Raw genomic sequence first — 374,757 nt, 5'->3', positions numbered from 1 at the left:
AGGTTCCGGCCGCAGCCACCAGACCCATCGCATACTTCTTATCATAGCCTGCACTAATCATGGCTGGAATCATAATCGAGCCGATCGCAGCCGCGGTAGCCGGGCTGGAGCCGGAGATGGCGGCAAACACCATGCAAGCAAGAATCGTAACCACAGACAGCCCGCCGGGCAGATGCCCCACCCACGTACGTAAGGATTCAATTAAATACTTGGAAATTCCGCCCCGGGCTAAAATCACACCCGCCAGCACAAAGCCAGGGATTGCCATCAGCGGAAAGGAATCGAGTGCGGAGAACATCCGCTGCGGTACCATGTTCATATTGAAATCACTCTGCATCAGAACGAATACGGTCGCTAAGGACAGACTGATTGCAATCGGTACCCGCAGGAGCATCATGACGAGGAACGAACTAAATAGCGTGAGGACCATGCGGCGTATCCTCCTTCTCATTTGGCATCTCTACGGCATCGACTGTATTAACGATCTTCTCCCCGCGAATCGCCTGCAGCAGCTTCTCGAGGAATCGGAACAAAAACATAATCCCTGAGATGGGCAGAATCAAATACACGATCCACATCGGGATGCCTACATCCATGGACACCATGCCGGATGTATAGCGCTTCGCAACGAGGATGTAGCCGTAATACGTAAAAAACACGCAGAACAGAATGCCCATCAGGTTAGCAAAAATATCGAGCAGACGCTGGCCGCCGCGCGGCAGCTTATCATACAGAATGTCAACCTGAATGTGGTGATTGTTGCGCAAAGCGACCGGTACACCGAGCAGCGCCCCCCATACGATCGTATAGTTGGCCACTTCCTCCACCCAGGCTTTCGGTTCATTAAAAACATAACGCATCAGTACGCCGTAAAAGATCAGCGCAATTCCGACGGATAAAAAGCTGCCGGCCGCAATATCCTCCAGCAGCGCCCATGCCTTCTTTGATTTTTTCACTCTATGGCCTCCTTGTGAGAAGGGTATTGAATGAACATATTCAATACCCTTCCCGCATTATTTGAGGTTTTTGATGCCATCAATAATCTCTTTGGTGATAACACTTTCAAACTTTTTATATACAGGCTCCAATGTCTTCTCGAACTCAGCGCGTTCCGCATCGCTTAATTCATTTACCTGCATCTTGCCGGATGATTTCAGTTTTTTGAAGCTGTTCTGATCTTCCTCGCCTGCAATCTTCCACTCATATTCTGTCGCTTCTTTCAATGCTTCTTCTACCTTCGTACGCACATCTTCCGGCATTTCCTGCCAGAATGAGTTGTTAACAAAAATCGCATAATCAATACGGCCATGGTTACTTACTGTCAAATACTTCTGCACTTCTTCATACTTTTGCGTGTCAATATTATTAAACGTGTTTTCTGTGCCATCAACCGTACCCTGCTGCAGCGCCGCATAGGTCTCACCGAACGGGATCGTAGCCGAACCCGCACCCAGCGCTTTGAATTGTCCCTCTAATACCTTGCCCGCCTGAACTCGGAACTTCAATCCGGTAAGATCCTTTGGTGTTTTGAGCGGTTTTTTATTGTTCGTGAATTCCTTGAATCCGTTTTCCCAGAATGCAAGCCCTTTAATATCATTGCTTTGCAGACGTTCGCTCTCCAATAATTGCTTGGCTATATCGCTTTTGAAGAAATTCAATACATGATCCCGGTCACGGAATAGAAATGGCATGTCCGTAAATTGAAAGCGCGGATCCAATTTCACCATCTTGGTTACTGATGGAGCGATCATATGAACATTTCCTGAAACCAATGCATCAAGTTCTTCTTTGTCACCATACAATTGCGAAGACGGATATACTTCAACTTTCACTTTTCCGCCTGTCTTCTCTGCTGCCAGATCGGCAAATTTTTGTGCCGCTTTCCCTTTGGTGCTCTCCGGAGATGTTACGTGAGAAAATTTAATCACGATTTTCTCACCTTCTCCACCCGATGCCGCTTGTTTGCTTCCTCCGCCACCGCATGCCGTCAACACGCCCACCAATAATCCGACAAGAAGCACAGCGATCCATTTTTTCATTGCATACTCCCCTTTTACAAAAGAAATTTTGAAATTATAGCGCTTACAATTATCTATTTGGCTCAACTTTTAAAATAATCAGTTTATTATGCGCATACTTGCTGTCTATCCGGTGTGAAAAGGTGGGAGTCAATGCTCCCACCGCAGCTATTATCCGCAACATGACGGCTGGTACTCTACATCTCTTTTGATTCATCGTTTTGCTGTGTATGTTCTCTTGATGCAATAAAGTCTTGGAAGCTACGCATGATATGATGCGACATTAAGGCCCGTGCCTCTTCTGGCTTTCGCGTCGTCATCGCCTCAACGAGCTCGCGGTGCTCTGTTAATGAACGCTGCACCTGATTGTTTAATAGTTCCGGCAGACGAGTAGGCAGACCGTTCCATAATTGGTGCAGCAAGGAATGTAGACGCTGTCCATCCCCCACTTCCCATATCGCACGGTGAAAGGCTTCATTCGCAGCGACATAACCCGTCATATCCCCTGCCTGTGCTGTTTTTTCTGCCTGCTCTAACGCACTCAAGACTTCTGTAAAATCTTCACCATACAAGCTTGCACGTGCGGCGGCCTCGCCTTCAAGCAACGCACGCAGCTCATAATGCTCCTGAATGGCTTCACGCGTAAGCTCGCGCACGACAGCTCCCCGGCGATTTTGCAGCATCAGCAAACCATCACGCTCTAACATTTGAAAGGCTTCACGAACAGGCATGCGCGAGATGCCCAGCTTGCTTGCGATTTCTTCCTGCGACAATACTTCGCCTGGCTTAAGTTCACCTTTAAATATCGCCTTTCGTAAAATAGCCGCAACCTTTTCCCTTGCAGGCTGTATGATAACCGGTTCCATATATTTCCCAACTTTCTATTAGCTTTATTTTTCCTTCTATTATAAAGCTAACAGGAAACAATACTCTAGTCATATACGAATCCATTATCCGATATCCGTTTGCTTCCCATCATCTAACTTCCTAAGCGCTTTCGCCTGATCTAATATTTTGCGTGCTTGAACCGCTACAGGATAGTCCACCATCTTTCCATCAACCTCAATCGCTGCACCACCTTGTTCTACCGCACGATCAAATGCTTCTACGATGCGCTCTGCATTGTGAATCTGTTCTTTTGTCGGGGCGAATTCAGCATTGATAACCTCATACTGTACCGGATGGATGGCAAGTTTGCCTTGAAAACCCAATTGTTTAACAAATGCTGTTTCCTGCTGCAACCCCTGCCTATCATGAATGTCTACATATACTCCGTCAATAGGCGGGTCGATGCCGGCAGCCCGGGATACATTAACGAGCCAGGAACGAGCAAACAAAATTTCCGTTCCTTCTTTTGACTGCTGTGTACCAATATCAAGCGTATAATCTACGGAGCCGAACGCCAGGCAATGAACCCTCGGACTAGCACAAGCAATATCAAAAGCATGATGCAGGCCTGCGGCAGTTTCAATTAACGGGAGAATCATTGTACTGCCTCTCTTTCTCCCGTGCCTTTCTTCAACGGTACGCAGCAGGTGGTCTACTAGATGAACCTGTTCCTTTTTGCTCACTTTTGGCAGCATAATGCCCGTAATATGGCAAGCCGCCATCTCCTGAATATCATCCATAAAATAAGGCGTGGACACATCATTAACGCGAACAAACACGTTTCTATTCTGGATGTTCCGCTCCTTCAACATTTGCCCTACCAGCGTTCTTGCTGCAGATTTCTCCTGGAGTGGAACCGCATCTTCTAGATCGTATACGATGACATCGACGTCTAGTGTCATAGATTTTTCGAGTTTTTTCTTTTGGTTTCCAGGAATAAACAGCCAACTTCGCCAGAGTGACATTTTCTCCCTCCCTTCTCTTCGTTAGCTTTTATGTACCGCTTTTTTGTTGCGGCCGATTTCTGCCAGAATGGCTGCCGTATGCTCCCCAACACGCGGAACCGGGTTCATCTGTGCCTCAACCCCCTCCATCGTCACCGGTGGGATAAGCGCACGAATAGACCCTGCTTCTGTCTGTACCTCCCGCCAGCGGTTTCGTGCTGCAAGCTGCGGATGATCGACAAACTCATGAATGGTATTCATCCGCGCATTCGCAATCTTGGCCTTCTCCAATCGCGCGATGGCCTCATCGGCTGACAGCGCTTGAAATGCTTTCATAATGATTTTTTCAAGCTGCTTCATATGCTTCACACGCTTATGGTTTAGATTGAAGCGCGGGTCAAAGGCAAGGGAGGGCTGTTCAAGCAGCACTTCGCAGAACTGCATCCACTCCCGCTCGTTTTGAATGGAAAGAAAGACGCTCTTGCCGTCTCCGGCAGCAAAAGGACCATACGGATAAATTGTCGCATGACGCGCTCCGGTCCGCTTCGGCTCTTCCCCACCATAATGTCCATAATACATCGGATAGCCCATCCATTCACCAAGCGCCTCTAGCATCGATATTTCTAATACCGTACCTTCTCCTGTTTTCTGACGTTGGATTAATGCAGTCAAAATTCCTGTATATGCATACATACCTGCTGCAATATCAGCAATAGAAATCCCTACCTTGGATGGTGTATCCTCTGTGCCGGTTAATGATACAAGACCTGATTCACATTGAATCAATAAATCATACGCTTTCTTGTCACGGTACGGCCCGTCCGTCCCATACCCGGAGATACCGCAAATAATCAGCCGCGGAAACTTCTTTCGCAACTCAGCCGGACTAAAGCCAAGCCTCTCAAGTGCACCGGGAGCTAAATTCTGAACGAATACATCAGCTTTTGCCAACAAATCCAGCAATATTTGCTGCCCATCATCCTTTTTTAAGTCCAGCTCAATCGATTCTTTGGAGCGATTAATCCAGACGAAATGACTGGAGAGCCCATGTACAGTCGTATCATACTGTCGGGCAAAATCTCCGGTTTGGGGTCGCTCAACCTTAATGACCCGTGCTCCCAAATCGGCCAGTTGTCGGGTAGCAAAGGGGGCTGCTACCGCCTGCTCTAACGAAACCACCGTCACTTCTTCTAACGGAAGCATACGATCCACCTCTTTTCTTTACTATTGTAGGATTCGCATCTTGAATCTATATTCGTCCTATTAATAGGAACGCGGCAGGCCAAGTACATGCTCTCCAATATAGGAAAGAATAAGGTTTGTTGAAATCGGAGCTACTTGGTATAATCGTGTCTCTCTAAATTTACGCTCGACATCGTACTCTTCGGCAAAGCCGAATCCTCCATGTGTCTGCAGCGCCACATTCGCCGCTTCCCAGGAGGCATCCGCTGATAGCATCTTTGCCATATTCGCTTCAGCGCCGCATGGTTCACCTGCGTCAAATAACTCAGCCGCACGAAAACGCATGAGATTGGCCGCCTCAAGCTGAATATAAGCTTTGGCTATTGGGAACTGTACTCCTTGATTCTGGCCGATCGGTCGCTTGAATACTACGCGATCCTTTGCGTACTGGGTAGCCCGATCGATAAACCAGTAGCCATCACCGATGCATTCCGCTGCAATGAGAATACGCTCCGCGTTCATACCATCCAGAATATATTTGAACCCTTTGCCTTCCTCGCCAATTAAGTTCTCCACCGGGACTTCTAGATCTTCAATGAACAGCTCTGTTGTTGCGTGGTTCATCATTGTCCTGATCGGACGAATGGTAATCCCGTTACCTACCGCTTCGCGCAGATCAACAAGCAGCACCGACAGCCCTTCCGTTCTTTTTTTGACTTGATCAAGCGGTGTCGTTCGTACAAGAAGAATCATCAGGTCTGAGTATTCTGTGCGTGAGATAAACACCTTCTGTCCGTTGACAACATATTTATCCCCTTTGCGAATGGCTGTTGTCTTAAGCTGTGTTGTGTCGGTTCCTGTATTTGGCTCGGTTACACCGAAAGCCTGCAAACGCAGCGATCCATCCGCAATGCCAGGTAAGTATTTATTCTTCTGCTCCTCCGAGCCGTGACGAAGCAGGGTACCCATCGTATACATTTGAGCATGACAAGCTCCCGCATTCGCTCCAGAGCGATTAATCTCTTCCATAATGATCGATGCTTCTGTGATCGACAATCCCGAACCACCATACTCTTCCGGAATGAGCGCCGCTAGAAATCCAGCCTTTGTCAGCGCATCAACGAATGCTTCTGGATACGAATTGGTTACATCTAATTCCCGCCAATATTCGTCCGGATAATTCTTGCAGACAGCACGAACACTTTGTCTCAGTTCCTCATGAAATGCATTTTTTTTCATTGCCATTCCCCCCTCTGATCCGCACCTTTTGCTTATTTCTTCAAGACTTTAGCCAATAGCTCGCTCGTCATATCTGGACCCTGTCCATGCTTGTACACCATGAATGTACGCTGAAACTCAATAACAACCGTACCATGCTGGTTATATCCAGCCGTCTTGATCTTTACAATGCCTACATTGGGGCGTGATTTTGACTCTCTCTTCTCCAATACTTCACTGTATGAGTAAATCGTGTCACCCTCAAACACCGGATTTGGCAACTTGATATCATCCCAACCTAGATTCGCCATAACATTTTGCGATACATCGGTTACGGATTGTCCTGTAACCAAAGCCAACGTAAATGTGGAATCTACCAGTGGACGTCCGAATTCTGTCTTCTCGGAATATACTTCATCGAAATGAATTGGATTGGTATTTTGCGTTAGCAGCGTAAACCAGATGTTATCTGTTTGTGTTACCGTTCTGCCCAACGGATGCGGATATACATCGCCAACCTCGAAATCTTCATAAAAACGGCCTACCCAGCCCTTTTTGATCTGCGTATTCGGCATTTCCTTCATCATACCTCTCTCCTTTTTGTTGGCATTTGTATGTACAACTTTCTTTTTTGAATCAGGGATTTTGGATCCAATATTCTTTTTGATTATAGTCCTAATAATTACAATTGTCAAACAATAATATAATTTTATAAAAACTATATGATAAATTGATCCATTACCAATTTTAGGGTACCATCAAAACACCAATTATATAACGAAGGAGAAATAGTCACGATGAACGTACTAAAAAACCGAGTGCATACGTGTATGCATCTCGGTTTTATTACGCCCTAACCATTATCATTCTCTACATATTCCTTAAGAGCAGACAACCTGTTTTCCCAGTATCGTTCGAAGAAAGAAAGCCAGTGTTTTAGCTCAACCAAAGGATCGGGTTGCAGCTTGTAGCGAGTTTCACGTCCAACCTTCTGACTGCTGACAAGTCCCGCATCGGAAAGGACATGCAGATGCTTGTTAATAGCAGTACGGCTTAATGGGAAGCATTCCGCAATGGCAGCAATGGGCATTTCCTTGTCAGCAAGCAATTTTAACAGCCTACGACGGGTAGGATCGGCAATTGCCTGAAATACATCATGCTTAGACGCAGGTGCAGCCAATTTAAGCCTCGATATAAGCGGGAAGGGTCTTCTTGACAATTTCCTCCCAGCCACCATCCATGATATCGCGAATAACTGAATGCGGCTGCCCAAACTCTGTGACTTTTTCTGCATCCCAACCAGAATGAATCAGCGTAAACTCCGTCTTCTCATCTTCTAACTTTTTCAATTCAAAAACAACGTGCCACTCTGTACCCCAGTCAAATCCAACACGGTTCGGAGGGTCTAGCTCCGTTATTCTGCAAGGTGAATCACCAAATTGACCTGATTGCAAAATGAAGTCTTGTCCCAAAACAGGTTCAAAAGTATTGGGCATCCACCATGAAGCGATGCCTTCTGAAGTCGCGACAGCCTTCCATGTTTTTTCAATTGAAGCATTCAGCACAATTGTTTTACGAATTTCCGGCAATGTTCCTTGTGTTGGCATTGCAATACCTCCAAATCCAATATAACACCTTTTAGTGTCATATTCATTATAACACCATTTGGTGTCATGTAAACTTTTTATAAAAATACTTTTACTACGTATGCCACTCATACTACTATGTATCCGAAGTTCCCAGCAGAGTGTTTTTATTTTATTAGGATAAATTACCCATAAGACAAACAACGAAGAAGTCTCTGTTCATGTCTTCTCCCATGATCAAAGATGTATTTCAGATCATTTACGCCAACTATATGCAAAATATTTGTTTCATATTATTGTCCTTGTGGTAGTATAAAAGTGGCTTATAAGTTACAATACTTATAAGGTACATATTTAATACATATTGGAGGCTTTTATGAACACAGGTACAGTAAAATGGTTTAATGCAGACAAAGGTTTCGGTTTCATCGAAAGAGAAGGTGGAGATGATGTATTCGTTCACTTCTCTGCAATCACTGGCGAAGGATTCAAATCCTTAGATGAAGGCCAACGCGTACAATTCGACATCGTTGAAGGCAACCGTGGACCACAAGCTGCAAACGTAGTAAAACTGTAAGAGTTTACTGCCAAATAAAAGGATGCTGCCTATCGCAGCATCCTTTTTTAGTTCAGATTGTTTTATGAAGGTGAAGCCGGGCGGAATTGGTGTTTAATGAGCAAGTACCGCTCCATCTCCTGCAAAAAGTAAAATAAATTCGCTCTCGTCTCAAATTCCTCGCGTGTTTTTGGCAATTCCGTCTGCTCCATCTCTTCCTTCATTTCTCGCAATTTTTCCAAGAAGACATAGGCGGTATTCCCTGGATGTACACGGTCGCTTATATTCTCAAGAAAATCGGCCATCAGTTCTCCTTGAGGTACATAAGGCAGCGCAGAAACAAGCGGCACCATTCGCTCAAGCAACTCAAACTGTTCTTCTCTCATTTCAAAATAATGATAGTATGCATCTTTGTTGCGAAGCAAATGATTTTCGACATTTTGAATGGCCAGGCTTTTTGCCTCATTGAGCAGCTCTGCCGTCTCAATAATCTCCTTGCCGTCCCATGCGCTGTCATGGTCGCGCAAATAGTCGGCCAGCTCCTTTAAGATAACTTGGAAGTTTCGCTCGATTTTTTGCTGATATTTCCGAAGTTTTACTTCCATGCTTGGCATATATGCGTTCATAATCAGGCCGATGCCAATCCCTATCCCCATAACCGCAAGCTCGTTTCGTAAAAAAGAAAGCGAAACCGCCTGTACGGAATAAAGATGCAGAATAATAACGGATGATGTAACAAATCCATCTTGGATCTTCAACCGAACCAAAATAGGAATTAACAACAAAATCACAAGCAAGAGGGCAATAGCATGATATCCGACAATAGAAAATATGCCAATCCCTATTCCTAATCCCAGCAAACAAGCAGCGAAGCGGGCATACGCGTTTTGTAAGGAACGTCTTTTTGTCACTTGGATACAGAGAATGGTCAAAATCCCTGCTGATGTAGGGAATTGCAGACCTAACCATTGCGCGAGAAAAATAGACAGCGCTGCGCCAATCGCTGTTTTGATGGTACGGTATCCAATCTTCATAGCATATCCCCTTTGCACAAACAGACGAGCAATCAAGCACTGTTTTGTATTGCATATTTTTCCCCTGAACTTTTATCTTCATAAAGTATAAGTAAAACTATATAAAATACAAGAGATACATGTAATTGTTTGTTATATACACAGCCAAAAGGCTCCTCCGCTGCTTTTGCAGCACGGGGGAGCCTTTTGTTTTATTGATTGATATAGCGCTCAAATACAGAGCCGAAATCTTTTACCGTATATTTTTCCTTCGTATCCATCAGCCATGAAAACGCCGCCTGATTCAGTCCTTTGAATTGTTCTACTAGATTACTTTCCGTACTTGTTACCCGAGTAAGCGTCGTGGATGCCAAATCTAGGCTTTGACCCGCAAAGGAGAGGGCAATCTCGTTTTCATGAGAGATTTCTGCGATTTTTAAGAGCGCTTTGTACAAATCCTTTAACTCTTCTAGATGTTTTTTATGTACATCAATCGAGTAAGGTTGATTGCCCATAGTAAACTTAATCTCTACATCCAAGTCCACTGTACCGGCAGTTTCAAGCATAACATCCGAGATCGGATGCGTACTGTAACTGTAACGACGAAGCGTACGCTTCTTGCTGGCGGCACTCGTGCCATCTAGATGAAGCAGTGCTTTGTTGGTAAAACAGTACTCATCAGACTTTGACTTGATAAGGAAGAAAATCTTTTCATTATCCTCATGCATAATATAATCATCTGCATCAGCCTTGTCATAGTCCTGCGGCTTAATCACCGCCCCTACATCGCTTAATCCAAGCATATCGGCCGCTACCTTTCCAAACACCGCATTCATCCTCCTTCAGTTTCGTATTCATGCTTATTCCTTTCCTTACTATACTATGAATACGTGGTTGGTAAAAGAAGGTTTCTTCTATTTTAAAATGCCTTCGGATGCAGCCCTCTTGCCAATATGTCAAGCGTCTGCGGTGCACGAATACCCTCAGCGGCTGCCGAAAGCGGAAGAACAATAAATCTCTGGTTCACTATGGCCGGAGCTTCCGCAAGCTCTTTCTTTGAAAGCAGCACGTTCTTTTTCTCCTCAACTGTTTTAGCGCCATAGTCTATGATCACGATAACATCGGGATTATGATGTACGACCTCCTCCCAGCTCACTTCCGCCCACCCTTTTTCTATATCACTAAAAATATTCTTCCCTCCGGCTAATGCAATAAGGCTGGACATGTAGTTACCTGCCGCCGTTAAAGCCTTATCTTCACCGCTATCGTAGACAAACACGTTAAGCGGCTTTGTAACAGAGCCTACTTGCTTAACGGTTCGATCAATATCCTTCTGCATCGTGGCAATCAGAGTCTCCGCTCTCTCTTCCACATCGAAGATACGCCCGATATTGCGGATATCCTGATATACATTTTCTAGCGTAGGGAACGGAGTCGTAGACGACTCTTGAATGTAGGCCGGAATGCCGGCAGACGCTAACTCCTGCACCGTTCCCAATGCTTTCTCAGTAAAAGCGCTTTTCCATCCGGCATATGCAAAATCCGGAGCAGTTGCCATGAAAACTTCTTTTGATGGATATGCTTTTGACAGAACAGGAATCTTCGCATACGTATCCTTAAACTCAGGCAGAATGGCATCATCAAGATATGCGGTTCCTACCATTGAATCCTGCAAGCCTAGAGCCAGCATGATTTCTGTCGCATGCTGGTTTAATGCAACAGCTCGTTTGGGCGGCTGTGTGAATGTTAATGTATGTCCCAAATTGTTAATGGTGACTTTTTCGTAGGATGCGTTTTCCTTCTGCTGGGTCTTACCTAAAGACGCCTGTTCGACGGCAGATGAGGTACCAGAAGATGAACTGCATGCGGATAATAGGCCAACGACAAGCACTACTGCGATTCGTTGCAAAAATTGATTTCGTTTTCTCATATGTGCGTCGCTCCATCTGTTATTTTTTAAATGAGTTATTCGTTCGTACTGGACAGAAAAATAATATAGGGTGTATGTGTTACCGGATGTGTAATAATTTCTGTTTCTACCCCAAATACTTCACTCAATAATTCATACGTCAGCACATCAGACGGATTCCCCGAAGCAACGATACGCCCCTTCTGCATCACATACAAATAGTCACAGTACACAGCAGCCAAGTTTAGATCATGCAGCACAGCAACCAACGTTACATCAAGTCCCTTTGTCAGCTCCATTACCTGAAGTTGATGGCGGATATCAAGATGATTGGTCGGCTCATCAAGCAGAATGACCCGAGCCTGCTGAGCAAGTGCACGAGCAATAAGAACCCGCTGTTTTTCACCGCCAGATAAGCTCATAAAGCTGCGCGAGGCATAGTCTTCCATATGTACACAGGACAAAGCATACTCCACGATCAGCCGGTCTTCTTCCGTATCCGATTCGAACATCCGCTTATGCGGAGCCCGTCCCATTGCCACTATGTCTTCTACAGAAAAATCAAACTCCTGAGGGAATTCCTGTCCAACAACAGCCATTTTTTGAAATACGTCTCGCGAAGATAATTCGTATAGGTCTCGCTCGTTGAAGTGGATACACCCGGTATCCGGTTTTAATACACGATACATCGTCTTAAGCAGTGTGGATTTCCCGCTTCCATTCGGTCCAATAATTCCAACAAAGGCACCGTCCGGAACATCCAGCGATATATCTTGTATAATCGTCGCCTGCATCATACGCAGCGATACAGCATCCACCTGAATCATCACTCTCGCCCCCCTCCGAACGAATAAGAACTGCGCCGCAGCAGCCAAATAAAGAACGGACCTCCACATAATGCGGTAATAACTCCCACAGGCAGCTCTTCCGGCGCTAGCAGCATGCGAGCCAGCACATCGGACCAGATCGCTACAATTGAACCAATTAAAGCGCTAACCGGTAGCACATATCGATGATTCGAGCCTACAAATAGCCGGGCAAGATGGGGAATCATCAGGCCAATAAAGCCAATCGCTCCACTTACTGCCACGATCACTCCTGTCAGAAGAGAGGAGATGACAAACAATATTTTACGGAAAAAATGTGTGTTTACTCCCAGGGTTGTTGCCGCTTCCTCTCCCATTAACAGCGCATTAAGCGACCGGTACTGTACAAGTAGAAAAATCAAACCACAGACGACAAGCAACCCAGGAAGCGTGACATATTCCCACTTTGCTCCAGAAAAACTTCCCATAATCCAAAACATAACATCCCGCATTCCCTTTTCCTCCGGCGCCATCGTCACAATAAGGTTCGTTACTGCAGATAAAATAATTGATACCGACACACCTGCCAGCAGCAAGCGTGTTGTGTGCATTCGGCCGCCAACCTGTGCGAGTACGTAAACGGCGATCATGGAAAAAAGCGCGCCTAAAAAGGCACCAAGAGACAATGCGTATCTCCCCAGAAAAGAGAGTGCGCCAAACAAAATCGCAAGCGTAGCAGCAACAGAGGCACCAGAAGAAATCCCCAGAATATACGGGTCTGCGAGCGAATTGCGCACCAATGCCTGAATAACCACCCCTACGATTGCCAATCCAGCTCCAACTACCGCTCCGAGCAAAACGCGAGGAAACCGGATGTCCCATACAATGCTCTCCTGTGCCGCATGCCAATCCGGCTCAATCACAAAAGCTGAGCCTACTATTTTTGCTAGCGCAATTCTCCATACCGTAAGCGGAGAGATGCTGACAGGCCCAAGCATCACAGCCGCAGTAATTGATACCAGAAGCAGCACACACAAAATGACCAGAGCCATTCGCACACGAATATTCTGAGCTTTCTGTACGGACACATGCAAGTGTATCGACTTTCTCATCTTATGAACTCCTCTATCTTCCATCTCTTTTGGCTTGGCCACACAAAAAACCCCCGTCTTGACGGACGGGGGTCAGGTACGAAAATGCAGGTAACATCAAAAAGCCAAACGGCTGCCACTCATTCTCAATACACCTCTCCTTTCCGCGAAGGTAATTGTGGTGTCGCATCTTAGGTAGGTCTCCTGGCTTCCGGGTCCATGCCCTCTCTCGTCTTCCCCGATCATCAATCGAGTGACAATATGAAAGAGAACTATCCGGTTACAGTGGCGGGACCGCTCGGGACTTGCACCCGATTCCCTGTTACCCTTTGTATTTCACAAAGGCACCTAGCTGCATACAATGTAATTGTTATTACATATAGCATACATATAACACATATAGTAAACAACCTTTTTTATTGCTTTACTGTCAGCATCCCATTCATTTTGTGAACGGAGCCTCTCCAATAAAAGAAAATACTAATCAACGCTGCCAAAGTAAGCACTGAAAACATAACACTGCCGCCAAACTCAACAAGCAGCATACCGGCAAAGCCTGGTCCCAAAAAGGAACCCATTGTTGTAAAACTGAAGGCGCCATAATACGTACCGCGCACCGACTCCGGCGTAATCTCATCGATAATCGCATACTCAGCGGGCGCTATGAAGATCTCGCCCAACGTAAAAATAATCATAGAAAAAATGAACGTCCACACATTAAATGACAACGAGAAGCAGACACATCCTATCGCAAACAAAACGGAGCCGATCACAATCGAAAAAAAGGCGCTCCGCTTCTCAACCGCCCGTGCCACAGGCATGCTTCCGATGATGATGACAAGGGAGTGTACGGTCCATAATAACTGAATAAAATCCAACCCGCTCGTAAACTCCGCTGCAAAATATTGGGGTAGTACAACAGAAAATTGACCATGCACAGACATCGCCATGATTCCACCGCAAATAAACAAAAGAAGCGCCTTATCCTTCTGTATTACACCTAACGATTCTTTCAAAACCGGCCGGTGGATTCCAGAAGAGGAAATATCGGCAATCTTATATTTCCTTACGTACACCCACAGCAATACAAAATACATAAGAAAAATAACGGATGCTACAAAAAACGGCAGCGTACTCTCCGCTTTGACACCGGCGATCATACCGATGATGGGGCCAACCGCAAATCCGAGATTCGTAAACAGATAACGATACGAAAAAGCCCGTACCCGTTTTTTTGGCTCTGTCAAATCGGCAATCAACGCTTTGGCACACGGGTCAAAAAAAGCGGTAGCCATGCCTTTTAACAGGGTGAACAGCACTAGCATTATAGGATGAACACTTACCGCCAGCCCTATAAAAATAATTGCGGAGCCAAGCAGCGCTCCTAGCATGATGTTCTTGCGACCAAATCGATCCGACAGCACCCCGCCGGCAAGGCCGCCAAACATCCCTATCAGCGCACTGCCCCCTATGATAAATCCGATTGCCGGACCACTTAATCCAGTATAATGGGCTAGATAAATCGCAAAATACGGTACAACCATACTTAATCCGATGTATGTCAAAAAGCTGCCAAGAAACAAAATGCGTACGATGGGGTGAAAGTCCAAAATAGCATTGGGCTTCACATACGCTCCCCCTTCATGTACGCGGCAAGTCCCTCCTGCATCGCCTGCAGTCCCTCCGGACGCATACTATAAAATTCAATCCGCTCACTCATACGGTGCGCTCGGATTAGCCCTGCGGTACGCAGCATGGATAGGTGATAGTGTAGATTGCTTTTTACAAGTCCTGTCTTATGAAGAATCTCGGTGAATGTGCAGGTTGGGTGTTCATGCAGCAGCTTGAGGATGTAGATTCGATTTTTGTCAGCCAACGCTTGAAGCTGACGCTGTACGCGCTTGACGAGGAACGGGGCTTCCTCGATATCGACCGGATAGAGACATGTGAGTAGTCCTTGATATGAGTCGATGATGCTGTACGGTGCGGCATGATGCTGTGGAATGAGCAGCACCCGTTGTGTGGCTGCTACAGGTTCGATGCAGATGCCGTTTGTATAGGTCTCCACAATTTGCTTGGGATCTTCTCCCTTTGACAGAACGTCACGCAAAGAAGCTGCGCTATGTTCGAGCATAGGCAGAATCGAAGATTGACGCTGCTTGAAATAACAATGGTGCCATTCTTCTAGCAGGTGAATCAGATGATGCTGCACTTCTTGAAAATCCTTTGGGATCTTTGTCACCCAAGGAATCATCCGCTCATACAATTCAAGCGGCGAAATGGAGCCAAGCCAGGAAATAAACTGCTCTGGTGTGCGTTCACCGGGACACTGCCACACCAATAGACTTAAGCGATGCAGCACTTCCCATGCCTTTTCCGAAAGCTTAACGATCAGCTCTTCAGGCAGTTGTGCATTGACTTCCTTCACCCAGCCTCGACCCAATTCAGCACCCTTCATTGATTTGTTATTGATGTATTGATATAGACTGATAATCAACTCGTATGCCGGAGCCATATCCACTTCAACACGATACATATTCTCACCCACATTATTAGTTATATTTTTTTAGAACTTTTATTAGTTCTAATTTTATATAACTAAAAATTGTGCGTCAATCAACAAGTTCCATTCTTTTTTATTTTTTAGATTTTTTTGTGAAAGGTATAAAATTAGTATCTCGTACTATTAGTAAGTGTTATAATAGATAGGCAGTAATGAGAAGAGGAGATGACACATGAGCGATAAAGGCAACGGCCTCGCTTCAAAAGCGCGAATTACGGCCATCGGAAGCTATGTACCGGAGAGAGTTCTGACAAATGTTGAACTTGAAACAATGCTTGAAACAAACGATGAATGGATTATCCAACGCACAGGTATCAAAGAGCGGCGGATTGCACGTCCCGAGGAATTTACTTCTCACCTGTGCATACAAGCAATCCATGATTTGCTGCATACGTATAATCAATCAATCGAAGATGTGGATTTGATTTTGGTAGCAACGGCTACACCGGATTTTCCTTTTCCTAGCGTTGCAAGCCGCATCCAAGCCGCATTCGACATTCCAAATACAGGTGCCGTTGATATAAGTGCAGTATGTGCAGGATTCGTATACGGCTTACACCTAGCCAATGCACTCATTACCTCCGGCCTTCATCAAAAAGTGCTTGTCGTTGGAGGCGAAACATTCTCCAAAATTATGGACTATACAGACCGAACCTCCTGTATTCTTTTTGGAGATGGAGCCGGTGCTGTACTAATAGAGCACGATAACACAAAACCGAGTTTTCTATCGTTTCATCTTGGCTCTAAGGGCGAAGGCGGGGTACATCTATATCAAACCGGTCTAGCAAACCAAATGGACGGCAAGGCACTAAAAGATACCAAATGTCTTGTCCAAAATGGAAGAGAAGTGTATAAATGGGCCGTCTCGACTGTACCTGCTGGAATGAAAGATACCTTAGCAAAAATCTCATTCCCACTGCATGACGTTGACTGGTTTATCCCGCACAGCGCCAATATGCGAATGATTGAATCCATTTGCGAGAGAAGCGGATTCCCGCTATCCAAAACCTTAACAAGCCTCGAATATTTTGGCAATACTTCAGCGGCCTCCATTCCTCTTGCGCTGCATGCCGGAGTTCGGTCGGGGAAGGTGAAAGCAGGAGAACGCATCCTGTTATACGGATTCGGCGGCGGGCTTGTCCACGGCGGATTATTGATTGAATGGAATATATAAAGTCACTAAAGAGTCCAAACCTTATCCGTATGGTTTGGACTTCTTATCAAACAGCAGTCTACTCACCGCAGTTTATTTGGACGACTTATCTGCCCTAGTGCTTATACCATGACCTTCATACACCTTCTCCCAATCAAGCGACCTGGCCATCCGGTTCTCGATTTTGTCCAGCGGCGCAAAGCCATACTGAGCATACAGCCCATGGGCATCGTTTGTGGCCAGCATAAAACTGGTTCCCTTTACTTTTGGGTGTGCAACAATTAAGCTCAGCATCCATTTACTTAAGCCGCTGCCCCGATACTTCGGCAGCACAAACACATCAGCCAGCCAAGAAAAACGGGTAAAGTCGGACACGACACGGGCAAAACCGACCTGCTTTGCCGCAGTGGTAGACGGGTCGCCTTCATATATCCCGTAGCACAGGATCGAATGTTCAATCGCGGTGGCAACCAGCTCCCGGGGAATGCCCGATGCCCAGTACGACTCTTCAGCAAGAAAGCGCCAAATCATCTCGGTATCTAGATGGCGTTTATCGGTACTAATGACAAAGCCATCCTCTCTTCTCCAAAGGGCCTGCTCCTTTTGATCACACATCTTCTTGCTCCCCCTCACTTCACCCGTATGAACGTTTAAAAATTGTCTGGTATTTTAACCAACACATAATTTCCAGTCCACATCTGTGTCGATACAATTAAATTTTCTCCTTGCTTTTCAAAGAAGAGCCCACTACCCTCTTTTTGTTTAAAACTCCAACCATTTTGCATCGCCAATTCTTTGATGACTTCATCAGCCACGCCAATATTTCGTTTATTTATGATATACCAGTCAACGCCATTTTCATTTGCTAAATAAACGATTTGTTCATTTGAATGATGTAACTTAGCTATAACTTCCCTCTTGCTACTATTTTCTATTGGGAGTGGAGGATAGTAGGATTTGTTGTACAATACGAATGCTCCCACAATGATAACTGTCAATCCGATTGCTGCTGCCCATTTCTTCATAAAAACACCTCTATTTTATGAAATATTCGGCAAATATTCCAAAAAAACCTTCAACATTAAGTTATGCACGTAAAGAAGCTGACACTCCCTCCCATCCATACAATGAGTCGAAGTGTCAGCCTCTTATTATCCGCACCGCCTACAGACTATTCTTTGGTTTTGATAAAAATAATTGCTTAACCCTTTCGCGCTGTATCTTAGGCACAAGCACATACAGGATATCTTTTTCCAACAACTGTGTATCCCCGGTTGGTGTAATCAATTCCTCTCCACGAATCACAGCAGTAATCAATACATCTTTTGGAAGGGTTAAATCCGATATATTCTCATTAGCTATGAATCCATCGCCTGGAATCGTAATCTCAATCATCTCCGAGCTTGTTTTGCTGATCGATACCAATTCAAGAGTATGAGGTGTTATGGGCTTCTCTCCTTGAGATAGCCCGAATGCACGGGCAAGCGGAGAAATTGTCGACCCCTGAATTAGCGCAGAGGTTAGTACCACGAAGAAAACTACATTAAAGATAAGTTGAGCGTCTTCGAGTCCGGCAATCAATGGATACGTTGCCAGAACGATAGGTACTGCTCCCCTGAGTCCGGCCCACGAGATAAATATTTTTTCCTTAAACGAAAACTTCATCGCTATTGTGCTAATAAACACACCGATAGGCCTCGCAACAAAGATAAGCAGGAAGGACAAAGCAATTCCTTGCCATGCAATATGGATCAACTCATTCGGAAAGACGAGAAGCCCCAATAAGATAAACATTAGAATCTGCATCATCCATGCAAAACCCTCATTAAACCGTGATACCGCATGGCGGTACGTCAGATCCGCATTCCCCATATAGACAGCCATCACATACACTGCAAGCAGGCCGCTTCCGTTCAGCACCGCCGTGGCACTGTAAGTAAAAATAGCAAAGGCAAGCGCAAGCACAGGATAAAGCCCCGAAGAGTCGAGGTTGATTTTATTTACTACTTTGACTGCTACAAATCCGATCAGAAGGCCTGCGACTAGGCCAAATCCCATCTGCCAGAAGAAGTTTAAAATCATGGATAACACACTAGCATCAGGCACTTGTATCAACTCAATGAAGGAGATGGTTAGAAAGACAGCCATCGGATCATTCGTTCCCGATTCGGCTTCAAGCGTAGAGGAAAGACGCTTTTTTATATTTTTGTTTCCCAGGACCGCAAAAACAGCCGCAGCATCCGTTGAGCCGACAATCGAACCAAGCAGCATGCTCTCCAGCCACGGAAGACCCAAAATATAGTGTGTGCAAATCCCGACAATGAATGTGGTAAGCAATACGCCCACAGTGGCGAGTGACAGGGCAGGCGTTGCTACGGGACGTACATTCGCCCACTTCGTCTGCATGCCTCCATCAAATAGAATAATAATAAGGGCTAAAATCCCAAAAAGCTGTGTTAGATACGCGTTGTTGTAGAAAACAAACCGGTTGAGCACCATCCCTACAACAATAAAGAAAACGAGTGAAGGTACGCCTAAGCGTGAGGAAAATTTGGCGGTTACTACGCCAGTAAGCAATAAAATAGCAAACAAAAAAATCAAGCCGTCAATGGTAAATGTCACCGAAATCCCCCTTTATACATTTAATTGGATCATAACCTATTGAAATACTATACATACGTGTTACACGATGAAAAAGTTTCATTACATTTATAGTCATCACACACAAAAAAGGACTTCTTTTTATCGAAGTCCTCCTTATGCTAGCGAGCGCTCTCTTTCTTATGCGCCAATGTGCGTCTGCTGATAACCTTAGAGATGATGCCATACCTCGGGGAGAATAAGAAGGCAAAAGCGAATAGAATACCTGCCACCGTTGCCATCGAACCGGAGATCGAAACATCAAACCAAGCGGCGAGCTCATAGCCTGCCAAAGCGGAAATAATCCCGACAACTACACTTAAGCCCAGCATCACACTAAGCCGGTCCGTAAGCAGATAAGCAGTAGCACCCGGCACTACAAGCATTGCTACAACAAGGATCGCTCCCACACTCTCAAAGGCTGCGACCGTGTTAAGAGAAACAAGCACCATCAATACATAATGAATGAAAAGCACCGGAATCCCTACGGCAGCGGCCATCTGCGCATCAAATGAGACCAGCTTTATTTCTTTGTATAGCAGGAGTACTACAAACAAGGTTAGAATAAACACACCGCCCATCATCCATACAGCATGCGGCATTTCTAATCCAAAAAGAACCGATGTCTCCCATGGCGCATAGGCGATTTCACCATACAGTACATGCTGCACATCGAGGTGAACGCTTGAAGCATACATCGAGACAAGTACAACACCAATAGCAAATAATGAGGTAAATGTAACGCCGATCGCCGCATCAGATTGGACGCCACCTGTTCCTAATGTTTGAATAATGAGTGAGGTTAGCACACCTACGATTGACGCACCAATCAGCATCGTAATGCTCTCCATGCTGTTGCTCACCAGAAAAGCGACGACAATCCCCGGCAATACCGCATGGCTAATGGCATCGCCCAGCATCGCCATCCGCCGCAAAATAAGAAAACAGCCGATAAAACCACAGGACGCAGCAACCAGCGAGGCAATAAGCATAATCCACAATGCATGTGTCATGATGAATGGCCTCCTTTAGAAGCAACGGGCTGATACACCTTCTCCGCCTCTCCCTCTACCTTCCCACTCGAAAATCGGCTGCGCAAACGAATGACACGCAGCATCCGAGAGATAAGACCCCGCTGCGGAGCGAATAGAAGAGAGAACAAGAAGAAGCATACTGCCGCTAACACAATAACCGGTCCTGTAGGCAGCTTCTCTGCCAAGCTGCTGATAAGCGTGCCGACAACACCGGATATCCCGCCAAAGAAACCAGCTACGATCACCATTACGTGCAGCTTCTCCGTCCAGTATCGAGCCGCAACAGGAGGAATAATGAGCATAGCGGCCATCAGCACAACACCCACAGCCTGCAAGCCGATAATCACGCTTAATACGATCATTACCATAAGCAAAGCACCCAAAAACCCCATCGGAAATCCTAAACCACGCCCAAATCCAGGGTCAAAGCACAACAACTTTAGCTCCTTAAATAAAAGCGTCGATAATACGAGCAAACAAATAGCAACAACTGCCATTATTGTAAGATCACCTGAGACAAGCGAAGCCGCCTTGCCAAACATAAACGCATCCAGACCGCTCTGATTAGCGCTGCCCGTCTGGGCGATTTTCGTAAGAAGCACCGTACCAAAGCCAAAAAACACAGAGAGAACAATCCCTAATGCCGTGTCAGGCTTAATTCTTGAATGCCTGGAAATCTGCGAAACGCATAACGTTCCAAGAAGTCCTGTCATGGCTGCACCGAGCATAAATAATCCAATATTTTTCTCCCCGGAGAACATATACGCCAGACAAATACCGGGGAGAGCGGCATGTGCCACAGCGTCTCCCACCAAGCTTTGCTTGCGAAGCAGAGCGAATGAGCCCAACACTCCGCTGCTGAGGCCAAGCAGCAAGCAGCCGGTCATTACCCAGCGAGCGTTGGGGTCCTGCAGCCATTGCATGATGAAATCCATACGTTTCCCCCTTTCTATTCCGCCCCGACAATGACCGCGTTCTTCTCAAGAAACGCAAGGCGACCGCCGTACGCCTGCTGGAGATTCGCCGCAGTAAACACCTCTTTTGTAGGACCGAACGCGATCTTCTGCAAGTTGATTAATAACACCCAGTCAAAGTATTCCGGAACCGTTTGCAGATCATGATGAACGACCAGCACCGTTTTCCCTTGCTCTTTCAATTCGGTCAGCAGAGCGATAATCGCTCTCTCTGTCGCCGCATCTACCCCGGCAAACGGCTCATCCATCAGGTAGATATGCGCATCCTGTGCCAATGCCCGAGCCAAAAACACCCGCTGCTGTTGTCCACCGGATAACTGGCTGATCTGCCTGTCGGCAAAATCAGCCATCCCTACCTTTTCCAAGCAAGACAGCGCGATGCTTCGATCTTCGGAACGCAAACGGCGAAACAATCCGGCATGACCGTAGCGGCCCATCAATACAACATCAAGCGCATTCGTTGGAAAATCCCAATCAACCGACTCGCGCTGCGGCACATATCCAATCATCTTTCGCTGTGTTTTGTACGACTTCCCATAGATGCTTACACTGCCCGAGACAAGCGGAACCAAACCTAGCATGCCTTTCATTAATGTTGATTTCCCTGCCCCGTTGGGTCCTATGATCCCAATGAGTTTGCCTTCCGGTGCTGCGAAGCTGACACTTTGCAGCACCGGTTTTTTGTGATAGGCGACGGTCATATTTTCAACCGATAAGGCCGATACCATAATGGAGTCCTCCCTGCTATTTAAGCGCTTTTACAATCGTATCCACATTGTGGCGTACCATGCCGATATAGGTGCCTTCCGGCGTTCCTTCTTCACCCATCGCATCGGAAAATAATTCTCCCCCGATCGTAATTTCATGACCTTTTTCTTTTGCTCCCTGCACAACAGCCTTGATGGCTTGCGGCGATACGCTCGATTCAATAAACACCGCTTTGATCTTCTTCTTAACAAGCAGATTCACAAGGTTTTGGACATCTTTTAGCCCATATTCCGCATCCGTACTAATGCCCTGAAGCCCCATTACCTGCATGCCGTAAGCATCCCCCATATAGCCAAAGGCATCATGCGCGGTAACGAGCACACGCGATTCCTTAGGAATAGAAGCAAGCTGAGTACGCGCATAAGCATCAAGCTCTTCAAGCTTTTTTAGATAGGAAGCTGCGTTTTTTTCATAGTCTGCCTTATGTTCCGCATCGACTTCAATCAATCCGTCTCGCACCCGTTCTACCGCTTTCATCCACAGTTTTACATCAAACCAAATATGCGGATCATAATGTCCCTGAAACTCTGGCGGCTCGCGAAGCACCGCTTCGTCAATGCTTTCCGAGACGGCAATGGCCGGTTTTTGTTTGGCCATACGGACAAAAATATCCGACATCTTCCCTTCCAAATTCAGACCGTTATAAAAAATCACGTCCGCTTTTTCAAGCTTTGCAATGTCACCTTGGGTGGCTTTATACAGATGTGGGTCCACTCCCGGTCCCATCAATCCATTAACCTGTACATGTTCTCCCCCGACATTTTTTGCAATGTCTCCAATCATCCCGATGGTTGCTACCACGTTCACTTTTCCCTCTGTGCTTTGTGCCGCTCCCTGTGTTGTAGGCTTAGCTGTTGATGAACAGCCTGCCACCACTGTAAACATACATGCAAAGAACATACTGAGTACAAATAATCGATTCACTCTCATTATTCTCCTCCTCACTCCTTCTACTTTATTTCCGACTTGCTCTAACGTTACTTTTTTTCTTTAATTTAATTTTTTTTACCCAAGGCAAATCTAACCGTAAAAAAATTTACCCTCACCTATATTTTTTACCATGGGAAACATAATTTCAATAAGGAAAAAGTAGAGGGTATATTTTCCTATATTTCATATTATTCAAATTTATCTTTTTCAAAAAAAATATCCATCAGCAAAAAGAGAACAGCTTGCTGATGGATACATCACCTTAGACTACGTGACAAGCTACGAAATGATTCGGCTCCACTTCACGAAACACCGGTGTCTTCTGCCTGCACTCCTCCATGGCAATGGGACAACGTGTATGGAAGCGGCAGCCCTGTGGAGGATTCATAGGGCTTGGCATCTCACCATGCAGTGTAATTCTCTCTCTGCGAACAGTAGGATCTGGAATAGGAATTGCTGAGAGAAGCGCCTGCGTATACGGATGCAGGGGACGATCATACAACACATCGCTTGGCGCAAGCTCAACCAGCCCCCCAAGATACATCACTCCGACGCGTGTGCTGATATACTGAACAACACTTAAATCATGTGCAATAAATAAATACGTCAATCCCCGCTCCTTTTGCAAATCCGCAAATAAGTTTAAAATTTGCGCTTGAATGGATACATCAAGCGCAGCTACAGGCTCATCGGCAATAATAAATTCAGGCTCTACCGCAAGCGCGCGCGCAATGCCGATACGCTGCCTTTGTCCGCCAGAGAACTCATGCGGATACCGGCTTCTATATGATGCAGGGAGGCCTACCGCTTCAAGCAGTTCTTGTACTTTGTGGTCGCGCTCACCTTGATACAAGCTGTGTGTTTCCATCGGTTCTTCCATAATGCGTTGGATCGTCATGCGTGGATTAAGCGATGCATACGGATCTTGAAACACCATTTGAAAATGCTTTCGTCGCCGATTAAGCTCCCGCCCCTTTATACGTGTGATATCTTCGCCGTTGAAAAAAATGCGGCCAGCGGTCGGTTCCAGCAAACGAAGCAACAGTCGGCCCATTGTCGACTTCCCACAGCCGGATTCCCCTACGATACCGAGCGTTTCGCCTTTGTGAACATAAAACGACAGGCCGTCCACTGCCTTTACGGTTGACTTCTCCTTGGATAGAAGACGAGATAGCGTATTTTGTGACATAGCGAAGTGCTTCTGCAATCCATCTACTCTAATTAGCTCATCATTGGTCATGATTAATCCTCTCCTCTAGCCAGCAGGCAACTCGGTGGGTAGCTTTTGTCTCCTCAAGCGGGGGCATCTTTGTCGTACATACCGATTCAGCATGTGGGCAGCGCGGGGCGAATACACAACCTGACGGCAAATCATGCAGGTTGGGTGGCTGACCCGCAATGGGCTTGAGCCTCTCTCTGCTTCCAGGCTTCGGAAGCGAAGCGAGCAGTCCTTTCGTATACGGATGACGCGGAGAAGCAAACAACTCTCTTACCGGAGCCTGTTCTACAATACGACCAGCATACATGACAGCAACCGAATCGCACACCTCTGCTACTACACCTAGATCATGCGTGATAAGCACGACCGCTGCTCCCGTCTTCTTCCTCATATCCTGAATCAAATCAAGTATCTGCGCTTGAATTGTAACATCAAGTGCTGTTGTCGGCTCATCAGCAATCAATAAATCAGGCTTTGAAGCCAGCGCCATACCGATAATGCTGCGCTGTCGCATGCCGCCGCTGAACTGATGAGGATAATCCCGCGCCCGCTCTTCCGGTGCGGGAATCTTCACGCTGCGCAGCATTTCGACTGCAATGGACCAGGCTTCTTTTTTATCTTTTTTTTGATGAATGCGCGGAACTTCGGCCACTTGTTCACCAATCCGATAGGCTGGATTTAGCGAAGTCATCGGATCTTGAAGGATCATCGCGATTCGATCGCCGCGAAGTATCTGCATCTCCGCTTCGCTCAACTCAAGCAGATTTGCCCCCTTAAAACGCACACTCCCGCCAATCTCCTCATGCTTCCGGTCACCGATTAGGCGCATAATTGCCTGTGATGTCACGCTTTTGCCACAGCCCGACTCACCGACTAGCGCCATGATCTCGCCGCGATGCACACGAAAGCTCACACCGCCCACCGCTTCTACGATGCCTTTTGGAGTATGAAAGCGGCACGTCAAATCCTCGACTTCTAGTATCGTTTCCGTCATCACGTATCTCCTCTCTTATGAAGCATCTTCTCTAAGACTTGGATCTAGCGCATCGCGCAGGCCATCACCAAGCACATTCAAAATCAGCACAGCCAGCGTAATCGCTAATCCAGGGAACACAGCGATCCACCAGGCCATCTCCATATAATCGATCCCCTCATTAAGCATAATGCCCCATGATGGCGTATCCGGCTCAACCCCAAGCCCAAGAAAGCTGAGTGCGGCTTCTGTCAAAATCGCAAAGGCAAAGGAAAGGGTTGCCTGTACAATGATAGGGGCTAGCACATTAGGCAGCACATGACGCCGCATAATGGTAAAGCTATTTACTCCGATGGAGCGTGCCGCATCAATATAGAGCGCATCTCGGATTGTAAGGACAGAACCGCGGGCAATCCGTGCAAAAATCGGAATATAGACAATGCCAATTGCAAGCATCACATTTGTTAAGCTTGGCCCAAGTACAGCCATCAAGGCAAGCGCAAGCAGAATATCTGGAAACGAAAACAATACATCGGTCATTCTTGAAATAACCGAATCAATCCAGCCCCCATAATAGGCTGCTAGTACTCCCATTGCTACACCGATTACAAGAGAAATACTAACAGAGATGAGACCTACCTTCAGTGAAATTTGTGAGCCGTATATGACCCGGCTTAGAATATCCCGTCCAAATTGGTCCGTACCGAAAAGATGGGCTGTGCTTGGCCCCTGCAGCATATCATTCGGCTGCATTTTAAACGGGTCATACGGCGCAATATACGGCCCAAGAACGGCCAGCATAAGATATCCAATAAACACAAGCAAACCGGCAAAGGCCAGCTTGTTCTGATAGAAGCGAAACCACACATCTTTCATAAAGCACCCGCCTCCCCACTCTAGTAGCGAATTTTCGGATTGATCCAGCTATAGACAATATCAACAAGCAGATTTACGAGTACGAATGCACAGGCGATAAATAAAATGGTTCCCTGCAATAAGGCGTAATCCCGATTCGTAATGGCTTCAAGCGCTAATAGACCAATGCCTGGCAGAGAAAAAATCTGTTCAATTACAACCGTTCCACCCAGCAAATAGCCTGCTTGAATACCGATGATGGTCACTACGGGTATCAATGCATTCTTCAGTGCATGGCGCCAGATGAGCCGTGTGCGAGGTACCCCTTTGGCTCTTCCCATTTTGATATACTCGGCCCCAATAACCTCAAGCATCGAGGACCGCGTCATACGCATAATAACCGCGGACACCGATACACCCATCGCCACGACGGGCATCACCATCCCACGCAGATTATCAATAGGACTTTCTGTGAAGCTGACAAATCCTCCCGACGGCAGCCAACCGAGCTTTAAAGAAACAAATAAAATGAGCAGAATACTAAGCCAGAACCGGGGGATTGACACTCCCAGCATCCCAAAAAGCGTCGCTCCATAATCAAAGCGGCTGTTGCGCTTGACCGCTGCCAGCGCACCCAAAGGAATTGCGATCAGCACGGCAAGTGCAAGGCTTAAAACGGTTAATTCAAGCGTGACTGGCAGCCGCTCTAAAATCACATACAGCACCGGCTCCCCCGTAAACGAAGATTCTCCGAAATCCCCTGTAAGTACGCGACCGATCCAAATACCATACTGCACAATCAGCGGCTTATCCAATCCATGTTCGGCACGAAGCGCAGCCGCCTGCTCTTCGCTATAGCTTGCTCCAAGCATCGCTGTTACTGTATCTCCCGGCACCAGACGAATAAGAAAAAAGGAAAGTAATGAAATACCAAACATCACAGGAATGGCGATAAGCACACGCTTAACAATATACATTCCCATATCCGCGTCACCTCCATGTTCGTCCTCTGCTTATAAAAGAATCAGTTATCCCGATCCACCCATGTATCCCGTAGTGAGATGGTGCTGACGGTCGGATGTACGTCAAAGTCATGGACCCGGTTTGTATATACCGTGGTTTGCGGATTCATATACAGGAATACCATCGGCGCATCTTCAGCAATCATACGTTCCGCTTTGGCATATACGTCCTTTCTCTCTTTCTTATTCATGACAGTACGCCCTCGCTCAAGCAGCGCATCTACCTTTGGATTAGAGTATGCCTGTTGATTCCACTGTTCTCCCGTATGAAAAATGTTATAAAAAAACTCGTCAGGATCTACAAAACCAACCCATCCTACTACTGCCATCTCAAAGTCTTTCTTGCCTATCGCATCAAAGAACACGCTAGGTTCCTGCACCAGCACCTTTACTCGGATGCCGACCTCCTGAAGCTCCTGTTTCACCATCTGTGCTGCATCTGTCTGCTCCTTTTTTGGGCTGACTTTCAATGTGACATCAAATCCGTCCGCATACCCTGCTTCCCGCAATAGCTGCTTCGCCTTTTCTACATCACGCTTTGGATATACATTGACACCCGAGTAAGCCCAGTGGCTCTTCGGAAGCGGACCGCCGCGCAATACATCGGCTTTGCCGAACTTGACCACTTTATTAATGGCATCCCGATCAACAGCCCAGGCAATCGCCTGCCGAACTTTTCGGTTGGCCAGCGGCCCCTTCGATGTATTAAGGCCAACATATTCCCAGAATGTACCCGTAACCGACTTCATTTCTGTGCCTACATTGTTATGAAACTTACGAATATCACGCAGTGTGGTCTGCAGCATTACATCAATCTCCCTGTTGCGCATCGCGGTCGTCCTTGACGTATCATCAGGAATCGGACGCCAGATCACCCGGTCAAGATAGGGTCGTCCCTGTACGAAATACTCGGAAAATTTCTCAAGCACAAGCCGTTGATTCTTCTTCCACTCCACTAGCTTGAACGGCCCGCTTCCCGCATCGACACGATCAATGCTTCCGCCATGCTGCTCAACTACCTTTTGATTTACAATCGCATTCATTGGATATGCAAGGAAGGTTAAAAAGGGGGCTACAGGCTCCTTTAGATGAAAACGTACGGTATGATCATCCAAAGCCTCAATGCTTTTCACCGCAGCAAATTGCGGCGCACGCACTTTTTCTTGACGAATGCGCTCAATGGAATAGATAACATCGCGGGAAGTCAGGGGGCTGCCATCATGGAATTTTGCAGCAGGCTGAAGGGTAAATGTATAAGTCTTACCGTCGTCGGATACTACATAATTCGTTGCAAGATCCCCTTCCAACTCCTCATATGTACCTTTTTTATAACGCAGCAATGTACTGTACATATTTTCGATATACCGCATCGAAGCGGCTGATGTCGCTTTATGAGGATCAAGCGTATCGGCATCGGTTGCATCACTAATCACAAGTTCTCCCCCGGCCCTTGGAGAACTGCTATTCTTTTTCACCTCTCCGACCGGTCGAGTGGTACTATCATTTGAGCATCCTACCAATGTCAATACAGCAAGAACAAAAAGCAGCAGGCATCGTTTGTACACTGGCATCTTCCTCCTTATGCTTTGTCCTACATGCTACCATACAATTTATAATCATTTTAAAATTCTATCGATTATACTTACAATGACTTACTTTTTTTCTTCGCTACTCATTTCCTGGTCTTTTTGACTCCCCGCAAAACATACTACAGTACCCTGTACCACTTTTTTTATTTCTGTCAAACCATTCGATATACAACCACTTCTCCTATAACCTATACCTGTATATGTATAAAACTTTTCTGGATGTGGTAAGAAGGAATAGCACATCAAAATAGCAGACACGCATACAAAGGAGGAATTCGTTTTGCTTCTACGGTATTTCTATAATCCAAAACTTTCTCATGCATCCTATCTTATAGGCTGTCAAGCAACAGGCGAGGCCATCGTGATTGATCCAGGACGAGATCTAACACCTTACTTAGAGGCGGCAAAAGAAGAAGGGCTTACACTGACAGCCGCAGCAGAAACCCATATTCATGCCGACTTCGTCTCAGGCGCCCGCGAACTCGGCAAGCGGTATAATACCATGCTGTACTTATCAGGAGAAGGCGATGCTTCATATGCTTACATTCATGAGGAAAAGCACACACTACTCAAGAACAACGATACGTTTCATATAGGCAACCTGACATTTCAAGCGGTGCATACTCCTGGTCATACACCGGAGCATCTTTCTTACATTTTGACAGACGGCGGAGCAAGTGAACCGATCGGTATATTCACCGGAGATTTTGTGTTTGTCGGCGATGTTGGACGTCCCGATCTGCTGGAAACAGCGGTAGGTCAATCCGGCGCGGCAAAGGAAGGAGCACAGCAGATGTTTGCTTCCGTGCAGCGTATTAAGGAGCTTCCCGATTACATGCAGGTATGGCCTGGGCATGGAGCCGGCAGCGCATGCGGTAAAGCACTCGGCGCTATTCCTTCTACTACAATCGGATATGAAAAACGCTTTAACCACTCCTTCTCCATCGAGGATGAGAATGCGTTCGTGCAGACACTGTTAGAAGGACAGCCAGAAACGCCCGCTTATTTTTCAGTCATGAAGCATGTGAACAAGGAAGGCCCCACACTGCTATCCGAACTGAAGCGGCCGGAGGAAGTGGAGGCATCCAAGCCGTTTCTCACCGAGCGGATGGACGGGCAGGCGGTGCTTCTTGACGTGCGTTCAGCGCATGAATTCGCTACGGCTCACATACCGGGTACCATCAATATTCCATATAACCGCTCCTTTACGAATTGGGCGGGATGGCTCCTGCCGTATGATCAGGATATATATGTCATCGCTGATTCCGATGTTCATGACAGCCTGTTAACCGATCTGTATTCCATCGGTCTTGATCGTATTGCTGGCTTCATTCGCCCAACCGTGCTGCGAGAGTATAAAGAATTGCAATCGTATGAAGAGAAAACGCCGGAAGAGATGGCTGAACGCGTACAGCAAGGAGATGTTCACGTGCTCGATGTACGCAATCAAAGCGAATGGGAGAGCGGACATATTCCACAGGCTCAGCATATTATGCTCGGATACCTGCCTAAGCGAATGGATGAGCTGCCTGTGGACAAAACAATCCTGCTGCACTGCCAGTCCGGTGCTAGGTCCGCTATTGCGACCAGTCTGCTTCAAGCGCACGGCTTCACAAATGTTATAAATTTAGCCGGGGGATTTAGTGAGTGGAGCAAACAGAAATTACCTCAAGACAATCAATAAATAATAAAAAGCGGACCCGTGATTTAATCACGGGTCCGCTTTTTATTATTTAACGTACTACCTTTCCTGTCCATCCGTTCATTCCACCCAGCAGGTTCTTCACCTGCGTATATCCTTGATCCATCAAATATTCACAGGCCATGCCGCTTCGGTTTCCACTGCGGCATACCATGATGGCCTCCTTGTTCGGATCAATCTCATGCATGCGCTGCGGAAGCTCGGCCAAGCGAATGTGCTTTGCACCGGGTATCATGCCCGCAGCCACTTCTTCTGGTTCACGCACATCGATGATCTGCACATCTTCTCCTCTTTCCTGCTTTTCAACCAATTGCTGGGCCACTACATTTATTACACTCGACATTCTCTTCTCTCCTTTATTTCCATATACCCCTTTAGGTATATTATTCATCATTTTTTCCACTGTGTCAATATTGTTTATTACCAAAAATAACATTCACATATTGGCAACATAACTTTCGCAAAGCTGCCACCTTTCCCACACAATTACCCCTTATTTGTTAGCTATACTTGATGTGTAAATGAAAAGGGATAAAGGAGGCATACCCTTGATTAAAAAACAAGAAAAATACCTAGTCATCGCTTCCCTAACTGTGGCTTTCGTGATGTTTCTTTCTCTCGTCAGCCGACTGTTTCGATAAAAAGGAGAGGGATACTATATGCTTACGTATGATCCAGTTTTGTACAGCCGTATATTAACTGAAGTAACACTGGCATTTCACATCATCTTTGCAACGATCGGTGTCGGAGTTCCGCTCATGATCGCACTTGCCCAATGGGTCGGCATTAAAAAGCAGGACCCGCATTACATTCTGCTGGCAAGACGCTGGGCGAGAGGATTCGTCATCACGGTTGCTGTCGGGGTCGTAACAGGCACTGCCATCGGGCTCCAGCTCAGTCTTTTGTGGCCAAGCTTTATGGAACTGGCGGGACAAGTGATTAGTCTGCCGCTGTTCATGGAGACGTTCGCCTTCTTCTTTGAAGCGATTTTCCTCGGCATTTACCTGTACACATGGGATCGCTTCAAAAATCAAATGAAGCATCTGCTTCTGCTTATTCCAGTCGTGATCGGCTCATCCATGTCGGCTGTGTTCATTACGATTGTCAATGCGTTCATGAATACGCCGCAGGGCTTCGAACTGAAAGATGGTGCGATCGTCAGCATTGAGCCGCTTGTCGCGATGTTCAACCCGGCCATGCCGACAAAGGTGTCTCACGTACTGGCTTCAGCGTACATGACTTCCGCCTTTGTTCTCGCATCTATTGCAGCCTATCGTATGCTGCGCGGAAGCAAGCACGTGTATCACCGCAAAGCCCTGCATCTTACGCTCGTCTCTGCACTGGTCTTCTCGGTTGCGACTGCTGTAATCGGGGATTTCTCCGGAAAATTCCTCGCTGAGTATCAGCCGGAGAAGCTTGCGGCTGCTGAATGGCATTTTGAAACATCCGATCGGGCACCGCTCATTTTGTTTGGTACGCTCGATGAAAATAACGAAGTGAAAAACGGCATTAAAATTCCGTATGCCTTAAGCATTCTTGCTCACAACAATCCGACTGCCGAAGTGACCGGACTTAATGAAACGCCGGTAGACGAACGGCCGCCGCTCTACATTCACTATCTGTTTGACTTAATGGTGTCCATCGGTATGCTGCTCACCGTGCTGGCATTGATTTATGTAGTGTTGTATAAACGCAAAAATTCCAATCCATATCGTAAGTCGATGCTTATGTCTATATGGCTATCCGGTCCGCTTGCTATACTTGCCATTGAGTTGGGCTGGATTTTCGCCGAAGTTGGACGCCAGCCTTGGATTCTGCGCGGCTATATGAAAACAAGCGAAGGTGCGACGACCGCTCCTTATGTGGATGTAATGCTACTCTTCTTCATTGCACTCTACATTGGACTTGCGATTGTCAGCACAACCGTATTGCGTCGGATGTTTAAGAACAATACTGTGGAAAAAGAAATTGAGCAGATGAATGAGGAGCAGGAGGTGAGCCGCGTATGACGCTCGAGTTGATCGGCATCTCGGTGCTTTGGATCTTTTTATTCGGGTATGTGATTGTAGCGTCCGTCGATTTCGGTGCGGGATTCTTTAGTACGTACAGTGATTGGGCCGGAAAAAAACATCTCATTCACAAAGTCATCCAACGCTACCTATCGCCGGTATGGGAAGTAACCAACGTATTTCTTGTCTTCTTCTTCGTAGGGATCGTAGGTTTCTTTCCGAAAACCGCCTATTACTACGGAACGGCCCTATTGGTTCCAGTAAGCATCTCCATCATCCTGCTGGCCATTCGCGGCTCATATTACGCATTTGGTACCTATGGGTCTAAAGATAATAAGTGGTATACATTTCTCTACGGCATTACTGGAGTATTCATTCCGGCTTCGCTGACAACGGTGTTAACGATTTCGGAAGGTGGATTCCTTGAGTTAAAAGAAGGGCAGGTACTGCTGTCCTACGGAGATTTGCTGCGCAGTCCATATTCTTGGAGTGTTGTCCTGCTTGCAATCGTCAGCGTTTTGTTTATCTCTGCAACTTTCCTGACGTATTATGCGGACAAAGCTGGCGATGAGAAGGCAACGCGCCTGCTGCGCATGTACGCGCTTCTCTGGAGCATTCCGTCTCTGCTGGCAGCATGGGCCGTTGTCGTTACACTGAAAACACACAATGCGGTGCACTTCGCCCGTATGGTTGATATCGGCTGGGTATTTGCTCTATCCATTTTGTGTTTTGCAGGCGGTGTGTATCTGATCTATCGTAAGAAACGTTATGGCCTTGCTTTTCTGCTTATTACATTGCAGTACGGCTTTGCCTTCTTCGGTTACGGGTTCTCACATTATCCATACCTGCTGTATCCGCATTTAACGATTTACGATGGATTCACAAATGAAACGATGGCAATTGCGCTTATTATCGCCTTTATCGCCGGGTTGTTGTTACTCTTGCCTTCGCTGTATTTGCTGATGCGCCTGTTTTTATTTGATAAGAACTATGTCAAAGGGAAAGAATAAGGAGGATAAAACAATGGAACAATTCATGATTACGTATGCACCAATTCTTGTCGTGGCCTTCTCTGTTATCGGTGTCTTTATTTGGGGGGCCAAAGGGAAGTTTCTTGAAAACATTGAGTAACATTGATAAAGCAAACAGACCGAATCGCAGTTGTGATTCGGTCTGTTTGTCATTTATTAATGATTCATGTGTGTCTCATTTTCCATGCCGTTACTATTCATACTATCCTTTTGCTGACCGGAACCGGCACTCCCATGTCCACCGTGTCCCATACCGCCTTCACTCTCAATTTCAATCAGATGATCAAGGTCACCCTGCTGCTCATCCGATATCCAGTCGGCACCGCCTGCGATATACATATGGTTATACGGACCTTCTGTCGGCTCCTTCTTAAAGAACGGCTTCAATTCTTTCAGATAGGCAAGCAGCGGCTCAGGTGCTTTTTCTTTGTCCGTCAAAAGCAGTGGTGCGTGCTTACCCCGATGCGCGAAAGGAAGTGCAGGCAGCGAATGCTCCACCTGTTCGGTACCAGCGAGCACCAATCCGTGACCGGGCCGTGTAATGCCCCAGCCAAAGCCGGTTTTCTTATCTTTATATTTGGCAAATGCAATCGCGTTTGTAACCGGGTCTTGACCGGAGATGCGGACAACCTGTCCATATTTTCCAAGCTCAGCCTCCACCTGCTTACCAATTGCTTCTTCCGGCCCTACCAGATAGATATTGGCTTTGCCGTTTCGCTTGGCCAACGCAGCCTTCGTATCTTCGGACAGCTTATCTTTTGTTACATACAATAACGGCTCTGGCATGTGAGAGATCCAGCTTCCCACCGGTGCAGCGAATGCTGGTTTTTCAGATGTTGTAACCACCACAGACTGCGGAAGTTCTCCGCTGACGGATGCATAATACGCATCAATCGCCGCAGCAAATGCCTCCGGTGTTCCGCTCTTTATATCCTTAAGCTTAAAGCCTGCATCCGTCAACTTCTTTGTGGTGTTGCTGTCCATTCCCATCGCAATAATTTGTGTCCCATCCTCAGCACCTTTCGGATTAAGGCGCTTGATTTCATTGAACACTGCCTCAGATAGGTTCGCTTTATCCGTCACCAGAAGCGGACCATCACTTGGATGATGCACCAGATCAAGCCCGGCAAGCTGCACCTGCCAATTATCGGAAGGTGAGAGAAGCACTACATTCGGCTTGGTACCCTGCTCGGTCGCCGGCCAGATCATCCGAGATGTAGATAAGGCAATCTCTTCTGCATGACTGCCCATTATACGTGTCGTATTCTTCGTTGCGACTACACCTTCACTCGCATTCGTCCTCCCAGCTTCCGTGCTGCTTTGCGTCTGCTTCGAAGACTCGGGTGTTTGCGGTTGCTCTCCACTCGCTCCGCAGCCGGATAGAAGAAGACCTGCTGTTAGTACAGTGACTCCGCTCCATTTTGTAAAGTTCTTTATTCTCATATTTTATCGATCCTCCTTATTTCATAATCGTGCATACAATTCTATACATACCTATACCATCTATTTGTGAAGAAAATGTGATGGCACTTATTTCTCAAGCGGAAGCATCACATAAAATGTGGCTCCTTCTCCTTGTACACTGTGTACGGTAAGCTTTCCGCCATGTTTATCTACAATTTCCTTGCTAATGGATAGACCCAACCCTGCTCCTCCTGTAGATTCGGAACGTGATTTCTCTACACGGTAGAGCCGTTCCATCACATAAGGCACATCTTCTTTTGGGATGCCTGGCCCCGTATCTTTGATTTCTACTACACCATACATATCTTCTTGTCGCACACGGATGAATATTGTACTGTTAACGGACGTATACCGCCGAGCATTCTCTAGAATATTAAGCAGAACCTGTCCAATTCGCTGTCGGTCTCCCCAGACATATAACGGAGTATCGGATGGTTGATATTCAAGATAAATCCCCTTCTCATCCATTCGCACCTCCACCAGTGATAACGCTTCGGTTACGATCTCTTCAAGCGAAAGGCGTTCCATATGAAATGACAATCTCCCCTGCTCCATACGCGCCAAATCAAACAAATCATTCACCAGTCGCTGCAATCGGCCACTCTGTTCATGAATCATCCGAGCGGCATATTCTTGGTCTGCACCGCTCTTCTCCGCCTGCATAAGAATATCCGAATATCCCTTAAGATACGTTAGCGGCGTGCGTAGTTCATGCCCAATGTTAGCGAGAAATTCATTGCGCTGATCCTGATAAAAGCGAATCTGCTCTACCATATCGTTAATCGAAGCTTTCAGCTGGGATACCTCGTCTCCGCCCCGCACCGACAGCTTAATTGTATAATTACCACGTGCAATTTCGCGCGTTGCCCGCTTCATCTCTACTAGCGGACGTACAATCATTCGGGAGATAATAAAGGAAATGCCAGCTACCACAAAAATCGTCACAGCCCCTGTAATAAACAGCATACTGCGCAAAATCCCCACCGCATCTCTCATCGGTGCGGTAGACCGAAACATAACAACCGTGCCAACCTCCTCCCCATTCTGGCGGACAGGATGGTCAAATACGAGAAAGGGCCGAGTATCCCATTCCTTTTCTATATCCGTTCTCCATCCATGCTTCTGTGCTTCCACTTTTGTTAGATACGAGGTATGCACCGGCGTAAGCGGGCTTGAACTCGCAAGAACTTTATTATGTTGATCAAGCACAACCACCATCTGATCGGGATGCTGTTCCATACGAATCACATGATTAATTGTCATCGCCTCAAAGTGGTCGCTCAATACGTTCGCATGGCTTTGTGTCTGATGGACAACCTCTTCTTTAATATGCGATAAATAGAATGAAAGAAAAAAAGAGTAAAGGATACCGCCAAGCGAAAGGATGATCAAAAGAAATACAGCCAATAACAGAAAACCAAGCTTCATAGCGACACGGTTCTGAAAGGGCGGCAGCAGAGCGTTTCGTTTCATTGGATTTTATAGCCGACCCCCCATACCGTTTTGATTAGCTCGTGAGCAGGCGCGCCTGCAACCCGCAGCTTTTCACGCAAATTTTTAATATGAGTATCCACGGTACGGTAATCCTCGATATTTTGATTGGTCCACACAAGGGCAAGCAGATGATCTCTGCTGAACACCTGCCCCGGATGCTTTACCAATATGTATAGCAGCTCATATTCTCTTCGGGTCAGCGGAAGCGCTTGTCCATGATAAAACGCCTCATAATTCTCACTATCTAACGTGATCTCTTTATACGCAATAGCATGAGTGCCTGTATTTCGCGTGTGCTTCTCGAGTCGCTCTTCTCTTCTTAGAATTGCTCCCACTCTTGCTAACAATTCCTCTTTCTCGAACGGTTTCGTAATATAATCATCCGCCCCAATGGTGAGACCTTTTACTTTATCACTCACTTCATCCCTGGCTGTTAGCATAATAACAGGAACAGTGCTAAACTCCCGCATCTGCTCACACACACGAAATCCCGATATGCCTGGCATCATCAAATCAAGCAAGACAAGCGAGTAGCTTTTATCACGAAGAGCAGCAAGCGCTTCTTCTCCGGAAGAAACCTCCTCTGTCTGATAACCTGCACTACGTAGATAGAGCGCGAGAAGATTCCGCATCGGCTGCTCATCATCGACAAGCAAAATCATTCCCTTCTCCTTCTCCTTCATCTCCTTCTCCCACCTTCCTTTTTTCCATCCGTTCATCACTTCTAATAGTAAAGCAAGAAACCTTGAAGAAAGTGTGAAGATTATATGCAATGAAAAAGCTCCTGCAAGGGATTTCCGCAGGAGCTTTTCAGACATACGGGAAAGGCAGGTTATGCGGACATTTTTCGGCATGCTTCTGCGCACTTGCGGCACGCTTCTGCACACTTTTGACAGTGATCGTGCGTATGCTTGGCACATTCCTCAGCACACGCTTCACAGATTTCGGCGCATAATGCACAAATTTGTTTTGCAAACGGGCTTTGCGTTGCCATATACTGTGCCGCTAATGCGCAAATATCCGCGCAATCCCGGTCAAGCTGAATGCATTTTCTCATCATCCCAATGTCTTCTTCTTGTAAGCAGGCTCCGTAACAAGTATTGCATGCCTCCATGCATGCCATACATTCTGCAATGCACTCTTGCATTTGCGCTGTTGTCATCGTTTTATTTCCTCCTTATGTTATAACGTTGAACACAGTATTACTATTACCCCTGCCCGTTTTGCTAAAATCATTCTCTCGCTCCATATTTTCTTCACATTTTCAAACAGCTTATTTCGCTGCCTCGATCGCCTGCACCAATTTTTGCTCAATATTCTCAGCGATTTCCTTTAGTGCCGGGTGATCGACAAGCTCCATTAGCACGGTCGGTTTTGGCATACCAATCTTAGTTGTATCCCCATCCTGATACACCGTAATTTTGCATGGGAGAAAGTAACCTACCCTTTTATCCTGCTCAAGTACACGTTTTGCTTCTACTGGATTGCAGACTTCAAGAATGCGGTAGGGTGTTGAGAATTCTACCCCCTTCTCCGCCAGCTTCGATGGAATATCCAACTGCCATAAAACTCCGAACTTGTGTCCCTGCAGGCTCTGCTCCAATGCGCTGACCGCTTCTTCTACTGACTTTTTCGTCTCCGTTGTATAATGGAACATCGTATCTCTCCTCATAATATTTTTACATGCTTACTATACCCTAGTGCGTATATAATTAAACGCTGCAGCTTGTTAAGCGGAATCCACAAAGCCAAAAAAAGAAGAAAAAAGGTGTCCTTCTTTCTTCTCTGCGTTCTTTTGTTTTATATAGGAGATAGGCTCTCCCCTACTCTTTGACGCGCAGCAATCGCAATGCATTGACTGTAACGAGCAGCGTCGCGCCCATATCTGCAAAGATCGCAATCCAGAGCGTCAGCCAACCGGGTACCACTAGAATGAGTGCTGCAAGCTTAATTCCAAGGGCAAATGTGATATTTTGCTTGATAATCGCAAGGGCTCTGCGGCTAAGCTTGATGGTAAACGGAAGCTTCTCTACATCATCCGCCATCAAGGCAATATCGGCGGTCTCAAGCGCTGTATCCGTACCAGCTCCTCCCATGGCAATCCCCACCGTTGCAGCGGCCAGGGCAGGTGCGTCATTAACTCCATCACCGATCATCGCTACTTTTTCACCTGATGCTTTCATTTGTTTGATGACGGCAAGCTTATCCTGCGGCAGAAGCTCGGCCTGTACTTCATGGATTCCTAGCTCAGTCCCAATCACCTCTGCTGTCGCCTGATTATCACCGGTGAGCATGATCGTCTTTTTAATGCCCATGGCATGAAGCTTGCGCAGGGCTTCTTTGCTGCTTGCGCGCACTTCATCCGCCGCTGCAATCAGTAAAAGAGCCTGCTCGGCGGTACCTAGGATCATGACTGTTTTCCCCTGCTTCTGCAACGCATCGACTATCGGCTGCACATCCTTCATCTTAGCTGCAGGAAGCAGCTCGACAAACCAACGCGGACTGCCCATATAATACACAACTTCATTTATTTTGGCGGTAATTCCTTTACCTGTAACAGAAGAAAACGCTGCAACATCCAAACGTTCAAATGAACAGCGCATCTCAGTTGCCTTACGGACAATCGCCGACGCAAGCGGATGCTTAGAACCTGTTTCCATAGCGGCTGCAATCGCCACCAGTTCGTCTTCTTTATGCTGTTCGCCCTGCAATGCGATCATATCCGTTACAGCCGGTATTCCTCTTGTCAGCGTTCCTGTTTTATCAAAAGCCATCACCGACAGGGAACCCGCTTCCTCTAAATGCACGCCTCCCTTAATCAACACACCGTTACGGGCGGCGCTGCCAATTGCGGTAACGATGGCAACCGGTGTAGAGACAACCAATGCACAAGGGCAGCCTACAACAAGCACGGCAAGCCCTTCATAGATCCATACATCCCATGCTCCGCCAAATAAAAGCGGTGGTACAACAGCGACCCCAAAAGCAAACAGCATAATGGCTGGGGTATAGTACTTGGCGAAGCGATCAACAAAGGCTTGTGAAGGTGCGCGCTCTGCCTGCGCTTCCTCTACAAGGTGAAAGATCTTGGCAAGCGTCGTATCTTCTGCCGCTTTCGTAACCTTAACTTCAAGCAAACCTTCTTCATTTAATGTTCCCGCAAACACCTCATCGCCAACCGTTTTTGCAACCGGGATGGATTCTCCTGTAATGGGAGCCTGATTAACAGATGATATGCCTCTCACTACCTCTCCATCCATCGCCAGCTTCTCCCCCGGCTTAACAATCATCAGATCCCCGATCAAAATATCATCTACCGAAACCTGTATATCCTTCCCATTGCGGCGTACGGTTGCTTCTTTTGGCGCGGCATCCATAAGGGAAGTGATCGAGCGACGCGCCTTATCCATCGAGTACGATTCCAGCGCTTCACTGATGGCAAACAAAAAGACCACCATCGCCCCTTCGCCCCATTCCCCAATAGCCGCTGCACCAATAATGGCAATGGTCATCAGCGTGTTCATATCAAACTGAAGGGCAAATAAATTCCGCAGACCTTTAATAAACAGCGTATACCCGCCGATCAGAATCGAAGTGCCGTACAAAAGCACAGGAAGCCAGCTACCCTCCCCATACTTTCCACTTACAGCCCAGGCGATTACAAGAAGCACAGCAGCGATGGCAGTACGAATGTTCGATGGCTTTTTCCAGAACGGCTCCCTCGCCAACACCATCCGTTGCGCCTCCGGAACAAGACGCAAATTCTCAAATGAACCAGCCTGCTCTAACTGCTCAAGTGTCACCTCTCCTTCCACCGCAATTTTTGCAGCACCGAAGTTCACTTTTGCATCGGTGACACCTGGAAGTTCCTTAACTTTACGCTCGAATTGAGCCGCACAACCTGCACATGTAAAGCCCTGAACACGATACGTATGTTTAGCTTGAGCATGCTCCGTCATGACGGGGTCACCTCTCCTCTTTGCAGAAAAACTAGCCCAACGAGCTGTCTGATTTGCTCATCGTGCAGGGAATAGAAGACGAGCTTTCCTTCTTTTCTATGACGGGCTAATCCCATCGCGCGCAGAAGCCTTAGGTGATGAGAGGCCGCTGCCATCGTAGAACCAATAATATTAGCTACATCACATACGCAAAGCTCCGGCTCCTGACAGAGCGCATACACAATCCGCAAGCGCGTATCATCAGATAATGCTTTAAACAGCTGAGCAACCGGGGCGCTCTCTATGTCAGATAGCATTCCTTGTATACGCTGAACCTTCTCCTCGTCATAACAAAAAATCTCACAGCAATCCTCCTGCTTCATATGCTCATCTCTCCCCTATATAATCAAATCATGATTTGATTATTATTCTACAAAATAGTATACAAACAATCAAATGATTATGTGAATGAAAACAAAAAAACAAGCAGTCTCCTGATCTCCAGAAGACTGCTTGCATGTCCTAGTAACCAAAGTCGGTTATGAGCATCTAGAAAGGGATGATGGCGAATTGTTCCCTTTCGCCAACCAGTATAGTTGATAATCATGAACAAATTATTTTGAGAACATTACATCTTTATTACAACCATTCAGCTATATAGGTCCTTCGTATCGGACATAGTTTGTTTATATTTCCATCATATTCTCGCCACATTATTTTGCTATCTTTTTCTTGTTTACGTTTATATACAGAAATTTTGTAAGTATACAATATAGGTGGTAGAGATATGAAGAAAAAAATCGGTGCATCATTTCTTGCACTCTCTTTGTTAGCCGGAGGGATAAGCCCGGCGGCTTTTGCAGATAACGGAGCAGATCGCTTAGAACAGAAGAAAAACAACTCGGAAAAACAAGCCAAAAACGCGAAAGACGCATTGCAGGATGTCAGACAGCAAAAAAAGAGCAATGAAGAAATGCTTTTCACATTAGAAAGGCAAATCAGCAATCTCGAAGCGGAATTACATACATTGCAAACACAAATTCATACGACTTCTGCTGGGGCAGAACAGGCAAAGAAAGAGTATGAGGCAGCCGCTTTGCGAGTGGAGAAGCGGGATACTCTTCTAAAGAACCGGGTGCGAGCCATGTATGAAGCAAATGACATAACCTATCTCGATGTACTGCTTAACGCTGAGGATTTTGGCGATCTAATCGAACGCTACAGTTTCCTTAAACTGATCGGGGAACAAGACGCACAGATTCTTGCAGATAATAAACGTGACCGAAATATTATTAAGCAGAAAAAAGAAGAGATTGAGCAAAAACTAAAAAACCTAACCCAGATGCAAGCAACCAAAAAAGAACTTAGCACATCCATGCAGGCACAAAAAGAAGAGAGGGAACAGGTCATAGCGGAACTGGAGAAAAAAGAGGTGCATTTAGAAGATACAGCGGAAAGCCATATGCAGGAAGCAGCTCACCTCTCAGAAGAGCTGCGCAAAAAGATGGAACAATCGCTGCCTGCCGGGACAGAAGGACAAGGCAGCGGCGAGTTCACGTGGCCCGTTCCTTCTGTACATGCTATAACCTCTCCGTTCGGTATGCGTATTCATCCGATCACAGGAAAGCGAAAGCTACATAACGGGCTTGATATCGGTGCTCCACAGGGTACACCCATTGTGGCAGCCGGCAGCGGCCAAGTTGTATTCGCAGGAAAGATGAACGGTTATGGCAATACGGTAATCATCGCTCATGGTGATGGAAAAAGCACACAGTATGCACATATTCGTGATGGAGGGATTAAAGTGTCGGCAGGGCAAGCCGTTACAGCCGGACAGCATATTGCTGAAGTAGGGTCAACAGGAAATTCTACCGGGCCGCACCTTCATTTCATCGTATATGAACAAGGACAAACAGTGAATCCTATCTCTTATGTACGCTAAAAAGTAACGGGGCTGTCCGAAAAGGGCAAATTCCCTCCAATTTAAAAATCAAGAACACTGATACATCAACGTTCTTGAACATAAAAAGGGGCGTCCAAAAGTCAAAAAATCGACTTTCTGGACAGCCCCATTTTTTGTTAGACGACGTCGTATCCTTGCTCTTCAATGGCTTCTTTGATCGCATCGACAGACACTTTGTTCTCATCGAATTCAACCTGTACCGTCTTCGCTTCTAGATTCACCTTACCAGCTGCACCAATTTCCTTAAGCGCGCCTTCTACTGATTTTACACAATGCCCGCAGGACATTCCTTCTACTTTCAATGTTACGTTTTGCATCTACAATCCCTCCATTATTTCATTAATTTATTCATCGTTTTCAGCAGTTCATCTAGCACCTCATGATCGCCTTCTTGAATGCGTTCAATAACGCAGCTTTTCATATGACCTTCTAACAAGAGTTTACCCACTGAATTCAACGCTGATTGTACAGCGGCAATCTGATTGAGGATATCATCACAATATACGTCTTTCTCTACCATACCTTTGATGCCTCGAATCTGCCCTTCAATCCGGTTCAGACGAGAGGTTAGGTTGTTCTTCATCTTCTCGGAATGATGGCTTGTGCGATCACAATGCTGAGGCACGTCTTCATCCATAGGCTGTTCAATTGTAGGCTCCATCGCTTCACCTCCTTATCAGAATCTCTTCATGTTATAACTTCACCCGCTGCAAACGCAGCGCATTCAGCACGACAGAGACTGAACTGAGCGCCATTGCCGCTCCTGCAACCCATGGTGCCAAAAATCCCGCAGCGGCAATCGGAATTCCGAGTGAATTATAAGCAAGCGCCCAGAACAAATTCTGTTTAATATTGGCCATGGTCTTGCGGCTCATATAAATGGCGTCTGCGATGCTTGTTAAATCACCACGCATCAGCGTAATATCCCCGGCTTCCATGGCTACATCTGTACCCGTACCCATCGCAATACCGATATCTGCAACAGCGAGTGCAGGGGCGTCATTAATTCCATCTCCAGCCATGGCAACCTTGCGCCCTTGGCTTTGCAATTTTTTAACTTCTTCCGCCTTTCCCTCCGGCAGCACTTCGGCAAGCACACGGTCGATGCCTACATCGGCCGCGATAGCTTCTGCTGTACGCTGATTATCACCTGTAATCATGACGACTTCAATGCCTAACTCTTTTAGACGTACAATCGCTTCTTTTGATGTTTCTTTGACCGTATCAGCTACCGCCACCATACCTGCATAACGCCGGTCGATCGCCACAAGCATCGCTGTCTTTCCGTTGCGCTCTAACTCTGCCATCATCTCCAGTGCGTCTGTCATCTGGACCTGATCACGTTCCATCAAGCGGCGCGTTCCGATCACAATCGTTCTTCCTTCTACTACAGCACGAATGCCGTAGCCTGGCACAGCTTCAAACTCCTCCGTACGCACAAGCGAGACACCGCGTTCCTGAATACCACTCACAATTGCCTCAGCCAGCGGATGCTCGGAGTTCTTCTCCGCGCTGCCGACCAGACGCAGGAATTCTTCTTCTTCGATTCCTTCTGTACGTACATCCGTTAATTCCGGTTTTCCTTTTGTCACTGTCCCTGTCTTATCCAATACTACCGTATCGATACGGTGTGCGGCCTCTAGATGTTCACCGCCCTTAAACAAAATCCCCGCTTCTGCTGCGCGTCCGGAACCTGCCATAATAGAAGTCGGCGTCGCAAGTCCTAAGGCACATGGGCAGGCGATGACTAGTACAGCAATCAGCTTCTCTAATGCATTAGCGAAATCACCCGGTGCAACAAAGAAATACCAGATCAGAAATACAAGCACCGCAATACCGACCACAATCGGAACAAAAATGCCAGAAATCCTGTCCGCAACCCGCTGTATCGGCGCTTTAGAGCCCTGAGCTTCTTCAACAACTTTAATAATTTGCGCAAGCGCGGTTTCTTTTCCTACTTTGGTTGCTTTTATTTTCAGTATGCCATTCTTATTAATGGTCGCACCGAACACATGCGCACCTGTCTGCTTCTCTATCGGGATACTCTCTCCTGTCAGCATGGACTCATCTACAGATGACTGTCCTTCTGCAACCTCTCCATCGACCGGAATTTTTTCACCCGGGCGCACGATAATCATATCACCGACTATAACTTCTTCAATCGGAACGACCATCTCTTCCCCGTCTCTGACAACAAGCGCTGTCTTAGCCTGCAAGCCCATCAACGTCTTGATTGCTTCTGATGTACGACCTTTCGCCAACGCTTCAAACAACTTGCCTAATAGAATCAAGGTAATGAGCACTGCACTGGTTTCATAATACATCTCAGCCATATGATGCTGATTTGCCGCCCATTGAATTGTTAGATATACACTATAGAAATAAGCTGCTGATGTACCAAGCGCGACCAGCACATCCATATTCGCACTCTTATTTCGCAGCGCTTTATACGCGCCGACATAGAATTGGCTGCCGATAATAAATTGCACCGGTGTCGCCAGGAGTAGTTGAAACCATGGATTCATGAATAATTCAGGTACGAAAATCCATGAAGTAAACGAGAAGTGTCCTACCATCGACCAGAGCAGCGGCAGCGACAGCAACGCAGAGATGATAAACTTCTGCTTTTGTCTGGTGATTTCTTTTTGGCGATGATCTCCGCTATCCCCTGCCGCATCCTCTTTAAGTGCAGCCTGATAGCCCAGTTTCTCCACCTTACGGATCATATCATCAACCGATACCTCTGATGAACTGTATTCCACATGAGCCGTCTCTAGAGCAAAGTTAACGCTCGCCTGCGATACTCCGGGCATCTTGGCAAGACCCTTTTCGATCCGATTCGCACAGGCGGCACACGTCATGCCGGTAAGCTGAAAATCAATCTGCTCCTTCACTGTACCATAGCCCAGCTTTTCAATTTTCTCTTCCATTTGCGCGGGAGAAACTACATCCGGCTGATAACTCACCGTCGCTCTCTCCAATGCAAAATTTACATTCGCCTCCGATACGCCTTCAAGCTTGCTTAGTCCCTTCTCAATCCTGTTGGCGCAGGCTGCACATGTCATCCCGCTAATTTGAAGCGTCGTTTGTTTTGTATCTGACATTCGTATCGCCTCCTACACTATACCACTGTATAGTATCCTTATTATAAAATAATATACTATTTAGATGCATATGTTTTTTGCTGTTGTTTATATTTTTATACTATACCCCTCTACCCTATATGTCAATGAAAAATTTCCTAACACTTAAAAAATGGGTCAATTTTCTAGACTAAGCAAGGTTGCCTTAAAAACAGTACGCTATTATGGCAAATTAGCCTAGTAAACACAAGAGCTGTTGATCAGGGCTCAAGGTATTGATACCGCACAAGATATTTAATTGATAAAAAAGGGGTATATCCTACGGTTTATAAAACTCTTGTTTGAGAAATTGATAAAGCTTCGAAGTTGCCAGCTTCAGTGGATAATCTGATGTTTTGCAAAGGATGCCGAAAGTCATTTCTATGAGACTTCCGGACATAGTCCGTATGGTTGTTCCATTAGGAACGGTTTTTGTTGCAATCTTTGGTACGAGGGCAATACCTAATCCGCTTTCTACATAATATTTCAAAGCTGTCATACTTCCTATCTCCATCGTATCTACGGAAATGTTCCCCATATCCTGCAAGACTATCTCTAACTTTCTGCGGTACGGACATGTTGCTGAAGTAATAAGCAGACGATATCTCTGTATATCCTCTGGAGCAACGACAGCTTTTTGAGCAAGTGGATGGTTCTCCGGCATCAAGACCACAAACTCTTCCTTAAATAAAGGTTCAAAATAAAGAGCATCGCCCAATTCAGGCACTGAGCAGAGAGCTATATCAATATCACCTTTAAGAAGTCGTCCACTCAGCGTTGACGTATTTGTAATGTCCACGGAGATACGGATTTTCGGATAGCGGGATAAAAACTTCTTTAAAATAGCAGGTAATCGGTAGCTGGCAGTTGGCTCTGTCACCCCTAAACGAACATTTCCCGCTTCACCCATTTGAAAATTAAACATACTTGTTTGCAGTTGCTCTATATTCTTTATAATTTGTAAACTTTGTTCATAAAATAGTCTTCCCGCTTCTGTTAACCGAATTTTTTTCCCGCGTTCGATCAACTGAATGCCTAAATCCGCTTCAAGTTTTTGAATTTGCATCGTGACTGTGGACTGAGCATAATTCATTTCTTCAGCTACACGGATAAAACTCCCATAATTCACTAGCAATTGAAACGTTTTTAATAGTTTAAGATCCACTTTAGCACTTCCATTCCACAGTTCAAAAATTTTGAATGAAAACTTTAATTAATTCAATTATACAAATTTAGATTAGCAGTATACAATTTCTTATATCAAGAGCAACAGAAGGAGATGGATGATATGCGTTTAAAAAATAAAGTGACTCTCGTTACCGGCGGCGGTACTGGAATTGGCAGAGCTACATGCCTGGCCTTGGCTGAGCGAGGGGCATCTATTGCAGTAAACTACTCTCATTCTAAAGCCGATGCAGAGAAAACGGCACAAATCATCAATGACGAAGGCGGACGCGCAATAACCATCCAAGCCGATGTTTCTCAAGACAAGGAAGTTAGGAAGATGGTCGATACCATAGTGCAGCAATTCGGGACTGTAGATTTACTAGTAAATAACTCCAGTATTACGCGATACATTTCATTTGATGATTTAGAAGCGGTAACGGAGGAAGTCTGGGATGAACTTTATAATGTTAATGTCAAAGGAATGTTTTACTGCGCGCGAGCCGTTGCTCCTTTTATGAAAAGTAATAAACAAGGAGCAATAGTCAATCTCGGCAGTATAGCGGGACAAACGGGATTAGGATCTTCTCTTCCATACGCCGTATCCAAAGCGGCCATTCATGGTCTTACTAAGTCGTTAGCACATGCTCTAGCTCCAGACATCAGAGTCTGTTGTGTTGTACCGGGAGCCGTTGCAACAAGATGGTGGACTGGAAGGGAAGAAGAAATGAAGAGATTAGCTCCTAAGCTTCTGTTGCAACGTATTTCAACACCCGAAGATATTGCACAATGTATCTGCGCTGTCTTGGAACAAGAAGCAATGACAGGACAAATCATTACGGTGGATAGCGGACAAACGTTGTAACGAAGATGGAGGGCGTTAGAGTAACTCCACTACTACACTCTCCATTTTATGATCATTTGTGGTACGGTTCCCCGCAATAGAACAATACACAAAGTTATATAAAACAGATATTATATAGCTTTAGGCTGTCAAGAAAATTTCGACAGCCTAAGACATTCAATCTGAATGGCTATTTCCACCTTTACATTCTGTAAATTATCAGGCGTACATCAGGTTCTTACTTCACCTCAATGATGAATTCAGCAAAAAATGCTTCATCAAGATAAACTTTTACTTTCCATAACCCTGCACGCGGAAGCGAGACATTCGAAGGCATCGTTGCATGTGAGCCATTAACGAGCGTATCACTATATGTAACTCTAGGTTCCGTCATGTACTTCCCTAAAGGATCTGCCTCTTCTCCTGTATCTTTGTGAATCGCTACAACTTTCAACTTCTTATCCTGTAATTCTTCTTTCTTTCCCCAAAAATGCCACAACCATTTCGGAGGAAGATCTGGGAATTTTGTATCGATATCGTTACCAATGATGCCAACTCTCCCTAGCACACGTATTCGCTGCCGCAATCAATGCATCCTGTGAACCGTTGGCAACCGCCTTCCAGAATGCCTGGACAAATTTTAGATTCACAAGACAGCAAAGCGCTATACCAATAACTAACGAAGCAAGAGCAACAAGTAATCCAATCATACTAAGCAATCAACCCACCTCCAAGTAAGTAATAGTAAGACAGTCAATCCAACATCTGTGTGCTACTTTACGCTCTTATGTTAAATAAAAACGTTATGTATTACTTTTATGGCAACAAAATATTCTAAATATTTTAACATAAATATGTATTTTTTTCTCTTTTTAACAAAAAAAGCCGCCCCTACGAGGCAGCTTTCTATTTCCCACAAACCGGGTTTTCTTATTCTTCGGACGGCATATGTACCGTTTTGTCCGAGGGAGCGGGCGAAATCACAGGCAGCGGAGAAGAAGCAGAGGCAGTTGAAGGACTGCTTTTCTTTTCTGTCAGGTTTTTTACAAGCTGCTCCAGATCAATTCCTGATACGTCCTTTACCATCTGCGGCGCCGTCGCCATCAATGAGGTAACATACTTGCTGACGCGTGTTGCCCCATCGCCTGTTCCTGTATCGACTACCGTTACCTTCTCAATGTTGCCCATTGGCTCTGCGATCTTGCTCGCAAGCTCAGGCAGCATCTTCACGATAATATCAAGCACCGCCGAATCCCGCAAGCCCACCGATAAGCACCAGCGGCCGCAGCGCATGACCGATATCTACATGCAAGAAATCAAGCAATCCATCCACAACATGATCAACCACCTCACCAAGCAGTACGGTCAGCAGCGCAAATACCACACCAATAATCAGACATATCCAGTAAAGTTCAAGCATCCCTCCCACCCCTTTTCACTTGGAATTTTATGCCTATGTATACGAATTTTACATGTTATAAGTTTAAAAAATTCCCATTTTTCTTTCGTTTATTCAACTAACTACCATGACAGCATACAATATCTGCATATTTTTTAGGACAAGCTCATACACTGAGAACAGGAGGTGCGTACATGAATCGCTTGTTATTTCTATTGCTTGGGATTGTAGTAATGCTTGGATTCACCGGATGCGAAACGCTAGAAAAGCAGACTACAGCCCCCACCATTTCCAAAAGCGCTGCGCTAGAGCCAAATGACCGTACGACTCTTACAGCACTCACCACCTCTGTCACCAAAGCGCAAACGATCGCAAATGAATTGGAATGGCTGCTTGAAGAGATGCAGCACAATGACGAGCTGCATGAAGCGCTAGAGAGCATACATACGGCACGCCGTGAAATGCTTCTTCTATGGAATGTTGTACATAACGAACTCCATCCCTCACAGGATGGTCTCCGTAAGCAAAAAGCAGAATTCGAAGCCGTGCTTATGTCGTACCGCAAAGGATTAACCGTACTGCTTGCAGGCATGGAAAAAGCGGAAGCCAAGCAGGTGCTTGAAGGCGTTGAACAGCTAACCAAAGCAAAGCAAAACCTTGAGCGCTTCTCCATAAACTAAGCACAGCTCCTTCAATAAAAAACGGAGTAGCCATCATGCCACTCCGTCTTCTCTATTTGTTGCTATACCTTCATCTCATGAATCAGCGCTTGCATAGCATCTCTCATCTCCGCCTGCGGCAGATGAATCCGATTACCGTGTCCCGGCAGTACCCATTCGAATGCTTCTTCGGCTAATCTCACCATCGATTCACTCTGTCTTCTCCACGAATACCAGCAATGTTCTTTATGAGCATCCAGCTTTTGCGTATCCCGATTCCAGGATAGATGATCACCTGAGAAAAGAAACCTATCCTTATATAACAACACAATATGCCCAGCAGTATGACCCGGTACAGGAATAATCTCAAAGCCAGGTTGCCATTCTATAGGCTCTTTTCCTTTAATAATATGCTCGGCTTCAGGCTGTGCATCCTTCTCGGCTTCGTGAATGATTCGCTCAGCACCGAAGTGGCGGGCATATTGCTCCGCATCGGCTACATCATCCTGATGAGTTAAAAAAACATAGCGCACCCCGCCCATCTCCCCGAGCTTCTTTGCCAGAGAGGGAACATAGCGCGGCGCATCAATAAGCCAATTCCCATCCGGATGTACAAGGAAATAGCTGCTTGCGCCAAACGACTCGCGAGATGTGTATCCGCAGTAATATATCTGATCAGCTAAGTGCAACGGAAATTCCTCGATCGCATCTTTTAGCCCCTCTTTATCTTCGCTTCCAATCGCTCCTGTTGGACAAGCAAGCAGCGCATGAAAGGCTCGCCGCTTCTCATCTTGATCTTCCGGTTGACAGGTAACAGCGGAATAGCGTCCTACTTGTGAAAATACGCTTGGAGCCAATTGACGGCACGTATCGCAATTAATACAAGCAGCGTTCACATAAAAATCCCCTTCCACATTCGTACCAAGACGTTCGGCTCTGCTCATGCACATGCTCTCCCTTCAGGGTTAAAATCACGTTCACTTACCATCATACCCGAAATTTTCCTTTTTTCCATCAATAAAAAAGAGCGACCTTTTTGTAAGGCCGCCCTCTCTATCGTTCTATCCCTATACACTAGATTGCATGCAGTTCGAGTTCATCTTCCTTGTCATCACGATTGAATGCTTCACGATCAAACTCGCCTTCAGAGTTGGCGATAATGAGTGAGGACACCGTAGTTCCGGTAGCATTCACAGTCGTTCGTGCCATATCGATAATGGCATCGACGCCAAGCACAATAGCCATCCCTTCAAGCGGAAGCCCCATTGTGGTCAATACGACCGTTGTCGAAATGGACGCAGGGCCGGGCACTCCGGCTACCCCTACAGAAGCGACGGTCGCAGTTGCAATCAGCAGAATATAATCCATAATCCCAAGCTCGATTCCAAATACACGGGCTACAAAAATAGCAACAATAGCCGGATAGAGGCCGCCGCATCCATTCATGTTAATGGTTGCGCCAAGCGGTGCTACAAAGCTGGCGATTTTATCGGATACCTTAACCCGCTTTTTAATTACTTCTAGATTTACCGGCAGCGTAGCATAGCTGCTGCGGGTCGTAAAAGCTACGACCATTACCGGATAAATCTTTTTGAAGAAGCGAAGCGGATTCACTCGTGCTACAAATGCAAGCAGACCGCCGTATGTCAGCACCATATGCAGAATGCATGCAATATATACAGCGATAATCACCTTGCCAAGCGGAAGCAGAGCCGCAAGTCCGTATTTGGCAGCTACAGCCGTCATCAGACCAAATACACCGTATGGAGTAAGTTTAATAACCATTTTTATAACACGGAACATGATGATCATTGCGCCGTTAATAAAATCTTTAACCGGCTTTATCGCTTCCGGCTTGCGGGCTCCTTCTACTGCTAGGGCTACCGCAACAAAGGTCGTAAAAATAATAACCGGTACAACCTTTCCCTCCGCCATTTCATTAATCGGGTTTGAAGGAACCAGATCAAGCAGGACATCTTTAAAAGCCGGAATTTCCCTTGCTTCAAATGACGCATCCTTTGTAAACTGAATGCCCGCCCCCGGGTCCATGACAAGGGCGACGCCTAAACCAATCGTAGCGGCGATAGCTGTAGTAGCTAAGAACAAGCTCACTGTTTTTATGCCTATTTTCTTTAATTGTCCAGGATCAGATAGCTTCGTTACGCTCGATACAATAGATAAAATGACCAGCGGCATAACGACCATTTTGATCAAGCTGACATATATTTGTCCGATCACACCGACACTCTCAGCATCAGGTCCAAAAATCGCACCCAATCCTACACCAAGTAGCATAGCAAGCATGACTCGATTGCCGAAGCTCACTTTCTTCTTAGCCAAATAATACAGCAGCACAAGAAGAAGCGCTGCGATCGCTAAACTTATATACACCATGGTTCCCCCCTGTATGTTTTTCTTATAGGTATACGGAAGTTTTATGCTAATTTGTCAGCATCACCAACATAACCTTTAATTCTTACCTGTTAACAAGGTATTACTCTACTCCTTTTTTTGTGTACTGTCAATAAAAAACAAGAAGTCATTCGGCAGTTGATCCGAATGACTTCTTGTCTATTCCTGCACAAAGTCTTCTGCCCGAAGCTCCATCAAGATCTCTCGATTTACCTGATGTGCCGCATGCTCCGTTACAATTCGAATGGCCTGCTGACGAATTGCCTTCTCAATCATATTGCGTACAAAACGAGCATTACTGAAATGTTCCGTACCGTTTTCCTGTATGCTTATGAGCTGCTTTCGCACAAGAGAGCGGGCTTCCTGCGATAGAAAATAGGCCTGATCCTGGCACATCGTATCGGCTATATCAAGCAGTTGATGCATCGTGTAATCAGGGAAATCAAGTTTGATTGGGAACCGGGACGGCAAACCGGGGTTCGATGCGAGGAAATAATCCATCTCCTCATTATATCCCGCCAGAATGACAATAAGTTGTTTGCGGTCATCTTCTAAGCTTTTGATAAGTGTATCAATACATTCTTTGCCAAAGTCTTTTTCTCCACCGCGTACCAGTGAATACGCTTCATCAATGAATAATACACCGCCCAACGCTTTTTTGATAATATCACGCGTTTTCGATGCAGTATGACCGATATATTCACCCACCAGATCCGCGCGCTCTACCTCTACTAGATGCCCCTTCTCAAGCACGCCCATGTCCTTGAATAGCTTCCCGAGAATGCGGGCTACCGTCGTCTTGCCTGTACCCGGATTGCCGCGAAATACCATATGAAACATGTGAGGAGCATTGAACAACCCTTGTTCTTCTCTTAGCTTTCGAATCGTCAGAAATGCATACACTTCATACACCAGTTTTTTGACTTCGTCAAGTCCAACCAGACTCTCCAGCTCTTTTAATGCGCCGGATTCCCGTTCAAGGGACTTCTCCATACGCGAGCTAATGATTTGTTCACGGCTCTGCAGCCTTTGATTTTCATTATGAAATACTACTTTAATCTGATTACCGGTGGTAGTCTGACCTGTCGCCTTCATTCTCTCACCCCGAATCGCTTCAGCGTTCCGTACTTTTCTTTTCTTCTTCCCCAACCACCCTTACAGAGCGGGTAATTGAGCGGGGACGCGCTTATTTGTGCATTTCTATTACTGTATGTGCCAAAATTAAAAATTAGTCGAAAACAAGAGAAGGCAAAACGAACTTGTATATATTACCATGTTTTTCACTCGGAATTATGTGTTACGATGAAACACGTTACGGCACATGCCGCATTTTATACAACAGGAGTGATGATATGAAGAAAATACTCGCAGCATCCTTACTGTGCACGTCCATGTTCGGTGCAAGCTTCTCTGTAACGGAGGCAGCGGCAGCTCCATGCCCAACTCCACAAGTCGTAAAAGGCGTTCTGCAAAGTGGAAATGTAAATCAAGGCAACCTGCAAAACGTCATTGATCAATATCTCAAACAATGTCAACAAGCAGGCATGAAGCCTGATATGCAGCAATTGAAGCAGCAGTGTCAACAGGCTGGATTCAACCTTACTGTACAACCAGGACAAAAACCTGAGGTAGAGAAGCAAACACAGCCAAAGCCACAACCTAATCAAGCAAACGCTCCTACGCAAGCTCAAGCACCTGTAGCAAAACCTTCTACAACTGAGGGCCTGACAGCCGATGAAAAACAGATGCTTGACCTTGTCAACCAGGAACGCACAAAGCAGGGCCTTGCACCTCTGAAAGTAAACATGGAGGTACAAAAGCTTGCGCGTATGAAAGCCAAGGATATGATTGATAAAAATTATTTCAGCCATCAATCGCCAACATACGGCTCACCGTTTGATATGATGAATCGCTACGGTGTAGACTACCGTACAGCCGGTGAGAATATTGCCGGTAACTCATCCGTACAAGGGGCGCACACTTCCCTGATGAATTCTGACGGACACCGCAAAAACATCCTCAACTCAGCCTTTACAGAAGTTGGGATCGGCATTGTGGACGGCGGCCCGTACGGCAAGATGTTCGTGCAAATGTTCAAAGGATAAGATTATTTCTAAAGCAGCAAAGCCAGACTCAGGACGAGTCTGGCTTTTTTTTATCTGGCGGTGCGGCAGGCGCATTTTGTTTTTTCTTCGGCTCAGGGACAAAGATATCGGGATCAAATGACCGTAAGACGAAAAACAGAACGACTCCCATCGTTAGCAAGAGAAGAAACCAGATGACATATAGCACCGCGTACTCTCCTTTTGCGCATCGCACCACCTTTAGTATTGCATCCGACTTTTATGTTATGCGCAAACAGCCCATTCTATATCAGAAGCGGCGTAAGACCAAAGGCGATGACAGCCACCGTAATAAAACGCATAACGGTGCCGATGATGGCTGCGGTTAATGCTTCCTTAGCGGTTAAATCAGAATTGGTGGACCATATGGCCGGAATCTGTCCAAGCACATCAGAGAGCGGCAGTCCGGAGGCTGCTAAGACGAAGGCGCCAACAACCCACCTCGGATCAATTGACGCAGCGATCTCCTGCAGTTGTCCCATAGCCAATGTAGGTGACGCCATAATCGCTGTAATACCGGTTGCCGGATGTACACCGATCACTGCAAGAAATCCTGAGAGCGATTGCTCAAACGGCTTCCACACCCCGACATAATCAAGTAGTCCGATTAAGCTGTAAATAACGGCAATCGATGGAATAACAAGCAAAAACAGCAGTTCCGCTCCTTCACGCGCTCCTTGAAACACGGTGTGAAAAACCGGCTCCCGTGGCGTGAAAGTAGGCAGGTCTTTCATCGCGACCGCACGCGTATTCCGGTACAGCGTCTTGCTCAAAACAAACGGCACGATAACAAGCGGGGCAAAGACGGCAAGAAACACTACCGGGAAGGCATTAATTCCGGCAATGGATAAGGCGATAAGTCCAAGCATAAAACAGGAGAAAGACTGCTGGGATTGTACCATGGTAGCAATGGCAATACACTGCTCATCCCGGGTCGCCCCCGCACGCTTTAGGATGGGGCCGCCGATGCGTCCAGCCGCATTAATATCACCCAAAATATTGTATACCCCGGGAATAATCACAGCCGGATTCACATTGATTCTTTTTGTAATCGGTATAAATAATCGCATCAATGCATCAGTAAAGCCCATCCGCTCCAACGCTCGGCCAATCATAACGCTCAGCACGATGGATACCCCGACATTGCCCATTAAGAATACATCTACAACAATCGGCTTGACTTTGTTCAGCATGCTTGTAAAAGCATTGCCGATGACTTCCGGACTTACCACGAAAAGAATCCCCAGCAACGCCACAACCAGCAGCCCAATGCGGTTTTTCTTCTCTGATACCTGTCCCGTCGTCTCCATCCCTGTTGATAGATCCACAATATCACGTAATTGTTCTGCTGGCTTGGACATATCATTTCCTCCTTTATTTACATACGTTCATACGCCTATACCGGAATTCGCTTCATCAGATGAGACAACGCCATCTCCTGTCCGTACGCCCGGATATCCGGACAGCCTACGGCATGCAGCGGAGATGCCACTACCCTCTCTCGAAAGATGAGGACCTCCACGTCCGGAAGCAGCTTGTCTAGCGCGTAAGCGAGCGGCAGTCCGTTCTCAAAAATCTCTAAGGCGTGCGAATTACCGAAGATCATATTCAACCCAAGTTCTCTGGCCGCATGAATGAGTGGGTGTCCTGGCCGCAAACGACTAATCGAAGCAATAACCGTATCCGTATCAGGAAAAAGAGCCACTGCCTGCTTGAGATGCTCTGCTGTAAAGCCGGTATGAGGGAATATATGCAGCACATTCGACACCGGCGTCTCTTCTTGTCCTAAAACAAGCATAGCGCGTGTCACCTGCCCGCTCTCCTGAAGTAGAGGAGAATTACATAGCTGCCGCTCGTTAGCAAGCAGTTCATCCTCATGCTTATAGTCCATATATCTTGATAAACGAAGCAGAATATCTCCTAATGTCTTCACTTCCGGCAAAGTCGAGCCCACGTAGAGTACATTGCCTTCAAGCCCGCCAAAGTGCGTATCTACATGATGTACCTTGTGTCCATGCAAAGCCGGAATGCCCGGATGCAGACCATGAAAAGCCTCATGCAACTCAAAGGCCGCAATGCCGTATAAATCAAGATAATTGTGCAGCGTCACTCCTCCCGAACTGGCAGCATCGGCAAGTGGATGGTGCGCAATAATCGCATCCACACCCATTCCCTGCGCCAATTCAATATCCTGCTCTGACATCGTCATCGCCACAGCCAGCCGCTTTACCGGCCATTTGGCATCCCCATACACAAGACCCGGTGTCTCCATCACAGATTTCCCTGCAATCCCTGAGGATTTCACCATACGGTATGAATGTTCGCCAAGCACCCTCCCTCCGGTAATGTAATCCAATGCCTTTACTACATCCTGTACTGTTGCCATATCTGTGCCTCCTTTGAAATGTGGACAATAAAAAAACAGCCGCCAGCATTTTGCGCATATGATCAGCATCATACACGTGAAAATTACTGACGGCTGTCCTGCTCTCAATTTTGAGTTCATTCAGCCAGTCTATTGATATTCGATTGCTGCGGATGCAAATATGCCGTCACAGCACGGTCCAGAACAATTACCGTAGCAGTAAGCTCTGTATAGGGGTCATAATCCTTGAGGATGGAGACGATAGAGAAGCCAAATGTGACGGTGAAATGCTTACGCAGATGGTTCTTAAACTCATCAATAAGCATAACATCCATCGTCCGGGTCAGCTCCCGGTTCTTCCCATCAATGGAGCGCATGGCGTGCACACGCTTATGGTGCGTAATAAACAAAATCTTATTATCGACAACATCTACCTGCTGCTTACGTACACCTACATCAAAAAGAAGCTTGTTCACCTGATTATACTCACGGCTTATCGCTTGCTTGAGATCTCCTAACGATTTCTTCCATTGTTCCATAAGCAGCTCATCTCGCCTTGTCTTACTTTTTCTTCATGATACTTAATAATATCTAAATAGTCAATATATTAATTATTATTATTTTCAAAAAAATAGAGCAGACTCTCCTTTGCAATCAGGATGGCTGCTCTTATGAACCTATCATTATTTAACTTGAATGGTAAACGAAATCTTTGTGTTTGGATACGGATTATGATTGCTTCGCACAAGTTCAACCGCAAATGTATGAGCACCCGGTGTCAAGCCGGATACTGTGTACATATTGGCATATACTTGAGCCAGCTTATTATCAACCCATACATGTACGTGACCTTCACCTGGCTTCATCTCCGGCTCTCCGGCGGGTGCGTACATGAAATTTCGCGTAAGAAACGTCAAGTAGACCGTATTGCCTTCAATAGAATGAGAAACCGCAAGAGAAGGAGACTGCGCTATCGCTTCCTGACTGCTCTTTGTCTTATCAGGTAGCTGCGTGTGCTCTTGACAACCAACAAGGAAGCTCGCAGCCATCACCATCACCAGCGTATATCCAACCGTTTTCCTCATCGCTCCTATACCTCCTGTACAGAACTCTCTTTCACAGGATGTACAGGAGCACACCATTCTAAACAAATAAGGGAAAGATTTATTTTTTCACGGAGATCTTTACATCGCCATCAATCAATGTTTGTCCTTTTACAATGACCTTCTCGCCTTCTTTAAGTCCTGTTACAAGAGTGCGGTCACTGTTTTGTTCTACAATCGTGATCGGCTTGCGAACCGGTTTCGCCCCTTGTGCTACGTATACATACGGCTTATTCTCTTCCGTCAACACAGCGCTTGTCGGGATGACAATGCCCCGCTTAGCTGTTGGAGAAGCAATGTTAACTTGAATTGCCATGCCGCCTTTAATCGTATTCTCAGGATTCGGCACCTCTACTGTAACCGGATAACCCTTCGACTGCTGGTTGACTGGGCTTATGCTCACAACATTCCCGTTCGTATTCAGAGCAATGGATGGGATACTGATTCCCACTTTCTGATTCATCGCAAACAGACCCATGAGATTCTCCGGTGCATTAATGACGACTTTAACCGGATCAAGATTGGTCAGTACAATAAACGGACTTTGCGGTGAGGCCATATCGCCCACTTCGCCGTTAACAGCACCGATCACACCGGAGATTGGTGCTGTTACGACTGCATTGTTAACATTCTCCCGTGCAATACGCAGATTTAATTCAGCCTGAGCAAGCTGCTGGCGGGCTACTTCAATTCCTTCGCCACCTCCTGCGTTGCTTACCTGTTTCTTAGCCGTCGATAGAGAGGCTTGTGCATTTTGCTTCGATACTTCTGCACTGCGTTTCGACGCTTGAGCGTTCTTGAGCGCTACGCCCGCATTTTTCTTAGCAATCTCTGCTTCCTGCAGAGCAATCTGGGCATTGCTTAACTGCGTCTGTGCCTGTTCAAGCTGCTGCTTTGTAATCGCGCCTTGTGTGAACAAAAGCTGCATCCGTTCCGCATTCGTTTTAGCGTCATTATATCCCTGCTGAGCACGCGCAATTTGCGCCTGTGCCTGCTCCATACCATTAGCTGCATTCGTGATGCTGTTTTGTGCTTGCTCATATGCGCTTGACGCTTGTGCTAGAGCAGAATTGGCTTGATTTACGCCCGATTGTGCAGAATCCACTCCATTTTTCGTCTGCGCTTGTACTTGGGAAAGCGAAGCACGAGAAAGCGCGACGCTTTGCTGAGCCTGATCCACGGCATTTCTTAAATCTTGCGCATCAAGGCGAAACAATACATCGCCTGCACTCACTCTTTGTCCGACTTTCACTGGCAATGCGGTTACTTTGGCGCTAACCTTCGGTACGACGTTCACCATTTGAGAAGGCTGAGTTGTACCGGTTAACGTGCGCCCCTTATCCAATGTACCTGTAAGAGCGGGTGCCACTTCAACCGGCACCTCCTTAACCTGGACAGGTGCGGAAGCTTCTTTGCTTCCGCCCGCCCCGCAACCTGTTACAGCTACACTTGTTGCTAAAAGGCCCGCAATCGTCATTCCTATTACTATCTTACGCATTGATTGCCTCTCCTCCTGTTTTATTCTCTCTGCGCTGTTTCTTCTTCTCACGGCGTTCCATCCGGCGCCGTCTCCGCTTTTGAATCATATCGTCAAACAACGTATAAACCACCGGAACGAGAACAAGTGTAATCAATGTGGAGAACGTAAGACCAAATGCCACCACAATCGCAAGCGGAGCCTGCGCCTCCGAACCTTCCCCACCGCCGAAAGCCAGCGGTAAGATTGCAAGTACGGTAGTAAGTGTGGTCATAAGAATCGGTCGCAGACGCACCGGCCCAGCCACTTTGATCGCCTCGTCTCTCTCCATGCCTTTTGCCCGCAATGTATTAACATAGTCGATTAATACAATCGCATTGTTTACAACAATCCCAACGAGCAGGATACAACCCATCAGCGCCGGCACACTCAGTGGATACCCGGTAACCAAGAGTCCAAGTACTACCCCGATGAGTGTAGGCGGGATGGAGAACATAATAACAAACGGATAGAAGAGCGACTCGAACTGGCTCGCCATAACCATATACACAAGTGCTACAGCAAGCAGAATAGCAAGCCCCAGACTGGCAAATGATTCAGCCATTTCTTTCGCCTGGCCGCCTTCTTCAATGAAGTAGCCTTCCGGCAGTTTTAAATCTGCCAATTTGTCTTTAATTTCTTGGTTGACTACGTTTAGAGGACGACCGCTAATATCACCGGTAATTGATACTTCACGCGTCTGATTCGTTCGGTTGATCTGCTGCGGAACGGTTTCTTTTCCGATTTTCGCCACCTGTCCCACTGAAATCTGAGCACCGCTTGGCGTTGACAACATTAATCCTTCAATATTATGCATCTCGGATTTAAAGTTCTCTGGGAACTTCACACGCACATCAATCTCATCATCCCCGGTACGATAGCGTGTCGCCACCTGCCCATCGAATGCCGTACGTACTGCAGACAATACCTGATTGGTTGTCACACCGTACTGTGCTGCGAGGTTGCTGTCTACTTTCAATTGGAACTGCTCTGTCCCTTTTTCAAGTGAAGTCACAACATTGCGGGCGCCATCTACTTCCTGCACCATGTTTTTGATTGTCTCACTAATATCAGACAATACATTAATATCATCCCCACGCACAGCAATATCAATTGGTGAACCAGCTGGCGCACCGCTTGTATCTGTGATGTTTACAGTAATATCAGCACCAGCAATATTTTTCATCTTGCTGCGTAATTCCTCTACTACCTGCTCAGTTGAACGTGTGCGATTATCTTTTGGTACAAGCTTCAGTTGAACTGTCGCCAAATGGGTTGTCTCAACCTGAATAACTGCAGGACCTCCAGAGCGTCCAATCGTCGTATAGACAGTTTCCTTTTCTGGAACCTTGTTTACGAATGACTCTACCTTTTGTACGATTTGCTCGGTTTCCTCTAATTTAGAGCCTGTAGGAAGCTCTATGCTTACCGATACATCCCCTTGATCAAACGTGCTGATAAACTCTTTGCCGACCAGTGGAGATACGAATAAAACTATCGACACCACCATAGCGACAATCGTTGACAAAATTACTGTTTTTCGATGAGAAAGCGCCCAGTGAATCAAACGTCCATACCCTTCGCTAATCCGATGGAAGCCTTTCTGGAAGAGAACCATCGGCGTCTTCTTCTTTGATTCCAGATAATATTCAACTTCACGCGGCGGCTCTTTTAATAGCTTCGAAGACATCATTGGCACCAATGTAATTGAAGCAACCAGCGCAGCGATATGCGAGAACACAACCGTAAGCGCCAATGGGCCGAATAATTGTGCCGCTAAGCCTTCAACAAATACGATTGGTAAGAATACGCAGATCTGCGCGAGCGCCGAGGCCATAACCGCCGTACCTACTTCTTTTGTTCCGACGATGGAGGCAACTGTAATATTCTCACCATCCTGCCGCTTTCGATAGATGCTCTCAAGTACAACGACCGCAAAGTCCACCAAGGAACCAAGGCCGAGTGTTAACCCCGCCAGTGAAATGAGGTTGATCGTCTGACCGCCAAAGTACATCAATGCAAATGTGGCAACAACGGAAATAGGAATAACAATGGCCACCACAAGCATAGAACGAAAACTATGCAGGAATAGATACAGGATAATGACCGCGAACATACCACCGACCAGGGCATGCTCTGCTACTGTAAAAATAGAGTCCTTTACGAATACAGATGTGTCCATAATCGTAGAAATCTTTACACCCTGCGGAAGCTGTGATTCAATTGCTGCAAGCTCCTCTTTTACGGCATCGGCCACTTCAACCGTATTGGCCCCTGATGCTTTTGTCACATCAAGTCCCAGGCTTGGCTGATCGTTGACTGTCGTTTTTTGTGTAACCTTCTTATAGCCATCCGTTACCGTAAGCAAGTCAGCCAATTGTACGGACCCACCCTGTGGAAGCGTAATCGGCGTCGCCCCAATATCTTGTGGGCTGTCAAACTCTCCTGTGACTTTAATGCTAATATTACGTTGACCTTCCGTCACGCTACCAGCCGTACCGGCCAGATTGCGGGCGTTGAGGCTTTGAGTAATCTGATCAACCGTTAATCCGTATGTATTCATCGCATCCGGATTAATCGTCAGCTGAATTTCACGCGTTTTTCCCCCGGCAATCGACAGCGAAGCAACGCCGTCTACTCGCTCGATCCGCGGCTGGATAAGATCTTCTGCAACTTTATTCAGCTCAACGATATCCATTGGCCCAGATACGGCAAGGGATAGGATCGGCATGCTGTTCGGGTCAATCTTAATCACCCGTGGAGAACCTGCACTATCCGGCAAAGATCCTCTCATCAGGTCAACTTTTTCCCTCATATCAAGTGCAGCCTGGTCCATATCGGTACCCCAATTGAACTCGGCGATTACTTGTGAAGCACCGTTGATGGATATGGAACGAATCGATTTGATATTGCTAACCGTTCCAATCGCACTCTCTACGGGCTTGGATATGAGGTTCTCCACCTCTTCCGGCGCTGCCCCATCATAACTGGTTGCAACGACTGCTACCGGTATGTTGAGCTCTGGATACAAGTCCACTTTCAACTTCGGCAGCGATATAATGCCGAACAGGACCACTGCTATGATTAGCATCGCAATGGTTACCGGCTTTTTCACCGACCATTCAGCTATTTTCACCCTGCTATCTCCCCTTCTTCTTCCATATAGTTGTCTTTATCTAGCCATTAAGTTTCTACGACTAAAGACAAATAAAAGTTGCACCATTTACTACTAACTAGCTAAATTTTCCGTGAAACCATGTTCATTTTAAACGATTTTAGGGAAAAAGCAAGCAATAATTTTAGGAGATTACGCATCCAACAAAAAAACCTCAAAAGATTACTTTTTGAGGTTTCTCGCATATCCGTGCAGGGCTTTAATCTTACCAAAGACACTTTCAACGTTCTGCATAAAGCTCTGCACATCCCGCATAGACTCGGCAATTTGGTGTGCCATTGCTTTACGCTGAACAGGCTTAGGCTGCTTGCTCTTCTCCCATTCCTTTACAATCAGATCATAGTTGCGCTGCCTAGCTAAATTCCGTACCTTCGGATGCTGTTCTTTTGCCCAAGTAGCAAATTCATCATTTTCTCTCACAAATCGTCTGAATTCCTTTCTGTTCATCACTTCACCTTCTTTGCTCCCTTGCTTCTGTTATATCGTACGCAGCAAGCGGGCAGAGAGGAAGAGGGACAAACGCCCATTCACACACTCATACAGAAAGGCTTCGCTCGACAGTTTCCTGATGTCTCTCAAGTGCGGTAATATCCCGCTCGATCTCTTCAATGTCTTGTTCAAGCAGTTCTTTTAAGCGTTTTTTTTCCTTTAATAGTTTACGCATCTGCTCTAGCCTTTCTTTCATGTCAAACACACCCAAATACATGGCGATCCCTCCATCTCTTCATTCACACCTTTATATCTATATGCTTGTGAATAACAGATAGAAGCGGCGATATAAAAAGATTCTTACATCGCGTGTCCGCCATTGACTGGTGTATAGGCTCCTGTAATAAAAATCCGCGGGCTTTCTTATCGAAAACCCGCGCGTTATCTTGATTTGCCTATCTATAATTAGCGTACCCAATTGTGAACAATTGGATAGTGAAACGGCTCTTCCTGCAATGCCCGAATAATCCCTTTGATCGGATAATAAATCGCGACAAGCGAAAAAATCGGCAGCAGAATAAATCCAATCAGTACAATCATCAAAAATGCGGATATTGTCAGCAGAGCTGCCATAGCAATATGGAACAATAAAGCTTCCATCGCCTTCTCTTTTACATACGGATGATCCGCCAAAAAATAAAACAACAACGGTACAAGTATCGGAGCAAAAAACGTACTTGCATGAATCACTACACAGGTTGGTTTTGGATTCATGGTCTATTCCCTCCCCTTTTCCTTTTCATACGAATAAAAACGAATGATGTTTCAATTTTATCCCATTTGGCTTAAAATATAAGTACCTTTAAATAAAATCCTCAGGAGGAATTGATCATGATTACATGCGACGCTTGCGGAAAAACCCAACAGGGACAACAAGTAGGCAGCCATTGGATTTGTGGGGATTGCAAAGTAGAAGACGCAACCGAAGCAAAAGAAACACAGGCTGAAAGCAAATCGGACAAGGGAAATGTACACTAACCATCGTCTCATTCTAGCAGACAAACAAAAAAGACACAGCATCGGGCTATCAGGATGCTGTGTCTTTTCCTATCACTATTCAAATAAACGGAGTTTGCGAATGCGTGCGGCAGCTTCTTCAAGCTTAGGCTCATCAACCAACAAGCCGACACGGATATAACCTTCTCCCTGCGCTCCAAAACCAATACCCGGTGCCACCGCCACATGGGCCTCATCTAGCAGCATGTCAGCAAATGCTGAAGATGAATAGCCAGGCGGAACCTTCAGCCAGGCAAAGAAGGAGCCTGGTGTCGGAGCCGCATGCCAACCAATGCCAGCCAGTGCTCCATACAGCGTATTACGGCGTGATTCATACATTGCACACAAATCATACACACACTGCTGTGACGACGTGAGCGCCTCGACAGCAGCCATCTGAATCGCACCAAACAGACTGACAAAGTAATGGTCTTGATACAAATTAATCAGACGTATTACATCCGCGTTGCCAAGCGCAAAACCAACGCGCCAGCCAGCCATATTATACGTTTTGGATAAGGTATAGATCTCAATCCCAACATCTTTTGTATCTGGATGTAAGAGGAAGCTCGGCGGCACAATACCGTCAAACCCAATCGCACCGTACGCATAATCATGAACAAGTAAGATTTCATAATCGCGGCAGAATTTTACCGCTTCTTCAATAAACGCAGGCGTCGCTACAGCCCCGGTCGGATTGTTTGGGTAATTAAGGAACATCATTTTGGCACGACGCGCTACATCCGGTGCAATCCTAGAGAAATCCGGCAGAAAACTATGATCTTCGCGCAGCGGCATCATTTCCATAATTCCGCCGGCCATCGCTACACCCGACCAGTAATCCGGATAACCAGGGTCCGGGACTAAGCAGACATCGCCTGGATTTAAAAAGATCGGGCTAAGCTCTACCAACCCTGTCTTCCCGCCAAACAGAATAGCGACCTCCGTCTTGGGATCAATCGCAACGCCGCGCTCCTGCTTATACCAATAGGCAATGGCTTCTTTCAACTCACTCCGGCCCTGAAACGGTGAATACTTATGATGCAGTGGATTTTCCGCCTCACGCTTAAGCGCAGCCACGATATGTTCGGGTGTTGGTCTGTCAGGATTCCCCTGACCCAGATTAATAATATCATGCCCTGCTTCTAGCTTTTTTTGCACCTTACTTGCCAATCCAGAAAAGAATTGGATCGGCAGACGACTCATCGCATCTGATGGTTGAAATCTCAGTCCCTTCACTGCTCCGCTCCCCTCTGCTTAGCTCGTTCTCTTTCTCTATCCAGTGGATTAGTCTTTGCGCATAGAACGCGCAATTCGGTTCCCAAGCGTTTGCAGCAGCTGTACAAGAACGATTAGAATAATAACGGTAATAATCATCACCAATGTTTCCCAGCGTTGGAAACCATAGCGATAGGCCAAGTTCCCAAGCCCACCAGCCCCGATAATGCCGGCCATCGCCGTAGCATCAATCAGACCAATCACCGCAATCGTTAAGGAAAGTACCACTGCCGGACGCGCTTCTTTTAGCATTACATTAAAGATAATCTGGCGCCGTGTCGCACCCATCGCTTGAAATGCTTCGATTAGTCCAGGATTGACTTCAAGCAGAGCCGACTCCATCAGGCGGGCTATATATGGTGCTACGTACACAACAAGCGGAACGATGGCACCTTCTACACCAATGAACGTTCCGATAATGAACTTGGTCAGCGGAATTAATGCAAACAACAAAATGATAAACGGCACCGAACGAATAATGTTAATGACCGTGCTTATCACTTGATAAAATACCGGCTGTTCAAAAATATGACCCGGACGTGTAATAACAAGCAGCACACCGAGCGGAATCCCGATTAATGTACCTAAAAAGATCGACCAGCCAACCATGTACAATGTTTCCTGCAGCGCTGGCAAATACAAATCCCAGTGCGGGTCCATTCCGTTAAACATGGTGAATCACCTCCGCGCGAATCCCTCTCTCTTCCACATATTGCAGCGCTTCGTCCAGCACTGCCGCTTCTCCGCTCAATGAAATGACCAGATAGCCAAATGTGGTATCCTTGATTTGTGTAATGTTTCCGACAAGGATATTCGGCTTCAGATGGAACTTCTCGGTCAATTCCGCAAGAACCGGATGCCCTGTACTTTCACCGATAAACGTCAGGCGTATGATCCGACTCCCTGGCGCATGCTGCATGCGTTCAAGCAAGCCTTCTGGAAGCTGATCATCAAAAATATTGCGGATAAAGTTTCTTGTTGTTAATGTTTTAGGGGCGGAGAATATCTCAAGCACCGAGCCCATCTCAACAATATTTCCTTCCTCCATTACTGCCACACGATCGCAAATTTTCTTCACCACGTGCATCTCATGTGTAATCAACATAATGGTGAGGTTATATTTCTTATTAATATCGAGCAGAAGATCAAGGATCGATTCAGTGGTCTGTGGGTCAAGCGCCGATGTCGCTTCATCACACAAAAGAATTTCTGGATCATTGGCTAATGCGCGCGCGATTGCCACGCGTTGTTTTTGACCGCCGGACAGTTGAGACGGATAAGCCTGCGCCCGGTTTGCAAGACCTACAATGCTTAGCAGCTCTGTTACTTTCTTTTCGATTACTTGTTTAGGCGTTTTGTTCAGCCGCAGCGGTGCAGCTACATTATCAAATACCGTTGCAGAAGACAGCAGATTAAAGTGCTGAAAAATCATTCCGATCTTACGGCGGGACTTACGCAGTTCACCTTGCGATAGCTTGGTTATATCTGTTCCATTTATAATCACCTCGCCCGATGTCGGGCGCTCTAACAGGTTGATGCAACGAATCAGTGAGCTTTTTCCGGCACCACTAAAGCCGATTACGCCGAAAATCTCACCTTTTTCAATGTCAAAATTGGCATTTTTAATCGCGTGTACGGCTCCTTCTCCGCTGCCGTACACCTTCTCCAACTTACGGACTGAAATCAACGTGTTCCCTCCTTCTACATGCTTGTACTCATTAACGATACGAAAAAGAAAAAGCCTCTTTTGCACAGACAAAAGAGGGCCTCCGATTCTCTCTTATCTATTAGAATGATTATCTTACGCATCTTTATTCTAGACCTTACTGAAAGCAGCGAAGCATAGGCACTGTATCAGGGCATATGCATGTCTAGACACAATAAATAATTTAATCCATTTGTATAAGTAAAGTCAAATAAAAAATGCCCGGCAATTCGCCGGGTCAACCATGATAACTCGTTCTTTTTTTATAAAGCAATCCTTAGCTGCTCATGACGGCTTTGTTAATTAATGAAACAATAATTTCCCGCTTGGGCTCTCCCATCCCATTGGTGAGCTCCGTATGCACAATGTCCCCTACATTGTACCATTTATGCTTAAAAGCAATACTGCGCGAACGCTGCAACGTGGATAATAACTGCTCCACATTACGCGGTTCCATAATATACTCATCCCCATCTTCATCCAAAAAACGCACCCGCATATGCATCTCCCCCTACTCCTACATTACAGCAGTCTGCACCTTTTTACCTCAGTAAAATAGGCACAAATTATCCTGCTAGATGTATTCCCAAAAACAGGGGAGCTGAAACACAGGACAACAATAAAAAAACCGGACAGCATGGCTGTCCGGTAGATACCTATACAAGAGCTTATTCGCTATCAGGCATCAAAGAAACCGGTCGTTGTGGTAAGAAGGTAGAGATGGCATGCTTATATACCAATTGCTGCTTTCCTTCCGTATCAATCACAACAGTGAAGTTGTCAAATGCCTTCACCAATCCGCGAAGCTGGAAGCCGTTCACAAGATAGATGGTGACAGGAACATTTTCTTTGCGCAGATGGTTTAAGAACGTATCCTGAATGTTAATGGTATTTGCCATAGTAATACCTCCTATATTTATCTTTATAAGTTTTTTATTATATTCGTCGCTTATCTGAACTTTCCTGCCACCGTTCGATAAATTGCTTCATAGGAAGCAGCAAGTGCTGCATCATCTGACGGCGTCATATCGAACCAGACAATATCTTTCATAGCACGGAACCAGGTAAGCTGACGTTTGGCAAAATTACGGGTACGCTTCTTTACAAGATCAATTGCTTCCTCACGCGTCATCTTCCCCTTAAGATATGCAATGATCTCTTTATAGCCAAGCGCCTGCATCGAACGAAGCGTATCGTCATATCCTTGTGCAAGCAAGCCTTCCACTTCTTCAATCAGTCCTTCTGAAATCATCAGATCAACCCTATGATTAATCCGTTCGTACAAAAGCGTGCGGTCCATTGTCAATCCAAGCAAAAGCAGATTGTACGGTGACTCTTCGCTCCTTGTCTGATAATGCGACATTGGCGTTCCGGTCACATGATAAATCTCAAGCGCACGAATCATGCGTTTCACATCATTTGGATGCAGGCGTTCAGCCGTTTTGGGATCAATCGAAGCCAATCTGGCATGAAGGGCATCCCGACCGTATTGCTCGGTAAAGGCAGTAAGCTCATCACGATATACCGGGTCTTCACCCGCAGTTGAAAATTGATAATCATACAGTACCGACTGCACATACAAACCTGTGCCGCCAACTATCATCGGCAGGGTGTCTCGCCCATTCATCTCCGCAATTAATCCCCTACACCGGCGCTGAAATTCAGCAACCGTGACATCCTCATCCGGGCGACAAATATCAATCAGATGATGCGCAATGACAGCACGCTCCTCCTCCGTCGCCTTCGCCGTACCAATATCCATGCCACGGTAGAACTGCATCGAATCGCCCGAAATAATCTCGCCGCCAAACCGCCGGGCAAGCTCAAGACTAAGAGCGGTCTTCCCTACCGAGGTCGGGCCTACGAGCGCAAGCACACGCTGTCTTCTCTCATTCATTCCGCATCGCCCCCGACCTCAATCATTCCATATGTAAATGAGCGTTCCATCCGCTTATGTCTTGTAAAGCCTAGTCGTTCAAAATCGGAACTCTCCCGATGATTCTTCATTACGACACGGCGACGCGCCACGCGTCTTGCTTCTTCAATCGCACGCATTGAAAGCTCTTCGTAATTGGCAAATGGACGAAGCGGCGCAATGCTTTGCGAAGTCGCAATGGCCTGAAAAAACATAGGATCAAAATAAATAATATCAAAACTATTATTTTCACATTGCTGCAAAAAAGTCAAATGATGCATAGGCACTACCTCAATACGCCGCATGGCTTCTGCCGCTTCAGTCAGAGGACTTTCATACCGCAGAAGTCCTTCGCCGACGATTGTTGAGAGAAGAAGCTCCGATTCAATGCCTACCACACGTCCCTCTTGTCCTGTGACAAATGACGCCACTATGGAGTCAGATGCTAAACCAAGTGTACAATCTAAAAACATATCGCCTCGCTTAAGTCCGCACGCCTGAACCATGACATCATTATCGCCAGCAAGCAATCTTTTTATACGAAGCATTGCCATGCCCGGATGGAAGAAGAAGGGGGATGTCTCACCTTTGGTATACGCTTTGAGTCCACTATCCGCGACCACAAGCACCTGATCTTCCATCTCATGCAGCCTGGCAATGGATAATTTTTTTCGTTCGATGAAGCGTACGCCGAGCTTAGCGGCAAGTGCCTGAGCCTGCACATTCATCTCATGCGGCGCTTCATGTCTTGTCGTTACTATCATCGTTCTTTCTCACTCGTCCCTATCTTTGTCTTCTAGCGAAACATTCTTCATCATACCTTATTTTCCCCACAAAGAAAACCGGCTTACTTGCCGGTCGGAGGTGCCTGCAGTACCGCTTTGCTTCCACGATACCCGCGACTATTAAGAAAAAAGAAACGAGCCGGAAAGGAAGACGAGCGGATAATCCAGCGGGCAACACGCTTGACCATCGGTTGGCGCTGGACTTTTCCATCCGATAGGTAGAGGCCAAGCAGCCCGTCTATGATCATGCTATGAAACTTCCGATCAGGCAGCGGCTGGATGTAGTGCTTTGCCTGTTGCACAATATAATGAATGCGCTCGTAGATGGCTTGTTCACCCTTATAATATGCGATGAAATTCAAGTCTCCACCAAGCTCATCCTCTTCTAAATCGATCAAATAATCAAGGAGAATATGCAGCGCGCATACCCACGGGAAGTACGCCTGCTTCATCATGCTGACCCGCTCCTCAGATACGTCTGGGTGCGAAGCCAGTTGAAAGAGATGGAACAGACATAGCGTTGAGCCTGTCGCTGCGGCAAACTCATTCCATGAAAGCTCGGGCGCTTTTTCTTTGTGTTCTTCCCACCATGCCAGAAGACGCGCTTCCCGTTCCCCCTTGCCCACATGCTTATGTACTTGTAAATCACAATACAATGAGGCTAATTCGTACGCATCCGCTTGTACGAGCGAATAGCCGGGCAAACGCCCCATCTCTGTATGACAGGCAGCAACAAGTGCCTTTAGATAGCCGCCATCGTCTTTTTCTGTATTGAATTCATAATAATCAACCGGAGAAAATGTGCCGGATACCGCATCATGCATCGCCTGATGGAGACGATCAAAATTTCGTGCACCAAGCGAAGTCGAACGATCACATAAGTTGTCGAGATAATCGCTAATTGTCTGGTAGGCAACAATGAGTCGAATCAGCTCATCCTTATGCGCCATATGAGCTGCAGCATAAACCGACCCACCTTCACAGTGAAAAAGCTTATTGCTTATGCTATCAAGCGCCTGCTTGCGAAGTTCTGGATCCGGAATCTGTTCCGCTCTTGCCCGCCAGCGGGCTACCTCCGCTCTTACGGAAGGAAAAATATGTCGGTACAAACGATACATTAACTGTAACGGTCCTCTCGGATACAAAGCACTCACCACCTGCTATCGAAATTATCTTTTTTTCTTATTGTAACCTTATTAGGGCTATTTTCTACATTTTTGCCTGATTTTCTTCTATATAAAAGAGTAGAACAGAGCAGCAACATATATAAGAAAGGACCATGTCGCTTTCTGCTTCATAGTCCTTTCCCTTTTTCTAGGTTGATGACGCGGCATCTCCTGGATGCAGATTATTCTGTAGCTGCTCTTGCATCCGGGCAAGCTGCTCCTGTGTTGCGCGCGGCATCTCATAATATCCCTGCTCCTGCATCCTATCTACAATGTGCTGCTGGTTCGTTAATGCCGTCTCTAAGCAGCGCTGATACAACTCCCGCAAATTCCCATGACTTGTCTCTACTAACGTATTCGATATGCTTCTGCAGCGCCCTTTTTCAAGTTCAAGACATAACTGCATCATCTCACGGTCCGTAAGTCCGCGTCCCTCTATATTGTTTGGCATAAAGCCCCTCCTTCTCTTTTGCTATGCTCATATGACCTTATTGAATGTGCTCTGCACGGTTAAAATATTGGGAGATCTCAGCCACACGCAATTGATGCTGCTCCGCCATCTGTTCAAGCAAGCTGCGCGTCGATGCTTCCTGACATTGGGAAGCGCACCAATTCAGCGTTTTTCCCGTAATCTGTTCTGCGCGCAGTTCATCTTCGATCATCATCATTTCCCTGATTGTCAGCTCGTTCATTTCCTTCCACCCCTTTCCGTCTTTTCCAGATACTCTTTTGTAGTATTTTCCGTTTGGCCTGTGCTATGCACTCTTTTTCTTAGCATAAAAAAAGCGTACCATTATGGATACATAGGTACGCTTGCAGACGCTAGATTCTAGCGGTCTTGATTATAATTATGGGCTCTATCGATAAACGGATGGTGGCTATCACGAGTCGTATCTCGTACAACAAGTACATACTCACCGTTGCCTAATCGATTTTCCAATTCGTCAATGTCTTCATCCGACACACCTAGGTGCTCCATCTGGTTTCCTGTCTTCTCTTCCTCAGAGCGGAACCAGTTCTTCATCGAATCCAGAAGTCCCACTTCCAGCCATTCCACATTATGTGTACGGTTTACCTCATTAAGCTTCCGCTGCTTGTCCGCGTCTGTTGCTAAAATATAAATATCTTCCTGCTTATAACCATATGCTCTTAATTCCTGAATATCTTGTGTTAATTTTGTTTCATCGCTATATACGCGCGCGGTTGTTTGTGGATTTCGCATACGCTCACACTCCTCATGGATTCGTTATCATGCTGCTCCCCTCTCCTTACCTCTAAATTACAGAGCAAAAACCTCTTTCCCCTGCACGTAATCAATAGCAAATGCCTATACGGCTCTCATAAAATTCTGAAGAGAAGAGTTGTGCATATGTAAATGCTGCCGTATCGCCTACCGTGATTTTCTCTCCGTCTCTAGGCAGCATCTCTCTCTCTACACGATAACTACCATGCGCTATGCCGTCCGGCAAATAGGTAGGACAGACAATCGTCCATGCAAGTCCCGAATTCCGTAGGTATTCATAAGCTCGTCGGTGCTCATGGGCAGCTTGTTTAGATTTCCGTTTTGATTCTTTTGATTCGTATCTGAACTTCCCCGGCTCGAAGCGGCTATCCAAAATTCCCGCTGTCCCTACTGCTACAATGCGTGCAATGCGATGTCTTCTCATCGCTTCTATAATATGTGGAATTCCTTTAGACAGCGTTTGAGCACCATCTGTTCCTAGTGCACTAAGCACAGCATCCGCCCCGCTCATCCCCTCCAATACGGCTCTATAATTCAATACATCTCCTTGCACAATTTGCAAACGGGCATGCGGCTCCATGCTCTTTATCTGTCTAACAAATGCTGTAACCTCATGTCCCTCCTCAAGCGCCAAACGCACTAGTTCACAACCTACCCGGCCGCTTGCACCCGCAATAAACAATCGCATCTCGATCCCTCCCTTCTATACTAAGAGCAGCCAGAACCTCAAGGTCCTGGCTGCTGTCATCTTATTTAACGAACATCGTCTGAAAAAATGGATCTGCGTTCATTTTCTCCCGTAATCCTGGGCAATTGCTACCCGCATATTCAATCGTCCAGCCAGCAACCTTCGTACCGCAGACCACCGCTTCCTCAAGCGGCAGATTGCGTACCAGTCCGGCTACGGTTCCGGAGAAAAACGCGTCTCCAGCGCCTGTCGAATCAATAAGCTGAACCGGCATGACCGGCTGATAACCGGCCTGGCCGCTTCGGCTGTCATAATAAACCGACCCCTTCTCACCAAGCGTTACTACCATTGAGATCAATCCGATGCGCTGTACATGCGCCTGCAAAGCGGCCAATTGCTCAGTCGTATCCATATGGGTAAAATCAATCCCCATACATGTATCCGCTTCGAAGTTGTTGCAGACAAAGCATTCAAGACCCTCAAGTAAATCCGGATGCTGCATAATTACTTCCAGATTGCCGGGAATACCGTATACAGGCCGATTACATGCCTTAGCCAGTGCAAGCGTACGTCGTGCAATCCGCTCATTTAGATCCAGCTCAAGCACAACATGGGTAGCCCGGGCGATAATCTCTTCACCCTTCTCCTCCATAACCGTCTCAAGTGCATGTAAGACAGGCATCTGAGAGATGGAGCCTGCAAGGTTCCCGTTCTCATCTAATACAGCAAGCCACATTCCCATTCCCTGTGCGGGGCATGGCTGCACATAATCGGCCTGAATGGACAGTGCACGCAAGCGTTCCATTACCTCATGTCCAAGTCCCGAATCATCTACCGAGGATACGAACGCGGTTGGGATATCAAGATTAGCCAAATTTTCCGCCACGTTGCGGCCGACACCGCCGTGTACGAACTGAACACTTCCAATATTGCGTGTATCCGGCTGATAGTTTTGTTTTGCAAATCCTTTACAATCAACAAAAATAGTTCCAATTACTGATACAAGAGCTGACATCGTCATAATCCCCTCTACTTCATATAACTTCCAACATGAAAAGGGCCGTCTTTGAGACGGCTCATATCGTCCATCTTCTTCAACGACCCTACTATATTAATATTTTGTTAAAATTTCAAGAAATAATTATAAAGGGAATATGTCAAGACACAACAGAAGCACAAATACCGCACTTACTAGCACCACAGCCGTCTCCTTCCGGCTATCCTTTTTCGTGCGGATCAAAGGCAGCTTTACAACCGGAGGAAAAGGGTGCAAGTACCTCACTCCTGAGATTGTTAGCGTATCTGCTAGAAGATGCGATAAGTAGCCTGCTACAGCACCTAGAAATAAACCTTCCATACGTAGCGACGCTTCAGCATACAACCAGATATATGCCCATGCTGCCAGCGCCCAAACCGTATGCGTGTATGTACGGTGTGAGAAATGAGGAACAATAGCGATAAAAAGCCCCAGACCCAGCAGCCAGACATGATGTGAATGCAGCACCTCATACGGGATTCTCCCAAGCGTTACCGCACGTTCGCCAAACTGCAAATATACTGCACTGCCCATCAACAGTATACCAAGCAGTGTAACCATCCACTTGCGTGAAGCATTATCCCGCAGTACAAATCCTACACCAAGAAACAATAGACCGATAAAAGCAGTCAAAAATTGTCCATTGCGCGTATCTGGAAAATAACTCAACAAAATTAATATGACGCCAATATAGCCAGAGAACAGACGTACAAAACGCAGCGGACGATCCGTAAGCTTCCGCGTCAACAGCCCATTTGCATCCAAATCGGGAACAAGTGCCGACATCGTTGCTACAAGCACGATACCGGCACCGCTGATCATATCCGCTCCCGTTAACTTAGCTACAGCCACACCAGCTAGCGCTCCAAGCGCCAGATGGCTTCTGCCCATCATAACATCATCACATTCTTCACCATATCCCTACTTCCTTAATGCTTCAGTTACTCGTACAAGCTGCTGTGCCATCTCTTTAAGCTTCGTATTGCTCTCTTCATGCACCAGCTCGCAGCGATCATTATAGCATACTACATCCGTCACATACTGCTCTGGAAGTACAATGGAGTAGAGCGCACGCAGTACCGTTCTTAGCCCATTCAGTGCATTAATTCCACCTTTGCCGCCCCCTCCGACCGCTGCAATCATAGACGGTTTACCACGGAAGTGATCGCCTCCAAGAAAATCCAGCGCATTCTTAAGTGAGCCGCTCATGCCACTGTGATATTCCGGTGTACAGATAAAGAAAGCATCCGCTTGTTCCGCATAGCTTCGCAAGCGTTGTACTTCAGGATGACCCCCTTCCTCTCCTCCCTTATACAACGGGAGTTCATGCGTACCAACATCAAAAAACAGCACCTCTGCTTTTTGTTCTTCAATATATGCTTGAATCGCTTGCGCCAATCCTCTCGTATTCGATTGTTCTCGTGCGCTTCCGGCAACTACCATCACTTTCATATCTGTCACCCTCATTTCTGTATATTTTTGATTATTTGTAATTATTATAAATAATCAAAAATATATCGTCAACCTCCTTCAGCACATTGATTCAGGGTGATTCGATATGCAAAAAATGTGGTAGTATTCAATCAGCCATTCTAAACAACGATAAAGAAGGGAACGACACAACATGGCACAGATAGAGAAAAAACAGAGGCAAGAGGAGCTTAATCAAGCGACACTTCTACGCATTCTGCAGGATGTATATACAGAAAGCGAGCACACACCGTCACTAGAAGCCACCGATATTATTCGTCAACTGACTGTACACCTCGAACCTTTTTTTAACTCAAAGACACACAACACTTCCATACAATCTAGTCAGTAGATGCTGAACGCACCTATCTATACACATAAAAAAAGGGATATTCGCTACTGGAACATCCCTTTCTGCTTGATATGCTACCCTATTTTTTAATGAATACGGCCGGTTAGCGACTGCTCTGCCATACGCACAAGACGCTTGGTCATTTCGCCGCCTACGGAACCGTTTTGGCGCGCCGTCGTATCTGGGCCAAGCTGTACGCCAAACTCTGCTGCAATCTCGTATTTCATCTGTTCTAATGCTGAAGCTGCAATGGGAGCAACTAGGTCATTCGTGCTGCGTGTACGGGTGCTCTGGTGTGTCATATGCTGCATACTTGTATCCTCCTATATGGGTAATCTTGGTGTTCTGTACCCTTAAAATCCCACAAGGTTTAAAAGATATACATGAAGAAATGTGGTAATTAATCCCTTATACATAACAATTCTTTCAGCACAGTGTGGCACACAAGCAAACACACAAAATATTCGAACCCTCCTGTCCAGCCAGCAAAGGAATGTTCAATAAGCGTAAAGTATGAAAAAGAAAGACTGAATAGAATAAGTAAGTAGAAGCTCACATAGGAAATATCAAATAAAAACCGCATACCGATCACCCCGCTGCTTTTTCATAAAGTCTTTTCGACATGCAGCACTAGCCTTCCTGCCTGTCCTGCATCTCATTGACCTTTTCTTTTAACCACTCATTTTCTGCTTTTAACTTGCTGTTTTCTGCTTGAAACTCCGCCATTTTGACAAGTAAATCATAATTCTGTTTCTCTAGACGCGTAACCCTTGTCTGCAAACGCAGCACTTCCTCCTGCAGTTCATTCATCAGGTTGATTTTCTCGTCAAGCCGAGTCCTCTGTCGTCCCATAAAGAAATCAAGCACTTTTCCGATTACTCCCCCTAGCACAACAAAAAATGTAGCCCAAAAAGGATCGATATTCATGTCATCACCCCGCTCTGCTACATTTTATTCACACATTATGCTTTTGGCTTGTACATTTTGTTATACTTTCGCACATCCTAGCACGAACCAGAGAATGGAATTTCATAATCGGGAGATGACTATAAGAAACCATCACCAAAGACAGGAGTGCATCATGAAGAAACATCTACTTTCACTCAGCATGCTGCTTGCTTTCACATTCCCTACGCTTCCCGCGTGTTCACGCAGCGACAGCAACACGCAAGCAGAACGCAGCCATACTACCGTTCAATCTCCATCCACCAAGCCAGCAGCACAGACTGAGATTACACGGAGAGGCGGGGGCAGAGGCGGTGTTGGTATTACACCGCGCCGACCCGCTACTGATATAAATCAGCCGCGAAATCGGACACCTGCTCCCCAACCCTCTCCTGCCCGGGGAATTGGGCGCGGTCTATTTGCATTCGGCCTAGGGGCGCTTTTTGTAAGCATCCTACATCCGTTTAGCTTTGTCCATGGGTTCGGCTTCTCACTGCTTGCATGGCTGTTTTGGGCGGGGGTGTTATTTGCCTTGTACAAATTATTTCGTACTTTCCGTTCAAAAACAGGGGTATAACCTACCTTCTCCAACTGTGCTAAAATACAAACAAGCCCCTCTCTTTCGGGCTCATCGAGAGAGAGGCTTACGATTTTACTCGTCTTGGGGGAGCTATGAACATTAAGAAAATAGTTTTTATCCTGATTTATTATTTTGGCTTGGGCTATATATTCGGCCGCACATTAAAACTACTTATACCTGGCGCTTCTCAGTCTACCTTTACAATCGCCTTTATTCTCTTCGTACTGGTGGCAGGATTCGTTGAAATCAGATATATTACACCCAAGCTGTTTAAAAAATGATACGGTGACAAACACAGGACTTTAACCGTTTTGTAACTTTTTATTTTACAGCCTGTAGTACACTACATATGTCTAGTAAGTAAACTTTTCTACAATACCTCGTTCCTTTGCCCTTTCTCTAGATGGCCATCTAGAAAGGGTATTTTTTTGCAAGTCGACGGCCTTCCCTATGCAATCCCAACTGAATTATGCTTATGCGCATAGATTATATGTAAAATTGCATAATTCTTGTCTGTTATACAATCGGAGAACACCACAGCTAGCGTTCTTTGAGGATAGATAATACCGCGCTATATCTAACTTTTGTGTTTCATCTTGTATTTTTTCTACGATCATTTCAACTTTGGCATCCATTTTGCTTATATTATAACGTGTTGATAAGTACTCTCTTCATTTATCACCTTCTAACCATGGAAGCGAGATGTCCACCTCTTTTGTCCCTTCTCGCTTCCGCTTTTTTTATGTGCTCCCTTGTTATGTACATATATTCCATCCACAAGCTACACAAAAACACGATCTTTCTCTAATCAAAGAGGGGATCGTGTTTTTGTGTATAGGTAAAGTCATAACCTATTGGTAAAATCTTATTGTATAAGTTATCATAGTATACATCATTGCTGAGAGGTGAACCATCTTGGAAGAAGTCGTAATTATCGGTGCGGGTCCCTGTGGGTTATCTGCCGCGCTAGAACTACAAAAAATCGGTATCGAGCCTCTTATTATCGAGAAAGAGTCCGTAGTTCACTCCATTTATTTATATCCAACAAACCTGCAATTTTTCAGCACCCCGGAGCTGCTTGAAATTGGAGGATACCCTTTTTCTACACCAAATGAGAAGCCAACAAGGCTTGAAGCATTAACATATTATCGCAATGTCGCAAACCGAAGCAATCTTCGCATCCGTCCATACCATAAGGTTACCGCGATTCACACGCAACAGGATGGATCGTATGCATTAACTGTAGAGGATCGATTCCAGAATACAAGCACCGTACTCACCAAGTATGTTGTAGTGGCGACTGGTTATTTCGATTACCCGAACATGCTCGGTATCCCCGGTGAGCAACTGCCTAAAGTTACACATTACTTCCGGGAAGCCCATCCGTATACGGGAACGAAAGTCGCTGTCATTGGTGGCAGCAACTCAGCCATTGACGCAGCTATGGAGCTGCTTAGGGTCGGAGCAGAGGTAACAGTCGTATACAGAGGAGAAACCTACTCACCAATTATCAAGCCGTGGGTTCGTCCTATCTTTGAAAGCATGGTGAATAAAGGGCGAATTCAGATGCTGTTCCGCTCATGTGTCACACATATCTCGGAGACAACGATTACTGTCGTGAAGGATGGAGCAGAACAACAAATAGACAACGACTTCGTACTTGCCCTGACTGGGTTTCACCCGGATCGAAGCATGCTGCGTGAAGTTGGTGTAGCTTTCAAAGACGATAATGAGATTCCGGTCTTTAATCCGGATACGATGGAAACGTCTTCGCCGGGAATCTATATTGCAGGCGTTATCGCCTCCGGAAAGAACGCCAACGAAGTCTTTATTGAAACAGGCCGGATGCATGGGTGCTTGATCGCAAAAGACATCGCCAATAAAATGCATAGAATGCAATAATGCATAAAAACAAGCCGATTTCCCTACCACATAGGAAATCGGCTTGTTATGTTTATGGACGATTCACAATTCGAACGATAACACGATGCTGACCAATCTTCATCTGCTCTCCTTCATTTACGTCATCAAGCAAACGAAGCGAGCGAATGAGCAGGTTTTCATGTAGTAAGTCTTCATAGCATGTAACAACCTGTTTCATTGCTTCATCCGGACTCATTTCAATATCAATCCGCAGGTTCACAGGTAGATTTAGCTTTTTACGTAACCAGCCACTTATAGCCATCATTTAGGCTGTTCGTCAGCGCCGTTTTTACATCTGCCGTGCTTGTAGCTGCATCGCTGACATCGATTACAGAAACGGTTTGTTTCGTGCCGCCTTTAAACTGTATCTCCACTTTATAACTATCTTTTAATTCCACAGCATCTAGATGAAAATTAGTCGATGTGTAAATGCTATTTTTCGTTCGTCTGATATCATTGATATTCGCGATTTCATCAATAATCTCATCTTGGATCTCCGTTTTTTGTTTATTGTTTGTTTGACCCATATTACGTCCTTTATCTCCTCTTGTACAAGGCATCCATTTTCTCCTCCTATTTAATAGAAGTAAAACGGCTTTTTGAATGTATCAAAAAGCCGTTTCTTTCATGATCTATAATCTTTCTTGCAGCTCGCGGGCTTCAGCTACTTCTTTATTTACAGCGCTTGTCGGCTGAATTGTCCATGAGTTATCTTGATTTAAAATAGCCGTCATCGAGTAGACATTTGGTTGAAACGCGATTTCAGCAGATTGTGACATTTGATCAATGTCTAATACTTCTCCTTCTGAGAAGGAACCAAATGCGATATAATATTTAGGGTGTGGTGTAAACGTCAGTATTTGATTTGGCTGGGCTTGTACAGCAAATGTTCCATTGCCGGACATACCGATTCCTACTGAAGCCTGTTTCAAAGGAATGGTGCCATCTTCATTAATTACTAAGCTACCGGCTGAAGAACTGGCCGTCTTTTGATTGGTGAATGTATACGCACCACCTTCATGTGAAAGGGTGACAGAGTTGTTTTTTGTTAGATCAGCGGGCAATACTTCATTTGCAATGAACTGAACACCAGGAACTAGTACGCCTGTCTCACTCCATACAAAGCTGTAATCAATATTCCATTTGAAGAGAACCTTCGTGTTAGGATAATTAAACTTTGTAAACCATGCCAACGACATTGCGTTATGAGTCGCTAAATTCGGATCCTGTTGAAATACACATGCGCTTCCCGAATTGGACGAGTGATTCACAAAAACTACCGAGTATTGCTGACTCATATTACTTCCTCCTCTTTCTGAAATGTACTAACAAGCTCATATTACAGAAAAAAGACCTATTTAAATAGGGTATAATTACCTATTGAATAGTCATGTTTATTTATTACCAAAAATCATCCTTCTTCCTCTTGTGAAAAAATTCACTTACATAATAACATAAATTATGACAAAAAAAGTTTGTTATCGACAATCTATTCGACAGCATTAACTTGTTACAGAACTGCTCATCAACCTTTTATAAAGCTGGACTTAGGCTATCCTGCTTCTCCTCCTAAAAACTCTTATTGGAAATAAATAGAAATATATGCAATACGGCATCCTTCGTTTCAAAAATCCTCTCCCTTATCTCCTACCATACAACCATTTTTTTTGTTTCCTAGAGCCTATTAGGTGGTAAAAAAACGTAACCAGTAAGCAGGAGGTAATACAACGATGTCCATGCAGACCACTGTTCTAGGAGAAGTTGAGTATCAAGGAGAAATATACACGGCTGTTCGAGTTATTGATGATGATATATGGAAATTAATATTTGTAAATGGTGAAGAAAGCATCATCATGCTTACCCATTGATCGTACCGACCTGTCATGGGCTATTTCTTTACGAACAGAATCCGGCATCAGCCGGGTTCTTTTTTAGGTGAAAGGGTTGAAAAAACCGTACCTTTTTGCGGCGGTTTGTCCGGAGGCTTAATTGCAAATAACGAAAGAACGGCAGCGATCACGCATATCCCCGTAACCGAAAAAAATAAAGTTTCATGAGAGAATTTTATTAAAAAGGCGAAGACAGGAGGACCAAGCGCTACACCAATAAAACGGGCGCTGTTGTATAACGATGTAATCGTTCCTCGTGCTTCCTTTTCGAACCCCTGTATAACTAAAGCATCCAGGCTAGGAAGAGCTACACCAATACCAATGCCCCCTAGGCAAAGCGCAAAAAGCAGAAGATAAATCCCATTTGAAAAACTGATCCATAATATGCTTCCAGATAAAACAATCATCCCTATAAAGGCGCACCACTTCATTATGATCTTATTCTCCCCAATTACTTTACCGGTGCTATATGAACTGATGCATAAAGCTGCTAGCGGAATGGCTAAAATGAGTCCTTTTACCACCCCTTCGATTTTATATTGATTTTCTAATATGGAGGATAAATGAAAAAGAACACCAAACAAAACAAACATAGCAATGCAGCCAATAAAAAAAATAGCATACAACCAACGACCCTCAGTCTTGAAAATATGCACAATGGATGCTTTAAACGCCTTAAAATCCTTCGCTTTTTTTTGCTCGTTCGGCGCTTTTACAAAAAAAGCTACAAGTAACGCTGAGATTAAACAAAAGACAGTTGTAGCAAAGAACGGAATGTACCACAGAAGCGATGCTAAGGAGGCCCCTAAAACCGGGCTTACTACCTTGCCGAACGTATTCGATGTTTCAATAAAGCCTAATCCTTCGCTTACTTCGCTCTTACTATGAAACATATCTCCAATCAGAGGCATAACAATTGGAAACGCACCTGCTGCGCCTACTCCCTGTAGAAACCGACCCACAAGAATCATTAAATACGGATTGGACATTTTCCAGGCTGCCCAGCCCGATAAAAGACCTCCGAGTCCAGCGATAAGGAGACTGGGAATAATAATGATTTTTCGTCCCATTCGATCGGAGAGAAATCCGGCCAAAGGAATAAACAAGATCGCCACTACAGAATAAACGGTAATCACCATACTGGCCTGCAATGGAGATATTCCCATTTTTTTCTCCATGATTGGCAGAACAGGGATCAGCATCGAATTGCCTAATGTCATAACAAGTGGAATTGACGCGGCTGAGATCAAATCCCATGTTTTTTTATCATCCATACGACTCTCCTGTTATCCAATTCTTCATCCTCCATGTAAGCACTCCCGCTTTCTTCTGTATATGAAAATGTAAACAAAAGTATCATTCCCATATCTGTTTACATGTAGGTATGTATATTTTTGTTATTTTTCCCCTTTTTTACGTATAAGAAAAGAACGGATATAAACTAAACATTATCCACCGTTGTACAAAGTATAGCTTGTCCCTTGCGATGGAAAAGTAAAAACATACAATGGATCATGCAAACAAGGAGAACAACATAAATGAAAACAATACTGCTTGGGATTTTGATTTTGCTTGTAGTAAGCCCATTTGTATATGCCAAACAAACTCCACATAACACAAGGGATCAAGGAGTCCCCGTATTGCTGTATCATCACATTTTGAAAAAGGAGGAAAATAAAAAATTCAGAAGAAATGTCGGCGTGATTACGCCTGAATTATTCGCTCGTCATATGAAAGTTCTTCACACCAATGGTTATACAACCATTACTTTGCAGGAGCTTGAACAGTTTATTCATAAGAAAAGAACAGTACCTACAAAAAGCGTTGTAATTACTTTTGATGACGGATATTTGAGCAATATTAAGTATGCCTATCCTATTTTAAAGAAATATCGGTACAAAGCCGTCCTTTTTCCGATTACAGAAAGCATAAGAAAACAGCCGGAAGTTTTTAACCCAGACAAGCTTAACTATATTAGCTGGCCTGAGCTTCCTCGATATTCGGATATATTTCAATATGAAGGACATGCGGATACGTTTCATCGAATGGTGGGAAGAAAGAGTTTTTTGCTTGCGAAGCCTTCAGAAGATGTGCTCATTGACCTTGGATTATCCAGAATGCTTCTAGATACTCATTACTTTGCCTATCCGTACGGACAATATACCAAAGATACAATACAACTGGTCAAAAAGGCAGGCTATACAATGGCATTGACGACAAAGCCCGGTAAAGTACATTCAGGAACACCACCTTTTGAAGTCCCAAGATACAGCATTCTATCCAACACAACGATCAGGCAATTTAAAAACATGGTTGGAATTCAGTAAATTGCGTACCGATTCTTTTTCAAAAATCTTATTCCGATATACACAGCCATTCCTCCACCAAATAAAGCCATGGCGCCAATTTCTTGAACGAAGATAGGAAGGGTGTGAAAGAACGCGCCCTTCATTGTACTGAGCAGAAAAAAATACAGCACTCCGGTAACAAGAATACAAATGGCTTCCCACAGCGCAGGGAATATAAGAAAAATACCATTGTTCATTTTTTTAATTTGTACTACGTTCCATATCGCTGCTACACATTCTAATGACAAAATACTGAGCGCTGCTCCTTCATATCCATACCCGGGAATGGCGACAAGAAAATAGGCGAGAATGACAGAGCACACGATTCCTAGTATAAGACCCATTATCGGCTCCTTCTCCCTCTCCTGTGACCATAGGATGGTCGTTGTTACTTCCCGGATTCCCGTAAGCAAGGGAACAGCACACAAATAACGAATGCCACGCCCAACCTCGTCATTTCCAAAGAGCAGAGTTGAAATTTCATATGCATAGAAGAAAAGAAAAAGCAGGGAAACAATCCCCCATCCCCAGGTGAGCTGGATGGTGAGACGCGACTTTCTGGAAAAAGCGTTATATTTTTTACTTTTCCAATCCTCCGCTACTTTTGACGACAGTGTATGTGAGATGGCAGCCGTTACAATTGTTGGCACATACACAGCCGTTACGGCCATTCCGGAAATCTCACCAAAAACAGCCGTCGCCTGAGTGATGCTCATGCCTCCATCCTGCAGACGATGTGGAATAATAAGGGCATCTAGAAACTCAGATACCGGGACAACCAGCCTGGTTGCCAAAATCGCCAATGCACTGTGCAGGAAAATGGGAAAGCCGATAAAAAGACTTTGTGTCGTCCTTTCATTATTACTAACTTGAAAGGACACACGCAGCGGAAACAATAAAAACAAGAGAGCACATACTGCTCCGCTAAAAGCTCCAAAGACAGCTCCACCGACAGTCCATACTTCTCCATGCATCATCCATAATGTAACCAACCCAAGCATGGTGCAGACACGAACCAATTGTTCAATCACTTCCGAACCCGCAATATACCCATAGTATTCTATCCCTTGAAGATAACCCCTGATAAGATGAAGCAGCGGAACCGTAAATAAAGCAGGCGCTATGTACTGAATCGCAACTGTCAGCTTTTGATCCCCCATAAACAGTGCAATCCTCGGAGCAAAAATATACGTCAGATACGCCGCACAGCTTCCAACGAACGCTAAGCAGACAAGCAGGATGATTGTTAAAGTTTTTCCTTTTCTTGCATCCTTAGCTGTTAACAAGGAGAGTGCGGTTGGAAATCCACCCATGATAAAGGTAAGAACCAGTCCATAAAAAGAGTAGGCCATCTGATAAAGGCCCACTCCTTCTGCTCCAAGCAGACGAAATAGCGGAATACGAATAAGCGCGCCCATCAACTTAACAACAAAAATGGCACTTGTGCGAAGTGCCAGCTGTCTGAAAAAAACAGGAATAGCCATATTTCCCCTCCGGTATTCCAAAAGAAACGTTGTCCCATGGTTAAAAATATGACGGACATTCCTTTGTTATGCCGGAGAAGATTGGCTTCAATCCTTGATATGAATCAAAATAAACGTCGTATATTGATCCCATCCTAAATCCCACGGCACGCGATAGCGGTCACCTGTATGAGAATTCACTAACAGGTATCCGTTATCATCGCGTCCTACCACAATAGAAAAGTGATCAATATCTCCCTTGAGTTCATAGCCTATTAAGTCACCGGGCTGCAATCGAGCGAGAGCACCCTGCGGATGAGACGGGCTTGGCTTCACAATGTCTGCATACGTTCCTTTTGCTACGACCCTTCCGTACCCGCTTCGAATAAGAAAGTGCTTAAAGGCATCTGTTTGCACCCATGTCGTGCTTCCCCCTCGCTTATAGCGGTAGTACCAACCGCCGCGCATCGGTAGTCCACCGCCTTCTTCCGGGTCTCCAAGCACTTGAGACGCGAAGTTGGTACAATCTCCCCCCTCGTAATGGTAATCCCGATACTTCGGATTGTACCCGTGATTATTTCCGGCGCCCCATGCGGCACCTGCATATTTGTTCGCATAGTTCACCGCCTTCTCACGATTAAATTTTTTCTTACTAGAAGACGTCTTTTGCTGTTTTTTTGAGACCAGGTCAGTATGATGCAGAACTGGCTGTACAAAATGCGACGGAATGGTGTTTGGATTCTCTTCAATCGGATCTGAATACCATTCTTTTGCCACATACCATGTGCCATTTATTTTTTTTAGTTTAATGCTATGGCGGGTGCCGACACCAAAAGATTGAGGTTTGCTCTCTTTATCAGGATATACATACGTCAACTTAAGCGTATGTACTAAAGAGATGGTGGCAGCATCTTTTTGTGCTTGTATCCGAGCAATTCGAATGCTTTGGGATGCATCCGTAAACAAAAGCCCTCTTTTTTCGGCCCATGTATGAATGTATTGAGCCCGCCGCCGTTCATGCTGAAGAGCATAGCGGCTCGTTTTTTCTTCTACACGGTAAAACTTATCTAATACAGTGGGGGTATTATGAATCAGAAGCTGTGTCCGCGCTTGGAAAAGCCGAGTAAGAAAAGAAGAAATTTCTTTCTCTAGGGCATGCTTTTCTTCAGCCAAAGCGGAAAAAGAGAAACAGAGAAACAAAAGGAAAAAAAACGGAATGGTTACTGCCCTATATGCCATTATCTATCATCGCCTTTGTTAGACTTTTCCTAAATCTTGCAGAGAAAAAATCGGCAACTTTCTATGCCGTCATCATACAGAATTGTTCCATCTCTGTATTTATCTTGTGCACATTTAGTAATTGTAATGGTAGAAATTGAAGGAAAGCTTGGTTTTATTTATTATCTCCCCTACTACAAAATCTTTGATAACCAGCAAGGATCGAGGAGAACATACAAAATAACATACCAAGGGTGTAGTGACATACATATGATTTTTACATGAAAGGAATTGCATTACATGGGAATGTCAAAGATTTTTTCGCTCAGCTTCGCAAAACTGAGCATTCTGCTTAGCGGTATTTTATTATCTGTTCTTTTTTTTTGTACTGTAACGGCCTATTCCACCCATAAGGCAGTACCCTCTTATGAAATCCGCATTAACCTCTGGCATCAGAGTCTTCAGCTTATGGAAGACGGGCGGACAATTAAACAGTTCAAGGTGGCTTCAGGTACTCGGGAAACTCCTTCCCCAGTAGGGATCTTCCGTATTACTTCAAAGGATACGGGATGGGGCGGGGGATTTGGAAGCTGCTGGCTCGGCTTAAACGTGCCATGGGGAAAATACGGGATACATGGCACAAATAAGCCGCACCTGATCGGTCAAAATGTAAGCCATGGGTGTTTTCGGATGAAGAATCGGGATATCGAAGAACTGTATGAAATCGTACCCGTGGGAACCAACGTAATCGTAGAGGGGCCGATTACCGGGCATAAGGATTTGACATATCGTGTATTGGTACGCGGTTCGCGCGGTGCATTGGTTCAATTGGTGCAGAATCGCCTGCAGGCGGCCGGCTTTTATTCTGGTACATGCCACGGCATTTTTGATCTACGTACAGAACAAGCCGTGATTCAATTTCAAAAACAAAATCACTTGCCTGTAACAAAACAAATTCATCGCCTCGATCTGCTTTTCTTGGGCATTATTGAATAATTGTATGCTGCAGAGTTTGGAGAAGCAAAACTGTACAGTCTATACCAAAGAATACATTGTCCATAATGGAGGCGGCATTAAATAATGAAGACTAAAAAAATGATCATCTATGTATGCTTACTCATCCTCTGCGCCTATTCCGCATCTCAATCGGTACATGAGCAGTATGTTGCCACAAATATGGGTCCGGCTTCCATTCATAAAGAAACAGATTATTCTTTTCAGGACATTTTTTATAACGCCAAGATTAAAGAAAAGCTGATTGCCTTCACTTTTGATGACGGTCCACACCCCGTCTATACACGCAAAGTATTAAAGACGTTAGATAAGTACCAGGCAAAGGGAACCTTTTTTGTTACGGGGCAGCGTGCAAAACGATATGGATCGATTATTAAAGAAATGAGTGAGCAAGGACATGAGATTGGAAATCATACATTTTCTCATCCTTCTATGAGGCGAATCACCGTAGAGCAATTACAGGAAGAAATCCAAAAGACCGACGCTATTATTCACTCTTTGACCGGAGAATACCCCGTGTTCTTTCGTCCTCCCGGCGGTGTAAAAAATGATATTGTGATTGAAGCGGCCCGCAGGAAAAAACATATGATTGTCATATGGTCAAGAAATCAAGATACAAGGGATTGGTCTAACCCGGGTATCAAAAACATGGTAAGGCAGGTTACACAACATGCTGAACCTGGACACATCGTATTATTTCATGACTCGGGAGTGAATCGGACACAAACCGTAAAGGCTTTGGAACAAATCCTGAATATCCTCTCCAAAAAGGGGTATAAATTTGTCACGCTGTCTGATTTAATCCATCAGGCGATAGAAGAAAATGCTCAGTAGGAGCACACAGTTATGGATGACATTTACAATTGTAAATTTTCTTCCTTAGGACATCTTAAGTAATGCGAAATACATTTTCCTATAGTGAGGTGATCGTAATGAAAAAGTTCTTCGCATTCGCACTTGCAGCATGTGTCGTAGGCTCTTCAGTTTCCGCTTTCGCTGCTACTGAGCATCACGAAAAGAAGATGCACACAAAGAGCACACATCATGCAAAACATCATGGAAAAATGCACATTAAAGAGACGAAACCACATATGCCGAAAACCGGCGCAGGTGGAGCAAGTGAAGTGGAATAATATCATGAAAAAAGAAAAAGGGGAGGCTCCCCTTTTTCTTTTTATCTCGCGAGGATAACAATGTATAGAAGCATACGCATTATTCTTTTTATCATTTTTCTATCTTCCTTCACCTCTCTCTTACTCTTTTCACATAACATACGCAGCACTCATGCCATAAACACAGCAGCTATCGTGCCAACTCGTTTGGAAATACCGTCCATTGGCTTGGTTGCACCCATTGAACCTGTAGGTATTTTAGCTAACGGACAAATGGGTGTACCCGCTTCCTTCAATAAAGCAGGAATCCTAATGCCGTGGACAAAACCAGGAGAGAAAGGAAATGCTGTCATTGCAGGTCATTTTGATCATTATACGGGTCCGGCCATTTTTTATCATTTGAGAAAGCTGCAACCAAAAGATAAAATTTTTCTGTATGACAATAAAGGTACTACGTTGGTTTTCTCCGTAAAGTCTGTCGAATCATTCAAGGTAAAAGAAGCCCCTTTAGAAAAAATTTTTGGGGCGTCGGCAAAAGCCAATCTCAACCTAATTACCTGTGCCGGTAAGTTTAACAAAAAAAAGCAAGAACACGCCCGGCGTCTTGTTGTCTTTGCTGAACTTTCTTTATGAAATTGAAATAACAAAGCCCTCCTGCCATTTCGACAGGAGGGCTTTGTTGTTACGCTTATTGTTTATGTTACAATCCACCGATAGCCATCGTTTAAGCTTTTCGTTAATGCCGCTCTAGCATCCGCAGCGCTTGTAGCCGTATCGCTTACCTCAATGACAGCAACGGTTTGTTTCGTCCCTCGTCTATACTGTATTTCCGCTTGATACCTATCTTTTCCTAATCCTTTAGCGTCTAAATGAAAATTTTCTGATGTATAAATACTATTTCTAGCTCTTTGAATGTTACCGATGTCTGTAATTTCATTAATGATATCTTCTGTAATTTCTCTTCGCAAGCTACTGTTTGTACTGCCCATATTCCGTCCTTTATCGCCTTTTGCTATAGGCATCGACTTCTCACTCCTTTTATATTATAAAAGTTGCACGCTTCTGCTACGTAGTAGAGCAAGAGATAATGATGGAGCGAACAAAATTATGTCCATCATCAGGTACGTCTTCCCACTCATCTATTCTGAGATCACCGGTAGTTTTGCATGTTGCTTTATTGCTACCCATATAAGGTACGTCAATTGATAGCGTTAGCATGCCGTACGATGACTGGCCTTTTGGCGCATGATCCTTCCATGAGCAAGAAAACTCGTATCCATTCGGACCTGAAGCAGCCTTTACTCCCACTGCTTGTACAGTCGTTTTTGGCGGAATGTTTTTAGGCTCTTTGTTTTCTTCGTTATCTGTATTCCAATCGCCCCAATGTAATTGAGGATTTACCACGATTAATTCTCGATCTGTCGCGTTTGTAATATTTAACGCAAATGTCCAGGACATTCTCTCACCTTCTTTGTATATACTATTATTTTACTTATGATAGCTATAATGAATTTTAGCCAGCTTCCATTCAGAAGCTCCAACTAATTCTACTTCTCCGTGGATATCTTCCCGATACAAAAGGGCATTTTTGCTAAAGATCCACGGCACAATGATGAGGCTTTTATCAGGTGGGGCTTCAAAAGTTTGTTCTCTTGTGTCCCGCACCTTTTGCTCTGTACTGTCTTCAACTGCGTAAGTCATCTCAAATTTTGATGTAAGATTTACAGACAGTTCTTGTTCGGCGCTCGCTGTCAACACTTCTAATGTTTTACTTGCCCCCATTTTGCTGGTAGAAGAAATAGATGACTCAAGTGACATGACAGTTTCTAGACTTCTTTTACTAGAAGTGATGGTTTCCATTTCATTTGTAACCGTTGTTTTCCCCCCTGCTCCAAGGGATTCTATTTTTTTCGTATCCGCTTCGACGCTATAAATAGCTAAGCAAAAATATTTTTTAACAGATATATTTTTTGAATACATACTTGAGTACACAGGATCTTTAATCGCTTCCCATAATCTTTTGGGAATTTCAGATACTGACGTGCGTCCGACCCATCTTCTCTCAATTGCCATTGTTTCAGGGATACATTGATTCATATCAAATACGTCAATCTCTTTGACCTTTTCAACTTCATTCCAATTTCGAATATCTCCTCTAAAAAACATCTTCTCTTGTTTCTTCGGCATGCTTATTGTAATGGAGCGAACAAAATCATGCCCATCATCAGGTATGTTCTCCCAACCTGTTATTTTAAGCTGACCTGTAGTTTTGCATGCCGCTTTATTACTTCCCCTATGGGGTACATCAACGGATAGACTTAGCACGCCGTATGGTAATTCGCCCTTTGGCGTTTTATCTTTCCATGAACAGGAAAACTCATATCCATTTGGTCCGAAGGAAGCGTTAACACCCACCGCCTGTACAGTTTCTCCTGGCAGAATATTTTTTGGTCCGTTGTTTTCTTGGTTATCCGTATTCCAGTAGCCCCAATGCAATTGTGATTGTACAACCTCTAACTCTCGATCAGTGTCATTTTTAATATGTAACAAAAACGTCCACGCCATAGGTCTCCTCCTACATTATAAGATTATCAAGTTTATCATTCTTCTATGAAGTTTTTTCGCATTTGTGAATTTAGCCTTTTATATCTGCTGCTTATCCCCCTTTCCGTAGCCTTAAAAAGACAGAGAGCAAATAGGACTATAAGGGTAATGATTGAACCATACAATATTGAATCTAAAGATCTACGACTCTTGTTTTTGATTATACATATTTGCTCTTAACAATTCCTTAACAGCTACCCGCTCTATCAAACAGTATTAAAAAAACAAAAAGCACCTCATTAAATGAAGTGCTGACAAACTTCTTCCTTTTCTTTTTTCATTTTCACGTGCTTGAGCTGCGCCACAATGATAAAGCTAATCACAACAAGCAAAAACCAAGAACTGATTTTCCCGATATGAACAATTTCCCAAGCCTCCCGTTGATTTGGATACTGCCACGCTCCCAAAAAAGTCGTAATGTTTTCCGCAATCCAAATAAAAAAGCCGATTAGAAAGAACGAAAGCACCAGCGGCATTTTATAGGTGGCTTCCTGTAAGGAAAACTGTACCGACGTACAAAAAAATACAATGAAGAGTAATACGGTTAACACCCAGCGAAAATCATACACGTAATGGTGTGTAAAAAAATTAAGATAAATCATTGCACCAAGTGCTACGGTCCATACTGCAGTTGGCCATCCATGTACTTGCAGGTGCAGCCTCCGCCACGATTGGCACATGTAGCTGGCTACGCTCGCATACATAAATCCGCTATACAGCGGAACACCCATAACCTTCGTCCAGGCAGGCTCCGGATAAGACCAAGAACCGGCATGAACTTTATAGATTTCAAGCATCAGTCCAATCAGATGAAACAAAGAAATCACTTTTAGTTCATCCTTTGTTTCCAGGCCTGTTTTATACATCACATATTGAACGAGAAGACAAATAAACAGAATGAAATCATACCGATACAGACCTGGAATATGGATCATTTTTGAAAGGGCAAGGGTTAGAAAAATAGCAACAGGAAATATACAGGACATGGCCTGTTGATAACCGAAATCATACAATCGACGCAAATATACCACGTTTTCTCCTCTCGATCCAAAAGTTCCTTTTCTATTCTTAAGAACAACACACAATAAATCTTGTTGTTAAGAAGACACCGCCCCCAATAAGCAAACTCAAGAAAACGAACATGGCAATAACCTTTTTCAAACATATTCGCCCCTTTATAAGTCTGCAACGTATGCACTTGGGATATGATACCACGGAAATTTGATTGGCTTCATCAACTATTTTTATTCCGTAATAAAGCGATCCGGAGTCCAAATAGCAACTTCATTGCCAGGAACAGCAACGACAAGCCATATTTCGTCATCAAATTGCACTCCTGCTTGCCAACATTCAAATGTATTGTGAAAACCATTCACAAAAATTGTGTATCCATTTTCCAATGTAATGAACAAATGAGGACTTTCTTTACCTCAATATCTAAATAAAATAAAAGCGTGAATTCGTATGAGAATTCACGCTACGGTATTTTGATTAGCTCTGTACATGTAACATCATAGACTGCTGCTGCAGGCTTTTGGAACGCAGACTATACGCGACCACTTTCTTTTTGTACTGTTTGAATACATCAACGTGGTCATTGTACTTGTATATAAAAAACCGAACATCTTTTTTGCCTCTCTTCATATCAATGACCAATGGAGTGCCACTGTGCGCCGGAGGAAAATCATACTGTTCCAAAAATATTGCTTCATTAAAAAGAGTAACAGCTTGCGTTTTGTCTTCACCTTCTAAGCGTTTTCCGTCAACCGTGACAGTGACGGCCGCCTCGTCAAGCTTTGGATGCAATTCAAATCTTCCGAAAATTGAACCTGCAACAGAGCTAGGAAGACATGTCAATAATATTTTAACAAACCCCATAACCACCAATGAAAGTATAAGCCAGATCGTCATTTTTTATCATGTCCTTTACGTTGTAAAATAGTATGATTACACAACCTATATTATCACAGTGCAATTAGTTATTTTATGTACATAATGTGAAACTTGATACTTAAGCTACAGATGTTCAGAGATATAAATAAGCTTCTTCATCCCTTCCTTCAGCTTATGCTCACTTACGTAAGAGTAGCTTAGGCGAATCCACTGATGCGATCCCTTTCCAGGGTCGCAGATTGATCCCGGCACAAAGGAAATTGATTGCGCTATGCTTTTTGCCAGCAATACCTCCATCGAAACCGAATCAGGTACTTTAACCCACAAATTCAACCCTCCGCTTGGACTACTCCACTCCCAATTGGTTGCAAAAAGTTCTTTTTCCATAACCGCCTTCCGGACATCAAGTGCTATTCTTAGTTTTTCAATATGCTGATGCAAGCGTTTCGATGTAAAGTAGCGAAGGAACATCTTCTGATTAAGTAAGGGTGTGCCGTTATCTGCCAGTGATTTAATGGTAAAAAGGTGGTTTATAAGAGAGGGCCTGCTGCAAAGCGCCGCAATCCGAAGACCTGGGGCAATATATTTGCTGAAGCTGCAGATATACAATACAAACCCTGCCGTATCATACGTAAATAACGGATTAGGCGGCTCCTTTTCAAAATAGATGTCACGAAAAGGATCATCTTCAACCAGAAAGCAGCGATATTTCTCTGCCAGTTCTACCAAAAGCTTGCGCTGCTCAACCGGGACCGTATAACCGGTAGGATTTTGAAATGTGGGATTCATATAAAAAAGGCGCGGTTTCCATTGCTTCATCAAAGCTTCCACCCGCTCCATATCATAGCCATCCGTCGTGATTTCAATGGGGATAATCCGAGCTCCCTGCTGTCTGAAAATATCAATTGCAGCACTATAGGTAGGCCGTTCAATTAAAACAGCGTCTCCAGGCTGGATAAAAATGCGCGAAACAAGATCAATCGCCTGCTGAGAGCCTGAGGTGATCATAACGTCTTGAATTGATAAATGAAAGTGATATTTTGCTCTGAAATACCGGACAAGTTCGGCTATAAGTTCTTCATCCCCTTGGATAGTTGAATAAGAGCTCAGCAATTTGGGGTATACATCAAAAATATCCTTCATGTACTCTGAGAAGTATCGATTCGGCAATAAATTCGGGTCAATCAACGCATAGGAAAACTGGTAGGCGGCAGGCACCCGGTGAATCTCCGATAGATGGCTCTTTTGAACGTATGAGGAGACAATCGGATAATTCAGATCTTCAAAAGGTGTGTGTGTCCCTGGATGGATATAATAGCCCGATTTATCTTTTACATATACAATGTTTTCTTCCTTCAGCAGTTGATACGCTTTTAATACCGTCAAACGATGGACTTGCAGCTTCTCAGCCAGCACCCGAACAGACGGCAGCTTCTCGTGCGCTTTCCACTCACCTCTCTGAACCCGATTCAATATGTATTCATACACTCGTTTGGATAGTGGCTGACTCTTTGTTCCCGAAGACCAATTCATTTCCATGTGACTAATCCCGCTCCCTTCAATCTGTTCTGTGATTAGACATCTGTTCTATTCTACCGTCAGTATAATGAATGCAAGGAGGCGGTACAATGATTATTGTTAATTATGCAGCAATGTGCCTTGTTTTCGGCACAACATTTTTAGCCATTAAAGTGGGGATTGATGCGGGTGCACCTCCCTTCTTCTCGGCGGGTCTTCGCTTTTTTCTGGCAGGAATCATCCTTTTACTGTGGATGGTATGGAAAAAGAAAGCTACGTTCTCATTATTGCTCCATAAAGAAATGTGGCTCACTGGAATGGGCTTAACCTTCGGGACATTCGCCACGCTTTATTGGGCTGAGCAGTATGTTTCTTCCGGAGCAGCAGCGATCCTTTCCGCGACGGCGCCTTTAATGATCTTACTTATACAGGCAGCCATTCTTCGTGAAAGCGTCTCACGTCATGCAAGATTCGGTTGTATCATCGGATTTTCTGGTGTTATTATTCTCGTTCTGCCGCATATTTCCGTACAATTCAATATCTACTCTACACTTGGCTTTATAGCCATACTTCTGGGGCAAATGTTTTATTCTTCAGGAACATTGTATTCAAAAAAAGTCATCAAAAACTTTGCCGATACTTCCCCTATCGCTTTAAATGCCGCGCAGATGATGCATGGAGGCATAATGCTGATCGCCCTGTCTTTGCTAACCGAGACCGTATCTTTAGAGACGCTGCTCTCACCTGGCGCGATAGCTTCTCTATTCTATCTGACCGTTATAGGCTCCATGGTCGGCCACACTCTTTTTTACTGGCTGATAGCGAAAACAAATCCACTCTTTCCTACCACCTGGCTTTATATTTCGCCTATTATAGCGATGACATTGGGAATTACCCTGTATAATGAGGCTTTTTCGTGGTTTAGCATCACGGGGAGTATGACGATTCTTACAGGCATTATTGTATTAAATCTTGACACACTGAGACAATTACTCGGACGTAGAAAACTGTGGATTTAATTATTTTGGTTTTTTACTCCCCACTCACATAATTCTTCCAAAACAGGTAACAGCGTTTCTGCTTTATCTGTGAGACTGTACTCAACTTTAGGTGGAACTTGAGGATACTCTTTCCGTTGCACCAGTCCATCCGCTTCCAATTCCTTTAGTTGTGAACTCAATGTTTTAAAAGTAATAGCGCCTATTTGTCTTTTCAGTTCATTAAAACGAACCGGTTGGTTTTCTGCTAAAAGGTAGATAATAACCATCTTCCATTTACCACCGATAACTGACATTGTATAACCAAAAGGCGTGTCTTGAATATTTTTAACTTTACCTTTATATTCAGCCATACTCATATGTACACTATCCTTTCGGGTAGTACCTATCAAAAAAGTGCGTACTACTTTTTTATTTGTGCTCAGTTTATACTCAACTTACTTTGAAGTAAAGGAGAGAAAAAATGACGACGACTAAAACCTACAATCACGGTGTTGCATGGGAAGAAGCTTATGGTCTCACCCAGGGTTACAGCGTTAACGGCACCATCTACATTTCAGGTCAATTCTCCCACGATATGCAGGGCGCATTCGTTGGCGAGGGTGATTTTGAGGCACAGGCCCAGCAAACGCTGAAGAACCTTGATTGCGTTCTGGAGGGGTTTGGTGTAACAAGATCGAACATCGCTGAAATGGAGATCTTTCTGACAAACCCGCAAGAGCATTTCGAGCAGTGCGTCGTTCTGTTCAAGGAGTATGTGGGCAGCCATCGGCCGGCCGGTACCCTCATCGGCGTGTCAGGTCTGGCGTTCCCTCACCAACTAATTGAAATCCGCGCAGTCGCACACACCGACTAACTACACTTTATTTTAAAACCTGGGCAGGATACATTCTACATTTTAGTTTTTTAGGTGATTATTGAAGTAAGCGAAAAATTAAAGCCGGCATCCTCGCCGGTTTTAATTTTTATTTAAAAATTTATGTATTGTAAATACCGTAATCCATATTAAAAACACTAAGGAAAAAATGAAGGACATAGGTATCAATATAAGATGCGCACCATCCTTGGCACTTTCCGTAAAAACAACAGCAATAAAGGCTGCGATAGCAACTTGAAAGGCGGAAATAAACGGTAAAAAAAGCTTGCTAATAGCATGTTTTAAATACAACAAAAAATTAATTATCATCACTATTAAAAAATAATCAACAGTATCACTTCTATACCCATAGCCGCCCCTTTTTCCTTTATTATACATTCGCTTTTACTTTTTCACGATTACTTATAGAAAATAAAAGTATGTCCAGCCCTCATCGGATATGTGTCGGCTGCTCTCTATCTGCTTATCCTCAACTCTTTTTTGTGCAGCCTCCCAAATAATATTTTGCAAAACGATATTTGCATGACGTCTTCTCTTGCTCATGGTAAAATATTGATACTCCGTAGTCGCTACCAATGCAGAAACTGCCAATCTAGAAAGGATACTTTTATTAAATATGAGGTGATATATGATTGAGCTATTAGAAGCTATACTTCATGCCGTTGCTTTGTTTTTCCGTGTTCTATATCGTCTTCTTTTTAACCCCTTTATAGAATTTCTGCTCAACATTTGGAGCCTATTTCCGCTTCGGGAAAATAAGAAGAAAAAGGATTTATAAGAAACGTTATTTCCTCTTCCACTACTTCATCTGATCTACTTCCACGGATTAAGCTTTCCATCAATGAACTGCAAGCCCGTGCTCTTTGTAAAGACGCCGCGCCTGACTCATCATCATTCGCGATTTTTCGATGCGCCCGAAGTCCGACCACCTTTGCCAATTCTCTGTATTCTTGGGCGACCAGTTTCGAAGTGCCAACGTCTTGAGAAAGTGTATAGAGTAGATGAACAAAACAGGCGAAAAACCCCTGATATTGCTGGGTTCTTCGCTTTTATTCTTTTACCTAAGCTGATTTAATTACATGAAGCTAACCCTTCCGATTTGGCTCTCACTACAATGGTTTTTTCGTTGGGAGAAAATAGCTGTCTTATTTAACAATTTGAATGTAAATATAGAGGAGGATTGCATGAATACGATTCTAGAAAACTATGATCAAATGAAATATCCTACCGATTTACGCATGGTATTTGATGCATTTGAAGGGAAACAGAAAAAATTTAATTGGCTGCTGACAAATTTAGAGCTACATTATGAACCAGAAGAAATTTTATATAACAACAGCCGAACAGCTGCTTGGATTACTGGTGAAGAACTGACTCGTATTGTTTATCAGTACAAAATCCAATTCATTTGGGGCGTATTATCAGGTTTTAAGAAAGACATAACCATCGATCTAGACAATCTGGATGTTGAGCCTTTTGCCGATGGCAACCGTGGCTTCTGGATAGCAGCACCCCAAATCCAACATCCCCTTGCTACGGTTGAGTTAGTATGCTGGGACTCTACATTAACTTTATTACTCAGTAAAGATGAAGATTTGACAGATAAGTTTCGCAGGTATTTTGTAGGGACAGAGGATTTAGACCAGCATAATACGAAGTATTTATAATCTCATATTCACGATATTTAACAAGAGAGTTTCCTGTGTGAGTACTTCTAAAAAATGCGCGTGTAACCTGAATGCCTCTAAGATCATGTCGTGAATCGCTCTTGCAACCAATTCTTCTTCATTTTCGATCACTCAGTGTAGTATGACTTCACCTTCTTCCTTTAGTGTACCTATCCCATTTTGGCTATATAAAGTAAATTGCTTTGGAATTGTTCCAATAGTTGCTGGATTATTTGGCACTACGCAGCATCCAAGAAATTAATCTGCACTATTCTTGAACCTACAGTAACAGGGTTTAAATTATATTCTTTATTTTAAAAACAAGTGCTTTTTGACCTCCTAAAAGGGCTGTCTCTTTAACTCTTACTGAAGAAAACCTGAATCGTTCTGTTACTCATGTATTCTCAGGCTGTCGAGAAGGTCTCGGCAGCTGAAAGGGGGTATAGAATTACGCCTTTACAAACTTCCCTTGTTTCCTAATCTCCTTGATTACCCAGTCCCCTAGTTGGCGAGTATTACGCGGCTTTCCGTATGAATTTGTTTCTTCTACGCCAAGAACCAACTCCTTGTTTATCCGTTTCAATGCTGGCATGGCTTTTTCTTCAATGTTATGGCTTGTATTGTATACCTTAACTGTATAGTTCATATATTGGTCAATCCGATATTGCGCATCAGATAATTGTACAACCACACTATCTCTCAACTCCCCTAGCTCCGTTGGTGTTTTTGAATAACTTCGCTTCACTCTTTGAGCTTCCGAAGTTTGTCCCACAAATCGCGGAACCAAAGTCTTAAGGCCCGTCTCTTTATTTACATATTGTTTGACTTCAATCCCTAACACTTCAACAGAACTCATATTTCCGTTGAGAAACTCAATGATCCGGCGTAATTCTTGAGGAATGTCGTCTGCAATAAATATCAACCGAATCTTGTTCGCTTGTAGATTTGTTTCCGCATTTTACCAAAACATGTCGTAATCCACATTATCTGCGATAAACTCATGAAACCGCTCTTCCGGATCTTCATGTCTCCGTTCAAATCGTGCTCGAATTTTCTCAATCGGCAAGTATACTACTGCGTTTGAGGCATAATCTAACATTTGTCCGACAACCTCACGCCTAATACGTGTATCGCTGCTGCGTTTAACCTCGACGACGGTTAAAATAGCGTCTTGATCTACAAACAAATGATCAATTGCCCATCTATCACCACCGTCTTCTATAGACGCTAGACCCATCTCGCGTGAAATTAAAAGAAAACGCCGAGGCGACGTATTTACAAACTGGTCACCAGCAAGAAGCTCAGGATGCTCTGCAATTAGATACTGTAGAAACTCCTCAGATTGAAAAGGCTGTTGTCTCATGTCAACGACCTGACCATTATCTTGAAGCAGAAAAATTCCGCCACTCATATTTTCCCCTCCATAATCCTAAAATGCCCCTTCACTTCATGACGGTACAGCCTCTTTCTTCTGTTTTAGGCTTACCTTGAACTTACAATGCGGATACCCCGAGCATCCCAGGAATGTCCCATACTGCCCGTTGCGCTCTACTAACGGGCTGTTACAACTCGGACATATCCCATTCTCCACTTGCTCTGTACGCTTCTGAATGTCAACAACATGCTGCTCTCGCGCTTTCTCACCCTTGATATTTGCTTCCCGCAGAACATCTGCCGTCTTATATACTTGCTCAACGGGCATTTTTCGCTCTGTATGCTTCTGGATCGCAGACAGAAGATCATTCTCCCGTACCACGATTGCTTTTGTCGCTTCTACTTCTACATCCTTCGTCCCGACGAATACAACAATAGAGATGAACGGTAGTGATCTATCCATATCATTCAGTACAGCCCGCAGCGCCTTAAGATGTCCTTCGTTCTGCTTAATTGGATTGTAAAACTCATGCCGCTGACCATTCTTCAAAAACTGAACCCAGTTCTTTGCGTCCTCGTAGCCTTTGATATAACTGTTGTACGCTTTCGTTTCCAAGATGAAGATACCGTATGGAGATAATACGATATGGTCGATCTGTGAAGTGCGTCCGCTGTTTCCCTGGATCATGACGTCATGTAGACTTATGTACTCATCTCCCAGCCGTGAGAGGATGTCTTGTACAATTGCTTCCCCCATCCGACCTTTACGTTCGGCTTTTTCATTTGAGTAATCCGGCGCTCTGTGGCGCTTCCCCTTTTTCTTTCCGGCAGATTTGATTTGTGCCAGGATAAAGAGCAGTAAAATGATCCCGCATAGTAAAATGTACTCCACTGATGTTGCACCCCTTTCTGCTAATCTTGTAAGTTGCTTCTCTGATTTCTATGAATTATCTACTACTAATTTACATTATCTATGTCTAATTTCCTATATTTTATTTATAATATTTGGGATTTGGGTATAATTTGGTAATATAATCTAACTCTAGAGATACTGAATCGAAAAAGAGGAAATAGGGAGGTACGTCCATGGGAACATCAAAAAGAAATATAAATAAAAATAGTCCCCAGATCGATTCGAACAAGCCTTCCAAACAGCCAAGAAAAAATCAATGTGAGCAAAATGTGAGCATTTTCGATTTTCTGCTGTTCCTTATCAAAATAAAGAACCGGAAAACCCTTGGTATTCCTAGGCTTTCCGGTTCTTGTCTATCATACGTGATTCAGATGTGATTACATGACTCGCTTAAACATCTTCTCAATATCATACGTGGAAAAATGAATGATAATGGGACGACCATGTGGACACGTAAACGGACTGGTTGTACGACGTAGCCGCTCAATCAGCGCCTCCATCTCGGCATGGTTTAAATACCGATTTGCCTTGATCGCCGCTTTGCAGGACATCGTAATAGCCGCCGCTTCACGCAGCTTTACTACGTCAATACCTTTTCTTGATGTCAGCACCATCTCTACCATCTCGCGCAGAATCGCCTCTTCCTCCCCACGCGGCAGCCAGCGCGGATGAGAGCGAATGATATAGCTGTTCGTGCCAAACGGCTCCATATGAACCCCTACGTGCTCAAACCATTCCCGCCCTTCCTCTACAGCAGCCGCTTCCGCCACTGTCAACTCCAGCGTAATCGGAATGAGGAGATCCTGGCTCTCAATAGCTTCCTGACGAAGCTTATTGAGGAAGTATTCATAGAAGATTCTTTCCTGAGCTGCATGCTGGTCAATCATAAACATCCCATCCTGATTTTGTGCGAGAATGTACGTACCGTGCAGTTGTCCAAGCGGATACATCTCTGGTACGCGCGGTGTAGAAGTACGTTCTGCTGCTTCTTCCATCTCCCGTGCTGGCGCTGCGTCCGCAGAAGCAGGCGCTTCTACAGCCTCCATCTTCTGTTCTGCAACATATCCCGAACCCGGTTCAGTCTGATACAGACTTGCTTCCGCCTCTACCGTCTCTGTGCGTTTGACCTCATAGGAATGAGTACGGCGCTCCTCCACGCTTTGTTCCGCTTCCAACTGGCTATGTGCTGCGGACATATCATCGGTTTGCGTAGACCATGGAGAGGCGGGCATCCTCATGGCATCCATCTCTTCTTCAAGCGGATCTGTTCTCTTGTACGAAGGTTCACGTACAGAAGCTGTTTGCGGTGGTTGCGCTGCCTGCGTTCTCCACTCCTGAGACATAGAAGCGGCGGCTCCCTCACTTCGATTTTCCTTATCCGGTACAAATAACGTCCAATCCATTGATGCTTGATACTCATTATTTTTAGGTCGTGGACTGGATGAAGCAGAACGTTGTGCACTGGGTTCGGGAATTAATTTCTGCCCGCTCCACACCCGACGGACCTCCTGTTCGATAAAAGCATAGAGCTCCTGGTCTTTACTAAAGCGCACTTCTAGCTTCGCCGGATGAACATTCACATCGACTAATGTAGGTTCCATCTCAATCGACAGCACAGCAATCGGATACCTGTTGATCGGCAGCAGCGTATGATAACCGCGTAGAATCGCCCCTGCCACGCCCATGCTGCGGACATAGCGGCCGTTAATCAGCGTCGAGATATACGAACGGCTGGCTCGGGTAATTTCCGGCTTTGCAAGATAGCCGCGCACTGTAAAGTCAAGCGACTCCGCCTTGATTTCGACCATATTGCGAGCAATATTCATGCCGTAAACGGCCGCAATCACGTGAAGCAGTTTCCCATCGCCTGATGTGCGCAACAGCTGCTTCTGATTATGCGTCAGCAGAAATGCGATATCCGGATGCGACAGCGCCAATCGATTCATTACATCTGAGACATGTCCAACTTCCGTGTGAATCGTCTTCATGTATTTGAGCCTAGCTGGCGTATTATAAAATAAATCAGCTACGACTACCTCCGTGCCGCGAGGAAATGCCGTCGGTTCGCATACTTCTTCCGCACCTCCGACAATGCGAATGCGAGTTCCGCCCTTCTCGCCTTGCGGTGTGCTTTTGACTTCTGTCCTAGAGACCGCAGCAATGCTTGGCAGCGCCTCCCCGCGAAATCCTAGTGTCCGAATATGAGCCAGGTCACGCTCCCGCTTCAGCTTGCTGGTCGCATGCCGCTCAAACGCCAAACGCACATCCGCTTCATCCATGCCATAGCCATTATCAACCACGCGGATGGAAGCAAGACCCCCTTCTTCGAGATGAACCTCGATCCGCGTGCTTCCTGCATCAATTGCATTTTCCACCAGTTCTTTCACGACGGAAGCAGGCCTCTCGACAACCTCCCCCGCCGCAATTAAGTTCGCCAATTGGGCATCCATTACCTGAATGTGTGCCACGGACATCCCCTCCTTGCCTGTCCGTTAGATATGCCGCTTCAACTCAAACAAAAAGTTCATCGCCTGCATCGGCGTCATATTCAACAAATCCGCATCACGTAATTTCTTAAGTGCTTTCTCTTCAGTCTTATCAAGTACTGGACGCTCCGCCTTCTTCGCTTGCAGGCGAACCGGCTCACCGAATAAATCAAGCTGTTCTGCTTCCTCGGCTGCCGCAGCAGCGAATACACAACCTGGGTTCTGCACTTCTTCACTATTTTCTTCTTCTACCTGCTTCGTCGCTTTCGATGCAGCATCCGTCTGCTTCTGCGGTATCGGCTCTCCATCAAGCACTTCACGCGCCACAGCACCCTCATACTCATCTAGCAGTTGATTGGCGCGGTCGATGATACGCGGCGGTAAGCCTGCAAGTTGAGCGCAGTAAATGCCATAGCTTTTGTCTGCCGGTCCGTCTATCAGCTTACGCAGAAAAACCACGTTATCTTCTGTCTCATTTACTGCCATATGAAAGTTTTTTAAGCGGGGCAGTGTTGTCTCCAGATGTGACAGCTCATGGTAATGTGTGGATACAAGCGTCTTACAGCCAATATCATGGTGCAGATACTCGATCACCGCCTGCGCAATCGACATCCCTTCTGACGTGGATGTTCCGCGTCCCAGTTCATCAATAATGACCAGACTGCGTGTTCCCGCGTTGGTCAGCGTCACTTCAATCTCTTTCATTTCCACCATGAATGTACTCTGGCCGCTTACTAAATCATCCGCTGCCCCAATCCGGGTAAATATCCGGTCCACTGGCGTTACCCGTGCAAACTCTGCAGGAACGAAACTGCCCATCTGCGCCATGATGACGATTAATGCCACCTGGCGCATGTACGTACTTTTCCCCGCCATATTGGGTCCTGTAATCAGCAGGATTTGCTGGTCTACACCAAGCTCTGTATCGTTAGGCACGAACGGTTCTCCGCGCAGTACCGCTTCTACAACCGGGTGGCGGCCATCCTGAATGACCAGCGAGCCTTCCGTTACGATTTCAGGCTTCACATATCGCATATCCTGTGCGACCGTAGCAAGCGACTGCAGCACATCCACCGTTGCTACCTGCAGCGCTAATGCCTGCAGGCGTTTGATTTGGGCTGCGACCTTCTCACGAATCGCTACAAACAGTTCATATTCAAGCCCGGAGCGCTTCTCTTCCGCTTCTAGAATGAGTGCTTCTTTTTCCTTTAACTCCGGCGTAATGAAGCGCTCTGCGTTGGTTAGTGTCTGTTTGCGCTCATAGCGACCTTCCGGCAGGGCGGAGAGATTCGCTCTGGTAACTTCAATATAGTAGCCGAACACTTTGTTATATCCTACTTTTAGTGAACGAATACCTGTTGCCTGACGCTCCTGCTGCTCCAGATTCGCAATCCATTGCTTCCCTTCTCGGCTTGCAGTGCGCAGCTTGTCCAAGTGCTCATGATAGCCCTCTTTGATCAGCCCGCCTTCCTTTATGGCAATGGGCGGATCATCTACAAGGCCTTGTTCAATTATGTTGATAATGTCCGGACACGGATCCAGCCGATCCGCTGCCTCTTTAAGTGCGGCAGCACCACCGGACAGCTCCCGCAATATCCTCTTAAGCGATGGAATGGCCGCAAGCGATGCCTTCAACTGAATCAAATCGCGCGGACTGGCCGTACCGTATGCGATGCGCCCAGCCAGACGCTCCAAATCATACACTTCCTTCAGGGAGGTGCGCAGCTCATCACGAGCCATCCATCCGTCTAAGAGTGCCTGCACCGCCGCCTGCCGCCGCTCGATCTCCATTTTGCTTACGAGTGGTTTGTCAATCCAGCGGCGCAGCAGACGACCTCCCATCGCAGTCGCCGTCTGATCAAGCAGCCAGAGCAGCGAACCTTTCTTTGACTTATCACGAATCGTCTCAACCAACTCTAAATTACGGCGGGTAAACTGATCCAGCACCATATAAGCAGCCGCTTCGTATATATTTACACTGTGCAGGTGATCCAGCGAACGCTTCTGCGTCTCCTGCAAGTAGGATAGTAGCCCCCATGCCGCAGCTAGCATGGATGGCGTACCCTCCCGCTCCTGTCCTACGCTGCTGAACAGCGCGCTAAACCCTGCGGAGGTGTCCTCTGCCAGTACATCCGGGGCAATCGAACGTTTCGTAACCACCATCGAATATAAAGCAAAGTGGTTGTCTAGCGAATCATCTGCCTCTGCTTCCTCTACCGTAAACAGCACAACCTCGGAAGGGCGATACTGGATAATCTCATCTAACAACTGCGATTGCGTCCCTACCTCTGTCACATAGAATTCGCCAGTAGAAATATCGCATGCAGCAAGTGCAAAAGTTTCCTCATGCTGGAACACAGACAGCAAGTAATTATTTTCTTTGTCCTGCAGAAATTTCCCTTCCATCACTGTACCAGGAGTAATGACACGCGTCACTTCTCTGCGCACGATGCCTTTCGCCTGCTTCGGATCTTCTACCTGTTCGCAAATCGCAACCTTATAACCCTTCTCAATCAACTGGGCAATATACGTATCAACTGAATGATGCGGCACGCCACACATTGGGATGCGTTCCTCGCCGCCCCCTTCGCGTCCGGTCAGCGTGATTTCTAGCTCCCGCGATGCTGTCAGCGCGTCCTCAAAGAACATCTCATAAAAATCGCCCATTCGAAAGAATAAAAAAGCGTCCTTGTACTGGGCTTTAATCGCGAGGTATTGCTGGATCATAGGGGTATATTTCATAAATTTATTCTCTCCTGTGCCTACATTTTCTCTTTTTTTATTATAGCATACTGTGTTCATAGGCTCGATGTGCAGACGCAAGCTCAGGCTGAAACGGCGGCAGCTTCCAGGCAAAACGAATATCTATATGCTCACTCCATTCATTTCGGTTTAATACATGAAGTGCAAATGGGTCTAGATAAGAAGCATAGCGAGCGTATCCGTCCGTATGGCGCAGCTCCTTCCACAGCATGGGCAGAAGTGAAGTAAAGGCCTCACGCTCCCCACGATAGAAGGCATGATGCAAATCAGGCGTAAGCAGTGGAAGCGCCCGTAATTCCCGATATGAATACGCGATCACATGACTTAAAGCCAGCACACCGCGCGCGATCTGGGGCGAAGCAAGAAAGCTTGGCAGCGTCCGATATTCAAATCCCCCATGCGCTTTCATACGCATATCGCCCAATTGTCCATAGCGCGGTCTTCTTGCTAGAGAATGCGAACTTTCAATCATAAATACAGATAGCGCTAAGTAGGCATCGAGCGCTCGCAGCAGCTGCGTAGTCGGCGCTATGCCTGTAAAATGCATGTGTCCTCCCATCGGATACCCCAAGAGCGGCATGCCGCCGGAAAGCCATCCAATCTGTGTCGAACCTACCTTTTGTACGCCGCTCATCATCGCCTGGTATAAATTCTTGAATAAAACTTTTGCATCATCCGCCGGTGCAGGCCTCAATTCGGCCAACGGCAGACAAGTCCTAGACTCATCTCCACGCAGCCACACACGATCACAGCCAACCCTTCCTTCTTTTGCAAAACAATCGGAAGCTAACACCAGCTTCCCTGCGGGATTTCGCAGTACAAATTCGACATCCGTCCCCAAGGTTATCGTCTCGTTCTGCGTACAATATTGATGCCAGAATCCTTCCACACATGCAACGAACTTTTGAGCAAGCGATCGAGTCATTGTGAATGTGGGAGCTACACGCAAAACCCGCATCGTCCCGTGTACATCTACTCCTACATACACCGCCGCAAAGTCAAGTCCCAACGCATAGACGCTTCGCACTGCATACTGTCTAAGCCTGCGCATCTCCCGCATTTTTGGATCGACTTCGATTTCCTCATACTTGTCTTCGCCCTCCCGCACGCGATCATTAAGCCATAACCGTCGTCCTGAGGAACGATATACGCCTACTACCGATTGCTGAAATACAATCGCAATATAACGTCGGATTGTTGCAATGCCGCCCCCATTATCCCCCGCATACGGAATCGCAATATCTCCTAGCATTTGCGATGCAATCGTATCATCTGCTGCGTTCGCAAGCGCCTCTCGGGTATTGAGCACCACGAAATGACGTTCATGCGCAGAGACTCCCGCATCGCCCCATTGCACCACAAGTTCGGATCGCTCCGTTACCAACGTTCCCGAGCCGCCCGGCCACTTCTCCAAAAGCGGCGCAGCAGGGACATCATCTTGACTATACAGCAAAAAACAAGTCATGCTCCCGCTTCCCTTCCTCATCAGTACAACATAAAATAAAGACAAAAGAAAAAGGGAGGACGCTCCCTCCCACGGTTACAACCCTCGCATGTGCCGCTAGTCGAGGAACGAATCAGGATCAAGATCAGCGAAATCATCCAGCTCCTCGAAGTCATCTGTAAAGACATCATCTTTTTCTCCATCATCACAGGTGTCACAAATCCAGACACACAGCTTCGTCTCCCCGATGATTTCTACCGCATACTCACGCTCAACCGTAACCACAATTCCTCCGCCGGACTTTACTTTTGCTTCTACGCAGTTCGGCTCCTGCGTCACACGCGCCGTCACTTCCACATCTCCACGCAAGTTCGGGTCATAATAGGAGAGAGGAATGGCTTCGACGAATTTAACGGTATCCTTCAACACAGTAGTCTCTGTGTTATCATTGTACGAATACCAGATATTCAATTCGTACGATCCGCTCACCTCAACCGATTCGCCCACCTTGTCAGCCCGATAGGTGTGCTTGATCACCCAGGCCCCCAAAATGGTGACCGCCTTGTGGGATGGGGTAACAGTATGGATAGCTTCGGAAAACTTGCGTCCACGGCCGCACACGGCCTTGGTCACAATTTCCCGGCACTCCTTCTCTTTATTCATACTCGGCATGTTGTTACCTCCTCCATACAGCGTTTCCCTACATGTGTATGCAGGGCGATCATCACGGGTGCAGCACAAAAGTGTCTTTCCGTACCGCAAGCCGCCCATCCCGCCCCGATCAGCTTCACAACTGATAATCCATAAATATGCAGGGCAAGCGCCTGGGGTGCGTAGTTCCATCGGAAGCGTACAATCTAACAAAACAAAGAAAAACGCCATTCCAATAGCGGAATGACGTTTCATTCATACACTTCTCATACTAGCAACTGCCGCAGCCGCCCATGCCTTCCGGCTTTGCTTTTGGGTATCCTGTCTCGTTATACAGCGGGTCCCCGCCTGTAGAAACGATAATATCCTCGGATACTTTGTTGGCGATAATGCTTGTTACCATCTGCAGCAACTCATTAATATCCTGCTGCGTCTGCTTGAACTCAAGCACGATCGGGATTGAATCCAGCTCATCCTGCAGCGCATCGATCTCTTGCTCGATAGCCGGAACTTCTTCATAACGGCGGTTATGCTCAAGCTTTACGATTTGCTTTTGTTTTTGTTTAATCTTAGCAATCAAGCCCTGCACACGCGCATTCCCGCTGATCTTCTCCTCCGCCTGCTTAAAGCGCTCCACTTCCTCCGAGCTTGCAATCAGCACAGCCAAGTCCTTCGCCTGCGTCATAATGGATGAATAATCAAATGTACGTTCCTGTTTCTCTTCCATCAGCATTACACCTCTACTTTGGTTACCACATCACCGTATAGTGTCCACGTCTGTGGCTCTGTTATTTTAACATGAATCAGCTTTCCAATATAGTCTTCAGAGCCTGTAAAATGGACAATTTTGTTTGTTCTTGTACGGCCTGTCATCACTTCTGGGTTGTTCTTGCTTGGTCCTTCAACCAATACCTCAAGCACTTGGCCCTTAAGTGATTCATTATTCTTTCGACCGATACGATTTACAAGCTGGATAAGACGCTGCAGACGGTCCTTCTTCTCCGCTTCACTCACATCATCCTCCATAACCGCGGCCGGCGTGCCTGAACGCGGAGAATAGATGAACGTATAGGCCGAATCAAAGCCTACTTCTTCGACAAGCGACATCGTCTCCAAGAATTGTTCTTCTGTTTCTCCAGGGAAGCCAACAATAATGTCTGTAGTTAATACAACATCCGGAATGGCTTCTTTAATTTTGCGTACGAGTTCAAGATACTGCTCACGCGTATATTTACGTGCCATTCTCTTTAGCACTTCGCTGCTTCCGGACTGCACTGGCAGATGGATATGCTCGACAAGGTTTCCTTTTTTAGCGAGCACTTCAATCAGGTGATCATCGAAGTCACGCGGATGACTTGTTGTAAAACGAATGCGTGGAATATCAATCTTACGTACCTCGTCCATCAGGTCACCAAAACCGTATTCAATATCTGTGAAGTCCTTACCATAGGCGTTTACGTTTTGGCCAAGCAAGTAGATCTCCTTGTAGCCTTGGCGTGCAAGGTCACGAACTTCTGCCACGACATCTTCCGGACGGCGGCTTCGCTCCTTCCCGCGCGTATACGGCACAATACAGTACGTACAGAACTTATCACAGCCATACATGATGTTGACCCATGCACGCAGACCTTCCTTGCGTACCTTCGGCATGTTCTCGACAACATCCCCTTCTTTTGACCATACTTCAATTACCATCTCTTTATTGAAGAATGCGTCGCGCACAAGGATTGGCAGACGATGGATGTTATGCGTACCTAAAATTAAGTCGACATGCTGATAGCTTTTGAGGATGCGTTGTACGACCGCTTCCTCCTGCGACATACAGCCACATACGCCAAGAATCAGCTCCGGCTTTTCCTTTTTGAGATGCTTCAGGCGTCCTAGTTCGCCGAACACCTTGTCTTCTGCATTTTCACGCACTGCACACGTATTGAAAAGGATAATATCCGCCTCTTTTTCCTCCTCCGTCGGCGTGAAATTCATGCTCTGCAAAAGACCGATAATCGTTTCCGTGTCATGCTCGTTGGCCTGGCAGCCGTATGTGCGAATCATGAATGTGCGACCTTTACCCAACTCTTTCAGCTCATCTGAAATCCCTTCAAATTCATCATAAGCAATCCCGTTCTTCGTCCGCTTTTTCGCGTCTTTCATGCTTGGTGCCGTACCTGTAAAGTATTTGCTATAATCTTTTTCCTTCTTCGAAGCGGATTTTAAGTCCGCGGAAGAAGATCCGTTATTGATTGTGTTCTGTGTCATACAAACCTCCGCTAAAGCAATAATAGGATACGATAAAAATTATACAAAAACGCGTCCGTAAAAACAAAGAAAGTTTTGCCATAGTTTATTTGTATTAATACGCAGTATTTTTTTACTATAATATTTATGAAATAAAAAAACAGACCGCCTTATGTGGCGGCCTTTAACTATGATTGTTGCGCACTTACATGAACCATGATTTCATTTTCATCTACTTGAAATGGGATGCTGAGAAACTTGTTTATCGAGCGGAATCGGCTTTCGCCTTCATTAATAATCGGTGGCGTGATATTCACTTCGTAGCCGTTATTAATCAATTCCGTGCAGCAGGCCGCACCCACCCAGTTTCCAAACTCGGAAAAGGCGCTCCAGCCCATCTCGTCAATCTCCTCAATATTCATTCCGCCAAACATTCTACCGATAATGGCACATACAGATTGCTGTGTCATACCAAGAATTAAATCCACCTTCACCGAACCTGTCATTCCTACAATGACGGACACTTGCCCGGAAAATACCGGATTGGCTTGCAGGGCAGGCTTGCCCGTCATTACCTGCATGCCCAAGTGGTTCTCCAATACTCCGCGTGTACCAGACAAAATCGCATTAATTTGATCCGCTTGCATTCTCCCCACCCCTAATTATCCAACTATTCTCACACGCGCCTTTACGCAAGGACTTTTTTGATCGCTTCAATCACTCGGTCTTCTTGGAATGGCTTTACGATAAAATCACGGGCGCCAGCTTGAATGGCCTGTACAACCATGTTCTGCTGACCCATCGCTGAACACATGATAATTTTTGCATTTGGATCCATTTGCCGGATGGCTTTTACCGCTTCAATTCCGTCCATCTCAGGCATCGTAATATCCATCGTAACAAGATCTGGGGATACTTGCTTATACTTCTCAACCGCTTCTGCTCCGTTAGAAGCCTCATCTGCTATCGTATATCCATGCTTTGTTAAAAAGCCTTTAATCATCATCCGCATAAACGATGCGTCGTCTACAATTAAAATACGCTTGCTCATCTTTCTTCCTCCCAAGCCTTCAGATTGCTGATGCTCTTTCTGTTACTTACGACAACTAATAATACTCTACTAGGCGATTATACCCAGTTATTTGCAATGTTTCAACCAAAAATGCAGGAACAATTCCTTCATTTGCAATTTTTTCGTATGAATTCAATCATACTACAATCCTAGGCGAGCCATGTAAATATTAACACCTATGCGGTATCGCGCAACGGATATACTACTTGTACGCCCCGAAAAAAACCTGGAGGTGACCGTAATGCCAAATAACCATGACATTTTCCACAACAAGCGGGACTTTGCCCGTGCTGAATTTGCGACGGAATTGTATAAGCCGCCCGGAAAACCGCGCGCTCGGGAGGCACACACGCAGCAGAATCAATCCACGCCGCATAATGCCGGTTTTAAAAACGTCAAAGTTCCCTTCCAACGAAAAGCAGGTCTACCAGGAAACCGGGCATAAAATAAATGAGGGATACGCAGCCGCGTACCCCTCTTTGCCAGTTTGTTTTCGTATGCTGTTTTTGCTGTTTTTGCTGTGTTCATTTCTTTTCAATCGCTATAATATATGGCGGTCGATTATCCGGGTTTATGTACTCATACTTCAGCACAAGGTAGTCACGCACCGGCAATGCCCGTACATAAGCTTCCAGCGCTTTCGCTTCGGCTTCTCCTCCCGTGTGGCCTACATATACGACCAACACTACGATACCTCCCGATCGAAGATGTAACAGCGCTTCTTCGACGGCTGCGATGGTATCATCTGCCTTCGTAATGACCGTTTTATCCGAACCAGGCAAATATCCAAGATTAAAGATGACGGCTTGCAGGGCATCATCTAATTCTCTGATAGCTGTATGGGAGTCGTGATGCAGAGTGACCCTGTTCTCATATCCTTGCGTCATCAGACGTTCTCCTGTTGTCTTGATGGCATCAATTTGTACATCATAAGCATGCACCTGTCCCATATCGCCTACCAATTCGGCTAAAAACAACGTGTCATGCCCGTTCCCTGCCGTGGCATCCACGACGATGTCACCTCGTTGAATCCGTGCTGCAAGCAATTGATGTGCCATCTCAGTAATACGGGGAAGACGGGACCGCTTTTCATTTTGCGTCGTATTCAAATCGTAATCACCTGCCCGATCGCCGCAAGGTCCCACGGACCGCTAAAGCCGCCTGTAACGGCTTCCTGTTCATATGCTATACGCTCTATATCAGGAGATAGATGCGTAATGACTAGACGCTTCGCACCGATACGTTCCGCAGTCTGTGCCGCCTCACGTGCCGATAAGTGTCCGCGCTTTCCCTTAGGCACGTACTGATTGGTAAATGTTCCTTCACAAATAAATAAATCGCAATCGTTCGCAAATCCATCCCAATTCGTTTCAGGACCTGTATCCGCGCTGTATATAATCGTTTTTTTTCCATCAGTAATTTTCATTGCGTAGCAAAGCAGCGGATGGTTTGTGCGCAGGAACGTTATCGTAACCCCCGCCACTTCCACTGCATCCCGCTCCGCAAACGAGTGCAGTCGTGTATAGTTTTGGTAGTTCATTTTTTTTGCCCAATCCTGCGGTTCATGCGGTCCATAAACCGGCAGTGTTCCGCTTCGCTTGCCGAATATTTCAGCCATCATGATACCGTACTGAAGAATCGGCATATCGCATATGTGATCATGATGATAATGGGACAGGATGACGGCGCTCAACTCCTCAATGCGAATGTATTTCATTAGCTGTGCATATACACCGCTGCCGCAGTCAATCAAGAGCTTCCCTTGCTCTGTCTCCAGCAAATAGCCTGGAGTCGCTCCTCCGGGGCCTGGTGTCGGTGACTGGTATCCTAAAACGGTCAGCTTCATATGCATCCATCCTTTCATTCGTTTTTATCTATACACATAGTAGCAGAAAAATCAACGAAAGAAAAAGCCGACCACCATGCGGCAGTCGGCTTGTATGTTTGTTTCTTACATGAACTCGCTCATAAGCTTTTTGAAGTTTTCTTCGTCCATTGTCAGATCTTGTTTAACAAGACCTTCTTCTTTAAAGCCTGGAACCATTCTTTCGTAAGAAGTACGTTCTGTGTTTTGGTAGATCAGACCATTTACCAAGCCTTCTGTCTCCATCAGAACGCGCATAGCGGCAATACGGTCATGCGGATCGTATCCTTCCACATCGCTCAAGTTTTTCACATGCTCTTTAAACCAATCATACGTATTCACTTTGTTGAATGTTACGCATGGGCTGAACACGTTGATCAGCGAGAAGCCTTTATGATTTAAGCCTTGCTCGATTAAGCTTGTCATGCCTTTTAAGTCACTCGACATGGTCTGCGCTACGAATGTCGCTCCAGCTGCAAGAGCAAGCTCAAGCGGCTTCATGGATGGCTCAATGGAACCTTTTGGCGTAGACTTCGTTACAAAGCCTTCAGCCGAACGTGGAGACGTTTGTCCCTTTGTCAGACCGTAAATTTGGTTATCCATAACAATGTATGTGATATCCATATTGCGACGAATCGCATGGATAGTGTGGCTCATACCGATTGCAAACCCGTCGCCGTCACCGCCGGAAGCGATAACTGTCAGCTCGCGGTTTGCCATTTTCAAACCTTGTGCAATTGGCAGTGAACGTCCATGAATACCGTGAACGCCGTATGCATTAATGTAACCAGAGATACGACCTGAACAGCCGATACCTGATATAACAGCCAAGTTTTCAGGCTCAAGCCCTACGCTTGCTGCAGCACGTTGAATTGCCGCTTGTACGGAGAAATCTCCGCAGCCTGGGCACCAGTTAGGTTTAACGCTATTGCGGAACTCTTTGAATGTTGCCATCTTACAACAGCTCCTTGCATTTATTGTAGATTTCACCAGGCAAGAATGGGTTACCATCATATTTCAAAATGCTGTTGATTTTTTCAGCCATTCCTGCGTGCAGTTTGAGCTGGTCAGTCAATTGACCTGTTGCATTGTGCTCGATTACGACCACTTTTTTCGCTTTTTCCATCAATTCTTTCATTTCCGCTGCCGGGAATGGATGAATGAGACGGACATGGGCTTGGTTCACTTTGAGGCCTTCAGCTTCTAAGCGTCCTTTGGCTTCTGTAATCGCACCGCGAATACCGCCCATTGCTACAACAAGCAGGTCTGCTTCTTCATTTGGTGCATCTTTATATACAGGTGTATCAACTTTCAGATTATCGAGTTTGCGAAGACGTTTGTCCATTTGCTTCACACGAATAACCGGATCTTCTGTCGGGCGTCCTGTATCTGTATGTTCAACACCTGTTACGTGGTGAATACCATACTTTTGTCCAGGAACCACGCGAGGTGAGATACCATCTTCGGTTACTTCATAGCGTTTGAACATTTCGCTGTCTGTCTCTGGAAGCTCTTGTCCGCCCATGAATTTACCGCGACGGATTTCAACACGGCTTAAATCAAGCGGTTCAACACTTTGCTTACCCAGGGATAGCTGCAGATCTGTCAATAGGATAACAGGAACTTGGTATTCCTCAGCAATATTGAACGCTTCTACTGTATCGTAGAACGCTTCTTCCGCTGTGCTTGGCGCCAATACTACTTTTGGAATCTCACCATGTGTATTATAAATCATCGCATTTACGTCAGATTGCTCTTGCTTTGTCGGCATACCTGTAGATGGACCGCCGCGCTGTGTATCTACAATGACAAGCGGAGTCTCTGTAATCCCTGCAAGGCCGATTGCTTCTGCCATTAGAGAAAGACCAGGACCTGCAGATGCAGTCAATGTACGAACACCGCCGTAGTTCCCGCCGATTGCCATCGTTACTGCAGCGATTTCATCCTCTGTCTGGATAACCGTACCGCCGTATTCAGGCAGCTTCTTAACCAGATACTCCATTACCTCAGAAGCTGGAGTAATCGGATACGCCGGCATAAAGCGACAGCCTGCTGTCAATGCGCCCATTGCGATGGCATCGTTTCCGATCATAAACATACGCTGCTTGCCATCTGCAGCTTCTAAGCGAAGGTCTTCAATCGGACCGCCTGCTTCTTTATTTACATACTCGGCACCGCGCTTGATCGCTTCCATATTCTTCTCAACCACTTTTTGGCCTTTTTTGCCGAACAGTTCATTCACTACTTCAACGAATGATTCCGCTGGCAGACCCAAAAGGGCGCTGGAAGCTCCAATCGCTACCATGTTTTTCATAAGAGACGTTCCAAGTTCTTCGGCAATTTCAGTGAAAGGCACAGAGAATAGACGAACATCCGCTCCCTCAGGCGCTTTCGGATTGAATTTTGCATCACCAATGATAATTCCGCCCTTGCGAAGTTCCGGACTGTTTACATCGATTGTCTCTTGGTCAAATGCCACGAGAATATCGAGATTGTCTGAAATTCCACCTAGCGGCTTAGTGCTGACACGAATTTTGTTATTGGTGTGACCACCTTTGATACGGGAAGAGAAATGGCGATAACCATATAAGTAATACCCGAGACGGTTTAACGCAATCGCGAAAATTTCGCCTGTACTGTCAATCCCTTCACCTTGTTGTCCTCCAACTTTCCAAGAAAGTTGACTAATCATGAACTCCACCCCTTCAAGACGATAGATCGCTCGTTCTTTTCAGCTGAAAAGTGTACCATTTTCTAAACAGATACACCACAGTTTTGAGCCCTCTTCCATTTTCCAGGTCACCTACTATATGTATCTATTTAAAAAATATGAACAAATTGTGTACTTCAAACTTTATTCATTGTAGTCCTCCTACCCGTAAATTGCAACCCTTGGCTGAAGATTTCTTCGATAAAATTCCCTGCCTATCCTTCTCCACATATAAACCGCCAAATGAAACGATAAAAACCGGCAAAAAGCTGCGGAAACCACCTCCATCCTCTCTTTTGCGAAGAATTGCAACTTTCGAAAAAGGGGAGGGTCGCAGACTGCACGAAAAAGCCTGTTTATCCATAAAGGATAAACAGGCTCAATTGATGAAAGACCGGTGTGGTTAGTTACTCAACTATCGAGGTTCGACAATCAATTTAATTGCAGTTCGTTCTTCGCCTTCAATGAGAATATCAGTAAAGGCTGGGACACAAATAAGGTCAACACCACTCGGTGCTACGAACCCTCGTGCGATCGCTACTGCTTTAATTGCTTGATTAAGTGCGCCCGCTCCGATGGCTTGAAGCTCAGCTGCGCCGCGTTCCCGAAGAACTCCGGCCAGGGCACCAGCGACAGAATTGGGATTGGATTTTGCTGAAACCTTTAATACTTCCATCTCAAGTACCTCCTTAGATAGATTGATAATTACCACAATTACTCTATTCGGCGAAGGTACAGATCATTCCTGTTGATTTCAATTCTTCCAAAATAAATATTCAGAAAATTAAAATCAATCACTCCATAAACGGATGGTCTTCATCAATAAGTATTCGCTGAATAGAGTTGGCACGTCCGGTGTTTTTTTCCATATCAATTATTACCCCGTTCAGCTGTGGCTTAAGCATGGCAACTTCAAATCTAACCGGCAAACCGGTTAAAAACTTTTTCATTACCGCTTCTCTCTCCATCCCAAGAATGCTATCACGCGGTCCAACCATGCCTACGTCTGATAAATATGCGGTTCCACCAGGCAAAATCCGTTCATCCGCTGTCTGCACATGCGTATGCGTGCCGACGACCGCACTCACTTTGCCGTTTAAAAACCAACCCATAGCCTGTTTTTCAGATGTAGCTTCCGCGTGCATATCAACAAAAATATATGGTGTACGCTTACGAACCTGTTCAACAATTTTTTCTACCGTACGAAATGGACAATCTGACGGCGGTAAAAACGTGCGGCCCTGCAAATTAATAATCGCAAGTTCACCGCCTAACGATCCCTTTATAAACGTATGGCCCCGTCCCGGCGTATCCGGCGGAAAATTAGCAGGTCGAACGATGCGTGCCTCATCATCTATGAAATCAAATATCTCCTTGTGATCAAACGAGTGGTTCCCAAGCGTAATAGCACCGGCTCCCCATTCAAAAAACTGTTGCGCAATTTTTTGCGTGATGCCGCGTCCGGAGGCAGCATTCTCTCCATTGACAACCGTAAAATGAGGATTGTATTTTTTCTTTAGCCGCGGCAGCATTTCTTTGAGCATATCGCGTCCTGGAGAGCCAACAACATCTCCAATAAATAACAGTTTCATTGCATATCTCCTTTAGATTAGCACCTGCGCTAATGAAAACAAAAGCTTCTGCCGATCACTCGGAGAAGCTTTTGCGTTTTATTTTGCATATTCAACTGCCCGTGTTTCCCGGATGACTGTAACTTTAATATGTCCCGGATAGTCGAGCTCACTTTCAATTTTCTTCGTAATATCACGTGCTAGACGGTGCGCTTCCAAATCGGTAACCTGTTCCGGTCTAACCATGATTCGAACTTCTCGACCCGCTTGGATTGCATACGACTTCTCGACGCCGTCGAACGACTCAGAGATTTCCTCAAGCTTCTCTAGACGACGAATGTATGTCTCCAGCGTTTCACGGCGCGCTCCCGGACGCGCAGCAGATAGCGCATCAGCTGCGGCTACCAGCATCGCAATTACCGATGTTGGTTCACAATCTCCGTGATGGGAAGCAATCCCATTAATCACAACAGGATGCTCTTTGTATTTTTTCGCTAATTCAACCCCAATTTCAACATGGGAACCTTCAACCTCATGGTCAATGGCTTTACCGATATCATGCAGCAGCCCCGCACGCTTTGCCAGCGTTTGGTCTTCGCCCAGCTCTGCTGCCATCAATCCGCATAAATGTGAAACCTCAATAGAATGCTTTAACACATTCTGTCCGTAGCTTGTACGGTATTTCAAGCGACCCAGAATCTTAATCAGATCCGGATGCAGCCCATGAATCCCAGTCTCGAATGTAGCCTGCTCGCCGTATTCACGGATGCGTTCATCCACCTCACGACGCGCCTTCTCAACCATTTCTTCAATGCGTGCAGGATGAATACGTCCATCTGCAACAAGCTTCTCTAGTGCGGTTCGCGCGATTTCACGACGAACGGGATCAAAACCGGATAAAATGACGGCTTCTGGAGTATCATCAATAATCAAATCGATACCAGTAAGCGTCTCCAGAGCACGAATGTTCCGACCTTCACGGCCGATGATTCGGCCTTTCATCTCATCGTTTGGCAGCGAGACAACCGATACGGTTGTTTCTGCCACATGGTCTGCAGCGCAGCGTTGAATCGCCGTAGTAATAATGTCGCGAGCTTTTTTATCCGCTTCTTCTTTCGCCTGCTGTTCGATATCTTTGGCCAGCATGGCAGCTTCATGACGCACTTCATCTTCCACTTGCTGAAGGATGATGTCGCGCGCTTCTTCGCGTGTCAAATTGGAAACCCGCTCTAGTTCAGTTACCTGAGCCTGCATCAGTTCTTCCGCTTTCGCATGCATCTGATTAATCGCTTGCTCACGACGTTCAAGTTCTGTTTCCTTACGCTCGTACATATCTACTTTCCGGTCAAGCGATTCTTCTTTTTGCAGTACGCGTTTCTCAAGGCGCTGAATCTCGTTTCGTCTCTCGCGTAAATCTTTCTCGGCATCCGTTCGCAATTTATGCACTTCGTCTTTCGCCTCTAGCACCTTTTCTTTCTTAAGTGCTTCCGCGTCTTTTTCGGCTTTGTCTACAATTTGACGTGCTGCTTCTTCCGCACTCGAAATTTTTGCCTCCGCCAATGATTTACGAACAAAATAACCAATTGCCGATCCGATCACCAGAGATGCAAGTGCAATGAGAATTACAGATACTAAGTCCATCTTTCTGTCACCTCCTTGCATCTGAGGTTTTTTCATTTTTTGTTTCATCGAGTAAAAACTTCCAGGTTTAGTTAAAAAACGAGATCGTATATGCGATCTCCCTATGCAAAACCTACCTGTATATCCCTACCGCGGCTAGCGAAAAATAGAAGACCCCGATAAAATAAGAATACACACATCTATTTTGCCATCATACCGCAGGAATGTCAAGAATGGGCAATTCGTGTTACATCTCTTCATTTATGCTTTCTTTCCTCAGTTTTTCAAGCGTTTTCGTAATGATTTCATGCGGAAAGCCTTTGCGTTGTAAAAAGGGGCCTACTTTGTTGCGCATCTCCTGAAACGAAGCGAACGACATGCGCCCGTATTTTTTTCGGGCAATCGCAAGGCACGCATCTGCCTCGTCATCAGGCTCAACACGGGAGAGCGCGGCTTCAATGTCGTCTCCATCCACACCTCTCGCCTGCAGTTCCTGACGCAGCAGATGCCTGCCCCGCGGTTTTAAACGCAGTCTCTCATCCACCCACAACCTTGCGTATTCCTTGTCATTAATATACGTACGTTCAATAAAGCCTGCTACCGTCTCCTCCGCTACCGGCTTCGGAAAGCCTTTATCAAGCAAGTGGCGCTTCACTTCTTCAGCCGTCCTCGGCCTGTGGCTGATATAACGCAGCCCGTACTGGATCGCTCGATTCTTCTCTTCAGCAGCGAGCACCTCCCGCATATCCGCTTCATCAAGTTCCCGTCCTTTATTGAGCCGATACTTAATTAGCACATCTTCATGAATAGCAAAGGCATATTCGTCATTAAGATACACATTAATGCGATGCTTATTTTTCTTCTGTCGTTCTAAGCGTGTAATAATCGTCGTGGGCTGCTGTTCTTCCTGCACCTGTGCACCCTCCTTATACATGTTTATAGAAAAAAGAAAGTCTGCCAGCTCTACACATGTAAAGCAAGCAAACTTTCTCTGTCGTACAAACACCGAATTACCGGTGATTATTCAAAGTCCATTACAAATGCTTCGTCTTTATTATCCTGCTCAGCCGGCGGAAGCTCCACGCTCTGATCCAAGCTGTAATGTTCACGAATCTTCACTTCAATCGAATGGGCAATATCCGGATTTTCCTTTAAGAACTGCTTAGAGTTCTCACGGCCTTGGCCTAATCTCTCTTCATTGTAAGAATACCAGGCACCGCTCTTATTAACAATATCAAGATCCGTCCCGATATCGAGCAGGCTACCTTCACGGGAAATGCCTTCACCGTACATAATATCTACTTCAGCTGTCTTAAAAGGCGGCGCTACTTTGTTCTTCACAACCTTAATCTTCGTGCGATTTCCTACCATATCATTACCCTGCTTGAGCGTCTCTACGCGGCGCACATCCAAACGCACGCTGGAATAGAACTTCAACGCTCGTCCGCCAGGTGTCGTCTCCGGATTACCGAACATGACACCGACTTTCTCACGGAGCTGGTTAATAAAAATAGCAATGGTCTTGGATTTATTGATGGCTCCAGCCAGTTTACGCAGGGCTTGGGACATCAGACGCGCCTGCAGACCAACATGGGAATCCCCCATCTCACCCTCGATCTCTGCCTTCGGTACCAGCGCAGCTACTGAGTCTACTACGACAATATCAATGGCACCGGAACGCACGAGCGCTTCTGCAATCTCAAGTGCCTGCTCACCCGTATCCGGTTGAGACAGCAGCAATTCATCAATATTCACACCCAGCTTGCGTGCATATACCGGGTCAAGCGCATGCTCAGCATCAATAAAGGCAGCGGTGCCTCCTGTCTTTTGCACTTCAGCAATCGCATGCAGTGCGACTGTTGTCTTACCAGATGACTCAGGACCATAGATTTCAATGATCCGGCCGCGAGGGTATCCCCCGATACCCAATGAAATATCAAGTGCAATAGAACCGCTGGATACAGTAGATACCTGCTGTGTTGCAGCCATCTCCCCCAGTTTCATTACGGAACCTTTACCGAATTGTTTCTCGATTTGGCGCAGGGCCATATCTAAAGCTGCTTTGCGATCGGACAAAGCCATCGCTCCCTTCATTATATTTATATCAACGTCTTCGTTGCTTGTATCTCTTACCAACGTAATTTATTGTACTCTTTTTTTAGGCGTTTGCCAAGTACTTTTCGCGAACATTTATTCGCTTTTATTAATTATTTTACATTTTTTTACATATAATTGTAAACTAAATATTTTGTAATGTTGACAATAAGATGGATTTACTTTTACCCTAAGAATTAGTTAACTTTTTTTACCCATATGGCTGTACGAAAGGAGACTTTCACTTGAAGTATGGAGACGCATTATTTATTACAGGGACAGACACAGGCGTTGGTAAAACAATGGTCACAGGATATCTGCAGGCACTGTATGCCACTGGAGGCTACCGTACAATTCCGTATAAGCCAATACAAAGCGGCGGAATACGTCAGGGCCAGCAGGTAATTGCTGAAGATGTAGCATTCTATCAATCCTTGTCTTCTCTCCCTTATGAGCAGGAGATGCTTTGTACGTATTGTATGGAACCCGCAGTCTCACCTCATTTAGCTGCAAAACAGGTCGGGATGACTATGGAATGGGGGCGCATTGACAACCACCTTACTATGCTTCGCAAACATCATGATCTTGTATTCGTAGAGGGAGCCGGGGGACTCGCCGTACCATTAGCAAAAGATGAACGCGGCCTTTATATGACCACAGATCTTATTGCGCGCCTCCAGCTTCCACTGCTACTTGTTACACAGCCTGGACTCGGCACAATCAACCATACCGTACTGACCGTGGCATATGCGAGACAAAAAAAGATTCCGATTCTCGGCCTCATCATTAATCGGATGCCTGAGAATCCAAGTGAGATGCATATCGACAACGTGCAAATGATGAGTGAGTTAACCGGCCTGCCCATCCTAGGTACGCTGCCTGAAATGGACGGTACAGCAATGGAGACATTGCGCAGCCAGCAGACCCCATGGCCCAACTATATTGATATGACTATGCTTATGACACGTTTACAGCAGGTGAAAGAAGAGCCGCTACAAATAAAGCAAACGGAGGGATCAGCATGCAACTAAACATTCATGAATTGGAAACATGGGATAAAGAATATGTGTGGCATCCGTTTACACAAATGAAAACGTACCGACAGGAGAAGCCGTTGATTATTGAACGTGGGGAAGGCAGTTATCTATACGATATTGAGGGAAACAAATACTTGGACGGTTATTCATCGCTTTGGGTCAACATACACGGCCACAGCCATCCCGAACTTACGGCAGCACTGCATGAGCAGGCACAAAAAATCGCCCATTCTACGCTGCTTGGCGCAGCCAACGTTCCCTCCATCCTGCTCGCCAAGAAGCTGGTAGAGATCACACCGGCAAAGCTGACAAAAGTATTCTATTCGGACGCCGGCTCAACATCGGTTGAAATCGCTCTTAAAATGGCCTATCAATACTGGCAATTGAAAGATCCAGTGCGGTTCGCCGGAAAAAAGAATACGTTTATTTCTCTAAAAGAAGCCTATCATGGTGATACAATCGGGTCGGTCAGCGTTGGCGGCATGGATACGTTCCATCATATTTTTAAACCGCTGCTGTTTGATCGAATCGAAACGCCAGCTCCTTACACCTATCGGCTTACTGAAAATAATGATCCTGCTGCATGTAAAGCACTCTGCTTGCAAGCACTTGAAGACTTGCTAAAAGAGCGACACGAAGATGTAGCCGGTCTTATTATCGAGCCTTTGGTGCAGGGAGCGGCCGGCATGATCACCGCACCGGACGGTTTTCTGCGCGGGGTACGCGAACTGTGTACGCAATATGATGTACTGATGATCGCCGATGAGGTCGCTGTTGGTTTCGGACGTACAGGCACGCTGTTCGCCTGCGAGCAGGAGAACGTAGAGCCGGATTTTCTCTGTATTGCCAAAGGCATTACGGCAGGCTATCTACCGCTTGCCGCCACGCTGACGAGCGAAGAGGTGTTTGAAGCGTTTCTTGGTGAGCCAGAAGAGCTGCGCACGTTTTTTCACGGGCATACATACACGGGGAATCAGCTTGCCTGCGCCGTAGCATTAAAAAATATCGAACTTCTCGAACGCGACGGCCTGATCGCCTCGCTGCCAAAAAAGATTGATTTTCTTGCACAAAAACTCTCCCGCTTTTCCGATCTTCCTCATGTAGGGGATGTGCGACAGCGTGGAATGATGGTTGGCATTGAATTGGTGCAGGACAAAACAAGCAAAAAACCTTTCCCTAAGCATCTGCAAGTCGAACACCATGTAATTTTACATGCGCGAGAACATGGGGTTATTATCCGCCCGCTTGCTCCGGTGATTGTACTCATGCCGATTCTATCCATGAGCATTGAAGAGCTTGAGCGTCTCGTCGATGGTACCTATGCGGCCATCGAAGCTGTAACAGCTAGGGCCTATGCTAAAGAGAACTAACAGAGTTTCAGCTTCGCACTCCACAAAAAGAGCCTGCTTGCTATCAGCATAGCAAGCAGGCCCTTTTATATTATCTAGCGCTTAGAGCGCGGTTTGGCTGGTTCGATATTCACACGCTTGCCCTTAATACGAGAATGGCGCAGCGCTTCATATACGAATGGTGCAATCTCCTGATCCACTTCAATAAACGTGAAGTTATCAAAAATATCGATGCGGCCAATGGCTTTGCTAGAAGTGCCAACCAACTCGGAAATTTCCTTCACCAAATCTGGTGGGCGAACATCTAGGCTGCGGCCAATATTCATGAAGAAACGCACTTTTCCCTTTGATGCGCCTGTGTCGCCGAAGTCATAGACTTCTTCTTGGGCGGAAGAGACGGAAGGTGCAAAGGCAAGGGATAATGCCGCCGCCGTGAGCTTCTCAAGTGAATATTCTTCTTTTAACTGATTAACCACTTCAAAGAACGGCGTCATATCTTCGTCGCCTTCAACCAGCGCAATGAGCTGCTCTTTCCAAATGCTTTGCTGGCGTTCCATAACTTCTTCCAATGACGGTACGTTGCGGGACTCAAGTGAGGATTTGGAGATTTTCTCGATCGTGCGCAATTGTTTCATCTCACGCGGTGTAACAAGCGTCATAGCGATGCCTTTGCGCCCTGCACGACCGGTACGGCCGATACGGTGTACGTAGCTCTCCGGATCCTGTGGGATGTCATAATTCACCACATGGGACACATTCCCTACATCAATGCCGCGTGCCGCTACATCGGTAGCAACCAAAAGCTCAATGGTCGAATCGCGGAAGGAGTGCATAACCTTATCCCGCTGGGCTTGGCTTAAGTCACCGTGCAGTCCGCTTGCTAAATATCCGCGTTCCTGCAGCGCTTCCGTCAGCTCATCTACGCCTCGCTTCGTGCGGCAGAAGACGATGCCAAGCTCGATCTCTTCGCTATCGAGAATACGGCACAGACTCTCAAGCTTGCTTCTTTCAAATACTTTATAATATACCTGCTGAATGGTAGGCGCTGTTACTTCCTTACGGCTGATAGCAACCGTCTGCGGCTCATTCATATATTTACGGGCAAGACGCTGGATTTCCTGCGGCATCGTTGCTGAGAATAGCAGGGTTTGACGCTCGGTTGGCGTTTCTTTAATGATGGATTCGATATCCTCCTGAAAACCCATGTCAAGCATCTCATCAGCCTCATCTAGCACCAGCATGCTTACCTGGTCAAGACGCAGCGTTTTGCGGCGCAGATGGTCAAGCACCCGGCCTGGCGTTCCGATTACAACTTGCACGCCTTGCTTTAACGCACGAATCTGGTGTCCAATCGACTGTCCGCCATAAATGGGAAGCGTGCGTACACGCTTGTATTTGGCAATCTTACGCAGCTCGCCTGAGACCTGGATGGCAAGCTCCCGGGTCGGTGTCAATACAATCGCCTGTACGGCGTTTTTATTCGTCATTTTTTCGATAAGCGGAAGGCCAAATGCAGCCGTTTTTCCAGTACCTGTTTGGGCTTGGCCAATCAAATCGCCGCCTTCAAGAATTTTCGGAATACATTGTTCCTGAATCGGCGACGGCTCCTCAAAGCCCATATCGTGTATGGCCTGTTGAATCGTTTTATGTAGAGCAAAATCAGAGAAATGTGCCATTTAAAAACCACCTTTTTTTATTCGTTCAAGCATTGTAAAGATCGCATGCTTTGCGGCGCGTAGCTGAATGGCGGAACGCTGTCCAGATAGGCGAAACGTTTTTACATGCGTGTGTACTCCATCGCTTGCCCCCACATACACAAGTCCAACCGGTTTATCTTCCGAAGCTATGGGGCCTGCTTCCCCGGTAATTGAAATACCATAGTCAGCTCCAAGCTGAATACGTACCTGCTCAGCCAACACACGAGCCGTTTCTTCACTAACCGCCCCATGCTTGGCCAGTACATCCCTTGGTACATGAAGAAGATTCATTTTGCTGTCATTCGTATAGCAGACGATCGAACCTTGTAATACCGCAGAGCTTCCGGGAACCGATGTGACCATATGACTCACCCAGCCTCCTGTAATACTCTCTGCAAAGGCTACATTCTCTCCACGTTCCCCTAGCTTCTGCACAAGTACAGCTTCAAGCGAATCCTCATCATATCCATAAATGAACTCACCAACACGCGCTGCAATTTCCTGTTCTACGACGCGAATCATATGTTCTGCTTCGGCAACACTTTTCGCCTTAGCAGTAAGACGAATCGTCACTTCGCTTTCTTTTGCCAGCGGAGCAATCGTCGGATTGGACTGACCATCAATAAGATCAAGCAGCGCTTCCTCTAAGGCCGATTCTCCAATACCGAAAAAACGAAGCACCCGAGAGTGCACCACATATTGATCGCTAATGAGGGATAGGAGATGCGGAAGACCATACGTGGTGAACATCGGATATAACTCCCGCGGCGGTCCAGGAAGCATCATCACATACTTTCCTTCACTCTCGACAAACATACCCGGCGCCATCCCGTGGTCATTGGGCAGCACGTGACTTCCTTCGATCACAAGCGCCTGCTTGCGATTATTCTCAGTCATCGTAATACCGCGCCGCTCAAAGTAGGACAGGATACGACACAGCGCCTGCTCGTCATGTACAAGCGAACGATTCATCGCTCGTCCTACCGTCTCCTTCGTTAAATCGTCTTTCGTCGGGCCAAGCCCCCCAGAGAAGATAATAAGATCCGAGCGTGTAAAAGCTTCATTAATTAACGCATACAGCCGTTCGGCATTGTCACCGACAACGGTATGATAATAGACGCCGATACCTACTTCGGCAAGCTTTTGCGAGAGGAACTGGGCGTTCGTGTTAGCAATTTGTCCAAGCAATAGCTCTGTTCCGACCGCAATAATCTCTGCTCTCATGCGCAAGCTCCTTCCAACAAATCAACCGCTAGGTGGCGGCTCGATTATTACGAGAGCGGAATTACCTTTTTGTTTTTTACAAAGTATTCCACTCCAGAAACTATTGTCATAATGACCGCTGCCCACACCATGACGGTTGCAAATGGAATATGCCACGTTTCAAACGGGAAGTTCTGCAAAATTAACGCAGCCACCGCTACAATTTGCAGTACGGTTTTCCATTTCCCAAGCTTGCTTGCAGCAATAACCAATCCTTCTGCTGCAGCTACTAGCCGGAGTCCTGTAACGGCAAATTCACGGCTAATAATAACGACCGCCACCCAGGCATCTAGGCGCTGCATTTCGACAAGCGAGATCAATACAGCAGAGATCAGCAGCTTATCAGCCAGCGGATCAAGGAATTTCCCCAGGTTGGTGACCATCTTGCGCGAGCGGGCAATGTACCCATCGAGCCCGTCTGTAATCGCGGCAATAATAAAAATAAGTGCGGCAATAAATTCGCTGTATGTAATATAGACGCCCCCGACTTTAATTGCCCCGAGATCGTCAAACCGCACAAGCAAAAAAATCATAACCACCGGCACGAGAAAAATTCGTGCCAGTGTAATCCGGTTAGCCAGGTTCAACTAGATAACCTCCCCCGCAAGGTCAAAGTCGTATGAATGCGTAATACGTACCGGAACAATTTGTCCCAGTTCTCCTTTATACCCGCTCACGAATACTTCGCCGTCAATTTCTCCAGCATCATACTGCGAACGTCCAATATATATATCATTCTTACCGTCATATCCTTCAATTAAAACAGAAACAACTTTGCCTACGAAGCGTCCGTTGCGTCCATTGGCCACTTCTCGCTGCACTTCCATCAGCTCATTGGCACGACGATCAATGATATCTTGCGGAAGCTGGTCTTCAAGGCGAGCCGATGCGGTGCCTTCTTCCTGTGAATATGTGAATACGCCAAGGCGGTCAAATTGTACCTCCCGTAAAAACGCTTTGAGGTTCTCGAACTCCTCTTCAGTCTCACCAGGGAAGCCCACAATGATGGAGGTGCGAAGCGCCACGTCAGGGACAGCGGCACGGATTTTTGCGATCAGCTCGCGCGTATCCCGCTGACGTCCAGGACGCAGCATCCGTTTTAACACACGGTCTTCACTGTGCTGCAGCGGCATGTCCACATATTTGCATACTTTTGGATTTACCGCGAACTCTTCAATCAATTCATCTGTGAAGTATCCCGGGTATGCGTAATGAAGACGAATCCATTCAATACCGTCCACCTTAGATACTTCACGCAAAAGCTTATGCAGCACGCGCTCCCCGTAAATATCCGCTCCATAATTCGTAGAGTCCTGAGCGATCAAGTTCAACTCCTTCACACCTTGTCCCGCAAGCTCTTTGGCTTCTGCTACTACCGATTCGATGGTACGGCTGCGGAAGCCGCCGCGAAGCTGCGGGATAATACAGAATGTGCACTTATTGTCGCATCCTTCCGCAATTTTGATAAAGGCAGAATACGTACCCTTCTCCACTTTGCGCCGGGCTACATTCTCATATGAAAATGCAGGATTCCCAACAAAAATCGGCTTCTTTCCTGCTAGTGATTCTTCGATAATATGATTGATTTTATCAAAATCACCCGTACCGACAATGCCATCGATTTCAGGCATCTCATCCATCAGCACTTCCTTGTAGCGCTGGGTTAAGCAGCCTGCTACAATGAGTGACTTCAGATGGCCGCTCTCCTTTAGATCAGCTACTTCTAGAATGGTATTGATAGATTCTTCCTTCGCTGCATCAATAAAGCCGCATGTATTCACGATGACAACGTCTGCTTCCTGGGGGTCTTCCACAAGAATATAGCCACGCTCATCAATGAGCTGCGACATAATATCTGAATCGACGAGATTTTTCTCGCACCCGAGCGTGATGATTGCTACTTTCTCGGCTGTTGCTGTCTTATCCACTCTTTTTCCTCCGTCCGGTAGACAAAAACGTCTAATTTTCCACCTATCAGTATAATATACTGAAAAAAAGGTGTCAAAAGAAAAGCCCCTGAGATCCAGGGACTATTTGCGTACAATCTTAATTCGCTGCGAGTTATTTGCTTTCGCTTCCGATGTATCAATCGGCTGTCCGTTCACGACAACTTCTACATCCCGTGCTCGTACAATGCGAAGCCGTGCTTCATTGCCCTTGTCCGGCGGCACTTCAAACGTCGCACTTTGACCTTCTTGAATGGTCTGCTGAGTAATGACACCATTTACCCCTGCAATGTCCATCCAATGATTACCTGACTTTGCAGTCACCTTCACGACAATCTTGTCCGCTCCCGTCAGCTCAAAGTTCATCGTTGAACCGGTTTTTGGCTGCGGAGTCACCTTGCCGGAGACGGCAGGCTGCTGCGGTTGAGCAGGTTGCTGCGGTTGCTTTGTTGGTGTATTATCTGGCGGCGGAACAAAAATGTCAGGGCTCTTCTCTGGCGCCTGCTGCTCTTTTGGCGCTGTCGTCTGTGGTGTGGGCTGTTCTTTATCTTTAATAAAGTAGTTCACAGACGCGTAAATAACGCCAAGGACTAAAATAGCAAACAAATACAGCAGAATGCGAGAAACCCATTTGCTGCTGTTTCCGCTCTTTTCCTTACGGCTCTGGCGGCTTTGCCTAAGCGGTGTAGGTGCTTCCTCCACCTTTGGGGGTGCAGGCAATTCGGAACTATACTGATTGATCAGCTCATCAGCATCCAATCCAACTGTTTCCGCATAGCTTTTTATAAAAGCACGTACATAGAAATGACCCGGGAGTACATCAAAGTTCCCGTTTTCAATTGCTTCTAAGTAGCGTCGTTGTATTTTGGTTGCCTCCTGCACTTCAGCAAGTGACATTCCTTTCTCCTGTCTGGCTTTTCGTAATGCTTCTGCGAGCTCAGACAAATCATCCACCTCCTACTTCTCCAAGCTTTTCTATGGCATATCAAAGCCGGAGAAACCTGTTTCTACATTTTCGTATGTAATTTCTTCGTCCGGATGGTTACGCAGTTCAATGATATAGTCAAAATCAGACAATTGATATTCCGTCTCGCGAATGAAGATGTCCGGATGTTCAATGACTTTTGTATACGGCATGCGTAAAATCTCACGCATGAGCATGGCATGACGCTCCGTACTACGCATCGTTGAAACGATACCATCAATTAAATATACATGCTGATTCCCATTCATCTCTTCTGTTGTCAACTGGTTGCGCACCGTTTGCCTAAGCAGCGTGGACGAAATAAACGTCCAGCGCTTATTGGCGGATACACACGCAGCGACGGTCGACTCCGTTTTTCCTACACGCGGCATGCCGCGAATTCCAATCATTTGATTGCCTTCACGCTTAAAAATCTCGGCCATAAAATCAACCAAGACCCCAATTTCTTCCCGCACAAAGCGAAACGTCTTCTTATCTTCGGCATCACGTTCAATATAGCGGCCGTGCCGGACGGCAAGCAAATCCAATATCGTAGGCTGACGCAATTTGCGCAGCGTTATATTATCAACTTTTTCCAAAACACTGCCCAATAATTCAATTTTTTTGGCATCATCAGTTTGAATCAACATGCCGCGGCGGCGATTGATGGTGCCGTTCAATGATTCGACACCGTTAATAGTCACGATATTAATGGACAGCATTCCGAGAATAGAGGCGACATCCCCCAGAAGTCCAGGGCGATTCTTATGAATTTCGTATTCAAGATACCAATCTTGTTTTTCGGTTTCCATCTTACCTATAACGCCCTTTCTCTGCATGATTCTTACATAACGACACTATTCTACACTAAAAAACACAATCCTTCCAATATAAAAAGCCGTGAATTTATAAAAAAGCGTATAAAAAGGAAAAATCCCCTCAAATAAGAGGGGAAGCAAGAAGAAGCGTTTACTGCTTCTTGTTCTGCACGTAGTTCACCATCACGCCTGCCATCGCATGGCGCTGCTCTTCCGTACCGGCATCCCAAAGTTCTTTTAGCAGGCGCTCCTGCTCATTTTTTGGGTCTACCTGATTGGACAGGTAATTTCCGATTTGGTATGCCATGTTTTCCATCGTTTCCTGTTCCATTCCGTTGGTAGCGGCTTGTGCTACGCGCTGTGATAAGAAATGTTTCCAATCCTGAAAGTTATCAAGAACTGACATGTCGTGTACCTCCTTCATGATCATGTAAAGAGGGTTCCGTCCCTCCATGTATAACATGCGTTGCTTGAAGGCGTTTTATGCATAAAAGAAGCGCCATACTTTTGCTATTAACAGTGCCAAGCACCGTTCGGACTGATGATCTGTCCATTAACATAGCCTGCCTCTTCGCTAGCAAGGAAAACAGCAAGCGCAGCAATCTCCTCAGCCGACCCCATACGGCCGGCTGGAATTTCTTCTACAATATCTGCCAACTCTTCCTCGCTAAATGCATCCGTCATCATGTCAGTTGCAATAAGCCCTGGCGCAATGCAGTTAACCGTAATACCTGAGGGTGCAACTTCCTTGGCCAACGCTTTCGTAAAAGAAACAACCGCACCCTTCGCAGTCGAATACAATACCTCATAGCTTGCACCGGTCAATCCCCACACGGATGAAACCGTAATGATGCGGCCAAAACGATTGCGCACCATATGATCAATAGCTAGCTTGGCGCAGAAAAACGGAGCGCGCACATGTACATTCATCATCTTCTCCCACTCTTCTGCACGTACGTCCTGCACCATCCCATACATACTTATGCCAGCATTCAATACAAGAATATCAGGTGCCTGTGCCAATTGACTGTACAACTGCTCCGCTCCATCAGGAGCCGAGAGGTCAGCACGGGCCACCCATGCCATCACCCCTGCCGCCCGGCACTGCTCCGCCAGCTGCTCTACCTCTTGCGCAGAGGAGTGGTAATGCAGCGTAACATTATATCCGGTACGGGCCAAGCGCAGGGCAATCGCAGCCCCGATACCCCGGCTCGCTCCTGTTATGCAGGCGTGTCGATGCGACTTCATTTTGTTCTCCTCTCCAACCATCTCTCTACTGCTCAGGCGATGTTACGATGGACACTGCAAACTGATCGAAATCAATATGCTCTCTCATCCGCGTCTGTACCTCGTCTAGTGTCATCGCTTCGAGCACATCTACGCGAGCAAATAAATCTGTGCCGCCAAAGCGATATTTTGTGAATGAATTGGCGATAAATTCAACCGAGTTCAGTGCCCGCAGAAATTCTCCTGTTTTCTTTTTCTTCGAAAGTTCAAATGCGTCTTGCTCAATTCCTTGAGCCAGTATATTTTTTAATTCGCCTTCTACCATTGATACGAGCGCATCCGGATCTTTTGTATCACCTCCGATAATCGAGAAGCCGTACGCAGGCTCACCAGAATAATCCGCCCCGAATCCGCTGTTAATCAGTCCGGCATCGTAGAGTTTCTGATACAAATCTGAACTTGGGCTAAACAAAATATCCAGCAGAATTTCTGTTGCCACTTCCTGCTTCAGCAAAGCTTCACCCGCAAGGCCCGCTTTTTTATCCTTAAAGCCGAACATGCATTTCGGAATACCGACAGGCAGATGCACAACCGAGCGCTTCTTGGCTACCGTCTCTGGCTCTTCAGGATAGAAGCGTTCAATCGGCGCCTGTTTGTCATACGATTTTTTTGCTTGATTTTGCCGCACAAGTTCCATCATCTCTTCCGGATTAACTGCACCTACGATAAAGAGAAGCATATTGGACGGGTGATAGAACGTTTCATAGCATTCATACAACAAGTCTTTTGTAATTTTGCTAATGGATTCCACTGTACCAGCAATATCAATCTTTACCGGATGATTGTGATAATAATTGGCAATCAAACCGAAATACACACGCCAATCAGCATCATCATCATACATGCGAATCTCCTGGCCGATGATTCCCTTCTCCTTCTCCACATTCTGGTCCGTAAAGTGCGGGTCCTGCACAAAATCAAGCAGTGTCTCTACATTGTGCGGCACATCCTGTGTGCTTGAAAACAGGTAGGCTGTGCGGTCAAAACTGGTAAATGCATTCGCCGACGCACCGTGCTCCGCAAATTCGGCAAATACATCGCCTTCCTTCTGCTCAAACATTTTGTGCTCAAGGAAGTGTGCGATCCCATCCGGTACGCGCAGTCGTTCCTTGCCAGGAGCCTGGAACTCATTATCAATTGAGCCGTATCGAGTCGTAAATGTCGCATACGTTTTGCTGAACCCTTCCTTCGGGAGAATATAGACCTCCATCCCGTTGTCGAGTTGTTCATAATACAACGTCTCATTTAATCGTTCGTAGCGTTTTGTTTTCATTGTCCATCCTCCTTTCCACGCAGGAAATATACTGTATCAATCTCTACTTTTTGAGCCACACGCGCAATATCGTCCTTGGTTGTATTTGAAATCCCTTCAATAATTTCCTCGAGCGAACGGCGACGCCCAGCCAAGCGGCCGCTGTAATCCATATTGGCAATTGCTGCCGCGCTATCCCTCGTCTCACGCAGTTGATTAATGAGCATCGCTTTCGTCTGGTTCAGCTCAATATCCGAGATCTCACCGCGCTTCATCATGTCAAGCTGCTCTTTAATTATGTGCAGCGCCTGATCATAATTCGCCGTCTCAATGCCTGACATAATCATGCATAATCCCTTTTGCGTCTCCAATTGGGAAACCGCATAATAAGCAAGCGATGCTTTTTCCCGCACATTCATGAATAGCTTAGAATGCGGAAAGCCACCAAGCACGCCATTATACATCATCAGATGCACATAATCGTCATCCGCGTAGCTAATTTGGGTACGCATGCCGATGTTCAGCTTGCCCTGGGCAACGCTCATTGTTTCTACTACATCTTGTTCTTTTGCCACCTCTTTTTTATATGGAGTAGGCGGAAACTCCTTTACACCTGATGGGGTCAGCGGGATGTATTCACTTATAAGCTTCGTTACGTTTTCGACCTCCACATCCCCGACTACATATACATCTACCGGGTATGAGGACAATACCTCTTGATAGAATGCATACAGTGATTCCGGTGTAATCTCAGGAATCTGTTCACGAATTCCGTAAGCAAGCAGACGGTACGGTTCATCCTTAAACATCTCTTCGGTTAGACGCTGATTGGCATACCGCATCTTATCATCAATTAAGCCCTCGATCCGCTTGGTTAGCGCCTCCTTCTCCAACTCAACCACTTTCTTGGTAAATGCTCCATTCTCTACAAGCGGCTTCGTGAGCACTTCACCGATAAAACGTAAACCATCCTCAAGCAGCGGACGAGAATCGGCGAGAAACTTCTCATTAGCGATCTCAAGGTAGAATTGTATAATTTGCCGCTCACCACGCTTCATTACGCCTGCATTAAAAATGGCGCCATACAGCGAATCAAGATGGCGCTGCAATTCTGCAGGATTTGGATAGCGCTCTGTGCCGCGCTGCAGCACATTTGGCAGCAGCGCCCCCTTCGTTACAAGCTCTTCTGTAAGCGGTAGCTGAATATGTATCAAAACCGTTGTTGTTTTAAACTTTTGTGTCGGCAATACATGAATGCCGAGACCTTCTTGTTCACGGCTAACAAACGATAATTCGTTCATACACTCGCTCCTTTCTTTTGCTTATATTGTACCTGATTTAGCATATGATACCAACAGCACTACATATCAGACTCATATACATGCCGCTCTTCCTGTCTGCTTTCCTCATTCGTCATCGTATGAAACCGACCACATGCCTCCTCTAAGCATAGCATTCCCGTGAGATTGCTATCCTGATAGGGCATGCTGTACTCACTGCCGCAATACGGACACTTCCACATAGAAAACTCCCTTTCGTTCTTTGAATACACTGCGCTGGATACACCACGTGCCATGAATCGCCGAAGGACACGCATTTGTCTATAGTCTGCACGCCGAAAAGAGTTTTATGTCCTGTATTGTCCACTCAATTTGAAGTATATACCCACAAAGAAGCTGCCTTCCACAAAGAAGACAGCTTCTCCCTCATTATTTCCACGTATCGGTTAATGGTGTTGCCATGATCAATGAATCCAGCATCCGAATCCAGCCGCGTGCCGCACATACATCCGCTTCCGCTTCCACCAGATCTTCCGTCGTATTTAACAACCTGGCCAACTCCCCAATATCGATCCGGCCTCTTTCCCACACGATTTTCAGAAACTCATTTCGAAACATAGCAAACCCCTCCCTTTATGTCCTCTTGTACGTATCTATGCTTTATTATACAAATACCCTGCGGCGCATTTTGTCTAACCTTGTCATCCCACACACAAAAATTTTTCGTTTTGTTCTGGCAAAATCCCGCATATTTTTTGGAGTACGAAACCATATCTCGCATACTTGCGTACATACCAGTACAATAATGAAGCCAGATGGCTGTAAACAATCTATCACAAAGGACGGTTACTATGTGGAAGCAATGGCGACAGCGCCTTAAAGAATGGTGGCTTGACTCCCCTCATTCACCCGGTACACTTATTAAAAACCGTTATATAATCACCCGTGTCCTCGGTATGGGCAGCTATGGGATTACCTATCTGGTAAGCGACCAAAAACAGAAGACACAACGCGTACTTAAACAAGTACGTCCTAGCCGATTGCATACGCCGAAGGGGAGAAGTGTATATGAATACGAGGTCGCGTTGCTGCGCTCCTTAGATCACCCGCAGATGCCCGAGGTATTCGATGCCTTTGAAGAAAATGGGCAGCTCTATTACGTAATGACCTACATCTGCGGCCAGACAATAGAGGATATGCTGTTTGAAGAGGGGGCAGCATTTACCGAGAAGGAAGCATGGCATGTGATCCTTCGCATTCTTCCTCTACTTACGTACCTGCATGAAAGAAAGATCATTCATCGAGATGTGCGCATTCCGAATGTGATCTGGCATAACGAAGAGGTCTATCTCATTGATTTTGGATTGGCCCGCTATGTTGGTGACTCTCCCTCCTATCTTGAGGCAACAGGGGATCACTACTGGGTGGAAAAACAGTTAAAACGTGAGGTACATCCTCGCAGCGATATTTATGCGCTTGGGCATTTTCTTCTGTTCATGCTATACAGCACCTATGAGGACACCAAACGACAACCTGAGCGAGGCTGGGAGGAGGAGCTCACGCTTGCACCCGCGACGGTTCGAATCCTTAGGCGCATGTTGCAGTTTGACGAACCGTATGCAGCAGCAACAGACGTGGAAGCGGACATTCGTGCATTTCTCTATGCAGATGAAGCGTAAAAAAGAGCCGGGACAAATAATCCCCGCTCTTTTTCTATAAATGCATGCAATTTACATAATATAATTATACTTTATTCGCTGCCCTTTGCCTTCTCGTTCTCTGGATAGGAGATCCAATCGCTCCAACTTCCCGGATACAGTACGGCATTTTTGTAACCTAACCGCTCAAGAGCAAATAGATTTGCACAGGCGGTAACGCCAGATCCGCAGTATACGATCACTTCCTTTTCCTGCGGCAGTGTAGCAAAATGCTTGCGCAGCACTTCGTCATCACGCAAAAAACCACGTTCATCCACCACTGCCTGCCAATCGTAATTCAATGCACCAGGTATGTGACCGCCAACCGGATCAATCGTCTCCTCTTCACCCGTATATCGGTTATATGCACGCGAGTCAATCAATACAGCGTTCTTGTCCCTTACGCTTTGCTGCACATCTTCCACGCTTCGCAGCCATTCCTGCTGTACATGCGGAACATAGCTTGCAGGGGTACGCAAGGTGACTTCTGCCGTAACAGGCTTACCTTCTTGCTTCCATGCGCTGTACCCCCCGTCAAGCAGCGCAAGCTTTGTATGACCGACATAACGCAGTACCCAGTATGCCCGGGCAGCCATTGCTCCCTTTTGATCATCATAGAGCACGATCGTCGTCTCGTTATTGATCCCCGCCTCACCGAGCTTCATTGCAAGTAGAGAAGCATCAGGCCATGGATGACGTCCTCCATGCTCTGATTTCGGCGCTGATAGATCTTTCTCCAGATCAAAATAAACCGCACCTGGTATGTGAGACTCTTCGTACACTCTTCCACCTTGATCTGAGGCGCCCAGCACAAACCGGCAATCCATTGTCACAAAATTTGGGTCATGCAGATGCTCTGCAACCCATGAAACCGACACTAATGTATCCATCCTATCCCCGCCTTGTCTATGTATTACTCTCCGGTAAACTCCGGCTTACGTTTTTCTTTGAAGGCTTGTACCCCTTCCTTATGATCGGCTGTACTCGCCATTACCGTTTGCGCATTGCGCTCCATCTCCAACATCGCCTCTAAGTCAGCTGTTAGTGCTTGATTTGCCAGCTTTTTAACCATCGCATACGTACGGGATGGACCGTGCGTTAGCCTCAGCGCCAAATTTTTCGCTTCTTCCATAAGTTGATCGGACGGGTATATTTCGTTTACAATGCCCCATTCCTGCGCTTTTGCTGCGGAAAGCACCTTACCTGTAAACAGCATCTCTTTAGCTCGATATGTTCCAAGTGAACGAGGAAGGAAGAACATCCCACCTCCATCCGCTACAAGACCGATCTGAGCAAATCCTGCCGAGAATTTCGTATCCTCTGCAGATATGATCAGATCACACGCGAGAGCAAGGCAGATGCCCGCGCCTGCCGCATACCCATGTACTGCAGCAATAATCGGCTTCTCAAGCTGACTCATCGATCGAACTAAATAATTGAGCTTTCCTACAAATTCATGAATCGTAAGCGGAGTGAAATCTCCCATGCTCTTCACATCGCCACCGGCACAAAATGCCCGGCCTGCACCGGAGACAATAACTACTTTTACTTCGGTATTGCGTGCCGCTTCCTCCATCGCCTGCACCAATCCGTCCAGCATTTCTTCACTGTACGCATTTAGCGCCTCAGGTCGCTGCAGCACGACCGACATTACTCCCTGTTCGATTTCAACACCTACTACAGACGTCTGCACATTCATATGCGCTGCCTCCTTTACGTTTGCAGGAATTTTTGTTTCTGGCACGAAATACATACCAAGTACTAACAGAGTTTTAATTGCTGAATCATTAGAATTTACTGTTTTTTATCGTAGCAGGGAATGATTAATAAAGTCAATGTTTGTTCACAAACCTTTAGAGAATCCTTACTATAATAGATAGAAGTATGTTTATAAAGTATGTAGGCAAATAAATCGGAGGTGTACGCCAAGACCGGCAACGATAATGAGTGAGAAATATGTTTACTTATTTCACGAAGGTAATGCAAGCATGAATGAACTTCTCGGGAGAAAAGGGGCCAATCTGGCTGAAATGACGAGCCTTTCTTTACCGGTTCCCTCAGGCTTCACCATTACGACGAGTGCCTGCCGCCGTTTTTATGAGGAAGGCAAGGTGATTCATCCGGATATTATGCAAGAGATCTATCCGGCGCTTCACATGCTCGAAGAGACTGCAGGCAAACGCTTCGGCCATCCAAGCAATCCGCTGCTCGTCTCAGTTCGGTCCGGTTCTTCTACCTCCATGCCCGGTATGATGGACACTATTCTTAACCTTGGACTTAATGATTACACTGTGACAGCTCTTGTGAAGGACAAGAAAAACAAGCATTTTGCTTATGATTCTTACCGCCGCTTCATTCAAATGTTCAGCTCAATCGTCCTCGGTATTGATGAGAGCTTATTTGAGGATGAACTGGAGAAGATGAAGCTTCTCGCAGAGGTAGAGCAGGATTCGCAGTTGACGAGCGACCATCTGCTTGACTTGATTTTGATATATAAAGAAATTGTGCTAAAAGAAACCGGAAAGAAATTTCCTCAAGACCCAAAAGAGCAGCTTCTGGCCGCCATCGGGGCTGTATTTGATTCATGGTATAATCCGCGAGCGATGTTCTATCGCAGAATCCATAAGATCTCCGATGATATCGGCACCGCTGTTACGATCCAGCAGATGGTCTTCGGTAATCTTGGAGCAAATTCCGGTACAGGCATCGCATTTACCCGCCACCCATCTACTGGAGAAAATGAATTGTTCGGCGAGTTCATGTTCAACGCACAAGGAGAAGATATTGTAGCGGGTATTCGTACACCGCAGCCAATGACCATACTGCGGGAGCGTCTGCCTGACACATTTGATCAGTTTGAGACGATCGCTACGAATTTGGAGAAGCACTACCGCGATGTACAGGATATTGAATTTACCGTAGAAGAAGGAAAACTGTATGTACTGCAGACCCGCTCTGCCAAACGAACAGCCGAGGCTAACATCAAGATCGCTGTAGATATGGCAAATGAAGGCGTAATTACACGCGAGGAAGCAGTTATGCGCATCGATCCGGCAGCGATTGTGCCGCTAATGCAGCACACGATTGATCCGAACGCCGAGCTAAATATTATCGGCACTGGTCTTGATGCAAGCTCTGGCGCTGCAACGGGTATTATTGTATTCGATGCAGAAGAAGCCGAGCGGCTCCACCGGACAGGCCATTCTGTCATTCTTGTACGTCAGGAGACGACGCCTGAAGATATTCATGGAATTCTAGCAAGCGCTGGTGTGCTCACCACCCGGGGTGGCGTTACCAGCCATGCTGCGGTCGTCGCCCGCGACCTGGGTACACCATCTGTTGTCGGGTGTGAATCATTCAAAGTTGATATGGAACAGCGGGAACTGCATACAGACACAGGTATTTTAAAAGAAGGCGACATTATCACAATTTGCGGCTCGACCGGACGGGTAATCCTGGGTGAAGCACCGCTTGTGCCGCCGAAATTCTCCAAGGAATTCTGTACGCTTCTCGATTGGACAAATGAGTTTAAGACGATGAGCGTCTACAGCAGCGTAAACACGCCGCAGGAGGCGGAACTGGCGCAGCGCATGGGGGCAGAAGGTGTTGGGCTATGTCGAACTGAGCTGATGTTCATGGAGCCGGAACGCCTGCCGATCGTGAAGCGGATGATGCTGGCCCACAATCAGCGCGAACGGAAAAAAGCGCTCAATGAGCTCATCCCCCTGCAAAAATCGGACTTCCATGGAATCTTCCGAGCGATGGAAGGCAAGCAGGTTACGATCCGGCTGATCGATCCACCGCTCCATGAATTCCTGCCGAATCCGGCAGCGCTTGCCTTAGAAATAGAGCGGGCGCATGTAGCTGGCAATGAGGAGGTCGTAGCCGAAAAAGAAGCGCTGCAGCAGCGCATCGAAATCCTACATGAGCTTAATCCATCCTTTGGACATCGCGGCTGCCGGATCGGGATTACGTATCCAGAAATTTATGAAATACAAACGCGGGCCATTGCGGAAGCCGCATTGGAGCTAAAAAATGAGGGAATCACTGTTTATCCTCGGATCATTGTACCGCTCGTCAGCGATTTTCGTGAGATGAAGGTGGTACGGGAAACCGTGGAAGAAACGCTGCAGCAAGTATTCAGCATTTATCGGGACCGCATCGACATTCCGATCGGTGTGTTCATTGAGCTGCCGCGCGCATGCATCACAGCCGATCAGATCGCTCAATATGCTGACTTTTTCACCTTTGGCACAAATGACTTAACACAGGCCACTTATGGATTCAGCCGTGACGATGCGGAAGGCAAGTATCTAGCCTATTATTTGGACCATAATATCTTGCCGGAAAATCCGTTTATTTATCTGGATGAAGATGGCGTAGGCAACCTTATCAAAATCGCTATGCAGCAGGGGAGAAAAAGCAAGCCCGACCTGCGAATCGGCGTATGCGGCGAACATACAAGCGAGAAAAACTCTGTGCTCTTCCTGCAAAATGCGGGAATGAACTTCATCTCTTCGGTGCCGCAGCGCATCCCGGGCGCACGTATTGCAGCCGCCCAGGCCGCAATCTTAAGCAGCAGACACGCCGCCGAGAGAGACGGGCAATAGCATCAAAAATAAAGGGACTGTCTAAAAAGTGCCTTTACGCGTAAAATGCACACAAAACAAAAAGCCAAGCATGTTGATGTAACAGCATGCTTGGCTTTTCCTTTTATCAAGGTTTCAGCTGGAATATGACTTTCCGGACAGCCCTTTATTTACCTTCTTCTAACGGTTTTAGTTCGAACCCTTCCTCAAACAACTGCGAATAGCGAATATCAGGGAACGGAACGTCCGTATGCGTATAATAACGTGTATCCATCACGATCCGTCCATCATCCGGAAACCCCAAATTATCCAAATACGGCTTCGCAATCACCAGACGCTCCTGAATCTCAGACCATGATTCAAATTGCCAGCAGATCTCTAGCTTATCATTGAAGATGCTGAAATGTACGCCTGTCTCCGTCAAAAAAGGCATCACTTTTGTATGCATAACATCTCCACTCCAGACAACCATATCCCCGTTCTTTAAGAGCAAGCCGCGCGCATACTTCTCATCACGATAAATATTTTTGGCATCACGCCGTGTTGGATTCGTGCATAAAAACAAATCATCCATGTTGCCCATGTAATCCACCCCGTGTCTATCTTTATCTTACGAGTCTGTCTCTTCCTCTAACCAATTATAAAACGGGAACTCTTGCGGGAGCGCACCGGATGCCGCTACTGCAGACACGCCATTCCCTACTGTCTGCCCGCTTCGCTCACTGCGCTGCTGATGCTTGCGGAACTTAAGGCTATATTCACGCGCCTGTTGCGGCGTTCGAATATTGTTGCGGTGCCATTCGAACAGAATACGGTCAATATAGCGAAAGAACAATTTCCCCGAAATAACCGCTTCCCGAAGTGCCGCCATAATCAACGCCTCGCTGTAGCCGTCCTGGTCAATCCACATGGCTAAGTTCTCGCACTCAATAGGTGAGAGCGGACGGCCAAACTCCTCTTCAAAAACGGCGTACAGATTTTTCACACTGCTGCTTGTCCGCATTCCGCCTGGAATATCTTCATCCACCGGTTTTTGCTCAAGACAGGCCGCAATTTTTTTATGTAGCGGCGTAAAACAATACCATTCCGAACGCATACGAGTAGACGGATCGACTGTTTCTTCAATCGATATATACCCTTGCTGTACCAAGCGCTGCAGCTTCGTTACCACGGCAGCCGCATCCGCAGACATCCGCTCACCCACCTCATGAATCGTAGGGAACGGCTTGCCCTCCGTTTTGAAAGCGAGCAGATGAATAATGACCATCATCTCCTCATCCGATAGCCCGATCTGCCGATAATGTTGTAAAAGCAAGTTGGGAAGCGGGGTGGCTCCTGCTTCCAACATGCGCAATAAGACGTCACTCATCGAAACCCACCTCTCATGTATGAACGATTATAGCAGGATCTATCCGACAAGTTTAGTCTTGTAAAAATCACATTTTTCTTTTATGGGATTTATGGATAGAGACGGTTCAAAAGTCTCGGGAATGGAATCGTCTCCCGCACATGCTCCGTACCGCAAATCCAGCCAACTGTACGCTCAAGGCCCAGTCCAAAGCCGGAATGCGGGACAGAGCCGTATTTGCGCAGATCCAAATACCACTGGTATGCCTGTGGATTTAATTCATGCTCTTCATAACGTTTTTGCATTAACTCCAGATCATCAATCCGCTGGCTGCCGCCGATAATCTCGCCATAGCCTTCTGGCGCAATCAAATCGGCGCACAATACTACATCAGGATTGGAAGGGTCCGGCTTCATATAGAACGCTTTAATGCTGGCCGGATAATGAGTAATAAAGACCGGTTTTTCGAATTTCTCCGCAATCGCTGTTTCGTGTGGAGCACCAAAATCTTCTCCCCATTCGATTTCATGCCCGTCTTTTTGCAGCATCTCGATTGCTTCTGTATACGTAATACGCGGGAACGGTGCCTGCACCTGCTCCAAGCGGCTTGTATCGCGCCCTAAACGCTTTAATTCCAACTGACAATTCTTCAATACATACTGTACAACATAGCTTACGAAATCCTCTTGAATACGCAGGCTTTCTTCATGATCAACAAAGGCCATCTCCGGCTCGATCATCCAGAATTCGATCAGATGACGACGTGTCTTGGACTTCTCGGCACGGAAAGTAGGGCCGAACGAGAACACCCGTCCTAGCGCCATTGCTGCCGCCTCCATATACAACTGCCCGCTCTGAGACAAATAGGCTTCTTCATCAAAATATTGCGTATGAAACAGCGTCGTTGTACCTTCAGCAGACGTTGGCGTTAGAATAGGCGGATCTACCTTGTAGAATCCGCGCTCTTTGAAAAATTCATACACGGCCTGAATAACGGAGGAACGAATGGACAGCACCGCTTGTTGACGCATCGAACGAATCCAGAGATGGCGGTGATCCATCAAGAATTCTGTGCCGTGTTCTTTATTTGTAATCGGATACTCTTCCGCAATATGAAGCGGTTCAACACCAGTAACGGTCAGCTCGTAACCGGATTTTGCTCGCTCATCTTCACGAACCAACCCTGTTACATACAGCGAGCTTTCCTGTGTGAGCGATTTAGCCGCTTCCCATATCTCTTCAGCAACTTCCTGTTTTACAACTACCCCCTGAATGAAACCGGTTCCATCACGAAGCTGCAGAAATTGAATTTTTCCACTGGAACGTTTATTAAAAAGCCAGACGCCGAGGCGCACTTCTTCTCCTACATGCTTTCCGATTTGAGAAATTGTCGTTAGCATATTTTCATCCTTTCATTATCAAAAATAAGGATAAGCCTACAGAATTATACTATCCTCAGAGCACTTTTGCAAATGCTGGTATTCCTCTTTTTTCGACGCAAAATCTTATCATTTTCTCAGCCTTGGGGCGGAGGTGGAAGTACGAATCACTTGGTACAATAAGGGTAACAAACATCACTCCCGCAAAATAAAGAAGAAAAATACCAACATATTGGAATAGATAGATGCAATCGGTGGTAAATACCTTCATAATCATTCCATTTACATTTTAGAAAGTAGGAGATGCGGCGATGAAACTTACGAGAAAATGCGCAGCCTTCGTTCTAACGCTTGGCATTGTCGGCACAGCAGGTGCTTGGACCTTTACACAGCCCGATGTGCGCGCAGATGATAGCGTAATGCAAGGACAGCCTATACAGCAGCCAGCCGATACGAAAACAGCGGAACAGCCAGCTGTCGCTTCTGCAGATACATATACCAGTCATACGATGGGCTTCTCCCTTCGTCTACCTGCCTCTTGGATAGGCAATTATACTGTGACACAAGTAGAGAAAAATATAGACGGATTCCCGGCCACAGTATTCTCTAATCCGAAGCACTCATTTGAATTAATGCAAATTGTAAAAATCCCGGCAAGCGTCTGGGATGCAGAGGGATATCAAGAGTCACTTTATATGAAGCTTACAGAGCGTGACGGCATGGTGTACGCGGCCCTCTTCCCTTCCGAAACACTCTATCAAGACGACAAAGAAGTAACGGAAATTACAGACATGCTAAACAGCATGTTCGAACAACTCCACGCTTCATTCAAAGCAGATCAATAAATACCGCAATAAAAATGCCCGAGAACCGGTTCATATACCGGCATCCTCGGGCATTTCTTATGTCCTTCCTTACTTTTGCTCCACAAATTTTTTGATGCGAGCAATTCCCTTCTCCAGTTGTTCTAACGAGGTAGCATAGGAGATACGAATATGGTTCGGTGCACCGAAGCCGGAGCCCGGAATCAGCGCCACATATTCCTGCTCAAGCAATGCCTGCGCCCATTCATCCACATCTGTATATCCGCCTTTTTTCATGGCTTCACTTACATTAGCAAACAGGTAGAAAGCGCCCTTTGGTGCAGTGCAGTGAATTCCTTCAATGTCATTCATCAGTTTAACAACTGCTTGGCGACGCTTGTCGAATTCAACTTTCATCATCTCAAGCGGCTCCTGTGTTCCCTCAAGCGCTGCCAATGCACCGTATTGTGCAAATGTTGTCGGATTGGATGTACTGTGGCTCGACAGGTTCGTCATCGCTTTGATAAGCGCTTCATTGCCTGCCGCATAGCCAATCCGCCAGCCAGTCATCGAGTACGGCTTAGACATCCCATTAATAACAACCGTCAACTCATAGGCTTCCGGGCTTAACGATGCGATGCTTACATGCTCTTCACCGTCATAAATAAGCTTCTCATAAATCTCATCCGATACCATGAGGATTTTTTTCTCAATGCACACTTGCGCCAGTGCTTCAAGCTCTGTACGGCTATACACACTGCCTGTTGGGTTGCTTGGCGAGTTAATAATAACGGCGCGCGTCTTCTCTGTAATAGCTGCGCGGAGTTGCTCTGGTGTGATCTTGAACTCATTTTCTTCCGCACCTTCAACAAATACCGGCACACCATCAGCAAGTGTAATCATCTCTGGATAGCTTACCCAATATGGAATCGGCACGATAACTTCATCACCAGGATCTACAATTGCCTGGAACAGATTATACAATGCATGCTTTGCCCCATTGCATACTACGACTTGTGAAGGTTTATATGTAAGGCCATTATCGCGCTGAAGCTTATTGCATATTGCCTTTTTCAATTCTACAATACCAGCGGCTGCCGTGTATTTTGTCTGACCTTCTTCCATCGCTTTGACAGCAGCATCAATAATGTGCTGCGGCGTATTGAAATCAGGCTCACCTGCTCCTAGACCCACTACATCATAGCCCTCGCTCTTCAACTCTTTTGCTTTGGCTGTAATGGCAAGCGTTTTGGATGGCGTAATCTGCGCCACACGCTTCGCTACATTCATCTTAAGCTCCTCCTCTGCTTCCTACGAAACGTATACATTATTTTGTTTTTTCAATCCTTTTCATTTTACAACTGTTATCTCAAAAAAGAAAGGACACCTTTTACCCCAATCTGCCTTCATAGAAAAAAGGATAGCCCAGCGCATACTGGATTATCCTTTTCATATGTTTATGCTTTTAGACGACGCGCTTCCATCTCTTCCACTTTTCGCTGTCTCGGAAGCGCCCGGGCTTCCTCTAGCATGACGCGGAAGCGCTCACCGTTCAATACTTCCTCGCGCAATAGATGATTTAAAGCATGCTGGAAGACGGGAAAATGATCCGTAAGCACTTTGCGGGTGCTATCTAGCAGCTCATTAAGGATACGCTGACGCTCTTCGTGCAGCGCTTCCTTTCCGACCATCTCCATTTTTACGATTCCTAGCTGCGATAGACCGCTGTCAATAATCGTATTGACAAGGCGCAGCGCCTGCTCAAAGTCATTGCGGGACCCTGTGCTCCGACCGCCATACAGCATTTCTTCCGCTACCGCACCGCCAAGCGCGATCATAATCTGCTGCTCAAGATTCTCAAGCGTATACAAATAACGATCCTGCTGCGGGCTTTGGCGTACATATCCAAGCGCCTGACCGCGCGGACGCAGCGATACTTGCGATACTGATAGCGGACGCACGACCTCAGATACAATCGCATGACCAAGCTCGTGATTCGCTACGCGCTCCCGCTCCTCAGCAGTCGATTCACGATCTGTCTGCTCTCCCATCATTACTTTATCGATCGCATGGGAGAAATGCGTCTGTGTAATGGCCTTGCTTTTATCACGAAATGCATAAATAGCCGCTTCATTGGTTACACTTTCTAACTGAGCACCCGAAAAATTAAACGTATCACGGGCAATCGCTTCAATATCTACATCCTCAGCCAGCGGCTTGTTTTTTACATGAATCTCAAGGATTTGTTTACGTGCCTTCATATCCGGCAGATCCACAACGATCTGACGGTCAAATCGACCCGGACGAATAAGCGCATCATCAAGCATATCTGCACGGTTGGTCGCAGCGATCATCAAAACACGCGGGTGCTCCGCCGTCGTAATCCCGTCCATCTCGGTCAATAACTGATTGAGCGTCTGATCGTACTCGCGGTGCTGGCTGCCCTCGCGCTTGCCACCAAGCACATCAATTTCGTCGATAAAAATAATCGCACTATCCTGGTTATTCTTCTCTGCTTTCTGCTTCGCTTCTTTAAACAAATCGCGGATGCGCTGCGCGCCGACACCAACATACATCTCCACGAACTGAGATCCGGAAGCGGCTACAAACGCAGAATTCGTATAATTGGCTGCCGCCTTTGCCATCAGTGTTTTCCCTGTTCCCGGAGGTCCGGTTAAAAGAATGCCTTTCAGCGGGCGAATGCCGTATTCTTTTAGCGTATCTTTATGAATCAAAAAGTCGAGCGCTTCCTTAAGCTCTTTCTTCGCTCGTTCCTGTCCGCCAATCTGACCAAACTTGACGGTTGTTTTTGGCATTTCGGCAGTCGTCTTCTTCTTAGAGATAGACATACCGCCCTGCCGCATAGCAAAAAACGCAATAAAACTAATAATCATGGCCGCAACAATCAGCGGCGCCACATTCACACCGATAAATATGAGAAACGCGATGATGACCGGGACCACGCCGATGATGATTTCTTTACCCATTCCGGCTCACCTCTCTCTCGCGCGGTAATACAGTATAGTACGGAGCCTTGCCGTCATTCAAATAAATATATACATATTGATCGTCCATACGAGAACTTACACTATTTAAGCTGTGTTTCTTTTTAATCTGATCCAATACAGCAGGAATTTTGGAATAAGTATGAAGCTCCATCGCTTCAGCAATCGCAAAAGCATTCTCATCCCAGATTTGTTTTAGATTTTTGTTCGAGGAATTAAATTCTACTTTGACTGGCTTGCCATTGGACTTATCAGAGGCAATCTTCTTTATCTTTTTATAGTCTTCAGCAAACTTGTCCGGATTGTTAAACGACACATCCAAGGTAATCGCATCACGGTTGATAATAATATCATTCACCTTCACACTTTTCATCGCAGTTATTTCATTGGTGATTGGTTTTTTCACAAACTGACTCTGAAACACATACCAACCCCCGAATAACAACAAACTGCTGAACAATACGGATAAAAAGATGGGCAATGCACGTATCTTCATCTCTACCCACCCCTTTCTACTGATGTGATATATAATTTGTATATCACGTAGTATATCATAAATACGTTGAATATGGAGCAAGCGTTTTTTTCCGTCACAAAATAGTCATGCTTAGTAAGAAACAGGCGAAAAATGGAGCGAAGGGTATCCTCGCTCCATTTTTCACTCTATGTGTCGGCCTTTAGCAACTGATATGATTTCAAAAACGTACCACTATACATATCCATATAATAGTAGTGAAGATACTTGCCATCCGCAAACAGAACTTCCCATGCTTTCTTGTTATCCTGCTTCGCCGGAATGATCCGAATGACCTCCATGGCAGGGTGTTCCTTCTTAAGCGAAGTGAGCACTGTTTGACGCGGAACTAAGCGGGACATCTTCTCCACTTCCCCTTGTTCTCCATGAAACCAAGCTACCAGTTCTTCACCGCTCTCGGTTTTTCCTTCGATGACAATATAATCCTTCGTACCATAATATGCATGAACTGCGGTGACTTCACTGATCTGTGTACGTGACAGCGCAAGTTCTTCTCCCTGTTTCTCAATGGCCCGCTTTTGACCAAGAAGGTGAAGATATAAGGCCAATGCCATACACAATGCAAGCACAAGCAGTATGAGGCCTCCATATACCCACGATTTTTTCATTTGTATTCCCTTACCCATATATGTCGTTGTATAGACCAAAATTTTGTTATATTCTCCTGCAAGCCACGGACGCATCAAAAAATGCTAAACATACTGTCTGCTGCACCGGAGATACTAACAGCAAGCGCAGGAGGAGGTGAGCGTGCGTGAAGCAGCCGCACCTTGCGCATCTTTTTGAACAACTACCGGAAGAAGTCGCGAAACTGCTCGCAGACGAGCGAAATCCTTCTTGGATGCTTCTATCCTCTCCATTCCGCTGCGAGGCGGAAGAGGCTTTCGCATCGTTTCGCCAGCCAAACCTTCATTCCTGGATTACTATGGAATAGCCGCAGTGACGGCGACCATTCGCATGTAAATTCCCCTACCTATCCATCTCTTATTATCCCGGTCGCAAGCGACCGGGGCTTTTTTTACTTTTTCTCTAACTGCTCAAACATGCGATTTGCATGCTCAACGATGGTTTCTTCCTCCATCGTAAGACACTTGCCATCTTTAACAAGCTGAACACCTTGCACATATACATCCACTACATCGCGCCCGCTCGCTGAATAGACCACATGAGAAATTGGATCATTTGCCGGCTGGAAGAAAACATTGTGGGAATCCAACATAATAAAGTCGGCCTGCTTGCCCACCTCAAGGGAGCCGATCTGATCTTCCATGAAAATCGCTTCCGCACCGTAAATGGTCGCCATACGCAACGCTTCTGCAGCAGGTACAAGCACCGGATTTTGACGGTGGCCCTTGTGCAGCAGTGCTGCCATTCTCATCTCTTCAAACAAATCAAGATTGTTGTTGCTTGCCGAGCTATCTGTGCCAAGAGACACACAGATCCCCCGCTCCATCATATCCGGTACACGGGCAATGCCGCTGCCTAGCTTCAGATTGCTGATCGGATTATGGGATACCTTTACATCATATTTGGCAAGAATATCAAGCTCCTCATCCGTTAGATGAACAGCATGCGCTACCAGCGTCGGGCGGTTAAATACACCGAGTTTCTCCAAGTGCTCCACCGGACGCGTACCATAATCATCTACATTCTGCTGCACTTCCTGCTCCGTCTCGGACATATGGATATGTACAGGCAGATCAAGTTCATGTGCACGAGCCACAATGCGTGCTACATAGTCCGGTGGGCATGTGTATGCACCATGCGGTGACATCATCGTCATAATGCGTCCGTTCGCCGTTTCATTCCACTTAGCGGCAAAGGCACTCGCCTCTTCAAGCTTCTTCGTCTGCTCTTCCGCTGAACATAAGCCAATCACACCACGGCATAGACGTGCACGTATGCCGGAAGCAGTAACCAGCTCAGCTACCATATCCATATGATCGTACATATCAACAAACGTGGTTGTGCCGGTTTTTAACATCTCTACAATAGAGAGAGACGTACCCCAACGCACATGGTCTTCCGTAAATTGCGCTTCAAGCGGCCACATTTTGGTCTCCAACCATTCCTTAAGCGGCAGGTCATCCGCATAGCCGCGCAAAAGCGACATCGCTGTATGGCCGTGTGTATTAACAAGACCCGGCATAACGATCCGGCCCTGTGCATCGATCACTTCGTCATATGTATCCAGCGCAGTCGGCGTTGCTCCCACATAGGTCAGTACGCCGTCTTCAAATCCAATCGCTCCGTCATAGATGACTTCGTTTTTTTCGTTTACGGTTAGTATTGTTGCATGAATCACGATTGTTTTCATGAAAGAGAAACCTCCATATTTTTATAAATAATATGCCAAGCTATGCAACTCCATCGTGACATCCGCATCATGAACACGGGTGCCTTCCGGTACGCGCAAATTGGTAGGTGCAAAATTCAAAATACCTACGACGCCTGCATGCACTAAAGAATCCGCTACTTTCTGTGCGGCATCTGCCGGCACGGCGATGATACCAATGCGTATGTTCTTCTCCTTCACGACAGCCTTTAATTCATCTAACGGTTGAATGGTTAAGTTGGCGATCTTATTGCCAACTTTCGTCGGATCGGCATCAAAAATAGCCGTAATTTTCATGTTGTCCTTCAAATACGCATTATAATTACTGATGGCATGACCGAGATGCCCTGCGCCGACCAAGAGGACATTAACCTGCCGATCAAGCTTTAAGATGTTCTTGATCTTTTCCACCAGATAATTAACTTCATACCCTATTCCTTTACGGCCGAATTCACCAAAGTAGGCAAGGTCCTTACGAATCTGTGCCGGATTTAAATCAAGGGCTTCACCCAACTGCTGGGATGAAACGGTACGAACATTCATCGCTTTTAAGCTGTTCAAATAACGCAAATAAACAGGAAGCCTCTTTACGACGGCATCAGAAATTTTTGGCACTTTCACTCTCGGTCCTCCCCTTCTTCAACCTACTCCTGTGTAATAGAAAACCTTGCTGCATAACCACAGCCGATTCTGCCTTCCTCTATCTATACGGCAGAATCAACTGCAGCGCGATGCACTACGAAAGCCAATCTGAAATCTCAGGTAAAAGCTGCGTCGTCGGCTTAATTACTACATCTGTTTCCGGCAGTGATTGTAAAAATACCCTGCCATAGCGTGCATCAATTACACGCCGATCATAAATGAGCACCACTCCACGGTCCGTGCTCGTGCGCACCAAGCGGCCGAATCCCTGCTTAAACCGGATTACAGCCTGCGGCACTGACAGTTGCATGAATGCATTTTTCTTCTGCTCTTCAAGCTGCTGGTTGCGCGCTTCGACAAGCGGGTGATTTGGCGGCACAAACGGAAGTCGCACAATCGCCAAGCAAGATAGATCCTCTCCCGGAATATCTACGCCTTCCCAAAAGCTGCTCGTACCAAGCAATACCGAAGCGGGAAGAGAGCGAAACTGCTTGGTTAGCTTGCTGCGACTTGAGCTATCCATTCCATGGCCAAGCACAGTAATCTCTGCTTCTTTTAGCTTTTCTTTCAACGGATCGTACACGCTGCGCAGCATGGCATACGAAGTAAACAGCACAAGCATGCGTCCCTTTGTCGTCATCGCCACCTGCGCTAGTGATTCAATTAACGCAGAAGCGAACTGCCCTTCCACTGCTCCTTTAATATTAGGAATTTCACTTGGAATACACACAAGCGTCTGCTTCTTATAATCAAACGGCGAGGCAAGGACAGCTGTATCAATATTATTTTCTTGCAGCAGATCAGAAAGGCCAAATCGCTCTGTTGCATACTTGAAAGAAGCATTAACACTTAACGTCGCTGATGTAAGAATGATGCTCTCTTTCTTATCAAAAAAGCGTTCACGCAGCGGCACAGAGACATCAATCGGCACACGCTGTAAAAACAGACTTTTTCTTGTACTGCGCGTATCTAATTCGACCCAATATACATAATCTTCATCTTCAACCAACAGCATGTCATGGAGCAGTGACGCATAGTGCTGACAATCATTGACTACACCGTTCAAATCCGTCAGAAGCCCTTTCATCCCCATCGGCACATCTTCCCCGTGAATATCGGCATAAACCGCTTCAAGCTTTCTCCCAATCGTAAGAAGAAGATCTACGCTATTGCGAACAGCAGAGACCACGGCGCGTCCAAAGCGGTTCTGTAAATTCTCCTGCTTATAGCGCATGACGGTATGACCAAGCTCTTCTCCCTCTTTGGCACGCTGATGCGACCATTGATAGAGCAAATTATACATCTCGCGGACCGCTTCCTTGCCTTCACGAATCTGCTGATACGAAGTCTCGATCGTATGCTTTACTTCTTCATACGAAGCTGTACTCCAGCCTCGTACCGCCTCTTCCACCTCTTCAAGCAGGCCTGGGCCACGATCAGGATGCAGTCGATGCAGCATACCTTCCAATTGATACGATGAAATCGTATCGCCCAAATGACGGCTTGCTACATCATCGAAATGATGGGCTTCATCAATAACTGCATAACGATAAGAAGGAAGAATACGATGCTCAGAATTCATATCGGTAAACAGAAGCGAATGGTTGGTAACAATGACTTCCGCCTGCTGTGCTTTGCGTCTCGCCTGATGGTAATAACAGCGCGAAAACCACGGACACTGCCTATTTAGACAGGAATTAGCATCGCTCTGTACCTGCTTCCAATAGGTTTGGCCTCCGGATGGAAGACTGATTTCTTCTACATCGCCTGTCTCCGTTTCCGTAAGCCACACAAGCATCTGAGACTTGCTAAGCTGTACATCATAATTATCGTGCGCTTCCTGGATGCTATGTGAAAACTTCCGCAAGCATAGATAGTTGTTTCTTCCTTTTAAAACAGAAATACGTGGAGCATCCTCGCCAAAAATCGCCTGCATGAGCGGTAGATCCCTGGTATACATCTGCTCCTGCAGTTGAATGGTATGCGTGGAGATTACAACAGTCTCTTCCTGCTCCTTCGCCCAGAAAATGGCCGGGATCAGATAAGCAAGTGATTTCCCTGTTCCCGTTCCCGCTTCTATCATCAGATGGCGACTAGAAGCAAACGAATCATACACCTGCTTCATCATCGTAACCTGAGCGGGGCGAAGCTCAAAACCAGGCATCCATTCCTTTAAGCTTCCCTGTTCACCAAACAGACTCTCAACAAAGGTGTCAAAATCCATTGTTTCCTCTAAAGCACGCCCGTTTTCTTTCTCAATAGCCCGGCGCTTCTTCAGACAGATCTGATGAATCACTTCCAAATCTCCAGCAGGCTCATATGCGCCCCCTCGAATCTTCTGCTGTTCTATATCCGAGAGCAGCACCTCGACATCTGAATGAAACGGGCGGCTTAGCCGCTGCAGATGTTGAATGGTGACAAGCGGCAGTGTCTTGAGCCGCTCTAACAAATGCAGCAAAATAAAAGCCGTCGCTTCCGCATCAGAATCAGCCTGATGTGGACGATCATGTGCAATATCAAGACCGACAGAAAGATCGGATAAACGGTAGCCCTCCTGGGCGGGCAAAAGGAGCCTGGATAGCTCCACCGTATCAAGAAGAGGACCTGTGAAAGGATGATATCCAGCCTCACTGAGTGCATTTTGCAAAAATGATAAATCAAAAAAAACATTATGGGCTACAAAAGCGGCCCCATCTAACATTTTTAACAACGGGGGCAGCGCATCTTCAATAGACGGTGCATCTTCTACCATCTCATTGTTAATGCCTGTTAGCTTTTCGATAAAAGGAGGGATATCGACATGGGGATTAACCAGTGTAGAGAAACGCTCAATGATTTCTCCTTCGCGGACAAGCACCGCGCCGATCTGTATAATCTTATCTCCCTCTTTTGGTCGATTGCCCGTCGTCTCAAAATCGACCACAACAAAAGTGTTCAATTATTTCACCTCAAACTCTTCCGCTTCCTTACTTGTGTATAGACAAGGATTCACTTACTATTTTCTATCACTTACCGTGTAAGTGCAATATAAAAAAAGAAAAACCGGCGTTTACGGCGCCGGTATCCATTCCTGCCAACGTTCATATGCCTCCCTGTGCGCGCCGGACGTATAATGCACAAGACCTGCATACAAGCCGCCTTCTCGAAGCTTTCCTTTAGTATGGCTTGCTGAGAAGTGCACAAGTGCTTCATTGGCCTTTCCCTGCAGCAAAAACCATTTTCCCTGAAGGTAATGTCCCAATCCCTGGATGTGGGGTACACTCTCCTTCAGCAATTCATCAATAAGCCTTTGCGCTTCTGTAAATTGCCCACCTCTTAGCAGCACTTCAGCGATCCCGACACGCGCAATCGGATAATCATGCTTCTGAGCAGTTTCTTTAAATATATACAGCGCACGCTCCGCTTCACCCTGACAGAGAAGAATCCATGCATAGGAGCATGCATAATTCGCATGATTGGGGGCTAATGTCAGCGCATATTTCACATAAGAGAGGGCTTTGTCCACCTCCCCTGTCTGCCATAACGACCAGCCCAACCCATGCCATACAGAAGCATCTGCTTGTCCTTCTCCTAATAGACGCTGATAACAGCGAGCTGCATCTGTATATCGTTCGATTTTTTCGTACGCACAAGCGAGCAATTTGCGCTGGCTTGTCTGATAGGTAAGCGGCTCAGCCTGCTGCAAAAACGTGTAAGCTTCGTTTTTCCTGCCCGTTTTCATACAGCACATGCTTATCAAAAGCAACCCGTCTACATCCTCGCTTTTACTTCCAAGCAGCGGCGCCACTGTTTTGCCTGCATCTTCATACCGGCCTAGACGATAGAGCGTAAGTGCTTGATTGTACCGTGCGTCCACAAGTTCAGGAAGTGCGGTCAGCGCACGTTCAAACCAAGATAATCCCTGCTCAGGATTTCCCTCCAAGGCGGCAATGCAGCCCATCGCGTTATAGGATGCGGCGCAAATGAACGCATGATTACACGTCTCGGCGAGCAAGCGGAACTGCTGGTATGCGACATCAAAGCGCCTGGACATGAGAAAGCCAAAGGCAAGATAAAGTCTCGCTACTGCAATATCGGGCGCTTCTTCAAGTACACGGTTAAAAGAGGCCACCGCTTCTCTGTACATGGAAAGCATAAAGTATCCCTGTCCCTGACGAAACGTAGCCGCTAGGGCATATGGCAGATAAATTTCTTCTATATATTCCTCGCTATGCTCGTCCCAAGACTGCGCCGTCTCTTCTTCTGCCACCTCCAAAGCTAAAGGGGCAACTTGGTCGCGGGCAGCTTCTCCTTCAAACATCCGCTGGATTTCAATCAGTTGTTCTTCAAATCCGATCCATTCCTCTACAATCATGTCGCTGATCTGACGCAGATGCAAAACATCCTGATACAGCATGGCAAGCTCTGCCTCTTCTGCCACCGCCATACGCGCTTTCACTGTCGAGATCTTGTCCGTTAACGCGGCAAAATAATGCGACAACAGCATCCCACCCGCCACCTTTCTTGTATGTTTTTTCCTCTACAAGCGCTTTATCTAGTATCAGTGTGGCACAATGAACGGGAAATTATGAAAAGCAGCCCAGGAACATAAAAGAAGAGGAGCAGGACATCAGCTTGTCCTGCTCCTCTTCCCATAAGTCTCACTGTTTTACAGTACTGTCGCATGAATTTCTTCACCGATCATTTCGACAATACGGTTACCTTCATCCATGATGGCGACTTTTGGTTTATACTCTTTCGCCTCCGCATCGCTCATCATCGCATAGGCGATGATGATTACGATATCACCGGGTTGAACCAGGCGGGCTGCTGCACCATTTAGACAGATTACCCCGCTACCGCGTTCTCCTTCAATCACATATGTTTCTAGGCGAGCGCCATTATTATTGTTAACAATCTGCACTTTTTCATTTGGTAGAATATCCACCGCATCCATAATATCGCGGTCAATCGTAATGCTGCCTACATAATTCAGGTTGGCTTCCGTTACGGTTGCCCGGTGGATTTTTGCTTTCATCATCGTACGGAACATGCTGCTTCCTCCTGGCTCGCAACGAGCATAATATTATCGATTAAGCGCGTACGGCCGAATCGAACCGCCAGCGCAATAAGGCAATTTCCCCGCAGTTCTGTTAAGGGAGCGAGATCGGGATAGCTGCGAATTTCAATGTAATCAATTTGTGCGAGCGAACTTTCTTGAATCGTGGATTCGATCGCTGCACGAAGCGCCGCTTCGCTTCTCTCTCCCATCTCAACCATCTCCTTGGCCCGCATAAGCGAACGAGAAAGAACAAGTGCCTGCTTGCGTTCTTCCGCAGACAAATACACATTGCGCGAGCTCAGTGCAAGCCCATCTGCCTCCCGAACAATCGGACATGGCACCACCTCGGTAGGAATATTGAGATCCCGTACCATTTGTGTAACAACAGCGACCTGCTGCGCGTCCTTCATGCCAAAAAATGCATAGTCAGGCTGGATGATATTGAACAGCTTCGTAACGACTGTCGACACGCCATCAAAGTGTCCCGGGCGCGAAGCTCCGCATAATGCATCGGTAATATCGCGTACCGCTACAAGGGTTTTGCTTCCTGATGGATACATTTCTTCCACCGATGGAAAAAAGAGAATATCTACGCCGCGCGATGCGGCTAATTGACTGTCCCGCTCTACATCGCGCGGATAGCTGGCCAAGTCTTCATTCGGACCAAACTGAAGCGGATTTACAAAAATGCTCATCACGACGATATCACACATCTTCTTTGCTTGATCGACGAGGCTTACATGCCCTTCATGCAAATATCCCATTGTCGGTACAAAGCCGATCTTCTTTGTACGCGACTGCTTTAATAAAGACCGCACCTCTTGAATGGAGGAAACCGTTCTCATACCTGAACCCCTTCTCCGTATAATTTCTCTATGGTCTCTTCTTTTATTGTAAATGTATGCTCTTCCGCCGGAAACGCACCGCTGCGCACTTCCTCAGCATACTGAGCAATGGCCTCTCTAATAAGGGAACCTGCATCGGCATATTTCTTCACAAATTTCGGTACTCGGTCACTGCCATAAGACAGAATATCATGATATACCAGTACCTGACCATCGCAACCGGCTCCAGCTCCGATGCCAATCGTTGGAATGGATAGCTTTTGTGAGATTAATGCGGCAAGTTGTTTGGGTACACATTCCATTACAAGTGCAAAAGCACCCGCTTCTTCAAGCGCAAGCGCATCGTCAAGCAGCTTTTGCGCAGCTTCTGGTGTTTTGCCTTGTACTTTGTAGCCGCCCAATTGGTGCACCGATTGCGGTGTAAGACCGATATGCGCAACAACAGGAATACCTGCCTGCGTACAGCGGCGAATCAATGGTGCAAGCTCCGCTCCACCTTCGATTTTCACGGCTTTTGCCAGTCCTTCCTGCATCAGGCGCCCGGCATTTCGCAGCGCATCTTCAATCGTGCCGTGATACGTAAGAAACGGAAGGTCCGCGACGACAAAAGCGCGTTTGGCTCCGCGCGTAACCGCTTTCGTATGGTGAACCATGTCATCAAGTGTCACGGGCAGCGTTGAGTCATACCCGAGCACGACCATACCGAGCGAATCCCCGACAAGAATCATATCAACGCCCGCTTCCTCTGCAAGCTTTGCAGCCGGATAATCGTATGCGGTCAACATAACAATACGTTTCCCCTGCTGCTTCATCTCTTTTAAAGACGCTGTTGTAACCATTGAACTTCCTGCCATCTTCCTTCCTCCTTGTACTTTGAGCCACGCGGCAAAAAAACATGTGATGAAGGCATATAAAAACGCCTTCAACAGAGGAGAAGGCGTACTGAAACCATGATTTAAAAAACGTAAATATGGCAACAATGGACTCCCTCTGTCTCGGTCCTCATCGGCTCAGAGCAGATTACTTGGATTGTACCGTTCTTATCAAATTATCATCAAATAAAGGTATCTGGTGCCGTTCCCTATGGATACGACCCTGACACCTTCATTATAAGCAGAAAAAGAGGAGACAGGCAATGATTTTTGCATATTTACGTCGAAACCTGATGAGGTTACGGGTGTATCTCCACATCCGCTGAGTAAACCTTGGTCACCGAACCGTCTTCTTTGCGCACAAGCAGCACACCGGCTTCATCAATTCCCTCCGCATATCCGGTCAGCGACCCCTGTAGGGTGCGAATGGTTACATTTTTACCGGTAGTAAGCGCAAAACGTTCCCAACGTTCCTTTATCGGTGCAAACCCTTCTGCAAGATACAGCTCATATAACACTTCAAGACGTTCAAGGATTTGCTGAATGATCGGCACCCGGCGCAGCGCTTCTCCCTTGACGATACGCAGTGATGTTGCTACATCACGCACATCATCCGGGAACTGTTCTGCAAGCGTATTTACATTCAGCCCCATGCCGATAACAAGCGAATGAATACGGTCGGACTCCGCATTCAGCTCAGTTAGAATGCCGCACACCTTCTTGCCGCCTACAAGAATATCATTAGGCCATTTAATTTGCGCATCGATCTCGCAAAACTCACGCAGCGTCTCTACAATAGCAACCGCTGTAAGCAGAGTAAGCTGGGGGCATTTCTGTAATTCCAGTTGCGGACGAAGCAGTAGACTCATTGAAATGTTCGTATTCGGCGGCGAATACCACACCCGGCCAAGTCTCCCTTTTCCGCCAATTTGCTGATCAGCAACGACAAGCGTCCCTTCCGGTGCATCTGCTTTGGCCAACTCCTGGCATTTATTTTGCGTGGAATCGATAGATGCGTAGTACTTTACATTCTGACCAAGCGTATGTGTTGCAAGACCTGCTTTAATCTCTTCGGCAATCATTACATCCGGTGTAGAGAGAAGACGATAACCGGAACGGCGTACCGCTTCAAACACATAGCCTTCCTCCCGCAGCTCCTCAATATGCTTCCATATCGCTGTACGGGAAACACCCAGCCGCTGACTAATCTCTTCTCCCGAAAGAAATTCATCTTGTGCCTGCTTAAACATCTGCAGCAAGCTTTCACGTATTTTCATCTAATATCATCCTCGCTCGGAGTAGTAACGCCTGCTGCTCATTTTTCACTTGCCCCTTGTTTACATGAAGCGCAAGCTGAACCAGCAGATCTCGAATCCATGGGCCGCCCTGCCTTCTCATCTCCCGCTGCAAATCGGCTCCGTTAATCGCCAGCTCCTGCAATGAACGCACCTGCATCGTCTCATATAGATGCGAGAGGTCGGGCATATGACGTTCAGTTCCCGATTGGATTCCGTATAATGTCCATGCCGCAGATACCGCTTCAAATCCGGTCTCCACCAGCCATTCCATAAGCTTGTCCGACGCAGTAGATTCCTGCATTTTAAGCATCAGGGCAACCGTCTGCTGGCAGGCTTTGATGAGCTTCTTCTCACAGCGCAGCGTGCGCAGAATTGCCTCAACTTCCGTCTCCCGTCCACAGATAAGAAACAGGTACGCCCACCGCAGGACAAGCCCCTGCGCAGCACGCAGCTTCGCATTCTCTTCTGCGCTGAATACCTGCTTCTCCTCTAGCAGCCGATTAATGCCGGGCATATGTGCGGCAAGGCCTGTTGCACATGCATATGTGACTGTATCGTCCGGATACAGTCCCGCAAGCGCTTTGTTCCATTCCGCACTGATACGCTCAACCGCAACATAGCCGATGTCAGCAGCCTGATGACAAATCGCTTCATATGTAGATGGATCAATCGTAAATCCAAGCTGACTTGCAAAGCGTAGGCAGCGAAGCATACGCAGCGCATCTTCTGCAAAGCGTTCTTCCGCGCGACCTACCGCCCGTATTAAGCGGGCCTGCAAATCCTGCTGCCCGCCAAACGGGTCTACGACATTCCCCCGCAAGTCAAGTGCCATAGCATTTACCGTAAAATCACGGCGTGCCAAATCCTCTGCAATATCTGTGACAAATCGCACTTCATCTGGACGCCGATGGTCTGCATATCCGCTCTCCGTCCGAAACGTTGTTACTTCAAGCGGAACACCATCCTCAAGCACCGTTACTGTTCCATGGGCAAGCCCTGTAGGAATGGTTCTCGCAAACAGGGCCATCACCGCATCCGGCCTGGCTGACGTTGCAATGTCTAAGTCATGCACAGGCCGTCCAAGCAATGTATCGCGCACGTATCCACCAACGAAATAAGCTGTGTGACCGGCCTTCTCAAGTGTGTACAATACGTGTTCGCCCGCCTTCATTACCTGCTCATTCATCGCTTAGAACACGTCTCTTCGGCCAGTACGCGCCGATAAATCGCTTCGTACTGACGGGTAATTTCTTTATGGCAAAACGTATGATACGCGCGCTCCATCGACTGGCGGGAGAGGCGTTCATACAATTCTTCATTCGTGACAAGCTCAATCGCCTTCCTAGCCATTCCATCTATATCTCCAATCGGCAGCACAAAACCGGTGGCTCCATCACACACTACTTCAGGCAGCCCCCCGGCATCGCTTGCTATGACAGGCTTTCCGCATGCCATAGCCTCCAATGCTACAAGTCCGAAGCTCTCTTGTTCTGATGGCAGCAGCATGACATCGGCCATGGACAGCACGCAGGCAATATCCTCCTGCTTCCCCAGAAAAATAACATCCTCACGCAAGCCAAGCTCCTCCGCTAGATCACGAACGACAGGAAGTTCAGGCCCTTCACCAATCATCAACAGCTTTGCCGGTACCTGCTGCTTAATCTGATGAAAAATACGCACCACATCATCTGTTCGCTTAACGCTGCGGAAATTAGAAATATGAATAAATACTTTTTCCCCGCCGGGCGCGTACTCTTCACGCACATCACACATATCACGCGGATAATACTCTCTTTTATCGATGAAATTATAGACCAAATCAATCGGCTTTTCCACCTGCAGCACTTCACGCGTCTGATTAATCAAGCTTTGGGAGACAGCTGTCACCGCATCGCTTTGTTCAATTCCAAAACGGATAATATCTTTAAGCGTATGATCGTAACCAAGCACAGTGATATCTGTTCCATGCAGCGTCGTTACAACCTTCAGACGATCTCCTACCATCTGTTTGGCCAAATAAGCAGAAATCGCATGCGGCACCGCATAATGGACATGCAATACATCTAGATTCTCCATCTGGGCGACTTGTGCCATCCTACTTGCCAGCGTCAAATCATACGGTGGATACTGAAACACTGAATAACTATTTACATCCACTTCGTGAAAATAAATATTCCGGTAGTATTTGCCAAGACGAAACGGCATTCCTGAGGTAATAAAATGAACCGTATGCCCTTGTTCGGCCAGCAGCTTGCCCAACTCCGTTGCCACGACACCGGAGCCGCCTACGGAAGGGTAACATGTAATTCCGATTTTCATCGTTCGCTCCCTCTCATGATAGGAAGTTCTTCAACAACAGCGGAGTGTGGCTGACAAACCCTTCGGCATATGCAACGCCGCCAGCTTGACCAAACACATACTCCCTGGCCCGAACCCGTTCAAGATATCCTTCGGTCAACGGGGTCGCCACTGAATCAGGCGCCTTCTCAAACTGTGAACGGTAAGCGCCAAGCGCTGCCATCTTCGCTTCCATCTCTTCACTAATATCAACTAAAAACTGCGGCTCGGTCTGCCCGTTAATGAAGTAAGCAAATACATGCTCTACTCTATGAGCAGGCGCAGCCTCCTTACCCTCGATTTCATACTTGCGGATTTTTGCATTAAATACCGCTTCACGCACCACTACGCTGCACATTCCATGATCGGGATGACGATCCTCCCAATAAGGCATTAATACAATACGTGGACGATAAAGGCGGATGACGTGAGCGATCGCTTCAATCTGTTCCTTATTAGGAGAAAGCCCTCGATCAGGCAACCCAAGATTAAGCCGCGTATGAATACCAAGCACCCGTGATGCCTCAGCTGCCTCCTGCTGCCTCCGCTCTACCGTGCCGTTCGACGATAACTCAGCATATGTGAGATCACAAATACCGGTACGCTTCCCCTCATTAGCCCATTTGCGGAGCAATCCTCCTGCTCCGATCTCCACATCGTCCGGATGGGCTCCAAAAGCTAGTGCGTACAGCGCTTCCGGCAATTGTTCAGTCATGTGCGATCCTCTCCTTTGTATTTATGGACAGATTCACGCCAGGAAAAGTTCCCCTGTGCAAGCGCATGAATCAACATTTCTGCTGTTGCAATGTTTGTAGCAAGCGGAATACTGTGGACATCACACAGACGAAGCAGGGCCGTTACATCTGGTTCATGCGGCTGGGCAGTCAGAGGATCACGCAAGAAGATGACCAAGTCCATCTCATCCTGGGCAATCAAGGCTCCAATCTGCTGGTCACCGCCCATCGGGCCGGACAACACACGATGAACAGTCAGACCTGTTGCTTCCATTATCTTTGTTCCAGTCGTACCGGTGGCATACACAGTGTGGTTCGCTAACGTATCACAGTAGGCGATTGTAAAGTTAACCATTTCGCTTTTCTTATTGTCATGAGCAATGAGTGCGATATTCATTAGGCTCTCCCTTTTATACCATGATATTTTCTAAGCCGTAAATCAGACCTTTATGTTCCATTGATTTTTTGATTGCCAGATTGACACCCGGCATGAATGACTCACGATTAATGGAGTCGTGACGTATGGTCAATGTCTGTCCAACCGCACCAAAAATTACCTCCTGATGGGCAACAAGGCCCGGCAGACGCACGCTATGAATGCGGAATCCATTGTAATAGCCTCCGCGTGCACCTTCAATGGTTTCCTTTTCTTCCGGATGACCTTGCTTGATTTCATTGCGTGCCGCTTGAATCATCTCTGCTGTTTTTACCGCAGTTCCGGATGGAGCATCTAGCTTTTGATCATGGTGCTGTTCGATGATTTCAACATGCGGCATGTATTTGGCCGCTTCCTGCGCGAACTTCATCATCAGGACTGCGCCAATCGCAAAGTTTGGCGCAATGATACCGCAAATCTCCCGCTCCCGGCACAGCTTGTCTAACTCTTCGATATCCTGTGGTGTAAATCCGGTTGTACCGACCACTGGGCGGACACCAAGCTCAATTGCTGTCAGCATGTTTTGCTTCACAACATGCGGTGTAGTGAAATCAACGAGTACATCCGGGCGATACGTCTCTAGGGCTTGTCTGAGATCGGGCACGAAAGGCGCTGAGAGGCTGCCTATTCCAATCACCTCACCAACGTCTTCCCCATCATATTTAGGATCAATACCGCAGACAAGCTGCAGTGAATTATCCTTGCTAATCATTTTGACCGCCTCTGAGCCCATCCGTCCGCGCGGACCCGCTACTGCTACACGAATCTGTTCCATTGTTATGTCCCCTTTTTTGATTTTTTCTCCAGCATCGCTTGTTCTCTGCAGCGTGCAAGCAGCCGCTTTGCAAGTTCCGATTCAGGATCTAATCGCACTGCTTGACGGGCAGCTTTACGCGCTTGAATGTAATTGCCCTGTAAAAAATAGGCATAGGCCATAATATAATGCGCCCGTACATACAGTGGATCTAGATCAATCGCCTGCCTGCTTAATGTAAGCGCTTGAGGGATCTCTCCTTGCTCTATATACTGCGCTGCTTCTTCCGTTACCTGGCGGCATACGAGACGTTGATGCTGCAGCATAAATTTTTCGTTTCCCTGATCTAGAACCAACGCCTGCTCAATTGCCCGTATAGCCAGTATCAACTGCTGATTCCTTGCATATGTAACGGAAAGTTTGAAATAGTATGACGCATTAGTCGGTTCGCACTGAATTGCCTTCTCGAATGCACGAACCGCTCGTGCAAAGTCGTGATCAAACAATGCACGATATGCTTCTTTTACATATTGTTTTCCCGCTAGCTTTTTCCCCGTATCCATTGGCTCACATCCCAGTTTAGCCTATGGTATCTAGTATATGTACAATCCGTTTACTCGGTGTCGATTTTTGTCCACCGATCTTTATCGCGCGTATTGAACTTATGCATCATGGCGTGAAATGATTTATCTAAATCGATATTGAGCGAGTTGGCAAAGCACACAAGAATGAACAAACAATCTGCCAGTTCCATATCAATTGTATTCTCTGCTTCATCTTTTCGCTTCGGTTTTTCGCCATAATAATGGTTAACTTCACGCGCAAGTTCCCCGGCTTCTTCTGTTAAGCGAGCCATAAGAGCCAATGGCGAGAAGTATCCTTCTTTAAACTGTCCAATATATTCGTCGACCGTACGCTGCATCTCAGCAATGGTCATGGACTTCGCCTCGTCTGGCATGATAACTCCCCCTTTTGTAGCAATATATATGGTATGTCATTCTTATGTTACCGCAGAGGTGGAAGATTGACAAATTTCTCGGTATAATAGCTATGATTCTGCACGTACTACGCGAAACTCAGGACTTACTACAGGAGGACAATTATGAAGTATCATCTGCGTAATATTGTAGCCATCCTGCTCGGCTCGGCGATTATGGGCTTTGGGATTAACTATTTCAATATCGCCAACCGCCTGGCGGAAGGCGGCATTACCGGGATTACCCTGCTGTTGAAATACACACTCGATTGGGAGCCCGGCCTTACGAATCTGGTGTTAAACATCCCGCTCCTGTTCGTTGGATGGAAGCTTCTCGGACGGCAATCAGCCGTTTATACGATTATCGGAACGGTGGCTGTCTCATTTTTCCTCACAATTTTCTCGCCTTTTCGCCATCCGATGGAGAATGACACGCTGCTTGCCGCATTATATGCCGGGGTAACCGTAGGGCTTGGTCTTGGAATTGTCTTCCGTTTTGGCGGCACAACCGGGGGCGTTGACATTATGGCACGACTCGTTAACAAGTACATCGGCTGGAGCATTGGGCGAACGATGTTTATTTTTGACATTTTCGTTATCGCTCTGTCTCTGTATTATTTGAACCTTGATCTGGCGATGTATACGCTCGTGGCGTTGTTTGTGGCGGCACGCGTCATTGATTTCGTTCAGGAAGGGGCCTATGCCGCTAAAGCCATCATGATTATCTCTGATCATGCCGTCGATATCTCACAGCGTATTATGCAGGAGATGGGACGAGGCGCAACCTTATTGAAGGGACGAGGCGGCTATACAGGGCTTGATAAAGAGGTACTGTATTGTGTGGTCAGCCGCAATGAAATTGTTCGGTTCAAAAATCTTGTTCACCGCACAGACCCGCATGCCTTCATTATTATTAACGATGTGCACGAAGTGTTCGGTGAAGGATTCACACTCGATGAGCAGAAAAAGCCGCTGCAGAAATAACAAAAAAAGAAGCATGCGCTAGTGCGTGCTTCTTTTTTATTTCGTTTCGCTTACGGCTCCCTGTGCTTGCGCTTTTTTGCTTCCTGCTCCGCCCGGTACTTTTTCCACCCTACATAGCCAAGTGAGGTAAGAACAATAGAAGCAAAAAGCGAAATGATAAGAAGCGGTGATTCCGGCGGTATACCCGGTGCAAATGTGGACTGATCTTCACCGATAAAAATAATATCAACAAGCCGATTCAGTTCAGTCAGGGCATTCGCCATCGCTTCCCAGTTATAATCCGCCTTTCTTGTCTCCTGTAAAAGAAAGCTATAAATCGAATGCAGCATCTCCATCTGCTGGATCGAGATGGAAACGGTAAGTGCCGGCTTTAACGTTTGATATAATTGAAGATTTTGTGCAAAGGCACGCGAGAACTCACCCTGTTTACGACTGGCTGATAGAAGCATCATCTTATTCACATGCTCTTGATAGGAACTATAGTAGTTCTTCCATAAAGGCTGCTTCTCATGCGTCAAACTATCAATCGACAGCCGAAGCTGCAGAGCGTGCCAGAGCAGTCGGTTTGGATCTGCTTCGGCTGCGGTAAACGCACGTTTGGCCTTAATAATCGTATCTGATAATGCATTGATCGCTTCAATTGATAAGCCTTTAGGCGGTTTTGTTTCTGCAAACAGGCGCCCTAGTTCCTCAAGCTTTCCCTTGACTTCCGCATACTTCCCTTCTTTCGTCCATTGATACACATCTTGCGATAGCACGTCCATCTTCTGATATACTGACATCGTCTGCTCCGGTACTTTTGCGGAGAAGACGCGTTGGTCTAACACAGACCATACCGTATAAAGAACCGCGCAGAGGAATACAACACCCATAAGAACCATGATTTTTTTCACGACTCGTCCTCCCCTTCTTACCACATATGTATGAAGTAGAGGACAAGGATATGTTTATGAATTTCTTCTGCGCTGATAGAAACGCGTCAGCATATAAATCAGCACAAGACTGAATACGCTTAAACCTGCTGTGAGAATGCCTACAATATGATCGTACGGCTCCAACTCGTTCGCAAGCCATGGATGAATATCAAGTGTATAATCCAGTACGTCGTTCATAAGTGTCCACGCCGCCACATAGAGAATATGACGGAGCCGTAACGTATAAAACCGCGCGTATAAAAGAGATTCGAGCGCCATACCCCCATGCGAGATCATCAGCATATAATGCTGCCAATTAAGCTGATCTCCCATCGCTGCTCCACCTATAATCGCCGCGACTGCCCACACGCCGTATTTGAAGTTCGTTACCGCAGCAAACGCCTCAAGACCCGGGATACTCCGTCCAACAAGAAACGCAATAAGCACAAGCGTAAACAAGGTGCTTGCTGTCGGGCTGTCAGGAACAAAAATACGCAAAAACGCAGGGGATGTCATCTCCAACTGATAAGCATACCAGATGAATCCATATGCCGATCCAAGACCATTAATTATAATCATTGTCCAGAGAAACCACGGGGCTCGAAGGGAAGCAATAAACCAATTCCATGCTGTTGTCATTTTTGTTCATCCTTTATATGTATACTCTCCATATGTATCATACTTTGCTTCACGTAAAAAAGCCAGACGGCGGACCGTCTGGCTCTTCTCTTACTTCACTGTTTTCAAATACTCAACCATGGAGCTCATCTGTTGATCAGACCAGGTAGCGCCCAATGCCGGCATCCCACCGCGTCCGTTCTTCAGAATATCCACAACACCTTCCGGCTTCAGCTTATCGACAACGCCAGCCAAGCTTGGTGCCATACCACCCTTTAAATCTTGACCGTGGCAAGCCAGACATTGATTTGCCAGCGTTTTGCCTTCTTCAGCTGTGCCCCCGGTAGGAACCGTAGCAGCACTCTCGCCGCCTTTATTCGCGTCGCCACCTTCTGGCTTTGGCGCTTCGGTAGCCGGAGCTGAAGTACCGCCAGCTGCTGCACCCTTGCCATCACCTTTGAGGCTGGCAAGATACTTCACAAGCTGGTCAAGTTCTTCCGGAGAACCATTGAACATGCCCGCCGGCATCGTTCCTCTACCGTTTACGATCACATCATGAATTGCTTTTTCATCAAGACGGCTTCCAACATCCCACAATGCAGGACCGTTCGCACCTTCCATATTGCCACCATGACATCCCTGACAGCTTGCTTGCTTCGTCCAGATCTCATCCGGTTTAAAATCAGCCGGCGGCTTTGCAGCGGCTGCACCGCCAGCCCCCCCACCAGCAGCTTTTGGATGCAGGCGATTGTGTTCGTCAATGGCCGCCCATGTTAGATAGAAAATACTTACGATAGAAAGAAGCATCAGCGTCGTCGCTACCGGACGCTTGGACGGCTTGCGCTCCGGCGATGTATCAAGCCACGGAGCAAGCAATAATGCGCCAAACGCAATCCCCGGCACTACCACTACCCCAAATACAACCCATTCACCGGATTGCCATGGATATTTCAGCAATTGGTATAAGAACAAAAAGTACCAGTCCGGAAGCGGAATGTAGCTTGCATTGTTAGGATCAGCCTTCGTTTCCAACGGTGAAGGATGACTAACGGTAAGGATAAGGAACGCGATCAAAACAACCGCGGCAACCATCCATTCTTTCAATAAGAAGTTCGGCCAAAACGCTTCGGATTTGCCCGGAAACTCTGCATAAGACGGAGCAATGTTCGGCGTTCTCTTAGCGGGTACACGTGAGTCGCCGACATACTCTATCGTCTTGTCGTGCTTTGCCATTGAATTACCCCCCTTGTCAATGGATCGTACTCCATCTTATAACGGTCCAGAGATTCCCTGTCTCCGAATCATAATAAAGTGTGCACCCAACAGAGCAAATAACGCACCCGGCAGGAAGAACACGTGAATTGCAAAGAAGCGTGCCAGCGTTTCGGCACCGACAATCGGCCCGCCCTGCAGCAGCGTCTTAATAAATACCCCAATAAACGGAACCTGCTCTGCGATTTGAATACCTACCTTGGTTGCAAAATACGCTTTGTTATCCCAAGGAAGAAGGTATCCTGTAAAGCCCAGTCCGATCATCACGCCGAAAATCAACACCCCAACAACCCAGTTTAATTCACGCGGACGCTTATAGGCTCCTTGGAAGAATACCCGTAACGTATGTAAGAACATCATAACAATTACTAGACTAGCACCCCAGTGATGCATACCCCGAACGATAACCCCAAATGCTACTTCGTTCTGCAAGTATTTAACGGATTCATACGCATTGATGATATCCGGAACATAATACATTGTTAGGAACATACCGGACAAAATCTGAATAACAGTAATAAAGAATGTAAGTCCACCAAAACAGTAAACGAACGCGGAAAAGTGATGAGCCGGATTTACGTGCTCGGGCACTTCATGGTCCGCAATGTCACGCCACATCGGGGTAACATTGAGACGCTCATCCACCCAATCATACAATTTGCGGATCATGCTACATTATGCCCCCTCTGCAATCTTGTTTGGCTTAACCTCACCGAGCAGCACTTTTCCGTCTTTCACTTCGACGTCATACTGATCGAGCGGCTTCATTGGCGGTGTACCCGGAATGTTTTTTCCATTCTTCTCATAGCGGCCTAAATGGCACGGGCAGAAGAACTCGTTTTTGTGCTTCTCATCCCCATTCCAGTTCACCATACACCCCAGATGTTTACAAACTGGTGAAAGCGCAATCACTTCATCGCCCTGCTTGTACACCCAAGCTGTTAAAGGAGTCTCCTGTTCGCCGGTCCACACGTCAACAATTTTCTTTTTAAAACTAATACTTTTTGGCTCTTCGGTAATATCGCCTACGCTTGCGACAGGAACTTTTCCGCCAGCGGCCTCCGCTTTTTTCAAAGCCGGATCAATCGCGAACTTTACCATCGGCGCCAACATCCCAGCTGCTAAAAACCCGCCGACTCCAGTAAGACAATAGTTGAGGAATTGCCTTCTGGATACCCCTTTGTTGTTACGTTCACTCATGCTCTCTAACCTCCTATCCTTATGATAACGTCCGCACGGACGGCCACATTACCACACATCTTTACTAGGACATAACCATCATAATTGAAGGGTTATAGACTGTCAAGAATTTGAAACAGAGGAAACCTTATCATTACCCGTGCCATTGTACTTATTGTTATACAATATTCACAATTTAACACCTATATTTTTTGCCAATGTTCGACACAAAGCTTCAGAATACGATTGCTTTCGCTTAGCGCTTTTTCAAGAAATATTTTTGTATCCGCTTTCTCTTCTGGAGGCGCCGAAATCAAATGGGTATGAATACCTTCTTTATTCATCTCTTCAGCAGTGAATTTATCATTCGTAACGACTAGATGATAGGGAAAACGACTAGATAATGCATGAATATTTTGCTCTATGAATTGCAGGGTAAGCCGGCTGTTCCTCTCTTGTTTTCCTGCTACACATAAGGGTTGGAACAAAAAGAGACGCCCTGTCAACTGTCTTTCTGCATATCCGCAGACCCTCTCAAGCCAAAATTGGTCTTTAATCCAACCTTCATCCCAATTTTCCCCAGATACACTTACTGGGTATAAAAGCGTATCTACATATTCTTCCATCCCAATCAACTGTTCCATATCTTCTACCTTCCAACGCATATGCCTATCCCTCTTTCTTTTGCTAGTGTACTCCGAACAACAAAAAACCCGGAGTTTCCGGGTTTTAGCTTACCATATCCATTATTTGTTTGCTACTTGCTCTCTTTACTTGCGAGCACCTTCTTCAATTCACCAGACAGCGATTTGAACTTTGCCTTATCGCCTTGTATTAATGCCTCATCAATATGCTTATAAAGTGTATCAATTCGATAGTTGCGAATAGCTTCATCTAGAACCATTTCTGCCATCAGGCTCAGTGTCGAAGGATTTACAATGCTTTGCTTTTGCTTTTCCATTTGTTTTCCCTCCATTCGATGTTGCACCGCTTATTTGATTTCTTTTAGGTTCGCTTGCTAACACGTGCAGTTCATGTACGTTTTATCTTTGTTTGAATATTCAGAAATATACAGTTTTAATCCCATTCAACTTCCTGTATCAGAGAAGAATATGGATGCTACTTTATCATATTCTCGTCCGCGAAATGTGTCCTTACTTAATTTACAATTTTGGTGTGTTGTTTACTAAAGATTTACCCCAGTTCGTAACCGTGTAAACAATAGAACTTTCTGCAATAACTCCACGCTGCAATATGCCTAGATGAACCATCATGGACAGAAGCCGACGGCGAATCACCTCTTTTTCAGTGTCGTAATAAAAGGGGCGAATCCAATCTTGAAGCGCCAGAATAAGACTTGCTTCCTCCATCCATGCTTCATCGCAAACGGCAGCAATAAATCTCCACAAACTCTCAATCACAGGAATCGCTTTTCTATACGACAGCAGCCAGAACGCGACAAGTTGTTCTGCAACCTCTTCTCTTAATCCCTTTTGTATTTGTTCTACTCCCATTTCTGTCAGCGTCAGCACATTTTCATCCTCTGTAAGCCACCGATGATGATACGCAAAATCGTACAATAGCGCCAAACGATCCGGATAGCTCCTGAATCTTCGGCCATATCCAAAACGCCATTCTTTGCTCTCGACCAAATTCTCACATACAGCCATGAGTTCCAATACTTTTTGCTGCTGTTTGCGATGCATAACTCCCTCTTTAGACAAAGGAACCTTGTGTTTCTGCACGTAGCCCAGCAGCTGTTGCAGGTCATAGACCATAACATGGGTGTCGTCGCGATAAAGAGCGGGCTTCGTATAATTACCATATGCGGCATCCTTCACTTCTTTTACAAAAATCTCCTGCCACTTTATGCGCAAATCATCCGGCATGACATACATGATCGCATACGATCTCTGCAAACGGAACAGCCAACCGTTCACCAGCATACGATTCAGCAGCTTTTCGTGCTCACCAGATCGTATCTCTTCCTTAAATGACTTTCGCGCGCGACTAAGAAGTGCTTCATAGGAATACTCTTTCCGCCTCTCAAATATGAGCGAAAGCAGAAAGCGTTTCTCCTCCCATACCAAACTTCCATGTACGTCCTGACAAAATGCAGCGGATGTTAATTGGCGGTGCAAACTTTGGATCAACTCGTGCTTGGAGTGGCGATTGCATGTAAGTCCGCAAGCAGAAGCCAGTTGATGGAGTTGTCGGATATCGGCATAGACAAGCGTATCAGCCAAATTCAAGCGGATTACTCCTTTCAGGATATACTGTTATCTGCCAGTATTGACCGAAAGAAAAATAACATATACCTCTATGTAAAGAAAATAATCAATAGAGAAGGGCAGGCATGCCATCCTTACGACATACCTGCCCTTCCTTTTAATGCTGGATTAAATTCTGATAACGCTGTTGTACATCCGCTACCGCTTCACCACTAGAGAGCACCTGTTCATAATAAGCGAGAGCGTCTTGTACTCTGCCCTGTGCCTCGGCCATGCGTCCCTGCCAATACCAATACGCCGGGTCTTCTTCGTCTATTTCACGAAGCTTCGCAAGCGTGGCTTCTGCCTCATCCCATTTTCTAAGTTCGATTACCAAGCGTAAATATCCCGCAAGCAGTTTCTCTTCTTCCACATGGATCGTAAGTGCACGCTGATAAATTGCCAAAGCCTGTTCCTTCATATTGAGCTTCCATAATGCTTCAGCAAGCAGAGAGTAAGCAGAGATATAATCTGCATCCTGCTCAATTAAGCGGGCCAGATGGCGAACGGCACGCTGCCAGTCCCCTAATTGATATGCCATCATTCCTGCGCCGTACAACGCTTCTATATTCCCCTCATCGTCTTCAATCTTTTCATAAAGCGCAAGCGCAGCCTCAAAATCTCCCTGCCTTGCAGCCAGGCGAGCCCTCTCAAGCAGGATTGCGGCTTCTTCCTCAAAACCTTCAAGAAGCTGCCATTTCGCCATCGCTCGCTCGCTTTCGCCTTCCTCTGCATATAACCTGCCTAATAGATACTGAATCTCTTCATTATCAGGCGCAAGCTCCACAGCCCTCTCAAAATAGCGGATGGCGACCTCGGTGAGTCCATCAATAAGGAACAGCTCGCCAAGCAACGCAAAGACACGGTAATCATCTGTGCCTGCTTCCTTTATCGGCAGCAGCACATCCATTGCTTCCTGAAGCCGATCTAAATCAATATAGAGGGATGCCCGGTATACACTCATCTCTTTTTGTATCTCAGCATCCCACTCTCCGCGCCGCACTTCCAATCTTTCCAATATAGCAAGGGCAGAATCATGATGGCCCAATTCATGATAAATATTCACAAGCTGCAGTCCGAGTACCGGATCATCTGGATGATTTTTTTCTACAGCTCCAAGTTCCATTAATCCGCTCTCAATATCTCCTGCTTCTAGCAATGCAATCGCTCTCTCAAGCTGCATCTCCCATTGTTGCCTCATGAAACAACCTCCCTATTTCCGTTCACTCTCCAACAAAAAGAAAAACCGTCCAAAAAGGAACGGTCAGTCTGCGTGTTTTTTCAAGCGTGAAAGCCAACTCATACTAACCACAATAACCAGTATACCAAACAATGCCGATAGCAAACCATAATGAACATGCGATGTCTGCTCTTTTGGAGGCAGATGGTAAGGGATAGGCTCGGATGCAGTAGCAATCACGCCGTATGAAATTGTCTGTGTTCTTCGCACGCCTTCGGTTGAAAAAGGAAGCGCTTCTGCAGATATAACCATATCTGTAGCCGCTTCAAAAGGATCTGGCTGCATCACTTCACTGAGCTGTTTGCCAAGCATAAATACCGGAAGAAAGCAGGCTAAAAGCAGCGCAATTGCCAATCCTGTCACCCATTTTTGTGTAGAAACAGGAATCTCCCTTGCACGCTCAGGAACCGGAGCAGCCCATTTATTCTCCTGTAAAATACGCTCCATTACTTTATTAGATACGCTTGTATCTTCATATGCGGCAGGCAAAATAGGAGAATGAAGCAGAGCCTGATTCGATTCTATGTAAAACGAGTATTCTTCCTCGCAGGCTGCACATGTTTCAAGGTGCTTCTCTACCTCTTGTTCTAACGCCTCAGAGAGCTTGCCTTCTGCATAGTCCGCAAGCAACCCCCGGACTGCTCTGCAGTTCATGGCTATCTCATTCCTTCCGCTTCATCAAATGACATATCAAACATATACGGCTCAAGCTGCTGCTTGATGCTGTGGCGCGCTCTAAACAAAAGGGACTTCACAGAACTGACCGTAGAATCGAGGATTAGGGCAATTTCTTTGTAATCAAGCTGCTCATATTCTCGTAAAATGAGGGCCGTACGCTGTTTTTCAGGCAGTTTATTAATAGCCTGCCGTACAAGATAAACCCGTTCGGTGCGCAGCAATTCCTGTTCCGGCAACTTACCTTCGGCGATACGTGCTGGTTGCTGCTTACTATCCTCAAGATAGACTTCAGAGTTCCGGCTCTTCCGCAATTCGCTCAATACGGTGTTGCGTGCAATCGTATATAACCAGGTCGAAAACGAAGCTTCTGCATCGCGGAACGAATGAAGGCTGCGAAACGCTTTATAGAACGTCTCCTGTGCCAGATCTTCCGCCATATCTTCCATATGATAACTTTTGAGCATATGAAGGATAAAGGCAAGAATTCTTCGTTCATATCGGTTGATGATCTCTGCATAATATTCTACCCGGCCGTCTTTGATCTCGCGAATTAACTGAGAATCGGTGCTAATCATCTGTTACCCCCTGTTGACTTCCGCCCCGTCTGCGCTACTATTCTATGATGTCATCACACAGCGCCGTTAGAGAGCTATATTACATACTTTTGTATCAGTTTCCGTAAAAATTAAATGCCTATTTCTTCTTCCTTTGGTATAGACGAAAGAAGGGGCCAAAAAAGTTGCAGGATTTCCAAAGAAATTTTTCTCAATAAGAAAAAAGTCTGCTTCCGTCCCCGGTACAAGCGCTCCTTTTTGCGGATACGCCCCAAATAATCTTGCTGGTTGACGGGACGCTGCATTCACCAACCGCTGCAAAGCCTTCTCTACTCCCGCCTTACACATATTGATAGAGGATATGTCATATGTCCCGAATTGCTTCCGTTCATAAGAAAGCTCTGCATTTCGGTTTACTTCCCATGTAATATAGCGGCTGCATGCCATTTTGCGTTCATTTACGCAGGCAAGCATGTCCGCCCGCTCATCGAGCACAAGCGGAATGCCTCTATATTCAAGCATAGAAACAAGCATAGGCAGATGCTCCGCTATCCACCGCTTCCTATCCCGTTCCGTACATTCGTCGGCAAAGGAGAGCTTAAGAGCTTTACGGCGACGTGCAAATCCATTCAAAAGCAATGACCAAAACGAACCTACAGGCTGCTCAGACGGTTGGAAAATCAGCTCCAGCATCGGTATAGGGTGAGCCAGCACAGCACGGATAAGTGATTCGTTCATGGAACGGTACGGAACACGCAGGCGTGTCCAATGGGCCAACCAGCTATTATGATGCATCGCCAATTCATAACCAAGCCTTGTACGCCAATTGGAATCATACGTGATCATAAGATCATCTACATACGAAGTAATGCCTTTTTTGCACCATTGTTCCTGTGTACTCTTTAATTCTTGTACACTCATCCTTTGGCTGCCAAGCGAAGTGCCAAAGTGAAAAAAACCTGGAAGCATATAGCACGCGCTGCCATCTATTTCTTTTATCGGCGGTTTTGGTGGAATATGTTCATGGATATAATGAATCATTTCATCTTTAATCCATACGTCAGCGGTAAAACAACGCTCTGGATTGACTAAGGTCGCACCGCGCACAATAAATTCCATCCTATCGCCCTCCATCCGTTTGTTTCCTTTCTGGAATAAAATAAAAAAATGCTGTCTCTTCACTCCGAATGAATCTCCCCAGCAGTACAAGTGTAAAACTGGCGAGCACAGCAATCGCATCTGTCCATGGGTATACAAAAAAAAGTAGGCGAATAGGCTCAGCAAGCAGGGAGCACCATCCTTCTGCAAAAGAATACAGAAGCGTATACTTCTGCGGCGCTATCTCCTGCATTTTTAGCCATCCATGCAGAAAAAAGGGGGCCTGCAAAAACAAAACAACCCCCATCTGTGCACGGCGTGACAAATACGCCCGATATTTTCCGTAATGTCCTAAAAACATGTACAGCACAAGGGTCACACCACCAAGGGAAAGCACCAGCATTTCATATACAAGCGCGCCCGTATCACTTTCAGGAAATAAACGATGTAATAGGTAAGGAAACAACCAGATTTTCACTATGACTAGAACGGCAACGGCAATAAGTGACAATACTCCATACCGTAGAAGCATGCCCGCCCTCCCCTCACAGATTTGCTGCACATTCTTCTTCTCTCTGCGAAAATTTAAAGAAAAAACAAGTGCCTGTCTTATTCCCATACATATGCAGCGTCGAAAAAAACATGTCCAGAAATTTTCCTGTTATAATTTGTCGATTGATTAGGGCTTTTCTAGAATACTGTGAGGTACTACAATGATAGATGTGACTGAATACGAAAAGCATCTGAGTCAAAAAACTCATCAGATGACTGGGTAAGGAGGGGTAGTCCGTGGAGGAAACAAGATTAATTCAGTTAATCCGGGAAAAACGGCACTCGATGCACACTCTTTATATACAGGCTAACAAGAATTTACGTGATGAGAAGGTGCTCGCAGCCAGCAAGGAAGTCGATCATTTAATCAACGCAGTGATGAAACACCGTATGTCTTGCCGTCAAAAAGTACACTGTTAACAGCAACGATTGTATATACAGAGAAAAATATATAAAACCAGGGAGAGATGTGATGGTACAGACTGAGCGCTCAGACTTTTCTTTTCATTCTTGGACCCTATTATTTTCACGCGAAAACCCCGAAATGATTACATGCACCACTTCGGGGTTTTTATATTTTCATATGATTTAATAGAATCTCTACACAAAAAAAAATCCGCTTCGGCACGTAGCGCAAAGCGGCATGGGAATTTCCCATATATGGATAGGAGTGGAGAGAAACCATACTATGATTCTAATTATATGATTTCTCTAGTAAAAGTCAACCCATTTATCTGACTTATTTTATTTTTTTAACACTTTATCTACTAATTTCTTGTAACGTTGAAAAGAAACCCGGGAAAGATACATTGATCGATTCCGCATTCACTATCATTGTCTCTCCAGCAGCGGCAAGACCTGCGACGGCGGCTGCCATACCAATGCGATGGTCTCCGTGACTGTCGCATACCGCACCAACTAGCGCAGACTTCCCATAGATCACCATACCATCATCCGTCGGTTCAATGCGTGCCCCCATCTTCCGCAGTTCTGCCACTACAGTATCGATGCGGTTGGTCTCCTTCACCTTAAGCTCCGCTGCATCTTTAATAACTGTAATCCCTTCCGCCTGCGTAGCAAGCACAGCGATAATCGGGATTTCATCAATCAAGCGCGGGATGATGGCACCACTGATCTCTATACCCTTGAGCGGTGCATAGGTTATTTCGATATCAGCAACCGGCTCCCCGCCCTCTTCCCGCTCATTATGCAGCACAACATCCGCGCCCATCTCCTTAAGCACATCGATAATACCTGAACGAGAAGGATTAAGTCCTACGTTTTGTACAATGATATGGCTCTCTGGAATGACCGCAGCGGCTACCAGAGGAAAAGCAGCCGAAGAGATATCACCCGGCACACGAATATGGCCTGGAGATACAAGGCGCTGTCCTCCTTGTACACGCACACCGCCCGCAAACGATTCCACCTGTACTCCAAAGGAACGCAGCATGCGCTCTGTATGATCGCGCGATAACTCAGGCTCATATACGGTCGTTTCTCCTACAGATCCAAGCCCTGCTAAAAGCACAGCCGATTTAATTTGAGCGCTGCTTACCGGAGAATGATATTCCATTCCTCTAAGCGTACCTCCTCGCACGGAAAGAGGTGTATATTCTCCATTCTGCCGCCCAGCAATATCTGCACCCATCTGGCGCAGCGGATCGGTTACCCGCTTCATCGGACGGCGCGCGATAGATTCATCGCCTATGAGTACACTGTGAAAAGGTTGGGTTGCAAGAATCCCCATGATCAGGCGGATGGTTGTACCAGAATTTCCAATATCAAGAATATCAGATGGCTCTTTAAGCCCGTACCATCCTTTGCCTTCTACCCGTACCCTATCACCCTCCTGCTCAATTACAATCCCCAGCTTGCGGAAGCATGAGATAGTGCTTAAGCAATCGGCTCCTGGAAGAAACCCTTCGATTGTTGTCGTTCCTTCCGCCAGTGCGCTGAACATCACAGCCCGATGTGATATCGATTTATCACCTGGAACCGTAATCGTCCCGTTAATCCGCTGGACGCCTTGAATAGTCGTCATTGTACATTCGCCCCCCCTATTCCCGATCATATACTCCGTATCCCCTACTCTCTAAGATACGGCTGGCTTCCTCCATGTCTTCATGGCTGCGAAATGAAATACGCAGCACCCCTAGAATGTCTTCTCTTGTCTCTAAAATACGTATATTCGTAATGCTGATACTCTCCTCACCCAGCAACGTCGTAATTCGACCAATCACACCAGGTTCGTCCGGAACGTCCACATACAAATCAAAATATGGCTGCAGCGCACCCTTTTTCTTCTCCGGCAATCCGTCCCGGAAAATACGCGCTTCCGCGAAAAACTGTTCAATCCCCTTGCCGTCTGCCCGCTCAATCAAATCAGAAATCCGGTCTAAGACCAGCTTCCAATCTTCTGCAAGCTGCTTCATCACCGGTCGATTATTCAATAAAATATCTCGCCACATCCCCGGATTGCTGGAAGCGATGCGTGTAATGTCACGAAAACCACCTGCAGCGAGACTGCGATACCAGTTCATCTCATCCTCGCTATTGTAAGCGGCAACCTGATTGACAAGGGCCGAGGCGATAATATGAGGAAAATGACTAATCGCCCCCACCACTTCATCATGTTTCTGTGCATTCATAATGATTACCTTTGCATGCGTCGGTGCCAGCAGGGCTTGCAGGTTTTCCACCACCTGCTGCGGTGTATCGACAGCAGGTGTCAGCACATAGTACGCATTTTCAAACAAACGATCATTCGATGCTTCTACGCCTGATTTATGCGACCCCGCCATTGGATGTCCTCCAATGAAATACACACCCTGACGCGCAAAGCCATGCGAATGATCCATAACGGACACCTTGGTGCTGCCGGTATCGGAAATAACGGCTCCCTGCTTGAGCGGCGTGTAGCGCAAAAATGAAATCAACTCCTGTAGCTTACCTACAGGAGCACATAGAAAAATATAGTCAGCCTGCGCTACCGCTTCGGCCAGATGGGTCGTTCCCTTATCGATAACGCCAAGTGAGTGAGCCATGCGTAAATTGTCTTCTACCACATCAAATCCGGTGATATGTACATCTTCATTTTTTTTTAGGGAAAGGGCCAGCGAACCGCCGATAAGCCCTACTCCCAAAATCGCAATCTCCATCATGCCTCTGCCTTCTCCTCCACTCTCTTAAAAAAAGGCCGCAAAAGCAAACATCCGATAGATGTTCTTATTGTCTTGCAGGAGCTAAGACTGATTTTAGCGCGGCCAGCATTTTCTCGTTCTGTTCCCTGCTTCCGATCGTTACGCGGATCGCCTGCGGGAACGCGCGAATAATCACGCCCTGCCTCAGCATCTCCTCGAATAACTCTTTCGAAGCTCTCTCTGGCATCATATATACGAAATTCGTCTCCGAAGGATAATAAGGGACACCAAGCGCATCCAACTCCGCATATACTTGCGCCAGCCCTTCCGCATTTGCAGTGCGGCATCTAGAAACAAACTCTTGATCCGAAAGAGCAGCTACCGCTGCCTTCTGGGCAAGATGATTAACATTAAACGGCTCACGAACACGGTTTAATTTATCGACAATCTCTGGCGATGCTATCCCGTATCCTACACGCAGCGCCGCAATACCATAAATCTTTGAAAATGTGCGTAGCACAATGATATTTTTGTAGGTAGCAAGCAAATCAATTGATTTGGGGAAGCTTGTGCTTTTTACATATTCTACATACGCTTCATCAAGCACAACCAGTACATGCTCCGGCACTCGTTCCAGGAAGCTGACAAGTTCCTCTTCTTCGATCATGAGCCCTGTGGGGTTATTAGGATTGCACACCCAGACTACACGAGTCTGTTCATTGATACGCGCAGCCATCGCATCTAAATCATGCGCTCCATTGATGCAAGGCACTTCAATTACTTCCGCCCCTTCAATAACCGCATTTGTTTTATAGACGGAGAATGTCGGCGCTGCCATGATCGTATTCACACCGGCTTCAAGATACGCACGGGCGATAAGCATAACAATCTCATCAGAACCATTACCAAAGATAAGACTCTGCTCCTCTACAGTAAGGAACGATGCCACTGCACTACGCAACTCCAAGCATGCACCGTCCGGATAGATCGGCAGCAGATCCAACTCTGCAATGATTGCTTCCTTTACTTTTGGCGAGCTGCCAAAAGGATTTTCGTTAGATGCAAGCTTAATGACCTCGGTTAGCCCTAACTCTCGCTTTACATCTTCAATCGGTTTGCCTGGTTCATATACAGGCAAGTTCACAATCCGGGTTTTCGGAATCATTCTCTCTCACCTCTTGTATTTTTCACTGTTTTTCATTCATCATACCCCAGATTGCAACTGTTGTACAAATTTTTTTACTATATCAAATCCTTCCTCCTGCTTCAGCTCATCCAATAAATACGGTTCCGCTTCCCGTATTTTCTCAATCAAGGCGCTGCCGACAATAAAACCGTCACTATGAGGAGCGACAAGCTGTGCCTGCTCGGCGCTAGAAATTCCAAATCCTACGGCAACAGGAACAGACGCATGCGCTCTCACCTGTGATAAGAAAGCAGTCACCCCTGTATCAAGCGATGAACGTACACCGGTAACCCCCAGTGAAGAAACGCAGTAGAGGAAGCCTTTCGCTTGCGATGCGATCATGCCTACCCGCTGCTCAGATGTAGGAGCGACAAGCGAGATAAGCGGCCGAGCATATGCTTCAGCCAATGCGTCAATCTCATCTGCTTCCTCCATTGGCAAGTCTGGGATTAGAATGCCGTCTACTCCCGCTTCTTCCATTCGTTTAAAAATCCGGTCCGGTCCATATTGCAGCACCGGATTCATGTACGTAAACAGGATTAGCGGTATCGTAAGCCCTGCCTGACGCATCTGCGCTGCAAGCACAAGCGTCCGCTCGATGGTAACACCATGCGATAATGCCTGCGCCGATGCCCGCTGAATCGTCGGGCCATCAGCTAACGGGTCCGAATATGGAACCCCCAATTCGATAATCGCTGCTCCTGCTTCCTGCAAAGCTAGAGCAATTCCTACCGTCACATCAGGCGTTGGGTATCCGGCTGTAATGAATGGAATAAATGCCTGTTCTCCATGAACAAACGCCTCTGCAATACGCTCTGTACCTGTTTTTGTCTCAATCATGCCTGAGCGCCCCCTTCCCGTTCGTAAATCTGCGTGACGTCTTTATCTCCGCGACCCGATAAACAAACGACAATAACCTTATCTTGTGCAAGCGTGGGAGCAAGCTTTATCGTTTCCGCAATCGCATGTGCACTCTCTAACGCCGGAATGATTCCCTCTTCTCTGCACAAAAGGCGCAGCGCCTCGAGCGCCTCCGCATCCGTTACCGCATGATAAGCAGCACGTCCGCTGTTATGCAGGTGCGCATGTTCCGGTCCGATCCCCGGATAATCCAATCCGGCCGAGATGGAATGGGGTTCGATGATCTGGCCGAATTCATCCTGCAGAAGGTACGTCATCGTACCATGAATGACACCGCGCGTACCTTTTGTAATGGTAGCAGCATGCTTATCGGTCTCTATACCGTAGCCTGCCGCTTCTACACCGATCAGCGAGACATCCGTATCATTGAGAAATGGGTAGAACATTCCCATCGCATTGCTTCCGCCCCCCACACAGGCGACGACATAATCAGGGAGACGCGTCTCACTTTTTAGAATTTGTGCTCTGGTCTCATCGCCGATAATACGCTGGAAGTCTCGCACCATTTTTGGATATGGATGCGGTCCTACTACAGAACCAATCATATAAAATGTGGTATCCACCTCACTGACCCATGTGCGGATCGCTTCGCTGGTGGCGTCTTTAAGCGTCCGCGTACCGGAATATACCGGTACGACTTCCGCACCAAGCAACTCCATTCGGAATACATTCAGCTTCTGGCGTTTCATGTCTTCTTCGCCCATATACACTTTGCACTGCAGACCGAGACGCGCTGCTACAGTAGCCGCTGCCACGCCGTGCTGTCCTGCACCTGTTTCAGCAATAATCTCCTGCTTACCCATCCGCTTTGCCAACAACCCTTGGGCAATTGCATTATTGATTTTGTGCGCACCCGTATGATTTAAATCTTCCCGCTTTAAATAAATGCGTGCTCCACCCAACTTTTCCGTCAGCCGCTCTGCATAATACAACGGTGTAGGACGCCCGGAATACTGCGTAAGTAAATCCGCAAGCTCTGCCTTGAAAGCTTCATCCTGCAATGCCTGCTCATATGCCTCCTCCAGCTCATCAAGTGCATTAACCAGCGTTTCTGGTACATACCGTCCGCCGAATGGTCCGAATCTTCCTTTACTCTCTCTACTCAACTGTGCTCTGCTCATACTCGCTCATCCTCTCGATAATTGTGCGTATTTTGTTTATATCCTTATGCCCGTCCGTTTCTGCTCCGCTTGAAATATCAACGCCATCGGGTCTATGCTTTTCCAATAATTCACCTACGTTGTTCGCATGCACACCACCCGCGACAAGCAGCGGAACGCCCTGTGCTCTGCTCCATTTCTGGTACGGGGTTATACGCTCCCATGCAAATGCCTTGCCTGTACCGCCAAGCTGTGTGCCAACGGCTGTATCTAGCAATACATAATCAATGCACCCAGCGTACGCTGCAAGCGCTGTGGACAGAAGCTCTGTGTCTTGTTCGCGGATGCTGAATGTTTTCGTTACCTGACAACCAAACGTGCGTCGAATCTCTTTACAAAAGGCAGGGTCTTCTTCGCCGTGCAGTTGTACAACAGCAAGCGGTGCCGCTTCAAATGCGGCATGCAGCGCTGCGAGCGAAGGATTAACAAATACCCCGGCGGCACGCGCTGTCTGCGGCACATAAGAAGCAAGCTCCCTCCACTGCTCAAAATTAACCTTTCGACGGCTCGCTGCGAATACAAAGCCCACTTGATCGATGGGAAGATTCGCCTCATCCATTTCTTCAAGCGTAGCTATCTCTGTAATGCCGCAGATTTTAAGGATCGGCCGCATCAGCGCGACTCCTCCATCACATGTCTTGTGGAACCGACCAAATCATACACGGCCTGCTCGATGTCTGCCTGACGCATAAAATGCTCGCCGACCAGTATGCCATCTACTCCAGCTTGCGCCAATTGATTGACTTGTTCTGACGAGTGAATGCCGGACTCGCTAATCGTCACGAAAGAATCAGGCAGATCATCAAGCAGCGCAAAAGTTGTCTCAAGCGATGTTTGGAATGTTTTCAAATCCCGGTTGTTAACACCTAGCAAATCCGGTGTGATCGTATCAAGCACATCCGTAAGCTCTTCGGCTGTATGCACCTCTACCAGCGTCTCAAGCCCCAATGCACGTGCCTCCTCTGCCAATGCATGCAGCTGCCGTCGGTCAAGGATGGCCGCAATCAGGAGTACGACATCGGCTCCATACGCACGTGCTTCATAGAGCTGCCGCGGGTCAATGATAAAATCTTTGCGCAGCAAAGGAATCGGCTTTTGCATAGCATCCCTAATCTGACGTAAGTATTCTATGCTTCCTTGAAAAAATGTCTCATCCGTTAATACAGACATGCCCTCCACATCTGCTGCTTCATAATCCCGCGCAATGCTCAAGGGATCGAATGGCTCACGAATCAAGCCGCGCGAAGGCGATGCTTTCTTCACCTCTGCGATAACTCCGACCGTACGGCTCCGCTCCGCAAAACGCTTCGCAAGGGAACGACAGGGAGGAAGCGTGGCAATGCAGTGCTCCAATTCAGCAATCGATGTGCGCGTATATAACTGCTCCACTTCTTTTTTCTTTTGTGCGACAATATTACGAAGCATGGCTCATTCCTCCCGTTACCTTCACCAACTGTTCAAGCTTTTGTTTGGCTTCTCCCGTATCCAAAAGTTCTTCTACATACCGTACACCATCCGCAATCGAAGCAGCCTGATCCGTTACATAAAAGGCAGCAGCAGCATTCAATACGACAATATCGCGATAAGCACCCCGCTCACCGTCCAATATACGATTCACAATATCGGCATTCTTCCTCGCATCGCCGCCCGCCACAGCCGCAAGCGGATAAGAAGATAATCCAAACATTTCAGGGTGAACCGTATACGAAGTAATCGTTCCGTGGTCTACTTCAACAATGTGTGTCGGAGCACTAATGCTAATCTCATCCAGTCCATCAGCTCCCGCCACCACAAGAGCGCGCTTTACCCCCATCTCACTGAGCACTTCGGCTACTTTCGAACCGAGATTCTTATCGTAGATGCCAAGCAGTTGCCGATCTGCCCGCGCCGGGTTAGTCAGCGGGCCGAGCAGATTGAATACCGTCCGAAAGCCCAACTGCCTCCTAGGCTCTACTGCATGCTTCATTGCCTGATGATACTGCGGCGCGAATAGGAAGCAAAGATTGGTTTCTTCAAGGCAGCGAACCGCTGACTCCGGTGTAGTCGTAATTGTAACCCCAAGTGCTTCTAATACGTCCGCACTGCCGCTTTTGCTAGAAACGGCCCGATTGCCGTGCTTGGCGACTCGTGCACCACCGGCAGCCGCCACCAGCGCCGCCGCTGTTGAGATATTAAAAGTAACGCCGCCGTCACCACCCGTACCGCACGTATCAAGCAGCCCCGCGCCGTTCGTATTAAGACTCATCGCTTTCTCACGCATCGTCTCTACAAACCCGATGATTTCGTCAACGGTCTCGCCCTTCATGCGCAATGCCGTTAGAAAACCTGCGATCTGAATGGGCTGCGCTTCCCCTTCCATAATTAGCCGCATCGCCTCACGTGCTTCTTCTCGTGCAAGCGATTCTCCCTGTGCCACCTGTTCTAGCAATTGCTTAAACATGCGCTCTCATCTCCTCTGTGCTCGTCATTTTCTCAGCTAAGCTCAACGCGTGCAGCATCGCGTGCGCCTTATTTCTTGACTCTTCATATTCTTCATCCGGCGTAGAATCGGCAACAATGCCGCCGCCCGCCTGTACGTATGCTTTTCCATCTTTAAATACAATCGTGCGAATAACGATGCAGGAATCGAGATTGCCATCGAAGCTGAAATACCCGACAGCACCTCCATAGAACCCACGTGCTTCGCCTTCAAGTTCGGCGATAATCTCCATCGCCCTAATCTTTGGTGAACCTGATAGCGTTCCTGCCGGGAAGCAGGAGGTCAGCGCATCGAAAGGTTCTTTCTCTGCAGCGAGTGTACCGCGAACATGCGAGACCATATGCATCACACGAGAATAGTATTCAACCTCCATCTGCTGCGTTACCTCTACGCTTCCGTAGCGAGCCACTCTCCCGATATCGTTGCGTCCTAAATCCAGCAGCATTAGATGCTCGGCGCATTCCTTTTCATCGGCAAGCATCTCAGCAGTTAACGCAGCATCTTCTGCCTCGTCAACGCCTCGACGCCTCGTTCCTGCAATCGGTCTCGTCTCTGCTGTACCGTCAATCACTTTGACCAATAGCTCTGGGGATGTACCGGCTACCGTTACCCCGTCAATCTCAAAATAATACATATACGGGGACGGATTGGTGAGTCTTAAAATCCTGTACACAAGCAGCGGGTCCGCGGTATGATTTACAGCAAATCGCTGAGACAATACGACCTGGAAGATATCTCCTGCTGCGATGTATTCCTTAGCCCGTTCCACCATGCTCGTATATGCATCTCGTGTCACATTGCTTGTGACTGCAAGCGGAGCCCCCTCCTGTGGAATGTTATCGATCCTAGCAAACGCCCGCGCTTCCGACTCGGAAATCTCGCGAACACGCTTGCGAATGCGTCCGCAGGCTGTATCGTATGCTGAAGCAAACTCTTCGTCTGTCATCGCTTCATCAGCTTGGATGCTGACGATGACATTAACTTCCTGCTTCACATGATCATAAGCAATAACTTCATCAACAAAAAGCAAATGCATCGTATCTACCTGCAGTGTATCGTGTGCCGCTTTGGGCAGCTCTTCAACAAAGCGGACGGTGTCATAACCAAGCATGCCAACGGCACCGCCGGTAAATGGAGGAAAACCGGCAAGCTTCGGGCTTCGAAAACGACGCAACGTATCCTGCAGCGCATCGAGCGGGTTGCCATCTACGATCTCTTTTTGCCCTGAGCGGTAAGAGCGCTCAAGCTTCTCATCCTGTACACGGCATGTGAGAAATGGTTGAAGACCAATAAAAGAATAGCGGCCAAATCGACTTGCAGCTTCTACGCTTTCTAAAAGAAAGGAATTCGGTCTGCGTACACTCTGGTATAAATGAATGGGGGTGGCTTGATCAGCCAAAAAAGAATACGAAACGGGAATAAAATTATAGCGTGAGGCCAGTTCGCGTGCCTCAGCAAGTGATGGGGTAAACATAGGGGTTGTCACCTCTCCTCTCGTCAGGGAAGAAAGAGGACCTAAAGAAGAATATAAAAAATCCAGGGCTATACACAGCCCTGGACGCGAATGATCTGTTCCGTACACACTTATCGACAGATTATCGTTCTTCTCAGGCTCTGCTCTTCTCAACTAAAACTTTCTCTGCTCTCTCGCTCTCAAACTCTCAACTCAATCTGTTACGGTTGCTATCAGCATAGCGGCTTTCTGCCTCGCTGTCAACTACTTCCGTATTTATTTCACGTGCGGATTCAGATCGGGACGCAGGGCTGCCGCACCTTCTAAGAAGACATGTCGAACATCGCGGCTCGCCTTCTCTGTATTCACCAGCATCATCACACGGATGCACTTCTCAAGGCTTCCTGGCACAGGGATTTCATTCGAACACATAAGCGGTACCAGATCAAAGCCAGGAATTGCACGTGCACCACGCGCAGGAAATGCCGCATTCAAATCGTTTGTTACCGTGATGATCACACTTGCCACATCATCTGCTTCGATCTCATTGGTCTCGATAATCTGCTGAATCAATCGCTCCGTCGCCTCTAGAATAAGAGCCTCTTCGTTCGCAGCAACAGTAATTGCACCACGAATTCCCCGAACTGCCATTATGCTTCTCCTCCTTCTTGCAGTACGCGCAATACATCACGTACCGCCTCTTCATCCACACCTTTTCTAATCTCTACTTCGCCAATGGCAACAGGAAGCACAAATACAAGCTTGCCGCCTTCTCCCTTCTTATCGCGCCGCATCGTCTCGATAATATCATCCTCGCTCAATGCGTAAGGCAATGCAGTTGGCAGTCGATACTTGGCCAGAACACGGCGTGTACGCTCGCTAATATGTGCAGCCATGCCCAGCTTCTCAGCCAGCAGCGCAGCCGCAACCATTCCAATCGCCACCGCTTCACCGTGATTCAATCGCTCATAGCCGCATAACGCTTCAAATGCATGAGCAAACGTATGGCCCAAATTCAAAATGGCGCGTAAGCCCTGCTCTGTTTCATCCTCGGATACGACAGCAACCTTCACGCTGCAGGCTCGAAGCAATGCCTCCTGCAGCAGTTCATCATCGAAGTTCTGAAGTCCTTCTGCATTCTGTTCAAGCCATGTTACAAACGCCTCGTCCCAGATTAAGCCATGCTTAACCACCTCTGAGAATCCCGCGGCCACTTCGCGTGGAGGAAGCGTGCGCAGAAGGGCTGTATCATACGCGACGAGACGCGGCTGATGGAATGCGCCGATAATATTCTTTCCAAGCGGATGATTGACGGCAACTTTGCCGCCGACACTGCTATCATGGGCAAGCAATGTTGTTGGAATCTGCACAAAATCAACGCCGCGCATATAGGTCGCCGCGACAAACCCTGTAAGATCTCCGACAACCCCACCGCCAAGCGCCAAAAACGCTGATTTTCGATCCAAGCCCGATTCTAATGCCTGCGTCATAATCTGCTCATACACAGACAAGCTTTTCGCTTTCTCTCCTGCCGCCACAATATGATGATACACAGCATACCCGGCGCTGCGAAGCACAGACTCTGTCCTATCTAAGTACAGGGACGCTATATGTTCATCCGTTACAATAAACAACTTGCGACCATTATCGATTCCCGCCTCGGCTAGCAAATGTGGGAGTCTCTCCAGCACGCCTGGCCCAATCCAAATCGGGTACGTGCGTTCTCCGAGTTCTACCGTGAGCTGCTTCATCACTTAGAATCTCTCCACATGTTGGTTGTAGCTCTCATAGTTAGCCTTCATCTCTTCGAGCGAGTCTCCGGCAAACTTCTCACACAAGGCATCTGCCAATGTCCAGCATACGACCGCTTCTGCCACAACGCTTGCAGCAGGCACAGCGCAGCTGTCCGAGCGTTCGATACTTGCGGCAAATGACTCCTTCGTATCGATATCAATGCTGCCAAGCGGCTTGTATAATGTCGGAATCGGCTTCATAACACCGCGTACAACTACAGGCATCCCGGTTGTCATACCACCTTCTAAACCACCTGCACGATTTGTGCTGCGGGTATAGCGTCCCTGCTCATCAAGAACAATCTCATCATGCACCTGCGAACCGGGGCGTGCCGCCGCTTCAAATCCAATGCCCACTTCCACGCCTTTAAATGCCTGGATGCTCACGATCGCTTGAGCGAGCCTTCCATCAAGCTTGCGGTCCCACTGTACATGGCTGCCAAGCCCAACCGGCAGACCCTGCGCGATGACTTCTACAATACCGCCGAGGGAATCACCATCCGCTTTTGCCTGATCAATTAAGTCCATCATCTTCTGTGCGGCTTCACTGTCAAGACAGCGAACCGGCGACTCTTCCGTAATTCGCATCATGTCCTCAAGGCTCACATCCATCTGCTTTGCTTCCACTTCGCCAATACGTAGAACGTGACCTCCGACAATAATGTCGAATTGTTCTAATAACTGACGCGCCACCGCACCTACCGCTACGCGAACTGCTGTCTCGCGAGCGCTTGAGCGTTCGAGAATGTTGCGCATGTCCCGCTGATTGTATTTCAGAGCGCCGTTTAAGTCTGCATGTCCCGGACGCGGGCGTGAAACACGGCGCTTGTCTTCGCCTTCCTCTACCGGCTCAGGGCTCATAATATTCTGCCAGTGGGTCCAATCCTTATTCTCCACTACAAGACAGATCGGTGCACCCGTTGTCTTACCATGACGCACACCTGCTACAATCTTCACCTGATCCTTTTCGATCTGCATACGACGTCCGCGGCCATGCCCTTTCATACGGCGCAAAAGCTCTTCGTTAATTTTTTCTACGGAAAGAGGCAGATTGCTAGGCACTCCTTCGATAATTGCTGTTAATTGTGGTCCATGTGATTCTCCTGCTGTTAAATAGCGCATCTTTTTCTCCACCCTCTTCTGTATTTGTTCGGAAAGCGCGATGCATCTTATCTCCCGCTTCCGTGTCTGCTTGCTCCTAGAATAAAACGCAACTGCCTGATTATCCGACAGTCGTTTCATTTTTTAAGTGCTATTATAGTATAGCCTCCGAGAAAATCCTAGCTAAAATTCAGAAAAAAACGCTACATACCATTCATGCAGCGTTTTTGCAGACCTTTTATACGAATTTTATATCTTGCGATAAAAGAACGTGTCCTCCGGTTCAAATCCGTATTGCTGCGGCTGAAAAATCTGTTCTGTACTGCCCACAAACAGCACGCCGCCTGAGCGAAGCGAGGAGGCAAATTTGTGATACAGCTCATTCTTCGCTTCTTCTGTAAAATAAATCATTACATTGCGGCAAATAATTAGATCAAAATTTTTATCAAACGAATCGGCCAGCATATTGTGCCGCTTAAATGTAATAAGACGTTTGATCTCATCAGAGAGAGTATACATAATTCCGTCTTTTTTGAAATACTTAGCCACCAAATCTTTCGGGGCATCTTGTAAAGACCGCTCTGTGTATAGGCCGCGCTTCGCTTTTGCGATCGCTCCTTCGTCAATGTCGGTAGCTGTAATATCAATCTCGCGCAGTTGCATAAAGCGTGACAACAGCATCGCAAGCGAGTAGGGTTCTTCGCCGGTAGAACAGGCGGCACTCCAGCACTTTACTTTTCCACGCTCTTTTAGTAGACGCGGCAGAATCTTTGTCTCCAGCACGTCCCAGCGACTCGGATTGCGAAAGAATTCCGATACATTTATCGTCATGCGATCCAAGAACTCATTGAACAATTCCGGATTTTTTAGCATCGCTTCAAAAAAGCTCTCAAACGTGTTAAAGCCTCTCTTCGTGCGCAGCGAGGTCAATCTGCGTTTCATCTGCGCTTCCTTATACAGTGCCAGATCAATACCTGTTTTACGCTTTACTTTGTCAATAAAAAGTACAAAATCTCTGTCTTCCATCACATTATCCCCTTCTATTCCTCACAAACATTACTAGAATAGTATTCGCGACACGCGCTTTTTCTCCTGCCTTTTCACGAAATCTCCATCCCTCTAGCAGTAAGGCGCCAGCTCAGCCGCAAAAAAAGCAGGCGAAAGCATCATGCTCTCACCTGCTCTATCCTCGCTATACGAAGCGACTTTCATCGCCTGTGTAACAAAATTAGATCCATTTGTTAATTGTTTTTTCGTATTGGTGCAGATCGCCTTCTTTAAACCAAAGCGCGATCTCACGCTCAGCCGTTTCCGGAGCATCAGAGCCGTGGATAATATTCATGCCCATGCTGATGCCAAAGTCGCCGCGGATCGTTCCTGGAGCAGCTTCTGCTGGATTTGTTTTACCCATCATGTTACGAGCTGTTGCGATTACATTCTCGCCTTCCCATACCATTGCAAACACTGCGCCGGATGTGATGAAATCCACAAGCTCACCAAAGAAAGGCTTCTCTTTATGCTCAGAGTAATGCTCTTCTGCCAGCTCGCGTGGCACGTTCATTAATTTTGCGCCAATTAAATGGAATCCTTTACGTTCAAAGCGCTGCATGATGTCACCGATCAGATTGCGCTGTACAGCGTCTGGTTTTGCCATGATAAAAGTGCGTTGTTTCGCCATGTATTATAACCTCCAGTTATTTTTTATAGTTGTCTTGCTATGTATCTTGTGTTAGCACACAACGAAAATTTTAACAAATTCAGGGTACATTTGCAACTTTCGCTTAAAATTGTCGTTCACCAATAAAACGGGCGATTTTAAGCAGGGCATCCCGATTCCGGTTATCCGGCAATTCATCCAACGCCTGTGAGGCACGGGTTAAATACCGGTCGGCCAGCTTGCGGGCAACAGTAATCCCTTCCCCCTCACGGATCATTTGAATCATCTCATCTGCTCGATTTTCTCTCGCCAATGCGCGGAACTGGGCAGCATGACTGCTTTTATGGTACATATACAGGGCCGGAAGTGTAATGTTTCCTTGGCGCAGGTCGCTTCCCGCAGGTTTTCCAAGCTTCTTCTCTTCCCCTACAAAATCCAAAATATCATCGGTAATCTGAAACGCCATGCCTACATTGTAACCGTACGTATACAGCTTACGCACAACCTCTGGCGCGGCTCCCGCCGCAAGCGCTCCTAACTGACAGCTAATGGCGATTAGCAGGGCTGTTTTACGCTTGATACGCCGCAAATACTGGCGCAGGTTCTGCTCCCAATTATTCAGATCACGAATTTGTTCGATCTCTCCAATGCACAGATCAACAAGCGCCCGCGATAGGATTTTATGAATCTGTGGATTGGGCAGCTCTGTTGCCAGCATCAACGCACGAGCGAGAATATAATCGCCCGTATACATGGCAATTCGATTGTCCCATTTTGATTTTACCGTCATCTTCCCACGTCGAAGCTCAGCATTATCGATTACATCATCATGGACAAGCGTTGCCATATGAATCAACTCAAGCGGAACTGCTACATACTTAAGCCGTTCAATGTCATAGCTGCCAAACTTACCACCCAGCAGCACAAAGACAGGACGAATGCGCTTTCCCCCCGCCTTAAGTAAATGACTCGACGTCTTCTGCAGTACAGGCTCCGTCGTATCGATAGCCCTGTCCAACTCACGTTCGATATAATTCATGTCCGACCGGAACGGCCAAAAAATATCTGTTAGTTTCATTATGATCCACCCAACTGGTTCTTCTCTCTGGCTTATCCAGCCGACTGCCCGGAATCCGTGCTAAAAACCTCCACTGTCGCAGGCTCCGCAAGCAATCCCATATCTGCTGCGCACGCATAATAGTACTCAAGCCCTCGCTTGTGTTCTGGGGTAAAATCGTACGACAGCCCGGTATAATATATTTTCCAAAATTCCGCTGTTGCACCGAATTCCTTCTTCGCCTGCGCTACGACCTCATCTAATTCAGCAAATCCCTTGCGTTTGCTTCGCAAAAACTCATTGTGTACACTGCGCAAAAGTTCAGGCCGATGAAGCGACACATCGCGCCGTACAGCCCAAACAGCAAACACCATCCATAGACCGGTATGCTGATACCATAATTCCCCAAGATCATACATATAATAGCCAGGATTATTCCAAGACGCAAGCAGCGCATCATCACCAATCAGCAGCGCCGCATCATATGTGGTCATCATCTTGTCAAGATTGGCAGGCATCTCTTCATAAGTCGGGGAAGCCTGATAGAACTTCTCCAATATGATTTTGAGCAGATTATTCGATGTCGCTGATTTGTCTGTCAGCGCAATACTGGCTTCTTTCAGCTCTTCAATTGGACGTTTCGAGAAAAGAAAAATGGAGCGTACCTTTCCTTTAGAGCTGATCGATAAATCAGGAAGCACTTCGTATTTTTTATAATTACGACCATATTCAAACGAAGAAATCGGTCCCATATCAATCTCTCCCGCTGCCATTCCACGATTAAGCTGCGAAGGAACCTGTGGAATTAATTCCACTTGATGCTCATGGAACTGATCCGTACGAAAAAAATGATAAATAGGCATGATGTTGCTAAAGGTAATTTTACCGATTTTCATTGTAGACACGATTTCACTCTCCCCAACGGCGGAATAAATCATGCGGAACATCAAGTGTATCCAATACCTTGCCTACTACAAAGTTAATCAGATCATCCATGGTTTGCGGCTTGTGGTAATATCCAGGCATAGCCGGCACGATGCGCGCACCGGCCTGCGCCAGCTTTGTCATGTTTTCAAGCTGAATGACGTTCATCGGCGTCTCTCTCGGTACGATCACAAGCTTTTTGCCTTCCTTAAGCATGACATCCGCTACTCGCTCAAGCAGATTGCCCGACGCACCATGTGCAATGCCCGATAACGTTCCCATTGAACACGGAATGATAACCATCGTATCACTGCGATATGAACCGCTCGCCACAGGTGCCGTAAAGTCACGCAGCGTATGGTAATGAAGCTCTCCTCTCACCTGCGGAAAATGCTCCGCAAGCACGGCGTTCCGATCTGTCGTGTCCCACTCCAATTCCTCGTGAAAAACCTGCCAGCCAGCTTCTGTCACGATCATATGCACTTTATAGTCATGAAGGAGCAGTTGTTGTACGAGGCGCACACCATATACAGCACCGCTCGCCCCCGTAATTCCGACAACAAATACCTTTCTCATCTCATCACCAAATCAAGGATCGTAAACGAGAATACGACCACACTCAAAACTCCGTTCATCGTGAAAAACGCCGTATTTAACTTTGATAAATCGTTGGGTGACACGAGACGGTGTTCATAAATCAAAATCGCAGCTGCGATGACAACGCCGACCGCAAACCAAATATGCAGGCTTGTCACAAAGAACAGGCCGATAAACCCTGCAATCGTCACAATATGGAACACTCTGGCCAGCTTCAGTGCTTTAGCGATACCGAAGTAGCTAGGAATGGAATAGAGGCCGCGCTTGCGGTCAAATTCCGCATCCTGGCAGGCATATATCACATCAAATCCCGCTGTCCAAAGCGCCACGGAAACAAATAGCAAAAGCCCCATCCAATCGATTTGTCCCGTCGTTGCGACCCATCCTCCGAGCGGAGCCAGTCCGATGGCGACGCCAAGCACCAGATGACACGCCCAGGTAAACCGCTTCGTATATGAATAAAATACAAGAAAGAACACGGCGATCGGCAGCAGCTTAACTGCCAGCATATTCAGCTGAAATGCGGCGAAAAACAGCACGACAAAGGAAACAATAATAAATAATAGCACTTCCTTTTCCTTTAGAAGCCCTGCCGGGATCGCGCGCATTGCCGTACGCGGATTGTCCGCATCAAAATTCCGGTCAATCAGCCGATTCAATGCCATCGCTGCACTGCGTGCGCCGACCATTGCCACAATCACCCAGAAAATCTGGCTCCATGTTGGCCATGTGCCATTGACAACAATACTTCCGAGAATCGCACCCATAAAAGCAAAGGGAAGTGCGAAAATCGTATGTTCAAACTTAATCATTTCCAAAATAATTTTTAATTTTTTCATGGTTGATCCACCTGCTTCTTAAAACCGATATGAAGAGCGGAAACCCCGCCTACGAAAAGCTTGGTCTGTACATCGACAAGCCCCGTTTCTCGGAATACTTCGGCAAGCTGCTTACTGTCAGGAAAGTTGGTTAGCGACTGAGGCAGCCAACTGTATTCCTCATACTTGTCCACCACCATGCGAGCGACAAGCGGCAAAAGGTTATAGAAATAAAAAAAGAACAGCTTACGATACGGAGCAAAAGGCGGCTTACTTACTTCAAGCGATACCACCTGGCCGCCCGGCTTGACCACCCGTGCCATCTCGCGGATTACCTGCTTATAATCCGGTACATTACGCAGGGCAAAACCAATTGTCGCATAATCAAATGTATTATCCGGATACGGAATGCGCATCGCATCCCCATTCACAAGTTCTACTTGACTTAACCCTTTAGTCTGAACTTTTTTTGCCCCTACATCGAGCATGTTCTGACTGAAATCCAATCCTACAGCTTTACCCGACGGGCCAACTGCTTCAGCAAGGCTGATCGTCCAATCGCACGTACCACAACATAAGTCAATCGCGCTTTGGCCTTCCCGTACACCCATGCGCTTATTTGTATACTCGCGCCAGGCACCATGGCGGCCAAAACTAATAACAGAGTTCATCCGGTCGTATTCTTTGGCAATCGATTCGAATACCGAATGTACATACTCTGCCTTTTGTTCCCCCCGCAAATTCTCCCGCATGGTTTACATCTCCTCTGCCCTTGCTTTCTGGTTGTCCAACTCCTCGGTACACCGCTCCACCAGATGTTTTAATTCTGCACGCCACTCTTCTCCAGCGACTTGTCCAATGAGCTTACGGCACTGATGCAAAGTCTTGTGGATCTGCTGCAGCATGAACTGATAAGCCGTATGCTTGCCTTCTTCACTGCTCAGCAGATTGAAATAGCGCCCTGCGCTTTCTTCAAGCTGTGAAGCCTTGTACTCCCTAAGCAGCTGCTCAACAAGAATCAGCTGTGAAAAAATGCGCATCCAAAGGTCTGCAGCCTCCCCGCCATATACACTGCTAAAGGAACGGAGAAGTGAAGATTCTATCGCTACCTTCCGCTGCAAATATTGTTCTGCTGTCCAGTTGTTCTCCCAGTATAGGCCGATCTTCCACTCATTTATCTCTTGAATGCTTCGCGCCAGTTGATGAATCGCCCGGATATCTTCCATATGGGCAAGCAAATAGTAATACCGGCTGCTGAAATAGTCCCCTGCCAACACTGTAAGCTGACGGGAGCGAATGCCTGCCGTTGCCTCTTCCTTGTGCAAGCTAACCGTCTCATGACTATCAAGGCTGAGTTGGATCAGCATAGCAGTCACAATATAGTTATGCAGAGCTGTACCGGCGATTCCATGCTGCCGCAAAAAAAGATACAGCAGACATACGCGAAGCTGCGAGATGGGCGGATTGTCAACGTATTGGTAAAGAACACGATTTTCGGCATTTTGCTTAATCTGCCGCATAATCTCTTCTATTTCTTCCTGAAAATCATGTCGCAAAAGATTCATTTGTTATGCATCCCCCAAAAAAACGTTCCACGCTCACTGAAAACATACTTATAAAGTATACCATACTACTACTCGCACTACACTATGCTATTATATATTTCTTGTTTAGCTATATCATGGTTTATCTTCGTATTCTTAAGAAAAAACAAGCAGATGCCTGCTTGTTTTTTCTTTACTTGTCCACCAGCGTATCCATTGTACCGTTACTTGTTTGGATAACAGCTTTGCCACGTACTTTAACTGCGGATGTATGCTCAGTGAACTGGGCGATCATAACTTCGCCTTTATCAAGTTTTTCAGAATGGTGAAACTTCGTTGACTCACCGCGCGTTAATCCGATGACATTAACGCCATTCTCCAGCGCTTTAATCACAATAAATTCATTCGTTGATCCGCTCATAATATGCTCCCCCTCTTCTATCTGGCCTGAAATGGGCTTCGGCTTTAACTATCGCGCAAAAGGGAAGCGCTGTCAACGTTTATCTATACAGCCAGAAGCTGACGTATACGAAAGCGATGAGCAGAGCAAGCGGCAACAGCCACAGCCAATACATCGTTTTGATCTTGTTCATCACGCGTTCACCTCGGTCTTAACATGCACCGGAAACGCAACTTTTAAACAAATAAGAAACGCTCTCTATAATGCTATCCTTTAATTAAGCTAAATACTTCCGCGCGCGAGGCTGGGTCTTTGGCGAAAATACCACGTACAGCAGAGGTGATGGTTTTGGCACCCGGTTTCTTTACACCGCGCATTGTCATGCACAAATGCTCCGCCTCTACTACTACCACAACACCGTGCGGCTCTAGTGTCTCCATAATGGAATCGGCTACTGTCGATGTAATCCGCTCCTGAAGTTGCGGTCGCTTGGCTACTGCTTCTACAGCGCGCGCCAGCTTAGACAATCCAGTTACGCGGCCTCCACGCGGAATGTAGCCCACATGCGCCATACCGTAAAACGGAACAAGATGATGCTCACACATTGAATAGAATGGGATGTCCTTTACCAATACAAGCTCTTCATGATCTTCACTGAACACGACGGAAAAATAGTCTTTTGGATCTTGGGTAAGCCCCGCAAATGTCTCTTCGTACATACGCGCCACACGCGCAGGCGTATCAAGCAACCCTTCGCGATCCGGGTTCTCTCCGACCGCCTCAAGAATCATGCGTACCGCTTGTTCGATTTTTTCGTGGTCAATCTTCATGTCACACCTCCATAGATGCCTAATAAAATAGGAGCATAGATAGCAAAAGAGCTGTACAACCGTACAGCTCCCCTGTTTGCTCTGCCATAAATGGATGAATAAGGTCCAATGGCGGTATGTACGCCACTATTGAATATCTTCCTTCAGGGCTTTACCCGGTTTGAAGGCAGGTACCTTGCTAGCAGCAATTTCGATTTCTTCGCCAGTTTGCGGATTACGACCCTTACGGGCAGCACGCTCGCGCACCTCAAAGTTACCAAATCCGATCAACTGTACTTTTTCCCCGTCCTTCAACGCTTCTGTAATCGCATCGAATACCGCATCAACCGCTTTCGTTGCGTCTTTCTTCGTGAGCTCGGCTACTTCAGATACTTTCGTGATCAATTCTGTCTTGTTCATATCATTCACCTCCTCCCAAAGGGGTCATCTTGTTATACGTTGTTAACCAAATATAGGATAAATATACGTAACGCAAGGTTTTTTTAAAGGTGGACAAGCTAATATTAATATAGAAAACACAGTAATTCAAGGGATTTCGCCTAATATTCACCTTATCGAGCCTCATGTAAAAGAAAAAGGCTTCCTCCTTATAAGGAGAAGCCGGTGTTCTTCTGCACATTCTCATCTCTCATACTGCTTATAATATAATTGCGATCAAACCGCCTGACCCTTCATTAATGATGCGCTCAAGCGTTTCCTGCAGCTTGTAACGCGCATTATCCGGCATCATGGACAGTTTAGCGGAAATGCCTTCGTTCACAATGGAGTTAAGCGAACGGCCAAAGATATCTGAATTCCAGATGCTGAGCGGGTTCTCTTCGAAATCTTGCATCAAGTAGCGCACCAGCTCTTCACTCTGCTTCTCCGTACCAATAATCGGAGCGAATTCCGATTCTACATCGACACGAATCATATGAATAGAAGGAGCGGTTGCTTTCAAGCGAACACCAAAGCGGGAGCCGTGGCGAATAATCTCTGGTTCATCCAGCTTCATTTCCTCAAGGGAAGGCGGTGCAATGCCGTATCCGGTCTGACGGACCATCGTTAGTGCGCCTGAGATTTTGTCGTATTCTTTTTTCGCCAGGCTAAATTCCTGCATGAGCTGCAGCAAATGGTCCTTCCCACGAATTTCTACACCTACAATTTCCATAAGAATCTGATCATACAACTCTTCCTGTGCATATAAATCGATTTCCGCCACACCCTGACCCATATTCATATCAGCCAAAGCGGCACGATCGATAAATTCATATTCTCCAAAATATCCTACCACACGGTCCACATCACGCAGCCTACGAATATCTTTAACGGTTTCACGAACCGCTTCCTCGAAATTCTGGCGCAGCCAGTGGTCCTGATGCAGCACCATGACCCAGGATGGAAGGTTGACATTCACTTCATGCACAGGGAACTCGAATAGCACCTCACGCAAAACGGAGAGCCCTTCTCGCTCATCCATCGAGTCAACACTCATCGTAAGCACCGGCACATCATATTTTTCTTCGAGCGCAGCGCGCAAAGCCGTCGTCTCCGGACGAGCTGGCTGAGTGGAATTGACGACAATCACGAACGGCTTGCCTACTTCTTTCAATTCGGCGATAACACGTTCCTCGGCCGCTTCATAATCCCGGCGCGAAATCTCGGCGATTGTCCCATCCGTGGTGACGACTACACCGAGCGTCGAGTGTTCTTGGATAACCTTGCGCGTACCAAGCTCTGCCGCTTCTTCAAAAGGAACCGGCTCATCATACCACGGAGTTGTAATCATGCGCGGCCCGTTTTCATCTTCATACCCGCGCGCACCTTCAACTGCATACCCCACACAGTCGACAAGACGTACGTTAATGTCAAGCCCGTCAGCGACATGGATGGATACTGCATTGTTCGGCACGAATTTGGGTTCTGTTGTCATAATCGTTCTGCCGGCAGCGCTCTGCGGCAGTTCGTCCACAGCCCGAATCCGTTCTGCCTCATACGGAATACTTGGGATGACGATCGATTCCATAAAACGTTTAATAAATGTTGATTTACCAGTACGAACAGGGCCGACCACGCCGATATAGATGTCTCCCCCCGTACGCTCTGCAATATCTTTGAAAATATCTACACGTTCCACCTGGTTACCTCCTCGCGTTTCTTCCATCTACTTCTTGTACTATAAGGACACTACACATTTTATGAGGGCGACGGAAAATTTAGACCTTAATCGGCCCAAACAACAACAGCGGGAGCTGCGCCGGGCTCCCGCTGTCATCATCTGCGTGCCCTGCCCTGTCCTGCTTTGTACAAGATATGGCAAGGGAAACAAAGATATACCAGTATTTTATGAAAACGTATATGGATTCATTATTTTTGTGGGACGAGTTTCGGTTCACCATTAATCAGGCGATACGGAAAGGATTTAACCGGGGCAAGCGGCGATACATCAGCAAGAACATAACGCACATCTTCATTTGGTCCAGGTTTTTTCGCGGCATTGGTAAGAGCCATTGCTAGATCCATAGCGTAATCAACCCCTACCTGCCCACGCTCGTTGATTACATACGATAGCGGCTGTTCACTAAAGTGGCTGAGAATGGTCTCCTCTCCCATACGTAGCTTGGCAAAATCAATAAAGTAGTATCCATCCCCAGCCTTCTGACCAAACGGGAACTCTTTCTTATCCGCAAAAAATCGACTCACTTTTTCCTGCATGGTCTGGACACCTTGCGATACCGTAAGATCAATCAGCCGCACTTCCGGCTTCTTCTCCGCATTCAGCAGCACGAACATGTAATTGCCGCCCGCCTCGAACGCCGCTCCTGGAATGTAGGGAATATATTTAGGCATAATCTTCGAAAAATCTACAGGATACCTCTCAAACTCCGGTGTGTCCGCATTGCGGGTTGCAATGGGGAGCACGCCTGTTTCTTTTTGAAATTGATCGACCGCATCCTGCACCATCTTAATCTGTTGGACAGGGGGTGCTGTATTCTGGAGCAGCTGCCCGCGCGGATAACCGCATCCGGACAGCGCGACAGCACAAGCACATATAAGCACAAGTCCTACCAACCACGCCTTGCGCCTGTATGAAATCCTTCTTATCATTCTTCTTCTCTCTCCTGCCTTTGTTTTTCCAATTGAGCGCGCACAATCGCCTGCATGCGACTCTCTGCTATCTGCACATGTGTCTCCCCTTGAATTTTGGCCTGACAGGCAAGCCGCATCCCGCATGCTAGGTTCTCCTCACCAATCATTTTTTTCTCCTTTGCCAGCGGCGGGGACAAAAGGCTATCAGGCGCAACCTGTACCTTGCACATCGTACAGGCGCCTTTGCCGCCGCAGCGTTGCGAAATGGCAATCCTTGCTTTCGAAGCGGCACGCAATATCGTCTCTCCGGTACGCACCTGTATCTGACGCATGGCCGGAGCAAATGTAATTTTTGGCATCATAACAACTCCTGCTGCTTATATAACACAAACCATCCGCGGATAAAGTCCGCGTCAGGCGCTCATACTATGCTTGATTCTATGCGTAAAGGAGGCTGAACGCTATGCTGATGAGCCGCGAATGGATTAAGGTGGCACTTGGCGGTACCTTTTTCTTCGGTATCGTACTCTTCACACCTGTATTTTTGATTGCGAATGCAGAACATACCGCTCCTACCGTACTATGGTCAGGTATTGCCATTGGCGGGCTTTATATTGTGCTGCTTCTGCTTCACAAATACATCAAAGCCCGCAATATGGAACCGGGTACTAGAAAGTAATGAGTACAGCAACCATAAGGAAAAAGGCAACGATCAAGCTCGTATACGCGACAGTGGACAAGGCGAATCTGACCAGACGACGCCGCAGCTTACGAGCAAATACAATCGTGACGCTAGAGACGATCATAAGAGCAATCGCACTCAGCGCATAGAACATCAAATGCATAGGGCCTCCCTCTTCATCTGTAAAAATAATCCTATCTGTTGGACGTACCCACATTATAGCATAAACACGGACCAATCGAACCTATTACGGGACGAACGCATACTATAATGGTGACTACAGAATAAAGGGGGCGCACAGATGAACAGCCAAAAGCGACGAAGTCCATATGCAAAAGGGCCGAAGCGCGCCGCGGCAACCGGAAAAAAAGCAAAAAAAGCCGCGCCAGCCTCTGCCAAAAAAGAAACAGCCCAAGCCGTACCAGCAAAAATCCCCGCCAAAATTCCTGCTACTAGCAAAGCCGATTTCAAAGCGGCTTCTTCCCTGATGAAAAACCTGCCATCGTTATTGACCAAATCTCCCGATGAGATGCGTACGTCCATCAATACTGTCCGGGACTGGTCAAGCCAAATGCGCGGAACAATGGCGGAGATGGAGCAAACGCTCGGGACACTCACTAACCTAATTGGCATGTATGAACGATTTACAGAAAGTAGTCGGCAGCGTTCGCTTGTGCAGGCAGCAGAACAAGGTACCCCGGCTAGTGCTGACCGCTCTCCGCTTGCCTTCGTCAAATCTTTAAATAACATCGATTTCCGCCAGATTATCTCACTGCTCAACTCACCGCTTGTGCAGGCACTGTTAGAAATGGATGAAATCGCGTCATCGTCAGAGGAGGCCTAGCATGAGGCCGCCTCTATTTTTTTATATAGACAAAGAGGGATAATACCGGCCGGTATTATCCCTCTTCCCTGTATCCTCGCGTTTTTTCGAGAGCCCTGTTTTTCGCGAATCATGCTATACTGTATGCTGGTTTTTTCAAGCCTGTAACACTGCCCGTCGCCTATTTGTTGCGTTTTATAGCTTATTTTTCAACAGGTTTGTCAGGGTCTTCATGTCTCCGCCTTGAACATTATGTGTGCGGATATACTTAATGATCTTCTCTTCCTTCTCCTCTGTCATCGTTACATTGGCTAGAACCGCCAATTGCCGGATTAATTGGCGAAGTTTCTGATCGTCATTCAAATCGCTTTTCTTAACGCCGCCGGCGATCTTCTCCAGCTTTGTGGTATCTACGTTTCGACCTTGCAGCTTATCGAGAAATTTCTTCGGGATGTTTGCCATACCCCGCATCTCCCTCCTTCCGTTATACAACAACAGTGTATGAGCGGAGGAAAGAAAGAGTGCGGCCTTTCCGTTTACAAGTCACATCTTCTGCTTGTTAATGGTTCTCGAAATACTCTAGCGCGAGCGCTTCTGTTTCGTGTTTGCGTACGCGCCCCATCAGATCGTTCACAGCCTCACGCGGTGACTTATCCTCAAAGAGCAGCGCATGCAGCTCTCGAGTAATCGGCATTTCCACCCCCAGCTTACGTGAGAGTTCGCGCGCAGCCTTGGTCGTCTTAATACCTTCCACTACCATGCCCATTCGCTCTACAATCTCATCTGGTGACATCCCCTGTGCCAGCATATGACCCGCACGCCAGTTGCGGCTGTGCTGGCTGGTAGCGGTAACCACCAGATCTCCCACACCGGCAAGGCCGGTAAATGTAAGTGGATTGGCTCCAAGCTTGATTCCTAAGCGGCTAATCTCAGCAAGACCTCGTGTCAGCAACGCAGCTTTTGCATTGTCTCCGAATGCAAGTCCATCGCTGACACCTGCGCCGAGAGCAATAATGTTTTTTAATGCACCGCCAATTTCTACACCCATAATATCCGGATTCGTATAGACGCGAAATCTGCTGGTAATGAACGCATCCTGAACCTCTTCGGCCACCCTCATCTCTTTTGCAGCTACGACAACTGTTGTAGGCGCCTTCATGCCGACTTCTTCAGCATGACTCGGACCGGATAGGACAGCCACCCGCCCATGAAACGCAGCAGGAATTTCTTCTTCAATAACTTCGCTCATGCGCTTCAAGGAATCAATTTCAAGCCCCTTTGTCGCATGAACAAGAATAGCATCCTCATGAAGATGCGGAGCGAGACTGCGGACTGTATCACGCATAGCATGAGACGGAACAACCAGCAAAACAAGCGTTTTCCCCTCGACCACGCACGCAAGCGAAGCATCTGCCTGAATATTCTTTGCCAAAGCGATGCCGGGCAAATATCGTTTGTTTTCCTGCGTTTTGTTGATCTCTTCTACAAGCTCTTTCCGTCTTGCCCAGAGTGCCACACAGTCATGGTTTTCTGAAAGTACGGTTGCAAGCGCCGTACCCCAGCTTCCCGCACCTACAACGGCAACACTTCGCTTCATAGGTCTCCTCCTTGTTGTTTGGATTGTCCTAGCTTCCGCTCCGTACCCCGCAATAGACGCTGAATGTTCTCCGCATGCCGGATGTACCCAAGCACCGCTACCAATAGCGTACCAATGATATAGGCAAGAGGCGCTCCCTTGATAATCAAAATGATTGGAATAAGTGCAAAGAACACAAGGGAGCCGAGCGATACATAGCGTGTTAGTGCGATAACTACAATCGTTACAACGACTGCAATCAAGCCAGGAATCGGTACGAGCGCAAGCAGCGTACCGATCGTTGTTGCCACGCCTTTACCGCCCCGAAATCCAAAAAACACCGGCCAATTATGACCAAGAATTGCCGCAATACCAGAGAGCACGACCACCCAATCTGCTCCACCTGTCAACCAATGGGCGATGCCTACCGCAAGAGCACCTTTGGCTGCATCAAGAAGCAAAACCGCAATGCCCGGCCCCTTGCCGAGTATGCGCAGCGTGTTTGTTGCACCGGCATTGCCGCTGCCATGCTCACGAATGTCAATTTTCGCGACTTTTTTTGCGACAAGAATACTAAAACTTATAGATCCGAGTAAATAAGACAGAATGATGATGACCGCTCCCAACCGGTCTCTCCCCTCTCCCTATTCCGATTTATTCCGCACAAGTATACGGATTGGCGTACCTTCCATCGGAAATGCTTCTCTAATTTTATTTTCTAAATAGCGCTGATATGAGAAATGCATCAGCTCCGTATCGTTAACAAATAAAACGAATGTCGGCGGTCTGACTGCAACTTGTGTCGCATAGTTAATCCGCAGACGACGCCCTTTATCGCTTGGTGGAGGTGTAACCGTCGTCGCCTCATGTATGAGGTCGTTAAGTACAGGAGTGGCAATGCGTAGCGTATGCTGCTCTGCTACTTGCGATACTTTTGGCAGCAGGGTATGCACCCGCTGTTTTGTTTTGGCGGACACAAATAAAATGGGCGCATAAGCTAAGTACTTAAACTCTTCACGAATATCAGCGATAAATTTGTTCATTGTCCGTTCGTCTTTTTCGACAGCATCCCATTTATTGACGACAATGATGACTCCACGGCCTGCCTCATGCGCATAGCCCGCTACCTTCTTGTCCTGCTCAATAATGCCTTCCTCACCATCAATGACAACCAATACGACATCGGAGCGCTCCATCGCCCGCAGCGCACGCATAACGCTGTACTTCTCCGTAGACTCGTACACCTTGCCGCGCTTGCGCATCCCTGCCGTATCAATGAGCACGTATTCCTGGTCCTCAAAGGTAAACGGTGTATCAATCGCATCACGTGTCGTCCCTGCAATGTTGCTGACGATAACCCGCTCTTCGCCAAGCAGCGCATTCACAAGCGAGGATTTGCCGACATTCGGCCTACCGATGAGCGATACACGAATAACATCCTCATCATATTCGTTATCTTCATATTCTGGGAAATGCTTAATGATCTCATCAAGCAAGTCACCAATTCCGGTCGCATGTGCGCCTGAAATCGGGAATGGCTCACCCATGCCCAATGCATAAAATTCATAGACGTCATTTAGCCGCTGCGGATTATCGATTTTATTTACTGCAAGCACAATCGGTTTCTTCGAACGAAACAGCATGCGTGCCACATCCTGATCCTGATCGGTAATTCCGAGCGTACCATCTACCACAAGAACGATAACATCCGCTTCATCTACCGCAAGCTCCGCTTGATGACGGATGGATTCAAGCAATTCATCATGATCATCAAAATCAATACCGCCTGTATCAATCAAATGAAACGGTTTGCCGAGCCACTCTGCCTGGCTGTACAAGCGATCCCTTGTCACGCCCGGAACGTCTTCGACAATCGCCAACCGTTCCCCTACAATTCGGTTAAAAAGCGTCGACTTACCAACATTTGGACGGCCGACAATTGCTACTACAGGATTTGCCATAACATAACTTACCTCTCTTTTTCGATATCTCTACTATCATAGAATGAATTGTAAGCACAAGCAAGACAAACCAATCCACTCCACCCTCTTTCCCGCTTAAGAATGCTTAACAAGAATGATTGTCCCAGGCATTACTTCATGCGCAATCCCATCCAAAATTTTTTCTAGTGTAAACGCGATCTGCTGCAGTTCCTTCTCCCCCTGTGCATAAAAGACGGGGGCTCCACCGCCAATGCTGCCTTCATTTGTCGTCACAATCGCCAGAATGAATTTCTCCAAAGAAACAGACATCGTTACTTCGCTCCTTTCGCCTGCTGATTCACAGCCGCTTCACGCGGCAGACGAATGGCGCTATCAAGTACAGGAACCTGCGCCACCGTTGCGAGCACTTTACTTTTATCCTTTTCCTCAGGCAAAAGAAAGATCCCCAGCTTACCGTTCTGCATATCACGCTTAGCAAGCGGAACAAGCGCCGGCTCCCCGGAATCCCGGTATACGCCATGCACAGACGATACATCATGCAGAATCGCCTGACGCTGGCCTAGATTGGCGATCGTAATAAGGCTGCCCGCACTCTTTGGGGTGATGACAACTCCCATTCCATGTTCACGGATCACATCTCGATCCGTCCTTAACCCAATGTTCATGATATAAATATCATTCACATACAAATTCGGACCATCAAGCCTCACCTTTCCTTCATCAATGGCTGCAATTTGAGCAAGAACCTTACCTGACATTAAGCGACCGTTCACAAAAAACATCATAATGCCGGCTGCAAGCGCAAGCCAAAACGATACCGTCACCGCACACAGCGTAACAAGAAGCGATGTAAACATGACCAGATAATTACGCCCTTCAAATGCCTGGGCAATCCCTTCAATGTACGCCACACCGCGGGGTACCAGCTCCATGCTATCAAGTTGCTGCAGCGTATTGCGTTCCATATTTCTCACATCACGAAACTGCTGTGCCGCCAAGCCAAGAAATGTCACAGCCGTCCAATCAGGCTTTAAAATAGACGGAATGACAACCGCTCCAATTAAAGCCGCGATAAAGCCCAGCGCTATATGAATAATCCGTCCATGCGGATAGGTGGGATACTGCCGATAATCAGTGCGAAGCATCTGCAGACGAGCAGTCGTACCGAACACAACACCAAGCGCAACAGAAACGGTATAATCCATCGTCACCACCTACTCCTCCTTACCAAAACTTTACGCATGAATGATGCGCTTGCATCCACGCAGCGAAAAACGGCTGTATGAACCAAAAGTGCTGTACACAACGAGAAAACAAGAGCATCTCGAAATACAAAATCTCCTACCACAACAAAAAAATTCTTAGGATGGAGTAGAAGCTCAGTCAATATCTCCATAAAGCATAGTCCCAGGCCCTCTATTATTAGGATTAGTTCTGCATGGCGGCTCATCAGGATCGGAAGAGCAGCAGCCGTGCAGGCAATAAGGTAGGTCTCATTCATCACATGAAGAATGGGATCAAGTTGGAGCATGTAGCGCAGCAAAAACAGTGTGACACCGAGCAAAAGCGCTGCTGCGAAGCTATAGTTCCGGCTCTCATACGCAAGCCGTGACCACAAAAAAAGAAAAAACAGCAAGGGAAGAACAAAACTTCCTATACTAATCGCAGTATACGTTCCAAGCGGGATCGTCCATCCGCTAGCCATATACATCGCAAAAATCAAAATAAAAAGCGTACGCTGACCAAGCTTCAGACGTTTAAGCAGGCCATCTAGCAGGCCCATCCATATAACTACCACAATAATAAGCATACAGAAAGCCGAGATATATCCTGGATTCATATCGCTCCATCTCCTTTTCTCGTACAGGTTTTCTGTCAGTATTATTGCCGAAAAAGGGGATGAGCATAGCACAAACAAAAAAAGAGAAGAGCAAACGCCCCTCTCCTTCAACATACACCGTATTGTTTATCGTTTGGCAAATACGCTGCAATCTATGCCGCGTTGTGTGGCCCACTGATAGGTCTCGCCTGTAATTACAAGCGGTACCTGACCTAGCGAAGCAATATCCATAGCACCAAGAGCCGTCATAATCACGGTCAGCTCCTCACGCAGACGCCGCATATAGTCTATTGCCTCTTCAATTCGGCCCTCTGTCGCATAACGAAGGAAGGCACCTGCCATTCCGACACAAGAGGCACCAAGCGAGAGGCAGCGTGCAATATCGAGTGCCGTCTTAATACCGCCCGTAGCCATCACATCAGGACGATTCGAAAGGGTAGCTACTTCTAAAAGGCTCGCAGCCGTAGAAATGCCCCATTCATTCAGACCCGTAAACGGCTGCGGCCGCCGCATATTCTCAATCTGTGCGAAATTCGTACCGCCGCGCCCGCCCACATCAATAGCAGCCACACCGCATGCTGTAAGCTTTACGGCCGCTTCACGCGACATGCCGAATCCCACTTCTTTTACAATGACCGGTACCTCTACCGCTTTAACAATCGCTTCAATACGCCGGAGCGCCCCACTGAAATCTCGCTCTCCTTCGGGCATAATTAACTCCTGCATCACATTCAGATGAATCTGCAGCGCATCGGCCTCAATCATCGCTACAGCGCGACAAGCCATATCCGGCGTCGCCTCCGCACCCAGATTGCCAAATAATACGCCATTCGGATGTTCCTTGCGGGCAATGCTGTATGTTTCACTAAGCGATGCATCCTTCACCGCTGCCATCTGCGATCCTACCGCCAGCGCGGCTCCTGTCTCACGTGCCAGGATGCCTAATGCTTGATTAATGCTGTGTGTCTCATCTGCTCCGCCTGTCATCGCATTTACAACAATCGGCGAACTCAGTGCGAGTCCGCCGATCGATGCTTTACTATCTATTTGTCCCATTGCGAGGTCAGGCAAGCAATTATGCACAAACTTCACATCCGACAATCCGTGCGCGCCGGATTGCCCAGTTGCGAGCGCGTGCTCTATGTGTTCACGTTTTCGTGAAGTTCTTGACATTGCGACCCCTCTATTACGAATTAAGATTTGAATTTCTTCAGCAGATCGCCCATGCGATCGCCAATGGTTACGCCCATGCCGGCATTGTTGTTCTCATCAACTTGGTATGCCGCAATCTCTTTCTTTGTTTCCTGCTTTTGTTTCTCTTCTTGAACTTCACGGATGCTTAAGCTCATGCGCTCTTCTTCCGGATTGAAATCAAGAATTTTCACTTTCACTTCTTCGCCTTCTTTAAGCACTTCATCCGGCGTACCGATATGACGGTTGGCGATCTGAGAAATGTGTACAAGACCTTCTACTCCAGGTGCAACTTCTACAAATGCACCAAAGCTAACGAGCCGCTTTACTGTACCTTGAACAACATCACCGATTTTGAAATCTTCAGTCGCTTGTTCCCAAGGTCCAGGCAGTGTCGCTTTAATACTCAGGCTGATGCGCTCATTCTCCTTATCAACCTTTAATACTTTTACATTAACCTTATCGCCTTCTTTAAGTGCATCCGACGGCTTATCCACATGATTCCAAGCAATTTCAGAAATATGAACCAGACCGTCAACACCACCAACATCAACAAATGCACCGAAGTCTGTAAGGCGCTGTACCGTACCTTCGATAACAGAACCTGGTGTTAACTCATCAAGCACCGTTTGCTTTTGTTTGTTCGCTTCCTCTTCGAGTACGGCGCGGTGTGAAAGAATCACTTTGTTCTTCTCTTTGTCTAGTTCAATCACTTTAACAAAGAGTGTTCTTCCTTTGTAGTCAGAGAAGTCCTCTACGAAATGGCGCTCTACATGTGAAGCTGGAATGAAACCCCGTACACCAAGATCCACGACAAGGCCGCCTTTTACCGTATCCGCGATCGTAGCTTCGAACACTTCACCGGATTCGAACTTACCGGCAAGTTCGTCCCATGCTTTTTCCGCGTCTACCGCACGTTTGGAGACGATCATTTCGTCTTTTTCCTGATCAAGACGAATCACTTTGACTTGGATTTCTTGGCCTTCAGAAAGAACATCGGCTACTTTTTCGATATGAAGGCTGGATACTTCGCTGATCGGAAGAATACCATCATACTTATAGCCTACGTCAACCAAGGCTTGCTTCTCATCCACGCGGGAGATGGTACCTGTTAATACTTGATTAACTTCTACCCCTTCCGCACCTTGTTGACCATTCATTTCAGTTTGATTTTCCTCTACCATAGACCATACCTCCTTGAAATAAAAGCCATTCAAACAATAAATGCTCTTACCTCCGAAAAGAATCAACAAGCATTTATAGCAAACAGCAGCATATTTATCTTAGCTTACCAAAGTTATACGTAACAATGCTAGTGCCAAACCTGCTAATTTCTGGACTACATGTCTACTCTGATAAGCAAAATACCTTATATATCAGGGAAAAGAGAGCTGAAGACCATTTTTTACTTTTTATGTATATCCAATAGCTTTTGAATCTCCTGCTGAATGATTTCTGCAGCCGCCTGCGTGCGCTCTGCATTTCCCTTACCCTCTACGGCGGCCTTTAAATCAACCGGTTCTCCATAAATAATTTTGATACCGCTAAATAATCGATACGGACCCATAATTGCTACCGGAATGATACGAGCACCTGACTTTAAAGCAATCATCGCCGCCCCGGGCAGCGCTGTTCCCATGACCGGTTCACCTGTCCGGTTGCGCTTTCCTTCAGGAAAAATGCCAAGCACCTTTCCTTCCTGCACGATTTCAAGCGCTTTGCGAATCGCCTGGCGGTCGCTTGCACCCCGTTTTATCGGAAAAGTACCAAAATCGGTAATGAGGGCGGCAATACCAGGAATGCGGAACAGCTCCGCCTTTGCCATAAAATGCACCTGACGCTCAATGCCGCAGCCAAGCAAAAGCGGGTCCCAGTTGCTAACGTGGTTGGCACAAAGCACGAGTCCCTCTCCATCCGGAATGTTCTCCCGTCCGATTACCTGCCAGCGATACAAACCTCCGAAAATGCCGCGAAAAATACGGCGGAAAAACGGATACGTTTTACTCTCCATAAGCTATGCTCTCTCCCCAACTCTTTCCTGATGCAGCGATATGATCCGATCAACGACCTCATCAATACTAAGCCCAGTCGTATCAACCCGGACCGCATCCTCTGCCTGCTTCAGCGGCGCCATCTTCCTCTCGCTGTCTTTGCGGTCTCTCTCCTCGATATCGTGCAGCAGTTGAGCATAATCCGCCTTCATGCCCTTCCGCTCTAGCTCCTGCAATCTGCGCCGTGCGCGCTCTTCAATCGAAGCGGTTAAGAAGATCTTCAATTCGGCGTCAGGCAGCACGGATGTGCCAATATCTCGCCCGTCCATAACTACATCCTGGCGACTTGCAATCATTCTCTGCATCTCCACTAACTTTTCACGAACAAGAGGCAGTGCTGCCACAGTAGAAACGCGGCGGGTTACCTCCAGCGAACGAATGGCCTCTGTGACATCCTCACCATCTACATACACATGCTGTGTACCGTTGCTGATTGTAAGCGTTAATTCCATCGAATCAAGCAGCGCCCGCAAGCCTTGCTCATCTTCAAGCGGACAGGACTGCCTAAGAGCCGTAAGTGTTACCGCGCGATACATCGCTCCCGTATCCACATACAGCACGCCAAGGCGCTTCGCCACTCGCTGCGCTACCGTACTCTTACCGGCTCCTGCCGGCCCGTCAATTGCAATTTTCACAGTACCATCACACCCTAACTAAACGAAAAGAAGGAAAAGGAGAGAAGATAATACCGCCTTCCTTCCCTCCTTTATATCTTTTATCTTTTTTACAGAAAAAAAGCAGGTCGTGCCTGCTTCTCTACGCTTGTATATTTGATTGCATGTCAGCTATTCTAAAGACGCACTCACGAATACTGTTGTACACACTATTCAATTACTTTCATAGTAACATAGGCCTTAAGGTGATGCAATGCCTTCCATCCGAACCGTGTCAACGAGAAAATAGCGAACGGGTTCATACGTGAGTAGATACTGACCGGCAATCAGCAATACCCATCCAACTACAATCATGACGACAAGCCATTTCTCTACACGACCGGCCAGGCGGGCGAAACGTTTCTCGTAAGCGGCTTCTTTCGTTCGTTTCATCCGAACACCCCTTTCCGTATTCACAGTATCGCCCTCCTTCCCTCATCGTTATTCTTATCTTACAGTGCAGTTGCTTTGATTTTTTCTACTTTCACTTCTTCACCGGTTAGCGCATTAATATAGATACGGTACTTCTCCTTGCCAATGCTGCCATAGAACTCATAAGAGAACACTTCCTGTCCGCGATCATCCTCGATCACCGCAAGCCGTGTCTCCTCCACCTTAAAGGAAGGATTAAGCTTTGTGCGGGCTTGTTCTTCACGCAGTGCAGGCTTTGGCAGTACCCGTGCTTTATGATTCAGCAGATAGCTTTCGCTTTGAAATCCGGCTACATCCCCTTTATCCAGTGCGACTTTCACTGTCATCGTATCAGGATAAATTCGAACATCTCCTTGTGTATACGCATACGTTACTACTGCAAGCCCTTCATATTCATCGTATGATACAGGCTCCATCGACTGATAGCCCTGTTCCTTTAAATAGACGTCAGCGCGATCTCTTGCCTGTTCAATGGTAAGCTTTTTCCCTTTAACATCACGTTCATCAAGCACCCAGATTACCTGTCCGCCTTTTTTGGTGACATCGACATGAACCGGTGCCGGATCGTTTTTACGCACCATACGCACGCTGAATGATTGATAGTCCCTTCCGTTTCCATTATCAACCACATTGATGTCTTTTAGCTGATTGGGTTTTATCTTCATAAAAGCGAGCGCTTTCTGCTTCGCTTCTTCGGCAGTAACCATCTTTCCTTTAATGGCTTGAGTCTTCATTTTACGTGTCGCATTTAAGCTGCCAATCCCAGATCCGAAATCTACATCCTTGTAGCCTTCAATACTTTTATCCACAACCTTCAAGCCATCGATAATCGTGTTGTCTTCCTGCTTTTCTTCTGATGCGAGCGCTGATTCAACATCCATCCAACGAAGCTGTTTGTCGATGACAGCCGTTTGCACCTTTTGGAGCTGCCCTTTAATGTCCTGGGAGTGATTGTACAGCGATTGCAGCGTCTTATACTCCTTATTGCTCAACGGTTGTTTATCAAGGTCACGAACGGCGGTTTGATAGCTGAAGTCAGCTACATTGGCAAGAAACTTTTCTGTCTGGTTAAACGGAAGCAGCGTCAGTGGCAGTTGGCCGACATCGTTTTGTGCCGAATAGGCAAGCCGCCAGACATTGGTCAGGCTTGGAGTAAGCTGCTGACGGGAGTTCACCGCAATGGTTTTGCCCAGCTCATCCTGCAGCTTATCCACATGATAGTTCAAGTTATGGAATGCACGTTGATACTGATTCTCGGCCTTAATAAGCACCGAGTTTTTTTCCCTGTTCTCTTGATACCCCCACATGCCGGCACCGATAACTCCGACAGCAAGAATCGGAGCAAGCACACCTGCGATTTTCCAATACATATTCGCATCACCTTTCCTCTAATAGATCGAAGCTTTCATACTTGTTGCTAGTAGTGTGAGAAAAGGAATGCTTCTTTATACAAAAAAGCGAAGAAGGCATCGCCCTCTTCGCTTTTACTCGCTCTACATCAATTCGGAATAGATATGAAAATTCCGGTCATTGCTGCAGATACATTGTTTAAATCCTGTTTCGATTTTGCCGTTTTTCTCCCGGCTTCCACGCAGAATATACCGCTCTCCGCAATCTGGACAATAGATGGTTACCTTATAACGTTCGTAGTCGCTCATCATACTTTTTCCGCCTCCTCTTGCTCATAGTGTCGCCCAAAAGCGGCAGCAATAGACTTATTGAGTGCAGCGCGGCTGCGGCCAATAGCCACGGTCCACAAAAGCAGCATAAACGGTATCATAAGCCACGGCCATACCGCACCGCCTGCCATAAGAATGAAATCGTATGTGCCATGGAGAAGCACCGGGATCGCCAAGCTGAACAACAGATAGACCCGCTGTTTACGAGGTTCGGCAATGAACTTCGCTTTCCCGAGGTAGTATCCCATAAGAACACCAAACAAGCCATGGCCTGAGACTGGAAGCAACGCGCGGTAAAAAGCGGTTGATACCCCATGCGATAACAGGTAAAAAAAGTTCTCCAACGTGGCAAATCCAAGCGAAACTGCAACAGAATACACAATGCCGTCATACGGCTCGTCGAATTCCACATGCTTATATGCCGTATAATAAATGATAAACCACTTAAAAAACTCCTCCAGAAAACCTGCTAAAAAGTACGACTGGGCAAACACACCCAACTCCAATTCTTCTTGAAATCCGAACTGTATAACCATGATGGGAAAAACAAGCAGGATACCGATAATAAAGCTTTTGACAACCATATGAAGCGGTTCTGTTTCATACTTGTCTTTCAAATAGAAATAGCTCAAAATAGCAATACCAGGAGCAAGAGCAGCTCCCAAGGTCGATAACATAGCATTCGACTCCCTTTATTCTTCCGGTTTTCCTTATTTCATCGTACCATGGAATATCAGTGAAGAAAATATGATTACTGGAGGTTATGACGCGAAACATGCAAAAAATACAGGAAAAAATTATTATACTCAATACGGGCGGGACGATTGCAATGTCTGTTGATGATGATACGGATGCCGTTAAGCCTGGTGAGGTTCATCCGCTGCACAGCATTGAACCGCTGCTAAAGCAATACGTACAAGTAGAGATGGTAGATATTTTCAATATACCAAGCCCGCACATGACGCCGGGTATGATGCTTGAATTGTCACAGCAAGCATCCTCACTGCTTGCTAAGCCGGAGGTTACCGGAGTCGTCGTCACACATGGGACCGATACGCTTGAAGAAACCGCCTACTTTCTTGATATAACATCTACATCAGAAAAACCGATCATTGTAACCGGAGCGATGCGTTCAAGCAATGAACTCGGCGCAGACGGCCCGATCAATCTTGTTCAATCCGTACGTGTTGCCGCCGATCCGCAGAGCCGGGGACGAGGCACGCTTGTCGTCTTTAATGACGAAATTCATGCGGCTCGTTATGTCACCAAAACACACACGAGCAATGTTGCTACTTTTCAATCGCCACAGCACGGTCCAGTCGGCATCGTCGCAAAAAAAAGCGTGCAATTTAATCAGCCGCCCCTCCGATCGCGCCAGTATCAGCCCGAGTATGCTGATTGCAGCGTACCTCTTATGAAGATGGTTACCGGTTTTGACCCGCTGTGGCTCGAATGCCTTCTCTCACGTCCGTTTGACGGTCTTGTGATTGAGGCGTTCGGTGCTGGCAACGTACCGCCTGCTGTGCTTGCGCCGCTTAAAGAAGTAATCGCCCGCAAAATTCCAGTCGTCATGGTATCCCGCTGCTATAACGGATATGTACAGGATCTGTACGGATATGAAGGCGGAGGTGTGCAGCTTAAGGAGATGGGGGTTATCTTCTGCAACGGGCTTAACGGGCAAAAAGCGCGCATTCAGCTTATCGCTGCCTTGCAATCCGGCATCACTGCATCCGAGCTGTCCGCCCATTTTTCTACATCCATATAACATAAAAAAATCCTCTGCAAACGTATATTGCAGAGGATTCCTTCATTCACCTCAAAAATTATACCCAACCGCGGAATTGGCTTGCTTCCGCCATTTTGCGTACACCTACCATATAGGCAGCAAGACGCATATTTACGCCGCGTGATACATGCGTATTGTACACATTATCAAAGGCGCGCACAAGCACCTCACGCAGACGACTTTCTACTTCTTCTTCTGTCCAATAGTAGCCCTGATTGTTCTGCACCCATTCGAAATACGATACCGTTACACCGCCTGAGCTTGCGAGTACGTCCGGCACAAGCAGAATACCACGCTCCGTCAGAATACGTGTCGCTTCGAGTGTCGTCGGTCCATTCGCCGCTTCTACTACGATGCTTGCTTTAATATTATGTGCATTTGATGCCGTAATTTGGTTCTCAATGGCTGCCGGCACTAGAATATCGCAATCTAACTCCAACAATTCCTTGTTGCTGATCGTATTGCTGAACAGCTTCGTTACTGTACCGAAAGAATCACGACGATCCAGCAAATATTCAATGTCAAGTCCGTCTTCATCATGCAGCGCACCATACGCATCAGAAATGGCGATGACTTTCGCGCCTGCATCATGCATGAATTTCGCTAAGAAGCTGCCCGCGTTTCCAAAGCCTTGGACGACAACACGTGCGCCTTCAAGGTTAATCCCCTTCTTCTTCGCCGCTTCTGCAATGCAGATCGTAACCCCTTTTGCAGTCGCTGTCTCACGTCCTTGGGAACCACCTAAGACGATCGGCTTACCTGTGATGAAGCCTGGGGCATCAAACTCGCGAATACGACTATATTCATCCATCATCCATGCCATGATTTGCGAATTTGTAAATACGTCTGGTGCCGGAATATCCTTCGTCGGTCCCACAATCTGACTGATAGCGCGTACATAACCGCGGCTTAAGCGCTCAAGCTCACGGAATGACATCTCACGCGGATCGCAAATAATGCCGCCTTTTCCGCCGCCGTATGGCAGGTCTACAATACCGCATTTTAGACTCATCCAGATGGACAGAGCTTTTACTTCGTCTTCTGATACTTCCGGGTGGAAACGAACGCCACCCTTGGTCGGCCCAACCGCATCATTATGTTGAGCCCGGTAACCTGTAAACACCTTTGTTTCACCGTTATCCATCCGCACCGGAATGCGTACAGTGAACATGCGCATAGGCTCCCGTAAGAGTTCATACATCTCTTTGGGATATCCCATTTTGTCAAGTGCTTCAGCAATGACTGTCTGCGTTGATTTCAATACATCCAGATTTTCTTGCTGCTGCTCTGCGCTCCCATTCGCAGAAGCAGTGGTTGTTTCGGTTACCACGTCTTTTTCTCCCATTTTTACCACCTCAAAAAAGTTCATCAGTCTGTCAAGACATAGCAAGTATAACTCTTTCTCTTACGTTTTGGAAGGTATAAAGCTTGCTTTTTCCTTATTAAATAAAAACGGTACACGCCCAAGCGATCCATTCCGATTCTTGTGCATCCGAATCACAATCTCTTCCTGCTTGTAATCTCGTTCCCCCTTGCTGCGCTCCAAAACAAACAGCACATCAACCGACGCTTCCACTGTTGCAGGTAAGCCTGATGTATCTCCATCTCGCATAAGCGAAGAGACAACGATCGGCACATCCCATTTACGGGACCATTGGTGCAGCATGTACGCTACCAATGACTCATTCCCACCAGGAGTCAAGCGCCCTTCCTTATCACGTACAGGAACGCGTTGAATATGGTCAATGAAGACAACAGGAGATTTTCCGGTAGACTTTGTTATTTGTTCGACGCAATCTTCAATGTCATATAGGGATGTATCAAATTTCCCTTCAATAGTATACACATGGTTGGCAATTTTCTTGTATTCCTGGTTAATCTCCTGCACCCTCTCTGCCTCAATCTGCCCAGTCAACACTTCTTCTGTCGATACATCAAGAAGACGGGCCATCGAACGCGCCCACAGCTCAAATGCAGTCATATCCCACGTAACATAGACAACTGGAATTTCCTGGGCAGCAATCTGATCAGCCATCTGTCGCATAAACATGGACTTACCGCTCGACACATATCCTTGAATCATGTACAGCCCGCCGCGCATGCCGCCAAGCAGCAGTTCATCAAGCTCAGAAAACCCCGTTTTGACTCCATTTGCTTCATGCTTATACCGATGGCAGTACTCCTCCATGAACACGACAAGATTCTTCGCATCCGATGCGACGGGTTCCTTGATCGTCTCCTCTACCGTTTCCCGCAACAAACGCATAAATCTAGGCTTTGGATCTTTTACCTCGGCAAAAAACATGTTAACATTGCGGATACCCTCCGGCAGATACAAAATGTATACATTCTTTGCTTTTCCCTGCAGAAGTTCCTGGATTCGCTTGCTTTCACGGCGGCTTGATTCGTCATTCGGATAGCAGATGAACACACGCTTCCCCTCTAGCAAATCAGCATGCGCTTCTTTAAATGTATTAAATTCTGGAACACATACAGCCGCAATATCCGCTTGCTCAAGCGTCAAAACATCAAACACATCGCGGCAGAGCATCACTTCTTTTTCTTCCTCGATAATGCTTTGATTAAAGAAGATATCCGTCTTGCCAAGCAGCATTTTATTATGCGGCTTAACCTCTTGTATTGGCTGTCCAAGCAGGTCTACTACAGTGCCTGCTTCGTTGTAGATCGGAAATACAAGATGATTCGTAAAATACCCACTAAGCTTGCTTTGTGATGCATTAAAACCAATCTGCGGCCCTTCGAACCCGATATGATACTTTTCCGCTGTCTCCAACTCAATTCCCTTGCGCTTTAAGAACGAGATTGCGTTCGGGGACAGACTCTTTTCATAATACGTGACCAACTCTTCAAGATTTACATTGGTTAGTTTCGTCTCTGTATTCACTTCTTCATTACTATTCAACAAGTTCACTCTCCCTTACTCTCTGCATGGTTTGAACTTTCGTACGTCCGCTTTTGTCTACTCCCATCTCCTTACCCCTTATCAGTGATAAGGTAAACGCCCAAATCGCATATAAAAAAGCACATGGCAAATGCCATGCGCCCTCCTGTGTGTATTAATCAAAATAGCGGCAGAGTACCTTTACCGCATCACCATCTACGATAACCTTGCCATACTCCTGCAGCACATGCTTTGTCAGTGTCGAGGCTTCTCCGTATTCCGAGAGCACCGCAATGAAATCATCATACTCATCTTTCGTTGCATCCATTTCCTCAAACACAAGGTAGTAGCGTCCGTTATACGCGTACGCACTTCCCCCGTCAATTACTTTGGCATTGATGCGATGAGCCAGTTCAATTAAGTGTTCAAAATCATAGAACACATAGACCACATCATCGCTCTCCTCAAGTGTGACTTGCATTTCATATATATCATCGTAATCTAGATCCTCGGCGTCATTATGCGCCTCGGTCTTGCCTCTCGTTACGATTACAACCATACCCTGAGCAGGCAGGGAGAATACCTCAACGGCCACAGGTCCGTTCACTGTAAAGCCCACTTCGTCTTGAGCCTGATCCATCATATCATTGAAAAGCTCGTGGACTTTTGGAATATCACGCCACATATCATCCTTTTCAATTCCTCGTTCCATCAGGTCATCGAAGGTTAAGAAAATCCTTATTTTATCCTGATTTAGACGCTCAACGCGCATTATGACCCCTCCCTCCGCAAATTCGGTGGTAGTATTAGAATACGTTCCAGGATTCTTTTTTGTTCAAAAAATAATGGGATTTTTTTAATGATAACATGGAGTGAAAGCAAGGTACAAGGTATTAAACAACAAAAAGACCGCATCGGAGCGGTCAGTTTTGTCTGCGCCGATCCGACGCATGAATCTTTATACTGGAAGCATGGAAATGCCCCATACCATCGCAATGGCAATCAAAGCGCCTGCGATGAAAGAAAGCAACATGCCTGCACCATAGGAATTCGGCTCATCCTCACAATATTTATCGGCTTCATTTTGATCCAGCATATGCATACGCCTCCTTTAGGTGATTACAATCATTTTGAAAGCAGAGTCACCTTTTGGCTTAGTATAGACATATGATCGTTTTTCTATTGATATAAGGTACCAGTACATAACGCAAAACACACGACATTAGTCGAGTGTTCTGAACTCCCGGATCTTCGCTTGAATCGTACGGGAGAGCTGCCGCAGTTCTACTACGTCGCCGCGCGCTCGCATCTCGCGAAATTGATTCTGGAATTCCGTAGCTTCTACGACAAACCCACGCTGATATAAACTTTGAATCCCCGTGAGAATTCGCGAGATAATATTGGACTTGTATTCAAACATCTGCTGGGCATCACGGATCTCATCACGAATTTCCGACATCTCGGTATCCAACAGATATGAAGCTTCAGCGGTAGTTCTCAGCCGCTCTCTTATGTCATCAGGAATGTTTCCTTCGTATTTATAATTTAATGAATGTTCGATGGTTGCCCAGAAATTCATCGCCAATGTCCGAATTTGGATTTCAGCAAGTATTTCTTTCTCACCCTGTGACGTGTGTACAGGGTATTTGATGATCATATGGTGGCTACGGTAGCCGCTTGGTTTTTGATTATTTATGTAATCCTTTTCATAGACAATGGTCATGTCCTTGCCGTTACGCTGACGAATCAGCTCAATCACCCGCTCGATATCCTGTACAAACTGGCACATAATGCGAATGCCTGTAATATCCTCTACCTCTTCAAGCCGATCCATAGGAATGCCAAGTTTATTGGCTTTCTCTAGAATGCTTGAGATTTTTTTGATGCGACCCGTTACGAATTCAATGGGCGAATATTCGTTTCTTTTCTTTAATTCTTTGCGAATGCCCCTAAATTTCACTTTTAATTCCTCAACCGCTTGCTCGTAAGGAATCAGGAATTCTTCCCAGTTTCTATCATCCACTAGACTGTCTTCCCCCTTCAACTGCCGCTATCCTTTTGTATTTTACCACACTCTTTTAGAAAAGAAATCTTGAAATTCAGTTCATACTCTTCCTTTATACTATATAAAAGCACGGCAAAAAACATTACAGATAAACCAAAAGGAAATGGTATGCATAGAAAAAGACCCACCATTGCCTTCTCTTCAAACGAGCAGGCTTATAGCGGGTCCATGCAAATAACAACGTTACGTTATGCTTTTTATTTTATAAATATTCATTTTCGTGTTTCGCTTTTAGACGCTTCCATCGACGGTCAACTTCTCCCGCGAAAGCCGCAAGCATCTCTTCATATCCCGGCTTAGTTAAATGCTTCGTTTTCCCCATCATGCTAAGCCAATCCTGTACTTCAATCCGTTTCTTCTTCGCTTCCGGATCGTACGTAATGGTTGTTACGCCGTTCTCCACCTCATACAGCGGGAAGAAGCAGGAATTAACCGCGGCCCCAACAATTGATTCTCCCTGTTCATCAGCCGACTTCCAGTTCAGCGGACAAGCGATAAGAATCTTGCCGTATACCATACCGACATTTTGTGCATACCATTGCGCTTTGGCTGCTTTTTTCAGCAAATCCTGCGGAAATGCTTCCGTACCGGTAAATACATACGGTATGTTGGTCGATGCCATGATTTGTGCCGTATCTTTATGATGGAAGGCCTTCCCCCCCTGTGTCTTACCGACACCGGATGTCGATGTCATATGCCCCATTGGCGTCGAATATGATAGCTGGCTTCCTGTATTCATGTAGCCCTCATTATCATATTCAAGCACGATCATCTTATGGTTGCGCAGCGCTGTACCGATGGCCGGCCCCATACCGATATCCATGCCGCCATCCCCTGTAACCATCACAAAGGTAAAATCATCAGCCACCTCAATCTCGCCGCGGCGCTTGCGCTCATGGAACATCTCCACCGCACCGGATAGCGTTGCCGCCCCATTCTGGAACAGGTTATGAATATAGGTCTGCTTATGGGAACTGTATGGATAGCCGGTTGTAACAACCATCGCACAGCCCGTCTGGAACAACACGACAATATCGCCTTCAATCCCTTTAAAGAACAATTCCAATCCAGGGAAAATGCCGCATCCCGGACAAGCACCGTGTCCTGGAGCGATACGCTTTGGCTTGCCTGTGAGCGCACGCAATGGCGGAATTTTCACATCCAGCTTACCTGTCTGCTCGTTTGGTGTTACGTGAATCAGTCCAGACTTGAATGCTTCCCCATGAAGCGGCTTGAGCACCCGCTTCGGCGCAAGCTCAGGATTTCCTGGCGTATGACCGAAATAATCAAACGGCACCGGGGCATATCCCAGCTCCGCCGCTTCGATTGCCAGATCAAAAAATGCCTCTGCATCGTCATGGTAGAAGTCCTTACCGCCAACACCGAAGACGCGGCTTACGACCACCGTATCATTTCCTTTGAGCTCCTGCAGTGTTGCCTTCAGTTCATGTGTCAGATTCGCGCCATGACCACCATAAGAATCTGCGCGTTCTCCAATCATGATCGCTTTCAGGTTCTTGCATGCCTCCTGAATCGCTTTTGCCGGCCACGGACGAATCATATTCGGACTGATTACGCCTGCTTTTATGCCCTTTTGACGCAGTTGATCCGCTACATCCTTCGCTGTCTCGGCTGCGGAATTCAACAGGAATACAGCTACCTCCGCATCTTCCATCTGATAGAGATCAAGCACTTCATATTTACGACCTGAGATTTTCTCGTATTCTGCTGCTACCTGTTTGAATACTTCCTCGGCACGATACATCGCCTCAGATTGCTGGTAATTATTATTGATAAGATCCGGGTCATTCATATACGGCCCGATCGTGATCGGATTTTCCGGGTCAAGCGCATGCACATAACCGCTAGGCATGTCACCAACAAAGCCTTGTACTGTGTTGCGATCGGCAAAATACTGCACGCGCCGCTTCTGGTGTGAAGTAAAGAATCCATCATATGCCACCATAACCGGCAGGCGAACTTCGGCATGTTCAGCTACACGCAGCGCCATGATATTCATATCGTATACGGCTTGCGGGTCACGCGCTAATAAAATCGGCCAGCCAATATTTAATCCATAGTACAGATCCGAATGATCGCCGCGAATGTCCAACGGACCGCTAATCGCACGCGTAACAAGATTCATTACCATCGGAAAGCGTGTACCAGACTGTACAGGAAGTTGTTCGATCATATATAAGAAGCCGTTCGCACTCGTCGCATTAAATACGCGTCCTCCTGCCGCTGCTGCCCCATAGCACACACCGGCTGAACCGTGCTCTCCGTCCGCTGGAATCAGCACAATGTCATGCTCACCACGCGTCTTCATCATATCAAGATACTGCGCCACTTCTGTCGAAGGTGTAATTGGGAAATACCCCATCACATGATAGTTGATTTGCGCGGCAGCCATGGCTGCCATTTCGTTGCCGGATTCAAATGTCAGGCTCTGCTCTGGCATGGTATGCTCCACCGCCGTTTGTAACGCTGCTTTTTCCTTATCATATTCAATTGCCATTCTAATCCATCCCCTCTCCCTGATTAGTTAGCGGCCAGAATAAACTTGTGCGGCACCCGATGTTCTTCAGCATAGCCGATATCTTCACGCATTTCTGTTAACGCTTCGACCGGACAAGCCTGCACACACTTCAAACAGCCCTTGCAATATTGATAGTCGACACCTGCCAGAAACATCTGCGGCCGTCCCTTCTTATCGGCTCCCTCTTCCCATACGAAACAAAAATCCGGACAAACTGTATCACAAGCCGCACAGTGAATGCACTTCGATGCGTGATACTCCGGCAAGAACCCTTGGCGACTGCCGCTCAGATCTTTTAGAATACTATTGCCTGGGTTAACGATTACACCACCGATAGGCTGGGTTTCATACCCAAGCGCAGGAGTAGGGCGAACATAGTTTTTGCCTGTTGATCCTTCCGGCACTTCATACGATTTGAACGTCACCTCGTTATAACCACGGTCAAACGTGCGCAAATTCGGCTCTACAAAATGCGGGTACTTCTTCTCGAATGTTTTGCGGATAACGCTGCGCATCGCTTCTGGATCAAGAAAATCACAAATGCGAAACAACGCCCCAAGCATGGCTGTATTTACTTTTGTTTTCTCTTCCACCGCAATTCCCAATGCATCAACGATAGCCAATGTTCCGTATTCAAGGTGCAGCTCTTCACGCACCTCATCAAAATCCCGTGTCGTATTCACCAGGACAATCCCGTGCGCATCGAGTCCGGATACGACATCAACCGTCTTGTATAACGCCTCATGAAATACCCCTACTACATGCGGACGCTCGATCGGACTTGCAGCACGAATCTGCACATCCGGGTCGCTAAAACGAATGAATGCTTTCACTGGTGAACCTTTCTTCTCTGAACCATACGAAGAAAAATTCATCCCATTAAGTCCAAGTCCTAACACCCCGGCTTCTGCCAGCATTTTACCCGCGAGATTTGCCCCAAGCCCCCCAATTGATTCAAGGCGAATCTCATAAAAGCCTAACTCATTCTTCTTCGGAAGTATTGACATCTTCATTCCTCCCCTAATTCTCCATACTTACACAGACAGTCACAATAAATTACAACACGTATATTCCCCACTAATTCTCATTAATTATCACAACACATCACGAAAGATGGAATTGTCTTACATTTCATTTCAAAAAAATTATAACAGGTATATTTTTTTAAAGCAACAGCTTTATACATTTTTCAATCAATGTTCTTTTTTATATTTTTAAAGCGCTTTCTTTGTTGTATTATTTGGATTACATTATTTTTATTATGATGCATTCTTTCGCTGATCAGTTATAAAACAGTATTAAAAAAAGTAATATAACACATGAAAATAAACACTATTTGCACCTTGTATACTTGACAAATAAAAAAGCCTGGCAGAGCCAGACCTTAGATTTTATAAGGTTTTACACATTTTGTTATATAACAAAATGAAAATGTACTGATACAATAACTGTTATGATTGCTGCAGACTTTTATGAATCCAAATAGCGGCCTGCGCACCATCGCCAATAGCAATGGTTAATAATTGCGAGTGCGCCGCAACATCCCCTGCAGCCCATACATAACGCACATTCGTTTCTTTCGTTCTTCCATCTACCGGGATGTGACCGTTCTCCAAACGCTCAACCCCAAGCATTTTTGCCACATCAGATTCCGCCTTGTTGCCGCCAAAGGCAATAAACCCTTTCTCCGCTTCGATCAATTGATCATCCACGATGCGAACACCTGACAGCCGTCCATTTTCATCACTATGCACCTGATGGATCGGACCATCAATGATACGCACGTCGTTTTTCACACATGTTTCCCTCCACGCATCAGAAACAGGGCGCTCATCAGGTTCATGGTTAATATATGTTAAATCATTTGTCCAGTGGCGCAGCACGCAGGCAAGTGATGCGCCGGCATTTCCTGCTCCAAGGATGACCGATTTGGTATTCCTGATCTCATATCCGTCGCAGTCCGGGCATACATAGACCGCCGTACCCAGCACATTGTCTAATCCTTCGATACTCTCAGGGATGCGGTCACGAAGACCTGTGCTAATTAATATCCGCTTAGCAAGTACGCGGTCTTTTCCCTCTACCTGCAGCTCGAATTCTCCGTCCTTCTTGTGTGCTTCGATCACTCTTCCATCCACGAATTCAACACCCACATCCTCCGCCTGCCTGCGGCCCTTCTTTCGAAGCGTAGGACCGCTGACTCCTTCTGGAAAACCAAGAACATTTCCATAGCGGCGAGCAAGGACTGATCGTCCTCCCTCCGCATCTATAACAACAACGCGGTGCATATACCGTCCAAGTTGAAGTGCGGCTTGCAAGCCGGCAATACCGCCGCCAATGATTGCACAATCATATTTCAAGGCTTGTCTCCTCCTTCGTTATAACGCGCTCTTCTTTGGTTTACCCAATCATGCAGCGTTTCACAAAACAAAACATACGAAGAATATGTGACGGCACCATACTACATAACAGAGAGATGATCGGACGTGCGCAGACGATATTCATATCCCTGCTCAACAAGAAACATCTGCCGTTTATGTGCATACTGTTCTTCTTTGGACTCAGCGGAAACAAGAGAATAGAAATGAGCGGTCCTGCCATCCTTCTTCGGACGCAATACCCTGCCAAGACGCTGCGCCTCTTCCTGACGCGAGCCAAATGTGCCAGATACTTGTACAGCGACACTTGCATCCGGAAGGTCGATCGCAAAATTAGCTACACGCGAGACGACCAGCGTATCAATATCACCTAGCCGAAATTTTTTGTACAACACCTCCCGCTCCCCTTGAGGGGTTTTGCCTGTAATAAGCGGAGCATTCAATTCACGGGCAAGCAATTCCAATTGCGATACGTAGTGACCGATAATGAGCACCTGCTCCCCTTCATGCTGGCGCAGCACATCCTTTACAATCGGAGTTTTATCGGGATTTTCCGCAGCGATGCGGAATTTTTCCCGCTCTCCCGCTCCAATATATGCAGCCTTTTGCTGCCCGGATAATGGCACCCGCACCTCCGTACATACCGCGCTTGCAATAAATCCCTGCTCTTCAAGCTGCCGCCAGGGCAATTCATACTTTTTCGGCCCAATTAAGCTGAAGACATCATCGGCACGCCCGTCTTCACGCACCAACGTTGCCGTGAGACCTAAGCGGCGCTTCGCTTGAATATCGGCTGTCATCCGAAAAACAGGAGCAGGCAGCAGATGCACCTCGTCATACACAATCAATCCCCAATTCCTTTCATGGAATAAGGACAAATGCGGGAATTCCCCAGTGTCTGCTGCACGGTGAGTAATCATCTGATACGTACTGATGGTCACAGGCCCAACGTTCTTTTCCTGTCCTGTATACATACCGATTTGTTCATCTGTTAATGTTGTACGTGCCAGCATCTCACTTCTCCACTGCTTTACCGAGGTCGTACTGCTTGTAAGTACAAGAGTAGCCATACCGAACCGAACCATTGTCTCAATACCGACAAGCGTCTTGCCCGCACCGCACGGTAAGACAATGACACCGTTTCCTCCGGACGTACTGCCCCCTGCATAAAAAGCATCGACGGCTGTCTTCTGATAATCACGAAGAAGAAATCCCCGCTGTTCACAAAGCGACATCTCCACCTTTTCTCCATCCGTATAGCCTGCCATATCTTGAACAGGGTAGCCAAGCTTTAGCAGCGATTGTTTAATCACGCCACGCCAAGCAAGCGGTATGATCATCTCGCGCTCATTTACTCTCTGTTCAATGAGACTAGCGATGGAGGCATAACTTAGAATATCGTCCATAACCTGCGGATCTGTTGCCGAAAGTACGAGCCTTTCCTCACGAACAAATAACTGCAGTTGTCCAAAGCGGGACATCGTCTTGGCGATCTCATTTTGCACGGAAGATGGTACCGGAAATTTCGCGTACCTCTCCAATACATCTAGCACGGTTTCAGCGCCCAGGCCAAGCGCTGCCGCATTCCACAATGAAAGCGGGGTTATGCGATACGTGTGGATGTAATCCGGACTTTTAATCAGCTCGGCAAACGGTGTTAGCGCGTCGCGAACCTCGCTGTATTTTGGATGCCGTACTTCTAACAAAAGCGTACGGTCTCCTTGGACAATGAGCGGATTTTCCGTATACATCATGCTCCACGTTCCTTTCTATTCAACATTTCTTTTTGATGTAGTGTATCCAAAAACAAGAAAAAACAGGCGCCAAAGGCGTCTGTTTCTCTTACCGGGGCGGAATCGGCACCTTAAGAACCGAACCGGCATTTAATTGGCGAATCCCATTATATCGCGCAAGATAAAATTGATATTTACCTGTTCCATAATACATCATCGAAATTTTGTACAGCGTGTCACCTTTTTGCACCCGATGCCGCAGCACACGCTTTTTGTTTTTGGACGGTGCTGCACTCGACTTCTCTACCCCCGTCGGCTTGGCTGCTGCAGGCTTTGCTTGTGGCGCGATCGGAGCAGGCGGTTTAGGCGTTGTCTGGTTCTGTACCTGTGCCTGCGTCTTCGGCACAGACGGTTGTGCGCCCGTCGGAGCTTGTGGATTCGACTTAGTATTGTCTGTTTTAGGCGACGCTGCTTTCGACGGAGCTGGTGGAGTTTTGTCCGGTGTCTCCCCCGTCTCCTTTTTGTTTGCCTCTTCGACCTTGGGCTGCGGAAGGGCTGTGGCCGGTTCATTTCGTGCCGCTCCCCACCAGAAGCCAAGTCCGCTCAATACGAGAAGCACGAGGGCTCCTGCAATATAATAAGGGGTAAGATTTAGCGGCGGTGGCTTTTTGTGTACTGTGCTTCGGGGCGGTAATATACCTGTGCTAACAGAAGCAGTCTCCTGCATCCGCTCCGTTTTTGTTTCTTCCGATGCATGATTTGTGTCTATCTCGCTTCTCTCATCGTCTTCCATCCGCTCTTCTACTATTTTTCGCAACGTGTCAGCTTGGTCTGCATGATTACGTTGTTTCTCGCTCATCGGCATCCCCATTTTCTTCATTTTCGATTCTGTCTTCCCTATTCGCGTTTTCTTCCGATTCTCCTGCCTCTTGCGAGAGAAACCATCCTTTTTTCACAAAACAGCCGAGAATAAAATCAACAAGAAAATGAGCCCACACTACACTCCACACTGTATTTGTCTGAGCGAATAACCAGCCAAAAAGTACGCTGATTAAAAACACAACAGAAACCATAACCCATTTCTTCAGATAACGAACATGCACTAGGGTAAAAATAATGCTCGTCCACCATAAGCCCAACTCTGGCTGCATAACCGCCCGAAAAAGAAATTCTTCGGTCACGGCCACAACAAGACATACGAGCGCAATATGCCAAACGGATAAATCGCGAAATAAAATCTCGTTTAATCCCCCGTCATCAAATACATCTGGCGGCAGCCATATGATTAGAATGACTTCGACAGCAATCACCAATAAGGCGGCGAGCGTTCCATAAAAGAATACATCCGTCCAGCTTGGCAAAAGAAATATTCCTACCCAATCGGCTCCTGGACGAATATAAAAAAAGTACAGCCCAATCAGAGCCACTACAAACAAAATTGCTTGAGAAATATATACGTTCAATGCCAGTGTCCGGCTATCCAACTGTGAGTATCGCGGGTCCATCCTTTTTCTTCCCTTTCATTTCAGCCATTATATGACGGGACATACAGCAAACGATCCAGTTCCTGCTCCCAATTCCATGAATCCTGTATAGGCTTTGATGCGGCAGGTACCTTACGCTCATACGGCGTCATGTTAATGCCGCAGCGATCACAGCAGCTTGCTAGGGCTGTGTGATGTTGTTGAGAGAAATACCTGCCAAGCATCTCCCTCCGGCATGTCGTTTGCAGAAGCCAACGACGCATATCTTCAAGCTTTCTGTATCGCTCATTCCGTCGTTCAAAAACCGCCGTCACCAACGCATCATATTGATCCGGAAACGAAGCCGCCACCTCTACCTCCCATCCATCCCTTTTCCGATGGGACTTATAAATCCAGCCCATCCGTTCCATATGATGCAAAAGGATAGATGCATGCTGCTCTTCTAATCCCCATCTCTCTAAGGCCTCCGCTACACTAAGCGCAATCGTCTGCCCACGCTGTGCATGAAGAAAGGTGGCAAATACCGTTATCCCCTCTTCACTTGGATATTCCTCGGCGATCAATTGACCGGGCAAGTATCCGTCCTCCGGCGTCGAAAGCAGACAGGTATAACCCGGTTCCCCATCACGGCTTACGCGGCCCACCTCCTGTAAGTAAGACTCTATGTCAGGCGGTATATGATAATGGAGCACATACCTAATATCAGGCTTATCGATCCCCATACCAAATGCGTTTGTAGCAAACACAACATCGAGTTCTCCGTTGAGAAATTGCTGCTGGATTAACAGGCGGTCATCTGCAGCCATACCACCGTGATAAAATGCACAGCGGCCAATTCCTCTCTCCTCCGCCCGCTGAAACGCCCGCTCCGTACCCTGCCGGGAGCGAAAATAAACCAGCCCCGGGCCTTGCAGTGTATATAGCTTCTCAAAGAGCACTGCTTCCTTTTCCTGCTCATCAGACAGAAATGCAACATCATAGCATATGTTTTCCCGGTTTGTAGACTGCCGGATTACATTGCGAAGCGGAATGGAAAGCTGACGGCAGATATCCTCCGCCACCGCTTCCGTTGCAGTAGCGGTTAATGCCAGCACCGGCGGATTTCCCATTTGCTGAACGCAAGCATACAGCCGCTGATAATCCGTTCGGAAATCGTGACCCCATTGTGAAATACAATGCGCTTCATCCACAACGAACAGCGAGATGTTCGTACGCTTGATTTGTTCTATAAACGCTTCCTGCTGCAGCTTCTCTGGCGACACATAAAGAATCTTTACTTTTTGGTCTATGACTTGACGCATCTTCCAGCGCTGCTCAGCCAAAGTCAAGGCACTATTAATATATTCTGTCTGCTGAATTCCCTGACGGCGAAGATGCCGAACCTGATCTGCCATGAGCGAGATAAGCGGAGAGACAACCACTGTCATGCCATCAAATACAAGGGCAGGAAGCTGATAGCACAGCGACTTTCCTCCGCCTGTCGCAAGAATGCCCAGCGCATTCTCGCCTGCAAGCGGGTACTTCATAATTGAAAGCTGGCCCGGACGAAATTGTTCGTAGCCAAAGTACTTTCGCAATACCTGACGCAGCTTCTGTTCTCTGCTGTGTTCTATGACCGGTCCCCTCCCTGTGCAGCACGAACGGATGCCAGGCGAATCTCGAGAAAGCTATAGGACTCTCCGGCTTCACGTCGTATCTCACCAATCTTCTTCATTCCACTCTCCCGCATAATCGCATGAATGTGTTCGATCTTTTCGCGGGAGACAAATCGTTCAATATCAAATGCCGGGTCGGCAATAGCAATTTCAACAAGATGATCTTCAATCGTGCCGGGCCGCAGCGCCCGACGACGCACAATCTCTTCAAATGAACAGCCTTGATCAAGTAAAGCTTTTGTCTGCTGAGCTGTTCTTGTTAAGCCTGCCTCATTCGTTTTTTGATCTGCCAACTGTCCGATAAGCGGATAGAGACCTGCATCCATCCGGCCAAGCTGTTCAGCGGCGAGTCGAAGAATATGGAGCGCAGCCGCACCCTGTGCTGTATGTGAAGCATCGGCCAATTGCCTGTATGTCCAGCCCGTTCTTGCTTTTCCGCTAAGCCTTCGTAAAATGAGCTGCTGTTCCTCTGCTTGAAGTTCTCCCATCCATTGGGCCAGCTCGTCCTTCAATTGAGCGGCCAAGCCGCGTTTATCTGCAGCATTCCTGATGACATGCTTTACCTCTTGCTGCAGCTCTCTTTGTTCTATCACCGGATAGAACAGTGTTTCACCCACCGCTAAATGAGACGCAGTCTGAACGAGAAGAGAGAGCTTCTTCCAGAACCGAACCGCTCGGACTTTTTCATGCACGGAGGCAACAGATGCTAGACATGCTTCATATTGAAACGCCGCTTCACATGCCGCAAGCTCCGCCTCCCCGGCCGAGGAGCAGGAGACTCCACCTTTAGACCCTGGCGCAACCTCAATCCACCCCTGTTCAATCAACCGATCTAACATGTGTCGAGCGTCCTCCACGGGTATTTTTCTCATAATGCCATACAGCATAGACGTACCGAATAAAGCGGCATCAGCAATCACCTGATTGTTTTGTCGTCCTCTAAGCAGATGAACAATCGCTTGAGACGTGCGTTCCCCCTGAAATCGTGCGGCTGAAAGCAAGAACAATCCTTCTTCAAAACGAGTATGCATTCTATAGCTTCATCCTTTTATTTCAGATAAGTAATTCCTGTACTTATTATAGTGTATTGTCCCTTCAAATGGAGAAGAAAAGGTAAATTCCCCATTCGTCCATTATTTTTTTTGAACCATCTTGATATTCATACATACAATGTTTACAATGGGGTAGTGAGAAGTGGACAACATTTTTTCTCAGAAATTCTGGAGGTGAAGAGAGAATGACTACATGGGTTGATAAAGACACTTGTATTGCTTGTGGAGCTTGTGGCGCAACCGCTCCGGACGTATTTGATTACGATGATGAGGGCATCGCTTTCAACAAAATCGATGACAACTCTAATACAGCTGAAATCCCTGACATCCTGTTTGATGATGTTCGTGATGCATGCGATGGTTGCCCAACTGATTCTATCAAAGTGGAAGAATAGGAACCAGCCTACAAGGCTTCTGCCTATCTGAAACAATAAAAGCCTAACCGCTCTGGTTAGGCTTTTTCTGTCGGCTCTATATGTATAGACTGCTTCGCAAACTCCTCCATCACTACATGAAAAGCACTCAACGCTTTTGGAAATCCAGCATATACGGCGCACTGAATAACGATTTCTATTATTTCCTTTGGCATTAGACCTATATTGAGAGCTGCACGTACATGAACGGGCAGTTGATCCGTCGCCCCCTGCGTAATCAGCGAGGAGAGCGTGACGATCTCTCTTTGCTGCAAATTAAGACCCTCTCTTGTATAAATATCATGAAATGCATTTGTAATAATAAGATCAGCCATATCAGGATACAATGCTTGCAGTTGTTCTATTATCTGAGTACCTTCTGTCCCTGTCATTTTTTTAAAGACTTCTAACCCTCTTTGATAACGACTGTTCTCCATACGCTCCCCCCTTTTACGCCATCAAAATATTTTACAAAATTATACACATAAATACCTTTTCGATTCAATCATTTTCTATGTACATAAAAAAATACAACAAAAAACAATATTTTACAGGTAATTACATAAATATGTCGAATTCCTTTCTTTATAGTACATAAGAGGGAGTTGTTTTAGATTTTTCAACTTCCGTTATGCACACAATTTAACATTGAACCTATACTACACTTGATTCAACGAGGTGAGAAATGATTACGCAAGAAACGCTCTATATACAGATCTCCAAGCAGAACTGTGCAAATATTGGTCTTGATCCATATACGATTCCGCATCCTACGGCCATCTGTAACACGGAGCTTAAACAAATAAAGAAACAGTACGAGGAAATTCTCTCGACCATTAATTTTTTCACAAAAAAAATGCTCTTTTTTGTCAATGAGCAACCTCTTGTATTTATTGTTACCGATCAACATGCGACGGTCTTGGATATGTACGGTGACGAATCTATCATACATTTTGTACAAAATATCGGCATTCGTCTCGGCATTCAATTCAGTGAAGAAGAAATGGGAACCAATTCAATCAACTTGGCTCTAGAGCAAAAGCATCCTGTAAAGGTACTTGGAACACAGCATTACCATGACCATCTAAGCCAGGCAGCCTGCTATACCATTCCCTTTTCATATGACAGCATGAACAATTTGACAGGGTCTCTAACCATTTTCACCGATATAGAAAACGCAAATGATATTTACTTAGGCATGCTTCTTGCCATTGCCGATTCCGTGGAACGCGAGCTCTTGTTGCGCAAAAAAAATCAACGGCTCTTTCTTTTAAATCAAATCATGATGAACAAAACAAAAAATGGGATTATTTTAACGGATAGTGAAGGATATATCATTGATGTAAATCCCTATATGGAAAAAATAACGGGGCGAAAGCGAAAGGAATTACTCGGCTTCCCGGTAACCACCATTGAATGCCTAGGTACATACATGCACAGCACACTCGAGCATGAGCACATTCATGAAGATATCGTTGTGGAGTTTCACGAAGACAACCCGCAGCAAAAGATCATCTGCCTTCTTGATACGCTGCCTATTTATGACGAAAAAAATACGTTACATGGAGCGTACGGGCAAGTTCGAAATATCACCGATATGAAAAATCTTGAGAAAAAGGTGACTACTTCTGAGAAATTTTCTGTCATCGGAAAGCTGGCAGCCGGGTTTGCTCATGAAATAAGAAATCCGTTAACCTCTATTTCAGGTTTTATCCACTTGTTGAAGGAGACGCTTACACAAGAGGATAAGCATCATTATTATTTAAACATCATTCAAAGTGAACTCGATCGGGTGAAGACACTGGTCACTAGCTTCATAGCCACTGCCAAGCCTGATGTTCCGATGAAAAAGGAGGTTGAAATTAAGCAGATCATTACAGAAACCATCGCTCTTATGAAAAGTCATGCTTCGCTGCACGATGTCATAATCGAATACAGTATGCCTGCTGCACTCATCTTTCTATACGTTGATGCCATGCAAATCAAACAAGTCATGATGAATTTAATTCAGAATGCGATTGAGGCGATGCCAGACGGCGGTACGATCAGAATCTGCATAGAAGAAACAAATGAACAAACTATTAGCATCATAATTGAGGACAATGGATGCGGGATGACACCTATGGAGTTAGACCAAATCATGCATCCATTTTTCACGACGAAAGAGGACGGTTTGGGATTAGGATTGTCCATTTCTTACCAAATCATCGAAAGTCATAAGGGATCGCTTCATGTTTTTTCCGAAAAAGGAAAAGGTACTACGTTTACTGTTTCTCTTCCTAAAATTATCGAAAAGGAATGATACTGTATGCCTACTGTTGCATCCTCTTTTGTCCACCATATTAAAAAGCTTGGTGTGACACATGTTTTTGGAATACCTGGCAAATCAATCGTGCCTCTTCTCATGGAATGTGAAGAACAGTCGATCCAATTCATCCTGTCCCGGCATGAGTCCGGGGCTGGCTTTCAAGCCTCTGGATACGCTCTTAAAAATCAAACAATCGGTGTCGCTATGGGAACATCAGGTCCCGGAGGCACCAACCTGATCACAGCTGCCGGACAAGCCAAGGCCTTTTATCTCCCAGTCATTTTTATCACAGGACATCCTTCAATGAAAAATACGGGCAGACCTCTTGCTCAGGATTCTACACCGTTTGGTACAGATATGGTTACCTTATTTGAGTCGGTAACAAAATTTAGTGCACGGGTCGAGCGAGGGGATTTGTTCCCGATATATTTCAAGCATGCTCTAGAACGAGCGCTCACCGGAGCCAAGGGTCCGGTACATCTATCGATTCCGCTTGACGTATTGCTTGAAGATGTAGGGGCATTTGATGTCTTATCCGAACAAAAGAGGTTTCCACTGACTTCTGAAGGCATACAGGCAGTCATCCCTCTCATCGAACAGGCACAAAATCCGGTAATGATTCTTGGCAAAGGTGTTCACTCTGCCTTTGCCTATGAAGAAATTCGCTCGTTTTCGGAGCATTGGAATATTCCTGTTGTCACAACACCGGGAGGAAAGGGTACCTTCCCTACTAATCACCCTCTGTCCTTAAACAGCTTCGGACTCGGCGGAACCGAACAGGCAGAAGCGTATTTACGTTCGGGAATCGATCTCATGATTGTCATCGGCTCCCAGCTAAATGATATGTCTACGGCTGGATTTACGACTGATATGTACCCGGCAAATGTTATTCATTTTGACTACGAGCCAACCTTTATTCAGAAAGCGCTTCCCGTGCCTACCTGCTTTATTCAAGGTGACATTAAACATAACATAGGAGAGCTTTTAAAACTTGCGGAACCAAAAGAAAAAACATCTATATACAGCGAGGAAATATATAGACAGGTCAGTGCTGCTATTGATGAACATGAGGTCGAGCTAGCCCCTCCTGCTTCTTCATCACCAGCTCCTTGCTTTATATCTGCTGTTGAAGCTGTTCGTGCGCTTCGGAAAAGCCTTCCTAGCCATACTGTTATTTTTGGTGATGAAGGAAGCCATTCCTTTTATGCCATTCAAAATTTTGATATTTATGAACCCGGTACCTTCTTCTTCGATGCAGCATTTGGAACGATGGGCTATTCATTAAGCTATGCAATCGGAGCAAAGGTAGCCTCTCCAACAGATATCGTTGCATGCTTGTGCGGAGATGGATCTATCTTTATGCATGGAACTGAGATATCGACGGCTGTTAATGAAAATATCGCTGCCATTTTTATCGTTTTTAACAACAGCAGGCTTGATATGGTGGATAAAGGGATGTCCAATCATTTTAAGAAGGCGGTAGGTACGGTATATACGACCGGCGTCGATATTAAAAAATTTGCGGAATCACTTGGGGCCAATGCCTTCCGTTGTCATACCGAAAAGGAAATCTCCTTGTCTGTGCACAATGCCTTGCTGCATAATGGACCTACTGTTATTGAGATTATGGTGGACCCATTTGAAGTCCCCCCTACGTTACTTCGTGGATAAGAAAAATCCCCTGTTGAAACTAATGCCAACAGGGGATTTTTCTTATCTCTTATCCTTTCCCCGGGTCCGAGCTTGCTCCTGTGTCCAGCGCACCAGCGCAATGACACCCATCACAGTAGCTAAGATAAGTCCGCTAAAGGTTACAAAGAGGGCAATATATTCGAACAGGGAATACTCAAGCATTTTCCCCCAATCGATATTTCCTTTTAAATCTTCAATCACCTGGTTCATTCCATAAATACCGCCGACTACCGTATAGATGGTAAGAATCAATAGTAAATAATTGTTTCGTTTATCCGAGAATTTATCCTGATAACGAAATAAACTATTCAGCGTTTCCTTCGCATCCTCATATAATTCATCATTACGAAAAACTTTTCGAACAAGGCGAAATATCTCCTTGCCCTGCGTTTGTGATACGGTCTCTACAAAGAAATACCGGGAAGAAAATTCGGTAATAGACCGGATCAATTCCTCAATATCTTCATTATGCTTATCGACATTCAACACCGAATATTGCGTAGACAGCTTTAGCAGCACAATCTTATGGAAAAAATTCAACAGAAGACTGTAATAATATTCACCATACATCTCACCCGCAAGCCGCTCCGCTCTCTTACCCTGTTCACTCGTCAGACAGATAAATGCATCATCGTCTGCGATAAAATATGTACGAGGTGCCCAGCGGGTATAAATATGGTGCTGACAATACGCCTCAATAAACGCTTGGTTGTTCGCACTAACATGCGGATGCTCAAATTCATTCAATCCGTTCAATTGACCTGCCCGATAAGCATCAACTTTATTAATTTCTTGTCCTTGTGCAAAGATGAAATATGCCTGTACATACATTCTCTCATCCACAAAAAAGGGAAGGGTCTCGAAATAAGCTTTGCCTATATCCGCCTGATCAAGGTAGGGCTTGATGACAGGGACAACTTCTTTGAATAGAAAGCTTTCGATTTCTTCATACTCTGTCTCTTGATAACAAACAATCGGATATTCTTTCTTTTTCAATACATTCTCCAGCTGACTGAACTGTTTAATAAATTCAAGGGCTAACGTATACGTCAGATCCTCTTTTGCAAGCTCGATGCGAACCGTCACAAACCCCAAATCAAACGGGCACAATATAACGTCTGCGGAGTGAATGGTAAACCACAGCTCACGCTCTCCTAAGCGCACTGACCCTTCCCCTTCCATACTGCGGGAATAACGGTGAAATCCTTTTTGTTCTTCGGAATGAGGAAACAAAACACTGGAGACGAAAGGAAGATAATAACGCTCCATATTCCGGTGGGAGACATGGTACGCCTGCCCGTAATACTTGTCTTCTATCTCTTCTTTGTCCAGATGAAAATATTCAAACCCTTGTTCTTTTAATTCTTTCTGTAGTGAATCTCTACAACCCTTCTGCAGTGAAAATGGAAAGAGAAATTGGCAAAGGGCTGCATCCAATATCTTTTCCTGTACGTGTGGCTTCTCCATGGCTTTCCTCCAGCTTTACTTCTATGTATCGGGTATTCTTTTATTACTTCTTCTACCCCTGCATGCCCTACCGTCAAACTATGTGAAGGAATATCAGAAAAGACAATTGACAACCTGCGCATTTGTTTATATCCTAAGTATGTCAAAAAAGTTCATAACCATTCTCGTTAGGCGAGGCTCCAGTTCAAACACAGGCCACTGCCCGGAAACGTCGAGAGACGCCAATGGGTAGAACAGGTATTGCCGGATTAAGGCTTTACTTAACGTGGCTGAGCGATTAGACTCTACGTTGTTCTGTGCCAAAGCTCAACCCGGAGAATCAACCGGAACGTACGGGTCTTTCGTATGCGTTCCTTCTTTGTGTTTACAATCAGAAAACCAAAGCCTCTCCTGGATACCATGCTTACAGGAGAGGCTTTTTCTGTGAAATTCAAGGACGAAACGTGTTGCAACGGGAAAAGGTGAAGGAGGGATTGCTATGATTAAGACGTATTTTTATAACCACTCCAGCCAAGAAATGATCCACGATGTAGATCTGAATAAAATCGACGAATTTCTGCACTCCAGTGAAGATTTACTTTGGATTGATTTATTTAATACAAGCAATCAGGAACTGCATTATGTAGCTAAGCTATTTAATTTTCACCCGCTGGCCATTGAAGATTGCCTGCAGCATAGTCCGCGGGCTAAAGTGGACAACTATGAAGACTATCACTTCTTTGTCTTTCATGCACTGCGTTACCACGAAGAGAGCGACAATGAGATTACGACGCTTGAGCTGAATGTATTCATGGGACCGAATTACATTGTTACCATTCATAAACGCCCTATGCCATCCATCGGACGTATCGCCGCCGCGAGTCTGCGAAGCAAAGAGTATATGAATAAAGGTGCGGATTATCTTCTCTACTCAATTATTGATGGCATAACGGATGAATACTTTCCGATTCTTGATCGGATCAGCATCCGGATCGATGAAATCGAAGATGAGATGTATGAACACAACATGGAGCTTGTTACGGAAGAGTTTCTCGCATTGAAACGAACACTGATCCTTATCCGGCGGGTTATTCTGCCCCAGAAGCGAGTATTTGCCACAATGAATGGCCAGTGGCAGTTCCCGATCCAGGAGGATAATGTTCCTTTCTACATCGACTTAAAAGATCACCTTGAGCGAATTGCCGATTCAACCGAAACATTTAAGGACCTGGTAAACAGCGCCCTTGATACGTATTACTCCATCGTCAGCGCCAAAACGACGGAGAATCTCAACATCCTGACAATGATCTCGACAATTATGCTGCCGCTTACGTTCGTTACCGGATTCTTCGGTATGAATGTGCCGCTGCCCTTTCAGGATTCACCTTACACTACACTGGTCGTCTTTTTGCTTTTGACGATCCTATCATGGTGGATGTGGTGGTATTTACGCAAAAAATTCATGTAATAAAGAAGGTACGTAGTATACGCACTGAGCAGGACACTATCTAGGGGCTTCCCATTCCGTATGAGTTAGCCCCTTTTTCTGTCAGTCATAGCTTTTATTCTTATAATAAAACCAACGGATGCAATCAAGCTTCACCGTATTGTTGGCAGGAAGTTCTCAACTACAAAATAGGCAATATTACAAATATTAATGTTGCACTGAGTAAACTTTATTGAGTATAATAAAATTAACAATCCTATTAGCCGGGGGGCATATGCATGAAGAAGCCAAGGAATACCGGGCGCATTGAAAAAGTGACAGAGCTTTTATATCTAATGGGAATTTTATCGCCAGAAGAACGCGAACAAATGAAAAAAACACAAACCAAACATATGAAAACATAAAGGAGCGGACATCCCCGCTCCTTTTTTTGCCGCTATATCCACCACCATACAAGCGTGGCCACCGCTCCTCCAACCAGCGAAGCCGTCATATTCACCACATCATTCGTACACCATGCGTATCCTTTAACCACGATCGCTGAAGCACCGCAATGCATGGTCTTCTCCGTCTCTTTTGCACACACACGACAGCGATACATTTGCTGCCACCCCGCACCAAGCGCACTGTCTGCAAGGCTGCCCACCGTACCACCGAGTGCGCCCGCCACAATATAACTAAACGTCATAGCCTCTCCTGAAAACCAGGCAAAGAGAGCACCCAGTCCCCCAATAAATACGCCTCCAGCAAATGAAGCGAGCAGTCCAAGCGTGCTTATACCGCCCGAAGTCCCCGGTTCTACCCTGCGCCCTGTAAAAATATAGCGCGGCTTCGATCTAGCGAGTACTCCGATCTCTGTCGCCCACGTATCGCTGGTCACAGCCGCCATCATACCAATATAGAACGTATACCATATCTCATCGTACGAAGTAACAAACGCGCCGACGACCGCTACAAGCCCAAGCCCTCCATTGGCTGCTACCTGAAGCCAATCGCGTGTACCGGTTTTTGCAAACAAGTCCTCTACCGCCTGCTTCTCTTCCTTCTTGCGATGCGATAGCAGACTCGATGAGATGAAAAAGGCCAGCAGCAGACCGTACCAGCGAATATCACCTAGCGCATACATCAGCGTACCAAGCAGCACTGCCGCTGCTGCCCCGCTCACCGAAAGCGAGCGCTTCTTGTAAGCGGTCCAGGCAACCAGCAGACTTGCAGCGAATCCGACTATTATCTTCGTCTCCATCCTTTCCTCTCCTTCATGATCTTCTTTTCTTATGAAATGGAACTTGTTATAATGAAGCAGAATCCCATGGTGGACAACCCTAGTACATATAAAAAAGGAGGCCTTTTCATGGCTTTTGAAAACAAAGTGGTAGATGTATTTGTAGAAATTCCAGCTGGAAGCCAGAACAAATACGAATATGACAAAGACGCTGGCGTATTTCGCCTAGACCGCGTCCTGTTCTCCCCAATGCATTATCCTACAGAATACGGCTATCTTGAAGACACATTGGCGCTTGATGGCGATCCGCTTGATGCGCTCGTGCTCACAACATTCCCTACATTCCCTGGATGCGTAATTAGCACGCGTATTATTGGCGTGCTGGTAATGGCAGATGATAAAGGGCAAGATGAAAAATTATTGGGTGTTCCGGTTGATGACCCGCGCTGGAACGATGTACATTCTCTTGAAGACATCCCGGCTCATATCACAAAAGAAATCTCTCACTTCTTCGAGCGCTATAAAGATCTTGAAAACAAAGAAACAAAAATCGAAGGCTGGGAAGGCCCTGAAAAAGCGGCACAGCTTATCGACGAATGCATCAAACGTTACGCAGAAACGAAATAATGCGTCTACATACGGAAAACCTCCCGGCATGCGGGAGGTTTTTTTACTACCCCTTATTGCTCCACCATTTCATTATGCGCCGCCCGCAGCTTATTGATTCCATCCTTGCATACGCCTTGCTCAAGCCAAGAACATCCGGCACATAATGTATCCAGATCATCAGGCGCTACCATGCGGGCCGTACGCCGCACCAACCACGCCTTGCGATACGTCGCATCTGCTTCTAGTTCAAGGTGGCGCATCACCCTTGCATCCATCTGCTTCACATGTATATCCGAATCGACGGACGCTTCGCACTTCGTCGCTCCTTGATGCGGACACGCGCTGCACGCCTCGTCAAAACCAATCGTAACTTCAAGCCAAATATCACAGTCAGGATCACGGACTTGTTCAACAATTTCCTGCATTTTCTCTATAAAGGCAGGACTATATCCCATTCCTTGAAAACCATGGATACACAATAAATGGTGACCGCGTAGTTTTCTAATCTCCACTCCCTCGCCCCCTTCAATCCTCTCTATTTGGCATATACTATGCTTTTCTTTTATTATGTGCATCGTATCATTTCGTATCGTTTTGAGGAAGTGTATTTGTGATCCTGTTATGTACTTTCATAATTTTTTAACGATATTCAGCAATAAAACAGCTTTACATCCGTACGTCAACTTGATAGAATAAAAATAAAGATTTTAGCTAAACACGAACATTATTAATTATATATAAAAAAATGTTAAGTTTTTAGCTCTAAAACGCTTGACTCACCTTTTTTAATATGGTAGATTATTATCAGACAACAAACAATATCCAAAACAGCGAAGACGGAGAGAAACTGCGGACGTGATTCTCCAGAGAGCCGGTGGTTGCTGTGAACCGGTGAATCCCCTGTCGTTTGAGCGCTCCTGAGCTGGTAGACTGAACCTTTACGAAGTAGGTCTGCACGGAAGCCCCGTTACGGGCTACGGTTCTTTTAGTGAAGAACCGATTGAGGCTGCTATTGCGAGATGGCAGCAAATGAGGGTGGTACCGCGAAATCAAGCCTTTCGTCCCTCACTGCAAGAGATTTTACTGCAGTGAGCACGAGAGGCTTTTTTATTTACCAAAAATAACTTTCTAGGGGAAAAGGCGCCATGCGCCGCGGAGGTGTAGATTTTATGTTTAAAGTTTTAGTCAGTGATCCATTAAGTGAATTCGGTATCCAAAAATTACTCGATGCAGACGATGTACAGGTAGACCGCAAAACCGGTCTCTCTGAAGCGGAATTAATTGACATCATCGGAGAATACGATGCGCTGCTCGTACGCAGCCAGACAAAAGTAACACCGGCGATCATTGAAGCAGGCACAAAGTTAAAAGCAATCGGACGCGCTGGTGTCGGCGTCGATAACATCGATCTGACAGCCGCCACAAATGCCGGGGTTGTCGTCATTAACGCACCTGACGGAAATACAATCTCTACTGCTGAACACTCTTTTGCAATGATTATGGCACTTGCTCGCCGCATTCCACCAGCATACAAGAAGCTTATGGATGGTGAGTGGGATCGTAAATCCTTCACAGGGGTTGAGCTGAACAATAAAGTTCTTGGTGTTGTCGGCTTAGGCCGTATCGGGGCAGAAGTAGCCAAACGCGCCAAAGCATTCAATATGACTGTTGTTGCTTATGACCCGTTCTTAACACAAGAACGCGCCGATAAGCTCGGTGTAAAATTCGGCACACTTGAAGATGTCGTCAAACAAGCAGACTTCATCACTGTGCATACTCCGTTGACAAAAGATACAAAATATATCATCAACACAAAAGAGTTCGAAAAGATGAAAGACGGCGTACGTGTCGTTAACTGTGCACGTGGCGGTATTATTAATGAAAAAGCATTATATGAAGCCATTGTAAGCGGAAAAGTCGCCGGTGCAGCGCTCGACGTATTCGAACAGGAGCCACCATTAGACAATCCATTATTGAAATTACCGCAGGTGATCGTAACCCCTCACCTTGGTGCATCTACCGTAGAAGCACAAGAAAATGTAGCGATTGACGTATCCGAGGAGATTCTGCACATTCTGCATGACGAACCTTTCAAAAATGCAGTGAACCTTCCGTCCATTCCAGCGCATGTGATGGAAAAAGTAAAACCGTATTTCGAACTCAACGAAAAGCTCGGCTCCTTCATCGCCCAAATCGCGGTAGGCGGTTTAAAAGAAGTGGTCGTTACGTATTCCGGAGAGTTAAATGATATGGATACAGCAGCGCTGACCCGTACGACGCTAAAAGGCATACTGGCTTACCATCTTGGTGCGGCAGCTAATTATGTTAATGCACCGATTCTTGCCAAGAACCGTGAGATTCACGTAACAGAGCAGACCTCCACATATGGCGGCGGCTTCAATAATCTAATTACAGTTACCTTAAAAACAAACCAGGAAGAACGTACCGTTGCTGGTACACTGCTCAACGGCTACGGCCCGCGCATTGTCAAAATCGATGGCTATACGATTGACCTTGTGCCGCAGGGGCATCTGCTCCTCGTACACCACAATGACCGTCCGGGTGCCATCGGCCGCGTAGGTACGCTGCTTGGCAACAATGATGTCAACATCGGCACGATGCAGGTGGGACGCCGAGATATGGGCGGTCAGGCGATCATGCTGCTGACTGTTGATAAAGAAGTCAGCCCGGATGTGCTAGATACGCTAGGTGAGCTAAACGAAATTAAGAGCGTAACACAGCTCGAACTGTAGTATCAAATCATCACCCAAAAAAAGCGCCGGGCTATTTTCAACGCCCGGCGCTCTTCCCTATACATACGGCTTTACCGCTTACGATTCAGCTAACAGCCGCTCAATATCCGACTCGATGCTTTTCGGATTGGTCGTCGGCGCATACCTCTTTACCACTTCCCCCTGCCGGTTTACGAGAAACTTTGTAAAGTTCCACTTCACCTCTTTAGAGAGAATGCCTGGAGCACTTTTGGTCAAGTATTGGAATAGTGGATGCGCATGTGAGCCTTTCACATCAATTTTTGCAAACATCGGAAAGGTAACTCCATAATTAACCTGACAGAACTGCTCGATTTCCTGCTCTGTACCCGGCTCTTGCCCCATAAATTGATTGCTTGGAAAGCCCAGCACCACAAAGCCCTGATCGTGATATGTATCATATAATGCTTGCAGATCCTTATATTGAGGCGTAAATCCACACTTACTTGCCGTATTTACGATCAATAGGATGCTGCCAGTATAATCCGAAAGCTGCTTATCTTCGCCTTGAATCGTTTTTGCTTCATATGTATATACGCTCATCCCATATCTCCTTCTATCATTTTTTCTATTATGTATAGTATACCCAATTTGCACCTGCCAACGAAATAAGAAACCCAAAACATAGCATCCTGCCTACATTTCAGGTTTCTCATTTTTTGTTTTGGGCGATTTCTTTGCTAATGGCAGCCAGACTGTCCTCCAAGGATTTCAGTTGAGATTGAATTTGTGAAAATTGCTCGTCATCCTCTTGCTTTTGATTGCAATTTTGCGTGAACAACTGCTGCAATGTTGAAAGCGGTGAACATACATCCTGTTTCTTTTTGTTTTGTTCCTCTCCAACCTTTGTCGTTTGGACAATAGCAAAAATCAAAAAAATAACGGCAATAATCCACAGGATAATGACCTCCGCTTCATCATCAAAAAAAGACATGTCGTTCTCCTCTGCAAATCATTCATGCCAAACTTATTCGCGTTTTCGGTGAAGCTGCTGCTCCACTTGTTGTACTTGGTGCTGCAATTGCCATAATTGCATTTGAATCTGCTGCTTTTGCAATTGTTTTTGCAGTTGTTTTTTCTGTGCATCCATCTGCTTCTGCATATCCGCTAGCTTTTGCTGCACCTCATCATTTGCGGCACTGGTTGGCTCCGGTTGAACAACTGCTTGTGTTGCTGCCAGTGCCGTTATCAGATCAGCGACAACAGTTAACCACGCTCCTACAAGTCCCAAGTCCTGTGTGGTATTATTATCTCCCATCTGCTCACCTCAAAAGTTCACTAGCCGCTTACCATGCTGGGCTGTGCTTTTACCTATAGAATATTCAGGTCAGCACAAAACGTTATTCTGAAGAGTAAAAAACCGGTGTACAAGTCTTTACAGACCCATACACCGGCACTATGATTTACAAAATCCCTAAAATGTTTGTCATATCATCAAGAATGTAATCGGCTTTCAATTCTTCGAACTTAGCACGCGCTTCCTGACCTGTCAATCCTGTCAGAGTAGCGGCAAATTTGCAGCCGATGCTGCGGGCGGCCATGTAGTCGGCTACCGAGTCACCCACCACCAGAATCTCTTCTCCATTCTCGATCGGAAGGGCCAAGCCAAAGCAAGCATCATCATGAGAATCCATGCCAAGCATCCCTTTGATATAGCAGTACGGCTGCGGCTTAGCAAGCGGCGCACGATCTGGATATCGCTTCTCTGCTTCAAGCACATCGCTTGCAGATACAACACGGTTCGGATCAAAGTATTGAAGCAAGCCCATTGCTTTAAGCGGCTCTACTGTTTCAATACGCGGGCGACCGGTTCCAATTCCAAGCACATAGCCACGTTTTTTCAACTCAGCCAATACTTCCGCCATTTTGGCAGGCTCTACAATCGGAATCTCATCATCTAGAAACCCTTTCTTCCCTTGCTGATACGCAGGACGACCAATTGATTCAGCCACCAGGCTATCGCCTAAGTACCACTCCTGGAACGTTTCCTGACACAGATCCCACAATTCACTGTTCCGGGAGAAAATATCTGTTTCAATGCCCGTTTTCTCGCGCACAATATCATTAAGATACAGAAGCAGCGCTTGCTTCTCTGCCGTGCTTTTTTCAAAATCGGCTACGAATGCAGCATAATCGACTGCAAAATCCGCTCCTTGCGCAAGTTCACGAATCTTGGCAATCGCTTCCCGGTTGATTTGTGAGGTAAGAATCTGCTCCACTTCTTCCGGCTTTGTTTTATGAAGCGCCGCAAGCAGGCGAACAACCTGATAAGAGAATGTCAGATACACCATATCCCAGTTGGCGTTAATTCCTCTTGTTTTAACAAAATTCAATACAGCATCATCGTGGAATACTTCTGCACGAACGCGGCGAATCGTATTCTCCGCCGGTGCCGGCTCGAATGTATCACCTGATAAGCCAACGTAATTTTGGCTGTACAGCATCTCCCATACGGTCAGTGCCGAAGCGTCAAAATACCGCTCCTCGCTTAATAAAACTCCGTCTACATCAAATAAGATTGTGCGAAACATCTTCTCTCCTCCAACTCCTCTGACTGATATCCAATATTCTATCGTAGTTTTCGAACTCAACACGAACATTTTAACATACTTTTGGTGAAATAATCGCCTTTTTCCGCAAATTTAGCAACCTTAAAAATATGTTAAAATAAAAAAAAGGAGGCAAAAACAATGGAACTACAATCCTTACATACGAAGGTCATACTTGTAACAGGTGCAAGCAAGGGAATCGGACGAGCGATGAGCTTGCTTTTCGCTGAAAAAGGCGCCACCGTATACGCAATTGCTCGAAGCGAGTCGCTGCTGCAGGACATCGCACAAGAAGCAGCGAACCTAGAAGGGCGCGTTATCCCTACGCCGTGTGATGTGACCGATCGGCAGGCAGTTGAAGAGATGATCAAGCATATCGCACATACGGAGGGAAAACTTGATGCGCTGATTAATAATGCCGGACTAGGTCACTTTGCGCCCATTCATGAGCTGTCGGAATCTCAGTGGGATGAGATGATGAATGTGAACCTTAAAGGCGTGTTCCTCTGCACAAAGTATGCCGTACCACATATGATTGAGCGGCAGGCCGGCCATATTGTCAACATATCCAGCGTGGCAGGAACAGTGACCTTCACAGGCGGAGGCGGATACTGCGCATCGAAATTCGGCCTGATGGCATTCAACGACGTATTGACACAGGAACTAAAACCGCACAATGTGAAAGTATCAGTTATCTGCCCGGGCTCTGTGCAAACGCACTTTGGTCAAAGCGATCCGAAGGACTATGCGCTGCGTCCAGAAGAAGTCGCTTATATGGCCTATCAGATGATCGCCGCACCAGAGCATGTGATTATGAACCAGTTGATCATGCGCCCGATCGTGCCGCAGCACCTGCAAAAATAAATTCTATGACTTCATAGAAAGATAGAGGGAAAACAGAATGAAAAAGAAATCTCTTATATTGCTTACAATGGCGCTTACGGCTTCGCTAGCAGCTACCGCCTGCGCCCCTGCTCAGGATAAAGGACAACAAAGCGCGCCCACTCAAGAACAGACGCAAAAGCAGGGCAAACAGTGGGATCAGCCCCCGGCGATGCAGATTGATCCAAATAAGACGTATATCGCCCATGTGGAAACGAATAAAGGCTCATTTTCGATTGAACTCTTCGCCAAGGATGCGCCAAAGACCGTTAATAACTTCGTTTTTCTTGCCAAGGAAAAGTTTTATGATAATGTGATCTTTCACCGGATTATACGCGATTTCATGATTCAAACAGGTGATCCACTTGGCAACGGTACAGGCGGCCCTGGCTACCGATTCGAGGATGAGCTGCCTTCCACACACAAATACGAAGAAGGCATTGTGGCAATGGCCAATTCTGGTGCAAACACGAACGGCAGCCAATTCTTTATCGGAAACGGAAAAGGAGTAGAAGGGCTAAACTCACAGCCAAACTATACCATCTTCGGGAAAATCAGCGAAGGCATGGATACGGTAAAGGCCATCTCTAGCACACCGGTGGCCCAAAATCCTACGGGCGAATTCAGCTCCCCTGTTGAGAAGGTCTTCATTAAAACCGTTACCATCGAAGAAAAATAGCACACTAAAAAACCCCCAAGTTACGGGGGTTTTTCTCTACTTTTTCTTTACGACGGCTACTGTGCAGCGCGAGATACAGATCAGCTTTTCTTCTTCATCCATAATTTTAATATCCCATACCATGGTGGTCCGTCCCTTATGCAGTGGAGTGGCTACCGCTGTAACGATCCCATCCCGCTTCCCGCGAATATGATTGGCATTAATCTCAAGCCCAACCGCCATCTCCGTCTCTTGGTCAATCAGATTCCACGTACCCATGCTTGCAACGGTCTCCGCCAATACAACCGAAGCTCCTCCATGAAGCAGACCGAACGGCTGATGCGTCTTGGCGTTTACCGGCATTGTAGCCGTGACTCTCTCCGGTGTCATCTCACCTAGCTCAATGCCAAGCGTTCCAACGAGCGTATCGTTAATATCTTTAAGCTGCATTGTATCTTCCCTCTTTCCCTCAATTTTTCTCGCGTGAACCAAGGCGGTTCAACATATGTTTAAATAAGCGAATCTCTTCGTCTGTAAAATCATCTACAATCGTAGCGTTTAGACTGTCCATAATTTCTGTAAGCGGCCGCTCCAAAGCCCATCCCTGTTCTGTCAGGTAAATTCGGTTCACTCTTCGGTCTTTTGGATCAGGATGTCGCTTTATTAGTTCATGATGCGCCAACCGATCAAGAAGTCCGGTCATCGTGGCCGAGTCAAGCCGCAAGCCTTCACCTAGCTCCGCACCCGACTGCCCATCCTTCTCCCAGAGCAAACGCAATAGTGCGTATTGCACCGGCGTGATTCCGTATGGCTGCAATTCCGCCTTGCCCATCTGATAGACACGCTGCTGTGCTTTGCTAAGCAAAAATACCATACAATCCTCAAACATCACCACGCCCCCCTTTTATTCTTTCTATTCAGAATATACCATACCTCAAGTATCTTGTATACAAGTAAATCGCATGCAAAAAATAGGGATGGATATCTATCCATCCCTAGCGACTCCTTGCCACTTCTCTTGCTTATTCATGCTCCTTCTCACCTGGAAGCCATATAATAAAGGCTGTACCCTCGCCTATTTTACTCTTTACAGTAATCGTACCTTGGTGAAGGGTAACCAATTCCTTAACAATGGCAAGACCTAATCCTGTGCCTGTTTCCTTGCGAGAACGAACACGATCCACTTTAAAGAACCGATCCCAAATATGTTCAAGATCATGCTCTGAAATCCCGACACCCGTGTCAACAACGGCTGCTTCGATGCCACCTTCCCTCTCACGCGCTCTCAGCGTAATGCTCCCACGCTCGGTAAATTTTAGAGCATTGCCAACAAGGTTAATGAAAATTTGTTCGATCCGATGCGGATCAGCAATAATAGCTGGAAGCGGTGCTGTTATGTCTAGGCTAAGCTCTAGGTCGCGCTTTGCAGCTTCCTCCTTAAACATAAAGACGATACGGCGCAGGAATGAATCCATATCAATCGGCCGCTTAACCAAATTAACCTCATGCTTCTCCAAACGTACCAATTCTAGGAGGTCATTGACAAGACGGCTCATATGCATGGTTTCTTTATACATGACATCATAATATTTTTGTCTGGATACTTCATCGACAACAAGGCCGTCTTGTAGGGCTTCAAGAAAGCCCTGCATCGCTGTCAGCGGTGTGCGCAGCTCATGCGAGACGTTCGCGATAAAGTCCTGGCGTGTCTTCTCAAAATCCACTCGCTCTTCCTCAATATAATCAAGCGTACTCGCCATTCGATTAATCGTGCGGGCCAAATCCCCGATTTCATCTACAGACTCTACGAGAACACGCTGCTTATAATTCCCTCGTTCAATCTCTAATGCGACCTCATCAATGCGCTTCAGCGGGCGGGATATCGTCCAAGACAAATACGAAACCATCGCAGTGGACAGGAGAATACCGAGCAATGTCGCCCAGACAATCATCTCCCGCATATTCCCGACCGTATCCTCAATTCCTTCTACAGGAGCGTGAAGAACGATCCCACCAAACACCTCGTCTTTTTGCCCCCACGGAACAACAACAGACATCATCGGCTTGCTAAGTCCCTCAAACTTCAGATCCTGTACGACGTCCTTCCCCAGCATAACCTCTTTAACGATCGAGTTAGCGACAGACTTTCCGATGAAGACTTCATCCTGTGTGGACGTGGAAATGATGCGGCCCTGTTGATCGAATACCCATATTCGCGTATCAAAGGTCTGGTCAAGAAACGCAAGCATCGCCGTCGTCTGGTCGGCCTGTACGGGATAAAAGTTTTGAATCGCTAAATTAACCTTTTTCGCTTTGCGCAGCAGCTCTTCCTTTGTTCCATCATATATGTAGTTCTTGGCCAACACCGACATGGAGAGGCCAAGTGCGCCAAGCCCGAGTAGTACGGTAACCATATAACTAAGCAGAAGCTTGCGAAAAATACTTTTATTAATCCCGAACCATTCTTTAACTAAGCGGAGCACGATGCTTCTACCTCAAATTTGTAGCCTACGCCCCATACTGTATGAATGCATTCATACGGAAGATTCGTCAAATGCTGGCGAATTTTTTTGACATGGACATCCACCGTACGAATATCGCCAAAAAAGTCATAGCCCCAAATTTGCTCCAATAATTGTTCTCGCGTAAATACGCTGCCCTGCGAACGCGCCAAGAAAACGAGCAGATCAAATTCCTTTGGACGAAACTGTACTCGCTCGCCCACTACGGTTACCTGGCGGCCCTGCAAATCAATCTGAAGGTCTTGAAACTGCAGCATATTGTTCTGCGCAGACTCCCTCTCTTCTCCCGTTCGCGGCTGCATCCTGCGAAAAATCGCTTTAATTCGCGCGACTAATTCACGCGGACTGAATGGCTTGGTAACATAGTCGTCTGCCCCAAGCTCAAGTCCGAGCACGCGGTCGAATTCTTCCCCTTTGGCTGACAGCATAATAATCGGTGTATCCATCGTCTTGCGAATTTCACGGCAAGCCTCATAGCCATCCATTTTGGGCATCATTACATCAAGAATAATCGCATCCGGATTCTCTGCCTCAGCAAGCCGTACCGCTTCTTCCCCATCATGCGCTTCAACCAAATCAATCTGCTGCTGAGCAAAATATAAACGAATAATTTCTAACACATTAGTATCGTCATCAGCAACAAGCACTTTCGTTCCGTTCATAATATCTTCCTCCTCCATTCCGCACGCGCACTTGATACGGAATACGGCTTTGCAAACTTATCTTCATGTTCATCTCGTTAGTATACCATATTTTTTGCGCATATTTTGCAAGCCAGGAACGTCTATGTATACGATTCGTGACTCGTTTGCCGCCCGCGTCCGGGAATTTGGGAGGAAATTTAACTGTACAAAGTAAAATAACCGGTACAAATGTACCGGTTATTCTAGGAAGAAGAAGCGTGAAGCTTATATTATTTTTTTAATGTTAATGTTAATGTTAAGTAATTGGTTTGGTTTCTTTATGGTAAAGACGGTAAAGTTTTGCTGTGGTATCGTACAGGCGTTTTGCTCGTTTATTGGTCTTTTGATGTCATTTCAATTGTTCAATAGAACTAAGCAGCATACCGTCCGTTGTAGGTTTCGTTCACCTCCTGATGCTTATACTTTACCTAAGAAATGTAACCATATCATGTCTTACTTAAGAACTTTTTTTGATAAATATATGATCAATTTGTGTTCTTCTCGTTGATCCATACTTTTACACGTTCCTCTAGTTCCTTCTCTGTCAGTCCGTAGTGCTTCTGCAAGTACTCATTTGTTAAGCGGCTTGTAATTCGTTCCCACTTATACCGCGTCTGTTCATCATCTGCCGGAATGTCATCTTTAATTTTAAACCACGGAGTATCACTATATGATTTTACAAGCGCTAAAAGCTTTTCTTCCCCATACACTTCAGCAAGGTAGCGGACGGTATCATAAGAAAACGCATATTCTTGCTGCTGTTTGCGGCCGCTCACTCCATAACCGCTATCGCCTAGCCTCTCACTAGACGTGAGCTTCGCAAGATTAATCTCGCCAAGCCGCCTCTCCCCTTCTTCTCCGCGGAATACATAGGACATGTCATCCTCACTGTAATACATCGCCATCCCTTCCATCAACCAAACCGGAACATAAGGGGGAAGCTGCGGAAATTGATAGAGATGCACAATTTCGTGCTTTAGTGTCGTATAGACCGATTCATCCTGAGGCGAGCGCTGCAGTGCCTCAAGATTTAAGGAAATGAACTGGTTTGTTACTTTATAGCCGGCGGCATTAAGATAATATTGGCCCGATGCGGTGGCTACCGTATGCCCTCCTTGCCATAATCCCTCTTCGGGGTACACCAGAACAGGATAAGGGGGGGTTCCCTGAATAGCAAGACGCTGGCCCATTTCCTGATATGCTTGTTCAGTCTGCTTCATAATTGAGGGCATTTCATCTTCGCTTTGCTCATGATACAAGAAAAAAAAATGATCGGTTTGTTTCATTTTTGTCTCGTTAAGCTCAAAAAATGCTGGCTGATCCACTTGTGTGTACTGAGTAATGATCCATGCGCCCGTCTTCGTCTGCTTCATATCAAAAGAACGCTTCATCCTATACCATTCATTCTGCTTGCCGCCTGCATACCGGTATTTCACTTCCGCCTGCAGGCCGCTTAATGACGAACCGGACGCACCCGGCATCAAATGTCCTGCTCCTGTCAATTGAACTTTCACTTCTTCTATCGGCGCCATCGCCAGCCATTGTGCCATATCCTTCTCATTTGTATTGTGCATAAGCTGATGCATCTGCTGCGTGTTCTGACTGCCTACCACCTTAGCCCAGCGCTCTAATGTTTGCTGTGCTTGACGATGCGCATCCCCTCTCGCTGAATTTTCACTTAAGACATCAAGTTTGTCCTCTGCCAATACGGAAGAGACCCACTCGCTTTCTTGAATGTCGTGCACAATGCCCGCAAGCACGGCACGCGGATTTTCATTTTTATTTATCGTGAAAAAACCGCTCAAGAGGAGAAGCAGAAGGAGAGAGAGCAGCCCGAGTTTGCCTACTGCTTTCATTCGTTTGCGTTCACCTCTGATTCTATGATGTTGTAAAATTCATTTACCACCTACCAGGCAAGCAAAACCCGAGTTGGCATATCTTTTGGAAGACGGTATGATAAAAGGGAAAACGGATACATAGGAGGGAATAGGATGGAGGCATCGCTGGACATTGTCGTCCGCTCAACAGAAATTGATGTAAATGGGCATGTGAATAACGCTAAATACTTAGAATACCTGGAATGGGGAAGAGAAGAGTGGTATGAGCAGGCCAACCTGCCCTACGATGCGTTCCTTGCACTCGACATTCAAACCGTAACAGTTAACATTAACATTAATTATCGCAGAGAATGCCTGCAAAATGACCGACTAACGATCACAACCAAACCGGAGAGGCTTGGAAGAACAAGCTATACCTTAAAACAGGAGATCCATAACCAGCGTGATGAGTTGGTGGCAGACGCGCTCGTAACCAGTGTTACAATGAACAGCAGCACCCGCACAAGCAGTCCTGTACCGCAGCAGTTAGCGCGCCTGTTCGCTCATCTTGCTTCATAAAGAAACGGAGAGAAAAAGGGCCTCCTTCTTCTCTCCGTTTCTTTTTATGCTATCGCAGCATTCCTAAGCGATTTAATTCTACTTCCATCTTGATCTTTACCTCAATTTTCGGAAACTCCTTGCGCCACCAATCGGTAGTAAATTCGGGATATATATTTTTAGCCCGCAAATAGCTGCCCAGGCCAAGCGCGTCCGAGCCCGCCTGCTGCATGATCTTAATCACACGCTCCCCGTCCCTCTCCAAACGAGCGCTGATTTGCTTCTCCAATTTCCGCAGTTGCTCTTTTGTATGAATTTCCTCTCCTACATAGTCTAGCGCATGTGCCGTTGTTTTCCCTTTAATCACTACCGTTACCTTTTTGGTTTTCGGATTGTATTGTGCCTCCCTATTCCGTATAACTTTTATAAAAGACAGCGTCACGCGTGTCTTTTTGTCCAATTCCAAAGTTAAGTGATCCTGATAATTGATTCCGTGTAAGATTAAAAAAATGGGGATCAGCCGAGCCGGCAGTTTCCCTGACATTTTCGAATCATTAAACAGGGCAAGTCCGTCAATAATAATGCCTTGTTTCTGCACTGCTAAATATGGGACGGCAACGGAGCGGCCCGGTGTTTCCATATCCCGCATAACGGTATGCATGCGGAACATGATTGTACCGCGCGCCTCCTCCTCCTGCTTGAGCATATCATATAAATACATGCCCACACCCCGCCGTTTTTGCACATCCGCTTTGATCGCTTCCAATGCTTTTCCTTTTACAACTCCGACAAACATCATGGAGCCGATCTCGGGATCACGGTACAGCGGATGAATAATGGATTTGATACTTGATCTGGCAATTTCCTCACTAAACAAAATCACTTTTAACTGCCCGGCTTCTGTCCTTCTTCCCGATAAGTAGCTTAACTTTTTGCGCGCATCTTTTCCGCTGCGTGCCACCACGCTAAGCATCTGAGAAGACATCTTGCCTCCCGTGCTCACCATCGGCAGAGTACAGGTTAGCCTAAGTTGATTTTGCCCCGCCCGATCATAGCCTGCCGTCAACAGAACACCCAGGTCGTCAAGCACCTTGCGATCCCCTCCCGAGCAGCCACCTAACAGGAGAGCGCTTAGAAGGACGGCCATCCCGAAAGCATTCAGAACCTTCATCCCCTCATCCGCCTCCCATGCTTAATATAGGTGAGAAGAACGAACAACACAGTGCTGGTGATTATCACATACAGCCAGAAAACACCAAGAAATGATAAGATATTATCTATGTCTAAAAAACGGGAAGGTAAAAACAACAAGGTAACAAAGGCTAACAAAATTAAAATATGCGGCTTACAGAGAAACGATTGCTTCCATACATGCTTGATGCTCATGCCTCCAATCAGAATAAAACCGGCAGATGAAATAATGACCAGCATGCCCCACACGCTAATACCGATAATTTCAACACGTTCAACAAAGGGAAGCTGTATAATACGGAACATATCCATAACTGGATAGGATTGCTGCTTGAGCATCTCACTTCCGTACAACCCTGTAGCTCCAACAATGACCGCCAAATAGATTGCCGTACTAAACCAATGACCAAGCGAAGCATACAACAGCGCGTTCTCTTTACGAGCAAGCAGTGAATAGAAGAAAAATGCGACTTCAAAGCCGAAATAATCGAGTGTGATTTCCTTTGTACCCCTTATGTAGTCTGAGATGCTGTGCTGAAAAAGAGGCAGCATAAACTCCCATTGAAAATTAATGTATACATAAATAAGAAACACTAACAGCCAGGCCGTAGAGAAAAAAACAATGACGCTAAAGCGAGTCAACAGCGAAATGCCGCCGCGAAGCAAAAGATAACAAGGAAATAGAAAGAGAAGAAACAAATAGATGGGAGAGGTAAATGTAAAAATAAAATCCTGTAGAATTCCAATAAAATCTCGGATCAAAAGCACACCAAGCAAAAAATAATATAGGCCGATGATAACTGAAGTACAATAATTAATCGGTTTACCGAGCAGGATCTCTCCTACTTCTAATAAATTGCGGTTTTGATATCTTTTAAGCACATGAAAGACGAGGAGCATAATAACTTGGATTAACAGAGCTCCCAATAAAACAGAGATCCAGCCTTCATTCCCCACATGCTCAGCCATAATGCGCGGTGCACGCAATATTCCAACCCCTATCTGCATTGTATTAACCAAAAAGAACAGATAGATGGGATCAATTGAAAACGCACCACCATAAACACCCCGCTCCTCGTCCATACCGTCCCCTCCTTTCATGTAGAATTTTGATTATCTCCTTCCTCTTTTCCTGCCCGCTTCACATCCCGCGGCCGGGCAAATGTAGAACGACTTATCGCTAAAGTAGACGGAAATCGTATCACGCTATCGACCCAATCCCCTACACGCAGAGGAACGAGCGGCGATAAGTATGGCGCTCCAAGTGAACGCATCTCTAACAAATGAAGCGTAATCATCGTAAAACCAATCACGATGCCAACAAAGCCGAAAAAACCGGCTAAAATAATAAGCACATAGCGAATGGTGCGAACTGCATTCGCCATAAGATACGAAGGGATAACAAAAGAAGCAATCGAGGATAGCGCAACAGCGATAATCAAAAAATTGCTGGTAAACCCCGCTATAACCGCTGCCTGCCCAATAACAATACCGCCAACAATGCCGATTGTTTGTCCGATTTTTGTTGGCAGACGCACACCGGCTTCCCGCAGGAATTCGATGGTAATCTCCATCAGCATCGCTTCGATAAGCGGAGGGAAGGGAACTTTCGTTCGTGTCTCTAAAAGCGTCATCACCATATCGCGGGGTATCATTTGATAATGAAAGGTCGTAATCGCTACATAAATCGCCGTTAAAAACAGGGCAGCAAACAAACCAAACATACGCAGCGAACGAATTAAGGAGCCTGATACCCAGCGGTTATAATAATCATCCGGTGACTGAAAAAACTCCCAGAACGTACTTGGCGTAATCCACACATATGGCGAGCCGTCCACCATCATGATAATTCTGCCATCCAACAACGAGGACACAGTCTTCTGTGGCTGTGTGGTCGAAATAAAGTTCGGAAAAGGAGAATACGGATTATCTTCAAGAAATTCGGCCAGTTCGCTGATGTCAGTAATTCCGTCTCGCTGTATGGTGCTGAGGCGTTTTTTTAGCTCCGCTATGTTCTGCGGATTCGCAATCCCCTCGAGCCACAAAAGCCCAACCATCGTATGCGTACGTTCTCCGACCAACGTGACATCAAGCTGTAAATCGCGCGACTTCAGGCGTTTACGCACAATCCCGACATTGGTCATTAATGATTCAATGAAATTCTCCTGCGGTCCAAAAATCGTCGTCTCATTCTCTGACGGACTTACCGATCTCTCTGGAACGTCGAATACATTCACCGCAATCGGCAGCCCGTCATCATGCAAAACAATGGCCCAGCCCTGCAGCAGCTTGCTTATACATGCATCCATATCCTTTAGCTGCTCCACTTCACTTCCCTGAAGTTTCTCAAGAAGAGGCAATCTCATCTTTTGATCTGATGAGACAGACAAAAGTGCCTGTACAATATATTTATCAACATACTCTAATGACACAATTGTTGCGATGTAACAGCAAATCGCTGTATCCAAACGGCGGTATGTAAAATCCTCCATCTTGCACTGGGCGGACAAAAGCGCAAAGTCAGCCTCAGCCCCCCGCCCCAATTCCTTTTGTCTAGCAGAAGAACGAGCAGATGAAGCATGTGCAGAACGATGATAGGGATACATGCGGCGCTGGAAAATTCGCCGTAAGAATGCCAGCATATCCTCTCCTCCTTTTTGCTTCTCTTACTTAGCTTGGATGATCCGGTAAAAATTATCCATCCGCATAAAAAATAGCCACCTTCGGTTGAAGGCGGCTGTGCTTTTCACTTTCTTTTATTATGATATTTTGTCTTTTCTTTAGTATTTCTTTTTTTGCTTGGTGACCGTAAGCTCTTTTCCTGCAAAGGAATCAGTTGTCCACGTAACAGTACGCGCTCAGGCATCTCGATATGAAGCTGTTTGGCCAGCTTGCCTGCCATGAATTTCTCCTTTGGCTCAAGCAGAGTAACCGCCATACCGGATTTACCGGCACGTCCGGTTCGTCCTACACGGTGAATATAGCCTTCCGTATCAAACGGCAAATCGAAGTTAATAACATGAGTAACATCTTCAATGTCAAGACCTCGCGCCAACAAATCCGTCGTGACTAAGCATGTAATATCCCCTTTACGGATTGCATTCATTGCCTGTTCGCGCTCTGCCTTCTTCGTATCGCTGTGAATACCCGCGATACGAATGTCCTTAGCAACCAGCCACTTCGCAATGTCTGTGACAAGGTGAAGTTTCTTAACAAAAATCAAAGCCCGCTCCGGCTGTAGCGCATGCAGAAGGCGGCGGAGCGTCTCGAATTTTTCCTTCTCAGGTGTAACGAGAAAACTATGCTCAATACGATCCGGAAGGCGAGATGCCTTTCTTATTTTTACTACTTTTAGTTCATCCTGTGTCCACTTCTCGCCCCATTCTTCTACGAGTGGCGAGATTGTGGCGGAGAATACTGAAATCTGCCGATCTCTTGGTGTCCGCTGCATGACCGCCTCTACTTCACGGATCATGCCAGATTCAAGCATCTGATCCGCTTCGTCGATAACGACTGTTTTTACTTCATGAACTTTCAGCCGTTTCTTCTCAATTAAGTCATGAATACGACCGGGCGAACCTACGATAATATGCGGCTTCTGCTTCAACTTCTCAATCTGGCGCTTAATATCTACACCGCCCATAATAATCTGAAACCGAATATTGGTACCGCTGCACAACTCGTCAAGCACCTGTCGAATTTGTACCGTAAGCTCCCTGGTGGGAGCAAGGATCAGCGCTTGCGCTGCCGAAGCGTCTGCTTCAATCTTCTCAAGAAGCGGCAGCAAATAGGCAAGCGTCTTACCTGTGCCTGTCTGCGATTCCCCCACTACGCTATACCCTTCAAGCAGAAGCGGAATCGTCTGCTGCTGGATGGGTGTCGGTGTTTTAATGTTCATCTTAGCAAGTCCTGTTACTAGAAAAGGGGCAAAAGCAATGTCGGCAAAGTTTTTCATCCGCGTCTTCCTTCCTCAGGCTGAACCGGCAGTTGAATAGAGAATGTTGTACCTTCTCCTAGCTTACTGCGCACGGTAATTGTGCCATGGTGGCCTTCTACAATATTTTTGACTATCGACAGCCCAAGACCCGTGCCGGAACGTCCGCGCGTCCGAGCCTTATCGGCTTTATAGAATCGCTCAAATACAAACGGCAAATCCTCAGCAGGAATCCCGCTTCCTGTATCCGTAATCTCAATGATGTACAAATCATTGCGGTTAAACGTACGGAGGGTAACCGTGCCGCCTGTCGTCGTATGACGAATCGCATTGTCTACCAGATTGGTCAGCACCTGTTCGATACGGTCCGCATCAAAAGGAAACGTATCATTTACAGCCTGCCAATCAAGAGCAAGGTGGATGCCCTGCTCTTTGGCTACGCCATTGAACTTCCGAATAATCTTATCTTCAAGCTGCAGCAAATTGGACGGCTGGATTTCAAGCTGAATATAGCCTGCTTCCATTCGGGCCAAATCCAATAGCTCATTCACAAGACGTGACATGCGGAGCGACTCATCATATATAATTTGTGCGAGTTCTTTTTTCTCCTCAGACGACTGAGCTATATCATCTACAATCGCTTCACTATATCCCTGCAGCATCACAAGCGGGGTGCGCAGCTCATGCGAGACGTTGGCGACGAAGTCTTTGCGCAGCTTATCAAGACGACGCTCATGTGTCATATCGCGCAGCACGGCAACCGCTCCCCGCACCTGCTCGTTATCATAGAGCGGGGCCATGACGACAGCGTAGATCCGGCCTTGAATAATCACATCTGCCACGCCTTCTTCTTCCAACTCTAGCACTTGCTCTAAAATCGAGCGTAGCGATGGCGGCAGTCCATTCACTTGCTTCTGATCCCCAGCCATATTGTCTTGTATATCTTGTTCGTAATTCCACGCCTTCAGCAGTTCATCAGCTGGCGGATTAGTCACGATAATCGCACCGGTATGATCGAATGTAATAACCCCATCGGTCATGCTTTTCAGAACACTTGCCACCTGCTCTTTTTCACGTGAGAGCGCTACAATCAAGCCATTGAGCCTATTGGCCATATGATTGATTGTCGCCGCCAAATCACCAATCTCATCATTTGTTCGAATGGAGATTTGGGTGGAAAAATCCCCTTGCGCATACGAATCGGCCGCTTTCTTCATGGAACGGAGCGGCTGCGTGATACGGGTGGATAAGAAGAATGCAAAAAATGTCGTCAGCACAATGCCAATGGCGGCTGCATAAAAAATAAGACGGGTTGTCTTATATGTTGTCTCCCGAAGTTCATCCATTGTCTGGTACAGGATTAGCTCATCATTCAATCCTCCAGAATGAAGGGGAACAGCCACCGCCACAAACTCCTCATAGTGAGGAACACTTCCATCCTGCGGCACGACGGGGAAGAAATCGCGTGTGACGGCGATTCGATCATCACTGCGTGCCTTCTTAAGCTCCGGATGCTTTAAAAACTCCTCCGCCTTCACTTCAGGAATGGCCGCATCGTCTAGCTTATCGTTTTTTGCCAATCCCTTACCCAATTGCCCGGTCACAACCATACGCGTATCATAGACGTCTACCAATTCCTTGGCAATCCCGAATGTTTTCTCCCGATCCTTATAGACTACAATAACATGAGCCATATGCTGTGCCAGCTGCTGTAAATCATCCGTGCGCTGGCGTTCATAAAACCCATCCAGAAAAGACATAAGCGTCAGGCTAAGCGCGGTCAATACGACAGCCACCAATCCAATGATGGTGATCCACAGCTTAATTACAACCTGATTTAACACTTATTTAGGCACCTCAAGCTTGTATCCGATACCCCATACGGTTGCGATCATATTGGCTGCGACAGGGGACATCTTATTGAGTTTCTCCCGCAGACGCTTGATGTGCGTATCTACGGTTCTCAGATCACCAAAAAACTCATAATGCCATACATCTTTCAACAGGTCTTCTCGTGAGAATACCCGATCCGGATTACGTGCCAGATAATAAAGCAGTTCATATTCCTTTGGTGTCAAATTCACTTCTTCACCTGAAACTGTGACCCGATGGGCATCATGGTCAATGGATAGCTCCGGAAATACAAGCACATTGTGCGAGCTGCTCGGCGTTGAAAGAAATGCGGTAGCTGACGAGCGGCGCAGCAACGCCTTTACCCGATATACGACTTCTCGTGGGCTGAACGGCTTGACGACATAGTCATCGGTTCCGGATTCAAAACCTTGGACCCGGTTCGCTTCTTCACCCTTGGCCGTCAGCATAATAACCGGTGTAGCCTTTTGCTCGCGCAGTCGTGTGCATACTTCAATGCCATCGATTCCTGGCAGCATTAAATCAAGCAAGATCAGATCATAATCGCCGGAAAGCGCCATTTCAAGCGCAGTCTCTCCATCTTCCGCTTCATCGATGCTAAAGTTTTCTCTTTCTAAGTACATGCGTAAAAGTCGGCGGATACGTTCTTCATCATCTACTATAAGAACTCTTGCTTGCTGCTCCATTTACTTTTCACCTCGGTTGACTTTTTCAATATATAGATTGCTTTTCTGCTTATTTTACCATTTTTAGCAGCCAATTGCGGCTATAATCGTACAAATTATATGTTACCCAGGTTATAAAACACAAGTCTTTGTTTTAATCTGCAGTTTCGTGGAAACAATATAAGAGCGAAAGGAGTGAGCTTTTTATGAAAAAGCCGGAACAAAACATTCGCTATGAATCCGAAGGTGAACAAATCGTGCACCAAGAAATTATGAACGCCTATCAAATCGGTGTCATCGAGGATGATGATGCATATTCACAAATGGGAGATCAGCCCCAAAGCGACAACCGTCCCAAAAGCCGTACCGAAAATCAAACAGAGACTATGATGCAGGACGATGAACTTGAAGAAAAGAGCCCTGATGACTTTGAGTAATGACCGTTGTTGTCTAAATAAAGCGCCTCGCTTCAATCTGGAGCGAGGCGCTTTCTATTGCCTTCTTCTATGCGTACGAATGCAAACCTGAGATGACCAGATTTACAAAGATAAGGTTGAACATAACAATAATGAAGCCAATTACAGCCATCCAAGCTGATTTCTTACCCTGCCACCCCCGGGATAGACGCAGATGGAGGTAGGCGCTGTAGAACAGCCACGTAATGAGCGCCCATACTTCCTTCGGGTCCCAGCCCCAGAAGCGGCCCCATGCTTCATGCGCCCAAATCATCGCAAAAATCAGCGCGCCCAGCGTAAAAATCGGGAAGCCGATCGCCACAGCACGGTAGCTGATCTCATCCACCAGATCCGGCTCTAACTCCTGTACCCATTTGCTCGCTACAGTAGAAATCCTGCGTCGGAACGCCAAACGGGCTACTCCGTACAGCACCGTACCGCTAAGTCCGGACCAAATCAATGTATTAAACTTACGTGCCGCTTGATTCCCCTTCATGAATCCAGGCGCTTCAAACAGCGGCTTCATCTTGTCCGTTGTTTCTAATACACCGTCTTTGGGTCCCACAATCGCTGGCAGATGATATTTCACCTGTGATTCTACCACTTGTCCGGTTGACATTTTAAAGGGTGCCTTAAATGTTGACTGATAGCCTGCAAGTTGAAAGGAAAATACAAGCACAATAAAAGCAATCAATGTACAGATCGACCACATAACGAATTCAAGCCAGATGGCAGACGCTGATTTACCTTTCGTATCCACTGTGCGAAGCAAGTACATAAGGCCCCCTGCAAAACCTACGGCAAAAGCTCCCTCACCAAGCGCCGCTGTCGAAACGTGAATCTGCAGCCAATAGCTCTGAAGCGCCGGGATCAGCGGCGTTACTTCGCGCGGAAATACAGCCGCATACGCAACAATAATCACGCTAAACGGCATAACAAAGGCGCCGATTAACGGAATACGGTAGATTAAATAAATGCCCAAGAACGCAAGCGTCATCGCAAAGCCTAAGAACTGCATGAATTCAAACATGTTGCTTGTCGGAATATGTCCGCCTACATACCAGCGTATTCCAATAAATACAGCATGTGCGATAAAGCCGATCACAGCCGCAGCGTAAGCAAAACGACCAAATCTGCGGCCATGCTCTTCTGGCTTATCGCTGCGGAAGCTTTTTCCTGTCACAGCAACAAAATATAGAATCGTGGCAATACAGTAGAAAATAAACGCGATGGTCAGCATCATATTGCTTGTCCCGATCAGATTGTTCATGATTGTTTAGCCTCCTTCTCCAATTGCGCGGCAGTGATCTGATATCCGTTTGCTTCCAGAATCTTTTTCACATCGCCCTTTACACCGAACCAGTTCTTGTTGGTATGTGCCGCCACCAAAAGCTTGTCTCCCTCTGTCTGGAACCAAATACGACGATGTTGCCAATAGAAGCCCATAATCAAACCGACCATACTAATTGCTGCACCGAAGAAAATCACGGGAATGCTGTTGTCCTTACGTACCATCAATCCGCTTATATCCACTAGATCAGGCTTGGCAAATTCATACGTGATTTGCGGCTCCTTACCGTCCGCTGTAAGCGTGTTGCCAAGGAAAATCCACTGTTTCTCACCGCTTGGTGTTTTTGGTGAAATCGTATTAACGATGAAAGCAGGGTTGTTCGGCTCTGTTGATTTCGTAATCGGCTGCTTGTTATCATCAAGAGCAAAATCAGGAAAATACTGCAGCACCTCTACCTTGATCTGCTCGCTTACTTTCACTTCCTTTTCCGGTGAAAGGAGATCAAGCTTTGCTTTGCCAAGCGGCTGCTTCGTCTCTGTATCTACTAACGTAAGATTCAACGCTTGCAGTTGATTCTCTTGCTCCCCCGATTGATACAGCAACAGGCCTTCATATTTCAATGGATGATTAACCCGAATATCATGCTGCTCCACCTTGGTCAGCTTCGGCTCTGAGCCTGGGATCGCCGCATTCTCATTCTTATATAGTACCGCATGTGTTCTATACTCTTTTACGACGACTCCATCAAGATCGAGCTTCTCTGGAAACTCATTATCTTTGTAGTACTCTTTAATGAATTGCTCATTCTTTACATAATAATCGGTTTCCGGCACAGGAACCGTTTGGCCTTCGCGTACCCATACATACTGATCAAGATAGAATCCCGGGATAAGACGCATCAAACAGCCAAGTAAAAAAATAATAAGACCGATATGGTTTATGTATGGTCCCCAACGGCTAAAGCGCCCTTTCTCTCCGAGGAGCGCGTTCTGTTCACGGCGTACATGGTAGCGCTGTTTTTGTAACCCTTCTTCAAGCGAGGCTGATAACTGTGCCGCATCCTTGCCCTCTATATCAAGTGCTGCATGCACTTTTTGAATTTGCAGAAATCTCTTATCCCGCTTGACGCGTTGCTTTTTTAGTGCACGGTACAGCGGAACCACACGATCTAAGCTACAAATTACAAGCGAAATCCCTATGCCCAGCATGAGCGCAATAAACCACCAGGACGAATATAAATTATGAAATCCAAGCTCGTAGTAAATGCGGCCAAACGTACCGTATGCTTCCGGGTAATATTGTTCTGCCGGTTTCGGTACCGGAATATAACGTTCTTGCGGAAATACCGTACCGAGCGCAGATGCGATCAACGTCAAAATAATCATAATTACAGCATTACGTACAGAAGAGAAAAAATTCCAGATGCGATCCACAATCGTTTTCTTGTATATTTGCGAACGTCTGGCCGCACCTTCATAGCGCATATCCGGTTTCTCGCCGGAAATCTCGCTCGCAAGTGGAGCACCGCATGATTCGCATAGCATCGTCCCGACCGGATTGGAATGGCCGCATGCGCATTTTACATTATCTAACATGGTCTCACCTCAAGTTTCTTACGGAGCAATTTGCTGCATGTTATCCCGAATAGTTTCATACGACATCGGACCGCCGACGATGTGTTTATACAGCGTACCGTCTGCTTTAATGAAAAAGGTGGACGGCATCTCTCCGACTTGATATTTACGGGTAATATCCCGTGACGGATCCATGAGCATTGGTAGCGCATCCAATTTGTACTGACGTGCAAATGATTGGATCGGGATCTCAGATTCACCTACATTCATTGCCAGAATCACTACATTCTTATCCGCAAAATCTTTCGCCGCTTTATTCAAGTCTGCCATCTCTTCACGACAGGGCGGACAGTATGTGCCCCAGAAATTTAGTACCACCGCTTTTCCTTTTAACTGGCTTAGCTGCACCTTCTCACCGCCAAGCTGCTGAGCGACAAAATCAGGCACGGGCTTTCCTACCTGCACTGTGGTCTTATCATTAAAATACGCGCTGTAAAACGTCCATCCGACAGCGAGGACAATGACCGACAACACAACCAACCGTGTAATCTTACGCGTTCCCATGTAGGCAACCTCCTCAACACGCTGCAATAGCTACTGTTTTCATTGTTAAATCAAGGATAACTATACACATTATAACGGTTATCAAATTTAACACTTCATCCATTTTTTGAACGTTTCGTGACAGCAAGATCACTGCATCACATACCCTCTTAGCTTACCTCAATTTTCTTTTTATGCAAATACATGGTCATACTCATGGTACAGCAAGCTAAAATAATGCATAAATATTTATTTACATATGTATTTATTCGTTGTAGAATTGAATTTATCTTACCAGCCGACTTCGGCTGCTACGTTCGAATGAAGGAGTGGACGCATAATGATACCGACGGAGATGCAGTGGAACGCTTTGCTGCAGCGCCACGCAACCGTTACTGTTTATGTAAAGGGAGAAAAAGTAACGGGTGATCTATACAATGTTACGGATGAGCGAGTCATCCTGATTGTACCAAGCAAGCAGGATTTGTTTGAGGTCATTTCCCGCATGGACATCGACGATATTAGTTGGTAGTTCGCTGCATAAATATTTATTCGTACAAAATGGCGCGCTACGCCATTTTTTTCTTGCCTAGATTTTCTTATAATGCCATCAAGCGCCGTACTTCTTCTGCTGTAAGCGTCCGATAGGTACCCTTCGATACACCGTCAAGCGTAAGAAAGGCCAAGCGTACACGTTCTAGCGCAAGCACCGGATGCCCTACCGCCTCACACATCCGCCGTACCTGCCGATTGCGCCCCTCATGTATCGTTAGGCGGATAACGCTCGTTCCGTTTCTCTCCTGAAAATGCAAGCGCACCGCTTCGGCTGGCGCCGTCATGCCATCCTCAAGCATGATACCCTCACGCAGACGCGCCAACGCCTTCTCTTCCACTCTGCCTTTTACAACGGCTTCATATACCTTATCTAGTTCATGTCGAGGATGCGTAATATGGTTGGCGAATTCACCGTCATTGGTTAGAAGAAGCAGACCTGACGTATCATAGTCAAGCCGCCCAACAGGATACACCCTCTCTGTGATTCCCTTCATCAGATCAAGCACTGTCTTTCTGCCCTGCGGGTCGGTTACAGATGTAATGTAGCCGGTCGGCTTATGTAATAGAAAATACACATGCTTCTCACGCTCGATTTTCTTTCCGTCCACTTCGATCGTATCGCGCGTGGGATCAGCTTTATATCCGAGCTCCTGCACCGTCTCTCCATTGACTTTTACCCGTCCTGCTGTAATTAATTCTTCACATTTTCTGCGGGAAGCTACACCCGCCTGTGCCATAATTTTTTGCAAACGTTCCATGTCTTATCAACCTCCTTCCCCATCATACCGCTCCCGCGCAATGGATACAACGCGCACGAAAAAACTCCCGGCATATCCACGCACGGGAGCTTATCCAAACACAAGCCAGACAACAAACAAGGAAGCAAGAACACCAATTAAATCCGCCAGCAGCCCTACCTTGAGCGCATACTTCGTATGACGTACAGCTACCGCCCCGAAATAGACCGTTAATACGTATAATGTCGTATCGGTACTGCCCTGGATCGTACTGGCCAATCGTCCGATGTAGGAATCGGGGCCGTGCTGGGCAATTAAATCGGTCGTAATCGCAAGCGAGCCGGAGCCGGTAATCGGCCGAAGCAGGGAGAGCGGCAGAATCTCCGCCGGAAAATGAACAAGATCCAGCAGCGGGCGCAGCGCCTTTAAAAGCAGATCAAGCGCACCGGATTCACGAAAGATGGTAATGGCCACCATCATGCCCACCATATGCGGCATAATGCGGATCGCGGTGCCAAATCCACCCTTCGCCCCTACGGTGAACGTGTCGTACACAGGGACCTTCTTATACAGCGCATAAGCCAATACGTAGGAGAGCAGCAGCGGAATTGCCCATAACGATACTTGTGTGACAAGCGCATACATTTATCTACGCCACTCCTTTCGCTGATACCATCGGTCAATCAGAATGGCACTGCACGTAGCAATAAACGTGGCAAGGAGTGTCGTGCCGACAATCTCAGCCGGATTGGCAGACTGATAACTCATCCGAATGGCAATGATTGTTGTCGGTATGAGCGTGATGCTTGATGTATTGAGCGCAAGCAGCGTACACATAGCAGGTGTGGCGACGGAAGGATTCGGGTTCAGCTTTTGCAGCTCCTGCATGGCTTTAATCCCCATCGGCGTCGCCGCATTGCCAAGCCCGAAAATATTGGCGGCCATATTTGAAAGAATATACCCAAACGCCGGATGGTCTTTTGGTACTGTGGGAAATAACCAGCGGGCAATCGGACCGAGAAGGCGTGCCATCTGCTTTAATAATCCCGCATCTTCCGCTACTTTCATTACGCCCATCCAAAAAACGAGAATGCTGATTAAACCAAATGCAACGGTGACTCCTGTTTTTGCGCCTTCAAATACCGCCTTATTCACCGCTTCGACATTGCCTGTCAGAAAAGCTGTGGCAATACCGATAAAAATCATTCCGGCCCAGATATAATTCACCATCTAGATCCCCTCCATCATCGTTCGGACGAACGACTCCAGATTCGATGTAAACCGGTGTCCAACCGCCTGTGCCATTGTCTCCTGCTCGATTGTAAGCGGCATACGGCCAATCAACGTATCACCGAGCATAATTTCTAGCAGAGGCTGACGAATATTGCGGACAATCCGTACCTCCACCCGTGATTTTTCTTCTGCAGTGAGCGGATAAGAAAATGCCCGTGTACTGTAATAAGCAAGTACACCATTCTCCTGTTTTTCTTCGCCAACCCGCTGCCTCTCACCCACAATATTCACCAGCGGATATTGACTGAATCCGTAGTTCATCCAATTCATGGAGTCATCCCAGTCTTGGGGGGCATTCAATACAACAATGGCAAGCTGGCGGCCATCTCGGGTGGCGGAAGAAGAAAGGCAGCGCTTCGCCAATTTGGTGTAGCCTGTTTTTACACCATCTGCTCCTTCATAGAGACGGAGCATCTTATTCTTATTCAACAGCTTGCGATCCCATTGCTCGCCTTCCCAGGGGATCGACTTTACTTCGGTAGAGACAATTTTGCGAAATTCGGGATTGCGCAGCGCATACGCCGTTAACAATGCCATATCCCGCGCCGTGGAATAATGGTTATCACTATCATCGAGTCCGTGCGGGTTCGTAAAGTGGCTGGCTTGCATACCGATATATTCTGCCTTTTCATTCATGAGCCGGGCAAAGCCTTCCACGGAACCACCGACATGCTCGGCAATAGCGACTGCCGCATCATTTCCGGAGCGGAGCATCAGCCCATACAGCATATCTTCCATCTTCATTTTTTCGCCACGCTTCAAAAAGATGGAGGAGCCTTCTTTTGCATACGCGCTATCCGGTGTAACAACAATCTCTTGGCTATTCCCTTCCTCTAGCGCTACGATTGCCGTCATGATTTTTGTCAGACTCGCAATCCGCATCCGTTTATCCCCCTGCTTCTCGGCCAAGATGCGGCCGCTTGTCACATCGATTAAAGCCGCTGTTTCAGCGGAGATGGGCGGCGGCTCAGCATTTTTAGCCTGTACAAATGTTGGCAGCATAAGCAGACAAGCCATGAATAGTACAAAGAATTTCCCCACGCAAATCCCCCTCCGTATTCATTACTACATATATATGGGCTGTCCAATGGATTATGAATATTTCTAGCAGAATACAAAAAAAGCAGAAGCCCATCCGGCCTCTGCTCTTCCTACTCCGTTGCGTTCGTATTCTGTTGGACCCACTCATACAATGCATGCCCATCATCTTCCTTCATATGATGCAGTGCCACTTTTGCCCCCATCTGACCGGATGCAACTACAGCCGTATAAGAGGCAAGAGAGGCCGAGCGCTGCCAGGGCGCTGTACGAAGTCTAGCAAACTGAATGCGACGACGCGGAATAAATGTTGTCGTCCGACTAATAAAGCGGCTCCTCAGTACGAGAGTCTCACGCTGCTTCACCGCAAACCCGCCACTGCGATACTGCCATACGCCAAGCAAGGCTGCCAGTAGAAGAAGCGGCCCGGCTGTATAACGCCACATTCCCGCAAGAAAATAAAAGCTAGGACTGCTAACAATAAGTACAGGCAGCACCCGGCCAAGCATATAGAAGAGGACAGATCGCTTCGGCAGCGGTGTAAGCTTGGTCTCTACGTAGAATCCGGGAAGCACCTCTTCAAGCAAATCCCGCACCTCCGCTCGGCGTAACAGCGGAAAAATGATCGTCTTCTCGCCCTTTACCGCACCATAGCCTGCCGTATCAATCTGTACGCTTACAAACCCGAAAGGCTGGCGCAGCACACCTTCCACCAGACGGACGGCCTGTACCCGTTTTACCGGAATGGTCAGCTGGCGACGCTCAATCCATCCCCTGGTAATCAACAGCCGATCTCCGCTCTTCTTTAACACAAATCCACCGTATTTGATCATGACACCCAACATGCCGAGTACCCAGGCAACAAGCAGTACAACAAACGCAAGGATCAGAAGTGCCGAAAAAACGAAGTGGTTAAAAAACGAAAAAATCCGCTCATACGGAATGACATCCCCAGCCTGCGAGAAGGCCGCTGCGAATAATGAAAGCACAACCCCGATCCCACCTGATGTCGCTCCATAAATAAACAATCTTGATGACGGCAGCTCATACAGAAAGTCCGGTTCCCGCTCCACCTGCACCGGTGCGTCCCCGACTCCCTGATACAGCGCATCCTCTGTATCCGAAGATTCTCGCATTGCATTAATGAACATCAGCTCCTGCTTTAGATGCTCCGCCTCTTCCCTTGTGACTGCGGTCAACACCGCTTCCGGCTTCTGTCCCCCTGCCGTCTCCACCGTTACTTTGACGACGCCAAATAAACGATGCAGCAATGGTTCTGTAAAATCGACCGCTTGAATCCGCTGCCTAGCGATGTAATTTCGCTTCTTCACAAGCACACCGTGCTCAATACGCAATTCCCCTTCCTCCACCGCATAACGATAACGACTCCAGGAAAGTACGCCAAAAATCAATGTTCCAACCAAGACAGCGCCGGCACTGCCAAATCGCCACCACATCTCCGACCCCTCACTCGTTCCACCGCGAAAGAAGCTTGAGATAATAAGAATAGCAAGCGGCAGCAGCAACTCTCGCAGCGCCCGCAGACCGGATAACAGTGCAGCAATTGGATGCAGACGACGCGGCTCAGACATCTTCATTTGACACCTTCGCCAGCCGTACAATCATATTACGTACTTCATCAGCCATCTCAACGGAAAGCGCCGGAATCTCATGGCTGCCCGCTGCGGTAGAAAACGTTACGCTAGAGAGCTCATATCGTCTTAAGAATGGTCCCTGCTTCGTATCAACATGCTGGATGCGAACCATAGGAATGACCGTCTCTTTAACAAACCATACACCGTGGCGCAGATGAATCTCATCTTCAGCAATATAATAGCTCCAACGAAGCCATTGACGAGTAGGCAGAATCAATACATCAATGATTGAGTAAAGCAGAGCACAGGCTCCCATAACCCACACAACAAGCCGCGGTAAGCCCACGGTTATATGCAAAGTGAAGGCTCCTGCCACCACAAGCCACAGTATAAGTGACACCAGTCCGTGCGTAAGACGCCATACTTTAGGAGCGCGTTGATCGATCCTTCTCCAAAGCAAATCTCCTTCCATGCTCTTCCCCTCTTTCCTGCATGTACTTTTTCTTGCTATTATGTACGTCCCTTCCTCTCTAGACGTTTCTTACTTTATCCACTATCTTGCATACAATAAACAAACCCCTTACGCGGACAAGCTGCTTAAGGGGCTGTATTTTCTGTATCCTTCTTATAAAATAGGTAGGCTTCCTGCTCCACATCCGCACCTTCTGCTGAAAAATCAGGCGCGGGCGGCAGTTCATCTAAGCTGCGCAGACCAAAGTACTCAAGAAACTCTTTGGTCGTTCCATAAAGGATCGGTCTTCCTACAGCTTCCGCTCTTCCTACCTCTTTAATCAAGGTCTTGCTAATCAACCGCGAGATCGAGCTCTCGCATTTTACACCACGAATCTCTTCGAGCTCCAGGCGCGTAATCGGCTGCTTATAGGCAATAATCGCAAGCGTCTCAAGGGCCGCCTGTGACAGTGTGGCATGTGACGGCGTATCAACGAGCCTCTCGAAATACTCAGCAAACTCCGGGCGGGTCGTAAACTGGTATGCCTGTGCAATCTCCACAATCTGAAGGCCGCGCTGCTGTTCTTTATATTCCTGCTTCATCTCGTCCATCAGCGCAATGACTTCATGATTCTCAAGATCAAGAATGGACGCTAGCTGCTTGGCCTCAATCCCTTCATCTCCTGCCACAAACAATAGACCTTCTACAATCGCCTTCAACCGCTCTACATCTATCATACTGCATCCTCCTGCATACGCGACACCATAATCTCATCAAATAGTCCATCCTGCTGGCACACTACCGTCCGTTTTTTCATCATCTCCAGTAAAGCGAGGAACGTGGTAACAATCTCGATCTTCGACTCTTCCTTCGCCAGCAACTGCGAGAACGAGACCTTACCGCCTGCAATATCAAGCATTTGATGGATTTCCTTCATTCGGTCCTTAATCGAAATCTCATCCCGCTGTACCTTCACTGTACTTTCTTTTCGATTCACCCGTGCCAAGGCCTTTTGCAAGGCATCTACAAGGTCATAGATTGTTACATTCGCAATCGGATTCTCCTCTTCGGGGATGAACTGGCTCAAATCTTCAGCCGGCCGGGTATATACCCGACTGCGTTCCTTTTCCCGTTCACGGAACGTTTCCGCAAGGCTTTTGTACTTTTTATATTCTAGTAAGCGCTGTACGAGTTCTTCACGCGGGTCCTCCTCCTCTTCATAAGGCTCAAGACCCCACTCATCAAACATCGCCTCTTCGCGCTTGGGCAGAAGCATTTTGCTTTTGATTGCCAGAAGCGTAGCCGCCATGACAAGAAACTCGCTCGCCACATCAAGCTGTAGCTCCTGCATAATGTACAAGTGATTCATATATTGATCCGTAATATCTACAACAGGAATATCATAAATATCCACCTCGGCCCGATCTATGAGATGCAGAAGCAAATCCAGCGGCCCTTCAAACGAATCCAGTTTGATGTCAACTCCCATCAAACATTCACCTCTCTATCTCATCAAGGAAAGCAGCGCATTCTGCACCCATTCATATGGAAGATACAATATAGGCGCGCCTAGCGCAGGAATGAAGATCAGGACTAACAGCACAAAGGCTCCATACGGCTCTACCTTCTCAAAAAAGCCGTCAAATCGGCGCGGCAGAATGTAGCGGAGGATTTTTGATCCATCTAACGGTGCTACAGGCAGCAAATTAAATACAAATAGTGCCACATTAATCGTAAAGCTCCACTGCACCGTATTGCTTACGAGCGTCGCAGCCCACGCCGGCCATGCATTCATAACACCTGTCGTCATCAGGTACCATAGGGCCTGCAGAAATAAAAAGGCAAGAATCAAATTCGTCAGCGGACCGGCAATCGCCACATAGACCATTCCAAGACGGCGGTTGCCGCGAAAATGAAACATGTTAACCGGTACCGGACGCGCCCAGCCAAACGGCCCGAACAAAATCAGCAGCATGCCAAACGGATCAACATGACTGATCGGATTCAATGTTAAGCGCCCTTCATTCTTTGCTGTATGATCCCCTAACTTGTACGCTACATATGCATGCGCCCATTCATGAATCGAGAAGGCAATCACGAATGCGATTACCCGATATAAGAGCGAATCCCAATCCAAATTAAACAACAACGCTCCCCCTTACCTCTTATAAAACTCTATAAAGCTGCACCTCATTCTACCACATGGCTGAACTCTGTACAATTGCGCCATTTTACACACGAAGAAGGGAAGCCGAGTATACTCGCGCTTCCCTTCTTTCATTCGTAACCTGATCTAGTCTTCCTATATTTACTCAAAGGATTTGGTAAGATTGGCCATCTCAATTGCAGCAGTAGCCGCTTCCCATCCTTTATTGCCCGCCTTCGTACCGGCTCTCTCAATTGCCTGTTCAATCGTATCTGTGGTCAGTACACCAAAGATGGATGGAACACCGGTGGAGAGACCGATCGATGCAATTCCCTTCGCCGCTTCATTGCATACATAATCAAAGTGTGGTGTAGAGCCGCGGATTACCGTACCCAAAGCAACGACTGCGTCGTATTTGCCTGACTCGGCCATTTTCTTCACAATCAGCGGGAGTTCAAATGCACCCGGTACCCAGGCCACCTCTACATTGTCTTCCTCCACACCATGACGCTTAAAGGCATCCAGTGCGCCGCTAAGTAGCTTGCCCGTAATAAATTCATTAAATCGTCCTACAACAATACCAATTCGAAGTCCTGTACCTACGAGATTACCTTCATATACTTTTGCCATGATATATCCTCCGTATCATTCATTTATAGTTTAAGTAGATGGCCAAGCTTGCTCTTCTTTGTACGCAAATACCTCTCATTATCTGCCACAGCTTCTATTTGGAGCGGCACACGTTCTACGACATGCAGTCCATACCCTTCAATTCCTTTAATTTTGCGCGGATTATTGGTAAGAATCTTAATATTCCCTACACCAAGGTCGGCAAGAATCTGTGCTCCGATGCCGTACTCGCGCAGATCTGCCGCAAAGCCCAGCTTCTCATTTGCCTCTACAGTATCAAGTCCTGCCTCCTGCAGCTTGTATGCTCTAAGCTTGTTAATCAGCCCAATCCCACGCCCTTCCTGACGCATATACAAGAGCACTCCTCGGCCCGCCTCCTCAATCTGGCTAAGTGCAGCATGCAGCTGCGGCCCACAGTCGCAGCGCAGCGAACCGAATACATCACCTGTCAAACATTCCGAATGGACCCGAACAAGCGTCGGCGTATCAGCATCAATATCGCCTTTAACAAGGGCTACATGCTCTTTGCCATCCGTATCGTTCGTATAGGCAACCATGCGGAAATGCCCATACTCGGTCGGCAGCTCTACCTCCACTTCGCGCTTCACCAGCTTATCGTAACGAGTACGATAGCGAATTAACTCTTCAATCGTAATCATCTTCAAATCATGCTTCTCTGCGATATGAGCCAAATCAGGCACACGTGCCATGGAGCCATCTTCATTCATAATCTCGCAAATGACACCGGCAGGATAGCTGCCGCATAAACGAGCCAGATCAACGGCCGCCTCTGTATGACCGGCGCGGCGGAGTACGCCCCCTTTGCGGGCAATTAGCGGGAAGATGTGTCCTGGTCGGCGGAAGCTCTCAGGAGTGCTCTTCGGATCAAGCATTGCCTGTACGGTATGAGCCCGCTCGAACGCGGAGATTCCTGTGGTCGTCCCTGCCTCGTCGACCGATACGGTAAATGCTGTGCCATGTGCATCCGTATTGCGGTCCACCATAGGTGTTAACTGCAATTCCGCCGCACGCTCTTCTGTAATCGGCACACATACCAGGCCGCGCCCATGTGTCACCATAAAATTAATGACTGCCGCATCAGCTTTCTCTGCTAACGCAATGAAATCACCCTCATTCTCGCGGTCCTCATCGTCTACTACGATAATTGGTTTGCCCCGCTTTAAATCCAGAATCGCTTCCTCAATTGAATGAAACATACAATCCACTCCTTATATAGTTAGCTCAATCAAGAAATCCGTGCTCAGCAAGAAAGCTTTCTGTGAGCTGGGAAGGCGGCTGTTTCTTCTCACGCCATATAATGAACCGCTCAATATATTTGCCGATCATATCGCATTCAAGATTTACCTGATCCCCTTTTTCTTTATATTGCAGCACGGTTTCTAAGAGCGTATGTGGAATAATTGAAACGCTAAAGCCCGCATCGTCTACCTCTACAACCGTAAGACTAATGCCATCAATAGCGATGGAGCCCTTTGGAATAATGTAGCGCAGCAGCGTATCGTCCGCCTCGATCCGATAGAGCACCGCATTGTCATAGGCCTGTTTTGCCGCAATCCGGCCAACTCCGTCGACATGACCGGAAACGAAGTGTCCGCCAAAGCGATCTCCTGCTGCCAACGCCCGCTCCAAGTTCACTGGAGCACCAGGAACAAGTAAGGCAAGACTTGTCTTTCGAATGGTCTCCGGCATGACGTCTGCTGCAAAGTGCTTGGCAGAAAACTCCGTCACAGTAAGGCAAATACCGTTCACAGCGATGCTGTCACCTAAGCGAACATCCCTGAGCACCTTATCTCCCGTGATTTCTAGCACCGCTGATTGATTGCTGCGTGTAATAGAGCGGATGGTTCCGATTTCCTCAATAATCCCTGTAAACACTACACTCACTCCCAAACCGGATAGCCGGTAATTTTGATATCATTGCCAATCTGTTCAAAAGACAGATCGGCAAGCGAGATCGCATCATCCATCTCTTCAATCCCCAACCCGCCAAACGGCGTAGGTGCTCCCTGTCCTGCGATCAACTTGGGCGCAACGTACGAAACGATCTTATCAATGGCCCGCGCATGCAAAAAAGCACTATTAATCTGACTTCCGCCTTCAACCAGCAGCGAGGAGATCTGCTGCTCGCCAAGCTGAGACAGAAGTTGGTCAATATTGACTTTGACATCGTCTCCGGTTGAAAATACACGAATCCCCATCTCCTCAAGCTGCTTCCATTTCATCTGATCGGCACGTTCAGTTGTAAAGATCCATGTTGGTGCCTCTCCATCGGTCAGCACCTTGGCATCCGACTGAATACGAAGCGTTGTATCGACAATGACGCGAATCGGATTTTTACCGCCAAGCGCCAGACGCGTCGTTAGCTTAGGATCATCTGTAAGTACCGTATTAACCCCGACAAGAATCGCATCGTGTGCATGCCGCATCCGGTGCACCTCAAGACGTGCTTCCTCTCCGGTAATCCAGCGACTGCTTCCCGCGTAGGTGGCCACTTTTCCATCGAGTGTCATCGCAGTTTTTACCGTAACAAACGGTTTTTTCGTTGTAATGAATTTCACGAAGGCTTCATTGATCCGCTTCGCTTCCATCTCACCAATTCCAGTGAGCACTTCAATACCTGCATTCTCTAACCTCGCTATCCCTTGTCCCGCCACCAGCGGATTTGGATCAAGCATCGCAATGACCACCCTTTGAATCCCCTGCTCGATAAGCGCATCTGCACACGGGGGCGTCCGTCCATAATGGCTGCATGGCTCTAATGTGACATAGGCGACCGCTTCCTGTGCCGCCTCGCCGGCCATACGCAGCGCCTGTACTTCCGCATGCGCCTCCCCTGCCCGTAAATGACTGCCCATCCCAACAATCTGTCCATCTTTAACAAGGACGCAGCCAACGGCTGGATTCGGACTTGTCTGGCCTCGTGCCGCTTCAGCCAGACGAAGCGCAAGCTCCATATATTCTCTATGCTCCATGTCTCACTCCTCCTGCTTTTTCATATAAAAAAGCGCATAGCTCCACTTCTCTTCCCCGACATGTCATGCATATCAAGGCAAAGAGATACCACGGGGCTATGCGCTGTGAACCTTTGTCAGTACACACCATATCTACATCTTATCCAATCGGTAAAATCAGATAATAACTGCTGCGTATAACAAAGAAAACCCTGAAAGACGGTAGATTCCGCTTTCAGGGCATTGTGTTCAAAAAAAGGTAGACTGATGCTAGGACCTGCGCCGTGCTGATCGTCTTACATACGAATCCATAAGCGCATACGACAAATAAAACGGACCTAGTGCAACATCCGTACTACATATCCTTCTCCCATCCAGACTATACTGTCGGTCCCGGATTCACACCAGGTCAGCATTGGTTCTATGAACCGCAGCTCACGGACTAAAGAGACTTAGGCCTCTAACACCGCCGGTCGGGATTTTCACCCTGCCCCGAAGGATCATTCATGCAATTGTATATGTAGTATAAACCAATATCCTACGCCTGTCCATGTGCAAACGTACACACCTGTATTCTGTGCTTAGTTGTAGACCACATAGGCACTATGATAAAATAAAGCGATTGAAAAAAAAGGAGTGAATACATAATGGCCAAAAAAGGCAGCATCGAACTTGAAAACGGAAACAAGATCCTGATTGAATTCTACCCGGAAGCCGCTCCCGGCACGGTTGCAAACTTTGAAAAACTGGCGAACGAAGGATTTTATAACGGTCTTACATTCCACCGTGTGATCCCTGGATTCGTAAGTCAAGGTGGATGCCCGCACGGAACAGGCACAGGCGGCCCCGGCTATACAATCAAATGCGAAACACAGAACAACCCGCATACACACGTTCCAGGCTCTCTGTCCATGGCACACGCAGGACGCGACACAGGCGGAAGCCAATTCTTCATCGTACATGAAGCACAACCTCATCTGAATGGCGAGCACACTGTATTCGGACAAGTTACTGAAGGCCTTGAGCATGCTAAAAACATGCGTAACGGCGATAAAATGAAAGAAGTAAAAGTGTGGGAAGAATAGTTCCTCACTTAAAAAGCGGGGCGGCCTATGTGGCTGCTCCGCTTTTATTTCAGTCCGTCCATAGACGAACACAGTGTTCAATATCAGAATGCTTCTTTCCCTTTTCCTATTTGCCTTTCTTTGTAAGCTTTACTAACACTCTTCGCTGGTACTTCTGAAAAAACCAACGGAAAATATAGTAAAATACAACCGTAAACAGAACGCTGTTTACCGTAGCACCCGCCAGAAAACTCATGCCAGCTTCAGACCAAGAGTGTACATCCTCAATCGGTTCCGTATACTGCACACTGTCCATATCTTGATGAGATACGTTCAGACCTTCCAATATGGTAAATAATAAGGCACCGCATTTATAATTTAAATAAAATACGACCGGCCATAGAAAAGAACCCACACCTGCCGAGATAAGCGCGGCGGGAATATTAGCCCGCATCAGCTTTGCCAGTGCAATCGAACATATAGCACCGATACCAAATGTAGGGAACCAGACAGGGAAAAAACCAATGGCTAAGCCAAGAGCAAGAGAATGAGCCCCCGCATTGGAACGAAAAAGACGCAGCAGGCTGTACTTCACATTTCGCTTCATAGCAATTAGATTCAAACGTATCACAATCCATTCTTAAAGTTTCTACACCCTTTACGATAGTGCCGAGCACGCCCCTTATTTCAATGAGGGGATGAATCGCCACTAGTTTTTTCTTCTTCTCACTGTATACTAAGAATAGACATTCGTATACAAAAAAAGGAGGTGAGACGAGACGATGTTGTGTCCTAAAGCGTTTCGATTTCGTCTGTTCCCTACGTCGGATCAGGCTCAGCTTTTGCATCAAACCTTTGGCTGTACCCGTTACATCTACAACCATTTCCTCACGGAACGGAAGCGTGTCTACGAGGAAACGGGCCAAACGCTTTCAGCCAAGGAGATGTCCAGCCAGCTTCCTCTGCTCAAAGAATCCCTTCCATGGCTCAAGAAAGCCGATTCGATTGCTCTGCAAGCCACTATCCAAGCGCTGGATATCGCCTACCAGAAGTTTTTTAAGGAAAAGAAGGGGTTCCCTCGCTTCAAACGTCGGCGAAATGAACAGTCTTATACGACGAAGAATGTGAATGGCTCCATCCGCGTGGAGGGGAACCATATCAAACTTCCGAAGCTCGGGTGGGTACGATTCGCCAAGAGCCGGGAGATAGAGGGACGTATTCTTCGTGCTACCCTGCTCCGGATGCCAACAGGGAAGTGAAGAACCTTAACATGCGGGAATGGGCCTGCCCATCATGCGGCATCCATCATGACCGGGACCACAATGCGGCCATTAACCTTGACCGCGAAGGACAACGCCTGCTGTCGCTCGTCTAGCACAGCCAACCGTGGGAACCACGGGGGTAGCCTGCTTACCTTCACCCGGTAGGGCGTTCAGCGCAGGAATCTCGCGACTTCAGTCGTGAGTAGTTCAATATACTGTATTATTCGTACAATCGTTTCACTTTTCGACTTTCAACTATATTATTGCCATCACCGCTGAGTTACATTATGCTGATAAAAAGTCAGCAAAGTACTATGATCTGATTTGTTTTTAATAATTCACTCCCAAATCATAAGCACGACTGATTATTTCTTTTTCAAAATAACTCCTTTTACCTTTTACTGTATCGTAAAGAAATTCAACCTTCGAATCCTTAATCCCCGTATAACTTGCTAAACCTACATTAAAATAATGATGCAACATCTCATCATATTTGTACCTTTTAAACCGTTCTTCAGGCGCACCTACCAAACCTATCCACAGTACCTTTTCATGCAGAAGCTTATTGTCGTCATGTAACCCGTAAGCGAATCCATAGTTCCACACCCTGTCTATATAACCCTTCATGATTGCGGGCATGTTCCACCACCAAATTGGAAAGATAAATGCTAACGCATCATTTTGCTTCATTTGATCGATCCTTCTATGAACTTCTACAGAATATTCTTTATCGGGTTGTCCCCAAGTGGGCTCATCTTGTTCAAATAATACTGGATTAAATTCTTCTTGATACAAATCCAATAATTCAGGCTTGTGTCCTGCATCCTTAAGTCCGTCCATAAAGTGACTTGCAACAGCAAATGTTAAGGAGTCTTTTCTTGGATGCGCGACTATTATAAGCGTTCTCATTTTTTATCCCCTTTCAAGTATTTTACTTTACTCTGAATTATTTTTTATAATAACTCAAAGCAAATTATCGGTAAAATTGAAATAATCAAATTAATACATTGATTTTTATGATACTATAACAAGAAATATTGAAATTAAAGTGGGTGAGGTTATGGAAATACGTCATTTTGTCACTTTCAAAAAAATTATTGAATCGGGTAGTTTCACACAAGCAGCAGAACTTTTGGGTTACACCCAATCTACGATAACTTCACATGTTCAGACACTAGAAGAACATATAGGAGCGCCCCTGTTTGATCGAATGGGCCGAAAAATAAAGCTGACGGATGTTGGAAAAAAGCTGGTGGGTTATACAGAAGAAATTTTAAATACTTATAACAAAATTGAACGTATTACAATTGATGAGAAGAATGTACAGGGAGAGTTAAAAATAGCGGCTCCTGAGTCTTTAACCGTATATCGACTAGAACCTATATTAAGAGAGTATAGAAAAAAATATCCGCTTGTGAGTATCAAACTTAGTAATGCTACCTGTGGAGACAATCGAAAAGCATTGCTTAACGGGAGTGCAGATGTCTCATTTATCATGTTGCCAGAGCTACAGGATGCTAATTTAATTGTCCATACATTAATGGAAGAACCTATTGTTATTGTTGGAAACCCAGATTCTACACTGAATATTTTAGATAAAAGCTGCAAAAATCAAATGCGTACTGAGGTCTTGATTGCTAATGAGAAAGACTGCATTTATCGTATGATGTTTGAAGAATATCTTGAAGCGCAAGGAATGGCACCGCTCAAAGTTATGGAACTATGGAGTGTTGAAGCAATCAAACAATGTGTAATTAGTGGACTTGGTGTTACTTGTTTACCCTTAATGACAGTACATGATGAAATCAAGCAACAAAAGTTAAAAATCATTCCCCATGACGGTGGCTTTAAAAAAATTTTCTCTCAAGTGGCTTATCACAAAAACAAGTGGATGTCTCCAGCCTTATCAGTATTTATTGAAATCACTTTGAAACATGCAAAAAGTTGGTCATAGATAAACGTACTTCGCTAACGGAAATCGATAGTGTAATTAACCGTTAACAACGCCTACTAAAAAAGCTGTCAGGAAGTACCTGACAGCCCAATACTCTTCTATGACTGTAGAATAAATGTCTCAACCTCAGCCAAGGATGGAAGCGCTGAAATCGCGCCGCGCTTCGTTGTCGTCAACGCACCAACGGCACTGGCAAAACGAATGCTCTCCATAAGCGTATCATCCGGAAGCTGTGCAAGCGTCTTTGGGGACACTTCACCTTCAGCCAAGCGATACAACAAACCACCGACAAAGCCGTCTCCGGCTCCTGTAGCATCAATCGCCTGAACCGCAAAGCTAGCTGCGTGACACACCTGACTGTCAGGACGCACATACGCACACCCTTCTTTGCCTAATGTCACAACCAAAAGCTGAACACCTTGTGCGAAGAACCAGTCTGCGCCCGCTTCAATCGCTGATTCTCCCGTCAAAAATACAAGTTCCTCCTCGCTGACCTTTACCATATCAGCAAGGGGAACATACTCCCGAATCGTTGTGCGGGCTTCCTGCTCGCCGCCAGGCCATAGCGGAAGACGGAGATTCGGATCATAGCTTACCAGCAAGCCCGCTTCGCGCGCCAAACGGGCCGCCTTGATCGTAGCACTTCGGGCAGGTTCTGCGATAAGCGAGATGGAGCCAAAGTGAAAGACCGCACTTCCTATAAAGGCATCAGCCGTAATCTCCGCTTCTGTAAGCAGCATGTCCGCAGAAGGATCACGATAAAACAGAAAGTCTCGCTCCCCATCCTCCCGCAGCGATACGAAGGCAAGGCCCGTCTTCGCCTCACTAGTCTGAACGATCCGCTTCGTATCCACCCCTGCATCAGACAGCGTACGAATCAGAAAATCACCGAACGGGTCTGCGCCCACTTTTCCAAGAAAGCGGGCAGACCCACCCAGTTTGGCAACAGCGGAAGCTACATTAGCAGGAGCACCGCCTGGAGCCTTCTTAAAAGATAAAACATCTTCAAGCGCTTGCCCGTTCGTCTCCGGAATAAAATCAATGAGCATCTCTCCGAGCGCAACGATAGTCTTCATCGTATCTCCTTCCGATTACAGTCCCGCATTCACATGGGCGGCTGTTTCTACTTCCGCTTCGTTAATACGAGGAAACAAGATTTTTGTATTATGAAAGACCACATGGCCTTCCCGATCGCGCAGTTCACCTTCGATCCGATATACATCATCTGTTAGTGGCAATTCAAGCTCCGCCTTGTCGAAACAACGGGACGAATCAGCAGTAAGTAATGGCGCAAGTACAGCGCGTTCTTCAACCACCGTACCGTCCGGTGCCAAGAGACGATAGTGGATTTCATGTCCTTCTAACTCATGACGATAATCATTAACTACCCATGCCTCCATCGTCACGCGCAGCGTATCTTCTAGACGCTCAATATGACCGGCAAATGAGAGGTGCAGCGGTGCGAACGCATGTACAACCGCATAGTACGCTTTCTTCGGCCGACGATAATAATCGACAATCGCCCAATCAATCGCAGGCCATGTATTCACAAAGTGAAACTGCATAATCCCGTTCACGTTGTTATATTTTTTACGCCGCAACGCTTCGGTATGCTCTTTATAGAACTGCACCTGATACTCCTGCGTGCGCTCGATCAGTTCTGCAAGCGTCGCCGGATATTCCCCCATCAGCTTCATATAAATATTGTTCTGAAAGCCTCGGGTACGCCATGCGTCTGTATCCAACGGCCAAAGCTGCTCTGCGGTAAAGAATTGCTTAAGAGACTCTTCGTCCGGCAGAGATTGTGTACCATATTCTGTAACAAACAGCGGATTATAATATTCCGCATCCGTAATTTTGCCCCAATACCAACCCACCCAATTCACGCTTAAATGATTTGGAACATACTTAGCGAATTCCTCCCACGTAGGAAAGAATGCTGGGAGTTCGCCCTTATCAATTAGCACCGAATTTTTATGGATTGGCCGCGTGCCGTCAACCGCTTTCACAGTCTCTACCAGCACGTTATCTAACTTATTGTAATCATGAAAACGGGACTCGCTATGACAGCACCATAGCACAACCGATGGATGATTATACAGCATTTCTACGTACCTGCGCGCTACATCAGAAGCCCGATTAATGAATTCACCATCCGAACGGTACCCCCACTGGAACGGCAGATCCTGAAAAATCATAATGCCTTTTTCATCGCACAGCCGATAGAACTCCGGCTTCTCCGCATGGGCGAACAGGCGGGTCATATTCATGTACGCATCAAGCATCATCTGCACATCGCGCTCATATTGTCCAGGTGTCATCAAAGAAAGAAACTGGTCGGATAAATAGTTATTGCCCTTAATAAATACCCGCTCACCATTTAAGTAGAAGCCCCAGTTATCGTCACGCGTAATCTCACGAATACCGAATATTTCATTCGCTGTATCGATGACTTCGCCGTCTTGACGCACTTCGATAACCACTCGATACAGATGCGGATGCCCCGTATCCCAGCTCCACCAAAGCGCGGGATTCTGTATGGCAATACGAGCAGTATGATGCACCATGCCCGGACGCAGGAATGCAGAGACTGTCTGGTAAATGTCTGAATCCGACTCCTGCGTAAAGTTATGCGGTACAACACGGATATGCAGTTCAATATCTTGTTCGTCTGTTGTTTCATTATGCAAATCAATATCAAAATATACGTTCGCTTTCGTATAATGATCCCGCAAGCGCGAAGTAATGCCCATCCGCTCGACATGAACAGCCGATCTGGCGATTACGACTACATCCTGCCAGATACCACCCGGATTAACGAGCGGATTCGGATAATGAGCACTGGCTGCTGAAGGTACTTCCGGACAATCAGCCAAACCCTCCTGGCGGACCGGAAGACAATCCCAATGATATAGACCGCCTTTAGCAATCTCTTTGCGTTCTGGCTTTTGATCGATAGCTGAAGTAACTTTAACAATCAGCTCATTCTCCATCTCAAATCGCAAGAAATCGGTTACAGAAAAGGCAAACGAATCAAAGTCTCCTTCATGTGCACCTAGGTACAAACCGTTTAACCATACCTCAGTGAAGTAATCAACGCCGCCAAAGTGCAAATCATAACGAATACCATCCTGCTTTTTAGGCGCAGTAAATGCCTTGCGATACCACATAACACCCTGGTGATGCTCAAAGCCAGCCTTCTGCCAATGTGCCGGCACGGCAATCTCTTGCCAGGCATGTTTCTGTGGTGCATAGACGATTGTATTCTCCATCGTACCTTCGTATTTATTATCTTTATCGGGCAGGCATTGCCATACGCCGCGTAAGCTCCATTCTTGATGCATGTAGGACCACCTCTACCATATACAAATACGTTCATTACTCACTACCGGTGACCGACGATTCCAATGTTTTTTATTTGTGGTAGCCTAAAATTAAATCTTTTTTGGCCAAGTGTCAATGGAATTTCTATGATTTATACTATGTCAATATTATGATCAGCGACATAAGCGATTTGCCCCCTGCAAAGCGTGAGAACAACTTCATGTTCTTTGTCCAGTACCACAAGATCAGCATCCTTGCCCTGTGCAATGCTTCCTTTATGGGCAAATAAGTTAAGCTGTTTCGCCGGATTCACTGCAGTCATACGTACAATATCCTCAAGCGTACAACCCGTATAACATTGCATATTAACGACCGCTTCCTTCATTGTAACGATGCTGCCTGCAAGCCTACCGTCAGAGAGAAGCGCCTGTCCATCCCGCACCATTACTTCTTGACCGCCCAGCTCATATGTCCCTTCTCCAAGGCACTTGGCCCGCATTGCATCAGTGATCAGAAGCAACCCGTCCGCTCCTTTTTGCTGATACGCTACTTTTACCATTTGTGGATGAACATGAATTCCGTCCGCAATCAATTCGACAAGAAGCTCTGGATGAAGAAACGCTGCACCTGCCACACCGGGCTCACGGTGATGAAGACCTCGCATGCCGTTAAACAGATGGGTAACGTGTGACAATCCACAGCGTATGCCTTCGCATACTTGATCATAGGTGGCATCGGAATGACCCACAGAGGCTACGACATCATTCTGTGCAAGATGCGCGATGAATGCCATTCCCCCTGGCCGCTCAGGCGCCATCGTTACCAATCGAATGGCTCCATCCGAAATCTCCTGCCATCTCTTAAAAAGAGCAATATCAGGATCAAGCATTTTATTCGCAGGCTGAGCCCCGGCACGGTGCGGTGACAGAAACGGCCCCTCAAGATGAATGCCCAGTACTTCAGCACATCCGGGTTCATTCCTCCGCTTACGGTATGCCGCAACATTCGCTAATGCCCGTTCAATCAACGGCGTATCCTGGGTCATCGTCGTTGCCAGAAAGCTTGTCGTCCCTTCCCGTGGCAAATGTCTTGCAATCGTATAAAGCGCTTCTTCTGTTGCATCCATAGCATCCGCTCCACCTGCGCCATGAATATGCAGATCCATCATCCCCGGGATTAACACATGCTCATCAGAAAACGAAAAGATATGCGCGTGCGCCTCATCAACAGGAGATTCCGCTATAGGGCCAACTTGCTCAATCTTACCCTCACGTACGAGGACATATCCGCTCTCAATCTTCCCGTCTTCTGCATACACCTGAATGTTTGTGATCAGAGTGCTCTCCGTGTCCACGTGTACTCTCTCCTTTATCTTCCTATTATAGTTATCGGACATTTTATCTGCTTTATTATAACACTACGTAAAAAGGCAGCCCATGGAAGCGGGCCGCCTTCTATTTTTAGTGAATGTCTCTTTTCTTGAAGTTTCCGCCTTTGACATTATTGATGGCGCCAACAGCAAGAAAAGCTTTTTCATCAATATCTTCAATAATAAGTTTAAGCTTTGCTTCTTCCAAACGGGTAATAACACAAAAAATAACTTTTTTATCTTCCCCAGTATACGCTCCTTCTCCATTCAGGTACGTAACGCCGCGACCAAGACGGGCAAGCAGCGCTTCACCAATTTCCCTATGCTTCTCGCTGATAATCCAGACAGAACGCGATTCATCAAGCCCCTGGATGGTTACGTCAATCATTTTAAAAGCAATAAAGTAAGCCATAAGGGAATACATCGCTCGATCCCAACCAAAGATAAACCCAGCGCTTCCTAAAATGAAGATGTTAAAAAACATAACCGTCTCGCCAACAGAAAGAGGGATACGTTTGTTAAAGACGATGGCAACGATTTCAGTTCCATCCAATGAACCGCCGTACCGAATGACCATCCCGACCCCGATTCCTAGAATAATACCGCCAAATACTGCAGCTAACAGTGGATCTTCTGTCAGTACAGGTACAGGGTGAAGAAACGCCGTCCCGATGGACATTACCGTAACGCCTAAAAGAGTAGAGATGGCAAAGGTTTTTCCGATTTGCTTATAGCCAAGCAAAAGAAAAGGAAGGTTAAGAACGAAGAGAAAAATACCCAGTTTCAATCCCGTTAAATGAGATAAAATAATGGAAACGCCTACAATTCCCCCATCAATAATATTGTTGGGGACTAAAAAAATCTCCAGCCCAACTGCTACCAAGGCCGCGCCAAGCATAATAAAAAGCCCGCGCTTTAAAATTTTTAGCTTAGTAAGTCTTTTATGTGTTCGTTTATACTCTTGCACGTATTCCAATAACTTGCTCCTCCTTTAATGCTAGTATCTAAATAGTATCTTATTTTTATTGTAACAAATGTATGGTGTCTTTTGTTACAATCTGCGCAATTTACCGCAAGATATTGAGCATAAAGGAGAAACAAGAAGATGGTAATAAATTAAAAACGTTTTATTCTTACACTGGAACAGCCGGGACAACTGAAGACTTTAGTTTGCTGACCATATCCTCTGGTACCCGATTTGCAATTTCTTCCCCAATCTTAATGGAAGCAGTCGCTGCAGGTGAAGGCGCATTGCACACATGAAGCGAGCTTTTACCGGAGAAAATAGCAAAATCATCTACCATACTTCCATCATTCATCAATGCCTGCGCTCGTACACCCGCATGGGTCGGTACAATATCCTTTTCAGTTAACTCTGGAATTAAGCGCTGGAGACTGGCAAGAAATGCCTGCTTGCTAAAGGAGCGCACCATTTCTTTCATGCCTTCCTTCATATTCGGCATCGCCATCTTCCAGAATCCTGGATAGGTTAACACTTCGAGCAGATCCTTCATATCGATGTCTTTCTTCGTATAGCCCTCACGCTTGAACGCAAGTACCGCATTAGGTCCCGCATGCACCTCACCATTAATCATCCGAGTAAAGTGAACACCGAGGAACGGGAAGTCCGGATTTGGCATCGGATAAATCAAGTGCTTAACAAGATGACGCTTCTCCGGCGTCAATTCATAATATTCACCGCGGAACGGAACTATTTTCATTCCTGTATTCATACCTGTCATCTTAGCTACACGGTCGCTTTGCAGTCCAGCACAGTTAATTAGAAAGCGCGCAGAGATCGTGCCGCGATTTGTCTCAATGGTTACACCGTCTGCCGTTTCTCCGATATTCTCTACTTTCGTGCCAAGGCGAATATCGCCGCCCCCCTCATGAATGATACGGGCAAATGCACGGGATACGCCTTTATAATCTGCAATTCCGCAGCTTGGTACTCGAATGGCGCCCAGTCCATTTACATGCGGCTCAATCTCACGCAGTTCTTCTACCCCGATTTTTTGTACATCCAGCTCGTTCTCTAAGCCACGCTTGTATAAATCCTCCATCCGCGCTACTTCCTCTGGTTCGGTTGCGACAATCACCTTACCGCACACGTCATAAGCAATCCCGTTCTCTTCACAGAATTCTACCATCGCTTTGTTGCCTTCACGTGCGAACCGCGCCTTAAAGCTGCCTGGTTTATAATAAATACCGGAGTGAATAACCCCGCTGTTATGTCCTGTTTGATGATGCGCCCAATCCTTCTCCTTCTCAATCATGACAATTTTCGCGCCTGGATACCGTTTTGTCAGCGCCATTCCTGTTGAAAGTCCTACGATCCCTCCACCAACGATTGCAAAGTCATACATGCTGTCTTCCCCCTCATAAGTTATACATTCGGAATCGAATTGATTATCTATGCTACCTAAGGCAGGCCTTCAATTGGAGGCCTGCCTGAATTATCCATCTATCGTTTTCTTGTTTACACGCTAGCGAAAAATCCGCGTTGACGCATCAGTTCACGATGCAATTCTGGATGTTTCTCGAACGCTGCACGTCCGTGCATCCAGAATGTGTTGTTTAGAATCACCAGATCACCAACCGGAAGCTTCAGTGCGTGTGTAGCCGGAGAGTTCTCCAGCGACTCAGACATTTCTTTTAAGTAGATTGCCTGATCGATTGTTTCCGGGTAAGCGAATTGATCGATGAAGCAAATGCATGGTTTGTTGTTAATTTCATAGAACGTTGTACGCTGTACTGTTTCCTGTACGTTTTTACTTGCAGGTGCTTTGTACGTAATTTTTGTACTAGCGAGCGGATGCTTGCTGAACTTCTCAAGGTCTTCCCAATCGTCAAGGTGCAACAGACGGGATTCTCCCCCTTTTGCATTCTGTTCATCCATTTTCATCATAAGCAGCCAGTCAGTCGGCTCATCAACGAACGTTCCGTCTGTATGCAGTGTGAACAGGCGGTATGCCTGACGTAAGTATGAATCGCTGCTGTCCGTATCTTTTACTGTAAAGCGAGCGTAGAAAGTGTTCGTCATCGCATCAAAGTTCGGAATACCGATTAAGTGAGTCAACGCTGTTCCGAATTTAACAAATTCCCCAGTATCTTCTGTTTTCCCCTGCACACCAATCGTAAAGCCGCCTGTCTCTCTTTCATGCAGGATGTTGCGAATATCTTGCATGAAGGATTCGCCGAATAATTCTCTGAATTGATGAGCCAAGATTTGGCGGGAATATGGTGTGTATTGAAGAGATTGCTCACTTGCATCTTTGCAAGCTGCAAAGAATTGCTCAAGAAGTTGATCGTTTAATTGGATGTGGTACATTCTTTTGTGCTGCGGATGCGGCATGATTTCATAACCAGCCTGCTTTGTTACATATTTCATCTCTACTCTTGCTTCTGTTGCTGTAGCCATAATAGGTTCCTCCTCCATACTTCCACTTTATTTGTACTCATTGATTTGAACCACCCGGCCGGGGTGAAGGCCGGATGATTGTTTGCTGATCCGCGCGTAAAACAAAAAGCCAGCTATACTCCTCCCATATGTACATAGAGAGGTAGTATAACTGGCTCTTATTTACGAAACGGCTTCGATTGCTCGAAGAGAAGTAAATTAGACAGTTTGAAGTATATCACTTGTTCATAAGACGCTCATTCGTCTTCAGATTCACAGGCATCGCAGAGGCCGATATGCGAGAAGGGAAACTTCTCTGCAGGGTTCTGACGATTGCTACTGTGCTTATGTTTATATAATATACTTTTGGTAAGATTCTGTCAACACTATTTATTCATTTTTTTTGATCACATGATTTTTCGTTTTCTTTTCTCTTCTTTCTCTTCGCCTCTCTCGTAAGAAGGAGCCTGCTTCTTACGATAAAATACGAAATATGAGCCAATTACAAGAACCGTAATCAATGAGGTGAGGTAGAATTGCAGGCGCATCTCCTCAATAAACGCCTGCGCAATAAAGATCACCGCCAGAGCGGCAATCGTTGCATACGTTAGATAAGGAAACAGCCACATTTTTATCTTTAGTGCGCCCGGATTCTCTCGCTCGGACTTTCTCCGCAGACGTATATGTGATATGGCGATAAAGATATACACAATCATCGTAACGCCACCAGCACTGCTCGCCAAAAACACGAACAATTTATCCGGAGAGATAAACTTAAACATTGCGCAAATATAAGCAAAACATGTGCTTGTCAGCACGGCCCAAACCGGTACGCCTTTTCTGTTTACACGTAAGAAAATACGATGACCTTCTCCTTTATGTGCCAGAGAATAAAGCATACGCGAACTTGTGTATAGTCCCGAGTTCAATACCGAAAGCAGGGAAATGAATACAACGATATTCATAATTTCACCTGCGGCTGGCAGACCCGCCATATCGAAAACGCTTGCGTACGGAGTCTTCAGCAATTCCGAAGCCGTCCAAGGAAGAATCGTTACCAGAACGGCAACGGAGCCGATGAAGAAAACAAGGATACGCCACACTACACTATTAATCGCTTTAACAACATTTTTCTCCGGGTTATCTGATTCCCCGGCCGCAATGGCAGCCACTTCACTTCCCACAAGGGAGAACGTGATGAATACGACATTTAGAAGCACGGGAATATAACCGTTTGGAAAGAATCCGCCATGTCCTATAATGTTGGAGAAGCCTGGTGATTCCACCCATGGAAGCCCACCAAAAACCATCACCGTACCTACGCACAAAAATGCTACGATAGCCACCACTTTGATGAATGCCAGCCAATATTCGAATTCCCCGTAGGATTTGACGGAGTAGATGTTTGTAATCGTCATCAAAAGTGTGAGCGTTAAGCTGCCGACCCACACGGGAATGGAAGGAAACCATCCGTGAATATAAGCACCGACCAACGTAGCTTCAATTGCGACAATAATGACCCAGTTAAACCAATACAACCAGCCAATCGTAAAGCCGGCCCAAGGACCGATCGCTTGTCTCGCATAGGTGGCAAATGAACCGCTATCAGGATTCAAAACCGCCATCTCGCCTAGCATGCGCATGACGAGAACGACCATCAAACCGCCAATAATATATGATAAGAGAGCTCCCGGACCAGCCGAAGTGATCATGGCACCGCTTCCTACAAATAAGCCGGCACCTATAACTCCCCCAATGGAAATCATCGTTACATGTCTTGTCTTAAGATTTTTCTGCAAGTCTTGTTGTTGAGCCAAATAACCTACCCCTTTACATAGATGAGCATTCATCTTGTTTTTCTATTATTTAGTAAGAAAAATAGAACCAAACGAAATGTTTAGACATCGGAGTGTACAATTTCTGTGCAGAAGGTATTAGGGCAAGAATTGTGTCGATGATTCACAGATAGGATACCTTGTTCATTCCAAGCCTTTGCGATGGCGATGGTGACAGTACCCGCCTATCGCCATTCGCTCCGCTTAGAATTACCTACTTTATTACTTTTGTAGATACAGTAGGTATTGATTATGCAGGTCACGGAGAGCAGCCACAAGAGCATTCTGGGCTTTGCCTTGATAGTAATCCATAATCCGTCGGCTTAGCTCATCAATCCCATCCTGCAGGCTGCATCCCCTAAGCAGTTGGCCGATAAAATCCCGACCATGATCCGTTGCAAGCGTACACGACGCTTCGAGAATTACATGATATTTTGCGTCTGCTTCTACCGTAATTGTTAGCGTATCAAAAATGCTGCGCGCCGCCATTCCTTGCGGAAGACGAGCATGACCTGCAATAAAATATGTTTTGCCTGTGAACACCTCTACAACACCACTTTCTCAGGAGAATTATCTTTCTCCTGATCATACCTATTCGCTTTTGACACTGTCAATTTTTTGTCAAGCGCTAGCGGTACTACATACGATCCATATACACGGTCTTTACTTGCGTATAGAATTCAACAGCTGTCTTGCCTTGTTCACGGGACCCTGTGCTGGAGTTTTTGCAGCCGCCAAATGGCACCTGCGGCTCCGCACCGGCCGTCTCGGAGTTAACATGCACAATTCCTGCGTCAATATCATCAACAAACCGCTGTGCCACTGTTAGATTATTCGTGCAGATGGCAGAACTTAAACCGTATTCCGTATCGTTAGCCATCTCTATCGCTTCTTCATAGCTGTTCACTTTAAAGAGGGCAATCACAGGACCAAAAATCTCTTCGCGCGCAATGCGAGCATCACGATCCATATTCTCAAATACGGTAGGCTGTACGTAGAAGCCGTTCTGCAGATCCTCATCTGCTGGCGCTTCTCCGCCGCATAGTAGAGTGGCCTCTTGCTTTCCGGCTTCGATCATAGCCATAACGCCATCGCGCTGTGACTTTGAGACAGTCGGTCCCATGAATACAGTATCATCAAGCGGATTGCCCACCTTCAAGGCTTGGACACGTTCAACGAGACGATCACGGAACGCTTCATACACTCCAGCCTCTACAATCACTCGACTTGTTGCCGTACATTTTTGACCCGTGGATTTAAAGGCACCGTTGATAGCGATGGAGACCGCTTTTTCCACATCCGCATCTGCAAGTACGATCAACGGATTTTTTCCGCCCATCTCCAATTGAACCTTCTTACCTGTAGCTGTCGCACGTTCCTGGATTTGCAGGCCAACCTGGTTGGAGCCCGTAAATGAAATCGCCTTAATATCTTCGTGCTCAACAATCTCCGCACCGACGACAGAACCTCTGCCGAATACGCAGTTTACGACACCCGCTGGCAGGCCTGCTTCATCGAACGCCTTCATTACGTGATATACAGATTTTGGCGTAATGTCTGCCGGTTTAATCACGATTGTATTACCATAAATGAGCGCTGGCGCCATCTTCCAGACAGGAATAGCAATAGGGAAATTCCATGGCGTAATCAGACCGATAGGACCAAGCGGTACCCGTGTCGTATACAGGAACGTCTCTGGATTGGCTGATGGAATTACTTCACCTAGAGGCTGACGCGCTTCCGCTGCGTAATACTCAAGAATGCTGATGGCACGCTGTGTCTCTCCGATCCCTTCCGCAAGCGTCTTGCCTTCTTCTAACGTTAAATCACGTCCTACTTCCTGAAGGTTGGATGTAAGAATATCAGCCGCTTTCTGAAGATATGCCGCACGCTGTTGGAATGAAAGCTTCTTCCATGCAGGAAACGCTTGCTTCGCTGCTGCTACCGCTTCTTGTACATCTTCAGCAGTACTCAGCGGGAATTCTCCAAGTGCCTCCTGATTGTGCGGATTATAATTTGTACTATAATTTTCCCCTGAAGGCGTTTTCCACTGTCCGTTAATATAATTGTTATAGCGCATGCTGTGTCTCCTTCCCCTACCGGTTACTGTTGTTATTGTACATCTTCTTTTTTCTTATCTGTAATTGTTCCTGTCTCGATTAGATGCGGCTCTTCCTTCGGCATCTTCATAAGGAAATAGGCTCCACACACCCACCATGCCAGAATAAGAACCCACTCATAAGGCCAGATGAGCGCCGCAGGCATACCCGGCATATACAGCACGGCCAGAAATCCGCTCAAAAGCACGCCGACATAGCCAATCCATGGGGATTTTCCAGCACGGAACGGACGTTCCATTCCCGGCTCCTTTTTCCGTAAAATAATAAATGAAAGTGATACAAGTAAATAGGTCACAACAATATTAAGTCCGCCTGCATCCACAAGCCAAACGAGCGCCTTACGACCAAACAGAGGAGCAATAACAGACAGAACTCCAATCAATAGAATCGCATTCGTCGGTGTCTTGTACGTAGGATGCAGATGCCCGAGAGCACGCGGCAGCATTCCCGACTCAGCCATCGCATACAGGATGCGGCTTCCGCCGATAAAGAATGCATTCCAACTTGTCAAAATGCCCCCAATTCCTGCAATAATCAGTAATTTGGAAGCGATTGAACTGTTAAAGATAGCGCCCATCGCATCCGCTGTCGATAAGGTTGACTTCTCAATCTCAGCTAAGCTAAGTGAATGACCAACCGCATATACGATAGCAAGATACCAGAACACAGCCATCACTACCGAGAGAACAAGAACTTTACCAATCTGCTTAAATGGTAAATTGATTTCCTCAGCCGCTTGTGGAACAACATCAAATCCCACAAACATGAACGGCGTCATAACCAATACCGCAAACACCCCTGCCACACCACCGACAAAAAGCGGTACGGTATCCTGTGGTGCTTCTGTGGCCACGCTTCCAAAAATAAGCGCAAGACCAACGACGGCAATTAATATGGTGCATATCATTTGGAAGAAGGCGGCCATTTTTATACCGCGATAGTTGATATACGTAATAAGAAGCGAGCCAATGACCCCGACGGCAGCCCAAGATGCATACACTTCCCACCCGGCAACGGTCCACATATACCCCACTTTATAGTTCGGAAATAAGTACTCAATGACCGTAGGCAGCGCTACCGCTTCAAATGCTACAACAGAAATATAGCCAAGTGCAATTGCCCATGAACCAACAAACGACCACCTGTACCCCATTGCCCGATGTATATACACATGTTCTCCACCCGTTCTCGGCATAGCGGCTGTTAATTCAGCATAGACAAGGCCAACGAATATAACCATAATTCCCCCGCCTAAAAAAGCGAGCACTGAACCTATGACTCCGGCGGCTGTTACCCAATCTCCTGCCAATACCACCCAGCCCCAGCCAATCATCGCGCCAAAGGCAAGCGCAAGAACGTCAAAGCGTGTGAGAACCCTATCAAATTTTTCTTCTTCCTTTTTCATATAGCACCCCTTTACTATATTGAAATTGATACACGCTGGCGAAGGGGAATACAGAAGGGGTTGTATCCCCTTTGCCAGGACTACTGCTTACATTCCTCTATCTTAGCGCTTCACTGCTGTAGCAATCGCCTGCTCAAGAATATCCAGACCTTGCGCGAGCTGCTCATCAGTAATGACAAGCGGTGGAAGGAAACGAAGCACATTGCCGAAGATCCCTGCACTTAAGCCAATCAGGCCGTTGTTCCAGCATTCAGTAACAACCTTAGCTGTTACTTCTTTTGCTGGTTTTTTCGTTACACGGTCTTCTACAATTTCCATAGCAACCATTGCACCAAGGCCGCGTACATCACCGATGACATCATATTTATCCTGCCAGCTGCGGAAGGTATCCATCATGCGTGTACCAATAACCTGTGCACGTTCGACCAAATTTTCTTCTTCAATGACTTCAAGAACAGCAAGACCTGCCGCACATGCAACCGGACTTCCTGAGAAGGTTCCGCCAAGCTGACCTGGTGCAGGTACATCCATTAATTCTGCACGGCCTGTAATAGCGCTGAGCGGCATTCCTGCAGCAATGGATTTGGATAAGGTTGTGATATCGGCTGCCACACCGTAATTTTCCATTGCAAACAATTTACCTGTACGCGCAAAGCCGGTTTGGATCTCATCGGCGATCATAATGATACCGTATTTATCACAAATGCGGCGTACACCTTGTACGAAGTTTGCAGATGGTACGATGAAACCACCTTCGCCTTGTACCGGTTCCATAATGATTGCCGCCACATTGTCAGGCGACACTTCACCTAAGAAGAACTGCTCAAAATGATTTAGAATTTGCGCATCCATTTCTTCCGGCGTCATATTCTCTGCACGATAGTAGTATGGATAAGGCAATTTGTATGTTTCCGCGGCAAATGGTCCGAAACCATGCTTATACGGGTTTACTTTGCTTGTTAGGGACATGGTCATCAGCGTACGGCCATGGTATGCACGCTCAAATGAAACGATCGCTTGACGTCCAGTTGCTTTACGGGCGATTTTTACCGCATTCTCAACCGCTTCTGCACCGCTGTTGGCAAACATTGTTTTCTTTTTGAAGTCGCCTGGTGTTTTTTCATTTAACTTTTCAGCCAGCTCAATATAGCTTTCATATGGCATAACGTGGAAGCAGCTGTGAATCGACGACGCAGCCTGCTCTTGAATCGCTTGTACTACTTTCGGATGACAATGACCGATATTCTGCATGCCGATTCCGCCTGCAAAGTCAATAATTTCATTACCGTCAACATCTGTAATGATGGCACCTTGCGCCGATCCGACGTACAGCGGTGTTGTATTATATGGACCCTGCGCTACCGCTTCGTGACGGCGTGCATGAAGTTCTTCTGATTTTTGATGTGACATTGTTTTTGTGTTAGTAGTCATATGCTCTCTTCCTTTCCTGCTCCTAAATATTTGTTTAATTTGCGAACCACCGTAGATTGATTAACTTTCAGCACCTCGGCACAGCGGTACGTATTTTCATACTTTTTGTATGCCATTGTGAGGAGCTGACGTTCCACTTCCTCTACCGCTTGCTTTAGCGGATAGAGGCCTTTAATTTTAATGGCTGGCGTCATGCTGTAACCTTCCTCATCCTTGACAATGCCAACGGGCAAATGATGCGGCAATACTTCGTTTCCTTCGCTTGTAACGAGCAAGCGCTCCACCATATTCTCAAGTTCTCGCACATTCCCGGGCCAATCATATGCAAGAAGCAGTTCGATCGTATCTTCATGAAAACTTTTCACAAGCCCGTATTTTTTAGTAAACCTGGCTACAAAATGCTGAATAAGGGCCGGGATTTCTTCTTTGCGCCGCCGGAGCGGGGGCATTGAAATTGGAATTACGTGCAATCGATAGAACAAATCTTCACGGAAACGTCCTTCTGCAATCAGCTTTCGCAAATCCTGGTTTGTGGCAGCGATGATACGGGTATTTACAGTTAGCAGTTGATTACCACCCAAGCGACGAAACGTATTGTCCTGCAGGAATTGCAGCAGCTTAACCTGTACACTAAGCGGAACTTCTCCTATTTCATCAAGAAATACAGTACCGCCATCTGCAATTTCAAGCACACCTTTTTTGGATGTATTAGCTCCCGTAAATGCACCTTTCTCATAGCCGAACAGCTCAGATTCAATTAATGTCTCAGGAATGGCGCCACAGTTAATATGAACGAAATTGTTATCATGCCGATAGCTGGCCCGATGCAAACGCTGTGCAATCATGCCTTTGCCCACTCCTGATTCTCCAATGATTAATACAGTAGAATCCACATGAGCCACTCGTTCGGCCAACTGATAGATTTGCTGCATTTCCGGTGACAATACAACCATGTCTGTCTGCTCTTGCCCATGATTTCTCTTCAGCTTTTCTACTTCAATCCGGTATGCGTCAAGTAGACTCTCTGTTGTTTCCAAGCGCTGACGCAGCATTTCTACTTCTTCATATTCCCGTGAATTAAAGATAATTCGGTGAATGCTTCCATCCGGATTGAATACAGGATTACCGATAACATATAACTTTTTACCGTTAGCTGTTACCTGAATTCCCGAGGCTTTCGTCCGCTTCTCAATGATTTCCGGAGCCAGACTGGGTGTAAACCCGCCTTCTTCAGCAAGCTCCATCGTCTTCATACCGAGAAGATCCTCCATTTTCCGACCATACAGCTCCTCGCTTCTTGGTCCGGCACGCAGAATACGTCCTTCTCCATCCGTAACTAGAATTTCATCAAATGACGTATCAAAAATATCTTCCAACTCAAAATATTGATCGTCACGCCGCAGCACAAGAAAATCACAAACATGAATCCCTTCTTCCTCTTGACGCTTCCACTCTCCACGCAAGGAAAGCGAGGGCATTCTGATTTGTGTCTCCCAATATTCCTGGCCAATGCGATGAAACGATTCATACGAAGAAAAAACAAGGGGCAGGACATCAGACAGGTGTTTTTTTACAATGTCATCTTCTTTAAATAAAAACCATGTTTCCATCTCTCCCTGCCAACCTGTCACAAATCCATCCGGCGACAGAACAAGGACACCATACGGCATTTGGCCAAGCAGCGCATTGATGTCGGGTTTGTTATACGTTTCCAATATCTTCACCTGTTTCTCTGTCCCCTCCATTTCCTCACCTTTTTATCTTGCAAGTACCATGCCAATATTTAATACTTTATTTATAAGGGATTCCAAGAGAGAACAAGCAATTTTTAATGCATTTCTGCATCTAATTGCATTGTAATATACTGAATACTTGTAATCCACCCACTATATTTAACATTTTCAAATTTTAATGCTCGTTCGCATCGAAATAATGCGATTTGGCATCAAAGCCGTACTAATAAGAAATAACTTTAGTTATACTGCAACAAAACCTCCATCTATGATAGAGGTTTTGCATTTGATTTATTTGCCTTCACATGGTTTTTTGCTCAGAACGCGAGAATCCTTGGAAAGCGAACAAAACAATCGTGCCTACAATCAGTAATGTGGATGCTGCCGCAATTGTTGGATCTACCTGGGTCCTCATATTTTCCCACATCACAATGGGCAGCGTTTTTGTTTTTGCCCCTGCGATAAAAATCGACACAACGACTTCATCCAGTGACGTGATAAACGCAAACAATGCGCTCGCTACGACCGCCGAACGAATCAATGGCAACGTAATTTTAAAGAATACGCCGATTGGTGTTGAACCTAGGCTTAAGGCGGCCAATTCAAGATTACGATCCACTCCTCGTAAGCTGGCCGAAATCGTTACAAATACAATAGGAAGTGCCAGAATTGAATGCGCAAGCACCAAGCCAGGAATCGTATTTGTCAGCTTGTACACAGAAAACGTATGATACATCGCTATCCCTACAACGATTACCGGAATAATCATCGGGGCGACAATCAGATTGGCAAACACTTTCTTTCCGGGAAACTCCAATCGCTGCACTGCGAGCGCAGCCATCGTCCCGATCGTTGTCGCAACAACTGCAGTAAGCACTGCCGTCGTCACACTGTTCCACAACCCATCCATCCATTGAGAGTTATTAAAAAATGCGTCATACCATTTCATTGAATAGCCTGGTGGCGGAAACGTAAACACGATCTGTGAACTAAATGAAAGGGGAATGACTACCAAAATAGGTGCAATAATGATAAAAAGAATCAAACATACATACCCACGCAGCCACATATTATTTTTCTCCTTTCAGCAGCGGAGAAAACCGGGATACCCATGCAGCTAATCCGAGCAGCAGCAAGGTTGCTACCAGAAGTACAAGGGAAATGGCCGAAGCCATGCTCCAATTCAGCGTAGTCTGAATATTCTCCTGAATCAACTTGGAAATCATCATATTTCCCTGCCCACCTAGTAACGTCGGGGTAATAAAATAACCAAGGCCCAATACAAATACGATAAGAGAACCTGATAATACTCCCGGCAGAGAAAGCGGGAAAAATATTTGAATAAACGCTTTCCACGGGCGTGCACCCATTCCTTGCGCCGCCTGCATAAGCCTGCGATCAATCCCTTCCATAACCGCATACAGACTTAATACCATGTAAGGGATTAAGATATGCGTCATCCCAATTACAACGCCTGTTGTATTGTAAAGAAGCTTAATTGGCTCTGCAATAATCCCTAATGCAAGTAGCGTTTTATTGATAATACCCTGGTCTTGCAGAATAACCGTCCAAATGAAGGTACGCACAAGCAAACTAATCCACAACGTAATCATAACAAGCGACATCACAATCTTCTTCCAACGCGGCGACTCCATTACAACCAACAGATACGCAATCGGATATGAGATAAGAAGCGTTATGATTGTGACAAGAAATGCGGTTTTCATCGTTACGCCAAGCACCCGCAAATATAGCGGCTCCGTAAATACCTGTTTGATATACTCTAACGTAAATCCATCTGCATCATAAACACTGAGCTTTAAAACACTTACCATCGAGTAATACAGCAGAAATACTGTATATACAAGCGGAATGAGAAGCAGCAGCCATTTTAGACCTGGAATTGCAATAAAACGATGCAGAGGGGGCGCCAGCGTAGGCACCGGAACCTCTGTCTTTGCTTTTGTTATCATCTTTACGCCCCCTTTCACCTGGCACTTACCTTCTATTGAAGCATGAATTTATTGAAGCGTTCATTGATTTTGTCGTAGTTATCTACCCACCAGTGGTTGTCAATCAAGATTTGTGACTGTACACGATCCGGTGTTTGACCAATCCGCTTTTTGACATCATCCGATAATTGTTCCAGTGCTTTTTTGTTGGTTGGCGCATAATCAACCGCATTGGAGTAGGCTGCCTGCGAATCTGGAGAAACCGCGTAGGCAATAAACTTTTGTGCCAATTCCTTATGCGGGGTACCTTTTGGAATAACCCAAGAGGTCGCCATGCCAAGCGACTGGTTAAATTCATTATCTACAGGAGAACCCTGGGCGGCTGCCGCAGAAACCCGGCCGTTCCAAGCTGAAGCCAGTACAACTTCTTTTGTCCCGAGCAATTGCGGTGGCTGCGCCCCTGCATCCCACCACACTTTTACGTCTTTCCTAATTTTTTCAAGACTCTTAAATGCACGGTCTACATCAAGCGGATACAGCTTATCCGGTGATACCCCATCAGCTAACAGAGCTGCTTCCAGCGTACCTACAGGATTTTTGTATAGAGAGCGCGGGCCTGGAAACTTGCTTGTATCCCAGAATTCTGCCCAGTTCTTCGGCTGGCTGCCCGGCTTAAATGCTTCTGTATTGTACGCGATATTAGTAAAGTACAGCTGCAGTCCTATTGAATAATCGGTGACAAGCTCAGGATACACGTCATCTTTTTTGATGACGTTGTAATCAAGCTTCTCAAGTAGTCCTTCTTTTTCAAGGCGAAGAGCAACGTCCGTATCGCTATTAACAACATCCCATTCTACATTACCGCTCTGCACCATCGCTTTAAGCTTCCCTACATCGGTTGGAGATACGACAGTGATTTTGACATTATTGGCTTTCTCAAATGGCTCATATACGGTTTTCTTTGCTGCCTCCGAGGATGCTCCACCCCAGTCTACAACAACCAATTCTTGTGTGCCTTTTCCATCCGGCGCAGAAGCCGCTTTATCCGAACTTGCTCCACCCCCGCAGGCTGTCAATGTTACACCAAGTGCTAACGTAAGTAAGCCTGCAAGTATTCTTTTTCTCTTTTTCTTCATCTTTTTTTCCCCTTTTTCTATGAATTTTAGCTAGCATCTGCTTCATACGGAATTGTGATCGTATCTGCACTGCTCCATCCCACTAAGACTTCCTGCCCGATTACAAGTTCCGCCTCTCTTGCCGCTGGCACTCGCACCGTCATCTCCTGATTGAATGCCGTTCTCGCTTTTAGCTTAATGGACTCACCCAGGTAAATTTTTTCCTCTACCTCTACCGAAAGCGTATTTTCAAATTCGTTCGCTGCCTGTGTTAGATGTATATTTTCTGGTCGAAGTGCAATGAATACCTTCTCCTGCTCTACGCTTGTCCCATGCGAATGCAATGCGACCGACATATCATCAAACAAACGTATGATAGATTTGTCCTTATTCTTCTCTGCCACCTCACCTCCTAACAGGTTGATTTCACCGATAAACTCGGCAACAAAACGGTTACACGGCAAGCAGTACAGATCTTTAGGTGATGAAACCTGTTCAACACGGCCATGATTCATAACACAAATCCGATCCGACATTGTAAGGGCCTCTTCTTGATCATGTGTCACACTAATTGTCGTAATACCGATTTTCTCTTGAATATGCTTAATCTCAAGCTGCATGCGCTCCCGCAAATTTTTATCGAGCGCTCCAAGAGGTTCATCAAGCAGCAAAAGCGGCGGATTGAATACAATCGCTCTGGCTATAGCCACACGCTGCTGCTGCCCACCACTAAGCTGTTTCGGATACCGACTGCCCAAGGCACCTAAGTGAACCATATCCAATACTTTCTGGACGCGTTCACGGATTTCACTTTTAGGAACCTTCCGCAGCGTAAGCGGATAGGCAATATTTTCAGCGACTGTCATATGAGGGAATAAGGCATAATTTTGAAACACCATACCAATGTCCCGCTCATACGGCTTCTTTTTGGTTATATCATGATTATTTAGATAGATGGTTCCGCTACTCACTTCTTCAAAACCGGCAATCAGTTTAAGAAGGGAGGTTTTCCCTGACCCGGAAGGGCCTAGAATGGTTAGAAACTCACCTTTTTTGACATCGAGATTCACAGCATCGACCGCCTTAAAATTACCATAGTATTTGGTCGCTCCCTGAATCGATAAGTCCATCCCTTTTTCCATCCTTCTTCCTCCTGCATTTTTATTCTGAATTTTTTATATTTTAGTGCAAATATCATGCCATAATTCAAAACTGCATAACATTTGTACTATTAATTAAGTTAAAATGCAAAAACGCATTAAAAGTGACCAAAAAGACATACAAATAAAGTATTTTTTGTAGGTAATTAGAACGTTTTTCTAAAATGCAGAAACGCATCATGTAATGCGATAAAGCATCGAAAAGCTTGCAGCAATACTTATGATTTATACGGAGAATGTTTGATGATAGAATAAAAAGAAAACAGAAAGGATGATACGATGTCGCATGATCCAAATTGTATTTTTTGCAAAATTATTAAGGGAGAGATCCCGTCAGCCAAAGTATATGAAAACGAACACGTTGTTGCATTCCTTGATATTAGTCAAGTGACCAAGGGACACACACTTGTCATTCCCAAAATTCATCAGCAGGATATTTTTGAGCTGACGCCTGAAGTTGCTGCAAACGTATATACTTGCGTACCAAAAATCGCAAATGCAATCAAGAAACAATTCAATGCAGAAGGCGTTAATCTATTGAATAATAACGGTAAAGTCGCTGGACAGACCGTGTTCCATTATCATGTGCATATTCTGCCTCGTTACGGCAGCGAGGACGGCTTCCATCCGATCTTCCAAGAACATAACGATCAATATACACCAAGTGATTTACAACAGATCGCTGCCCACATCGCCGGAGGCATCGAGGCATAATATCGATGTATGATCACATCGTCTATACATAAAAAAGACAGGACCCTATCAGGCCCTGTCTTTTTTCTTATAGTGTGCGGCTTAGTACGCGAGTAAACACGCGATCGTTTTTAATGAGGTCTTCGTATGACTCTCTCTCCACCGCCACCTCGGCGCGTCCGTCTTTAACGAACACAACCGCCGGACGGCGAATGCGATTATAATTGTTAGCCATCGAATAGCCATATGCTCCCGTGCAGGAGATAGCAAGAATATCACCCGGCACAGCTTGAGGAAGCTTGTAGTCCCAAATTAACATATCGCCACTCTCACAGCATTTTCCGGCAATCGATACCGTTTCCGTGGGATCTTCCACAGCTCGATTAGCAAGCATTGCTTCATATTTCGCCTGATAGAGAGCAGGACGAATGTTATCTGACATGCCGCCATCAATTGCCACGTACTTGCGAATGCCTGGAATTTCTTTTACCGAACCAACCGTATACAGTGTCGTACCGGCATCCCCTACGATGCTGCGACCCGGCTCGATCCAGATCTCCGGCAGTGGATATGATTTATCCGTAAACTGACGGCGTACTTCTTCTGTAATGACTCGAATGTACTCGCCTACCGGGAGCGGATCATCCTCTTCGGTATACCGAATACCGAATCCACCGCCTAGATTAAGCACTTCCACTTCATAATTCGTCTCGGTGCGCACCTGCTCAAGGAAAGCACCCAAAACTTCAACCGCACCAACAAAGCCTGTCGTCTCAAAGATCTGCGAGCCAATATGAGAATGAATACCAAGCAGCTTATAGAAAGGTTTTGCAAGCGACAGCTTCACTGCTTGCAACGCTTGACCACTCGACACCCCAAAGCCGAACTTTGAATCATCCTGCCCGGTAGAGATATAATCATGTGTATGCGCCTCAATTCCTGGCGTCAAGCGCAGTAGGATCGGAACAACTTGGCCTTTTTTCTCGGCCAAATCATGCAGCAGTTCCAATTCAAAGAAGTTATCGACCACAAAACAGCCGATCCCGGCATCAAGCGCCATGACCAATTCTTCTTCTGTCTTATTATTGCCGTGGAAATGAATCCGATCGGCCGGGAATCCAGCTTCAAGGGCAGTATACAACTCACCGCTTGATACCACATCAAGTGACATATTCTCTTCTAACACGATCTGACACATCGCCATGCACATGAAAGCTTTGCTCGCATAAGCGACCTGAAAGCGAAAACCGCTCGCTTCAAAGGCCTGCACGTATGCGCGGCACTTCTCACGCAGCAGTGCTTCATCATATACATACAATGGCGATCCATACGTACGAACCAAGTCCGTCGTATCACAGCCGCCTATGGCGAGGTGTCCCCTTCCGTTTACTCTGCTCGTTCCATGTAAAAACACTCCGCTTCCTCCTCATACATACCCTATCTACAGCATACTTATCTCATGGATTCACCGCAAAAGGATGCCCGTATCTAAAGCACGACAGTATAAATATCTTATACAGTACCATATCTACTGAAAACATGACAACCATACTTGTATATCTTTTTCAATTTCCCGAATTTTTGTAGAGATACCCGCTTTTCTTTAGAATGAAGCGCACGGCAGCCAGGGTAACCGGACAGCCTATGCACCTCTCATCCTTTCCCTTCATCTTTCCGATATCACCAATACCTACAATCACCGGAATATGCAACATATTGAGCACATCCACTGTATCTCCTATAATATATGCTTCATTCCCGGTCTCCACGAACCCATTTTTATTGACCGGACGCTTCACCTTACGCCCGTATCGATCAATGCAAATATCGACACGTATACCGAGCGCCCCCTTTGTTTTAGAAGCGACCGCGATGGCGCCAAGCACATCAATATCCGGATGCTTAGCGACATAATAGAGCGCTTCCTCCCCCTTTCCCATGCGCATATCACCGTTATCATCGAACATCACCAGGACAGGATCGTAGCATGCTTTTTTGATGAGTGCAACGATCTGCTGTCCTGTTAGCGGAGTAGGATTGCCGGATGAACGGGAGATACATCGGCCGCCTACTTGACGCGCTACTTCTTCCACTGTGCCACGCGCAATAATATCTCCGTCCGTAATCAGAATCACGCTGCGTTTTTTTCGTCCGTTTTCTTCCATAGCTTAACCTTTGGGCTTGAAAATAAGTGAGGCAAAAAAGCTGAATACAATCGCAGCAGATATACCTGCGCTTGGCACTTCAAAAATACCTGTCATAAGACCGATAAGTCCGCTCTGCTCGGCCTCCTGCCAAGCGCCATGATACAGCGCATGCCCAAAGCTTGTAATAGGCACAGTTGCACCGGCACCGGCAAAGTCGATCAAAGGATCATACAATCCCAGGCCGTCTAGTACTGCACCGGAAGCCACCAGAATACTCATAACATGGGCAGGTGTTAACTTCACAAAATCAAGCAGAATCTGTCCAATTACACATATGGCACCACCGACAAGAAAAGCGATTCCAATCTGCCCCATCTCTACACTCCCCCCGCTTCAAGCACAACCGCATGCGCAATACACGGAATGCTCTCACCCTGCTGATAGCTGACGGGGCTGAACAATGCTCCTGTCGCACAAATAAGTGCGCGGCTGATGCTTCCTTCATTAAGACGGTTCATAATATGACTGTACGTAACGACTGCACTAGAGGCGCATCCGCTGCCGCCTGAGAATACCTGTTGATCAGGACTGTATATCATCAGGCCACAATCGTTATATACCGGCGTCATATCAAATGAGAGATCCTTCATTTCATCCTTTAAAATCGCATACCCGATTTTCCCTAAGTCACCTGTTACAATTAGATCATAATCCGTTGGCAACCGATCGGTGTCACGGAAGTGGGTGGACAGCGTATCTACTGCTGCCGGTGCCATTGCACTCCCCATATCAAACGGGTCTTTTACACCCATATCCACCACCTTGCCAATTGTCGCGTGTGTAATGCGCGGCCCCATGCCTCCGCTTCCTACAACGGCAGCACCGGCGCCCGTTACAGTCCATTGAGCGTAATCCGGCTTCTGTCCCCCATACTCTGTTGGATAGCGGAACTGCTTCTCTGCCGTACAGTTGTGGCTGCTGCACGCGGCTACCACATAGGAGGCATATCCTGCATCCACAAGCGCCGAACCAACAGAGAGCGTCTCCATTGAAGTGGAACAGGCACCGAACATTCCAAGCAGCGGAATATTGAGCTGACTTGCGGTAAAATTAGATGAAATCGTTTGATTCAGCAGATCCCCTGCTAAAACAATATCGATTTCGGATTCCAATAGGTTACTTTTCTTAATCGCTGTCTCAACCGCCTGACACATCATATACCGCTCCGCTTTTTCCCAGGAGGTCTGCCCTGCATACATATCCGAATGAATATGGTCAAACTCGGCTGCAAGCGGCCCATCGCCTTCAAGCGGACCCACAGCGACGGCGCTGCCCTGAATGCGAATATTATTTTCAAAACGCCACGTCTGGCGTCCGCATTGACGCTGTCCTCTCATTCCGCTTCCTCCTTTATATTTTGATAATCAGCCATTTGATGACCGAGACGACAAGCGCTGCCACTACACCGTATACGATGACACCCCCGGCCAGTTTAAACATATTCCCTCCGACGCCGAGCACAAGACCCTCCGCTCGATGTTCAATTGCCGCTGATGACATCGAATTCGCAAAGCCTGTTACCGGAACCGCGGAGCCCGCTCCTGCAAACTGACCGAGCCGATCGTATATTCCAAGGCCGGTAAATAGCACAGCAAGAAAAATCAATGTAGCAACAGTCGGATCGCCCGCCGTTTCTTTGGTAAAACCAAAAAAACGAATATAAAAGTTAGTCATAATCTGTCCGAAAGCACAAATGGCTCCGCCCACTAAAAAAGCCTTCACCATATTTTTTAGATACGGCGGTTTGGGCTTATACCTGGCCGCCCGTTCGTTGTATTCCTTCTGTGCTTTCGTCAGCCGACTTTGGTTGCGTGTTTTTACTGAAGAAGCCATATACACATCTCCTTGCATATCATTTAAGATAGATCAGCCAATGAAATAGTGAACCGACAACCTTGCCAAAAGCCAATGCCATAATAAACGCATATAAATATTCGTATACTTGAATCCGCTTAGCGAGTATGGGGATTACATTGAGTACTTCCGTCAGAGCGGCAGCCAGAAATCCGACGAAGATCCCCATACATGCACCGACCACCCCAAGCAGGCCAGAAGAGAGATGCCAGGGCGGCGAAAAAAAATCAAACAAAGTAAAACCAAGCGCACCAAGAATCACCGCCCATTGAAAATGAACCAAGTGCGTGTTGGTCTTTGTAATTTGTACAAATCTAGGGATCAGATCAAGCACAGTAATAAGCGCAACGATTCCCCCGCCAACAATAATTCCGCCGCTTAATCCAACAATGGCAAGAAACAGATTCGCCATCATTTCTTTCGGTCTCCTGTTTCTTCATTTGCAAGCACATATTCATCGACATTTTTCTGATACAAAAACATCTCAAGCTCAAGCGGGCTTGGTTCTTCATTAAACCGCTTGCGGAACAAATGGTTAAAAAACAAAATCATGCCCGCACCAACACCGAACGAATATGGAATCTGAATAATATACGGATGCATGTTCTTTCTCCCTGTTACCAGCTCGTATATGCGCTGATGCACTTCAGGCATACTTACATCCGTATGGAAGTTCATAATGGCAAGTCCGGAGCCGATGAACAGAACGATCCATACAAACGCCACCAACAGCAAATTAATCCTTTTTCTTCGCATAATGACTTCAACAATCATCTGCTCAGCTCCAATATTATGGATGCAGAGCTCAGGACGGGTGCGCTGTAGCGCCGCGATAACCTGAATGGTGCTGACTACATAGCGGTTCCCGTCTTCTGGACGAAGGACATGCAGCACCGTATCCCGAATGGCTGTTTCAGAAGAAGCATTCGTGACCAGCTCGGCCACGTGGCGGATGCGTATCGTCTCGCCTGGAGGCAGTTCTACCTTTCCTTTTAGCTTTACATACACGTGGGTTGGGTCAGCCATACACCATCCCTCCTTACTAACATAGTATTTGTTCACGAAAAGGAGGGTATACAAAAGCGCATGCAAAGCAAAAAAGCAGACCGAGATTTATCTCTCGATCTGCTCTTTCATTAGCTTTAAGATTTTCTTTTCAAGACGTGATACCTGAACCTGCGAAATGCCTAAGCGCTCTGCCACCTCAGATTGGGTCTGGTCTTTGTAATACCGCAGATACACAATGAGCTGCTCGCGCTCCGATAGCTTGCCAATTGCCTCCTTGAGCGCGATTTTATCAAACCACTTTTCCTCATCCTTATCAGCAATCTGGTCCATAAGCGTGATGGGATCGCCATCGTTTTCAAAAACGGTCTCATGAATGGACGATGGGGCTCGATTTGCTTCCTGTGCATAGATGACTTCCTCCGGTGTAATTCCAAGCGCTTCGGCCACTTCCTTTACGGTAGGCAGGCGACCTAATTCTTTTGACAACTCGTCTTTAATGCGGCGCACTTTGTGGGCGATCTCCTTAAGCGAACGACTGACCTTTACCGTTCCATCGTCTCTAAGGAAGCGCTGAATCTCACCAATAATCATCGGCACCGCATACGTGGAGAATTTAACATCAAAACTCAAGTCAAACTTATCGATCGCTTTTAGTAACCCGATGCAGCCGATTTGAAATAAATCGTCCGCCTCATACCCCCGGTTTAAGAAACGCTGTACAACCGACCATACCAGACGAATGTTGCTGTTTACCAATGTATCTCGTGCTGTCGTATCTCCCGCCTGACTTTGGGCAAGTAACTGTTTTACTTCTTTATCGGATAGATATACATGATTGGCATTCCTTACATTGGTCTCCATCGGCATGTCTCCTAATTACATAGCGCTTCATTCTTGGCCAGCTTCTTCACTAATCTGATTCTTGTTCCTTGACCGATCTCCGTTTCTACATCCATCGTATCCATGAAGTTCTCCATAATCGTAAACCCCATGCCCGAACGCTCAAGTTCCGGCTTCGTCGTAAAAAGCGGCTGCCTCGCTTCTTCAAGATCAGCGATTCCGATTCCATGATCTTCTACGACAATCTCAATGCAGGCTGCCGTGTATGCGGTCACAATGGTCACCGTTCCCGTCTCATCCCCTTCATAGCCGTGAATGATTGCATTCGTGACGGCTTCTGATACGACTGTTTTGATCTCTTCTACTTCCTCAAGTGTCATATCAAGCCGCGAGAGAAAGGAGGCAACCGCAATGCGGGCAAATCCTTCATTTTCGCTGCGAGCAGCGAATTCAAGACGCATGAAATTGTTGTCCGTCTTCGCTTTCATCTACGCCACCCCCAGGACAAGGAGCGCTTCCTGTTCGGACTCCTTGATTTTTAGAATCTTGAACAGGCCGGATAGCTCAAACAAACGATAGATAACCGGATTAATGGAGCAGACCACCATATCTCCGCCGCGTGCTGCAATCTGCTTATAGCGCCCAAGAATTACACCAAGACCTGAGCTGTCCATAAAATGCAGGTCGGCCATGCTCAGCAGAATATGCTGAATCCGACCTTCTGCAAGCCGCTGTTCCATTTCCTTACGCAGCATGTCTGCTGTATGGTGGTCAAGCTCTCCTTCCAGCCGCACAATCAATACATCATGCACTGTTTCCATATCAACTCGTAAACTCACGCTGGGCCACTCCTTCTCTTTGTGATACGAGGAAGATTCTACAAGCCCTAAGACGATTCCTGCCCCCCGACAAAACTAGAAAAAAACCGGGAAAATACGGCATGATTCTTCTTTTCCCGATTTCTTCTGCCTACTTTCTATCAAGGTTATCCCCCGAACATTTCGCGCGCTGTCCGCTTAAACAGCTCCCACCAGCTTGCCCGAGCAACATTATCGGCTGCCACAAGGTCTACTGTACTCACCGTTTTCCCGTCCTTTTTAATAAGAACTTCACCGATCTTCACGCCTTTTTTGACAGGAGCTCGTAATTCAGTTTTTAGATTAATCACTTTCTCATATTGGTCCGCTTTTTCCCCCTTCTTCACCAGCATGCTGAAGCGATAGGGTACTACAATGTTTACTGTCTCTTGCGCACCTTTTTCCACCGATACGTTTTTTACAATTTGATTTTCTTTGTATAACGGCTGACTGTCATATTGATTGAATGCATAGTCCATCATAGAAGCAACTTCCTGATTGCGGACCTTTGAATCCGGCGCTCCCATTACGACGGCAACCACACGCATATTGCCGCGCTTAGCCGTTGCAGTAAGACAATACTTCGCTTCAGATGTATATCCGGTTTTCAGACCATCTGCCCCGGAATAAAAGCGGACAAGTCGGTTTGTGTTTACAAGCCAAAATGGTTTTTTCGAATCCTTGCGCAAATAATCCTGGTACAAGCCAGTGTATTTTGTAATTTTCTCATGCTTTAATAGCTCGCGCGACATCAGCGCAATATCGTGAGCGGAAGATACATGATTAGACACAGGAAGTCCGTTCGCATTCATGAATGTTGTATCATCCATCCCCAACTGCTTTGCCCGCGCATTCATTTTTTCGACAAACGCCTTCTCTGTGCCAGCGAGGTGCTCTGCCATCGCGACGGACGCATCATTACCAGATGCAAGTGCAATGCCTTTAAGCATATCCTCTACGCTCATCTCTTCACCCGGCTCAAGAAAAATCTGCGAGCCCCCCATAGAAGCTGCATATTCACTTGTTCTTACTTTATCCGTAAGTTTAATCTCACCCCGGTCAAGCGCCTCCATAATAAGGAGCATCGTCATAACCTTTGTAATACTTGCAGGCGGCAATGCTTTGTGTCCGTTTTTCTCATATAAAATCGCACCGGTGTCCCGATCAATCAGGACAGCGGATAGAGCATTCGGTGCAAGGTCGGCATCCGCCGACTGTCCCTGTTTCTGTTCTGCAGCCGATTTTGCTTTTTCCTCGGCAAAGACAGCTCCGCCAACCGACGGTATCATTAGCATTATACATAGCAGTACAATAGGCAACTTCTTCATTCACAAGTCCCCTCCAATCAAGATAGTACCTATTGTCGCCACGCTACCTGGAATTATATACCTGCCTTCTACTTCAAAATCAGAAATACATGCATCCCACGCAAAATATTTACTTTATGTAAGGAGTTGTGTAAAGTTTAGTTATAACATTTTAAATTTTTTATTGGTTGCAAAAAGACAGCCATTTCTTACACACATACTTTAGGAGGAGACGAGACAGTGATGAATCAACACATTGAAGTTATCTTAACCGATAATAAAAAGACCAAACCAAAAGCAAGCGAGCTGTCGTTTGGCACATGCTTTACCGACCACATGTTTATGATGGACTACACATCTGAGCAAGAATGGCATAATCCACGCATTGTCCCGTATGCTCCGATTACGCTTGATCCTGCTGCCGTCGTCTTTCATTATGGACAAGCGGTATTCGAAGGAATGAAGGCCTACCGAACCAAGGATGAAGAGATTCTATTGTTCCGGCCAGAGAAAAATATGGAGCGTCTTAATCTGTCTAACGAGCGCTTAAGCATCCCACCAATCGATGAGGATTTCTGTGTTGAGGCAATTAAAAAATTAGTGAGTGTAGATCAAGATTGGGTGCCAACGGAAGAAGGAACTTCCTTATACATCCGTCCGTTCATTATTGCTACCGAGGCATTCTTAGGGGTTCGTCCGGCTCGCAAATATACATTTATGGTGATTCTCTCACCGGTTGGCGCCTATTATGCGGAAGGTATCAATCCGGTCAAAATTTATGTAGAGAATAAATATGTTCGTGCCGTCAACGGCGGAACCGGCCATACGAAAACGTCCGGCAATTATGCGGCAAGCTTCCGAGCACAGGAAGAAGCACAGAAGAAGGGCTGTGCGCAGGTTCTCTGGCTTGACGGTGTCGAAAAAGCGTACATAGAAGAAGTGGGAAGCATGAACGTCTTCTTTAAAGTAAACGGAGAAATCTGGACCCCTGCTCTAAACGGCAGCATCCTTCCCGGCGTCACGAGAGATTCCGTCATCGAACTGCTGAAGGATTGGGGATTGAATGTTGTAGAACGAAAAATCTCCATGCAGGAGCTCTATGATGCCTATATGAGCGGAGCGCTTGAAGAAGCATTTGGTACAGGGACTGCAGCCGTCATCTCACCGATCGGCGAGTTAAAGTGGGAAGATAAAGAAATGGTTATCAACAACGGAGAATCCGGGCCGATCTCCATGAAGCTGTATCGTACGATTTGTGATATTCAAACGGGTACAATTGATGATCCATTCAAATGGACCGTAAGCGTAAAATAAAGGCAGCAGAGGATACGATGTCCGCTATGTGAGCATCGATCCTCTTTTTTTATACATAAACCATGCAGATTATGGTTCAATCAGAGCACAAATTGACCGGATGTATACAAAAAGAGCTGTTATTATACAGCTAAGGAGGGGAGCACAATGGGCTGGGTAGAAGCCATCCAAAAGGCAATCGATTATATAGAGAAGAATTTACATGAGGCGATTACGATAGAAGCTGTAGCCAAACAAGCCAATGCATCGGTATTTCACTTTCAGCGAACGTTTGCGATATTAACAGATATATCGGTTGCCGAATACATCCGTCGGAGACGTTTAACCTTAGCAGCACAAGAACTGGTTGCTACGGACTGTAAAATCATTGATCTTGCCTACAAATACGGCTATGAAACTCCCGAGGCTTTTTCAAAGGCGTTTCGTAAACAGCATGGGGTAAGCCCTCGTGAAGTACGACAAAACAAAGGAAAACTAAACTCCTATAACCGTCTGGTTATCCAAATTACCCTGAAGGGAGCGGAACCAATGAAGTACAAAATTGTAGAGCGAGAAGGCTTTCAAGTTGTCGGAATCAAACGAGAATTTTCATTGCATGATGGTGAGAACCATAAAGGAATTCCAGTGTTTTGGAAAGATGCCCATGCAGACGGCACAAATGATTTGTTATTTACGCTGAATAACGGAAAAATAAACGGGGTGCTTGGTGTATGTGTCGATAAAAGAGGGATGCAGGCGGAGGAGATGATCGATTATTGGATCGCTACGGAATATGTCGGTGATATACCTGAAGGATTGCTGAGTCTCGAAATCCCTGCAGCTAAATGGGGTGTATTCGAAGTTCATGGACCAATGCCTGACGCCATGCCAAAGGTGTGGAAAATGATCTTTTCCGAGTGGTTTCCGTCCCACTCGTATGGGCATGCCGGCACTCCTGAATTAGAGGTATATTCAAATGAAGATCCTTCAAGTCCTGATTTATACTCTGAAATCTGGATTCCTTTAAAATAAAAAGAGAGCACATCGTATCACTACTACTACATGCTCTCCTTTTTCTTACTATGCATATTGTAACAGGCTCGCTGCTATACTTTTCGTACATCAGTACCCATAATGTCTTTGTTGTACAGATGGCAGGCCACGAAATGCTCCGGTTTGACCTCCTGCCATACCGGATCAATTTTTGCACATGATTCCATCGCATACGGGCATCGTGTACGGAAGTGACAGCCGCTTGGCGGGTTCATCGGACTTGGCACATCGCCCTTTAGAACGATGCGCTGACGGCCTCGCTCCACTTCCGGATCCGGTATCGGTATCGCTGAGAGAAGTGCCTGCGTGTACGGATGAAGAGGGCTTGCATACAGCTCTTCACTAGCCGCCACTTCTGCAAGCTTGCCAAGATACATCACCGCCACCCGATCACTGATATGTTTCACCATCGACAGGTCATGGGCGATAAACAAATAGGTGAGTCCCATCTTATCCTGCAGATCGCTAAGCAAATTTACAACCTGTGCTTGAATCGACACGTCAAGCGCGGAGATCGGCTCATCACATACGATAAACTTCGGCTCTACCGCAAGCGCCCGCGCAATCCCGATCCGCTGACGCTGACCACCTGAGAACTCATGCGGGAAACGATTCATATGATCTGCCTTCAGACCAACAAGGCGAAGCAGCTCCTGAATGCGTTCTTTACGCTTGGCACCACTTGCCAGCTTATGCAAATCAATCGCTTCTCCGATAATATCACCAATTGTCATCCGAGGATTGAGAGAAGCATATGGATCTTGGAAGATCATCTGCATATCACGGCGCAAGCCTTTCAGTTCGCGCGAACTTGCTTTATGCACATCCTTGCCTTCAAATAGTACCTGACCTTCCGTTGCATCATACAGGCGAAGGATGGTGCGTCCCATGGTCGACTTCCCGCAGCCTGACTCGCCTACTACGCCCAGCGTCTCACCTCGCTTAATGCTAAAGGTAACGTCGCTTACGGCCTTAACGGTACCGCCGCTGGCATGAAAATATTTCTTCAGGTTGCGCACTTCAAGAAGCGGCTCCTGTGTCTTGCCCTTTTGAACCGGCATCTCTTTTACGTTTGATTTCATTGCGCAAACTCCTCCTTCCGGCTTGCGGCCAGCGGATGGTGCAGCCAGCAGGCTGCATGATGATTGCTACCCATATCTTCAAGCGCTGGCTTGTGGTTTCTGCATACTTCCATTGCATACTCGCAACGGGCAAAGAACGGGCAGCCTGTCGGAGGATGCAGCAGATCCGGGGGCGTGCCTATAATCGGCGCAAGCGGTTCATCCCTGTTCATATCAAGGCGCGGCACAGACTTAAGCAGACCCTTTGTATACGGATGCTGCGGTTCATAGAAGATCTGATCTACCGTGCCGGTCTCTGCTACTTCTCCGGCATACATAACTACGACACGGTCACACATGTCCGCCACAACGCCTAGATCATGCGTGATGATAATAATGGAGGTTCCCGTTTTTTCCTGCAGCGCCTTCATCAACTCAAGAATCTGCGCCTGAATCGTTACATCAAGCGCCGTCGTCGGCTCGTCGGCGATCAGCAGCTTCGGACTACAGGCAAGCGAAATCGCAATCATCGCTCGCTGACGCATGCCGCCTGAGAATTCATGCGGATATTGATTGGCACGTTTATCCGGCTGTGGAATCCCTACCATTGTCAGTAGTTCGATGGAACGCTTATGCGCTTCTCCACCGCTCATACCGTGATGCTTCATCAAGCTCTCTGTAATCTGCTGTCCGATTTTCATCGTTGGATTTAATGACGTCATCGGGTCCTGGAAAATCATCCCGATGTCTTTCCCACGAATTTTTTGCATCTCTTTTTCATTTTTCTTAAGCAGATCCTCACCGTTAAACCTGATCTGTCCCTGTTTATATTGTGTAGGCGGTTGAGGTAAAAGCTGCATAATCGACTGGGCTGTTACACTTTTTCCGCAGCCTGACTCGCCGACAATCCCTACCGTCTCGCCTTTTTTCACTTCAAAGTTCACCCCGCGGACGGCTTGTACTTCGCCCGCATACGTATGGAAAGAGATATGCAAATCACGTACTTCCAATATATTTTCCATAGGTTGTTCACCCTTTGCTTTTCAGTTATTTGCGCATCCTCGGGTCGAGTGCATCACGCATGCCGTCACCTAATACATTGAAGGCGAACATCGTGAGCGAGATGAAAAAGCCCGGAATGAACAATTGGTACACGTTCCCGATCAACAGACTAACAAGCGCGTCATTGGCCATCGTTCCCCAACTTGCCCGCGGTGCCGGAATCCCAAGTCCAAGGAAGCTTAATGTCGCTTCGGCAAAGATTGCGGTTGGCACCGTAAGCGTTACGTTTACTAGAATTGGACCCATCGTGTTTGGAATCAAATGCTTCACCAAAATCCATTTCGTGTCAGCGCCGAGCACGGTGGCCGCCTGTACATATTCCTGTTCTTTCAGCTGAAGGACCTGTCCGCGCACCAGGCGGGCCATCGGAATCCACCCTGTGATCGTCATCGCGATGATGATCGTCCATAGTCCTGGTCCCATAACAACCATCAGCAAAATAACCATTAGCAGATACGGAATGCCGTACAGCACTTCAGCAATACGCATCATGATATTGTCTACACGGCCGCCTTTCAGGCCGGAAATACCGCCATAAATAACCCCGAGCACGAAGTCGATAAAGGCTGCCATCACACCGATAAATAAAGAAATACGCGCTCCATACCAGATGCGGGTAAAAATATCCCGGCCGGAGGAATCGGTGCCGAACCAGTGCTCTGCACTTGGCTGCAAATTTTTCGCTGTAAAATCCTGCTTATAATACGTATAGCCGCTGATCATAGGGCCGATAATAGCCATTATAATCAGTGCAATGATCACAAACAGACCCACCATCGCCAGCTTATTGAGCTTCAGGCGGCGCCACACATCCGCCCAGTACGAAACGCTCGGGCGACCAATGGACTCTGCATCTTTAAAATTATCTGTTACAGGCTGGAACATTTCAGCGTTCAGTCTTGTATCAGGCTGCATTACTTACTCCCCCCTGTAACATTGATGCGCGGATCGATCCATGTGTACATGATGTCCACGAGGAAAATAAGAAAGATAAGAATCGCGCTATAAAAAACTGTGGAACCGAGAATCACCGGATAATCGCGGTTAAAGATACCCTTTACGAACATCTCGCCCATTCCCGGAATTCCAAAGATATGTTCGATAACAAAACTTCCTGTAACAAGGTTTGCCGTAATGATCCCCAGCACGGTGACAACCGGAAGAATCGCGTTGCGCAGCGTATGCTTAATGATAACGACATTACGTGCAAGACCTTTTGCTTTAGCGGTTTTAATATAATCCTGTCCCAGCACCTCCAGCATGCTAGAACGCATCAGACGAGCAATGAACGCCATCGGCATCGCCGCCAATGCGAGCGAAGGCAAAATCGTATGCTTCCAAGTTCCCCATGTGGCTGCGGGAAGCAGATTCCATTCAACAGCTGCATAGTTGATAAAAACTGTCGCAAGAATAAAGTTCGGTACCGAAATACCGATGATCGCTACAATCATAGAAATATAGTCAGGAAAACGATTGTGATACAGTGCGGCAATCACACCGAGAATGATGCCGAACGTAACGCCGATAATGAGAGCCTGTACCCCAAGGTGAAGGGAAACAGGAAAACCTTCAACAATGTAATCATTTACTGTAATCGTACTCGACTTCAGAGACGGTCCGAAATCTAAAGAAAGCAGCTGCTTCAAATACAGCCCATACTGCACATACAGCGGTTCATTCAAATGGTAGTAATTCATTAAATTCTCAAATACGCCAGGCGGCATGTTGCCTTCCTTAGCGAATGGATTACCAGGGATCATATGCATCAAGAAAAAGGTAAGGGTCACAACCACCCACAATGTTAAGAGGGCCCAGCCCAGGCGCTGTAAAGTATACCGTAACAACGTATACCCTCCATTCTATTTTTACTTAAAAACGGGGAACGCCCGAAAATCCGAGCATTCCCCTGATTTCATGCGCTACTTCTTTCCACCGATTTCTGCGTATCTCAGAACCGGATATTCATCCGCTGGAGTAAATACGCCTGTGATATTTTCTTTCACTGTGTATGGCTTCGTGTAGAAGTAAATCGGCATAATCGGCATTTCCTTCATGAAAATATCTTCAGCTTTATGCATCGCTTCCATGCGTACTTTCGGATCGCTGGATTCCTTAGCTGTCTTAATTGCCGCATCGTATTCTTTGTTCTTCCAGCCTGTGTCATTTTGCTGACTTACGCTTGTGAACATGTCAACGAATGTCATCGGATCAATAAAGTCTGCAATCCATCCTGCGCGAGACACTGCAAAATCAAGCTTGTGCTCACGGTCGATTTTCACCTGGAACTCTACGTTTTCAAGCCCTACATCAATGCCTAAGTTATTGCGCCACATTTCTTGAATGGCTTCGGCAATACGCTTATGAAGATCAAGGTTGTTATACATGATGTTGAATTTCGGCATTTTGTCCATGCCTTCTTCTTTCAGACCTTCAGCAAGAAGTTTTTTCGCTTCAGCTAAATCCTCTTTGAAGTAATCTCCGCCTACTTTACGGAAGTCTTCACCGTTTGCATCTTTAGAACCTTCAGCAACAAGAGCGAATGCAGGCTTCTGTCCGCCTTGTGCGATATTTTCAGTGATTGTCTTACGATCGATCGCCATCGACAACGCTTTACGCACTTTTACGTTTGTAAAAGGCTTCTTCGTGGTATTAAAGCGATAGAAATAGGTTGCATATTCCGGAACGATTTTGAAATCCGGAGCATTTTGGCTCTTCAGCTGGCCTACTACGTCACCTGGCAGCGGATAAGAAAGATCCAACTGACCGGAACGGTACATTTGCCATGCTGTGTTTTCATCTTCTACCATTGCCCAGTCGATACCGGCAAGCTTAATGCGGTCTTTCTCAAAGTAGTTCTCGTTTTTCACCATTTTCAAGCTTTCTTTATGCTTCCATTCCGTCAGCTTGAACGGCCCGTTTGATACGAACGATTTCGGATCATTTGCCCAATCTTTGTTTTGCTCCTGTGCTTTCTTGCTTACAGGGAAATATGTGTAGAATGATACGAGTTCAGGGAAGTATGCCGTTGGATTGATCAGCTTTACTTCTAATGTTTTTTCATCTTTTGCCTTTACAGCAACTTTATCTTCAAGCGCTTTTAATTTTGCTGCATCTTTTTCTTTTGACGTGTTGTACTCTTCTGCACCTTGGATATAGTACAACTGATAGCCGTAATCAGAAGCAGTAGCTGGATTCAGTGCATGCTTCCAAGCGAATTCAAAGTCCTGTGCAGTTAACGGATCACCATTGGACCATTTCAGACCATCACGAAGTGTAAATGTATATGTTTTTTGATCTTCGCTTACTTTCCATTCTTTTGCCATTGCCGGCGCAATTTTTCCATCTGGCTCTTTCATTGTCAGACCGACAAACAAATGACGCAGCGGCCATGACTCATGTGTACCTTGTGACTTTGCCGGATGAAGAGAACCTGGCTCAGACGAGTTATTCACACGCAGCACTTGACCTTCTGCACTGCCTCCAGCGGCTTTTTCACCGCCTGCTTCTTCTTTCTTCTCTCCGCCGCCACAGCCTGTAAGCGCTAATGTAAGCAACAGGACGAGGCTCAAGATAATTGAGAACCCTTTTTTCACAGCAATTGACCTCCTTAATCGTAAATGTGTATGAGTAGGACGTATAGTCACCTGCTCATCAGCCGGCGCTGTCCTCTACTCCATCGTAAACCACATAGGAGAATGAATCCTTGTACTGCTTCAATTCGATGGATACTTCGGCAGAAGCGATCCCCTCGATATTGGCCAAATCTTCATTCACAAATGCGGTTAAATCTTCATTCGAGCGGAAATATGCTTGAATGATTAAATCATTGCGCCCGGAAAATGCACCAATAAAACGCACCGCCCGCAGCTTACCCAATTGTTCAGCCGCTCTTTCCTGATATCCAAGCTTCGTAGACATGCTGATGATTGCCTGTACATGCAATCCTACTTTTATAGGATCAGTATGTACGATAAATTGAAAAATCTCGTCTTCGATCATCCGATTAATGCGGGAACGGATGGTTCCTTCACTTACTCCAAGTATGTGTCCCATTTCTGTATATGATTTCCGGGCATCCTCTTGAAGAATATGAAGAATCTGAAAATCCAATGTATCTAATTTACGCAACCAATCATCCCCCCTTCTTGAATGAATGGCTATTCAGAAATAAATGTAATTACGATTATAGCACCATTTTTAAAAAAATCTACGTTTTTCGTAAAATAATTTTCTGAATAAGCAATATAAATATAAACTAGAAAAACTAGGTTGTAAAGTATAAATATTAAGAAATCATTAAAAGCAATCGCTTTCATTAATGAAAAATGTAATATTCATAAAAAATATGATGAAATACGCACAAATTTTCTAATTTAGGTATTCGAAGAAAAAAATGTATATCTATACGTTTTTCGTATTATTCATTCAATATCGATGTCTGATAAGAAAAGCCTGAAACATTCATATAGTTTCAGGCTTTTCTTATGATGACTATATTTTTTTAATGATCGTTTTCACCAACGTTAAAAACGTATGCTTCACCTTCTCCGCTGTCTCCATTACTTCCTCATGCGACAATGGCTGTGGCAGAATACCTGCAGCCATATTGCTGATACAGGAGATGCCGAGAACACGGATGCCTGCATGGCTTGCTACAATAACTTCCGGCACAGTGGACATACCTACTGCATCTCCTCCAAGGGTGCGCAGCATCCGAATTTCTGCCGGTGTTTCATAGCTAGGACCGAGCATACCGACATATACACCCTCCTGCACGGTGATGCCATTCTCTCGTGCTGCTTCATGAGCAGAAGCACGCAGATTCGGGCAGTATGCGGTAGACATATCTGGGAAACGCGGCCCAAGCTCTTTATCATTTGATCCAATTAGCGGATTAGTACCTGTTAAATTAATGTGATCGGCAATGAGCATCAAATCACCAGGCGAATATTTCTCATTCACGCCGCCTGCAGCATTCGTTACGATGATTTTTTCTACTCCGATCGCTTTCATTACACGCACCGGAAACGTCACGGCATCCAGTCCATGCCCTTCATAGTAATGAAACCGCCCCTGCATCGCCACAACGTTCTTTCCTTCCAATGTCCCGATCACAAGTTGACCCTTATGCCCCTCAACCGTCGACACAGGAAAATGCGGAATCTCTGCATATGGAATTACGATCGAATTTTCTATTTCATCAGCAAGCACACCAAGCCCTGATCCCAGAATAAGACCAATTTCGGGCTTTTTGTCTGTCTTGCCTTGAATGTAGTGCTGCACTTCTGCGATCTGTGCTGTCATGGACATACGCTTCCCCTCCTATATCGTTTATTGGATGATTTGCGGCAAAAAGCTTGTACCATAACGCGGCATATCAATATTGAAGTTATCGGAGATAGTGGCGCCGATATCAGCAAATGTTTCACGGATACCCAAATTCACACCAGCACCAAGCCCCTTATGATATACAAGCAGCGGGACATACTCGCGCGTATGGTCAGTGCCGTGATGTACCGGATCATTACCATGATCAGCCGTAATAATGAGCAGATCATCTTCGGTTAGCTGGTCAAGAATTTCCGGAAGTCGTGCATCAAATTCCTCTAACGCTTCACCATATCCAATCGGATTGCGGCGATGACCGTATAGCGCATCGAAATCAACCAAATTAACGAACGAAAGACCGGTAAAATCCTGCTTCATCGTATCAAGCATCTTGTCAACACCATCCATGTTGGATTTGGTTTTAATGGACTCGCTCACACCTTGACCTGCATAAATATCAGAGATTTTTCCGATAGCAATGGAAGTGTACCCCGCTTCCTGCAGCGTATTCATTACCGTCTTGCCCGGTGGGGATACCGAGTAATCATGACGATTAGAAGTGCGGGTAAAATGCCCCGGTTCTCCAACAAACGGACGGGCAATCACCCGTACAACCGAGTGCTCGTCGTCAAGCGTCAGCTCACGCGCCACTTCACAAATTTTATACAGCTCTTCTAGCGGAACAACCTTTTCATGGGCCGCTATCTGGAATACGCTGTCCGCTGATGTATAGACAATCACATCGCCGGTTTTCATATGCTCTTCCCCAAGTTCGTTAAGAATTTCCGTTCCGGAGGCTGGCTTATTGCCCAATACGCCGCGACCGATTCTTTCAGAAAAAGGGTTAATCAAGCTGTCAGGAAATCCATTCGGCCATGTGCGAAATGGCGTTTCCACACGAATGCCCATAATTTCCCAATGCCCGGTGGTTGTGTCTTTACCAAGTGAGATTTCATTCATTTTACCGAATGCGGCTGCTGGCGGTGCATCCGCGGATACTCCCTGAAGCTGTTCAATATGTCCAAGCCCAAGGGATGCTAGATTCGGGACGTTGAGGCCGTTCATTTTTTCTGCAATATGCCCGAGCGTATGCGCCCCTTCATCATTGTATTCTTTTGCGTCCGGCAATTCACCGATGCCAACGCTATCTAACACGATAAGAAATACTCGCTTAAACTGCTTCATTCTGTCTCCTCCTTCTCTTCGTATAATAAGCAGTTCAGTTTCCTGTCCAACCCTCCCTGTATGTTCGGGTTCTCTACATCATTACCCGATACCCCTGCACTCTACGCTCTCGGATGAGCTTTGGCATACACTTCCTTGAGACGTGAGCGCGTGACATGCGTATAGATCTGGGTTGTAGAAATGTCGGCATGACCTAACATCTCTTGAACAGAACGAAGATCAGCACCGTTCTCAAGCAAGTGGGTAGCAAACGAGTGTCTAAGCGTATGTGGGGTAATTTCTTTGTTGCTATTAGCCAGTTGGGCATATTTTTTGATGATCTTCCAAAACCCCTGGCGCGACAGACGCCGACCGTGATGATTAAGGAATAATGCCTCCTCCTGCCCACGCTTCTTCAGATGCGGCCGTCCACGTTCCAAATAGCGGTTTACATTTTCAATCGCCAAGCGTCCAAGTGGGATGATGCGTTCTTTGGAACCTTTTCCAAAGCATTTGATGAATCCCATATTCAAATTCACATCCGACAGATTCAGCGACACAAGCTCCGAGACACGAATGCCTGTCGCATACAACAACTCAAGCATCGCCTTATCCCGCATGCCGGAGGCGAGATGCGTATTCGGTCCGTTTAATAGTGTCTCCACTTCAGAGATCGACAACACCTGCGGGAGCTTCTTTTCAATTTTTGGGGATTCAAGATTTACACTTGGATCTTTATCAATAAACTTTTCTCGAAGTAAAAATTGGTAGAATGCACGAATGGATGCCAGGTTGCGGGACAGCGTGGCTGTTGCCCGTCCCTGATCCTTTAAGTGGAGCAAATAACCCATAATCTGCATACGGCTTGTATCGTTTAGATCTGCGAAACCTTCATTATGTAAATACGTGCTGTATGCGTTCAAGTCACGTTGATACGATTCCAGCGTATTTTTTGCTAACCCTCTTTCCACCGTCAAATAATGGATAAAATGGGTGATTAAATCATTCATTTCGTATTCTCCTCGACATCCAATCTCATCTAAATGTTACGCTAGCCTGTCCTTTATTACTTTATTCCACAGCCTTTACTTGTTTCCTGCTCTGCGGCAAAAATTTATTCGCCGTACCAATAGAAATCAAATAAACGCTGCTTCATCTCATCGTACGTATCCAAAAAGGCAGGAGTATACTTCATTACTTTCATCGCTTTGCCATGCGGCTCTTTATACGGTTCAGCAGGCTTGATCGCTTCGCTGACATAGGAAAGAACAGTATAGAATATAAAGGTACAAAATATGAAAATAGCGAGCAGGCGAATGCCTTCAGCAATGCGGTTATATGGAATAAACATACAATTTCTCCTTCCGTATCCTGATGCTTCCCTTTCATCCTATTCATTTCATGAAAAAATTATACCTTTCGTTCGTTTTCAATTCATGCTTACCATGATAAAATTTATTTTTGGATTAAACTTTCGGCAAGGTGTGGTCAACCGTGTACAATCATGAAGAAAAAGAAAACGAGCGAACCAAGCAAGTATTCAACCGTCTAAATGTGCTTCTTCTGCTTGTCTTTCTCGTATTTGCCGCCATCATTTTCCGGCTCTCCTATGTTCAAATTGTGGACGGAGATAAATACGAGAAGAAAGCAACCGCGAAGTCGGATAAAAAAGTGCCGATTCCGGCATTGCGCGGCAACATTTATGACAAGAACGGCAATCTCATCGTACATAGCCGCGGCTCATTCGCTGCTGTATTCCATGAGAAGGATTACATGGACAAGGATTATTATATTAATCTTGTCACCAAACTGGAAAAGATTCTGCCCGGCACTACCAAAGAGGATTTGCTTAAAAAAATGGATGTAGGTTTTGAATACAAGAATGGCAAGGTAGAGAAGAGCGTCCGCTTAACATCCAAATTCCTCGAAAAAGATCTGAAGTACGACCTGTCGCAAAAAGAAATTGCCTATCTGGCGGAACATCGTAACGAGCTTGACGGCGTAACCGTTGTTACTAAGCCGATCCGAGAATACGATAAGAAGCAGGTCGCAGTACAGGCCATCGGCTATGTACGTCCGTTTAACGTTGCTGATAATCAAGGCATCGAATACTACCGGCAGCGAAAAGATTCGTACCTGCCGAACCAGATGATTGGCTATGAAGGCATCGAACGCAGCTATGAAGAAGAATTACGTGGAGAAAACGGATACCGTATGTATCAGGTTGCAGCGGACCAGACCATTCTACAGCAGATTAAAGAAGTGGCGCCAAAACGGGGCAATAACCTGTATCTTACAATCGATCAGCGCGTGCAGCTTGAAACGCGTGACTTCATCAAGAGTTTCCTGCCAAAGCTGCGGGCAACCGGCCGCAATGCTTCCTATGCTAAGAATGCATACGCGGTCGCGATGGAGGTCAAAACCGGTAAAATTGTCGCTATGGTCAGCTATCCTGAGTATGACCCGAACATCTGGACGTCAGGTCCTGATACAGAAACATATGAAAAAAATCAATACTCCTTTACAAATGGCACGATCCGTAGCGCACCGTACGATGTGCGGCCAAAAACCGGCAAAGCGGCTGAGATGGAAAACTATAAACACCCGGCCTCTGTTGTACCGGCTGGTTCTGTAGTAAAGCCAGCCACTGTATTAATGGGCCTGTCCGAAGGCATTGCACCTTATTCCTGGTCTGACCCTGGCGCTTACCGTTACGGGGGAGCAGGTGATGTCATCCGCAATGATAGCGGGCATAATTATGGCCTATTAACACCGCAAAAGGCGATTCAAAAATCTTCGAATACGTACATGGCACATATCGGGAAAAATCTGCGCGATAAGTATGGCAAAAACTCTGTAAGCATATATCAGAAGTATTACCATGCTTTCGGACTCGGAATTAAAACCGGCGTAGACTTGCCGGGCGAATCCGCTGGCGGTGAAGACTTCCTTGTTATGAACAAACGCTATGGTCCTCTAGCGGCAATGGTACAAGCTTCTTTCGGTCAGCAAGGACGTTATACAACGATGCAGCTTGCACAATATACAGCTACCTTAGCTAACAAAGGAGTTCGTATGCGCCCGCAATTAGTGGATCGCATTGAGGATAACAATGGGAAAATCGTCCGTCCGTTCAAACCTGAGATATTGAGCAAGCTTGAAGAGCCAAACAATTACTGGCGCATCGTGCACCAAGGCATGGACATGGTTACCCAGCCGGGCGGAACCGCGAATGGTGTGTTCGCAGGCTTTCCTTACCGCGTAGCAGCAAAAACCGGAACATCAGAGCAGGACATTTATATCCCAGATTCCACTGATTTTACGAAAAAGGTCAACTGGCGTAAATACAAGGAAATCAATAACGGTGTATTCGTCTCCTTTGCTCCGATTGAGAATCCCAAGCTTGCCGTAGCCGTTATCGTACCGGAAGGCGGTTACGGTGGAGCATCAGCAGGCCGCATCGCACGGGCAATCTATGAATCCTACGATAAATACGTGGGGTTAGGGCCTACAGATAAGCCATATGATCCGGATACAGCTGTTCCAAATCAAAAAGAGACAGAAAAAGATGCCAAAGAATAGAAAGAAAGCGCACAAAAGCGTGAGAGCTTACATAAGCTCTCACGCTTTTTATTAAGAAGTCATATACTTTTATTCGTTCAATTAAAATCAGGGTTACGCCACTCCATCAATAATGCGTTGTTACCTGATTTGATGTCGTGGAGGTAGTTTTTCACCACCTTAATAGGTTTGCGTCCGCAGTGAAGCATAAAGGTAACGACAGGGTCCTTCAGTCTTCCTTCGAGCACAGCTTGTACATATTCTTCAGGGGTCAACTGCTTGGCATACTTATGGTATCCGGGCATACGAACGGCTCCGATCAAGCGGCGAAGACCTAACCTGCGCACAAGATCATAACTCTCGTTCATCAGCTTCTTCCCGATCCCTAGCGAACGATGTGTAGGGTCTACCTGAAGATCAGCCACATATAGTGTATCTCCCTGTTCGTTATGCGAGCTGGCAAGATAGCCATGGTCTGTAATCTCTTCCCATGTATGCGTATCACCTGGAAGCTCGTCCACGATTAGCGTCGTCATCGTACCGACAATCTCGTCTTCATATTCGGCGCATATTGCCCCTTCAGCAAACACATCAATATGGCTCTTAAGCTGCTCCGTGCTCCAAAGGTCATCCTGCGGCCATGGCGGCGGATATACGCTTCGCTCCATCTCTTGGATGCTTCGGAAATCTTCTTCCGAATAAGGGCGGACAATCAATTCTTCGTTCTGTGGTGTCTGAAATGTCAACCTATCGGCTTCATCAACCTGCTGGTTAACAAGCATAAAAAATTACCTCCTATTTTTTCTGCATGCCCCAAGCGTATAACTCGGGCAATTTCCCTATTACTCTTGTAAATTACCACCGATGGAACTGAATAAAACATTGTTCGGCAAAAAAATTACAAAAAGCAGCGGCTCTCTTATGAGCCCCTGCTTTCTTATCCTGGAATATTGGTTTTAACGTTGGCAAGTTCAGCCGCATCCACCTTATCAATGCAACGATGACATACGCCGTGAAACGACAAACGATGATCAAGAATATGAAAATTAAATTTATCGCTAACCGCGTGCTCTACTTCTCCAAGAAGGTCGTCATGAATCTCATCTACCGTACCACAAATGACGCAAATCAAATGATGGTGATGATGCTCCGCTCCTTCATGGCGGAACTCATACCTCGCCACCCCATCACCGAAATTAATCTTGTGCAGAATATGCAAATCACTCATTAATTCAAGGGTGCGATATACGGTTGCCAAACCAATCTCAGGGGCTTTCTCCTTTACAAGCAAGTAAACATCTTCGGCGGATAAATGATCCTCTTCATTTTCAAGCAGCACACGAAGCGTGGCTTCGCGCTGCGGAGTCAGCTTGTAGCTATGCGCATGCAGTTGCTGTCTGATCTTATCAATTCGTTCCTCTATCATAAAAAGACCTCCCTGAGCAGCTTCCTACACAATTAATTATAGTGGAGCAGGAATTGGGAGTCAAATATAATTCTTATTAAATAATAATTATTATAAACTTCAACAATGCAGCGCTTGCATGCTTCATAAGCGCGGGGGAAACGAATGCCTCAAAAGCCGCCGCTACCGTAACCACGCCCCCCATGATTAGAATCAAAGCGCTGTAAACGAGAAAGCGCGGGTATAAGGCTCCTCCCCGCTTCATAAACCTTGACTGCACAAGATGCAGGGAAAAGGCAATCCCTGCGGTAGCAACAATAATGACTGCCGGAATCACTAAAAGATTTTGTGGCAATACAGACACAATCGCAAAATAAAGCCCCTTCCATTGCAACTGGTTCACCAAAAAGCCGACAGTAAAACCAACTACCACGCCTTTAAGGAAAACCATAATAAGAATAAGGGGAAGGCCAATAATGGAGAGACCGAGAATCCACATAAAGCCCACATACTTTAAGTAGTGACCGAGCGCATTTTGGAAGTTGCGAACAGGATCGGTAATGCTGTCGCTCTTCAACTCGTGAAAAAACTGGCTTACATACATGAATAACTCCTGCTTTTGCGTCAGGCCGAGTGAATTGACGACAACGGCACCAAAGCCAAGCCCCATCACAAATAGCACGATGGTAAACAAATAAAGCGAAGAGTTCTCGCGTACATTCTGCTGCAATGTTTGTCCAACCTTATTCCTTATCAATGGGAACCCCCCTTGTCCATCTCTTATCACAATATATATGTGGGACAAGGGAAGTGTATTACTCCCAAGCAATTCTTCCGTATATTCCGGCTCCGCCTTCTAAGAAGGATACGTCACCGCGACGAATCCGATCAATTCCTTGAGCAATCGCCTCACCCGCTTCCTCGGCTATTTTCTCTAGGGATGCATGATGCAGGATATTCATCTCGGTTCCGCATGCGGCCAGCAGCTTTCTAAGCTTTCTAGGGCCAAGTCCCGGAATGAATTCAAGCGGAATATGGTAGCGGTAAGGGGGACGATGTGTCGGATGCATCCCAGGCGGCTGGGTGGATATGTCCTGAAATCGTTCATATACGCCACGCGTAATCACTTTTTTCCCCACTTTTCCACAGTACGGGCAGCGCGGCTCATCCGTCTGCGCAACCAATTCTTCACAATTTGTACAGCGCGTACGGTAATACTTGCCCAACTGCGGATGCAATCCATAGTTCTCCTGTATATATCGCCCATCCTGACGTGCAAGCGCACGACGCAGTTCTGAGAAATCCGGGCGCTGCACACGAAGGTTCTGATATTCCCGGGCGATTTTAGCGACAGAATGCGCATCCGAATTCGTAACGAATGTAAGCGGTGCAAGCTCAGCCAAGCCATCCGCCAAATCCGAATCTGAACTTAGACCAAGCTCCAATGCAGAAAAGCGCTTAACTTCAATTACAGAAGAAAGGCTGTCTACACAGGCTCCATACACGCTTTTATGCGGCGTAAAGGCATGAGCGGGAAGAATGATCCCTCCTAGTTCTTCCGCTTTCAAAACAAGTGCATCTATATCCGTGTACATGCGCTGTGTACTTAAATGCACGTTTTTGACTTTGGTCCGATACCACTCACGAAATAGAGCGAAGCTATTTCTATCAGGCAAATACAATAAAAAATGAGCCAATCCACGCCCGACTGCAAGCTCAACTTCAATGCCGGCAATCAAGGTTACTTCTCCTTCATCGGCTTCATAACGATAGCCACCACCGGGAAGTTCTCTCATCCGTCCTGTCTTCATGTGCTCATCAATCTCTTCTTGCACTTCAGGGGAATGGCAGTCAATTACTCCTACCATATGCATGCCCTTACGCTTTACCGCTTCTTCTACAATGCTTGTAAGCGTCAATGCACGCGAAGCAGTGATTTTGACTGGACGATTGTACATCGTACGACCAATATGAATATGGAGATCGGCAAAGCATTCTTCCATCATACTCATTATTTTCGATCCAACTGCCAGGCGTAGACGGCAAGGATCGTCTTCGCGTCACGAATATCTCCCTGCGCAATCATCTGCTGCGCTTCCTCTATCGTTACATGCATAAGCTCTACGAATTCATCCTCATCAGGCTGCGCTTCTCCAGGCATGACCCCTTCTGCACGGTACAGGTGGACAATTTCATCCGCAAAGCCGGGCGATGTGTAAAAGGAAGCCTGATGGCTTAGCGACACATACGTATATCCCGTCTCTTCCTGCAACTCACGTCCGGCACACACCTCAGGCTCTTCACCTGGCTCAAGCTTCCCGGCTGGAATCTCTACAAGCATCCTCTCAAGGGGCTTGCGGAATTGCCGCACCATTATCATTCGGTTATCTTCTGTAATCGCCATGACCGCAACTGCGCCGGGATGATGAACAATTTCACGCTTGGCGGTCTTGCCGTTTGGCAGTTCTACATCATCTACTTTTACTTGAATTATTTTTCCGTCATAAATCGGAGTACTTGTGAGTGTTTTTTCGATCATAGAGGTTGAACTCATCCTTTCGGCATAATCTTCTCTTCTATTCAAACATACTTAGGCAAACAAATCCATTTTTTGCATCGCTCTTTGCTTTTCATATTCTATCCAGGTGAGGCGGGCGGCATAATACGTGTGCGCAAAAAACACGTGTTCCTTTTCACTGTCTCGCCCCATTGCAGTTAGCTTTGAGGAGTATGGGGATTCGATCTCCGCCCACTCCTCCTCAGCGAGCGAATCATGCAGCACGAGCGTGTGCCGGGAGGATTGCTCCCCCAACTGGGCAAGCAGGTGTGGACAATCTTCTAGATTGATTGTTAATGGTATCGTTGCGGCAAATCGTAAAACCGTCAGCGTATGATGGCTTACCCCGGCATGTCGTTCCCGTGGATCTGCCGTGCTCACTCGCGGAATAAGAATCGCCCGTCCAGCCAGCTTATATACAGCATCAGCAATCGCTATCTGCTCCATGCCGCTAAAACCAAGATCCGTTCCCGTTCCGACTACACCAGGTCCCGGCATAATAACGATCATATCCGCTTTCCATACATAACGAGCTGCGAGCAGCGCTGTATACAGATTTACACACTCCGTTTGCCCACCAAACGCGTGTCCATATGTGATCGTGCCTGCCAGCACCCCCATGGACTGCAGCTTTCGCACATGATCACTCAGCGCAAGTGGCAATGCTCCGCCTTCACTCATAATGTAGCAAATGCGCGGCATTCTTTTTTCTTTTGATCGCTTCAGCATATGACGAATGGAAAGAACAAATCCTGGCAACATGCTGTGCGTCTCACCGATTACGACCGGAATTTGTCCAAGCGTCTTGGTAGCAGCATGACGAAAGATCTCATGATACGTACTCGTCTCTTCCTCCACAGCCTGTACCGCATGCTGAAAAGGAGTATAGCGCAGCCTCATGATATGCCCATACGGCCCGCCTACGCTTCGTTCGATAAGCGGCTTGCCATCTGCATCAACTCGAACGGCAACAACGTGTTTGCCTCCGCTACCAAGCTCTAATGCTACCGCTGTCGTATTTACGATTACCCTCTCGCCTACCTGAACACGACCCGTGAGTGCTGGATAATTCAAAGCAGAAACAGGCTCTTCCCCTTCCATGTGTATCGTAAGCTCCTGAATCAACTCCTCATCATATACAATGTGTGTCACCGTTCCGTATGACCATGCAATCATGCAAGTACCCCCTCTTTCCTTTTACAGCAAACATATGCAGCATACAGGAGTGACACGACAAAAAAGATGAAGCCATATGAATTAGGCCTCATCTTTTTTTGTTTTATTCTTATATACTTTTAGCCTTTTCACACAATGCGACAACAAGCTCTGCAGCCTTCACCAATTCTTCAACCGGAATTCTTTCACTGGTCGTATGAATGTCTTCATATCCAATTGCAAGATTGGCTGTCGGAATACCATGTCCAGAAAGAATATTGGCATCACTTCCACCACCGCTTGCAAGCAGACGAGGCTTCCTGCCAACCGCTTCTACTCCTGCAATCGCTTTGCGGACGACCAGATCCTCTTCTGAGAATTTAAAACCTGGATACGCAAGCAGGACATCTACTTCTGCTTTTGCTCCAAACTCTTCGGCTGCTGATTCAAAGGCTCGCTTCATCTTCCCCGTCTGTTCGTTGAGCTTCTCTTCAACCAAGCTGCGCGCTTCCGCATTAATCTGTACTTGATCACAGACGATATTCGTAGGTCCCGCTCCTTGAAAACTACCGATATTCGCTGTCGTCTCTTCATCAATACGGCCTAGCGGCATGCGGGCAATCGCTTTGCTTGCAACTTGGATTGCGCTAATGCCAGCTTCTGGATTCACGCCGGCATGAGCGGATCTTCCGTAGATTATAGCTGTTACTTTTGCTTGATAGGGCGCAGCAACAATAATATCTCCTACTTTGCCATTGCTATCGAGTGCAAATCCATATTGTGCATGTAAGAGCGATGGATCGAAGACTTTCGCTCCCTGCAGACCGGATTCTTCACCAACCGTAATAAGGAATTGGATCGTACCATGCGGCTTCTTCTGCTCCTTCAGCACGTGGATCGCTTCAAACATCGCAGCAATGCCGGCTTTATCATCACTGCCTAGAATCGTCGTACCATCAGAGACGATATAGCCGTCTTTAATGCTTGGCTTAATGCCCTTGCCAGGTACAACCGTATCCATATGGCATGTGAAATAAATTGTCGGCCAATCGCTCTCCGTTCCTGGAAGCGTTGCCACCAGATTGCCTGCTTCATGCTCCGTTTTCTGGGCTGCGTCGTCTTCTATTACGGTTAGGCCTAGCGCGGAAAATTTTTCTTTCAATACATCACACATCATGCGCTCATGCTTTGTCTCGCTATCGACCTGCACAAGTTCCATAAACTCACGGACAATTCGTTCTTCCTGTACCATATAAAAAAACACCCCCGCTTTATGTATCACACGTACGAACTACGTGTTTCATTATACACAAAGAAATGGGGGTGCTGCTACTATTCCGAAGTATCTATCGTATGCTTGAGCGCATCAAGAGCAGACGCTCACCACCTGCGCTGCGCATAACCGGCTGACGCATCCATTGACCTTTGACATTATACTCTGTCCGCCGTGCAGCCATCAGAGCGATTCGACCGCTCTCCTGCCACACCGCTGTTTCTGTTTCCTGTGTAAGAGTTGATGTGATTGCTTGTCGATTCATCCCAATCACCTCTTACAACGGGATATTGCCGTGCTTTTTCGCCGGACGCGTATCCCGCTTGGTGCGCAGCATATCTAACGCTTCACGCAATTTTTTCCGCGTCTCACGCGGATCAATAACATCGTCTACCATGCCGCGGCTTGCCGCAACATATGGATTGGCAAAACGCTCACGATACTCTTGAATTTTGGCCTGGCGTGTTTCCGCAGGATTTTCGCTGTTTTCAATTTCACGTGCAAAAATAATATTAGCTGCGCCCTCTGCACCCATTACCGCAATTTCGGCATTTGGCCATGCATAGACGACGTCTGCACCGATTGCTTTTGAATTCAGAGCCACATAAGCGCCGCCGAACGCTTTACGCAGAATGACCGTAATCTTCGGCACCGTCGCTTCAGAGTACGCGTACAAAATCTTCGCACCGTGACGAATAATGCCACCATGCTCCTGGTTGATACCAGGGAAGAAGCCTGATACATCTTCAAATGTAATCAGCGGAATATTAAACGCGTCACAGAAGCGGACAAAGCGTGAGAGTTTATCCGAGGAGTTAATATCAAGCCCTCCGGCCATGAATTTCGGCTGGTTGGCAATGATCCCTACGGAATGGCCGTCAATTCGCCCCAAACCGATAACAACATTCTTCGCAAAATCAGGCTGCACTTCTAAGAAATCGCCGCCGTCTACGATTTTGTGGATGACTTTACGCACATCATACACCTTCGTCGCAGCAATCGGTACAATCTCTGCCAGCTCATCATCCCAACCCTCGTCTGCTTCTGCAGGCGGAACGACCGGCGGATCTTCCATATTGTTCTGCGGCAGGAAGCTCAACAAGCGGCGTACCTGATCTAGCATCTCCGGCTCGGAAGGGGCGATAAAATGTGCATTCCCGCTAATGGACGCATGCACCTTCGCGCCACCTAAGTTCTCAGACGTGATTTTCTCTCCGGTAACAGCCTCAATTACCTTCGGACCCGTGATAAACATCTGGCTTGTCTTCTCCACCATGCAGACAAAGTCTGTAATGGCTGGTGAATATACAGCGCCGCCTGCGCATGGTCCCATGATGACAGAGATTTGAGGAATGACGCCGGAATAAATGGAGTTGCGGTAGAATACATGACCATAGCCGTCTAGCGATTCGACCCCTTCTTGGATGCGCGCACCGCCAGAATCATTGAGGCCGATAATCGGCGCACCGTTTTTGGCTGCCAAGTCCATAATGCGTGCAATTTTCATCGCATGCATCTCACCTAACGCACCACCGAACACGGTGAAATCCTGAGAGAAAATAAATACAAGGCGGCCGTGTACTTTACCGTAGCCGGTAACTACACCCTCACCTGGACCTTCTAGCTTATCCATACCAAAGCTTGTCGCCCGATGTTCAATGAACGGATTCAATTCTACGAAAGTACCCTCATCCAAAAACAAATCGATTCTCTCGCGTGCTGTCAATTTACCGCGGTTATGCTGTGCATCAATACGCTTATCTCCACCGCCAAGCTCCACTTTGCGGCGACGTTCATACATTTCATCAATTTTCTCATACATGGTGCTCATATCTGTGTATAGTCCTCCTATCCATTGACATGGAAAACAAGGCAAGAATCTCTCACCTTGTCGTCTCTCCGTTTTTATTTTTAGTGTTTGTCAGCATGGCCTGATAATTCTGGTGTCTCCGCTTTCTGGCAAAGTTCGAGCAGCACGCCTTGCGTTGCCTTTGGATGCAGGAAGGCAACCATATTATTATGTGCGCCAAGCTTCGGCGTGTCCGTAATCACCTTTACGCCGGCTTCTTTAAGCTTTGCCAGACGCTCTGTTTGCTGATCGACTTTTAGCGCAATATGATGAATACCTTCACCCTTCTTCTCAATAAACTTGGCAATGGCACTCTCATCACTTGTCGGCTCTAAAAGTTCAATATGCGTCTCGCCAATCTCTAGAAATGCAACACGTACATGTTCGCTTTCTACTGTTTCAAAACCGACGAGCTTTAGACCAAGCATCTGCGTATAAAACGCTACCGCTTCATCCATATTCTTAACGGCAATGCCGATATGTTCAATTTTTTCAGGCGAACTCATGATGGGCTCTGCTGTACCCTTGTTCTCCTGCACTTTGTGACGGATAAAGTCAGCCGTGTCTTTTGTCTTTGTTCCTGGGGTGAATACTTTTGCCACCCCTTGCTCTTCAAGATATGGAATATCCTCATCCGGAATAACGCCGCCGCCAATCACAACGATATCCTCTGCTCCGTGTTCTTTTAGTAGACGAATGACTTCAGGAAATAATTCATTGTGTGCACCAGACAGGCAGGAAAGTCCGATCACATCTACATCTTCCTGAATCGCACTTGCGACGATCTGGGCCGGTGTCTGGCGAAGACCTGTATATACGACTTCCATCCCTTCGTCACGCAGCGCCTGCGCAATGACAAGCGCGCCGCGATCATGTCCGTCAAGTCCTGGTTTTGCTACAAGTACGCGTATTGTTCTCTCCATCTCTCTCATCCTCTCCTTACACCGGACGGTATTCGCCGAATTCTTCGCGCAATACGCCACAGATCTCTCCGATGGTAGCGTACACGCGGACCGCGTCCAAAATAAGCGGCATTAAATTATCGTTTCCTTTAGCGCCTTCACGTAACGCTTCGAGCTTCTCTTGCACTTGCTTGTTGTCGCGGCGTTCGCGAAGCTGCTCCAGCTTGGCACGCTGTACTTTGCCTAGACTCGGATCAACACGGAGCAGTTCCGGCTGCTTCTCTCCTTCGACACGGAAACGGTTTACACCTACCACTACTTCCTCACCGGATTCCACTTTCTTCTGGAACTCGTATGCTTTCTCGTGAATTTCGCGCTGCATATATCCTTGCTCTACCGCTGACACAGCACCGCCCATGTCTTCAATCTTCTTCAGATACTCAAGCACCTGCTCCTCGATCTGGTCGGTCAGGCTTTCTACATAGTATGATCCTGCAAGCGGATCAACCGTATCGGTAACGCCTGTTTCATAGGCAATAATCTGCTGGGTACGCAGCGCAATGCGAGCGGATTCCTCTGTTGGCAGCGCCAACGCTTCATCACGGGAGTTCGTGTGCAAGCTCTGCGTTCCGCCCAGTACCGCAGCCAGTGCCTGAACCGTTACACGGACAATGTTATTATCCGGCTGCTGTGCGGTAAGAGTGGAACCGCCCGTCTGTGTATGTACGCGGAACTGCCAGGATTTTGGATTTTTTGCTCCGTACTTTTCTTTCATTAAGCGAGACCAGATACGGCGCGCCGCACGGAATTTGGCGATTTCTTCAAAGAAATTGTTGTGGCCGTTGAAGAAGAAGGATAGCTGCGGTGCAAAATCATCTACATCTAAGCCTGCTTCAAGCGCAGCTTCTACATACGCTACCGCGTCTGCAAGCGTGAACGCCACTTCCTGTACCGCTGTAGAACCTGCTTCACGAATGTGGTAGCCGCTAATGCTGATTGTGTTCCATTTTGGAACATGCTTCGCGCAGTATGCGAAAATATCCGTAATTAAGCGCATGGATGGTTTTGGGGGGAAAATATATGTTCCACGCGCAATATATTCTTTCAAAATATCGTTCTGAATGGTGCCTGATACCTTCTCAGAGGACACGCCCTGCTTCTCGCCTACAGCGATATACATAGCAAGCAGTACGGCCGCCGGTGCATTGATCGTCATGGATGTACTTACTTTGTCAAGCGGAATGCCATCAAGTAAAATCTCCATGTCTTCAAGCGAATCGATGGCAACCCCTACCTTGCCCACTTCACCGGTAGACATCTCATCATCAGAATCATAGCCGATCTGGGTCGGTAGATCGAAGGCACAACTAAGCCCTGTTTGTCCCTGCTCAAGCAGGTATTTAAAACGCTTATTCGTCTCTTCCGCAGAACCAAAGCCTGCATACTGGCGCATCGTCCAGAAGCGGCCGCGGTACATCGTCGGCTGTACGCCGCGCGTATACGGATACTCACCCGGCAGACCGGATTGCTCCATGTATTCATCCGTCAACTCTTCCGGAAAATATACACGCTCAACTTCAATATCGGACGAGGTTGTAAATTTCTCTTTGCGCTCCGGCACTTTGGCTAGGCGTGCTTCTACTTTTTCTTCCCACGCCTGAAGCGCTTTCTTTGTTTTGTTTTTGCCCATGGTTTTCCCTCCTCACAGAACACTCCGTATGGTTTTTTGCTCTCTGTCTGTGTTTGATTTGAAACAAGAAATTGTTCCAATCTTTCTACATATTCTGCTTTCTCTGCTGAATTCCTGCTTATTTCGACAAAATTTTGTCTGAGAATAAAAGGAAGGAGCGGTACTCCGCTCCACAGTTTTGTATCTATGCTATATTTTGACCTACAAATTAATAAATACTCGTCTTAGAGTTATATGACTCAAGCTTCTGTTTAACACTTTGCAGGAAACGGCCGCATACAAGACCGTCAAGCACACGGTGATCAAGTGAGAGACACAGGTTCGCCATGTCGCGAATCGCGATCATATCATCAATTACAACCGGACGCTTCACAATAGATTCCATGCTGACGATTGCTGCCTGCGGCTGATTGATGATCGGAGCAGACAATACCGAACCGAATGAACCCGTATTGTTGACAGTAAAGGTACCGCCTGACATATCATCCATGGAAAGCTTGCCGCTGCGCGCCTTTGCCGCCAGCTCATCCACCGAACGAGCAATGCCGTAAATGCTCTTCTGGTCGGCATCCTTAATCACAGGCACAAACAACGCGTCATCCGTTGCAACCGCGATTGAAATGTTGATGTTTTTACGCATGATGATTTTATCGCCAGCCCACACGGAGTTCATAATCGGGAACTCCTTAATGGATTCAACGACCGCTTTAATAAAGAACGGCAAGAAAGTAAGATTGAAGCCTTCCTTCGTCTTAAACTCGGCTTTGACATTGTTGCGCAGCTTTACTAGATTGGTCATATCAACTTCGACCATTGTCCAAGCATGCGGCGCTTCGTGCTTGCTCTGCACCATACGGTTCGCGATTGTTTTGCGGATATTGCTAACAGGGATTTCTGTATCACCCTGGTATGTGGATACTTCCGGTGTGCTGCTTGCAGGACGCGTACTCGGAGCGGGGGCTTTTGGTGCCGCTGATGTCTGCTCTTTTGAAGAAGCGGTTGGCTGAGCCGCGCTTGTAGTAGGCTGAGTCGCTTTGCCGCCCTGCTCAATAAAGGCAAGCACATCTTTACGGGTGATGCGCCCTTCCTGTCCTGTTCCTTCAATATGCGCTAGATCAATGTCGTTCTCCTGCGCTAATCGCAGCACAGCGGGAGAATAGCGCTTCCCGGCTGCTTTCGCCGCTGTTGTGCCGCCCTGCTTCGCCGCAGAAGAAAGCTGCGTCTTCGGCGATTCGGCTGCCGGCATCTCAGAAGCGGTCTCCTGTGTATTGGCAGGCTGAGCCGTCTCAGCTGCCTCCTCTACTCCACCTTCTGTAGCGATATAACAAATCAACCCACCAACAGCAAGTGTGTCACCTTCCTCGGCCACCAGTTCCGTTACAGTTCCTTCGATCGTAGACGGTACCTCAGCATTCACCTTATCTGTCGTTACTTCGCACAATGGTTCGTATTTCTTTACTTTATCGCCCGGTTTCACCAGCCATTTGGCGATGGTGCCTTCCGTAACAGATTCGCCTAATTGGGGCATAAGCACTTCGGTTGCCATGATGCGTGTTGCCTCCTTTTATATGAAAATAAAGAAACGAATGAAGCTTTTATTAAAATTCGGCCAATTCGCGCATGGCGGCCGTTACTTTGTCTGGAGTAAGCATGAAGAACTTCTCAAGCGTCGGACTATATGGCATCGCCGGTACATCCGGCCCAGCCAGACGCTTAATAGGCGCATCAAGATCAAACAGGCATTCTTCCGCGATAATAGCAGCTACCTCGCCACCGACGCCGCCTTCCTTATTGTCTTCATGAATAATTAATACTTTACCTGTTTTGCGTGCCGCCTCTACAATGCTTTCCTTATCAAGCGGATAAAGGGTACGCAGATCAAGGACGTGCGCGCTGATGCCCTCTTCAGCCAGCTTTTCTGCTGCTTGAAGCGCAAAATGAAGCATGAGACCATAGCTGATTACCGTAATATCCTCACCCTCACGCTTAACGTCAGCTTTGCCTAACGGCACGGTATAATCCGTCTCAGGAACCTCTCCTTTAATAAGGCGATAGCAGCGCTTGTGCTCAAAGAAAAGAACAGGATCCTCATCACGAATCGCGGCTTTTAGCATTCCCTTTACGTCATATGGAGTAGAAGGTGCTACTACTTTAAGCCCTGGTGTACTGTTGAACATCGCTTCTACGCTCTGTGAATGGTACAGCGCACCGTGGACACCGCCACCATACGGTGCACGGATAACAAGCGGGCAATGCCAATCGTTATTGGAACGATAGCGCATCTTTGCCGCTTCGCTCACGATCTGATTAACAGCTGGCATAATAAAATCAGCAAACTGCATCTCCGCTACCGGACGCATACCGTATGCTGCCGCACCAATGGCAACACCTGCAATAGCGGATTCAGCAAGCGGAGTATCAATGACGCGTTCCTCACCGAATTCTTCATACAGTCCGTTCGTTGCACGAAATACACCGCCGCGCACACCTACATCTTCTCCCATAACAAATACACGCTTATCACGCTGCATCTCTTCACGCAGAGCCTGGGTTACTGCATCAATATATGAAATGATTGCCATTCTACTCTACCCCCTCTTATTCCGCATACACATGCGCAAGCGTTGATTCCGGCTCTGGATATGGCGCATTCTCAGCATATTCAGTTGCTTCATCTACTTCTTGCGCTACTTGATCGTTCATCTCTTTATCTTTCTCATCCGTCAATAGACCGACTTCACGCAGATAGGAGGCAAATCGCAGAATCGGATCCTTCTTCTTCGCTTCCTCTACCTCTTCACGCGAACGATACGATCGGTCATCATCATCACTTGAATGCGGAACAAGACGGTATGTGACTGCTTCAATGAGCGTTGGACCCTCGCCGCGGCGACCGCGATCCACCGCTTCCTTGGTCGCTTTGTATACTTCAATCGGATCGTTTCCGTCAATGGATACACCCGGGAAACCATAACCAATCGCTCTATCCGCTACGCTTTTGCAGGCAAGCTGCTTTGTAAGCGGTACAGAAATTGCGTATTTATTGTTCTCGCAGAAGAAAACAACCGGAAGCTTGTGTACTCCCGCAAAGTTAGCACCCTCATGGAAGTCACCCTGATTGCTTGAGCCTTCGCCAAAAGATGTAAATACCGCAGGGTTCTTGCCTTCCATCCGTCCTGCAAGCGCAAGTCCTACCGCATGCGGAACCTGTGTTGTTACCGGGCTTGAGCCGGTAAGAATATTGTGCTTGCGGCTGCCAAAGTGACCCGGCATCTGCCGTCCGCCGCTGTTGGGATCTTCCGCTTTCGCAAATGCCGATAGCATCATATCTTTTGCATTCATACCGAATGCCAGCACAACACCCATGTCACGATAGTACGGGCAGGCATAGTCCGTTTCACGGTCAAATGCAAAAGCTGCGCCTACCTGTGCCGCTTCCTGCCCTTGGCAGGAGATAACGAATGGAATTTTTCCCGCCCTGTTCAACAACCACATGCGTTCATCGATTTTGCGGGCTAAGAGCATATAATAGTACATGTCCAGTACTTGTTCATCGGTTAAACCTACTGTCTGATGACGATTTTCCGCCATGAGGGATCGCCTCCTTAGTTTCGATTAAGAATGAATCGCTTTGCCTTCCACCGCAAGTGCTGCTTCGCCCATGATTTCCGAGAGCGTTGGATGCGGATGAATCGTATGGGCAATTTCCCATGGAGTGGCATCCAGCACACGCGCCAGTGCACCTTCCGCAATCAAATCGGTTACATGCGGGCCGATCATGTGTACACCCAGCACATCATTGGTTTCTGCATCTACTACAAGCTTAACGAATCCGTCATGCTCACCGTAAACCAACGCTTTGCCGATGGCCCGGAAATTGAATTTTCCTGTTTTGACGCTATAGCCTTTTGCTACGGCTTCTGCTTCACTAAGCCCTACATTGGCTACCTCAGGACGACTATACGTACATTTCGGCACCATCGTATAATCGATTGGGTGCGGATGCTGCCCTGCCATATGCTCAACGGCGACAATGCCCTCATGTGATGCAACATGAGCCAATTGAAGGCCGCCGATCACATCACCAATCGCATAAATATGCGCTTCGCCTGTTTGGAACATGTTATTGACTTTAATATAGCCGTTTTCCACTTCTGCTTCGACGTTGTTTAAACCGATATCTTCAATGTTTGCCTGACGACCTACCGAAACAAGAACTTTCTCTGCCGACAATTCAATTTCTTTACCATTCTGCTCCGCCTTGATTACTGCCCCGCCTTCACCAATTGAGAGCGTTTCTGGCAGTACCTTTGCTCCGGTATGTACCTTAATTTTGCGCTTTTTGAGCAGACGGCCCATTTCTTTGCTAACTTCTTCATCCTCAAGCGGAAGAATGCGGTCTGCATATTCCACAACCTGAACTTCAACCCCAAGATCATTGAACAGAGAAGCCCACTCAATTCCGATTACACCGCCGCCGATAATGAGAACAGACTTAGGCAGCTCAGTAAGCGCAAGCGCTTCATCACTTGTAAGTACGACCTCTTTATCAATCGTCAATCCCGGCAGCGTACGCGGACGAGATCCTGTTGCAATCAGCACAAATTTCGGAACCAGAATTTCTGATTCGCCATTTTTATACTCAATATTGATCGCTCCGGCCTGCGGTGAGAAAATAGACGGTCCCATAATACGGCCGGTGCCTTCGTATACATCGATTTTCCCCTGCTTCATCAGGTGCTGCACACCTTTATGGAGCTGATCTACGATTCCCTGTTTACGCTCCTGCATTTTCAAAAAGTTAATGCCGATATCGCCAGCTTCAACTCCGTACTGCGCACCGTTTTTTAATGTATGGTATACTTCCGCACTACGAAGCAGCGCCTTGCTCGGAATGCATCCTCGATGCAGACATGTGCCACCCAGTTTATCCTTCTCAACCACTGCCACTTTTAAGCCCAGCTGGGAGGCACGAATGGCGGCTACATAGCCGCCCGTACCTCCACCGAGCACCACTACATCATATTCATTGGACATAAGGCACCTCCATAATTAATGTGAAATCACAAACGGCCGTTCTTCCTATTTATGGTGGATGCGGGACAATTCATGCTTGCCGTCTGCAAGAAACGTGCTGCGTGAGCGCTGCATGCTAACAATACGCTCTTCGCACATACGGTCGGCAGCTCGGTATGTCGGAATATTATCCCGCTTGGAAATGTCAATGACCTTTTGGATGTTGTCATAGATGCTTTCAACTTTTTTCATTGCGCGGTCACGATTATAGCCCTGAAGCTCATCTGCGACATTGATCAAGCCACCTGCATTAATGATATAGTCAGGAGCGTAGACGATTCCCATCTCCTGGATGATGTCACCGTGACGCTCTTCACGCAGTTGGTTATTCGCTGCACCGGCAATTACCTGCGCTTTGATCTGCGGAATGGTCGTATCGTTGATCACTGCTCCTAGGGCACATGGAGAGAAGATGTCGCATGTTTGGCTGTAGATGTCATTCGGGTCTACTGCCTTTGCTCCGAACTCATCCACTGCGCGCTGTACGTTATCTTTATTAATATCTGTAACGATAAGCTCTGCTCCTTCTTCATGCAGATGACGGCACAGATTATAGGCTACGTTCCCCACACCCTGTACGGCAATCGTCTTACCGCTGAGATCATCCGTGCCGAAGGCTGCTTTAGCTGCCGCTTTCATGCCGCGGTATACACCGTATGCAGTAACCGGGGATGGATTACCGCTGCTGCCAAATGCAGGTGAAACGCCGGTAACATAGTCGGTCTCCATATGAATTGTATCCATATCTGCAACTGTCGTTCCCACATCTTCCGCTGTAATATAGCGGCCATTGAGCCCTTGAATATAACGGCCAAAAGCCCGGAACATTTCTTCATTTTTGTCTTTACGCGGATCTCCGATGATAACGGCTTTTCCGCCGCCTAGATTAAGACCTGCACCAGCCGCTTTATAAGTCATTCCGCGTGCTAGGCGCAGTGCATCCTCAATCGCATCTGCCTCTGTATCATATGTCCACATGCGCGTCCCGCCGAGTGCAGGGCCGAGCGTCGTATCATGTATTGCGATAATCGCTTTTAAACCGGAATTCTGATCTTGGCAGAATACCAATTGTTCGTAATCATACTTTTCCATGTACTCAAAAATATTCATAAGGATTTATGCCTCCTAAAAGTTATACATCTTTCGTTAATGAAAGAAGCCATCAGCACACCTATCTCTCTAGTGTGATTGATTTTTGTTCTCCATCGATTTTTATTATGCAACTTATGTGCCAACTTTTTCTTCGTAAACGCTTCCAAAAAAGGTAGCGGAATTACTGAAGTTTGCCTCGAGAAATGAAAAACAAACGATATCAACATCATGCAAATAATTGCACAGTGCGCAATTATTTGCATGCATTTTCGTGCTAAAGGTTATATTTTTCAATTTTATAATATAAATTCCGAATGGAAACACCCAGTTGTTTTGCTGTTGCTGTCTTATTTCCCTTGTGGGCCGCAAGCGCTTCGGCAATGATCTGCGCTTCAATCTCCTCCACCCGCTCATTCAGTGTGCGTTGGTCTTGATCAACCGCCTGAAAACGCGAAGAAAACGGTTCCCTCTCGTGTACATCCTTCTTCAGATCAGTCCGATCATTCTCCGGCACGGTTAAATCAGGGAGATGATACGGCTGCACTGTCGTATCTTGAAATCTCATATTGATAAGCGAGCGGCTGATTACATTTTCCAACTCCCGCACATTTCCTGGCCAGCCATACTCGCTTAAACGCTGTAGCGTTTCATGTGCTACATCCTGTACATTGCGTCCATATTCTTGATTATATTTATGGATCAGATGATTAACCAACTCCTCCATATCCTGTGCGCGGTAGCGTAGCGGCGGAATCACAATCGGCAATACATTAATTCGATAATATAAATCTTCCCGAAATATTCCATTCTGCATCGCCCTCTCCAAATTTACATGCGTAGCGGCAATTACGCGCACATCTACTGCCAATGCCTTCGTACCACCAATCCGCACAATTTCTTTCTCCTGGAGCACACGTAAGAGCTTCGCTTGTGTACTCATTGACAGCTCTCCGATTTCATCGAGGAAAATAGTACCCCCGCTCGCCTCTTCGAACAATCCCTTTTTCCCGCCCCGCTTTGCTCCCGTAAAGGCCCCTTCCTCATAACCGAATAACTCACTCTCAAGCAGCGCTTCCGGAATGGCTGCGCAGTTCACACGGATGAATTGGTTATACTTCCTCGGACTCTCATTGTGAATAGCATGGGCAAACAGTTCTTTTCCAGTGCCGGATTCTCCCCGCAGCAATACAGTGGCCGGGGTTTTGGCTGCCTTGCGCCCCTGCTCAATCGCATGCAGCATCCCGTCGCTGCGTCCGACGATATCATCGAATGTATAACTTGCTTCAAGCTTTCGTACCAAGCGCTTTACCCGCTCAAGCTCCTCCGTTAATTTTTTGATCTCTGATACATCATGGATAACTCCGACGCTCCCTTTAAGCACTCCATCAACCACGACCGGAGCTACATTAACTACGACATCCCGCTTTTTAGGGCCAACCTTGAGCGGCACTCCGCGCACCGGCTGGCCGGTACGCAATACCTGCATATGCATACTCTCACCTTCTGAAATATCTACATCAGCCGGCTTGCCGATGACGTCTTCTTCTCTCAATCCGGTTAAACGAGTATACGCAGGGTTAATCATCAGTCCTTTCCCTTGTGTGTCTACAACAGAAATCGGATCATTGGATGATTGGATGATGGCCGAAAGCAAACTCTGTATATCCGTCAACGTCATAATCTCATTCGTTAACGTCGCTACTTCCGTAACATCGCGAAAGACCGCAACAGCCCCGATAATGTCGCCATTCTGCTCAACAATTGGAACCCTGTTCGTTACAATACGCCGGGTATCATCTAAGGATTGCTCCTGATTCAACTCCGACTTCCCTGATTGCAATACAGCATGCAGCCGGGAATTCGGAATGACCTCCTCTGCCTTCTTCCCCATTGCATCTTCTATTTTTATACCCAAAATCCGTTCCGCTGCACGGTTATATAATGAAATCATCCCCCGCTTATCCACTGCGATCATGGCATCATATGTAGAGTTCAACACGGTATCAATTTCACGCTGTTTACCGTGCAATACACCCACCAGCCGCATTTTCTCATCAATAAGCTGCATCATTACAGAAGCAACATTGCCCGGAATAATAACGGTGTCTTCTGGCTTAATGGCCTGCAGTTTCCGATACATTGTATGATCACCAGTCACTTCGAGTACAACATCCACACCCGCAGCAAAAAATGTTTCGATTGAGTCGCTTACAGGTATGCCCGCTTCCTCGGCAAGAATAATACCTGGCGCCGTTCTATCAACATCAACGATACCAACAATCGTAACAGTATCCATCTCATGAAGCACACGCAAAAGCGCCGTACCGCCATGACCCGCTCCCATAATTACAATCTTCATGTACGTCCTCCCTAGCCATGAAAAAAATTGCAGACTCCATCTTCATTTAATCAAAGGAGACGAAGGGAAGCAAGAGTAGACAAAGAGTGGAGAAATCGCTAAGATGAGAGCATAGGAAAGAAAAGGTAGGGAAGAAGGATGCTGTTACGATTTGTTGCCGTATTTATTGTGTATGTGATTCCAGGCGCTGTTGCAGCCTATGGCTTTAAAACCATGCGGGATACGCTGTATCTGTATTTTGATCCGGCTATCAATCAATTCCTGATTGGCCGATTCATTCTCGGATTCGTACTTTTTTTGCTTGGTGTTGCATTCATCGGTGGCTATATTTTACATCGGGATCGAAAAAAGAACCTTGTACAAGCACGTTTTCAAAAGGAAGAACAACAGTAAACACATACCAAAAGAACCGAAGGAGCATGCATTCCGCCCTGCTACGGTTCTTTTTTTGTCCCCTATTCTAGCGTTACTTGAAACGGCCCCATCCATCTATCCGATGCAGCAGCGGGTGCTTCTCAATCACCGCAGTTAATGACACCTGCTCCGTATACAAATGAAGAGCTATGAGCAGCGTAACAAGCACCCATTCTCCAAGCGATCCAAAGGAATAGATGCAGAACGCTCCCCCCAAAAAACCAAGCAGGTTAGCCCCCGTATCACCTAGCATTGCTTTTCTTGAAAAATCAAAAGCAGCAGACGCAAGCGTACATACGAATACATACAGAAAGAGCGGAAGCATCTCCGCAGCGATTACACCTATCCCTATACATAAAAACTGTATAAACCAGAATCCTTTTAACGCTCGACCCGGCCGCACATCAAGCAAGTTAATAAAATTCGCTCCGAGCATAAGAAGCAGGCTGTGAGCTATAAACGAGCTGCATGCTGACGATGTGCGAGAGGCAACCAGGATGGCACAGCCGCCAATCACAGCCGCTTTCATCAGTCCCGTGCTTATGCGGCCATTGCGCCACAATTCCTGCACATGACCGCGTATTCCTTTTGCCTCCCCCTGTCCAAATCGGTCATCGATCCAACCGGACAATGAAGCGGCCATGGCTCCGCCTGCAACGAATAAAATATTTTGATTATAATCAATGGCGATTCCTATCCCCATAAAGAGCAGCAAGCTAAAGGCCAGCACGGCTCCATAACCAAGCGGAATGGCTTTTCCTTCGTAGTTGTAAGCAACCCAGCCATAAGTCAAAAATAAACGGATCATACCGTGCATCCCTATATAACTGATCATCCATCCTGCCGTAAGAAATACCAGCAATTCCGCCATCATCTATGCCTCCGCCTCTCCGCCATCGTTCTGCGTATGACAGCATATTGCTTGCCTCGATGCCAAAAACCAGACACGGTTCGACCATACTCACGGTGCATGATGGGCATGGGAACTTCACGCATTGGCAGGCCTGCCTTTAATATATCGAGCGTCATAGCCGCTTCGATACCAAATCCGCACTCCCAGTTCTGCACGGCACAAGCTGCACGACGCGTCAATGCACGCTGACCTGATAAGGGAGCGCGCAGCATAGTTCCTGTTGCCTTATATATCTCGCGCTGAGCAAGGCGTCTCGCTAAACCAAAGCCCCCTCTGTGTGCTGACGGAGGACAAGCGACTGCCATCTCACATGCATCCTCCTCTAGCTCGTCCAACAACCTGACAACATGAATAGCTGTAGCCCCAAGATCCGCATCAACAAATAAGATTCGCTCATGAGGCACAGCTTGTACGCCCTGCCATAATGCCGACCCTTTTCCTCTATTTTCTTCAAGACGAATGACTCCATCCGCCCACTTTGCAGCTAGCTCGGCCGTATTATCTTCGCTTCCGTCATCTATGACGATAATTTCGCATGATGACAGGTCTGCTTGCATACGTAATGCTTGTAATGTCTGCCTGATCCATGCGCCTTCATTATATGCAGGAATGATAATCGCAGCGGCTTTTTTCATCGTTTTATCTGCATCCAGTTCTTTAGATGGCGCACCCACGGCAGCGCAGGCTGACTATTTCCATATATACAATGAATGCCCTTCGCATCCATCAATCGACTACCAATCTTCATGCGCGTAAGCAATGTACTGGCCATACCGTCGCGATTTTTTTCTAGGAATTCTTCCATGGCGGTATGTGTTCCGACGCTTATAATTAACGATACGCCGTGGTCATATGCATATAATAGCGCCATATCTTCACTCGTCCCGGGCGCGGCAAGCTTATGGTATGGAATACAAAGGTCACTGACCCTCTTAGCTCCGGGTGCTTCTCCATTCGGATACGCATGTACAACGATGTCTGCGGCAAGTCGTAACGCTCTATCGCTCACACTATCCATATCTCCCATAATAATATCCGGTATTAGACCTTGTTGAAGGAGAGCATCAGCCCCTCCATCCACCCCTATCAGCACAGGACGGTACATTGAGATGTAATCATATAGGGCATATAGATCTTCTCTATAATGCCTTCCACGCGAGACAACAACCGCCGGACGACCTGCAAGCCGTGTCTGAAGGGGCAAGGAGGAGAGAGGCTGAAATAAGTACTCCTTCTCCCGCAATGCATAATCAAGCGTATTATCCACGAACTGGGTTAGCTTCTCCGCCGCCTTTTGTATGGCACTCTGGTATGCGACCTGCCACATCTCGCGTGTAACCGGCAAAAGGCGAATCAGCATCGCTTTGTCCTTTTTCCTAAATAAGTAATGCCCGTCAATCATGATTTCCTCTCCATTAGAGAGCTCTCCTACAAGACTTGGTCTTGCAGGACAATCGTACAACGGTATGCCTGTATCTAATAGCAATCTGGCTCCGCGCGCCTCATATTCTCCTGTGAACGACACGGCACAATTAATAACCGCTTTCACCCGCTGTTCGATCAGTCCACGTGCCGCCAATTCATCAATATCCGGATGGGAGATCACTGCAATATCTCCCGGCCGAAGCGAAGCAAGCATATGTTTAGTACTATGCCCGCACCGAACGGGACCACGAACCATGCGGTTGTATTTTTCGGAACGCAGGAACATCATCCGATCAACTCCTTCCTTATGTAGTATGGAAGGAAGAAGGGTTTTCCATACGAAACAAAAAAGAGAAGGCAAGCAAGCCATCAGCTTTGCTCCTTCTCTTTTTTTCCGCTTATTTCCGGACGATTCTGCCCTTCCAACGTTTCATGCCGCCGGATACATTGTATAGATTTTTAAATCCTTCTTTTTTCAGAATGCGTGCGGCCTGAGAGCTGCGAAATCCGCTTTCGCAGACAAGGTATGTGTCCTTGTCTTTCGGAATACCAGTAGCAGCTACCTTTACCTGACCAAGCGGAATGTTGCGCGCACCCTGGATATGGCCGCCACGATACTCATTCGACTCACGCACATCGATGATCTGCTTGCCCTTCGGCTCCTTCATCGCCTCTTGGAGTTCATCTACCGATACGCTTTTCACACCGCGGGGCGGCAGCATACGATAGATAATGAATACGAGCAAAAGTCCCAGTAATGCTACAGCTAACCAATCCATATTGTTGCTTCTCTCCTTTTCTTATATACCAATAATGGTATCGTACTACAGGTTATTCGGGCTTGCAACAACAGACAAAAGCCCCGTCTGCCAAAATTGCATTGACCACGGGGCTTTTTGTCTTACTGATCCGTACGAAAACGGTTGACAACCTCCTGGAGTTGAATGGACAACTCCTTTAATTGATGGCTGTCATTAAGAATCTCCTGTGCGGATGCAGCCTGTTGCTGGCTTGATGCACTTACCTGCTCCGTGCTGGCAGAGGCTTCTTCCGTAATAGCCGCGATGCTCTCCATCGACTCCGCTACGGTGACAGTATTGCGTTCTACCTGATTGATCTCACGCGCAATCGCCTCCGTCAATTGAGTCACCTCTTTAATCATGGCAACCATTTCAGAGAAGTACGCGCCGGTTTTCTCAACCATAGCTCTGCCTTCCTGTACCGTAGCTACGCCGCTGCTAATAGAGTGGGAGGCACGATTCGCCTCTTTCTGCGTATCGATAATAAGCGTCTGAATCTGAGCGGTGGCCCGATTGGTCTGCTCGGCTAGCTTACGCACTTCGCCTGCCACTACGGCAAAGCCCTTGCCGTGTTCACCTGCACGGGCGGCTTCAATGCTTGCATTAAGTGCTAATAAATTCGTCTGCTCTGCAATGCTTGCGATCAATGTAACAATGCCGCCAACCGCATTGGACTTCTCTTCAAGTCCTTGCATCATTTGCGCTGACTCATAAATTCGCTCGTCTACCTCTTGGATTCTGCTTACTGCCTGTCCCGATGCTTCAAGCCCTTCTTGAGAGAGATTCGACATTCTCATAAACGACGCAACCATATGCGATGTCTCTTGTGAGATGCTGTCGATGGTACGCTTCATCGTTCCCATCTCTCCTGTCACTTCACTGACAGAATCAGCAATAGTAGACGAGCCGGCAGCCAAATCCTGAATCGTAACGGCCACCTCTTCGGATGCACGCTTCGTCTCTTCGCTTGATATGGTCATGTTCTGTGACGACTGCTCAAGATGTGCAGACGTTTTTTTCATCGTCTCCACAATCTCGCAAATATTATCAATCATTTTGTCGAAATTCTGACTCAATGCGCCTACTTCATCTTCGCTGTTTACATTGGCACGTACCGTTAGATTTCCCTCTGCCAATTCAGAGGTCAGATGGCTTAACCTACGAATCGGCCGCACAAAACGTGAGGCAAACAGAATAAGAAGAATACACGTAAAGATAAGGACACCGACCACCGTTGCCAGCGAAATTTTAGCCAGATACGAAAGCTGTTCTGTGGCCTCCGCTGCCGGAGCTGTAATAACAAGCGACCAGCTTGTCCGTGGAATGAATGTATAATAGCCTAGTTTTTCTGTTCCTTCGTAATTGTAGCGATGTGAGCCTGTTTTGCCTGTCTGTGATTCTCGAATAAGATATGTTAGATCGTTGTTTCCATTTTTAAGTACATTTTCTTTAAGGATTTTGTCTTTATTCGGATGCGCAATAATCATTCCGTCTTTTTGCGTCATAAACGCGTAGCCCGTTTTGCCAAGCTTCACATCCGAAGCGATCACACTGGTAATATAATCTGCTGTAATAACTCCAGCCAGCACGCCTTTTCTCTCTCCGCTTTTTGTTTCTAGCGGAATAGCAAATACGATGATTTTTTTGCCGGTCGTCTTTGCTATCATCACATCAGAGACCGCCGTCATACCACTCATCGCTTTTTTGAAGTATGGACGATCTGCTACATTCGTCCGGTTTCCATCAGTCGTAATCGTATTTCCCTTCTCATCCCCAACAAAAAAATAATCGAACTCCTGATTCACTTGCAGTTGATTCTTTAAATACGGTATTGCTTCTTCTAACGGTCGTTCCTTTAAGATATCAGCTTGCGCAATTGTATTCAGCACGCTCTCACGCACAGCAATCCAAGTACCAAGCTCCTTCTTTAAATTACTGATTTGCAACTCAGCCTTCTCATTAAAATTCTGTTCGAGAAATTCCGTTGCTTTTGAATGGTTGATCCAAGCAATTGTCGAAAGCGACACAATCAGAATCGGCAGCACCATCCACAGCAGCTTGCCTCTCAGTGACTTCACAGCAGTATTCCCCCTTATTGTCGAATTCTGACCTTTTAACTATATAACTTATTTCCTAATTCTAGCAATATGACAATAGCAAAAAACACAGAAAAATTTAGGAATAATTTCATGAAAGGTTCACTTTTTATGGTACAGTGGACTCAAAGCTAAGAAGAAATGAGGAATGATCATGCTAGAGCATACGCTATTCCAGACGCTAACGGATGGCGTACTAATCATGGATGCTAAACGCAAGATATTGGAGATGAATCCGGCTGCTTCCAAGATGACCGGATGGACAATCGGGCAGACAGTGCCGTATTGCGTATACTGCCAGAAACGAAAGCTTGTCCCCGGTGAAGAACGCTGTCTCATGACGGGCAAGAACGCACCAACCTACTTTGAATCGGACATGCCCACGTTACAGGGAGAAACCATTCCTGTTTCATTCAGCACCGCGCATCTGCCTTCAGAAAACGATACCGATAGACAGATCGTACTCATGCTGCGCGACCTCTCACAGAAGAGAAAAGAAGAAGAGCTGCAAATGGCCAAATTAATGGCCCGTCAAACAATCGAGGCACAGGAGGCAGAACGCAAGCGATTGGCTCAAGAGCTGCATGACGGCATCGGTCAATCATTATATAGTATCTCCATGGCGCTTGGGCTTCTACGTCAGGACATAGGGGAACATAAGGTGGATCTTCTTGATAACATTACCGCTACGCTTCAGACAACAATGAAAGAGGTGAAGCGCCTATCTGTAGCACTTAGACCGCCTGCACTCGATATTCTCGGACTCAAGGCCGCTTTGCTATCTCTAGCTCGTCAGGTAGAAATGCATTTCCCGCTAACTGTCACCATTCATTATCATCTGCCTGCCGAATTGCACTTATCTTCTTCTACAGAATTAAACATATATCGCATACTACAAGAAACTCTCTCCAACGCAGCAAAGCATGCAGGAGCTGCGACAGTTTCGATCTATCTCGAACAGATGAATGCGACAGATGATCTGCGACTCACTGTGTGCGATGACGGGATCGGATTTGACCTCTCTCACGTCCACAAACAAAGCGAAGGGCTTGGCTTAAGACATATAGCAGAACGAGCCCGCCTGCTTGAAGGACGCGTAGACATCCATACCGCTCCACAAAGCGGAACAACCGTTCAGGTTACCATACCATATGCGGAAAGAGGGGAGCACACCGGTGAAAAAAGTTACGATTTTATTAATTGAAGACCATGTTATTGTTCGTTCAGGACTTACTTTATTCTTAAACAACCAGCCGGATATGCTCGTTATAGGAGAAGCAGCCGAAGGTACAGAAGGACTACAGCTCCTGCATACCATCCGCCCTGATGTAGTGATTACCGATCTATCGATGCCTAAGGGGATGGACGGGTTTACTACCTTACAGGAAATCCACCTCTCCTTTCCTGACATACCGGTGCTTATTCTTACGATGCATGACGATGAAGTATATGTGAAAGAGGCTTTGCGGCTTGGCGTGCGCGGTCTTGTACTAAAGCAAACAGATACGAATCAGCTTCTTGCGGCTGTACGCTCTCTTGCAGAGGGCAAACAATATTATGATAGAAGCTTTGGTGAACATACCATTAGCCGTTTACTGTATGAACTTAAAGAAGAAGAAAGAAGAACGCCGCTGACAGCACGCGAAGAAGAAGTGCTCCGTCTTACCGCTATGGGTTATACGAATAAAGAAATATCGGATCGATTATTCATCAGTGTAAAAACGGTGGAAAATCATAAGGCAAGCCTGATGAAGAAACTCGCCCTATCTTCACGTGCAGAATTGGTGCAGTATGCCATTGAAAAAGGGCTTCTGCATATACAGAAGCCCTTGTAAGTATTGATCATCATTATGAACCGATATAATGGGATAGCTGCGGTAGCATGCGCATCTCCTCAACCATACCCGATTGGCAAAACGGACAGGCAGGCTGCATCGCAAAGGAATAATCCTGCCGCATCCATCCCTTACATCCCTCATTTTCGCATCGCCATATATTTACTTCGAACAGCGGAACCTCTTCCACTTGCTGTTTGCCTCGCATGAAAGCCATACGTCTCCCATCCTTCCTGTCAAAGTATCCATAGTATATCTGACTCTATATTTTTTATGCTTTTTTGTCGAAAAAAGCGAAACGACACTTCTTTTGATAACCTTTGTCGAGTGGGTAGGAACTTTTTCATTTATGCCGTATTCTTTACGTAAAGGACGTGAGGATGAGGAGGATGAATATAATGCAAAGCAATAGCACATGGATGGCGTCAAAAGATGTGGCCGGCAAGCTCGATGTAAGTGTACGGACTGTCCGTAATTGGATCGATACATTTAGTCCTTATATGGTGCTGCAAAAAAATAGCCAAGGACACTTCCTCTTAAGCGAGCAAGCATTTAATCTACTCATCGAAATCAAGCGGGTTAAAGACTCAGGTGTGCAGACGCTCAAGGAAGTAGAAGATCTGCTCCTACTTGAAAAAATACTCCCCGAAAAAAAGGAGCTTGACATTGATTATGATCTATCGGTGGACGATGCTCCTCCAAAATCCGAATCCAACACCACTTATTACTTATACGAACGAATGAACGAGATGGAACGACACATAAGCCAACAGCTATTTGAAATCGTACATGAGCTAGGACACGCATCGGAAGCAGCGGCCGCAAACCAGCAGCAAGCACTTCCGGAAGATTTAATGCTTACACAATATTATAAAGAAATCCTTAGAAAAATGGAGGAAATGGAAAAAAGGCAGGAGAACCTGCGGCTTGAGATGCGCAAAATGAATTTTGAGATTCAAATGATCGGTGCCATGCAAAAACAAGAAGAAAAAAAGAAAAAGGGATTCTCTTGGTTCTTCTTCCGCTTCTCAAAAAAGCAGTCCGGAAAAAAGGCAGAGCAGCACAGTTAAATCTATCTTTACAGAAAAAAGGCCGCTTTTATAAGCGGCCCTTCCTTATTCCTTCACTTCACTTACATAGATCTCTTCTCCGCTTTTTTCCGCATTCTCCGCCACATTCTCAAGCTCTGTTTTGTCCAGCTTACGCAGCATCAGACGCACGATACGCAAATGGTCAACTTCAATGACTTTGAATTCGTATCCATTTGCATATACGACCTGACCTACCTGTGGCGGGAATTCAACCTGGGAGAATACCCATCCGCCGATCGTATCGTAGTCATCAGAATTAATATCTAAACCAAAGCGATCATTCACATCTTCAATCAAGAGACGCCCATCCACTGAATACGAAGTTTCAGCCTTCTGCTCAATATGCGGACGCTCTTCATCGAATTCATCCTGGATTTCACCAACGATCTCCTCTAAAATATCTTCAACCGTTACAAGTCCCGCTGTCCCGCCATATTCATCGATAACTATGGACATCTGGGATCGATTCCGCTGCATTTGTTTGAGCAAATCGCTAATATGAATTGATTCAGGTACACGCTCTACAGGTCGGATAATAGAATTCAAATCATTTTGACTCTCGCCCATATACAACCGGTAAATATCTTTGATATGAACAAATCCGATAATATTGTCCTTATCCCCTGCTGCTACCGGATAGCGGGTGTGCATCTCCTCCATCACGATGTTAAACGTTTCTTCAAACGGAGCATCCTCGAATACACACACCATATCCGTACGTGGAATCATAATTTCGCGGGCATTGCGCTCCGCGAATTCAAACACATTATCCACCAGCGTTAATTCAGTCTGGTCAATCAGTCCGCTCTTATGGCTCTGCTGCATCAAAATTCGAATTTCTTCCTCTGTATGTGCCGAATCGTGATCCGTTGTGGGTTGAATTCCGATAAAGCGCAGGAAGAAAAATGCGGCGCGGTTTAATACCCAAATGAACGGGTACATAACCTTATAGAAGAAAATTAACGGCCCTGCCGTCCATAACGCAGTTCCCTCCGCCTTTTGAATCGCCATCGATTTCGGAGCCAATTCCCCGAGTACGATATGAAGAAACGTAATGATTGAAAAAGCGATAATGAACGATAGGGTATGAGTAAGCGTCTCTGGTACATGCAATGCATACATCAGCGGTCCGAGCAGCTCGGCAATCGCCGGCTCCCCGATCCATCCAAGACCAAGGGACGCAAGTGTAATGCCAAGCTGTGTTGCTGATAAGTATGCATCCAGATTGTCCGTTAAATTCTTGGCCAGGTTGGCACGCTTGTTCCCTTCCATTACAAGCTGGTTAATTCTTGTACTCCGCACTTTCACAATTGCAAATTCCGCTGCCACAAAAAAGCCATTTAATAAGACCAGAAAAAAGACAGCTGTAAGATAAAGTAAGGCAGACAGTGGGTCAGTACTCAACTAGTTTCTGTCACTCATAAGAATGACAGATACACCTCCTTTGTCACATCAAAAAATAGAAAACTCGCACATCTATTCATATAGATTAGTTATACCACATAATAGGCTATTCATAAACGGGCTGCGAGCATTGCACGCAGCCCTTACCACCTATATTAATCTTCATTGCTTGATGTAAAAATCCAAATATACTCAAGCAGCTGTAAAGCAGCTACCAGCGTAGAAGCTACATACGTAAGAGCCGCAGCCCCTAATACTTTGTCTACACCGCGCTTTTCCGTACTTGCAACCATACCTTCTGCCAGCATCAACCGCTTCGCACGTGAACTTGCATTAAATTCAACAGGCAATGTAACAAGTTGGAATGCCACCGCCACAGCGAAGAACACAATGCCTACCAAAAGCAGGTTCGTCATCTTAAAAAGGATGCCCGCTATTAAAAGGAACGGCGCAATACCCGAAGTAAGATTGACAGCCGGGAACATGCGATGGCGCAAAACCAGCATACTGTAGCCTTCTTTATGTTGAATCGCGTGTCCGACTTCATGCGCAGCCACGGAAATAGATGAAATCGAATTTCCATAATATACAGGTTCAGATAAGCGTACCACTTTAGAAACCGGATCATAGTGATCGGTTAACTTACCTGGAACCGGCTCAATCGGCACCTGGTGCAGCCCGTTATCATCAAGAATGCGCCGTGCCACTTCTGCCCCGCTCATTCCCGACTGCGCAGGCACCTCGGAAAATTTGTTAAAATTCCCCTTCACCTTGAATTGTGCCCAAATGGTTAGACCAAAAGCTAAAAAAATCAAGGGCGTTATCCATGTAAAAAACATCTTGGCTTCATGACCTCCTTAGTATATGCTGTCCGCAAGTTACATTAGTGTCTGCATAATTTATGTGATTAAAACGGCGCATCTCCAAGCAAAAGCATAAGGGTATGAAGAAGAGAACTGCCTTGCAGTGAAAGCTGGCGTGCAATAAGCCTGGCCTGCTTCTCATCCATTGTCTTTAAACGCAGCGTCAATTCCTGCACTTGCTCCTCTAACCTGCGCATATCATCTTGAAGCTCTTGAACATGCTGAACCACTTCCACCGCCGTGTGATCGCCGGCACCTAGCTGCCATTGGCCGATCCGCTCCTTAATTTCTTCGAGCGTAAGCTTCTGACGCTTCCAGCATTCAATCAACTTCAAGCGCTCTAACGTATCTTCTGGATAAAGACGATAGTTCGCTTCGGAACGCCGCGCACACAAAAGCCCCAGATGAGTATAATAGTCAATCGTACGCTTGCTTACTTGCGCTTGCGCCGCTACTTCTCCTATACGATAGAACTTCCCATCGGTTTCACTCCCTTTCGCCTTCTTTTATTATCTTACCACAAATTCCGTAAACCAGACAGTCTAACGTGATGGTTTGGGCGCTCGCTATATCGGCTTCCTGTATGGACTAAACACCTGGCCGGGATGTGCGTCAAGATACGCTTCATGCAAGCGTGAGATGGATTCCTCTTCCCACTCTATGTGCACAAGCGTTCCATATTCGTATTTAATAATGGGAATGTATCCTTGTTCAATCGGATGTTCTTCTTCAAGGTACTGATATTCCGTTAACGCCATCAGCATCGTTGCAAGCGGATTGGCTTCAAGTTCGCTCATATGCACAATTTGGTACACATCAAGCAATTGCGGCGTCATAGTTACGACAAGCAGATGCGTCTCTTCATCTGCACGATTTCGTCCCCTCTTCTCTCCAATCCACAACAGAAGTTCCGCATCGCGCGCCTGTGCATTCGGATGACGGCGCATCATCCATAAAGAGCGATAAATCGCCCCCATCACCTGCTCTCTTGCCCCCTCTTCACCAAACCGATTCTCCATAAGCCGATAGTCAAAATAAAAAGACAGACCATTCTCCTTCAGGCATGCATAGGATAGAGCATCACCCCTCATTACCTGCTCAGGCAGGTCTTCTGCTTCCTCTACAGAAGGGTCATAGCGGTAGGCAGCCAACAGCATCTCTCCCGCACGTTCCACTTGCTCACCGTTATCAAAAGCAATTGCCTCTGAATACAAATGCATAATGCCCTCTTCCGCCTCTGCAAGATAGTGAACCCAAATACGCGGTTGTTCCAAAAAGCGTACAGCCAAATAACGATCCGTCTCTACCGTCGTCTGAAACGATAGCGGATAACCAAGCGGATCTTCCGGATCATCTACCACCCATAGGACGGCAATCCAATTATGCTGGTGTTTAGAGAAGTCTAAGTAAACCGAAGCTTCTGCTTGCTCTCCGAAGCTATCAATATCTTGATACACGATGCATATCTCTACATCACCATCAGCTGTCGCACGGGGAAAATACATAATCCCGTCCTCTCCAACTCTTCGGTATATATCTTGAAAGGCGAGACGGTTTAACGTCTCGCCCATCGTCTCTGCTCCTAGAGCGATGTTTGTAGTTGTTATTCCTTCCGCAGGCTTTATTTGTCTCCATGCCTCCATTAAGTCAAACACCTCATTTTATTCTTTTTCAGATGCATTCTTCTTAATGACATTCCACTGCTCCATCTTCTTAAGAAATGCATAATCCGTAGAATCAATATGAACAGGCGTCATTGTAATATAGCCATTACGAACCATATGGTAATCATTATTATTAATCTTCTTCAGCTCACCATAATCCCGCTCAAGCCAGTATTCCTGTATACCGGATATTCCCGGCTTCTCATCAATACGGTCCCGATAGTGATGAATATCAAGACCTGTAACAACGACTCCCTTTAATTCAGACTGCTTGATATGTGGAATATTAATATTGATAAGAACGTCAACAGGAATGTCATGAATCTTGATCTCTTTCCATATAGGACGTACCAGCTTTTCTACTTCACCAAAATCCTCCTTATGGAAATGGTTTTCATAAGAAACTGCAATGGCCGGCACTTCATAAATTACCGCTTCACGTGCTGCGCTTACAGTTCCTGAATAATAAATATCTTTACCCAGATTCAACCCGGCATTAATCCCAGAGATCACAAGGTCTGGGCGTTCTTGCAGGATAACATTAATCGCCATCTTTACACAGTCGGCAGGTGTACCGTTCACAGCCCATGCCTGCACATGATCCATTCCATGAAAATCAACCTGCTTAACTGTCAGTCCTTCGCGTACTGTAATACGATGTCCTTCTGCACTTCGTTCCGTGTCTGGAGCTACAACAATGATCTCTGCTAGTCCCTCAAGCGATTGAACGAGCTTATGAATGCCTAATGCGTGAATACCATCGTCGTTAGTCACTACCACTTTGTACATTTTTGATCCTCCACATCGATGTTTTCTTTTTTCCATTGTACTCGTTCCCAATGTAAAAAGCACGAAAATACCACCCGTTGCTCATGTAAGCGTTCCCTTTGTTCTTATGTGCTTTTTGTTCACAAATTATTTAAAAACAGCATTTGCGGCATAAGGAAAATCCATGTATATTGAGTGAGGAATCATTTTCAAGGAATCCATATTCACAGCCAGATATGCCGCAAAACTATGGATGGAAAGGAAGTACAATGAACATTTTTCGAGACTTCGAACGCGTTTTTGAAACGCATAATATTCCATATCGTTTAGAAAAAAAAGGCGAGGACCATTTTCTATACCATACCGATGAAGAAATGCGCGATGCCGGTATGACGCCTGCCAATGTAATGCTCGATTTGTTCTTTGACTACAAAAATGAAGCAATGTTTCTCGGTATGATTCGTGTTCCCCATAAACTGCGCGGCAAAAATATCGGAGCGGATCTGGTAACCATTATGAAAGAATATGCAAAAGAAAATCATTGGGTAATCATCCTTGAGAGCGCACCGGAGAATCTGTTGTTCTGGCAAAAAATGCATTTCTCCAGTTTCATGTATGAAACATACGGGTTTTGGATGATGGGCTATGGTGCCAAAAGCAAACTTATTTTCAAAGTAAAGTGGACGCAAATGAAAAAAAATCTATATGCAGAAGTATAATTTCAATAGCAAAAAGGAGGATCGAAACTGATCCTCCTTTTCTATATCCTGTGTACTATTTTATCCGCTGGGCGGACTCAAACGGATAAAATATAAATTCAGCCCGCCCCACTACACTGTTTTTGGAAATAAAGCCAATCTCTCGGCTATCCATACTCCGGTTCCGATTATCCCCCATGACAAAATAGGAATCAGGCGGTACTTTCACCTTGCTGAAATTGCCCACGGTAATCTCATTAATATATGGCTCTTCCACGATCTTGCCGTTACGATAAAGTACGCCGTTAAAAAGTTCCAATTCATCTCCCTCAACGCCAATAATCCGTTTAATATAATCTTCCGTATCATTGGCATGAAGTACAATAACATCGCCATAATTCGGATTTCTCATATAATAGACCCACTTGTTTACTACAATGCGCTCATGGTTTGCAAGGGTTGGATACATCGAAACCCCTTCTACGACATAGGGCGCGAAAAAGAAAATACGTATGATAACAAGCCCAGTGACGAGAATCAAAAAGTACCTGCTCCATTGAACCATTCCCGTGTGATTTCCCACCGTGCCGCATCCCCCTGTGTTTTGTTTGCTATTATTTTCCCTTTTTTTATGCGTTCTGTACAGGGGGAGAGGTTGTCGAATTACAGTTTATTTTGCGGCGGCTTTGCGTTTTGGACGAATTGGATTGTCGTCCCAGTTTAACTCTATATCGCCATCGACAAATGTCTGGCAGGCCAAGCGATAGCCTTGATCAATTAGCTCTTCACCTAATTTTTCCGTTTCCTTTTTACTCACCTTGCTTAAATTTTCAAGGCCGCTTTCTACTTTAACTACGCAGGTACCGCAAATGCCGCCTCCGCATTTATACGGAATGCCGCCTTCATAACGAATGGACATTCGCAGCAAATTGGATTCTTTCGGTACTTCTATCATTTTACCGCTTGTTTTAAAATCAATCGTTTTCATTTTGCTCCCTGCCCTTCTTTTTCTAATTATTCATACTATATCATACCCTCCTGCTTTTTGGTATACAATATACTAAAAATTTATTATTTTTTACTATTTTCATTTTCATTCTAGTTTATATGTTTCTTTTCCTATATACTTTTTGGTATACAAAATACAAATAAGAAGGTGAGCATATGAAACGCATTAAAATAGGGATTATTGGACTTGGCACAATTGGCCATGCTGTCGCTGTCTATAGCACAGGACGCTATGCAGAACAAATCGAGCTAAAAGCTGCACTCGTTCGTGATGAAGCACGAGACTACCAGCTCCCTCCCCCCTGTCTCATTACATCTGATGAAGATACTTTCTTTGCTCAAGATATAGATATCATTATAGAAACAGCTGGGCATCATGCGGTGGCTGCATATGGAGCGCGAGCACTAGAGCGCGCCTCCCTTATTGTCGCCAGTGTCGGAGCGCTAGCAGACCCTGCTTTATTAACACAATTGAAGACAGCCGCAGCGCAGCATGGAACACAACTGCTCGTTCCTTCAGCTGCTATCGGGGGATTGGACCGAATTCGCGCAATGATACTTGAGGGGGTAGATAAGGTAGAACTTATTACCCGAAAGCCGCCAGCGGCATGGTATGGAACCATCGCGGAGCAGAAAGTAGATTTAGCCTCTGTCTCTGAGCCTGTATTAATCTTTAGCGGAAACGCTAGCGAATCGGCTCTTCTATTTCCTGAGAGCGTTAATGTATCAGCCGCCTTAAGTCTAGCAGGGATTGGTTTTGAGCAAACACATGTGCAAGTGTATGTAGATCCTACCCTAACCTTGAATACACATCAGATTATTGCCGAGGGTTTCGCAGGAAAAATTGAACTTTCGCTACAGAATACACCTTCGGCAGACAATCCAAAGACAGGGTATATTGTCGCTATGAGTATTGTAAAAGTACTTCGGCAATATACAGACCCTTTTGTAATGGGCATATAACTCAATAATAAATAAGATATAACGCAGCAGATATATTCCTTGGAATGAAGATACTTCCGTATCCCATTCCATTTTTTTATAATTTAATTGTAAATGATTCTTATTTACTAGTAAAATTAGAATAGTTATTTAAATCCAAATGATATAATAGTCGTACAACCTTTTTGCTGCTTATATTACATAATAAAGGGTGAAGATGAGATGCGAATGACAATACGGAAAAAACTTGTAAGCGGTTTTATACTCGTGCTTTTCGTTATGGGAATGGCTGCAGGCATAGCCAGCTACCAACTTTCGTCAACCAATGACGTTTACTCTAACCTGATTGATGATCGGGTAAAGAAAGTTGTAACTGTCCAAAGACTCATTGCCCTTGCCAATGAACAATCAGCCTCTCTTAGGTCCTATCTGCTGACCGGGGATGCCAGCAGTATGCAAAGCTATGAACTTGCTCGCGCTGCGTATACAAAAGCTGCTCAAGAACTAGCCATCATCACGATAGCCTCAGATAACAAAACTGCACTTAGCGAATTGAATCGTCTTCAAGCTTCTTACAGCAATGTAGCGGAACAAGTTATTTTTTATAAGAAACAAAACAATACCGAGGAGTATGTACGCTTAATTCGTGAAAAAGAAAGCGTGATAGGAGCACAATTCTTAGCTAAAGCCAAAACATTCGGCCAAGCGCAGCAGCAAACCCTCCAGCAAGGTAGTGAAGCTACAACCAGCAGCGTGCAGAAGGCCGAAGCAATTGTTATGATTATATGCATTATAGCCCTTGTGCTTGGAGGACTAATCGCCTTTTATATTAGCTACGTTATTTCCACACCGGTACGTGCCATTGCAACAAGCGCACGCACCATTGCCTCAGGTGATTTACTAACGTCCGATGTATTCATAAAAAACAAAGATGAATTAGGTGATATGGCGGAAGCATTTAATCAAATGAAACACAACATTCGCGCGCTGATTCGAAAAGCAAACACGATGTCAGAACAAGTGGCCGCATCCTCAGAAGAACTGTATGCGAGTGCAGAACAGACAGCAGAAGCGGCTAATCAGGTAGCTTCTACGGTTCAAGAGGTGGCAAGCGGAGCGGATCAACAGGCAAAAAATATACAGGAAAATCAGCATACGATCAAAGAAAATACCGAAGCCATTCAAAAGATTGCTGAAGCGACGTCAACCGTATCCAATTCAGCAGCCGAAGTGCTCACGGAAGCGCGTCAAGGGCAGGCTGTTCTTATGAAAACAGTTGATCAAATGCGGAGCATCCAACAATCGGTCGCAGAATCCGGAGAGGTCATCCGAACGCTAGGAAATAGTTCGGAGGAAATCGGCAACATTATCGAAACAATCAAGCAAATTGCGGATCAGACGAATCTTCTTGCCCTAAACGCGGCGATTGAAGCTGCACGCGCGGGTGAACACGGCCGAGGCTTTGCCGTGGTGGCTAATGAAGTGCGGAAGCTCGCAGAACAGTCACGTCAATCAACAGAACATATTGCAGTGTTAATAACGCGCATTCAACAGCACACCACAGAGGCTGTACAGGCAATGAAACGCGGTACCGATGAAGTAGAAGTCGGAGCCTCTGTAGCCAATGAAGCCGGTACCGCCTTCGCACGAATTATGACGCTGGTCGAACGTGTAGTAGAGGAGATACAGAACGTATCTATCGGTGCGGAAGCGATTGCGGGCAGCACTACCCAAGTTGCTTCATCAATCGAACAATCCGTAGCGATCTCCACCACCATCGCTAACGGCACGCAAAATGTTGCAGCCTCCGCACAAGAACAGCTCGCTTCGATTGAAGAGGTCACAGCCGCTTCCGATGCACTTAGCCAGTTGGCACAAGAACTTCAGCATGAACTTAATCGATTTAAAGCATAACATAAAAAAGCAAGCGCTTTCTTTTTCTGAAGAAGGCACTTGCTTTTTTAGTATATTGTATACCATTTAATACCTCTCATTATACCCCGCTTCTTATCCCTTCATATATTCGAGTACGACTAGGAAGGATCGTGGACGGCAGGGAAGCCAGCAGATCGATTTGTACGGGCTGCCCTGGTGCAAGCGGAACTGGTGCAATAATACATACCTCACAGTCGCTGCCCACCTGACCAAATGCATTGCGAACGATAGCGGTCGTCTCTTTTGTAACCTCGCTCCATTCTTCTTTTGTACCTATCCCATTAATGTAATATACAATCTTCATGATCTGATCTACTGCGTCTAGATCTTCCACAATTCGCTTTAGCATGCTAAGTTGGTTTAGCATACTGCGCCGAGCACATGCCTTCAACCATTCTACTGACAGTTGCTTTCCGATCTTATTCCCTTCATATAGCAGCTGACTCGGACAGTGAACATGAATTCCGCTGACATACACATGATATTTATCTGCCGTGGATGTAACATACGACTTTGTCACCTCAGGATTATCCGTTAGCACCATCCCATAGACAGCGAGCTTTTTTTCAATTCGCATGCTACATCGCCTTCCTCGTAGCTTTGACTTCCTCTGTTTGTTTTTCAAGCTCTTTTTTGAACCGCGCAAAAAATTCGGCCGCATCCAAAGCTGTTATATACTTCTTGTCAATCAATGCATAAGGGCTCATCTTGCAAGCAACACAAATTCCACCGCATTTCATTTCCACCACATCTACTATACTGGTTGAAACCTGCTCCTTCACGAACGCTGCGGCGTCCCGTGAAGAAGCATGACGGTTTAGGTTATTCTGGCAGAATTCCACTTTGATTTTGCTGCTCATTGTATACCCTCCCTTATTGATACTTCCTTTACGTATCTAGCGCCTCTAAGTACGCTGATTTTGAATTGGCAATATGAATTTTTGCAAGCTGCTCCGCTAGCTCACTTTCCCCATCCCGGACGGCCATAGCTACTGCCTTATGCTCTTCGAGCGATTTGCGCAGCCGACCTGGAATTTCCTGTCCAACGATGGCGAACGCCTGAATGTACTCCAGTAAGCTGTGCAGCATTTCATATAGACGGGGGCTTTTGGCTAGTTTGTAGATCGTTTCATTCACATCAATATGCAAATCCGTCAGATGCTTTGTATCTAAATCCGGTCGTGCCAGCAATTGTTCGATCTCTTTGATCTGCCCATGTAACTGAATTCGGTCCGCTTCTTCTACCTTTGTGGCAGCCAGCTTTACCGCAAGACTTTCAAGAGAGGATAAAATCGTAAATATTTCAATAATTTCTTCGGTAGACATTTTCGAGACGATAACACCTTTACGCGGCAGCGTTTTTACAAAACCTTGTGATTCTAAACGAAACAAGGCTTCCCGAATCGGTGTACGGCTGATATTCAGCTTATCTGCCAGTTCGCGCTCTACAATTCTTTCGCCTGCTGCCAACTCACCGTTAAGAATCATTTCTTTAATGTAGCGGTATACCTTATCACGAATTGGACTTAGTTCTTCTTTCACCCAGGTGTCAGCTTGCATACAATATTCCTCCTTCTCTTTCCTTTAAGCTTACTGGATGCTGAGAGAAATCACAAGTTTAGGAGAGAAATACAGCACCGTAAAGCAAGGAGGAGGTAATAACCAGTGCCGGATGAGCTTTGATTCGTTCCATGAACACATAGCTTACACCTGCAAGCAATATTGTATGCCAAATACCAGCAGGGCCTGCTACAGCACTCCGGAAAAATTCATATGCAAGAATCCCCATCAACACGGCCACAATCGGCCGAATCCCCTGTGTCATTGCCTTGACTTGTGGTGCGGTTTTGAATATAGTCAAAAAGCGAAGCAGTACAATCATAGCGATAGCAGAAGGAGCAACTGTACCAAGCAGAGCCGCTATCGCTCCAGGAATGCCGGCTACTTGGTATCCAATATATCCACCAAGCTTTGTCGCAATTGGACTCGGCAGCGCATTACCAAATGCAAACGCCTCACCAAATTCTTGATTTGTCATCCATCCATAATGGTTAACCACTTCATTCTGAATAAGCGGGATGCTAGGAGGGCCGCCGCCGTAGCCTAAAATATTCGCTACACAAAACGCCCAGAACAGCTGCCACAATACCATGCCCTACCCACTCCGTTCCATGCTGGTTTGATTTTCTTTAGCCGCTACAGCTGTCTGTGCCTTTTTCTGTTTACGCTGCTTTTGTGTCGCATATCCAAACGCGACCGCGAGCACAGCCGCAATGAGAATAGCCGGGGAAAGCGAGACAAAGGCCAATAATACAGTTGAAACAACCGTAAGTATAATAACTATAGCTTTTGCTTTTTTGCTATCCTGCTTCCACGCTTTACCAAAAAATTCATACGCAAGCACCGCCATCATCACACCAATTACCGGCTGGATACCTGCTACCATTCCTTTTACAATCGAAGAGTCTTTAAATTGAAACAAGAAGCCCAGCAAGCCGATCATGATGATCAGTACGGGAATGGATACAGCAAAAATTGTAACGACCGCTCCGATAAGTCCTTTGATTTTATAACCGATGTAGGCAGCCATCTTCGTAGCAATCGGTCCAGGCAGCGCATTAGCCAGTGCCACAATGTCTGAGAATTCTTCATCATCGATCCACCGATATTTCTTCACAGCTTCCGCATGAATAAGGGGAAGCATAGAAGGACCGCCGCCGTAGCCGAGAATACCAGCCCTAAAAAAACCAGTAAACAACTGTCTGTAGCTCACGCGATCCCCCCTTTCGCTTATTTTGCCTGCGGTATGCGTACTCGCAGTGTAAGCCGCAAAAATATGACACCAAGCAGGCAGAACAGAAACGAGACAAAAAATACGATACGTAACCCAAAGACAACATAGGGGGCAAACATGTCTTCTTTTGTATTCATCCACCCTGAGATAGAGCCTGGGAAAACATAGTCAAGAATCGCAATGCCAAGTGCTGTACCAAGCACAAGGCCCAGATTGCGAACCAGCGCAACCATCCCACCAACCACACCCAAATTTGTCTTATCTACACTTCCAAGAATCAGGCTGTAATTTGGTGATGTGACCATGCCCATACCGGCTCCAAGCAGAAGCAATGCGAAAGCCAGTGCTACAATTGGTGTGGCCGTACCGAGAAAACTTAATAGGGCTAATGCCATCGACATGCATCCAAGCCCGAGCAATGTAATATTCGATGACCCATGCCGATCAGAAAGTGATCCACTGATCGGACCCATAATTCCTAAAGCGACCGGATATGTCATAATCATGATGCCAGCCTCGGTTGGACTAAAGTGGCGAACACCAAGCAAATAAAAAGGAAGCGTAACCTGGGTGGCAAATACGGCAACGAATGTCGCCAATCCAATATACATGCCCGCAGATACCGATGGCTTAACAAACAATTGAAGATTAAGAAACGGCTCCTGCTCGCGCTTCGTACGCAACCGAATCCAGCGGTATAGCGCAACCAGTGATGCTATGCCAATACCAAACACACCAATAATCGAGATGGACAGCCATCCCCACGTATTCCCGCTAGAAACGACAAAAATAAATGCGGTAATGCTTACGGCAAATAAAATTCCGCCAATCCAATCCACCGCATGTGCTGCTCCGGGGGCATCGGCTGGAATATAACGGATAGCAAGAATCGTCGCGGCCAGAAGGACCGGAACGTGAATGAGAAACAACCAGTGCCAATTCAACCAATCCATAATCAAACCGCCGACCATCGGCCCGCTCAATCCACCAAGTGCCACAGCAGTACTGACAAATCCAAGCGCCCGGCCACGTGAATGAGCCGGAAAATATCGACTGACAAGTCCAATATTGGTCGCCTGGAACATCGCTGCCCCAAGCGCTTGAATGATCCTCAGCACCAAAAGACCGGAGATGGTCTCAACGAATACAGTAAGAAGCGAACTTAACCCGAATACGATATATCCCATATTGTGAATGCGTTTGCTGCCAAATCGATCCCCCCACTTTCCCATCATGGGAAGCATCGCGGCAATCACTAATAAATATCCTGATGCAGTCCATTGTATGACGGAGATATTCTGTTGAAATATAGTAGACAGACCCGGCAGCGCGATATTCACTATGCCTGCGGTTAAGTGAGAGACAAACGCACCCAGGCAGATAGCGAGCAGCATACGATTCAATACTTTGTCTTCTACTGTAGGCTGCTTCGCAAGTGAGGCGTTAGCTGGTTTAATTAACGGCTGTGTCACTCGTACCGCTCCTTTTTACCGGAGAAGCTCGACCTCTTCCGTTATTTCTTAATATCAGCCTGCACAACTACATCATACTCTTGGCCGAGGTATTGTTGGAGTGCCTGCAATGCCGCAACTCCAACCGCCGTATCCTGTTCACCGTTACCGCCGCTTACACCGATTCCTCCGATTACATCCCCATTTACTACAACTGGGAAGCCACCGACAAAAATAGCGAATTTTCCTGGAATCATCTGTTGAATGCCAAATGCCTCTCCTCCTACTGCCGCAGGTCCTCCTTCTTTGTTGAATAGATGAGTTGAGCGTTTATGACCTGAAGCCGTAAATGCTTTTGCCATAGATATCTCAACACCAGTAATGCGGGAGCCATTCATTCTCTCAAGCGCAATCGCATACCCACCATCATCCACAATGCAGATCGTCTCTAGCACACCGATTTCTTCAGCCTTCTTTCGGGCTGCTTCAATCATAATTTTTGCTTCTTCAAGTTCAAGCCGTAGTACTTGCCGCATGCTTATTCTCCCTCTCTTTACTGTCTTATTTTATTTAACGATATACTGTCTTTGCCTGCACATAGAACGCAAGCGCATCGCGACCGCTTTCGCGATACGTCGCCGTACTTGAGTTCTTCATGCCGCCGAATGGAGCATTATACGCAACGCCGGTTGTCGGCTTATTTACCTTAACCATCCCGGCTTCGATTTGCTCTACAAAGCGAGCGGCTGTATTCTCATCCGATGTGCATATCGCTGCAGCTAACCCGTATTCCGTGTCATTAGCCAGTTCCATCGCCTCTTCAAATGAAGACACCTTCATAACACCAATGACCGGTCCGAAGATTTCTTCACGCATGATGCGCATCTCCTGTCTCACATCAGTAAATATAGCTGGAGATATATAATATCCTCTTGCCATTTCTCCCTCGACAAGTCGTACTCCACCCGTTTGCAGCGTAGCTCCTTCAGCTTTGCCGCTTTCCACATATCCAAGCACAGTACGAAGCTGGCTTTCATTGGCAAGCGGTCCTAGTTTGATCCCATCTTGCAAGCCGTTCCCGACCGTCAACTTCTGTGTCGCTTCCACGAGCTTTTCAACATAGCTAGAATAGACTTCTTCCATTACATAGACACGGCTTGTGCCTGTGCAGGCCTGACCGGTAAGGCTGAATCCCCCGGCAATCGTCATCTGTACAGCCTGATCTATATCCGCATCATCCATAACAATCAGCGGGTTTTTTCCTCCTAATTCAAGCTGTAGGCGCGTCGTAAAAGAAGCATTCTTGTGTATCTGCTCTCCCGCGTACGTAGATCCGGTAAATGTGACAGCACGAATATCTTTATGGGAGACAAGAATATCTCCGATTTGGGAGGCAGAGCCTGTAATGAAATTCAGTACACCAGCAGGCAGACCCGCTTCATGCAGACACTCAGCCAACCGAAGTCCGATCAGCGGGGTATCTGAGGCTGGCTTAAATACAACCGTATTTCCCGTCACTAGAGCGGGAGCAATTTTGCGAACCGGAATTGAGATGGGAAAATTCCATGGAGTAATTACGGACACGACACCTAGCGGCTCCTGCCTCGTATACAGGAAACTTCCATCATCGGAAGGCAGCGTCTGTCCTGTCACATTTAAACCTTCCGAGGCATAATAGCGCAGCGTCTGTGCCGAGCGCTTCACCTCCATTACCGCTTGTGACAGCACCTTCCCTTCCTCCCGTGTCAGCTCCATTCCATACTGCTCAGCTCGTGCTTCAAGAAGATCGGCTGCTCGGTAAAGCAGGGCCGCTCTTTTGGATGGAGCGGTTCGTGCCCATTCTTTCTGTGCGCGCTTTGCCGCTGCAATCGCACGCTCTGCGTCCTCCCGATTTGAAGCGGGAAAATGCCCTACACAATCATTCGTATCCGCCGGGTTCACACTATCAAAATACCGGCCCGACAATGGTGCACTCCACTCTCCATCAATCAAGTTCTGGTAGGTTGCTATGCCTGTGGTTGTTGTCACATCGCTCACCCCTAATAAATATGTTGATTCTAGCATGACGCATATATGGCAGTAAGGTAAGAACAGCTCTCTCTATACGAGAGAGCTGCTGCACATTGTAGTGTACATCATTTCCGTTTACAAAGTAGCGTATGGCTTTTCTTCAACAACAGCGCGATAGATTCCATCAATATACATGCGACGCATCTCCGTTGCTTTCTGCACAGCCTTCAAGCAGCGCTCTTGCAGTTCCGGTGTATCGGCATATTTCAATACGATTTGATAACCCCGCTCCCCATGAATTTCATCCGATACGATATGGAGATCGAAGAACTCAATTTCATGATCACTAAATCCGTACTTCTCGCGCAGCGTTGGCGTCTGCTTCCGATAAATACCAGGTACTTGAGATTCCAAACCGATAATAAGCGCCGCTGTCGCTACAATGAAGTTCTCCCGCATTGCAATTGCATAACACCAGCTTTGTAAGCCAAGTGTTGTTGCCAGCATATTATCAGCATCTTCCACTTTCTCACGAGTCGTTCCACACACCTCGCCGAAGCGAATCAATAAATCGGTATGTCGGTCACCGCCCAGCTCTTCTTCCCACATGTTCTGTAAGAGGAAATCTTTCGCATCTTCATACGGACAATTCGAGTACATATATCCTAAGTAGTCTGCGAACGGTCCAACATAATGGTAATGCTGCTCTACCCATTTCGCGAACTGTTCGCGTGTCAGCAGACCCTCAGCCCATGCATTTGTAAACGGTGCTACTTCACTGCTATTGCCTTTAACCGCTGCCTCTAACTTCTCACGAAATACGTCTTTGTCCATCAGTTCTGCCATGTTTGATTCCTCCTCATATATTGTATACCATTTTGGTGAAAGAGTAAGAGCATGTCCGTTTACCGCTTTTTTATGAAAGCAGGTATGTAATAAGCTTCACGCTCTTTTTAGTATATTGTATACCAAAATGTTTCTTGTTTTTATATTAACACATATGGGCATAGTGTCAATGAATTTTATAAAAAAATCCGACTTTTCTATAAATTATTAATGTGTTGCTCCGTCTCAAGCATATAACGAATCTCTTCTTCCAAATGATCAAGAGCTGTTTCTACAATTTTTTCCCCGAGTTCGTAGCTTGCCTGTGTCCCATCACCAATACAACCGTTTTCTGTCATTTCTTCATAACGATAGAATCCTTGAAGCGGTTTGCCAGGGCGAAGATGTCGCCAGCGAGGATGAGATTGCAGTTGTCCTTTTTGCAGCATATTCTCACGGATCAGCTCAGGAGCAAGATAATATGCTTCCGATACTTCACGTTCGCAGCTATGTCCATATGGAGATGACATAATATACTCCTTATAGATTTCGCTTGCGCTTGCCGTGGTTTTGGCATAATAAATCGTCACATCTAATTCTAGACTTAGCTTCTGGCAGGCAATGGATAGTGTCGATTGATTACCACCATGTGCATTCAGCCACAAAAAAGTTGTAATACCGTGATGGCGCAGCGAAACGGTTATATCCTTTAATATACTAATGAGCGTCTCAGGTTGCAGTGAAATCGTTCCAGGGAAGTTCATATGATGCGGCGATACCCCCATTGTTACGGTCGGCGTAATAAAGGCAGCGGGATGCAGCCGTGCTGCGAGCTTATCAGCCATCCGCTTCGCCAGTACCGCATCACAGTTCTCTGTCATATGAGGACCATGCTGTTCATGCGCACCAATTGGTACAATTGCTAGCTTAGCATGCTTGAACGCCTCTTTTATTTCCGGCCATGTCATTTTCTGTAGGTCATAAATGTTCACAGAATTGCCTCCTAACCTGATTGTATTTTCATAGTTTATATCGTATATTGTATACCATAAAGTATATATCTTTATATACAAATGAATACGTTCACTAAAAGAAGCATGATGGTGGTATATGATATAATATTGAAAGAAAATTTGTTGGAGAGATCGATATGATTATACAAACACACTATAAAGAAGAAAAAGCAAGCAAGCATTTAAGCACCAGCTTATCCCTTTTGTTTCGGGCAGCCGCTGGAAGACCTTTAGTATTCGTTTGCATCGGTACAATCAAGGCGATTGGAGATGCGCTAGGGCCTATGATCGGCACTCTACTGCAGGATAGCGAGCTGAAGCATGCACACATCTACGGCACAATTAAAGAACCGGTGCATGCATTGAACCTCCCGGAGATTATGGAAGAAATTCATCAGACATATGATCGCCCATTTGTTGTTGCTATCGATGCATCACTAGGACATCTTCATCATATCGGCTATATTCAACTGGTCGATGGACCGCTCTTCCCCGGCAACAGCTTGAAAAAACAGCTGCCGCAAATAGGAGACGTTCATATCAAGGGAATTGTAAATACAGTTGGACCTTATAATTATATGATGCTGCAAACCGCAAATGAAAAGTCTGTGCGCAGCATGGCTAAAACCATTGCTTCAGCCTTATATAACGCAACCACTTTTTCTGTAAAGAAGCCGATAAAAGCCGTTGACAGTGCGGTATAACCTCTCCGCGTCAACGGCTTTTTGCTCGTCATTTTACGCTACCAGATTATAACCGCAAGCACGGTTGCAATAATGAGTCCTGTCATAACAGGCAGGAAGTTTCTCCTGGCCAGCTCAATCGGGGAGACCCCCACAAATGCAGCAACGGCTACCAGTGACGACCAGGCGATAAATGTACCGCCTCCTGACCAGATGGAGCCCATCTGACCTACAGCTGCAAGCATAGAAGTATCGATACCCGTCCCATGTGACAGAGCCCCTGCAAGTGCCCCTGTAATGGGAAGACCAGCAAAGCCTGAGCCGTCAATCCCACACAGAATACCGACAAGCAATACGCCAAATGCGGCAACAGCTTCATTGCTCGGAATATAGGCTTGTGCACTCTCTACGATGTCGAAGAGAAACCCTGGCGCTCCCTCACCGAACACGGCAGCAGAATGCTCCTGACCTCCAAGAAAGAAGAAAGCAGCTATCGGAATAATAGAGCCCATAATCTTGATTGCAAAGCCGAAGCCTTCTGTTAAGCGCTCTCCAATCTCTTCAAACGCCTCTCCCTTATGCTTCGCAATCGTAGCCACCAGCATAACGATTGCTGCCGTACCGCCGACTAACGCTCCTGCGTCACCGCCTTTAATATCGAAAATACTCATCGCTACAATATCAAGCAAAAACATCACAATCGTAAATACAGCAAAAAAAGAAGCGAGCTTGCCTGATTCTTTCTGCGGCATAAATTCTAAAGTAGCCGCTGCCTCCGCTTCACCTTCTTGGTAATACGTTTTCTCCTGCTCACCCTCTGACTCTTCTAGCGGCGTCTCTACTGGCTTCTTAATTGTTTTGGCGATGCTAACGTATGAGATTAAGCTTGCAACGCCTCCTACCACTAATGTCAACACAATCGATTTCAGCCAGACAGCTTCCGCTATTTGCGGTGCACCAGCCGCTTTAGCCGAAAGCGCAGGAGCCACGCGCATCAATGCATCTCCTGCAAGTGCCATCCCTTGACCTGCAAGTGTAATAGAAATTGCTACTGCCATTGGCGGAAGCCCAGCACGTAGCGCTACCGGAATTAGCACTGCCGCAACGAGCGGAACTGCCGGTGTAGGCCAGAATGCCGTAGATAACAGGGCGGTTGCAGCAAATAAGATCCAATATGCAGAATGCCCATTTACAATAATCTTTTGAATGGGGGCAATCATTTTATGATCGGCTCCTATTTCCTTTAATGCATTCAGCATTCCTACCATAAATGCAATCAGCAGTATAATGCTAAATAGCTCCTTTGCCGCCATAATATTAGCATTGTAGATGGTGACCAACCCTGCTACGATGCCTTCCCCGAAACCTCCCTTATATGCCCAGCCAAGTAAGAATGTAGTTACAAGTGAAGGAATAATAACGCCTTTACGGAATAACATCGCCAATACGACGGTTACAGCTCCCAACGCATAAATAATATGAGCTAAATCCCAGTCCATTCATACCCCTCCTTGTCTAATTGCCCCTTTTGAAACCGCTTACTTTTAATTAGGCTTTTCTTCTCTTATTTGCCTATCCTATTTACAAACTTTCATCCACGTTCCTCCTCTCGAAAAGAGTATATTGTATACCATTTATTGCAGTCTAACACAATATTTACGATATTAACAGTATTTTTGCAAATAATCTAACAACTTTTCAGGTCATACGCATGTCTATATTAAGATGTAAGATCAAGAGTTTTATAGGTAAAAAAAAGAAACAGAGGAGCACTGCCTCTGTTTCTCATTCCGCCATGTATTCTATGTTTTTAGCGGGTATTGACCCATACACTTTTTACTTCTGTGTACAGTTCTAGTGCATAGCTGCCCATCTCACGTCCAATTCCGCTTTGTTTGTATCCACCGAACGGAGAAGCCGCATCGAATACATTATAGCAGTTTACCCATACTGTACCTGCACGAATGCGCTCGGCTAACTTGTGGGCATTGGAGAGGTTTTGTGTCCATACTCCCGCTGCAAGTCCGTACGTAGTACGATTAGCTCGTTCAATCAAATCATCCATATCTTCAAACGGCATGGCCGCTAATACCGGTCCAAAAATCTCTTCCTGAGCAATCGTCATCTCATCGGAAACATCAGAGAAAACGGTTGGTGTGACAAAATATCCTTGATTCAGCGCATCTTCTTCACGGACGGCTGAGATCATCTGAGCGCCCTCTTTGCGACCGATATCAATATAATCCGTTACCCGGCTATGTTGTTCGGCTGAGACTAACGGCCCCATTTCTGTATCCGGTAGTAACCCATTGCCGACTTTGATTTTTTGTGCGTGTGATACCATATCACTCAATACATTGTCATATACCTTTTTGTGTACATACAAGCGAGAGCCTGCGCAGCACACCTGTCCTTGGTTAAAGAAAATACCACTCAAAGCACCTGGAATTGCCCGTGACATATCCGCATCCGGCAGGATAATATTCGGTGACTTACCGCCCAACTCAAGCGATATTTTCTTGAGTGTTCCGGCTGCTTTCTGCATAATCAGGCGTCCGACTTCCGTCGATCCGGTAAATGCGATTTTGTCTACATCGTAATGCTCGACAAGCGGCTGACCCGCCTCTTCGCCAAAACCTGTGACGATATTTACAACACCTTCCGGGAAGCCTGCTTCCATAATCAATTCACCAAGGCGAAGCGCGCTAAGCGGCGTCTGCTCTGCCGGCTTTAATACAACTGTATTGCCGCATGCAAGCGCTGCACCGAGCTTCCACGCCGCCATCAAGAGCGGGAAGTTCCACGGAATAATCTGTCCAACGACCCCAACAGGTTCACGTTTTGTATAGTTAAAATAATTCGGTATAGATACAGGAATTGTCTGACCGTAAATCTTTGTGGCCCAGCCCGCATAATAACGGAAATGGTCAACAGTCAATGGCACATCTGCATTGCTTGTCTCCCGAATTGGTTTTCCGTTGTCTAATGTCTCAAGCTGTGCCAACTCTTCCGCATTTTGTTCAATTAGATCGGCCAGACGGTACAAAAGCTGTCCACGCTGCGATGGACTGACTTTGCTCCATGAGCCATTTAGCGCTGCTCTCGCTGCTTTTACCGCTTTGTCAATATCCTCTGCGCCGCCTTCAGCGACCTGACATAATACTTCCTTCGTAGCTGGGTTGATTGTTGCAAACGTCTTACCGCTCGCTGCTTCAATCCACTGGCCATTGACAAGTATTTTTTTCGGTTCCTTGAGGAATTTTTCAACATTTGGGTGTAATGATGGAGAAGCTAGCTGCATGAACAAAAGCCTCCTTTAATTTAATAATCTAAATCCACCACTTACTATATATGAAAACGTTAACAAAATAAATATTATTTTTGATAAAATACAGAATATTCTTTCGATATAAAATAACAAAAACCGACATGATCCCATGTCGGCCCTCTTCTTGATGTTTATTGCTCAGGCGGACGCTTCTTCCTTCCGCCATGACTTGGATATTTATGTCTTGATTTCGGATTCTTCATTACCATATACGGCTCTAGCCCCCCATCCTCGTACATAAACGGAATCGGGGAAATCGGAACGCTTGCACGCATAGAAAAGTCAACCGTAAGCTGAGCTAGCATATATGCGCCCTTGGCGTCCGCTAAATCCGCAACAATCAACACATCTTGATGCGGGAGCGCGACTCCCATCTTGCCGCTCACCTTCTGTCGCATCCACAGAAGAAGATCCTCATTCAATACTCGGCTGGCACTATAGCTATCTTCTGCATTAAAGAAATAAAAAATATTATCGCCAACCTTATCCTGCTTTGGCGTACTTTCTAGTCGTCGTAAATTATCTAGTGCCTTTTCATGGAGCGCTGCCTCTGTCATATTTGCTTCAGCAAGCATCTCCTTGCTGATGAGTGTATAGCTTGCTTCCAAATCAAGAGCATACAATACGATACTCTCGGCTGTATGTGCGCGCCATACAAGCGCCTTGTTTTTTTCTGCGGATGTAAAAGAAGGGTGGCGCAGCACCGGATAGAGTCTGTGCTCCTGACCGACCAACCTGTGCTTTTGTGCGGCTTCACGGATAGTACGCACAACCTTCTCTGTAAATTCTGCAAGCCACTTCTCTTTATCTGATTCATATTGCTCCACTTTAGCAAACAACGGAGTCAACTTGACAGCCATATCGCCTTCACCAAGCTGACTGTGGAGAATCCTTATCTGCTCAAGGTCGCTTTTGTTGCCCTCCACCCTCCAGCCTTCCGGAAGCGAGCGTTCTAGTTCCTCGATTACTCTCTTATGCGTCTCTTTCTGTAATTGCGCTTGCTTATTTTCTTCCATACTATCTCGTCCTTACTATTCATAGTAATGTAGGCGCCAGCTTTTATGACTGGAATAGCTTCTGTTCAAATTCATTAATTACCTGATATGGACTCTCTCCGCTTCGCTCAGCCAGTTGGGAGAGTGCACCACGAATGAACTGGATGAATTCTTCCAACTCTTGTTCATTATAGACTACTTGATCCCCTTCCATGTGTGCAGTTACCACCATGGAAGTAACGAACTGTGTCATTGGCACGTACTCGTCATTTAAGAAATAAAAGACATACGGGTATTGTTCAACCAGGCGGCTGGCCCAGGCATTTACAGCTTCATCCTGCATTACATCTTCAAGTTCACCTGAAAACCCGTAAAAAGAAAATACCAATCCACCTTTTTTCTCCCGGATTTTCGCGCCATCAGATAAAATACCATCGAAGAAAGCTACAAGCTTCGTAATATCTTCACGCTCAACTTCCTCACGCGATATCTGGACAGGCGTAATATAAGAAAAATCTTCTTCTATATATTCCTCAGCCGCTTCTTCATCATCAGTTTCGTACCCTTCCTCTGCCAATCGCTGCGACATGGTAGCCAACCAGCGTTCAAACGTTACTAAATCTTCCTCTCCAAGCGGCCATTCGATCGCTTCAGCAAATGCTCCCGCAATCCGACGGGCATCCCAATTCAAAGCTTCGCACGTATCATAAATCATCACCAGGCGACTCTGAACAAACGACTGCTGCTTCTCTGGATACGAAGGTAGGGTATATGTGCGGTAAATGCGCGCCGTCTCTTCATCTGTCCAATCAAAAAAAGCGGTCGCATCATATGTCTCCCGTTCGGCCCCTTCGATATATTTTCCGATTCGCTTGCCGAAGAATTCGTCCGTCTCTTCTAGAAGTTCCGGCGAAAGCCGAAGTTGTAGGCATCCCCTGTGACAATACCCCTGTTCGGCTTCTTCCAATATGTCTTCAACCAGTCGCTTTATCTGCTTATAGTTATGATGTTCAATTTTATCGCGGGTAACCGTATATAGACGCGGCTCTGCTTGCTCCTCATTCCTTACATGGTTGGCTGCATACGGATTTTCTTTAGCGGCAGACTCTCTTCCTGCTTCTTCATCTAACTCCCATACTTCGTCCGTCCATTCGGCTTCATGCTCATCTGTTATCGTTTCACGTTCTTCATTGTTTTTCCGTCCCGCAAACATTCTGCGTAGGAATTGTCGTACCATGATTAACTCCTCCTGTTGCCTTTTCCTACCTATTCGTCATGTTCCCCTTGTTTTCCTATCCTATTGTAATAGTAAAACGAACAAAGGGAAAGCGTCGAAAGCACGTATCTCCTATACGCTAAAAATCTAATTGACAATTCACATCGATGTGCCTTATTATGATTCAATCATGATTCAAATGCCGAATCCAATTGGAGCGGGGGACCCACGTAATAGGGGTGAATCACCTCTGGTGTAGGGCATCCAACCTTATGTCCGAATCCGTCAGCTAACCTCGCAGGCAAAATTAAGGAGAGGAATTATGGTTAGTTTTTTTAGGAGTGTACTGAGAAAAGAAGGCAAGCCAAAAACGCTTGAAGAACTGCAAAAGGATGCAAGAAAGTGTTTAGTGGGGCTGACAGGAAAGAAAGTAACGGTGACCGTAGAGACAAACCAGGAGAAAAAAGAGATCAAAGGAATTTTAAAGAAAGTATCTGCGGAGATCATGGGCAACAAACATCAATGCCTACACTTTTGTCTCGATATCAACACACAAAGCATTGGAACACTTGAAGTTAACTCCGTTCTTGAGAGCGAAGAGAATGTTGTTGTACTGTGTGAACCGGATCATTCACATCCCGGCCACTACAACAAGATCATTACCGTAACGAAATAAATCATGTACACCCCGTCCAACACAGGCCGGGGTGTTTATTTTTTTATAATTGGCGGTAATACACAAATAAATAACTTAAATAAAAGAGGTGACAGTAATGGAGTTAGCAATTACAATCGCGGTCATCGTTATAGCAATCGCTGTAGCTGTGCTCACCGTATACATGGTGCTATTCTTCCGTAATTTAATTCCACTTGTAAAACATGCGGATGAGACGGTTCAGCACGTTCAAGGTAATGTTGACCGCCTTATGGCAAGTGTCGATGTCTCTTTAGGAGAGATGAACCGCATTTCAAGCGATATTGCAGTGAAAATGGATAAGCTTGACAGCAGCTTTGAAGCTGTAGATTCAATCGGACGCGGCTTGACAATTGCCTCAGAAACCGTCCAAGAAAAGATGGTGAAGAAAGATACTAGCTGGGCGGACAAAATTTCTGAACTTGCAGCCGCTGGCTTCAGCCTTTATCAAGGTGTTAATAAGTTACGCCAACAAAAAGCAGTGGCACAGCCTTCCTCACGATCCGGACAGCCGCCTGCCCGAATGTAACTATAAACAAACCATAAAAAAGCTTTGCCTCTCATGGGCAAAGCTTTTTTACATTGTGTGTAATACAACAGACAAAAGAATCATTTCATTAACTTTATAAAAATGAAGAAATAAATAAAGTAATGAAAAAATAATAAAAAGAGAAGAATAAGGATGTATAAAGAAGAATAATAGAGCATGTATCTAAAAATGTTTTTATTTATATTACAACAGATAG

393 protein-coding genes, 3 pseudogenes, 4 riboswitches and 1 other annotated feature are annotated in these 374,757 nt (G+C 46.4%); of the genes and pseudogenes, 64 read left to right on the top strand and 332 right to left on the bottom strand.

Translation table 11 applies throughout. The annotated features are described in order from the left end of the window. The 10 genes from AB3351_RS09215 to AB3351_RS09170 all read right to left on the bottom strand — a co-directional run. Nucleotides 1-430: TRAP transporter large permease subunit (locus AB3351_RS09215; protein WP_371146828.1), on the bottom strand; the 430-nt coding region annotated here is incomplete at its 3' end. Further along, nucleotides 411-956 carry a TRAP transporter small permease gene (locus AB3351_RS09210; RefSeq protein ID WP_371146827.1) on the bottom strand — a complete coding sequence of 182 codons (546 nt, stop codon included), beginning with the start codon at nucleotides 954-956 and terminating at the stop codon, nucleotides 411-413. The genes AB3351_RS09210 and AB3351_RS09215, both read right to left, overlap by 20 nt. Before the next feature lie 57 nt (nucleotides 957-1,013). Beyond that, nucleotides 1,014-2,039: a TRAP transporter substrate-binding protein gene (locus tag AB3351_RS09205; protein WP_371146826.1), complete on the bottom strand. Its 1,026-nt coding sequence runs from the start codon at nucleotides 2,037-2,039 to the stop codon at nucleotides 1,014-1,016. 176 nt (nucleotides 2,040-2,215) lie between these two features. Continuing rightward, entirely contained in the window at nucleotides 2,216-2,884 is a 669-nt protein-coding gene (locus AB3351_RS09200) for a GntR family transcriptional regulator (protein ID WP_371146825.1), read from the bottom strand. Nucleotides 2,885-2,968: 84 nt separating this feature from the next. Beyond that, nucleotides 2,969-3,871, bottom strand: coding sequence for an HpcH/HpaI aldolase/citrate lyase family protein (locus AB3351_RS09195; protein ID WP_371146824.1), 903 nt, complete (start codon nucleotides 3,869-3,871; stop codon nucleotides 2,969-2,971). 21 nt (nucleotides 3,872-3,892) lie between these two features. Then, nucleotides 3,893-5,053, bottom strand: coding sequence for a CaiB/BaiF CoA transferase family protein (locus AB3351_RS09190; protein ID WP_371146823.1), 1,161 nt, complete (start codon nucleotides 5,051-5,053; stop codon nucleotides 3,893-3,895). A gap of 60 nt (nucleotides 5,054-5,113) precedes the next feature. After that, nucleotides 5,114-6,277, bottom strand: a complete 1,164-nt coding sequence (locus AB3351_RS09185; protein WP_371146822.1) for an acyl-CoA dehydrogenase family protein — start codon at nucleotides 6,275-6,277, stop codon at nucleotides 5,114-5,116. Between the two features lie 26 nt (nucleotides 6,278-6,303). Then, entirely contained in the window at nucleotides 6,304-6,837 is a 534-nt protein-coding gene (locus tag AB3351_RS09180; RefSeq protein WP_371146821.1) for a MaoC family dehydratase, read from the bottom strand. 266 nt (nucleotides 6,838-7,103) lie between these two features. Next, nucleotides 7,104-7,430: an ArsR/SmtB family transcription factor gene (locus AB3351_RS09175; RefSeq protein ID WP_371146820.1), complete on the bottom strand. Its 327-nt coding sequence runs from the start codon at nucleotides 7,428-7,430 to the stop codon at nucleotides 7,104-7,106. 1 nt (nucleotide 7,431) lies between these two features. Further along, nucleotides 7,432-7,857, bottom strand: a complete 426-nt coding sequence (locus AB3351_RS09170; protein WP_371146819.1) for an SRPBCC family protein — start codon at nucleotides 7,855-7,857, stop codon at nucleotides 7,432-7,434. Nucleotides 7,858-8,212: 355 nt separating this feature from the next. Between AB3351_RS09170 and AB3351_RS09165 the strand changes: the two genes are divergently transcribed. Beyond that, a complete protein-coding gene (locus AB3351_RS09165) occupies nucleotides 8,213-8,413 on the top strand; it encodes a cold-shock protein (protein ID WP_206250130.1) in 201 nt (66 codons plus the stop codon). 62 nt (nucleotides 8,414-8,475) lie between these two features. Here AB3351_RS09165 and AB3351_RS09160 read toward each other — a convergent pair whose 3' ends face one another. The 7 genes from AB3351_RS09160 to AB3351_RS09130 all read right to left on the bottom strand — a co-directional run bounded on the left by AB3351_RS09160 (nucleotide 8,476) and on the right by AB3351_RS09130 (nucleotide 15,747). Then, entirely contained in the window at nucleotides 8,476-9,426 is a 951-nt protein-coding gene (locus AB3351_RS09160) for an aromatic acid exporter family protein (protein ID WP_371146818.1), read from the bottom strand. Between the two features lie 191 nt (nucleotides 9,427-9,617). Then, nucleotides 9,618-10,232 (bottom strand): PH domain-containing protein, encoded by a 615-nt coding sequence (locus AB3351_RS09155; protein ID WP_371146817.1) that lies wholly within the window; start codon nucleotides 10,230-10,232, stop codon nucleotides 9,618-9,620. A gap of 92 nt (nucleotides 10,233-10,324) precedes the next feature. Continuing rightward, a complete protein-coding gene (locus tag AB3351_RS09150) occupies nucleotides 10,325-11,335 on the bottom strand; it encodes an ABC transporter substrate-binding protein (RefSeq protein ID WP_371146816.1) in 1,011 nt (336 codons plus the stop codon). A gap of 35 nt (nucleotides 11,336-11,370) precedes the next feature. Then, on the bottom strand, nucleotides 11,371-12,144 hold the full coding sequence (locus AB3351_RS09145) for an ABC transporter ATP-binding protein (RefSeq protein WP_371146815.1): 774 nt from the start codon (nucleotides 12,142-12,144) through the stop codon (nucleotides 11,371-11,373). Beyond that, a complete protein-coding gene (locus tag AB3351_RS09140; RefSeq protein ID WP_371146814.1) occupies nucleotides 12,141-13,232 on the bottom strand; it encodes a FecCD family ABC transporter permease in 1,092 nt (363 codons plus the stop codon). Before AB3351_RS09140 ends, AB3351_RS09145 begins: the two co-directional genes overlap by 4 nt. A gap of 157 nt (nucleotides 13,233-13,389) precedes the next feature. Beyond that, a riboswitch (cobalamin riboswitch) is annotated at nucleotides 13,390-13,576 on the bottom strand. A gap of 51 nt (nucleotides 13,577-13,627) precedes the next feature. Further along, the gene (locus AB3351_RS09135; protein WP_371146813.1) at nucleotides 13,628-14,839 is read right to left on the bottom strand and encodes an MDR family MFS transporter; all 1,212 of its coding nucleotides are present in this window, start codon (nucleotides 14,837-14,839) and stop codon (nucleotides 13,628-13,630) included. After that, nucleotides 14,836-15,747: an ArsR/SmtB family transcription factor gene (locus AB3351_RS09130; protein WP_371146812.1), complete on the bottom strand. Its 912-nt coding sequence runs from the start codon at nucleotides 15,745-15,747 to the stop codon at nucleotides 14,836-14,838. The genes AB3351_RS09135 and AB3351_RS09130 overlap by 4 nt, the downstream gene beginning before the upstream one ends. 199 nt (nucleotides 15,748-15,946) lie before the next feature. Here AB3351_RS09130 and AB3351_RS09125 point away from each other — a divergent pair, with 199 nt between their 5' ends. After that, entirely contained in the window at nucleotides 15,947-16,948 is a 1,002-nt protein-coding gene (locus AB3351_RS09125; RefSeq protein WP_371146811.1) for a ketoacyl-ACP synthase III, read from the top strand. A 72-nt stretch (nucleotides 16,949-17,020) separates the two neighbouring features. On the opposite strand, the gene AB3351_RS09120 is transcribed toward AB3351_RS09125, so the two are convergent. The 12 genes from AB3351_RS09120 to AB3351_RS09065 all read right to left on the bottom strand — a co-directional run bounded on the left by AB3351_RS09120 (nucleotide 17,021) and on the right by AB3351_RS09065 (nucleotide 28,907). Further along, complete coding sequence (locus tag AB3351_RS09120; protein ID WP_371146810.1) at nucleotides 17,021-17,542, bottom strand: GNAT family N-acetyltransferase; 522 nt, start codon at nucleotides 17,540-17,542, stop codon at nucleotides 17,021-17,023. A gap of 35 nt (nucleotides 17,543-17,577) precedes the next feature. Continuing rightward, the gene (locus AB3351_RS09115) at nucleotides 17,578-17,952 is read right to left on the bottom strand and encodes a hypothetical protein (protein WP_371146809.1); all 375 of its coding nucleotides are present in this window, start codon (nucleotides 17,950-17,952) and stop codon (nucleotides 17,578-17,580) included. Between the two features lie 139 nt (nucleotides 17,953-18,091). After that, on the bottom strand, nucleotides 18,092-19,549 hold the full coding sequence (locus tag AB3351_RS09110; RefSeq protein ID WP_371146808.1) for a potassium/proton antiporter: 1,458 nt from the start codon (nucleotides 19,547-19,549) through the stop codon (nucleotides 18,092-18,094). 140 nt (nucleotides 19,550-19,689) lie between these two features. Next, the gene (locus AB3351_RS09105) at nucleotides 19,690-20,580 is read right to left on the bottom strand and encodes a metal ABC transporter permease (RefSeq protein ID WP_371146807.1); all 891 of its coding nucleotides are present in this window, start codon (nucleotides 20,578-20,580) and stop codon (nucleotides 19,690-19,692) included. Then, nucleotides 20,577-21,536: a metal ABC transporter permease gene (locus tag AB3351_RS09100; RefSeq protein WP_371146806.1), complete on the bottom strand. Its 960-nt coding sequence runs from the start codon at nucleotides 21,534-21,536 to the stop codon at nucleotides 20,577-20,579. The genes AB3351_RS09105 and AB3351_RS09100 overlap by 4 nt, the downstream gene beginning before the upstream one ends. Before the next feature lie 14 nt (nucleotides 21,537-21,550). Then, on the bottom strand, nucleotides 21,551-22,303 hold the full coding sequence (locus tag AB3351_RS09095; RefSeq protein ID WP_371146805.1) for a metal ABC transporter ATP-binding protein: 753 nt from the start codon (nucleotides 22,301-22,303) through the stop codon (nucleotides 21,551-21,553). Nucleotides 22,304-22,319: 16 nt separating this feature from the next. After that, nucleotides 22,320-23,273: a metal ABC transporter solute-binding protein, Zn/Mn family gene (locus AB3351_RS09090; RefSeq protein ID WP_371146804.1), complete on the bottom strand. Its 954-nt coding sequence runs from the start codon at nucleotides 23,271-23,273 to the stop codon at nucleotides 22,320-22,322. Nucleotides 23,274-23,535: 262 nt separating this feature from the next. Beyond that, the gene (locus AB3351_RS09085) at nucleotides 23,536-24,513 is read right to left on the bottom strand and encodes an ABC transporter ATP-binding protein (protein ID WP_371146803.1); all 978 of its coding nucleotides are present in this window, start codon (nucleotides 24,511-24,513) and stop codon (nucleotides 23,536-23,538) included. Continuing rightward, nucleotides 24,503-25,486 carry an ABC transporter ATP-binding protein gene (locus tag AB3351_RS09080; RefSeq protein WP_371146802.1) on the bottom strand — a complete coding sequence of 328 codons (984 nt, stop codon included), beginning with the start codon at nucleotides 25,484-25,486 and terminating at the stop codon, nucleotides 24,503-24,505. Before AB3351_RS09080 ends, AB3351_RS09085 begins: the two co-directional genes overlap by 11 nt. Nucleotides 25,487-25,501: 15 nt before the next feature. Beyond that, on the bottom strand, nucleotides 25,502-26,341 hold the full coding sequence (locus AB3351_RS09075; protein ID WP_371146801.1) for an ABC transporter permease: 840 nt from the start codon (nucleotides 26,339-26,341) through the stop codon (nucleotides 25,502-25,504). 20 nt (nucleotides 26,342-26,361) lie between these two features. Continuing rightward, entirely contained in the window at nucleotides 26,362-27,303 is a 942-nt protein-coding gene (locus AB3351_RS09070) for an ABC transporter permease (RefSeq protein WP_371146800.1), read from the bottom strand. A gap of 41 nt (nucleotides 27,304-27,344) precedes the next feature. Further along, nucleotides 27,345-28,907: an ABC transporter substrate-binding protein gene (locus AB3351_RS09065; protein ID WP_371146799.1), complete on the bottom strand. Its 1,563-nt coding sequence runs from the start codon at nucleotides 28,905-28,907 to the stop codon at nucleotides 27,345-27,347. Nucleotides 28,908-29,211: 304 nt separating this feature from the next. On the opposite strand from AB3351_RS09065, the gene AB3351_RS09060 reads away from it, so the two are divergent. Continuing rightward, a complete protein-coding gene (locus AB3351_RS09060) occupies nucleotides 29,212-30,615 on the top strand; it encodes an MBL fold metallo-hydrolase (protein ID WP_371146798.1) in 1,404 nt (467 codons plus the stop codon). 49 nt (nucleotides 30,616-30,664) lie between these two features. Here AB3351_RS09060 and AB3351_RS09055 read toward each other — a convergent pair whose 3' ends face one another. After that, nucleotides 30,665-30,976 carry a rhodanese-like domain-containing protein gene (locus AB3351_RS09055; RefSeq protein WP_371146797.1) on the bottom strand — a complete coding sequence of 104 codons (312 nt, stop codon included), beginning with the start codon at nucleotides 30,974-30,976 and terminating at the stop codon, nucleotides 30,665-30,667. A 316-nt stretch (nucleotides 30,977-31,292) separates the two neighbouring features. Here AB3351_RS09055 and AB3351_RS09050 point away from each other — a divergent pair, with 316 nt between their 5' ends. From AB3351_RS09050 to cydS, 3 genes are read left to right on the top strand one after another with little or no spacing between them, the layout of a single operon-like run. Next, nucleotides 31,293-32,642, top strand: a complete 1,350-nt coding sequence (locus tag AB3351_RS09050) for a cytochrome ubiquinol oxidase subunit I (protein ID WP_371146796.1) — start codon at nucleotides 31,293-31,295, stop codon at nucleotides 32,640-32,642. After that, on the top strand, nucleotides 32,639-33,652 hold the full coding sequence (locus AB3351_RS09045) for a cytochrome d ubiquinol oxidase subunit II (protein ID WP_371146795.1): 1,014 nt from the start codon (nucleotides 32,639-32,641) through the stop codon (nucleotides 33,650-33,652). Before AB3351_RS09050 ends, AB3351_RS09045 begins: the two co-directional genes overlap by 4 nt. A gap of 13 nt (nucleotides 33,653-33,665) precedes the next feature. Then, nucleotides 33,666-33,773, top strand: a complete 108-nt coding sequence (gene cydS, locus AB3351_RS09040; RefSeq protein WP_371146794.1) for a cytochrome bd oxidase small subunit CydS — start codon at nucleotides 33,666-33,668, stop codon at nucleotides 33,771-33,773. 56 nt (nucleotides 33,774-33,829) lie between these two features. Here the strand turns inward: cydS and AB3351_RS09035 are convergent, their stop codons facing one another. From AB3351_RS09035 to AB3351_RS09005, 7 genes are all read right to left on the bottom strand, one after another. Then, nucleotides 33,830-35,116, bottom strand: a complete 1,287-nt coding sequence (locus AB3351_RS09035) for a cell wall-binding repeat-containing protein (RefSeq protein ID WP_371146793.1) — start codon at nucleotides 35,114-35,116, stop codon at nucleotides 33,830-33,832. Between the two features lie 87 nt (nucleotides 35,117-35,203). Then, nucleotides 35,204-36,610, bottom strand: a complete 1,407-nt coding sequence (locus AB3351_RS09030) for a sensor histidine kinase (RefSeq protein WP_371146792.1) — start codon at nucleotides 36,608-36,610, stop codon at nucleotides 35,204-35,206. After that, a complete protein-coding gene (locus AB3351_RS09025) occupies nucleotides 36,607-37,404 on the bottom strand; it encodes a response regulator transcription factor (RefSeq protein ID WP_371146791.1) in 798 nt (265 codons plus the stop codon). The genes AB3351_RS09030 and AB3351_RS09025 overlap by 4 nt, the downstream gene beginning before the upstream one ends. 59 nt (nucleotides 37,405-37,463) lie before the next feature. After that, nucleotides 37,464-37,793, bottom strand: coding sequence for a four-helix bundle copper-binding protein (locus AB3351_RS09020; protein WP_371146790.1), 330 nt, complete (start codon nucleotides 37,791-37,793; stop codon nucleotides 37,464-37,466). Between the two features lie 111 nt (nucleotides 37,794-37,904). Beyond that, nucleotides 37,905-38,288 carry a DUF302 domain-containing protein gene (locus AB3351_RS09015; protein WP_371146789.1) on the bottom strand — a complete coding sequence of 128 codons (384 nt, stop codon included), beginning with the start codon at nucleotides 38,286-38,288 and terminating at the stop codon, nucleotides 37,905-37,907. A gap of 166 nt (nucleotides 38,289-38,454) precedes the next feature. Further along, nucleotides 38,455-40,590 carry a heavy metal translocating P-type ATPase gene (locus AB3351_RS09010; RefSeq protein WP_371146788.1) on the bottom strand — a complete coding sequence of 712 codons (2,136 nt, stop codon included), beginning with the start codon at nucleotides 40,588-40,590 and terminating at the stop codon, nucleotides 38,455-38,457. Next, nucleotides 40,587-40,952, bottom strand: a complete 366-nt coding sequence (locus AB3351_RS09005) for an ArsR/SmtB family transcription factor (protein ID WP_371146787.1) — start codon at nucleotides 40,950-40,952, stop codon at nucleotides 40,587-40,589. Before AB3351_RS09005 ends, AB3351_RS09010 begins: the two co-directional genes overlap by 4 nt. A 404-nt stretch (nucleotides 40,953-41,356) precedes the next feature. Here AB3351_RS09005 and AB3351_RS09000 point away from each other — a divergent pair, with 404 nt between their 5' ends. After that, nucleotides 41,357-42,511 (top strand): murein hydrolase activator EnvC family protein, encoded by a 1,155-nt coding sequence (locus AB3351_RS09000; protein ID WP_371146786.1) that lies wholly within the window; start codon nucleotides 41,357-41,359, stop codon nucleotides 42,509-42,511. A 137-nt stretch (nucleotides 42,512-42,648) separates the two neighbouring features. Here AB3351_RS09000 and copZ read toward each other — a convergent pair whose 3' ends face one another. From copZ to AB3351_RS08980, 4 genes are all read right to left on the bottom strand, one after another. Then, nucleotides 42,649-42,849 carry a copper chaperone CopZ gene (gene copZ, locus AB3351_RS08995; protein ID WP_371146785.1) on the bottom strand — a complete coding sequence of 67 codons (201 nt, stop codon included), beginning with the start codon at nucleotides 42,847-42,849 and terminating at the stop codon, nucleotides 42,649-42,651. Between the two features lie 14 nt (nucleotides 42,850-42,863). Beyond that, on the bottom strand, nucleotides 42,864-43,169 hold the full coding sequence (locus AB3351_RS08990) for a metal-sensitive transcriptional regulator (protein ID WP_371146854.1): 306 nt from the start codon (nucleotides 43,167-43,169) through the stop codon (nucleotides 42,864-42,866). A 55-nt stretch (nucleotides 43,170-43,224) separates the two neighbouring features. Further along, nucleotides 43,225-45,636 carry a heavy metal translocating P-type ATPase gene (locus tag AB3351_RS08985; protein WP_371146784.1) on the bottom strand — a complete coding sequence of 804 codons (2,412 nt, stop codon included), beginning with the start codon at nucleotides 45,634-45,636 and terminating at the stop codon, nucleotides 43,225-43,227. Between the two features lie 298 nt (nucleotides 45,637-45,934). Next, the gene (locus AB3351_RS08980) at nucleotides 45,935-46,819 is read right to left on the bottom strand and encodes a LysR family transcriptional regulator (RefSeq protein WP_371146783.1); all 885 of its coding nucleotides are present in this window, start codon (nucleotides 46,817-46,819) and stop codon (nucleotides 45,935-45,937) included. Between the two features lie 123 nt (nucleotides 46,820-46,942). Between AB3351_RS08980 and AB3351_RS08975 the strand changes: the two genes are divergently transcribed. Next, on the top strand, nucleotides 46,943-47,683 hold the full coding sequence (locus AB3351_RS08975; protein ID WP_371146782.1) for an SDR family NAD(P)-dependent oxidoreductase: 741 nt from the start codon (nucleotides 46,943-46,945) through the stop codon (nucleotides 47,681-47,683). Nucleotides 47,684-47,900: 217 nt separating this feature from the next. Here the strand turns inward: AB3351_RS08975 and AB3351_RS08970 are convergent, their stop codons facing one another. From AB3351_RS08970 to AB3351_RS08955, 4 genes and pseudogenes are all read right to left on the bottom strand, one after another. Further along, nucleotides 47,901-48,248 carry a DUF4871 domain-containing protein gene (locus AB3351_RS08970; RefSeq protein ID WP_371146781.1) on the bottom strand — a complete coding sequence of 116 codons (348 nt, stop codon included), beginning with the start codon at nucleotides 48,246-48,248 and terminating at the stop codon, nucleotides 47,901-47,903. After that, nucleotides 48,202-48,381 carry a hypothetical protein gene (locus AB3351_RS08965; protein WP_371146780.1) on the bottom strand — a complete coding sequence of 60 codons (180 nt, stop codon included), beginning with the start codon at nucleotides 48,379-48,381 and terminating at the stop codon, nucleotides 48,202-48,204. Before AB3351_RS08965 ends, AB3351_RS08970 begins: the two co-directional genes overlap by 47 nt. A 211-nt stretch (nucleotides 48,382-48,592) precedes the next feature. After that, nucleotides 48,593-48,916 (bottom strand): annotated as a pseudogene (locus AB3351_RS08960) (flotillin family protein); the annotation flags it as partial. Next, nucleotides 48,900-49,082, bottom strand: a complete 183-nt coding sequence (locus tag AB3351_RS08955; RefSeq protein ID WP_371146779.1) for a hypothetical protein — start codon at nucleotides 49,080-49,082, stop codon at nucleotides 48,900-48,902. The gene AB3351_RS08955 and the pseudogene AB3351_RS08960, both read right to left, overlap by 17 nt. A 173-nt stretch (nucleotides 49,083-49,255) precedes the next feature. Here AB3351_RS08955 and AB3351_RS08950 point away from each other — a divergent pair, with 173 nt between their 5' ends. Continuing rightward, nucleotides 49,256-49,741, top strand: coding sequence for a hypothetical protein (locus AB3351_RS08950; RefSeq protein ID WP_371146778.1), 486 nt, complete (start codon nucleotides 49,256-49,258; stop codon nucleotides 49,739-49,741). 62 nt (nucleotides 49,742-49,803) lie between these two features. Here AB3351_RS08950 and AB3351_RS08945 read toward each other — a convergent pair whose 3' ends face one another. The 3 genes from AB3351_RS08945 to AB3351_RS08935 form a co-directional block, all read right to left on the bottom strand. Next, nucleotides 49,804-50,664: an MBL fold metallo-hydrolase gene (locus tag AB3351_RS08945; protein WP_371146777.1), complete on the bottom strand. Its 861-nt coding sequence runs from the start codon at nucleotides 50,662-50,664 to the stop codon at nucleotides 49,804-49,806. Between the two features lie 130 nt (nucleotides 50,665-50,794). Beyond that, complete coding sequence (locus tag AB3351_RS08940; protein ID WP_371146776.1) at nucleotides 50,795-52,114, bottom strand: dicarboxylate/amino acid:cation symporter; 1,320 nt, start codon at nucleotides 52,112-52,114, stop codon at nucleotides 50,795-50,797. Between the two features lie 177 nt (nucleotides 52,115-52,291). Beyond that, the gene (locus tag AB3351_RS08935; protein ID WP_371146853.1) at nucleotides 52,292-53,227 is read right to left on the bottom strand and encodes an AAA family ATPase; all 936 of its coding nucleotides are present in this window, start codon (nucleotides 53,225-53,227) and stop codon (nucleotides 52,292-52,294) included. A gap of 257 nt (nucleotides 53,228-53,484) precedes the next feature. Between AB3351_RS08935 and AB3351_RS08930 the strand changes: the two genes are divergently transcribed. Next, a complete protein-coding gene (locus AB3351_RS08930) occupies nucleotides 53,485-54,237 on the top strand; it encodes a CAP domain-containing protein (RefSeq protein ID WP_371146775.1) in 753 nt (250 codons plus the stop codon). A gap of 28 nt (nucleotides 54,238-54,265) precedes the next feature. Here AB3351_RS08930 and AB3351_RS08925 read toward each other — a convergent pair whose 3' ends face one another. The 10 genes from AB3351_RS08925 to AB3351_RS08880 all read right to left on the bottom strand — a co-directional run bounded on the left by AB3351_RS08925 (nucleotide 54,266) and on the right by AB3351_RS08880 (nucleotide 63,617). Then, nucleotides 54,266-54,424, bottom strand: a complete 159-nt coding sequence (locus tag AB3351_RS08925; RefSeq protein ID WP_371146774.1) for a hypothetical protein — start codon at nucleotides 54,422-54,424, stop codon at nucleotides 54,266-54,268. 76 nt (nucleotides 54,425-54,500) lie between these two features. Then, nucleotides 54,501-55,616 (bottom strand): hypothetical protein, encoded by a 1,116-nt coding sequence (locus AB3351_RS08920; RefSeq protein ID WP_371146773.1) that lies wholly within the window; start codon nucleotides 55,614-55,616, stop codon nucleotides 54,501-54,503. A gap of 35 nt (nucleotides 55,617-55,651) precedes the next feature. Further along, the gene (locus AB3351_RS08915) at nucleotides 55,652-56,641 is read right to left on the bottom strand and encodes a Nif3-like dinuclear metal center hexameric protein (RefSeq protein ID WP_371146772.1); all 990 of its coding nucleotides are present in this window, start codon (nucleotides 56,639-56,641) and stop codon (nucleotides 55,652-55,654) included. A gap of 116 nt (nucleotides 56,642-56,757) precedes the next feature. Next, the gene (locus AB3351_RS08910) at nucleotides 56,758-57,159 is read right to left on the bottom strand and encodes a Na-translocating system protein MpsC family protein (protein WP_371146771.1); all 402 of its coding nucleotides are present in this window, start codon (nucleotides 57,157-57,159) and stop codon (nucleotides 56,758-56,760) included. Nucleotides 57,160-57,303: 144 nt separating this feature from the next. Next, complete coding sequence (locus AB3351_RS08905; RefSeq protein ID WP_371146770.1) at nucleotides 57,304-57,705, bottom strand: hypothetical protein; 402 nt, start codon at nucleotides 57,703-57,705, stop codon at nucleotides 57,304-57,306. Nucleotides 57,706-57,784: 79 nt separating this feature from the next. Then, nucleotides 57,785-59,221 carry an efflux RND transporter periplasmic adaptor subunit gene (locus AB3351_RS08900; RefSeq protein ID WP_371146769.1) on the bottom strand — a complete coding sequence of 479 codons (1,437 nt, stop codon included), beginning with the start codon at nucleotides 59,219-59,221 and terminating at the stop codon, nucleotides 57,785-57,787. Further along, nucleotides 59,214-62,375 (bottom strand): efflux RND transporter permease subunit, encoded by a 3,162-nt coding sequence (locus tag AB3351_RS08895; protein ID WP_371146768.1) that lies wholly within the window; start codon nucleotides 62,373-62,375, stop codon nucleotides 59,214-59,216. Before AB3351_RS08895 ends, AB3351_RS08900 begins: the two co-directional genes overlap by 8 nt. Nucleotides 62,376-62,576: 201 nt before the next feature. Further along, nucleotides 62,577-62,861, bottom strand: coding sequence for a hypothetical protein (locus AB3351_RS08890; RefSeq protein ID WP_371146767.1), 285 nt, complete (start codon nucleotides 62,859-62,861; stop codon nucleotides 62,577-62,579). Between the two features lie 88 nt (nucleotides 62,862-62,949). Continuing rightward, a complete protein-coding gene (locus AB3351_RS08885) occupies nucleotides 62,950-63,120 on the bottom strand; it encodes a hypothetical protein (protein ID WP_371146766.1) in 171 nt (56 codons plus the stop codon). Nucleotides 63,121-63,308: 188 nt separating this feature from the next. Continuing rightward, the gene (locus AB3351_RS08880) at nucleotides 63,309-63,617 is read right to left on the bottom strand and encodes a DUF4870 domain-containing protein (protein WP_371146765.1); all 309 of its coding nucleotides are present in this window, start codon (nucleotides 63,615-63,617) and stop codon (nucleotides 63,309-63,311) included. 117 nt (nucleotides 63,618-63,734) lie between these two features. Here AB3351_RS08880 and AB3351_RS08875 point away from each other — a divergent pair, with 117 nt between their 5' ends. Continuing rightward, the gene (locus AB3351_RS08875) at nucleotides 63,735-63,881 is read left to right on the top strand and encodes a hypothetical protein (protein WP_371146764.1); all 147 of its coding nucleotides are present in this window, start codon (nucleotides 63,735-63,737) and stop codon (nucleotides 63,879-63,881) included. Nucleotides 63,882-63,956: 75 nt separating this feature from the next. Here AB3351_RS08875 and AB3351_RS08870 read toward each other — a convergent pair whose 3' ends face one another. The 17 genes from AB3351_RS08870 to AB3351_RS08790 form a co-directional block, all read right to left on the bottom strand. Next, a complete protein-coding gene (locus tag AB3351_RS08870) occupies nucleotides 63,957-65,129 on the bottom strand; it encodes a pyridoxal phosphate-dependent aminotransferase (RefSeq protein ID WP_371146852.1) in 1,173 nt (390 codons plus the stop codon). A 57-nt stretch (nucleotides 65,130-65,186) separates the two neighbouring features. After that, nucleotides 65,187-65,849, bottom strand: coding sequence for a methionine ABC transporter permease (locus AB3351_RS08865; RefSeq protein WP_371146763.1), 663 nt, complete (start codon nucleotides 65,847-65,849; stop codon nucleotides 65,187-65,189). After that, on the bottom strand, nucleotides 65,842-66,864 hold the full coding sequence (locus AB3351_RS08860) for a methionine ABC transporter ATP-binding protein (RefSeq protein ID WP_371146762.1): 1,023 nt from the start codon (nucleotides 66,862-66,864) through the stop codon (nucleotides 65,842-65,844). Before AB3351_RS08860 ends, AB3351_RS08865 begins: the two co-directional genes overlap by 8 nt. A 295-nt stretch (nucleotides 66,865-67,159) precedes the next feature. Beyond that, nucleotides 67,160-67,381, bottom strand: a complete 222-nt coding sequence (locus tag AB3351_RS08855; protein WP_371146761.1) for a hypothetical protein — start codon at nucleotides 67,379-67,381, stop codon at nucleotides 67,160-67,162. A 169-nt stretch (nucleotides 67,382-67,550) separates the two neighbouring features. Then, the gene (gene hfq / locus AB3351_RS08850; protein ID WP_021619402.1) at nucleotides 67,551-67,781 is read right to left on the bottom strand and encodes an RNA chaperone Hfq; all 231 of its coding nucleotides are present in this window, start codon (nucleotides 67,779-67,781) and stop codon (nucleotides 67,551-67,553) included. 50 nt (nucleotides 67,782-67,831) lie between these two features. Beyond that, on the bottom strand, nucleotides 67,832-68,779 hold the full coding sequence (gene miaA, locus AB3351_RS08845; protein ID WP_371146760.1) for a tRNA (adenosine(37)-N6)-dimethylallyltransferase MiaA: 948 nt from the start codon (nucleotides 68,777-68,779) through the stop codon (nucleotides 67,832-67,834). Continuing rightward, nucleotides 68,776-69,561 (bottom strand): class I SAM-dependent methyltransferase, encoded by a 786-nt coding sequence (locus AB3351_RS08840; protein WP_371146759.1) that lies wholly within the window; start codon nucleotides 69,559-69,561, stop codon nucleotides 68,776-68,778. Before AB3351_RS08840 ends, miaA begins: the two co-directional genes overlap by 4 nt. A gap of 83 nt (nucleotides 69,562-69,644) precedes the next feature. Further along, nucleotides 69,645-70,700 carry a tetraprenyl-beta-curcumene synthase family protein gene (locus AB3351_RS08835; RefSeq protein ID WP_371146851.1) on the bottom strand — a complete coding sequence of 352 codons (1,056 nt, stop codon included), beginning with the start codon at nucleotides 70,698-70,700 and terminating at the stop codon, nucleotides 69,645-69,647. Between the two features lie 196 nt (nucleotides 70,701-70,896). After that, nucleotides 70,897-71,199, bottom strand: coding sequence for a spore coat protein (locus AB3351_RS08830; protein ID WP_371146758.1), 303 nt, complete (start codon nucleotides 71,197-71,199; stop codon nucleotides 70,897-70,899). Nucleotides 71,200-71,236: 37 nt separating this feature from the next. After that, on the bottom strand, nucleotides 71,237-71,440 hold the full coding sequence (locus AB3351_RS08825) for a hypothetical protein (RefSeq protein ID WP_371146757.1): 204 nt from the start codon (nucleotides 71,438-71,440) through the stop codon (nucleotides 71,237-71,239). A gap of 137 nt (nucleotides 71,441-71,577) precedes the next feature. After that, nucleotides 71,578-71,970, bottom strand: coding sequence for a general stress protein (locus AB3351_RS08820; RefSeq protein ID WP_371146756.1), 393 nt, complete (start codon nucleotides 71,968-71,970; stop codon nucleotides 71,578-71,580). Between the two features lie 91 nt (nucleotides 71,971-72,061). Further along, nucleotides 72,062-72,679, bottom strand: a complete 618-nt coding sequence (locus tag AB3351_RS08815; protein ID WP_371146755.1) for an NAD(P)-dependent oxidoreductase — start codon at nucleotides 72,677-72,679, stop codon at nucleotides 72,062-72,064. A 61-nt stretch (nucleotides 72,680-72,740) separates the two neighbouring features. Beyond that, nucleotides 72,741-73,694 (bottom strand): carbohydrate kinase family protein, encoded by a 954-nt coding sequence (locus tag AB3351_RS08810; protein WP_371146754.1) that lies wholly within the window; start codon nucleotides 73,692-73,694, stop codon nucleotides 72,741-72,743. 126 nt (nucleotides 73,695-73,820) lie between these two features. Then, a complete protein-coding gene (locus AB3351_RS08805) occupies nucleotides 73,821-74,609 on the bottom strand; it encodes a metal-dependent hydrolase (RefSeq protein ID WP_371146753.1) in 789 nt (262 codons plus the stop codon). Nucleotides 74,610-74,636: 27 nt separating this feature from the next. Further along, nucleotides 74,637-75,167 carry an NADPH-dependent FMN reductase gene (locus tag AB3351_RS08800; RefSeq protein WP_371146752.1) on the bottom strand — a complete coding sequence of 177 codons (531 nt, stop codon included), beginning with the start codon at nucleotides 75,165-75,167 and terminating at the stop codon, nucleotides 74,637-74,639. A gap of 456 nt (nucleotides 75,168-75,623) precedes the next feature. Then, nucleotides 75,624-75,839 carry a small, acid-soluble spore protein, alpha/beta type gene (locus tag AB3351_RS08795; protein ID WP_371146850.1) on the bottom strand — a complete coding sequence of 72 codons (216 nt, stop codon included), beginning with the start codon at nucleotides 75,837-75,839 and terminating at the stop codon, nucleotides 75,624-75,626. Between the two features lie 328 nt (nucleotides 75,840-76,167). Next, nucleotides 76,168-76,464: a hypothetical protein gene (locus AB3351_RS08790; protein ID WP_371146751.1), complete on the bottom strand. Its 297-nt coding sequence runs from the start codon at nucleotides 76,462-76,464 to the stop codon at nucleotides 76,168-76,170. 154 nt (nucleotides 76,465-76,618) lie between these two features. Between AB3351_RS08790 and AB3351_RS08785 the strand changes: the two genes are divergently transcribed. Further along, a complete protein-coding gene (locus AB3351_RS08785) occupies nucleotides 76,619-77,059 on the top strand; it encodes a hypothetical protein (RefSeq protein ID WP_371146750.1) in 441 nt (146 codons plus the stop codon). A gap of 918 nt (nucleotides 77,060-77,977) precedes the next feature. After that, entirely contained in the window at nucleotides 77,978-78,964 is a 987-nt protein-coding gene (locus tag AB3351_RS08780; protein ID WP_371146749.1) for a YpdA family putative bacillithiol disulfide reductase, read from the top strand. A 52-nt stretch (nucleotides 78,965-79,016) separates the two neighbouring features. Here the strand turns inward: AB3351_RS08780 and AB3351_RS08775 are convergent, their stop codons facing one another. From AB3351_RS08775 to AB3351_RS08765, 3 genes are all read right to left on the bottom strand, one after another. Then, on the bottom strand, nucleotides 79,017-79,250 hold the full coding sequence (locus tag AB3351_RS08775; protein WP_371146748.1) for a hypothetical protein: 234 nt from the start codon (nucleotides 79,248-79,250) through the stop codon (nucleotides 79,017-79,019). Then, complete coding sequence (locus AB3351_RS08770; protein WP_371146747.1) at nucleotides 79,222-79,545, bottom strand: hypothetical protein; 324 nt, start codon at nucleotides 79,543-79,545, stop codon at nucleotides 79,222-79,224. Before AB3351_RS08770 ends, AB3351_RS08775 begins: the two co-directional genes overlap by 29 nt. A 72-nt stretch (nucleotides 79,546-79,617) precedes the next feature. Then, nucleotides 79,618-80,283, bottom strand: coding sequence for a hypothetical protein (locus tag AB3351_RS08765; protein ID WP_371146746.1), 666 nt, complete (start codon nucleotides 80,281-80,283; stop codon nucleotides 79,618-79,620). 432 nt (nucleotides 80,284-80,715) lie between these two features. Between AB3351_RS08765 and AB3351_RS08760 the strand changes: the two genes are divergently transcribed. Beyond that, the gene (locus tag AB3351_RS08760) at nucleotides 80,716-80,853 is read left to right on the top strand and encodes a hypothetical protein (RefSeq protein WP_371146745.1); all 138 of its coding nucleotides are present in this window, start codon (nucleotides 80,716-80,718) and stop codon (nucleotides 80,851-80,853) included. Nucleotides 80,854-80,900: 47 nt separating this feature from the next. Here the strand turns inward: AB3351_RS08760 and AB3351_RS08755 are convergent, their stop codons facing one another. Then, nucleotides 80,901-82,148 carry an MFS transporter gene (locus AB3351_RS08755; RefSeq protein WP_371146744.1) on the bottom strand — a complete coding sequence of 416 codons (1,248 nt, stop codon included), beginning with the start codon at nucleotides 82,146-82,148 and terminating at the stop codon, nucleotides 80,901-80,903. Nucleotides 82,149-82,412: 264 nt separating this feature from the next. Between AB3351_RS08755 and AB3351_RS08750 the strand changes: the two genes are divergently transcribed. After that, on the top strand, nucleotides 82,413-83,201 hold the full coding sequence (locus tag AB3351_RS08750) for a polysaccharide deacetylase family protein (RefSeq protein WP_371146743.1): 789 nt from the start codon (nucleotides 82,413-82,415) through the stop codon (nucleotides 83,199-83,201). On the opposite strand, the gene AB3351_RS08745 is transcribed toward AB3351_RS08750, so the two are convergent. Together AB3351_RS08745 and AB3351_RS08740 are read right to left on the bottom strand one after the other, a co-directional pair. Then, on the bottom strand, nucleotides 83,195-84,706 hold the full coding sequence (locus AB3351_RS08745; protein ID WP_371146742.1) for an oligosaccharide flippase family protein: 1,512 nt from the start codon (nucleotides 84,704-84,706) through the stop codon (nucleotides 83,195-83,197). The genes AB3351_RS08750 and AB3351_RS08745 overlap by 7 nt on opposite strands. 87 nt (nucleotides 84,707-84,793) lie before the next feature. Next, on the bottom strand, nucleotides 84,794-85,924 hold the full coding sequence (locus AB3351_RS08740) for an amidase domain-containing protein (protein ID WP_371146741.1): 1,131 nt from the start codon (nucleotides 85,922-85,924) through the stop codon (nucleotides 84,794-84,796). Between the two features lie 279 nt (nucleotides 85,925-86,203). Between AB3351_RS08740 and AB3351_RS08735 the strand changes: the two genes are divergently transcribed. The 4 genes from AB3351_RS08735 (at nucleotide 86,204) to AB3351_RS08720 (ending at nucleotide 88,662) form a co-directional block, all read left to right on the top strand. Further along, the gene (locus AB3351_RS08735; protein ID WP_371146740.1) at nucleotides 86,204-86,899 is read left to right on the top strand and encodes a L,D-transpeptidase family protein; all 696 of its coding nucleotides are present in this window, start codon (nucleotides 86,204-86,206) and stop codon (nucleotides 86,897-86,899) included. Between the two features lie 84 nt (nucleotides 86,900-86,983). Further along, entirely contained in the window at nucleotides 86,984-87,751 is a 768-nt protein-coding gene (locus AB3351_RS08730; RefSeq protein WP_371146739.1) for a polysaccharide deacetylase family protein, read from the top strand. Between the two features lie 62 nt (nucleotides 87,752-87,813). Then, nucleotides 87,814-88,050, top strand: a complete 237-nt coding sequence (locus tag AB3351_RS08725; protein ID WP_373270231.1) for a hypothetical protein — start codon at nucleotides 87,814-87,816, stop codon at nucleotides 88,048-88,050. A 60-nt stretch (nucleotides 88,051-88,110) separates the two neighbouring features. Further along, the gene (locus AB3351_RS08720) at nucleotides 88,111-88,662 is read left to right on the top strand and encodes a class F sortase (RefSeq protein ID WP_371146737.1); all 552 of its coding nucleotides are present in this window, start codon (nucleotides 88,111-88,113) and stop codon (nucleotides 88,660-88,662) included. Nucleotides 88,663-88,724: 62 nt separating this feature from the next. On the opposite strand, the gene AB3351_RS08715 is transcribed toward AB3351_RS08720, so the two are convergent. The 7 genes and pseudogenes from AB3351_RS08715 to AB3351_RS08685 form a co-directional block, all read right to left on the bottom strand. Then, complete coding sequence (locus AB3351_RS08715) at nucleotides 88,725-89,051, bottom strand: hypothetical protein (protein ID WP_371146736.1); 327 nt, start codon at nucleotides 89,049-89,051, stop codon at nucleotides 88,725-88,727. A 43-nt stretch (nucleotides 89,052-89,094) separates the two neighbouring features. Next, nucleotides 89,095-89,487, bottom strand: coding sequence for a hypothetical protein (locus AB3351_RS08710; protein ID WP_371146735.1), 393 nt, complete (start codon nucleotides 89,485-89,487; stop codon nucleotides 89,095-89,097). A 30-nt stretch (nucleotides 89,488-89,517) separates the two neighbouring features. Beyond that, nucleotides 89,518-90,594, bottom strand: a complete 1,077-nt coding sequence (locus AB3351_RS08705) for a hypothetical protein (RefSeq protein ID WP_371146734.1) — start codon at nucleotides 90,592-90,594, stop codon at nucleotides 89,518-89,520. 278 nt (nucleotides 90,595-90,872) lie between these two features. Then, nucleotides 90,873-91,664, bottom strand: coding sequence for a DUF817 domain-containing protein (locus tag AB3351_RS08700; protein WP_371146733.1), 792 nt, complete (start codon nucleotides 91,662-91,664; stop codon nucleotides 90,873-90,875). A gap of 213 nt (nucleotides 91,665-91,877) precedes the next feature. Then, nucleotides 91,878-92,057, bottom strand: a pseudogene (locus AB3351_RS08695) (hypothetical protein); the annotation flags it as partial. A gap of 67 nt (nucleotides 92,058-92,124) precedes the next feature. Continuing rightward, a complete protein-coding gene (locus AB3351_RS08690; protein WP_371146732.1) occupies nucleotides 92,125-92,544 on the bottom strand; it encodes a YfmQ family protein in 420 nt (139 codons plus the stop codon). A gap of 105 nt (nucleotides 92,545-92,649) precedes the next feature. Continuing rightward, nucleotides 92,650-94,065 (bottom strand): aminotransferase-like domain-containing protein, encoded by a 1,416-nt coding sequence (locus tag AB3351_RS08685; RefSeq protein ID WP_371146731.1) that lies wholly within the window; start codon nucleotides 94,063-94,065, stop codon nucleotides 92,650-92,652. An 89-nt stretch (nucleotides 94,066-94,154) separates the two neighbouring features. Between AB3351_RS08685 and AB3351_RS08680 the strand changes: the two genes are divergently transcribed. Next, nucleotides 94,155-95,063 (top strand): DMT family transporter, encoded by a 909-nt coding sequence (locus tag AB3351_RS08680; protein ID WP_371146730.1) that lies wholly within the window; start codon nucleotides 94,155-94,157, stop codon nucleotides 95,061-95,063. Here AB3351_RS08680 and AB3351_RS08675 read toward each other — a convergent pair. Continuing rightward, a complete protein-coding gene (locus AB3351_RS08675; RefSeq protein ID WP_371146729.1) occupies nucleotides 95,060-95,401 on the bottom strand; it encodes a winged helix-turn-helix transcriptional regulator in 342 nt (113 codons plus the stop codon). The two genes, AB3351_RS08680 and AB3351_RS08675, sit on opposite strands and share 4 nt — an antisense overlap. Nucleotides 95,402-95,505: 104 nt before the next feature. Here AB3351_RS08675 and AB3351_RS08670 point away from each other — a divergent pair, with 104 nt between their 5' ends. Together AB3351_RS08670 and AB3351_RS08665 are read left to right on the top strand one after the other, a co-directional pair. Beyond that, a complete protein-coding gene (locus AB3351_RS08670; protein WP_371146728.1) occupies nucleotides 95,506-95,898 on the top strand; it encodes a RidA family protein in 393 nt (130 codons plus the stop codon). Nucleotides 95,899-97,103: 1,205 nt separating this feature from the next. Continuing rightward, nucleotides 97,104-97,586 carry a hypothetical protein gene (locus AB3351_RS08665; protein WP_371146727.1) on the top strand — a complete coding sequence of 161 codons (483 nt, stop codon included), beginning with the start codon at nucleotides 97,104-97,106 and terminating at the stop codon, nucleotides 97,584-97,586. 448 nt (nucleotides 97,587-98,034) lie between these two features. Here AB3351_RS08665 and AB3351_RS08660 read toward each other — a convergent pair whose 3' ends face one another. The 11 genes from AB3351_RS08660 to AB3351_RS08610 all read right to left on the bottom strand — a co-directional run bounded on the left by AB3351_RS08660 (nucleotide 98,035) and on the right by AB3351_RS08610 (nucleotide 110,503). Further along, the gene (locus tag AB3351_RS08660; RefSeq protein WP_371146726.1) at nucleotides 98,035-98,331 is read right to left on the bottom strand and encodes a hypothetical protein; all 297 of its coding nucleotides are present in this window, start codon (nucleotides 98,329-98,331) and stop codon (nucleotides 98,035-98,037) included. A gap of 213 nt (nucleotides 98,332-98,544) precedes the next feature. Next, nucleotides 98,545-98,997 (bottom strand): hypothetical protein, encoded by a 453-nt coding sequence (locus AB3351_RS08655; RefSeq protein WP_371146725.1) that lies wholly within the window; start codon nucleotides 98,995-98,997, stop codon nucleotides 98,545-98,547. Nucleotides 98,998-99,033: 36 nt separating this feature from the next. Beyond that, entirely contained in the window at nucleotides 99,034-99,852 is an 819-nt protein-coding gene (locus AB3351_RS08650; RefSeq protein ID WP_371146724.1) for an NERD domain-containing protein, read from the bottom strand. A 398-nt stretch (nucleotides 99,853-100,250) separates the two neighbouring features. Continuing rightward, nucleotides 100,251-102,341, bottom strand: a complete 2,091-nt coding sequence (gene mutL / locus AB3351_RS08645) for a DNA mismatch repair endonuclease MutL (protein WP_371146723.1) — start codon at nucleotides 102,339-102,341, stop codon at nucleotides 100,251-100,253. Between the two features lie 24 nt (nucleotides 102,342-102,365). Next, on the bottom strand, nucleotides 102,366-105,101 hold the full coding sequence (gene mutS, locus AB3351_RS08640) for a DNA mismatch repair protein MutS (protein ID WP_371146722.1): 2,736 nt from the start codon (nucleotides 105,099-105,101) through the stop codon (nucleotides 102,366-102,368). A 40-nt stretch (nucleotides 105,102-105,141) separates the two neighbouring features. Further along, nucleotides 105,142-106,587 carry a putative amidoligase domain-containing protein gene (locus AB3351_RS08635; RefSeq protein ID WP_371146721.1) on the bottom strand — a complete coding sequence of 482 codons (1,446 nt, stop codon included), beginning with the start codon at nucleotides 106,585-106,587 and terminating at the stop codon, nucleotides 105,142-105,144. Nucleotides 106,588-106,683: 96 nt separating this feature from the next. Further along, the gene (gene cotE, locus AB3351_RS08630; RefSeq protein WP_371146720.1) at nucleotides 106,684-107,472 is read right to left on the bottom strand and encodes an outer spore coat protein CotE; all 789 of its coding nucleotides are present in this window, start codon (nucleotides 107,470-107,472) and stop codon (nucleotides 106,684-106,686) included. Nucleotides 107,473-107,488: 16 nt separating this feature from the next. After that, a complete protein-coding gene (locus tag AB3351_RS08625) occupies nucleotides 107,489-107,944 on the bottom strand; it encodes a RicAFT regulatory complex protein RicA family protein (RefSeq protein ID WP_371146719.1) in 456 nt (151 codons plus the stop codon). 5 nt (nucleotides 107,945-107,949) lie between these two features. Beyond that, nucleotides 107,950-109,473, bottom strand: coding sequence for a tRNA (N6-isopentenyl adenosine(37)-C2)-methylthiotransferase MiaB (miaB, locus tag AB3351_RS08620; protein WP_371146718.1), 1,524 nt, complete (start codon nucleotides 109,471-109,473; stop codon nucleotides 107,950-107,952). A gap of 167 nt (nucleotides 109,474-109,640) precedes the next feature. Then, entirely contained in the window at nucleotides 109,641-110,099 is a 459-nt protein-coding gene (locus AB3351_RS08615; protein ID WP_371146717.1) for a chemotaxis protein CheX, read from the bottom strand. A 41-nt stretch (nucleotides 110,100-110,140) separates the two neighbouring features. Continuing rightward, nucleotides 110,141-110,503, bottom strand: coding sequence for a response regulator (locus AB3351_RS08610; protein WP_371146716.1), 363 nt, complete (start codon nucleotides 110,501-110,503; stop codon nucleotides 110,141-110,143). A 262-nt stretch (nucleotides 110,504-110,765) separates the two neighbouring features. Here AB3351_RS08610 and AB3351_RS08605 point away from each other — a divergent pair, with 262 nt between their 5' ends. After that, entirely contained in the window at nucleotides 110,766-110,969 is a 204-nt protein-coding gene (locus AB3351_RS08605) for a hypothetical protein (protein WP_371146715.1), read from the top strand. Nucleotides 110,970-111,048: 79 nt separating this feature from the next. Here the strand turns inward: AB3351_RS08605 and AB3351_RS08600 are convergent, their stop codons facing one another. The 9 genes from AB3351_RS08600 to recA form a co-directional block, all read right to left on the bottom strand. Next, nucleotides 111,049-111,633, bottom strand: a complete 585-nt coding sequence (locus AB3351_RS08600) for a tRNA (mnm(5)s(2)U34)-methyltransferase (protein WP_371146714.1) — start codon at nucleotides 111,631-111,633, stop codon at nucleotides 111,049-111,051. Next, nucleotides 111,630-112,370: an MBL fold metallo-hydrolase gene (locus AB3351_RS08595; protein ID WP_371146713.1), complete on the bottom strand. Its 741-nt coding sequence runs from the start codon at nucleotides 112,368-112,370 to the stop codon at nucleotides 111,630-111,632. The genes AB3351_RS08600 and AB3351_RS08595 overlap by 4 nt, the downstream gene beginning before the upstream one ends. Nucleotides 112,371-112,475: 105 nt before the next feature. Next, nucleotides 112,476-113,342, bottom strand: coding sequence for a 2-oxoacid:ferredoxin oxidoreductase subunit beta (locus AB3351_RS08590; protein WP_371146712.1), 867 nt, complete (start codon nucleotides 113,340-113,342; stop codon nucleotides 112,476-112,478). A 1-nt stretch (nucleotide 113,343) separates the two neighbouring features. Then, nucleotides 113,344-115,080, bottom strand: coding sequence for a 2-oxoacid:acceptor oxidoreductase subunit alpha (locus tag AB3351_RS08585; protein ID WP_371146711.1), 1,737 nt, complete (start codon nucleotides 115,078-115,080; stop codon nucleotides 113,344-113,346). 433 nt (nucleotides 115,081-115,513) lie between these two features. After that, nucleotides 115,514-115,774, bottom strand: a complete 261-nt coding sequence (locus tag AB3351_RS08580; protein WP_206250009.1) for a stage V sporulation protein S — start codon at nucleotides 115,772-115,774, stop codon at nucleotides 115,514-115,516. Nucleotides 115,775-115,892: 118 nt separating this feature from the next. Beyond that, nucleotides 115,893-116,690 (bottom strand): TIGR00282 family metallophosphoesterase, encoded by a 798-nt coding sequence (locus AB3351_RS08575; protein WP_371146710.1) that lies wholly within the window; start codon nucleotides 116,688-116,690, stop codon nucleotides 115,893-115,895. 78 nt (nucleotides 116,691-116,768) lie between these two features. Continuing rightward, a complete protein-coding gene (rny, locus tag AB3351_RS08570; RefSeq protein WP_371146709.1) occupies nucleotides 116,769-118,310 on the bottom strand; it encodes a ribonuclease Y in 1,542 nt (513 codons plus the stop codon). A 226-nt stretch (nucleotides 118,311-118,536) separates the two neighbouring features. Beyond that, entirely contained in the window at nucleotides 118,537-119,202 is a 666-nt protein-coding gene (locus AB3351_RS08565) for a RecX family transcriptional regulator (protein ID WP_371146708.1), read from the bottom strand. Between the two features lie 107 nt (nucleotides 119,203-119,309). Further along, nucleotides 119,310-120,365, bottom strand: coding sequence for a recombinase RecA (gene recA, locus AB3351_RS08560; protein WP_371146707.1), 1,056 nt, complete (start codon nucleotides 120,363-120,365; stop codon nucleotides 119,310-119,312). A 263-nt stretch (nucleotides 120,366-120,628) separates the two neighbouring features. On the opposite strand from recA, the gene bioD reads away from it, so the two are divergent. Beyond that, nucleotides 120,629-121,414: a dethiobiotin synthase gene (gene bioD, locus AB3351_RS08555; RefSeq protein WP_371146706.1), complete on the top strand. Its 786-nt coding sequence runs from the start codon at nucleotides 120,629-120,631 to the stop codon at nucleotides 121,412-121,414. Then, complete coding sequence (gene bioA, locus AB3351_RS08550) at nucleotides 121,405-122,790, top strand: adenosylmethionine--8-amino-7-oxononanoate transaminase (protein ID WP_371146705.1); 1,386 nt, start codon at nucleotides 121,405-121,407, stop codon at nucleotides 122,788-122,790. The genes bioD and bioA overlap by 10 nt, the downstream gene beginning before the upstream one ends. A 74-nt stretch (nucleotides 122,791-122,864) precedes the next feature. Here bioA and AB3351_RS08545 read toward each other — a convergent pair whose 3' ends face one another. The 12 genes from AB3351_RS08545 to AB3351_RS08490 form a co-directional block, all read right to left on the bottom strand. Next, complete coding sequence (locus tag AB3351_RS08545; RefSeq protein WP_371146704.1) at nucleotides 122,865-124,445, bottom strand: DEAD/DEAH box helicase; 1,581 nt, start codon at nucleotides 124,443-124,445, stop codon at nucleotides 122,865-122,867. Continuing rightward, nucleotides 124,446-125,690 (bottom strand): competence/damage-inducible protein A, encoded by a 1,245-nt coding sequence (locus AB3351_RS08540; protein WP_371146703.1) that lies wholly within the window; start codon nucleotides 125,688-125,690, stop codon nucleotides 124,446-124,448. A 47-nt stretch (nucleotides 125,691-125,737) separates the two neighbouring features. Next, entirely contained in the window at nucleotides 125,738-126,316 is a 579-nt protein-coding gene (gene pgsA, locus AB3351_RS08535) for a CDP-diacylglycerol--glycerol-3-phosphate 3-phosphatidyltransferase (RefSeq protein ID WP_371146702.1), read from the bottom strand. Then, nucleotides 126,317-127,657 carry a 30S ribosomal protein S12 methylthiotransferase RimO gene (gene rimO / locus AB3351_RS08530; RefSeq protein WP_371146701.1) on the bottom strand — a complete coding sequence of 447 codons (1,341 nt, stop codon included), beginning with the start codon at nucleotides 127,655-127,657 and terminating at the stop codon, nucleotides 126,317-126,319. A 102-nt stretch (nucleotides 127,658-127,759) separates the two neighbouring features. Beyond that, nucleotides 127,760-128,620, bottom strand: a complete 861-nt coding sequence (locus tag AB3351_RS08525; protein ID WP_371146700.1) for a helix-turn-helix domain-containing protein — start codon at nucleotides 128,618-128,620, stop codon at nucleotides 127,760-127,762. A gap of 30 nt (nucleotides 128,621-128,650) precedes the next feature. Then, nucleotides 128,651-129,451, bottom strand: a complete 801-nt coding sequence (locus AB3351_RS08520) for a DUF3388 domain-containing protein (RefSeq protein ID WP_371146699.1) — start codon at nucleotides 129,449-129,451, stop codon at nucleotides 128,651-128,653. 157 nt (nucleotides 129,452-129,608) lie between these two features. Continuing rightward, nucleotides 129,609-129,863 (bottom strand): DUF3243 domain-containing protein, encoded by a 255-nt coding sequence (locus tag AB3351_RS08515; protein WP_371146698.1) that lies wholly within the window; start codon nucleotides 129,861-129,863, stop codon nucleotides 129,609-129,611. 107 nt (nucleotides 129,864-129,970) lie between these two features. Further along, entirely contained in the window at nucleotides 129,971-130,705 is a 735-nt protein-coding gene (ymfI, locus tag AB3351_RS08510) for an elongation factor P 5-aminopentanone reductase (RefSeq protein ID WP_371146697.1), read from the bottom strand. A gap of 25 nt (nucleotides 130,706-130,730) precedes the next feature. Then, nucleotides 130,731-132,017 (bottom strand): EF-P 5-aminopentanol modification-associated protein YfmH, encoded by a 1,287-nt coding sequence (gene yfmH / locus AB3351_RS08505; protein WP_371146696.1) that lies wholly within the window; start codon nucleotides 132,015-132,017, stop codon nucleotides 130,731-130,733. Continuing rightward, nucleotides 132,014-133,297 (bottom strand): EF-P 5-aminopentanol modification-associated protein YfmF, encoded by a 1,284-nt coding sequence (yfmF, locus tag AB3351_RS08500; protein WP_371146695.1) that lies wholly within the window; start codon nucleotides 133,295-133,297, stop codon nucleotides 132,014-132,016. The genes yfmH and yfmF overlap by 4 nt, the downstream gene beginning before the upstream one ends. A gap of 59 nt (nucleotides 133,298-133,356) precedes the next feature. Then, the gene (locus tag AB3351_RS08495) at nucleotides 133,357-133,518 is read right to left on the bottom strand and encodes a hypothetical protein (RefSeq protein ID WP_371146694.1); all 162 of its coding nucleotides are present in this window, start codon (nucleotides 133,516-133,518) and stop codon (nucleotides 133,357-133,359) included. A 187-nt stretch (nucleotides 133,519-133,705) separates the two neighbouring features. Continuing rightward, nucleotides 133,706-133,894 carry a hypothetical protein gene (locus AB3351_RS08490; RefSeq protein ID WP_371146693.1) on the bottom strand — a complete coding sequence of 63 codons (189 nt, stop codon included), beginning with the start codon at nucleotides 133,892-133,894 and terminating at the stop codon, nucleotides 133,706-133,708. A 233-nt stretch (nucleotides 133,895-134,127) separates the two neighbouring features. Here AB3351_RS08490 and AB3351_RS08485 point away from each other — a divergent pair, with 233 nt between their 5' ends. Beyond that, nucleotides 134,128-134,955, top strand: a complete 828-nt coding sequence (locus AB3351_RS08485) for a serine/threonine protein kinase (protein ID WP_371146692.1) — start codon at nucleotides 134,128-134,130, stop codon at nucleotides 134,953-134,955. Nucleotides 134,956-135,026: 71 nt separating this feature from the next. Here AB3351_RS08485 and AB3351_RS08480 read toward each other — a convergent pair whose 3' ends face one another. Further along, complete coding sequence (locus tag AB3351_RS08480) at nucleotides 135,027-135,863, bottom strand: sulfurtransferase (RefSeq protein ID WP_371146691.1); 837 nt, start codon at nucleotides 135,861-135,863, stop codon at nucleotides 135,027-135,029. A 23-nt stretch (nucleotides 135,864-135,886) separates the two neighbouring features. After that, on the bottom strand, nucleotides 135,887-136,672 hold the full coding sequence (locus AB3351_RS08475) for an enoyl-CoA hydratase/isomerase family protein (RefSeq protein WP_371146690.1): 786 nt from the start codon (nucleotides 136,670-136,672) through the stop codon (nucleotides 135,887-135,889). Between the two features lie 244 nt (nucleotides 136,673-136,916). Here AB3351_RS08475 and ppdK point away from each other — a divergent pair, with 244 nt between their 5' ends. Further along, nucleotides 136,917-139,583, top strand: a complete 2,667-nt coding sequence (gene ppdK / locus AB3351_RS08470) for a pyruvate, phosphate dikinase (protein ID WP_371146689.1) — start codon at nucleotides 136,917-136,919, stop codon at nucleotides 139,581-139,583. A gap of 145 nt (nucleotides 139,584-139,728) precedes the next feature. Here the strand turns inward: ppdK and AB3351_RS08465 are convergent, their stop codons facing one another. From AB3351_RS08465 to asnS, 3 genes are all read right to left on the bottom strand, one after another. Beyond that, entirely contained in the window at nucleotides 139,729-140,145 is a 417-nt protein-coding gene (locus AB3351_RS08465) for a hypothetical protein (RefSeq protein WP_371146688.1), read from the bottom strand. Between the two features lie 27 nt (nucleotides 140,146-140,172). After that, on the bottom strand, nucleotides 140,173-140,931 hold the full coding sequence (locus tag AB3351_RS08460; protein WP_371146687.1) for a DnaD domain protein: 759 nt from the start codon (nucleotides 140,929-140,931) through the stop codon (nucleotides 140,173-140,175). 89 nt (nucleotides 140,932-141,020) lie between these two features. Continuing rightward, nucleotides 141,021-142,310: an asparagine--tRNA ligase gene (asnS, locus tag AB3351_RS08455; RefSeq protein ID WP_371146686.1), complete on the bottom strand. Its 1,290-nt coding sequence runs from the start codon at nucleotides 142,308-142,310 to the stop codon at nucleotides 141,021-141,023. A 290-nt stretch (nucleotides 142,311-142,600) separates the two neighbouring features. Between asnS and AB3351_RS08450 the strand changes: the two genes are divergently transcribed. Continuing rightward, nucleotides 142,601-143,134: a hypothetical protein gene (locus tag AB3351_RS08450; protein ID WP_371146685.1), complete on the top strand. Its 534-nt coding sequence runs from the start codon at nucleotides 142,601-142,603 to the stop codon at nucleotides 143,132-143,134. A gap of 69 nt (nucleotides 143,135-143,203) precedes the next feature. Here the strand turns inward: AB3351_RS08450 and AB3351_RS08445 are convergent, their stop codons facing one another. The 4 genes from AB3351_RS08445 to AB3351_RS08430 all read right to left on the bottom strand — a co-directional run bounded on the left by AB3351_RS08445 (nucleotide 143,204) and on the right by AB3351_RS08430 (nucleotide 147,240). After that, nucleotides 143,204-144,382, bottom strand: coding sequence for a pyridoxal phosphate-dependent aminotransferase (locus tag AB3351_RS08445; RefSeq protein WP_371146684.1), 1,179 nt, complete (start codon nucleotides 144,380-144,382; stop codon nucleotides 143,204-143,206). A gap of 167 nt (nucleotides 144,383-144,549) precedes the next feature. Continuing rightward, entirely contained in the window at nucleotides 144,550-146,079 is a 1,530-nt protein-coding gene (locus AB3351_RS08440) for an AAA family ATPase (protein ID WP_371146683.1), read from the bottom strand. Further along, nucleotides 146,072-146,593: a hypothetical protein gene (locus AB3351_RS08435; RefSeq protein ID WP_371146682.1), complete on the bottom strand. Its 522-nt coding sequence runs from the start codon at nucleotides 146,591-146,593 to the stop codon at nucleotides 146,072-146,074. The genes AB3351_RS08440 and AB3351_RS08435 overlap by 8 nt, the downstream gene beginning before the upstream one ends. A 167-nt stretch (nucleotides 146,594-146,760) precedes the next feature. Further along, nucleotides 146,761-147,240, bottom strand: coding sequence for a cell wall elongation regulator TseB-like domain-containing protein (locus tag AB3351_RS08430; RefSeq protein WP_371146681.1), 480 nt, complete (start codon nucleotides 147,238-147,240; stop codon nucleotides 146,761-146,763). 146 nt (nucleotides 147,241-147,386) lie between these two features. On the opposite strand from AB3351_RS08430, the gene AB3351_RS08425 reads away from it, so the two are divergent. After that, complete coding sequence (locus tag AB3351_RS08425) at nucleotides 147,387-147,566, top strand: hypothetical protein (RefSeq protein ID WP_371146680.1); 180 nt, start codon at nucleotides 147,387-147,389, stop codon at nucleotides 147,564-147,566. 84 nt (nucleotides 147,567-147,650) lie between these two features. Here AB3351_RS08425 and AB3351_RS08420 read toward each other — a convergent pair whose 3' ends face one another. The 15 genes from AB3351_RS08420 to AB3351_RS08350 all read right to left on the bottom strand — a co-directional run bounded on the left by AB3351_RS08420 (nucleotide 147,651) and on the right by AB3351_RS08350 (nucleotide 162,884). After that, nucleotides 147,651-148,949 carry an amidohydrolase family protein gene (locus AB3351_RS08420; protein WP_371146679.1) on the bottom strand — a complete coding sequence of 433 codons (1,299 nt, stop codon included), beginning with the start codon at nucleotides 148,947-148,949 and terminating at the stop codon, nucleotides 147,651-147,653. Nucleotides 148,950-148,970: 21 nt separating this feature from the next. Beyond that, on the bottom strand, nucleotides 148,971-149,588 hold the full coding sequence (locus AB3351_RS08415) for a redox-sensing transcriptional repressor Rex (protein ID WP_371146678.1): 618 nt from the start codon (nucleotides 149,586-149,588) through the stop codon (nucleotides 148,971-148,973). A 115-nt stretch (nucleotides 149,589-149,703) separates the two neighbouring features. Continuing rightward, nucleotides 149,704-152,547, bottom strand: a complete 2,844-nt coding sequence (gene dinG / locus AB3351_RS08410; RefSeq protein ID WP_371146677.1) for an ATP-dependent DNA helicase DinG — start codon at nucleotides 152,545-152,547, stop codon at nucleotides 149,704-149,706. A gap of 111 nt (nucleotides 152,548-152,658) precedes the next feature. Beyond that, nucleotides 152,659-154,095 (bottom strand): tetratricopeptide repeat protein, encoded by a 1,437-nt coding sequence (locus tag AB3351_RS08405; protein ID WP_371146676.1) that lies wholly within the window; start codon nucleotides 154,093-154,095, stop codon nucleotides 152,659-152,661. A gap of 162 nt (nucleotides 154,096-154,257) precedes the next feature. Then, nucleotides 154,258-154,641, bottom strand: coding sequence for an aspartate 1-decarboxylase (gene panD / locus AB3351_RS08400; RefSeq protein WP_371146675.1), 384 nt, complete (start codon nucleotides 154,639-154,641; stop codon nucleotides 154,258-154,260). Then, a complete protein-coding gene (panC, locus tag AB3351_RS08395; RefSeq protein ID WP_371146674.1) occupies nucleotides 154,626-155,495 on the bottom strand; it encodes a pantoate--beta-alanine ligase in 870 nt (289 codons plus the stop codon). The genes panD and panC overlap by 16 nt, the downstream gene beginning before the upstream one ends. After that, a complete protein-coding gene (gene panB, locus AB3351_RS08390; RefSeq protein WP_371146673.1) occupies nucleotides 155,492-156,349 on the bottom strand; it encodes a 3-methyl-2-oxobutanoate hydroxymethyltransferase in 858 nt (285 codons plus the stop codon). The genes panC and panB overlap by 4 nt, the downstream gene beginning before the upstream one ends. A 317-nt stretch (nucleotides 156,350-156,666) precedes the next feature. Then, nucleotides 156,667-157,644 carry a biotin--[acetyl-CoA-carboxylase] ligase gene (locus AB3351_RS08385; protein ID WP_371146672.1) on the bottom strand — a complete coding sequence of 326 codons (978 nt, stop codon included), beginning with the start codon at nucleotides 157,642-157,644 and terminating at the stop codon, nucleotides 156,667-156,669. Continuing rightward, nucleotides 157,631-158,851: a CCA tRNA nucleotidyltransferase gene (locus AB3351_RS08380; RefSeq protein ID WP_371146671.1), complete on the bottom strand. Its 1,221-nt coding sequence runs from the start codon at nucleotides 158,849-158,851 to the stop codon at nucleotides 157,631-157,633. The genes AB3351_RS08385 and AB3351_RS08380 overlap by 14 nt, the downstream gene beginning before the upstream one ends. Next, complete coding sequence (bshA, locus tag AB3351_RS08375) at nucleotides 158,848-159,984, bottom strand: N-acetyl-alpha-D-glucosaminyl L-malate synthase BshA (RefSeq protein WP_371146670.1); 1,137 nt, start codon at nucleotides 159,982-159,984, stop codon at nucleotides 158,848-158,850. The genes AB3351_RS08380 and bshA overlap by 4 nt, the downstream gene beginning before the upstream one ends. A 13-nt stretch (nucleotides 159,985-159,997) precedes the next feature. After that, nucleotides 159,998-160,717, bottom strand: coding sequence for a bacillithiol biosynthesis deacetylase BshB1 (gene bshB1 / locus AB3351_RS08370; protein WP_371146669.1), 720 nt, complete (start codon nucleotides 160,715-160,717; stop codon nucleotides 159,998-160,000). Then, a complete protein-coding gene (locus tag AB3351_RS08365; protein WP_371146668.1) occupies nucleotides 160,714-161,133 on the bottom strand; it encodes a methylglyoxal synthase in 420 nt (139 codons plus the stop codon). Before AB3351_RS08365 ends, bshB1 begins: the two co-directional genes overlap by 4 nt. Before the next feature lie 13 nt (nucleotides 161,134-161,146). Continuing rightward, a complete protein-coding gene (gene dapB / locus AB3351_RS08360; protein ID WP_371146667.1) occupies nucleotides 161,147-161,947 on the bottom strand; it encodes a 4-hydroxy-tetrahydrodipicolinate reductase in 801 nt (266 codons plus the stop codon). Nucleotides 161,948-161,949: 2 nt separating this feature from the next. After that, nucleotides 161,950-162,489 carry a tetratricopeptide repeat protein gene (locus tag AB3351_RS08355; RefSeq protein ID WP_371146666.1) on the bottom strand — a complete coding sequence of 180 codons (540 nt, stop codon included), beginning with the start codon at nucleotides 162,487-162,489 and terminating at the stop codon, nucleotides 161,950-161,952. A gap of 50 nt (nucleotides 162,490-162,539) precedes the next feature. Next, on the bottom strand, nucleotides 162,540-162,884 hold the full coding sequence (locus AB3351_RS08350; RefSeq protein WP_371146665.1) for a nucleotide pyrophosphohydrolase: 345 nt from the start codon (nucleotides 162,882-162,884) through the stop codon (nucleotides 162,540-162,542). 144 nt (nucleotides 162,885-163,028) lie between these two features. On the opposite strand from AB3351_RS08350, the gene AB3351_RS08345 reads away from it, so the two are divergent. Then, nucleotides 163,029-163,886, top strand: coding sequence for a YitT family protein (locus AB3351_RS08345; RefSeq protein ID WP_371146664.1), 858 nt, complete (start codon nucleotides 163,029-163,031; stop codon nucleotides 163,884-163,886). 50 nt (nucleotides 163,887-163,936) lie between these two features. Here the strand turns inward: AB3351_RS08345 and AB3351_RS08340 are convergent, their stop codons facing one another. The 14 genes and pseudogenes from AB3351_RS08340 to AB3351_RS08275 all read right to left on the bottom strand — a co-directional run bounded on the left by AB3351_RS08340 (nucleotide 163,937) and on the right by AB3351_RS08275 (nucleotide 174,241). Next, nucleotides 163,937-164,779 carry a sporulation protein YpjB gene (locus tag AB3351_RS08340; protein ID WP_371146663.1) on the bottom strand — a complete coding sequence of 281 codons (843 nt, stop codon included), beginning with the start codon at nucleotides 164,777-164,779 and terminating at the stop codon, nucleotides 163,937-163,939. Between the two features lie 54 nt (nucleotides 164,780-164,833). Further along, nucleotides 164,834-165,439: a DUF1405 domain-containing protein gene (locus tag AB3351_RS08335; protein ID WP_371146662.1), complete on the bottom strand. Its 606-nt coding sequence runs from the start codon at nucleotides 165,437-165,439 to the stop codon at nucleotides 164,834-164,836. Between the two features lie 90 nt (nucleotides 165,440-165,529). Further along, nucleotides 165,530-165,898: a c-type cytochrome gene (locus AB3351_RS08330; RefSeq protein WP_371146849.1), complete on the bottom strand. Its 369-nt coding sequence runs from the start codon at nucleotides 165,896-165,898 to the stop codon at nucleotides 165,530-165,532. Next, nucleotides 165,875-166,651: pseudogene (locus AB3351_RS08325) on the bottom strand (c-type cytochrome); the annotation flags it as partial. The pseudogene AB3351_RS08325 and the gene AB3351_RS08330, both read right to left, overlap by 24 nt. 36 nt (nucleotides 166,652-166,687) lie before the next feature. Next, nucleotides 166,688-167,359, bottom strand: coding sequence for a menaquinol-cytochrome c reductase cytochrome b subunit (qcrB, locus tag AB3351_RS08320; protein ID WP_371146661.1), 672 nt, complete (start codon nucleotides 167,357-167,359; stop codon nucleotides 166,688-166,690). A 6-nt stretch (nucleotides 167,360-167,365) separates the two neighbouring features. Then, nucleotides 167,366-167,890, bottom strand: a complete 525-nt coding sequence (locus AB3351_RS08315) for a ubiquinol-cytochrome c reductase iron-sulfur subunit (RefSeq protein ID WP_371146660.1) — start codon at nucleotides 167,888-167,890, stop codon at nucleotides 167,366-167,368. A gap of 182 nt (nucleotides 167,891-168,072) precedes the next feature. Next, a complete protein-coding gene (locus tag AB3351_RS08310; protein ID WP_371146659.1) occupies nucleotides 168,073-168,534 on the bottom strand; it encodes a hypothetical protein in 462 nt (153 codons plus the stop codon). Nucleotides 168,535-168,626: 92 nt separating this feature from the next. Next, entirely contained in the window at nucleotides 168,627-168,830 is a 204-nt protein-coding gene (locus AB3351_RS08305; protein ID WP_371146658.1) for an IDEAL domain-containing protein, read from the bottom strand. Between the two features lie 202 nt (nucleotides 168,831-169,032). Next, complete coding sequence (locus AB3351_RS08300) at nucleotides 169,033-170,121, bottom strand: hypothetical protein (protein ID WP_371146657.1); 1,089 nt, start codon at nucleotides 170,119-170,121, stop codon at nucleotides 169,033-169,035. Between the two features lie 136 nt (nucleotides 170,122-170,257). Then, nucleotides 170,258-171,340: a tetratricopeptide repeat protein gene (locus AB3351_RS08295; protein WP_371146656.1), complete on the bottom strand. Its 1,083-nt coding sequence runs from the start codon at nucleotides 171,338-171,340 to the stop codon at nucleotides 170,258-170,260. A gap of 63 nt (nucleotides 171,341-171,403) precedes the next feature. Then, nucleotides 171,404-172,033, bottom strand: a complete 630-nt coding sequence (locus AB3351_RS08290) for an anti-sigma factor family protein (RefSeq protein WP_371146655.1) — start codon at nucleotides 172,031-172,033, stop codon at nucleotides 171,404-171,406. 2 nt (nucleotides 172,034-172,035) lie between these two features. Then, the gene (locus AB3351_RS08285; protein ID WP_371146654.1) at nucleotides 172,036-172,632 is read right to left on the bottom strand and encodes an RNA polymerase sigma factor; all 597 of its coding nucleotides are present in this window, start codon (nucleotides 172,630-172,632) and stop codon (nucleotides 172,036-172,038) included. Between the two features lie 66 nt (nucleotides 172,633-172,698). Beyond that, nucleotides 172,699-173,730 carry a hypothetical protein gene (locus AB3351_RS08280; RefSeq protein WP_371146653.1) on the bottom strand — a complete coding sequence of 344 codons (1,032 nt, stop codon included), beginning with the start codon at nucleotides 173,728-173,730 and terminating at the stop codon, nucleotides 172,699-172,701. Between the two features lies 1 nt (nucleotide 173,731). Continuing rightward, complete coding sequence (locus AB3351_RS08275; protein ID WP_371146652.1) at nucleotides 173,732-174,241, bottom strand: hypothetical protein; 510 nt, start codon at nucleotides 174,239-174,241, stop codon at nucleotides 173,732-173,734. Nucleotides 174,242-174,498: 257 nt separating this feature from the next. Between AB3351_RS08275 and AB3351_RS08270 the strand changes: the two genes are divergently transcribed. After that, nucleotides 174,499-174,681 carry a Spo0E family sporulation regulatory protein-aspartic acid phosphatase gene (locus AB3351_RS08270; protein WP_371146651.1) on the top strand — a complete coding sequence of 61 codons (183 nt, stop codon included), beginning with the start codon at nucleotides 174,499-174,501 and terminating at the stop codon, nucleotides 174,679-174,681. 340 nt (nucleotides 174,682-175,021) lie between these two features. Here AB3351_RS08270 and aroA read toward each other — a convergent pair whose 3' ends face one another. From aroA to AB3351_RS08140, 26 genes are all read right to left on the bottom strand, one after another. Continuing rightward, the gene (gene aroA / locus AB3351_RS08265) at nucleotides 175,022-176,305 is read right to left on the bottom strand and encodes a 3-phosphoshikimate 1-carboxyvinyltransferase (protein ID WP_371146650.1); all 1,284 of its coding nucleotides are present in this window, start codon (nucleotides 176,303-176,305) and stop codon (nucleotides 175,022-175,024) included. Nucleotides 176,306-176,321: 16 nt separating this feature from the next. Further along, nucleotides 176,322-177,425 (bottom strand): prephenate dehydrogenase, encoded by a 1,104-nt coding sequence (locus AB3351_RS08260; protein ID WP_371146649.1) that lies wholly within the window; start codon nucleotides 177,423-177,425, stop codon nucleotides 176,322-176,324. Between the two features lie 64 nt (nucleotides 177,426-177,489). Next, nucleotides 177,490-178,569 (bottom strand): histidinol-phosphate transaminase, encoded by a 1,080-nt coding sequence (hisC, locus tag AB3351_RS08255; RefSeq protein ID WP_371146648.1) that lies wholly within the window; start codon nucleotides 178,567-178,569, stop codon nucleotides 177,490-177,492. Nucleotides 178,570-178,608: 39 nt separating this feature from the next. Continuing rightward, nucleotides 178,609-179,430, bottom strand: a complete 822-nt coding sequence (trpA, locus tag AB3351_RS08250) for a tryptophan synthase subunit alpha (protein ID WP_371146647.1) — start codon at nucleotides 179,428-179,430, stop codon at nucleotides 178,609-178,611. Beyond that, on the bottom strand, nucleotides 179,427-180,632 hold the full coding sequence (gene trpB, locus AB3351_RS08245) for a tryptophan synthase subunit beta (protein ID WP_371146646.1): 1,206 nt from the start codon (nucleotides 180,630-180,632) through the stop codon (nucleotides 179,427-179,429). Before trpB ends, trpA begins: the two co-directional genes overlap by 4 nt. Further along, a complete protein-coding gene (locus AB3351_RS08240; RefSeq protein ID WP_371146645.1) occupies nucleotides 180,610-181,284 on the bottom strand; it encodes a phosphoribosylanthranilate isomerase in 675 nt (224 codons plus the stop codon). Before AB3351_RS08240 ends, trpB begins: the two co-directional genes overlap by 23 nt. Beyond that, nucleotides 181,284-182,096 (bottom strand): indole-3-glycerol phosphate synthase TrpC, encoded by an 813-nt coding sequence (gene trpC / locus AB3351_RS08235; protein ID WP_371146644.1) that lies wholly within the window; start codon nucleotides 182,094-182,096, stop codon nucleotides 181,284-181,286. Before trpC ends, AB3351_RS08240 begins: the two co-directional genes overlap by 1 nt. Continuing rightward, entirely contained in the window at nucleotides 182,086-183,111 is a 1,026-nt protein-coding gene (trpD, locus tag AB3351_RS08230) for an anthranilate phosphoribosyltransferase (protein ID WP_371146643.1), read from the bottom strand. The genes trpC and trpD overlap by 11 nt, the downstream gene beginning before the upstream one ends. Next, complete coding sequence (gene trpE / locus AB3351_RS08225; protein ID WP_371146642.1) at nucleotides 183,104-184,624, bottom strand: anthranilate synthase component I; 1,521 nt, start codon at nucleotides 184,622-184,624, stop codon at nucleotides 183,104-183,106. Before trpE ends, trpD begins: the two co-directional genes overlap by 8 nt. A 255-nt stretch (nucleotides 184,625-184,879) precedes the next feature. Next, the gene (gene aroH / locus AB3351_RS08220) at nucleotides 184,880-185,254 is read right to left on the bottom strand and encodes a chorismate mutase (protein WP_371146641.1); all 375 of its coding nucleotides are present in this window, start codon (nucleotides 185,252-185,254) and stop codon (nucleotides 184,880-184,882) included. Continuing rightward, nucleotides 185,254-186,354 carry a 3-dehydroquinate synthase gene (aroB, locus tag AB3351_RS08215; RefSeq protein WP_371146848.1) on the bottom strand — a complete coding sequence of 367 codons (1,101 nt, stop codon included), beginning with the start codon at nucleotides 186,352-186,354 and terminating at the stop codon, nucleotides 185,254-185,256. Before aroB ends, aroH begins: the two co-directional genes overlap by 1 nt. Nucleotides 186,355-186,357: 3 nt before the next feature. Continuing rightward, a complete protein-coding gene (aroC, locus tag AB3351_RS08210; protein ID WP_371146640.1) occupies nucleotides 186,358-187,518 on the bottom strand; it encodes a chorismate synthase in 1,161 nt (386 codons plus the stop codon). A 228-nt stretch (nucleotides 187,519-187,746) separates the two neighbouring features. Then, nucleotides 187,747-188,523: a CheR family methyltransferase gene (locus tag AB3351_RS08205; protein ID WP_371146639.1), complete on the bottom strand. Its 777-nt coding sequence runs from the start codon at nucleotides 188,521-188,523 to the stop codon at nucleotides 187,747-187,749. Between the two features lie 202 nt (nucleotides 188,524-188,725). Then, entirely contained in the window at nucleotides 188,726-189,175 is a 450-nt protein-coding gene (gene ndk, locus AB3351_RS08200; protein WP_371146638.1) for a nucleoside-diphosphate kinase, read from the bottom strand. Nucleotides 189,176-189,278: 103 nt separating this feature from the next. Beyond that, entirely contained in the window at nucleotides 189,279-190,232 is a 954-nt protein-coding gene (gene hepT / locus AB3351_RS08195) for a heptaprenyl diphosphate synthase component II (RefSeq protein WP_371146637.1), read from the bottom strand. A 32-nt stretch (nucleotides 190,233-190,264) separates the two neighbouring features. Beyond that, entirely contained in the window at nucleotides 190,265-191,107 is an 843-nt protein-coding gene (locus tag AB3351_RS08190) for a menaquinone biosynthetic enzyme MqnA/MqnD family protein (RefSeq protein WP_371146847.1), read from the bottom strand. A 13-nt stretch (nucleotides 191,108-191,120) separates the two neighbouring features. Further along, nucleotides 191,121-191,711, bottom strand: a complete 591-nt coding sequence (locus AB3351_RS08185) for a UbiX family flavin prenyltransferase (protein ID WP_371146636.1) — start codon at nucleotides 191,709-191,711, stop codon at nucleotides 191,121-191,123. Further along, nucleotides 191,708-192,571: a UbiA-like polyprenyltransferase gene (locus AB3351_RS08180; RefSeq protein WP_371146635.1), complete on the bottom strand. Its 864-nt coding sequence runs from the start codon at nucleotides 192,569-192,571 to the stop codon at nucleotides 191,708-191,710. Before AB3351_RS08180 ends, AB3351_RS08185 begins: the two co-directional genes overlap by 4 nt. Continuing rightward, nucleotides 192,568-193,302: a demethylmenaquinone methyltransferase gene (locus AB3351_RS08175; protein WP_371146634.1), complete on the bottom strand. Its 735-nt coding sequence runs from the start codon at nucleotides 193,300-193,302 to the stop codon at nucleotides 192,568-192,570. The genes AB3351_RS08180 and AB3351_RS08175 overlap by 4 nt, the downstream gene beginning before the upstream one ends. A 3-nt stretch (nucleotides 193,303-193,305) precedes the next feature. Beyond that, entirely contained in the window at nucleotides 193,306-194,115 is an 810-nt protein-coding gene (locus AB3351_RS08170) for a heptaprenyl diphosphate synthase component 1 (protein ID WP_371146633.1), read from the bottom strand. Nucleotides 194,116-194,287: 172 nt separating this feature from the next. Next, nucleotides 194,288-194,515: a trp RNA-binding attenuation protein MtrB gene (gene mtrB / locus AB3351_RS08165; RefSeq protein WP_371146632.1), complete on the bottom strand. Its 228-nt coding sequence runs from the start codon at nucleotides 194,513-194,515 to the stop codon at nucleotides 194,288-194,290. A gap of 245 nt (nucleotides 194,516-194,760) precedes the next feature. Further along, nucleotides 194,761-195,324, bottom strand: a complete 564-nt coding sequence (gene folE / locus AB3351_RS08160) for a GTP cyclohydrolase I FolE (protein ID WP_371146631.1) — start codon at nucleotides 195,322-195,324, stop codon at nucleotides 194,761-194,763. Nucleotides 195,325-195,450: 126 nt separating this feature from the next. Next, entirely contained in the window at nucleotides 195,451-195,723 is a 273-nt protein-coding gene (locus AB3351_RS08155; RefSeq protein ID WP_371146630.1) for an HU family DNA-binding protein, read from the bottom strand. Nucleotides 195,724-195,961: 238 nt separating this feature from the next. Beyond that, a complete protein-coding gene (gene spoIVA / locus AB3351_RS08150) occupies nucleotides 195,962-197,440 on the bottom strand; it encodes a stage IV sporulation protein A (protein ID WP_371146629.1) in 1,479 nt (492 codons plus the stop codon). Between the two features lie 230 nt (nucleotides 197,441-197,670). Further along, nucleotides 197,671-198,411: a hypothetical protein gene (locus AB3351_RS08145; protein WP_371146628.1), complete on the bottom strand. Its 741-nt coding sequence runs from the start codon at nucleotides 198,409-198,411 to the stop codon at nucleotides 197,671-197,673. Then, complete coding sequence (locus tag AB3351_RS08140) at nucleotides 198,408-198,755, bottom strand: 2Fe-2S iron-sulfur cluster-binding protein (protein WP_371146627.1); 348 nt, start codon at nucleotides 198,753-198,755, stop codon at nucleotides 198,408-198,410. The genes AB3351_RS08145 and AB3351_RS08140 overlap by 4 nt, the downstream gene beginning before the upstream one ends. Before the next feature lie 101 nt (nucleotides 198,756-198,856). Between AB3351_RS08140 and AB3351_RS08135 the strand changes: the two genes are divergently transcribed. After that, nucleotides 198,857-199,072: a hypothetical protein gene (locus AB3351_RS08135; protein ID WP_371146626.1), complete on the top strand. Its 216-nt coding sequence runs from the start codon at nucleotides 198,857-198,859 to the stop codon at nucleotides 199,070-199,072. Here the strand turns inward: AB3351_RS08135 and AB3351_RS08130 are convergent. Further along, nucleotides 199,062-199,238 carry a DUF2768 family protein gene (locus AB3351_RS08130; RefSeq protein WP_371146625.1) on the bottom strand — a complete coding sequence of 59 codons (177 nt, stop codon included), beginning with the start codon at nucleotides 199,236-199,238 and terminating at the stop codon, nucleotides 199,062-199,064. The two genes, AB3351_RS08135 and AB3351_RS08130, sit on opposite strands and share 11 nt — an antisense overlap. A 138-nt stretch (nucleotides 199,239-199,376) precedes the next feature. Here AB3351_RS08130 and AB3351_RS08125 point away from each other — a divergent pair, with 138 nt between their 5' ends. Beyond that, nucleotides 199,377-199,919: a hypothetical protein gene (locus AB3351_RS08125; protein WP_371146624.1), complete on the top strand. Its 543-nt coding sequence runs from the start codon at nucleotides 199,377-199,379 to the stop codon at nucleotides 199,917-199,919. Nucleotides 199,920-200,093: 174 nt separating this feature from the next. On the opposite strand, the gene AB3351_RS08120 is transcribed toward AB3351_RS08125, so the two are convergent. From AB3351_RS08120 to prsW, 15 genes are all read right to left on the bottom strand, one after another. Next, the gene (locus AB3351_RS08120) at nucleotides 200,094-200,360 is read right to left on the bottom strand and encodes a stage VI sporulation protein F (protein WP_371146623.1); all 267 of its coding nucleotides are present in this window, start codon (nucleotides 200,358-200,360) and stop codon (nucleotides 200,094-200,096) included. 97 nt (nucleotides 200,361-200,457) lie between these two features. Then, the gene (locus AB3351_RS08115) at nucleotides 200,458-201,495 is read right to left on the bottom strand and encodes an NAD(P)H-dependent glycerol-3-phosphate dehydrogenase (RefSeq protein ID WP_371146622.1); all 1,038 of its coding nucleotides are present in this window, start codon (nucleotides 201,493-201,495) and stop codon (nucleotides 200,458-200,460) included. After that, the gene (plsY, locus tag AB3351_RS08110) at nucleotides 201,492-202,100 is read right to left on the bottom strand and encodes a glycerol-3-phosphate 1-O-acyltransferase PlsY (protein WP_371146621.1); all 609 of its coding nucleotides are present in this window, start codon (nucleotides 202,098-202,100) and stop codon (nucleotides 201,492-201,494) included. The genes AB3351_RS08115 and plsY overlap by 4 nt, the downstream gene beginning before the upstream one ends. An 18-nt stretch (nucleotides 202,101-202,118) precedes the next feature. Then, nucleotides 202,119-203,435: a ribosome biogenesis GTPase Der gene (gene der / locus AB3351_RS08105; RefSeq protein ID WP_371146620.1), complete on the bottom strand. Its 1,317-nt coding sequence runs from the start codon at nucleotides 203,433-203,435 to the stop codon at nucleotides 202,119-202,121. Between the two features lie 96 nt (nucleotides 203,436-203,531). After that, a complete protein-coding gene (locus AB3351_RS08100) occupies nucleotides 203,532-203,726 on the bottom strand; it encodes a capping complex subunit for YIEGIA (RefSeq protein ID WP_371146619.1) in 195 nt (64 codons plus the stop codon). 2 nt (nucleotides 203,727-203,728) lie between these two features. Further along, the gene (locus AB3351_RS08095; protein WP_371146846.1) at nucleotides 203,729-204,622 is read right to left on the bottom strand and encodes a YIEGIA family protein; all 894 of its coding nucleotides are present in this window, start codon (nucleotides 204,620-204,622) and stop codon (nucleotides 203,729-203,731) included. A gap of 2 nt (nucleotides 204,623-204,624) precedes the next feature. Next, on the bottom strand, nucleotides 204,625-205,257 hold the full coding sequence (locus tag AB3351_RS08090; RefSeq protein ID WP_371146618.1) for a YphA family membrane protein: 633 nt from the start codon (nucleotides 205,255-205,257) through the stop codon (nucleotides 204,625-204,627). A 126-nt stretch (nucleotides 205,258-205,383) separates the two neighbouring features. After that, complete coding sequence (gene fni / locus AB3351_RS08085; RefSeq protein ID WP_371146617.1) at nucleotides 205,384-206,430, bottom strand: type 2 isopentenyl-diphosphate Delta-isomerase; 1,047 nt, start codon at nucleotides 206,428-206,430, stop codon at nucleotides 205,384-205,386. Nucleotides 206,431-206,450: 20 nt separating this feature from the next. Then, complete coding sequence (rpsA, locus tag AB3351_RS08080) at nucleotides 206,451-207,632, bottom strand: 30S ribosomal protein S1 (RefSeq protein WP_371146616.1); 1,182 nt, start codon at nucleotides 207,630-207,632, stop codon at nucleotides 206,451-206,453. A gap of 221 nt (nucleotides 207,633-207,853) precedes the next feature. Further along, a complete protein-coding gene (locus AB3351_RS08075; protein ID WP_371146615.1) occupies nucleotides 207,854-208,459 on the bottom strand; it encodes a lysophospholipid acyltransferase family protein in 606 nt (201 codons plus the stop codon). Nucleotides 208,460-208,462: 3 nt separating this feature from the next. After that, nucleotides 208,463-209,134, bottom strand: a complete 672-nt coding sequence (gene cmk / locus AB3351_RS08070) for a (d)CMP kinase (protein ID WP_371146614.1) — start codon at nucleotides 209,132-209,134, stop codon at nucleotides 208,463-208,465. A 219-nt stretch (nucleotides 209,135-209,353) separates the two neighbouring features. Beyond that, a complete protein-coding gene (locus tag AB3351_RS08065) occupies nucleotides 209,354-209,569 on the bottom strand; it encodes a hypothetical protein (protein ID WP_371146613.1) in 216 nt (71 codons plus the stop codon). Nucleotides 209,570-209,604: 35 nt separating this feature from the next. Then, nucleotides 209,605-210,954: a germination protein YpeB gene (gene ypeB, locus AB3351_RS08060; protein ID WP_371146612.1), complete on the bottom strand. Its 1,350-nt coding sequence runs from the start codon at nucleotides 210,952-210,954 to the stop codon at nucleotides 209,605-209,607. Between the two features lie 123 nt (nucleotides 210,955-211,077). Continuing rightward, nucleotides 211,078-211,245: a hypothetical protein gene (locus AB3351_RS08055; RefSeq protein WP_371146611.1), complete on the bottom strand. Its 168-nt coding sequence runs from the start codon at nucleotides 211,243-211,245 to the stop codon at nucleotides 211,078-211,080. Continuing rightward, nucleotides 211,242-211,940, bottom strand: a complete 699-nt coding sequence (gene prsW, locus AB3351_RS08050) for a glutamic-type intramembrane protease PrsW (protein ID WP_371146610.1) — start codon at nucleotides 211,938-211,940, stop codon at nucleotides 211,242-211,244. The genes AB3351_RS08055 and prsW overlap by 4 nt, the downstream gene beginning before the upstream one ends. A gap of 86 nt (nucleotides 211,941-212,026) precedes the next feature. Between prsW and AB3351_RS08045 the strand changes: the two genes are divergently transcribed. Then, nucleotides 212,027-213,028: an asparaginase gene (locus AB3351_RS08045; RefSeq protein ID WP_373270230.1), complete on the top strand. Its 1,002-nt coding sequence runs from the start codon at nucleotides 212,027-212,029 to the stop codon at nucleotides 213,026-213,028. 58 nt (nucleotides 213,029-213,086) lie between these two features. Here the strand turns inward: AB3351_RS08045 and AB3351_RS08040 are convergent, their stop codons facing one another. From AB3351_RS08040 to AB3351_RS07980, 13 genes are all read right to left on the bottom strand, one after another. Next, the gene (locus AB3351_RS08040; RefSeq protein ID WP_371146609.1) at nucleotides 213,087-214,394 is read right to left on the bottom strand and encodes a Glu/Leu/Phe/Val family dehydrogenase; all 1,308 of its coding nucleotides are present in this window, start codon (nucleotides 214,392-214,394) and stop codon (nucleotides 213,087-213,089) included. A gap of 60 nt (nucleotides 214,395-214,454) precedes the next feature. Then, nucleotides 214,455-215,972 (bottom strand): DnaB-like helicase C-terminal domain-containing protein, encoded by a 1,518-nt coding sequence (locus AB3351_RS08035; RefSeq protein ID WP_371146608.1) that lies wholly within the window; start codon nucleotides 215,970-215,972, stop codon nucleotides 214,455-214,457. Between the two features lie 154 nt (nucleotides 215,973-216,126). Continuing rightward, complete coding sequence (locus AB3351_RS08030; protein ID WP_371146607.1) at nucleotides 216,127-216,723, bottom strand: genetic competence negative regulator; 597 nt, start codon at nucleotides 216,721-216,723, stop codon at nucleotides 216,127-216,129. A 186-nt stretch (nucleotides 216,724-216,909) separates the two neighbouring features. After that, on the bottom strand, nucleotides 216,910-217,047 hold the full coding sequence (locus AB3351_RS08025) for a hypothetical protein (RefSeq protein WP_371146606.1): 138 nt from the start codon (nucleotides 217,045-217,047) through the stop codon (nucleotides 216,910-216,912). A gap of 126 nt (nucleotides 217,048-217,173) precedes the next feature. Beyond that, entirely contained in the window at nucleotides 217,174-217,974 is an 801-nt protein-coding gene (locus tag AB3351_RS08020; RefSeq protein ID WP_371146605.1) for a GTP pyrophosphokinase, read from the bottom strand. Between the two features lie 244 nt (nucleotides 217,975-218,218). Continuing rightward, nucleotides 218,219-220,534: a thiamine pyrophosphate-dependent enzyme gene (locus AB3351_RS08015; protein ID WP_371146604.1), complete on the bottom strand. Its 2,316-nt coding sequence runs from the start codon at nucleotides 220,532-220,534 to the stop codon at nucleotides 218,219-218,221. Between the two features lie 23 nt (nucleotides 220,535-220,557). Next, on the bottom strand, nucleotides 220,558-221,562 hold the full coding sequence (locus AB3351_RS08010; protein ID WP_371146603.1) for a 2-oxoacid:acceptor oxidoreductase family protein: 1,005 nt from the start codon (nucleotides 221,560-221,562) through the stop codon (nucleotides 220,558-220,560). 444 nt (nucleotides 221,563-222,006) lie between these two features. Continuing rightward, complete coding sequence (locus AB3351_RS08005; RefSeq protein ID WP_371146602.1) at nucleotides 222,007-222,915, bottom strand: NAD(P)/FAD-dependent oxidoreductase; 909 nt, start codon at nucleotides 222,913-222,915, stop codon at nucleotides 222,007-222,009. Between the two features lie 101 nt (nucleotides 222,916-223,016). After that, nucleotides 223,017-224,684 carry a DNA repair helicase XPB gene (locus AB3351_RS08000; RefSeq protein WP_371146844.1) on the bottom strand — a complete coding sequence of 556 codons (1,668 nt, stop codon included), beginning with the start codon at nucleotides 224,682-224,684 and terminating at the stop codon, nucleotides 223,017-223,019. A gap of 91 nt (nucleotides 224,685-224,775) precedes the next feature. Further along, complete coding sequence (locus tag AB3351_RS07995; RefSeq protein WP_371146601.1) at nucleotides 224,776-225,525, bottom strand: LysM peptidoglycan-binding domain-containing protein; 750 nt, start codon at nucleotides 225,523-225,525, stop codon at nucleotides 224,776-224,778. Then, nucleotides 225,506-226,171 carry a CPBP family intramembrane glutamic endopeptidase gene (locus AB3351_RS07990; protein ID WP_371146600.1) on the bottom strand — a complete coding sequence of 222 codons (666 nt, stop codon included), beginning with the start codon at nucleotides 226,169-226,171 and terminating at the stop codon, nucleotides 225,506-225,508. The genes AB3351_RS07995 and AB3351_RS07990 overlap by 20 nt, the downstream gene beginning before the upstream one ends. A 20-nt stretch (nucleotides 226,172-226,191) precedes the next feature. Continuing rightward, nucleotides 226,192-227,727 carry a RecQ family ATP-dependent DNA helicase gene (locus tag AB3351_RS07985; protein WP_371146599.1) on the bottom strand — a complete coding sequence of 512 codons (1,536 nt, stop codon included), beginning with the start codon at nucleotides 227,725-227,727 and terminating at the stop codon, nucleotides 226,192-226,194. A 32-nt stretch (nucleotides 227,728-227,759) separates the two neighbouring features. After that, nucleotides 227,760-228,836: a YpbB family protein gene (locus AB3351_RS07980; RefSeq protein WP_371146598.1), complete on the bottom strand. Its 1,077-nt coding sequence runs from the start codon at nucleotides 228,834-228,836 to the stop codon at nucleotides 227,760-227,762. A gap of 206 nt (nucleotides 228,837-229,042) precedes the next feature. Between AB3351_RS07980 and AB3351_RS07975 the strand changes: the two genes are divergently transcribed. Then, entirely contained in the window at nucleotides 229,043-229,252 is a 210-nt protein-coding gene (locus AB3351_RS07975; RefSeq protein ID WP_371146597.1) for a ferredoxin, read from the top strand. 56 nt (nucleotides 229,253-229,308) lie between these two features. Here AB3351_RS07975 and AB3351_RS07970 read toward each other — a convergent pair whose 3' ends face one another. After that, nucleotides 229,309-229,707, bottom strand: a complete 399-nt coding sequence (locus AB3351_RS07970; protein WP_371146596.1) for a carboxymuconolactone decarboxylase family protein — start codon at nucleotides 229,705-229,707, stop codon at nucleotides 229,309-229,311. Nucleotides 229,708-229,955: 248 nt separating this feature from the next. Between AB3351_RS07970 and AB3351_RS07965 the strand changes: the two genes are divergently transcribed. Next, the gene (locus AB3351_RS07965) at nucleotides 229,956-231,572 is read left to right on the top strand and encodes an ATP-binding protein (RefSeq protein ID WP_371146595.1); all 1,617 of its coding nucleotides are present in this window, start codon (nucleotides 229,956-229,958) and stop codon (nucleotides 231,570-231,572) included. Between the two features lie 6 nt (nucleotides 231,573-231,578). Next, nucleotides 231,579-233,249: a thiamine pyrophosphate-binding protein gene (locus AB3351_RS07960; RefSeq protein ID WP_371146594.1), complete on the top strand. Its 1,671-nt coding sequence runs from the start codon at nucleotides 231,579-231,581 to the stop codon at nucleotides 233,247-233,249. 42 nt (nucleotides 233,250-233,291) lie between these two features. Here AB3351_RS07960 and AB3351_RS07955 read toward each other — a convergent pair whose 3' ends face one another. Continuing rightward, the gene (locus AB3351_RS07955; protein ID WP_371146593.1) at nucleotides 233,292-234,737 is read right to left on the bottom strand and encodes a hypothetical protein; all 1,446 of its coding nucleotides are present in this window, start codon (nucleotides 234,735-234,737) and stop codon (nucleotides 233,292-233,294) included. Between the two features lie 156 nt (nucleotides 234,738-234,893). Next, a riboswitch (M-box (ykoK) riboswitch) is annotated at nucleotides 234,894-235,061 on the top strand. Nucleotides 235,062-235,215: 154 nt separating this feature from the next. On the opposite strand from AB3351_RS07955, the gene AB3351_RS07950 reads away from it, so the two are divergent. Together AB3351_RS07950 and AB3351_RS07945 are read left to right on the top strand one after the other, a co-directional pair. Then, nucleotides 235,216-236,184: a magnesium transporter CorA family protein gene (locus tag AB3351_RS07950; RefSeq protein WP_371146592.1), complete on the top strand. Its 969-nt coding sequence runs from the start codon at nucleotides 235,216-235,218 to the stop codon at nucleotides 236,182-236,184. Between the two features lie 257 nt (nucleotides 236,185-236,441). Then, entirely contained in the window at nucleotides 236,442-236,567 is a 126-nt protein-coding gene (locus AB3351_RS07945; RefSeq protein ID WP_371146591.1) for a hypothetical protein, read from the top strand. A gap of 32 nt (nucleotides 236,568-236,599) precedes the next feature. Here the strand turns inward: AB3351_RS07945 and AB3351_RS07940 are convergent, their stop codons facing one another. Further along, nucleotides 236,600-237,406 (bottom strand): DUF92 domain-containing protein, encoded by an 807-nt coding sequence (locus AB3351_RS07940; RefSeq protein ID WP_371146590.1) that lies wholly within the window; start codon nucleotides 237,404-237,406, stop codon nucleotides 236,600-236,602. A gap of 108 nt (nucleotides 237,407-237,514) precedes the next feature. On the opposite strand from AB3351_RS07940, the gene AB3351_RS07935 reads away from it, so the two are divergent. Continuing rightward, nucleotides 237,515-238,012 carry an inorganic diphosphatase gene (locus AB3351_RS07935; protein WP_371146589.1) on the top strand — a complete coding sequence of 166 codons (498 nt, stop codon included), beginning with the start codon at nucleotides 237,515-237,517 and terminating at the stop codon, nucleotides 238,010-238,012. A 53-nt stretch (nucleotides 238,013-238,065) separates the two neighbouring features. Here the strand turns inward: AB3351_RS07935 and AB3351_RS07930 are convergent, their stop codons facing one another. Beyond that, a complete protein-coding gene (locus AB3351_RS07930; protein ID WP_371146588.1) occupies nucleotides 238,066-238,506 on the bottom strand; it encodes a DUF1284 domain-containing protein in 441 nt (146 codons plus the stop codon). A 312-nt stretch (nucleotides 238,507-238,818) separates the two neighbouring features. Next, nucleotides 238,819-239,063, top strand: a binding site (T-box leader). Between the two features lie 100 nt (nucleotides 239,064-239,163). Between AB3351_RS07930 and serA the strand changes: the two genes are divergently transcribed. Next, nucleotides 239,164-240,747: a phosphoglycerate dehydrogenase gene (serA, locus tag AB3351_RS07925; RefSeq protein WP_371146587.1), complete on the top strand. Its 1,584-nt coding sequence runs from the start codon at nucleotides 239,164-239,166 to the stop codon at nucleotides 240,745-240,747. A gap of 78 nt (nucleotides 240,748-240,825) precedes the next feature. Here the strand turns inward: serA and AB3351_RS07920 are convergent, their stop codons facing one another. From AB3351_RS07920 to AB3351_RS07905, 4 genes are all read right to left on the bottom strand, one after another. Next, nucleotides 240,826-241,308 carry a glutathione peroxidase gene (locus tag AB3351_RS07920; RefSeq protein ID WP_371146586.1) on the bottom strand — a complete coding sequence of 161 codons (483 nt, stop codon included), beginning with the start codon at nucleotides 241,306-241,308 and terminating at the stop codon, nucleotides 240,826-240,828. Between the two features lie 109 nt (nucleotides 241,309-241,417). Beyond that, nucleotides 241,418-241,699 carry a hypothetical protein gene (locus AB3351_RS07915; protein ID WP_371146585.1) on the bottom strand — a complete coding sequence of 94 codons (282 nt, stop codon included), beginning with the start codon at nucleotides 241,697-241,699 and terminating at the stop codon, nucleotides 241,418-241,420. Between the two features lie 33 nt (nucleotides 241,700-241,732). Further along, the gene (locus AB3351_RS07910) at nucleotides 241,733-242,023 is read right to left on the bottom strand and encodes a hypothetical protein (protein WP_371146584.1); all 291 of its coding nucleotides are present in this window, start codon (nucleotides 242,021-242,023) and stop codon (nucleotides 241,733-241,735) included. Between the two features lie 145 nt (nucleotides 242,024-242,168). Further along, nucleotides 242,169-243,296 (bottom strand): HAD family hydrolase, encoded by a 1,128-nt coding sequence (locus AB3351_RS07905; protein ID WP_371146583.1) that lies wholly within the window; start codon nucleotides 243,294-243,296, stop codon nucleotides 242,169-242,171. Nucleotides 243,297-243,455: 159 nt separating this feature from the next. On the opposite strand from AB3351_RS07905, the gene AB3351_RS07900 reads away from it, so the two are divergent. Then, nucleotides 243,456-244,178, top strand: coding sequence for an SDR family oxidoreductase (locus tag AB3351_RS07900; RefSeq protein ID WP_371146582.1), 723 nt, complete (start codon nucleotides 243,456-243,458; stop codon nucleotides 244,176-244,178). A 37-nt stretch (nucleotides 244,179-244,215) separates the two neighbouring features. After that, nucleotides 244,216-244,875, top strand: a complete 660-nt coding sequence (locus AB3351_RS07895) for a peptidylprolyl isomerase (protein ID WP_371146581.1) — start codon at nucleotides 244,216-244,218, stop codon at nucleotides 244,873-244,875. A 36-nt stretch (nucleotides 244,876-244,911) separates the two neighbouring features. Here the strand turns inward: AB3351_RS07895 and AB3351_RS07890 are convergent, their stop codons facing one another. The 5 genes from AB3351_RS07890 to AB3351_RS07870 all read right to left on the bottom strand — a co-directional run bounded on the left by AB3351_RS07890 (nucleotide 244,912) and on the right by AB3351_RS07870 (nucleotide 249,915). Next, nucleotides 244,912-245,304 carry a hotdog fold thioesterase gene (locus AB3351_RS07890; protein ID WP_371146580.1) on the bottom strand — a complete coding sequence of 131 codons (393 nt, stop codon included), beginning with the start codon at nucleotides 245,302-245,304 and terminating at the stop codon, nucleotides 244,912-244,914. A gap of 19 nt (nucleotides 245,305-245,323) precedes the next feature. Beyond that, nucleotides 245,324-245,743 carry a MarR family winged helix-turn-helix transcriptional regulator gene (locus AB3351_RS07885; protein ID WP_371146579.1) on the bottom strand — a complete coding sequence of 140 codons (420 nt, stop codon included), beginning with the start codon at nucleotides 245,741-245,743 and terminating at the stop codon, nucleotides 245,324-245,326. Nucleotides 245,744-245,876: 133 nt separating this feature from the next. Then, nucleotides 245,877-247,337, bottom strand: a complete 1,461-nt coding sequence (locus AB3351_RS07880) for a sensor histidine kinase (RefSeq protein ID WP_371146578.1) — start codon at nucleotides 247,335-247,337, stop codon at nucleotides 245,877-245,879. Continuing rightward, nucleotides 247,325-248,038 (bottom strand): response regulator transcription factor, encoded by a 714-nt coding sequence (locus tag AB3351_RS07875; protein WP_371146577.1) that lies wholly within the window; start codon nucleotides 248,036-248,038, stop codon nucleotides 247,325-247,327. The genes AB3351_RS07880 and AB3351_RS07875 overlap by 13 nt, the downstream gene beginning before the upstream one ends. Before the next feature lie 506 nt (nucleotides 248,039-248,544). Further along, entirely contained in the window at nucleotides 248,545-249,915 is a 1,371-nt protein-coding gene (locus AB3351_RS07870; RefSeq protein WP_371146576.1) for a gluzincin family metallopeptidase, read from the bottom strand. 135 nt (nucleotides 249,916-250,050) lie between these two features. On the opposite strand from AB3351_RS07870, the gene AB3351_RS07865 reads away from it, so the two are divergent. Further along, nucleotides 250,051-250,455 (top strand): acyl-CoA thioesterase, encoded by a 405-nt coding sequence (locus AB3351_RS07865; RefSeq protein ID WP_371146575.1) that lies wholly within the window; start codon nucleotides 250,051-250,053, stop codon nucleotides 250,453-250,455. Nucleotides 250,456-250,504: 49 nt separating this feature from the next. Here the strand turns inward: AB3351_RS07865 and AB3351_RS07860 are convergent, their stop codons facing one another. The 6 genes from AB3351_RS07860 to AB3351_RS07835 form a co-directional block, all read right to left on the bottom strand. Beyond that, a complete protein-coding gene (locus tag AB3351_RS07860) occupies nucleotides 250,505-251,605 on the bottom strand; it encodes a Ger(x)C family spore germination protein (protein ID WP_371146574.1) in 1,101 nt (366 codons plus the stop codon). Further along, nucleotides 251,602-252,708 carry a GerAB/ArcD/ProY family transporter gene (locus AB3351_RS07855; RefSeq protein ID WP_371146573.1) on the bottom strand — a complete coding sequence of 369 codons (1,107 nt, stop codon included), beginning with the start codon at nucleotides 252,706-252,708 and terminating at the stop codon, nucleotides 251,602-251,604. The genes AB3351_RS07860 and AB3351_RS07855 overlap by 4 nt, the downstream gene beginning before the upstream one ends. Before the next feature lie 14 nt (nucleotides 252,709-252,722). Beyond that, nucleotides 252,723-254,267: a spore germination protein gene (locus AB3351_RS07850; RefSeq protein WP_371146572.1), complete on the bottom strand. Its 1,545-nt coding sequence runs from the start codon at nucleotides 254,265-254,267 to the stop codon at nucleotides 252,723-252,725. A gap of 104 nt (nucleotides 254,268-254,371) precedes the next feature. Beyond that, nucleotides 254,372-255,580 (bottom strand): DEAD/DEAH box helicase, encoded by a 1,209-nt coding sequence (locus tag AB3351_RS07845; protein ID WP_371146571.1) that lies wholly within the window; start codon nucleotides 255,578-255,580, stop codon nucleotides 254,372-254,374. Beyond that, nucleotides 255,577-257,403, bottom strand: a complete 1,827-nt coding sequence (locus AB3351_RS07840) for a HAMP domain-containing sensor histidine kinase (RefSeq protein WP_371146570.1) — start codon at nucleotides 257,401-257,403, stop codon at nucleotides 255,577-255,579. The genes AB3351_RS07845 and AB3351_RS07840 overlap by 4 nt, the downstream gene beginning before the upstream one ends. Next, nucleotides 257,404-258,117 (bottom strand): response regulator transcription factor, encoded by a 714-nt coding sequence (locus AB3351_RS07835; RefSeq protein WP_371146569.1) that lies wholly within the window; start codon nucleotides 258,115-258,117, stop codon nucleotides 257,404-257,406. Nucleotides 258,118-258,302: 185 nt separating this feature from the next. Between AB3351_RS07835 and AB3351_RS07830 the strand changes: the two genes are divergently transcribed. Further along, a complete protein-coding gene (locus AB3351_RS07830) occupies nucleotides 258,303-258,533 on the top strand; it encodes a hypothetical protein (RefSeq protein WP_371146568.1) in 231 nt (76 codons plus the stop codon). Between the two features lie 67 nt (nucleotides 258,534-258,600). On the opposite strand, the gene ccsB is transcribed toward AB3351_RS07830, so the two are convergent. Genes ccsB through resA form a run of 3 tightly spaced genes read right to left on the bottom strand, consistent with a single transcriptional unit; the run spans nucleotide 258,601 to nucleotide 261,980 of the window. Beyond that, nucleotides 258,601-259,821 (bottom strand): c-type cytochrome biogenesis protein CcsB, encoded by a 1,221-nt coding sequence (gene ccsB, locus AB3351_RS07825; RefSeq protein ID WP_371146567.1) that lies wholly within the window; start codon nucleotides 259,819-259,821, stop codon nucleotides 258,601-258,603. After that, a complete protein-coding gene (gene resB / locus AB3351_RS07820; RefSeq protein ID WP_371146566.1) occupies nucleotides 259,818-261,437 on the bottom strand; it encodes a cytochrome c biogenesis protein ResB in 1,620 nt (539 codons plus the stop codon). The genes ccsB and resB overlap by 4 nt, the downstream gene beginning before the upstream one ends. An 18-nt stretch (nucleotides 261,438-261,455) precedes the next feature. Then, nucleotides 261,456-261,980, bottom strand: a complete 525-nt coding sequence (gene resA / locus AB3351_RS07815) for a thiol-disulfide oxidoreductase ResA (protein ID WP_371146565.1) — start codon at nucleotides 261,978-261,980, stop codon at nucleotides 261,456-261,458. Nucleotides 261,981-262,299: 319 nt separating this feature from the next. Here resA and AB3351_RS07810 point away from each other — a divergent pair, with 319 nt between their 5' ends. Continuing rightward, nucleotides 262,300-262,491 carry a hypothetical protein gene (locus AB3351_RS07810; protein ID WP_371146564.1) on the top strand — a complete coding sequence of 64 codons (192 nt, stop codon included), beginning with the start codon at nucleotides 262,300-262,302 and terminating at the stop codon, nucleotides 262,489-262,491. Nucleotides 262,492-262,558: 67 nt separating this feature from the next. Here the strand turns inward: AB3351_RS07810 and AB3351_RS07805 are convergent, their stop codons facing one another. The 13 genes from AB3351_RS07805 to ribD form a co-directional block, all read right to left on the bottom strand. Then, nucleotides 262,559-263,272 (bottom strand): pseudouridine synthase, encoded by a 714-nt coding sequence (locus AB3351_RS07805; RefSeq protein WP_371146563.1) that lies wholly within the window; start codon nucleotides 263,270-263,272, stop codon nucleotides 262,559-262,561. A gap of 90 nt (nucleotides 263,273-263,362) precedes the next feature. Beyond that, nucleotides 263,363-263,896, bottom strand: a complete 534-nt coding sequence (locus AB3351_RS07800; protein ID WP_371146562.1) for a spore maturation protein — start codon at nucleotides 263,894-263,896, stop codon at nucleotides 263,363-263,365. Beyond that, on the bottom strand, nucleotides 263,897-264,481 hold the full coding sequence (locus tag AB3351_RS07795) for a nucleoside recognition domain-containing protein (protein ID WP_371146561.1): 585 nt from the start codon (nucleotides 264,479-264,481) through the stop codon (nucleotides 263,897-263,899). It abuts the gene before it with no gap. Beyond that, on the bottom strand, nucleotides 264,482-265,561 hold the full coding sequence (locus AB3351_RS07790) for a D-alanyl-D-alanine carboxypeptidase family protein (RefSeq protein WP_371146843.1): 1,080 nt from the start codon (nucleotides 265,559-265,561) through the stop codon (nucleotides 264,482-264,484). A gap of 134 nt (nucleotides 265,562-265,695) precedes the next feature. Continuing rightward, nucleotides 265,696-267,174, bottom strand: coding sequence for a PH domain-containing protein (locus tag AB3351_RS07785; RefSeq protein ID WP_371146560.1), 1,479 nt, complete (start codon nucleotides 267,172-267,174; stop codon nucleotides 265,696-265,698). Further along, nucleotides 267,167-267,649 (bottom strand): PH domain-containing protein, encoded by a 483-nt coding sequence (locus AB3351_RS07780; RefSeq protein ID WP_371146559.1) that lies wholly within the window; start codon nucleotides 267,647-267,649, stop codon nucleotides 267,167-267,169. Before AB3351_RS07780 ends, AB3351_RS07785 begins: the two co-directional genes overlap by 8 nt. Before the next feature lie 125 nt (nucleotides 267,650-267,774). After that, nucleotides 267,775-268,362, bottom strand: coding sequence for an SMC-Scp complex subunit ScpB (gene scpB / locus AB3351_RS07775; protein ID WP_371146842.1), 588 nt, complete (start codon nucleotides 268,360-268,362; stop codon nucleotides 267,775-267,777). Beyond that, the gene (locus AB3351_RS07770; RefSeq protein WP_371146558.1) at nucleotides 268,362-269,117 is read right to left on the bottom strand and encodes a segregation/condensation protein A; all 756 of its coding nucleotides are present in this window, start codon (nucleotides 269,115-269,117) and stop codon (nucleotides 268,362-268,364) included. The genes scpB and AB3351_RS07770 overlap by 1 nt, the downstream gene beginning before the upstream one ends. Nucleotides 269,118-269,132: 15 nt before the next feature. Continuing rightward, entirely contained in the window at nucleotides 269,133-269,774 is a 642-nt protein-coding gene (locus AB3351_RS07765; protein ID WP_371146557.1) for a site-2 protease family protein, read from the bottom strand. 162 nt (nucleotides 269,775-269,936) lie between these two features. Next, complete coding sequence (gene ribH, locus AB3351_RS07760; protein WP_371146556.1) at nucleotides 269,937-270,404, bottom strand: 6,7-dimethyl-8-ribityllumazine synthase; 468 nt, start codon at nucleotides 270,402-270,404, stop codon at nucleotides 269,937-269,939. A gap of 23 nt (nucleotides 270,405-270,427) precedes the next feature. Continuing rightward, a complete protein-coding gene (locus AB3351_RS07755; protein WP_371146555.1) occupies nucleotides 270,428-271,621 on the bottom strand; it encodes a bifunctional 3,4-dihydroxy-2-butanone-4-phosphate synthase/GTP cyclohydrolase II in 1,194 nt (397 codons plus the stop codon). Nucleotides 271,622-271,646: 25 nt separating this feature from the next. Next, nucleotides 271,647-272,300: a riboflavin synthase gene (ribE, locus tag AB3351_RS07750; RefSeq protein ID WP_371146554.1), complete on the bottom strand. Its 654-nt coding sequence runs from the start codon at nucleotides 272,298-272,300 to the stop codon at nucleotides 271,647-271,649. A 5-nt stretch (nucleotides 272,301-272,305) separates the two neighbouring features. Continuing rightward, the gene (ribD, locus tag AB3351_RS07745) at nucleotides 272,306-273,397 is read right to left on the bottom strand and encodes a bifunctional diaminohydroxyphosphoribosylaminopyrimidine deaminase/5-amino-6-(5-phosphoribosylamino)uracil reductase RibD (protein WP_371146553.1); all 1,092 of its coding nucleotides are present in this window, start codon (nucleotides 273,395-273,397) and stop codon (nucleotides 272,306-272,308) included. Nucleotides 273,398-273,734: 337 nt separating this feature from the next. Beyond that, nucleotides 273,735-273,880, bottom strand: a riboswitch (FMN riboswitch). A gap of 143 nt (nucleotides 273,881-274,023) precedes the next feature. Here ribD and AB3351_RS07740 point away from each other — a divergent pair. Further along, nucleotides 274,024-274,461 carry a peptidylprolyl isomerase gene (locus tag AB3351_RS07740; protein WP_371146552.1) on the top strand — a complete coding sequence of 146 codons (438 nt, stop codon included), beginning with the start codon at nucleotides 274,024-274,026 and terminating at the stop codon, nucleotides 274,459-274,461. A gap of 106 nt (nucleotides 274,462-274,567) precedes the next feature. Here the strand turns inward: AB3351_RS07740 and AB3351_RS07735 are convergent, their stop codons facing one another. Continuing rightward, on the bottom strand, nucleotides 274,568-275,062 hold the full coding sequence (locus AB3351_RS07735; protein WP_371146551.1) for a DUF2062 domain-containing protein: 495 nt from the start codon (nucleotides 275,060-275,062) through the stop codon (nucleotides 274,568-274,570). 160 nt (nucleotides 275,063-275,222) lie between these two features. Between AB3351_RS07735 and AB3351_RS07730 the strand changes: the two genes are divergently transcribed. Further along, on the top strand, nucleotides 275,223-275,699 hold the full coding sequence (locus tag AB3351_RS07730) for an RNA-guided endonuclease TnpB family protein (protein WP_371146550.1): 477 nt from the start codon (nucleotides 275,223-275,225) through the stop codon (nucleotides 275,697-275,699). Further along, the gene (locus tag AB3351_RS23695) at nucleotides 275,618-275,815 is read left to right on the top strand and encodes a zinc ribbon domain-containing protein (RefSeq protein WP_458306038.1); all 198 of its coding nucleotides are present in this window, start codon (nucleotides 275,618-275,620) and stop codon (nucleotides 275,813-275,815) included. The genes AB3351_RS07730 and AB3351_RS23695 overlap by 82 nt, the downstream gene beginning before the upstream one ends. Nucleotides 275,816-276,032: 217 nt before the next feature. Here the strand turns inward: AB3351_RS23695 and AB3351_RS07720 are convergent, their stop codons facing one another. Further along, nucleotides 276,033-276,611, bottom strand: a complete 579-nt coding sequence (locus AB3351_RS07720; protein WP_371146548.1) for an NAD(P)H oxidoreductase — start codon at nucleotides 276,609-276,611, stop codon at nucleotides 276,033-276,035. A 151-nt stretch (nucleotides 276,612-276,762) separates the two neighbouring features. Here AB3351_RS07720 and AB3351_RS07715 point away from each other — a divergent pair, with 151 nt between their 5' ends. Further along, nucleotides 276,763-277,656, top strand: a complete 894-nt coding sequence (locus AB3351_RS07715; RefSeq protein ID WP_371146547.1) for a LysR family transcriptional regulator — start codon at nucleotides 276,763-276,765, stop codon at nucleotides 277,654-277,656. A 98-nt stretch (nucleotides 277,657-277,754) separates the two neighbouring features. On the opposite strand, the gene AB3351_RS07710 is transcribed toward AB3351_RS07715, so the two are convergent. The 16 genes from AB3351_RS07710 to AB3351_RS07635 form a co-directional block, all read right to left on the bottom strand. Continuing rightward, nucleotides 277,755-278,732 carry a PfkB family carbohydrate kinase gene (locus AB3351_RS07710; protein WP_371146546.1) on the bottom strand — a complete coding sequence of 326 codons (978 nt, stop codon included), beginning with the start codon at nucleotides 278,730-278,732 and terminating at the stop codon, nucleotides 277,755-277,757. 15 nt (nucleotides 278,733-278,747) lie between these two features. After that, nucleotides 278,748-281,000 carry a glycoside hydrolase family 2 protein gene (locus AB3351_RS07705; RefSeq protein ID WP_371146545.1) on the bottom strand — a complete coding sequence of 751 codons (2,253 nt, stop codon included), beginning with the start codon at nucleotides 280,998-281,000 and terminating at the stop codon, nucleotides 278,748-278,750. Nucleotides 281,001-281,131: 131 nt separating this feature from the next. Continuing rightward, complete coding sequence (gene nagA, locus AB3351_RS07700; RefSeq protein WP_371146544.1) at nucleotides 281,132-282,334, bottom strand: N-acetylglucosamine-6-phosphate deacetylase; 1,203 nt, start codon at nucleotides 282,332-282,334, stop codon at nucleotides 281,132-281,134. A gap of 106 nt (nucleotides 282,335-282,440) precedes the next feature. Beyond that, a complete protein-coding gene (locus AB3351_RS07695; protein ID WP_371146543.1) occupies nucleotides 282,441-283,325 on the bottom strand; it encodes a YitT family protein in 885 nt (294 codons plus the stop codon). Between the two features lie 157 nt (nucleotides 283,326-283,482). Next, nucleotides 283,483-284,715, bottom strand: a complete 1,233-nt coding sequence (lhgO, locus tag AB3351_RS07690; RefSeq protein WP_371146542.1) for an L-2-hydroxyglutarate oxidase — start codon at nucleotides 284,713-284,715, stop codon at nucleotides 283,483-283,485. A gap of 113 nt (nucleotides 284,716-284,828) precedes the next feature. After that, nucleotides 284,829-285,770: a glutarate dioxygenase GlaH gene (gene glaH / locus AB3351_RS07685; RefSeq protein ID WP_371146541.1), complete on the bottom strand. Its 942-nt coding sequence runs from the start codon at nucleotides 285,768-285,770 to the stop codon at nucleotides 284,829-284,831. Nucleotides 285,771-286,156: 386 nt separating this feature from the next. Next, entirely contained in the window at nucleotides 286,157-287,566 is a 1,410-nt protein-coding gene (locus tag AB3351_RS07680; RefSeq protein ID WP_371146540.1) for an amino acid permease, read from the bottom strand. Nucleotides 287,567-287,806: 240 nt separating this feature from the next. After that, nucleotides 287,807-288,127, bottom strand: a complete 321-nt coding sequence (locus AB3351_RS07675; protein WP_371146539.1) for a DUF3870 domain-containing protein — start codon at nucleotides 288,125-288,127, stop codon at nucleotides 287,807-287,809. Between the two features lie 94 nt (nucleotides 288,128-288,221). Continuing rightward, nucleotides 288,222-289,664, bottom strand: a complete 1,443-nt coding sequence (locus AB3351_RS07670; RefSeq protein ID WP_371146538.1) for an aldehyde dehydrogenase family protein — start codon at nucleotides 289,662-289,664, stop codon at nucleotides 288,222-288,224. Between the two features lie 32 nt (nucleotides 289,665-289,696). Continuing rightward, nucleotides 289,697-291,109, bottom strand: a complete 1,413-nt coding sequence (locus AB3351_RS07665; RefSeq protein WP_371146537.1) for an APC family permease — start codon at nucleotides 291,107-291,109, stop codon at nucleotides 289,697-289,699. A 102-nt stretch (nucleotides 291,110-291,211) separates the two neighbouring features. Then, nucleotides 291,212-292,540 (bottom strand): 4-aminobutyrate--2-oxoglutarate transaminase, encoded by a 1,329-nt coding sequence (gene gabT, locus AB3351_RS07660; protein ID WP_371146536.1) that lies wholly within the window; start codon nucleotides 292,538-292,540, stop codon nucleotides 291,212-291,214. Continuing rightward, the gene (locus AB3351_RS07655) at nucleotides 292,537-294,264 is read right to left on the bottom strand and encodes a sigma 54-interacting transcriptional regulator (protein ID WP_371146535.1); all 1,728 of its coding nucleotides are present in this window, start codon (nucleotides 294,262-294,264) and stop codon (nucleotides 292,537-292,539) included. The genes gabT and AB3351_RS07655 overlap by 4 nt, the downstream gene beginning before the upstream one ends. A 310-nt stretch (nucleotides 294,265-294,574) precedes the next feature. Further along, nucleotides 294,575-295,342 (bottom strand): ABC transporter permease, encoded by a 768-nt coding sequence (locus AB3351_RS07650; RefSeq protein WP_371146534.1) that lies wholly within the window; start codon nucleotides 295,340-295,342, stop codon nucleotides 294,575-294,577. 1 nt (nucleotide 295,343) lies between these two features. Beyond that, the gene (locus AB3351_RS07645) at nucleotides 295,344-296,246 is read right to left on the bottom strand and encodes an ABC transporter permease (protein WP_371146533.1); all 903 of its coding nucleotides are present in this window, start codon (nucleotides 296,244-296,246) and stop codon (nucleotides 295,344-295,346) included. A 32-nt stretch (nucleotides 296,247-296,278) separates the two neighbouring features. Then, nucleotides 296,279-297,361 carry an ABC transporter substrate-binding protein gene (locus AB3351_RS07640; RefSeq protein ID WP_371146532.1) on the bottom strand — a complete coding sequence of 361 codons (1,083 nt, stop codon included), beginning with the start codon at nucleotides 297,359-297,361 and terminating at the stop codon, nucleotides 296,279-296,281. A gap of 26 nt (nucleotides 297,362-297,387) precedes the next feature. After that, the gene (locus tag AB3351_RS07635; RefSeq protein ID WP_371146531.1) at nucleotides 297,388-298,482 is read right to left on the bottom strand and encodes an ABC transporter ATP-binding protein; all 1,095 of its coding nucleotides are present in this window, start codon (nucleotides 298,480-298,482) and stop codon (nucleotides 297,388-297,390) included. A gap of 297 nt (nucleotides 298,483-298,779) precedes the next feature. Between AB3351_RS07635 and AB3351_RS07630 the strand changes: the two genes are divergently transcribed. Continuing rightward, complete coding sequence (locus tag AB3351_RS07630) at nucleotides 298,780-299,214, top strand: HIT family protein (RefSeq protein WP_371146530.1); 435 nt, start codon at nucleotides 298,780-298,782, stop codon at nucleotides 299,212-299,214. Nucleotides 299,215-299,281: 67 nt separating this feature from the next. Here the strand turns inward: AB3351_RS07630 and lysA are convergent, their stop codons facing one another. The 11 genes from lysA to AB3351_RS07575 form a co-directional block, all read right to left on the bottom strand. Beyond that, nucleotides 299,282-300,607 carry a diaminopimelate decarboxylase gene (gene lysA, locus AB3351_RS07625; RefSeq protein WP_371146529.1) on the bottom strand — a complete coding sequence of 442 codons (1,326 nt, stop codon included), beginning with the start codon at nucleotides 300,605-300,607 and terminating at the stop codon, nucleotides 299,282-299,284. 151 nt (nucleotides 300,608-300,758) lie between these two features. Further along, entirely contained in the window at nucleotides 300,759-301,358 is a 600-nt protein-coding gene (locus AB3351_RS07620; RefSeq protein WP_371146528.1) for a stage V sporulation protein AE, read from the bottom strand. Nucleotides 301,359-301,361: 3 nt separating this feature from the next. After that, nucleotides 301,362-301,715, bottom strand: coding sequence for a stage V sporulation protein AE (spoVAE, locus tag AB3351_RS07615; protein ID WP_371146527.1), 354 nt, complete (start codon nucleotides 301,713-301,715; stop codon nucleotides 301,362-301,364). 2 nt (nucleotides 301,716-301,717) lie between these two features. Next, nucleotides 301,718-302,737 carry a stage V sporulation protein AD gene (spoVAD, locus tag AB3351_RS07610; protein WP_371146526.1) on the bottom strand — a complete coding sequence of 340 codons (1,020 nt, stop codon included), beginning with the start codon at nucleotides 302,735-302,737 and terminating at the stop codon, nucleotides 301,718-301,720. Between the two features lie 13 nt (nucleotides 302,738-302,750). Next, entirely contained in the window at nucleotides 302,751-303,233 is a 483-nt protein-coding gene (gene spoVAC / locus AB3351_RS07605) for a stage V sporulation protein AC (RefSeq protein WP_371146525.1), read from the bottom strand. Nucleotides 303,234-303,252: 19 nt separating this feature from the next. Continuing rightward, complete coding sequence (locus tag AB3351_RS07600; protein WP_371146524.1) at nucleotides 303,253-303,669, bottom strand: stage V sporulation protein AB; 417 nt, start codon at nucleotides 303,667-303,669, stop codon at nucleotides 303,253-303,255. Continuing rightward, nucleotides 303,666-304,280, bottom strand: a complete 615-nt coding sequence (locus AB3351_RS07595; protein WP_371146523.1) for a stage V sporulation protein AA — start codon at nucleotides 304,278-304,280, stop codon at nucleotides 303,666-303,668. The genes AB3351_RS07600 and AB3351_RS07595 overlap by 4 nt, the downstream gene beginning before the upstream one ends. Before the next feature lie 87 nt (nucleotides 304,281-304,367). After that, nucleotides 304,368-305,123: an RNA polymerase sporulation sigma factor SigF gene (sigF, locus tag AB3351_RS07590; RefSeq protein WP_371146522.1), complete on the bottom strand. Its 756-nt coding sequence runs from the start codon at nucleotides 305,121-305,123 to the stop codon at nucleotides 304,368-304,370. Between the two features lie 11 nt (nucleotides 305,124-305,134). After that, a complete protein-coding gene (gene spoIIAB, locus AB3351_RS07585) occupies nucleotides 305,135-305,590 on the bottom strand; it encodes an anti-sigma F factor (protein WP_371146521.1) in 456 nt (151 codons plus the stop codon). Further along, on the bottom strand, nucleotides 305,591-305,941 hold the full coding sequence (gene spoIIAA, locus AB3351_RS07580; RefSeq protein WP_371146520.1) for an anti-sigma F factor antagonist: 351 nt from the start codon (nucleotides 305,939-305,941) through the stop codon (nucleotides 305,591-305,593). It lies immediately after the preceding gene. Between the two features lie 146 nt (nucleotides 305,942-306,087). Beyond that, the gene (locus tag AB3351_RS07575; RefSeq protein ID WP_371146519.1) at nucleotides 306,088-307,287 is read right to left on the bottom strand and encodes a D-alanyl-D-alanine carboxypeptidase family protein; all 1,200 of its coding nucleotides are present in this window, start codon (nucleotides 307,285-307,287) and stop codon (nucleotides 306,088-306,090) included. A 222-nt stretch (nucleotides 307,288-307,509) separates the two neighbouring features. Between AB3351_RS07575 and AB3351_RS07570 the strand changes: the two genes are divergently transcribed. Both AB3351_RS07570 and AB3351_RS07565 read left to right on the top strand, forming a co-directional pair. After that, the gene (locus AB3351_RS07570; protein WP_371146841.1) at nucleotides 307,510-308,580 is read left to right on the top strand and encodes a branched-chain amino acid aminotransferase; all 1,071 of its coding nucleotides are present in this window, start codon (nucleotides 307,510-307,512) and stop codon (nucleotides 308,578-308,580) included. Nucleotides 308,581-308,727: 147 nt separating this feature from the next. Then, nucleotides 308,728-309,591 (top strand): AraC family transcriptional regulator, encoded by an 864-nt coding sequence (locus tag AB3351_RS07565; protein ID WP_371146518.1) that lies wholly within the window; start codon nucleotides 308,728-308,730, stop codon nucleotides 309,589-309,591. A gap of 74 nt (nucleotides 309,592-309,665) precedes the next feature. On the opposite strand, the gene AB3351_RS07560 is transcribed toward AB3351_RS07565, so the two are convergent. The 10 genes from AB3351_RS07560 to AB3351_RS07515 form a co-directional block, all read right to left on the bottom strand. Then, nucleotides 309,666-310,694: an ABC transporter ATP-binding protein gene (locus AB3351_RS07560; RefSeq protein ID WP_371146517.1), complete on the bottom strand. Its 1,029-nt coding sequence runs from the start codon at nucleotides 310,692-310,694 to the stop codon at nucleotides 309,666-309,668. After that, the gene (locus tag AB3351_RS07555; protein WP_371146516.1) at nucleotides 310,691-311,695 is read right to left on the bottom strand and encodes an ABC transporter ATP-binding protein; all 1,005 of its coding nucleotides are present in this window, start codon (nucleotides 311,693-311,695) and stop codon (nucleotides 310,691-310,693) included. The genes AB3351_RS07560 and AB3351_RS07555 overlap by 4 nt, the downstream gene beginning before the upstream one ends. A gap of 25 nt (nucleotides 311,696-311,720) precedes the next feature. Further along, nucleotides 311,721-312,650, bottom strand: a complete 930-nt coding sequence (locus AB3351_RS07550) for an ABC transporter permease (protein WP_371146515.1) — start codon at nucleotides 312,648-312,650, stop codon at nucleotides 311,721-311,723. Next, on the bottom strand, nucleotides 312,650-313,579 hold the full coding sequence (locus AB3351_RS07545) for an ABC transporter permease (RefSeq protein WP_371146514.1): 930 nt from the start codon (nucleotides 313,577-313,579) through the stop codon (nucleotides 312,650-312,652). The genes AB3351_RS07550 and AB3351_RS07545 overlap by 1 nt, the downstream gene beginning before the upstream one ends. 75 nt (nucleotides 313,580-313,654) lie before the next feature. Further along, nucleotides 313,655-315,328 (bottom strand): peptide ABC transporter substrate-binding protein, encoded by a 1,674-nt coding sequence (locus AB3351_RS07540; protein ID WP_371146513.1) that lies wholly within the window; start codon nucleotides 315,326-315,328, stop codon nucleotides 313,655-313,657. Nucleotides 315,329-315,386: 58 nt separating this feature from the next. Further along, nucleotides 315,387-315,863, bottom strand: coding sequence for an Lrp/AsnC family transcriptional regulator (locus tag AB3351_RS07535; protein ID WP_371146512.1), 477 nt, complete (start codon nucleotides 315,861-315,863; stop codon nucleotides 315,387-315,389). Between the two features lie 363 nt (nucleotides 315,864-316,226). Continuing rightward, entirely contained in the window at nucleotides 316,227-317,039 is an 813-nt protein-coding gene (locus AB3351_RS07530; RefSeq protein ID WP_371146840.1) for a purine-nucleoside phosphorylase, read from the bottom strand. Nucleotides 317,040-317,066: 27 nt separating this feature from the next. Beyond that, nucleotides 317,067-318,248, bottom strand: a complete 1,182-nt coding sequence (gene deoB / locus AB3351_RS07525) for a phosphopentomutase (protein WP_371146511.1) — start codon at nucleotides 318,246-318,248, stop codon at nucleotides 317,067-317,069. Nucleotides 318,249-318,349: 101 nt separating this feature from the next. Then, nucleotides 318,350-319,237, bottom strand: a complete 888-nt coding sequence (xerD, locus tag AB3351_RS07520; protein ID WP_371146510.1) for a site-specific tyrosine recombinase XerD — start codon at nucleotides 319,235-319,237, stop codon at nucleotides 318,350-318,352. Between the two features lie 104 nt (nucleotides 319,238-319,341). Then, nucleotides 319,342-319,578 carry a DUF4227 family protein gene (locus AB3351_RS07515; RefSeq protein ID WP_371146509.1) on the bottom strand — a complete coding sequence of 79 codons (237 nt, stop codon included), beginning with the start codon at nucleotides 319,576-319,578 and terminating at the stop codon, nucleotides 319,342-319,344. Between the two features lie 143 nt (nucleotides 319,579-319,721). Here AB3351_RS07515 and AB3351_RS07510 point away from each other — a divergent pair, with 143 nt between their 5' ends. Beyond that, nucleotides 319,722-321,809, top strand: a complete 2,088-nt coding sequence (locus AB3351_RS07510; protein ID WP_371146508.1) for a peptidoglycan D,D-transpeptidase FtsI family protein — start codon at nucleotides 319,722-319,724, stop codon at nucleotides 321,807-321,809. Nucleotides 321,810-321,886: 77 nt separating this feature from the next. On the opposite strand, the gene AB3351_RS07505 is transcribed toward AB3351_RS07510, so the two are convergent. The 17 genes from AB3351_RS07505 to AB3351_RS07425 form a co-directional block, all read right to left on the bottom strand. Continuing rightward, the gene (locus tag AB3351_RS07505; protein ID WP_371146507.1) at nucleotides 321,887-322,570 is read right to left on the bottom strand and encodes a GNAT family N-acetyltransferase; all 684 of its coding nucleotides are present in this window, start codon (nucleotides 322,568-322,570) and stop codon (nucleotides 321,887-321,889) included. A gap of 155 nt (nucleotides 322,571-322,725) precedes the next feature. Next, entirely contained in the window at nucleotides 322,726-323,214 is a 489-nt protein-coding gene (fur, locus tag AB3351_RS07500) for a ferric iron uptake transcriptional regulator (RefSeq protein WP_371146506.1), read from the bottom strand. Nucleotides 323,215-323,290: 76 nt separating this feature from the next. Continuing rightward, a complete protein-coding gene (gene spoIIM / locus AB3351_RS07495) occupies nucleotides 323,291-323,950 on the bottom strand; it encodes a stage II sporulation protein M (protein WP_371146505.1) in 660 nt (219 codons plus the stop codon). A 58-nt stretch (nucleotides 323,951-324,008) separates the two neighbouring features. Then, nucleotides 324,009-325,205 (bottom strand): endonuclease Q family protein, encoded by a 1,197-nt coding sequence (locus AB3351_RS07490; protein ID WP_371146504.1) that lies wholly within the window; start codon nucleotides 325,203-325,205, stop codon nucleotides 324,009-324,011. Next, a complete protein-coding gene (locus AB3351_RS07485) occupies nucleotides 325,205-325,732 on the bottom strand; it encodes an NUDIX hydrolase (protein ID WP_371146503.1) in 528 nt (175 codons plus the stop codon). The genes AB3351_RS07490 and AB3351_RS07485 overlap by 1 nt, the downstream gene beginning before the upstream one ends. A gap of 51 nt (nucleotides 325,733-325,783) precedes the next feature. Next, nucleotides 325,784-326,926 (bottom strand): DUF3866 family protein, encoded by a 1,143-nt coding sequence (locus tag AB3351_RS07480; protein ID WP_371146502.1) that lies wholly within the window; start codon nucleotides 326,924-326,926, stop codon nucleotides 325,784-325,786. 109 nt (nucleotides 326,927-327,035) lie between these two features. Continuing rightward, entirely contained in the window at nucleotides 327,036-328,157 is a 1,122-nt protein-coding gene (locus AB3351_RS07475) for a M20/M25/M40 family metallo-hydrolase (protein WP_371146501.1), read from the bottom strand. Nucleotides 328,158-328,251: 94 nt separating this feature from the next. Further along, nucleotides 328,252-328,443, bottom strand: coding sequence for a hypothetical protein (locus tag AB3351_RS07470; RefSeq protein ID WP_371146500.1), 192 nt, complete (start codon nucleotides 328,441-328,443; stop codon nucleotides 328,252-328,254). Between the two features lie 12 nt (nucleotides 328,444-328,455). Further along, nucleotides 328,456-330,000, bottom strand: a complete 1,545-nt coding sequence (locus AB3351_RS07465; protein ID WP_371146839.1) for an acyl-CoA carboxylase subunit beta — start codon at nucleotides 329,998-330,000, stop codon at nucleotides 328,456-328,458. An 89-nt stretch (nucleotides 330,001-330,089) separates the two neighbouring features. Further along, nucleotides 330,090-330,950: a methylmalonyl-CoA epimerase gene (gene mce, locus AB3351_RS07460; RefSeq protein WP_371146499.1), complete on the bottom strand. Its 861-nt coding sequence runs from the start codon at nucleotides 330,948-330,950 to the stop codon at nucleotides 330,090-330,092. A gap of 16 nt (nucleotides 330,951-330,966) precedes the next feature. Further along, nucleotides 330,967-332,619, bottom strand: coding sequence for an acyl-CoA mutase large subunit family protein (locus tag AB3351_RS07455; protein ID WP_371146498.1), 1,653 nt, complete (start codon nucleotides 332,617-332,619; stop codon nucleotides 330,967-330,969). A 208-nt stretch (nucleotides 332,620-332,827) separates the two neighbouring features. Then, entirely contained in the window at nucleotides 332,828-334,165 is a 1,338-nt protein-coding gene (locus AB3351_RS07450) for a dihydrolipoamide acetyltransferase family protein (protein ID WP_371146497.1), read from the bottom strand. A gap of 52 nt (nucleotides 334,166-334,217) precedes the next feature. Continuing rightward, nucleotides 334,218-335,201: an alpha-ketoacid dehydrogenase subunit beta gene (locus AB3351_RS07445; RefSeq protein ID WP_371146496.1), complete on the bottom strand. Its 984-nt coding sequence runs from the start codon at nucleotides 335,199-335,201 to the stop codon at nucleotides 334,218-334,220. A gap of 16 nt (nucleotides 335,202-335,217) precedes the next feature. Next, complete coding sequence (locus tag AB3351_RS07440) at nucleotides 335,218-336,210, bottom strand: thiamine pyrophosphate-dependent dehydrogenase E1 component subunit alpha (RefSeq protein WP_371146495.1); 993 nt, start codon at nucleotides 336,208-336,210, stop codon at nucleotides 335,218-335,220. A 24-nt stretch (nucleotides 336,211-336,234) separates the two neighbouring features. Further along, on the bottom strand, nucleotides 336,235-337,656 hold the full coding sequence (gene lpdA / locus AB3351_RS07435; protein WP_371146494.1) for a dihydrolipoyl dehydrogenase: 1,422 nt from the start codon (nucleotides 337,654-337,656) through the stop codon (nucleotides 336,235-336,237). 45 nt (nucleotides 337,657-337,701) lie between these two features. After that, nucleotides 337,702-338,805, bottom strand: a complete 1,104-nt coding sequence (gene bcd, locus AB3351_RS07430) for a branched-chain amino acid dehydrogenase (RefSeq protein WP_371146493.1) — start codon at nucleotides 338,803-338,805, stop codon at nucleotides 337,702-337,704. A gap of 256 nt (nucleotides 338,806-339,061) precedes the next feature. Continuing rightward, nucleotides 339,062-341,146, bottom strand: a complete 2,085-nt coding sequence (locus AB3351_RS07425) for a sigma 54-interacting transcriptional regulator (RefSeq protein ID WP_371146492.1) — start codon at nucleotides 341,144-341,146, stop codon at nucleotides 339,062-339,064. A gap of 141 nt (nucleotides 341,147-341,287) precedes the next feature. On the opposite strand from AB3351_RS07425, the gene AB3351_RS07420 reads away from it, so the two are divergent. Continuing rightward, the gene (locus AB3351_RS07420) at nucleotides 341,288-341,539 is read left to right on the top strand and encodes a DUF2627 domain-containing protein (protein ID WP_371146838.1); all 252 of its coding nucleotides are present in this window, start codon (nucleotides 341,288-341,290) and stop codon (nucleotides 341,537-341,539) included. 73 nt (nucleotides 341,540-341,612) lie between these two features. Here the strand turns inward: AB3351_RS07420 and AB3351_RS07415 are convergent, their stop codons facing one another. The 5 genes from AB3351_RS07415 to AB3351_RS07395 all read right to left on the bottom strand — a co-directional run bounded on the left by AB3351_RS07415 (nucleotide 341,613) and on the right by AB3351_RS07395 (nucleotide 346,776). Further along, nucleotides 341,613-342,434 (bottom strand): hypothetical protein, encoded by an 822-nt coding sequence (locus AB3351_RS07415; protein WP_371146491.1) that lies wholly within the window; start codon nucleotides 342,432-342,434, stop codon nucleotides 341,613-341,615. Then, the gene (locus tag AB3351_RS07410; RefSeq protein WP_371146490.1) at nucleotides 342,431-343,108 is read right to left on the bottom strand and encodes a glycosyltransferase family 2 protein; all 678 of its coding nucleotides are present in this window, start codon (nucleotides 343,106-343,108) and stop codon (nucleotides 342,431-342,433) included. The genes AB3351_RS07415 and AB3351_RS07410 overlap by 4 nt, the downstream gene beginning before the upstream one ends. Further along, nucleotides 343,105-344,187 carry a putative cytokinetic ring protein SteA gene (steA, locus tag AB3351_RS07405; RefSeq protein WP_371146489.1) on the bottom strand — a complete coding sequence of 361 codons (1,083 nt, stop codon included), beginning with the start codon at nucleotides 344,185-344,187 and terminating at the stop codon, nucleotides 343,105-343,107. Before steA ends, AB3351_RS07410 begins: the two co-directional genes overlap by 4 nt. 109 nt (nucleotides 344,188-344,296) lie before the next feature. Beyond that, complete coding sequence (locus tag AB3351_RS07400; protein WP_371146488.1) at nucleotides 344,297-344,677, bottom strand: rhodanese-like domain-containing protein; 381 nt, start codon at nucleotides 344,675-344,677, stop codon at nucleotides 344,297-344,299. A gap of 122 nt (nucleotides 344,678-344,799) precedes the next feature. Continuing rightward, nucleotides 344,800-346,776, bottom strand: a complete 1,977-nt coding sequence (locus tag AB3351_RS07395; RefSeq protein WP_371146487.1) for a methyl-accepting chemotaxis protein — start codon at nucleotides 346,774-346,776, stop codon at nucleotides 344,800-344,802. Nucleotides 346,777-346,948: 172 nt separating this feature from the next. Between AB3351_RS07395 and AB3351_RS07390 the strand changes: the two genes are divergently transcribed. Beyond that, on the top strand, nucleotides 346,949-347,998 hold the full coding sequence (locus tag AB3351_RS07390; RefSeq protein WP_371146486.1) for a PAS domain-containing sensor histidine kinase: 1,050 nt from the start codon (nucleotides 346,949-346,951) through the stop codon (nucleotides 347,996-347,998). Beyond that, on the top strand, nucleotides 347,970-348,629 hold the full coding sequence (locus AB3351_RS07385) for a response regulator (protein WP_371146485.1): 660 nt from the start codon (nucleotides 347,970-347,972) through the stop codon (nucleotides 348,627-348,629). Before AB3351_RS07390 ends, AB3351_RS07385 begins: the two co-directional genes overlap by 29 nt. Before the next feature lie 13 nt (nucleotides 348,630-348,642). On the opposite strand, the gene AB3351_RS07380 is transcribed toward AB3351_RS07385, so the two are convergent. Further along, nucleotides 348,643-348,846: a cold-shock protein gene (locus tag AB3351_RS07380; RefSeq protein WP_371146484.1), complete on the bottom strand. Its 204-nt coding sequence runs from the start codon at nucleotides 348,844-348,846 to the stop codon at nucleotides 348,643-348,645. 181 nt (nucleotides 348,847-349,027) lie between these two features. Between AB3351_RS07380 and AB3351_RS07375 the strand changes: the two genes are divergently transcribed. Next, nucleotides 349,028-349,699: a hypothetical protein gene (locus AB3351_RS07375; RefSeq protein WP_371146483.1), complete on the top strand. Its 672-nt coding sequence runs from the start codon at nucleotides 349,028-349,030 to the stop codon at nucleotides 349,697-349,699. A 45-nt stretch (nucleotides 349,700-349,744) separates the two neighbouring features. Here AB3351_RS07375 and AB3351_RS07370 read toward each other — a convergent pair whose 3' ends face one another. The 5 genes from AB3351_RS07370 to surE form a co-directional block, all read right to left on the bottom strand. After that, entirely contained in the window at nucleotides 349,745-351,124 is a 1,380-nt protein-coding gene (locus tag AB3351_RS07370; protein ID WP_371146482.1) for a hemolysin family protein, read from the bottom strand. A 155-nt stretch (nucleotides 351,125-351,279) separates the two neighbouring features. Beyond that, a complete protein-coding gene (locus AB3351_RS07365) occupies nucleotides 351,280-351,963 on the bottom strand; it encodes a zinc metallopeptidase (RefSeq protein WP_371146481.1) in 684 nt (227 codons plus the stop codon). A gap of 68 nt (nucleotides 351,964-352,031) precedes the next feature. Further along, on the bottom strand, nucleotides 352,032-352,451 hold the full coding sequence (locus AB3351_RS07360; RefSeq protein WP_371146837.1) for a MerR family transcriptional regulator: 420 nt from the start codon (nucleotides 352,449-352,451) through the stop codon (nucleotides 352,032-352,034). A 102-nt stretch (nucleotides 352,452-352,553) separates the two neighbouring features. Beyond that, on the bottom strand, nucleotides 352,554-353,630 hold the full coding sequence (locus AB3351_RS07355; protein WP_371146480.1) for a hypothetical protein: 1,077 nt from the start codon (nucleotides 353,628-353,630) through the stop codon (nucleotides 352,554-352,556). 18 nt (nucleotides 353,631-353,648) lie between these two features. Then, the gene (gene surE / locus AB3351_RS07350; RefSeq protein WP_371146479.1) at nucleotides 353,649-354,440 is read right to left on the bottom strand and encodes a 5'/3'-nucleotidase SurE; all 792 of its coding nucleotides are present in this window, start codon (nucleotides 354,438-354,440) and stop codon (nucleotides 353,649-353,651) included. Nucleotides 354,441-354,688: 248 nt separating this feature from the next. On the opposite strand from surE, the gene AB3351_RS07345 reads away from it, so the two are divergent. Further along, nucleotides 354,689-355,138 (top strand): hypothetical protein, encoded by a 450-nt coding sequence (locus AB3351_RS07345; protein ID WP_371146478.1) that lies wholly within the window; start codon nucleotides 354,689-354,691, stop codon nucleotides 355,136-355,138. Nucleotides 355,139-355,193: 55 nt separating this feature from the next. Here the strand turns inward: AB3351_RS07345 and lepB are convergent, their stop codons facing one another. Next, nucleotides 355,194-355,700: a signal peptidase I gene (gene lepB / locus AB3351_RS07340; RefSeq protein ID WP_371146477.1), complete on the bottom strand. Its 507-nt coding sequence runs from the start codon at nucleotides 355,698-355,700 to the stop codon at nucleotides 355,194-355,196. An 87-nt stretch (nucleotides 355,701-355,787) separates the two neighbouring features. After that, nucleotides 355,788-356,105: a 2Fe-2S iron-sulfur cluster-binding protein gene (locus tag AB3351_RS07335; protein WP_371146476.1), complete on the bottom strand. Its 318-nt coding sequence runs from the start codon at nucleotides 356,103-356,105 to the stop codon at nucleotides 355,788-355,790. Nucleotides 356,106-356,281: 176 nt separating this feature from the next. Here AB3351_RS07335 and AB3351_RS07330 point away from each other — a divergent pair, with 176 nt between their 5' ends. Together AB3351_RS07330 and AB3351_RS07325 are read left to right on the top strand one after the other, a co-directional pair. Next, on the top strand, nucleotides 356,282-357,088 hold the full coding sequence (locus AB3351_RS07330) for an aspartate dehydrogenase (RefSeq protein ID WP_371146475.1): 807 nt from the start codon (nucleotides 356,282-356,284) through the stop codon (nucleotides 357,086-357,088). 201 nt (nucleotides 357,089-357,289) lie between these two features. Next, nucleotides 357,290-358,981 carry a methyl-accepting chemotaxis protein gene (locus AB3351_RS07325; protein WP_371146474.1) on the top strand — a complete coding sequence of 564 codons (1,692 nt, stop codon included), beginning with the start codon at nucleotides 357,290-357,292 and terminating at the stop codon, nucleotides 358,979-358,981. Nucleotides 358,982-359,060: 79 nt separating this feature from the next. Here the strand turns inward: AB3351_RS07325 and AB3351_RS07320 are convergent, their stop codons facing one another. From AB3351_RS07320 to AB3351_RS07275, 10 genes are all read right to left on the bottom strand, one after another. Further along, a complete protein-coding gene (locus AB3351_RS07320) occupies nucleotides 359,061-359,579 on the bottom strand; it encodes a hypothetical protein (protein ID WP_371146473.1) in 519 nt (172 codons plus the stop codon). A gap of 1 nt (nucleotide 359,580) precedes the next feature. Next, nucleotides 359,581-359,862, bottom strand: coding sequence for a DUF1450 domain-containing protein (locus AB3351_RS07315; RefSeq protein ID WP_371146472.1), 282 nt, complete (start codon nucleotides 359,860-359,862; stop codon nucleotides 359,581-359,583). 28 nt (nucleotides 359,863-359,890) lie between these two features. Further along, a complete protein-coding gene (locus tag AB3351_RS07310) occupies nucleotides 359,891-360,562 on the bottom strand; it encodes a GntR family transcriptional regulator (RefSeq protein WP_371146471.1) in 672 nt (223 codons plus the stop codon). Between the two features lie 58 nt (nucleotides 360,563-360,620). Further along, nucleotides 360,621-361,154 carry a chromate transporter gene (locus AB3351_RS07305; protein ID WP_371146470.1) on the bottom strand — a complete coding sequence of 178 codons (534 nt, stop codon included), beginning with the start codon at nucleotides 361,152-361,154 and terminating at the stop codon, nucleotides 360,621-360,623. 3 nt (nucleotides 361,155-361,157) lie between these two features. Continuing rightward, complete coding sequence (locus AB3351_RS07300; protein ID WP_371146469.1) at nucleotides 361,158-361,775, bottom strand: chromate transporter; 618 nt, start codon at nucleotides 361,773-361,775, stop codon at nucleotides 361,158-361,160. A gap of 17 nt (nucleotides 361,776-361,792) precedes the next feature. Continuing rightward, a complete protein-coding gene (locus AB3351_RS07295) occupies nucleotides 361,793-363,268 on the bottom strand; it encodes an MFS transporter (RefSeq protein ID WP_371146468.1) in 1,476 nt (491 codons plus the stop codon). Between the two features lie 41 nt (nucleotides 363,269-363,309). After that, nucleotides 363,310-363,783 (bottom strand): GlcG/HbpS family heme-binding protein, encoded by a 474-nt coding sequence (locus AB3351_RS07290; RefSeq protein WP_371146467.1) that lies wholly within the window; start codon nucleotides 363,781-363,783, stop codon nucleotides 363,310-363,312. A gap of 34 nt (nucleotides 363,784-363,817) precedes the next feature. Then, nucleotides 363,818-365,275 carry an aldehyde dehydrogenase family protein gene (locus AB3351_RS07285; RefSeq protein ID WP_371146466.1) on the bottom strand — a complete coding sequence of 486 codons (1,458 nt, stop codon included), beginning with the start codon at nucleotides 365,273-365,275 and terminating at the stop codon, nucleotides 363,818-363,820. 117 nt (nucleotides 365,276-365,392) lie between these two features. Next, the gene (locus AB3351_RS07280; RefSeq protein WP_371146465.1) at nucleotides 365,393-366,103 is read right to left on the bottom strand and encodes a TenA family transcriptional regulator; all 711 of its coding nucleotides are present in this window, start codon (nucleotides 366,101-366,103) and stop codon (nucleotides 365,393-365,395) included. Between the two features lie 197 nt (nucleotides 366,104-366,300). Beyond that, complete coding sequence (locus AB3351_RS07275) at nucleotides 366,301-367,074, bottom strand: creatininase family protein (RefSeq protein ID WP_371146464.1); 774 nt, start codon at nucleotides 367,072-367,074, stop codon at nucleotides 366,301-366,303. A 158-nt stretch (nucleotides 367,075-367,232) separates the two neighbouring features. Here AB3351_RS07275 and yyaC point away from each other — a divergent pair, with 158 nt between their 5' ends. Further along, nucleotides 367,233-367,799, top strand: a complete 567-nt coding sequence (gene yyaC, locus AB3351_RS07270) for a spore protease YyaC (protein ID WP_371146463.1) — start codon at nucleotides 367,233-367,235, stop codon at nucleotides 367,797-367,799. A 38-nt stretch (nucleotides 367,800-367,837) separates the two neighbouring features. Here yyaC and AB3351_RS07265 read toward each other — a convergent pair whose 3' ends face one another. The 4 genes from AB3351_RS07265 to AB3351_RS07250 all read right to left on the bottom strand — a co-directional run bounded on the left by AB3351_RS07265 (nucleotide 367,838) and on the right by AB3351_RS07250 (nucleotide 373,338). Then, the gene (locus AB3351_RS07265) at nucleotides 367,838-369,277 is read right to left on the bottom strand and encodes a hypothetical protein (protein ID WP_371146462.1); all 1,440 of its coding nucleotides are present in this window, start codon (nucleotides 369,275-369,277) and stop codon (nucleotides 367,838-367,840) included. A gap of 311 nt (nucleotides 369,278-369,588) precedes the next feature. Further along, nucleotides 369,589-371,079, bottom strand: a complete 1,491-nt coding sequence (locus AB3351_RS07260) for an aldehyde dehydrogenase family protein (protein WP_371146461.1) — start codon at nucleotides 371,077-371,079, stop codon at nucleotides 369,589-369,591. Between the two features lie 158 nt (nucleotides 371,080-371,237). After that, nucleotides 371,238-372,122, bottom strand: a complete 885-nt coding sequence (locus AB3351_RS07255) for a DUF1444 family protein (protein WP_371146460.1) — start codon at nucleotides 372,120-372,122, stop codon at nucleotides 371,238-371,240. Nucleotides 372,123-372,165: 43 nt separating this feature from the next. Next, complete coding sequence (locus AB3351_RS07250) at nucleotides 372,166-373,338, bottom strand: hypothetical protein (RefSeq protein WP_371146459.1); 1,173 nt, start codon at nucleotides 373,336-373,338, stop codon at nucleotides 372,166-372,168. Nucleotides 373,339-373,507: 169 nt separating this feature from the next. Beyond that, nucleotides 373,508-373,636: riboswitch (cyclic di-AMP (ydaO/yuaA leader) on the top strand. A gap of 3 nt (nucleotides 373,637-373,639) precedes the next feature. On the opposite strand from AB3351_RS07250, the gene AB3351_RS07245 reads away from it, so the two are divergent. After that, nucleotides 373,640-373,993, top strand: a complete 354-nt coding sequence (locus AB3351_RS07245) for a hypothetical protein (RefSeq protein WP_371146458.1) — start codon at nucleotides 373,640-373,642, stop codon at nucleotides 373,991-373,993. Between the two features lie 97 nt (nucleotides 373,994-374,090). After that, complete coding sequence (locus tag AB3351_RS07240; RefSeq protein ID WP_371146457.1) at nucleotides 374,091-374,540, top strand: DUF948 domain-containing protein; 450 nt, start codon at nucleotides 374,091-374,093, stop codon at nucleotides 374,538-374,540. Nucleotides 374,541-374,757: the final 217 nt, after the last annotated feature.

The sequence above is a fragment of the Aneurinibacillus sp. REN35 genome, from assembly GCF_041379945.2.
Taxonomy (GTDB): domain Bacteria; phylum Bacillota; class Bacilli; order Aneurinibacillales; family Aneurinibacillaceae; genus Aneurinibacillus.
The sequence above is the reverse complement of the archived record's forward strand: the minus strand, read 5'-3'. Positions and strand labels throughout refer to the sequence as shown.

Bases quoted from the DNA above. Each gene is read 5' to 3' on its own strand.
- rpsA (WP_371146616.1), bottom strand. From the start codon at position 207,632: ATGGTAGAGGAAAATCAAACTGAAATGAATGGTCAACAAGGTGCGGAA.
- yfmF (WP_371146695.1), bottom strand. From the start codon at position 133,297: ATGAACGAATTATCGTTTGTTAGCCGTGAACAAGAAGGTCTCGGCATT.
- AB3351_RS08755 (WP_371146744.1), bottom strand. From the start codon at position 82,148: ATGGATGATAAAAAAACATGGGATTTGATCTCAGCCGCGTCAATTCCA.
- AB3351_RS09200 (WP_371146825.1), bottom strand. From the start codon at position 2,884: ATGGAACCGGTTATCATACAGCCTGCAAGGGAAAAGGTTGCGGCTATT.
- AB3351_RS08865 (WP_371146763.1), bottom strand. From the start codon at position 65,849: ATGTTTAACGGAATGGACCCGCACTGGGATTTGTATTTGCCAGCGCTG.
- AB3351_RS08460 (WP_371146687.1), bottom strand. From the start codon at position 140,931: ATGAGTGACGTCTTATTGCGCATGTTGGAAGCAGGAGCCACCCCGCTT.
- AB3351_RS09010 (WP_371146788.1), bottom strand. From the start codon at position 40,590: ATGACGGAGCATGCTCAAGCTAAACATACGTATCGTGTTCAGGGCTTT.
- AB3351_RS09170 (WP_371146819.1), bottom strand. From the start codon at position 7,857: ATGCCAACACAAGGAACATTGCCGGAAATTCGTAAAACAATTGTGCTG.
- prsW (WP_371146610.1), bottom strand. From the start codon at position 211,940: ATGTTATCGACCTTGGGAGCTGCTCTTGCTCCTGGTATTGCTATTTTG.
- bshA (WP_371146670.1), bottom strand. From the start codon at position 159,984: ATGAAAATCGGAATTACATGTTACCCTTCCGTAGGCGGCTCCGGTGTC.
- ypeB (WP_371146612.1), bottom strand. From the start codon at position 210,954: ATGTATTGGAAAATCGCAGGTGTGCTTGCTCCGATTCTTGCTGTCGGA.
- bcd (WP_371146493.1), bottom strand. From the start codon at position 338,805: ATGAATATTTTTGAGTACATGGAAAAGTATGATTACGAACAATTGGTA.
- AB3351_RS08185 (WP_371146636.1), bottom strand. From the start codon at position 191,711: ATGAGAAAGGTATTTGTTGTCGGAATTACGGGGGCGAGCGGTGCTGTA.
- AB3351_RS08515 (WP_371146698.1), bottom strand. From the start codon at position 129,863: ATGTCAGTTCTTGATAACTTTCAGGATTGGAAACATTTCTTATCACAG.
- AB3351_RS09020 (WP_371146790.1), bottom strand. From the start codon at position 37,793: ATGACAACAGCGCAAATGCAAGAGTGCATTGCAGAATGTATGGCATGC.
- AB3351_RS08495 (WP_371146694.1), bottom strand. From the start codon at position 133,518: ATGTGGAAGTGTCCGTATTGCGGCAGTGAGTACAGCATGCCCTATCAG.
- AB3351_RS09050 (WP_371146796.1), top strand. From the start codon at position 31,293: ATGCTTACGTATGATCCAGTTTTGTACAGCCGTATATTAACTGAAGTA.
- AB3351_RS07940 (WP_371146590.1), bottom strand. From the start codon at position 237,406: ATGGAGACGAAGATAATAGTCGGATTCGCTGCAAGTCTGCTGGTTGCC.
- AB3351_RS07415 (WP_371146491.1), bottom strand. From the start codon at position 342,434: ATGATGGCGGAATTGCTGGTATTTCTTACGGCAGGATGGATGATCAGT.
- AB3351_RS07830 (WP_371146568.1), top strand. From the start codon at position 258,303: ATGAAAAAGCCGGAACAAAACATTCGCTATGAATCCGAAGGTGAACAA.
- AB3351_RS08175 (WP_371146634.1), bottom strand. From the start codon at position 193,302: ATGCGGGAGAATTTGCGGGGGGAACAAAAGGCAGAGTATGTACATTCG.
- AB3351_RS07630 (WP_371146530.1), top strand. From the start codon at position 298,780: ATGTCGCATGATCCAAATTGTATTTTTTGCAAAATTATTAAGGGAGAG.
- AB3351_RS07280 (WP_371146465.1), bottom strand. From the start codon at position 366,103: ATGGCAGAACTGATGGACAAAGACGTATTTCGTGAGAAGTTAGAGGCA.
- AB3351_RS08840 (WP_371146759.1), bottom strand. From the start codon at position 69,561: ATGATAGTAACGACAAGACATGAAGCGCCGCATGAGATGAATGTGCAG.
- AB3351_RS08690 (WP_371146732.1), bottom strand. From the start codon at position 92,544: ATGACGATCTGGCTTATACTTTCATTGGTGGTTATGGGGTTTGTTAAA.
- AB3351_RS07245 (WP_371146458.1), top strand. From the start codon at position 373,640: ATGGTTAGTTTTTTTAGGAGTGTACTGAGAAAAGAAGGCAAGCCAAAA.
- AB3351_RS08805 (WP_371146753.1), bottom strand. From the start codon at position 74,609: ATGATGGGCAGAAGCCATCTGGCGCTTGGAGCGCTAGCTGGTGTGGCT.
- asnS (WP_371146686.1), bottom strand. From the start codon at position 142,310: ATGCTAACGACAATTTCTCAAATCGGAAAGCATGTAGGAGAAGAAGTG.
- AB3351_RS07890 (WP_371146580.1), bottom strand. From the start codon at position 245,304: ATGCAGCTTAAAGATATTAACGATACGCTCGTTGGAACGCTTGGCATT.
- AB3351_RS07290 (WP_371146467.1), bottom strand. From the start codon at position 363,783: ATGCGGCAAGTACTACGGCTTGAACTTGAAGAAGCAAAAATTATGATT.
- AB3351_RS09165 (WP_206250130.1), top strand. From the start codon at position 8,213: ATGAACACAGGTACAGTAAAATGGTTTAATGCAGACAAAGGTTTCGGT.
- AB3351_RS09080 (WP_371146802.1), bottom strand. From the start codon at position 25,486: ATGACGGAAACGATACTAGAAGTCGAGGATTTGACGTGCCGCTTTCAT.
- AB3351_RS08800 (WP_371146752.1), bottom strand. From the start codon at position 75,167: ATGAAAGTGATGGTAGTTGCCGGAAGCGCACGAGAACAATCGAATACG.
- AB3351_RS07730 (WP_371146550.1), top strand. From the start codon at position 275,223: ATGTTGTGTCCTAAAGCGTTTCGATTTCGTCTGTTCCCTACGTCGGAT.
- AB3351_RS08140 (WP_371146627.1), bottom strand. From the start codon at position 198,755: ATGATGCCAAAAATTACATTTGCTCCGGCCATGCGTCAGATACAGGTG.
- mtrB (WP_371146632.1), bottom strand. From the start codon at position 194,515: ATGAGCGGATCAACGAATGAATTTATTGTGATTAAAGCGCTGGAGAAT.
- bshB1 (WP_371146669.1), bottom strand. From the start codon at position 160,717: ATGACTGAACAATTGCCGGAAGCGCTGTACGCACTAGCTTTTGGAGCC.
- yfmH (WP_371146696.1), bottom strand. From the start codon at position 132,017: ATGAAAACAAAACGCTACGAACGATTAAATGAGACGTTGTATTATGAA.
- AB3351_RS08095 (WP_371146846.1), bottom strand. From the start codon at position 204,622: ATGGATTATACCGTTTCTGTTGCGCTTGGTGTTGTGTTCGGTACGACT.
- AB3351_RS09035 (WP_371146793.1), bottom strand. From the start codon at position 35,116: ATGAGAATAAAGAACTTTACAAAATGGAGCGGAGTCACTGTACTAACA.
- AB3351_RS09000 (WP_371146786.1), top strand. From the start codon at position 41,357: ATGAAGAAAAAAATCGGTGCATCATTTCTTGCACTCTCTTTGTTAGCC.
- AB3351_RS07255 (WP_371146460.1), bottom strand. From the start codon at position 372,122: ATGGAAGAAAATAAGCAAGCGCAATTACAGAAAGAGACGCATAAGAGA.
- cotE (WP_371146720.1), bottom strand. From the start codon at position 107,472: ATGAAACGTCATTCCGCTATTGGAATGGCGTTTTTCTTTGTTTTGTTA.
- rny (WP_371146709.1), bottom strand. From the start codon at position 118,310: ATGGACTTAGTATCTGTAATTCTCATTGCACTTGCATCTCTGGTGATC.
- AB3351_RS07705 (WP_371146545.1), bottom strand. From the start codon at position 281,000: ATGCATCAAGAATGGAGCTTACGCGGCGTATGGCAATGCCTGCCCGAT.
- AB3351_RS08275 (WP_371146652.1), bottom strand. From the start codon at position 174,241: ATGCTTCTACGGTATGGAGTATTGTCACTTATTGCCGTTGCCGTTCTA.
- AB3351_RS07265 (WP_371146462.1), bottom strand. From the start codon at position 369,277: ATGGACTGGGATTTAGCTCATATTATTTATGCGTTGGGAGCTGTAACC.
- AB3351_RS08710 (WP_371146735.1), bottom strand. From the start codon at position 89,487: ATGTCCTGGACATTTGCGTTAAATATTACAAACGCGACAGATCGAGAA.
- AB3351_RS09195 (WP_371146824.1), bottom strand. From the start codon at position 3,871: ATGTCACTCTGGCGAAGTTGGCTGTTTATTCCTGGAAACCAAAAGAAA.
- AB3351_RS07470 (WP_371146500.1), bottom strand. From the start codon at position 328,443: ATGAATCGACAAGCAATCACATCAACTCTTACACAGGAAACAGAAACA.
- AB3351_RS07995 (WP_371146601.1), bottom strand. From the start codon at position 225,525: ATGAGCGAGAAACAACGTAATCATGCAGACCAAGCTGACACGTTGCGA.
- AB3351_RS07315 (WP_371146472.1), bottom strand. From the start codon at position 359,862: ATGAGCAGCAAAATCAAAGTGGAATTCTGCCAGAATAACCTAAACCGT.
- AB3351_RS07600 (WP_371146524.1), bottom strand. From the start codon at position 303,669: ATGATGGCGAATCTGTTTCTTGCCATTGTTGGATTAAGCGGCGGAATT.
- AB3351_RS07620 (WP_371146528.1), bottom strand. From the start codon at position 301,358: ATGGAAGAAAACGGACGAAAAAAACGCAGCGTGATTCTGATTACGGAC.
- miaB (WP_371146718.1), bottom strand. From the start codon at position 109,473: ATGACACAGAACACAATCAATAACGGATCTTCTTCCGCGGACTTAAAA.
- AB3351_RS08025 (WP_371146606.1), bottom strand. From the start codon at position 217,047: ATGCTGGATCAAAATGAAGCCGATAAATATTGTGAGGATGAGCCGAAT.
- copZ (WP_371146785.1), bottom strand. From the start codon at position 42,849: ATGCAAAACGTAACATTGAAAGTAGAAGGAATGTCCTGCGGGCATTGT.
- AB3351_RS07310 (WP_371146471.1), bottom strand. From the start codon at position 360,562: ATGCAAGCTGACACCTGGGTGAAAGAAGAACTAAGTCCAATTCGTGAT.
- AB3351_RS07445 (WP_371146496.1), bottom strand. From the start codon at position 335,201: ATGGCAATCATTTCATATATTGATGCAGTAACCCAGGCTCTGCGTGAA.
- AB3351_RS08170 (WP_371146633.1), bottom strand. From the start codon at position 194,115: ATGAATCTTTTGCGACATGATTTTCAGGAAGAAATAGAAGAGATTATG.
- AB3351_RS08100 (WP_371146619.1), bottom strand. From the start codon at position 203,726: ATGTCTGTTTCTTTGGAGAAATTCATTCTGGCGATTGTGACGACAAAT.
- AB3351_RS08745 (WP_371146742.1), bottom strand. From the start codon at position 84,706: ATGGCTATTCCTGTTTTTTTCAGACAGCTGGCACTTCGCACAAGTGCC.
- panC (WP_371146674.1), bottom strand. From the start codon at position 155,495: ATGAGAACGGTTTCCTCCATTCAAGAGGTGCGGTCTTTATTAAAGCAG.
- AB3351_RS07570 (WP_371146841.1), top strand. From the start codon at position 307,510: ATGAATCAACACATTGAAGTTATCTTAACCGATAATAAAAAGACCAAA.
- trpB (WP_371146646.1), bottom strand. From the start codon at position 180,632: ATGAGCAGAGCACAGTTGAGTAGAGAGAGTAAAGGAAGATTCGGACCA.
- AB3351_RS08835 (WP_371146851.1), bottom strand. From the start codon at position 70,700: ATGTATCGTTTGTACCGACATATTTTTCCTTCCGTAAGAGCGGAGGTA.
- AB3351_RS08725 (WP_373270231.1), top strand. From the start codon at position 87,814: ATGCGAAATACATTTTCCTATAGTGAGGTGATCGTAATGAAAAAGTTC.
- AB3351_RS08795 (WP_371146850.1), bottom strand. From the start codon at position 75,839: ATGACACACCAGAGCACCCGTACACGCAGCACGAATGACCTAGTTGCT.
- AB3351_RS08435 (WP_371146682.1), bottom strand. From the start codon at position 146,593: ATGAAGATACGTGCATTGCCCATCTTTTTATCCGTATTGTTCAGCAGT.
- AB3351_RS08310 (WP_371146659.1), bottom strand. From the start codon at position 168,534: ATGCGTTGGAAGGTAGAAGATATGGAACAGTTGATTGGGATGGAAGAA.
- AB3351_RS08380 (WP_371146671.1), bottom strand. From the start codon at position 158,851: ATGAATGAGCAGGTAATGAAGGCGGGCGAACACGTATTGTACACACTT.
- AB3351_RS08290 (WP_371146655.1), bottom strand. From the start codon at position 172,033: ATGAACTGCAGAGCAGTCCGGGGGTTGCTTGCGGACTATGCAGAAGGC.
- bioA (WP_371146705.1), top strand. From the start codon at position 121,405: ATGCAACTAAACATTCATGAATTGGAAACATGGGATAAAGAATATGTG.
- AB3351_RS09205 (WP_371146826.1), bottom strand. From the start codon at position 2,039: ATGAAAAAATGGATCGCTGTGCTTCTTGTCGGATTATTGGTGGGCGTG.
- AB3351_RS08905 (WP_371146770.1), bottom strand. From the start codon at position 57,705: ATGAGGAAAACGGTTGGATATACGCTGGTGATGGTGATGGCTGCGAGC.
- AB3351_RS09070 (WP_371146800.1), bottom strand. From the start codon at position 27,303: ATGGGAATGTATATTGTTAAGCGTGTGCTTATCGCCATTCCTGTGATG.
- AB3351_RS08465 (WP_371146688.1), bottom strand. From the start codon at position 140,145: ATGGGCAACATGGATGATTTGTTTTTATGCACGAATCCAACACGGCGT.
- AB3351_RS08610 (WP_371146716.1), bottom strand. From the start codon at position 110,503: ATGAGCAAGCGTATTTTAATTGTAGACGACGCATCGTTTATGCGGATG.
- AB3351_RS08785 (WP_371146750.1), top strand. From the start codon at position 76,619: ATGAAGAAACATCTACTTTCACTCAGCATGCTGCTTGCTTTCACATTC.
- deoB (WP_371146511.1), bottom strand. From the start codon at position 318,248: ATGAAGCAGTTTAAGCGAGTATTTCTTATCGTGTTAGATAGCGTTGGC.
- AB3351_RS08285 (WP_371146654.1), bottom strand. From the start codon at position 172,632: ATGATTAGCACCGATTCTCAGTTAATTCGCGAGATCAAAGACGGCCGG.
- AB3351_RS09140 (WP_371146814.1), bottom strand. From the start codon at position 13,232: ATGAGAAAGTCGATACACTTGCATGTGTCCGTACAGAAAGCTCAGAAT.
- AB3351_RS07960 (WP_371146594.1), top strand. From the start codon at position 231,579: ATGCCTACTGTTGCATCCTCTTTTGTCCACCATATTAAAAAGCTTGGT.
- der (WP_371146620.1), bottom strand. From the start codon at position 203,435: ATGGCAAATCCTGTAGTAGCAATTGTCGGCCGTCCAAATGTTGGTAAG.
- AB3351_RS07990 (WP_371146600.1), bottom strand. From the start codon at position 226,171: ATGGACCCGCGATACTCACAGTTGGATAGCCGGACACTGGCATTGAAC.
- AB3351_RS08930 (WP_371146775.1), top strand. From the start codon at position 53,485: ATGAAGAAAATACTCGCAGCATCCTTACTGTGCACGTCCATGTTCGGT.
- AB3351_RS08000 (WP_371146844.1), bottom strand. From the start codon at position 224,684: ATGTATACGGAAAATCCGCTCATTGTCCAAGGAGACCGTACGCTTTTG.
- AB3351_RS08890 (WP_371146767.1), bottom strand. From the start codon at position 62,861: ATGAACAGAAAGGAATTCAGACGATTTGTGAGAGAAAATGATGAATTT.
- AB3351_RS07920 (WP_371146586.1), bottom strand. From the start codon at position 241,308: ATGAGCGTATATACATATGAAGCAAAAACGATTCAAGGCGAAGATAAG.
- AB3351_RS08825 (WP_371146757.1), bottom strand. From the start codon at position 71,440: ATGAACGAGCTGACAATCAGGGAAATGATGATGATCGAAGATGAACTG.
- AB3351_RS08790 (WP_371146751.1), bottom strand. From the start codon at position 76,464: ATGAATATCGATCCTTTTTGGGCTACATTTTTTGTTGTGCTAGGGGGA.
- trpA (WP_371146647.1), bottom strand. From the start codon at position 179,430: ATGATTGAGACAAAAACAGGTACAGAGCGTATTGCAGAGGCGTTTGTT.
- AB3351_RS07565 (WP_371146518.1), top strand. From the start codon at position 308,728: ATGGGCTGGGTAGAAGCCATCCAAAAGGCAATCGATTATATAGAGAAG.
- AB3351_RS08730 (WP_371146739.1), top strand. From the start codon at position 86,984: ATGAAGACTAAAAAAATGATCATCTATGTATGCTTACTCATCCTCTGC.
- AB3351_RS07905 (WP_371146583.1), bottom strand. From the start codon at position 243,296: ATGTTTCGCACAATCTTATTTGATGTAGACGGAGTTTTATTAAGCGAG.
- aroH (WP_371146641.1), bottom strand. From the start codon at position 185,254: ATGGCAGTTCGGGGAATTCGTGGTGCAATTACTGTTGCTGCGAACGAA.
- AB3351_RS08935 (WP_371146853.1), bottom strand. From the start codon at position 53,227: ATGAAGGCGACAGGTCAGACTACCACCGGTAATCAGATTAAAGTAGTA.
- AB3351_RS07915 (WP_371146585.1), bottom strand. From the start codon at position 241,699: ATGTCTTTTTTTGATGATGAAGCGGAGGTCATTATCCTGTGGATTATT.
- ribH (WP_371146556.1), bottom strand. From the start codon at position 270,404: ATGGCAAAAGTATATGAAGGTAATCTCGTAGGTACAGGACTTCGAATT.
- AB3351_RS07635 (WP_371146531.1), bottom strand. From the start codon at position 298,482: ATGGAAAAAGGGATGGACTTATCGATTCAGGGAGCGACCAAATACTAT.
- AB3351_RS08145 (WP_371146628.1), bottom strand. From the start codon at position 198,411: ATGATAAGAAGGATTTCATACAGGCGCAAGGCGTGGTTGGTAGGACTT.
- AB3351_RS07980 (WP_371146598.1), bottom strand. From the start codon at position 228,836: ATGCATACTCGTTTTGAAGAAGGATTGTTCTTGCTTTCAGCCGCACGA.
- AB3351_RS08615 (WP_371146717.1), bottom strand. From the start codon at position 110,099: ATGCAAGCGGATCAAATTAATGCGATTTTGTCTGGTACACGCGGAGTA.
- AB3351_RS07810 (WP_371146564.1), top strand. From the start codon at position 262,300: ATGATACCGACGGAGATGCAGTGGAACGCTTTGCTGCAGCGCCACGCA.
- AB3351_RS08705 (WP_371146734.1), bottom strand. From the start codon at position 90,594: ATGGCGTGGACGTTTTTGTTACATATTAAAAATGACACTGATCGAGAG.
- AB3351_RS07485 (WP_371146503.1), bottom strand. From the start codon at position 325,732: ATGATCGAAAAAACACTCACAAGTACTCCGATTTATGACGGAAAAATA.
- AB3351_RS08940 (WP_371146776.1), bottom strand. From the start codon at position 52,114: ATGGTGTATATAAGTTTAGCGATCGCAGCGCTTCTTCTTGTGCTGCTG.
- AB3351_RS07770 (WP_371146558.1), bottom strand. From the start codon at position 269,117: ATGGGAGTTGACATCAAACTGGATTCGTTTGAAGGGCCGCTGGATTTG.
- AB3351_RS08855 (WP_371146761.1), bottom strand. From the start codon at position 67,381: ATGCGGGTGCGTTTTTTGGATGAAGATGGGGATGAGTATATTATGGAA.
- resA (WP_371146565.1), bottom strand. From the start codon at position 261,980: ATGGGAACGCGTAAGATTACACGGTTGGTTGTGTTGTCGGTCATTGTC.
- AB3351_RS07550 (WP_371146515.1), bottom strand. From the start codon at position 312,650: ATGCAGCCTGATACAAGACTGAACGCTGAAATGTTCCAGCCTGTAACA.
- steA (WP_371146489.1), bottom strand. From the start codon at position 344,187: ATGATGTTCCTGCGTTCCGAAAAATACAACCGCATGGTTCGTGGTCCC.
- AB3351_RS07410 (WP_371146490.1), bottom strand. From the start codon at position 343,108: ATGAAAAAAGCCGCTGCGATTATCATTCCTGCATATAATGAAGGCGCA.
- AB3351_RS08975 (WP_371146782.1), top strand. From the start codon at position 46,943: ATGCGTTTAAAAAATAAAGTGACTCTCGTTACCGGCGGCGGTACTGGA.
- AB3351_RS07670 (WP_371146538.1), bottom strand. From the start codon at position 289,664: ATGCGCTATAACAATTATATTAACGGACAGTGGAAAACGCCTTCAGGG.
- AB3351_RS08880 (WP_371146765.1), bottom strand. From the start codon at position 63,617: ATGAATCCAAAACCAACCTGTGTAGTGATTCATGCAAGTACGTTTTTT.
- dapB (WP_371146667.1), bottom strand. From the start codon at position 161,947: ATGGAACAGATTCGTGTAGCAGTAGCGGGTCCGCGCGGACGGATGGGC.
- spoIIAB (WP_371146521.1), bottom strand. From the start codon at position 305,590: ATGAAAGCGAAGACGGACAACAATTTCATGCGTCTTGAATTCGCTGCT.
- AB3351_RS08910 (WP_371146771.1), bottom strand. From the start codon at position 57,159: ATGGAACAATGGAAGAAATCGTTAGGAGATCTCAAGCAAGCGATAAGC.
- aroA (WP_371146650.1), bottom strand. From the start codon at position 176,305: ATGACGACTATTCAAGGCGTCCAGCGGATTAACGGGACGATTACGGTT.
- AB3351_RS08680 (WP_371146730.1), top strand. From the start codon at position 94,155: ATGATTATTGTTAATTATGCAGCAATGTGCCTTGTTTTCGGCACAACA.
- AB3351_RS08950 (WP_371146778.1), top strand. From the start codon at position 49,256: ATGAATCGCTTGTTATTTCTATTGCTTGGGATTGTAGTAATGCTTGGA.
- trpC (WP_371146644.1), bottom strand. From the start codon at position 182,096: ATGCTTCGTAATATTGTCGCACAAAAGAAAAAAGAAGTGGAGCAGTTA.
- fur (WP_371146506.1), bottom strand. From the start codon at position 323,214: ATGATAGAGGAACGAATTGATAAGATCAGACAGCAACTGCATGCGCAT.
- AB3351_RS07875 (WP_371146577.1), bottom strand. From the start codon at position 248,038: ATGAACGGAACGAAAGTGCTTGTTGCTGATGACGATACTAATGTGTTA.
- AB3351_RS08775 (WP_371146748.1), bottom strand. From the start codon at position 79,250: ATGATGGCTATAAGTGGCTGGTTACGTAAAAAGCTAAATCTACCTGTG.
- AB3351_RS08260 (WP_371146649.1), bottom strand. From the start codon at position 177,425: ATGATGGAGATTGCGATTTTGGGAGTAGGGCTTATCGGCGGTTCGCTG.
- AB3351_RS09150 (WP_371146816.1), bottom strand. From the start codon at position 11,335: ATGAGAAAACGAAATCAATTTTTGCAACGAATCGCAGTAGTGCTTGTC.
- AB3351_RS08205 (WP_371146639.1), bottom strand. From the start codon at position 188,523: ATGGAAGACAGAGATTTTGTACTTTTTATTGACAAAGTAAAGCGTAAA.
- AB3351_RS08010 (WP_371146603.1), bottom strand. From the start codon at position 221,562: ATGTCAATACTTCCGAAGAAGAATGAGTTAGGCTTTTATGAGATTCGC.
- AB3351_RS08885 (WP_371146766.1), bottom strand. From the start codon at position 63,120: ATGTATTTGGGTGTGTTTGACATGAAAGAAAGGCTAGAGCAGATGCGT.
- AB3351_RS07475 (WP_371146501.1), bottom strand. From the start codon at position 328,157: ATGGTACAGGAAGAACGAATTGTCCGTGAGTTTATGGAACTTGTGCAG.
- AB3351_RS07555 (WP_371146516.1), bottom strand. From the start codon at position 311,695: ATGGAAAATATATTGGAAGTACGTGATTTGCATATCTCTTTCCATACG.
- AB3351_RS09125 (WP_371146811.1), top strand. From the start codon at position 15,947: ATGAGCGATAAAGGCAACGGCCTCGCTTCAAAAGCGCGAATTACGGCC.
- AB3351_RS07865 (WP_371146575.1), top strand. From the start codon at position 250,051: ATGGAGGCATCGCTGGACATTGTCGTCCGCTCAACAGAAATTGATGTA.
- AB3351_RS07785 (WP_371146560.1), bottom strand. From the start codon at position 267,174: ATGTCTGAGCCGCGTCGTCTGCATCCAATTGCTGCACTGTTATCCGGT.
- resB (WP_371146566.1), bottom strand. From the start codon at position 261,437: ATGTTAGATAATGTAAAATGCGCATGCGGCCATTCCAATCCGGTCGGG.
- AB3351_RS07800 (WP_371146562.1), bottom strand. From the start codon at position 263,896: ATGTATGCGCTTGTCACACAAGTATCGTTATGGGCAATTCCGCTGCTG.
- AB3351_RS09115 (WP_371146809.1), bottom strand. From the start codon at position 17,952: ATGAAGAAATGGGCAGCAGCAATCGGATTGACAGTTATCATTGTGGGA.
- AB3351_RS07740 (WP_371146552.1), top strand. From the start codon at position 274,024: ATGGCCAAAAAAGGCAGCATCGAACTTGAAAACGGAAACAAGATCCTG.
- AB3351_RS07400 (WP_371146488.1), bottom strand. From the start codon at position 344,677: ATGGATTGGTTAGCTGTAGCATTACTGGGACTTTTGCTCGTATTCATT.
- hfq (WP_021619402.1), bottom strand. From the start codon at position 67,781: ATGGCAAATACCATTAACATTCAGGATACGTTCTTAAACCATCTGCGC.
- AB3351_RS07950 (WP_371146592.1), top strand. From the start codon at position 235,216: ATGATTAAGACGTATTTTTATAACCACTCCAGCCAAGAAATGATCCAC.
- AB3351_RS07970 (WP_371146596.1), bottom strand. From the start codon at position 229,707: ATGGAGAACAGTCGTTATCAAAGAGGGTTAGAAGTCTTTAAAAAAATG.
- AB3351_RS08635 (WP_371146721.1), bottom strand. From the start codon at position 106,587: ATGACTTGTTTTTTGCTGTATAGTCAAGATGATGTCCCTGCTGCGCCG.
- AB3351_RS07860 (WP_371146574.1), bottom strand. From the start codon at position 251,605: ATGAAGGTTCTGAATGCTTTCGGGATGGCCGTCCTTCTAAGCGCTCTC.
- AB3351_RS08765 (WP_371146746.1), bottom strand. From the start codon at position 80,283: ATGAGTCAGCAATACTCGGTAGTTTTTGTGAATCACTCGTCCAATTCG.
- AB3351_RS07935 (WP_371146589.1), top strand. From the start codon at position 237,515: ATGGCTTTTGAAAACAAAGTGGTAGATGTATTTGTAGAAATTCCAGCT.
- aroC (WP_371146640.1), bottom strand. From the start codon at position 187,518: ATGCGCTATTTAACAGCAGGAGAATCACATGGACCACAATTAACAGCA.
- AB3351_RS07440 (WP_371146495.1), bottom strand. From the start codon at position 336,210: ATGGCGGAAAATCGTCATCAGACAGTAGGTTTAACCGATGAACAAGTA.
- AB3351_RS09100 (WP_371146806.1), bottom strand. From the start codon at position 21,536: ATGGATTTCATCATGCAATGGCTGCAGGACCCCAACGCTCGCTGGGTA.
- lpdA (WP_371146494.1), bottom strand. From the start codon at position 337,656: ATGTCCAATGAATATGATGTAGTGGTGCTCGGTGGAGGTACGGGCGGC.
- AB3351_RS07945 (WP_371146591.1), top strand. From the start codon at position 236,442: ATGAAGAAGCCAAGGAATACCGGGCGCATTGAAAAAGTGACAGAGCTT.
- trpD (WP_371146643.1), bottom strand. From the start codon at position 183,111: ATGTTTAAGCAATTGCTAGAACAGGTGGCACAGGGAGAATCGCTTGCA.
- AB3351_RS07910 (WP_371146584.1), bottom strand. From the start codon at position 242,023: ATGGGAGATAATAATACCACACAGGACTTGGGACTTGTAGGAGCGTGG.
- AB3351_RS07375 (WP_371146483.1), top strand. From the start codon at position 349,028: ATGCAAAGCAATAGCACATGGATGGCGTCAAAAGATGTGGCCGGCAAG.
- AB3351_RS07345 (WP_371146478.1), top strand. From the start codon at position 354,689: ATGAACATTTTTCGAGACTTCGAACGCGTTTTTGAAACGCATAATATT.
- AB3351_RS07560 (WP_371146517.1), bottom strand. From the start codon at position 310,694: ATGAAATCAAACGTAAAAGAGATGCCGGTTCAAAAGGGCAAGACACAG.
- AB3351_RS07380 (WP_371146484.1), bottom strand. From the start codon at position 348,846: ATGGCTTTCATGCGAGGCAAACAGCAAGTGGAAGAGGTTCCGCTGTTC.
- AB3351_RS09045 (WP_371146795.1), top strand. From the start codon at position 32,639: ATGACGCTCGAGTTGATCGGCATCTCGGTGCTTTGGATCTTTTTATTC.
- AB3351_RS08135 (WP_371146626.1), top strand. From the start codon at position 198,857: ATGCTGATGAGCCGCGAATGGATTAAGGTGGCACTTGGCGGTACCTTT.
- AB3351_RS08385 (WP_371146672.1), bottom strand. From the start codon at position 157,644: ATGAAAATACGTGAAAGCTTGCTGCAGATGTTTAAGCAGGCACAAGAT.
- AB3351_RS08190 (WP_371146847.1), bottom strand. From the start codon at position 191,107: ATGAAAATCGGTAAAATTACCTTTAGCAACATCATGCCTATTTATCAT.
- AB3351_RS07790 (WP_371146843.1), bottom strand. From the start codon at position 265,561: ATGGCTTGTCTGCTTATGCTGCCAACATTTGTACAGGCTAAAAATGCT.
- AB3351_RS09160 (WP_371146818.1), bottom strand. From the start codon at position 9,426: ATGAAGATTGGATACCGTACCATCAAAACAGCGATTGGCGCAGCGCTG.
- panD (WP_371146675.1), bottom strand. From the start codon at position 154,641: ATGTTCCGTACGATGATGAAAGCAAAAATCCACCGGGCAACCGTAACG.
- mce (WP_371146499.1), bottom strand. From the start codon at position 330,950: ATGGAGAGAACAATACGCGTACTTGTAGCAAAACCAGGACTTGACGGA.
- hepT (WP_371146637.1), bottom strand. From the start codon at position 190,232: ATGAAACTAACAGATATTTTTTGGCCGTTCCGGTCGGACATGAATTAT.
- AB3351_RS07835 (WP_371146569.1), bottom strand. From the start codon at position 258,117: ATGGAGCAGCAAGCAAGAGTTCTTATAGTAGATGATGAAGAACGTATC.
- AB3351_RS07480 (WP_371146502.1), bottom strand. From the start codon at position 326,926: ATGATTGCATGGTCATACGGAACGGTGACACACATTGTATATGATGAG.
- AB3351_RS07455 (WP_371146498.1), bottom strand. From the start codon at position 332,619: ATGGGCAAAAACAAAACAAAGAAAGCGCTTCAGGCGTGGGAAGAAAAA.
- AB3351_RS08990 (WP_371146854.1), bottom strand. From the start codon at position 43,169: ATGGATGAAGACGTGCCTCAGCATTGTGATCGCACAAGCCATCATTCC.
- xerD (WP_371146510.1), bottom strand. From the start codon at position 319,237: ATGAATGATTTAATCACCCATTTTATCCATTATTTGACGGTGGAAAGA.
- AB3351_RS08440 (WP_371146683.1), bottom strand. From the start codon at position 146,079: ATGGGTAAAGAAATCATCATCGGCGTGGTCCCGGTCATCATCGCGTTT.
- AB3351_RS09055 (WP_371146797.1), bottom strand. From the start codon at position 30,976: ATGTCGAGTGTAATAAATGTAGTGGCCCAGCAATTGGTTGAAAAGCAG.
- spoVAC (WP_371146525.1), bottom strand. From the start codon at position 303,233: ATGGCTTCTTCAGTAAAAACACGCAACCAAAGTCGGCTGACGAAAGCA.
- AB3351_RS07645 (WP_371146533.1), bottom strand. From the start codon at position 296,246: ATGATAACAAAAGCAAAGACAGAGGTTCCGGTGCCTACGCTGGCGCCC.
- AB3351_RS07305 (WP_371146470.1), bottom strand. From the start codon at position 361,154: ATGGTATTGTGGCAGCTGTTCTGGGCGTTTTGTGTAGCGAATATTTTA.
- AB3351_RS08810 (WP_371146754.1), bottom strand. From the start codon at position 73,694: ATGTCAGCTCTTGTATCAGTAATTGGAACTATTTTTGTTGATTGTAAA.
- AB3351_RS07845 (WP_371146571.1), bottom strand. From the start codon at position 255,580: ATGAAAAACTTTGCCGACATTGCTTTTGCCCCTTTTCTAGTAACAGGA.
- AB3351_RS08770 (WP_371146747.1), bottom strand. From the start codon at position 79,545: ATGCCTTGTACAAGAGGAGATAAAGGACGTAATATGGGTCAAACAAAC.
- spoVAD (WP_371146526.1), bottom strand. From the start codon at position 302,737: ATGAGAGGACAGCGTCAATGCGGACGCCAGACGTGGCGTTTTGAAAAT.
- AB3351_RS07465 (WP_371146839.1), bottom strand. From the start codon at position 330,000: ATGTATGAGAAAATTGATGAAATGTATGAACGTCGCCGCAAAGTGGAG.
- panB (WP_371146673.1), bottom strand. From the start codon at position 156,349: ATGGCAGGAAGTTCAATGGTTACAACAGCGTCTTTAAAAGAGATGAAG.
- AB3351_RS08670 (WP_371146728.1), top strand. From the start codon at position 95,506: ATGACGACGACTAAAACCTACAATCACGGTGTTGCATGGGAAGAAGCT.
- AB3351_RS09120 (WP_371146810.1), bottom strand. From the start codon at position 17,542: ATGTGTGATCAAAAGGAGCAGGCCCTTTGGAGAAGAGAGGATGGCTTT.
- AB3351_RS07330 (WP_371146475.1), top strand. From the start codon at position 356,282: ATGAAACGCATTAAAATAGGGATTATTGGACTTGGCACAATTGGCCAT.
- AB3351_RS07900 (WP_371146582.1), top strand. From the start codon at position 243,456: ATGGAACTACAATCCTTACATACGAAGGTCATACTTGTAACAGGTGCA.
- AB3351_RS07490 (WP_371146504.1), bottom strand. From the start codon at position 325,205: ATGAGTATGATGGAAGAATGCTTTGCCGATCTCCATATTCATATTGGT.
- AB3351_RS09130 (WP_371146812.1), bottom strand. From the start codon at position 15,747: ATGTATCGTGTTGAAGTGGATATGGCTCCGGCATACGAGTTGATTATC.
- AB3351_RS08915 (WP_371146772.1), bottom strand. From the start codon at position 56,641: ATGGCAACAGTACAGGATGTAGTAAAGGCATTGGATTACATTACCGGA.
- AB3351_RS08715 (WP_371146736.1), bottom strand. From the start codon at position 89,051: ATGCCTATAGCAAAAGGCGATAAAGGACGGAATATGGGCAGTACAAAC.
- cydS (WP_371146794.1), top strand. From the start codon at position 33,666: ATGGAACAATTCATGATTACGTATGCACCAATTCTTGTCGTGGCCTTC.
- AB3351_RS08445 (WP_371146684.1), bottom strand. From the start codon at position 144,382: ATGAATGTAGCGAAGCGTGTGGCGCAGATTACGCCATCCAAAACGCTT.
- AB3351_RS08920 (WP_371146773.1), bottom strand. From the start codon at position 55,616: ATGTCCAAGCCAGCAGAACAATTACGTGATATTGTGGATCTATCAACA.
- ppdK (WP_371146689.1), top strand. From the start codon at position 136,917: ATGAGTGAGAAATATGTTTACTTATTTCACGAAGGTAATGCAAGCATG.
- hisC (WP_371146648.1), bottom strand. From the start codon at position 178,569: ATGATTCCGAAAACCCGGATTGTGAACTTGCCTGTATATGAACCAGGC.
- AB3351_RS09185 (WP_371146822.1), bottom strand. From the start codon at position 6,277: ATGGCAATGAAAAAAAATGCATTTCATGAGGAACTGAGACAAAGTGTT.
- AB3351_RS08040 (WP_371146609.1), bottom strand. From the start codon at position 214,394: ATGGGAGAAAAAGACGTGGTAACCGAAACAACCACTGCTTCTGCGAAT.
- AB3351_RS08280 (WP_371146653.1), bottom strand. From the start codon at position 173,730: ATGGAATTTATTGTGCGCGGTGCGACCTTAGTCAATCCAGAGCGTTGT.
- AB3351_RS08335 (WP_371146662.1), bottom strand. From the start codon at position 165,439: ATGACAACAGCATGGAATTGGTTTATTGCTTCCCTTCGAGCCCCGTGG.
- AB3351_RS07795 (WP_371146561.1), bottom strand. From the start codon at position 264,481: ATGGTGAATTATATCTGGGCCGGAATGATTTTTATCGGTATTGCCACA.
- AB3351_RS08345 (WP_371146664.1), top strand. From the start codon at position 163,029: ATGAAGTATCATCTGCGTAATATTGTAGCCATCCTGCTCGGCTCGGCG.
- AB3351_RS08305 (WP_371146658.1), bottom strand. From the start codon at position 168,830: ATGGAAAAGCAAAAGCAAAGCATTGTAAATCCTTCGACACTGAGCCTG.
- AB3351_RS07505 (WP_371146507.1), bottom strand. From the start codon at position 322,570: ATGCTTGTTAACCAGCAGGTTGATGAAGCCGATAGGTTGACATTTCAG.
- AB3351_RS08120 (WP_371146623.1), bottom strand. From the start codon at position 200,360: ATGGCAAACATCCCGAAGAAATTTCTCGATAAGCTGCAAGGTCGAAAC.
- AB3351_RS08090 (WP_371146618.1), bottom strand. From the start codon at position 205,257: ATGAATCCAGGATATATCTCGGCTTTCTGTATGCTTATTATTGTGGTA.
- AB3351_RS07335 (WP_371146476.1), bottom strand. From the start codon at position 356,105: ATGAAAACGATTGATTTTAAAACAAGCGGTAAAATGATAGAAGTACCG.
- AB3351_RS08605 (WP_371146715.1), top strand. From the start codon at position 110,766: ATGCCAAATAACCATGACATTTTCCACAACAAGCGGGACTTTGCCCGT.
- AB3351_RS07650 (WP_371146534.1), bottom strand. From the start codon at position 295,342: ATGTGGCTGCGTGGGTATGTATGTTTGATTCTTTTTATCATTATTGCA.
- AB3351_RS07530 (WP_371146840.1), bottom strand. From the start codon at position 317,039: ATGACAGCACAGATCGCAGAAGTGCAGCACTACATTCAAGGCAAGACA.
- AB3351_RS08475 (WP_371146690.1), bottom strand. From the start codon at position 136,672: ATGAATGTGCAGACGTCTGTAGTAGGTGTTGAAATCGAACAGGGAGTA.
- AB3351_RS09005 (WP_371146787.1), bottom strand. From the start codon at position 40,952: ATGAAGCAGGAGGATTGCTGTGAGATTTTTTGTTATGACGAGGAGAAG.
- AB3351_RS07640 (WP_371146532.1), bottom strand. From the start codon at position 297,361: ATGAAGAAAAAGAGAAAAAGAATACTTGCAGGCTTACTTACGTTAGCA.
- AB3351_RS09105 (WP_371146807.1), bottom strand. From the start codon at position 20,580: ATGACACATGCATTGTGGATTATGCTTATTGCCTCGCTGGTTGCTGCG.
- AB3351_RS08830 (WP_371146758.1), bottom strand. From the start codon at position 71,199: ATGCCAAACAATATAGAGGGACGCGGACTTACGGACCGTGAGATGATG.
- aroB (WP_371146848.1), bottom strand. From the start codon at position 186,354: ATGAAGCAGCTCACGGTAGAACTCGGAGAACGCACGTACCCGATTTGG.
- AB3351_RS09190 (WP_371146823.1), bottom strand. From the start codon at position 5,053: ATGCTTCCGTTAGAAGAAGTGACGGTGGTTTCGTTAGAGCAGGCGGTA.
- AB3351_RS08240 (WP_371146645.1), bottom strand. From the start codon at position 181,284: ATGCGGCCGATCCTTAAAATCTGCGGCATTACAGAGATAGCTACGCTT.
- AB3351_RS07755 (WP_371146555.1), bottom strand. From the start codon at position 271,621: ATGTTTCATTCAATTGAGGAAGCGATTCTGGATTTAAAGCGGGGCAAA.
- AB3351_RS09015 (WP_371146789.1), bottom strand. From the start codon at position 38,288: ATGTTCCATTATACAACGGAGACGAAAAAGTCAGTAGAAGAAGCGGTC.
- AB3351_RS08735 (WP_371146740.1), top strand. From the start codon at position 86,204: ATGGGAATGTCAAAGATTTTTTCGCTCAGCTTCGCAAAACTGAGCATT.
- sigF (WP_371146522.1), bottom strand. From the start codon at position 305,123: ATGGAGACCAATGTAAGGAATGCCAATCATGTATATCTATCCGATAAA.
- folE (WP_371146631.1), bottom strand. From the start codon at position 195,324: ATGAAGATTGACCACGAAAAAATCGAACAAGCGGTACGCATGATTCTT.
- AB3351_RS09095 (WP_371146805.1), bottom strand. From the start codon at position 22,303: ATGGTATCGGCCTTATCGGTTGAAAATATGACCGTCGCCTATCACAAA.
- AB3351_RS07850 (WP_371146572.1), bottom strand. From the start codon at position 254,267: ATGCTGGCATTCTTACGGCGAATTTTCCAGCGCCGCATGTATCCCTAT.
- AB3351_RS08900 (WP_371146769.1), bottom strand. From the start codon at position 59,221: ATGCGTAAGATAGTAATAGGAATGACGATTGCGGGCCTTTTAGCAACA.
- AB3351_RS08985 (WP_371146784.1), bottom strand. From the start codon at position 45,636: ATGTCAGATACAAAACAAACGACGCTTCAAATTAGCGGGATGACATGT.
- AB3351_RS08430 (WP_371146681.1), bottom strand. From the start codon at position 147,240: ATGAAAAAATCGTGGGTATATGGAGGCCTCATACTGCTTGTGCTTGCA.
- AB3351_RS07365 (WP_371146481.1), bottom strand. From the start codon at position 351,963: ATGTTTTTTACATGGATAACGCCCTTGATTTTTTTAGCTTTTGGTCTA.
- AB3351_RS07250 (WP_371146459.1), bottom strand. From the start codon at position 373,338: ATGGTACGACAATTCCTACGCAGAATGTTTGCGGGACGGAAAAACAAT.
- AB3351_RS08740 (WP_371146741.1), bottom strand. From the start codon at position 85,924: ATGGCATATAGGGCAGTAACCATTCCGTTTTTTTTCCTTTTGTTTCTC.
- ndk (WP_371146638.1), bottom strand. From the start codon at position 189,175: ATGGCGAAACAACGCACTTTTATCATGGCAAAACCAGACGCTGTACAG.
- mutS (WP_371146722.1), bottom strand. From the start codon at position 105,101: ATGAAATATACCCCTATGATCCAGCAATACCTCGCGATTAAAGCCCAG.
- AB3351_RS08625 (WP_371146719.1), bottom strand. From the start codon at position 107,944: ATGGAAGAGAAACAGGAACGTACATTTGATTATTCATCCATTATGACG.
- AB3351_RS07975 (WP_371146597.1), top strand. From the start codon at position 229,043: ATGACTACATGGGTTGATAAAGACACTTGTATTGCTTGTGGAGCTTGT.
- AB3351_RS08585 (WP_371146711.1), bottom strand. From the start codon at position 115,080: ATGATTAGTCAACTTTCTTGGAAAGTTGGAGGACAACAAGGTGAAGGG.
- glaH (WP_371146541.1), bottom strand. From the start codon at position 285,770: ATGGCTACAGCAACAGAAGCAAGAGTAGAGATGAAATATGTAACAAAG.
- AB3351_RS07720 (WP_371146548.1), bottom strand. From the start codon at position 276,611: ATGAGAACGCTTATAATAGTCGCGCATCCAAGAAAAGACTCCTTAACA.
- AB3351_RS08015 (WP_371146604.1), bottom strand. From the start codon at position 220,534: ATGGCAATTGAATATGATAAGGAAAAAGCAGCGTTACAAACGGCGGTG.
- AB3351_RS07965 (WP_371146595.1), top strand. From the start codon at position 229,956: ATGATTACGCAAGAAACGCTCTATATACAGATCTCCAAGCAGAACTGT.
- fni (WP_371146617.1), bottom strand. From the start codon at position 206,430: ATGTCAAGAACTTCACGAAAACGTGAACACATAGAGCACGCGCTCGCA.
- AB3351_RS08155 (WP_371146630.1), bottom strand. From the start codon at position 195,723: ATGAACAAGACAGAATTGATCACGAAAGTATCTGAAGTAGCCGAGCTC.
- AB3351_RS07885 (WP_371146579.1), bottom strand. From the start codon at position 245,743: ATGTTTGAGGATTGTATGGTATTTTTGCTTAGCAAAGCACAGCAGCGT.
- AB3351_RS08075 (WP_371146615.1), bottom strand. From the start codon at position 208,459: ATGGAGAGTAAAACGTATCCGTTTTTCCGCCGTATTTTTCGCGGCATT.
- AB3351_RS08820 (WP_371146756.1), bottom strand. From the start codon at position 71,970: ATGCGAAATCCACAAACAACCGCGCGCGTATATAGCGATGAAACAAAA.
- AB3351_RS09085 (WP_371146803.1), bottom strand. From the start codon at position 24,513: ATGACCAATGATGAGCTAATTAGAGTAGATGGATTGCAGAAGCACTTC.
- AB3351_RS08655 (WP_371146725.1), bottom strand. From the start codon at position 98,997: ATGAGTGGCGGAATTTTTCTGCTTCAAGATAATGGTCAGGTCGTTGAC.
- AB3351_RS08595 (WP_371146713.1), bottom strand. From the start codon at position 112,370: ATGAAGCTGACCGTTTTAGGATACCAGTCACCGACACCAGGCCCCGGA.
- AB3351_RS07895 (WP_371146581.1), top strand. From the start codon at position 244,216: ATGAAAAAGAAATCTCTTATATTGCTTACAATGGCGCTTACGGCTTCG.
- AB3351_RS08520 (WP_371146699.1), bottom strand. From the start codon at position 129,451: ATGGAAACCGAAAAACAAGATTGGTATCTTGAATACGAAATTCATAAG.
- gabT (WP_371146536.1), bottom strand. From the start codon at position 292,540: ATGACTACTAACACAAAAACAATGTCACATCAAAAATCAGAAGAACTT.
- AB3351_RS08030 (WP_371146607.1), bottom strand. From the start codon at position 216,723: ATGCGCGTTGAGCGTCTAAATCAGGATAAAATAAGGATTTTCTTAACC.
- qcrB (WP_371146661.1), bottom strand. From the start codon at position 167,359: ATGATCCGCAAATTGTATGATTGGGTGGATGAGCGTCTCAATGTTACC.
- AB3351_RS07320 (WP_371146473.1), bottom strand. From the start codon at position 359,579: ATGCGAATTGAAAAAAAGCTCGCTGTCTATGGGATGGTGCTAACGGAT.
- AB3351_RS08365 (WP_371146668.1), bottom strand. From the start codon at position 161,133: ATGAATATCGCACTCATTGCTCATGACAATAAGAAAAGCGAAATGGTT.
- spoVAE (WP_371146527.1), bottom strand. From the start codon at position 301,715: ATGGGGCAGATTGGAATCGCTTTTCTTGTCGGTGGTGCCATATGTGTA.
- lhgO (WP_371146542.1), bottom strand. From the start codon at position 284,715: ATGTATGACTTTGCAATCGTTGGTGGAGGGATCGTAGGACTTTCAACA.
- trpE (WP_371146642.1), bottom strand. From the start codon at position 184,624: ATGTTTACCCCATCACTTGCTGAGGCACGCGAACTGGCCTCACGCTAT.
- AB3351_RS08580 (WP_206250009.1), bottom strand. From the start codon at position 115,774: ATGGAAGTATTAAAGGTTTCAGCAAAATCCAATCCCAATTCTGTCGCT.
- AB3351_RS08115 (WP_371146622.1), bottom strand. From the start codon at position 201,495: ATGAAGCGAAGTGTTGCCGTTGTAGGTGCGGGAAGCTGGGGTACGGCG.
- AB3351_RS08450 (WP_371146685.1), top strand. From the start codon at position 142,601: ATGAAACTTACGAGAAAATGCGCAGCCTTCGTTCTAACGCTTGGCATT.
- AB3351_RS07805 (WP_371146563.1), bottom strand. From the start codon at position 263,272: ATGGAACGTTTGCAAAAAATTATGGCACAGGCGGGTGTAGCTTCCCGC.
- AB3351_RS08180 (WP_371146635.1), bottom strand. From the start codon at position 192,571: ATGAAAAAATTAAAAATTATTTTGGAAATGATTAAGTTTGAACATACG.
- AB3351_RS08575 (WP_371146710.1), bottom strand. From the start codon at position 116,690: ATGAAACTGTTATTTATTGGAGATGTTGTTGGCTCTCCAGGACGCGAT.
- AB3351_RS09075 (WP_371146801.1), bottom strand. From the start codon at position 26,341: ATGAAAGATGTGTGGTTTCGCTTCTATCAGAACAAGCTGGCCTTTGCC.
- AB3351_RS07575 (WP_371146519.1), bottom strand. From the start codon at position 307,287: ATGAAGAAGTTGCCTATTGTACTGCTATGTATAATGCTAATGATACCG.
- AB3351_RS07240 (WP_371146457.1), top strand. From the start codon at position 374,091: ATGGAGTTAGCAATTACAATCGCGGTCATCGTTATAGCAATCGCTGTA.
- ymfI (WP_371146697.1), bottom strand. From the start codon at position 130,705: ATGAAGTCGCATCGACACGCCTGCATAACAGGAGCGAGCCGGGGTATC.
- AB3351_RS08480 (WP_371146691.1), bottom strand. From the start codon at position 135,863: ATGGATACATTAGTGTCGGTTTCATGGGTTGCAGAGCATCTGCATGAC.
- AB3351_RS08545 (WP_371146704.1), bottom strand. From the start codon at position 124,445: ATGGCACATTTCTCTGATTTTGCTCTACATAAAACGATTCAACAGGCC.
- AB3351_RS07390 (WP_371146486.1), top strand. From the start codon at position 346,949: ATGCTAGAGCATACGCTATTCCAGACGCTAACGGATGGCGTACTAATC.
- AB3351_RS08665 (WP_371146727.1), top strand. From the start codon at position 97,104: ATGAATACGATTCTAGAAAACTATGATCAAATGAAATATCCTACCGAT.
- AB3351_RS08945 (WP_371146777.1), bottom strand. From the start codon at position 50,664: ATGAGCAGAGCCGAACGTCTTGGTACGAATGTGGAAGGGGATTTTTAT.
- AB3351_RS07515 (WP_371146509.1), bottom strand. From the start codon at position 319,578: ATGTTTATTCCATATAACCGCATTGCTGAAGGCATTCGCCTGCTCGCT.
- AB3351_RS08815 (WP_371146755.1), bottom strand. From the start codon at position 72,679: ATGCGATTGTTTATTGCGGGTGCAAGCGGCCGGGTAGGTTGTGAACTA.
- AB3351_RS08055 (WP_371146611.1), bottom strand. From the start codon at position 211,245: ATGATGAGCGACTACGAACGTTATAAGGTAACCATCTATTGTCCAGAT.
- yyaC (WP_371146463.1), top strand. From the start codon at position 367,233: ATGATTATACAAACACACTATAAAGAAGAAAAAGCAAGCAAGCATTTA.
- AB3351_RS07260 (WP_371146461.1), bottom strand. From the start codon at position 371,079: ATGCAGCTAGCTTCTCCATCATTACACCCAAATGTTGAAAAATTCCTC.
- AB3351_RS08720 (WP_371146737.1), top strand. From the start codon at position 88,111: ATGTATAGAAGCATACGCATTATTCTTTTTATCATTTTTCTATCTTCC.
- AB3351_RS07870 (WP_371146576.1), bottom strand. From the start codon at position 249,915: ATGAAAGCAGTAGGCAAACTCGGGCTGCTCTCTCTCCTTCTGCTTCTC.
- AB3351_RS07595 (WP_371146523.1), bottom strand. From the start codon at position 304,280: ATGGCTGACCCAACCCACGTGTATGTAAAGCTAAAAGGAAAGGTAGAA.
- ribD (WP_371146553.1), bottom strand. From the start codon at position 273,397: ATGGAGCATAGAGAATATATGGAGCTTGCGCTTCGTCTGGCTGAAGCG.
- AB3351_RS07425 (WP_371146492.1), bottom strand. From the start codon at position 341,146: ATGAAGATTGTAATTATGGGAGCGGGTCATGGCGGTACGGCGCTTTTG.
- AB3351_RS09090 (WP_371146804.1), bottom strand. From the start codon at position 23,273: ATGAGAGTGAATCGATTATTTGTACTCAGTATGTTCTTTGCATGTATG.
- AB3351_RS08590 (WP_371146712.1), bottom strand. From the start codon at position 113,342: ATGGCAACATTCAAAGAGTTCCGCAATAGCGTTAAACCTAACTGGTGC.
- AB3351_RS09180 (WP_371146821.1), bottom strand. From the start codon at position 6,837: ATGATGAAGGAAATGCCGAATACGCAGATCAAAAAGGGCTGGGTAGGC.
- AB3351_RS08295 (WP_371146656.1), bottom strand. From the start codon at position 171,340: ATGAGGCAACAATGGGAGATGCAGCTTGAGAGAGCGATTGCATTGCTA.
- AB3351_RS08675 (WP_371146729.1), bottom strand. From the start codon at position 95,401: ATGAGTATGGCTGAATATAAAGGTAAAGTTAAAAATATTCAAGACACG.
- AB3351_RS07665 (WP_371146537.1), bottom strand. From the start codon at position 291,109: ATGAAAAAGGAAGAAGAAAAATTTGATAGGGTTCTCACACGCTTTGAC.
- AB3351_RS08955 (WP_371146779.1), bottom strand. From the start codon at position 49,082: ATGCTTGAACTTTACTGGATATGTCTGATTATTGGTGTGGTATTTGCG.
- AB3351_RS08125 (WP_371146624.1), top strand. From the start codon at position 199,377: ATGAACAGCCAAAAGCGACGAAGTCCATATGCAAAAGGGCCGAAGCGC.
- AB3351_RS07855 (WP_371146573.1), bottom strand. From the start codon at position 252,708: ATGGACGAGGAGCGGGGTGTTTATGGTGGTGCGTTTTCAATTGATCCC.
- surE (WP_371146479.1), bottom strand. From the start codon at position 354,440: ATGTACAAAGTGGTAGTGACTAACGACGATGGTATTCACGCATTAGGC.
- AB3351_RS07955 (WP_371146593.1), bottom strand. From the start codon at position 234,737: ATGGAGAAGCCACACGTACAGGAAAAGATATTGGATGCAGCCCTTTGC.
- AB3351_RS08355 (WP_371146666.1), bottom strand. From the start codon at position 162,489: ATGGATACGGGGAAAAAGCTAGCGGGAAAACAATATGTAAAAGAAGCA.
- AB3351_RS08875 (WP_371146764.1), top strand. From the start codon at position 63,735: ATGATTACATGCGACGCTTGCGGAAAAACCCAACAGGGACAACAAGTA.
- AB3351_RS07355 (WP_371146480.1), bottom strand. From the start codon at position 353,630: ATGGAGGCATGGAGACAAATAAAGCCTGCGGAAGGAATAACAACTACA.
- AB3351_RS08685 (WP_371146731.1), bottom strand. From the start codon at position 94,065: ATGGAAATGAATTGGTCTTCGGGAACAAAGAGTCAGCCACTATCCAAA.
- AB3351_RS08350 (WP_371146665.1), bottom strand. From the start codon at position 162,884: ATGCCAGACGAGGCGAAGTCCATGACCATTGCTGAGATGCAGCGTACG.
- AB3351_RS09030 (WP_371146792.1), bottom strand. From the start codon at position 36,610: ATGAAACGAAACGCTCTGCTGCCGCCCTTTCAGAACCGTGTCGCTATG.
- AB3351_RS08540 (WP_371146703.1), bottom strand. From the start codon at position 125,690: ATGAGAGCAGAGATTATTGCGGTCGGAACAGAGCTATTGCTTGGACAA.
- AB3351_RS07715 (WP_371146547.1), top strand. From the start codon at position 276,763: ATGGAAATACGTCATTTTGTCACTTTCAAAAAAATTATTGAATCGGGT.
- AB3351_RS08760 (WP_371146745.1), top strand. From the start codon at position 80,716: ATGTCCATGCAGACCACTGTTCTAGGAGAAGTTGAGTATCAAGGAGAA.
- serA (WP_371146587.1), top strand. From the start codon at position 239,164: ATGTTTAAAGTTTTAGTCAGTGATCCATTAAGTGAATTCGGTATCCAA.
- AB3351_RS07780 (WP_371146559.1), bottom strand. From the start codon at position 267,649: ATGGAAGGAGATTTGCTTTGGAGAAGGATCGATCAACGCGCTCCTAAA.
- AB3351_RS08485 (WP_371146692.1), top strand. From the start codon at position 134,128: ATGTGGAAGCAATGGCGACAGCGCCTTAAAGAATGGTGGCTTGACTCC.
- AB3351_RS08315 (WP_371146660.1), bottom strand. From the start codon at position 167,890: ATGAGTGAACGTAACAACAAAGGGGTATCCAGAAGGCAATTCCTCAAC.
- miaA (WP_371146760.1), bottom strand. From the start codon at position 68,779: ATGAATGAGAGAAGACAGCGTGTGCTTGCGCTCGTAGGCCCGACCTCG.
- AB3351_RS08405 (WP_371146676.1), bottom strand. From the start codon at position 154,095: ATGCTGTTGTCGCATTATTTTGCCGCGTTAACGGACAAGATCTCGACA.
- AB3351_RS07710 (WP_371146546.1), bottom strand. From the start codon at position 278,732: ATGAAGACTATCGTTGCGCTCGGAGAGATGCTCATTGATTTTATTCCG.
- AB3351_RS08750 (WP_371146743.1), top strand. From the start codon at position 82,413: ATGAAAACAATACTGCTTGGGATTTTGATTTTGCTTGTAGTAAGCCCA.
- AB3351_RS08420 (WP_371146679.1), bottom strand. From the start codon at position 148,949: ATGAAAACAATCGTGATTCATGCAACAATACTAACCGTAAACGAAAAA.
- AB3351_RS08045 (WP_373270230.1), top strand. From the start codon at position 212,027: ATGACGCGAAACATGCAAAAAATACAGGAAAAAATTATTATACTCAAT.
- AB3351_RS08130 (WP_371146625.1), bottom strand. From the start codon at position 199,238: ATGCATTTGATGTTCTATGCGCTGAGTGCGATTGCTCTTATGATCGTC.
- ccsB (WP_371146567.1), bottom strand. From the start codon at position 259,821: ATGAACAATCTGATCGGGACAAGCAATATGATGCTGACCATCGCGTTT.
- AB3351_RS07325 (WP_371146474.1), top strand. From the start codon at position 357,290: ATGCGAATGACAATACGGAAAAAACTTGTAAGCGGTTTTATACTCGTG.
- AB3351_RS08490 (WP_371146693.1), bottom strand. From the start codon at position 133,894: ATGTTTCGAAATGAGTTTCTGAAAATCGTGTGGGAAAGAGGCCGGATC.
- AB3351_RS07450 (WP_371146497.1), bottom strand. From the start codon at position 334,165: ATGGCAACCGAAGTGCTTATGCCCCAATTAGGCGAATCTGTTACGGAA.